Origin of the sequence: Mycobacterium sp. SMC-8 (assembly GCF_025263565.1) — a bacterium.
Classification (GTDB): Bacteria; Actinomycetota; Actinomycetes; order Mycobacteriales; family Mycobacteriaceae; genus Mycobacterium.
In genome coordinates this window covers 453414-913098 of record NZ_CP079865.1, presented here as the reverse complement: position 1 = coordinate 913098, position 459685 = coordinate 453414, and the positions used below count along the sequence as shown (strand labels likewise).

Genomic DNA, 459685 nt, shown 5'->3' with positions numbered 1-459685 from the left:
CTCGCTTCTTGTCGGCACGCAGCCACCTGTTCATCGGCTGGTCCAGTGTGCTGCGGAGGTCGTCGACGGCGTCCGCCAACTCCCACAGTCCACCCAAGCTGGCTACACGGGGCCGGCTGGCGGGGGGCTTTGCCGCCCACGAGTGGAACGTGCGCTTGTTGATGCCGGTGGCCTTGAACATCTCCTTCTGCGTTAGGCCCAGTTCGGCTCGGATTCGTTCGAAGGCATCAAGAACATCGACCGTCTCGTCGACCTGTTGCTCGTCGGACAGCACCGTATCGATGAATGTATACGGCATCGTCAACCACAGCGCCGAGCCCGGAAGGTTCATCTGCCCGTCGAGACTCTTGAAAACTTCGACGCGAACCTGATCCCATCCGCACGGGTCGAGGGCTCCAGAGAAATGCGCGACGACATCCCGCAACCCCGGCGATGAACTCATCTCCACGAACGTGCTGGACCAGAGTCCGTCCTCGCAAGGGGCCGGGTACAGGCCCTTTTGTGCTCGGGCCCAGGAAGGTGACCGGAGCACGCGGGAGCCGGTCGGCTGCTGCTCCATGATCGTCATTTCGCGCTCCCTTCTCGAAGCTCTTTCAGGTAGGTATCGGTAACCGACGCCTGAAAAAGTGACAACGAAGTGCGGTTCAGCCGCTCCGCTGAGATGACGACCTCTCGCACGTCGAACGTGAATGAGGAGTGGCGGAACACGTCCGTATCGAGTAGATACTGCACGCACTTGCCCGAATCATCGCGAACTGGTCCATGCCGCAGCAACGCGCCGTGATGATCATCAAGCCGGATCTCCACCTGCTGTTGAGCACCTCGAACACTGCCGCCGAACACTGGGTTAAGCACAGGGCCCAGAAGGGTGTCGTCGATCCGGCCACGCCAAGCCTCTGCAGAGTTGAACCCACTGTCATGGAAGCGGTCGACGTACCGCAGACCGATGCGGTGCACCAACGATGGCTTGACTAACCGTCCGAGAGATTCGACCAGAACGGTTAGCGGAGCCTTCATGCTGGTACGCCACCGCTCGTAGCGGTTGACCTGCATGATCAGGATGTCGGGCATGAGCGTGACGTGTGCTCCGTCCGCGGAAGCAATTTGCCACCCACTGGACTCCGCTGCCACCTGGGAAACGCCGTTGGCCCCGAAGTCGATCCTCATCTGCTGTTGGACGGTGGGTTGAATGCTCGGGAAGTCCACCCCCGTGTTCTCCACAAGGTCGTCCCGGAAAGCAGCGGCGACCTCCGGTGTGATCTCGTCGGTACGGGCGGTATACCGGATCTCGATCACTGCGACTTCGAGGGGAGCGTTTCCGAGCAGGGTCGGATCGGCCGAGGGCAGCCCCCCCAATGGAACGTCCTCAGCTGGGCGAAGTGTGTGTGGATCGATGGTCATACTGTCCTGTCCATAGAGATGCACCTTAGATGCACCTACCGACAAGTGTAGGCGCTATCGTCAGAGATGAGGAGCAGGAGAGGCAGCGGCCCCCGGTCCGGAAATAGCGAACGCGGCTTCAAGGGATCTATGCGCCGCTCGATCGCATCTCGTCTGTCGACACGGGAGTGCGAAAGGCCATTTCGAAGCGGATGGTGCCGCCGCAAAACGGAACCTACCTAAGGACGGCTTAGGCGCAGTGTGCTGCTCTGCCGCCGTTGGGCCGGCCCGCACGCCGTCAGAGAGCCATTTGCCCTTCCAACACCGTGGGCTGTCAACGCGGCGATCTCGGCAGGTAGGTCAGCCACGAAGCGGAGCTCCAGTTCGTCGATTGCGTCTCGTCGCGCCGCTTCGAGAAGCAGGGTCGCATCGTCACGATGGGGGAGAACTCCGTGATCGCGCGCATAGCGATCTGTGACGGTATCGATGAGATCGTCCAACGAGGTGGTGAGAAGAAGCGCATCGTCGCCGGCGTGGCGCTCTGCGAACTCCTCGCGGCGTTCGCTGGACCATGTTGCTGGATAAGAAAGATCTGACAGATACAGCTGCTTGATGGCCGCCTCCAACTGGCCTGACCACCCGTAGTCAGGCCAGTCGTGGATGACCGCCTGGACGATCGCGTCGAATTGCGTGCTCACGAAGACCACTCCTCCCGTTGAGGGACCTGGTCCAGATTCTGCCCGATGGTGCCGACGCCGCTAGCCCGACAAGCGCGGTCACGACGCCTCGACGTCTAGATCGTCGGCTGAATGACCCTTCGGGACAGTCTGGCGGTGCGCGGGCAGCTCTTGAACAGAGGACGACTGCTCCCGCGGAGCCGAAATGCGCGAGGGACGCGAGGATTGCGAGTGTTGTTTGGCCGACACATCTTTGTAGGGCGGGTAGACGGTCCACAACAGGACATTCCGATGATTTCGAGCGCCATCGTCTTCGATCGCCCAACCCAGACTCCGTAGCGCGGGTGCGTGCCGTCGTAGGACGGCCGTGACATCCCGCCCGTTCCGGGGCCACTCCTTCGGCCTGCGCCAGGTGTCGCCGGTTGGCGTGACTGTCGCCAGCAGGTCGCCTCCGGACTTTGCGACGAGCGGTTCCCGGATGTGCAGCCGTAGCTGTTCGATGAACGGGTCGGCGGACAGGCTGTCTTCGGAGAGTTGATTGGCGCGTGACAGGTAACGCCGGAAGCCATGGGTCGACAGAATCTCGTCAACGGCCGCCAGCGTGCGACTGAAGTCCGCCATCCGTGGCGACACGTCGACCGAAATGGTTTCCAGCCGTTGATGGACGACGGCGGCCAGATCGAGAAGCCCGCCCAAAATCCCTGGTAGAGCCGTGCGCCACTGTTGTCGCATCGTGGCTTCCGGTTGTCGCATGTGGCGATCAATGCGTCGCAGGTCGACAGTCGCCAGTCGCTCCGCGAGGTCGGGCCGCACTGCTCCGACGTCGATGCCGTTGATGATGACGCACCGCCGAAATTTGATGACTGCGAGATCGGAGTCTGTGTACAACGCCCGTTTGACGTTGCCGTCGCCGGTGGCGGCGCGGCACAGAGAATCCGACAACCACGGCGAGATAGTCGACAGGTTGTCCAAGGCAACGACCCACGAACCGGAGGCTGCAGTGACCCACGAGTCGGCGTCACGCGGTGCCTGCCGCAGGGGGACCGGTGACGGGTCGATGAGATCGACCAGCATGCGCGTGGTTGTGCTCTTGGCGCTGCCCTGCTCGGCGAACAGCGCCAAGATCGGGTGGGGGACGTCCGTCTGGACAAGAGCGGCAACGAGGGCAGCAAGGAGGACCGGTCGGTCTTCAAAGTCGACGTTGACGAAATCCCAGAGCTTCTCGACATTCCCGCCCTGAGCCGGCAGCGGCATCGCCCCGGTCAACTTGGTACGCAGAAAGCGCACAGGTGCCCGTTCGGTGAGCGTCCACCGGCCCTGTCGGATACGAATCGTCTGGACATCGGGCCGTCCGGTGTCGATGTAAATGGTGCCGTCATCGTCAGCGACGCGGAGGTTGAGGCGTTCGGGCGGCTTCGTGGCAGCCAAACCTTCGAGGATCAGGGTGGCGTCAGTCAGCGCCTGGCCGCCGGCGACCGCGCCGGTTTCGGCGAAGTACCGTGCGGCGAGGTCGGCGCGTAGACCGGCCTTGCCGGCGCGGAGCAGCATCACCAAGTGCGGGCGGTCGCGGTCAGCGCCGAACGGCTCGCCCTCTTCTGAGAGCCCGAGCAGGTAGCGTTCCTGTGCCATGCTGACCAAGCGTGCGGCTACCGACTTCTTGTCCGTCTCGGTGTTGTCGCTCATAGGATTTCCTGCATACGGTGCTTATGCAGGCTGCGTTGACGAGCTATTCTCATGTGGAACTTCCGTGTCGGATGATCAGGTGGTTCGAACAAAGACCTCGGCTAGGCCCCGGGGTCTTTTTCGTGGGTGCGGTTCACGCGGCGTCTCCGCCTCCGCGCCGGGTTGCGCTTTCTTGCTCCGAGATCCATCGCAGCACTTCGTCGCGCCGGTAGACGACTCGGCGGCCCAAGGTGAAACTGGCCGGTCCGATGTCGCAGTGGCGCCAGTAGCGGAGAGTTCCAACGGGAATGCCGATGATGTCTGAAACCTGTTTGGCACTCAGTAGATCCATGTAGCTGCTCCTCAATAGTGGGTTCTGTCAACGAATCCAACGGTGGTGGTGGCGCCCTGCATTTGTCCACCAGTACCCTCAACTTCGCCTATAAATTGGCTCCAGTCGAACGATTTCGTCGGCTGTCGGTGGTCGGTGGGAATCTGGCACCCAACGGAGGTGGCTCACATGCAGCGACGAAACCGCCGCGCCGGCGTCGAGGACAGGTGGCGTCGATCGGACGGGACCCCTGCCGCGCGCAATGGCAAAGGGCGCCGATGGTTGGCCCGGTATGTCGATGATCAAGGCGGTGAGAACACCCGTTCGTTCGACCGCAAGGTGGACGCTCAGGCCTTTCTCAACGAGATCACAGCCGCGCAGACGATAGGAACCTATGTCGCGCCAAAAGCCGGGCGCATTACCGTCCGTGAATTGCACGCCAAGTGGCTTGGTACCCAGGGCCATTTGAAGGAGACGACGGTTGCGACACGCGCGTTCGCATGGTCGGGCTACGTCGAAGGCCGGTGGGCCGCGGTCGCAGTAGCCGACGTGCAATCGTCGGATATCAGGGCGTGGGTGCAGCAATTGGCGGCGGGTGGAGCCAAACCGGCCACCATCGAGAATGCGCTTAGCGTCCTGAGACAGATTCTGGAGATGGCCGTCGACGATCGACGGATCCCCCGCAATCCGTGTATGGGAGTGAAGTCGCCGCGACGACAGCACCGAGCACGGGGCTACCTGACGCACCGGCAGGTGGAACTTCTGGCCCGCGAGGTCGGCGAGTACGCCATCGTTGTTCGATTTCTGGCCTACACCGGGTTGCGCTGGGGCGAGATGGCAGCGCTGCGGGTGGAGTCATTCGACATGCTGCGTCGCAGGGTGAATATCCGTGAGGCGGTCGCCGAGGTGAAGGGACGTGTGGTGTGGTCGTCGCCGAAATCCCACGAACGTCGCTCGGTGCCGTTCCCGGCGTTCCTGGCCGAGCCGCTGGCCGTGCTCATGATGGGTAAGCGGCGTGAGGACTTGGTGTTCACATCGCCAGGAGGAGCACTGCTGCGAGTGTCGACGTGGCGGCCGCGGGTCTTCAACGTGGCCGTCCAACGTCTCCAGGCAGCAGACCCGGCGTACCCCACCGTGACACCGCACGACCTTCGCCACACGGCGGCGTCGCTGTCGATCAGCGCGGGGGCCAACGTCAAGGCCGTCCAGACGATGCTCGGGCACGCGTCCGCAGTCCTGACCCTGGACACCTATGCAGACTTGTTCCCGGACGACCTGGAGCAGGTTTCGGTTGCACTAGATGCGGCGCGGATGCGGTCTTTGGAATCCACTGCGGACCAGCTGCGGACTGGGAAGTAAGAAGGCCCCGACCAGAATTCCCGGTCAGGGCCTCTACCTGCGAACACACCAGTCGGGGTGGCGGGATTCGAACCCACGACCTCTTCGTCCCGAACGAAGCACGCTACCAAGCTGCGCCACACCCCGAGTGAAGCCACGACAGCGTATCGCACCGGGCGCCGAAGACGCCAAACGCCCATCCGTGACGCGACACACCCCGGGGAAGGAACGGAGCTGTCGGTGGCGTTATGCACACTGACAGACACAGACCGACGAAACGAGGCGAGCCATGACCGGGTTGGGCGCATCGATCTACCTGGGCTTCTTCTTGCTGGCCGCGCTGTGGCTGTTCCTGACTTCCGACGGCCCGCTAACGCGGCGCGCCGACGATCAGGGCCAGCGCCCGGACCGCTCGAACTCGGCCAGCACCCCGGACGATTCGGCCGGGTCGATGCCGTGGCTGGTCAGCCACTCGTCGCAGAAGTAGGTGTCGGAGTAGCGGTCGCCGCTGTCGGCGAGCAACGTCACCACCGACCCGCTGCAGCCCTCGGCCACCATTTCGGCGAGCAGGCAGAACGCCCCCCAGATGTTGGTCCCCGTGGAGGGGCCCACCCGCCGCCCGAGCACCCGGCCCACGTGGTGCGCCGCCGCCACGGACGCGCAGTCGGGCACCGAGATCATCCGGTCCACCACTCCCGGCACGAACGACGGCTCGACCCGCGGACGCCCGATCCCCTCGATGCGTGACGACGCGCCGGTGACCACATCCTCCCCACTCATGTACGACGGGTAGAACGCGGAGTTCTCCGGGTCCACCACGCACAGCCGGGTGGGGTGACGCCGGTAGCGGATGTAGCGCCCGATGGTGGCGCTGGTGCCGCCGGTGCCGGCGCCGACGACGATCCAGTCGGGCACCGGGTGGTTCTCCTGGCCCATCTGCGAGAAGATCGACTCGGCGATGTTGTTGTTGCCCCGCCAGTCCGTCGCGCGCTCGGCGTTGGTGAACTGGTCGAGATAATGCCCGCCGGTCTCGTCGGCCAGCCGGTGCGCCTCCTCGTACACCTGCGCCGCCTCCTCGACGAAATGGCAACGCCCGCCCTGGGATTCGATCAGCGCGATCTTCGAGGCACTCGTCGAGGCCGTCATCACCGCGATGAACGGCAACCCCAGCATCGCCGCGAAGTACGCCTCCGACACCGCCGTGGAGCCTGACGACGCCTCGATGACCGTCGTATCCTCACCGATCCAGCCGTTGCACAGCGCGTACAGGAACAGCGACCGCGCCAGCCGGTGCTTGAGGCTTCCGGTGATGTGGGTGGTCTCGTCCTTCAGATACAGCGAGACGCCCGCCGACCAACTCGACGGCAACGGGTAGCGCAGCAGGTGCGTGTCAGCGCTGCGGTGCGTGTCGGCCTCGATCAGCCGGACCGCGTTGTCCACCCATGCCCGCGATTGCCGCTGACACGGGCCCGGCGGGCTCACCGCGCCGATACGGAGGGGCTCGACTGTCCGGCCTTCGATCCCGCGTCGGAACCCCCGGTCGGAGCCGCCACCAGCGTCAGCAATGTCGCCTCGGGGCGGCAGCAGAACCGCAGCGGCGCGAACGGCGAGGTGCCGATGCCGGCCGACACGTGCAGCTGGGTGCGGGCGCCCCAGCGCGACGGGCCCTTGGCCCGCGACCGGTCGAGGTCGCAGTTGGTGACGATCGCACCGTAGAACGGCAGGCACAGCTGACCGCCGTGGGTGTGGCCGGCCATCACCAGTTGGTAGCCGTCGGCGGCGAAGCGGTCCAGCACCCGCGGCTCGGGGGAGTGCGTCAACCCCAGCGTCAGGTTCGCCGACGGGCTGGCCGGCCCGGCGATGGTGTCGTAGCGGTCCCGGGTCAGGTGCGGGTCGTCCACGCCGGCCGCGGCGACGTGCAGGCCGGCCACCTCGAACTCGCGCCGGGTATGGGTCATGTCCAGCCAGCCGCGCTCGGTGAACGCCGCCCGCAGGTCCTGCCAGGGCAGCGGCTCACCGTGGATCCGGTGGGTGGGCTTGGTCAGATAGTTGGCGGGGTTCTTCAGCTTCGGCGCGAAATAGTCGTTGCTGCCGAACACGAAAACACCGGGTACCGACAGCAGGTCGCCGAGGCCCTGCACCACGGCCGGCACCGCTTTCGGGTGCGCCAGGTTGTCGCCGGTGTTCACGACGAGATCGGGTTCCCAGCCCGCGAGCTCGCGCAGCCACGCCTGCTTGCGCCGCTGAGTGGGCCGCATGTGGATGTCGCTGATATGCAGCACCTTCAGCGGGGACGACCCGGGGGTCAGCACCGGCATCGTCGCCTCGCGGACCACGAAGGCGTTGCGCTCGATCAGCGACGCGTACCCGATGCCGGCGACGAGCGTGCCGACCGACGCGGCGGCGGTGGTCTTCAGGATCGATCCCGGTGAAGCGACGTGCATTCGCCCAGCCTATCGCTACTCCCCGTGCGTCACAGGTTCCCGGGGGTCAGCCCGGCGGCGGTGGCGGCGGCGGGCCGAGGACCGGCACCGTGATCGGCGGCAAGCCCGGAATCTGGATCACCTGCTGGCCGACCGGCGGTGGCGGCCCGCCCGGCGGCGGCGCACCGGCCGGCGGCGGTGGCGGAGCGGGGGCGATGCCGTTCGAGATCTGGATGGTGATGATCGATCCCGGAACCGTCTGCCCGGTCGGGGACGTGCCCACCACGGTGCCGTACGACGACGAACTGTTGACCGGCGAGGGCTGATCGGCGACCTGGAATCCGGCCTCGCGCAGACGTTGCCGCGCGGCGTCCTGGGTCAGACCCGCCACGCTGGGCACCTTCGAACCCGGCGCCCCGTCCACGTAGCGCGGATCCGTGGGCGGGAGCGTGACGTCACCGAACGCGGTGGCGATGGGTGTCATCGCGGTGAACCAGGTGCGGGCCGGCTCATTGCCGCCGAACAGGTTGCCGGAGCCGCACTGCCGCAACGGGAACGAGCACAGCTCGGTGGGCGCCGTCGAGTCGTCGTAGATGTAGCTGGCCGCGGCGTACTGGTTGGTGAAGCCCAGGAACGCCGACGAACGGTTGGCCTCGGTGGTGCCCGTCTTGCCGGACATCGGCAGGGTCCAGCCCGCCGAGCCCGCCGCACCGGCGGCGGTTCCCGCACCGGTGTCGTCCTTGCTCATCGCGACGGCCAGTGTGTTGGCCAGCCCCTCCGGGACGACCTGCTCACACGTCTCGGTCGTCACCGACACCGGCTCGCCGTAGCGGTCGTACACCTCGGCGATCGGGTTGGGCGGGCACCACGTGCCGCCGGAGGCCAGCGTCGCGGCCACGTTGGACAGCTCGAGTGCGTTGACCTCGATCGGGCCGAGGGTGAACGAACCGATGTTCTGCCGCTTCACGAAGTCGGCGAGGCTCTCGTTGCTTTCCGGGTCGTAGTCGCGCGCGGTGCCCGGCAGCGCGTAGGAGCGCAGGCCCAGCCGCACCGCCATGTCCACGGTGCGCTGCACCCCGACCTGGGCGATCAGCTTCGCGAACGCCGTGTTGGGGGAGGTGGCCAGTGCATCGGTGACGCTCATCTGGCCGCGGTAGTTGCCGGCGTTCTGTACGCACCAGGTCGCGGGCGGGCAGCCCCGCGCACCGCCGCTGCCCAACCCCTTGGCCTCGAAGCGGCTGGGCGCATCGAGCTGGGCGTTGATGCCCATGCCCATCTCCATCGCCGCGGCCGTGGTGAAGACCTTGAACACCGACCCGGCGCCATTGCCCACCAGCGAGAACGGCTGCGGCTGCATCGTCTCCCCGGCGTCCAGATTCAGGCCGTAGGTACGGTTACTGGCCATCGCCAGCACCGGGTGCGACTCCTTACCTGGCCGGATCACGCTCATCACACTCGCGACGCCGGGTAGATCCGGGCTGGCGTACTGGGTGATCGCGTTCTTGACGGTGGCCTGCACGTCCGGATCCAGCGTCGTCTTGATCATGTAGCCACCCTTGGCCACCTGATCCTTGCTGATCCCGGCGCGGGCCAGGTACTCCAGCACGTAGTCGCAGAAGAACGCGCGGTCGCCTGCGGCGATGCAGCCGCGCGGCAGTTCCTTCGGCTGGGGCAGTATCCCGAGGGGCTCCTCCCGGGCCGCGCGCAGCTCGTCGGCGTACTCGGGCAGGTTGTCGATCATGGTGTCGAGCACCACGTTGCGGCGCGCCAGCGCACCGTCGGGGTTGGTGTACGGATTGAGCGTGCTCGTGGACTGCACCATGCCGGCCAGCAGTGCGGCCTGCTGCCAATTCAGCTCCGAGGCGTTGACACCGAAATAGGTCTGCGCGGCGTCCTGCACGCCGAACGCGTTGTTGCCGAACGACACCAGGTTCAGGTAGCGGGTCAGGATCTCCGGCTTGGTGAGCGTCTCGTTCAGCGTCAACGCCATGCGGATCTCGCGCAGCTTGCGGGCCGGGGTGGTCTCGATCGCGGCCCGCTTCTCGGCGTCGGTCTGCGCGATCACCAACAGCTGGTAGTTCTTCACATACTGCTGTTCGATCGTCGAACCACCGCGGGTGTCGAGGTTGCCCGACAGGTAACCCGACAGGCCCGTGAGCGTGCCCTGCCAATCGACACCGTTGTGGTCGGCAAACCTTTTGTCTTCGATAGAAACGATCGCCAGCTTCATCGTGTTGGCGATCTGATCGCTGGGCACCTCGAAGCGCCGCTGGTTATACAGCCACGCGATGATGTTGCCCTTGGAGTCCGTCATGGTCGACACCTGAGGGACCTCGCCCTCGACCAACTGCGCCGAGCCGTTGGCCACGACGTCGGATGCGCGGTTGGACACCAGCCCGAAACCGCCGACGATCGGGAACATCAATCCGGCGGCCACCACACTGGCGAGCAACACACACCAGGCGAGCTTGATGACCGTCACCGCGCGCGGCGGACGGCCCGAGGGGTGCTCCGGCATGCGTACAGACTAGCGACGAATTCCGGGCCCCCGGTCACGAGCAGCCCGGATACGGTCGTGACAGGCCATGTCAAACGCCATTCGGACGCGGTTATGTGCGGACGAGCCCGCTGAGGTCCAGCACGATACCCGGATGACGGCACGGTCGTCCCAAAAAAGTGGTCACGGATGTATTGCGCAAACTGTCCCTGACCACCTAAGTTGAGCTGACAGTGCGATGCAGGTCACACCTGGTACCCGCAGTGTGGCGTAGATCGCATCAGCAATCGACGCGTGGGTTAATCATCGTCTGCGTTGTCGGGGCGCGGCCAGAACGATAAGGGGATCGCCGGTGTCAACAATCAAGCCTGCGGCTCGTAAGACCTCCGTGGACCCATCCGGCCAGTCCATTCCGCACAGCGCAGAGGCCGAGGCCCGCATTGCCTGGGTCTCACAAGCCCGGTGTCGCCAGACGGATCCGGATGAACTGTTCGTCCGCGGCGCTGCCCAGCGCAAAGCCGCGGTGATCTGCCGGCATTGCCCCGTCATCGCCGAGTGCGGCGCTGACGCGCTGGACAATCGAGTGGAGTTCGGCGTCTGGGGAGGCATGACCGAGCGTCAGCGCCGCGCCCTGCTCAAGCAGCATCCCGAGGTCGTCTCCTGGGCCGACTTCTTTGCCGCTCAGCGCAAACACCGTACTGCTGGCTAACACCTCGCACAGCTGAGCCGCGATTGCCTGATTCGCGGGTCGGCCCAGCCGATCGGACACGCGGAAGCCGCGCCCTCCGGGGCGCGGCTACTGCATTGGGGCGAAATTCGCGGTCTACGCCGCGGCTGGCCCGCCGGTGATCTGATCGGCGATCGCTCGCAGCGCCTCGAGGTCGGATACGTCGAACGGCAGTGACGGCACACCCACGAGCGCCACGTGCGGGTTCGCGCCGGTGAAACGCGACAGCAGCCTCACCTCCCGCTTGGCCGTCGAGGCCCGGTCGGCATGAATACGCAACGCCGCCACCGCCACCGAGTCCGGGTCGGTCTCGGCCAGATCGTCGGCGGCCTCGGCCGCTTTCTCGGCGTGCAGTTGACACAACGTCGGATGGGTCCGGTTGAGGATCAGCCCGGCCAGCGGCATGTGCTCGGAGGAGAGCCTGTCGACGAAGAACGACGCCTCCCGTAGCGCGTCGGGCTCGGCGGCCGACACCACCACGAACTGTGTGCCCCGCCGTTTGAGCAGATCGTAGGTACGGTCGGCCTTCTCCCGGAATCCGCCGAACGTCGCGTCCAGGGACTGCACGAAAGAGGCTGCGTCCGATAGCATTTGGGAACCGAGAATCGTCGACATGCCCTTCATCGCCAGGCCGACCGCGCCGGTGACCAACCGGCCGATGCCGCGGCCCGGTGCCAGTAGCATCCGCCACAACCTGCTGTCCATGAAGCTGCCCAGGCGTTTGGGGGCGTCGAGGAAGTCCAGCGCATTGCGCGAAGGCGGGGTGTCGACGACGATCAGATCCCACTTGTCTTCTGCCAGAAGCTGTCCCAACTTCTCCATGGCCATGTACTCCTGTGTGCCGGCAAGCGAGGTGGCCACAGTTTGGTAGAACTGGTTGTCCAGGATCGCGTCCGCCGTGCCGGGTCCGGAGTACTGAATCACCATCTCGTCGAACGTGCGACGCATGTCGAGCATCATCGCGTGCAGTTCGCCGGGCACCTCCGGCGCGAGCGGCACCCGCTGCGGGGTGTTGCCCAGATCCCGGATCCCGAGCGCCTGGGCGAGCCGCTTGGCCGGGTCGATGGTCAGCACGACCACGGTGCGGCCGTATTCGGCGGCCCGTAGAGCCATCGCGGCCGCGGTGGTGGTCTTGCCGACGCCGCCCGCCCCGCAGCAGACCACGACCCGGTTGGAGGTGTCGCGCAGAATCGACGCCATGTCGAGGGCCGGTGGGGTGTGGCTCATCGTGTCTCTCCCGCTCACCGCACGCCCTGGTGGGCGAGCTCTTCGGCTAGTTCGTAGAGGCTGCCGAGGTCGACCCCATCGGGCAGCGAGGGCAGGTCCAGCCGGGCCACATCGAGTTCGGCGAGCTGCTCGGCACTCTCGTTGCGCGCCGCGATGCGGGTGGCGTGCTGGATGGTTTCGGTGAGCAGGCCGGCGAAATCGTCGTCGGAGAGCGTGATGCCCGCGTTCGCCAGACCGGCCCGCACCGCATCGGCGTCGATGACGCCCTCGGCGGCCTTGGCCAGGTCGTCGGGAGCGAGGTAGGCGGGGATGTTGCGGTTGACGATGACGCTGCCGATGGGCAGACCCATCTCCCGCAGCTCCTCGATCGCCTCCAGCGTCTCCTGGATCGGCAGCGCTTCAAGCAGCGTGACGAGGTGGATCGCCGTCAGATCCGAGTGCAGCAGCTTGACCACACCTTCGGCCTGCGAATGCACGGGCCCGCCCTTGGCCAGGTCCGACACGGCCTTGGTGACGTCGAGGAAGCGTGCGATACGTCCGGTGGGCGGCGAGTCGACGACGACCGCGTCGTACACGGCGCCCTTGCCCCGCGGCTGATCCTTCTCGTTACGCGTGACGATCTCTTTGATCTTGCCGGTCAACAACACGTCCCGCAGGCCAGGAGCGATCGTCGTCGCGAACTCGACGGCGCCGATCCGGCGCATCGCCCGTCCGGCCAGGCCGAGGTTGTAGAACATGTCCAGGTATTCGAGGAACGCCGCCTCGGTGTCGATGGCCAGCGCGTTGACCTGGCCCCCGCCTTCGGCGGTCGCGATCTTGACCTCTTCATAGGGCAGTGGCGGGACGTCGAAGAGCTGCGCGATCCCTTGGCGCCCTTCGACTTCGACGAGGAGCACCTTGCGGCCACCCGCGGCCAGCGCCAGCGCCAGCGCCGCGGCGATGGTCGACTTGCCCGTGCCGCCTTTGCCGGAGACGAAGTGCAGCCGCGCCTTGGTCAGGCGCGAAGGCCAGCCGGGCTGCTTGGTGCGGGACGATCCGGAAGAACCGGAAGACCCGGAAGGGGTGGTAGCCACCCAAGCATGCTAGCCAAGGCCTGTCCGATCCCGGATAAGCTCAGCCGCATGAGCGAACAGAAGAGGTGGGCGGCGTGAGCGAAGCGACCAAATGGGAGTACGCGACCGTCCCGCTGTTGACGCACGCCACCAAACAGATCCTCGACCAGTGGGGTGAAGACGGCTGGGAACTGGTCTCGGTGCTGCCCGGACCCACCGGCGAGCAGCACGTGGCCTACCTCAAGCGACCCAAGTGAGCGCCTGGTCGGCCCGACTGGACGAGCTGGGCATCGCGCTGCCCGAGGTGGTCGCGCCGCTGGCGGCCTACGTCCCGGCGGTGCGCACCGGCAACCTCGTCTACACCGCCGGACAGCTGCCGATCGCCGGCGGTGAGCTGACCGTGACCGGCAAGGTGGGCGCCGAGGTGTCGGCCGAGGATGCGCACGCGCTGGCCCGCCGGTGCGCGCTCAACGCGCTGGCCGCCGTCGACGCGCTGGTCGGCATCGACGCTGTGGTCAAGGTGGTCAAGGTCGTGGGCTTCGTCGCCTCCGCGCCCGGCTTCGGCGGGCAGCCCGGTGTCATCAACGGGGCCTCCGAGTTGTTCGGCGAGATATTCGGCGAGGCCGGCGCCCATGCCCGCTCCGCGGTCGGGGTGTCCGAGCTGCCGCGAAACGCGCCGGTGGAAGTGGAAGTGATCGTGGAGGTCGCGTGAGCGACGATCGGGCTGAGGTCGCGTAGGTGGAGCACCCCGCGTACAACGTGCTGCGACCGGTGACCGACACCGCGTCGGTGCTGCTGTGCGAGAACCCAGGGCTGATGACGCTCGACGGGACCAACACCTGGGTGCTGCGCGGACCGGGCTGCGAAGAGATGGTCGTAATCGATCCCGGCCCCGACGACAAGGACGAGCACATCGAGCGGCTTGCCGCGCTCGGCCCGATTCCGCTGGTGCTGATCAGTCACCGCCACGGCGACCACACCGGCGGCATCGACCGACTGGTCGACCTGACCGGTGCGGTGGTGCGGTCGGTGGGCAGCGGTTTCCAGCGCGGTCTCGGCGGCTCGCTGACCGACGGTGAGGTGATCGACGCGGCCGGTCTCAAGATCACCGTGATGGCGACCCCCGGCCACACCGCCGATTCCGTGTCCTTCCTCGTCGATGACGATTTGGTGCTGACCGCGGACACGATCCTGGGGCGGGGCACCACCGTCATCGACGACGAGGACGGCGACCTCGGGGACTACCTGGAGTCGCTGCGCCGGCTGCGCGGTCTCGGGCACCGTAGGGTGCTGCCCGGGCACGGACCCGAACTCGACGACATGGTCGCCGTCAGCCAGATGTATCTGACGCATCGCGAAGAGCGACTCGACCAGGTCCGGGCCGCGCTACGCGCATTGGGGGAGGACGCCACGGCCCGGCAAATCGTCGAGCACGTGTACACCGATGTCGATGAGAAGCTGTGGGACGCCGCCGAATGGTCGGTGCAAGCGCAGCTGAACTTCCTGCGGAAGTAACCGCGGAAAGGGTCTACCTCGCTCGGCGGGCCAGCCGCTCCGAGTCGCTGATCAGCACACTCTTGCCCTCCAGGCGGATCCAGCCGCGGTGGGCGAAGTCGGCGAGCGCCTTGTTGACGGTCTCGCGGGACGCGCCGACCAGCTGGGCGATCTCCTCCTGGGTCAGATCGTGCGTGACGCGCAGCGCGCCGCCCTCCTGCGTGCCGAAGCGCTGCGCAAGCTGCAGCAGCTGCTTGGCGACGCGGCCGGGGACGTCGGTGAAGATCAGGTCGGCGAGGTTGTTGTTGGTGCGGCGAAGACGGCGGGCCAGCACGCGCAGCAGCTGCTCGGCGATCTCGGGCCGGTCGGCGATCCACGCCCTCAGCGCTTCACGGTCCATCGACACCGCGCGCACCTCGGTGATGGTGGTGGCGCTCGAGGTCCGCGGACCCGGGTCGAAGATCGACAGCTCACCGAACATGTCCGACGGGCCCATGATCGTCAGCAGGTTCTCGCGACCGTCCGGGGAACGGCGACCGATCTTCACCTTCCCGGAGATGATGATGTACAGGCGGTCGCCGGGCTCACCCTCGGCGAACACCGTGTGTCCGCGCGGGAAGTCGACGGGCTGCAACTGCTTGGTCAGCGCGGAAACGGCGCTCGGTTCTACACCCTGGAAGATTCCGGCCCTGGCCAGGATCTCGTCCACGTTGCCCCTTTGTGCGTTCGATGTTTGTGCGTTCGATGATCAAAAAATGCGCGAGCCGACCTCGAAAGTCGTGACGTCAGTCTAGAGGCAAGCCCTGTGTGACCTGCCCACGCTACACACGATCGGCATGTCGGGTCTGCCGAAACTCAGTATTCGCGAGCGTAGCGAAGTACCCGCCGGCGGTCAGTCCCGGCGCCGACACAGGTTCGAGAAACCCGTCCGTCGGAGTGTCCCGCTGCTCGACGCGCCGGGGCGGTGTGCGCGGCGCCCTGTCGGCGTTCGCCGATGCCGGAGTCTCGGCGCGGTCGGTGTCGGCCCGGCGCAGGAACTCGTCGACGTCGGCCGGGGAGAACGCGTCGCGACGCAGGCCGGCCTCGACGCGCTCCAGACCGAAGGTCGCCAACATCAGCAACCCAGGGATCAGCGCGACGAGCAACCACGACACAACGCAGAAGTAAACACGGTGAAGGTCTCGGCGGGATCACGAAAAGTCCACGTTAAGGACCTATCCACCACCGGGTGTGTCGGTCGTCGTCAGTACCCTGGCCTGGTGACCGTGAAACCGGCCGGCAGGGCCCCGCGCGCCGCGAAATGGGACAAAGAGACCCGGCTCGGCCTGGTCCGCCGCGCCCGCCGGATGAACCGCGCTCTGGCAGAAGCGTTTCCGCACGTGTACTGCGAATTGGACTTCACCAATCCGCTGGAGCTCACCGTCGCAACCATTCTGTCCGCGCAGAGCACCGACAAGCGCGTCAACCTCACCACCCCGGCTCTGTTCAAGAAGTACCGGACTGCCGTGGACTACGCGACCGCCGACCGTACCGAGCTCGAGGAGCTGATCCGGCCCACCGGGTTCTACCGCAACAAGGCCAACTCGCTGATCGGGCTGGGCCAGGCGTTGGTGGAACGCTTCGATGGGAAGGTTCCGGCCACCCTCGACGAACTGGTCACGCTGCCCGGCGTCGGCCGCAAGACCGCCAACGTCATCCTGGGCAACGCGTTCGACGTCCCGGGAATCACCGTCGACACCCACTTCGGGCGGTTGGTCCGTCGGTGGCGCTGGACCGCCGAGGAGGACCCCGTCAAGGTCGAGCACGCCGTCGGCGAGCTCATCGAGCGCCGCGAGTGGACACTGCTCAGCCACCGGGTGATCTTCCACGGCCGGCGCGTGTGCCACGCCCGTAAGCCCGCCTGCGGGGTGTGCGTGCTCGCCAACGACTGCCCGTCTTACGGGACCGGCCCCACCGACCCGCTCATCGCCGCGCCGCTGGTCAAGGGGCCCGAGACCGAGCACCTGCTGGCGCTGGCGGGGCTGTAGGCGCAGGTCTTGTCCGTCAGTGCGTCGACCCGGTGGAGCATCGTGGCGCTGGTCATCCTGATCGCCCTCGGTGTCGCGCTGTGGACCGAACTAGGTGCCGGCGACTCCGAACCGGGCGCGCGACGCGACGTGCCGTCTGCGCGGGACCGGCGCGACGCCGACACCCCGGAGGCGCTGACCGGTCCGCGTGCCCGCGCCGATCTGGCGCCGTGCCCGTCGCCGGGTCCCGGTCCCGGCCCGGAGGCGCTGCGCGGCATCGTGCTCGAGTGCGCCGGGGACGGATCGCGTGTCGACGTCGCGAAAGCACTGGCCGGCAAGGCCGTCGTGCTCAACCTGTGGGCGTACTGGTGCGGACCCTGCGCCGACGAGCTGCCCGCGATGGCCGAGTATCAGCGCCGCGCCGGCCCGGCGGTCACCGTGCTGACGGTGCACCAGGACGAGAACGAGAGCGCGGCGTTGCTGCGGCTGGCTGAGTTGGGGGTGCACCTGCCGACCGTGCAGGACGGGCGCAGGACCATCGCCGCAGCGCTGCAGGTGCCCAACGTGATGCCGGCCACGGTGGTGCTACGCCCGGACGGTAGCGTTGCCGAGATCCTGCCCCGGTCATTTGCGACCGTTGACGAGATCGCCGCCGCGGTCGATCCGAAGATTGGAGTCGCGTGAGCTGGGACAGCAGACACGACGAGCTGATCCCGTCCGCCGCTCCGCCCTGGCTGGTCCCGCTCGTCGAAGACCCCGGCGCGGTCAAGAACGCCTACCGCCGCAGGGTTGCGCCCGAGGTGCTGGCCGGGCTCGCTGCGGCCAACACCACGGCCGCGGTGACCGGCACCCGCCGGGACGCCGCGGTGCTGGTGCTGTTCTCCGGCCCCCGGGACGGGGCGCCGGGTGTCCTGCCCGACGACGCCGACCTGCTGGTGACCGTGCGGGCCTCCACCCTGCGCCATCACGCCGGCCAGGCTGCCTTCCCCGGCGGGGCCGCCGACCCACAGGACCGCAGCCCGGTGCACACCGCGCTGCGTGAGGCCACCGAAGAGACCGGCATCGACACCGGCCGACTGCAGCCGCTGGCCGTGCTGGACAAGATGTTCATCCCGCCGTCGGGCTTCCATGTCGTGCCGGTGCTGGCGTACTCACCGGATCCGGGACCGGTCGCGGTGGTCGACGCGGCCGAGACGGCCGTCGTGGCCCGGGTCCCGGTGCGCGCCTTCGTCAATCCCCAGAATCGGATCTCGGTGTACCGCAAGCAGAACACCCGCCGCACGGCCGGCCCGGCATTCCTGCTCAACGAGATGATGGTGTGGGGGTTCACCGGGCAGGTGATCGCTGCTCTGCTGGAGGTGGCGGGCTGGGCGGTGCCGTGGGAAAGCGACAACGTGTACGAACTCGACGACGCAATGGCGTTGCTGGACGCCCAGGGCAGTTACGGTGATGCGCAACGATGAACTCGTCTCAGTGGCTTGATATCAGCATCCTGGCGTTAGCCCTGATCGCCGCCATCTCCGGCTGGCGATCGGGCGCGCCGGGCTCCTTGCTGGCTCTTGTCGGGGTGGCGCTGGGCGCGGCGGCGGGAATCCTGCTGGCCCCCTACGTCGTCGACCACATCAGCGGCCCGCGCACCAAGCTCTTCGTCACCCTGTTCCTGATTCTGGCGCTGGTCGTGATAGGCGAGATCGCGGGGGTGGTGCTCGGCAGAGCCGTACGCGGGGCGATCCGCAGTCCCGGGCTGCGGGTGGTCGACTCGGTCGTCGGGGTCGCGTTGCAGCTGGTGCTGGTGCTGACGGCGGCCTGGCTGCTGGGCACCGCGCTGGTGTCCTCGCCGCAACCCAATCTGGTCGCCGCGGTGCAGGGTTCCAAGGTCATCGCCGAGGTCGACTCCGTCGCTCCCAGCTGGCTGCGATCGGTACCCAACCGGCTTTCGGCGCTGTGGGAGACCGCCGGACTGCACGACGTGCTCAAACCGTTCGGACCGACACCGGTCGCCGAGATCGACCCGCCGGACCCGTCGCTGGCCACCTCGCCGGTGGTCAACACGACCCGGTCGAGCGTGGTGAAGGTGCGCGGAGTCGCGCAGAGCTGCCAGAAAGTGCTGGAGGGCACCGGTTTCGTCATCGCCCCCAACCGGGTGATGTCCAACGCGCACGTGGTGGCCGGGTCGAACAGTGTCACCGTCGAGGTGGACGGACAGACCTACGACGCGGGGGTGGTCTCCTACGACCCCAACGCCGACATCTCGATCCTCGACGTGCCCAACCTGCCGTCCGCCCCGCTGCAGTTCGTCGACGCGGAGGCGCAGCCGGGCACCGACGGCATCGTGATGGGCTATCCCGGCGGCGGCGACTTCACCGCGACCCCGGCGCGGGTGCGCGAGGTCATCGAGCTCAACGGGCCGGACATCTACCGGTCCACCACCGTCACCCGCGAGGTCTACACCATCAGAGGCACTGTGCGCCAGGGCAACTCCGGCGGGCCGATGATCAACCGGCAGGGCAAGGTGCTCGGTGTGGTGTTCGGCGCGGCCGTCGACGACGTCGACACCGGATTCGTGCTCACCGCCGACGAGGTGGCCCGGCAGATGGCCAAGGTCGGCAACGTCGAACGCGTCCCGACCGGCACCTGCATCAACGCGGGCTGACCCGTCAGCCGTACACCTGGCCCAGGAAGCCGCGCAGCTGTTCGTTGACCGCTTCCGGTGCTTCCTCATGGCTGTAGTGACCGGCGCCGTCGATCGAGACGTACCGGCCGTGCGGGGCGTAGCGCTGGGTGCGCTGCACCGGATCGGCCAGCACATACGGGTCGGCGTCCCCACGCAGATGCAGCACCGGCACCCCCAGCGGCCGCTTCATCGAACCCATGAAGCGGCGCCCCTCACCGCGCAGCTGGCTGCGCACCGCCCAGCGCTGGTACTCCAGGGCGCAGTGGGCCGCCGACGGGATCTGGATGGCGCGCCGAAGATGGCCGACGGTCTCCGCGAAATCCTCGCTGGCGTGCCATTTGGCCGTGGACCGGCTGCGCACCAGCCGCTCGATCTCGGCGCCGTCGTGGCGGGTCAGCGCGCGCTCGGGCCACATCGGCACCTGATAGCGCAACATCCACGGCAGCAGGGCCCGACCCTGATCGCGCCGGGTCAGGGTCGAGGTGCGCAGTGCGGCCGGGTGCGGGGAGCTGACCACCGCGATTGCCCGCACGGCTCGCGGATGCAGCACCGAGGTGGCCCAGCAGACCAGGCCGCCGTCTGCGTGGCCGACCAGGGTGGCGCTGTTGTGGCCCAGTGCCCGGACCAAGCCCGCGGTGTCCCCGGCCAGCGTCCACCCGTCGTATCCGCGCGGCGGCTTGTCGCTGCCGCCGTAGCCGCGCAGGTCCACGGCCACGACGCGGGCACCGGTCAGACCGGTGAGCTGATGGCGCCACGACCACCAGAATGACCCGAATCCGTGCAGCAGGATGACCAGCGGGCGGTCCGTCAACGGGCGTGACCGGTCGTCGAGCTCGGCTGGGCGCTGCGCTTCCACCACGTGGAAACGAATCCCGTTGGCGTGCACGTCCAGATGCCGCCACGGCCCGCCGATGCGCACCACCGACGGATCGGGTGGGTTCATTACCAGCCTGAGGGGTCTTTTTGCGTCGACGGATCGCCGTTGGTGGTCGCTACGGTTCTCTTGTCCGGGCCGGGGGTGAACGCCTCCGGGATCTCCTTGACCGTCTCGATGGTCTTCTGGGGACCCCGAATACGGCGCACCTTCAGGTAACCGAACAGCGCGAGCAGCCCGGTGAGAACGACCATGATGCCGAAGACGATCAGATAGGCCGCCCATTTCCACAGCCAGTTGTCGAGCAGCTCGGCCAGGAAAAAGAAGAAGAAGAAGGTCGAATAGAACAGCACGACCAGCGCGGCGATGAAGAAGACGCTGCCGGTGAGCCCTTTCTTGACGTCCCGGGTGATCTCGGCCTTGGCCAGCTCGACCTCGGCCCGCACCAGCGTCGACACCTGCGCGGTCGCGTCCTTGACCAGATCCCCGATCGACGGGTCGGGTTTCGGTGCGTGAGGGTCCACCAGCGGTATCGACGTCACGGTGTTCGGCACGCCGTTTCTGCGATCGCTCACGCGGGGCTTCCTTCCGGCCACTCTTCTCGGTCGCGTTCATGTTGCCACGTGGCGTCCCACTAAACGATTCCGCCCGAGGATAGACTGCGCGAGTTCCTTGCTGGGCGGGTCGGGCACCTCGATAGGGGATTGACATTTGAACACGAGCGGGCGCTTTCTGCCGGTCCGCGCGGCGCTCCTGGCTCTGGTCGCCCTGCTGACCCTCGCCACCGTTCCCGCCCACGCCGCACCGCCGGTGGCCCTCGGTGGCGGCTCCGGGCTCGTCGTCGACGGCGAGACGCTGTGCACGCTGACCGCCATCGGCACCGACAGCCAGGGCAGCCTGATCGGGTTCACCTCGGCGCACTGCGGCGGCCCGGGCGCCGTCGTCGCCGCGGAGGCCGATCAGGACGCGGGCCCCGTCGGGACGATGGTCGCGGGCAACGACATCCTCGACTACGCCGTCATCAAGTTCGACCCGGCCAAGGTCACACCCGTCAACACGGTCAACGGCTTCCGCATCGACGGCCTGGCGCCAGATCCCCGCTTCGGCGACGTGGCCTGCAAACTCGGTCGCACCACCGGATATTCGTGCGGAGTCACCTGGGGCCCCGGAGAACAGCCGGGGACCATCGTCAACCAGGTGTGCGGGCAGCCGGGTGACTCCGGCGCACCCGTCACCGTCAACAACCGGCTCGTCGGCATGATCCACGGCGCGTTCTCCGAGGACCTGCCGACGTGCGTGATCAAATTCATCCCGCTGCACACCCCGGCGGTGACCATGTCGTTCAACACGCAGCTGGCCGACATCACCGCCAAGGGCCGGCCCGGCAGCGGTTTCGTACCCGTCGGGGCGGGCTAGCTTTCCCGCGGCCTACTTGCTCGCCCGGATCGCCTCGAACACGCTCGGATCCACCAGCGTCGAGGTGTCGCCGAGCTCGCGGCCCTCGGCGACGTCACGCAGCAGCCGCCGCATGATCTTGCCGCTGCGGGTCTTGGGCAGCTCCGGCACGACGTGGATCTCGCGCGGTTTCGCTATCGGGGAGATCTCCCGGGCCACCTCGGCGCGCAGCTCGTCGATCATGTCCTCCTGCCCGCCGTGCGCGCTGGACTTGAGGATGACGAACGCGCAGATGGCCTGACCGGTGTGCTCGTCGGTGGCGCCGACGACCGCCGCCTCGGCCACGCCCGAGTGCCCGACGAGCGCGGATTCCACCTCGGCGGTGGAGATCCGGTGCCCGGAGATGTTCATGACGTCGTCGATGCGGCCCAGCACCCAGATCTCGCCGTCGCTGCCGTACCGGGCGCCGTCGCCGGCGAAGTACCAGCCCTGCTCGGCGAAGCGGGACCAGTAGGTCTCCTTGAACCGCTCCTCATCACCCCAGATGCCGCGCAGCATCGCCGGCCACGGCTTGTCGAGCACCAGGTAGCCGGTGACGTGCTCGCCGAAGTCAGCGGACGGCTCGAGCTCGTTGCCGTCATCGTCGACGATCTTGGCCGAGATGCCGGGCAGCGCGCGCATCGCCGATCCCGGCTTGCACGCCGTCACGCCGGGCAGCGGCGAGATCATGATCGCGCCGGTCTCGGTCTGCCACCAGGTGTCCACGACCGGGGTCTTGTCCCCGCCGAACGCCATCCGGTACCAGCGCCACGCCTCCGGGTTGATCGGCTCGCCGACCGACCCGAGCAGACGCAGACTCGACAGGTCGTGCTCGGCGGGCAGCTGACGGCCCCACTTCATGAACGTGCGGACCAGCGTCGGAGCGGTGTAATAGATGGTGACGCCGTACTTTTCGATGACCTGGTAGTGGCGATGCTCATCGGGCGAGGCCGGGGTGCCCTCGTAGACCACCTGAGTGGCGCCGTTGGCCAGCGGGCCGTACACGATGTAGGTGTGCCCGGTGACCCAGCCGATGTCGGCGGTGCACCAGTACACGTCGCTCTCGGGTTTGAGATCGAACACGTTGAAGTGCGTGTAGGCGGCCTGGGTGAGGTAGCCCCCCGAGGTGTGCATGATGCCCTTGGGCTTGCCGGTGGTGCCCGAGGTGTACAGCAGGAACAGCGGTTGCTCGGAGTCGAAAGCCTCAGGCGTGTGCTCGGTCGACGCCTTCGGGACGACCTTGTCCCACCACAGGTCGCGGCCCTCGGTCCACGGGGTGTCGATGCCGGTGCGGCGGACCACCACGACGTGCTCGACCGGGCTGCCGTCACCGAGCCCGTCGATGGCCTCGTCGACACCCTCCTTCAGCGAGACCGCCTTCCCGCGGCGATATTGTCCGTCGGTCGTGATGACCAGCTTGGCCTGCGCATCATCGATGCGGGCCTTCAGCGCGCTGGCGGAGAAGCCCGCGAACACGACGCTGTGCATCGCACCCAGACGCGCGCACGCCAGCATGGCGATGATCGCCTCAGGCACCATCGGCATGTAGATGGCGACGCGGTCGCCGGCCCGCAGGCCGAGTTCGGCGAACGCGTTCGCGGCCTGGCACACCTCGTCCTTGAGCTGTGCGTAGGTGATGTCGCGGGCGTCGCCGACCGGCTCGCCCTCCCAGTGGATCGCGACGCGGTCGCCGTTGCCGGCCTCGACGTGGCGGTCGACGCAGTTGTAGGCGACGTTGAGCTTGCCGCCGACGAACCACTTCGCGAACGGCGCGTCCGACCAGTCCAGCACTTCGGTGAACGGGGTCTCCCAACTCAGCCGGTCGGCCTGCTTCGCCCAGAACGCCAAGCGGTCGGCCTCGGCCTCCTCGTAGAGTGCCTCGGTGGCGTTGGCGTTCGCGGCGAACTCAGGAGCCGGGGGGTAGGACGCAACCGCGTCCACATGCGTCTCGGTCATGTGTGTGAGGGTAGTCACCCAACGTTGCAAAGAGGTTGGCAACTCACTTCTACGGCTGTGGGCGGCGCTTTCGCCGCGACGAACGTCACGGCGCGCGCGGTCACTGGTCGACTACCGTGTCCACGCGTGACCCCTGGTGCCCTTCGATGAGCCCGACCGCCGGCGATCCGTTGGCGCCGCTGACGACGTTACCCGGGGTCGCGCAGGCCGGCGACGAGGCCCGGGAAGCGCTGGGCAGGGCTCACCGGCACCGTACGAACCTGCGCGGCTGGCCCAAGAACGCCGCCGAGGCGTCCCTGCGGGCCGCGCGCGCGTCGTCCGTGCTCGACGGCGGGCCACTGCAGTTCGCGCCGGACGGAGACCGCGACCCGGTGCTCGCCGGAGCGCTGCGGGTCGCCGAGGCGCTCGAAGGCGGGGAAGGGGCACTGGTCGGAGTGTGGCGGCGCGCCCCGCTGCAGGCCATCGCCAGACTGCACGCGTTGGCCGCGGCCGACCTGGTCGGCGACGACGCGCTGGGCCGGCCGCGGGAAGGGGTGGGGCGCCGGCTGGAGCTGCTCGCCGACCTCGCCACCGGCGGAACACGGGTGCCTGCGACCGTGCTGGCCGCGGTCGCGCACGGGGAACTGCTGACGCTGGAACCGTTCGGCACCGCCGACGGTGTGGTCGCGAGGGCGGTCTCGCGGCTCATCACGATCGCCACCGGTCTGGACCCGCACGGGCTCGGGGTGCCCGAGGTGCACTGGATGCGGCGATCCGGTGACTACCGCGCTGCGGCACGGGGATTCGCCTCCGGAACGCCGGACGGTCTGGCGGCATGGCTGGTGTTAAGCAGCGAGGCGCTGCACGCGGGCGCGCGCGAAGCGCTCTCGATTGCGCAGGCCGCGACGTCCTGACCCGGCGTCCGCGCCCTCCAGCAACACGAAGCGGGCGGTGCTCCGATCGGTCTTGCGACCGAGTCGGCTCACCGCCCGCTAGCACGGGTCACCGGTTACCAAGCGTGCAATATCGGGTTGCGTGGGTGGCCTCGGCGTAATTGCGCTCCGCTACGGCTGCAGCCCAACCCAAAGGGCTGCAATGGCCGTCAGATCTTCGCAATCACGCAGGCCCGCAACGCCTTCACCTCTCCCGCGGTGCGTGCGCCGCGTGGGTTCCGGGACCCGTGCTAGGAGCCGAGATCGGGAGATCGAGCCTTCTCTTCCGGCTCGGCCTTGGCCTCACCCGGCTGCCTTGCGTTCCTTTGTACTCCGTGACCACGGTCACATCAAGTGCCAATCAGGGTGCGAACCCGGATCGTTACTCTCCCGGTCCAGCAACCGGTGTGTCGGTGCAGGTGGCTTGCCTCAGAACGCGAATCGGCGCAACAGCGAGTACGTCAGGGCGCCCGCAGCCAGTGCGCTCACCCCTACCGCGGCGGTGGTCGCGACGGCCGCCCCGGACGGCGCGGGGATCCGGTCGCGCAGCGACATCGGTTTGGAGAACGTGCGCGCCGGCCACCCACGGGCGGCCGCTTCTTTGCGCAGCGCCCGGTCGGGGTTCACCACGGTCGGATGCCCGACCAGTTCGAGCATCGGCAGATCGGTGATCGAATCCGAGTAGGCGTAGCAATGCTCGAGCGCGTAACCCTCTCGGTCGGCGAGGGCGCGGATGGCCTCGACCTTGCCCTCGCCGTAGCAGTAGAAGGCGATGTCGCCGGTGTACTTGCCCTCGTCGACCACCATCCGCGTGGCCATCGCGTGGGTGGCGCCCAGCGCACGGGCGATGGGTGCCACGATCTCCTCGCCGGACGCGGAAACCACCACCACGTCGCGGCCGCACAGCTTGTGGTCGGCAATCAGCTCGGCGGCCTCAGCGAACACCAACGGGGTGACGATCTCGTGCAGGGTCTCGCCGACGATGGCTTTCACCTGCTCGACATCCCACCCCGCGCACATGTTGGTGATGTAGGAGCGCATCCGGTCCATCTGGTCGTGGTCGGCCCCTGACATAAGGAATAGGAATTGCGCATACGACGACTTCAGCACGGTGCGCCGATTGATTAGCCCTTGGCTGAAGAACGGTTTGCTGAAAGCCAAAGTGCTCGATTTCGCAATGACGGTTTTGTCGAGATCGAAGAAGGCCGCTGTGCGAACGGGAGTCTCCGACGGAGCCGCCGCTGTCGGTGCCTGGCTACCCTCGGTCGCCGGCTCGGGTGACGTCACATGGTCAGCATAGGCGTGGGCTGTGTGACAGATTGCGGCAGATCGTACAAATTGGCAGATCACGACACCTGTCTGCGACTGCATCTTTCCTGGTCTCTGCCCGGGTTGTTGCCATTTCGATACTTGCGCCGGCCCTGTCCGGCGTGTGTATAGTTGTCATTACTCGGCTTATGCCGGGTGTGCATCAGCCCGACCCCCCGGGGCTGATACACGACGACCTCCGCCTCCTCCCCCCCTGGCGGGGGTCGTCCCTTTTGTGGGGGCTATTGGCAAAGTCGTGGCGGCTTTCGCAAAGCGGATAGAAAATGTCCCGAAAACGACGTTGCGGAATGCTGTTTTCGCTGCGCACGGACGTGCTGTCCGCCGGTTATTCACAGTCTCGCGTCGATCCACAGATCGTAGCCAGGACCCTCCAGGGCCCTGGCCTGCGGTGCGGAACCGGTCGAGGCTGGGGTCATGTCCGCCTCCGACGCCATCCTGGTTCTGGTCGACGACCCGCTGCTGGGCACCGACGTCGACCGGATCGTCGCCGCCGCAGGCATGCAGGTCGTGCGCGCGGCGGATCCGTCCAGTCATCGGGTGTGGTCCGGGGCGGCGGCGGTGCTGCTCGACGCCGCGGCCGCCCGCCGGTGTGCCGCGCGTAATCTGCCCCGACGTCCCAGAGTGCTTCTGATCAGCGGCGCAGCAGCGCCCGAGCGCAGCGACTGGGAGGCTGCGGTGGCTGTCGGTGTGCAACGCGTTGTGACGTTGCCCGCAGATGATCGCGCGCTGATGGCCGTGCTGGCCGACGCCGCCGACGCCGCACGGCACACCGGCGCGCGAGGACCGGTGGTGGCCGTGCTGGCCGGCCGCGGTGGGGGAGGCGCGTCGGTATTCGCGACCGCGCTGGCGAAGATCGGCGCGAAATCCCTTTTGATCGACGGGGATCCGTGGGGCGGTGGGCTCGATCTGGTCCTGGGCAGTGAGACCGAACCCGGTTTGCGGTGGCCCGATCTTTCGCCGGCAGGTGGGCGGATCGCCTTCTCCGCCCTCCGCGATGCGCTCCCGTCGCGGCACGGCGTGAGCATCCTCTCTGCCAGTCGGGTGTTGTCTGGTGGCGCTGTCAGCAACGACATCGATGCCGCGCCGCTGGAAGCCGTGGTCGAGGCCGGCAGCCGCGCCGGTCTGACCGTCGTCTGCGACGTGGCGCGGCGGCCCGGCCCGGCGAGCGACACGGCCGTGTCGGCGGCGGATCTGGTGGTGTTGGTCACGCCCGCCGATGTCCGTTCGTGCGCCGCGGCCGCTGTGACCGCGACGTGGGCGACGGCCATCAACCCCAATGCCGGCGTCGTCGTGCGCGGGCCGTCCCCGGGCGGCCTGCGCCCGCTGGATGTCGCGCGCATCGTCGGTCTGCCCGTGCTCGCGGCGATGCGACCGCAGCCCGGTGTCGAAAGTTCGCTCGAGCGTGGCGGGTTGCGTGTGCGGACCCGCTCACCACTGGCCCGCGCGGCCCGCGAGGTGTTAGCCGTACTCGGCCAGAATCCGCAACTCGGGCCGGCCGTCGAGGCCGCCGCATGAGCGCCCCGCTGATCGACCGGGTGCGGGAGCGGCTGGCCGCGCAGTCGTCCCCGCTTCGGCCCAGCGTGGTCGCCGCCGCGATCCGCGCCGAGTCCGGCGGTGTCCTCGGCGACGCCGAAGTGCTGACCAACCTTCGCCAACTTCAGACCGAACTGCTCGGCGCGGGCATCCTCGATCCGCTGCTGTCGGCACCCGGCGTCACGGATGTGCTCGTGACCGCACCCGACGCGGTGTGGGTCGACGATGGCACCGGCTTACGACGGACCGATCTGCGGTTCGCCGACGACGCGGCGGTGCGCCGGCTCGCGCAGCGGCTGGCGCTGGCGGCCGGCCGCCGACTCGACGAAGCCCGACCGTGGGTGGACGGGAATCTGAGCGGACTGGGCGCCGCACAGCCGGGGGCCGCGCTCAACGTCCGGCTGCACGCGGTCTTGCCGCCGGTCGCCGCCGGCGGCACCTGCCTGTCACTGCGCGTGCTGCGGCCGGCCAATCAGAACCTCGACGCGCTGGCCGCCGCGGGCGCGGTCGGCCCAGAGGCGGCCGAGCTGCTGCGCGGCGTGATCGGCGCGCGGCTGGCGTTCGTGATCTCCGGCGGTACGGGTGCCGGCAAGACCACCTTGCTCGCGGCGCTGCTCGCCGCGGTACCGGGCCGGGAGCGCATCGTCTGCGTCGAGGACGCCGCCGAGCTCGCGCCCGCGCACCCCCATCTGGTCAAACTGGTGGCGCGGTGCGCGAACGTCGAGGGCGCCGGTGAGGTCACCGTGCGTGACCTCGTCCGGCAGGCGTTGCGGATGCGACCCGACCGCATCGTCGTCGGCGAGGTACGTGGAGCCGAAGTGGTGGACCTGCTGACGGCCCTGAACACCGGCCATGACGGCGGCGCCGGGACCGTACACGCGAACAATCCCGCCGAGGTGCCGGCCCGGTTCGAGGCTCTGGCGGCCCTCGGCGGTCTGGACCGCGCCGCGCTGCACAGCCAGCTCGCCGCGGCTATCTTATCTGTAACGGGAATCGCTGTGTGTAAGACAGTGACCGCCCTTGGTTTGAGGGTGCGGAATCAACGAGGAACACAGTGTTATCTGTAACGGTGCAACCGGCGTGGGGGCGCTGTGGCGGGCCGCTGTGCGAGTGGATGGTGTGGCTCGATCAGCTGTTGTTGGCGTTGCCAGTGCCGCGTAGGCGGTGGATCTCGCCGTGGGCGGCCGCGAGCTGCTGGTTGAGTTCTTTGATTTCGGCTTTGAGAGCGGCGATGTCGTTGTCGTATTGGCGCTTCTGGGTCCTCAGTTGTTGACGCAGAGCTGCATCCACCGAGGATCCGCGGGTGGGCGCCTCGGATTCGCTGGCGGCGATCTTTGGTCGTGGTGTGGCGGAGGCGGCGCGGATTTGGTCGTAGAGGTCACGGTGGTTGTAGATCGTTTTGCGGGCGACCCCTGCGTGGCGGGCGACTGCATTGGGGTTGATGTCCATTCCGGCGACCTGCATTTCGCGCAGCGCCTTCTTGATCTTTCGTCGGGCGTCGTTGCGGCTTTTGGCGCTGGCTTTCCTGAGGCCGGCGGTGGAGCGGGCAGCAGTCATTGATCCGGGGTGCGGGGTCGCTGAGCTTTATCGAGGGCGGACTGGTGGGCGCCGCGGGTCTGGATTTGCAGCAGCGGCAGCCGTTTTCCTATCCCTGTGCCGGCGCCGGATACCGCCTCTTGGTCTGCGGTGGCCGACAGGCGTTCGATGATCGCTTCGAGCGAGCGCAGCTCGCGGCGGCGTTCGATCACCCAGATGTTGTCCTCGCCGAGTTCGCGTCCACTTCGTCGGCGATACTGGTCGCGGCGGGCGGCCAGCAGCGCTTCGGTGGCGGCGTGTTGCTGGCGTAGCTCATCGAGGTGGGTGGCGTCGGTGGCGAAGTGACCGCAGCCCAGACAGGCATTGCCCTTGTCGCACTGTTTGAGCGGCGGCAGCAGGCAGACCCCGTTGGGCAGGATCCGGTCGGTGCGGGCGCCGAGCTGCGTCATCTCATAAATGTCGCTGGGGCTGATGGAGATATCGGTGCCGTGGGCCCCGATTTTCTTGTGTTTGAGGAACTCTGACTCGGCGGTGGCCGCCAGGGTGGCCGCGTAGCGGGCGGTCATCTCGGGGCTCTTGTGTCCGAGGTAGCGCTGCACGACGTGGAACGGAACGCCATCGTTGAGCAGTTCGGTGGCCCGGGTGTGGCGCAACCGGTGGGTTTGGGTGAAGCGCAGTGGTCGGCCGGCGCTGTCGGTGAGATCGTGGCAGTCGTCGAGCTTGGCCAGCGATGTGCGGTAGGTGTTGTAGGAGCGGGGTTGCTGGCCGCGGTGCTGATTCTTCACGCCGAGGAACAGGTATCGGGGCGCCAGGTCGGGGTATGTCGCCTTCAGCCAGCTCTGCTGCTCGGTGATGATGTCAACGATGGCCTGCTCGACGAGGATGGTGGGAATGACGTCGTCGACTTTGGTCTGCTGGTAGCGCAGCCGGGCCACGAACGTGTCGGGATCGGCGTCGGTGGGGCGTTCCTGGCCCGGGATGGCCTGCAGCGGATCATGGTCGAGCATCAAGATCTCCGAGGCTCGGCGTCCGGTCAGGGCCTGCAGCAGCCAGATCCGGGCGGCCTGGGGGTCACCGAGGCCGGCGGCGACGGTGATCGTGCCGTCGGCTTTGGTCAGCACCACCTTGTGCCCGGCGGGGGCGGCCAGGACGTCGAGGTAGGTGAGCATGCGCTGTAGGTCTGCGGTGGCATACCAGGTGAGTTCGCGTTCGCGGCGGCGCTGTTTGGGCGCGTGTAGCGGTGACCACAGCACGGTGTGGGTCAGCGTGATGTCGCGCCAGCGCGGGTTGGCCGTCGCGGTCGCCGCGTCGGCGGCGTTGTCGTGCATGAACGTGTAGAACGCCTGGGTTTGGGCTTGCAGGGTGGCCACGGTGTCGGCGGTAAGGCGGTCGGACTGGGTGGCTGCGGCCGGGGAGCGCAGATACTCGAGATAGTCGAGGAACACGGTGCGCAGCTGGTCGGGATCGGTGCTGATCAGCGGATCACTGTGGTGGCCGTAGTCGTGGGCGAACCGGCCCAGCTGCGAGCCCAGGTTGCGGGCCCGGTCGGCGGCCGAGGACCAGACCAGCAGGTCGTAGGTCAACGCGCTGCGCAGCCAGAACCGCAGCCCTTCGCGCAGCCAGGCCGGTTCGATATCGCGCAGCCGCACGGCGGTGTCGTGGCGGGGTTCGTGGTCGCGGCGTGGGATCCGAGGGTCGGTGCGCAGATCCCAGATGTCGTGTTCCCACCACGGGGTGTCGGTGCAGCGCACCGATACCCACAGGTGCAGGTGTTCGATGAGGTGGCGGATGTTGCGCCGCGATCCCGCCGAGGGGAGTCGCATGTTGCGGCGCTGAAAGGTCAGGACCGCTTGGCGGAGCACGGCATTGGGGTCCAGGTCGGCGATGCTGGCGGGGGTCTTTCCGGTGCGGGTGCGGTGTTCGGCGATCGCGGCCGGCAGGGTGCGGGTCAGCCAGGCCAGCAGGGATGGTTCGATCTTGCGTAGCTGCTGGTCCCAGCAGGTCCAGACCCACCAGGCGATCTCGTCGCCGAATCGGGCGGGGGCGTCGGGGGTGAAATCGTGTGTGGCTCCGGCGCGGTGTGCTTGCAGGTAGAACTGGTTGCGCAGAAACACCTGATCACACGGGGCGCTGTAGATCGCATAGATCGGCCGGCGCCACGCTTCAGGGACTTGGGCCCACTGGGTCGCCCATGATCCCGCAGCGGGTGCGGGGGCCAGGGTGGGTGCGGGCGGGTCAGTCGGTGTGGTCATGGTGCAGCCCTTTCCAGCCAGCGACGTAGCTGCGCCATTGCGCCAGGGTGCGCATCTCGGCGTCCTCGGTGACCCATCCGTAGGTCGAGAGCGTGGTCTGGATATCGGCGTGGCCCAGGCGGCGCATGACCACGTGCGGCGGGGTTCCGGAGAGCAGCAGTGCGGTGGCGTGGGTGTGGCGCAGCCAGTGCGGTGACCACCGATCGGGCAGCACCCCGCCGGCGCGGTTAGTCACCGAATCGATTTTGGCGTAGACCGTTTCGGCACGCATGGCCCGGAAACGCTGCCCGTGGGTGAGATTGACGAACACGAAGTGAGTGTCCAGGTCGGGCACGTCCAGATCGGCGCCCTGGTCGACCAGATGCCACACGTAGGCCGAATACAGCGCCTCCAGATCATCACCGATGTAGATGCGTCGGGCCAGTAGCGTCTTGCCGCGGGCCCCGCGCGGATGGTCTTGTCGGGAGGCCACGTCGATGAACGGTGTCCCGCCGGCGCCGATATGAAAATCGTGGTGGCGCAGCGACAACGCTTCACCCAGTCGCATCCCGGTCTCGGCGAGCACCGCGAACAACAGCCGGTCCCGCAGCCCTGAGGGCGGCCCCGACCAGTCCTGTCCGGCCTGGGTGGCGCAGCCGTCGAGAATCGCGGCCACTTGGGCGGGTAGTAGCACCGGAGTGGCGGACTTGTTGCCGCTGCGCACCGTGTAGATGGGCCGGTCCTTGGAGCGTCGTGCGCCTACTCCGGCCAGCATCGGGATATATCGTGACCGCGATCGCTTGCCGCGGCTGGTGAACAGCCGCTGATACGGGCCGGCCAGCCCATGGGCGTCCGCGTGGTAGCGGTAGAACGCCAGCACCGCCGCGGCCCGCAGCTGGGTGCTCGCCGGGCCCAGCCAAACCTCTGGTGCGCCGATCCGGGCGGTGCCCGGCAGGTCCCCGGTGCGCAGGTAGGCCAGAAACTGCCCGAACAGGCTCGTACTGATGTCCTGCCAGTCGGTGCCGGTGTGTTCTAGCACCGTCCACCACGCCGCCAGGCCGGCCGCATACGCCTTCACCGTGTTCGGTGAGGCCCCGTCATCGCGCAGGAACTGCAGGTATTGCTCGGCTGCCTCGATCGGCAGGTGATCGGGGCCCAGCACGGTGTAGGTGTCGGGGGCGCCGGTCAGCGCGATCCGTTGTGTCCGTGCCATCCCCGATCCGCCCCCGCAATTCCCTGTTAGGCCTGCCGGCGGGGCCGGCGCAGCGCCACCACCGTGTCCCCGCGGTCCAGGATCGCCTCCTCGTCGAGCACCGTCGAGACGGTGTCCGGGGCCGCGGCAACTTTCGCGGGGGCGCCGCGCTGGCCGGCGAGGATGTCGGCCAACAAGTCTGTGGGGTAGATCAGGTCGTGGGCGGCCAAGGCCTCCACGCTGACCGAGCCGTAGCATTCCTCCATCCACCGGCGCAGCAGCCGGGGCCGCTCCGGTGTGCGGGCATTCCAGCCCGGTTCGGTCTTGCCCCAGGTGTGCCCGGTCTCGGAGTTGATCCGCGTGTAGAGCTGGCGCTGCAACGTATCGGCGCGGACCTCATCGATCAGCTTCGACTCGCGAAGGTGAATGATCAACGCCCCCAACGAAATCCGCCACTTCACCTTCGCGTCGACCAGATCGCTGAGCGTGGGAACCGGCGGCACCTCTTTGGCGAGCACTTCGGTCGGGGCCAACAACTCCGAGGCGAACCGGGAGGCTTCGCGCTCCTGGTCATCGCTGACATCGCCATAGCGGTGCAACAACAAGTGCCCGATCTCGTGGGCGACTGTCCAGCGGGTGCGCTCCCAAGAATCCAACGCCCGCAACAACACCAACGGACGTTCTCGATACTCCCCGGTCCGCGCCGAGCACCCCAGATGCTTCTCGGTCAACAACCCGGCCGGCCCGTCCTCATCGGTGTCCCAGTCCACCACTCCGGTGGAACGTGAGTGCTTCATCCGCATCACCACCGGCACCCCGGCAGCTTCCAGCTCGTAGGTCAGCGACTTGATCGGCACCCCGGGCGCCACCCCCAGCCAGCGCCGGGCCTGGGCGGCCGCGGTCACCACATCGGTGCCCGCCGGCAACGGCTCCAGCAGCACCGGGGGCAGCTTGGCCACCGCATTGAGCTGCCCGAGCAGATCACCGACGACGTTGGCGAACACCGCCAGGTACTCCTTCTCGGTGACCGTGGTGGACTTGGGCGCCCGGAACAACAGATCCCGCGCCGTCACCCGCGATGCCGGTGCGGTCGTGAAAAATGCTGGCGGGAAACGCAACAACGCTGTCAGCCGATCGAAATCGGTGGACTCCAGTACCGCGGTCTCGGACTGCTCCAACCGCGTCTGGCGCGGAGAGCGCCACCCCAGATGCTCCATCACCGCGGTGCCTGACAGTCGTCGCAACACCCGGGCCTGGCGGACCCGTGTGCCGAACACCTCTACCGACGCCATCACCGACCACCTCGTCCCCACACGCGCCCGGCCGGTACCAGCTCATCGTCTACGCCTCGGCGTCCCCGGTCTCGGAAGCATTCCTGGGCAAGAACTGCTCGAAGTCCTCGCGCACGTCCTCGTCGTCCTCGGCCACGATCTGCCGCTCGGCAACGGTCTTCGGCCGAATCGCCAGCGGCAACGGCTCGAACCCCAAAATCCGCTCCTCGCTGGTATCCAGATCGGCGACCACCGCCAAGATGCCACCACCCACCGACAACCGGCCCGGGGTCTCCCACCAGTACACAACCAGCTCGTAATCGTCGCCGATCCCCGCCGGCCCGAACACCCGCTGATCCTCGGGCTCGCCGGCGTCGAGCGCCATCTGCTTGCCCGGCTTGGACTTCGGCATCGACTGCGGGGGTAGCGCACCGATATCGGCGGCCCGCTGCGGGCTGATGTGACGCACCCGCGCCCACGCCATCCCCGCATCCCCGATACGCACCGACGAACTCGGGCCCGTCGACATCCGCAACGTCGACCCCGGCCCGCACGAGGCGCCCTCTGGCGCCGCTGGCGGGGTCGGGGCCTTCGCGCTCTGCGCGTCGATGCCGTTCATCGCCAGCACATGACTGCGCACGTCCTGACACAACGTCCCGCCCTGAATCTGCATCGGGTCGGGAAACACGCCGAACCACCGCGCCAGCGACGCGTCGAATGCCACACCGATCTCGCCGAGCAGCCTCGCCAACGCGAGACGATGCAAGGCCACCAGCTGTCTCGCCAGCTCCACCGGAACCACCATGGCGGAAATACTGCACGGTTTTTCCTACACCCTTTCGGAGGCGCGCCGCGTGTCGGGTCAGCAATTCTGCGTTGCTTAGCATCCTGCAAGTATACATGTATAAATGGTTGTGAGCTGCACAAATCATGCGTGTCGCGCTGCTTTCTGGCCATGAAGAGCGTTGCGCGCATGCCGCTCCGCGTCCCGGCGGCTCGAATGGCCGCAGTCGGCCTGTGTGGGTCGAACGGTGTGTTCCTTCACTGTGGCCACAGTGAAGATAGTGACGCATGAGGTCTCGTCGCCCGGGGAGCTGGTGCACGTGTGTCGCGTTGGATGGCACGGCAGATGCGATCACCCGTGCGCCGAGGCCGACCTGCCACGTTCTCGATCCCGCTGGCGGCCCAGTGAATGGTACGGAAAGTGAATGGCAGGCAAACAGATCGGCGTTGCCGGATGTGGTGTGCCTGGTCGGCGCGGTAGCCGGGTCGAACACTGCGCGGCAGGCCTGCCCACCCGCTACCGTAGGCACCGGACAAGACCAGACCATCGGAAAAGGGGGGCCGGGTGTCCACGTCGCGCAAACCGCCGGTGCGTAAGGCGCCCGATGATGCCGCCCTGGCCTGGGAGCTGGCCGCCACCGCGCGCCCGTATCTCAGCAGAATCGACGCCGACCGCATCTACATCACCCTGGGCATCGGCGAGACGTTCGCCGCGATCGAGGCCCTGATCACCGCCATCGCATGTAACGACATTCCTCTCGACGACGAACTGATGGCCGCCACCGCCAGCTGGCTGGACTGCTACCACGGACAGAGCGCCGAACCACGCCTGCGACACCTTCTCACCAAGGTCATCGCGTCTGCGTCGCCACAAAACACGCCCGCCGCCCGCGAGCGAACCGGTCCTGGGCCGCACGCAGCGCCAGACCGGTACCGCCGATCCGGTTAGTCGTTAGCCTTCGTTAACCGCGCATCACCGCAAAGTCCTGGACGCCGGGACTAGCCTCGGAAACGGGATATGCCATCTGGCCGGTGTCGCGCCGGGCGACCCCCCTCGCGCGGCGCGACGCCACCCAACATGAGCATGACGATTATTCGACCGGAGTCCTAAACCCCAGGGGACATCGCCTGGCTCACCGGTGTTGATGACGTCGGTCTGGCGCGACCTGTGAGCTTTCACATCAAGGCGCTACCGCCGTGTCTCGGGGAACCGTTCGTAGATGCGGTTGATGTGCCCGTGGGCTTCGGCGAGTTCACGGCGTAGTAGTTGCTCTTGCGGTCCTGCGGGCGACCCCAAGCGGCGTTGCCGCTCGAACTTCTCGATCGCCCTCGTCGTATGAGTGATGTTCTCGTGCAACGCTGACAACAGTCGGAAGGCCTGCGCCAGGTCGGACTCGTCGTTGCTCATCTAACAGATCTTCACACTTCCCGAACCTCACGGGTTCGATAGCCACGATGTGAGGTGAACGGACGTCAATTCCTCGGTTGACGGCACCTGGCCGCCCAGGCATGCTATCGACATGCCGGAGGTCGATGAGCACGTCATGGTTGAAGAAGTCGAGCGTCGGCTCGCCGACAGCTACGCAGACATTCCAGCCGAGCGCATCAACTCCATCGTCCAGAGCGCCTACGCCCAGTTTGAACACAGCCGGATCCGGGACTTCGTTCCGCTGTTCGTCGAGCGCCGAGCCCGCGCCGAACTCGCCCGGAGCTGATCGGCGAATCGGACACTTGACAGCCACGGGCGTCATTGTGGCTGTCGCAGGTTGTTGCTGATCTGAAATAGATTTCGCCGCGTGCCGCGCGGTGCCAGTCGGCGGGCTTCCGGGCACGCGCGATGGCGAAGTACGGCCGCAGTCATAGCGCCACAGAGTAGCGGCGCCCAAGGCGTCGAGTCCTCGGCAGTGACAAAGCCACCCCAGCGTAGGGTCTAGCACTTCTGGTTCTCCGCGACAGCAATCGCCAACCCGCGTCCTACACATGTGCAGGACAATCCGGCGCCCGATTAGACCAGGTACACATGTAACACTCGTCCTGAACAGTCGGATAGCTCAGCTAGGCCCCCTTTGTTACAGATAACGAGGACGGGTGGTGCTGCACGTGGCGCGTGATCGCACCGGGCGCCGGCGCCTGGCCGAGGTGGGGGTGCTGCGGCGCCGAGACGACGGGATCGTCGAGGTCCTCACCGGCTGGCACGCCGACACGGGTTTCGGTCCGGCCGCCGACACGCTGCATGACCTCGTGCAGGGGGGGAGCAGGACATGACCGTCGCCGCGCTGACCCTGGCCGCGGCGGTGCTGTTGGTGCCGGTCCGCTCGCGCCGGCGCGCTGTGCTGTTCCCGGCGCCGCAGACCCGCCGGCTGCGTATCCCGGCGCCGGTATGCGCGTTGGGGGTGTGCGTCGCCGTGGCGGTGTCGTCGACGCCCGCCGCCGCGGTGTCCCTCGGCCTGCTGGCCGCGACACTGCTGGCGCGCAACCGGGCCGTCGCACGGCGGCGGGATCGCGCGGCGGAAGCGGCGGCGCTGCAGGCCGCCCTCGACGTGCTCCTCGGCGAGCTGCGGGTCGGTGCCCACCCGGTCGCGGCGGTGCGCGCCGCGGCGCAGGAGTCCACCGGCCGGACGGCGACGTCGCTCGGCGCGGTCGCGGCCCGAGCCCTGCTCGGGGCGGACGTCGCCGAAGGTCTGCGCGCCGAGGGCCGCCGGTCCCTGCTGCCGGGGTACTGGGAACGGCTCGGGGTGTGTTGGCGTCTTGCGCAGGCGCAGGGATTGGCGGTGGCCAGCCTGATTCAGGCCGCGCAATGCGATGTCGTCGAGCGTGAGCGCTTCCGCGGCCGTGTCGAAGCCGGTCTGGCCGGTGCGCGCGCCACCGCGGCGATCCTGGCCGGGCTGCCGGTGCTCGGCGTGTTGCTCGGGCATGCGGTCGGCGCAGATCCGTTGAGCTTCCTGTTGTCCGGCGCGGGCGGATGGCTGCTGGTGATCGGGACGACGTTCGTCTGCGCCGGACTGCTGTGGTCCGACCGCATCATGGCCGGCGTCATGACATGACCTGGGCCGCACTGTTTCTGGCGCTCGCTGTACTGACGCTGCCCGCCGCCTCGGAGGCCAGGGTCCGCCGGGGCCGGCAACCGGCGCGGCCCGTGCGCGGACGGCCGGGGCCCGATGACGTCCTCGCCGTCGCAGCCACGCTGGACGTGCTTGCGGCGTGCCTGCGTTCCGGCATGGCGGTGTCGGCCGCGGCGTCCGCGGTGGCCGAGTCCGCACCGCGGGGATTGGCTGCGCTGTTGCGGCGGGCGGCCGATCTGACGGCGCTGGGCGCCGACCCTGCGCACGCGTGGTCGAGTCCCGACGCGGCCCCCGGCCACGCCCTGAATGCGGTGCTGCGGATGGCCCGCCGCTCCGCCACGTCGGGCGCGGCGCTGGCCCGCGGCGTCGAGGATCTGGCCGTCCAGCTCCGGGCCGAAGCCGCGGACGCAGCCGGTGCGAAGGCCGAACGCGCCTCGGTGCTGATGGCGGGGCCGCTCGGGCTGTGTTATCTGCCGGCGTTCCTGTGCCTGGGCATCGTGCCGGTCGTCGCCGGCTTGGCCGGAGACGTCCTGCAGTCGGGAGTGCTGTGAACACCAGAGAAAAAGGGGAAAAGCATGTGGAAAGACCGTATCCGCGACATTCGCACCAGGATGCTCGTGCTGGCTGTCGCCGACGACAGCATGTCCACCGTCGAGTACGCCATCGGCACCATCGCCGCGGCGGCGTTCGGCGCGATCCTGTACACCGTGGTCACCGGGGATTCGATCGTGTCCGCGCTGACCAACATCATCAGCCGGGCGCTGAACACCAACATCTGAGCGGTGAATCCGGAATCGCCACCGCCGAAGCCGCTTTCGCGATCGCCGCGCTGGTGGCCGTGCTCGTCGTCTGCGTCGCGGGGCTCACCGCGGTGTCGCTACAGGTGCGCTGCATCGATGCCGCCCGTGAGGCGGCCCGGCTGGCGGCGCGCGGGGATCACGCGTCGGCCACCCGCGCGGCGCGGCAGATCGCGCCGCCCGAGGCGGTCGTCGCGGTGCGCCGCGACGGTGATTTCGTCGTCGCCCGGGTCACCGCGGGATCGGCGGTACTGCCCGGCATCGTCATCGCGGCCGAAGGGATGTCGGTGGCCGAGCCCGGCCAGCGATGAGGACGGCGCCGCCACCGTCACCGCGGCGCTGATGGTGCTGGTCCTGCTGACCCTCACCTGGGGCGGGCTGGCGATCGGGTCGGCGGTGACGGCCCGCCATCGAGCGCAAGCCGCCGCCGACCTTGCCGCGCTCAGCGCCGCATCTCGGACCGCGGCGGGGCAGGCCGCGGCATGCGGGGTCGCCGAGCACGTGGCCCGGTCCTTGGGCGCGACGCTGACCGGCTGCGCGTTCGACGACCTTGACGTCGTGGTTCGTACCGGCGTCCCGGTGCGCACCGGCGGATTCGTCCTGGGTCCGGCGTCGGCGATGGCCCGTGCCGGTCCCGTCGCCGGCTGATCGGGGAGCTGACGCGGTGGGTTTACCTCCCCGCGGGTACGGATACGCTGCCGGCATGACTGGCAGCGAGACGCTTGCCGGCCGTTATGAATTACGGGGCCTGCTCGGGTGCGGCGGCATGGCCGAGGTTCGCGACGGCTGGGACACGCGGCTGAACCGTCCGGTGGCGGTCAAACTGCTGCTGCCGAACCTCAACGCCGACCCGGGAGCCCGGCTCAGATTTCAGGACGAGGCCCGCTCCGCGGCGGCGCTGTCGCATCCCAACATCGTGGCGGTCCACGACTTCGGCGAGCACGACGGTCGTCCGTTCATCGTGATGGAACGGCTGCCGGGCCGCACACTGGCCGATCTCATCGCCGAGGTCCCGCTGCCGGCAGCGCAGGTGCGGGCCATGCTCGACGACGTGCTCGCCGCGCTCGACGCCGCGCACACCGGCGGGGTGCTGCACCGCGACATCAAGCCGGGCAACATCCTGCTGTCGGCCACCGGCGACCGCATGCAGGTCGCCGACTTCGGCATCGCCAAGAGCGGCGGAACCGCGCACACCATGACCGGGCAGATCATCGGCACGCTGTGCTACATGAGTCCTGAACGCGTCGCCGGCGCGCCGGCTTCGGTCGCCGACGACCTCTACGCGGTCGGCGTCATGGGCTACGAGGCGGTACTGGGCCGCCGCGCCTTCCCGCACGACAATCCCGTGGCGCTGGCCCGGGCGATCATGGACGCGCCGCCACCGCCGCTGGCCGGGCTGCGCACCGGCGCCGATCCGGTCCTCGCCGCGGTCATCGACCGCGCGATGAGCCGTGACCCCCGGTTGCGTTTCGGAAGCGCCGCCCAGATGCGCGCCGCACTCGCCGGTGATGCCGCGGCGATGAGCGCCGGCGCGGCACCGATCGGGGTGCCGCCACGTCCGGCGACCAAGGTGCTCGCCGAACCGTTGCCGCCGTCGGCTTACCACCGGGCCGCGCCGCCGCAACGGCCTGCGTCCCTGAGACGCAGATACGCTCTGATCGCCGCGGCTGCGGCGGCCTTCCTGGTCGCGGCGCTCGCCGTGGCGATGAACCCGTTCTCGTCGTCGACGCCGGTCCAACCCGTCAGCACCAGTACGCCGGCTCCGCCCCCGACACAGCCCCCGTCCCCGCCGCCCGCGCCCACGGCCTCACTGGTGACGCAGCAGCCGCCGCCGCCCGCGCCCGACGTCAAGGGCCCAGACAAGAAAGGCAACAACGGCCACGGGAAGGGAAACGGAAAAGGTAACGGCGCCAACAAGGGTCGCGACGACTGACGCCGACCGGCCGCTCGACTACATGCGGCCGGCTTTGTCCTTGCGCGAGAGCGCCTTGGTTCGGCGTCCGGTGCTCTCGACCGCACCCTCAAGTCCCGCGGCGGCGAGTTCGGCCGCCGTCGGCAGCCGCAGTGACGCCAAGCCGGCATAGGCGTTCTTGCCCAGCTTGACCCGGTTCACCGTGACGTGCACCGGCGTCCAGCCCCCGTCGGGGCCCACCATGCGCAGCACGCCGCTGGCGACGCCGGTCGCGAAGTCGGCGGCCATCGCGACCATCGTGGTAGCCCGGTCGTGCGGATGGACGGTCGCCTCACTGGACATGTGCGCGCGCCAGTTGAGGAACGGGACCGGATCGTCGAGCCACTTCAGCAAGGTCCAGTGCCGCGGATCCACCAGCGCCCTGTACACGCCGGGCTGTCGCATCCCGTCGACGATGCGCTGGGCCAACAGGTCGTGTTGGATGCTCGGGCCTTCGCGTACGCTGCGCCAATTCATGGCGCGGCAGATCAACCGCTCTCTGCCGTCGTCGGCCACCTCAGGAAGTGAGCGGGCCACGAACCCGACCGTGATGGGCTGACCCCGGTAGTCGGTGACCTCCCAGGTGTTGCACAACGTCACCCCCGGCTCAGGTCTGATCACCATGGTGAGCACCTCGGCCTCGTTCGGATTGAGGTCGCGGCGGGGCAGGTCGTCGGCGAAGGCACGACCGTGTGTGGCCTGTTTGTTCGGATCCCAGCCGCCCACCTCGAGCGACTCGCGGGTGTCGGTGGCGGTCCCACTGGTGAGATCCCACAGCAGCGGCCCCACCAGTGGACGTTCCGGTGGGGTGTCGTCGGGTGCGCCGGCCCACACCTGAACACCGTGGATCCGGCCGTCGGACATCTGGACCACCTCGGTGCGGATGACCCGGTCGTTCTTGGGGGTGATGCTGCTCAGGCCCGCCCCCGCGCGGACTGTCTCACCGATGGCGGTCTGGATGGCCATCAGGTACGGGTTGCGGCGCAGGTAGTTGCCGATCGGGACGAGGTCCTTGGTGTACGCGCCATGCGCGACGACGGCGGGCTCGGTGCCGAGTGTTTCCACGAGCAGCCAGTCGTGGGTCATGCCGGTGATCCTACCGAGGCCGCAGGCGCCCGACGGCGGGGAAGGTTCGCGGCGCGGGGATCTCCGAGCCAGTTGGTGTCAGGTTCAGTCCAGCCGTGCCGTGAGCAGTCGCACGACCAGTCGCAGAACCCGCACGGCGCCGTCCTTGTCCAGAGGATCGTTTCCGTTGCCGCACTTGGGGGACTGCACGCACGACGGGCATCCCGACGGGCACTCGCACGCCTCGATCGCCGACGCGGTGGCCTCCCACCAGCGGTCCATCGTGGCGAACCCGCGTGCAGCGAACCCGGCCCCGCCGGGGTGGCCGTCGTAGACGAAGATCGACGGCAGCCCGTCGACGGGGCCGATCGCGGTCGAGACCCCGCCGATGTCGCCGCGGTCGCAACTGGCCACCAGCGGCAGCAGGCCGATCGCCGCGTGTTCGGCCGCGTGCAGCGCACCAGGTGTCCGCAGCGGGTCGATCCCGTTGTCCTGCAGCGCCTCCGGTGTGATGGTGCACATCACCGCCATCGTCTCCAGGCTGCGGGTGGGCATGTCGAGTTCGACGAAGTCGATCACTTCACCGTTCATCCGCCGCCGCAGATACCCCGTGACGGTGTTGCTCACCGACACCGGCACCAGACCCACTGTGACCGGCCCGAAGTCGGTGCGCTCACCGGGACCGGTAACGCTGATGTCGGTCAGCTCCCGGGCGAAGGTGGTGTAGCCGGGATCCTCGGCGTGCACGAACGCGACGCCGTCCTCGAAATCCAGAGAATCGACGACGTAACTCTCGCCCTGGTGCAGATACACCGCACCCGGGTGCACCGAGGACGACGCCTGGCCTGCGCCCGTGCTGCCCAGCATCCTGCCGGTGTCCGCCTCCAGGATCGCGATCTGTCCGCCCGTGGCGCCCCGGATATCCACCGCGGGGTGGGGGTCCAGGCCCGGCGCGGGGAAGTAGCCGCTGGGGCGGCGGCGCAGCAGGCCGTCGTCGACCAGGGATTCGGCCACCGCCTCGGCGCCCCACATCCGGACCTCGGTCTCGGTGAGCGGTAATTCAGTTGCTGCGCAGAGCAACTGCGGACCCAGCACGTAAGGGTTGCCGGGGTCGATGACCACCCGCTCGATCGGTTTGTCCAGCAGGGCCGCCGGATGGTGCACCAGGTAGGTGTCGAGCGGGTCGTCGCGGGCGATCAGCACGATCAGCGCGCCCTGCCCGCGACGGCCCGCGCGGCCGGCCTGCTGCCAGAACGACGCCACCGTCCCCGGAAAACCGGCCAGCACAACGGCATCGAGCCCGGCGATGTCCACGCCGAGCTCCAACGCGTTCGTCGTCGCCACGCCGCGCAGTTCGCCCTCGGTCAGCGCGCGCTCCAGCGCGCGGCGGTCCTCCGCCAGATAGCCGGCGCGGTAGGACGCCACCAGCGGCGCCAGCTCAGGTGCGGTGTCGGCCAATCGGTCCCGTGCGCCGAGCGCGGTGAGTTCGGCGCCGCGCCGGGAACGCACGAAAGTCAGCGTCCGGGCACCCTCGACGATCAGGTCGGCCATCACCCGGGCCGCCTCGGCGCCCGCCGAACGACGCACCGGGGCACCGTTCTCGCCGAGCAGATCGGTCATCAGCGCCGGCTCCCAGAGTGCGACGGTGCGGGCCCCCTGCGGCGACCCGTCCTCGGTCACCTCGACCACGGTCTGGCCGATCAGCTCCGACGCCGTCGCGGCGGGCTGGGCGGTGGTGGCGCTGGCGAAGATGACCGTGGGCCCGGCGAATTCGGAGCCGGCGGCCGAGTACCGCGCGCACAGCCGCAGCAGGCGGCGCAGCACCATCGCCACGTTGGACCCGAAAATGCCGCGGTAGTAATGGCATTCATCGACGACCACGTACTGCAGATGGCGCAGGAACACCGCCCAGCGGGCGTGGTTGCGCAGCAGCGACAGGTGGATCATGTCCGGGTTGGAGAAGATCCACCGGGACCGCTCGCGGGCGAAGCGGCGTACCTCGGAGGGGCTGTCGCCGTCGTACGGGCTCGGCGCGACGTCGGCCAGGCCGGGCACCGCGGCGGTGAGCGCGGTGGCCGCACGCAGTTGATCGTGGCCGAGTGCCTTGGTCGGGGACAGATAGAGCGCCCGCGCCCGCGGATTCTGCTTCAGCGCCGTCAATATGGGCAGTTGGTAGGCCAGTGACTTGCCCGAGGCCGTGCCGGTGCTCAGCACGACGTGCCGGCCGTCGCGGGCCAGCTCGGCGGCCGCCAGCTGGTGGGACCACAACGCCTCGACACCGCGATCACGGAACGCCCCCACCAGATCTGGGTCCGCCCATGCGGGCCACGCCTGCCGCCGGGCCCGTCTGGGCGCCAGATCCGCGACATGACGCAGCGGATGCTCGTCGGCGGCGGTTCCGTCGATGGCGCACGCGAGCAGTTCGCGGCCGAAATCCGGCCCCGGATCTGTCACGGCGGTCCCTCCAGGTGTTGTCCTACGTGAATTGTTCACTACGTGATGGCCGCGAGAACTGTCGCAGCTGGCCTGAACATGATTGACTTACGACGGTCGCAGCTTCTGTGTTCGTGTATCAGCACTCGCAGGAACGACGTTGCGATCGCGGTTCCTGCGAGGGTTGTAGGTCGGGTCGAGTTCCGAGCACTCCACAAAGGTATGGCGGTCGGAACGGGCCCGGCCTGCCGAAAGACGGCGGGCCGCACCCGGTGAATACAGAGAAGGAAAGTACGAAAGATGCCACAGGGAACTGTGAAGTGGTTCAACGCGGAGAAGGGCTTCGGCTTCATCGCCCCCGAGGACGGCTCCGCTGACGTTTTTGTCCACTACACGGAAATTCAGGGTTCCGGCTTCCGCACCCTGGAGGAGAACCAGAAGGTCGAGTTCGAGGTCGGCCAGAGCCCCAAGGGGCCCCAGGCCACCGGCGTTCGCGCCATCTGAGCGGGCCCCCAAGACCTCAAGACGCCCCCGCGCCGTCCTGCCGGACGACACGGGGGCGTTCTTCTCTTCACGCACGCCCGGGATGGCCGGGTAACGGGGCTGTGGGGCCCGGCTGCCCTAGTGTCTGTTCTGTGAGCCAGCTGTCCTTCTTCTCGGCCGAGTCGGTGCCCCCGGCGATCGCCGACCTGACGGGGATCCTGGCCGCGCCCGGACAGGCGGTGCTCGTCGGCGGCGCCACCGGAGCGGCCGCACGGCTGTCCGTGGTGGTGGACGCGTTGTGGCGGGCCGAGGGACTGGCCGAGATGATCGCCGAGGCCGGCCTGGACCCGGAGATCGCCCGGACCGACGAGAACACCCCGCTGGTGCGCACCGCGGTCGACGCCAGACTGGTCGTAATCGCCGCCGAGTGGACCAGGGGAGCGGTCAAGACGGTCCCCCCGCAGTGGCTGCCCGGGCCTCGGCAGCTGCGGGCCTGGACATTGGCCGCCGGGCGCCCCGAGGACGACCGCTACCTGCTCGGGCTGGACCCGCACGCGCCCGACACGCATCCGGCGCTCGCGTCGGCGATGATGAGGGTCGGGATCGCACCGACTCTGATCGGCACCCGGGGGGCTCATCCTGCGTTGCGGATCAGTGGACGACGACGGCTATCGCGCCTGGTAGAGAACGTGGGGGAACCGCCGGAGCAGGATGGGGCGTTGTCGCAGTGGCCGAGGCTGTAACCGGCCGGAACAGCTCTGACGGGGCGGGGACGGTTTGCGTAGGCAGGCGCGGGGTGCCAAATTGTCACTTGCCGGGGCGGGACGCATGAGTAAGTGCATTTCGCGGGCAGCTGAAGAATTGGAGCTGGACAAAGGTGGCTGACGAGGACCGCGGCAGCGGACGTGTGCGGCGACTCGTGATCGTCGAGTCGCCGACCAAGGCGCGCAAGATTGCCGGTTATCTCGGCTCGAACTACATCGTCGAGTCCTCGCGCGGGCACATCCGTGACCTGCCGCGCAACGCAGCCGACGTCCCGGCCAAGTACAAATCCGAGCCTTGGGCGCGCCTGGGCGTCGATGTGGAGCACAATTTCGAGCCGCTCTACATCATCAGTCCGGACAAAAAGAGCACGGTCGCAGACCTCAAGGACAAGCTCAAGAACGTCGACGAGCTCTATCTGGCCACCGACGGTGACCGCGAGGGCGAAGCCATCGCCTGGCACCTGCTGGAGACGCTCAAACCGCGCATCCCGGTCAAGCGGATGGTGTTCCACGAGATCACCGAGCCCGCGATCCGGGCGGCCGCCGAGGATCCCCGCGACCTGGACAACGACCTGGTCGACGCGCAGGAGACCCGTCGCATCCTCGACCGTCTCTACGGCTACGAGGTCAGCCCCGTGCTGTGGAAGAAGGTCGCGCCGAAACTGTCGGCCGGCCGGGTGCAGTCCGTGGCGACCCGCATCATCGTGCAGCGCGAGCGGGAGCGGATGGCCTTCCGCTCCGCCGACTACTGGGACGTCACCGCCGAGCTGGACGCCAGCGTCTCCGACGCTTCGGCCAGCCCGCCGACCTTCACCGCCAAGCTCAACACCGTCGACGGTCGTCGGGTGGCCACCGGCCGTGACTTCGACTCCCTCGGCGCGGTCAAGAAGCCCGACGAGGTGCTCGTCCTGGACGAGGCCGGCGCCAACGCGCTGGCCACCGGCCTGCGCGGCGCGCAGCTGGCCGTCACGTCGGTCGAGCAGAAGCCCTACACCCGCAAGCCGTACGCGCCGTTCATGACCTCGACACTGCAGCAGGAGGCGGGCCGCAAGCTGCGGTTCTCGTCGGAGCGCACGATGAGCATCGCTCAGCGGCTCTACGAGAACGGCTACATCACGTATATGCGTACCGACTCGACCACGTTGTCGGCCAGCGCTGTGGAAGCCGCACGCAATCAGGCTCGCCAGCTCTACGGCGAGGAGTACGTGCATCCGACGCCTCGGCAGTACACCCGCAAGGTGAAGAACGCGCAGGAGGCGCATGAGGCGATCCGCCCCGCCGGCGACGTGTTCCAGACCCCCGGTCAGCTGCACAGCCAGCTCGACACGGACGAGTTCCGCCTCTACGAGCTGATCTGGCAGCGCACCGTCGCCAGCCAGATGGCCGACGCGCGCGGCACCACGCTGAGCCTGCGGATCGGCGGGAATGCCCGTTCCGGCGAGCAGGTCGTGTTCAACGCCAGCGGCCGCACCATCACGTTCCCGGGCTTCCTGAAGGCTTACGTCGAGAGCCTCGACGAGCAGGCCGGTGGGGAGGCCGACGACGCCGAGAGCAGGCTGCCGAACCTGACCCAGGGGCAGCGCGTCGACGCCAAGGATCTGACCGCCGACGGGCACAGCACCTCGCCGCCGGCGCGCTACACCGAGGCGTCGCTGATCAAGGCGCTCGAAGACCTCGGGATCGGCAGGCCGTCGACCTACAGCTCGATCATCAAGACCATCCAGGACCGCGGCTACGTGCACAAGAAGGGCAGCGCGCTGGTCCCGTCGTGGGTGGCGTTCGCGGTCATCGGTCTGCTCGAGCAGCATTTCGCGCGCCTGGTCGATTACGACTTCACCGCCGCGATGGAAGACGAACTCGACGAGATCGCTGCCGGTAACGAGCGACGCACCAACTGGCTCAACAACTTCTACTTCGGCGGCGAACACGGCGTCGACGGATCGATCGCCAGGGAGGGCGGGCTCAAGAAGCTTGTCGGCGGCAACCTGGAAGAGATCGACGCGCGAGAAGTCAACTCCATCAAACTCTTCGACGACGCCGAAGGCCGCGCGGTCAACGTCCGGGTGGGCCGCAACGGCGCCTACCTGGAGCGCATGATCGTCGGTGAGGACGGCGAGCCGACCCCACAGCGGGCCAACCTCAAAGACGAGCTGACGCCGGACGAGCTGACCCTGGAGCTGGCCGAAAAGCTGTTCGCCACCCCGCAAGAGGGTCGATCGCTGGGTGTCGACCCGGAGACCGGGCACGAGATCGTCGCCAAGGACGGCCGCTACGGACCGTACGTGACCGAGGTGCTGCCCGAACCCGGACCTGGAGACGACGGCGACGCCGGTGCGACGGCCAAGAAGGGCAAGAAGCCGACCGGGCCGAAGCCGCGCACCGGGTCACTGCTCCGGAGCATGGATCTGGAGACGGTGACGCTGCAGGACGCGCTCAAGCTGCTGTCGCTGCCGCGGGTGGTCGGTGTCGATCCGGCCAGCGGCGAGGAGATCACCGCGCAGAACGGCCGCTACGGCCCGTATCTGAAGAAGGGCACCGACTCCCGATCGCTGGCCACCGAAGACCAGATCTTCTCGATCACCCTCGACGAGGCGCTGAAGATCTACGCCGAGCCCAAACGGCGCGGCCGCCAGGGCGCGGCCACACCGCCGCTGCGCGAGCTGGGTGTCGACCCGGTATCGGAGAAACCGATGGTGATCAAGGACGGCCGTTTCGGGCCGTACGTCACCGACGGCGAGACCAACGCGAGCCTGCGCAAGGGCGACGACGTCATGTCGATCACCGATGAGCGGGCCTCCGAGCTGCTGGCGGACCGCCGCGCCCGGGGCCCGGTGAAGAAGAAGGCCACCAAGAAGGCCCCGGCGAAGAAGGCGGCCAAGAAGACCCCGGCGAAGAAGGCCGCGGCGAAGAAGGCCGCGGCGAAGAAGGCCTGAGCCTCTGTCGGCGGGTTACTGCGAGACGTCGCTGGCGACTTCCTGGCCGACGTCGTGCGGCGAGATCAGGTTGAGCGGGCGGGCGAGCTGGGTCGGGGCGGTACGACCGCGCAACTCGACGATCTCGCCGACATCCCAGCACAGCGCCTCGGCGTCGAGCGCGTCGGCGACGGCGATCGACGATGCCAGCACGTGCCCGGGTTCGAGTTTGGCCAGCTCGGTGAGCCGGGCGGCCTCGTTGACGGGGTCGCCGATCACGGTGTACTCGAACCGCGCCTGCGCGCCGATGTGGCCGGCGATCGCCCGGCCCGCGGACACCCCGATACCGAACTCGGTCTCACCGAGCACCCGGATCAGTTCGTCGTGCAGCTCGCGGGAGGCCGCCAGCGCCGCCCCGGAGGCGTCGGGATGTTCGATCGGCGCGCCGAAGATGGCCAGTGCCGCGTCGCCCTGGAACTTGTTGACGAAGCCGCCGTGCCGGTTGACCGTGTCGACGACGACGCGGAAGAAGTCGTTGAGCAGGTTCACCACCTCGGCGGCGGGCCGGGTCGCGGCCAAGTGGGTTGATCCCACCAGGTCGACGAACAGCACCGCGACGTCGCGTTCCTGACCGCCGAGCTCGGTGCCCCGCTCCAGGGCCCGGCGGGCGACGTCCTCACCGACGTAGCGGCCGAACAGGTCGCGCAGGCGTTGCCGTTCGGCCAGGTCGCGCACCATGTCGTTGAAGCCGGCCTGCAGCAGGCCCAGCTCGCTGGCGTCGTAGATCTGCATGTGGGCGTTGTAGTTGCCGCGCTGCACCTCGCCGAGAGCCCAGCGGAGCTGGCGCAGCGGGTCGGCGATCGACATCGCGACCAGCACGGTGCTGGACAGCCCGATGACCAGCGCCACGATCGCCAGCAGCAGGATCGTGGTGCTCAGCCGGTCGGCGGGAGCGGTGAGCACGTCGAACTTGCTTGCGACCAGCGCCAGCAGGATGGCCAGGACCGGAACGCCGGTGGACAGCACCCACGTCAGGACCTGGCGCAGGATGACGCCCGGGGCGCGGAAGTTCTCCGGCACGCCGCCGCGCAGCGCGGCCACCGCGACCGGCCGCAGCACCCGCTCGGATTGCAGGTATCCGATGATCGCGGTGGCCGTGGCGCCCAGGCCCGTCGCGACCGCCACCACCGGCGCGGACTTGCTGGCGACCGGCCAGCTGGCCACGATGAAGACCACCGAGCCGAGCAGCCAGTTCGTCGCGCTGATCACCGACCGGTAGAACGGCATCTTCAGCGCCCGCATGCGGGCGACCTCGGTTTCGGCGGGGTCGCGGTCGCCGAGCAGCATGTCGCGGCGCTGCCAGCGCATCACCGGAATCAGCATGCGCAGGGTCAGGTACGAGGCCACGGTGAACGAGATGAACAGGTAGCCGAGGAAGATCGCCAGGTTGTAGGCGGGCAGGTCCTGCAGCTGGATGCGGTCCTCCGGCGGGAGCCCGAACCGCAGGAAGCCCAGGACCAGCAGAGCGCCGATGATGTCGGCCTGCAGCATGCCCAGCGTGAACACCGGCCACGGTGTACGCGCGACCCAGCGGACGAATGCACTGATTCGTCCCACTTCGATCGGTTCGGCGGCCACCCGAATACCGTATCGGGCTCTCCTGACGCGGAAGGGGCGTCTGGGACGGACGTGTCGGTTCGCAGCATTACTGTTATCGCGATGGCCGGGGTTTTCTCGCGACTGGTGGGTCAGGACGCTGTGGAGCAGGAGTTGATCGCGGCTGCTCGCGCGGCACGCGGTGATTCCGCTCACATCGCCGGTAACGATGTGAGCGCCGCGCTCGGGACGATGACGCACGCGTGGTTGATCACAGGTCCGCCTGGGTCCGGCCGGTCGGTCGCGGCGCTGTGCTTCGCCGCCGCGCTGCAGTGCACCTCCGACGGCACCCCCGGATGCGGCGAGTGCCGGGCGTGTTCGACCACGATGGCCGGCACCCACGCCGACGTGCGCCGCATCATCCCGGAGGGCCTGTCCATCGGCGTGGACGCGATGCGCACGATCGTGCAGATCGCTTCGCGCCGTCCCGGGACGGGCCGCTGGCAGATCGTGGTGATCGAAGACGCCGACCGCTTGACCGAGGGCGCGGCCAACGCGCTGCTGAAGGTGGTCGAGGAGCCCCCGCCGTCGACGGTGTTCCTGTTGTGCGCGCCGTCGGTGGATCCCGAGGACATCGCGATCACGCTGCGGTCGCGCTGCCGCCACGTCGCGCTGGTCACCCCGCCCGTGGAGGCCATCGCCAAGGTGCTGATGGAGGCCGACGGACTCCCGGAGCGCGACGCGGTGTGGGCCGCGTCGGTCAGTGGCGGTCACGTCGGCCGGGCGCGCCGGCTGGCCACCGACGACCAGGCCCGGGATCGACGCAAACGCGCACTCGGGCTGGCGCGGGACGCGGCGACGCCGTCGCGGGCGTACGCGGCGGCCGAGGAGTTGGTGGCCACCGCCGAAGCCGAGGCGAAGGCGCTGACCGAGGGTCGCAACGAGGCCGAGGCCGAGGAGCTGCGCACCGCGCTGGGTGCGGGCGGAACCGGCAAGGGCACCGCCGGCACCATGCGCGGCGCCGCCGGCGCACTCAAAGACTTGGAGAAACGCCAGAAGTCCCGGCAGACGCGGGCGTCGCGCGACGCGCTGGACCGCGCACTGATCGACCTCGCGACGTACTTCCGGGACGCCCTGCTGGTGGCTTCCGGTGCCACCGACGTGGCCCCCAACCACCCGGACATGGCCGACAAGGTGGCCGCGATGGCCGCGCACGCCTCGCCGGACAAGCTGCTGCGCTGCATCGAGGCCGTGCTCGAATGCCGCGAGGCGCTCGCGGTCAACGTCAAGCCGAAGTTCGCGGTCGACGCGATGGTCGGCACCGTCGGGCAGGCGCTGCGCAGCTGAGTTGGGTCGCCGGGAGGCCCTGCCGTAGACTCATCCCGCCCGACAGCGCCGCCTTAGCTCAGTCGGTAGAGCGATTCACTCGTAATGAATAGGTCGGGGGTTCGATTCCCCCAGGCGGCTCCATGTTCCACCCGCACCGCGTCGATGCGCCCGGTCCGGGGTCAGACCGGCGCGACGAACCCGACCGGGCCCGAGGCCACACACACCGACAGGGCCGCGGTGTTGGCGCTGACGGTGATCGCGTCGCCGGCGCCGGGCACCCGCACGTAGACCCGGTTGAGTCCCGGCCGTACCGGGACCCTGACGTCCTCCCCCTCCGACAGTGACACCGTGATCGAGCCGTCGCTGTTGCCCAGGTAATTCAGTTCGACCGTCCAGTCGGCGGGCAGCAGCGGTCCGTCCAGCGGCATACGGACCGGGAAATCGGGCTGCACCAGATATCCGCACTGCGGGTCGGGTCCCTGACGGATGCTGCGGACCCACGTCACCAGCGCGTCGACGAGATTCCCGTGGACATCGAGCATGCGCAGATCGGTGGTGGCCGAGGCGAACTCGGGACGGTCGGGCAGCAGCGCGAACATGTGCGAGACCAGGTTCTCCGGCCAGGCCACCCGCTGCAGCACCAGCGGGTCCACCTCCTGATCGAGCATCGGCGCGTCCGATGACGCCCGCGCCTGCGCCAACCCGGCCCGCGCGTTCTGCAGATACGGCTGCGCGGGGTTGTCACGCCAGCTGGTCAGAAAGGTCGATGTCGAGTACAGGCTGCTGGCCACGAAAACCGTTGCCGCACAAACTGTTATGACGGTTCGACGGGTGGAGTGGTCGAGCCCGCGCGGGCTCTCCCGGTTGGGCGCGCACAGCCCGACGGCGGCCAGCAGCGCCAGCACCACGACCAGATCGGGCAGGTACCGCAACGTCTGGGCCAACTCCAGCGCGGTGAACCGCGACGAGCGCATCAGATAGATCGGAACCTGACAGACCACCGCGTAGCCCGGCGCGGCCAACCACACCGGGCCGAGGCGCCGCTTGCGTGACAGCGACACCGCGACCACCGCGCCGAGGGCCAGCCAGCCGAGCACCATCACCGTCACCGGCGGCGTCGCCCACGGCGACGCCGGAGCCCACCGCTGCCAGTCCCACGGCCCGCCGACCAGACCGGGCACGATGCCGTGGGTGAAGGAGCGGGACAACAGATCCCACGTCATCGCGAGGTCGAAGCTCCACCGCTGCTGGTCGACAACCAGCAGATAGACCCCGATCCAGGCCACGGTCAGCGCGGCCGTCGCGGTCCACAGCGCCAGGCCGCGGCGCCACACCTCGCGGACCGTGGCCGTGGCCGTCACATATCCGTACAGCGCCACGACCACGAACGCGACGAACGGGATGATCGCCGACTTCTCGAAGAACAGCAGCGCACCCAGGAACACGATCGCGCCGGACCACGCGTGGCGCCGGTCTCCGGTGCGCACCAACAGGATCGCCTCGGCGCACACCCACGACATCCCGGCCAGCATCGGCAGCGAGTTCAGCCCCGCGGCCCACCACGCAAATCCGGGTACCGCCAGCGGGGTGAACAACGCGAACGTCAACGGCACCAACAACACCGGGCGCCAGCCCAGGATCACATACAGCGCGCGCAGCAGTGCCAGCGAGGCCAGCAACGCGAGGACGACCAGGCTCACTGCCGGCCAGATCCAGTTCAGCGGCGACAGGCGGGTGATCACCCCGGCGACCAGGAACGCCCCCGGCATCACGTGCCCGTCGTGGTCGTCGAAGAGGTAGCCCGGCGACCACAGCGGCTGGGTGCCCGCCCGCCCCACCAGAATGAGGTCGTCCCAGTAGAAGTAGCCGCCGAACGCCAGCACCGCCCGGATCACCAACTGCAGCGCGATCAGCGCCACCGCGGTGCGGGCGACCCAATTGTGCGCGGCTGTCAGGAGACCGCCCCGGCAGTGGGATACGCCGGCCCGGCTGCCCGGCGTGCTGACCACGCCGACGCCACCATGTCGGTCAGCGAATGCCGCATCCGCCAGTCCAGATCGCGCGCGGCCAGCTCGCCGACCGCGACGATGCGGGCCGGGTCACCGGGCCGGCGCGGCGCGACCTCAGGCTCGAAGTCGACGCCGGTCACCGCGCGCATCGTGGTCATGATCTCCCGCACCGAGGTCCCCGACCCGCTGCCGAGGTTGTAGACCGGCTCGACGGATTGCCCGTCGTCGAGGCGGCGGGCGGCCGCGACATGGGCGGCGGCGATGTCGCAGACGTGGACGTAGTCGCGCACGCAGGTGCCGTCCGGGGTGGGGTAGTCGTCGCCGTTGATCCGCGGGGTCTGGCCGCTCAACAGCATGTCGAACACCTTCGGGAACAGGTTGAACGGGCTGACATCGAATACGTCGTCAGAACCGGACCCGACGACGTTGAAGTAGCGCAGGCTGGTGTGGCGCAATGCGGTGGCGATGCCGATGTCGCGCAGCAGCCACTCGCCGATCAGCTTGCTCTCCCCGTAGGGCGACTCCGGCCGGGTGGCGGTGGTCTCGTCGACGACCTCGGTGTCCGGGGTCCCGTAGGTCGCCGCGCTCGAGGAGAACACCACCTTCTCGATTCCGGCGGCCGTGGCCGCGTCCAGCAGCGTGACCATCGCGGACACATTCTGCTGATAGGTGTGCAGCGGCCGGTGCACCGACTCGCCGGCGTACTTGTAGCCGGCGATGTGAATGATTCCGCTCACGCCGTACTCGGCCAGCGTCGCCCGCACCGCAGCCGCGTCGAGCAGGTTCGCCTGCACGAACGGCACCCCGTCCGGGACGAACTGTGCGAGGCCGGTGGACAGGTCGTCGATCACGACGACGCCCAGCCCGGCGCCGCGCAGTGCCCGCACCACATGTGCGCCGATGTATCCGGCGCCGCCGGTCACCAACCAGGTCACGGTGTCTCCTTCGTCGTCGCTCGCGGGGAATCGAGTGGTCGGTATGCCACCGTAACGAGTGCGCCCAGATGCACGGCGATGCCCAGCAGCGGACCGCACAACAGCGCCACCACCGTGCGCACCTCCAGATCGAGCGGGAGCAGCAGCAACAGCGCCGACGCCACCGTCGCGATCACCCACCCGGCGGCATAGGCGCGGTGCAGCGCCGCTGCCACAGTGGCCGCTCCCGTCAGCGTCAACAACGCGATCGCGACCGCCGCCGCGGTCAACCAGGCCAGCAGGCTGCCGTCGGCGTGGTACCGGGGCCCGAACGCCTCGCGCAGCAGCCACGGCCCGAACGCGCCAGCCAGCACGACGCCGACGGCCCCCAGCGTGGCGACCGCCGCTGACGGGGCGACGAGCGCCCTGAGCCGGTGGGCGCGCTGGTCGACGAAGTGGGCGATCAGATTGCCCTGCATCGCGGTCAGCGGGACCAGCAGCGGCCCCCGCGTCAGGGTCACCGCCAGGATCACCACTCCGCCGGCGGCGCCGAGGTCGCCGGAGGTGGCCTTGAGCAGTACCGGAAAACCCATCACCAGCACCGCGCTGGCGCCGGCCGCGGCGATCGAGTGTCCGGCGCCGCGCAGGAAGGTGACCGTCCCTCCGGGTGTCAGCAGCCGGGCCGCCGCCCGGGCGCCCGGGGACACCGGCAGCATCAGCAGCCAGGCGAACGCCCCCGCGACCGTCGCCCACAGATAACCGCCAAGGCCCCAGCCCAGCGCGAAGGTCGCCGCGGCGACCACCACCCGCAGCACCGCGTCGGCGACCATCAGCGCGCCGTACTCCGACCAGCGGTTCATCCCGGCCAGCGCGCCCAGCAGCGTGGTGTGCAGGCAGAAGCCGGCCAGGCCCGCAGTGAGCAGCAGCACGCTCAGTGTGCGCGCGTCGGCGAACACGTGACCGGACCACACCGGCGCCGTCACCGCGATCACCGCGGCGGCCCCGAGCCCGACGCCCGCGGCGACCCGCATCGGGTGGGTGCGCTTGCCGTCCGGGGCCGCCGACGGTGACCGCACCTCGCGGGTGGTCTCCTGCAGCAGCCCGAACGCGGCGCCGCTCACGAGCCCGAACGCGCCCCAGAACACCCCGAACACCGAGAACCCGGCGGGTTCGAGGTCTCGGGCCGCCAGATACAACACCGCGTAGCCGCACAGCGCCGACAGCGCCGTCGCGACCCCCACCCGGACCACGCTGCCCCGGGTGACCGCGCCGGAAGGTCCAGCCGTCGCGTCGGTCACGTCCCGGCGTCCAGCGCAGGGACCTCCGGTGTGTACAGCCACGCCGTCCACAGCGGGCGCAGCGAATCGTCGGTGTACTGGGCGGCCAGGCCTACGAAGTCGTCGGTGACGACGCTGGCGTGCCGGTACCGATTCGCCCAATCCTTCAGCAGCGCAAAGAAAGCCGTGTCGCCGAGGCGGCGGCGTAACGCGTGCAGGGTCAGCGCGCCGCGCTTGTAGACGCGGTCGTCGAACATGTCGCGCGGGCCGGGGTCGGCCAGCACCAGGTTCTGCGGAGAGTTCTTGAGCCGATCGTGGTAGTGGCGGGCCCACTGATCGGCCGTGCGGTCACCGCTGTGCTCGGACCACAGCCATTCGGCGTAGCAGGCGAAGCCTTCGTGCAACCAGATGTGGCGCCAGCGTTGCACGGTGACCGAGTTGCCGAACCACTGGTGCGCCAGCTCGTGGGCGATCAACCGCTCGGATCTGCGGTTGCCGTCGCAGTGGTTGGCGCCGAAGATCGAAATGCCCTGTGCCTCAAGGGGTATCTCGAGGTCGTCATCGGTGACCACCACGGTGTAGCCGGTGGCCAGGGGGTATGGCCCGAACAGCTTGGTGAACAGCTTCATCATCTGCGGCTGGCGGCCGAAGTCGTGGTCGAACTCCTCGCGCAGCCGGTCGGGCAGCACCGCGAACATCTCCACGCCGTTCTTGGCCATGCGGTGCCGCCCGTACATGCCGACCTGCAACGTAATCAGGTATGTCGAGGTCGGCTCGGCCTGTTCATAGACCCAGGTGGTCATTCCCGCACGGGCCCGACGGTCCAGCAGCTTGCCGTTGGCCAGCGCGAAATAGGGGCTCTCGGTGGCGATTTGGACGCGGAAGCTGGCCTTGGCGCTGGGATGGTCGTCGCACGGGAACCACGAGGACGCACCGTTGGGCTGGCCGGCGACCAGCACCCCTTCGGTGAGCTCCTCGAAACCGACCTCGCCCCACAGGGATCGGATGGGCCGCGGGGTACCGCCGTAACGCACTCCGACGGTCAACGCCGCCCCCGCGGGCAGACGGTCGCTGAGGCTGATGTGCAGCTTGCCGTGCGAGGCCCGGAACTGGGCCGGCCGTTTGCCGTTCACGGTGACCTTCGCGACCGACAGCGCGTCGGACAGGTCCAGGGTGAACGTCTTGAGCTCGGCCAGCGTGACCGCGGTGATGGTGGCCGTGCCCGAGAGCCGGTTGATCGCCACCTTGTACTCCAGCTCGAGCTCGTAGCGCGACACCCGGTAGCCGAAGTTGCCCGAGCCGGGCAGGTACGGGTCGATGACCGGCGCGGTGCCCTTCTTGGCGGCCCTCTTGCGCGCCGTCACGCGGCCGTAGACTTCTTGGACTTGGATTCCGAAGTCTCCGAACGCTTCTTGCGTGACGGCAGCCACGGTGCGATCGGATTGCCCTGCCACCGGGTCGACGGGGGCACCTCGTCGCCGCGCATCACCAGCGACGCGGGCCCGACGGTGGCGCCTGCCCCGATGCGCGCCGCCGGCAACGCGACGCAGTGCGGCCCGAGCGTCGCACCCCGATCCAGCGCCACGGTGTCCATCCGCATGATCCTGTCGTGGAACAGATGGGTCTGCACCACGCAGCCGCGGTTGACGGTGGCGCCGTCGGCCAGCGTCACCAGATCGGCCTCGGGCAGCCAGTACGTCTCACACCACACGCCACGTCCGATCTTCGCGCCCAGGGCCCGCAACCACAGGTTCATCACCGGCGTACCCGATGCCGCGCGCGCGAACCACGGTGCCGCCACCGTCTCGACGAAGGTGTCCGAGACCTCGTTGCGCCACACGAACGGCGACCACAGCGGGTGCTCGATCGCGCCGATCCGGCCCACCACAAGCCATTTCGCGAGTACGGCGACAGCTCCGGCGACCGCGCCGGCGCCCAGCAGGACCGGTGCGGTGGCCAACGCCGCCCACACCCATCCGAACGTCACCACCAGATACTGCAGCACGAGCAGCACCGCGATCCCGATCGCGAAGGTCACCACCAGCGGCACGAATCGGAACGTCTCCACGACGGCGCGCAGCACCTTCAGCCGCGCCGACGGATGGAACGTGCGCAGCGCGTCGGCCGCGGTCGGCTTGCGGCGCAACCGCACCGGCGGGCTGCCCAGCCACGACGAACCGGCCTTGGCCTTGTGCGGGGTGGCCGACAGCACGGCCACCAGACCGTCGTCGGGCACGCGGCGCCCGGGCTGGGTGATCCCCGAGTTGCCCAGGAACGCCCTTTTGCCGACGGTGGCGGGGGCGACGTGGATCCAGCCGCCGCCGAGTTCGTAGGACCCGACCATGGTGTCATCGGCCAGGAACGCGCCGTCCTCGACCACGGTGAACTTCGGGATCACCAGCGCCGTCGAGATCTCGGTGCCCTTGCCGACCTTCGCGCCGAGCAGTCGAAGCCACCACGGGGTCAGCAGACTGGCGTAGATCGGGAACAGGTAGTTGCGCGCGCCGTCCATCAGACGTTCGATCGCCCACAGCTGCCAGCCCGGGCGGCTGCGCACCGGGTGGTAGCCGTCGTCGAGCCCGACCGACAGCATCCGCACCCCCAGCACGGTGAGTACCGCGTACACCAGCAGCGCCGCCGCGGTGGCCGGCACCAGCCACAGCAGTGCCGGCCCGATCGCCGCCGTCACCGTCGCGGTGCCGCGCACACCCCAGCCGATCACGGCCAGCCCGGCGGCCAGCGCCGCCAGCGGCAACGCAGCCAGCAGCACCGACGTCACGCCGTACACGGCCACCCACAGCGGCGCCCTGTGCGGGCGGTGATCCGGCCACGGATGCCTGGCCTTGCCCGATTTCACCGCCGGCGAGCCCTTCCAGTACTGGCCGTTCTTCACCTTGCCGACCACGGCCGAACCGGGTGCGACGTCGGCGTTCTTGCCGACCACGGCCCCGGGCAGCAGCGTGGTCCGCGCCCCGACGGTCGCGTCGTTGCCGACGGTGATCGGGCCGACGTGGAACTGGTCGCCGTCGATCCAGTGACCGGCCAGGTCCACCTCGGGCTCGATGGAACAGCGGTGTCCGAGGGTCAGCATGCCCGTCACCGGCGGCGCCGAGTGCAGGTCGACGCCGTTGCCGACGCTGTTGCCCAGCGCCCGGGCGTAGTAGACCAGCCACGGCGCCCCGGCCATGTTCTCCGCGCCGCTGGCCTCGGCCAGTCGTTCGGCCAGCCACACCCGCAGATGGGTGGGCCCGCCGCGGCGGTAGGTGCCGGGTTGCAGGTTGCCGATCAGCACCCGCGCGCCGAACACCGCGATGCTCATCCGGCCCGGCGGGGTCACGAACAGCAGGAAGCCGGCCAGGATCCACCACCAGCTGACCGGACGCACCCAGTCGGCGAGGTGCAGCGCCGCCGCGGCGTTGTTGGCGACGGCCAGCCACACCATCCACTGCATGCCGGTCAGCAGCGCCAGCGGCACGGTCAGCGCCACCTGCGCGGCCTGCGTCAGCCGAGGCACCGGCGCGACCTCGCGAGTGGTGACCACCGGGGGCGGCTCCAACTCGTCGAGGTAACCGGCCAGCGACCCCAGCCGCGGATGGTCGTAGACGTCGGCGACGGTGACCTGCGGATAGTGTTGTCGCAGCGCGGCGACCAGCTGGGCAGCCGACAGCGAACCGCCGCCGAGGGCGTAGAAATCCGCCTCGGGCCCGTCGACGGGCGCCGCGAGCACCTCCCGCCACACCCCGGCCAGCCAGCCGAGCGTGCCGCCGCCCAAGTCGGTACCCTGCTCGGCATCCGCGTCGCCGACGGGCCAGGGCAGCGCGTCGCGGTCGACCTTGCCGGACGTGCGGGTGGGCAGTTCGTCGACCACCACCAGACGCGGAACCAGCGCCGCGGGCAGGGACTCCGCCAGCCGGGCCCGGGCGGTGGCGACGTCGAACTCGCCGTCCAGATCCGGGGCGACCGCGATGTAGCCGACCAGCAGCGGTGTCCCGGACGCGGTGCGCCGCACCGCCGCGGCGCCGCCGGTGACCTCGGGCAGGTGCACCAGCGCGGTGTCCACTTCGCCGAGCTCGATGCGGCGGCCGCCGACCTTGACCTGGTCGTCGGCGCGGCCGACGAAATACAGACCGTCCGGTTCCAGCCGCACCAGGTCCCCGCTGCGGTACGCGCGACTCCAATGCCCGTGTCCGGCCAGAGTGGGCATGGGCGCGTATTTCTCGGAGTCCTTGTCCTGGTCGAGATAGCGGGCCAGGCCGACACCGCCGATGACGAGCTCGCCGACCTCGCCGAGGCCGACCGGCCGGCCGTCCTTGTCGACCACGGCCAGGTCCCAGCCGGGAAGCGGCAGCCCGATGCTGACCTGCCCGCCGGAACCGTCCAGACGTGCCGCACACGCTACGACGGTCGCCTCGGTCGGCCCGTAGGTGTTCCACACCTCGCGGCCGGCCGAGTCGGGGCCGGCGGCGAGCCGCTCGGCGAGTTCGGGCGGACAGGCCTCGCCCCCGAAGATCAGCAGCCGCACCGACTCCAGTGCCTCGGCCGGCCACAGCGCCGCCAGCGTCGGCACCGTCGACACGACGGTGATGTCCCGGGACACCAGCCACGGTCCGAGGTCCATCCCGCTGCGCACCAGCGACCGGGGCGCGGGCACCAGACAGGCCCCGTGCCGCCATGCCAGCCACATCTCCTCGCACGACGCGTCGAACGCCACCGACAGGCCCGCCAGCACCCGGTCGCCCGGGCCGAGCGGATTGTCCTTGAGGAACATCTGCGCCTCGGCGTCGACGAATGCCGCCGCGCTGCGGTGGGTGACGGCCACCCCCTTGGGCGTGCCGGTCGAACCCGACGTGAAGATGATCCATGCGTCGTCGCGGGTCAGTGGCGCCGTCGCGCGCCAGCCGCGCGACGAGCCGGGCCCGCGCACCAGGCCGCGTTCGGTGATCACCGCGACCACCTGGGCCTCGGTGAAGACCAGGTCGGCGCGCTCCTGCGGATCGTCGGCGTCGACGGGCACGTACGCCGCGCCGGTGGCCAGGGTCGCCAGGATCGCGACGTAGAGCGCGTAACTGCCGGACGGCATCCGGATCCCGATGCGGTCGCCGCGGCCGATCCCGCGGGCCCCCAGCCAGGCCACGCTGTCCTCGACGTCGGCGACGAGCTCGGCGTAGGTGAGCTGCACGGTCCCGTCATCGAGCGCCGGCGCGTCGGGGTACCGGCGCGCGGTGTCGTAGAGGATGTCGATGAGCGTGCGGGGCGGGGGAGCGAACTCCGACAGCAGGTATTGAGTGGGGATCTCAGGAGTTCGATCCGCGGCCGTCACGGGTACAAACTACTCAGCGTTCGGAGTCGCCTCACGCCCCTGGGCCGCTCATTTCGCGTGTCGGGCGACCGACTGGCACAATGAGCCGCTTGGAGGGGAGTATTCCTTCGCCACGGTGTCGTCATCACGTCGTCCCACCTGGGATGACCGGTGCCGTGGGCCTACCGCCGCAGGCGGTGGTGGAAGAGACCTCCGGCGTTTGACGACGACCGGAGGTTTGATGAACGTAAGTGGTCTCGAGTGGGGCATCACGCTCACCGTGACAATCGCGATCCTGCTGTTCGACGTGATCGTGATCGGGCGTCGCCCCCACGAGCCGCCTCGGCGTGAGACGGCCACGGCCCTGACGTTTTATGTCGGCCTGGCGATCGCGTTCGGGCTGTGGACCTGGTTCTTCCACGGCAGCCAGTACGGTGTGGAGTTCTTCGCGGGCTGGCTCACCGAATACAGCCTGTCGGTGGACAACCTGTTCATCTTTCTGATCATCATGGCCAGCTTCAACGTGCCGAAGATCTACCAGCAGCAGGCGCTGCTCGTCGGCATCATCCTGGCGCTGATCTTCCGCGGCATCTTCATCGCGCTCGGCGCGGTGGCCATCAACCAGTTCTCGTGGGTGTTCTACATCTTCGGCGCGTTCCTGCTCTACACCGCGATCAAGCTGGTCAAGGACACCGACCACGACGACGACGCCGACAACGCGGTGGTGCGCTTCGCGCAGAAGCGGATGAAGTTCACCGACCAGTGGGACGGCCTGCGGTTGTGGGTGAAAGAGAACGGCCAGCGGCTGATGACGCCGATGTTCCTGGTCATCGTCGCGTTGGGTACCACCGACCTGCTGTTCGCGCTCGATTCCATCCCGGCGATCTACGGTCTGACCCGCGAGCCGTACCTGGTGTTCACCGCCAATGTGTTCGCCCTGATGGGGCTGCGGCAGCTGTACTTCCTGCTCGGCGACATGCTCAAGCGGCTGGTGTACCTTTCGCAGGGGCTGGCGTTCATCCTGGGCTTCATCGGGATCAAGCTGCTGTTGCACGCGCTGCACGAGAACGAGTTGCCGTTCATCAACGGCGGCGAGCACGTGCCGGTGCCGGAGATCCCGACACTGCTGTCCCTCGGCGTGATCGTGGTCACGCTGCTGATCACGACTGCGGCCAGCCTGTACAAGACCCGCGTGCACGACGTACGCAAGAACGGCAGCTCAAACGGGGTCTCCGAGGAGAAGGCCGTGCCGGATCCGCATCACGACCCGAGCCGCTGAGCGTGCGATTGTTGCACTCTCGCTGATCACAACGCTGGGTCGCGCCCGGCAGCGCTGGATAGCGTGGCCGGGTGCGGCTATTCGTGGCAGATGACGGTGGCGTGAGCGAGCTGACCGACGGCGACCAGCAGATCGTCCGGGTGGCGGCCAAGGACCTGCAGCACGCCCGGCGGGTGCGGGCCCGGATCCGCGCCGGCGCCGACGACGTCGCGGTGATCCTGGACGTCACCGTCGCCGTCGCAGGCGATTTCCGGTCGGCGCAGCAGGTGCTGGGTCCGGCCGATTCCGGGACGGTGCACTACGCCGGCACCGTGGACGGTCTGGCAGGACTGATCGCCGACATCGCGTCGGCGGAGGTGGCCGACGGCGTGACTCTGATTCCGGCCACTCCCCGTCAGGATCTCGGCACGGTGGGCCGCGACGTGCTCGGCCGCCTCGCCGCGCGCGATCAGCCGCGCGCGTCCTGAAGCGCGGCGTCGATCAGCGCCGCGTAGCGCACCGTGCGGGCGGTGCCGGTGGTGCCCTCGCCCATCTTGTTCATCACGTAGGCGAACGTCGCCCGCCGGTCGAGGTCCATCACCACCAGGGAACCGCCCCAGCCGCCCCACCAGCAGACGGTGCCGGCCGGGACAGCCCGCACGCGCTCGGGCGTGGGCAGGCCGAATCCGATGCCGAAGCGCAGCGGCACGAACAGCACCTGATCCATGCCGTGGGACTGTTCGGTGAAGATCAGCTCGATGGTGCTCGGGCCGAGCAGCCGGACCCCGTGCGCACTGCCGCCCAGCGAGACCGGAGTCAACGCACGGACCAGCCCGCGGGCGTTGCCGTGGCCGTTGGCGCCGCCGATGTCGGCCCGTCGCCACGCGTCGGTCTCGGCGTGGGCCACGCCGTACGCGCCGGGCGGGAACGCCGCGAACGTCCTGACCGCCGGGTGGTCGGGCGGCAGCTTGCCCACGCCGCGGTCGCGCGGTGGGGGGCGACCAACTCGGCGATACGGGACGCGTCCTCGGGCCGCGCCCCGATCTGCACGTCGGCCGACAGCGGCGCCGCGATCTGCTCGGCGACGAAATCCTTCAGTGTCGTGCCGGTGATACGGCGCACCAGCTCGCCGATCAGGTGGCCGTAGTTCATGGCGTGGTAGCCCGACGCGGTCCCCGGCGGCCACCACGGCGCCTGCGCGGCCAGGTGCGCCGTCGCCGTGGCCCAGTCGTAGATGTCCTCCACCCCAAACGGTGTCTGCCACCCCGACACCCCGGACGTGTGGGACAGCAGGTGGCGCACCTCGATGCTGGCCTTGCCGTTGGCGGCGAACTCCGGCCAGTAGCGGGCGACGGGGGAGAAAGGGTCGAGTTCGCCGCGGTCGACGAGCATCAGCGCCGCCAGCGCGGTCAGCGTCTTGGTGCAGGACCAGAAGTTGACGATCGTATCTTGTTGCCAGTCAACGGTTTTCGCCCGGTCGGCGTGGCCGGCCCACATGTCGGCGACCAGTTCGCCGTCGACGTCGACGGCGATCGACGCCCCGAGCTCCTCCCCGGCGGCGACCTCGTCGGCCAACGCCTCGGCCAGCGCGTCGAAGCGGGGATTCCAGCGGCCGGACACCTCACCCATGGCAGAGACATTAGGCGCACCCGCCGGGCCTGGGGCGAGCTCACCAGTTGTCGTAACCGCCCTCAGGGCCCAGCATGCGCTCGAGCCGGGTCCGGTTGATCCGCGCCAGCTCGTTGCGGACCACCTTGCGTTCGGTCTCGTAGTCGTTGTGTAGCCGGTCCCGCATGGTCTCAAGAACCACGTCGGCGCCGTAGCCGTTGATGAACATCACGAAGCCGAACCCGAAATGATTGAGGTACTTCTTCGACGCGGTCGCGAGTTCGGCCATCACCTCGGGACGTTCGTCGGTGATCGCACACTGCTCGGCTTGGGACTTCTCGCTGCCCGGCCGTCTGCCCACGTCCGGGTAGGCCTGCAGGATCGAGTCGATCGACTCCTCGCTCAGCCCGAACAGCAGGGTGTCGGCGAAGCGGAACAACCGGTCGTGGGTGTCGAACGGCCGGGCGCGGGCCAGGTCGGCGGCCAGCGGCACGCTGTAACAGCATTCGAAGACCGCGTGGACGGCGCGGCGCATCGGAAGGGCGTTGAAAGCGTCCAGCCCGATCCCCTGATGCAGCAACACACCGCAATGATCGGCCGGTCAAGCGGCGCAGGCGTTACACCGTGTTACAGCCACGCAAATTCGCGCAGGGGCGCCGCCACACCTGCGCGAGCAGACACAAAATCGCACGAAATCGGGTCCGATGGTGCGAGTTTGTGTCTGCTCGCGAGGGGGAGGTCAGTGCCCTTCGGCCTTGAAGCGCTCGATCGAGCGCTGTACCTCGGCCTCGGCCTCCTCGCGGCCCACCCAGTCGGCGGCCTTGACGAACTTGCCCGGCTCCAGGTCCTTGTAGTGCACGAAGAAGTGCTTGATCGCGTCGAGCTCGAAGTCCGACACGTCGCCGATGTCCTGGATGTGGTCCCAGCGGGGATCGGCGAGCACGCACAGCACCTTGTCGTCGCCGCCCTTCTCGTCTTCCATCCGGAACATGCCGACGGGACGGGCCTCGACGATGCACCCCGGGAACACCGGCTCGGGCAGCAACACCAGCGCGTCCAACGGATCGCCGTCCTCGCCGAGGGTGTCCTCGATGTAGCCGTAGTCCGTCGGATAGCCGAACGAGGTGAACAGGTAGCGGTCCAGCTTCACCTTGCCGCTGTCGTGGTCCACCTCGTACTTGTTGCGGGAACCCTTCTGGATCTCGATGAGGACATCGAACTGCACGCCGTGACTCCTACTGTGCTGGGGCGGGGGCGTCGGCTGACGACGCGGGTTAACCCTAAACGAGGGATACGCTGCTCTACAGGGGTGGCTCGGCCAGACGATCGAGATCAGGAGAAACATGCGGCCCACGCGGTGGCGGCGATCCACGTATGTGGTCGTCGGGGCGGTGGTTCTGCTGCTCGTCGTCGTGGTCGTCGCTGCCGCCGCGTTGGTGGCCACCCGGCAGGGGGCCGACCAGGTCGCCGTCGAGCCGGCGCCCGCCCCGGCGACCGCGGCACCGGCCGTCGAACCGGTCTCGGATTCCGCCGACAAACCCACGCCTGAGGGCCTGACCCGCGCGCTGCGCGAGGTGCTGGCCAATCCCGATCTGGGCAGGTTCACCGGACGCATCACCGACGCGCTGACCGGTGAGCAGCTGTGGGCGCAGGGCGCCGGGGTGCCGATGCAGCCCGCGTCGACGAACAAGCTGCTGACCGCGGCCGCAGCGCTGCTGACCCTGGACCGCGACGTCAGGTTGACCACGCGCGTGCTCTCCACGACGCCGGGCGTGGTGGTGCTCGTCGGCGGCGGCGACCAGACCCTGTCGGCCGCGCCCCGCAACGTCGACACCTGGTATCGCGACGCGGCGCGGATCGTCGATTTGGCCGACCAGGTGCGCCGCAGCGGCGTCGACGTCACGACCGTCCAGGTCGACGTCAGCGCCTACACCGGACCGACGATGGCACCCGGCTGGGACCCGCTGGACATCGACGGCGGCGACATCGCGCCGATCGAGTCGATCATGCTCGACGGTGGCCGGACACAGCCGGTGAGTGTCGAATCGCGGCGGTCCAGGACACCGGCGCTGGACGCGGGCCGGGCGCTGGCCGTGGCGCTGCGGCTCGATCCGGCCAAGGTCACGGTGACGACCTCGGCGTCCCGCGGCACCGAGATCGCATCGGTGCAGTCGCCGCCTCTGATGCAACGGCTGCGCGACATGATGAACTTCTCCGACAACGTGATGGCCGAATCGATCGGCCGCGAGGTCGCCGCCGCGACTGGTGAGCCGCAGAGCTTCGCCGGCGCGTCTCGCGCAGTGCTGGGCGCCCTGGAAGACGCCGGTATCGACACCGCCGGCGCGCGGCTGCTGGACTCCAGCGGTCTGTCGGTCGACGACCGGCTGACCGCCGAGACGCTCGACGAAGTGGTGCAGGCCGCGGCGGGTGACGACGAGCCCGCGCTGCGCCCGCTCGTGGACCTGCTGCCCATCGCCGGAGGCAGCGGCACCCTGTCCAACCGGTACCTCGACAGCGAGGACGGCCGCGCCGCAGCGGGATACCTGCGGGCCAAGACGGGCTCGCTGACCGGCACCAACTCACTGGCCGGGATCGTGACCGGAGAGAGCGGGCGGGTGCTGACCTTCGTGCTGCTGTCCAACGACGCCGGCCCGACGGGGCGCACCGCACTCGACGCGTTCGCCGCGACGCTGCGGACCTGCGGATGCCGCTCATGAGCGCGGCGTCGAAGTCCGGGCTCACCGTCGGTCGCGCGGTGGACTGGAACCTGGCCGCCTCCCTCGGCGGCAAATTGGCCCGTCCTGAGCCGCCGGCCACCGAGTACACCCGCAGGCAGGTCGTCGACCAGCTCGCCGAGGCGGCCCGCGCCTCCGAGCTGCCGGTGCGGGAGACGACCGGCCTGATCGAGGGCGGCGAGATCCCCGAGGCGCGGGTGGTCAACCGTCCCGAGTGGATCCGCGCTGCGGCGCAATCGATGCGGGTGATGACAGGCGGGCAGGGCGACGACGTCAGACCCCACGTGCTGACCGGCCGCATCGCCGGCGCGCAGACCGGGGCGGTGCTGGCCTTCGTGTCATCGGGGATCCTCGGCCAGTACGACCCGTTTGCGGCCGGCGGCGGCGAACTGTTGCTGGTGTACCCGAACGTGATCGCCGTCGAGCGTCAACTTCGGGTGCTGCCCAAGGACTTCCGGATGTGGGTGTGTCTGCACGAGGTCACCCACCGGGTGCAATTCCGGGCCAATCCGTGGCTGGCCGACCACATGTCGAAGGCGCTGGCGGTGCTGACCGAGGACGCCGGCGACGACCTGCCCCAGATGGCGGGCCGGCTCGCCGAGTACGTGCGTGACCGCCGCACCAAAGCCGATGAGCAGGAACCGAATTCGGGTGGGATTCTCGGTCTTCTGCGGGCCGTGCAATCCGAGCCGCAGCGGCAGGCGCTGGACCGTCTGCTGGTGCTGGGCACCCTGCTCGAAGGGCACGCCGAACACGTGATGGACGCCGTCGGCCCTGCCGTGGTGCCGTCGGTGGCCTCGATCCGGCACCGGTTCGATCAGCGCAGGCAACGCAAACAGCCACCGCTGCAACGACTGCTGCGCGCACTGCTGGGTGTCGACGCGAAACTGAGTCAGTACACCAGGGGCAAGGCGTTCGTCGACCACGTGGTGGGCAGGGTCGGTATGGCCCGCTTCAACGCGGTCTGGACCGACGCCGAAAGCCTGCCGCTGCCCACCGAGATCGACGAACCGCAGCGATGGATCGACAGGGTGCTGTAGCCGCGCTGCGCACCGCGCTGACCGGTTTCCTCGGTGACCATCCCGACGTGTCCGGGCCGTGGTGCGTCGCCTTGTCCGGCGGCCCCGATTCGCTGGCTCTGACGGCGGTCGCGGCGGCTGTGCGGCCGACCACGGCGTTGATCGTCGATCACCGGCTGCAGCCGGATTCCGACCGCGTCGCCACGACAGCGCACGATCAGGCGCTGAGCCTGGGATGTGTTGGGGCACAGGTACTCCCGGTCGACGTCGACACGCACGGCGGTCCGGAGGGGGCGGCCCGCGCCGCCCGGTACGCCGCGCTCGACACCGCTCGGCACGGCGCGCCGGTACTGCTCGCGCACACGCTCGACGACCAGGCCGAGACTGTGCTGCTCGGTCTGGGCCGGGGCTCGGGCGCCCGCTCCCTGGCAGGGATGCGCCCCTACGACCCGCCGTGGTGCCGGCCGCTGCTGGGGATCCGGCGCGAGGTCACCCACCGGGCGTGCGACGAGCTCGGCCTGCCCGCGTGGCAGGACCCGCACAACAGCGACCCCCGCTACACCCGGGTGCGGCTGCGCGCCGAGGTGCTTCCGCTGCTGGAGGACGTGCTCGGCGGCGGCGTGGCCGAAGCGCTGGCCCGCACGGCCACCGCCCTGCGTGAGGACACCGATGCCCTCGACAACCTCGCCGCGCAGACCTTCGTCGCCGCGGGCGGCGCCGGCCTGCCCGTCGCCGCGCTGACGCCGCTGCCCGCTGCGGTGCGGCGCAGGGTGATCCGGCGCTGGCTGCTCGCAGGGGGCGCGTGCGAGCTCACCGACAAGCAGATCCGCGCCGTCGACGCGCTGGTCACCGACTGGCGCGGGCAGGGCGGCGTGGCGGTGCCCGGCGGAGTTCCCCGCGAACGGTTGTTCGCCGGCCGCCGCCGCGACGTGCTGACCCTGTACCGCGAACCGGTCGCCGAGCGGCACCGCTAGGCTGTGGGCGTGCCTGCGCATGCTGCGGACTTGTATCCCGGGGACATCAAATCGGTGTTGCTGTCGGAAGAACAGATCAAAGCCAAGACCGCCGAGATGGCCGCGCAGATCGCCGTCGACTATGAGGTGTCGGGATCCGGCCAGGACCTGCTGCTGATCACCGTGCTCAAGGGCGCGGTCATGTTCGTCACCGATCTCGCTCGGGCGATTCCGGTGCCCACGCAACTGGAGTTCATGGCCGTCAGCTCGTACGGCTCGTCGACGTCGTCGTCGGGTGTGGTCCGCATCCTCAAGGACCTCGACCGCGACATCAACGACCGCGACGTGCTGATCGTCGAGGACATCGTCGACTCCGGGCTCACGCTGTCTTGGCTGCTGCGCAACCTCGCGACGCGGCGGCCGCGGTCGCTGCGGGTGTGCACGTTGCTGCGCAAACCCGACGCGGTGCGTGCCGACGTCGACATCCAGTACATCGGGTTCGACATCCCGAACGAGTTCGTCGTCGGGTACGGCCTCGACTACGCCGAGCGCTACCGCGACCTGCCCTACATCGGCACGCTCGATCCGAAGGTCTACGAGAACTCCTGAGCGCAGAATGCAGGCATGGCCGAGACCGCGTTACGCATCTGCCCGCTCTGTGAAGCGACCTGCGGTCTGACGCTGACCATCGACGACGGACGGGTCGTCGGTGCACGCGGCGACCGGGACGACGTGTTCTCCGCCGGCTTCATCTGTCCCAAGGGCGCGAGCTTCGGTGGGCTCGACAACGACCCGGACCGGTTGAGTGCCCCTCTTGTCCGCCGGGGCGGCGTGCTGACCGAGGCGACGTGGGACGAGGCGTTCGCCGCCGTGGCCGAGGGCCTCGGCGCAGCGGTGCGCGACCACGGCGGGGCATCGGTCGGGGTGTATCTGGGCAACCCGAACGCCCACACCGTCGCCGGTGCGCTGTATCCGCCGCTGATCATCCGCGCGCTCGGCACCAGGCAGGTCTATTCGGCGAGCACGCTGGACCAGATGCCCAAGCATGTGTCGCTCGGGCTGATGTTCGGCAGCCCGGTCGCGTTCACCGTCCCCGACCTGGACCGCACCGACTACCTGGTGGTGATCGGCGCCAACCCGCTGGTGTCCAACGGAAGCCTCGCCACCGCGGCAGATTTCCCGGGCAAGCTGCGCGCACTACGCAGACGCGGTGGACGGCTCGTCGTGATCGACCCGGCCCGCACCCGTACCGCCGAACTGGCCGACCGGCATCTCGCGCCGCGGCCGGGCACCGATGCTGCGCTGCTGCTGGCCGTGGTCCACGTGCTGTTCGCCGAGCATCTGGTGGATCTCGGCGCAGTCTCCGAGTACATCGCAGGCGTCGACGAAATACGCACTCTCGCAGCAGATTTCGATCCGGAGGAGGTGGCCGGGTACTGCGGCGTGGCCGCCGAGGACATCCGGATCCTGGCCCGCGAGCTGGCGGCGGCGCCGACGGCGGCGGTGTACGGACGGATCGGCACCTCGACCGTCGAGTTCGGGACGCTGGGCAGCTGGCTCGTCGACGTCGTCAAATGTGCTGACCGGCAACCTGGACCGGCCGGGAGGCGTGATGTTCCCGCTGTCCCCGGTGGCGCCCGCGCCGCGCGGCCACCGGCCGGGCCGGGGCTGGCGCACCGGCCGCTGGCACAGTCGGGTGTCCGGTCACCCGGAGGTGCTCTCCGAACTGCCGGCCGCGGCCCTGGCCGAGGAGATCGAGACCCCCGGCGACGGGCAGATCCGCGCGATGATCACCATCGCCGGGAACCCGGTGCTGTCGGCGCCGAACGGCGACCGGCTCGACCGGGCGCTGGCCGGGGTGGACTTCATCCTCTGTGTCGACCCGTACCTGAACGAGACCACCCGGCACGCCGACGTGATCCTGCCGCCCCCGCCGCCGTCACGTAGCCCGCACTTCGATTTCGCGCTGAACAACCTGGCTGTCCGCAACAACGCCCGGTACTCCCCGCCGGCGCTGCCGCTCGACGGCAGGCCCGACGAGGCCGAGATCCTGTCGCGGATCGCGCTGGTGCTCTACGGCGCCGGTCCCGGCGCCGACCCGGATCTGGTCGACCAGCAGGTGATCGCGGCGACCCTGGCCAAGGAGAGTGCCGACGCCGGATCCCCGGTGGCCGGGCGAGCCGTCGAGGAGCTGACCGCGATGCTGGCCGACGGCCCGGGTTATGAACGCCGCCTGGACATGATGCTGCGGCTCGGCGCCTACGGCGACGCGTTCGGTGCCCGGCCCGACGGCCTCACCCTGGAGAAACTCAAGGACGCCCCGCACGGCATCGACCTGGGGCCGCTGCAGCCGCGGCTGCCGGAGGTGCTGCGCACCCCGTCCGGCAGGGTCGAGCTCGCGCCGCCGCAGCTGATCGCCGACGCCGCGCGGCTGCGCGCCGCGCTGGGCCGGCGCGGCGACGGGTTTGTGCTGATCGGCCGCAGGCACCTGCGCTCCAACAACAGCTGGATGCACAATCTGCCGGCGCTGGCCGGGGGCAGCAACCGCTGCACGCTGAGGATGCACCCCGACGACGCCGCCGAGCTCGGCGTGACCGACACGGCCGTCGTGAAGGGGCCCGGCGGTGAGCTGGTGGTGCCGGTCGAGATCACCGACGGGATCCGGCGCGGGGTGCTGTCCCTGCCGCACGGCTGGGGTCACGACCGTGACGGCACCGGCCAGCGGCTGGCCGCCGAGGCGCCCGGAGTCAACGCCAACCAGCTCAACGACGGATCGGCGCTGGACCCGCTGTCGGGTACCGCCGTGCTCAACGGCATCCCGGTGGTGGTCGGGCCCGGTCAGGGCTGAGGTCGGTTAGGTGAGCTCCCAGATCACCGTCACCGAGAACCCGACCGTCTGCTGACCGGGCTCCAGCGGCACGGCGGCCTCCATCGCGCGTGGCGCCTGCATCGGGATCGGCGGGGCGGGCGCCGTGGACTCGGAGATCGAGATGACCTTGCCGAGGTTGAGCCCCGACAGCTGCGCGTACTGGCCGGCCCGGTCCTTGGCGTCCTCGAACGCGCGGGCCCTGGCGTCGCGCACCAGCTGCGAATCGTCCTCGATGGAGTAGCTGATTGAGTTGATCCGGGTGGCATTGCCGCCGGTGTCGACGATGAGGCCGATCGCTTCCGAGGCCAGGTTCAGGTCACGGATCGTCAGGTTGATCGAGTTGGTGGCCCGGTAGGTCGAGATCGAGGTGTTGTCGTTGCCGTACTGCGGCTGCAGGTCCGCCGCCGTGGTGGCGATGTCCCCGCGCTCGATGCCCAGGCTGGTCAGCGCGTCGATCACGGTCTGCTGCAGGTCGTTGGTCTGGCTCATCGCCGAGGTCGCGTCGGGGCCGAGGGTCTCCATCGATGCGTTCACCGTCAAGGTGTCGGGGGTGCCCTGCACCTCGCCGGAGCCGACCACGGTGACCTGGCGGCTGTCGGCCCCCGGCTCCAACGACGTCGAACTCTGCGCGTCGCATGCGGTCAGCCCGGCGGCCGCCAACCCTGTCGCGGCGACCGTGACCAGCATGTTCCTGACTCTGTTCGCGCGCGCGGTAAGCATGGGTCGCACCCTAGCGCGTAGGTCACGCCGTCAGAGGTAACCACGCGGTCCGGCGATCCCGGACCGGCCGGATCAGCTTCCGACGGCGTCGTCCGTGGTGCGCGGAGCCTTCGCTTCCGCCGCTGCCGGACCCTCCGGCGTGTCCTGGGCCGGCGTCTCCCCGGCGGTGACGTCGGGGTCGTCGGCCTGCACCTCTGGGTCCTCCGGCGGTGGTTCGGCATCAGCCGAGTCCTCCTCGAGGGCGGAGGTCTGCTCACCGATCGGCGCGGAGTGTTCGCCGAGAACGTCGGGATCGTCGGCCGCAGCGCCGGCCTCACGGTCCGCCCGCGCCTGCGTGTCGGCCACGCCGGCCTCGGCAGCGGGCTCGGCGAACGAGGAGTCGGCCGCATCGGCTGCTTCCGTCTTTGCCAGATACGGGCGGTCATACGCCTGCTCCACGAGCTCTTTGAGCGGTTCGTTCAGCGCATCGGCCAGCCGGCCCAGCCCGATCAGCCGCAGCGGCGTGAGCAGCGGAAGGTTCTGGGTCGGCACGAACACATACGTGATGTTGCCCTCGGTCCACACCGTGTTCCGCGGATCGTCGATGTCCACGCCGGTGTAGTCGAGGTGCACCGACGACAGGATTCCGGCGCCGATGTTGAGCATCGCGAACAGGTTGAACGGGTTGTCGGGGAAGTCGGCCACCGGATCGTACTGGCGGACGACGTCGACGACGCGGTACCGGGTGTGTGGCAGCGCCGGCTTCGTGCCGCCGTGGGCGCGCATCGGATTCCCGATCAACACGAACGACAGCCGGTCGGCCGGGGGAGCCCAGGATTGGTCGGCGTACTCGGCCAGCCATCGACCGGCCACCACCGCGCCGTGGCTGTAGCCGAAGACGACCGTGCCGGTGTCGCTCGCGAGGCGGCCGGCGTCTGTAGGGGAGGAAAGGCGTGTGTTGAGCAGGCTGACGCCGGCTGCGGTCGAAAACGGCAGATACGGCACGGCGTCGCAGCCGCCGGACTGGCACAGCGACCCCTGCAGCGCAAACTCCAGCGGCCACACCGGCCACAGCGGGGTGAGCGTCAGCACCGTGGGGACCGGCGACTCAGCGGCTGCCACAGGTTCGGTGACGGCCGCCGCTGCGGCCGGCGAGGGTGTCATCGGCATGCCCGTCGGAGCCGCCACCGTCGTCACCGCCGCCAGCGCAGCCAACGGCGCGACCGCGTACCTGAGACCGGACCGACCGCGGGATGCCGCGTCGCCGGCCGCCTCACGGTGGTCGTCGCCGACGGACGCGACGAGGTCGGCGAGCACCGCGTCGATCAGCTCGTCCCGGTCGGTGAAGTGCCGGTACAGCACGTCGACTCCGCAGCCGGCATGGCGAGCGATGTCCTCCATGCCGGCGCCGGGACCGATGTCGCCCAGGGCGGCACGCGCCGCGGCGATCAGCGCGGTGGGCGACTCGGCCTGGTCACCGGCGGTCCGCTTGAGTCGTTTCATGTGGCGCCTCCGCGGTGTGACCGGATATTGACGCGCGCGGATTACCCGGAAGTGATCCGGCTCACACGTGTCGGCGGGGTTGCTGGCCGAGACCGGCGAGAAATTCCAGCAACACGCGCGACACGTCGTCGGGACGCTCCTCGGGCAGCCAGTGGCCGGCGCCGTCGATCATCACCTCGCGGTAGTCGCCGGCGACCAGGTCCCGGGCGCGGTGGCGTGGTGTGTAGGCCAGCGTCGGGTCCTCGGTACCGCCGACGAACAGTGCCGGAACGTCGATCGTCGTCGCCGCCGGATCGGCGGTCAGTTCCCAGTTCCGATCGAAGCACCGGTACCAGTTCAGCGGCGCGGTGAATCCGCCGCGGGTGAACTCGTCGACGTAGACGTCGAAGTCCGGGTGGCTGATCCAGTCGGGTATCCGCCCGGGGTCTGGGATGCGGTCGAGGAATCCCTGGCCCCCGGTTTCGGCCGTGCCCGTGGCCGACATGGTGAACAGCTTGCGGAACGTCGCGGCGGGATCTCGGGCCAGCTCGGCGTCGGCGGGGCCGGGCTCCTGGAAGTACAGGATGTAGAAGAAGCGATCGCCGAAGATCCGCCGGAACGCCTGGGTGGTCGGCACCTTCGGCCGGGGCACCGGCGGCAGACTGAGCCCGGCGACCGCCGAGAAGCGCTCCGGCCGCAGTAACGGCGCGCCCCACGCCACGACGGCGCCGAAGTCGTGGCCGACGAGTGCCGCCCGTTGGGCACCGACATCGTCGAGCAGTCCCACGACATCGGCGGTGAGCTCGGCGACGGTGTAGGCCGCCACGGCCGATGGCCGATCCGAGCCACCGTAACCACGCTGGTCAGGGGCCAGCACGTGATATCCGGCGTCGGCCAGCGCGCGCACCTGGTGGCGCCAGGTGAACGCCAGCTCGGGGAAGCCGTGTAAGAGCACGACCACCGGCGCGCCGGGGTCCCCGGCCTCAGTCACCCTCAGCGTCACACCGTTGGTCCGCACCTGCCGCGTCCGCATGGCCCCACTTTCGCCCAGATCGTTGCCGGCCTGATCGTCGCTTGCGTGAACGTCGGGAACTGCCGAACGTTGGTCTAGCGGTAGCCTTGACTATTCCAGCTGCACGTATTGGAAGGATTGGCCGGCGAACCGAACGACGGCCGTACACATAATTGATGAACCGGACACCCGAGATGGACCGCAACCCCGGCATGGACCGACTTCCCTCATGAACCGAAAAAATGTGATCCGCACACTCACGGTGATCGCCGTGGTGCTGCTGCTGGGTTGGTCGTTCTTCTATTTCAGCGACGACACCCGCGGGTACAAGCCCGTCGACACGTCCATCGCGATAGCGCAGATCAACGGCGACAACGTCGACAGCGCTCAGATCGACGACCGCGAACAGCAGCTCAGGCTGGAGCTGAAGAACGGTAACGGCGACACCGAGGACAGCACGCAGATCATCACCAAGTACCCGACCGGGTACGGCGCGACGCTGTTCGAGGCGCTGCAGGACAAGAACGTCAAGACCAACACCGTGGTCAACCAGAGCAGCATCCTCGGCACGCTGCTGATCTACATGCTGCCGTTGCTGCTGCTCGTCGGCCTCTTCGTGATGTTCTCCCGGATGCAGACCGGCGGCCGGATGGGCTTCGGTTTCGGAAAGTCACGGGCCAAGCAGCTGTCCAAGGACATGCCCAAGACCACGTTCGCCGACGTCGCAGGCGTCGACGAGGCGGTCGAGGAGCTCTACGAGATCAAGGACTTCCTGCAGAACCCCAGCCGCTACCAGGCCCTCGGCGCGAAGATCCCGCGCGGCGTGCTGCTCTACGGCCCGCCCGGCACCGGCAAGACGCTGCTCGCACGCGCCGTTGCCGGCGAGGCCGGCGTCCCGTTCTTCACGATCTCCGGCTCGGACTTCGTCGAGATGTTCGTCGGCGTCGGCGCATCCCGCGTGCGCGACCTGTTCGAGCAGGCCAAGCAGAACAGCCCGTGCATCATCTTCGTCGACGAGATCGACGCGGTGGGCCGCCAGCGCGGGGCAGGCCTCGGGGGTGGCCACGACGAACGCGAGCAGACCCTCAACCAGTTGCTCGTCGAGATGGACGGCTTCGGCGACCGGCAGGGCGTCATCCTGATCGCCGCCACCAACCGGCCCGACATCCTCGACCCCGCGCTGCTGCGTCCGGGCCGTTTCGACCGCCAGATCCCGGTGTCCAGCCCCGACCTGGCCGGCCGGCGCGCGGTGCTCAAGGTGCACTCGGCGGGCAAGCCGATCGCCGACGATGCCGACCTCGACGGCTTGGCCAAGCGCACCGTCGGAATGTCCGGCGCCGACCTGGCCAACGTCATCAACGAGGCGGCGCTGCTCACCGCCCGTGAGAACGGCACCATCATCACCGCCCCCGCGCTCGAGGAGGCCGTCGACCGGGTGGTCGGCGGGCCGCGCCGCAAGGGCCGCATCATCAGCGAGCAGGAGAAGAAGATCACCGCCTACCACGAGGGTGGGCACACCCTCGCCGCGTGGGCGATGCCCGACATCGAGCCCATCTACAAGGTCACCATCCTGGCGCGCGGGCGCACCGGCGGCCACGCCGTCGCGGTGCCCGAGGACGACAAGGGGTTGATGACGCGCTCGGAGATGATCGCGCGCCTGGTGTTCGCGATGGGCGGCCGCGCCGCCGAGGAACTGGTCTTCCGCGAGCCGACCACGGGCGCGGTCTCCGACATCGAGCAGGCCACCAAGATCGCGCGTGCGATGGTCACCGAGTACGGCATGAGTTCCAAGCTCGGCGCGGTCCGCTACGGCACCGAGCACGGCGACCCGTTCCTGGGCCGCACGATGGGCACCCAGGCCGACTACAGCCACGAGGTCGCCCAGATCATCGACGACGAGGTCCGCAAGCTCATCGAAGCCGCCCACACCGAGGCGTGGGAGATCCTCACCGAGTACCGCGACGTGCTCGACACTCTTGCCGGCGAACTGCTGGAAAAGGAGACGCTGCACCGCGTCGAGCTGGAGGCGATCTTCGGCGACGTGAAGAAGCGCCCACGCCTGACGATGTTCGACGACTTCGGCGGTCGCGTGCCGTCGGACAAGCCGCCGATCAAGACGCCGGGCGAGCTCGCCATCGAACGCGGCGAACCGTGGCCCAAGCCGGTCCCCGAGCCCGCGTTCAAGGCCGCGATCGCGCAGGCGTCCAAGGCTGCCGCCGAGCGCGTGCACAATAACGGAGGCAATGGAGCTCAGGCTTCCCATGCCGCCAACGGGGCGCCCGGCGGTCCTACCCAGCCCGATTACGGCGCTCCGGCCGGCTGGCACGCCCCCGGCTGGCCGCCCCGGCCCGGCGCGCCCGGGCAGCAGCAGCCGCAGGGCTACTGGTACCCGCCCCCGGCGCAGCCGGGGTGGCAGGGCGGACCGCCGCCCGCTCCGACGTATCCGGGGTATCCCCCGTATCAGCCGTACCCGCAGCCCGGGCAGCATTCTCCGCATGGCGGTGCACCCGCACCGACTCCGAAGGAGGATCCCGGCCACGACAGCGGCGGGGAGAACGGGCGGAGCGCTCCGCCTTCGAACGGCTGACACGGAACGGAGATCTCGATGACGCGGTCGTCCAACAATTCGGCGACGATCACCACCCCCGGTTTCGATCAGGCGCGCGCCGAGGCAGCTGTGCGCGAACTGCTCATCGCGATCGGGGAGGACCCGGACCGGGAAGGGCTGCGGGACACCCCGGCCCGGGTGGCCCGGGCATACCAGGAGATCTTCGCGGGCTTGTACGTCGACCCCGATGAGGTCCTCAAGACCATGTTCGACGAGCAGCACGACGAGCTCGTGCTGGTCAAAGACATCCCCATGTACTCGACGTGCGAGCACCATCTGGTGTCGTTCCACGGGGTGGCCCATGTCGGGTACATCCCCGGTGAGGACGGCCGCGTCACCGGCCTGTCGAAGCTGGCCCGCGTTGTGGACCTGTACGCCAAGCGGCCGCAGGTGCAGGAACGCCTTACCGTGCAGATCGCCGACGCGCTGATGCGCCGGCTGGACCCGCGCGGTGTGATCGTCGTGGTGGAGGCAGAGCACCTGTGCATGGCGATGCGCGGCATCCGCAAACCCGGCGCGGTCACCACGACGTCGGCGGTGCGCGGACAGTTCAAGACCGACAAGGCCTCTCGCGCCGAAGCCCTGGAACTGATCTTGCGGAGGTGAGTCCTGCCAGCGATCCGCCCGCCGCACCGCCGGCCGTGCAGGTGATGGGCGTCGTCAACGTCACCGACGACTCGTTCTCCGATGGCGGTCAGTTCCTGGACCGGGAGCGGGCGGTGGCTCACGGGCTGGAACTGGCGCGCCTGGGCGCGGCGATCGTCGATGTCGGCGGTGAGTCGACGCGGCCGGGCGCCACACGCATAGACCAGAAGGTCGAATCTGCGCGGGTGCTTCCCGTGGTCAGAGAGCTTGCCCGGCAAGGCATCACGGTCAGCATCGATACCATGCACGCTGCGGTGGCACGGGCCGCGCTCGAGAACGGCGCGCAGATCGTCAATGACGTGTCCGGCGGTCAGGCCGATCCCGACATGGTCCGGGTTGTCGCCGACGCCGGAGCGCCGTGGGTGTTGATGCATTGGCGTTCCGTGGACAGTGACCGGCCGCACGAGGTGCCGCCGTACCGGGACGTGGTCGTCGAGGTCAGGGACGAGCTGATGGCAGGCGTCGACGCCGCGGTGGCCGCCGGGGTGGACCCGGCGAAGCTGATCATCGACCCGGGTCTGGGTTTCGCCAAGACCGCACAACACAATTGGGCGCTGCTGCGTGCGTTGCCGGAATTCGTCACCACCGGTATCCCGGTGCTGGTCGGTGCCTCACGCAAACGGTTCCTGGGCAGTCTGCTCGCCGGCGCCGACGGAGAACTGCGCCCGCCCGCCGGACGCGAGACCGCCACCGCGGTGATCTCGGCGCTGGCCGCCTGGCATCACGTGTGGGGTGTGCGGGTGCACGATGTCCGCGCGTCGGTCGATGCGCTGGCGGTGGTCAGAGCGTGGCAGGCAGGTGGCGATGGGTGATACCGGGCTGAACCCGACGACTGATCGGATCGAGCTGCGCGGCTTGCGGGTCCGCGGTAACCACGGCGTTTTCGAGCACGAACGCCGCGACGGGCAGGACTTCGTCGTGGACATCACGGTGTGGGTCGACCTGGCAGCGGCGGCCGCCAGTGACGACCTCGCCGAAACCCTCGATTACGGCGTGCTGGCCCAGCGGGCCGCCGACATCGTCGCCGGACCGGCCCGGCAGCTGATCGAGACCGTGGCTGGGGAGATCGCCGAGGACGTCGTGCGTGACGCCCGGGTGTATGCCGTGGAGGTGGTGGTGCACAAACCGTCGGCCCCGATTCCATTGCAGTTCAACGATGTCGCCGTGGTCGTACGACGCTTCCGGCGCGGTGGGCGGGGCGCCGCCCCGTGACCACGCGCATCGTGCTGTCCATCGGGTCCAACGTCGGGGACCGGTTGGCGCATCTGCAGTCGGTGCTCGACGGGCTCGGCGCCGCCGCCACAGCGGTATCCCCGGTCTACGAGACCGCGGCGTGGGGTGGGGTCGAGCAGGGGCCGTTCCTCAATGCCGTTGTGCTGGCCGAGGATCAGGACCTCGATGCGCACGGCTGGCTTCGGCGCGCCCAGGAGCTGGAGAACGCCGCCGGCCGGATGCGCGAGCAGCACTGGGGACCTCGGACGCTCGACGTCGACCTGGTGCAGTGTCACGGACCGGACGGGGAGGTGACGCTGCGCGACCACGACCTGACCCTGCCGCATCCGTACGCGCATGTGCGCGCTTTCGTCCTGGCGCCGTGGCTTGAGGTGCAACCCGAGGCGACCCTGACCGTGGCGGGCCGCACCGACCCGATCGCGGTGCACCTGGCGGCGGTCGACGCCGCCGAGCGCACCGGTGTGCGCAGGACAGAACTCACGCTGCGGATCGGGGAGGGGAGCTGATGGGGCCGACCCGCAAACGCGACCTGGTGATCGCCGCGGCCGCGGCCGCGATCGCGGGTTACGTACTGGTGCACCTGATCTACCGCTGGTTTCCGCCGATCGACGTGTGGGCCGGGGCGTCTCTGCTCGGTGTCGCGGCGGCGGTCGCCGGCTGGGGGTTCTAAGTGCGGGCCCGGATCAGGGACGGTGAGATCGGGGTCGGGCAGGGCCGTCTGCACCCGCTGGCGGTGGCCCGGTCGGTGGTGATCGCGAAGGCCTCGGCGTGGATGGGCAGCGTCGTCTTCGGCTGGTGGCTGGCGGTGGTGGTTTACCTGCTGCCGCGCAGAGGCAGCATGCGGGTCGCCGCCGAGGACACCCCCGGCGCGGTGGTGGCCGGACTGTGCGCGCTGGCCCTGGTCGTCGCGGCGATGTGGTTGCAGCATTGCTGCAAGTCGCCCGAGGACCAGTCGCAGGACGTCGATGCGGCGCCGGGCTGACCTGTTCGCGTACCCGGGCCGAATCGCCGCAGAGGTCGACACGCGAAATGACCTGTGACGGTACAGTCGCCCCATGACCGATCCGACCCGGGGCGCCCGTCTGCGGCGCAGCGGCCGCAGGCCGGGTTGGTTCCTGATGACGGTGTTGCTGGTGCTGGCGATCGGTGCCAGTTCAGCGCTGGTTTTCACCAACCGGGTCGAATTGCTAAAGCTCGCCGTCATTCTCGCGTTGTGGGCGGCCGTGGTCGCCGCATTCGTCTCGGTCATCTACCGCAGGCAGAGCGACGCCGACCAGGCCAAGGTGCGCGACCTCAAGCTGGTGTACGACCTGCAACTGGACCGCGAGATCTCGGCGCGCCGCGAATACGAGTTGGCCGTCGAATCTCAGCTGCGCCGTGAGCTGGCCTCGGAACTGCAGGCGCAGTCGGCCGACGAGGTGGCGGCACTGCGGGCCGAGTTGGCCGCGCTGCGGGCCAATCTGGAATACCTGTTCGACGCCGACCTGTCCCATCGCCCGGCCCTGGAGACCGAACGCACCGCGGGGCGCGTCAGCAGCAGCCGGATCGACACCGAGGACGAATTCGCGGTCGCCCCGGACCCGTACGCCCCCGAGACCGACGAGAGCCCGATCATCGATGTGCCCGTCGAGCCGCACCCGCCCGAGAGTGAGTGGGCGCAGCCCGGCGAACCCGGTGGCGCGCACCGCCGCTCGGCCGAGCAGACCGGCGGTCGCCGGCACCGCGGGGAGCAGGCCGTAGCACAGCAGCCGCCGTGGGCTCCGCCGCCACCCCCGCCGCCGCCACCCCCGCCGCCACCGCCACCGCCGGTGCCGCCGAGCGCCCCGTCACCGCAGTTCCCGTGGCTGCCTGCGCCCCCGCCGCCGCAGGCGGCCCCGGCCGGTGCCCAGTGGCAGCCCGCACCTGCCGAGGGGCGGTGGGTTCCGGCGGGCCAGCCCGGAAGCAACTGGGAACCCTCAGCCGACGGGGACGCGCACGACGAGTACGTCGGTAGGCGCCGGGCTCCCGAGCCGGAGGTCGAAACGGAAGAGCCGCCGCGCGGTAAGCACTCCGCGTCCGGTGAGGAGCAGGAGGAGCCTCCCGCTCCGGCAGAGGAGCAGGTCGAGGAGGACGCCGACGGTGGCGCCCACACCGGCGGGCAGTCGGTGGCCGAGCTCTTGGCCCGGCTGCAGGCGACGCCGTCGGGTGGTGGGCGGCGAAGGCGCCGGGAGGATTGAGTAGGCTCGTGGCGACCGTCCGGTACCCGCGCCGCGGGACCGGAACGAAGCCATGAGAATCTGCGAGGTCGACTGCGATGGTGCAGCCCCCCGCCGGCGGTGACATCCCGCACGACGGACTCCGCCCTGCCCGGCTCACGATCGGGATCATCTCCGCCGGCCGGGTCGGCACCGCACTCGGCGTCGCACTGGAACGCGCCGAACACGTCGTCGTCGGCTGCAGCGCAGTATCGGCGGCCTCCCGCGCCCGCGCGCAGCGCTGGTTGCCGGACACTGCCGTGCTGGCCGTCGACGACGTCGCCGCGCGCGCCGAACTGTTGCTGCTGGCCGTGCCCGACGCCGAGCTGCGCGCGCTGGTGAACGGCCTGGCCGCCACCGGTGCGGTGCGCCCGAACACCATCGTCGCGCACACCTCGGGCGCCAACGGCATCGGAATTCTGGCCCCGCTGGCCGAGCAGGGCTGCATCACGCTGGCGATCCATCCGGCGATGACGTTCGCCGGAACCGACGAGGACGTCGACCGGCTCCGCGGCACCTGCTTCGGGGTGACCGCCGGCGACGAGATCGGCTACGCCATCGCACAGTCGCTGGTGCTGGAGATCGGCGGCGAACCGTTCCGGGTCCGCGAGGACGCCAGGACGCTGTATCACGCGGCGCTGGCACACGCCGGCAACCACGTCGTCACCGTGCTGCTCGACGCGGTCGACGCGCTGCGCTCGGCACTGTGGGGCCAGGAGCTGCTCGGCCAGGAGCCCGTCGACGACACCCCGGGCGGGCTGCCCGAACGGATCATCGGCCCGTTGGCGCGGGCGGCGCTGGACAACGCGCTGCAGCGCGGGCAGGCCGCGCTGACGGGTCCGGTCGCGCGCGGGGACGCGGCGGCGGTCGCCGGCCACCTGCAGGCGTTCGGCGAGGTGAACCCCGATCTGGCGCAGGCGTATCGGACGAACTCGTGGCGCACGGCCCAGCGTGCGCACGCCCCGAAGGAAGTCTTCGACGTGCTGGCGGAAGCAGGACAGTCATGATCAGGCGGGATGCCCCGAAATTCACCGGCGGACAGCTGAATGTGTACCGCGGGCCGAAGGACGTCGCCGGTGTGACGAGGGCGCTGCGGGCCACCGGGCGGCGGATCGTGCTGGTGCCGACGATGGGTGCGCTGCACGACGGTCACCTGGCGCTGGTCCGCGCCGCCAAGCGGGTACCCGGTGCGGCGGTCGTGGTGTCGATCTTCGTCAACCCACTGCAGTTCGCCGCGAACGAGGACCTGGGCGCCTATCCGCGCACCCTCGACGACGATCTGGACGCGCTGCGCGCCGAGGGCGTCGACATCGCGTTCACCCCGACCGCCGAGGACATGTACCCGAACGGCATGCGCACCACGGTGCACCCCGGGCCCCTCGGCGCTGAGCTCGAAGGTGCCTCGCGCCCAACGCATTTCGCCGGAGTTCTGACGGTGGTGCTGAAGCTGTTCAACACCGTGCGCCCGGACCGGGCCTACTTCGGCGAGAAGGACTTCCAGCAGCTCGCGCTGATCAAGCAGATGGTGACCGACCTCGATATCGACATCGAGATCCAGGGCGTGCCGATCGTGCGGGAAGCCGACGGTCTGGCGATGTCGTCGCGCAACCGCTACCTCGACGAGGTCCAGCGCGAGCAGGCCGGGGCGCTGTCCGCGGCGCTGCTGGCCGGGATGTACGCCGCGTCCACCGGGGTGGGCGCGGCACTGGACGCCGCCCGGGCGGTGCTCGACGAGGTGCCTGCGCTGGAACTGGACTATCTGGAGGTCCGCGATCCGATGCTGGGGCCGGCCCCCGCCGAGGGCGCGGCACGCATGCTGATCGCCGCCCGCCTGGGCCGCACCCGGCTGTTGGACAACATCGCCGTGGACATCGGGGCGAGCGCGGGTCTCGACGGCCATCCGCGCACCGCCGGCGAGAACCACGAACTTCCCTGGAGGAACTGATGTTACGGACGATGCTCAAGTCCAAGATCCACCGCGCCACCGTCACCCAGGCGAACCTGCACTACGTCGGCTCGGTGACGGTCGACGCCGACCTGATGGAAGCCGCCGACCTGCTCGAAGGCGAGCAGGTCACGATCGTCGACATCGAGAACGGCGCACGGCTGGTCACCTATGTCATCACCGGCGAGCGTGGGAGCGGCGTGATCGGAATCAACGGCGCCGCAGCGCATCTGGTGCATCCCGGCGATCTGGTGATCCTGATCGCGTACGCGACGATGGACGACGCCGAGGCCAGGTCCTACCGGCCTCGGGTGGTTTTCGTCGACGCGCAGAACCGGCCGGTCGACCTCGGCGCGGACCCGGCCTTCGTCCCGCCGGGCGCCACCGAGCTGGTGTCGCCGAGGTGATGTCGTGCTGCTAGCCATCGACGTCCGCAACACCCACACGGTGGTCGGGCTGATCGCGGGGTCCGGGGACCATGCGAAGGTCGCGCAGCACTGGCGGATCCGCACCGAACCCGAGGTGACGGCCGACGAACTCGCGTTGACGATCGACGGCCTGATCGGTGACGACGCCGAAGTGCTCACCGGCGCGGTCGGATTGTCGACCGTGCCCTCGGTGCTGCACGAGGTGCGGGTGATGCTCGACCAGTACTGGCCGGCGGTCCCACACGTGCTGATCGAGCCGGGCGTGCGCACCGGTATCCCGCTGCTGGTCGACAACCCCAAAGAGGTCGGGGCCGACCGGATCGTGAATTGCCTTGCCGCGTACCAGAAATTCGGCACCGCGGCGATCGTCGTCGACTTCGGCTCGTCGATCTGCGTCGATGTGGTCTCGGCCAAGGGGGAGTTCCTCGGCGGCGCGATCGCCCCCGGCGTGCAGGTGTCTTCGGACGCGGCGGCCGCCCGGTCGGCGGCGTTGCGGCGTGTCGAGCTCACCAGGCCGCGCTCGGTGGTCGGCAAGAACACCGTCGAGTGCATGCAGGCGGGCGCGGTGTTCGGTTTCGCCGGGCTGGTGGACGGCCTGGTGAACCGGGTGCGAGAGGACGTCGACGGTTTCGCCGGCGACGACGTCAACGTGATCGCGACCGGCCACTCCGCGCCGCTGATGCTGGCCGACCTGCACACCGTGGCGCACTACGACCCGCACCTCACGCTCGACGGACTGCGGCTGGTTTACGAACGCAACCGGGACAACCAGCGGGGGAAGGTCAAGCGCTAGAAGAACGTCCGGATCAGATCGACGACGCGGTCCTGCGCGTCGAGCACCGGAAGCAGCCGCCATTTGTCGAAGACGGTGCACGGATGCGAGATTCCGAACCGCAGCCAACGGCCGACCTCGGCGTCCTCGCCGGCGCCGAGCCGCAGGTAGGCGTGCTGGTCGTTGAGCTTGGTCACCGTCGCGGCCGGAAGCTCCAGCGCGACGGGCAGGCCTTGGTCGAAGGACACGTCGCGCCGGCCCATGGTCAGAATCGCCAGGTCGGGTTCCGGCCGGGACACCACCTGGGCGTACACCTCCAACGCCGGTCGCAGGCCGGTGGCCCCGTCCCGGGTCAGCGGTGAGGTGCGCGCGTAGAGCCCGTGGTCGTGCGTCACGTAACAGCCGCTGCGCAGTACGGTGCGCGCCCGCAGACCCGACGGCCAGCCGGTCAGCGCGTCGGCGACGGCGTCGAAGTATGTGCTGCCCCCGGCGGTGACGAGCACGTCGTCGGTCTCGAACAGCGGGGCAAGCGCAATGGCGGCCGTACGCAGGTCCTGCAGGTGGGCTGCGGCGGCGGCCACCGCGTCGTCGGTCAGCGCCTGTGCCACCGCAGCCTCGTACCCGGCGACCCCGACCAGGCGCAGCCGCGGGGACGCGGCCGCGGCGCGGGCGACCTCGGCGGCGATCGCCGGGGCCCGGCACCCGGTCCGGCCGCCGGGCATGCCGATGTCGACGCACACGTCGACCGGCCGCCCGGTGCCGGTGAGGGCGCGCGTCATCAGCTCCACCCCGCGCACCGAGTCCACCCAGCACACGAAGCCCAGCCCGGGATCGCGGTCCAGCTCTGCGGCCACCCAGCGCAGCCCGGCCTCGTCCACCAGCTCGTTGGCCAGCAGCAGATTCGTCACGCCGAACGCGCGGTAGACCGCGGCCTGGCCGACGGTGGCGACGGTGATTCCGTACGCGCCCGCAGCCAGCTGACGGGCGGCCAGCTGTGGCGACATGTGCGTCTTGCCGTGCGGGGCGAGCTGAACCCCCCGGTCGCGGCACCAGCCGGCCATCGCGTCGATGTTGTGCTGCAACGCCTCGGCGCGAAGCACACAGACGGGACCGCTGAGGCCCGAGTCGAACAGTCCCGGGCGCTGCGCGACGATCTGTGCGGGCGTGCGTCCCCACCACTGCGGCGGGACGCCCTTGAAGCTCCAGTCCAGCGGCTGGTCGAGCAGGGGGCGTACGCCCGCGGCGTAGCCGGCCTCGTCGATCGGCGCGTTGGCGGGCACGGTCATCTGTTCATTTAAGCTGGCTCGTCGTGACGTCCCCCGATTCTGTTGACGACATCCCCGAGCAGTTCCGCATCCGGCAGGGCAAGCGTGAACGGCTGCTGAGCGAGGGGCGCGACCCGTACCCGGTCAAGGTCGACCGCACCCACACCCTTGCCGATCTGCGTGCGGCGTATCCGGACCTCGCCGCCGACACCAAGACCGGTGAGAAGGTCGGCGTCGCCGGCCGCGTCATCTTCGCCCGCAACTCGGGCAAGCTCTGCTTCGCCACCCTGCAGGAGGGGGAGGGCACCCAGCTGCAGGCGATGATCAGCCTCGACCAGGTCGGTCAGGAATCGCTGGACGCGTGGAAGGCCGACGTCGACCTCGGTGACATCGTGTTCGTTCACGGCGAAGTGATCAGCTCGCGGCGGGGCGAACTGTCTGTGCTCGCCGACTCTTGGCAAATCGCCTCCAAGGCGCTGCGGCCGCTCCCGGTCGCGCACAAGGAGATGAGCGAAGAGTCCCGGGTGCGGCAGCGCTACGTCGACCTGATCGTGCGGCCGGAGGCGCGCGAGATCGCCCGGCAGCGGGTGGCGGTGGTGCGGGCCGTGCGGTCGGCGCTCGAGCGGCGCGGGTTCCTGGAAGTGGAGACCCCCATGCTGCAGACACTGGCCGGCGGCGCTGCCGCCCGTCCTTTTGTGACGCACTCCAATGCGCTCGATGCCGACCTTTACCTACGCATCGCTCCGGAACTGTTTCTGAAGCGCTGTGTGGTGGGTGGATTCGACCGGGTCTTCGAGCTGAATCGAAACTTCAGAAACGAAGGCGCGGATTCCACACATTCGCCGGAATTCGCGATGTTGGAGACATATCAGGCGTACGGGACCTACGACGATTCCGCGATCGTCACGCGTGAACTTATTCAGGAGGTCGCCGACGAAGCGATCGGCACTCGACAGGTGCCATTGGCCGACGGGTCTGTCTACGACCTCGACGGTGAATGGGACACCATTGAAATGTATCCGTCATTGTCCGAAGCGCTGGGTGAAGAGATCACCCCGCAGACCAGTGTGCAGCATCTGTGGCGGATCGCGGACCGTTTGGGCGTGGAGATTGCCCGTGACCGCGGTTATGGGCACGGGAAATTGGTCGAGGAACTGTGGGAATTCACCGTGGGCGACAAGTTGTGGGCGCCGACGTTCGTACGGGACTTCCCGGTCGAGACCACGCCGCTGACGCGCCCGCACCGCAGTGTCGACGGCGTGACGGAGAAATGGGATCTTTATGTTCGTCACTTCGAGTTGGCGACCGGCTACTCGGAGTTGATCGATCCCGTGATTCAGCGCGAACGTTTTGAAGCCCAGGCGCGCGCGGCCGCCGCCGGAGATGACGAGGCAATGGCGCTCGATGAGGATTTCCTGGCCGCCCTTGAGTACGGTATGCCGCCCACCACGGGCACCGGAATGGGCATCGATCGCTTGTTGATGGCGCTGACAGGACTGTCGATTAGGGAGACGGTTTTGTTCCCGATTGTTCGCCGACACGGCAACTGAACTGCCGCGAATCTCACGTTGTTGAATGGCCCGCCCCTTTATGGCAGATTGGTGTCCGAGATGGGGCCATATCCGCCCATCTGAGACGTGAGAAGGGCAGTGGGGTAATGGCTAAGAAAGTCACCGTCACGTTGGTCGACGATTTCGACGGTGAGGGTGCCGCTGACGAGACGGTGGAATTCGGTCTCGACGGTGTCAGTTATGAGATCGATCTCTCTGCCAAGAACGCCGCAAAGCTCCGTAATGAGCTGAAGCAATGGGTCGACGCGGGCCGTCGGGTCGGCGGCCGGCGCCGCGGACGCGCGGTGGGCACCGGACGCGGTCGTGCTGCCATCGATCGGGAACAGAGCGCGGCCATCCGTGAGTGGGCGCGCCGCAACGGGCACAACGTCTCGACCCGCGGCCGGATCCCGGCCGACGTCATCGACGCGTTCCACGCAGCAACGTAACGGCGGATTGCCGGTTCGACAGGAGCCGGTATCGCGTTCGCTGGTGGCGAACCGCCGGCGGCGCGGATCCGGAAACGAATTGCGGCTACCTCGCGTTGGTTCTAACAGCACCGGGTAGTTGCCTTCCGCGGTTCATGTGTCAATCCCTTCGGGGACCGGCAGGCGGGGCACCCGGAGCCGCCGACCATTAGAGTGGACGGCGTAGGTGCAAAGCACTGGAGCGACACCGCCGTCAGGGCGCATCAGTGCAGACCACCTCATATATGCGATGGAGAGCAGGTAACCACGGATGTTCGAAAGATTCACCGACCGTGCGCGTCGGGTTGTCGTCCTGGCTCAAGAAGAGGCCCGGATGCTCAACCACAACTACATCGGCACCGAGCACATCCTGCTGGGCCTCATTCACGAAGGTGAAGGCGTAGCCGCCAAGTCGCTCGAGTCGCTGGGCATCTCCCTGGAGGGCGTGCGCAGCCAGGTCGAAGAGATCATCGGCCAGGGTCAGCAGGCGCCGTCCGGGCACATCCCTTTCACCCCCCGAGCCAAGAAGGTGCTGGAGCTCAGCCTTCGTGAGGCGTTGCAGCTCGGCCACAACTACATCGGCACCGAGCACATCCTGCTCGGTCTCATCCGCGAGGGTGAGGGCGTCGCCGCGCAGGTGCTCGTCAAGCTCGGAGCCGAGCTGACCCGGGTGCGCCAGCAGGTCATCCAGCTGCTGAGCGGCTACCAGGGCAAGGAGACCGCCGAGGCGGGCACCGGAGGCCGGGGCGGCGAGGCGGGCAACCCGTCCACCTCGCTCGTGCTCGACCAGTTCGGCCGCAACCTGACCGCCGCCGCGATGGAGGGCAAGCTCGATCCGGTCATCGGCCGTGAGAAGGAAATCGAGCGGGTCATGCAGGTGCTGAGCCGCCGCACCAAGAACAACCCGGTGCTGATCGGCGAGCCCGGTGTCGGCAAGACCGCCGTCGTGGAGGGCCTGGCCCAGGCGATCGTGCACGGCGACGTGCCCGAGACGCTGAAGGACAAGCAGCTCTACACGCTGGACCTCGGGTCGCTGGTCGCGGGCAGCCGCTACCGGGGTGATTTCGAGGAACGCCTGAAGAAGGTGCTCAAGGAGATCAACACCCGCGGCGACATCATCCTGTTCATCGACGAGCTGCACACGCTCGTCGGCGCGGGTGCCGCCGAGGGCGCGATCGACGCCGCGTCCATCCTCAAGCCGAAGCTGGCCCGCGGTGAGCTGCAGACCATCGGTGCGACCACCCTCGACGAGTACCGCAAGTACATCGAGAAGGACGCCGCGCTGGAGCGCCGCTTCCAGCCCGTCCAGGTCGGCGAGCCGACGGTCGAGCACACGATCGAGATCCTCAAGGGTCTGCGCGACCGCTACGAGGCGCACCACCGGGTGTCCATCACCGACGGTGCGATCGCCGCCGCGGCCACGCTGGCCGACCGCTACATCAACGACCGGTTCCTGCCGGACAAGGCGATCGACCTCATCGACGAGGCCGGCGCCCGGATGCGCATCCGCCGGATGACCGCGCCGCCGGACCTTCGCGAGTTCGACGAGAAGATCGCCGACGCGCGCCGGGAGAAGGAGTCCGCGATCGACGCGCAGGACTTCGAGAAGGCCGCGAGCCTGCGCGACAAGGAGAAGCAGCTGGTCGCGCAGCGCGCTGAGCGTGAGAAGCAGTGGCGCTCAGGTGATCTCGATGTCGTGGCCGAGGTCGACGACGAGCAGATCGCCGAGGTGCTGGGCAACTGGACCGGAATCCCGGTCTTCAAGCTGACCGAGGAGGAGACCACCCGTCTGCTCCGCATGGAAGACGAGCTGCACAAGCGGATCATCGGCCAGGAGGACGCCGTCAAGGCCGTCTCGAAGGCGATCCGCCGTACCCGTGCGGGTCTGAAGGATCCGAAGCGCCCGTCCGGTTCGTTCATCTTCGCCGGCCCGTCCGGTGTCGGTAAGACCGAGCTGTCCAAGGCGCTGGCCAACTTCCTGTTCGGCGACGACGACGCGCTCATCCAGATCGACATGGGCGAGTTCCACGACCGCTTCACCGCGTCGCGGCTGTTCGGTGCCCCTCCGGGGTACGTCGGCTACGAAGAGGGCGGCCAGCTCACCGAGAAGGTGCGCCGCAAGCCGTTCTCGGTCGTGCTGTTCGACGAGATCGAGAAGGCACACCAGGAGATCTACAACAGCCTCCTGCAGGTGCTCGAGGACGGCCGCCTGACCGACGGTCAGGGCCGCACGGTCGACTTCAAGAACACGGTGCTGATCTTCACCTCGAACCTCGGCACCAGCGACATCAGCAAGGCGGTCGGTCTGGGCTTCACCAAGGGTGGCGGCGAGAACAACTACGAGCGGATGAAGCAGAAGGTTCACGACGAACTGAAGAAGCACTTCCGTCCGGAGTTCCTCAACCGTATCGACGACATCATCGTGTTCCACCAGCTGACGCAGGACGAGATCATCAAGATGGTCGACCTGATGATCGGCCGGGTGTCCAAGCAGCTGAAGGCCAAGGACATGGAGATGGTGCTGACCGACAAGGCCAAGGCGCTGCTGGCCAAGCGCGGTTTCGATCCGGTGCTGGGCGCCCGCCCGCTGCGACGGACCATCCAGCGCGAGATCGAGGACGCCCTGTCGGAGAAGATCCTCTTCGAGGAGGTCGGACCCGGTCAGCTCGTCACCGTCGACGTCGAGAACTGGGACGGCGAGGGTCAGGGCGAGGACGCGGTGTTCACGTTCTCCGGCGCCCGCAAGCCGGCCGCCGGTGCGGAACCGGAGCTCTCCGGCGCCGGAGCCGGTGGCGGGGCAGCCGCAGCCGAGTAACAGCGACAACCCAGACGGGGCGGTCACCTTTCCCAATTCTCGAACCGGGGGAGGGTGGCCGCCCCGTCTGGCTTACGATGCTCGAGTAATCGACGGGCACCGGAACCTGGTGGAATTCCAGAACGGTCGCGCCACTGTGACAGTCAGACCCGGATCCGTCGCACATCTGGCAGGGACGCGAAATCCCGGAAAGGAACCACCATGACGTCACCCGAGCTGAGCAGGACCTCCGCAGGCGCCATCGACTTCTCAGGAACCAGGGCCGCGGTGTGGCTCTCGCTGACCGCGTTCTTCGCGCTCGTCGTCCTGTACTTCGTCGGCATGGATCAGGGGGCGACGTCGGTCTTCGGCAGCAACACCTACATCCACGAGTTCGTGCACGACGCCCGCCATCTCCTCGGCTTCCCCTGCCACTAGAGGCTCGGGAGGCATAACCGAACATGGAGAAGCAGATCATCGGGCGCGGCCTCCTGGCCGGCGCCATCGCAGGCATGCTCGCGTTCCTGTTCGCCAGGATCTTCGTCGAGCCGCAGATCGAACGCGCCATCGGATACGAAGAGGGTGTGGGCGCCGCGCATGAGGCGCTCGAGCACGGCGGTCACGGCCACAGCCACGGCGACGGCGGCGGATTCACGCGCGGTGTCCAGATGAACATCGGCATGGGGCTGGGTGTGCTGTTGTTCAGCCTGGCCATCGGCGCGTTGTTCGCCGTCGCGTTCGCGGTGGCCTACGGCCGGGTCGGCGACATCTCGGCGCGATTGCTGTCGCTGTACGTCGCGGGCGGAATGCTGTTGAGCCTCTACGTGGTTCCGTCGCTGAAATATCCGGCGAGCCCGCCGGCACTGAGCCTGGACGAGACGATCCGGCAGCGCACGCTGCTCTACCTGGCCGTCGTCGTGCTGTCGGCCGCTCTGCTGGTCGGCGCGGTGTACCTCGGTAGGCGGTGGGCGGTCAGGCTCGGCGCCTGGAACGCGACGGTCGCCGCCGGGGCTGCGTACCTGGTCGCCATCGCCGTCGTGATGCTGGTGCTGCCGTCGATCGAGGAAACCCCAGGGCCGTTGATCGATGATGCGGGCGTCATTGTGTACGAGGGATTCCCGGCCGATGTGCTCTACGAGTTCCGCCTGTACTCGCTGGGCACCCAGGTGGTCATCTACGCGACGATCGGTCTGGTGTTCGCCGCGATGATCTCGCGAGTGCTCGGGGAGCGTAAGCAGCCCGTCTCGGGGTGACTCGCGGTGAGTGAAGTCGTCCGGCTGACGCTCGTGTCGCACGCGATGACCGACGCGATGTCGGCCGGACGGTTTCCCCGCGACGAGCCGGTGAACCGGCTCGGACGAGACCAGATCGCCCGCGTCGGCCGAATCGACCTTGCCGGGGCGGGGCGGGTGTTCTGCGGTCCCGAGGCGCGGGCCCGGCAGACGGCCGAGCTGCTGGGCCTGGCCCCGGCCGTCGAGCCGTTGCTGGCCGACCTGGACTGCGGCCGGTGGCAGGGGGATGCGCTCAGCGCCGTGGCCCCCGATCAGATGGCGGTCTGGCTCACCGATGCGGCGAGTGCCCCGCACGGCGGCGAATCGGTGGCCGACCTGATCGCCCGGACGGGCCGCTGGCTGGCCGCGGTGACGTCCGAGCCCGGCCGCGTCGTGGCCGTCACCCATCCGGCGGTGGTCCGGGCCGCGATCCTGGCCGCGCTCGACGCACCGGCGAAGTCGTTCTGGCGCGTCGACGTCGCGCCGGTCAGCTGCACGGCCATGCATTTCCGCGGGCACGCGTGGACCCTGCGGACGATGTGAGGCCCGCTGCTCAGTTCGGGATCAGCTCGAAGGTCTGCCGGGCGATCGACATCAGCCACGCCGCAGCTGTCTGGCTGCGGAACTCCGGCCAGTTCGACTGCAGGCTGACCACCCACGGCTGACCGGACGCGTCGACGGCGTACCAGCTGAACGTCAGGTCGCCGGGCAGATTGCCCGCCTTGGCACCGATGTAGGGCCACTCCCGGCGGTCCAGATCGATGCCGGGGACCGCCGACAGGATGTCCTTCACCGGGGCCGCCTCACCCACCGCGCCTTTCTGCAGCGCGGCGTGCAGCCGGCAGATGTCGGCGGCGCTGCCGTACCATTCGGCGCCGATGTCCGACGCGGGCTCGTGAGTGCGCTTCGGGTCCGGTTCGTAGGGGCGGGAATTCGTCTGCTGCAGCAGCTGCGCGCGGCCCTCACGCGAGGCCTGCTTCCACTGCTCGCGCAGATCCGGGGTGCCCCAGCCGACCGAGAAGAGCTCGTGCATCGTCGGGAACGGCGTCATGCTCGCCGGATCGTGATGTCCGGCCGCGACCAGCGCCCGCTCGATGGCTCCGGGTCCGAGCCGTTCGATCAGCAGGTCGGTGGCCATGTTGTCGCTGGCCGAGATCATCTGCTGGGCGGCCTCGCGTACCGAGACCGTGGCGCCGGGGTCAAGGTCGTCGAACGCCGACGAACCGACGGCCTTGGCGTCCTCGGTGATCGTCAGGGTGTCCGTCCACTCCAGGGTGTCCGCCTTGACCGCGTCGGCGACGGCGAGCAGCACGTAGAGCTTGAAGATCGACGCCAGTGGCAGGGACATGTCGGTGTTGGAACCCGCCACTTTGACGCACCGCCCGTCGTCGACCTTGGCCACCTGGTAGGAGTAACGCGCTCCCGCCCCGGTCAGCAGTTCGTCGATGTCGGACCACTCCTCGACGACCGGAGGCACCAATTCGACGTTGAACCGGTCCACCATGCCGGCGTCATCGGTGCGCAGCTCGATCGTCTGGGCGACGCCATAGGACGTGAGCACGTCGAGCTTCGCGTGCCCGGCCCCGACGTCGACGTCGGTCACGGTGAACGGCCTGTCCCACCACATCCGGTCGAGAGTGACGCCGACGTGCTCGACGGCCTGCGGGGCGGCCAGCGTGCGGACGCCGACCTCGCCGATCGGCCAGTCGCTGTTGAGCATGTCCATGGTCTGCTTGGCCCGCAGACCCTGGGGCGTGTTGATCTGGATGGGCGCGCCGTACGCGGCGTCGGCCGGAGCCGGGTGCGTGGCTGCACACCCGCAGGCCAGGGAGGCGACACTGACCAGGGCGACCACCAGCGTGGCCGCTCTGCGTCGGGTCCGGCCTGCCTGCGCCCTGTTAGTCAGTCCCCGCAACGTCGAGCACGACCTCGAACTCCAGCAGTGAGGCACCCTTGGCCACAGGGTTGGCGCGCTCACCGGCGTGCGCCTCGATGGCCGGGCCGGTGGCCCAGGCCTGGAACGCCTCGTCGGACTCCCACTGGGTGACGACGAAGTAGCGGTCCTCGCCCTTGACCGGGCGCAGCAGCTGGAAGCCCAGGAAGCCGGGCTGGTTGTCGACGGCGTGGGCGCGGTGGGCGAACCGCTTCTCCAGCTCTGGGCCGGCGCCCGCCGGGACCTCGATTGCGTTGATCTTCACCACAGGGGTCTTGGTGGACATGGCGTTCAGGCTACCGCGCCCCGTCGGCATGATGGATTGATGGATCTGCTCACCTTCCACGGTGGTCGCGGGCGTCCACTGGTCCTGGTGCACGGCCTGATGGGCCGGGGCAGCACCTGGCCGAGGCAGCTGCCGTGGCTGACGCAGCTGGGCCGGGTGTACACCTACGATGCGCCATGGCACCGGGGCCGGGATGTCGCCGATCCGCATCCGATCTGCACCGAACGGTTCGTGGCCGATCTCGGCGACGCGGTCACGCAACTCGACGAGCCCGCTGTCATGGTGGGGCATTCGATGGGAGCGCTGCACTCGTGGTGTCTGGCGGCCGAGCGTCCGGATCTGGTCGCGGCGCTGGTCGTGGAGGACATGGCGCCGGACTTCCGGGGCCGGACGACGGGCCCGTGGGAACCGTGGGTGCACGCCCTGCCGGTCGAGTTCGGCTCGGCAGATCAGGTGTACGCCGAGTTCGGGCCGGTGGCCGGGCAGTACTTCCTGGAGGCGTTCGACCGGACGGCCACGGGCTGGCGGTTGCACGGCCACCCCGCCAAGTGGATCGAGATCGCCGCGGAGTGGGGGAGACGGGACTATTGGGACCAGTGGCGGGCAGTCGCGGTGCCGGCCCTGCTGATGGAGGCGGAGGCGTCGGTGGCCCCGCCGGGGCAGATGTGCGCGATGGCCGAGATGTCGCCGGCGGCCCGGTATCTGCATGTGCCCGGCGCCGGGCACCTCATCCACGACGACGCCGCGCGGAAATATCGGGACGCCGTGACGGAGTTTCTAACGACGTTCGCCTGACGCGCTCGGGACAGGCCAACTCGGGTGCTCCTCGAACCTGGTGCGGATCGCGTCGAGGTCGTGCTGTTCCCGGTCGCGGTCGCGGTCGGGGAACAACAGCCCGGCCATCGGTGCTGCCCAGCGGAACTGGTCGAGGTGCACACGGAGGGTGCCGGAGCGGTGGGCGGCCCAACCCAGGACCGCTGCCAGCGCGAACGGAGAAAACAGGATCAGATAGGGCAATGCGATACTCATGGCAGCAATAGTGCGTTCAGGCAATATCCGGCCAACAGTGGCAGAAGTGACATCTGTCGATAAGATACTGCCATGACGTTGAAAAGTGTGTCGGCGCTGGTGCTCGACAACCTCGCGGTGTTCGAGTTCGGGGTCATCTGCGAGGTCTTCGGCATCGACCGCTCCGGCGACGGGGTGCCGAACTTCGACTTCAAGGTGTGCGGTCCGGAGCCGGGTAAGCCGCTGCGGACCTCGGTGGGGGCCTCGCTCACCCCTGACCACGGCCTCGACGACCTGCTCGGGGCTGATCTGGTGGCGATACCGGCCATCGGCGGCGCCGATTACCTGCCTGAGGCGCTCGACGCGGTGCGGCGCGCGGCCGACGCGGGGTCGATCATCCTCACCGTGTGCTCGGGGGCATTCGTCGCCGGCGCCGCAGGTCTGCTCGACGGGCGTCCGTGCACCACGCACTGGATGCACGCCGACGAGCTCGCGCAGCTGTATCCGACTGCCCGGGTCGACCGCAACGTGCTGTTCGTCGACGACGGCAACCTCATCACCAGCGCGGGCACCGCCGCCGGCATCGACGCGTGCCTGCACCTGGTGCGCCGCGAGCTCGGCAGCGAGGTCACCAACACCATCGCCCGCCGCATGGTGGTGCCACCCCAGCGCGACGGCGGGCAACGGCAGTACATCGAGCAGCCGATCCCGGTGAAGTGTTCCGAGCGGTTCGCCCCCCACTTGGACTGGATCCTGGCCAACCTGGACAAGCCGCACACCGTCACCACGCTCGCGCGGCGGGCCCACATGTCGGGGCGCACGTTCGCGCGCCGCTTCGTCGAGGAGACCGGCCGCACCCCGATGCAATGGGTGACCGACCAGCGGGTGCTCTACGCACGCCGCCTGCTCGAAGAGACCACTCTGGACGTCGACAGCATCGCCGAACGGTCCGGCTTCGGCACCTCGACGCTGTTACGTCACCACTTCCGCCGCATCATCGGGGTGACGCCGTCGGACTACCGCCGGCAGTTCAACTCCGCGGAATCCGAAGCGAAGGTGGCCGTGCTGGCGTAGCGGCCATCCTCAACAACTGCCCTCGCCGCACAGCGCGAAGCGGCCGTCCGCGGTCTGCTCCACCAGCCCGTCGACCAGCAGCGAGTCCAGGGCCCGATCGCGCTGCGCGGTGTCGGTCGTCCACGCGAGGTCGAGCTGCTCACGTGACACCGGAGAAACGCTGGCGCGCAACACATCCAGGAGGCGGCCACGCACCTGCCGGTCGGTGCCGGCATACTTCTGCACCCGCTTGGCCGGGCCGCTGCCCGCAGGGAAACCGCGCGAGCGCCACGCACACCGTGGCAGCGGGCACACCCCGCACCGGGGGGCCCTGGCCGTGCACACCGTCGCGCCGAACTCCATGAGCGCCACCGAGAATCGGGCCGCCCTGTCGTGACCGGGCAGCAGTGCCTCGACGTCGGCGAGGTCGCGCGTCGACGGGGAGCCGGCGTCGGCGAGGCCGTGCACGGTGCGGGCCACCACACGGCGAACGTTGGTGTCCACGACCGGAACTCGCTGCCCGTAGGCGAAACAGGCCACAGCTCGCGCGGTATAGGTCCCGATGCCCGGCAGCGACAGCAGCGTGTCGACATCGGCGGGCACCACGTCGCCGTGTTCGGCGGCGATCACCGTGGCGCATTCGTGGAGCCGCTTGGCCCGCCGCGGATAGCCGAGCTTGCCCCACGCGCGCAGCACCTCGGCGGCGCCCGCGGCGGCGGTCGCCGAGGGTGTCGGCCAGCGCTCGATCCAGGCCACCCAGATCGGCTGCACCCGCGCCACCGGGGTCTGCTGCAGCATGAACTCGCTGACCAGGATCTGCCACGCCGAGACGCCCGGCCTGCGCCACGGCAGGTCCCGCTGGGCATCCTCATACCAGTTGATCAGGTCCTCGGGATCGATCATCGCGACCGGCTCAGGCAGAATGACGGCCATGCCGAACACGAGCCCGTTGACCGCCTGGAAAGCACTCAAAGAGGGTAACGAGCGTTTCGTTGCCGGGCGTCCCGAGCACCCGAGTCAGAGCATCGAGCACCGAGCCAAGCTGGCGGCCGCGCAGAAGCCGACCGCGGTGGTGTTCGGCTGTGCGGACAGCCGGGTCGCCGCCGAGATCATCTTCGACCAGGGCCTCGGCGACATGTTCGTCGTCCGCACGGCCGGCCACGTGATCGACGGCGCAGTGCTGGGCTCCATCGAGTACGCCGTCACCGTGCTCAGCGTTCCGCTGATCGTGGTGCTCGGCCACGACAGCTGCGGCGCGGTCGGAGCGACACTGTCGGCGCTCGACGAAGGAGTCGTGCCGTCCGGGTACGTCCGCGACGTCGTGGAGCGGGTGACGCCGTCGATCCTGTTGGGCCGCCGCGACGGGTTGACTCGGGTCGACGAGTTCGAGGCCCGCCACGTCACCGAGACCGGCAGGCAGCTGCTGAGCCGCTCCACCGCGATCTCCGAGGCGGTGCGGGACGGGAAACTGGCGATCGTGGGGCTGACCTATCACCTGGCCGACGGTCAGGTGGTCTTGCGTGACCATATCGGGGACATCGGCGAAGCCTGAGGCGCGACACGCCGGGGCACGTCGGACAAGGCGGCGTGACCTGGCCTTACCGTGATGATGTGCTGGATCTAGAACCACATGGGCCGCTGCCCAGGCAGATTTACTGGCGCCGCAGGGCGCTCGCGGCCGGCATCGCCGTGCTGGTCATCGCGATCGTCGCCGCTGTGGTCGCGGTCGTCGTGATGAACAGCACCAGCAGTGAGCAGCCGACGGCCAACGAGTCGGAGGCGCCCAGCGCCGAGGCAGCCCCGCCACCGCCGCTGCCGGGTGAGGATCCCAACGTCAAGACGCCGATCCAGCCGCCGGCGCAGCAGGCCCCGCCGCCGACCCCAACCCCGACGGCCGCGGTGGTACCGCCGCCCATCCTGAAAGAGGGCGACGACTGCCCGGATTCCACGCTCGCCGTCAAGGGCATCACCAACCAGCCGCAGTACATCGTGGGCGATCAGCCGAAATTCACGATGGTGGTCACCAACATCGGTCTGGTCGCCTGCCAGCGTGATGTCGGGGCGGCCGTGCTCGCGGCCTACGTGTATTCGCTGAACAACGAGCGGCTGTGGTCGAACCTCGACTGCGCGCCGTCCAACGAGACGCTGATCAAGACCTTCCAGCCGGGCGAGCAGGTCACCACCGAGGTCACCTGGACCGGCATGGGTTCGGCGCCGAATTGCCCGCTGCCGCGGCAACCCATCGGCCCCGGCACCTACAACCTCGTCGTGCAGCTGGGCAATCTGCGGTCGGCGACGGTGCCGTTCATCCTGGCCCAGCCCGCGGCCGCGCCGGGCAACCTTCCCCCCCAGGGCCCCGGGCAGCCGCCCGGACCCATCGGCTGAGCCAGGCGGCCGGTCGGCTCAGGCGAGCCGGTCGGCGATCGTGGACTCGGCCAGCTGAGACAGGCCCTCTCTGATGTGGCGGGCCCACATCGAGCCGATGCCTTCGACCGACTGCAGGTCGCTGGCGCTGGCCGCGAGTAGCCCCTGCAGCGAGCCGAAATTGCGGACGAGCAGGTCGACATGCGCGAACTGCAGCCGCGGGATACCCGCCATCGCCCGGTAGCCGCGTGAGCTCATCGCCGAGTCCTGCGCTTCGGCCGTCGACGGGTAGCCGAAAACCCGCGCGAGTGTGGTGAAGTCCAGCAGCTCGTTGTCCGACAGCGCGTCGAGCTCCTCCAGCGTCGCGGTCACCTGCGCCGACGTGGGCGGGTCGGGGTTGGCGTGGTAGTCGCGAACGATCAGCTCGCGCTCGGTGTCGTTGTCGCCGACCAGTTCGTCGAGCTGCAGCTTGAGCTGACGCCCGTCGGTGCCGAGCTCGACCACGTCGGAGTCGATCTCCAGGCTGATCCGGCGCACCATCTCCAATCGCTGCACGACGGTCATCACGTCCCGCAGCGTCACGAAGTCCTCGATCTCGGCCATCGACAGCTGCCGGCTGACCTCGTCGAGACGCGTCTTGTAGCGCTCGAGCGTGTCGATGGTCTGGTTCGCGCGCGACAGGATGGTCGCCGACTCGGGCACCACGTGGCGCTCGCCGGCGACGTAGACGGTCACGATGCTCATCGAGTGACTCACCGAGATCACCGGGTAGCCGGTCTGGATCGCGGTGCGCTCGGCGGACCGGTGCCTGGTTCCGGACTCTTCGGTGGGGATGGACGGATCGGGTACCAGCTGGACGTTGGCCCGCAGGATGCGGCTGCCGTCGCTGGACAGCACCACCGCCCCGTCCATCTTCGACAGCTCCCGCAGCCGCGTCGGCGCGTACCGCACATCCAGGGAGAAGCCACCGTCGCAGATGGCCTCCACGCTGTCGTCGTAGCCGATCACTATCAGCGCGCCGGTGCGACCGCGCAGGATGCGTTCCAGGCCGTCGCGCAGTGGCGTCCCGGGGGCCAGCCGCGCGATCGTTTCACGCAGCGTCGGGCGTACCAGTGGCACGACCGTGCGCGCAGCCCGGGCTGTCGTCGACTTCACGGCCACATCGTCTCCACGGTCTGCGCTGGACTGTCAGTTCGCGCCATTCTGGCTGATGCGCCGCAGCACCTGCAATGCCGAGGTGATGTTGTCCGCCGACAGCACCTGCAGCCCGGGCGGCGCCGACGCCACCCCGGCCGGGACGACCGCGCAGGTGAACCCGAGCCTGGCCGCCTCGGCCAGCCTGCGGTCCATGCCCGTCACCCGGCGCAGATCCCCGGCCAGGCCGACCTCGCCGATCGCAATCGCGGTGGTGGGCAGCGCGAGATCGGTGTAGGCCGACGCGATCGCCAGGGCCACGGCCAGGTCCGAGGAGGAGTCGGTCAGTCGCATGCCGCCGACGGTGGACAGGTAGATGTCGTTGGTGCCGACCGGCAGCCGCGCCCGCTTCTCCAGCACCGCGGTGATCATCGCCGCGCGGGACGAGTCGATGCCACTGACGGCCCGCCGGGGGCTGCCGCTGGCCGGCGCGCCGATGAGGGCCTGCACCTCTCCGATCATGGGCCGCTTGCCGTCGAGCGTGACCGTGACCGCGGTGCCCGACACCGGCTTGGGCCGCTGGTCGAGGAACAACCCGGATGGATCGGATACGCATTCGATTCCGTTGTCGTGCAACAGGAAACACCCGACCTCGTCGGCGGCGCCGAAACGGTTCTTGATGCCGCGGACCATGCGCAGCGCGGACGCGCGGTCGCCCTCGAAGTGCAGGACGACGTCGACGAGGTGCTCCAGGGACCGCGGCCCGGCGATCGCGCCGTCCTTGGTGACGTGTCCGACGAGCAGCATCGCGACACCGGTCGTCTTGGCCGTCATGGTCAGTGCGGTGGTGACGGCGCGGACCTGGGTGACTCCGCCGGTCACCCCGTCGGCCTCGGTGGTCGACATGGTCTGCACGGAGTCGACGACGACCAAGCTGGGTGCCACGACGTCGATGTGGCCGAGCGCAGTCTGCAGGTCGGACTCGGCGGCGAGGTAGACCTCGTCGTGGGTGCAGCCGGTGCGCTCGGCGCGCAGTCTGATCTGCCCGGCCGACTCCTCGCCCGACAGGTACAGCGCACGCCGGCCGGTCGAGGCCCAGCGGTGGGCCACCTCCAGCAGCAGGGTCGACTTGCCGACCCCGGGATCTCCGGCGAGCAGGGTCACCGAGCCGGGGACCACGCCGCCGCCGAGCACCCGGTCGAGTTCGCTGATGCCGGTGTGGAAATGCCGGGTGGTGCCCGGGTCGATCGAGCTGATCGGTACCGCAGGGGAGGCCGGCGCGACCGGACGCCTGGCGGCAGAACCGCCGACCGCGCTCAGCGCCACCTCGTTGACGGTGCCCCAGGTGCCGCATTCGGAGCATCGACCCACCCATTTAGGGGTGACGTGATGGCACTCCGAGCAACGGTATTGCGAACGTACTTTCGATTTTGTCGGGGCCACGCGCTGACCGTAGCCGTCGGCACCGACAGAACGCCGGTGGCGCTCGCAACCGTGTCGCGCCGGACGGCGGTCTAGTGTCCGCCACCCCCGCCGTGGGTGGCTCCACCGCCGCCTCCGGCGTCCCGGCGCGGGGTCTCACCGGCCGAGATCGGCACCGGCACGGTCGTCTCGCCGGCGTTCTGGAAGGTGAAGGTGAAGTCGTAGGTGAGGCCGTTGGTGATCGGCTTGTTCAACTCCACGGTGGCCTCGGCCGCGTCGGCCGGTTCCACGCTTTCCAGCGCCGAGATCTGGCCATCGGGTGCGCCGACCAGGAGTGAACCGTTCACCGGCACGGCGCCGTCGCCGGTCAGGATGACCTCGCCGATGTCGGAGGTGATCTTGACCAGCTTGTCGGGGACGTCGGCCGAGGCGTTCGCCGCGACGAACAGCAACTCGACCTCGGTGCCGGGCTGTACGTAGTCGGTGGTCTGAGGGGCGCGGAGGTGGACGTTGCGCAGCGCAATGCTGCCGACGTTGCCACTCGTGCCGTTGACCGCGGGCTCCTGCGTCGCGGTCTGGGAGACCTGCCCGGCGCCGCAGCCGCTGAGCACGACCGACGCGGCCACACCGCAAGTCGCCAGCGCGGCGACGACAGAAGAGCGCCGTTTGAAGGGGTTCACTGGGGGCCTCCTGCTTAGCCGGCGGTGACATTTCCCGCCGGGCACCGTGGTTCGACTATGCAGAGTAGTAGGTGATGAATTGCCGCGGTAGCGGAGGTCGGGGCCGCTCCCGTCACGCCCGCGATCGGGGCGTGGCGATGCACGGATTCGCTGTGGTGTCAACCCCTGGCGCAGACCATCGGTGCCCCTGACCTGCATCGTTGATCCGCACCGGATAACGGCCCGTGTTAAGATCGAGGGGTGAAAGGGGCTCGAAACTGATGATTTTCAAGGTCGGAGACACCGTCGTCTATCCACACCACGGTGCTGCGTTGATCGAGGCGATCGAAACCCGGACCATCAAAGGCGAGCAGAAGGAGTATCTCGTCCTGAAGGTCGCCCAGGGTGATCTCACCGTTCGAGTGCCCGCAGACAACGCCGAATACGTGGGCGTGCGCGATGTTGTCGGGCAGGAGGGCCTGGACAAGGTCTTCCAGGTGTTGCGGGCACCGCATACCGAGGAGCCGACCAACTGGTCGCGGCGGTACAAGGCCAATCTGGAGAAGCTGGCTTCCGGTGACGTGAACAAGGTCGCCGAGGTCGTTCGCGACCTGTGGCGTCGCGATCAGGAGCGCGGCCTTTCTGCGGGTGAGAAGCGCATGTTGGCCAAGGCTCGCCAGATCCTGGTGGGTGAACTCGCGCTTGCCGAGAACACCGATGACGCCAAGGCCGCGACGATTCTGGACGAAGTCCTCGCCGCAGCGTCCTAGTCGCACCTGTTGATGCGGCTGTGATACCGCCGAGCATCCGCGTCGGGCTCGGCACTGACGTACATCCCATCGAATCCGGTCGTCCGTGCTGGCTGCTGGGTCTGCTGTTCGATGACGCAGACGGTTGCGCCGGCCACTCGGACGGTGACGTGGCCGCCCATGCTCTCTGCGACGCGCTGCTGTCCGCAGCGGGCATGGGCGACATCGGCGAAGTGTTCGGCACCGACCGGCCACAATGGCGGGGAGTCAGCGGTGCCGACATGCTTCGGCACGTGCATTCTCTGTTGGCCGCCGCAGGCCTGCGCGTCGGCAACGCCGCCGTGCAGGTGATCGGGAACCGGCCCAAGATCGGCCCGCGCCGCGCCGAGTCTCAGAAGCTACTCTCCGAACTGCTCGGTGCGCCGGTGTCGGTGTCGGCGACCACCACCGACGGCCTGGGTCTGACCGGCCGGGGCGAGGGTCTGGCTGCGATAGCGACGGCCCTGGTGGTGACCGACGAGCGCTTGCGCGAGGAGTCGGCGAGCACCGACGAGCGCTTGCGCGAGGAGTCGGCCCGCCGCGATGCGGGTTCAGCCTGAACCTGCCGGTAAGCTGGCCGGTCGTGACCGAAAGCCCCGCAGCTGTCATGCGGCTCTATGACACGTTGTCTGGCGGTGTGCGCGACTTTGCGCCACTGCGGCCCGGCCACGTCTCCATCTACCTGTGCGGCGCGACGGTGCAGGGCCTGCCCCACATCGGCCACGTGCGCAGCGGTGTCGCGTTCGACGTGCTGCGACGCTGGCTCACCGCCAAAGGCTTCGACGTCGCGTTTATCCGCAACGTCACCGACATCGACGACAAAATCCTTACCAAGGCCGCCGACGCGGGCCGCCCGTGGTGGGAGTGGGCCGCCACCTACGAACGCGCGTTCAGCGCGGCCTACGACGCGCTCGGGGTGCTCCCGCCGTCTGCCGAACCGCGCGCAACCGGGCACATCACCCAGATGGTCGAGTTGATCGGGCGGCTGATCGAGCGCGGCCACGCCTACACCGGTGACGGCGACGTGTACTTCGACGTGTCCACGCTGCCCGATTACGGCAAGCTGTCCGGCCACAGGATCGACGATGTCCACCAGGGCGAGGGCGTCGCGACGGGCAAGCGCGACCAGCGTGACTTCACGCTGTGGAAGGGCGCCAAACCCGGTGAGCCGTCGTGGCCGACGCCGTGGGGCCGCGGCCGTCCCGGCTGGCACACCGAATGCGTCGCGATGTGCGAGTCCTACCTCGGGTCGGAGTTCGACATTCACGCCGGCGGTATGGATCTGGTGTTCCCGCACCATGAGAACGAGATCGCGCAGGCCGAGGCTGCCGGCGACGCTTTCGCCCGGTTCTGGCTGCACAACGGCTGGGTCACCATGGGCGGCGAGAAGATGAGTAAGTCGCTGGGCAACGTGCTTGCGATTCCCGCTGTCCTGCAACGGGTTCGGGCGGCCGAGCTGCGCTACTACCTGGGCAGCGCCCACTACCGGTCCATGCTGGAGTTCTCCGAGACCGCCCTGCAGGACGCGGCCAGGGCCTACACCGGCATCGAGGACTTTCTGCACCGGGTGCGCACCCGCGTCGGCGCCGTCGTTCCCGGACAGTGGACGCCGAAGTTCGGTGCCGCGCTCGATGACGATTTGGCGGTGCCCGCCGCGCTGGCCGAGGTGCACGCCGCGCGGGCGGAAGGCAACCGGGCGCTCGACGCCGGGGACCACGACGCGGCACTCGACCACGCCATGTCGATCCGGGCGATGATGGGCATTCTCGGCGCCGACCCACTCGACGAGCGCTGGGAGTCCCGCGACGAGACCTCGGCGGCGCTGGCCGCGGTCGACGTGCTGGTCCAGGCGGAGGTGCGCCGCCGTGAGGAGGCCCGCGCCCGGCGCGACTGGGCCGAGGCCGATGCCATCCGCGACCGCCTCAAGGAGGCGGGTATCGAGGTGACCGACACCGCCGACGGTCCCCAGTGGTCACTACTGGACGGAACGGATAAGTAATGGCGGGCAATTCACAGCGTCGCGGTGCGGTGCGCAAGGCCGGAACCAAGAAGGGGCCGACCGTCGGGTCCGGCGGTCAGCGCAGGCGCGGGCTGGAGGGCAAGGGCGCAACCCCACCGGCGCATCAGCGACCCCATCACCCGGCCGGCAAGCGGGCCGCGAAGGCGGCACGGCAGGCTCAGGGCCGGCACAAGAAGACCGACGACACCGAGATCGTGCTTGGGCGCAACCCGGTCCTCGAGTGCCTGCGCGCCGGGGTGCCCGCCACGGCGTTGTACGTGGCGCTGGGCGCCGACTCCGACGAGCGGCTCACCGAGGCCGTGCACATCGCCGCGGACAAGGGCATCTCGATCCTGGAGGTGCCGCGACACGACCTGGACCGGATCGCGTCCAACGGCATGCACCAGGGTCTGGCGCTGCAGGTGCCCCCATACAACTACGCCCATCCCGACGATCTGCTCGCCGAGGCCAAGGCCGATGCGGCGCCGCCGCTGATGGTCGCTCTGGACAACATCTCCGATCCGCGCAACCTCGGCGCGATCGTTCGGTCGGTCGCCGCGTTCGGCGGCCACGGTGTGCTCATCCCGCAACGCCGCTCTGCGTCGGTCACCGCGGTGGCGTGGCGCACCAGCGCGGGCGCGGCGGCGCGCCTGCCCGTCGCGCGGGCCACCAACCTGAACCGCACACTGAAGCAGTGGGCCGACGCGGGCCTGCAGGTCGTCGGCCTCGACGCCGACGGCGACACCACGATCGACCAGCTCGACGCCGACGGTCCGATCGTGGTGGTGGTCGGTTCCGAGGGCAAGGGACTTTCCCGGCTGGTCCGGGAGAACTGTGACGCGATCGTGTCCATCCCGATGGCCGGGCCTACCGAATCGCTCAACGCGTCGGTCGCAGCGGGCGTGGTGCTCGCCGAGATCGCCAGGCAGCGCCGCGGCTGAGCCGATGGGCCTAAAGCCCGAACAGCTGGATCCACACCCACAGCCCCAGCACCGCGGCGAGCAGGGTCAGCGGTGCGGTGCACACGCCGACGCGGCTGAACTCGGCGAAGCCGGCCTTCATGTCGCGCCGGACCACGTTGCGCCACAACAGGTTCGCCAATGAGCCGACGTAGGTGAGGTTGGGTCCGATGTTGACCCCGATCAGCACCGCGAGCACGGCGGCCGGACCGGCCGCGGTCACCAACGGCAGCAGCACCAGGACCGCCGGCAGATTGTTGACGACGTTGGACAGCACAGCGGCCACCGCCGCGATCCCGAGCAGCGCCGCGAACCCCTGACCGTCCGGGAGCAGCCGGTGCATCGCCGGCTCCAGACCGCTGCGCATCACCGCGGCGACCACAACACCCAGGCACAGCACGAATGCCAGGAACGGCACGTCGGCGGCGGCGGCGATCCTTGGGACTGTGGTGCGGTGTTCGACCAGCGCCCGCACACCGAGCACCGCCGCGCCCGCCAGTGCCGCCCACGCCGGTGAGAGTCCCAGCAGCGAGGTGACGGCAAAACCGAGCAGCGTCAGTCCGACCACCACCAGCGCGAACAGCGGCATCTCGACGGGAGCGGTGGGCGGCTGCCGCCGCGGCCGCACCGCCAGGTCTTTGGCGAAAATCCAACGCAGCAGCGCGAATTCGACGAGAATTGCGGCCATCCAGGGCAGCGACATGGCCGCCGCGAAATGCAGGAACGACAATCCGGCCGCGCTGAAGGCCAGCAGATTGGTCAGGTTCGACACCGGCAGCAGCAGTGACGCGGTGTTGGCCAGATGCGCGGTGGCATAGACGTGGGGTCGGGCCGGCACCGCGAGCGTGCGTGCGGTGGCCAGCACGACGGGCGTCAGCAATACCACCGTGGCGTCCAGGCTCAGGACCGCGGTCACCCCGGCGGCGATCGCGAAAACAGAGGCCAGCAGCCGGTTCTGGCCGCCTGTGGTGGCACGGGCCATCAGCTGCCCGGCCGCGTGGAACAATCCCACGTCATCACACAACCGGGCCAGCACCAGCACCGCGGCCAGGAAGCCGACCACCGGTGTCAGCCGGGCGACCTCGGTGATCGCGTCGTCTGGGGAGATGGCGCCGGCGGCGATCACCACACCGGCTGCGGGGACCGCCACCACGGCCTCAGGCCAGCGGTGCGGCCGGAGCAGCGCGAAGCCGAGCACCGCGGCCAGCGCCGCGACGGAGACGGTCAGTTCCACGGAGCGGCCGGCCGCCACAGCGTGGGCAGGTGCAGTCCGACGCCGTCCTCGGCGGCCAGCCGGGACAGCACGCGCATCGACGCATCGAGGTCGTCGGCAGCGAACGGCAACGCGCGCAACGGTTTGTGCAGTGGGCGGAAGAAGTCGTCCCAGTGAATCAGCACCACCTGGCGTGCCCCGACGGTCCGTACCGTCTGCGCCCAGTACTCGACCAGATAGCTTTCCGGTTGCAGACCCAGCTGCCCGACACCGAGATACACCACGTCGGCGCGACGGCCGGCAAGCGCGCCCGGCAGGAATCCCGCGCTGCCGACGACCAGCAGTCCGAGACCGCTGGGGCGATGGTGCACGACGGCTGACCACGCTTCGCCGCACCGGTAGGCCGACGCGCGGGCCGGCGGCTTCACCGGTGCGGTGATGCTGCCGGGGAACCGGTCCGGCGGGCAGTGGTTGCCCTGGATGAGGGTGAGCTCAAAGTTGCCCGCGGTGACGGTCTCACCGGGGGTGACGACCTCGACCCGGTCCAGTCCGTGCCCGCGGCCGAGGTGCGCCGCCGATGTCCCGCCGATCAACCGGGCACCGGTCAGTTCGGCGACGAGTGCGGAATCCATCGCATGGTCGTAGTGGGTGTGCACCGGGGTGACAGCCTCCAGGCGACGCACGCCGAGCCGTGACAGCGCGTCGTCGATGCGGCGGCGCGACGGGCGCAGCGGCCGGGTGGCGACGGTGAGCAGTCCCGGCCGGGAGAAGAAGCCGTCGGTCAGCACCGCCGACCGGCCGTCGTCGATGAGCAGGGTGGTCACCCCAGCCCACGTCACGGTCACCGAGGCCGACGGTGCCGCTGCCGGCAGATCGAAATACGCGGAGTAGGCCTGCAGGTCAGGCCGCCCGGCCTTCAGGCGCATGACGCCACCCTAAGCGGTGCGGGCCGCCCTGATGCTGCGCAGCCCGGCGATCGCGGCACCCAGGCAGGCCGCGGCCACTGTGCCTGCGAACCACGGGAACACCGCGGCCAGATCCCAGCGTGTGGCGGCCCAGCCCGCGATCAGGGTGGGCACCGCCATCGCGGTATAGGCCAGCAGATAGAACGCCGACATCGTCTCGCCACGCCGGTCAGCGGGGACGACGTCCGACAGGTGCCGCAACGAGCCGCCGAAGCCGAGTCCGAAGGTCGCGCCGAGCAGCGCCGCCGCGACGAACACCAGCTGCCACTGATGGGTCAGCAGCACCGGGATCGTGAGCAGCAGCGCAGCGGCCATGCCGGTGTCACCGGTGATCGCGGCGTACCTGGCCGGGATGCGGGTGGCGGCCAACTGCGCCAGTGCGGCGGCGAAGGCCGTGGTGCCGACGACGGCGCCGCCGAACACCAGGTTGTCGATGTGGGTCTGGCGCGCGGCAAGCGACGGGTACAGCGACAGCAGCACCCCGAGCACCGACCAGGAAGCCATCGCGCCGAGTGCGGAGAACCAGAAGTCGCCCCGGATCTGCTGCGGTACCGCGGGTTTGGCGATCCGGATGGGGCCGCGGGTGCGGGTGGTGTGGGTCTCGCGCAGGGCCAGCAGGCCGACGCCGACGGCCAGGCAGATCACCGCGACCACCGCGTACGGCGTTCTCAGTGGATGAGGGGCGTATTGCGCGAGCAGCGCGGACCCGAGGATCGCCACGGTCATGCCGATGTTGAAGCTGACGCCGCTGAGCTGCCCGGCGCGCACACCGTGGTCGGGCCGCAGGTCCAGCAGCGCCGCAGCGCCGGCGACGACGATGGAACCCACCGCCGCGCCGTGGATGGTGCGGGCCAGCAGCAGCATCCCCATGCTGTCGGCGACCAGGAACACCCCGAGCCCCACCATCAGCGCGAGCAGCGCGGCGACGAGTACCGGTTTGCGGCCCACCACGTCGGAGATCCGACCCGAGACCAGTACCGCCGCCAGCGCGGCGACGGCGTACACCGCGAACACGACCGTGGTGGCCAGCGGCGAGAGGTGCCAGTGGGTCTCGTAAATGCCGTACAGCGGCGCCGGCAGCCCGGACACCCCGAGCGCCACCCCGCTGAGCACGAGCAGCAGCGGGTAGGCCCACCGCTGTGGGGGAGTCGCCGGAGGGTCGAACGCGACGATCCTCATCACCTCCGACGGCTGATTGACGTGTGCCGAACCCGACGAGGTTACGTCGGAGTCCGCCAGACACAAACCCGGCGGGGTGGGGGATATTCCCGGGGCCCTCAGGTGAACGGGGCCAGTGTCACACCGTCGCCTGTCAGCCGTTCACGCACCGCCGTGGCGATGCGCACCGCGCCGGGCGAGTCGCCGTGGACGCACACCGACTCGACGGTGATCGGGATCGTCGAACCGTCGACCGCGGTCACCCGTCCGGCGGTGACCATGGAGATCACCCGGTCGGCGATCTCGTCGAGGTCGTGCAGCACCGCATTGCGCTCGCGGCGCGAGACCAGCTGTCCGTCGGGCCGGTAGGCCCGGTCGGCGAACGCCTCGGGCACGGTGCGCAGCCCGAGTTCGTCGGCGGCGGTGAAGAACACCGAGCCGGCCAGGCCGAGCACCGGCAGCGCCGGGTCGACGGCATGCACGGCTTGCGCGACGGCCTGTGCCTGCGCGCGGTGGGTGACGATCGAGTTGTACAGCGCCCCGTGCGGTTTGACGTAGGACACGGTGGAGCCGGCGGCGGCGGCCAGCGCCGACAGCGCCCCGATCTGGTACATCACGTCGGCGACCAGGTCCTCGGTACTGACGTCGATGAAGCGCCTGCCGAAACCGGCCAGGTCGCGGTAGCTGACCTGGGCGCCGATCCTCACCCCACGGGCCGCGGCGGCGCGGCACACCTTGAGCAGCGTGGCGGGGTCGCCGGCATGGAATCCGCACGCCACGTTGGCCGATGTGACGATCTCGAGCATCGCGTCGTCGTCACCGAGGGTCCAGACCCCGAAGCCCTCACCGAGGTCGGCGTTGAGGTCAACGGAGACCGGTGCCATGACGTCGAGCCTAGTGTCCGCGTGACGGTCGCCACGACGATGTGCACTCGTTATTGAAAACGGTTATCGTTGCGATGTGTTTGGTACGTCCCGGAATATGCGTGCGCTCGCCGCGTCCCTCGTCGCCTGTCTTCCCTTCGCCCTGTCCGCGTGCGGCGGTGGGGACACGTCGTCGCCTGAGGCGCAGGGCCCGGAGTGCCCGACCGAACCGGTGAACGTCGTCGTCAGCGTCGACCAATGGGGCGACATCGTCTCCCAGCTCGGCGGCGCGTGCGCTTCGGTGACCACGGTGCTGGCCGGCTCGTCGGTCGACCCGCACGACTACGAACCGGCCCCGTCGGATGCGGTCGCGTTCGAGGGCGCGCAACTGGTGGTCGTCAACGGCGGCCACTACGACGAGTGGGCGACCAAACTCGCCGCGACCTCGGCCGCCGATGCGCCGGTCGTCAATGCGGTCGAGCTCAGTGGCGGGCACGGTGAGGAGGCGGGCCACGACCACGGGCACGATCACGATCACGAGGGCAACCCGCACGTCTGGTACAACCCCGACGCGGTGACCGAGGTCGCCGACGCAGTGACCGCCGAGCTGACGACGCTGTCGTCGGCGGCGACGGACTACTTCGCCGAGCGCCGGGCCGAATTCGATGCGTCGATGACTCCGTACCGCGACGCGATCGCCGCAATCAGGGCCGGCGCCGCCGGAAAGACCTACGTGACCACCGAGAGCGTGTTCGACGACATGGCGACCGCGCTGGGGCTGGTCGACCGAACCCCGCGCGGCTACCGGGCCGCAGCCGCCAACGAGAGCGAGCCGTCGCCGGCTGATCTCGACGCATTCCTGCAGTTGCTCGCCGACCGGGGCGCCGACGTGCTGATCTACAACGTCCAGACCGAGGGATCGGTACCCGAACAGATCCGCTCTGCGGCCGAGGGCGCCGGGATCGCCGTGGTCGAGGTCACCGAAACACTTCCCGACGACGCCGATTCGTTTCAGGATTGGCAGGTGGCGCAACTGAATTCTCTGGCCGGGGCGCTCGGTGTCGGAACCTGAGCCGGCCGCCGTCCCGGCGCTGACCTTCGACGACGTCAGCGTCGAACGGGGTGGGCGCACGGTGTGGAGCGAGTCGACGTTCCGCGTCGATGCGGGCCGGTTCGTGGCCGTCATCGGGCCCAACGGGTCGGGCAAGACCACGCTGCTGCAGGTGATCCTCGGTTTGCTCGCCCCCTCATCGGGCGAAGTCCGGGTGTACGGCCGTCGCCCGGGTGCGGTCAACGACGAGATCGGTTACGTCCCACAGAATTACGATGCCAATGCCAACGAGGCGATCCGTGCCCGCGATGCGGTGCTGCTCGGCCTTACCGGCCGGCGGTGGGGTTTCGGGCGCACCGGCGCCGCCGATCGCGCGCGCGTCGACGAGGCGCTGGGCTGGGTCGACGGCCTCGAGATCGCCGATCGCCGCCTCTCGGACCTGTCCGGTGGGCAGCGGCAGCGGATCGCGCTGGCCGGTGCATTGGTGGCCCGGCCGCGGATGCTGATCCTCGATGAGCCGCTGGCCTCCCTCGACCTGCGCAACCAGCACGAGATCGTCGCGGTGCTGGGCCGGCTCAAGCGCGAGCTCGGCGTGACCGTCTTGGTGGTGGCACACGACCTCAACCCGCTGCTGACGGTCCTCGACAGCGCGATCTACCTGCTCGACGGGCACGCCCACCACGCGCCGCTGGACCGCGTCGTCGATTCCGCACTGCTCACCCACATGTACGGGACCAGCATCCAGGTCGCCCACACCCTGCAGGGTGAGCTCTACATGCGGAGCGGGCAGTGACCCACACCGTCGTAGCGCTGGGGTATCAGGACAACTGGCTGCACATCCTGGGTTCGTCCTTCATGCGCAACGCGTGGCTGGGCGGCACCATCGTCGCTCTCGCGGCCGGCTTGATGGGGTACTTCATCGTGGTGCGTCACATCGCGTTCGCCGCGCACGCACTGGCCCACATCGGTCTGCCGGGCGCCACGGGTGCCGTGCTCATCGGCCTGCCCGCTGCGGTGGGGCTGGGGGTGTTCTGCGTCGGCGGTGCGCTGGTGATCGGCGCGCTGGGGAAACGAGCCGCCGAACGGGAGGTCGCCACCGGCACCGTGCTGGCGTTCGCCACCGGTCTGGGGTTGTTCTTCAACTCGCTGGCCACCCGCAATTCCTCCACGCTGACCAACGTGCTGTTCGGCAACCTGCTGGCGATCAGCACCGAACAGCTGCTGTCATTCCTCACGCTCCTGGTGCTGACCGCCCTGGGTATCTCGTTCATCTTCCGGCCGCTGCTGTTCAGCTCGGTCAACGGCAAAGTCGCTGAAGCCAAGGGCATTCCGGTGCGCGCCTTGTCTATCGCGTTCATGGTGCTGCTCGGACTGACGGTGACGATGGCAGTGCAGGCGGTGGGCACGCTGCTGCTGTTCGCGTTGGTGGTGACCCCGGCCGCGACGGCGCTGATGCTCACGGCGCGCCCGGTCGCCGCGATGGCGGCGTCGGCGGTGATCGGCCTGGTCTCGGTGTGGGTCGGCCTGACGTTCTCGGCGATGTTCAACCTGCCGCCCAGCTTCGTGATCGTGTCGATCGCGTGCGCGGTGTGGCTGGCGGTGTGGGCCGGTTGCCGGGCGCCGCGACCGAGTCGTAGGTCGGCGACGGGCGCCATCCACTAACGTCGGGGAGCATGACCAGGAGTCCGACGCCCCGACGGCGCGCGACCCTGGCCTCGCTGGCCGCCGAACTCAAGGTGTCGCGCACCACCGTCTCCAATGCGTACAACAGACCCGACCAGCTCTCGGCCGAGTTGCGCGAGCGTGTGCTTTCCACCGCCAAACGGCTGGGCTATCCGGGACCCGACCCGGTGGCACGCTCGCTGCGCACCCGCAAGGCAGGCGCGGTGGGTCTGGTGATCACCGAACCGCTCAACTATTCCTTCAGCGACCCCGCCGCGCTCGACTTCGTCGCCGGGCTGGCTGAGTCGTGCGAGGCGGTGGGCCAGGGCCTGCTGCTGGTCGCGGTGGGCCCCAACCGCAGTGTGGCCGAGGGCTCGGCCGCGGTGCTTGCCGCCGGCGTGGACGGGTTCGCGGTGTACTCCGCATCCGACGACGACCCGTATCTGCCCGCGGTGCTCGAGCGCCATCTACCGGTCGTGGTGGTCGACCAGCCGCGGGACGTGCCCGGGGCCTCGCACGTGGGCATCGACGACCGTGCCGCGATGCGGCGGCTCGCCGAACACGTCATCGAGCTCGGGCACCGCGAGATCGGCTTGCTGACCATGCGGCTCGGTCGCGACTGGCCCCGGGGCGGACCCGGCCCGGTGCTGGCCGACCCGGAACGACTGCGCAGCCCGCACTTCCACGTTCAGGGTGAGCGCATCCGCGGATTATGTGACGCGATGTCGGCGGCGGGCCTGGATCCGGAATCGTTGACCGTCGTGGAGAGTTACGAGCACCTGCCCACCTCCGGTGGATCGGCTGCGGACGTCGCGCTCGCCGCCAACCCGCGGATCACCGCGCTGATGTGCACCGCCGACGTGCTGGCGTTGTCCGCGATGGACCATCTGCGCGCGCGGGGCGTCTATGTGCCGGGGCAGATGACGGTGACGGGGTTCGACGGCGTGCCCGAGGCGCGACGCCGGGGCCTGACCACCGTGCTGCAGCCGAGCATCGAAAAAGGAAGGCGGGCAGGCGAACTGCTGCACGAGCCGCCGCGGTCGGGATTGCCGGTCATCGAGGTGCTCGAAACGCAGGTCGTGCGCGGGCGCACGTCGGGGCCGCCCGCCTGATCACCCCCGCTCAGGTGAGGCGCGGGTGTGACCGCCGCTGGTTCACGAGGTGCTGCAGCACGAGGGTGACGTCATCGGGGGAGTCCACCCGGTAGCGGGCGGCGGTGTCACCCGGGCCCACCTTGACACCGACGTCGGCATCCCGCAGCCGGGTGAACGCCTTCTCGTCGGTCACGTCGTCACCGAGGAACACCACGGCCGTCGCGTCGTGTTCGGCGCGCAGGATGTCGATCGCCTCTCCCTTGTCGGTCGAGATGACGGCGAACTCGAGCACCGCCTTGCCCGTGGTCACGTGCGCGTTCCACTGCGGCGCTGACTCCCATGCTTGCGCCAGGGCGGCGTCGGCGTCGGCGGGGGCCGCGTTGCGGACGTGCAGAGCGACACTGGCCGGTTTGGTCTCGACGTGCACACCTGTTCTGCCCGAGGCGATCTCACGCAGTCTGTCGGTGATGGCGTTCAGGAGCTCGCGGTCAATGTCGTGGGCGAAGCCGGAGGCGAACTGCGCGCCGTGGCTGCCCACCAGATGCACCGACGCGGGCATCGACGACAACGCGCGCAGCGTGTCGAGGTCCCGTCCCGAGATCAACGCCGTTGCCGTCGAGGGCAATTCGGACAGTGCGACGAGGGCCTCGGCGGCCGGCGGCAGCGGCCGCGCGTCGGCCGGGTTGTTCACGATCGGCGCGAGCGTGCCGTCGAAATCCGAGGTGACCAGGAGACGCGGGGTGTCCGCCACAGAGGAGAGTGCGCGAACAAGCTCGGGCGGGAGGTCCACCCCTCAGATCTTAGGCTGCTCACCGTCGCCGATGAGTAACCGCACAGCCAGGTCCAACCGCTTGGCGACGTCGGTGGCCGACGCGCGCCGGGTCAGCCAGGCCAGCAGATTGGACAGCCACACGTCGGATATCACCCGGGCGATGTGGTACTGGTCCTCGGTGGGCTCACCGTCGCTCATCGCCCGGGCGAACATCGAGTCCATCAGCTTGCCGACGTGGTCGACCTCGCCGGCAGCGGACGCGTCGGCGAACACGAATGCGCGCGTCATGGCCTCGGTCAGCAGCGGGTTGCGCTGCATGGCGCGGTTGAGCTTGCCGACCATGATGTTGAGCCGCTGATAGGCGGAGGCTCCGGTGGGAAACGCCGACCGGTCGGTCTTGGCATCGATGCGCTCGAACTCGCGGCCCAGCGCCGATACCAGCAGATGCACCTTCGACGGGAAGTAGCGGTACAACGTGCCCACCGCGACGTCGGCGCGTTCGGCTACCGCGCGCATCTGGACGGCTTCGTAGCCGCCCTTCGACGCGATCGCCAGGGTGGCGTCCAGGATGCGCTTACGCCGTTCACGCTGCGCTTCGGAGCCGAGTTCGGATTCGGCGAGCACCGCGACGTTCGTCACCTGGCGGGGTCGGGACTCAGAGCCTGCGCCCGACGTGACGCGCGCAGACGTCTGCGCTTTGTCAGCTGTGAACTCCGACGTCCCCGACATGCGGCGAATGGCTCCTTCGTGATGCGTCCCCGGTGAGAACGATACGCATCCCGGTCCCGTTTCTCTTCTCCGTGCCACAGGCGCGCGCGTGGGCCCTGCAGCGAAGGCGGTCGACTTGACGGTCGAACGCTGTCACTATTAGAACACGTTCTAGTGAGAAGCATCGTCTTCTCGCCCAATCGCTAGGAGACACGGTGTCGGCTTCAACGTCCGCTCCCACCACCGACGACCAGTCCGCCGCACGGGAACTGGTCCGGACCTGGGCCGCAGCGTCACGCGCCATCGAGGCCGCGCGTGATGTAGAGCAGGGCAACAGCGACGCGTGGCGTTCACCATACGGCGGTCTGGCCGAACTAGGGATCTTCGGCGTCGCACTCCCCGAGGAACACGGCGGGGCCGACGGCACGGTGTCGGATCTGGCCGCGATGCTCGACGAGGCGGCCGCGGCGCTGGTGCCGGGACCGGTGGTCACCACCGCGCTGGCCACGTTGGTGCTCTCGGGTTCGCACGCCGGCCTGCTGGAGGCGCTGGCCGGCGGTGAGCGCACGGCGGGCCTCACGCTGACCGCCGACCTGGACTTCGCCGACGGCCTGGTGTCGGGCACCGCGCCGTATGTGCTCGGCGCGGAGCCGGCGGGAGTGCTGCTGCTACCCGCCGGTGACACCTGGCTGCTGGTCGACGGCACCTCCGAGGGGGTGACGGTCGAATCGCTTGACGCCACCGACTTCTCCCGTCCGCTGGCCCGCGTCGTCCTCGACGGTGCGGCGGCCGAGACACTGGAAGTGCCCGCGCAGCGGGTCGTCGACCTGGTCGCGACGCTGCTGGCCGCCGAGGCGGCCGGTCTGGCTCGTTGGCTGCTGAACACCGCCACCGAATACGCGAAGGTGCGGGAGCAGTTCGGCAAGCCGATCGGGAGTTTCCAGGCGATCAAGCACATGTGCGCCGAGATGCTGTTGCGGTCCGAGCAGGTCTCCGTCGCCGCCGCCGACGCCGCCCGCGCGGCCGGCGAACCGGACGCCGATCAGCTGTCAATCGCTGCGGCGCTGGCGGCGTCGGTCGCGATCGACGCCGCCAAGGCCAACGCCAAGGACTGCATCCAGGTGCTCGGCGGCATCGGCATCACCTGGGAACACGATGCGCATTTGTACCTGCGGCGGGCCTACGGCATCGCACAGTTCCTGGGCGGACGGTCGCGCTGGCTGCGGCGGGTGGCGGCCCTGACGCAGCAGGGTGTGCGCAGGGAACTGCACATCGACTTGGAGTCGGTCGCAGATCTGCGTCCCGAAATCGCCTCCGCGGTGGCCGAAATCGCCGCCGCGCCGGAGAACGAGCGTCAGGTCGCGTTCGCCGAGACCGGGCTGCTGGCGCCGCACTGGCCGCGTCCCCACGGCCGCGCCGCCGGACCCGCCGAGCAGTTGCTGATCGACCAGGAGTTGGCCGCGGCAGGGGTGACGCGTCCCGATCTGGTGATCGGCTGGTGGGCGGTGCCGACCATCTTGGAGCACGGCAGCCCGGAACAGGTCGAACAGTTCGTTCCGCCGACCCTGCGCGGCGAGCTGGCCTGGTGCCAGCTGTTCAGCGAGCCCGGCGCCGGTTCGGACCTGGCGGCACTGCGCACCAAAGCCGTTCGCGCCGAAGGAGGTTGGAAGCTCACCGGGCAGAAGGTGTGGACCTCGGCGGCGCAGAAGGCGCATTGGGGTGTGTGCCTGGCAAGGACGGACGCCGACGCACCGAAGCACAAGGGCATCACGTACTTCCTCGTCGACATGAAGAGCCCGGGCATCGTGATCCGCCCGCTGCGCGAGATCACCGGCGACGAGCTGTTCAACGAGGTGTTCTTCGACGACGTGTTCGTTCCCGACGAGATGGTGGTCGGTCAAGTCAACGACGGATGGCGGCTGGCCCGCACGACGCTGGCCAACGAGCGCGTCGCGATGGCGCAGGGCACCGCCCTGGGCAACCCGATGGAGGAACTGCTGCGCGTGGTGGCCGAGCTCGAAGTCGATGGGGCGCAACAGGACCAGCTCGGTCAGCTGATCGTCACTGCGCAGGTCGGCTCGCTGCTGGACCAGCGGATCGCTCAGCTCGCGGTCGAGGGTCAGGACCCGGGCGCACAGGCCAGCGCGCGCAAGCTCATCGGCGTGCGGTACCGCCAGACGCTGGCCGAGTTCCGGATGGATCTGTCTGAGGGCGCCGGCGCGGTGGTCAACCCGCAGGTGCACGACTTCCTCAACACCCGCTGCCTGACGATCGCCGGCGGCACTGAGCAGATCCTGCTGACCATGGCGGGAGAGAGGCTGCTCGGCCTGCCCCGCTGACCCGTGTTACTCGAACGTCGTCTGCGCGCATGCGCTGGGCGTCGTGAGGTTCACCCCGCCGTAGACCACCTGGATCTGCGAGCACACGATGAACTGCGAGCCCTTGGCCGGCTGCCCGGTGGTCCACTCGGTCGGCACCGAGTCACCGTCGGTGGTGAAGCGCTCGATCGGCCCGCCGCCGAAGTAGGTCACCGACACCTCGACATCGCGCAGCGATTTCAGCATGCGTGACAGTACGTTCTCGTGGTTGGCCCCCTTGAGTTCACGCGGGGTGCCCGCCGGCGCGCTGTACCAGGCTTCCTGCCAGACGTTCTGCGAGTCGCTGCGCAGTGTGATGGTCTGACGCGCCCAGGTGTCACCGGGGAAACCGGTCGGCCCGTTGGGGGTGAGCAGATTCGCCGTGGTCCGGTAGAAGCACCTGTTCTGCGCCGCTTCGCAGTTCGCGGTGACGTGCATTTCGATCTGTGTGGCCGGGTCGACGTGAATCGAGGACATCGAGGTGTTGGACGCGGCCGTCGCCGTCGGAGGGTGGGCGAAAGCCAACGCCGCCAGCGCGACCGCACTTGCCGCTGCGAGCCGGTTCATCGTGATGAAGGTAATCCCCCTGCTACTCGTCATAGGTGACTTCGACCGAATCCGAGCGCGGATGCGCCTGGCAGGCCAGGATCAGGCCCTCGTCGAGGTCCTGCTGTTCCAGGACGTCATTGACCTCCATCTCGGTGTCGCCGGACTTCTTCACCACCGCGCAGGCGCCGCAGTGCCCTTCGCGGCAGGAGAACGGCGCGTCGAGGCCCTTGTCCAGCAGCACGTCGAGCAGTTTTGCCCGGCGCGGCCAGGACACCTCGTGGGTTTGTCCGTCCAGCGTCACGACCGCCGTCGCGGGCCCCTCGTCGCTGTCGTCGGGTTCGAGTTTCACCGCCGCGAACGGGTCGGATTCCAGCGACTTGAACACCTCGATGTGGATGCGCTCGGCGGGCAGGCCCGCCGTCGTCAGGGCCTCCTCGGCGGCGGCCATGAATGGACCGGGGCCGCAGATGAACGCCTCGCGGGAGGTGTAGGGGGCGAACAGCTCAGCCAGGGCGGACACGCTCGGAAGACCCTGGACCGACTCCAGCCAGTGGATCGCGGTCAGCCGGTCCGGGTACTTGCCCGCCAGATCACGCAGTGCCTCGGCGAAGATCACGGACTGCTCGTCGCGATTGGCATAGACCAGCGTGACCTTGCCGCTGCCCTCGGACAGGGCCGATTTCAGGATCGCCAGCATCGGGGTGATGCCGCTACCGGCCGCGAGGAGCAGAAAGTCGGTGTCCAAATTCTTCGGCACGAAAGTGCCCGACGGGGCCAGCACGTGGATCTTCATTCCGGCATGGGCGTTGTCGCACAACCAGTTCGACGCGTACCCGTTGGCGGTGCGTTTGACCGTGACGGTCAACGGGTCGCCGGTGAACGGTGAGCTGCACAGCGAGTAGCAGCGGGCCACCGACCCGGTGCGGTCACTGGGCACCCGCAGGGTGAGGAACTGCCCCGGCGAATACCGGAGTTTCTCCGGCGCAACGGGAGCGTCGGCGGGGGATTTGAACACCAGCGAGCGCGCGTCCGGCGTCTCGTCGATGACGTCGGCGATCTCCAGCTCGAGCACATGCGCGCCCAGCGGTTCGTCGGCGGCTACGTCCGTCACAAGATGAGCCCTCTCTTCGCGCCGCGATCGGTCATAACTAGAACAGGTTACAGAAATGCATGTGCGCAGGTCCAGCCGCTGCAGGACACCGCTACTCGACACAAATCGTAACGTGTTCTAATCTCTTGTAGGTTACTTCGCACGCCTCGGGAGGCACACCAGTGACGTCCATTGAACAGCGCGACGCGCAGTCGGTTCTCGCCGGTATCGACGACCTGCTGCCGCGGATCGCCAAGCGTTCCCAAGCCGCTGAAGAGTTGCGCCGACTGCCCGACGAGACCGTGACCGAGCTCGATGAGGTCGGTTTTTTCAAGCTGCTCCAGCCCGAGCAGTGGGGCGGCCTGCAGTGTGATCCCACGATCTTCTACGAGGCCGTCCGACGTATCGCGAGCGCGTGCGGATCCACCGGCTGGGTGTCGTCGATCATCGGGGTGCACAACTGGCATCTGGCGTTGTTCGACCAGCAGGCCCAGGAAGACGTGTGGGGAAGTGATCCGACGGTGCGTGTGTCGTCGTCGTACGCGCCGATGGGTGCGGGCACCGTCGTCGACGGCGGCTACCTGGTCAGCGGGGCCTGGCAGTGGTCATCGGGTTGTGACCATGCCACCTGGGCATTCCTCGGCGGACCGGTGATCAAGGACGGCAAGCCGGTCGACTTCGGCAGCTTCCTGATCCCGCGCACCGACTACCGCATCGACGACGTCTGGAACGTTGTCGGCCTGAAGGCCACCGGTAGCAACACCGTGGTGGTCAAGGACGTCTTCGTCCCGCGCCACCGGTTCCTGTCGTACAAGGCGATGAACGACGGCACCGCGGGCGGCTACCGGACGAACACGGCGCCGGTGTACAAGATGCCTTGGGGCACAATGCATCCCACGACTATCAGCGCCCCGATCATGGGAATGGCCTACGGCGCCTACGAAGCCCACGTCGAGCACCAGGGCAAGCGTGTCCGCGCGGCGTTCGCCGGGGAGAAGTCCAAGGACGACCCGTTCGCGAAGATCCGCATCGCCGAGGCCGCCAGCGACATCGACGCCGGCTGGCGTCAGCTGATCGGCAACGTCCGCGACGAGTATCGGCTACTCCAGGCCGGCGAGGAGATCCCGTTCTCGTTACGTGCGGCGGCCCGGCGCGACCAGGTCCGTGCCACCGCACGTGCGATCGCGTCGATCGACCTGCTGTTCGAGGCCTCCGGTGCCACCGCGCTGCAGCTCGATCAGCCCGTGCAGCGGTTCTGGCGTGACGCCCACGCCGGCCGGGTGCACGCGGCCAACGAGCCCGAGCGCGCGTACCTGATCTTCGGCAACGACGCGTTCGGCCTGCCGCCGCAGGACACGATGGTGTGATGACGTCATTCGCCGCGGAAGCTGCTCAGCAGCAGGAGATCACGTTCGAGTCGACCTCGCGCTACGCACAGGTCCGTGAGGACATGCGCCTGCATTACCACGAGGCCGGCGCCGTGCACCGCGAGACGGCAGGCACGGTCGTGCTGTTGCACGGCGGGGGTCCGGGTGCGTCGAGCTGGTCGAACTTCTCGAAGAACATCCCGGTGCTCGCCCAGCACTTTCACGTGCTGGCCGTCGACCAGCCCGGCTACGGGCACTCCGACAAGCACACCGAGCACGAGCAGTACAACCGTTACAGCGCGACCGCGCTGCTGAACCTGTTCGACCATCTCGGTATCGAACGCGCTGCGCTGGTGGGTAATTCGCTCGGCGGTGGCACCGCTGTGCGGTTCGCGCTGGACAACCCCAAGCGGGCCGGCCGGCTGGTGCTGATGGGTCCCGGGGGCCTGAGTGTCAACCTGTTCGCGCCGGACCCGACCGAAGGCGTGAAGCTGCTCGGCAAGTTCGCCGCCGAACCGACGCGGGAGAACATCGAGAAGTTCCTGCGCATCATGGTCTGGGACCAGAGCCTGATCACCCCCGAACTGGTCGAGGAGCGGTTCCGGATCGCGAGCACGCCGGAATCGCTGGCCGCGACCAAGGCGATGGGAAAGTCGTTCGCCGGGGCTGATTTCGAGTTGGGCATGATGTGGCGCGACGTGTACAAGCTGCGTCAACGGGTGCTGCTGATCTGGGGTCGCGAGGACCGGGTCAACCCGCTCGATGGCGCTCTGGTGGCGCTCAAGCAGATTCCGCGGGTGCAACTGCACGTGTTCGGCCAGTGCGGCCACTGGGCGCAACTGGAGAAGTTCGACGAGTTCAACAAGCTGACCATCGACTTTCTCAACGGCGGAGCCAAGGAGGCAAAGTCATGAGCATCCGTTCCCTGGGCTACCTGCGCATTGAGTCCACCGATGTCGCTGCTTGGCGCGAGTACGGCCTCAAGGTGCTCGGCATGGTGGAGGGTTCCGGGAGCACCGAGGGTGCCCTGTACCTGCGCATGGACGAGTTTCCGGCGCGTCTGGTGATCGTGCCCGGTGAGCACGACCGGCTGCTGGTCTCCGGCTGGGAAACGGCGAACGCCGCGCAGCTGCAGGACATCCGGAAGAGGCTGGAGATCGAGGGCACTCCGTACAAGGAGGCCACGGCCGCCGAGCTGGCCGAGCGGCGAGTCGACGAGATGATCACCTTCGACGACCCGTCGGGCAACACCCTGGAGGTGTTCCACGGGGTCGCGCTGGAGCACCGTCGGGTGGTCAGCCCGTACGGCCACAACTTCGTCACCGAAGAGCAGGGACTCGGCCATGTCGTGCTGACCACCCGGGACGACGCCGAGACGCTGCGCTTCTACCGCGACGTGTTGGGCTTCTACTTGCGCGACTCGATGAAACTCCCGCCGCAACTGGTGGGCCGGCCCGCAGACGGAGCGCCTGCGTGGCTGCGCTTCCTCGGGGTGAATCCACGTCACCACAGCCTGGCGTTCATGCCGGGTGAAACGCCCAGTGGCATCGTGCATCTGATGGTCGAGGTGGAGAACTCCGACGACGTCGGCCTGTGCCTGGACCGCGCCCTGCGGCGCAAGGTGAAGATGTCGGCCACCCTGGGGCGTCACGTCAACGACAAGATGCTGTCCTTCTACATGAAGACCCCCGGCGGGTTCGACATCGAATTCGGTTGTGAAGGGCTCGAAGTCGACGACAGCAACTGGGTCGCTCGGGAGAGCACCGCCGTCTCGCTGTGGGGCCACGACTTCAGCGTGGGTTTCAAGGACTAGTGTCGAGCGCTGACGCGGGAGATCAAGCACCGGTGTCCGAGCCTGCGATCGACCCCCGCACCTTCCGTAATGTGCTCGGCCAGTTCTGCACGGGTATCACGGTGATCACGACGGTGCACGAGGACCAGCCCGTTGGTTTCGCCTGCCAGTCGTTCGCGGCGCTGTCGCTGGATCCGCCGCTGGTGCTGTTCTGCCCGACGAAACTCTCGCGTTCGTGGGCGGCGATCGAGGCCAGCGGCCGGTTCTGCGTCAACGTCCTGCACGAGGACCAGCAGCACGTGTCGGCCCGTTTCGGGTCCCGGGAGCCGGACAAGTTCGCCGGCATGGACTGGACGCCGTCCGAGCTCGGCTCGCCGGTCATCACCGGCAATCTTGCCCACATCGACTGCACAGTGCACTCGGTGCACGACGGCGGTGACCATTTCGTGGTGTTCGGCGCCGTGCACTCACTGTCGGACATCCCGACCAAGAAGCCGCGGCCGCTGCTCTTCTACCAGGGGCAGTACACCGGTATCGAGCCCGAGAAGAACACCCCGGCCGACTGGCGCAACGACCTTGAAGCGTTCCTGACCGCCACCACCGACGACACCTGGCTCTAGGCCGACCGCTGCGCCGCGCGGATGAATCACACGCATGTGATTCATCCACACTGGGGATAACACCTGTGGATAACTCCCCGGTCGACGTCAGCCCCGGCCGAGCAGCACATCGTGCTGCTCACGCACCCGGTCCCGGATCGCGTCGACGACCGCGGCGACTTCGGGACGACGCAGTGTCTCGGCCCTGGTGACCAGCCAATAGGCGAGCCTGATCGACACGTGGTCGGGCAGCACGCGCACCAGGTCGGGGTGCCGGTCGGCCATGAAGCACGGCAGTAGACCCAGACCGGCTGACGCCCGGGTGGCCTCGACGTGCACGAACACGTTGGTCGACGTGACCGACTCCCTCATGGTCGACGGGGCGAAGCTCGTCGCGAGGTCCAGGTCGTCGACCTGCAGCATCGAATCGATGAAATAGATGAGTGGGAAGTGCTGCAGGTGGTCCACGTCGGTCGGCCCGCCGTGCTCGGTCAGGTAGTCGCGAGAGCCGTACAGGCCCAGGCAGTAGTCGCCGAGCCGCAGTGCCTCGGCTCGGTGGACCTTGGGCTCGCCGACCACCACCTCGATGTCCATTCCCGACCGTTGCTGGGTCGCGCGGCGGGTGGTGGCCACGATCTCGACGGCGACTTTCGGGTGGCTGCGCTGCACCGTGGCGGCGGCCGGCGCCGCGATGTAGGCAGAGAACCCGTCGGTGGCCGAGATCCGCACCACCCCTTCCAGTGCCCGCCGTCCGGTCGCGTCTGTGGCCAGCGACCGCACCGCGTTCTCGACGGCCTCAGCCGCAGCGAGTGCTTCCCGGCCCAGGTCGGTGAGCTCCCAGCCGCCGCCGACCCGCGCCAGCACCCGCCCGCCCATGGCACGCTCCAGAGCGGCGATCCGGCGGCTGATCGTGGTGTGGTTGAGTCCGAGTTCGTCGGCCGCCGTCGTGTACCGGCCGGTCCGGCCGACCGCCAGCAGGACCAGCAGGTCGTCGGCACTGGGGCGACGGGCGGGCGACGGCATCTCTGCATTTTCGCAGATGCGTGGTGCGGTTTTGGCCATTGCTGGGCGGGGTAGCTGCATGAATACTCACTGTCGTCTGTGGTGGCCATCACAAGGGAGGGGTGTGCGATGAGCACGCAACAAAACGGGACGCCGGACCAGACGGGTTCGATCACGACGGGGCTCAAACGGGTGGTCGTCGCCTCCATGGCCGGCACGGTCGTCGAGTGGTACGAGTTCTTCCTGTACGCCACCGCGGCGACCCTGGTGTTCAACAAGGTGTTCTTCGCCGAGGGCACGAGCGAGGCGGCCGGGCTCATCGCCGCGCTGTTGACCTACGCCGTCGGATTCGTCGCGCGACCGCTGGGCGGCATCGTGTTCGGGCACTTCGGCGACAAGTACGGCCGCAAGAAGCTGTTGCAGTTCGCGATCCTGCTCGTCGGTGCCGTGACTTTCCTGATGGGCTGTCTGCCCACCTACGCTCAGATCGGGGTGTGGGCGCCGATCCTGCTGGTTGCTCTGCGATTTCTGCAGGGCTTCGCGGTCGGCGGAGAATGGGGTGGAGCGGTCCTGCTCGTCGCCGAACACAGCCCGAACAAGGAACGCGCGTTCTGGTCCAGTTGGCCGCAGGCGGCCGTGCCGGTCGGCAACATGCTGGCGACCGTCGTGTTGCTGGTGCTGACCGGGGTGCTGTCCGAGGAGGCGTTCCTGTCCTGGGGCTGGCGTGTGGCGTTCTGGCTGTCGGCGGTGGTGGTGCTGATCGGGTACTACATCCGGACCAAGGTCACCGACGCGCCCATCTTCGTCGCCGCGCAGGAAGAGGTCGAGCGGGTCAAGTCCGTGTCCTACGGCGTGGTCGAGGTGCTCAAGCGTTACCCCCGCGGCGTTTTCACCGCGATGGGACTGCGCTTTGCGGAGAACATCATGTACTACCTCGTGGTGACGTTCTCCATCGTCTACCTGAAGACCCACGTGGGCACTGACACCAGCGACATCCTCTGGTACCTGCTGGCGGCGCACGCGGTGCACTTCATCGTGGTTCCTCAGGTGGGTCGACTGGCCGACCGGTACGGGCGGCGGCCGGTGTACATCGTTGGCGCGACTCTGGCGGCCACGTGGGGCTTTTTCGCGTTCCCGATGATGAACACCGGCGACTATCTGATGATCATGGGAGCGGTCATCCTCGGCCTGATCATCCACGCCCTGATGTACGCTCCCCAGCCGGCGATCATGGCCGAGATGTTCCCGACCAGGATGCGGTATTCGGGTGTGTCCCTTGGTTATCAGGTGACATCCATCGTCGCCGGTTCGCTGGCACCGGCGATCGCCACCTGGCTGCTCGACAGGTTCGGCACCTGGGTGCCCATCGCCATCTACCTGGCCGGCGCCGCGGTGATCACGCTCGTCGCGGCGTGGTTCACCCGGGAGACCAATGGCATCGATCTGCACTCGCTCGACGAAGCCGACCGCGAACAGCTGGCCAAGGCGGGGCTGGTATGAGTGAGCGCAGTGGCCGCACCGCGCTGGTCACCGGCGGCGCGGGCGGCATCGGCGCCGCATGCGCGCGGGCGCTGGCCGATCAGGGCGTCACGGTCACCGTGGCCGACATCGACGACGCCGGCGCCAAGGCCGTCGCAGAGGAGATCGGCGGAACCGCCTGGGCGCTAGACCTTCTCGACGTCGACGCGCTGGCGAACCTGGCGTTGGACGTCGACATCCTGGTCAACAACGCCGGCATACAGAACATCAATCCGATCACCGAGTTCCCTCCCGACAAATTTCGCGCGATGTTGACGTTGATGGTCGAGGCGCCGTTCCTCTTGATCCGGGCCGCGCTTCCGCACATGTACCGCAACGAGTTCGGGCGTGTCATCAACATCTCGTCGATCCACGGGCTGCGTGCATCGCCGTTCAAGGTCGCCTACGTGACCGCCAAGCACGCGCTGGAAGGTCTGTCGAAGGTGACGGCGCTGGAGGGCGGTCCGCACGGCGTCACGAGCAACTGCATCAACCCCGGCTATGTGCGCACCCCACTGGTGACCAAGCAGATCGCCGACCAGGCCAGGACCCACAACATCGGTGAAGAACAGGTGGTATCTGACATCCTGCTCAAGGAGAGCGCAGTGAAGCGTCTCGTCGAGCCGGAGGAGGTTGGTGCGTTGGTCGCATGGCTGGCATCGCCCGTGGCGGGCATGGTAACCGGAGCGTCGTACACGATGGACGGCGGATGGAGCGCGCGGTGACGGTGACGACCGATGCGGCGCAGTGGGAACCCACCGACGAGGACATCGCCCGGGCGCAGGTCACGGCGTTCACGCGATTCGTCGAGCAGCGCACCGGACGGACCTTCGCCGACTACCACGCGCTGTGGCAGTGGTCGGTCGACGACATCGAGGCATTCTGGGGTGCGCTGTGGGACTACTTCGACCTCGGTGAGCACCACGGTGTGCTCGAAGGCTCGGAGATGCCCGGCGCCAGATGGTTTCCGGGCACCTCGCTGAATTACGTCGACCAGGTCGTGCGCAACGCGCGTACCGATCGGCCGGCAATCATCCACGTCAGTGAGGACGGGCCCGACCGCGAGGTGTCGTGGGCCGAACTGCTGGGACGCACCACGGCATTCGCCGAGCGATTGCGGGCCGTCGGGGTCGGGGCCGGGGACCGTGTGGTGGGCTACCTGCCCAATATCCCCGAGGCGGTGATCGCGTTCCTCGCGACGGCCAGCGTCGGCGCGGTGTGGAGTGCTTGCGGTCAGGACTACTCCGCCAAGGCCGCGTTGGACCGGCTGGGCCAGCTGGAGCCGAAGGTGCTGGTCGCGGCAGACGGCTACGTGTTCGGCGGGAAGTACCGCGACAAGCGCGACGACGTGCAGGCCGTGGCCGCCGGTCTCCCGACATTGGAGGCGACGTTCTCCGCCGCAGATCTCGCCGAACGCAGCGACGGTGCGCTCGACCCGGTCGCTGTGCCGTTCGAGCATCCGCTGTGGATCCTGTTCTCCTCCGGCACCACCGGTCTGCCGAAGGGCATCATGCACGGCCACGGCGGGGTGGTGCTCGAACATCTCAAAGCCGTGGCGCTGCAGTCGGACATCGGGCGCGACGACACCTTCTTCTGGTACACGAGCCCGAGCTGGATGATGTGGAACTTCCAGGTCGCGGGGCTGCTGGTGGGTGCGACCATCGTCTGTTACGAGGGCAGTCCGAACGTGCCGCAACCAGATTCATTGTGGGACATCGCCGCCCGAGTTCGAGCCACCGTGCTCGGCACCAGCCCCGGTTACGTTCTCGGCTGCATCAAGGCCGATGTCCAACCAGGTCGCACGCACGATCTTTCGGCACTGCGATGCGTGGGGATCACCGGTTCCTCGCTTCCGCCGTCGTCGTCGCTGTGGCTGCGCGATCACGTGGGCGCGCAGGTCGCCTCGATCAGTGGCGGCACCGACGTGGTGTCGGCGTTCATCGGCGGCGTCCGCACCGTGCCGGTGTGGCCGGGCGAGCTGTCGGCCCCGTATCTCGGTGTCGCGCTTGACGCATGGGACGAATCGGGACACCCGGTGCGAGGTGAGGTCGGAGAGCTCGTCGTGACCAAGCCGATGCCGTCGATGCCGGTCGCGTTCTGGAACGACCCCGACGGAAGCCGCTACCGCGCAGCCTATTTCGACACCTTCCCGGGCGTGTGGCGGCACGGTGACTGGATCACCCTCACCGAGCACGGCAGCGTGATCGTGCACGGCCGTTCCGATTCCACCCTCAACCGCAATGGCATCCGGATGGGCAGCGCCGACATCTACCAGGCCGTCGAGAGCCTTCCTGAGGTGGCCGAAGCACTGGTGATCGGTGCCGAGCAAGCCGACGGCGGGTACTGGATGCCGCTGTTCGTCGTGCTCGCCGAGGGCGTCGAACTCACGGACTCCCTGCGTGAACGCATCAACGGCATCATTCGCACCGAGGTGTCGCCGCGTCACGTTCCCGACGAGATCATCGTCGCGCCGGCGATTCCGCACACTCGCACCGGAAAGAAGCTCGAGGTCCCGATCAAGAAGCTGTTCCAGGGCGGGGACCCGGCGAAGGTCGTCGAGCGCAGCGCGGTCGATGACCCCGCGTTGCTCGACTGGTATGTCAGGCGGCGTCGAAGGTGATGAGGTCGATGGTGAGTTTGCCTTCGAGGAGGCTGAGGCGGCGGCGGACCGGTGGGCCGGGTAGTTGGGGTGCGCTGGTGCGGTAGATCGCTGCGGTGGGGGTGGTGAATTCGGCGGTGTGCTCACCGTCGGTGTCGGTGGTGTTGACCTGCCAGCCGGGGGCTTCTTTGGCGTAATTGCAGGCCTCGCACATCCCGAGCCCGTTGCGCGCGCTGGTCGGCCCGCCGGCCCGATCGGGTATGGCGTGGTCGTGGTGGCGGATCACGGCGTTGCAGTACGGGGTGCGGCAGGTGCGGTCGCGGCGCTCGAGCAGCTGCGCCAACCCTTTCGGGAAGATCCGGGCCCTGGATTCCATCGCCACCAACTGCCCACTGTCGGGATGGCGGTAGAGCCGGCGCAGGGTGGCTTTGGGTTGGGCATCAGCAACCGCATCGGCGGTCAGGGCCCGGCAGAACCCGGCCGGGACCGGGCCGTACCCGTCCAGCCAGCCCAGCTCGTCGTCATCACCGGCCAGGGTGGTATCGGCCATCACCAGATTCAGTGCGATCGGCACCGGCCCGGCAGCGGGATGCCCGGTGACGCGTTCATAGATCGTCTCGGCCATCACCTGCCCGCGCGGGCGCCCGTCCCCGCTGGTGTCGGCGGCCCGCCGGCAGGCCGCATACAGCCCGACCCCCTGGGCCAGCGGCAGCCGCACCGTGACATAGACCATGGTGTGGGGGGCCGGCCGGCACGACACCGCACAATCGGCGGCGGCTTTGTCTGAACGTGCCACCACCGCGGCGGCGTCCAGGCGGGCGGTGATCTTCTTGGCCTCGGCCTCCACGCGGCGGTTGCCCCACCCCGTCAACCGCGACGGATCGGCACACAGTTCTTCATCGAGTTGGCGGCGATGCTGCACCGACAGGCAGGCGGATTCCCGCACGATCAGGGTGGCCCGCCATTCCGAGAGCGCCCCGCACGCCAGCGCGGCCAACGTGTAGGGCATCTCCTCGACCAGGGCCTGGGCGAACCCGAGATGGCGGCCCCCGCACACCGGGGCATCACGGCGGGCCAACGCGATCTCAGAGGCCAACCCTTTCCCGCGCCGCTCGGCGCGGATCCCGGCGGCGTCCTCGGCGGCGCGGCGTTTGGCCGCCCACAACGCGGTCGCGCGGGCCTGGGCGGCGGCGGCGGCCGACTTCAGCGCCTCACACCGCTCGACCACCGCCCGCAACTCGGCCTGCGACGCCCCCTCATCAACATCGAAATCGACATCGAACACACTTTCGAACATAAACCCGACGCTACCCCGCGCCTCTGACAACCCCGCCCCACCAACCGAAATCCGCTGATCTATCGCAAGGTCAGCGGCGCTGCCATCTCATATTGATCGCGAACGTGTGGTGTTGGGTCGGCCTCGTATCGCGCGCGGCCTGCGCTCGACCACGGCGGTGGTGCGTCCTGCCTGGAGAGCACCCAGGCCGCCTGCCGCGCCGCACCGAGCGCCACATACTCGGCAGGCGCCGGTACATCCACCGCCGCACCCAGCACTGCCGGTGCGATCTGCCGGACCGCCTCTGATCGGGCCGCGCCTCCCACGAGGATGATGCGCTGCGCATCGACTCCCTGTTCACGGATCTTGTCCATGCAGAAGGCAATCGAGCAGAGCAATCCTTCGACGGCGGCACGGGCGATGTTGGCGGAGCTGAAGTTACGCGTCGTGACGCCGTGGAGGGCGCCGGTGGCGTCAGGCAGATTAGGGGAGCGTTCGCCCTCGAAGTAGGGCACCAGAACCAAGCCTTCGGCGCCGGCAGGCGCCGACAGTGCGAGCCGGTCGAACTCGTCGAACTCCACCCGCAGCATGTTCGCGACCGCGGCCAGTACCGGCGCGCCGTTGAGGGTGCACACCAACGGCAGCTGGCGTCCGGTCGCGTCGGCGAAGCCGGCGACTATCCCCTCGGGATCCCGCGCACCGACGGAACCCACCGCGCTCACCACGCCCGATGTCCCGAGGGACACCACACAGTCGCCCGTAGACGCCCCCAAACCCAGTGCGGCAGCGGCGTTGTCGCCTGCTCCCGGTCCCAGGGTGAAGCCCCGCGGCGACGTGCCCGCCGGTGCGGAAGGTCCCAACACCTGGGGCACCATCGGCCGCCGTCCCCGCAGCGCAAGCTCGAGCAGGTCGTGGTGATATGTGTCGGTCCGAGCCGAGAAGTACCCTGTCCCGCTGGCATCGCTGCGGTCGGTGTGCAGGTCGGCGATCTCCGATGAGCCGCGCAGCCGCCACGTCAGCCAGTCATGGGGTAGGCACACCGCCGCGGTGGCCTCGGCATGGCGCGGTTCGTGATCGGCCAGCCACCGCAGCTTGGCCGCGGTGATGGCAGCCACCGGAACGACGCCGACCCGCTCGGCCCATGCCGCGGCACGACCCAGCTCGTCGATGAGTTGCGCCGCAGCGCCCGCGGATCGGGTGTCATTCCACAGCAACGCGTCTCGGACCACCCGGCCGGCGTCGTCCAGGCAGATCATGCCGTGCTGCTGTGCCCCCACAGAGACTGCGTCCACGTCGTCGAGTCCGCCCGCAGCGGTGATCGCGTCTTGCAGTGCGCCCCACCACAACTCGGGATCGACCTCGGTGCCGCCGGGGTGCGGCGTCGTCGCCCAGCGCACCGGCCGGCCTGTGGCGGCGTCGCAGACGACCACCTTGCACGATTGCGTCGATGAGTCGACTCCGGCGACGAGCGTCATGTCAGCACCGTCCCGGGTCGGCGAGTGCAGGGGCGAAAGCCAGCCCGGCCACCCTGATGACCAAGGTGTCCGCACCCAGCGTGGCGGGGACGACGCGCACCAGATCCCGCGGCGCCGCCATGGAACGGCGCGGGTCCGTCGAGATCGGCGAACAGTCCTGCCAGCCGCCTCTGGACCACCTAGGTCTCCAGGCATCCCACGCTGCCGCAGTGACATTGCCTGCTGCCGTCGACTCCAAGCCGTCACGGATGCGGCCGATCGCCTGGTCGGCGGTTCGCACGGTTTCCGAAGGGCTCGGCACCTGGGCGTTCGGTATCCGCACCGCCTCACGGACGACGCCGCCCATGGACACCACACCCATCGTGATGGCGTCCACTTCGCGGGCCACTGACAGCGCAAGTAGTGAATCAGTCGGCCGCACAACAGGACTGGGGCGACCGACCTGAGACGGCGGCGGTGCCGGCGACTCTTCGACCAGATCGCGAGCGATCAGCTCTTCGACGAGGTCCTTGGTGATGGAGCGCGACAGTCGGGTGTGACGGGTCAATTCGGCTCGGCTGACGCAGCGCCGACGATCCACCAGCGTGAGCACCCTGGACAGGTTGCGGCGGCGGACGTCGTCGGTGTTGGTGCCCGCCGTCGCGGTCCGCGGGCTTCGCTCGTCTCTGACCCCGCGATACCCCTTCGTATCAAGCCTTGGCACTGGCGCAGACCACCTCTTATGTTCGCACGGGAAACAAAAACCAGCTCCTGTTGTTGGGAGCCTCCCGATGACTGTATTGCAGTCCAGCGTCCCGCGTTCGAAGCGCCGCCCCCAGCGTGCGGAAAAGATCTCCTTCGGGACTTGGCAAGCGCATCGGCGCCCGCAGCCGCGCCGAAGTGGGTGCCCGACCCGACCCGCACGACGATCAGGTGACCCCCCACCGCTTATCTTCCGCACGTCCTCTACCACGACCGGTGCTGTCGAAACCGGCGTCGTCGCCGTCCTCGCCTCGGCCGCCGCCTGTGGGGTCCTCGAAGGGTAATCGGCGATCGACGGTTCCAACGACTGGTGGCCACTGACGCCCGTCCAGTGCGACGACGACGACACCCTCATCTAGGGCCCCGCCCGCTGTGTCGATGCCGACGCTGCTCGATCCCGCGTCGACGAGGAGATCCCCCAGCTGCGCCGCCACCTTGAATGACGTCAGGCTTGCTGTGTCAGGGTCTGTGTGAGCCTTCGGCCGGGCGCCTCGATCTTGATTCGTGCCAAGCGTGTAGCGCTCTGGTAGACACGGACGCCATGCGGACACCTGGGATGTGGAATCAGATTCCGTCGGTGCTCGTAGCGCCGACCACATCGTGCAGGACACCGCAGAGAGTGTCCGCCCAGGCTCGATCATCTTGCTGCATGTTATGGCTGAAGGCCGCGCTGCGTCACGCGCTGCCGTGCCGGACATCATTGACCGGTTGCAGTCCGACGGCTACCGATTTATCACCGTCAGTGAACTGCTCGCGCTTAAGCCGCCGGGCCAGATGTACTCCTCGGTGTAGACCGGGCCGGGTCGCCGCCATCATCATCAGCGGGCGGGCCGGTACACCTTCGACCGGATGCTGCCGGACCGCCCCCGTGCGATCCTCGCGGTCGGGTCTGGGCGGCGCGCTGGTCGTGGCAGCGCGGAAACACCTGATGGACAGCGATTTCCATGTAGCGACGCTGTTGGGCATGGAACGCATCGAAGGTGCCAGGTTCTATGAATCCGACGGGCGGCACTCGACGGCGCGGCACGCGTCGAGGTCATCGGCGATACATCCGTCAGAGAGGTTCGGTACGGCCGCGAGCTCGACTGACTCCGCGGGTCGCCACCCCCGATACCGCCACGACCGCCGCCAGCCCGATGAAGCCCCACGGCACCCCGGCCGCCGCGGCGATGGCCGCCACCATGAGAGGGCCCGCCGCGTCGCCGCATTCACGGCCGACCTCGGCGGCCCCCATGGTCTGGCCCAGCCGCTCCTGCGGTGTCGACCGCGCCAGCATGGTGAACGCCAGCGGAGTGATCAGCCCGCACCCGGCGCCGATGACCACCGCGGCGCACAGAAGGCCCGCCATACCGGGGATCAATGCGGTCGCCAAACCCACCGCGGTGACCGCAATCCCGGTGGTGATGCCCCCGGTGACGGTGATGCGCCCGGCGTCCAGAGCCCGTCCGGCGGCGGGCTGCACCATCGCGGTGGTAAGGGCCAGCACCGAGACGACAGCCCCGGTGACGACCGGTGACAGCCCGGCCGCAGTGCCCAACACCGGCAGGAACCCGACCCCGACCGATAACGCCGCAGTGGCGGCTGCCAGCGCGAGTGTCGGTGTCACGAACGATGATTCGGAGAAGCGGCGCACCGTGTCGAGTAGGGTCTGCCGGGGCCGCGGCAGCGGCGTCACCACCGGCACCGCGACGGCGGCCCACACCGCGACGCCAGCCGCCAATACGGCCATCACGGCGAACAACGAGCGCATACCGCCCAGCGCGACGATGACACCGCCGAGCAGCGGCCCCAGGGTGTAGCCGACGGATTTGTACGAGCCGTAGGTGCCGAACGCGCCGCCGTGTCCGCCGGGCGGGGCGAGCATCGCCACGAGCGCCGACGCGGCGGGGGAGAACGCCGCCGCGCCGATACCCTGGCCGAACCGTCCCGCCCACAGCCATGCGGTGTCGTCGGCCACCGCGTAGGCCGCCGAGGCCGTCGCGAACATCACCAGACCGGCGATCAGCACCTTGCGCGCCCCGATCCGATCGGCCAGCGAGCCGAACACCGGTTTGAGCACCACTTCGGCACCGTCGTAGATCGCCAGGAGCGCACCGAGCGTCAGCAGCGAAGCCGCTGTACCCGTCGTGGTGGTGCCGAGGGTGCCCGCGACGGCGTGCGCGCCGAACGCGGTCGTGAAACCGGCGGCCAGCAGCGGCGCCCGCGCAGTTGCGGGCCTCAGGCCAGCCATGCCCCGATGCGGCGCAGCGCCTCGTCGAGGTCCGAGGACGGACCGGCGAACGACAGTCGCACGAAGGCTCCGCCGCGCACGGTGTCGAAGTCGACTCCCGGCGCGATCGCAACCCCGGTGTCGTCCAACAACTTCGAACAGAACGACAACGAGTCGGTGGTCAGATCAGACACGTCGGCGTACACGTAGAAAGCGCCGTCGGCAGGGGCCAGCCGGTCGATGCCGATCTTGGGTAGACCGTCCAGCAACAGCGCGCGGTTGGCGGCGTAGCCGTGCAGCAGCGATTCGGCTTCGACGACGGCTTCGGGAGTGAACGCCGACACGGCGGCGATCTGCGGCAGTGCGGGTGGGCAGATGGTGAAGTTGCCGGTCAGGCGGTCCACCGCACGTTTGAGCTCGTCCGGTACGAGCAGCCAACCGAGGCGCCACCCCGTCATCGCGAAGTACTTCGAGAAACTGTTCACCACAACGGATTCCCGGGAGGTCTGCCATGCGCAGCTGGTCTGCGCCGCACCCGGATAGACCAGCCCGTGGTACACCTCATCGCTGATCAGGCGCACCCCCGAAGACTCGCACCACGACGCGATCGCCGCGAGTTCCTCGGGCGCGATCACCGTGCCGGTCGGGTTGGCCGGGCTGGCCACGATGACGCCGGCCACCGGAGGAGCGAGGTCCTGCAGCATCTGCAGCGTCGGCTGGAACCGCGTCTCGGGCCCACAGGGCAGCTCGACGACCTCGCAGCCCAGCGCCGACAGGATGTTGCGGTAACACGGGTAGCCGGGGCTGGCGATGGCAACCCGGTCCCCTGCGTCGAAGCAGGCCAGAAACGCCAGCAGGAACCCGCCCGACGACCCGGTCGTCACCACGACGTCGCCGGGATCGACCGCGAGTCCGTGCCGCGTCGAGTACGAATCGGCGATGGCGGCGCGCAGCTCAGGAATGCCCAGCGCGACGGTGTAGCCGAGATCGTTGCGGTGCAACGCCGCGACGGCCGCGTCGCGGACCGCCGACGGAGCCCCGGCGCTGGGCTGGCCGGCCGACAGATTCACCAGGTCACCATGGGTGCGCTGGCGTTCGGCTGCGGCCAGCCACACGTCCATCACATAGAAGGGCGGGATACCCGATCGCAGCGAAGGAGTCACCTCGCCAGGCTAGAACACCTCGGCTTCGAGCCGGTGGAGCTGCTCCCTCGGCGGTCCCAGCAGCGCGGCACTGCCGTGCGCGCGTTTGAAATACAGCTGGATGTCGCTCTCCCAGGTGATCGCGATGCCGCCGTGCATCTGGACGGCCTCGGCCGCGACCTTGCAGAACGCCTCGCTCGCCGCCAGCCGCGCCAACGTAGCCGCGGCCGGGGTCGGCTCGGACACCGCTTCGTCGACCACGGCCTTGGCCGACTGCACGGCCACGAAGAGGTCGGCCATCCGATGCTTGAGCGCCTGGAAACTGCCGATCGGCCTGCCGAACTGCACGCGGTCCTTGGTGTACTGCACGGTGAGCTCAAGACAGCGGGTCGCGGCGCCGACCTGTTCGGCGGCCAGCAGGATGGCCGCCGTGTCGGCCAGCCCGGGATCGGCACCCAGCGGTGCCGTGTCGCCGGCCTCGACGGAGGCCAGCGGCCGCGTGATGTCCATGGCCACCGCGGGCGTGGCGGTGAACGACGTCCAACGGGTCAGCGTCTGGCCGTCGGCTGCGATCACGACATCGGCGACGTTACCGTTGATCACATACCCGGGGTCGAAGACGACCGTCCCGATCGCCGACCCCTCGGCAAGCCCCTCCAGGAGATCGGCGTCCGGCTCGTCGACCGAGAGCAGCGCCAGTTCCGCGAGCGTGGTGCCGAGCAGCGGCGTCGGCACCAGACCCTTCCCCAGCTCTTCGAGAACTGCTGCGGCATCGCCCAATTCGCCTCCGGCGCCGCCGAGCTCCTCGGGAACCACCAGCGCGGCGGCTCCAACCTGTTCGCAGAGCATCCTCCACAGCGACTCGTCGTAGCCCCGCTCGGACGCGGCGGCGTTGCGGACCGCCTCCGGCGAGGCATGCTTGCCGACGAGCGCGGCGACGGTGTCGCGCAGCAGGTCACGTTCTTCGCTCATTTGGTCAGTGCCTCCAAGACTCGCTGCCGGTGCCATGTCGGGTCGCCCCACGCCGGACGCAGTGCCTGAACCCGCAGCAGCAGCAGCGACAGATCGTGCTCCTGGGTGAAACCGATTGCCCCGTGGGTCTGCAACGACGACCGCGCCGACAGCAGGGCGGCGTCCGCGGCCGCCACCTTGGCAGCGCTCACGTCGCGCGCGGTGTCTGCCGATCCGTCGGCGAGTGACAGTGCCGCGCCGTACACCAGCGGCCGGGCCAGCTCGACGGCGATCAGTACGTCGGCCAGCTTGTGCTTGATGGCCTGATAGGTGCCGATCACCGTGCCGAACTGGCTGCGTTGCTTGGCGTACGCCACCGACGCGTCCAGCATCGCCTGTGCCGCCCCCACCAACAGAGCCGAGGTCGCGAGCGCGCCGAGCTCGAATGCGCGGGACACGTCGGCGGCTTTCGCCTCACCGGACGCGCTGACATCGAACAGCTTCCGGCTCGGGTCCACCGACGCGTGTTCGGCGCCCACCGACGCGTCGCTGACCGAGCCGTCCTCGGCCAGCAGAACGAGCCCCGCGCTGTCGGCGTTCACGGCCCGGGGGACCAGAGGCGGCGCGGCGACGGTGGCGATCAGCTCGCCGGCGGCCAACGCGGAGCTGCGCTCGGCCCAGTCCTCGTGGCCGGCGAGGAGCGCCGGAGCCACCGCGATCGACTCGGCGACTGGTCCCGGCACGTTCCACCGGCCGAGACGCTCCAGTGCCACCACGAGGTCCACCGGATGGGCATCGATGCCGTCGAATCTCTCGGGCACCATCAGCGCGGTCACACCCAGCTCGCCGAGTTGGGTCCATACCTTGCGACCGGGTGTGGTATCGCCGTCACCCCAGGCCCGCACCGCGGCGGGCACATCGGCAGCGCCCAGCGCGGCGTCGATGCTCGCGGCGAAATCGCGCTGCTGTTCGTCGATCTCAAAATTCACGTTCGTCTACTTTCGGGGCAGGCCCAGGAGCCGCTCGGCGATGATGTTGCGCTGGATCTCGTTGGTGCCGGCGTAGATCGGTCCGCCGAGGGCGAAGAGCAGACCCTCGGTCACCGAATCCACGAGCTCACCGTCCGCCCCGCGCAGGTCCAGCGCGGTCTGGTGCAGCGTGACGTCGAGCTCGGACCAGAACACCTTGGTGATCGACGACTCTGCGCCCAGCTCACCGCCGTTACTGACCCGGGTGACGGTGCCGAAAGTGTGCAGGCGGTAGGCCTGCGCCTTGATCCACGCATCGGCCACCCGATCGGTGAACGCCGGGTCGGGGTTGTCTTTCCACTGTGCGACAAGGCGTTCCGCAGGGGCCAGGAAGCGGGCCGGACTGCGCAGCGACATGCCGCGCTCGTTGCTGGACGTGCTCATCGCGGCACGCCAGCCGTCGTGCACCCCGCCGATCACATCCCGGTCGGGAACGAAGACCTCGTCGAGGAAAATCTCTCCGAACCCGGTGTCGCCGCCCAGCTGTGCGATCGGGCGGACCGTGACGCCGTCGGCCTTCAGGTCGAACATGAAATAGGTCAAACCCTTGTGACGCTGGGCCTGCGGGTCGGAACGGAACAGGCCGAAGGCCCGCTCACCGAACACTGCGCGTGAACTCCAGATCTTCTGCCCGTTGAGCAGCCAGCCGCCGTCGGTCCTGGTCGCTGTCGAACGCAGCGAGGCCAGGTCGCTGCCGGATTCCGGCTCCGACCACGCCTGCGCCCAGATCTCCTCGCCGCTGGCCATTTTCGGCAGGATGCGGTCCAGCTGTTCCTCGGTGCCGTGTGCGAACAGTGTGGGCGCCAACATCGAGGTGCCGTTGGCGCTGGCCCTGCCCGGCGCACCGGCGCGGAAGTACTCCTCCTCGTAGACGATCCACTGCAGCAGCGATGCATCCCGTCCGCCGTACTTGGCCGGCCAGGTGATCACCGACAGGCCGGCGTCGAAAAGCGCCTTGTCCCAGCGGCGGTGCTGCTCGAACCCCTGGGCGGTGTCGTACGACTTGGTCGGGAACGCATCCCGGTTCGCGGCCAGGAACTCGCGCACCTCGGCCTGGAATTCGGACGTGGCGTCGTCGAAGGTCAGGTCCAACTCAGGCCCTCTCACTGTGTTCGCGCAGCAGTGGCTTGACCACCTTGCCGCCCGGGTTGCGTGGAAGCGCGTCGAGGAATTCGACGCTTCGCGGGGTCTTGAAGTTCGCGAGATGCTCCCGCGTGTAGGCGATGACGGTCTTCTCATCCAGGGTGACGCCGGGCCTGAGGACCACGAACGCCTTTCCGACCTCGCCGAGGCGCTCGTCGGGTACCCCGATCACCGCAGCCTCGGCGACCCCGTCCAGGCGCGCGAGCACCTGCTCGATCTCGGCGGGGTAGACGTTGAAGCCGCCGCAGATGTACATGTCCTTGAGCCGGTCGGTGATCTTCAGGTTGCCTGCGTCGTCGAGCTCTCCGACGTCGCCGGTGTGCAGCCACCCCTCGGCGTCGATCGCCACCGCGGTCGCTTCCGGGTCGTCGAGGTAACCCAGCATCACGTTGGGTCCGCGCAGCAAGACCTCGCCCTGATTCCCGATGCGCAGTTCGAAATCCGCGATCGGGCGCCCCGAGGTCGTCGCGACGGTCACCGCGTCGTCGTCGGCGCGGCACATCGTCCCGAAACCCGCCGCCTCGGTCAGCCCGTACGCGGTGAGCACAATGTCGATGTCGAGTTCGTTCTGCATCCGCTCGATCAACACGACGGGGATGGTCGCGGCCCCCGTCACCGCGAATCTCAGTGAGCTGAGGTCGTATTCGGCACGCTTCGGGTGGTCAAGCAGCGTCTGGTAGATCGTCGGCGGACCGGGCAGCACGGTGATGCCGTGCTGCTCCACGGCACGCATCGTGTTCTCGGGGTCGAATGTCAGCTCCGGGAACAGGGTGGCGCCGGTCTGGAGGCAGGCCAGGATGCCGGCCTTGTAACCGAAGTTGTGGAAGAACGGGTTGATGCACAGGTAGCGGTCGGAGCTGGACACCTCACCGCACGCCGCCCACGCCGCCGACGCGTCGAGCGACTGCCGGTGTGCGCAGCGCACACCCTTGCTGCGGCCGGTGGTGCCCGAGGTGAACAGGATGTCGGAGACGTCGTCGTCGGCGACCGCCGCGACGCGCTCGTCGACCGCATCCATGTCGGTCCCCCGACCCATGAACTCATGCCAGGACCCGTCGTCCTTCTCGATCGGGATCCGCACCACGTGGCGCAGCGCGGGCACCGCGTCACGGTCTACCGAACCGGCCTTGTCCGCGCCGAGGAACTCCCCGGAGGCGAACAGCAACGGCGCACCGGTGCGCGACAGGATGTCTTCGGCCTCTGTGGCGGTGTAGCGGGTGTTGAGCGGGACCAGGACGCCGCCGGCGTGGTGAATGGCCAGGCACGCGACCACCCAGTGCCAGGTGTTCGGCGACCAGATCGCCACCCGGTCGCCCGGTTTGATGCCCAGATCGATCATCGCCGCGGCGGCCCGGCGGACCTCGGCGCGCAGTTCGGAGAATGTCAGCGTCCTGGCCTGAGGGCCGCCCGCCACCACCGCGTCGTGGTCGGGAAGCTCGCGCGCGATCCGATCGAGAGCCGCGGGAGTGGTCCGCCGCCGGTCCCTTTCCCGGTCGCTGCGCTCCTGCCCACCGGCGGTCGTCATCGATGCTCCTCTAGGGATCGGCTACCCAAGCAAGTGCTTGGTAGGCTACCCTACAGGGGTGATAGAGGTCCAGGAGTTCAGGGCTGAGGTCCGCGACTGGCTCGCCGAGAATCTGGTCGGTGACTACGCCGCGCTGAAGGGTCTGGGCGGCCCCGGCCGCGAGCACGAGGCCTTCAAGGAGCGGCTGGCGTGGAACCGTCATCTGGCCGCCGCGGGGCTGACCTGTCTGGGGTGGCCTGAAGAGCACGGCGGCCGTGGTCTGTCGGTGGCGCACCGCGTCGCGTTCTACGAGGAGTACGCCAAGGCCAACGCCCCCGACAAGGTCAACCACCTCGGCGAGGAGTTGCTCGGCCCGACACTGATCGCGTACGGCACCCCCGAACAACAGAAGCGATTCCTGCCGAAGATTCTCGACGTCACCGAACTGTGGTCGCAGGGTTACTCCGAGCCGGGCGCCGGCAGCGACCTGGCCAACGTGTCCACCACCGCGGCACTCGACGGCGATCAGTGGGTCATCAATGGACAGAAGGTCTGGACGTCGCTCGCGCACTGGGCTCAGTGGTGCTTCGTGGTGGCCCGCACCGAGAAGGGCTCCAAGCGGCACGCCGGCCTGTCCTATCTGCTGGTTCCGCTGGACCAGCCCGGCGTCGAGATCCGCCCGATCATCCAGCTCACCGGCGACTCCGAGTTCAACGAGGTGTTCTTCGACGACGCCCGCACCGACGCCGACCTCGTGGTGGGGGAGCCCGGCGACGGGTGGAGGGTGGCCATGGGGACACTGACGTTCGAGCGCGGTGTGTCCACACTCGGTCAGCAGATCCGTTATGCGCGTGAGCATTCCAACCTCGTCGAGTTGGCCAAGCGCACCGGCGCGGCTGACGACCCACTGATCCGGGAGCGGCTGACCCGGTCGTGGGCGGGTCTGAAGGCGATGCGCTCGTACGCGCTGGCGACCATGGATGTCGAAGGGGCGGCATCGGCCGCCGGAAAAGACTCAGTGTCGAAACTGTTGTGGGCGAACTGGCATCGCGAGCTCGGCGAGATCGCGATGGACGTCCAGGGGGTGGCCGGGCTGACGCTGCCCGACGGCGAGTTCAGCGAATGGCAGCGGCTGTACCTGTTCTCCCGCTCGGACACCATCTACGGCGGATCCAACGAGATTCAGCGCAACATCATCGCCGAGCGGGTGCTCGGACTGCCCAGGGAACCCAAAGGTGCCTGACGAGCGCTTGCGCGAGGAGGAGAAAACTGTGACCGATCTTTCTGTCGCGCCCCCCGAGATCGAGGGCCACGGCCTGCTCAAGGGCAAGGTCGTGTTGGTGACCGCCGCGGCAGGCACCGGCATCGGGTCGACGACGGCTCGGCGCGCACTGCTCGAAGGCGCCGACGTGGTCGTGTCCGACTATCACGAACGCCGGCTGGGGCAGACGCGTGACGAACTCGCCGCGCTCGGGCTGGGCAAGGTCGACTCGGTGGTCTGCGACGTCACCTCCACCGAAGCCGTCGACGCGCTGATCAGCTCCACGGTGGAAAAGGCCGGCCGGCTCGACGTTCTGGTCAACAACGCCGGTCTGGGTGGCCAGACCCCGGTCATCGACATGACCGACGATGAATGGGACCGTGTGCTCAACGTGACGCTGACGTCGGTGATGCGTGCGACGCGCGCCGCGTTGCGCTACTTCCGCGACGCACCGCACGGCGGCGTGATCGTCAACAATGCCAGCGTGCTGGGTTGGCGCGCACAGCATTCCCAGTCCCACTACGCCGCGGCAAAGGCCGGTGTGATGGCCCTGACTCGTTGCAGTGCAATCGAGGCCGTCGACTACGGGGTGCGCATCAACGCGGTGTCGCCCAGCATCGCCCGGCACAAGTTCCTGGAGAAGACCAGCAGTTCCGAGCTGCTGGACCGGCTCGCCGAGGGTGAGGCGTTCGGCCGCGCCGCCGAGCCGTGGGAGGTCGCGGCCACCATCGCGTTCCTGGCGAGTGACTACTCCAGTTACCTGACCGGCGAGGTGATCTCGGTGTCGAGCCAGCGCGCATGAGCGGTGAACAGGCCCCGCAGGCCAATACCCGTCGCGACGAGCTGCTCGCGCTCGCCGCGACGATGTTCGCCGAGCGCGGCCTGCGCGCCACCACCGTGCGTGACATTGCCGACTCGGCCGGGATCCTGTCGGGCAGCCTCTACCACCACTTCTCGTCCAAGGAGGAGATGGTCGACGAGGTGCTGCGCGGCTTCCTGGACTGGCTGTTCGCGCGCTATCAGCAGATCATCGAAACCGAGTCCAACCCCCTGGAGCGTCTCAAGGGCTTGTTCATGGCGTCGTTCGAGGCCATCGCGACCCGGCATGCCGAGGTGGTGATCTATCAAGACGAGGCGAAACGGTTGTCCTCACACGAGCGGTTCAGCTATGTCGAGGAACGCAACAAAGAGCAGCGCAAAATGTGGGTCGACGTGCTCACCCAGGGTATCGCCGAGGGTTATTTCCGGCCTGACGTCGACGTCGACCTGGTGTACCGGTTCATCCGCGATACCACCTGGGTGTCGGTCCGCTGGTACCAGCCCGGCGGACCGTTGACCGCGCAAGAGGTGGGCCAGCAGTACCTTTCGATCGTTCTCGGCGGGATAACCGCCGGGCCAACAAGCAAGGAGAGCAGCAATGGCTGAGGCGTATGTCATCGACGCTGTACGCACCGCGATCGGCAAGCGCAACGGGTCGCTGGCCGGCATGCATCCGGTCGATCTCGGTGCGGCGGGATGGCGCGGCCTGTTCGCGCGCAACGACGTCGACCCGGCCGCCGTTGACGACGTCGTCGCCGGCTGCGTCGACGCAATCGGCCCGCAGGCCGGCAACATCGCGCGGCTGTCCTGGCTCGCCGCCGGCTACCCGGAAGAAGTGCCCGGTGTGACCGTCGACCGCCAATGTGGTTCCAGCCAGCAGGCGATCTCGTTCGGTGCACAGGCGATCCTGTCGGGCACCGCTGATCTGATCGTCGCCGGCGGAATGCAGAACATGAGCCAGATCCCGATCAGCTCCGCGATGATCGTCGGCGAGCAGTTCGGATTCACTTCTCCGACAAACGAATCCAAGAGCTGGCTGCACCGTTACGGGGACCAGGAGATCTCGCAGTTCCGCGGCGCCGAGATGATCGCCGAGAAGTGGGACATCTCCCGTGAGGACATGGAGCAGTTCGCACTGACCAGCCACCAGCGCGCGCAGGCCGCGATCCGGGCGGGCCACTTCGAGAACGAGATCATCCCGGTCGACGTGGACGGCGGCAGCTTCGCGATCGACGAGGGCCCGCGTGACACCTCGCTGGAGAAGATGGCGGGCCTGAAGACCCTCGTCGACGGGGGACGGCTGACCGCGGCGATGGCGAGCCAGATCTCCGACGGCGCCAGCGCCGTACTGCTCGCCTCTGAGAAGGCGGTCAAGGAGCACGGCCTCAAACCTCGCGCGCGCATCCACCACATCAGCGCCCGCGGCGCCGATCCCGTGTTCATGCTCACCGGCCCTATCCCGGCCACCCGCTACGCGCTCGACAAGACCGGGCTGTCGATCGACGACATCGACACCGTCGAGATCAACGAGGCGTTCGCGCCGGTCGTACAGGCCTGGCTTAAGGAGACCAAGGCCGACCCGGATAAGGTCAACCCGAACGGTGGCGCGATCGCCCTCGGCCATCCGCTCGGCGCCACGGGCGCAAAGCTTTTCGCCACGATGCTGAACACGCTGGAGCGCACCGGCGGGCGCTACGGCCTGCAGACGATGTGTGAGGGCGGCGGCACCGCGAACGTCACGATCATCGAACGACTCTGAAGATCAGGTAACCGTGGCGCCACGCCGGTAAAGGCGTGCTCGTTCGTCTCGCGCTGTCTTGTGAGATGGATCACCGCGCCGGAGCCAAGGTAACGATTTGATCACAGCTGAGAAGGCGCTGTGAGCTGCTGATGGGCGGAAACGCCGCCGTCAGCGCGCCGCAGCGGGAATGGGATTCCGTATCTGGGCGGCCATCGGAGGCTTGCGCGTCAAACCTTTGCCGGAATACGGTCGGAGCACCGATGACGTAACTGATGACGCACGAAAACTCTGTTCGGTGGTGATCTCAAAAGTGAACATACCTGTGCCGCCTGGCGCAGACCTTGCGCCGCGCACGTGGACAACCGCTGCGAAAAGCGCTGTGGTACGCAGCAATTCATGGGCCCGCTTTCTTCGGCGACCGTCTGATCGGGACGCGATCGCGATGCACGGTCTTGTTGCCGACACCGGCGTGCTCGATGTGAACTCGACGTACACCTATCTGCTGATGGCCACGGACTTTGCCGACACCACGATAGTGGCGGACCGGGACGGCGATCTCTGCGGTTTGATCACCGCCTACTTCCCCCCAGCCCGGCCCGACGTCCTATTCGTCTGGCAGGTCGCCGTCGCCGCTTCCGCGCGCGGTACCGGACTGGCCGGCGTCATGCTGGACACCTTGGTCGACAGGGTGCGGCGTGACCGCCACGGTCATCCGGTCACCGTCGAGGCCACCGTGTCACCGGACAACGCGGCCTCGCGGGCCTTCTTCGGCGCATTCGCCAGGCGGCACGGCGTCCGTATCGTCGAACAACCCCACTTCACCTCTGCTCAACTCGATTCCGGCGGAAACCACGAGGACGAGCCACTTCTGCGAATCGGTCCGCTCGCGACACCCCTGGTCGACTGACCACCACCGAAAGGACACATGTCAACTCCAGCCACCATCGTCCGTCCCGAAGAACCCGATCTCCCAGCGGTGTACAGCTCCGTCGAATCGGAGGTTCGCAGCTACTGCCGCGGCTGGCCGGCCACCATGGCTACCGCCCAGGGATCGTGGGTGACCGACACCTCTGGTTGCCGCTATCTTGATTTCTTCGCCGGCGCAGGGGCTTTGAACTACGGACACAACAATCCGATCCTCAAGGAGCCGCTGCTCGATTACCTGTCCAGCGACATGATCGTGCACTCGCTGGACATGGCGACCGAAGCCAAGACCCGCTTCCTCGAGACGTTCGAGCGGCTGATCCTGCGGCCGCGCGGACTCGACTACAAAGTGCAGTTCCCGGGACCGACCGGGGCGAACACGGTCGAGGCAGCGCTCAAACTCGCCCGCAAGGTGACCGGCCGCGAGTCGATCATCAGTTTCACCAACGCATTTCACGGAATGACGCTCGGGGCTTTGTCGGTCACCGGCAACTCGATGAAGCGCGCCGGTGCCGGAATCCCACTGGTCCATGCGACGCCGATGCCGTACGACAACTACTTCGGCGGGGTCACGGAGGATTTCCATTGGTTCGAGCGTGTGCTCGACGACTCCGGCAGCGGCCTGAATCGACCGGCTGCCGTCATCGTCGAAACCGTGCAGGGCGAAGGCGGTCTCAACGTGGCGCGGGTGGAGTGGCTGCGCGGGCTGGCCGAGTTGTGTCAGCGTCGTGAGATCCTGCTCATCGTCGACGATGTCCAGATGGGGTGCGGGCGGACAGGTCCGTTCTTCAGCTTCGAAGAGGCCGGTATCGTCCCCGATATCGTCACGCTGTCGAAGTCGATCAGCGGTTATGGACTGCCGATGGCGCTGACCCTGTTCCGCCGCGAACTCGACGTATGGGCTCCCGGTGAGCACAACGGGACCTTCCGGGGCCACAACCCGGCTTTCGTCACCGCCGCCAAAGCGCTCGAAACCTATTGGGAGACCGAAACATTCGTCGAGGACACACTGGCCAAAGGTCAGCGGGTTCGAGAGCGGCTCGACGGTATCGCCGCGAGCCACCCGGGCATCAGTGCCCGTGGGCGCGGGTTGGCCCAGGGGCTGAAGTTCGAGGATGCGGCGCTGGCGGGTGCGGCGTGCGCCGCCGCGTTCGAGCGGGGCCTGCTGATGGAGACCAGCGGTCCGTCCGACGAGGTGATCAAGCTACTACCCCCGCTGACGACATCCGAAGAGGAGCTGGACACAGGCATCGACATCCTCGCCGAGTCGATCGCGGTGACTGTCGCCTGAACGACCGCCGAACCATCTACAGAAAGGAGCGTGCAGACCGTTGATCGTCCGCACCACTGACGAGATTACCGGGACGAATCGCGATGTGGCAGCCAAGCATTGGCGGTCCAAGCGGATCATCCTGGCCGACGACGGCGTCGGGTTCTCTTTTCACGAGACCACCATCGACGCGAACTCGGTGAGCGAGTTCCACTATCAGCACCATGTGGAGGCCGTCTGGGTCGTGGAGGGCACAGGCACGCTCACCGATCATGAGACCGGCGAGGTGTATCCCTTGCGGCCCGGCACCATGTATCTGCTCAACGGTCATGAGCGGCACCGGGTCACCTGTGAGACCACGATGCGCATGCTATGTGTGTTCAACCCGCCCGTCACCGGCCAGGAGGTCCACGACGAGAACGGCGCCTACCCCCCGGCGGTGCGGGCGAGTTGAGTTCCGAGCATCCCTCGCAGAGCGCAGACCGGTACCCCACCCGGCTCGATGAGCAGATCGACCCGATCACGCGCGCGGAGCCGACGGTCTGGGGTACATCGGCCCACGGCCCGCTCGCCGAATCTGATCTGCAGTCCATGGCGCGCAACGGCTATCTGGTGCGGTCCGACACCGTGGAGGCGGCCTGGCTGCCGGCGTTGACCGCAGAACTCGACCGCGTTGCGGCGACATCGGACGGGCAGGACCCACGGATCATCCGCGAGCCCGGTGGCAGCGTCCGGTCGGTGTTCCAGCCGCACCTGTTCAGCGATCTGATCGGCGAGGTCGTCACCCTCGACACCGTGCTTCCCGTCGCCCGTCAGCTTCTGGGTAGCGACGTTTATCTGCATCAGGCGCGCATCAACATGATGCCCGGCTTCACCGGCACCGGCTTCTACTGGCACTCCGATTTCGAGACCTGGCACGCCGAGGACGGCATGCCCGAGATGCGTGCGGTCTCATGCTCGATCGCGCTGACGCAGAACTTTCCATACAACGGCTCGTTGATGGTGATGCCCGGGTCGCACCGGGTGTTCTACCCCTGCGTCGGTGCCACACCCCGCGACAATCACGCGTCGTCATTGGTCAAGCAGGAGATCGGCGTACCGAGCCGCGCCACCTTGACCGCAGCCGCCGATCGGCACGGCATCGAGCAGGTCACCGGGCCCGCGGGAACCGCGCTGTGGTTCGACTGCAACATCATGCACGGATCGGGTTCGAACATCACGCCGTACCCAAGGTCGAACATCTTTCTGGTGTTCAACTCTGTGCAGAACCGGCTGGTGGCGCCGTACCGGGCCGAAACCCCGCGTCCGGAGTATCTGGCGGCTCGCACGAGCCACCCATTCAGCACCCCTGCCCTCGCCGGCTGACGCCGAAATCGCATTCCACGCGCCGTTTTTCGCGAAATCCGCACGTGGAATGCGATTTCGGCGGGCTCAGTGGTCGTGCAGGATCACGCCGCGGATGTTGCGTCCGGAGCGCATGTCCTCGTAGCCCTCGTTGACCTCGGCCAGCTTGTACTCGTGGGTGACGGTCTCGTCCAGCAGCAACTTGCCCTCGCGGTACAGCGACAGCAGCCGCGGGATGTCGGCGCGCGGGTTGGCCTCGCCGTAGAGGCTGCCGAGCAGCCGCTTCTGGAACAGCGTGAACATCATCATGCCCAGCGTCGGCTGATTATCGGCCATCGTCGACAGCGCCGTCATCACCACGGCCCCGCCCTTGCGGATGATGTTGGCAGCCTCCTCGAGCATCGAGCCCTCCAGCAGACCGACGGTCAGGATCGCCGAGTCGGCCATCACCCCGCGGGTGAGCTCGGCGACCAACGCGGTCGCCTCTTCCATCGAGGTCACGAAGTGTGTGGCACCGAACCGGAATGCCAAGTCCCGCTTCGATTCCACCGGTTCGACGACGACGATCTTCTCGGCGCCGGCCAGCCGGGCGCCCTGGATCGCGCCGCTGCCGATGCCGCCCAACCCGATGACGACGACGGTGTCGCCGGGGGAGACGTCGGCGGTGTTGACCGCCGAACCCCAGCCGGTGGTGACGCCGCAGCCGAGCAGGCACGCCCGCGACAGCGGCAGGTCGTCGTCGATCTTGACGATGGACGCCTCCGGCACGGTCCCGTACTGGGAGAACGTGCCGACGAGCGCCATCACGCCGACGTCCTGTCCGCGGATGTGGCGGCGGTAGGTGCCGTCGAGCTGAGTGCCGGCCATGATCATCGCGCCGAGGTCGCATAGGTTCTGATGGCCGGTCGAGCAGAACCGGCACCGCCCACAGGCGGGCAGGAACGACGCCACGACGTGGTCGCCCGGCGCGAGACCGACGACGCCCGGACCGACCTCGCGGACGATACCCGCACCCTCGTGGCCGCCGATCAGGGGCAGCGGGGCGGGCAGATCGCCGGTGCGGATGTGTTCGTCGGAATGGCACAGACCGGTGGCCTCCCAGGACACCAGCACCTCACCGTCACCCGGCGGATCGAGGTCGATTTCCTCCACCGTCCAGTCTCCGCCGTACTCCCACAGAATCGCCGCGTTGGTCTTCATGCGGCCGAGTCTAGGAAGCTCGCATCGAGCGCACGGCGGAATCGCTGGACGCGTGTCAAATGTGTGATCACCACCGGCCCCGGACGCGGTCGCGGTAGTTCCGCCCGCCCGGGTCGTAGAACATCCGGTAGGCCGGTCCCGCCCACAGCCGGGTCAACCGGCTCAGCCGCTCGGGCCGGTGCGGACGCAGTCGGCCCGCCGGGCGCGGACCCTGCCGCCCGGCCCTGTGCCAGTCTTCGAGTGCCTCAGCCGAGGCGATGATCTCCGCGACAGCGGTGTGTGGTTCGGCCAGCCCGCCGTCCTGGCTACCGTCCTCGGCACGGTCGAGGTGCTCACGCAGCAACCGCAGCCGCAGATCCCGCGCGAACACGCCGTCGTCGTCCAGCACCGCGCACGACAGCTCGCTGTCATGGGTCCAGGACCGTCGGTTGAAGTTGTCGCTGCCGACGCTGGCCCACACGTCGTCCACCACGCATACCTTCGCATGTACGTAGACAGGTGTACTCCAATGGTTTTCGAGGTCGAACACATGCACACGCTCAGGGCTGACCCGGCTGCAGGCCTCGATCGCCTCGCGACGGCCGATCAGGTTGGGCGGCAGCGCCAGCCTGCCGTCGACATCGGGATGACGCGGGACCACGGCCACCAGATGCAGGTCAGGATTGTCGGCGAGGGCACCGGCGAACAACTGAGCCACCCGCTTCGACCACAGATACTGGTCCTCCAGATAGATCAGCCGGCGGGCGCGGCGTACCGCCTTGCTATATCCCCTGGCGATGCTCCGCTCGCCGTCAGGGGCGAAATCGTACTCGAAATGCGCGTCGGGATAGGTGCGCAGCACCTGTACCGTGTGCCGCCCGCAGGGCGGTGGGTCGGGCGGTTGTTCGGGTAGTTCACCGGGTTCGAGGTCGGCGCCGCGCAGCTTGTCGCGGATCCAGGCGACCGGCGACAGCATGTCCAGCTGGGCGGGGTCGGTCCAGCGCTCTCGGAACGCGGTATCCAGCGCGCCGACCACCGGGCCCTGCAGCCGCAGCTGCACGTCATGCCACGGCGGGTGGTCACCGTAGCTTTTCGCCATCCGGACCGCTTGAGGGTCCCCGCGATGAGATGCGTCGTCGCGCCGGGAATGGCACAGGTCGATTCCTCCGGCGAAGGCGACGTCACGGTCGGGGGCGTCCGGATGGCGCAGCACGACGAGCTTCTGGTGGTGGGAACCGCCGAAGCGGACCCGCTGGTCGAGCAGCACCTCTCCGCCGGCCTTCTCGATCGCCTCGCCCAGGTGCTGGTTCTCTTCCTCGCTGTAGGCGAATCTGTCGAGATGCGAACGCCACACGAGACCTTTGACCACGACGCCGCGCTCGGCGGCGTGGCAGAAGAGCTGGGCGACTGTCGGTCCGTCGTCACGCATCTTCTGGCCGGGGTCACCGCGCCAGTCGGTGAAGAACAGGTGGTCACCGGCGCGTAACGCCTCCACTTCGGTGACCAGCTGGTCGAAGTAGGTCGCGCCGTGGATCAGCGGCTCCGCGCGGCTGCCCGCACACCAGGCGGGCAGCCGGGAGTGAGGGTTGCCGCGCTCCTCTTCGGTGAGGAACCACTCCGCGAGATCCGACATGCGTTCTCAATACCCGAAGCATGCCCGGTGAAGACCTACCCGGTGATCATGCCCGTGGCAGAGCGAAGATGCTCGATGGCATCGGCGACGATCGCGGGCACCAGCTCCGCGCACGACGGCAGATCCTCGATGATCCCGGCCACCTGACCCGAGGCCAGCACACCGGCCTCGGTGTTGCCCTCGACCAGACCCGCCTTGAGCAGCATCGGGGTATTGGCGGCCATCACCACCTGCGACCAGGTCAGGTCCTTACCGTGCCGCATGGCCAGCCCGTCGGTGATCATCGACTTCCAGGTCATGCCGGACATCTTCTTGAACTTCTGAGCGTTGAGCACCGCCGCCGAGAGGCCCCGGACCGGCGAACCGCTTTCCAGCTTCTCGACCAGCCCGGTGCGCAGCACGCGGTGCGGCATACCGTCGACCTTGGTCGACACCACGGTGCCGTCCAGCGCGGCGTTCAGATAGCGCTGTTTGACCGCATCGGGCACCGTCGAGTCCGACGTCAGCAGGAACCGGGTGCCCATCGCGACCCCCGCGGCGCCGTAGGACAGCGCGGCGGCAAGACCCCTTCCGTCGAAGAAGCCGCCCGCGGCGATCACCGGCATCCCGGTGCCGGCGACGGCGTCGAGCACGGACGGCAGCAGCAGCGTGGTCGCGATCGGGCCGGTGTGCCCACCGCCCTCGCCGCCCTGCACGATCACCGCGTCGGCGCCCCAGCCGGCGACCTTCTTGGCGTGTTTGGCCAGGCCGACCGACGGAATGACCACCACTTGAGCGTCTTTCAGTTTCGCGATCAGTTCCGGCTTCGGCGCGAGAGCGAATGACGCGACCTTGACGCCTTCGCGGATCAGCAGGTCGACGCGCTGGTTCGCATCACCGGCGTCGGCGCGGATGTTGATCCCGAACGGCTTGTCGGTGGCAGCCTTGACCTTGGCCACCGCGGTGGTGAGCTCCTCGAGCGTCATGGTCGCCGAGGCCAGAATTCCCAGACCGCCGGCATTCGAGGTCGCCGAGACCAGCCGCGCGCCGGCCACCCATCCCATCCCGGTCTGCACCACCGGATGCTCGATGCCGACCAGTTCGGTCAGCGGCGTGCTGAGCCGACTCATACCTTGACTTCCCTGTCCCGCAGCGATTTCGGGTCGATCACCTCACGCAGCAGCTTCTGCTCCTCGGCTGACGGAAGCCGGGTGCTCTCGGCCTCGCCGAGGCCGTGCACCTCGAATGAGGTGTTCTCCGCGACCTGGTCCGGTTCGACACCGGGGTGCAGCGACACGGCGCGCATCTGGTGGTCCGGGCCGTTGAAGTCGAACACGCCGAGGTTGGTGACCACCCGGTAGACGTTGACGAACCGGTAGGCCGGATTGTCGGGATCGACTTTGTCCCAACCGATGCCGGACACGATGTCGACTTCAGTGCCGAACACGCGCTTGGAATGGTTGCCCACCCAGTAGCTTGTGGCGTGGTTGATCGTGTTCCCGGGTGCGCCCCGCACGCCGAACATCTGGCGGGTCGGATGCTGCAGCGGACCGAACGCGGACAGGTTCTGATTGCCGTAGCGGTCGATCTGGTTGGCGCCCATCACGACATGCCGGCGGCCCCACGCCAGCGTCTCGAAGACGCGGCCGAACGGCATCCAGCCCTCGATCGCCGCGGCGGCGCCGATGGCCGGGGTGTCGGCGATCAGGCGGGCCTCCCCGTCGGTCAGCACGATGTCGGGGGAGAACGTCAACCGGGCCAGCCGGGCGCCGATCGACACGATGGTGGTCATCGGGCTGACCATGATCTCGCCTGCGTCGCGGAACAATTCGGCGCACGCGACGGCACAGATCTCGGCGCGGGTGGTGGACATCACTTCGACGCCTCCAATGCTTCTTTGAACCTGCGCACCGCGGCCTGGTAGTCGGCCTCGCTGCCCGACAGGTAGGTCTTGACGAACTCGGCCCATGCCTCGTCGGAGCCGGCCGCCTCGGCGTAGTGGCGCTGGAACTTCTCGTCGCGCCGGTAGTCGGGCTCGGCCGTGGTGAAGTGGGCGCCGTTGGGCGCCTCCACCACCGTGTCGACCATCATCCGGTTGACCAGCAGCGCTTGCGGCGGAACAGATTTCACCAGTTCCTCGGTGGATACCACCTTGTCCACCGACAGCAGCCGTTGCTGTGCCGACATCAGGAACAGGTCGTCGAAGTACGGGTCGATGCCGGTATAGGCGGCATTGCCCCGCTCGTCGCCGAGATTGAGGTGCACCAGCGCCACGTCCAGGTTAAGCGCCGGCATCGCGATGAGCTCTTCGTGGCCGGAGCCCGTCGGGTAGGGCGATCGCACGGTCTTGAGTTCATCGCCCCAGAACGCGCGGACGTCGCTGCCGAGACCGGCCCGGATCGGCAGGAACGGCAGTCGCTGTGCGGCTGCCTGCAGGCCGCAGCGCAGCATGCCCTCGTCCATCTCGCGGGCCTCGATCGAGCCCGAGGTGCGCGCCCTGGCGAACCACGGATCGTAGAACGGCGGTGAGTCCAGCGACACGAAGCCGTAGTAGACCCGCTTGACCTTGCCGGCCGAGCACAGCAGCCCGAGGTCCGGGCCGCCGTAGGTCACCACGGTCAGGTCGGTGACATCGGTGCGCAGCAACGCGCGGACCAAGGCCATCGGCTTGCGCCGCGACCCCCACCCGCCGATGCCGATGGTCATCCCGCTCTCGATCGAGGACACCGCCTCGTCCAGAGTTTTTCTCTTGTCTGTCACTGTTTCCCCTTGTCCGTGCCCGCGAAGGCGTCGCGGTGCTCGTCGGACACGCCGGCGAGGTTGAGTTCGAACGTGAAGCCCTGTTCCATCCGGTATCTCGCGTTGACGGGCTGGACGTCGATGAAGTTCAGCGCCTCCTTGGCCGCGCGGATCACCCGGGTGTCTTTCGATGCGATGTCGCGCGCGACGCGCAGCGCGGCCTCGTCGAGTTCGGCCCGCGGCACCACCTCGTGCACCGACCCGAAGTGGTGCAGCGTGTCAGCGGTGACGGTGGCGGCCGTGAAGAACAGTCGCCGCATCAGGTGCTGGGGCACCAGTCGCGAGAGGTGGGTGGCCGCGCCGAGTGCGCCGCGCTCGACCTCGGGCAACCCGAACTTCGCGTCGTCGGAGGCGACGATGACGTCGGAGTTGCCGACCAGGCCGATGCCCCCGCCGACGCAGAAGCCGTTCACCGCTGCGACGACGGGCACCGCGCACTCGTAGACCGACCGAAATGCTTCGTAGCAACCGCGATTGGCATCGATCAGCGCGGTGAACCCTTCGGTGTTCTGCATCTCCTTGATGTCGACGCCGGCGTTGAAGCCGCGTCCTTCGGCCCGCAGGATCACCACATGGGTGCTCTGGTCGCGCCCGGCGGCGGTGACGGCGTCGGCCAGCTCGAACCAGCCGCGCGACGGAATCGCGTTGACGGGTGGGTAGTCGACCGTGACGGACACGATGCCCGGCTCCACGGTCTTTGTGGTGATCGGCATGCAAACTCCTGGGTCGCTACCTAAGCAAGCACTTGCTTGGTACGCTAGCACAGTGACTGACGCCGTCGACAGTGCCCGCAGCGGCATCGCGCTGGGCCTGGCCGGACGCATCGTGCTCGTCACCGGTGGGGTGCGCGGCGTGGGTGCCGGCATCAGCAAGGTCTTCGCCGACCAGGGCGCCACCGTGGTGACGTGCGCGCGCCGCCCGGTCGAGGGATCCCCGTATGAATTCCGGCCGTGCGACATCCGCGAGGATGAGTCGGTCAAGGATCTGGTCGACGGGATCGTGGCCGACCACGGCCGGCTCGACGTGGTGGTGAACAACGCCGGCGGGTCTCCCTACGTGCTGGCCGCGGAGGCGTCGGCCAAGTTCAGCGCCAAGATCTTGCAACTGAATCTTCTTGGCGCACTGTCAGTCTCGACTCACGCCAACGCGGTGATGCAGCGCCAGCCTGCCGGCGGCTCGATCGTCAACATTTCCAGCGTCAGCGGGCATCGGCCCACTCCCGGCACCGCGGCGTACGGCGCCGCGAAGGCCGGCATCGACAACCTCACCGCGACGCTGGCCGTGGAATGGGCGCCGAAGGTCAGGGTGAACTCTGTCGTGGTCGGCATGGTGGAGACCGAGCAGTCGGAGCTCTTCTACGGAGACGCCGAGTCGATCGCGGCGATATCGAAGAACGTGCCGCTGGGGCGGCTGGCCAAACCCGAGGACATCGGTTGGGCCACAGCGTTTCTGGCCTCCGAAGCGGCGTCCTACATCAGCGGTGCGTCGCTGGAGGTGCACGGTGGCGGGGAACCGCCGCACTACCTGTCGACCACCACTGCCGACATCAAGTAAGGAGAGAAACGAACAATGGGACTGCTCGACGGCCGCGTGGTGATCGTGACGGGTGCTGGTGGCGGAATCGGTAGGGCGCACGCGCTGGCGTTCGCCGCCGAGGGGGCGCGCGTCGTGGTCAATGACATCGGCGTCGGACTCGACGGGTCGCCGGCAGGTGGCGGCAGTGCCGCCCAGGAAGTCGTCGACGAGATCGTCGCCGCCGGTGGGGAAGCGGTCACCAGTGGCGCCAACGTGGCTGACTGGGCGCAGGCCGAGGGCCTGATCCAGACGGCGGTCGAGCGCTTCGGCGGTCTCGATGTGCTGGTGAACAACGCCGGCATCGTGCGCGACCGGATGTTCGCCAACACCAGCGAGGAAGAGTTCGACGCCGTCACCGCGGTGCACCTGAAGGGGCACTTCGCGACGATGAAGCACGCCGCCGCATACTGGCGGGCCAAGTCCAAGGCCGGAGAGACCGTGGACGCGCGCATCATCAACACCAGTTCCGGTGCGGGACTTCAGGGCAGCGTCGGTCAGGCCAACTACAGCGCGGCCAAGGCCGGTATCGCGGCGCTGACGCTGGTCGCCGCCGCCGAGATGGGCCGCTACGGCGTGAGCGTGAACGCGATCGCCCCGTCGGCGCGCACCCGGATGACCGAGACCGTGTTCGCCGACATGATGGCCACCCAGGACAAGGACTTCGATTCGATGGCGCCGGAGAACATCTCGCCGCTGGTGGTGTGGCTGGGCAGTGTCGAGTCACGCGATGTCACCGGCAGGGTGTTCGAGGTCGAGGGCGGCAAGATCCGCGTCGCCGAAGGCTGGGCGCACGGCCCCGAGATCGACAAGGGCGCCCGATGGGATCCTGCCGAGCTGGGGCCCGTGGTTTCCGACCTACTGGCCAAGGCGCGCACACCGGTGCCGGTCTACGGCGCCTGAGGGATCAGGCGGCCTCGGCGCCCACAGGATCCGCGGCGCCGCTGTCGATGTCATCGGTGTCGGGCGCAGGGGACTCGGACTCGGCCACGTCAGCCTCGCGGGCGCCGGACTCCTCCGCATCCACATCCACAGACGCCACCGTCGCGGTGTCGTTTCTTCGGCGCATCCGCGTGGGTGACGGTGTCCTCGGTAGCGGTGTTCTTGGTGGGGCGACTGCGGCGACGAATCTCACCGGTGCCAGTACGACCTCGACGACAGCCTGTACGAAGGAGTCGGAGATCACCGCCAGATCGCCGGTCGCGAACGCCTTCCTGATGTTGTGGACGGCAGTCTGCGGGGCGGTGATCAGTTCGCGTACGTTGAGGAAGGTCTTGGTCAGAAACGACGGTTCGGGATCGACGGTGATGCCGTGTTGGTCAGCGGATGACTCAGCAGCAGACCGCCCGACAGGACTATTCGGGGTCGCAGATCAGGATCGGGATCTTACGGTCGGTATAGGACCGGTAGTTCGCGAAGTCCGGGTACATCGCGTCGAGCTTCGGCCAGTACTCGTCGCGCTCGGCGTCAGTCGCCTCACGGGCAATCAGTTTGAGCTTCTCGTTCTTGATCTGGAACGTCACCTGCGGATTCGCCTTGACGTTCAGATACCACATGGGATTCGTCGCCCGGCCGCCCTGCGAGGCGACCAGCACGACGCGATCACCCTCGCGCAGGAACAGCAACGGGCTTTCGCGCGGTTCGCCGGACTTGCGGCCGATCGTCGTCAGGATGCCGACCGGGGGAGGCGCGCTGAACCGGTTGGATCCGCCGCGCCACTTGTAGCCGATCCGGCCACCGGTGGCCTTGTACGCCCACGTGTTGAACTTCGACATCCACTTGATGCCGGTGCCGACCGCCTTCGAGTTGAGGTTCTCGACCTGCTTCGGGCTCAGGGGTTTGGGCGCGTCGACCATGACGGGATCCTATCGGGTCAGGAACGGGCGGATCGAGGCGTTGATGTGGTGGATCTGCGCCCGCCCGGACGGGTCGTCGGCCGGGATCAGAAACGTCTCGTCGACGCGGGCGCCAACGCGGCGTCCCGCCAGGGTGGGTTTCGTCGACAGTTCGAAACGGGCCCGAACGGTGTCACCGTCCACAGTGAACTCCGGTGTCGTCACGGCTCGGATCACCCGGTACTGCAGACCCCGATTGAGACTGCGGCGCAGGTGCTTTCCGGAGAAGCCGGTCTTGAGGCCGACCTCGACACGGGTGCAGTCCGGTGCGAACGGCACGTCGTGCGCCCGGTGGCTGGCAAGCGCGTTGATGTAGGCCTGCGCGGCGGCGATGCGGTCCGCGTCGGTGATCACCGGATGGGACCTAGATCCGCTCGATGATGGTGCCGGTGGACAGAGCGCCGCCGGCGCACATGGTGATCAGTGCGGTTCCCTTGCCGGTGCGCTCCAGCTCGTGCAGCGCGGTGGTGATCAGCCGGGCACCGGTGGAGCCCACCGGGTGTCCGAGCGCGATCGCGCCGCCGTTGACGTTCACCTTGTCCATGTCGGCTCCGTGCACCTGCGCCCAGGACAGCACCACCGACGCGAACGCCTCGTTGATCTCGACCAGGTCGATGTCACCGAGCTTCATCCCCGCCTTCTCCAGCACCTTGGCGGTTGACTGGACCGGACCGTCCAGGTGGTAGTAGGTCTCGGCGCCGACATTGGCCTGCGCGACAATCCGCGCACGCGGCTTCAGGCCATGCGCTTTGGCCACATCACTGTCCATCCACAGCACCGCGGCGGCGCCGTCGGAGATCTGCGAGGACGTACCCGCGGTGTGCACGCCGCCGTCGATCACGGGCTTGAGGGAGGACAGCGCCTCGGCGGTGGTGTCGCGCAGACCCTGGTCGCGGGTCACCGGGGCCCACTCGGCGGTCGGCTGCTTGTTCTCGTCCAGCACCGGCGCGGAGATGGGGGAGACCTCGCGGTCGAATCGGCCTTCGGCCCAGGCCTGCTTGGCCTTGGCCTGCGATGCCAGCCCCAGTGCGTCCACGTCGTCGCGGGTGATGCCGCGCCGCTTGGCGATTCGCTCGGCGGCCTCGAACTGGTTGGGCATGTCGATATCCCACGACGACGCGCGGATGATGCTTCGGTCCGGGCCGGCGTTGGCGCCCAGCCCGACGCGGCTCATCGCCTCGATGCCGCACGCGATACCGATGTCGATGGCGCCGCCGGCGATCAGGCCGGCGACGAGGTGGTTGGCCTGCTGGGCGCTGCCGCACTGGCAGTCGATGGTGGTGGCCCCGACGTGCTCGGGCAGTCCGGCGGTCAGCCAGCCGACGCGGGTGATGTTGTTGGACTGCTCGCCGTACTGGGTGACGCAGCCGCCGATGATCTGCTCCACGTCGCCGGCGTCGATGCCGGCCTTCTCGACGAGTGCCTTCTGAACCGCGCCGAGCAACTCGGTGGCGTGCAGGCCGGACAACCATCCGTTGCGCTTGCCGATGGGGCTGCGGGTGGCTTCAACGATGACAGGGTTACCCATTGCGTCAGGCTAGAACACGTTTCATTAGTCTGACAAGCAGCGATGCCGTCGTGCCTTTCATCTGCGGTGGAGGCATGTTTTACTGGCACTAGAACACGTTGCAATTGAGGAGTGCTCCCCTATGCCCGGCCCGAACTCATGTCCGATCAGCCCCGATTTCGACTTCCTCGACGCGACCCTGAACCTTGAGCGGTTGCCGGTTGAGGAACTCGCCGAACTGCGCAAGTCCGAGCCTATCCACTGGGTCGACGTGCCCGGCGGAACGGGTGGATTCGGTGACAAGGGCTACTGGCTCGTCACCAAGCACGCCGACGTCAAGGAGGTGTCCAAGCGCAACGACATCTTCGGCAGCTCCCCAGACGGGGCGATCCCGGTCTGGCCGAAGGACATGACCCGTGACGCGATCGACCTGCAGAAGGCCGTCTTGCTGAACATGGACGCCCCGCAGCACACTCGGCTCCGCAAGATCATCTCGCGTGGGTTCACCCCGCGCGCCGTCGGACGGCTCGAAGAAGAACTGCGCCAGCGCGCGCAGAAGATCGCCGAGACCGCGGCGGCCGAGGGTACCGGCGACTTCGTCGAGCAGGTGTCCTGTGAGCTGCCGCTGCAGGCCATCGCCGAACTGCTCGGCGTCCCGCAGGACGATCGCGACAAGCTCTTCCGCTGGTCCAACGAGATGACCGCCGGCGAGGATCCGGAGTACGCCGACGTCGATCCGGCGATGTCCTCGTTCGAGCTGATCACCTATGCGATGAAGATGGCGGAGGAGCGGGCCACCAACCCGACCGAAGACATCGTCACCAAGCTGATCGAGGCCGACATCGACGGTGAGAAGCTCTCCGACGACGAGTTCGGCTTCTTTGTGGTGATGCTCGCCGTGGCCGGCAACGAGACCACCCGCAACTCGATCACCCACGGCATGATCGCGTTCTCGCAGAACCCCGAGCAGTGGGAGCTGTACAAGAAGGAACGCCCCGAGACCGCCGCCGACGAGATCGTCCGCTGGGCCACCCCGGTGTCGGCCTTCCAGCGCACTGCCCTGCAAGACACCGAGCTCGGTGGCGTGCAGATCAAGAAGGGCGAGCGCGTCGTGATGTCGTACCGCTCGGCCAATTTCGACGACGAGGTCTTCGAGGACCCCGACAAGTTCGACATCCTGCGTAACCCCAATCCGCACGTCGGATTCGGTGGGACGGGTGCGCACTACTGCATCGGCGCGAACCTGGCCAAGATGACCATCAACCTCATCTTCAACGCCGTCGCCGACCACATGCCCGATCTGAAGCCCATCGGTGAGCCCGAGCGGCTGAAGTCCGGCTGGCTCAATGGAATCAAGCACTGGCAGGTGGATTACACCGGCGCCGGCGAGCCGGCAACCGGGCAGAAGTGCCCCGTGCAGCACTGACGCGTCGACAGGTTCATTAGGGCTCAAGGAGGAGTCGGTGGATTTCAGTCCGGACGAGGGGCAGCAGGCTGTCGCCGATGTGGTGACGTCGGTGCTCGAGCGTGACAACACCTGGGAGGCTTTGGTTTCCGGCGGAGTGACGGCGCTGGGCGTGCCGGAGCGACTCGGCGGTGACGGTGTGGGTCTCGCAGAGATCGCAACCGCGCTGACCGAGATCGGCCGGCACGGCACGGTCAGCCCGGCGCTCGTCACACTCGGGGCGACCGCGGTGCTGCTCGACCTGGCCTCGCAAGCCCAGCAGGACCGCTACCTGGCCGGAGTGGGCAAGGGCTCGGTGGTGACGCTGGCGCTCAACGAGCCCGGCGCACAGCTGCCGGACCGGCCCGCCGTCACACTCGCCGCGGGAAAGCTCAACGGCACCAAGGTTGCGGTTGGCTATGCCGCACAGGCGGATTGGGTGGTGGTGACCACCGACGGCGGCGTCGTGGTGGTTCCCGCGGATGCCGGCGGTCTGACAGCGACCAGGACACCGACCTCGAACGGCTCGGACGAGTACGTGCTGACGTTCACCGACGTCGCCGTCGCCGACGACGACGTGCTCGACCGGGCGACCGCCCACCGGGTCAACCAGCTGGCGCTGGCGGCAGTCGGCGCGTTCGCCGCCGGCCTGGTCGCCGGTGCGCTGCGACTGACCGCCGACTACGTCGCCACCCGCGAACAATTCGGCAGGCCGCTGTCGACGTTCCAGACCGTCGCCGCCCAGCTCTCGGAGGTCTACATCGCCTCGCGGACCATCTCTCTGCTGTCCACCTCGGTGATGTGGCGACTGAGCGAAGGTCTCGACGTCGAGGAGGACCTGGCGGTTCTGGGGTTCTGGCTGACCTCCGAGGCTCCGCCGGCGATGCGGCTCTGTCATCACCTGCACGGCGGTATGGGGATGGACATCACCTACCCGATGGACCGCTATTACTCGTCGATCAAAGACCTGACCCGGCTGCTGGGCGGTCCGTCACACCGTCTGGATCTGGTGGGAGCCGGCCTGGGCGACGGAAGCGACAGGACACAATAGATGTACATCGAACTGACGCCGGAACAGCGCAAGCTGCAAGCCGAACTGCGGGAATACTTTTCGACGCTCATCACCCCCGATGAGGCGGCCGCGATGGAGTCCGACCGGCACAACGAGGCCTACCGCGCGGTGATCAAGCGGATGGGCTCGGACGGCAAGCTCGGGGTCGGCTGGCCCAAGGAGTACGGCGGCCTCGGTTTCGGCCCGGTCGAGCAGCAGATCTTCGTCAACGAGGCCAACCGTGCCGATGTGCCGCTACCGATGGTGACACTGCAGACCGTGGGCCCCACGTTGCAGGTGCACGGCACCGAGGAACAGAAGAAGAAATTCCTTCCTGGAATCCTTTCCGGCGACATCCATTTCGCGATCGGCTACTCCGAGCCCGAGGCCGGCACCGACCTTGCATCGCTGCGGACGTCGGCGGTGCGGCACGGAGACGAGTGGATCGTCAACGGGCAGAAGATGTGGACCACCGGTGCCCACGACGCCGACTACATCTGGCTGGCGTGCCGCACCGACCCGGAAGCCGCCAAGCACAAGGGCATCTCGATCCTGATCGTCGACACCAAGGACCCGGGCTACTCGTGGACGCCCATCATCCTGTCCGACGGGGCACACCACACCAACGCGTCGTACTACAACGACGTGCGGGTGCCCGCCGACATGCTCGTCGGTGAGGAGAACGGCGGGTGGAAGCTGATCACCACCCAGCTCAACCACGAGCGGGTGGGGCTCGGCCCCGCCGGGCGGATCGCCGGGATCTACGACCAGGTGCACGCATGGGCGGCCAAACCCGGCTCGGACGGCACGACCCCGCTCGATCACGGCGACGTCAAGCGACTCCTCGGCCAGATCAAGGCGATCTGGCGAGTCAACGAGTTGCTCAACTGGCAGGTCGCAGCATCGGGGGAGACCATCGCGGTCGCGGATGCGGCCGCCACCAAGGTCTTCTCGACCGAACGCATCCAGGAGGTCGGCCGGCTGGCCGAAGAGATCGTCGGCACGTACGGCAATCCCGCGGATCCGGAGACCTCCCGGCTGCTGGACTGGCTGGACAAGATGACCAAGCGCAACCTGGTCATCACATTTGGCGGCGGTGTCAACGAGGTGATGCGCGAGATGATCGCCGCGTCGGGTCTGAGAGTGCCGAGGGTTCCGCGGTGAGTGACCTGCAGGCCGGTATCGAGGAGATCAAGGCGGCCGGTAAGAGCGAACCGCGCAACGGTCGAGATCCTGTGAACCAGCCGATGATTCATCACTGGGTGGATGCCATCGGTGACAAGAACCCGATCTACGTCGACGAGGAAGCCGCGAGGGCAGCAGGGCATCCCGGTATCGTGGCGCCGCCGGCGATGATCCAGGTGTGGACGATGGGCGGGCTCGGTCAGGGCCGCTCCGACGACGATCCGTTGTCGAAGATGATGCAGCTCTTCGACGATGCCGGCTTCGTCGGCGTGGTCGCGACGAATTGCGAGCAGACCTATCACCGGTACGTGCAGCCGGGCGAGGAACTGACCATCCACGCCGACATCACCGATGTGGTGGGCCCCAAGCAGACTGCCCTTGGCGAGGGCTACTTCATCAACCAGCTCATCACCTGGACGGTCGCCGGCGGCGAGCCCGTCGCCGAGATGAACTGGCGCATCATGAAATTCCGGCCTCGCGCCGGGGACAACCCGGCGGTGCCGGACGACCTGGACCCGGACAAACTGATGCGGCCCGCCTCGTCGAAGGACACTCAGTTCTTCTGGGACGGCGTCAACGCCCATGAGCTGCGCATCCAACGCCGCCCTGATGGCACGCTACAGCACCCTCCGGTTCCGGCGGTGTGGAAGGACTACAAGGAACCGACCGAGGAGTCCGATTACGTGGTGGCCGCCGGGACCGGCACCGTGTTCAGCTACGTGGTGCACCACGCACCCCAGGTGCCTGGCCGCAGGCTGCCGTTCGTGATAGCCCTGGTCGAACTCGACGAAGGCGTGCGCATGCTCGGCGAGCTGCGCGACATCGACCCCAGCGAAGTGCAGATCGGAATGCCCGTGCGCGCAACGTTCATCGACTTCCCTGACAGTGACATCAGCCCCGCCTGGACGCTGTACGCGTGGGAGCCGGCCCGATGACCTCACCTGCCCTAGAGGTCGGCGCCACGCTGCCCGAGCTGAAGATCCATGGTGACCCGACGTTCATCGTCTCCACGGCGATCGCCACCCGCGACTACCAGGACGTGCACCACGACCGGGACAAGGCGCAGGCCAAGGGATCCAAGGACATCTTCGTCAATATCCTGACCGACACCGGTCTGGTGCAGCGTTATCTGACCGACTGGGCCGGACCGTCCGCGCGGATCAAGTCGATCGGGCTGCGCCTCGGTGTGCCGTGGTACGCCTACGACACCATCACCTTCACCGGCGAGGTCACCGCCGTAGAGGACGGTGTCGCTACCGTGAAGGTGGTGGGTGCCAACAGCCTCGGCAATCACGTCATCGCCACGGCCACACTATCTATGGGGGCAGAATCATGACCGGCCTCTCCGGCAAGGCTGCGATCGCCGGTATCGGGGCGACCGATTTCTCCAAGAACTCGGGACGCAGCGAGCTACGTCTGGCCGCCGAGGCTGTGCTGGACGCGCTCGACGACGCCGGCTTGTCACCCGCCGACGTCGACGGTCTGGTGACTTTCACGATGGACTCGAACCTGGAGACCGCGGTCGCCCGTTCCACCGGGATCGGCGAGCTGACGTTCTTCAGTCAGATCGGGTACGGCGGTGGCGCCGCCGCAGCCACCGTGCAACAGGCGGCGCTGGCGGTCGCCACCGGCGTCGCCGAGGTGGTGGTCGCCTATCGGGCCTTCAACGAGCGCTCCGAGCACCGGTTCGGTCAGGTGATGACCGGCCTGACTGTCAACGCCGATTCGCGTGGTGTCGAGTACAGCTGGTCGTATCCGCACGGCCTCAGCACACCCGCAGCCTCGGTCGCCATGATCGCCCGGCGGTATATGCACGAATATGGCGCCACCAGTGCCGATTTCGGCGCCGTATCCGTCGCCGACCGCAAGCATGCGGCCAACAACCCGCAGGCGCACTTCTACGGCAAGCCCATCACCATCGAGGACCACCAGAACTCCCGGTGGATCGCTGAGCCGTTGCGGCTTCTGGACTGCTGCCAGGAGACCGACGGCGGTGTCGCCATCGTGGTGACCACCCCGGAGCGGGCCAAGGATCTCAAGCACCGGCCCGCGGTCATCGAGGCGGCCGCCCAGGCCGCGGGCGCCGATCAGTTCACCATGTATTCGTACTACCGCGAGGAGCTGGGGCTGCCAGAAATGGGCTTGGTCGGTCGCCAGCTGTGGGAGCAGAGTGGGTTGTCCCCCGAGGACATCCAGACGGCGATCCTCTACGACCACTTCACGCCGTACACCCTGATCCAGCTCGAGGAGCTGGGTTTTTGCGCCAAGGGTGAGGCCAAGGACTTCATCGCCGGCGGGGCCATCGAGATCGGCGGTCGGCTGCCGATCAACACCCACGGCGGGCAGCTCGGCGAGGCGTACATCCACGGCATGAACGGCATCGCCGAAGGTGTGCGCCAGCTGCGCGGGACGTCGGTGAACCAGGTGCCCGGGGTCGAACACGTATTGGTCACCGCCGGAACCGGGGTGCCCACCTCTGGGCTCATCCTCGGCTGACACCCACAGCAGCAGCTAACTCTTTCCTACCGTTGCATCGGACCTCGGCTCAACCCCGGGTGGTGGGCACGGCCACCGGTTGCCTCGTTCATTGCCGGTCAAACCCGTGCGTAGGACCACGTTGCGCGATCACCTAACAAAGCGGTGGACATAGCGCCACCTCGGACAACTTGATTGATTTGCCTGAGGATCGGCCGGTTGGCTCTTTGACTTCGTGACTACTACACAGGTTCGGCCGAATTTACGCTTGACGGAGATTTCAGCAAACACCCATAATTGTCCATGCCGTCAGCGCAGCGCCGAAGGATTTCCCCGAGGCGGGGTTGTTACGCGGGGTGGGGTCTTACAGGGGCAATGGTGGGGGGATGACATGTCCCGGTACGGCGGCACGTCGACAGCGGAGCGGGGGCATCCGATGGCTTATCTGGGGAACACGATCGATTGCATCGCCAAGCCGCAGGAAACGGACATCGGCGTCGGTGACCGCGGTCGGTCCGGGTGTGCCGCGATCCGGATTCTGATCATCGACGACTGCACTCTCCAGCGGGAGAATCTCGCGTCCGTGCTGCGCGAGGACGGCGCGAGCCCGACCATGGCATGGGATGCGCCCTCCCTGCGCGTGGCGACAGCCGACTCGGCCCCGCAGATCGTCCTGTTGAGTATGACGACGCGCGACAGCCTTGCGATGCTGGCCGCAATACGGCAGGCGGCGCCGTCGATCAAGGTGATCGCCGCCTGCGTCGCGGATGACGACGAGTCCGAGATCATCGCATGCGCCGAGGCCGGGGTCGCCGGATATCACCTTCGGTCACAGTCCCTCGGCGAACTGCTCACCGTGGTCGGCGATGTCGCGGCGGGGGAGTCGTCGTGCTCGCCGAGCATCACCGCCGTGCTGATGCGACGTCTGGCAGCCATCGCCTCCGAACGATCCGGTCCAGCGGAACCGGATCTGACCACCCGCGAGATGGAGATTCTGCGGATGCTCGACATGGGGCTCACCAACCGAGATATCGCGGATGAGCTGTATATCACTCTGCACACCGTCAAGAACCATGTTCACAGCGTGTTGAACAAGCTCGGTGTCCGGTCCCGCGGCGAGGCGGCGGCCCACTTTCGGACACGACCGCGACCGTCCTGCGTCAGCGGGAACTAGGCAAGGTCCAGAGCCGAAAATCGCTCCATCGGTCCATGTACGTTGCGCCACAGCCCGGTTGATAGTTGGTAGAGCAGGGCGGAGCACACGGGCCACCGCGATACCGTGCCCAAGCTGACGGCAGCTCCTCCCGGCTCGACAGACCAGGAGGGGCGGCATGTCAGACAGAGACGAGGGATCGCTCGACAGCGGCCGGAGATCGACCCGCTCGCTGATCGCGGCGCTTGTCGCGGGTGGACTGGCATTCAGTGCCTCGCTGTATCCCGCTCCCGACGAGGTACCCATCTTCGGCATGCTCGAGCTTCCCGCCCTCGACCGAGCATTCGGCCTTCCGGTCCGCGTCGAATCCATATCCGTCAAGCACGCCGCCGAGCTCAGACAAACCGGCCTGGCCGACCTGCTGCAGGTAGCGCAGATCCTTGCGCAGATGCCCGTTACCGTGCCTGCGAACACGTTCGCGACGCTGGTGGAAACCTACGGGTTGCAGGACGTGCTAGAAGCTGTCGGGATCCAGGCGGATCCCACGGACGTGCTGGACCTTCGGGTCGCCATGTTCGGCGGATTCAGCGGTGGAGGCGGAGGGGGTGGAAACGGAATCGCGCTTTCGCCCAGGATGCTGGCGGAGTGGCTGCTCTATCTGAACGCCTTGCTGCACCGGTTGCCGGTCCAGGTGCTCGACGAACTGTCTCCGGTGTTGGGCCGGATGATGCCGAAGTTCGTCGATCTCGGGGTTTTTCACCGGCTCACTGTGTCACTCGAAGCCGTGGCCGCGATGACGCCGCCCGTGTCAGGGCCGGTCCCGACACCCGCTCGGTCGGTTGCCCCGGTGGCCTCCGACTTGCCGGGGCCGGCCACCCACACGGCGATGGCACCACCGCCTCCTCCACCACCTCCACCGCCTCCTCCACCCCCGCCGCCGCCACCTGCGCCTGCACCGGAGCCCGTTGAGACATACACGCCCCCAACGTATTCAGCGCCTCCGACGCCTACGGAAGCGCCTCCGAGCTACGTGCCGGATCCGGTGCCGACCTCGGCTCCGCCCTCGGGCGGGGGCGATCCGGGCGGGCCGTTCGACGGCCCGGAACCGGGCGCCGGTTCCGACCCGGACGGGGACTCCGACGAGGTCGACGACGGAGATTCGTCCGGCCAAGAGGAAAATTCGGCCGGCGGTTCATCGTCTGGAAACGAGGGCTCGACGTCCGGCGGGCTGACAAACGGTGACGGCGAGGGCTCCACCACTGGTGGTGGAGACGGTACGTCTACCGGCGGTGGTGACGGATCGCCCACCGGTGGTGGTGACTCCCATTCATCCGGAGGAGACGACGGTCCATCCGGCAATACGACGAGCGATTGAGGCATGGTGTCCTCCGAGCGTGGCAGACATGACAGGTCAATCGACCAACGGTGACCGACGGCACGCTGCCCCCGGTAACGTCCTCATCATCGATGACTGCGCGCTCTACCGGGACGCGCTGGCGTCGGCGCTGGAGGCAAACGGGGTGCGTCCGGTCCGCACGGCTTGGGACTTGCCTTCTCTCATCGGGAGTCTCGGAGCGGTTTCGCCACTGGTGATCCTGCTCAATCTCGCCACGATCGGTGTGCAGACGTTCCTCCGGGCCGCCACCAGCCTGAGCCCGAGGGCGCCCGTGATCGCGGTCGGCGCGTCGGGCGACGATGAAGATGTGCTTGTCGCGTGCGCAGAGGCCGGAGTGGCGGCCTACCACATGCGAGCGGATTCGCTGGCAGACCTCCTGATCCTGATCAACGCAGTCACGCGGGGCGAGATCGTCTGCCCCGCCGAGGTCTCGGCAATACTTCTCCGGCGCGCGTCCTCAGTTGCGGGTCGACCGCGCCGGATCGTCAGAAATCCGGGTCTTACGTCGCGGGAGATCCAGATCCTTCGCCTGCTCAGGCTGGGCCGCTCGAACCAGGACATCGCCGACCACCTGTCGATCGCGGTCCATACCGTCAAAAGTCATGTTCACAGCCTGCTGACCAAGCTCGGGGTCAGTTCTCGCGCGGAAGCGGCGGCCCTGTCCCAGGATCTGGATCGAGAACCATACGATGGTCCTGGATCCGGGCCTAGTCAAAATTGGTTCTGATGGCCCATATACGGCAGGGGTAGCCTGCGCCGATAGTTGTGGCGTGAACCATGAGTCGGATATCAAGCGGGTTCCCGACAAGTCCGTTAGCCAAACCCACTGTCACCGTGACTGTCTCGGTGCGCATCGGCTTCCAGGGTGGCACCGGATCGGGAGCCGACCGCTGACCGAGTCGCGAGAGCTTCGACCGCCGGAGCGGCGACATGGATGATTTCCGTTGCCTTGCCGTGAATTCGACCACTTCGCGGCTGCTCGACCTCGACGCGGGTGTCGCGGTCGGGGGAATCTTTCCGAGTGACCATCAGCGCGCCACCGCCAGGTACGACACCAGAGTGCTGGTCGTCGACGACTGCACGCTCTACCGTGAGTGCCTGGTCGGCGTCTTGAGCGGACGACACAGTGGCGTCACAACCGAGGTGGCCTGGGATCTGGCGTCGCTCCTCACAGAACTCGACGCGACGCCTCCCCAGGTGATCCTGTTGAACATGGCGACTCACGACAGCTCCACGTTGCTGCGGCAGATATTGAAAATCGAACCCGGGGCGCGAGTGGTCGTCATAGGGGTATCCGAGGACGATGAGTCCGTGATCGTCGAATGCGCGGAAGCAGGCGCGGTCGGATACCACCTGCGCAATGAATCGCTCGACGATCTTCTCATGCTGATCCGCAGGGTTGCTGCCGGGGAATCATCCTGTCCAGCCAGCGTTTCCGGAATTTTGCTCCGGCGGCTTTCGGCCCTGGCCGCACAGCGCCGCCCACCGTCGAAGGAGGTCGTCTTGACGGCCCGCGAGATCGAGATCCTCCGCATGCTCGAGGCCGGGATGGCGAACCGTGAAATCGCGGAGAGTCTCTGCATCGCCGTGCACACGGTGAAGAACCACGTACACAGTGTGCTGAACAAGCTGGGTGTCACCTCGCGCGAGCAAGCGGCAGCGATCGCGCGCAACGTGTGCACCGTGCAGGGTCTACGACCGAACTAGTCCCCGGTTCAGCCCGGGGCACAGGCGGGAAATCGCTCCCATGGCCCATTTACCAAAGATGTTGCGGGCCAGATAGTTGAAATGTGTTTGCGGGGGATGTTCAACACCTTGTGTCGTCGGTATCAGGTTTTCAGGACGGTCTGTCCGCGAAACGAATGCCGGGATTTCGGGATCCCCCACCAATCGACCGTTCCGAAGGAGTTCGGTGATGTGCGGAATCATTGCGTGCCGGACGCACCGGCCGGCGGTCGAGTACCTGCGGGTGGGCCTGCGGCGGCTCGAGTACCGCGGATACGACTCGGTGGGCGTGGCACTGCAGACCACCGACGGTGAGGTCGTCCGCCTGCGGACGACCGGCCGGATGGACGATCTCGACGGACTGCTCGGAAAGTGGAACGGGCCCCAGTTCAACGGAGCGGGGATCGGGCACACGCGGTGGGCGACACACGGCTCGGTCACACCGGGCAACGCACACCCTCACGCCGACTGCACAGGGCAGATCAGCGTCGTGCACAACGGCATCATCGAGAATGCCGACCAACTCCGCGCCGAACTCACAGGTGCCGGCCATATCTTCGCTACCACGGTGGACAGCGAAGTGCTGTGCCACCTCATCGAGGACGAGAGGTTCGCCGAAGAAGATCTCGTGCAGGCCGTACAGAAAGCGCTCGCCAGGGCCGAGGGATCCTGGGCGCTTGCCGTTCTGGAAGAGGGCACCGGGCGTATCGCCGTCGCGGCCAACGGATCTCCGCTACTGGTGGCCCACACTGATCACGGGGACTTCGCTGCAAGCGACATCGCGGCAGTCGCCGACTGGGCCGACGAGTTCCGGGTCCTCGATGAGGGTGACATCGTCGAACTGGACACCGACCGGTGGTGCCGCTCCGGAGTGTTCATATCGCCACCCGCCGCCAACCGGTGCCTGTGGCGCAGCAGCGATGTGGAGTTGCACGACTACGCCGATTACATGGCCAAGGAAATCGACGAACAACCGGGAGCGGCGGCACTCCTGATCGAGGGCCTGGCACCGGACATCGCGACCGGGGCGCTCTGGGACCGAATGGGCCTTCCGCCGTTCGGACGGCTGCGTGTCGTCGGATGCGGCACTTCCCTCAACGCCGGCAACGTGATCGGCAATCTCGTACGTTCGGTCGGCGCTCTGCCGGTGGCCGCCACCATCGCCAGCGAGGCCGCGGCGGACGTCGCCGACGCCGACCAGCTGACCATGGCCATCAGCCAGTCCGGGGAGACCGCCGACGTGCTGCGCGCGATGGAGTCCCGCGCGCTGCGCGACTCACGCATCCTCGCGCTCACCAATAGCACCCACTCCACGCTGTCGCGGCTGGCGGATGCGGTCGTCGACTGTTCGGCGGGTCCGGAAATCGGGGTGGCCGCCACCAAGACCTTCGTGTGCCAGGTCATCTCGGGGGCGGCCGTGATGATCTCGGCGATGGTGGCCATGGACCGGCTGCCGGCCGGGACGGCTGCCAGGATCGTCGACGATCTTCGGCGCGTGCCGGACCAGCTCGCTGCCGCCGCTGCCGGTGCTCGTCGCCTGATACCGCCGATCGTGGAAGACCTCGTGTCAGCCCCCGGGTTCATCTTCATTGCTCGGGGGTCGGGTGTGCCGTACGCCGCCGAGGGTGCGTTGAAGCTGAAGGAGCTCACCTACCGGTGGGCCGAGCACTGCCCGGCCGGCGAGCTCAAGCACGGTCCGCTGGCTCTGGTCGGACCCGGCACCCCCGTCGTCGTCGTGGACAACGGTGACGCGAAACTGGCCTGCAACATCGCCGAGGTGGCGGCCCGTGGCGGCCGCGTCATCACGATCGGCGGCGCCGGCAGCTCGGTGCCGGTCCTCGGCGAGCTCGGTGCACCCTGGGGTCCGATCGCGGCGACCATACCGCTGCAGGTGCTGGCCCGGACCCTCGCGGTGGCGTTGGGACGAGACGTCGACAAACCGCGGAACCTGGCCAAGTCGGTGACAGTCGAATGAGGCGCCACGGCACACCCCTGGCCGGCGTCGCCGGCGCGCGTGAGTCCGAGCCGGCCGACGTGGTCGCCGACTTCACCGCCACGGCCCGTCGCTGGCCGGACCGGGCTGCCGTCGTCCACAACGGCGTCACCACCGACTACCGCGACTTCGCCAAGGCGGTGCGGATCACCGCATCCCGTTGTGACGTCGGGCATCTGGGAGACGCCAAGAGCCCGTCAGGGTTGATTGGCGTACTTGTCTCGCACCATCCGTCCGCAGCCCAGCACCTGCTCGGGATCCTGCAGGCCGACGCGACCTACTGCCCGGTCGATGCCGCGTCCCCGGCAGGCCGCCGGAAGATCATCGCCACCGTACTGGGAGTGGATCGGCTGGTCGCCGCCGAGCAGAGCCCGTATGACGGGCCGCAGGTCGAACTGCTACCGGTGCCGCGGTGGCGTGGCACCGATGCCGCATACGTGCTGTGCACCTCCGGCTCCACCGGCACGCCCAAGCCGGTGGCCGTGTCTCGCAAGGCGCTGACGGTCACGGTGCGTGCGCTGAAAAATCTGTTCGCTCTCACGCCGGACGACCGTGTTCTCCAGTTCTCGTCCCTCGGATGGGACACCTGCCTCGAAGAGATGCTGCCCGCGCTGACCGCCGGGGCCGCAGTCGTCTTCGACGACCGCGCGCACACGGGATCGTTTCCGACGTTCTTGCGCATGCTCGCCGAGCAGGAGATCACCGTGCTCGACCTGCCCACGGCGTTCTGGCACGAGCTCGTGCTCTTTCTCAACGACGGGAATGCGGGATTGCCGGACTGTGTGCGGCTGGTGGTCATCGGTGGTGAGCGGGTCGATCCGACTCGGCTACGGCAATGGCGTGATCTCGACACCGGGCACATCGGGCTACTGAACACCTACGGGTGCACCGAGACCACGATGATCACCCATGCGGTGCAGCTGAGCGGTCGCGGCGCCGAACCGCGCCTCGCCGCAGGGGACGCCGAGGCGCCTATCGGCCGACCGCTACCCCATGTGCGGGACCACGTCACCGATGACGGTGAGCTGCTGATCTCAGGACCCGGCCTGGCGACCGGATACCTCGGGGCAGCGGACCTGACGGCCGACGCGTTCCGCGTCGCCGATCACGGTGACGGACCGCAGCGATGGTTCCACACCGGCGATGTCGTCGTCCGCGGGGAGAACGGCCTGCTCTACTCGCGAGGCCGCGCCGATCAGCAGGTCAAGGTGCGCGGCGTGCGCGTGCACCCCGCTGAGGTGGAGATGCAACTGACCTCTCACCCGGCGGTCAGCCGAGCGGTGGTGGTCGGGGAACGGTTACTGGGCGGAACGGCGCTGACGGCTTACGTGGTGGCCACGCGCGAGGTTACCGGCGGAGATCTCAAGCGATACCTCGGTGAGCGCCTGCCGTCACAGTTCGTGCCGAGCCGGGTCCGGTTCGTGGAAGAGCTGGTGTACACGGCCAGCGGAAAGGTCGACCGCGCTGCGACGCAGCGTGCCGTAGTGGACAGCAACAACAAAGGAGCACGCCGATGAGCGCCGAACACATCGCCGGAATCTTCCGTCGGGTCTTGAACATCCCCGAGGTGGACGAACACTCGGACTTCTTCGAGCTCGGCGGCGATTCTCTGTTGGCGACCAGGGTGCTCAGTGCGATCGCGCGGGACTTCGGGATCGAGTTGACCTACGACGACATGGTCGACTATCCCACGCCGGAGGGGCTTTTCGATCTCACCGCGGCCGTGACGTCGTGAGTGCCGGAGGTATGCGCGTCGTCGTCATCGGCGCCGGGCTGGCCGGACTCACCGCCGCAGTCGAGTTGGCAGCCGACGGGGCGGAGGTCCTCGTGCTGGAAGCGCGCGACCGCGTGGGCGGCCGGATGCACGGGGTGTCGGTCGCAGACGGCGCCGTCGGCGACGGAGGTGCCGCCTACCTCGGGGTCCGGCACACCGAACTGCTCAGACTGATCGACCGGCACGGCCTGAAGCTCGCGTCCACGGCGATGGCGGGGGAGAGCACCTTCCTGATCGGTGACCAACGCTCCACCTCGCCGGGGCGGGTGCCCCCGCTGAACGCGATCGCGCTGGGTGATCTCTTCGACCGGCTCGAGGATCTCGTCGAGCGGGTACACCCCGATGCGCCCTGGCTGACACCCGGTGCGCAACAGCTGGACCGGATCTCAGCAGCGCGCTGGCTGGCCGATGAGGACATACGTGCGGACGCGCACACGTTCTTCCCGTTGTTCCTCGGGGAGATGATGGCCGCCGACCCGGCGGCGATCTCGGCGCTGCACATGGCCTTTTACCTCCGATCCGGCGGCGGTATCAGGTATCTCAACGCGTTCGAGGGTGGCGCCCAGCAGTGGCGGATCGACGGCGGCTCACATCTGCTGTGTGAGGCACTCGCAGCGCAGCTCGGCGACCGGGTGCACCTGCAGCAGCCGGTGCACGCGATCGAACAGGACGACGACGGTGTGCTGGTGCGCTGCGTGTCGGACTCCGACGGTGCGCGCTCGACCCATCGGGCCGACCGGGTGGTCGTGGCCCTCCCGCCGCTGCTCGCGCAGCGGATCGACTTCCGGCCGGGTCTGCCGGCGCCACGGGCGTCGGAGGTCACCGGTCGCGGTTGTGCGATCAAGGTGCAACTGGGGTTTCCCGCGCCGGTGTGGCGGGACCGCGGACTGTCCGGCTGGTCGGTGAGCACCGGCGGGCCGCTGCTGTCCACCGTCGACGATTCGCCACCGGACGAATCAGCAGGAGTTCTCACGGGTTTCGTCACCGGTGAGGCGGCAACGGCGTTCTCGCGACTGTCGTCTTCGGACAAGTTGACCGCGGCGCTGGCCCATACCCGCAGGCTTTTCCCTGACCTGCCGGCGCCCGCGGGGTGCACCGTCACCGACTGGCTGGCCGAGAAGTACAGCAGGGGCTGTTACGCGGCGCTCTTCGGCCCGGGCGACTGGCTGCGGCTGGGGCCGACGCTGACCCACCCCCACGGCCGTATCCACTGGGCGGGCACGGAGACCAGCCTGGAGTTCTTCGGGTTGATGGAAGGCGCGATCAGGTCGGGGCAACGTGTTGCGGCCGAGTTGACGGACATCGCCACTGCGGCGACCGATTCAAGAAAGGCTCTGGTGCGATGACCACACTCGTCGAACCCGAGGACAGCGGATTCACCGCGGTGGCGGAGCAACCGTATTCCTATGTGCGACGGCTGTTGGCCGAGCCGGACTGGCGTCGCTACCCGGGCTGGTCCACCGTCACCGACACCGAGTGGCAGGACCCGCAGTGGCAACGCGCACACTCGATCAAGAACATCGGACAACTGCGGGCGGTTCTCGGCAACCTGCTCGACGAACGGTTCTACGCCGACCTCGCGGCCGACCAGCAGCAGCGGTCGACGATGTCGATGCTGTTGCCTCCGCAGATGCTCAACACCATGACCCCCGAATGCGATCCGGCCGGCCGGGGATTCACCGAGGCGTTCTACGGCGATCCGATCCGGCGGTACATGCTTCCGGTCCTGAGCGACCGGCACTCGGAATGGTGCTCGCATCCGTACGCCGAGCGGGATTCCCTGCACGAGAGCGACATGTGGGTCGTCGAGGGTTTGACACATCGTTATCCCACCAAGGTGCTGGCCGAGCTGCTGTCGACCTGCCCGCAGTACTGCGGGCACTGCACGCGGATGGACCTGATCGGGAACTCCACAGCGACGGTCACCAAGACTCGGCTCACGCTGCAACCGGCTGACCGGCAAGATCGCATGCTGGACTACCTTCGATCCACCCCGACGGTGCGTGATGTGGTGGTGTCGGGCGGCGACGTCGGCAACGTGCCCTGGCCTCGCCTGGAATCTTTTGTGATGCAGCTACTTCAGATTGACACGATCCGCGACATCCGGCTGGCGACCAAGGCGCTGGCCGCGCTGCCACAACACTGGATGCAGCTCAAGGTGGTCGACGGAGTCCATCGCGTGGCACGCCTTGCCGCAGCCCGCGGGGTCAACCTGGCGATGCACACACACATCAACCACGTGCAGTCGGTGACTCCGCTCGTCGCGGCCGCCACCCGCGGACTGCTCGACGCGGGGCTGCGCGACGTCCGCAACCAGGGAGTGTTGATGCGCGGCGTCAACGCCACCACCTCGGACCTGCTGGATCTGTGTTTCGCGCTGCAGGGGGAGGCGAACATACTGCCCTATTACTTCTACATGTGCGACATGATCCCGAACGCCGAACACTGGCGGACCTCGCTCGCGCAGGCCCAGCGATTGCAGCTGGCGATCATGGGGTACCTACCTGGCTTCGCGACACCACGGGTGGTCTGCGACGTGCCCTACGTCGGGAAGCGGTGGGTGCACCAAGTGGTCCGGTACGACCGGAACCTCGGGATCTCCTACTGGAGCAAGAATTATCGCACTGGACTGGAGGCCAGCGACCCGGACGCACTCAGCCGGGTGTACCCGTACTTCGATCCGATCGACACTCTACCGGCGCTCGGGCAGGCGTGGTGGCGTAAGAACGGGGAACACCCCTGGGAAGCAGCGCTACTCGCGAAAGGCGAGCAGGACGACCCGATTCCGGACGGCCCGGTACACCTCGCGCCGGTGGCCACATCCGGAGACAGTTAGGGCAGGGCAGGCGGGACCGGAATGGGTACTGCGGACAGCAGAGTGCATCGCCGCGGGCGCAACCGCCGTGACATGACGCCCGTCGCGATCACCGATGAGGACCTGCCCGAGGTGGCGGACTTCCTGAGGGACAATCACGATGGCAACATTCGGTGGATGCAGGCGTGCGCGAGTGCGCAGTGGCAGGTGGACCGGCCCAATCACGGCTTCATGCTCAAGGACGGGCAGCGTGTCGTCGGTGCGGTGTTGGCGCTCTACTCCGAGCGGGTCCGGGAGGGCCGTGTCGAGAGGTTCTGCAATATCGGCACCTGGTGTGTGCTGGCCGAATACCGTTCCGCGAGCATGTCCCTGGTCAACGCGATCCTGGCACAGGACAGCTACCACTTCACCGTGCTGACGCCCAACCGCGGCTCGCAGGAGATCCTGGCATGGATGAAGTTCTCCTTCCTGGACACCGCCGCCGCACTGATCCCTAACGTGCCGTGGCCGAGCGTGCCGCGGCGAACCAGAGTGATTACCGACCACCGCGATATCGAGAACACGCTTGTCGGTGCCGAGCTGCAGCTCTACCGCGACCATGCGCGAGCGCTCGCAGCACGACACGTGGTGCTGGTGCACGGCGACGAAACCGGTTACGTGATGTACCGGGAGTTCCGCCACGGGTCCGGCCTGGGTTACGCGATGATTCTGTACGTCAGTGATACCGCACTGTTTCATCGCGCGCTGGTGCCGCTGACCCGTCATCTGCTGATGCGTCGCGGACTGGTCGCGACGTTGATCGAGCGGCGCGTCATCGGCGGCGAGCCGGGGCTGCCGTTGATGTCGTTCCGACTTCGGGACAGACCCAAGATGTACCGCGGTGCCGGCCTGGAGCCGCACCAGATCGACTACCTCTACAGCGAGCTCGCGTGCGTGCCCTGGTGACAGGGCGTGAGTCAAGGTGACGGAAGGGCAAACAGTGATGACGCAGGCATTGGCGATCGCAATGGTATTCGTCGTCTCCGCGGCCGCGGGCATCCTGCTCGCCCTGCTGGCCGTCAACGTGGCGCTTCTGCTCCGACTTCGCTCGCGGATACCCCAAGACCCCCCGGTGGATCCTGCATCGGGGTAACCAAGGCGCCCCGTGTTGCTCCGACGAACACGGTGTATTTGCCGGCCGATGCGCTGAAGTCGGACCTGGAGCTGCCGGTCCGGTATGAGCCGACGCCCGGATGTAGTTCTGAGGCTCTGCCGCCAGGGTTCTCGCAGTGCTGCCAAGCGCGACTGGTGACAGTCGGCCGTGCCGCTCTCTGCCGCGGGAAAAGTTGTCGGACAACAGTTCAGGAGATCCGGTCGGCCCAGGAACTAGTTCGCGGATCCACTCGAAAGATCGATCCGACGGTCCATGTACTGCGGACGGGTGCGAACCGATAGTTGAAGGGTGCTTGAAGAGTTAGCTGTCGTGAGCGGCGCTGAATGGCTGCGTATGTCGGTCGACAACGGTCACCGCGACCGTCCGCAGATCGGAGCTGAGAGGGACACGCGGCCATGCGCACTGTAGTCACCGGCGCTGCGGGGTTCGTCGGCTCCACCCTGGTTGATCACCTTGTGTCCCAGGGGCATCAGGTCGTGGGCATTGACAATCTCAGGACAGGCAGTGTGGCCAACCTCGAGAACGCCATCCGTTGCGGCGAGGGTAACGACGGCCGCTTCAAGCTCATCAAACTCGACGTCCAGGCGCCGGAATTGATCGGTATCGTCGCCGGTGTCAACCCGGAAGTGATCTTCCACCTCGCTGCTCAGAGCGATCCGCAGGCCGCCGTCGGGGACCCGCAGTTCGACGCACGAAGCAATATTCTGGGCACGATCAACCTGTGTGAAGCGGTGCGGCGGACAGACGTTCGCAGAATCGTGTACGCAGGCACGTCGGACGCACACGGCGATCTCGGCTCGCCGCACACTGTGGCCAAGCTGGCTGGTGAGATGTACCTCCGCGCCTATGCGGCTAGGTATGGCATCAGTTCGATATGCCTTGCGTTCGGAGACATTTACGGGCCCAGGCAGAACTCCCATAGCCCGGTGCACGTCATCGGCACCCTGGGCGGTACGGCAATGACGTGGCCCCCGGTCAGTGCGCGAGACGATGGCCGGCAGGTCCGCGAGCTCATCTACGTCGACGACGCCGTACACGCGCTGATTCATGCCGGCTGCGCGACAGACATCGCCCCAGGGACATACGGCGTCGGCACCGTTGAGAAAACGATGTCCCTTCCGGGATGGACGCCGCGGGTCGATCTAGCTGAGGGAATCGCGCGGACGCTCGAATCGCTGCACAGCCCGTCAGACGAGATGGCGGGTTGAGATGGCACACCCAGAGGTCGTCAGTCGTGGCCGGACCCGCCGCGCGCTCGCGTCGGCGCTGCGCACTCGAGAATCACTGGTGCGCGAGCCTGTGGCGCGGATGGTCGAATCTGGTCAGCCAACCGCGCTCGACGGCCTGCCCGGTGCGGTGGTCGAGCGCCTTCGCTGGCAACGACAATATGCGGCGCGGCTGACAGTCAGCGACAGCATCGTCGTCATCGCAGCCGTGGTGCTCGCACAGTACGTACGGTTCGGCACCACACTGACCTCGCCGGCGTACGAAACCCTCTATGTGACAGTGTCATCAGTGCTCATCGCTTTGCTGTGGTTGACGGCGCTGGCTGTGTTCCATACGAGGTCCGCGACCATCATCGGTGCTGGGATCGAAGAATACCGGCGTGTGGCCGCGGCGTCGTTCACCACGTTCGGTGCGCTCGCGATCGCCGAACTACTAGTCAAATTAGAGATCTCGCGTGGATATCTCGCCGTCGCTCTACCCGCCGGGACGATCGGCCTGCTACTGAGCAGATGGCTCAGCCGCAGACACGTGGCCGCCCGGCGCGCCGAGGGCAGATATCAGACCGCGGTACTGGCGATCGGAGACCACTCTGCCGCGGCGCATCTGGCGGCCGAACTGACGACCGACCCGACGGACGGGTATCACGTCGTGGGCGTGTGCATCCCGGGTCTGGGTGCGCCCCAGGGCGAACACCTCACGGTGGCCGGCCGGCAGGTGCCGATCGTGGGTGGGGAGAACCATGCGCTGCAGGCGATCCGCACCTACGGTGCGGACACCGTCGCGCTCGCCGGTACCGGGCACCTCGGGGTGCACAGGTTGCGCAGACTCATCTGGGATCTCGAACCGATGGGCGTCGACCTGATGGTCTCCCCGGGTGTGGTCGATGTGGCGTTGTCGCGGCTGGTGATGCGTCCGATCTCGGGGCTGCCGCTGGTGCAGGTCGAGAAGCCGCAGTATCGCGGCGCGAAGCGATTCCAGAAGCGTGCCTTCGATTTCTGTTTCGCGTTGGTCGCCCTGACAGTGACGTCGCCCATCCTGATCCTCGCGGCGATCATCATCAAGATCACCAGTAAGGGCACTATCTTCTACTGCTCGGAGCGGATCGGCATCGACGGCAGACCGTTCTCGATGCTCAAGCTCCGCACGATGATCCAGGACGCCGACCAGCAGTTCGAGAGCCTGATGGCCAAGAACGAGAGTGACGGACTGCTGTTCAAGATCCGGGATGATCCACGTATCACTCCGGTGGGCCGACTGTTACGGCGTTTCAGCATCGACGAGTTACCCCAGTTCTTCAACGTGCTGCGGCAGGAGATGAGCGTTGTCGGGCCCCGTCCCCCCCTGCGCCGGGAAGTCGAGGCCTACGACGGCGACGTGCTGCGCCGGCTTCTGGTCAAGCCTGGGATTACCGGACTGTGGCAGGTCAACGGTCGCTCGGACCTCTCGTGGGACAAGTCGGTCCGGCTCGATCTGTCTTACGTCGACAACTGGTCGATGGTCGGCGATGTCGTGATCATCGCCAAAACGGTGCGTGCGGTCCTGATGAGAAAAGGCGCCTACTGAGGGGACACAGTGCCTGTTGCACTGCTAGGGCGAAAGCCAAAGGTATTGAGGGATATAGGGATCGGGAAATGATAAGAACGATAGTCACCGGCGCTGCCGGCTTCATAGGATCGACGCTGGTCGACCGGCTACTGGTCGAGGGTCACCAGGTGGTCGGCATCGACAATCTCAGTACTGGCGTGGTCACCAATTTGGAGCACGCGAGCCGCCGCTACGGACCCAGCGGTCGTTTCGTCTTCACCAGAGTCGATGTGCGCGCGTCCGCGCTCAACGACATCGTCGCCGCGGCGCACCCCGACGTGGTCTTTCACCTCGCCGCGCAGGTTGACCTGCGGGCCTCAGTCGCTGATCCTCAGCACGACGCGAGCTGCAACGTGCTCGGAACCATCAACGTCTTGGAAGCCTGCCGGCTCGCCGGTGTGGGACGCATCGTCTACGCGGCATCGGGTGGCTCCCGGTACGGTGCACCGGTCAAGCTCCCGGTACCCGAGACCACGCCGCCGCATCCGTTGTCGCCCTATGCCGCAGCCAAGTACGCCGGTGAGGTGTACCTGAATGCGTACGCGGGCATGTACGGCATACTGCCGATCAGTCTCGGCCTCGCCAACGTCTACGGACCGCGCCAGAACCCGCACGGGGAAGCTGGGGTGATCGCGATCTTCAGCAGCAGGTTGCTGAGGGGATATCCGGTGACGGTCTACGGGGATGGGTCCGCCAGCCGGGATTACGTCTACGTTGACGACGTCGTGGACGCGTTCGTGCGCGCCGGCCGTTCCCACACGGCGGCGCCCGGGATCTACAACATCGGTACCGGCCGACAGACCAGCACCAACGACGTGCACCGGTTGGTCGCCGAGGCAGTCGGTGGGACGCCACCGCCATGCTACGAACCCGCACGCACGGGAGAGGTGCAGGCGATCGCGCTGGACGTGACCAAGGCGCGGAGTCATCTCGGGTGGGCGCCGGCCGTCGACGTCGAACACGGGATCAAGAACACGATCCATTGGTTGCGCGGGGTGCTGGATCCCGAGCCGGTCGTCCTGGCTGACGCCTGATGAACTCCCAGATGGCGCGACACTTCGAACAGATCCGGCGGCGGTGGTGGGTAGTACTGCTGGTGGCCGCGTTCACTGTGCTCGCGACCGCGGTTCACTCGTCGGACACCGACGCCACCTACATGGGCAAGTCCCTCCTCGTGCAATCCTCGCCGGAGAGAACACCTGAGCAGGACGCCACCATGGCGGTGGGGTACGCGACGTTGTTCAACGAGCCCGTCACCATTGGCCGGTTGCGACAGCGCACGCAGGTTCCGGACAGTGTGTCCTTCGAAGCAAGGACCGTAGCGGCCAGCCCGATCCTGACGATCGAGGCAACCGCCGAGGATCCCGAGGTCGCGCAGACTGCGGCACAACAGATGGCAGTTGCGTTCCGCGACGACATCAACTCGGTTCGAAACGCCAGATTCGCCAGGGACATCAAGGATGTGGAGCGCCAAGTCCAGGCCCTCAAAGCACAGCGCGAGCCGGACGGCAGCATGAACCCGCTTGTGCCGGTCCTCCAGGAACGACTGGACGACATGCGTGCCGATGCCACCGATCAGCTCCGAGACCTGCAGCTACGAGCCGGCGTCACGAAGATGGAACCCAAGTTTGCGTTGCAGGTAGCCACCGGCGCGCTGGGCGGACTGTTCCTCGGAGCCGTGGCCGCACTCGGCCTGGCAGCCCTGTCGCCGCGCCTGATGAATGCGCGCGACCTCGCGCACAAGACCGGTGTCGATCCGTTGATCGAGGTGCCGCGCGCCGGGTCCATAAGAGGAAATCGGTTGCGGGAAGACCGGTTACGGATGCTGGCGAACTTCATCAGCCTTCAGGGTCTTCCGGCGTCAGCGGTCATCGCGATGACGGATTGCCGCGGAGCACATGGAGCAAAGGATCTCGCGGAGGATCTCGCTCGGCTTTCTGCTCAGCAGGGGCGACGAACGGTACTGGTGTACGCAAACAACGACACTTCTCTGCCCGCAACCCATCCCGGCTTCAACGATGTGCTGGCCGATTGCAGTCTGGTCGACAGCGCGTTGACGGATTCCGCAGTGGAGTCCTTGAAGATCCTGCCGGCGGGCCCGATGGTGGCCGACCGGTACCCGCTGATGAGTCGCGAACGTATCGACGCGGTCCTGGACGAATTGCGGATGGGGGCAGACACGATCGTGGTTGTGGCACCGCCGATCACAGACTCCATCGAGTCTCACCCGCTCTTCGCCGCTGCGGATCTCACCATACTGGTGGTCGGCAAGCGGACCACGCGGTCGGGTGACGTGACCGCAGCCGCCGAGGCGCTGGCCAGGGACCACGCAATTCTGCTGGGTGCTGTACTGGTGGACGGCCGGAGACGGAGAAACGCCGACTCACAGTTGGCGCTGTCGCAAGGGGCCGGTGAGGTCGCAGACCGTTCGTCACTGCTGGATCAGCAGCGATGAGCAGTCTGCACGAGGCACCGCCGACAGCGGCCGCATCCCACCGGCCCCCAGAGCGGCTGCTCGCCGTGGGCCTGATGACGGGCTGCGCAGCCGCTGTCTGCGCGGCAGTGGTGGTGATGCCATCCGACCCGGGCTTGACGCTGATCATCGTGACAGCGGCCGCCGGCCTCGGAGGATACGCGCTGAGGAGCCCCACGTTCGCGGTGACATTGATGACCGTCACGTTGTTCCTGAGGACGCCGCTGGCCTCGTTGGGCGACCTTCCGGTCGAACTGTGGTTGGTGGTGTTCGCGCTGCTGGCGTTGGCCACTGCATTGTGGCTGGAGCGCACCGCCGATCGGGTCCGCGGTCTCGGACCGGTCGAGTGTGTGATGGGCCTGTTCCTGCTGTGGAACGTCTACTCGATGGTATCCCCGCACAAGTATCCGGCGACCGACACCATGAACGGCGGCCCGCTGCCGGTCGCTCGGTTCATCGTGGTCGCCACGATGATCCCGTTCGCGCTGTATGTGGTGGGCCGCTTCACTTTTGACCGTCCTGCTGCTGTTCGCGGGTTGCTCTGGACAATTCTGACACTGGCGACCTACTCGGCCGCAGTGAGCATCATGCCCTTTACCGGGCTGGGTGGCTGGGTCTGGCCGCGTTACATAGTGACCGATCCGGCGTGGGAGGGCCGGGCGGTCGGAATCTTCAACCAGCCGGTTGTCAACGGGATGGTGCTGACGCTGGGTTTCGCGATCGCGATGTTCTTCCTCAGTCGGCGAGGAGATCCCGGTTGGCAGAGATGGGCGAGCGCACTCATTGCCGCGTTGTGCGGTGTCGGGATCTATCTGACCTACACCCGCGCTGTCTGGCTCAGCGCACTGCTCGTGCTGTTCGTCGGGGCATTCTTGGCGAAGGGATTCCGCAGCGGATTCATCGTTGTCCTCGGTGTGGTGGCGACCGCGGCGTTGATGAACTGGTCGACATTCACCAGCAGCGACCGTGAGGCGGGAGGCGTGGCCTCGCAGAGCGAGATCCAATCACGGCTCAACGATATCGAGACCGCGTTGTGGGCCAGAAGCCAGAAACCCCTGGTGGGCTGGGGGATCGGCCGGTTTCCGGAGGTCAACACCCACCACCACCAACAATGGTCGCAGGACGTGCCCTGGGTCGGGGGCTACGGCGAGGTAGCCCACTCGAACGAGATGGGATTGCTCGCCGAGCTCGGCGGGATCGGCCTCGCGCTCTGGCTGTCTGTGCTGACGCTCATCGCTTTCCGGCTCCGCAATGCCTATCGCAGGCTTTCGGACCGCGACCTGTGTGGGCGACCGCTTGCCGTAATCGCGATCATGGCGATGGTCATCCTGATCTGTACCGGACTGACTGTCGACCTTCGCTACTTCGACTTCCCCACAGCCACAACCTTCCTTGTCCTCGGCATCGCCGTCGGCTGGTCCGAACGGACCACGAACGCAACCATCGGCACACCCGGTAGCGCTGAGCGGGAGCTGCGGCATCATGGCTGAGCAGAAGGCACTGTGGGTGTCCACCAGCACGCAGACGCGAGGCGGTATCGCTTCCTACGTCCGGGCCATGCAGCGCACCCGCCTGTGGGACGACTGGAACATCAGGCACATCACCACCCACCGCGACGGAACCGTGACGGTGAAGATCGCGATATTCGTGCTCGGGATGCTGAAGTTCGTCGTCGAACTGATCCGGTTCCGCCCCAGCGTCATCCACTTGCACGCCAGCTCCAGAGGCAGTTTCGCCCGTAAGGCGCTTCTGTTCTGGATCAATCGGATCACCGGAACTCCGGTCGTTTTCCACATGCATGGTTCAGGGTTCCCGCAGGACTACGACAACTCGCCGCCGTTGATCCAGATGCTGACCCGCGCGACCATATCCCGGGCGAGCGCTTTCGTCGCCCTCGGGCAGATGTGGGCCGACCGGATGCGGCTGATCGTCCCGGATGCCCGGATAGTAGCGATTCCCAACGGTGTTGAACTCTCCCCGGCTGTGGATCAGCCCTCAGGCGGACCGGTTGCCGTGCTCTTTCTGGGCCGGATCGGCGACCACAAAGGCGCCTTCACCCTGCTGGAGGCGTGGGCGAAACTGGTGTGCGAGCCCGGATTCGTCACCGCAAGCGGGACTACGGCCACCCTGACGCTGGCCGGGGACGGCGAAGTCGCCAGAGCCCGGCAGTGTGTCAGGCAATTGTGCCTGGAGGAAACGGTCACCGTACACGGCTGGCTTTCCGAGGATCAGGTGGGCGATCTGCTGGACCACGCACAAGTACTGGTGCTGCCCTCGCGCAACGAAGGACAGCCGATGGCCGTCCTCGAGGCGATGGCCCGCGGCCTGTGTGTCGTGGCAGGTGACGTCGGCGGCCTACCGGAGATGATCGGCGGCGGTGCCGGAATCCTGATCCCGCCCGATGACGCGGAGGCCCTTGCAGAAGCCCTGCGGCAGGTCGTCGGGGACCATGACGTCCGCGCCAACTATGGAGCAGCCGCACACGTGAGGATCCGCGACCAGTTCGACACCGAAACGATCGCGCGTCGACTCGACGCTTTGTACCGGGAGGTGTGCGGATGACCGGGCAACCGATCAGAGCTACCTTCATCATCCCGCTGATGAAGGCCGGCGGCGCCGAGCGGCATCTGACCACGCTGCTGCCGAGGATGGATCCGGTGCGGTTCAGGCCGTCGGTCGTCTGCATCGGCGGAGAGGGGGACATGTTCGGCGACCTGTGTGCTGCCGGCATCCCGGCTACTGCGCTGGACCTCGCCAAATGGCAGATCTGGCAGGCGATCCGGGAACTGGTGGCCATCTTCCGGCAAGAGCAGACCGACGTCGTCGTGATGTCCGGCTATAACGCCGAGACGCTCGGCCGTATCGCGGCGCGGGTCGCAGGCGTCGGGCACACCATCGTGTGGGTGCACAACGCGACTGAGATCACACCTCGTGGCGTGGTCCACCGGCTGGTCGATCACGGGCTCAGTCACTGGACCAGTGCGTATTTCGGGGTCGCCAACGTCCAACGCCGGTTCCTGGTGGACGAGCGTGGATACGCCGCCGACAAGATCCGGATCATCCACAACGGTGTGGACCCGACGCTGTTCGAGGCCAGCACCGACCGCAGAGCGCTCGCCGAGTTCGGGATCGGGCACAGCGCTCCGGTGGTGGGAATCCTCGGGTCACTCCGGCCCGAGAAGGACCACGCCACATTCCTGCAGGCCGCCCGACTGGTGATCGACAAGGTGCCCGATGCCGAGTTCCTGCTCGTCGGCGAGGGCCAATGCCGTGCTGATCTGGAGATGCTCTGCGAGACCCTGGGGATCACCGCCCACGTGCACTTCGCGGGCGCGAGGTCCGACATCGACCGCTTCCTCCGTTCGGTTGACGTCTTCACGTTGACGTCCACCACCGAGTGCCTGCCGATGGCGCTCCTCGAGGCGATGGCCTGCGCTCGCCCCGCGGTGTGCACCGCGGTCGGTGGCGTCACCGAAGTGGTAGAGGACGGAACCACCGGGTTTCTCGTACCGCCGAAAGATCCTGCGCGACTTGCAGACCGGCTCGTCGCGTTGCTCACCAACCCACTCGACGCGCGTCGGATGGGTCGCGCCGGCCGCCGGCGTGTCGAGGCCGAGTTCCGACTCGACCGCAGCGTGGACGCAGCCCAGAGCGCGATCGAGGAACTCGTCACCTCCCAGTACGCCCTAGTGGACGGAGCCAACGCATGAAGCGACACATCCTGATTCTGGTTGAGAACCTCTCTGTACCGTTCGACCGTCGTGTGTGGCAGGAGGCGCAGGCGCTGACCCGCGCGGGCTTCCGGGTCACCGTGATCTGCCCGACCGGGGCCGGCCAGGACACCGAGCGGGAAGTGGTGATAGAGGACGTCCGGATCCTGCGTTATCCGTTACGACCTGCCACGGGCGGGCCGAAAGGCTATCTGCGTGAGTACACGTTCGCGCTCTGGCACACCCTGCGCCTGGCGGTGAAGGTCCGTCGCGAGGGGAGGGTCGACGTAGTGCACGCGTGTAATCCTCCGGACCTGCTGTTCCTGGTGGCACTGATGTTGCGGCCTGGCGGAACGCGGTTCGTTTTCGACCACCACGACCTGGTGCCCGAGCTGTTCCTGTCCAGGTTCGCAGGCGGAGGACAGCTTCTCTACCGGTTGACGCGAGCCGTCGAGCGGATGACGTTCGCCGCAGCTGATGCAGTGATCTCGACCAACGAGAGTTACCGCAGGGTCGCGATAGAGCGCGGCGGCATGTCTCCCGACCGCGTAACCGTCGTCCGGAGCGCACCCGATCTCGGTCGCTTCATGCCGCAGCAGCCGGACGGCGATCTGAGGCGTGGCAAGGGCTTTCTGCTTGCGTATCTCGGCGTGATGGGGCCGCAGGACGGAGTCGACTACGCATTACGCGCGGTGCGGCTGCTGCGTGACGAAGTCGGACGCGACGACTTCCACTGCATCTTCATGGGAGCCGGCGACGTGTTGCCCGACATGGTCGCGCTCGGTGAAGAGCTCGGCATCTCTGACATCGTGGAGTTTCCAGGGCGGGTTCCCGACGAGTTCGTCCAACGCTGCCTGTCGACCGCCGATGTGTGTCTGTCGCCGGACCCGTCGAATCCCCTCAACGACGTATCGACGATGAACAAGGTCGTCGAGTACATGGCGATGGGCCGGCCGATCGTGTCCTTCGACCTCACTGAGGCGCGGGTGTCCGCCGGTGAAGCTGCGATATATGTTCCGGGCAACGACGAACTCGCATTCGCGCGGGCCATCGACGCTCTGTTGCAGGATCCACAGCGGCGCCGTGGCATGGGTGAGCTCGGGCGCCGGCGTGTCGAACAGGAACTCTCGTGGGAAGTGTCCAGCCGCAACCTCATCCGGTTCTACCGCGAGTTGCTCGGTGTGGATCGGCAGAAGCCCGATGCTCTGGTGACCGGCGGTGAGGTCGCGTGAGCCACACCGGCAACCTGCTCGACGTGCTGTCGCACGACAAGCTGGTCCAGGTCCGCCCGGCCGACCAGGCCCTCGGGCGTGTTCCGGGCCTGGCTGCTCAGGCTGCCGTCTTCTGCGGACCGCTTCTGGTCTATGGGCTACTGCCGACCCAGAATCACAACTACGCCGACGACTCCCTGGCCTGGGCATACCAATTGACCCAGTCGGGCGGTCTCATCAACAGCCATCACCTGTACCTGAACCCGATGAGGTGGCTCTATCACCTGCTCGCCGGCGCGGGGCTGACCGTGAATCCGGTGTCGATGCTTGCGCTTTACTCGGCGGCGTGGGGCGCTGTCGGCCTGGCGATCCTGTACCGGCTGATGGTACGCGCCGGACTGGGCAGGACCGCATTGTGGGGAACACTCCTGTGCGCCGTCAGCGCGGGCTACTGGTCCTATTCGATCGCGGGTGACGTCTACGTTCCGGCCGCCGCGCTGATGACGATCGGTGTCTACTGCGTCTATTCCGGGCTCACTACTCTGACCACACGCAGCGCACGGTGGTATGCCGCCGGGGCGGTCCTGGCCTTCGCCGCCATGCTGGCCCACCATCAGGCCCACGTCGTGTTCGTACTCGGGATGGTTCCGGCCGTGCTGCTGATGCGCATCTCCACCGCGAAGCGACGGGCGATGATCGGCGTCGGGGTACCGACGGCTGTGTGCGTCCTGGCGCTAACGATGTACGCCGTTGCTTACCAGTCGGTCCCGCAGGAGGAACGGCACGGTTTCGTCCAGTTCGGCGTCGGCTACGTCGAGTCCTTCGAACCTCGCGAGGACCAGAAGCAGCTGGGGGCCGGCACCCTGGTGAACATCGCCGCCGGCGAGACCCGAGCCCTGGTGTCGACGAACGTGATGTTTCGCAGTCCAGAAGTGGCACAGGCGGTCCAGGACCGGTATCCACAACGAGCCACATACCCGCTGGCCTATCTCGTCCGCGACGTCCCGGCCCCGGTCGCGGTCCTGGCCGCGGTCGCGGCGGTCTTGGGAGTGCTGCTTGTCGTAATGCTGTCGGTGCGCGGCCTGTGGTTCGGGCTGAAGGAGAGGAGCCTGGTCCTTCTCATCGCGGTCGCGATGGTCCCGCAGGTGCTGTTCTTCACCTGGTGGGAGGGCGTCTCCGATGAGTTCTCGGTGTGGACACTGCCGCTGCTGGCCATCCTCTCCGCCTGGGGCGCCGCCGGGACCAAGCACCCACTGCAGTGGCTGAAGGCCGCGGTGGTGTGCGTTCTCCTCAGCACATTGGTGGGATCGGTGCTGCTCTACTGGAATCCGCGCAACGACATCGATCTCGTCACCGACGGGTACGTGAACGCGCTGGGCCCCGGCGATCTGGTCGTCGGCTTCGACGACATCCAGTCCGATTTCAGGACGATGCTCGACGCCGACCGCCAGGGGTTCGAGTATCTCAATTTCTTCAATGTGCGCGGACCGCACGACACGGCAAGGTTCGAGGCCGCCCTGGACTCCGCCGCCGCCGCGGGCTTGCGCATCCACGTCTCGCCACGGCTCACCCATCCGCCGAAGAGCGCGCTGGTTTTCAAGGAGTCTGTGGATCCGGACTTCGACTCCCAGCGCGCCCTCATCTTGGACAAGCTGGAGGCCATGCCCTCCGTCGAATGGGTCGAGCCGTCGGCGTTCTCGGAACGGTATTTCGAAGGATCCGGCGGTGTCTAGCCTGGTCTGGTACGCCGGCCGCGCGGCAAGAATGTCCCCCCGCGAGGCGGTGTGGCGTACCCGCCGCCTGATCGACGCGCTCACGGGCCGCGACGGTCTGCGCGAGCACCCCGACGCAAAGATGCTCTCCGGTACGCCGGTCGACTGGGACGACCTGCGGGAGCAGTTCCGGCGCAGCGCGTCCCGGCCCGTGCTGCTCGACCGGGAGCGCGCCCGGCGCATGGCACAGACACACCCCGACGCCATGCAACGACTGCTCGCCGAAGCCGGCCGCCTGTTGGCAGGAGAGCGCACCTATCTCGGTTACGACACCGTGAACGTGGGGACGGCCGTCGACTGGAACTTCGACCCGAACAGCGGCTACCGCTGGCCCACCGCCCCCGGCCATCGGATTGACCACCGGGTGGCACCCAGCGACGCGAAATGGATCTGGGAACTCAACCGGCTCCAGCATCTACCCATTCTGTCGCAGGCCTGGCTGCTTACCGGTGTTCCGAACTTCGCCGAGACCGCCCTGGACCACCTGGATTCGTGGCTGGATCAGAACCCGGTCGGTACCGGGATCGCTTGGCGTGGTGCGTTCGAGTCAGGTATCAGGGCGACGTCGGTGGGGATCGCCCTGCAGGGACTGCGACACTCGCCGGCGATGACCACGCGGCGGTACCGGCGCGCGGTCCGAATGCTCGACGTCAGTGCCCGGTACTGCTGGCATGCCCGGTCCCGTTTCAGCTCGGCCAACAACCACCTCATCGGCGAGATGTCCGGCCTGGCTGCCATCCATCTGTTGTTTCCCGAATTAAGCTTTCCTGCAGCTCTTTTCAGGTCTGCGCTGGACACGATGGCAGCCGAAGCCGAACGGCTGATCCTGGCCGACGGGGCCGGTGCGGAGCAGTCGGTCACGTACCAGATCTTCACCGCCGAGATGCTGGCCACGGTGGTGGTGCTGCTGCGATTGGGCGGTCACGACGTGCCCGCGGCCCTGCCCGCGGCGCTCAGCCGTGGTGCGAACTACCTTGTATCGTTGGTCGGTTCGGAGGACCCCGACCCGCGGTACGGGGATGACGACGACAGTTTCGCACTCCGGCTGGGCGCCGAGCCCAAGCGCACCGTGCGGCAGCACCTGGGAATCGTGGCGGCGACCACCGGTGACCAGCTTATAGCGAGGCATGGTGAGAACACCGTGACCGCTGCGTGTTTCGCTGATGCGCTCGGCACCGACATCAGCGGGACCGGTGCGAGGGTCGGCGTGGCCGGGGCGCTGCCGAGCAGCTACGCTGCCGACGGAGGGATGGTGGTGCTGCGAAGCGCGAGGCGCCGCCTGACGGTCGACGTCGGTCCGCTCGGCTATCTGTCCACCGCGGCACACGGGCACGCCGATGCGCTCTCGGTGACGCTGAGTGTCGAGGGCCGAGAGCTGATCGTCGACCCGGGGACCGGTAGCTTCTACGGGGACCCCGTGGTGCGGTCGGTCCACCGGGGCACCCGTGTTCACCCGACTGTGTGTGTGGACGGCATCGACCAGTCACAGCAAGGTGGACCTTTCTTCTGGCGCAGTCATGCCCAGACCACCGTGCACGCAGTGGATCTCGCGCGCGGCATTGTCGATGCCGAGCACAACGGCTACCTCCGGATCGCCGACCCGGTGCGGCACCGGCGGTGGATCATCGCGCCGCCAGGCGAGCTGACGGTGGCCGTGGTGGATCTCCTCGACGGCCGCTCCGAGCATGACATCGCGGTGGCCTGGCCGCTGCATCCCGATTGCGAGGTGGCACCCACGACGTGTGGGCACCTCGTCACCAGAGAGGGGGCAGCTGTCTTGAGCCTCCACTACGCAGCGACTGTGACACTCGACTGCGAACAGATTCGGGCAGACAGCTCGTCCCGACTCGGGTGGTGGTCGGGTCGGCTTGAGAACAGGACACCGGCATGGCTGGTCGGCATCCGGTGTCGAGCCGCCGCTCCTGTGGCAGTGGTGTCACTGCTACGAACCGGCGATTGCGAGGACCCCCTGGTTCCCAGCATCGTCCGGAATGGTTCGGCGCTGACCGTCCGCTGGTTCGACCAGTGTTCGGAACGGGTCCTGACGATAGGCACCAGCCGAGCCGGGGCCGTGCACGGGCTGCCTTCGTCATCTTCTTCTTCGGTTCTGGGATTGGTGGGAAAATCATGAGTGGTCGGATGTTGACTTCGGTGAGTGTGTTCGGGCTCGGTTACGTCGGTTGCGTCAGCGCGGTGTGCCTGGCTGCGCAGGGGCATCGGGTGATCGGTGTCGACGTGAACCAGGACAAGGTGGACGCCCTGGCCCGCGGTAATTCACCGGTGGTGGAGGAACGACTGGGTGACCTTGCCGCCGAGGCGGTCGCCACGGGAAACCTGACCGTCACCACCGATACGGCAACCGCCGTCCTGCACACCGACCTGTCACTGGTGTGCGTCGGTACCCCGTCTGCCCATGGTGGCGGACTGTCCACCGAATACCTCGAACAGGTCACCGACGCGATCGGCGCGGCCCTGGCCAAGAAGGACCGTTGGCATGTGGTGGTCTATCGCAGCACCATGATTCCGGGAACTTGCGAGAAGCTTCTCATCCCCCGACTGGAGTCGGTCTCCGGTAAACGGGCTGGAGTGGACTTTGGCGTGTGCGTCAACCCGGAGTTCCTCCGAGAGGGGACCAGCGTGCGGGACTTCTTCAACCCGCCGAAGACCGTTGTCGGCGAGACTGATTGTCGGAGTGGGAAGACCGTGCTAGCACTCTACGACGGCCTTCCGGGCCGGCAGTTCCAAGTGCCGATCAAGGTCGCCGAGATGACCAAATACGTCGACAACAGCTTCCATGCGCTCAAGGTCGGCTTCGCCAACGAGATCGGCGCGATCTGCTCGGCGCTGACCCTGGACTCCCACGACGTCATGGAGATCTTCCTCGCGGACACGAAGCTGAACATCAGCACGGCCTACCTGCGGCCAGGCTTCGCGTTCGGCGGGTCATGCCTGCCCAAAGATGTCCGTGCGCTCACCCACACCGCGCGCCGAAACGATCTCGACGTTCCCCTGCTGGCGAACCTGTTGGCGTCCAACGAGAGCCACATGCGCCGAGCCGTGGACCTTGTTCTGGCCACCGGGTTGCATCGGGTCGGAATCTTCGGACTTTCGTTCAAGCAGGGCACCGACGATCTGCGCGACAGCCCCATGCTGGAACTCGCCGAACGGCTGATCGGCAAGGGGTTCGACGTCAAGATCTACGACCCGACCGTCGTGCTGTCGCGCCTGACCGGTGCCAACAAGACCTTTATCAGTCAGCAGCTTCCCCACATCGGCGACCTGCTGACCGACGACGCCGATGCTGTGTTCGAGCACGGTGAACTGCTGGTCGTCGGATCGCGCGACCCCAAGGTCGTCGATGTCATCGACCGCGCAGGATCCGATCGGTTCATCGTGGATCTGGTGCGATTGCCCGGTGCTGAACTCCTGCGCAGAACACCGCACTATCAGGGAATCGGGTGGTGAGCATGGGTCTGAAAGTCCTGATGATGGGACCGTATCCCCTCGAGCCCGGAAAGGTCAGCGGTGGAATCGAGTCGGCGACAAGCACACTGGTGCCCGCGCTGGCTGCCCGCGATGACGTCGAAAGTGTCACCGTGCTGCGCTTCCACGAGGGTGATGCGTCAACCGGCTACCGGCGCGAGGGTCCGAAGGTGGAAGTGCATTACCTACGTGGTCAACGCCGATGGCGGACCGTTACAGGATGCTTCCTGGACCGGCGGAAGGCCCGCAAGCTGGCGGCCCAGGTAAACCCAGACGTGGTACACGGACAGGAGATCGGGTTGTACGGCGCCATCGCGCAGCACTGCAGCCGCGACGCGGTGATCACCGTCCACGGGGTCACACTGCCCGGCCACAGTACCGATACCACGGACAACGCCGGTCTGAGAGGCACGCTGCGGGACAGCATGATCCGCAGCCTGGAGCGGCGGGTGCTGCGTCGCGGCAAAGTCGTCATATCGCTCTCGCAGTGGGACACCGAGGTTTTGGATGTGCCGATCAGGGGCGCTCGGGTGAGTATCCCGAATGCGACCGGCCCAGAGTTCTTCGCGCTGGCACCGGCGCCGCCGACGCCTCCGCGACTGCTGTTCGCCGGTGTGTTCACTCCGAACAAGAACCCGCTCGGCGTGGTGAATGCGTTCGCACAGGTGCGGATGTCACTGGCCGAGGCAACGCTGGCACTCGTCGGCCCACACCCCGACCAGCGCTACTCCGAGCGGGTGCTGGACCGAATCAGAGCTCTCGGCCTCGACGACGGCGTGGATGTCGTCGGCCCGGTCGGCAACGAAGAGCTTCGTCGGGAGCTCACCCGAGCCCGCGCTGTCGTGCTGTTCTCGCACCAGGAGAACGCGCCGACGATCGTCGCTCAGGCGATGGCCGCAGGAAAACCCGTCATCGCAAGCCGCGTCGGCGGCATACCGGAGATGGTTGAGGACGGTGAGACCGGTTTCCTCGTGGACTCCGGTGATGAGGCGATGCTTGCTGATCGGATGCTCAAAGTAGCTGTGGACGAACGACTGTCACGGACGCTCGGGCGCCGTGCGCACCAGCTCGCGCTGCACCGGTACTCGGCCGAGACGGTGGCCGCGAAGACCATTGAGGCATATCAGATGGCTGTGATCCAGGAGAAACGATGAAGGCTATGCTGAAGGAACTGGCTGCTCGGTCGCTGTGCGCACTCGGAGTTCCGATCCTGGCACGATGGCGGCGTTCCCACCGTCTGGCGATCCTGATGTTCCACGGTGTTGAGAGCGAGCCGTTGTCTCCACCGTGCGACTGGGTCATCGACACCGCCACACTTCGGCGCGACCTCGACTACGTGCGCAGACACTTCAACGTCCTCCCACTCGAGGAGGCGCTAGGCCGGCTCAGGGACGGAACACTGCCCGGCCGTGCCGCTGCGGTCACCTTCGATGACGGCACCCGAAACCTCCTGACCAATGCCGCACCGGTGCTGCGGGAGCTCGCCGTGCCTGCGGCGGTGTTTCTCGCGACGGGGCCGATGGGCACGAGCGAGCTGTTGTGGCCGGACCGACTGTGGAGTGCCTTCGCGCAGACGAACCGGACCGAGATCGACCTCTCGCACCTAGGTCTCGGGAAATGCCCCCTGTCTACCGAGGCCGAACGGACCACGGTAAGGGACTCGGTCACACAGCTGTTCAAACAGCTTCCCGAGGCCGAGCGGATCACAGGAGTCGATTCCGTCGTCGGTGCGTTGGGCGCACAGTCGGCCGCACACGGCGGACCCTTCCAGCTGCTGTCCTGGGATGAGGCGGCCGCGCTCGCGGCCGACGGGCTGGTCACGCTCTACCCGCATACCGTCACCCATCCGATCCTGGCCCGCTGCGACGACGACAAGGTCGGGCACGAGATCACAGAATCGTGCCGCGCGGTGGAGAACCACACCGGCCGGGCCCCGGCCGTATTCGCCTACCCGAACGGATGCGAGCAGGATTACGACGATCGCGCCAAAGAAGTGCTGCGAAACAACGGGATACGGTGGGCGCTCACCACGACCAACGGTTTCGTCGATGCCCGCAGCGATCCGCTCGAGCTGCCCCGGATGGGATTTTCGACGGACCAGTCTTTCGCGGTGTTCAAGTTGAAAGTCTCCGGCTTCTCATTGCGTCCTGGGCGCAAACGCAAGGCCCCGGCGCTGAATTCGGATGTCGGGGAAGCGGCCAGCGATGTCACTGTCTGAGGCGGCTAACCGGCTGATACCCGCCCCAGCCGACGAGCTCGAGGTCCATCTGCAGCCGATCACGGCGGCGGACCTGCCCGCGGTGGCACAGTTTCTCCATGACGAGCTCGACCCTGCGGTGCCCGTCGAACGGTGGGCATCCGACGTCGTCCCGAGCTGGGAGGTGGAGCAACCCAACTACGGTTTCATGCTGCGCTGCGACGGCAGGGTGGTGGGCGCCCACCTCGCGATCTACTCCGAACGGAGGATCGACGGTGTCAGGCACCGCTTCTGCAATCTCACGACGTGGTGCGTGGCGGAACGGTACCGGTCACATGCGCTGAGCCTGCTGCGGGCTCTGCTGCGGCAGAAGTCCTATCATTTCACTGATCTGTCCCCGTCGTCGGACGTGCAAGTCCTCAACGCTCGCCTCGGCTTCGTGTACCTCGACACGACGACGTGTGCCGTTGCGAATCTGCCCTGGCCCATCCGCCGACGAGGCATCCGGATCTACTCGCGCCGCAAGACGATCGCGAGCGTCCTCAACGGTGAGGACCTGGCGCGTTACCGCGACCACGCCCGCGCCGCGGCGGCGCGACATGTCGCGATCGTGATGGGCGGTCAGACCTGCCACGTGGTCTTCCGGCGTGTTCGGCGCAAGAACATCCGGTCATTCGCGTCACTGGTGTACGTGAGCGACACCGATCTGTTCCGGGCCGCGGCGCCCCACTTCTTCCGGCACCTGCTCTTGCGTCACGGTATCGCAGCCACACTCATCGAGGCACACGTGGTCGCCGGCGACTTCCCGCGATCAGTACGGGTGTCGCCCAGGGCCAAGATGTTCCGCAGCGACATGTTGCGCCCCGACCAGATCGACTTCCTGTACAGCGAGCTCACCTGCATGCGCTGGTGACACGGCGTTCCAGGCAAGCGCCGCGTCACCACCGGAAAGGACCGGCACCCGACATGAGAAGCAACGTGCACCATCTGATCGAGCAACGCGCCCGCTCGGATCCCGGCGGCCCGGCGCTGACGTACCTCGCCGAGACCGTCAGCTATGGACAGTTGTGGGCGCGCGTCCAGGGTGCTGCGGCAGGCATGGCTGCTCTGGGTCTGCAGCGGGAGCAACGCGTCGCCATCTATCTCGAGAAACGGATGGAGACGGTCGCCGCTGTGTTCGGGACCTCGGCCGCCGGTGGGGTGTTCGTACCGGTGAACCCGGCGCTGAGGATGGCGCAGGTGCGTCACATCATCGACGACTGCGATGTGACCGTTCTGGTGACCTCGCCGGAACGGTGGGCGATGCTTCGTCACGAACTGGACCACTGCCTCTCGCTCGAACATGTCGTGCTGGTCGGGACTGGCGGCCTTCCCGATGACGCCGGCCGGCACACTCTGCACTCGTGGGCTGAATTCTGTGCTCTCACCGGGTCGGAGACCGGACCCGAGTGTGCGATCGATCTGGACATCGCCGCGGTCCTCTACACCTCGGGGAGCACGGGCCGCCCGAAAGGGGTTGTGCTGAGCCACCGCAACTTGATTGCCGGTGCCGAGAGCGTCGCTCACTACCTGCAGAACAGCGCGGACGATGTTGTGCTTGCCGCTCTTCCGTTGAGTTTTGACGCCGGATTCAGCCAACTCACCACCGCGTTTAGCGTCGGTGCGCACGCGGTGCTGACCAATTACCTCAGGCCGTCCGAAGTTCCGCGCCTGTGCGCGCGGCACCGGGTTACAGCGCTGACCTGTGTACCTCCGCTCTGGATCCAGATTGCCGAGCAGATCTGGCCGCCCGAGGCGAGAGTGGCGCTGCGCTACTTCGCCAACACCGGCGGCAGGCTACCCAAGCCGACCTTGGACAAACTGCGCTCACTGTTCCCGCAGGCGAAGCCGTTCCTGATGTACGGCCTGACCGAGGCCTTCCGGTCCACCTATCTCGACCCAACCGAAGTGGACCGGAGGCCGGATTCGATCGGCAAGGCGATTCCGGACGCCGAGATCCTGGTGCTCAGACCCGACGGTTCGCGTTGCGACCCGGGCGAGGAGGGCGAACTGGTGCACCGTGGACCGCTGGTCGCCCTCGGCTACTGGAACGACCCGCTGCGGTCTGCCGAGCGGTTCAAACCGGTCGCCCGGCCAGGGGCGGGCTGGCGCGCAGAGGAATTGGCAGTCTGGTCGGGCGACACCGTGGTCGCCGACGAGGAGGGATTCCTGTACTTCGTCGGCCGCGGTGACGACATGATCAAGACGTCCGGCTACCGCGTCAGTCCTACCGAGATCGAAGAAGTCGCGTACGCGACGCAGAGGGTCCGGGCTGCGGTAGCACTCGGTGTCGACGATGAGAATCTCGGCCAGCGGGTGATTCTCATCGTCACCCCCGTCGACCCCGCGGATTTCGACGCCGCCGCGCTCGTCGCCGACCTCAAGCAGCGACTGCCGCGGTACATGCTGCCGTCGTCGGTCGTGGCGTGGGAGGACATCCCACGCTCGCCCAACGGCAAGTTCGACCGCGCCGCAATCCGGGACGATCTGCGGCTGTGAACACGACCATCGCCGCACCCGGCAGAGCAGACGGCCACGCGGCACCGGGTAGAAGTACAGCTGAAGTTATACGAAACCATCAGGGAGGGAACCGCAATGGGAAGCGACAAGGCCACAGTCGACGCGGTCATCGACATCATCGTCACCACACTGGGCATCGAGAACCGTGCTGATTCGCTCGACGCAACCACCCCGCTGTTCAACAGCATGCCCGAATTGCATTCGATGGCGGTGGTCGCCTTGGCCGTCGCGCTGGAGCGGGAGTTCGATCTGGAGATCGACGACGAAGACCTCACCGCCGAGGTGTTCGAGACGGTCGGCACACTGGCCGAGTTCGTCGAGGCGGTCCGCGACACGGGTCGGCTGACCTGGCCGGAAGTGGGGTAGGGGTTCATGCCCACTCTGGCGCTGACCTCGACACGGGTCGACACACCGACGAATGGAACGGATCTGCGCACCAAACCGCTGTGTCAGTTGATTCCGGACGAGCTTCACCTGTTGGTGACCCCGCTGTATCCGCTGCCTTCCCGCCGCGTCGGAGCCGCTGACGTCTCCACCGTGTTCAGCAGTGTGACCGAGTGCCCACCTATCTTGGATGGGCGGCGATCGCTGCGACGGCATGTGCGCCTCAGCGACGACCACTACTTGAGTAGGACTCGCCCCCGCGAATTCGCAGCGGCACGAGAGGTGTTGGCCGACGTGGTGGCCGAACGGGGTATCAACCGGATTGTCGTGTTCGGTGCGGATCTCGCCGAACTGGTGGCGGATTATCGCGATGGTCCCAAGGTGCTCGATCTCTGCGACAGTATGACGCTGAGGATGAGCAGGGCGTTTAGGCATGCGGGAGGATTGCGCACCGGAAACTGGGTCGACGCGGTTGAGCTGTACCGTGCCCGCAGGACTGAGGCGCGGCTGCCCTCCGCGTTCGACGATGTTGTCACCGTCAGTGAGGTCGACACCGCTGAGATCGTTCGGCTCAGTGGTGTCAGCGCGAATGTGCACACCGTTCCCAACGGCGTCGACGAGGCTTTCCTCGCACCTATGCCGCCACCTGCGCACCGGCGCGGCGTCGTGTTCTGGGGCAATCTGGATTTCGAGCCCAATATGGCTGCGCTCGAACACTTCTTCATCGACGTCTGGCCGATGCTCCGGCGCTCCGGGGTCGAAGTGAAGGTGGTGGGCGGCAACGCCCCGCAGTGGTTGGTTCGGCTGGCCCACGGGGAACCCCTGGTCCATCTTGCAGGCTTCGTGCCGGATCTTCGTGCCGTCGTCTCTCGATATCCGGTGATGATCAATCCGATGCTGACGGGAAGCGGAATCAAGAACAAGGTGCTGGAAGCGTTCGGGATGGGCATCGTCGTGGTCTCGACGGCACGCGGGGTCGAGGCGATGCCGGACGTGGTGGACGGTGAGCACCTGGTGATCGCCGACGGCGGCGCGTTCGGCGAGGCGGTGCTCGACCTGCTCGACGGTCCGGCGCGGCGAATGCGACTACGGGCGAACGCGAACGCGTTATTGCATGCACGCTACCGATGGAGCGTCGCGGCGGCACCGTGGCGGGCCTTGTTCGATCGCCACCCCAAAGGCGACCGGAACGCCCCTCGCCGCCCCGGCACCGTGATGTTGGAAGCCTCACCATGAGCGCCCCGCATGACTAGCCAGTCCGGTCCGGACGTAGTAGACACCGAAGCGGGACCGCCGGGTCCGCTGTCGGGCACGTTGCGGCGCGGCGCAGCCATCGCGTCGGGCATGCTGGTCTTCACCCAACTGGTGTCATTGGCCCAGACGCTGGTGCTGGCCCGGCTGCTTTCCCCAGCCGAGGTCGGCTATTTCGCCGCCGGCACCGTGCTGTCCGGATTTCTGGTCACCATCGCCGAAGGGGGGATGGCGAACGCGCTGGTGCAACGTCAGGACCGGCTCGATGACGCCACCGCAACGGTCTTCTGGTCGACACTGCTCGCCGGTGTCGGATGGGCGGTGCTCGCCCTGGCGAGCGCCCCGCTGATGGCGCGGATCTTCGGCAGCGACATCGTGGGGCTAATCGCGGCGGTGTCGTCCGGAACGATTGTCTTACATGCGTTGACCTACGTGCCCGACGCGCTGATGCAGCGGCGCTTCGATTTCCGGGAACGCTACGTCGTACAGCCGGTCACCGTGGTGACCTTCGCCGTTACCTCGGTAATTCTGTGCGCCAACGGTTTCGGTGTGTGGGGTCTGGTCATCGGCTCGTACTGTTCAGTCGTGGCATGGCTAATCGCGAGCTGGACCCTCGCAGGGTGGCGACCGGGTATGCGCGGGCGACCGTCGATTGCGCTATGGCGTGAACTGGCAGGATTCTCTCTGCCACTGGTGGTTTGGAATGTGATCAACCAAGCCCGCACCCTTGTCGAAACCGCTGTCGTCGGTGCGGCGTTGAATGCCGCCGCGCTGGGCTACTACCGATACGGTCGCCGACTCGGGTCGTTGCCGGAAATCGCGGTGATCGATGTCGGGTCCTACGTGCTGTTCCCGGCGTTCTCCCGGCTGGCCGGTGACGTCGAGCGATTTCGATCCGCGTTCCTGCGCGCCCTGCAGGTGCTCTGGTGCCTTATCATCCCGGTCGCCTTCTTTATCGTCGCTGCCGGTGAGCCGTTGGTCACGGTGCTGCTCGGCGAGACGTGGCGCGGAGCCGGTGTGATGCTGGTCGCGTTGGCCGGGGTCGGACCGGGAGTGGCGTTGATGGCGGTCGGCATGGAGTCGATCAAGGGGATCGGCCGAACTCGCCGCTTGCACTGGGTGACAATCGTCAGCTCCGTGCTGGGTATCGGTCTGTTGTTCGCGCTGCTTCCGCTGGGACTGACGGGGGTCGGGCTCGCTCTGTCGGCGTCGTCGTTGACCGCCGGCATGCTCAGCCTGCTTCTCGCGCGGCCTCTTGCCGCGGTGTCCTTCGGCGAGCTCGCACACCGCCTGATGCCGCCGATCCTGATCGCGGTGATTCCCGCCACGGCGGTCAAGGTGTTGGAGCTGACGCTGATTCATTCGGATCACCGCGGTCTCGTGCTGGGCTCGGCGGTGCTGGTCGCGGAGGCAGTGGGCTATCTCGCGCTCTACGGGATCGGTCTTGCATTGTTCGCGCCGGCCGCATGGCGTGAGTTGTCGTCGACGGTGCATCAATTCCGGCACCGTGGTGAGGATTCCGAGTGAATAACCAGTGAATGACCAGGGCCGCATATTCGGCCATCGAAAGAGCTGCGAAGGAGTCGCCATGTCTTATCTGCGGAACACGCTTACGCTGATGGCCGTCATCGCCGTCGCCATGGCCGCCGGCTGCGTCAGCGGGATCGCTCTGCCCCACGGGAAAGCGCAGCCGATGTTCGTCGGCGACTACTCGACGGGCGATTTCAGTCAGTGGCCGAGTGTGCAGAACCGGGATTACAACGGCCCGGGCGCCAGATATGTGCCGTCCTATCCGGCCACGGTCGTGAACGATCCGGTGAAGGGCAAAGCCGCTCGTTTCGAGGTCCGATCTGGTGACTGGTCCGGCTTCGCTGCTGGTGAACGCTCCGATGTAGGTTCCAGCGCAAGCGATACCGGCGGCCGGGAAGGGCAGGTGCGCTGGTATGCGTTCTCCACCATGTTCGATCCGAGTTTCCCGAAGAATCACGCTGACCTGGGGTGGGGTGTCACCAATGGGTGGCACCCGAACTCCAGCAGAGGCAGTGCCGGATTCGAATGGAGCGTCGGAACCCGGAACGGCTACTGGTCATTGGATGTCGAAGAGCAGAGCCGGCCCGGCGTCTACCAAGGCAGCCACACCGTCTTCGAGACGCCGTTGAATGTGGGAACCTGGCACGACGTGAAGATGCAGGTGAACTGGTCCACTGATCCATCCCGAGGCTGGATCAGGTTGTGGCTCAACGGTGCTCGTCAAACGTTCTTCGACGGGTCCGACACGTATTTTCTCAGCACACTCGTCCCCGGCACAACCACCTGCTACTACAAGGAGGGCTATTACCGGGAGGGAGCGCAGCCCACCGGCATCGTGTATCACACAGGGTTTCGTGCTGCCGGTGAGGAAGGTGCGCTCTGACCGTACAACGTGATTCAGCACTGTAGGGCAAGGCTCGCCGGGTCGTTCCCGTCGAGGAAGATCCTTGCCCACACCTCTAGCGTCAGGACGCTCCACAACTCCTTGCCGAAATCATATCGGCCGGACCTGTGAAGCGCGAGCGCACGGCGTACACGTTCCGGATCCACCAGCGGGTAGGGCCGTGCCTGCGTGCCTGCTGTCAACCGTTCCAGTGCGGCGCCCAGGCCGCCCCGAAACCAGGGGCCTACCGGAACTGCAAAGCCGATCTTCTTGCGTGACAACACTTCTGCAGGAAGTCGGCGCCGGGCCACCTCGCGCATCACTATTTTCGTATGGCGCGGGGAGGCCTTGAGGTGCGCCGGCAGCCGGGCTGCGAACTCGGCCAGTTCGTGGTCAAGCAGTGGCATCCGTCCTTCGATGGATGCTGCCATCGTCATCTTGTCGCCACGTACCAAAAGATTGTCCACGAGATAGCTTTCGACATCCAGCGCGAGCATCCGATCAAGGGGGTCCAGGCCGGTGTCAATGCCGGACAGCAGCGATTCCAGTGGCCGCAGGGCGTCAGGCGACAGTCCGGCGAGCCGGTCGGCGCCGAACCACGCCGGCCAGCGTTCGCCTGGTGCGGCGGTGGCCAGGGCGGTGACGGCCATGCGCGCCCGCCGAGGTAGCCGGTGCCAGTCGGCCAGCTTGTGTATCACGCGTTCTCCCAGGACGGCTCGGGCGGGACGGCCGGCACGGTCCAGAAGCCCGTCCACCCGGTACTTCGGGTAGCCGCCGAACAACTCGTCGCCTCCTTCCCCCGAGAGCACCACCGTTACGCGCGTGTGCGCCATCTGGGACAGTGCGAGCAGCGGGATCTCTGAGGGCTCGGCCAACGGCTCGTCACGATGCCAGACGGCGGTGGGCATCAGTTCGAGGAACTCGGAAGGGCCCAAACGGGTCTCGTGGTGGTGGGTGCCGAAAGCTTGCGCGGTCGAGCGGGCAGCCGCCAGCTCGTCACTGGCCCACCCCTCGTCGAAGCCGATGGAAAAGGTGCGCACCGGCTCGTCCGACAGCTCCGCCATGAACGACAGCACGACGCTCGAGTCCAGGCCTCCCGACAGAAAACACCCCAGTGGCACATCGCTGACGAGGCGCCTGCTCACCGCGGCCCGAATGAGGTTTTCGGCGGCGTCCGCGGCCTCTGTCAGCGTGGTCTGGTGCTTTCCGTCGAAGCGCAGACGCCACCACCGGTCGATCGCAACACCGTCGGCGTCGAGAACCATCTTGTGACCTGGCGGGAGTTGACGGATCGCTCGGAAGAGAGTTCGCGGGCTGGGGACGTAACGCAACGCCAGATAGTCCTGGAGCGCGGCGTCGTCGACATCGGCGGACACCCCCGCAGCGAGAAGCGCTTTGATCTCGGATCCGAACAGAACCTCGGTGCCGTTGCGGGAGTAGTACAGCGGCTTCTTGCCGAATCGATCGCGAGCGACGAGCAGGCGGCGGCGGTTCTGGTCCCAGAGCGCCATCGCGAACATGCCGGCGAGGTGGTGGAGCACCTCGTCACCCCATTGTTCGTAACCGTGGACGAGAACCTCGGTGTCACAACGAGTGGTGAACCGGTGGCCGTATCGTTCGAGTTCGGCGCGCAGTTCGCGGAAGTTGTAGATCTCACCGTTGAAGACGACGGCCACCGAACCGTCCTCGTTGAAGATCGGCTGATCACCCCCCGCGAGGTCGATGATCGCCAAGCGGCGCATTCCGAGGGCGAGCCCCGGTCGTTCGAGTCGGCCCGCACCGTCGGGGCCGCGGTGGACTATGGACTCCAGCATGCGATCGAGTCGACCGGAACCCGGTGCCTGACCGTGTTGAGTCCAGATACCGCAGATGCCACACATCAGCGTCCCCCCGTGCCGTGTCCCCCCAGACGTCACTCGTAACGGTCACCGATTCTGTCAAGCTTTGCCAAACCACGCCGTGTATTCACGGTTTGCTTTTCGCGCAGCAACGGCGGTGACACGACCAGAACGTCCTCCGTTGTGGTCGTCGCAGTTGAACTACCCTAGGCCAGATGAGTCCCCACGAGCCGGAATCCGATGACGAGGACACCGGGCCGCTGCATGTCGATAGTTTGCGCAACCGGCCGGCGGAAGTGAGGGACGGCCACCATGGTTCGCCAGTAGCGGTGAATCCCCGTCCGGTGCAGCGCGATCGCCGCCCGGTGGTCCTGGTCGCCGGCGCCGCAGTGGCTGTCGTCGGTCTCGGTTTGCTCGCATGGACGTTCTGGCCGTCCTCCGGCGCCGGGGACAGTGCCGGCGAGACGACGACCACCACCCAGGCCGAGACCCAGGAGCGGGCGGAGGCGCGACTGCGGGAGATGCTCCCGGTCGGGTATGCCCCGGACGCGTGCGAGTCGGTGGTGCCCGCCAAAGGTGCGCTCGCGCAGCTCAGCTGCACCAAGAACGACGATACGGGCGGGCCGCTGTCCGCGCTCTACACGCTGGCTCGGGACGACGAGGCGGTCAAGGATCTGTTCGACGGTGTGGTCAGCACCTCGGCAGTGGTCAACTGTCCCGGCAACATCCAGTCGCCGGGACCCTGGCGGCGCAACGCCACGCCCGACCGGACCGCCGGCACCCTGGTGTGCGGGTTCCAGCAGAGCAAGCCGACCGTGGCGTGGACCACCGACGCCGATTTGATGGTCAGCGAGGTGCAGTCCGGGCCGCAGGGACCGAACATGGTCCAGCTCTACACCTGGTGGACGTCGCACTCGTGAGATGAACCGTGCCGCCTGCGATCGCAGGCGGCACGGCATCGTGAACTCGCCGGAGGTCAGGCCGGCGGTGCCGGGACCACGGTCGTCGCGGGTGCACCCGGGACGGTCGCGGGCTGTGCGCCCTCGGGCAGCGGCGTGCCGGAACTGCCATGCGGCGTCGGCGCGACCGCAGCCGGCACCGCGGCCGGTTCGGGCTCTGCCGGGACCGAGCCGGCCGGCAGCGGGGTGCCCGAGCTGCCTTCAGGGAGCGGCGTGCCGGAGCTGCCTTCAGGCAGGGGGGTGCCGGAGCTTCCCGCGGGCGCGACCGCGGGCGCGGGCTCTGCCGGGGTTGCGGTGTCCGCGGCCGGCTCAGCGGCAGGCGACGGCGTCGCGGTCTCGGCAGAGCCGGTCGACGACGGCGACGTTCCGCTGCCGTAGGACGACGCGCCAGCCGAGCCCGTGGCCGGCGCGGGCGGCGCCTCCAGCCACAGCACGACGTTCGGACCGCCGTCGCTGTAGAACACGCTGTCCGGCTCCGCGCCGGTGACGTCGAAGTACTTAGCACCGTGGGTGATGGGCGTTCGCAACGTTCGCGGTAAGCCTGCCGCCGGGTGTGGCGAACGGACGATGTCGATAGCGTTCGTGAGGTTGGCAGGGCTCCCCTGCATGACTGCATTGCGTTCGGCCGCTCCTGCGCGTGACGTCATTATGGCCGCAGGATGTCTGCTGGTGGCACGGCCTGAACGAAGGTACGCGCTGCGGCCGCAAGTTGAGGGTCCGCGGTGGCCAGTGCGTCGGCCTGCAACTGGGTCAGTGCGATGTATTCGGCCTGGTAGGTATCGGGCCAGTTCAGCTTGGCCGCTATCCGCCATGCATGGTCCTGCAGAGATCGGTCGCCGAGGAGCCGGATACGTAGCCGCCGGATGTCGTCGAGAACCTTTCGACCGGTCCGTTCGTCGATCTCCCCATGGCGGACAGACCCATAGACGAGGGCGAGCACCTGCGAGCGCAGCAGCGTGGGAGCCGCCAGGCTGTGCTCGGACGGTATGGCCGCGCCGCTGGTGGCGAGGTCGATTGCCACCGGTGCGTCAATGACGAAGATTGTCATGACAGCACCCTCGCATAGACCGCAGTTGGCTGCGGCGGGATTGGATCCTGCGTCCGCTGTTGTTCGCCGGAGGAAGGCAGCTGTTGTTGTCGGAATTAACGCGTCAGCTTATGCGGCTGTCGTTTGCGAACAGCTCAGTGACGTTGCGCTCGCGTTCTAGTTTGATGTTGGCCCTCGCTGCGTCCAGAGATCTTCGCAGGGTCTCGATTTCGTTGTGGGCGCGGTGGAGATTGTGGGTGTGGGTGTTTACCAGGTCTCGTAGCCGGGCGTTCTCTTCGGCGAGGTGATTTCCATTGGGGTCGAACAGTTGTCCGGTCAGGTCAGTGATCCGGGCTTCTCGCTGTTTGACTTCTGTGCGTAGGGATTTGGCAAGGGCCTCGGCGTCAAGCGCGCGTTCTCGCCACGAAGCAGTCGCCTGTTCGATTCTTCGATCGGCGCGTTCGATCGCTGTTTTCTGAGATGCGTTGCGAGCTGTTAAAACGGCCTCGGTCAGGTGTTGGCGCCGCTTGTCATAGATGAATGTCTTGCCCACTCCGGCGAGGGCGCAGACGTTCTCGACGGTGAAAGGGGCGCCGGTCTTGATGAGTTTGGTGAGTGCTGTGTGCACCCGCTGTTCACAATCGGCACTTGTGGTGGCTCGGCGTTCGATCATTTCGACGGGGCGGCGTCTTCTGGTCTCCATCTCATTCTCCCTAGACTTGCGGTGGCAGAGCGGTCATGTCGCCGTTGGCGGGTTGGATCAGGTGGGATATCGGGATTCCGGTCGAGAACAGCGGGTCGAAGTAGTCATGCACGGGTGCGCGCAGGTCGAGTTTCTCGGCTTCCTCTAGTAGGCCGAGTTCGTTGAGTGCTTCACGTAGTCCTGTGAGTACGGGTTCCCATGGATGCCAGCGGCTCAGGATGTAATCACGTGTCTCGTCGGTGGGCGCGCGTTCGGCGAAGTGGTAGTCGCGGTCGCGTTTGCGCTCCCAATAGGCCAGATCCGCACCGGTGAGTACGAAGTGCTCGCACGGTCCGTCGGGGCCGTCGGTGCAGTTCTTCTGCCACGGACATTGCGTGCCGCCTACGACCGGGCCGTACCGGCACAGACCATGTTCAACCGGCACGATGGTCAAGTCGATGCGGGCAGCTGCGGCGGCAGAGTCATCGGTGTTGATCTCGTTGGGGCGCAGCAAGATGGTACCGGGTTTATCCATGCCGGGCCCTGCAGTCCACACCTGCTGTAGGTGCCGCTTTACGGTCGTGTCGTTGTACCGTGCGTAGTGTGCCAGAGATTCTTCGGAGAAGTGCCCGAGCACTTGGCGCACCAACGCCGGCGGCGCGCCATTGTCTAATAGGGACATCGCTAGAGTTGATCTAGTCTGATGCGTCGTAATCCATTTCAGACCAAGACTTTCGAACCATTGAGTCCACGGATTGCGGAATCCTGTTTGTGACACCTCAAAGGCCAAGTCGGGATTCGATATTGCCGAGGGAAACAGCGGCTTGTCGCGGTCCCACGACGCTTCAAACTGTGCGCGTCCGCGTCCGTCAAGCGCGGCGAGTTCCGCAGAGTGGCGCGCACGCAGCTTTGCCCGGGTGAGTTCCTGGCGGCGCAACAGCCGTTCGTAGACAGGTAGGTAGCACGGCATGCCCCAGTCCACAACGTTGACCTTGCTGATGTCCCGCCAGATATAGGGTTGGGCGCGGCCAACGAGCCCGACACAGCCCAGCCGAAGTTTCAGTGTCTCGCTGATCCGCCCGCCCTGAAACGCCTGGGTCAACCAAATGTCGGCGATCCCAACATCGTTGCTGTCAAGGGCTTCAAGAGCGGCGATGCTCTCAGCGCTGATCAGCAATTGAAAGTCGTCCTGGCTCAGCGGTCGTGGTCGCGGCCGATTGACGGGCTGCGGGTATCTCGGCAGGCCAAGTATGAAGGAGTCCAATCCCGGCGGTGTTCGGTGCTTTTCGTGGCTGCGTCGCAGGACGGTGCGCATGCTGACCGTGTAGGTGTGGCGGGTCAGATCAGTAAGTGTGCTCGTTCCTCTGCCCTTGTGCTTTATCAGCCGAGGAATGGGGATTTGGTCTCGGAACCAGAGATCCCAGGTGTCTTTGACCGCTTTGGCATCGGCCCTGCCCAGCCGGGTCGGGTCATCGCCATGGTCGTTGCGGTTCTGCCACAGGATTTGCGAGAGCAAGGCGATTCCGGCGATGCGGTTGCGAACCGTTCCGACGTTGGGACGTTTCCCGGTGGGTTTGAGCGCCTCGTCACGCAGGAACTCCCACAGCGCGTCCCGCAGCCAGTCTTGTGAGACTTCGGTCAGGTCCCAGACTTTACGACGATTCTCCCCGGTGGTTGTTCCCGCAAACGGCGAACTGCCGACGAGGATCGGGTCGAACCATCCTGCAGCCTTGGCGATGTCCTCGGTAACGATGAGGCTGCGTGCCGCGGCCGGGAGGTCCAGCCAGATCCGCCGTCCCCGCTTACCGACGTACTTCTCTGCGAGATCGTCGATCCGGGAGTCACACAGCGACGTCACTCCACTCGCAGCGAGGGTGTCGATGACCTTCTGCAGCTCGGCGGGCCGCCACACGGTGCGTCGAGCGTTGCTAGCGTGCCGGTGAAGGGCATACCGGATCTCGTTCTGCAAGCCGTAGGGCAGTGCCGCCAGTGAGAGCAGCCCGCGACTGCTGGGGGCAGACACGGATTCTCGAACCGCAGCAGAGCCAACGAACACATGCCAACCGCGCGGGCCCGGCGTTTTGCCGTCTGCGGTCAGCCAGTCGTCCCACTGCTGAATGTGACCGTCACACACTCTGTGGTCCTGGTCGTCCACATGTACGTGGCGCACACTGTCGTGGACACAGCACGGTACCGAGCACGGCTCGTAGGGTGGCATCGGGCGTTGAAGTTCTCGCCACCTGGCTTCGCTGACCCACTCGTCACGAGCTCTTTTCTGAGGTCCGTTCCTCTGCCGCGCCTTTCTCAGAAGGCTCCCGTGATGTGTGCAGTAGCCGGTCTTCCATGCTTCGCGATTGCTGCCACAGATCATGCAATCGGGCCGGCGCGACAATGCCCATCCCGTCGTGTGTGGTGACACCGGATCCGCATTGCGTACAAACTCAGCAAGGTCTACCGAGCCCTGGACGCGTCGGTACTCTTGTGCGTGCGAAATGCAGATGAGGCGGGTCTCTGTTGGTGACAAGCGGCCGCCACAGCCCTGGACGCGGCATGCCCACCCGTACGTCTCATGGTGCGTGGGAAACTCGATCGGTTCGGTCAGCAACCACGATGGGAAGCGTTGACTAACAACGTCATAGCGTTGCTCGACAGTCAGCCCGAGATAGTCGCTTGTAGTGGACGGAGCTAGCGCTTCCACCGCGCTCATCGCGGAGCCTGTGATGTCGGTTGCGGCGCCAAGTATGGTTCGCTCACAGGCCGGGCTGTTGCGTCCCAGGCCTGCTGGAGATACTTCATGGCGTGGCGGTTAGCCGACTTGCCGTACAAGTCAGTCACCATCTGGGGGCTTGCCCAGCCGAACTCCTGGGCGACCAGTTCGGCGTTGAAATCCGATTCGGCGTACAACGCCGCCGCAGCCTTGTGCCGGAACCCGTGAGGGGTCACCCTCACTAGCAGCCCGGCCCGCCGGCACGCCCTGGCCAGCATCTTGCGGACACCGGCCGTGGTGAGCGCCGCACCTGGAGTTCGGCCCGCGAGGTGTACGAGGATCTGTTCGTGATCGACCAGGTGTGAGAGCGGATGGAACTCGTCCAACAGATAGGCGTGAAAGGTGCTGATCATGTCCGGGCTGACAGCCCGGATCACGCCGTCCACGACTGAGCCGTCCCTGCCGACGACCGTCGGGGCGTAGGCTTTCGCGCGGGCTCCGTTGGGGTTGTCGTCGCGCCCGATGACGTGAATGTGCGGATCAGCGCGTTGACCACACTCATGGTTACGGCGAAGGTGCAGGTCACTGAACCGAAGCCCGCACAAGCCACCCACCCTTATGCCCCCGTCATGCAGCCACGTCAGGATCATCACATCGCGGGCCGAGGTCAACACGCCCGGTTCGAACAGCGCTTGCACCGTCTCGTCTGGCAGGAACCGGGGTCGCCGTGTGGTCACCTTCGGCGCGAGCGGATTGCCCGGGCCCATTCGCCCTGTTTTTGTCTGTCGCGCAACGGTGTTGGAGCGCAACGCCTCCCCCAACTCTGGCCCCACCTCTCCTGAGGCTGCCAGCGCGAGATAGAACGCCTTTACGACGGAGGCGACGTTGCCGGCGGCTGAGGGTCCGAGGGGCTTCTGCGTCGGTTTACGCCATGCCGCCCCGTAGACACCGGCGACCTGACCGGTCACCCCGTTCATGTAGCGCTGCAAATCATCGAACGTGATGACCTCGGGTGTCTTGCCGTGGGCGAGCAGCCAGTTCAAATGATCGACCAGGCTGTAAGCGTAGGTCTGTTGTGTCGATGACCCGTACCGCGTCAACACCTTCAGACTCGGAGTGTGAACTTCCAAGTCGGGAGTGAAGATCCAATAAGACAGGCTTCCGTCCTGATGCCGCACTTTGCGAACGGAGAATCGATCACGCTCCAACGCCCGCAACACCTTTCGCTGAGAGCCGCACGTCATACAGATACCACCTCGGCGGCCTACGGTCTCGGAGGCTCGCCGCGAACGTCACGAACGCGAACGCTCATGCCGCTAAGACACCTATCGTTTGTGAACGTGAAATCGCTCGACGCCTGGATACTGTTGGCCAAGCGATTCGGCGACAAACCCGTCGGCAATGTAGAAACCCACTGCCTCGGAATCGGTTTCGGCGACCAGGCGCGCACGACTGGGGATGGCCTCCCGTACCGCTCGAAGCATGCAGCGTCCGATGCCGGTTCGGCGAGAGTCCTCGCTGGTAGCTATGTGCAGGATCACGACCTCGGTGGTCTGCACCTTGTAGCCCACCACGCCAACCAGATCGTCTCCAATCGATGCGCACAGCAAGACCAGTCTCGGGTCTTGGCGGTACTGCTCAACAATGCGGTCAGTGCGGTCCTGGCCGCCGCCAACGGCCACAGCAGCAGCTCGGACACACCCTCGTCACCGACATCGGCAGGCGACACCTGCACAGGCCGGATTGTCATCGCTACAGCTTGCCCTGACATCACGTCCTTTTGCAGGTGGATGAATAGAGCGGCCCGGTCACGGTTGAATGCTGGTTATGGCGCGGAGTAGGGCGATCTTGGTGACCGGGATGTCTGGCGTAGGCAAGTCAACGGTGCTGGCCGACCTTGCCCGGCGCGGCTACTTGACTGTCGATACCGACGACGGTGAATGGATCGAGGTCGTCGAGGGTGAGCCGTTATGGCGGGAGGCGTTGATCGAGGAGTTGTTGGATCGACCTCGTGAGACTCCACTGATCGTGCAGGGCACAGTGGCCAACCAAGGACGTTTCTACGAGCGCTTCGACGCGATCATCTTGCTCAGCGCCCCGACCCACGTCGTACTGCAGCGCATCCAAGGCCGCACCAACAACCCCTTCGGCAAATCCGCCGAAGAGCGTGCACAGATCCTGGCCGACATCGCCCACGTGGAACCAGTGCTGCGCCAAGCCGCCACCCACGAAGTACGCACCGACCGCCCGCTATCGGAGGTCGTCGATACCGTGACCAGCATCGTCGGCGGAAGGCAATGAGAACTCCTCCTTGCTGATTCCGACGGTCGTCAGCTGGCCGCGATAACGTCACCAGAGTGTCTGAACCGCAATCGTTCCCCGAGCCGCAGGTGTACGACCACGGGTTACTCGATGTGGGTCACGACAACCGCATCTACTGGGAGGCCAGGGGCAACCCCGATGGCCGGCCCGCACTCGTCGTTCACGGCGGCCCGGGATCAGGACGACCACGCGGCGCCCACAAGGGGTTTCACCCCGACCATTTTCAGGTCGTGGTATTCGACCAGCGCGGATGCGGCGACAGCCAGCCCAGTGCAGCCGACCCGACAACCGACATGGCACACAACACCACCGAACACCTATTGGCCGACATGGAGGCACTGCGCCAGCACCTCGGTATCGAGCATTGGCTGCTCTACGGCGGGTCGTGGGCATCCACCCTCATCCTCGCCTACGCCGAACGCCACCCCGAACGGGTGATCGGCATCGTCTTGGTCGGGGTCACCATGACGCGGCCCCAAGAAATCAACTGGCTCTATCACGGACTACGCCTGCTGCTCCCGATCGAATGGGACCGCTTCCGCGCGGGCGTGCCCCACCACGACCGCGACAGCAACCTCGTCGAGGCCTATCGGCAGCTGATGGAGAACCCTGATCCTGCGATACGCGAGCAGGCTGCCCGCGATTGGTGCACGTGGGAGGACGCCGTCATCGCACACGAACACCTCGGCAACCCGGGCCAATACAGTGCCAAACTTGACGCGGCGAAGCTGGCGTTCGTGCGGATATGCACCCACTACTTCGCCCACGGCGCTTGGCTGGAAGACGGGCAGCTGCTGCGAGACGCTCACCGCCTCAAGGGAATTCCCGGCGTACTGATCCATGGCCGCCTTGATCTGTCCGGCCCGTTGCGCACCGCATGGGAACTCGCGCAAGCCTGGCCTGAGGCTGATCTGACAATCATTGATGACTCCGGTCACACCGGAAGCCCAGCTATGGCTGCCGCGGTACTCGACGCTATCGCGAGGTTCGAACCACCGGTGTCTCATTCCTAAGTGATCGAAAGGGCTCGCGAACCTTTCGCACGGGGGCTTTTCCGGTGAGCGGCGCGGTGAAAACAAGGTGTGCTCGGAACAAGGCGTCAGCCACAATCGGGCGATGACATCTCAGTACACCCTGCGTCGCGCGGCCGGGCCTGCCGATGCTTCCTTCATCGTCGAGATGGCACGTCACGCCTGCGTCATCGAAGATTGGCCCCTTCCTGACCCCGATGACGACGAGGTGTTGGAGATGCTTCCGCCTGATGGAGTGCTGCCGATCATCGCCGAGGATCACAGCGGCACGCCCGTCGGTGCGGTGTGGACCTATCACGGCAGTCCGCCATTGCGCTGTGATGCGGCGGGTGTGCCTATGCCCGAGCTGTGCATCGCTGTGGCACCAGAGCGCCGTGGTGTCGGCATCGGCGGCATGCTCCTGGACCGGCTGTTCGCCGACCTGGCGAAGAGTCACGACACCATGTGTACCAACGTCCACGTACGCAACCCTGCCAAGCGCCTCTACGAGCGCAAGGGGTTTCGCGTCGTCGGACAAGGCAATGGACCACTAGGCCTCGCGTTGGTCAAAGACCTTCGATGACTTGACATATCCGGCTCTGGCCGAGTGTGCAGCGATCATCCTGCGTCCGGCTTATGAGCGGCTAACTTTGCGAGTGGCCCTCGCACCCAGGTATCGACTTGGTGTTGACCGGCGAGGCGGACGACCAAGGGACCGCCGACTCCGTGGGCTACGTCGAGGGCTTCGCATCGACGTTTGCGGTGGGTCCGCCACGACCAGCGGATGATGTGCTCACGGTCGGTGAATATGGTCCGTAGCGGCGGCTCATGATTGCCATTCCACAGTTCTATGCGACGGATGCGCCGGCGTAGTGTGCGCCGCACGACCCGGTGGGTGACTGTCCATCGGCTGTGATCGAGCCAGACGAGAACATCGGCGCGGTCGAGCAGCATGGCCCGCACCTGCGAGTACTGCCATTCGACGACCCAGCTGGGCCCTGAGGTGAAGTCGTCGACGTCAGCGGCGAAGGTCTGCCGAGGTGTCCAATGGGGTCCGTGGTGAAGCGAGTCGATCTCCACAGTCGGCAGGTGCAGGGTGGTGCTGATCGTCTCCCGCAAGGTGCTCTTGCCCGCACCCGAGGACCCGGTGACGAGGATGCGTCGAGTCGTGGACGGAAGCGGGTCCAGCGGGCCAAGTAGCGTAAGCATCGACTTGTCAGACCGGCTGGGCCGCGCCTGCGGGGGCGGCGAGCAGCGCGTGCCGGTGCATGTCGTGCCAGCCATCGGCGTGCAGCGCCGCGCCCTTGCAGATGCCCTCGGCGTAGAAGCCGGCCTTCACGGCGACCCGACACGACGCGCCGTTGAGGACCGAATGATCCAACCCGATTCGATGGAACCCGGCTTCTTTGAATGCCCACTGACACAATGCAATCACGGCTTGTGAACAGAGCCCGTGTCCACGCCAGGCGGGCACCATCCAGTAGGCCACACCCGCCGAGCCGTCGTGGAGGTCGACGCTCTTGAGTGACACGCGGCCCATCAACGAACCGGTGCTGCGATCCACCAATGCCCAATTCAACTGCGTCTCTTTACCCCAACCAGCCCTCCAGCTGGTGATCCACTGCCGCGCCTCGTCCACCGAGTCAGCGCGCCGCACATGCCAGCGTTGGATTTCTGGATCTGTGAAGGCCTCCACCACAGCACCGGCGTCTGACGGCTGCCACGGCCGCAGCAACGCGACGGTCCCCACGGGCACCGACGGATGAGATTTGCGACGCAGCGATCCAGTGGCCATCGCCTGCGGAATCAAACTCGGCACACCAGCATCATCGCCCAGACCGCCATTGAGTTCACCACCAAACGATACTGAGACAGGTTGCCTTTCTCGTTCAACCGAAGCCAGTGTTCGAATCCACTGATGAGACTTGAAACCTCTGCTCGCAGGCCGTAGCGTCAGCACACAGGGTTCGATGTGACCCGCCGCCCGCGCCGAGACATCGGTCAGGTGAACACATCGCGATCGGTCACCATCGCACTTATCTACGAGCAACGGTGCCTTCAACAGCTCAGCAACGCGGGCACTGAATTGCACACCGGCACCGGAAACGTAGGTGAAGTGATGGATCTGACCCTTGACGACGCTAAGCGGGCCGCCCGCGTACTGCGCGACCAACTACCTGACACCGCTCTCACGCATTCCAAAGCGCTGGAGATCGTGGCCCAACAACTCGGTTTCCGGGACTGGAACACGGCGGCGTCGCGGCTTGCGTACCGGCGAGGCATGAGCGCACCGGTGCCCGTGCTCCGTAGCCTCGACGAGGCCCGCGCCCGCGAGTTCTACATCGACTATCTGCACTTCAGCGTCGAGTGGGAACACCGTTTCGATTATGCTCAGTCGATCCTCTACATGCGTTTGCGTCGCGATCAGTTCGTCCTCGACCTCTCCGAGCACCACGGCGACGGCACCCCCGGTTCGACCCTATGGGTACCCGTCGGCGACGTCACCGCACTGCACAAGGAACTTCATGCCACCGGCTACGGGCGGATGAGCCCTGGAATCGAAGTCGACTCACCAGGGGGCCCAACGATGGAAGTCATCGACCCGTTCTCCAACACGATCCGCTTCTGCCAGAGCACACCGTAGAGCCGCAGTCAGCCCCCAAATGCGTGAGCAATTCAGCTCACCCCGAGTCCACAAACACTCCGATGTTTGTGATCAAACGACTCCCGAATCCGGTCAAAATCATACCGGCAGTCGGTGCGTCGAGACGAGCCGGTAAGACGTCAGCAAGCGTCAAATGATGCTGTTCAGGAAGCCAATCGACGCCTCCACTCGAGTGCGGAGCGCTGACAGCTGCGGGATGCTGAAGCGCCCGGCAACACCGTGCGTCCCCTTGTTGAACATGGTGAAGAGCGATACCGAGTTGTCGATGTCGGCCTCGACAAATTCATCCGCCGAATCTTCGACGATTCCCTTGCGGGACAGCAGGTATCGGATCTTCGCTCTGCGCGTCGGCGTCCCCCGGGGGGTGACCTCACATTCCCGATGCGCCTGTAGTACCACGGAATCCGGCGCAGCGATGTCTAGGATTGAAGTGAGTACTTCGCGTGCACTAGTGCAGAAATGACGTGCAGCATCCGGATTCGCTGGGTTCAGCGCAAACAGGGCACCAGTCCACCGGCTGACGAGATCTTGTGAGAACCGTCCAAGTTCGGCGGTCATACTCGGACCGCTGAGATCTTCGACGTTATCCGCCTCGTCTTTGTGGACGTCGCCGTCGAGTGCGTTCGCTAGATACGCACTGTTAGCCGCCTCCTCGCTGGCACGGTCGAGGAACTCGCGTTCAACGTCATTCAGGGCGCGATCCTGGAAACTATGCTCCAGCGTCTCATACGCAGTTGCCAGATGCTGGACCGAAGAGCGATAGGTTACTCGCACCGTGGCTGGACGCGATTGAAGGCGCTTCAGTTCTTGAATCAACCGCCGGCGCTGATTTTCGACCTTCTGGTTATGCGATTTGGCCTTGGCGTTGTATTGGCGCACTTCCCGGTTGTATTCGCGGATAGCCCTGTTCCGTTGGTCGACCGCCCGCTTGAGGCTCTCCTGCTGCTTCTTCGCAGCCTGCTGTGCTTTTCGAACAGCCTGGGTATGTGCTTGACGTTGCCGCTCAGCGGCACGTTGCGCGTCTCTCGCCGCTCGCTGCATCGCGGCACGAGCTTGCGCAGGCGTCATTCGTCTCGCCATAAAATCGATACTGCCCGACCCACTGACAAAACTTGACATTTCTATCGGTGTGTCGCGGACGCGTTCGTGACTTCTTCACCTGGGCGAATACGGCAGGTTTACGTTCAGGGGTCGCTAAGGAAGTAGATCTTGCCGGTGGTCTTGTCGCCCTGGGCCAGGGTCGACGGGTTGACCCCCTGTTCAGTGGGCACACCGAACAGGACACGGTAGGTGTCGCCGTTTTCGGCGCGGGCGTTGAAGTTCGACACGATCGGGGTGGCCGAGCCCGAGATCGCCTCGTCGGTCGCCGTGGCCTCCCACAGGGTTCCGACCGGCTGGTACGGAATGACGTCCGAGCTGGGCTTCAGGTCGGTGACCGTCCAGTGCTGGACAATGCTCCCGTTGACCAGTTCGCCGGGCTGGCCGAGATACTTGGCCTCGTTCTCGGCGTCGGCCGATGCGACCGCAGCGCCGGCGACAGCTGCGGTGGCGGCAGCGGCGGCGGCGACGGCGGCCAGAGCGGGCTTGAATTTCACGCGATTCCTCCTGTGTTCGTTGATCGAGCAGCGAGGTGGTTCCCCGTGGGCAAAGTAGCAGGTCATGACATTGTGCAGACGCATGCCACCGGGATCGGCGCAGGTCGGGACGTCAGTCGGAGCCTGCTCCAGAGGAGATTACGACGGACCTGAACGGCTCCGCCGCCTTTGCCGGCTCCAGCTCCGCGAAATCGTGGAGGGTGGCTGATCCTGGACAGCACGACTATCGGAGCACGGCTGGTGAACACCGTGAGGTTTGCGGCACCGACGTGACGGCGGGGCGAGGATCCGGACCCGCGGGCAGTTTCTCGCAGCATGATCCCGAAGCGCCGGACGGCTCGTGACGGGACGCCGTATGCGACCTCTGAAGCGGAACTTGGAGCGGAACTCGGCAGGGGGCGGCGCCGGCGCACAGCACTGGGCAGACCGGCTGCAGTTTTCTCCACTGGTCTTGGTACTTGAGCTTGGCAATAGCTGGCCGGAGCATTTTTCAACAGGTCAGCAAACCGCCTGTTGCGGGTTGCGAGCGTGCCGGACTGGGCGGCCTCTGGATGTGTAGCCGAATAAATAGCCGAAGTGTCGATTCGCGGTTGTAAGTGCAAGGATATGGCACCGCCGGGTGTCGCTCGGCGTTTGCGCAGATCACCTACGCCATCCGCGCGGCCGGGCTCGGCACGTTAGTTCAGATCTGCGTCGCCGACCTGCGTGTGGTCCCGACGCGCATGCGCCGGCGCCGGATCGTGACAGTGGACGGGAAGCGTCGTGCGGGCGAACCCTGCGGTCTGCTACAGCAAAACTCAGATTTACCCGGCTTGCTCTGGTAAGACTGTCTAGTCGTTGCCAAAGCGGGGCTTGGTGGCGGGATTCGACGTAACTAGACAGGGGGTTAACCCATGGCAAGGCATGCCAAGAAAAGCAACCGCTCGCTGGCGATCCGTACCTATCTCACCGCCGGCCTGACGGCCGGGGTCACCGGCGCAGCGCTGGCCGGGGTCGGCACACTGCTGCTGGCGGACAGCGAGGCCGCGGTTCCCGCCCCGATCGAGGTGCAGCTCGTCGCCGACGAGGAAGAGATCTACTGGCTCTCCCTCAACGGCGGCAGCGACCGTCGCGAGAGCGCACCGTCGGATGCGGCGCTGCTCAGCGCGAACCCGGCCTTGCGCCCGATGATCGGTGACGGCGGGTGGCTGATCGGCAACGGCCTGAACGCGGCCGACGACTGCCAGGGCGATGCCTGCAACGGCGGAAACGGCGGCATCCTGTGGGGCAACGGCGGCAACGGCGCCCACGGCGGCACGGGTGGCAACGGCGGCTTCTGGTTCGGTAACGGCGGCAACGGCGGCGACGGCGATGCCGTTCTCGATGCGAACGGCAACATCGTGCGCGCCGCAACGGCCGGCGGTGCCGGCGGCAAGGGCGGCTGGGTCCGTGGCAACGGCGGCAACGGCGGCAAGGGCGGCGACGCGGTCTACGCCGGCAACGAGAAGAAGAACGGCGCGTTGGCCGGCGGCAAGGGCGGTGACAGCGGCTACCTGCTCGGCAATGGGGGCAACGGCGGTAGCGGCGGGTCGGACTCCAACAACCTGAACATCCCGAATGACTCGTCGACCCCCAACGTCGACGAGTCGGCCAAGAACAACGCCGCAGGCGGCGCAGGGGGGGCCGGCGGTGCCGCGGGTGTGCTCAACGGACACGGCGGTCACGGCGGCGACGGCGGTGCGGCCAGTTCGGAGAACGGCAACGCCACCGGTGGCAGCGGCGGGCGCGGAGGCGTGGCCCACTCGAATGCGGGCGGCACCGGAGGCGACGGCGGCAACGGAGGCGACGCCGAAGCCGATGCGTCGGGCAAGACCGCCCGTGGCGGTAACGGTGGTTCCGGAGGCACGAGCGGCACCGGCGAGGGTGGCAATGGCGGCAACGGCGGCAATGCCACCGGCGACGCCGCGAACGCCGTGGGCGGCAACGGCGGCTCGGGCGGCGGTGTCCGGCTGGGCACCGGCGGCGACGGCGGCGACGGTGGCACCGCCGTCAGTGAGGGCGGCAACGCGACCGGCGGCCGGGGCGGCGACGGTGGTTCGGTCGACCTGACGGGCAGCGGCGGCGGTACCGGCGGCGACGGTGGCGACGCCGACGGCGATGAGAAGGCCACCGGCGGGAACGGCGGCGCGGGCGGCGGCGGCGGCTTTGGTGGCGATGGCGGTGACGGCGGTGACGGCGGGGACGCCGTGTCCGACGACGACGGCGGCGCAACAGGCGGCACCGGCGGCGAAGGCGCCTTCGGCGGCGACGACGGCGCCAACGGTTCGGCGACTGACGGCGACGACTGACCCGTCCCACACGAGACCTGCGGGCGTCGACTCTTCGGAGTCGACGCCCGCAGCCGTTTCCGGGCATCGCCGCGGTGACTGTGCAGATGCCATGCTGGTTTCAGGCGCGACATCGCGGTTCTGGCCTTCATGCCGACGGGCCAGAGGCGCAGGGTGACCGATGTCCGGTCCGTGTCAGAGTCACTATTTGAATAGTGCAGCAAATTCTGCGTGGTAGCCGTCACCGATCACCGTCATGAGGTTGAAGGCCCGGTCGGTGACGACCAGGACGGTTCGGTATTCCTGGGAAGCCGGAACGCTCTGTGGCGGCTCGCCAGTTTCTTTCCGTCGTCAAACGTATTGTCCGCTAAGTATTTTGCGAAGGAAACCACTACCAAAGTCGCCTCGCTAAGCCGAGGAGCGAATATCGGCAATGCGCTCCAGGTGAGCTCTGCGAGCAGATTATGTTGGATTCAAATGGGTAATTTCGTACCGAAGAACTGGATCCGATTACCTATTGACGCTGCTTTCAGCAAAGTCGTACAGTCCGGTTGCGCCTTGCCGTTCGGGGGTTGATGTGCGCCGCTCATCGGGGGACGCATGAGGTGGATCAATATCGCAAAACACTCACAGGGGGACTTATGGCCAATCACGCAATGAAGCGTGCGCACGCTCTGCCGGTCACATCATTCATCACGGCGGGAATCGCCGGGGCGGCCCTCGCGGGCGTCGGCGCACTGATGGTGACCAGCGAGCAAGCACCGACGCCAAGCGCCATAAACGTGCAGTTGGTGTCAAACGAGGAACTCCTGCTCGATGACGGTCTGTTCCTGTCGCTCAACGGAGGCAGCGACCGTAAGAAGGACGAGCTTCAGGTGCTTGGGCAGGTGAGTGCCAATCCGGTGTGGCGGCCGATGTTCGGCTATGGCGGATGGTTGATCGGCAACGGCGTCAACGCGGTCGAAGGCTGCGAAGGGGCCGCGTGCAACGGAGGTAACGGCGGTCTGCTCTGGGGCAACGGCGGCAATGGTCTGCACAGTGGCAAGGGCGGTAATGCCGGATTCTGGGGCGGCAACGGCGGCCGCGGCGGTGACGGCTTGGAGGTCATCGATGAGGAGACCCAGGAGGTCCTGTACGCAGCCAGCGCTGGCGGGGCAGGCGGCCGCGGCGGTTTCCTTTTCGGCGACGGCGGCGCCGGCGGCAACGCCGGTGATGCCATATATGCGGCGGACGGCACCCTCGTTTCAGGTCCGTTCAACGGCGGCAACGGCGGTCGCGGTGGCCTGCTGTTCGGCAACGGTGGCAACGGCGGCAACGGCGGTGGCACGTTCAACAACAACGACCTGGACGACCCGACGCCGGAGGACGGAGTCAACGAACTGACCAGCGCCACCGGCGGGTCTGGAGGGGCGGGTGGCGCCGGTGGCTCCTGGAGTGGCAGCGGCGGGACCGGAGGCTACGGCGGATGGGCCTATTCCGAGTTCGGCACGGGGACCGGCGGTGCCGGTGGTGCCGGCGGCGTGGGAGACCAAGCCGGTGCCGGCGGCGAGGGTGGTGACGCCACGGGTGGTGCGGCAAGCTCGTCCGCAGTCGGCGGTGCCGGTGGTGCCGGCGGATTCTCCAGCGGCGGGGTCGCAGGTACCGGCGGCCAAGGCGGCGCGGCGTTCAATACGGACGGCTCGGCCACCGGCGGTGCCGGCGGTGTTGGTGGCAACACCTCGACCGGGGACGCCGGCGACGGTGGTGCCGGCGGTGACGCCACCTCAGACAACGGCACAGCGACGGGTGGAGGAGGCGGCGACGGCGGCCGTGGCACCTTCACCGGCGACGGTGGTGACGGCGGCGACGGTGGCGACGCGACCGGTGACGAGGAGGCCATCGGCGGTAACGGCGGCAACGGTGGTGCCCGTGGAGTGCTCGGCGGTAGCGGGGGCGACGGCGGCGACGGCGGCGACGCCACAGCCTCCGACGGTGGCACCGCCACTGGTGGCACCGGCGGGTCAGGGACCTCGGGGGGAAGCGACGGGGCCAACGGAAGCCCCGATCCAGGAGGCGATGCCGGCGCCGCCGACGCCTGATCCAGCTTGATGGCACGCTCTGCCGCCGGCGGATCAGGCGAGGAAAGCGACGCCGAAGGTCCGTTGAAAGTCATTGCCGAAGGGTGGCTTTGGTGCCGGGCTATGATCGCCCGATGCCCGAGTTCGGAAACCCGTCCAGCCGCACCAATCAGCTCGTCATCGCCGCCCTGGTGATCGCCGTCGCGGCGCTGGCCGTCGCAGTATGGACGCTGGTGAGTTCCCCGTCGAGCGAGACGTCCTCGGCCCCCGCCGACCAGCCCACCGATCCCAAGGCGCGGGTGTGTGCCGCGTTCGACCTGGTGCGTAACGCGGTGTCGCTGCAGACCAACGCCAATCTCGGCGACGACCCCGTCGCTGTGCAGGCAGTCGCGGCCAACGCGCGGCTGGCCACGCTGGGCGGCGGGCAGTTCCTGCTGTCCCGGCTCGACGGTGACGTGCCGTCCGATCTCGCCGGCGAGGTGCGCACCTTCGCCACCAACCTGGAGTACATCGGGATGAGCCAGCTCGCGGGCGCGCCGGGTAATGATCCCACGCAGACCACGCGGATGAACGATGCACAGGCAGCGTCCACGAGGATCACCGAGCTCTGCGAGTAGACGGCACCGAGCTCTGCGAGTAAACGGCACCGAGCTCTGCCGGTCAGGCCGGGACGAACTCGACGCCGGCCAGCGCCACCGCGTTGTCGCGCTCGGGTGCGGTGACCACGGCGGTGTAGGCGCCCCGCGTGTCTCCGGAGTCCTTCCAGACGCTCACCCGCAGCGTCTCGCCGGGAAACACCACGCCCGCCATCCGGGCGCCGTAGGACTTCAGCCCTGAGACGTCGCCGCCCAACAGGTTGTCGACGAGCGCCTTGCAGGTCATGCCGTAGGTGCACAGCCCATGCAGGATCGGACGCGGAAAGCCCGCTGCCGCAGCGAAGTCCGGATCGGAGTGCAGCGGGTTGCGGTCGCCGCACATGCGGTACAGCAGCGCCTGCTGCGGTGATGTCGGGACGGTGAGCTCGAGATCGGGGGCGCGGTCCGGAGCATTGGTCGAGGTGGACGGTCCGCGGTCACCGCCGAAACCGCCCTCACCGCGGGCGAAGATGGACCGTTTCTGGGTCCACAGCAGCGTCCCGTCGGGATCCTTGACCGTGGTCTCCGACCAGATGACGGCGGCCTTGCCCTTGTCCCAGATCTCGGTGAAGCGGGTGACCGCGATACCCGTGCCCGACGCCGGGATGGGTCCTGGCACCGTGACGGCCTCGCTGGCGTGCAACACCTTGCTCAGCTCGATGTCGATGCCGGGGAACTTCACCGCGGGCGGCTCGGTCATGTGGAAGCTCTGCGCGACGTTGCCGAACGTCGGGAGCACCTGCGGGGTGTGGTCGACGAGGTAGCGCAGCTCCGCCTTGTCCATCGGATCCGTGCCGGCGCCGAGACCGAGGTGGTAGAGCTGGATATCGCTACTGGTCCACGAGAATTCGACCGGATCCAGTTCGGCGCCGATGGCCTCGTCGAGATTGATGGGCACGCCTTGTGTCCTTCCTTTACTTCGATGCGGCCGGGGCTGCCCCGGCGATGTCCAGCGCCGCCAGGTAACCGAACGTCATCGCCGGTCCGATGGTGCCGCCGGGGCCGGGGTAGGTGTGTCCCATCACCGGGGCGCTGACATTGCCCGCAGCATAGAGCCCTTCGATGACCGTCCCGTCGTCGCGCAGCGCGCGGCCCCGGGTGTCGGTGACGATGCCGCCCTTGGTGCCGAGGTCCCCCGGCACCATCTTCGCCGCATAGAACGGACCCTGGTTGATCTCACCGAGGTTCGGGTTGGGCTTGTTGGTCGGGTCGCCGTAATAGCGGTCGTAGGCGCTCTCACCGCGCTTGAAGTCCTCGTCCACCCCGGAGCGGGCGAACCCGTTGAAGCGCTCGACGGTGGCCTTGAACGCGTCGACCGGCAGACCCGTCTTGGCGGCCAGTTCGTCGAGGGTGTCGGCCTTGACGATGACGCCGGACTCCAGCCACTTCTTCGGAATGCGTTGTCCCGGTTGCAGTCCGGCGAAGATGTAGCGGTCGCGGTAGCGCTGGTCGAACACCAGCCAGGCCGGGATGTTCTCGCCCGGTCCGGGGCCCTGACCGTACTGGCCGCCGTACATGTGGTGGCACGCCTCGACATACGGCATCGACTCGTTCATGAAGCGTTTGCCTGCCATGTTCACGATGATCGAGCCGGGGGAGTTGCGCTCCGACAGCGCGAACCACGGCGAATCCACCAGCGGCACCGTCGGCCCCCACCAGGCGTCCTCCATCACGTCGAGCGCCGCACCCAGCTTCTCGGCGGCGACGATCCCATCGCCGGTGTTGGCCTTGGCCCCGACAGTCCACTCCGTGGTGATCGGTGCGCGCTGGTACTTCACCCGCATCTGCTCGTTGTGCTCGAATCCGCCGCTGCCCAGGATCACTCCTCGGCGCGCGCGGATCAGTTGCGGCTCAGCGCTTTCCGCAGCGGTGGTGTCGCGTACGTAGATCCCCTGAACCGCGCCGTCCTGGACGTAGAGGTCGGTCATCGCGGTGTTGAGCCGCACCGGAACCCCGGCGTCACGCAAGCCGATGCGCAGCGGGGCGATCAGCGCGCGGCCCATGCCCACCAGGTTCTTGCCCGTGGTGTTCGCCCATACCGACCGGATGCCGACCTTGAGGCTGCGCAACACGCCGCGGGGATGCCGCTTGAGTTGGTTGAGCCGGACGTAGTCCTGCTGCATCACCACCATGTTCATCGGCACCTTGCCGTACGGCGGTTCGAGCCCGGGCAGGTCCTCACCGAGTTTCTTGGCGTCGAACGGCTTCGGTTCCACCGAGCGGCCCGTGGCCTTGCCGCCGGGCGTCTCCGGGTAGTAGTCGGAGTAGTTGGGGACCCAGCACAGCTTCAGCGGAGAGTGCTTGAGCACGAACGACAGCATCTCGGGACCGCGCTCAAGATAAGTGTCGATCTTCTCGGCCGGCACTACGTCACCGATGATCGAGTGCAGGTATTCGGAGGCAGCGGCTGGGCTGTCTTTGACCCCTGCGCTTCTGAGGACCTCGTTGTTCGGGATCCACACCCCACCACCTGACCGCGCAGTGGAACCACCGTAGTGCGGGGCCTTCTCAACGACTATCGTCGAGAGGCCCTGATGGGCCGCGGTGAGGGCGGCGACCATGCCGGCCGCTCCGCTGCCGACCACGACGACGTCATACTCCTGCTCCGTCATGTAGAACACGTTATAGAATTGCCCGGCCGACTAACAACTGTGCCGGTCGACGAAACGAAGGGACTTCACGTAAATGTTGTCCGACGAGGTGCGCGCGAAGCTCGCCGCCGACCTGGCCGAGGCCGAGCGCAGCCGCGTACCGATGGCCCCGCTGACCGACGGTCACCCCGACATCGACGTGGTGGACGCCTACAAGATCCAGCTGATCAACATCCGCCAGCGGGTGGCCGAGGGGGCCCGGGTGATCGGGCACAAAGTGGGCCTGTCGTCGGAGGCCATGCAGAAAATGATGAACGTCGACGAGCCCGACTACGGGCACCTGCTCGACGAGATGCAGGTCTTAGAAGATGTTCCAGTCCGCTCCGGTCGATATCTGTATCCGCGGGTCGAGGTCGAGGTCGGGTTCATCCTGTCCGACGACCTTCCCGGCGCCGGCTGCACCGAGGACGACGTGCTGGCCGCGACGGCGGCGTTCGCGCCCGCCATCGAGCTGATCGACACCCGGATCACCAACTGGCAGATCAAGCTGTGCGACACCATCGCCGACAACGCGAGTTCGGCCGGCTGGGTGCTGGGCGAGGCCAGGGTGTCGCCGAAGGACGTGGACATAAGGGGCATCACGGCGACTTTGACCAACAACGGGGAGGTGGTGGCCGAGGGGCGCAGTGATGCGGTGTTGGGGAATCCGGTCACCGCGGTGGCCTGGCTGGCCCGCAAGGTGGAGAGTTTCGGCGTCCGGCTCAAGGCCGGCGACATCGTGCTTCCGGGTTCGTGCACCCGTGCGATAGATGCACCTCCGGGCAGCCATTTCGTCGCCGACTTCAGCGGGTTAGGTTCAGTACGACTGGATTTCGAATAGGAGCCATCAATGGCTGACAAATTGTCCGTGGGGATCGTCGGATCGGGAAACATCAGTACCGATCTGCTGTACAAGTTGTTGCGCTCGGAATGGCTTGAGCCGCGCTGGATGATCGGTATCGATCCGGAGAGTGAGGGCCTGGCACGGGCGCGCAAGCTCGGGTTGCAGACCTCGCACGAAGGAGTGGACTGGCTGCTGGCGCAGTCGGAGAAGCCCGACATGGTGTTCGAGGCGACGAGCGCCTACGTACACCGCGACGCGGCCCCGCGCTACGCCGAGGCCGGCATCCGGGCGATCGACCTGACGCCTGCCGCGGTGGGCCCGGGGGTGATCCCGCCCGCGAATCTGCGTGAGCACCTCGACGCGCCGAACGTGAACATGGTGACCTGCGGCGGCCAGGCGACGATCCCGATCGTGTACGCGGTGTCCCGCGTAGTGGGAGTGCCGTACGCCGAGATCGTCGCGTCGGTGTCGTCGGCGTCGGCCGGTCCGGGCACCCGCGCGAACATCGACGAGTTCACCAAGACCACCAGCGCCGGGGTGCAGAACATCGGCGGCGCGCAGCGCGGTAAAGCGATCATCATCCTGAACCCGGCCGAACCGCCGATGATCATGCGCGACACCATCTTCTGCGCGATCCCCGAGGATGCGGACCATGCCGCGATCACCCAGTCGATCAAGGATGTCGTCGCCGAGGTGCAGACCTATGTGCCGGGCTACCGGCTGCTCAACGAGCCGCAGTTCGACGAGCCGTCGGTGGTCAACGGCGGCAACCACGTCGTGACCACGTTCATCGAAGTGGAGGGTGCGGGAGACTACCTGCCGCCTTACGCTGGAAACCTGGACATCATGACCGCGGCAGCGACGAAAGTCGGCGAAGAAATCGCGAAGGAATCGCTGGCGGTGCAGGCAGGAGGCCAGGCATGAGTGTCACCGAGGAGATCTACTTCAACCCCATGTGGGACGTCCGGATGACGGACACGTCGCTGCGCGACGGTTCGCATCACAAGCGCCATCAGTTCACCAAAGACGAGGTGCAGGCCATCGTCGCCGCGCTGGATGCGGCCGGGGTTCCGGTCATCGAGGTGACCCACGGTGACGGCCTCGGCGGGTCGAGCTTCAACTACGGGTTCTCCAAGACCCCGGAGCAGGAGCTGATCAAGCTGGCCGCCGAGACGGCCACCGAATCCAAGATCGCCTTCCTGATGCTGCCCGGCGTGGGCACCAAGGAGGACATCAAGGAGGCCCAGAACAACGGCGGCTCGATCTGCCGCATCGCCACCCACTGCACCGAAGCCGATGTGTCGATCCAGCACTTCGGTCTGGCGCGTGAGCTCGGGCTGGAGACCGTGGGCTTCCTGATGATGAGCCACACGATCCCACCGGAGAAGCTGGCCAAACAGGCCCGCATCATGGCCGACGCCGGCTGCCAGTGCGTCTACGTGGTTGATTCGGCCGGCGCGCTGGTACTGGAGGGTGTGCGGGACCGGGTCGCCGCGCTGGTCGCCGAACTGGGTGACGACGCGCAGGTCGGTTTTCACGGCCACGAAAACCTCGGGCTCGGGGTCGCCAACAGCATCGAGGCGGTGCGTGCCGGCGCCAAGCAGATCGACGGATCGTGCCGACGGTTCGGCGCCGGAGCCGGCAACGCGCCCGTCGAGGCGCTCATCGGGGTGTTCGACAAGATCGGCGTCAAGACCGGCATCGATTTCTTCGACATCGCCGACGCCGCCGAAGAGGTGGTGGCGCCAGCGATGCCGGCGGAGTGCCTGCTCGACCGCAACGCGCTGATCATGGGTTACTCCGGGGTGTATTCCAGCTTCCTCAAGCATGCGATCCGCCAGTCTGAACGCTACGGCGTGCCGGCTCACAAGCTGCTGCACCGTGCGGGGCAGCGCAAGCTGATCGGCGGCCAGGAGGACCAGTTGATCGACATCGCGCTGGAGATCAAACGTGAGATGGAGTCCAGCGCCACCTGACCGGGAGGCCGACCGCGGGTTTTGGCTGTCGGACGACCGGCTAGGCACAGGGGAGCGGTCAACCGATCGCCACGCGCAGCCGGCTCCGGCCCGCTGATTGCTCCCAACCCTGGGCCGACGAGGCAGCATCCACCAGCCGGTGAGCACGCTAAGGACGGAGTGCGGCATCGAGCTGACCCCGACGCCGGTGGCGCAGGCGGTGTGGAGCAGCACCGGCACCGAGGCTGACACGCCGCAGCTCATCGAGCCGTCGGACGCCCAGGGCAGCTGACCCGGTCACCTCACCTCGTCGTACCCACCCGGCAGGATGGGGTGATGGCGACGCGAACCGAGGCCCAGGCGCTACTCGAACAACTAGCCGGCCCTGACGCCAGGCTGCGCGACGATCAGTGGACGGCCATCGAGGCGCTGGTGGTGCACCGCCGTCGCGCGCTGGTGGTGCAACGCACCGGATGGGGCAAGTCCGCCGTGTATTTCATCGCCGCCAAGCTGTTGCGGGCCGAGGGACGGGGACCGACGGTGATCGTGTCACCGTTGCTCGCGCTGATGCGCAACCAGGTCGACGCGGCCGGTAGGGCAGGTGTGCGCGCGGCGACCATCAACTCCAGCAATGTCACCGAGTGGGACACCGTGCACCAGCGGGTGTCGGCCGGTGAGCTCGACGTTCTGCTCGTGAGTCCGGAACGCTTGAACAACCCCGACTTCCGCGACGCGGTGCTGCCCGCGCTGGCGGCCGATGCGGGGTTGGTGGTGGTCGACGAAGCGCACTGCGTATCGGACTGGGGTCATGACTTCCGGCCCGACTACCGGCGGATCCGGACCCTGATCTCCGAACTGGGCGCCGGCGTCCCGGTGTTGGCCACCACGGCCACCGCGAACGACCGGGTCGTCGCCGATGTCGCCACCCAATTGGGAGTCGGCGGCTCAGGTGTCGGGGACGACACGCTGGTGCTGCGCGGAGGGCTGGACCGTGAGTCGCTGCGATTGTCGGTGGTGCAGGCCGGCGGTCCCGCCCAGCGCGCGGCATGGCTTGCCGCCCACATGGATTCGTTACCGGGATCGGGCATCGTGTACACGCTGACGGTTGCCCAGGCCCACGACGTCGCGGCCCTGCTGCGCGAACAGGGCCATACGGTGGCCGCCTACACCGGCGCCACCGAAGCGGCCGAACGTGAACAGCTGGAAGCCGATCTGCTGGCCAACCGGGTCAAAGCGTTGATCGCCACGTCGGCACTGGGCATGGGCTTCGACAAACCGGACCTCGGTTTCGTCGTGCACCTCGGCGCGCCATCCTCGCCGATCGCCTACTACCAGCAGGTGGGTCGCGCCGGGCGGTCGACGGACAGCGCGGAGGTGATCCTGCTGCCCGGGCGTGAAGACGCCGATGTGTGGCGGTACTTCGCCTCGGTTGCGTTTCCTTCAGAAGCCATGGTGCGCAAGGTGATCGATGTGCTGGAACCTGACCGTGCCCAGTCCACGGCGGCGCTGGAGCCGCTGGTGGATCTGAACCGGTCCCGGCTGGAGATGGTGCTCAAAGTGCTCGACGTCGACGGGGCGGTCCGGCGGGTCAAGGGCGGCTGGATCGGCACCGGGCAGCCCTGGGTCTATGACGAAGCCCGCTACCGCCGGCTCGACGAGGCGCGCAGACGCGAGCAGCAGGCCATGCTCGACTACCAGACCACGCGCGGGTGCCGGATGGCGTTCCTGCGCAGCCAGCTCGACGATCCGGAACTGGGACCGCAGCCCTGCGGTCGATGCGACAACTGCGCCGGTCCGCGGTATCGCGCCGACGTCGGGGCGGCGGAGGCCGAAGCGACCCGGGAACGTCTGATGCGGCCTGGGGTGGAGATCGCCCCGCGCAAACAGTGGCCGACAGGGCTTGGGAAACTGGGCATCGAGTTGTCGGGCCGGATTTCCGACGGTGCGTCACCTGGCCGGGTGATCGGCCGGCTCACCGACCTCGGCTGGGGGGCGCGGCTGCGAAAGTTGTTGGCCGAACCCGATGGCGAGGCCGCCGAGGATGTGGTGGGTGCGGCCATCGGGGTGCTGAAGGCGTGGGACTGGCAGCAGCGCCCCACCGCGGTGCTCGCGCTCGACTCGGCGACTCACCCGCGACTGATCTCTTCGCTCGCGGCGCGCCTGGCCGAGGTTGGCCGGTTGAAAAACCTTGGCCTCCTGCAGTACTCGCCGCTGCACCGGCCGGTGGCGGCAGCCAACTCGGCATACCGGGTCGCAGCACTTCACGGCGCGTGGGCCGACCCTCCGCAGGTGGACGGGGACACGGTGCTGCTGGTCGACGATCTGACCGATACCGGCTGGACCATGACCATGGCCGCTCGTACGGTGCGCAGCGCCGGCGCCGCGGACGTGCTGCCGTTCGCGCTGGCCGCCGTCAGCTGAGCGCGGCCGACCCGTCTTGGCCGCTCGGCCCGTCGCCGCCCAGCTGTGCGGTGACAGCATCGGCGGCTGCCACCACGGCACGCGCGCGCTCTGTGATCTCGTTGTCGGTCAACGGTTTTCCGACGTGCAGCGAGACGACCATCACCTGTCGCCGGTAATGGTCGTACACCGGGGCGGAGATCACGCTGATTTCGTGCCGTCCTCGACCGGAGCTCTCGGCACGCAGGTACACCCGCTCGCCGATGTCGGAGACAAGCTCGCCGAGTAGGGCCCGCAGCTCGTCGGGCAACTCGGTCGGCATGCCGGCCATCAGCGAATACAGACGTCGTCCGCCCGGGGTCTGCCGCTCCACGAGATAGCCGTCGGCGCGGCACGCGGCGACCACCCGCCTGAGCCGCTCGGTATCGGTTCGCAGCGGAATCGTGGGTGGCCTGCTGAGCCAGTCACGCTCGGCTTCGTCATCCCACAGCACGAACATCAGGCCGACCGGGGGCGCGAACGGGTAACTCTGCCCGACCTCGACGCCGGGGCGGTGGCCCGCGGGGGCGATGAGTTCCAGCAGCGTGATCCGGTCGTCCACAATCGCCGAGAGCGCCGCCGTCGCACCGAACTGCGAGGACAGTACGCGCAACTGCTCCCTGACGGCGGGGCTCACGCGCATCGACTCCTGGGCCCGGTGTCCCAGGGTGATCAGCGACGGGCCCAGCCGGTAGGTCTTGTCGGCAGGGTCGCGGACCAGATAACCGGCTTCGGTCAGGGAGGTCACGATGCCCAGGCACGTCGGCTTGGTCAAACCGACCCGGCGGGCGAGCTCGGACACCCCGAACCGCTCCCGGGGACGGCCGGCGAGGAAGTCGAGGATGCGCACCACCCGGTCGGTGGGGGGCGACGCGCGTCCCGGAACGGCTGGCGGCATGCACGTAACGGTACTTTGTGGTTCATATTTGGAACAGTCCGGTCGATATATTGACTCAAGGTAGAACAGGTTCTAGTTTCGGGGTTGTGTTCACGCAGCCACTGGCCGATGCCATCGCCGAAGCCGAGAAGCTCGTCGCCGACGCCCCGTTCATCGAATCCGAGGCCGACCTGTTGGAGGGTCTGCAATACCTGGCGGGGTGCGTCGCCGCATGCACGCATGTCGCCTTCGACTACGACCGAGACCATCCGTTCCTGCACAGCGGGACCGGGCCGTTCACCAAGATGGGCCTGGACAACCCCGACACGCTGTACTTCGGCACGCGCGTGCAACCGGGCCACGAGTACGTCGTCACCGGCCGCCGCGGCACCACCACCGACGTCAGCTTCCAGCTGCTCGGCGGTGAGTACACCGACGAAGTCGTGCCCGACAGCGAGACGGCCTTCGATGACCGCAAGCTCGACATCGCCGCCGACGGCACCTTCGAGTGGCGGTTCACTCCAGAGGTGCCGTCGCAGCTGGTGATCCGCGAGGTCTACAACGACTGGTCCGCGCAGCGTGGCACCTTCGCGATCGCCCGGACCGACACCGCGGGTACCGCGCCGCCGCCGCTGACTCGTGAGCTCATCGAGAAGCGCTATGCGGTCGCCGGCAAGCAGCTGGTGCAGCGTGTCAAGACATGGCTGCAGTTCCCGCAGTGGTTCTACAACGACACCCCGCCGAATTCGATGGTGGCGCCGAGGCTCACACCCGGCGGCCTTGCCACGCAGTACTCGTCGGCGGGGCAGTTCGACCTCGCCCCCGATCAGGCACTGGTCCTCACGATCCCGGTCCCGGACGCGCCGTACCTCGGTTTCCAGCTCGGCAGCCTGTGGTACATCTCGCTGGATTACATCAATCACCAGACGTCACTGAACGGCACTCAGGCGCAGGCGGATCCGGACGGCAAGATCCGCATCGTGGTCTGCGAGCAGAACCCCGGCGTCACCAACTGGGTGGAGACCCTCGGTCATCGCAAGGGTTTCCTGCAGTTCCGCTGGCAGCGGGTGTCCCGTGAGCTGACCCCCGCCGACGGGCCGACCGTCGAGCTGGTCGAGGTCGACGGCGTCGCCGCGGCGTTGCCGTACTACGAATCGAACAAGATCTCAGAGAAGGACTGGCGGGCGCGGATCGCGCTGCGCCAGAGGCAGATCGGCGAGAGAATGGTGGGTTGAGATGGCCTTCGGGCTTCTGAAAGGCAAGGTTGTCGTCATCAGCGGCGTCGGACCCGCGCTGGGGACCACGCTGGCCCGGCGGTGCGCCGAGGAAGGCGCCGACCTGGTGCTGGCCGCACGCACCGTGGAACGGCTCGACGACGTCGCCGCGCAGATCACCGGTCTGGGCCGGCGGGCGCTGTCGGTGGGTACCGACATCACCGACGAGGCGCAGGTCGCCCATCTGGTCGACGAGTCACTCAAGGCGTACGGCAAGGTCGACGTGCTGATCAACAACGCATTCCGGGTGCCGTCGATGAAGCCGTTCGCCAACACCACCTTCGAACACATGCGTGATGCGATCGAGCTGACGGTGTTCGGCGCGCTGCGCATGGTGCAGGCGTTCACCCCGGCGCTGGCTGAGGCGAACGGCGCCGTGGTCAACGTCAACTCGATGGTGGTGCGGCACTCGCAGGCCAAGTACGGCGCCTACAAGATGGCCAAGTCGGCGCTGCTCGCGATGTCGCAGACGCTGGCCACCGAGCTTGGGGAGCAGGGGATCCGGGTCAACTCGGTGCTGCCCGGCTACATCTGGGGCGGGACACTGGAGTCCTACTTCGCGCACCAGGCCGGCAAATACGGCACCACCGTCGAGGAGATCTACAAGGCCACCGCGGCCGCGTCGGACCTCAAGCGGTTGCCCACCGAGGACGAGGTGGCCTCGGCGATCCTGTTCATGGCCAGCGACCTGTCGAGCGGGATCACCGGGCAGGCGCTGGACGTCAACTGCGGGGAGTTCAAGGCGTGACGAGCGCGAGCACTCCGAGAACAGATGTCGGCACCGTCGAGGACCTGCACGCCTCGGCCGTGAAGGCCTGCGGCCTCGACGATTTCGGTTCGGACGACGACAACTACCGTGAGGCGCTGGGTGTGCTGCTGGAGTCCTATCAGCGGGATGCCGATCTCACCGAGCTCGGCAGCAAGATGCAGCGGTTCTTCCTGCGCAATGCCCTGGTCGCTCGGCTGGTCTCGGAGGCGGCGTTCAAACAGTATCCGGAGCACGCCGACGTCGCCATCGAGCGGCCGATCTTCGTCACCGGGCTGCCGCGTACCGGCACGACGGCCGTGCACCGGCTTCTGGCCGCCGATCCGCGCCACCAGGGTCTGGAACTGTGGCTGGCAGAGTTCCCCCAACCGCGTCCGCCCCGCGAGACGTGGTCGCAGAACCCGGTTTTCCAGCAACTAGACGCGCAGTTCACCAAAGCGCACGAGGAGAACCCGGACTACACCGGCCTGCACTTCATGACCGCCGACGAAGTCGAGGAGTGCTGGCAGCTGCTGCGGCAGTCGCTGCACTCGGTGTCCTATGAAACCCTGGCCCACGTGCCGACCTATTCGCAGTGGCTGGCGCGGCAGGACTGGACCAAGCCCTATCAACGGCACCGGCGCAATCTGCAATTGATCGGGCTCAACGACCGCGACAAGCGCTGGGTGCTCAAGAACCCCAGCCATCTGTTTGCCCTCGACGCGCTGTTCGCCACCTACCCCGACGCACTGGTGGTGCAGTGTCACCGGCCGGCTGAAACCATCATGGCGTCGATGTGCTCGCTGGCCCAGCACACCACCGAGGGCTGGTCGAACACCTTCGTCGGCGACGTCATCGGTGCGGACTCGATGGAGACCTGGTCGCGGGGATTGGCGCTGTTCAACGCCGAACGCGCCAAGCATGATCCGGCACAGTTCTACGATTTGGACTACTTCGCGTTGATCAAAGATCCGATCGGTGTGGTCGAGGACATCTACCGCAGCTTCGGCATCGAATTCACCGACGAGGCGCGCCAGGCGATGGTCAAGACCGATGAGAAGAGCAAACAGGGCCCGCGGGCGCCGAAACACACCTACGCGCTGGCCGACTACGGCCTGACCGCCGAGCAGGTCAAGGAGCGGTTCGAGAACCTCTAACCGTCACCGGGTGACGGCGCGCTGGAGTACTCCTCCAAGCAGCCTTCAGCGACCGCGTGTCTGATGCTGTCGGCCAGCCGGGGGCACGACGGTGAGCGCGCGGGATCGCCGCCGGCTTGCCGAATCTCGGCGAAATGCGCGCAACGTCGCGTGGCGTCGCCTGTCCACTGCACCGAAGTGTGTGCGGGACCGAGCTTCTTGACCTTCACCGCCACATGACAGAACCGGCAGTCCACCGACACCAGGCCCGAGTTCAGATATCGTTCGCGGTCGGCCTGGCTGCTGGCCCGCACGGCCGCGGCGCGATCCGGATCCGACGCGAAATCCGGTGCCTTGCTCCAGGATCCGGGCCGGTTCTCGCGCTCGCCCGGAGTGTGGCCGTGTTCGTGCTCCTCGTCGTCGTGCCCGTGCAGCAGCAGCATCGACCTGGCGAGGCGGTCCACATCCGGTTGGTCGTTCATGCGCGATCCGCTCCGCTCGCTGGCCTCACGTCGTCTGCTTCTCGGTTTCCCTGGCCTTCAGGTTCTCCTGGACCTCGACGTTCCACTTCTGCACAGCAGCCGTGGTGTCGACCTCCATCTCGAACCGGTCGGTCATCTCCGGCGTGACGTCGGCGACGTCGACGTAGAACTGCTGGTACCAACGGCGCATCTGGTACACCGCGCCGTCCTCTTCGACCAGCAGCGGATTGTCGATGCGGGTCTTGTGCTTCCAGATCTCGACGTCCTGGAGAAATCCCTTGCTGACCCCGTCGGTGAACGCCTCGGCCAGCTTCTCGGTGGTCTTGTCGTCCAGGCCCTTCGGCTTCTCGACGATGACGCCCCACTGCAGCAGGAACGAATCCTGGGTGACCGGGTAGTGGCAGTTGATCAGGATGGACTCGGCCTTGAAGTCACCATAGGTGTTGTGTAGCCAGTTGATCATGAACGACGGCCCGAAGTAGCTGGCCTCCGAGTCGAGGGAGGCGTCGCCGTAGGCGGTGCCCATGTCGTTGACGTCGGGGCGGCCGACGTTGTGCAGGTACTGGCTGGCGATATGGCCCTCGAAGACGTTCTTGAAGTACGTCGGCAATCCGAAGTGGATGTAGAAGAAGTGCGCCATGTCGGTGACGTTGTCGATGATCTCGCGGCAGTTGGAGCCCTCGATCAGCATCGAGTTCCACTTCCAGTCGGTCCACTCGCCGCTGGACCACTGTGGGATCTCCGGGATGCGCACCTCGGGTTGCGGCGGGTTGCCCTCATGGTCGTGCCACACGAACAGCAGGCCGCCGCGAACGTCGGTGTGCCACGAGCGGGTGCGGGCCAGTCGGGGGGTGCGTTTGGCGTAGGGGACGAGCTTGCATTTGCCATCGCCGCCCCAGCGCCAGTCGTGGAACGGGCAGGCGACCTCGTCGCCTTTGATGGTGCCCTGGGCGAGGTTGCCGCCCATGTGCCGGCAGTAGCCGTCGAGGACTTTGAGCTCGCCCTGCGAATCCGCGAAGACCACCAGCATCGTTCCGAAGATCTCAATCCCGTGCGGCTTGCCGTCGGTGAAGTTTTTCACCGGGCCCAAGCAGTGCCAGCCGCGCGCATACCGATCGGGCAGCGTGCCGGTGTCGATCTCGCGAATCCCTGCGGTTCCCGCAGCTGAATCGGTAGTCACCTCGGGGCCTCCCAAATCTCGGCGTCTAACTAGAACACGTTACAGTTTTGGCCTCAGATTGCGCAATCGAAGGCCCCTCACCTGCGAAAGAATGTTGCCGACACCACCCAAAGGTGCCGGATACCCACTTGTGGGCCATCTATATAGTGGACAAAGTGTCCAGTATTTCCTCGATCGCGCCGGTCCCGTCAGCGGTAGCACCGCGAACGCGGCCGAAGCGCCGGTGGCTTGTGGTCGCCGCGGCCACGTTCGCGATCGCATGGGGCGGCAACGAGTTCACCCCGCTGCTGGTCATGTACCGGGCCGGTGACGGCTTCTCGGCGCTGACCGTCGACCTTCTGCTGTTCGCCTACGTGCTGGGCATCGTTCCCGCGCTGTTGATCGGTGGCCCGCTGTCCGACTGCTTCGGCCGCCGCCCGTTGATGCTGCCCGCGCCGGTGCTCGCGGCCGTGGGATCGTCGATCCTTGCGCTCGGCGCGCACTCGGCCCCTCTGCTCGGTGTCGGGCGGGTGTTCAGCGGGCTGGCGCTCGGGCTGGCGATGGCTGTCGGTGGCAGCTGGATCAAGGAGCTGTCCAGCCCGCCCTGGGAGGACGGCGACGCCGGGGCCCGCCGCGCGGCCATGAGCCTGACCGCGGGCTTCGCGCTCGGTGCCGTGACCGCGGGCGTTCTGGCCGAGTGGGGTCCGGCGCCCACCATGCTTCCCTATGTGATCAACGTGGTGATGGCCCTGACCGCGGCTGCCATGCTCAGCACGGCGCCTGAGACGCTGGCCCGACGCGATTCCGGTCGTCGATGGTGGACCGACCTCGCCGTCCCGGCGGTGGCGCACCGGCGGTTCCTGTTCGTGGTCGCACCGCTGGCCCCCTGGGTCTTCGGTGCCGCTGCATCGGCTTACGCGGTGTTGCCTGCGCTGATGGCGGACAGAGTCGCGGCCGCGCCCATCGCTTTCTCCGCGCTGATGTGTCTGGTCACGCTCGGCGTGGCGTTCGGGGTGCAGAACCTGGCACGGCGCCTCGATGCCGCGAGCGCCGCCGGTGTGCTGATCGCATTGACCTTGACCGCGCTGGGGATGGGATTGGCGGCCTGGGCCGCGACCGTGCTGACGGTGTGGTCGGCGTTGTCTGCCGCGGCCATGCTCGGAGCCGGCTACGGCATGGGTCTGCTGGCCGGACTGCAGCAGGTTCAGCGAATGGCCCGGCCGGACGACCTGGCGGGCCTGACGGCGGTGTTCTACGGGCTGACTTACCTGGGCTTCGGGGTGCCGGCGGCGCTGGTGTTCGCGGTGCGGACCTTCAGCTATCCAGCGATGTTCGGCTTCGGCGCGCTCGCGGCCGCACTCACTCTGGCTGTGGCGGCGTTGGGATTCAGGTGGACGCGCGCAATAGGGTGAGCCAGTGGTGGACAGCCGGCCTGTGAACCGCCGCGGTCGCCCACGCAGCGAAGCCGTTCGCGCCGCGGTTCTGGCCGCCGCCGCCCAACTCGCTTTCGAAGGCGGCGCCGCGGCGGCGACGATGGACGCGATCGCCAGACGCGCCGAGGTCAGCCGCACCACGATATACAGGTGGTGGCCGTCGGCCGCGGCGATCGTGCTGGAGGGTCTGCTCGATCAGGTGCGCGGATCCATCACCCGTCCTGCGGGCAGCACGCCGGTTCAGGCGGTCATCCATCACGTCGGCGCGCTGAACGCGCTGCTGGCCGACCCGGCGGTAGGACCGCTGCTGCGCAACGTGATCGCCGCGTCACCTTCGGACTCGGCGATCGAGCGGGCGCTGCTGGATCAGTGGATCACGCCGCGCCGGGCCGCGGTGACGACGACGCTGCGCGAGGCCGTGGACCGCGGCGAGCTCGCAGCCGACATCGATGTCGAGGTGGCCGTGGACGCATTGGTGTCCCCGCCGTATTACCGGCTCGTACTCGGTATGCCCCCGCTGGATGACGAGGCTGTCACCCATTTGGTGCAGACGGTCTGGCGAGGTTGCCTGGCCTAGCCGCCCAGCGGCACCGGCCCTAGTCGCCGAAATCGCATTCCACGCGGTCAGAACGCGGAACCTAGCGCGTGGAATGCGATTTCGGCGGAAGAGGGTCAGGCGGGTTTGTCGGGTTTGTCGCTGCCGACCACCCACATCGAGTAGTACTGCGCGCCACCGCCGTACGCGTGCCCGAGCGCCTTGCGGGCGCCCTCGACCTGGTGCGCGCCGGCCTTGCCCATCACCTGGATCGCCGACTCGGCGAAACGGATCATGCCCGAGGCGCCGATCGGGTTGGACGACAGCACGCCACCCGACGGGTTGAACGGGATCCGTCCGCCGATCGCGGTCTCGCCGGCCTCGGTGAGTTTCCAGCCCTCGCCCTCCGGCGCGAACCCGAGGCTTTCCAGCCACATCGGCTCGTACCAGGAGAACGGCACGTACACCTCGGCGACGTCGATCTCGTCGACGGGGCTGGTGATCCCGGCCGCCTTCCACAGCGCAGCCGCCGCGTCCCGGCTGGCCTGCGGGTTGACCTGGTCCCGCCCGGCGTACGCCAGCGGCTCGGTGCGCAGCGCGGTCGCATGGATCCACGCCACCGGGTGGCCCTCGGCCACCCGGGCGTCCGAGCTGGCCTCGTCGCCGATCACCATCGCCGCGGCGCCGTCGGAGGACGGGCACGTCTCGTCGTAGCGGATCGGATCCCACAACATCGGCGAGGACATCACTTTTTCCAGCGTGATGTCGGGCTGATGCAGATGCGCCAACGGGTTCTTGACCGCATTGAGCCGATCCTTGACCGCCACCATCGCGCCGATGTGCGTCGGTGCACCGGACCGGCGAATGTAGGCGCGCACGTGCGGCGCGAAGTAGCCGCCCGCACCCGCGCCCACCGGCTTGGTGAACGGAACCGGAATGCTCAACGCCCACATGGCGTTCGACTCCGACTGCTTCTCCCATGCCATCGTCAGCACCCGCCGGTACTTACCGGACTGCACCAGGCTGGCCGCCACGACCGCGGTCGACCCGCCCACCGAGCCCGCGGTGTGGACCCGGATCAGCGGCTTGCCGGTGGCGCCGGTGGCGTCGGCCATGAACAACTCGGGCATCATGACGCCCTCGAAGAAGTCCGGGGCCTTGCCGACGACGACGGCGTCGATGTCGGCCAGCGTCACCCCGGCGTCGTCGAGAGCGCGGTCGATCGCCTCGCGGACCAGGCCGTTCATCGAGACGTCGGTGCGCTTGGCGACGTACTTCGTCTGGCCGGTGCCCAGGACGGCGGCGAGTTTCTTACTCATCGTTACTTACCCTCCAAGACCGCGACCAGGTTCTGTTGCAGCGCAGGCCCGCTCGTGGCGTGGGCCAGCACCCGCGAGGCATTGCCGTCGAAGATGTGCCGTGCCGCGAAACCGATGCGCTCCAGGCCCGCCGAGAACATCGGGTTGGCCGCCAGCGCCCCGCCGGAGGGGTTGATCTTCGTGCTGTCAGGCAGGCCGATGGCCTCGGTGAGGATGAGCTGCTGGTGGCTGAACGGCGCGTACAGTTCGGCGATCTCGATCGAGGAGGTGTCCCCGCCGGTGGCCGCCTGCGCGGACGTTGCCGTCGACGGCGACGTCGTCAGGTCGCGCGCCCCCAGCACCGGTGTCTCGATGCGGTGCTCGATCCCTGTGATCCAGGCCGGCCGCTCACGCAGCTCGCGGGCGCGGTCCCCGGCGGCGAGCACGATTGCCGACGCGCCGTCGGTGATCGGCGCGATGTCGTGGCGGCGCAACGGATCTGCGAAGTACGGGCGCTCCAGTAGCTCCTCGATGCTGTCGGCCGGCTCCAGCGCGTCCACCCGCGGTGCCGCGGCCTGCGCCTCGAGCGCGACCTGGGCCATCTGCTCAGCGGTCCACTTGCCGGAATCCAGCCCGAACCGAGCCTGCAGGCCGGCCATGCTCACCGAATCCGGCCACAGCGGCGCCACGGTGTAGGGGTCGGTCTGCAGTGCCAGAACCCTGCGCAGGGTGCCGGCCGAGGACTTGCCGAACCCGTAGACCAGTGCGGTCTCCACCTCGCCGGTGAGGATCTTGATGTAGGCCTCGTAGAGCGCCCACGCGGCGTCCATCTCGACGTGCGACTCGTTGATCGGCGGCACCGCACCTATCGAGTCGATTGCCGAGATGAACGAAAATGCCCGGCCGGCAAGGTAATCGGAGGACCCCGAGCACCAGAAACCGATGTCGGCCTTGGTGATGCCGAGATCGGCGTAGATCGATTCGAAGCACGGCATCAGCATCTCGACGCCGTTGGTGGTGCCGTCGGTGCGGCGCACGTGCGGTGCGTGGGCGAATCCGACCACAGCTACTTCAGTCATGTCCGTCCTCAGAGGTGATGCTTGTAGGTGTCGTAGTCGGCGTCGGGTTCGCCTGTCGGCTTGAAGTACTCGATGTTGTCGATGCCCAGGCCCCACTGGTCCTTGGGCTTCCATACCGCCTGTACGCGCATGCCCATCCGCACCTTGTCGGCCTCGATGTCCGAGACCAGGTGCAGCACCGGGATGTCGGCGCCGTCGAGCAGCACGTACGCCGCCACGTAGGGCGGTTTGATGCGCTGCCCGGCGAACGGGATGTTGATGATCGCGAACGTGGTGACGGTGCCTTTGTCGGGCAACTCGACGAACTCGTCCAGAGGTTGTCCGGTGGCTGGATTGGCTTCGCGCGGAGGGAAATACACCTTTCCATCGGCGCCGGTGCGGGCGCCGAGCAGCTTGCCCTGTTCGAGGGCGCGCAGGAACGCGCTCTCGGGCTGCGACGCGGTGTGCTGAATCTCGATCCAGCTCGGCGCCACTTGCATGGTGATCGGGTCGAGACCCTCCGGGGGAGGCGGCACGTCCTCCGGCTGGTCCCCGAGCGCGAAGTACGCGATGTCGGTGATCGCGCCGACGGGCTCGTCGACCCAGTGCGCGTGCACCCGCGCCCCGGTGCTGATCGCGTCGGGACCGTCGGCGGCCACGGCGTGCAGCATCGGGGTGTCGGCCCCGTCGAGAGTGATCAGTGCCCACGCGAACGGGCGGTCCAACGGCTGGCCCTCGAGTGGCTCCGGCTGCCACGTCCACGAAATGACCGTGCCGACGCTGGCCACCGGTACGATCTCGGTCAATTGCTCCCAGGTGACGGGGTCGTACTCGGCGGGCGGGACGAGCACCTTGCCGTCCGAACCGCGAACTCCGACGATGCGCCGCTCGCGGAGCGCGGTGAAGAACTGACCGAGGAGCGGTCCTACTGAACGGGTGTAGTCGAATGCGAGCTTCAGCGGCGCGGAAAGCGGCGGCTCATGCGGATCGATCTGCACCGGGCTGCTTTGGCTGGTGGTCACGGCATCGAGTAGAACAGGTTCTAGGAATGGTTTCAAGGAGCGGGCCGGGCGGCCCGGAAGGACGGGTGCCGTGAAGTTGGGACTTCAGTTGGGTTATTGGGGGGCGCAGCCGCCGACCAACCATGCCGAGCTTGTCGCCACGGCCGAGGAGGTCGGCTTCGACACGGTGTTCACCGCGGAGGCGTGGGGTTCGGACGCCTACACCCCCTTGGCGTGGTGGGGGCGTGAGACCAGCCGGATGCGTCTGGGCACGTCGGTGATCCAGCTGTCGGCGCGGACCCCGACCGCGTGCGCGATGGCGGCGCTGACGCTCGACCATCTGTCCGGGGGCCGGCACATCCTCGGGCTCGGCGTGTCCGGCCCGCAGGTCGTCGAGGGCTGGTACGGCCAGAAATTCCCCAAGCCGCTGGCCCGCACCCGCGAGTACATCGACATCCTGCGTCAGGTGTGGGCCCGCGAGGCCCCGGTGCGCAGCGACGGGCCGCACTACCCGCTGCCGCTGACCGGCGAGGGCACCACCGGCCTCGGCAAGAACCTCAAGCCGATCACCCATCCGCTGCGGGCAGACATCCCGGTGATGCTCGGCGCCGAAGGCCCCAAGAACGTCGCGCTGGCCGCCGAGATCTGTGACGGCTGGCTGCCGATCTTCTACTCGCCGCGCATCGCCGGCATGTACAACGAATGGCTCGACGAAGGATTCGCCCGCCCGGGTGCGCGCCGCACCCGGGAGACCTTCGAGATCTGCGCCACCGCCCAGGTTGTCGTCACCGATGACCGTGCCGAGATCATGGAGCTGATGAAGCCGCACCTGGCGCTCTACATGGGCGGCATGGGCGCCGAGGACACCAACTTCCACGCCGACGTGTATCGCCGGATGGGGTACGCCGAGGTCGTCGACGACGTCACCCGGCTTTTCCGCAGCGATCGCAAAGACGAGGCGGCCAAGATCATCCCCGACGAGCTGGTGGACGACTCCGCGATCGTCGGAAACCTCGACTACGTCAAGGATCAGATCAAGGCCTGGGAGGCGTCCGGGGTCACGATGATGGTGGTCGGCGCGCGCTCGCCTGAGCAGATCCGCGATCTGGCGGCTCTCGTCTGACCGCTGCGACTAGACACTTCCTTGCCGAGTGTCTAGCGCGCGTTCTACATTGTGCGGTGTGACACAACACACCATCGCCGGAACCATCCTGACGATGCCCGTGCGGGTGCGCACCGCGCATCAGCACACCGCGATGTTCGTCGTCGACGCCGACGCCGCACAGCGCATGATCGACTACAGCGGTCTTCAGGTGTGCCGCTTCGGCCGGGGCAACCGCCGGGCGATGGTGGTGCTGATGCTGATGCGTTACGAGGACACCGACCTCGGGCAGTACTACGAGTACGGCACCAACGTGATGGTGAATCCGCCCGGATCGCGCGCCACCGGCGTGAAGGCTCTGCAGTCGGCGGGCGCGTTCGTCCATCACCTTCCCGTCGACCAGTCCTTCACCCTCGAGGCCGGGCGCACCATCTGGGGCTATCCAAAGATGCTGGCCGACTTCACCATCCGCAACGGACGCCGCTTCGGCTTCGACGTCAGCATCGACGGTCTGCATGCGGTGAGCATGGACTTCGCGCCCGGCCTCCCGGTGCCGGCGAGGTGGGCGTCCAGACCGCAGGTCCATTCGACGTACTCGCATCTTGACGGCGTGACCCGCGAGACCGAGGGCCGGATGGTGTTGTCGGGGGTGCGCTACCGGCCCGGAGGCGTGTCACTGCGACTTGGTGAACATCCCTATGCCGCAGAGCTTTCCGCTCTAGGCTTGCCCAAACGTGCACTGGTGACGAGCTCGGCCGCCAACGTCGACATGACGTTCGCCGACTCCCGAACAGTAGGAGAGGCATGACATCCACGCTCCCGGCCCTCGACGTCGACCTGGCCGACGGCAACTTCTACGCCGACGGTCGCGCCGCCCGCGAGGCGTACAAGTGGATGCGGGCCAACCAGCCGGTGTTCCGGGACCGCAACGGGCTGGCCGCGGCCACCACCTACCAGGCCGTGCTCGACGCCGAGCGCAACCCGGAGCTGTTCTCCAGCACCGGAGGCATCCGGCCGGACCAGCCCGGCATGCCGTACATGATCGACATGGACGATCCGGCACACCTGTTGCGGCGCAAGCTGGTCAACTCGGGCTTCACCCGCAAGCGGGTGATGGACAAGGTGCCCTCGATCGAGCGGCTGTGCGACACCCTCATCGACGCGGTCTGCGAGCGCGGCGAGTGCGACTTCGTCCGTGACATCGCCGCCCCGCTGCCGATGGCGGTCATCGGGGACATGCTCGGGGTGCTGCCTGAAGAGCGCGACATGCTGCTCAAGTGGTCCGACGACCTGGTCTGTGGTCTGTCGTCGACGGTGGACGAGACCGTGATCCAGAAGTTGATGGACACCTTCGCCGCCTACACCGCGTTCACCATGGAGGTGATCGCCGACCGCCGTGCCAAGCCACGCGACGACCTGTTCTCAATCCTGGTCAACGCCGAGGTCGAGGGTTCGCGGATGTCTGACGACGAGATCGTCTTCGAGACCCTGCTGATCCTCATCGGCGGTGACGAGACCACCCGGCACACCCTGTCCGGTGGCACCGAACAGCTTCTGCGACACCAGGATCAGTGGCGCCAGGCGGTAGCAGATCCGGATCTGCTGCCCGGCGCGATCGAGGAGATGCTGCGCTGGACGTCCCCGGTGAAGAACATGTGCCGAACTTTGGCCGCCGACACCGAGTTTCACGGCACCTCGCTCGAGTCGGGGGAGAAGATCATGCTGATGTTCGAGTCGGCGAACTTCGACGAGACGGTCTTCGAGAACCCCGAAGAGTTCGACATCCATCGAAGCCCCAACAGCCATGTGGCGTTCGGCTTCGGCACCCATTTCTGCCTGGGCAACCAGCTGGCACGGCTGGAGCTGCGGCTGATGCTGACCAAGGTGCTGGCGCGCATGCCCGATCTCCGGTTGGCCGACGAGGACATGCTGCCGCTGCGGCCGGCCAACTTCGTCAGCGGCCTGGAATCCATGCCGGTGGTGTTCACTCCCTCGGCAAAGGTGCTCGGTTAGCGCGTTGAGCTTGCGCGCACCCGCAGCGTGCTGGGCACCAGTACCGGTCCCCGGGGCTCGCGGTCGTCGATGCGATCGATGAGAAGCGACACCGCCGCCTCGGCCTGCAGGTCGGGGTGCAGATCGAGTGCGGTCACCGCTGGCTGGCTCTCTCGGGCCTCCCGCCCGTCGATGCCGCCGACCACCAGGATGTCCTGCGGAATGCGTAACCCTCTGTCGCGGCAGGCCGCAACCACGCCGCTGGTGTAGCCCTCGGCGGGCGCGTAGATCGCATCGGGGGGCTCGGGGCCGTCGAGCAATTGACAGGCGGCCTGGTAGGCGGCGCGATGGTCGAATTGCACCGGCACCCGGACTCTCATGTCGGGGAAGTCGGTTTCTGTGCACCACGTCGCGTACGCGTCATCGATGTCGATCGACCACGCGCGGGTCCACGCCGTGGTGAGCAGGGCGATGCGGTGTGCCCCTTGTGCCCGCAGGTGCTCGAGCACCAGTCGTGTGTTCGCCGCGTTGTCGCCCGACACGTAGTGGACGCGGTCGGGTCTGCCGGCGTCGCGTTCGATCGACACGACCGGAATCCCGATGCTCTCGAGCAGGTCGATCTGGGGATCGGAGGCGATCGGGTCACACAGGAGCACCCCGTCGGGATTGATCGACTCCCAGTCTGCGGCGGTGGTGAGCTCTGGCGGAAGGACCAACGCCCGGTGGTGTTCGAAGGCCGCCGACGCCGCGGTGGCCGCGATGGCCATGTAGTAATCGAGCGCCACGATCTGGCGCGCTACCTCCCGGCCGTGCTCGCGCGGCAGAATCAGGACGAGTGAGCCGTTTCGGCCACGCCGCAGGGCCCGAGCTGTCGGGCTGGGGCGGTAGCCGAGCCGGTGCGCGGCGGCTCGCACTCGTTCGACTGTCGCGGGGCTGACCTCGCCCTTGCCGTTCAGCGCGTGGGAGACCGTCGTGGCCGAGACGCCGACGGCATCGGCCACGTCGCGGATGGTCACTCGGGCACGGGCCACGCGCTCACTTTACTCTGCAGAGCCTGCCGAACGGCCTTTCTGTACTGCCCCAAATCGATTAGGGGCTTGACCCAAATCGATTTGGGTCTACGATTTGTCGCCATGGAACATGTGCTGTCGACCACATCGGGCTCGGGAGTGATAGTGAACGCCGACATCCGCACCCTGGACGCCGCCCGGCCAAGGGCCGAGGCAGTCAGTTGGGCCGACGGCAGGATCACCGCGGTCGGCACCAGCGCCGAGGTGCTGGCCGTCGCCCCCGCCGGAGCCGATGCCATCGATCTGCGCGGTGCAACCTTGACCCCCGGCCTGATCGACTCCCACCTCCACCCCGCCTGGGGCGCCGAGCTGTCCCGGGGGGCCGATCTAGCCGGGCACACCACGCTCGAACAGCTTTGTGCCGCGCTGACCGTCGAAGCCGCGCGCACGCCTGCAGACCAGTGGGTCCGCGGCTGGAACCTCGACTACGCCGCCTTCATGCACACCGGAATCCACGCCCGGCTGCTCGACGAGGCGGTCGGCGGCCGCCCGTTCATCGGCGTCTTCTACGACCTGCACACCGCTGTGGTGTCGACCGAGGCGATCCGTCAGAGCAACCTGACCGGCCGGGAGACCTTCCCCGACGCCGCGACTGTGGTCGTCGATGACGAGGGTCACCCGACCGGTGAACTGAAGGAACCCTCGGCGTACCAACCCCTGACGACGGCGCAGGCAGAGAAGGACCCGTCGGCCGTCTTGGATCGATTGGCCGGGGTCCTGCGCAGGCTCAACCGTTGTGGCGTGACCGGCGGCGTGGTGATGGACGCCAGTGTCGCCGACCTCGACATGTACGCCGCGCTCGACGATGCAGGTCGGCTCTCTGTGCGGCTGGTCACCGCGCTGTGGCATCATCCCGACCGCGACGACGCGGGAGTCGCAGAGTTCATCAGGCATGCCGCGCGCAGTGGCCGGCGCTGGCGCTCCGGGCTGATCAAGATCTTCAGCGACGGAGTGATCGACACCGGCACCGCATGGCTGCGCGAACCCGACACCTGCGGATGTGGATCTCATCCGTTCTGGCCGGATCCCGAACGCCTTCGTGACGTGATCGCCCAATACACCGCTGCAGGAGTGCAACTCGCGATCCACGCCGTCGGTGACCAAGCCGTCTCGTTCGTGCTGGACTGCTATCAGGACGCCGGTAGCACTGCCACTGCGCCGCACCGACTCGAGCATTTGGAACTGCTCGGCGACGACGAGGTGCGGCGGCTGGCTGCCCAGCGTGTCACCGCGTCGATGCAGCCTCTTCACATGCAGTGGCGGCACGCCGACCACAGCGACTCCTTCGCCCGGCGGCTCGGTCGCCGCCGGGCCGCTCAGGCGTTCCGGGTCGCCGACGTCATCGCCGCCGGGGGTCCGGTGTGCCTCGGGTCGGACTGGCCTGTCGCCGACTGCGATCCGCGGTACGGGATGGCATGGGCCCGATTGCGTCGCCGTCCCGGCGACCGCGACGGCCACGTGTTCGAGCCTGATCAACGGCTCTCGGGCGAGCAGGCGCTGCTGGGCTACACCGCATGGGCCGCCGACGCGCTCGGCGAGACCGACCGCGGCCGAATCCGGTTGGGCGCCAGGGCCGACTTGACGGCCTTCGCTGACGATCCGGTGCGGGTCTGCGCCGACGACCTGATCGACCTACCGATTCCGCTCACCGTCGTCGACGGCGAGATCGTTCACCGAGAGGACCTCTGATGACCGACAGCTTCAGCCCACCGGGTCCGCGAACCACGCGCTCGGCACCCCGCCGGTCTATCGGAGCGCTGGGCCTGGTGTTCTTCGTCGTCGCGGCTGCCGCACCCCTGGCGGTGATGTCCGGTGTCGCGCCACTGGCCGTCATGTTCGGCGGTGTCGGCGCTCCCGGCGGCTATCTGTTGGGCGGAATCGTGATGGCGGTCTTCGCCGTTGGGTTCACCGCGATGAGCCGCCACGTCGACAACCCCGGCGCGTTCTATGCGTACATCTCGCGTGGTCTCGGCCGCACCGTCGGACTCGGGGCGGCGTTCGTCGCGGTGCTGTCGTATGTCCTCATCGCCGTCAGCTTCGTGCCTGCGATCGGTGTGTTCGCCCACGACACCGTCCTGTCGCTGACGGGTGTGGACATCGCCTGGCAGATCTGGGCGGGGATCGGCTGGCTCGCCGTGGGCGTCCTCGGCTATCTGAACATCACCCTCAGTGCCAAAGTGCTCGGTGTCCTGTTGGGCCTGGAGGTTCTGGTGCTGGTTGTGTTCGCGGTGCCGATCATCGTTCAAGGCGGTGCCGAGGGCCTGAGCTTCGGCAGTTTCAACCCGGCCAACGTCTTCGGTGCCGGTGTCGGCGCATTGTTCGTGCTGGCCTTCGGGGCGTTCCTCGGATTCGAGTCGACGGCCATCTACAGCGAAGAGGCCAAGGATCCCAAACGCACGGTGCCGCAAGCGACTTACATTGCCGTCGGGTTCCTCGCCCTGTTCTACACCATCGTGCTGTGGGCGGCGATCATGGCTTACGGCCCGGAGCGGGCCGTCATGGTGGCGACTGAGGATCCGACTGGCATGTTCTTCACCGCCACCGAACAGTGGGTGGGCGCCCACGTCGCCAACGCCATGCACGTGCTGATCGTGACCAGCGCGCTGGCCGCGGCGCTGGCCTTCCACAACGCCAGCGCCCGCTACTTGTCGGCCCTCGCTCAGGAGCACGCGCTGCCGTCCGCGCTCGGCCGCCGCTCGGCGTCCGGCTCACCCGGCGTGGCAAGTCTGACGGTCTCCGCGGTTGCGGCCGTCATCGTCGTCGCCTTCGCCCTCGCCGGCGCCGATCCCTACACGCACACATTCATCTGGCTGAATGCGATCGGCATCCCGGGCATCATCGGCCTGCAGGCACTGTGCTCGGCTGCCGTGGTGGCATTCTTCCGGCGGGATCCCCACGACCACAGTGTCTTCACTCGTCTCATCGCCCCTGCAGTCGCCACCGTAGCGCTGACCGGCACGCTGATTCTCATCGTCGTCAACTACGACCTGCTGACCGGGGCGGGGGCCGCCACCAACGCGGCACTGATCCTGGTGCTGCCGGTGACCTTCGTCCTCGGCGTGATTGTCGCCCGCGTCCTTCGGGCTCGACGGCCCGGGATCTATCAGCACCTCGCCACGGTGCGCCCAGATGAGCCGACGAGCGTGGGGTGATGAACGCGCTCGTCACCGCGGGCGTGCTGGAGTTGACCGCCGGCGTGCTGACCGGCTGGCTGATGGTGGCCGCCGGCTCCGAGCACTGGCGAAATCGGTTGCGGATGACCGACACCCGGCGCATCCGGCAAGGTCACCTGGACCTTCTCATCATGGGTGCCATCATGGTGGCGCTCGGTGCTGCCGACCTGCACCTGCCGACCGTAGCGACGGCCGCCATCATCGTCGGCTCCTGGATCGCGCCGCTGTTGTTCTTCCCGCTGGCCTGGAAGCCGTCGCTCACTGACTGCCGGGCGATGAACTGGCTCGACCGCGCCGGGTTCGTCATGCTGACGGGAGGTTACCTGATCGCTGCCGTGACGGTGCTGTCCTGACCGCGCACTCGCCAGGCGATGACGCCCGTCGGGAACTTCTTACTTCATCGTGAAGTTGGGGGCGCGCTTCTCCTTGAAGGCCCGCGGGCCCTCCTTGGCGTCCTCGCTCAGGAACACCGGGATGCCGTTGGCGGTGTCGGGCTTGAACGCCTCTTCTTCGTGCATGCCCTCGGTCTCGCGGATGGTCTTCAGGATCGCCTGCACTGCCAGCGGCCCGTTGTTGTTGATCACCTCGGCGATCTCCAGCGCCTTCTCCAGCGCGGTCCCATCCGGGACGACATGGCCGATCAGGCCGTATTGCAGAGCCTCGGCGGCGGTGATGTGGCGCCCGGTCAGCAGCAGATCGCACGCGATGGTGTACGGGATCTGGCGCGGCAGCCGCACCGCGGAGCCACCCATCGGGTAGAGGCTCCACTTCGCCTCGGAGATACCGAACTTCGCGCTCTCCCCGGCGACGCGGATGTCGGTGCCCTGCAGGATCTCAGTCCCGCCGGCGATGGCCGGGCCCTCCACGGCGGCGATCAGCGGCTTGGTCAGCCGGCGGCCCTTGAGCAGACCCTCGATCTTCGACGGGTCGTAGCTGCCATCGGCGAACGAGTCACCCGGCGGCTTTTTCGACGCGGCCTTGAGGTCCATGCCCGCGCAGAAGTAGCCGCCGGCCCCGGTCAGGATGCACGTCCGGATCTCCGGATCGGAGTCCACGCGGTTCCACGCGTCGACCATGATCGAGAGCATCTCAGCAGACAGCGCGTTGCGCGCCTGCGGCCGGTTCAACGTCACGATCAACGTGTGTCCGCGCTGCTCAACCAGGGCGTCGGGACCTTCTTGGGACTCGCTCACGGGCGTCCGCCTTTCCTCGTCGAAGACAGCGACTTGTCTGGAAATGTAACACGTTCTAGTTTAGAGCCGTGGCTCTGAACATCGCCGACCTCGCCGAGCACGCCATCGACGCCGTGCCTGACCGCGTCGCCCTGATCTCCGGCGACGACCAGCTGACGTACGCCGAGTTGGAGGACAAGGCCAACCGGTTCGCGCACTATCTGCTCGATCAGGGCATCAAAAAGGACGACAAGGTCGGCCTGTACTGCCGCAACCGGATCGAGATCGTGATCGCGATGCTCGGCATCATCAAGGCCGGAGCCATCCTGGTCAACGTCAACTTCCGCTACGTCGAGGGCGAGCTGAAGTACCTGTTCGACAACTCGGACATGGTCGCGCTGGTGCACGAGCGCCGCTACGCCGACCGGGTGGCCAACGTGCTGCCCGAGACCCCGAACGTCAAGACCGTGCTCGTGGTCGAGGACGGCTCCGATGACGATTATCAGCGCTACGGCGGCGTCGAGTTCGACGCCGCGCTTGCCCAGGGTTCGCCCGAGCGCGACTTCGGGCCCCGCAGCGAGGACGACATCTATCTGCTCTACACCGGCGGCACCACCGGTTTCCCGAAGGGTGTGATGTGGCGCCACGAGGACATCTACCGAGTTCTGTTCGGCGGCACCGACTTCGCGACCGGTGAGCCGATCGCCGATGAGTACGGCCTGGCCAAGCAGGCGGTGGAGAACCCGCCGATGGTGCGTTACCCGATCCCGCCGATGATCCACGGCGCCACGCAGTCGGCCACCTGGATGGCGCTGTTCTCCGGACACACGACAGTGCTGGTGCCGGAGTTCGATCCCGACGAGGTCTGGCGCACCATCGCGAAGCACAAGGTGAACCTGCTGTTCTTCACCGGTGACGCGATGGGCCGGCCGCTGCTGGACTCACTGCTCGCCCACCAGGAAGAGGGCAACACCTACGACCTGTCTTCGCTGTTCCTGCTCGCCAGCACCGCTGCGCTGTTCTCCACCAGCATCAAGGAGAAGTTCCTCGAGCTGCTGCCCAACCGGATCATCACCGACTCCATCGGTTCGTCGGAGACCGGGTTCGGCGGTACCAGCATCGTGGCCAAGGGAGAGTCGCACACCGGCGGCCCGCGCGTCACGATCGACAAGAACACCAAAGTGCTCGACGAGGACGGCAACGAGATCGAGCCCGGGTCGGGCAAGCGCGGCATCATCGCCAAGTGTGGGCACATCCCGGTCGGCTACTTCAAGGACGAGAAGAAGACGGCCGAGACGTTCAGGACGTACAACGGTGTGCGGTACGCGATCCCGGGCGACTACGCCGAGGTGGAGGCCGACGGCACCGTGACGATGCTGGGCCGCGGCTCGGTGTCGATCAACTCCGGTGGCGAGAAGATCTACCCCGAAGAGGTCGAGGCCGCGCTGAAGGGACATCCCGACGTGTTCGACGCGCTGGTCGTCGGCGTTCCCGATCCCCGGTTCGGGCAGCACGTCGCGGCGGTCATCCAGCCCCGCGAGGGCGCCCGCCCGACGCTGGCCGAACTCGATGCATTCGTGCGCAAGGAGATCGCGGGCTACAAGGTTCCCCGGAGCCTGTGGTTCGTCGACGAGGTGAAGCGCTCGCCTGCGGGCAAGCCGGATTACCGCTGGGCCAAGGACACCACCGAGGAGCGCCCGGCCGACGAAGTGCACGCCAACCACGTGGGAGCGAAATAGCATGCGAACCGAACTCTGCGATCGCTTCGGCATCGAGTATCCGATCTTCGTCTTCACCCCGTCGGAGAAGGTCGCCGCCGCGGTCAGCAAGGCCGGTGGTCTGGGTGTGCTCGGCTGCGTGAGATTCAACGACGCCGACGACCTGGAGAACGTCCTGCAGTGGATGGACGCCAACACCGACGGCAAGCCCTACGGTGTGGACGTCGTGATGCCGGCCAAGATCCCGACCGAGGGCACCTCGGTGGACATCAACAAGCTGATCCCGGCCGAGCATCGCGAATTCGTCGACAAGACGCTCTCCGACCTCGGCGTGCCGCCTCTGCCTCAGGACGAGGAGCGCTCCGAAGGCGTTCTGGGATGGCTGCATTCGGTGGCGCGCAGCCACGTCGAGGTCGCGCTCAAACACCCGATCAAGCTGATCGCCAACGCGCTCGGTTCGCCGCCCAAGGACGTGATCGACCAGGCGCACGCGGCCGGAGTGCCCGTCGCCGCACTCGCCGGTTCGCCGAAACACGCGCTGCGCCACGTCGAGAACGGTGTCGACATCGTCGTCGCCCAGGGCCACGAGGCCGGTGGCCACACCGGTGAGATCGGCTCGATGGTGCTGTGGCCGGAGATCGTCGACGCGTTGGACGGCAGAGCTCCGGTGCTGGCCGCCGGCGGTATCGGCACCGGCCGGCAGGTCGCTGCCGCGCTCGCCCTCGGTGCGCAGGGTGTGTGGATGGGCTCGGCGTTCCTGACCTCGGCGGAGTACGACCTCGGCGAGCGGCTGGAGTCCGGGCGGTCGGTGATCCAGGAGGCCATGCTCAAGGCCACCTCCGCAGACACCGTGCGCAGACGCATCTACACCGGCAAACCGGCGCGGCTGCTCAAGAGCCGCTGGACCGACGCGTGGGACGCCGACGGCGCACCCGAGCCGTTGCCGATGCCGTTGCAGAACATCCTGGTCAGCGAAGCCCACCAGCGGATGAGCGAGTCGACCGATCCCACCACCGTCGCGATGCCCGTCGGTCAGATCGTCGGCCGCATGAACGAGATCCGCCCGGTCGCCGACATCATCGCCGAGCTGGTGATCGGTTTCGAGGAAGCCAGCAGACGGCTGGACGGTATCCGCGAGGCCTGAGGCCGCTACTGCGGGGTGATGGTGGTCTGGTCGTCGATGGCCAAGGTCGCCGGGCCGATGATGTCGATCTGGTTCTCCAGCCCGTCGGCGTTTAGCTGAAGGACGTACCAGGAACCGTCCCGGCCGGGGATCACGACCGTCTTCTGGGCGGCCAGCTTGGTGACACCGTTCTGCACCCAGGTGCCGCCGAGTTGGAACGCGGGGAACTCACCGAGCGTGGTGAGCTTGCCTTCGCTCATCGGCGTCCAGCCCGGCAGGTTGCTGGCTTCACCGGCGGACGCTTGCAGGAGCGCTTGCGGGTCGACGTCACCGACCAGCTTCGACAACAGCGCGACGATGCTCGGGGTGTATTCGGCTGCCCCCGGACCGGTGTAGACGATCGCCGCATACGACCACTCGGGGGTGTCGTCGCCTGCGTCCTCCCAGCCGTCCGGAATCGGTAGGTCGATGATCGGCGCACCGGGGTCGCCGCGGCCGACGGGGGATTCCTCGATCCCGTTCTGAGCGAGGTAATCGGAGATGGTCATCGCCGGGCCACCGGGCGCCTGCTGCCGCGGGGCGATTCGTGAGGTCGAGGGTGCGGCGACGCGCGCCGACGTGGTGGCATCGGTGGATCCGGGTGCCGCGGCGGTGCCGGTGCCGTCGGTCGACGTGGTGCAACTCGTCGCGACCACCGCCAGCGCCGCGGCGATCGCGGTGAAACGGGTGACGGCCGCAATGTTCATGGCGGACGTCAGCCCTGCCTGGCCGCCATGTTGTGCTCGACCTCCTGCTGCCAGAGGTCGTACGCGTGGCTGGTGTCGACCTCCTGTTCGTAGCGGTCGGTCATGTCGGCGGTGACATCGGCTGCGTCGACGTAGAACTGCTGGTACCACCGGCGATGCTGATAGACCGGGCCGTCCTCCTCGGTCAGCAGGGGGTTCTCCACCGGTGACTTGTTCTTCCAGATCTCCACGTCTTCGAGAAATCCCTCGCCGAACGACCGGCTCATGGCCGCGGCCAGCTTGGCGGCATTCTCGGCAGGCAGCGCCGGCATCTGCTGGACAGCCACGCCCCACTGCAACATGAACGAGTTGTGCGTCACGGGGTAGTGGCAGTTGATCAGGGCCACCTCCACGGTGAAATCGGGGGCGAGATCGTTGTGCAGCTAGTTGATCATGTAGGCGGGTCCGAAGTACGTCGCCTCCGAGCGCAGATACGTTCCTTCCCAGAGCTTTTCCGGATTGGCGACGAAGTCCGGGCGAGGCTTTGACTCCATGAACTGGCTGGCGGTGTGTCCGTCGATGACGTTCTTGAAGTAGGTCGGGTACGCGTGGTGGATATAGAAGAAGTGCGCCATGTCCACGTTGTTGTCGACGATCTCGCGGCAGTGGGCACCGTCGATGAGCACCGAACTCCACTGCCACGGCGACCAGCGACCCTCGTCATACCCTTCGATCGTCGGCGGGATCAGCTCGGTCGGCGCGGCCGACCGCTCCGGGTCGTGCCACACCAGCAGCTGACCATTCACCTCGGTGGTCGGCCAGGAGCGGGTGCGAGCCATGCGCGGCGTGCGTTTGGCATAAGGGACCAGTGTGCACCTGCCGTCGCCGCCCCAGCGCCAGTCGTGGAACGGGCAGGCGACCTCGTCGCCTTTGACGGTGCCCTGGGCGAGGTTGCCGCCCATGTGCCGGCAGTAGCCATCAAGAACCCTGAGTGCACCTTGGCTGTCGGCGAAGACCACCAGGAGCGTGCCGAACGCGTCGATGCCGTGCGGTTTCCCGTCCCGGAACGTCTCGGCCAGCCCGAGGCAGTGCCAGCCCCGCGCGAACCGGGTCATCGCCGCACCGGTGTCGATCTCGCGGATGGCATCACTCATGGTTTCCTCCTGCCATGTCGAGCACAGCGAGGTGGCTGAAGACCATGCTGGTGCCGATCGGGTTACCGCCGCCCGGATAGGTGGTGCCGCTGGGCGCGGCCATCGTGTTGCCCGCCGCGTACAGCCCGGGAATCACATTGTCCGCCCGATCGAGCACTCGCGCGGCGGTATCGGTGCGCAACCCGCCTTTGGTGCCCAGATCCGAAACCCCGAATGCGGCCGCGTGGAACGGACCCTTCTCGATGGGATACAGCGGCGCCGCGCCGCCCGAGAACGCCCGGTCGTAGGGTTCGTCGCCGCGGCCGAAATCCCTGTCGCGTCCCTCGCGGACGAACCCGTTGAACCTCTCGACCGTTTCCACCAGGTTGCTTGGCGGAACCCCGATTGCCGCCGCCAACTCCTCGAGGGTGTCGGCGGTGCGCCACAATCCGGCCGCGACGTACTTGTCCGGTTCGACCATCGAGACGTTGGTCGCCTTCACCGGCGGCACCACCCCGTCGCCGTCGTCGTAGATCATCCAGAACGGCAGGGTGACCGTGCCGTCGGCGACGGCCGTCAGCACAGCCCGCCCGAGCCGGTCGTAGGCCGCCGATTCGTTGACGAAGCGCCTGCCCTCATCGTCGACGAAGATCCCGCCGGTGAACCACAACGCGAACGCCGACGTGCCGTCGGGATGGGTCAGGCCGGGGGACCACCACGCCTGATCCATCAGGTCGGTGCCGGCGCCGGCGGCGATGCCGGCCAGATGCGCCAGGCCCAGATTGCCCCACGGTCCCATGGTGTCCCGCGAGGTTCCCGGCACCCCGTAGCGGGCACGCAGGTCGTCATTGCGTTCGAAACCGCCCGCGGCCAACAGGACTCCCCGCCGGGCCCGGATGGCTCTGCGCTCTCCATCCGATTCGACGATTGCCCCGACAACCCTGCCGCCGTCGACCACAAGTTCGGTCAGCGCGGTGTTCAACCGGGTCGCCGTATGCGGGAAGCGGGCCGTGGCCGCGAGGAGTCGGGCGATCAGCGCACGACCCCCGACGAAGTAGTCGTCGGGCTGGGCACGCCCGAGCCGGTCGGCGTCCAGCGGTCCGCGAACGAGCTCACGCAACTGTGGGGCGGCGGCCACCTTCAACGGCTTGGCCGCGATGTGGCGCATCCCGTCGGCGCGGGCCTTCGGGGCGCTGCCGAAGTAGTCCGGCCATGGCAGCAGCGAAAACTTCAGCAGCTCATCGCTTTCCAGGTACTCGATCAGCGGTGCGCCGCTGCGGACATAGGTCTCCTGCAGCGCGCGCGGTGTGCGGTCACCGACCACCGCGGTGTAATACTCCACAGCGTCGTCGAGGGTGTCGTCGGCACCCGCCCGCACCAACACGGGGTTGCACGGAAACCACATCCCGCCCCCGCCGGAATACGCCGTGGTGCCGCCGAACTTGTCGGTGGCTTCCACCAGGAGCACGTCCAGGCCTTCCCTGGCGGCGGTATAGGCGCCGGTCGCCCCGCCCGCACCGGACCCGGCCACCAGGACGTCGGTGGTCTCATCCCACCGGGTTGAATCATGCTCGCGCGAGCGCTCATCGGATTCAGGCATGGTGTTCCCTTCCATACGCGGCGAATTTGGCGTCGAGGGCGACGCGATCCTTGGCGCTCATCAGCCGGAAGCGCGGATGTCCCCGGCCCGCCCATCGGTACACCGACTCGTCGGTGTGCCAGCGCTGCGCCTGCAGCTCACGTTTGAGCACCTTGTTGGATCCGGTGACGGGGAGCTTCGCTGACACCCGCAGCAGCCGGGGAAAACCCTTGGCGCCCAAATCATCCCGGTCGGCAAGGAACGACGCGAACGCATTGACGTCGAAGGTGTCCGGGTCGGGCACCTCAACGGCGGCCATCACCTGGTCGCCCGACCGTGGATCGGGGACGCCGTAGACCGCCGCGGCCAACACCCCCGGGTGACATCGCAGCACCCGTTCGACGGTCAAGGTGGAGATGTTCTCGCCGTCGACGCGCAGCCAGTCACCGCGCCGGCCGGCGAAATACAGGTAGCCATGGCTGTCGACGTAGCCGAGGTCGCCGGACCAGTACCAGCCGTTGCGAGTTCGTTCGGCATCGGCGGCATCGTTGTTGTAATAACCCTCGAAATCACTGGCGCCCCGCCGGTCGACGATCTCGCCGATGGCCTTGTCGGCGTTGAGCGCCCGGCCCTGGGGATCGAGCTCCGCCGGGGGACACGGTGTCATCGTGACGGGGTCGACGACGACGACGTCGCCGTGCGCGGGCCGGCCGAGCGCCGACGGCGGTGCCGACGGATCCGGTTGGGCCACCGCGCCGCCCTCGCTGGAGCCGTACCCCTCGAACAGTCGCGCACCGAACCGGCGCCGGAATTCTCTCTGGTCCTCGGGGGAGGCCTCGGTGCCGAACCCGCGTTCCAGCGGGTTGTCGGCGTCATCCGGGGACTCCGGGGTGGACAGCAGGTAGGCCAGCGCCTTTCCGACGTAGGTGAAGAACGTCGCCCCGAAATACCGGACGTCGGAGAGGAATCCGGACGCCGAGAACGTCGGGGTGAGGCATATCGTCGCACCGTTGGCCAGCGCGGGCGCCCACAGCGCCATGATCGCGTTGCCGTGGAACAGCGGCATGCAGCAGTAGTCGACGTCGTCGCGGTGATGCCCGAATTTGTCGGTCGCGGCATACGCGATGCGGGCCAGGCGGCCCTGGCTGCACTTGACGGCCTTCGAGTTGCCGGTCGTACCCGATGTGAACAACAACAGCAGCAAGGATGCTTCGTCGGCGCCGGGCGCCGGCACGGGTTCGACCCGCTGGGCCCGCAGCAGGTCGGCGTACCCGGGGTCGTCGACCACCAGCACGCGGTCGTCCGCCACGCCGTGGTCGAGGCCGGCCAGTCGGCGCGCACCGGCGGTGTCGGTGATGATCAGCCCGCAGTCGGCGTGCCGGATGTCGGCGGCCAGCCCGTCCGATCCGCGAGTCGGGTTCAGGCCGACGACGGTGGCTCCGGCCAGTGCGGCACCGCCGAGCCAAAACACGAAATCGGGCACGTTCTCCAGCAGCACCCCGATGTGCACGGCGTCACCGTCGCTGCCGCGCCATGTGTTCGCCAGGCAGGCCCTGGCCGCCGATTCTCGGACCACCTCGTCCCACGTCCAGTCCCGTTCGCGGGTGCGCAGCCCGGGCCGCCGGTCGCCGATCCGGTCGCACAGCATGGTGGCGATGTCGTCCCGGCGCGCGGTCATGGCCGCACGATCTCGTAGACGGGGTCCGCGCAGTCGACGCCCTCGGCGGAGAGTTGACGTTTGAGGACCTTGAACGTCTCGGTGCGGGGAAGAGCGTGGGCGGTGCGTACGTATCGCGGCCACTGCTTGGGGCCCAGATCGCGCTGCTCGGCCAGGAATCGGGTGAAGGCGGCGGGATCGAACGGGACCTCCTCCGGCAGCACGAGGGCGGCCATCACCTGATCACCGACCGCCGGATCGGGGATCGGGTACACCGCTACCTCGGTCACTGAAGGGAACCGCATCAGGATCCGTTCGATCGGGGCGGTGCCCAGGTTCTCACCGTCGACGCGCATCCAGTCGCCGAGGCGGCCCGCGAAGTACGCGAACCCGTGCTCATCCCGATACGCCAGGTCACCGCTGTGGTAAACGCCGCCGCGCATGCGCTCGGCTTCGGCATCGGGATCCTTGTAGTACCCCCGGAACTGGCCGGGCCCGTCGGTGTTGACCAGTTCCCCGACCTCGCCGGGCCCGCATTCGGCGCCCGTGCCGACGTCGATGATCGTCACGCCTGCGGTCAGCGGTCCCAGCGCGCCTTCGGGGGTGTCCGGGGTCCGGGCGATCGACACCCCGCCCTCGCTGGAACCGAAGCCGTCCACCACCCTCACCCCGAACCGCTCGGCGAACCGGTTCAGGTCCCGGGGCGCACCCTCGTTGCCGTACGCGATCCGCAGCGTGTTGTCGGAGTCGTCCGGACGTTCGGGGGTGGCCAGGACATAGGACAGCGGCTTGCCGACGTAGTTGGCGTACGTCGCGCCGAACCTGCGCACATCGGGGAAGAACTGCGACGCAGAGAACTTGCGGCGCAGGGCGATCGACGCCCCGGCGGCCACCGCCGGCGCCCATCCGGCCATGATCGCGTTCGAATGGAACAGCGGCATCGACAGGTAACAGGTGTCGCCGGGCCCGAGTCCGAACCGCTGCGCGAGCATGTTTCCCGGAAAAGCGATCTTCTCGTGGGTGCACCGCACCGCCTTCGGATCACCACTGGTGCCCGAGGTGAAGATCAGCATGAACAGGTCGTCGGGGTCGGGGTCGGGGAAGTCGGCGGCTGCGCCGCGGTGGGCGTCTAACTCGGCTTCGAACGCCGGTGATTCGACGGCGACGGCCGAGATGCCGTCCTGTGCGCCGTTGCGATCGGCGAGCACCAGCTGACAGTCGGCGTGGTCGACGTCGCGCTGCAGCGCCGCACCCCGGCGGGTGGGGTTCAACCCGACCGGCACGATGCCCGCCAGCGCCGCCGCGACCAGGACGGTGCCGAAAAACGGCGTGTTCCCGAGCAGCACCCCGACGTGAGGCGGGCGGTCCGGATCGAGCCTGCCGCGCAGCACCGACGCGAGTGCCGCACCGTCACGAATGTGGTTGCGCCAGCTGGTGAACGACACCGATCCGCTCTGCGGGTCGACCCAGTGCACCCCTCGGTCGTCGACCTCGGCGAGTTTGGCCAGCAGGGACGAGACGGTTGCCACCGGCGGGCGGCTCAGGCCGGGGTGTCGGCCAGCTCGCGGCCGATGCGCAGCAACTGCCCGGTAGCCCCGCCGACAGCGAACTCGGTCTGCTTGGCGGCCAGGAAATAGCGGTGCACCGGATGATCGACGTCGATACCGACGCCTCCGTGGACGTGCACCGCGGTGTGGGCGACCCGGTGGCCGGCTTCGGCGGCCCAGAACGCCGCGCTGGCCACGTCGATGTCGGCAGGCAGGTCCTCGGAGAGTCGCCAGGCCGCCTGGGTCAACGTCAGGCGGAGACCCTTGATGTCGATGTAGCCGTCGGCCAGGCGGGACGAGACCGCCTGGAAGCTGCCGATCGGGCGGTCGAACTGCTCACGCTCGCGCGCATAGGACGCCGTCATCTCCAGCGCCCGCTCGAGCACTCCGAGTTGATAGGCGCTGCGGGCCAGCGCATGCCGGGTGATGAGCCAGTCGAGTACCTCGGGCCCGCCGACACGCCGGTCGTTCCCGACCCCGACGCCCTGTAACTGCAGCGCGGCGACACTCCCGTGACCGGTGGTGTCCAGCGCGGTGACCGTCACGCCGTCATCGGTGGAGGACACCAGGAAAACAGCGGTGCCGGAATCGGTTTCGGCCGGTACCAGGAAGGCGTCGGCGTTCACCCCGAAAGCCACCTGGGTCCGGGTTCCGGTCAGGCTGACACCATCGGCCGAAGCCTGTGCGCGCACCGGTCCCTCGCCCATCTCGCCGTCGAGTGCGACCGTGAGCACCTTCTCGCCGCTGATGGCCGGTGCTGCCCACTCCTGCTGCAGTGGCTCGGATCCGAATCGTGCCAGCGCGCCCGCGGCCAGCACCACCGACTCCAGGTACGGGACCGCGGCCAGCTGGCGGCCCAGCGCCACCAGCACGGCGACCTCCTCCAGCACTCCGAAACCGCCGCCGCCCAACGCCTCCGGCGCCGTGGTGGACAGGATGTCGGCGTCGATCAGCTTGCCCCACAGCTCGCGGTCGAATCGGCCTCCCGCGTCCGGGGTGAGTGCGTCGAGCACACGCTGATGATCCGGGGTGACCACGGACTCGGTGATCGTGCGCACCAGGCCGCCGAGGTCGTCACTGGCTTCGGTTGTCTTGAAATCCATCTCGGGTCCTATCGGTTCACTCGGGGCAGGCCGAGCGCGACCATGCCGATGATGTCGCGCTGGATCTCGTTGGTGCCGCCGCCGAAGGTCAGAATCAGGCAGGAGCGATGCATCCGCTCGATCCGGCCGCGCAGCAGTGCGCCCGGCGAGTTCGTGCGCAGGGTGGCGGCGGTGCCGAGCACCTCCATCAGCAGACGGTAGGCCTCGGTCGCGAGCTCCGTGCCGTACACCTTGGCCGCCGATGCGTCGGCCGGGGACGGTGCGGAGTCCTCGGCGGAGGCCAGCTCCCAGTTGATCAACTTGAGCACCTCGGCCTTGGCATGCACCCGGGCAAGGTTGAGCTGCACCCACTCCGAATCGATGAGCCGCTTGCCGTGCACGTCTTTGGTGTTCTGCGCCCACTCGCGGACCCCGTTGAGCGCCACGAAGATCGGCTGTGCCGAGACGAGTGCGACCCGCTCGTGGTTGAGCTGATTGGTGACCAGCTTCCAGCCGGCGTTCTCTTCCCCGACGAGGTTGGACGCCGGCACCCGCACGTCCTGGTAGTAGGTGGCGCTGGTGTCCACCCCCGACATCGTGTGCACCGGGGTCCAGGAGAAGCCCTCCGCGGTGGTGGGCACGATCAGCATCGAGATGCCGCGGTGCTTCTTGGCGTCCGGGTTGGTGCGTGCGGCCAGCCACACGTAGTCGGCGTACGCGATCAGGCTGGTCCACATCTTCTGGCCGTTGATCACGTAGTCGTCGCCGTCGCGTACCGCGGTGGTGCGCAGTGAGGCCAGGTCGGTGCCCGCGCCCGGTTCCGAGTAGCCGATCGAGAAGTGCAGATCCCCCGCGGCGATCTTGGGCAGGAAGAACTTCTTCTGCTCCTCGGTGCCGAACGCCATGATCGTCGGCGCGACGCTGTTGATGGTCAGGAAGGGCACCGGCACGTTGGCGATGGCGGCCTCGTCGTTGAAGATCAGCCCGTCCATCGGCGGGCGGGCCTGGCCGCCGAACTCCTTCGGCCAGGACAGCGTCAGCCAGCCGTCCTTGCCCATCTGCGCGACGGTCTCGCGGTAGACGTTGCCACGTCCCATCTCGCCGTCGTCGGACGCCAGCGCCTCGGCGCGTTCGGGTGTCATGAGCTTGGTGAAGTACGTCCGCAGTTCGCGACGTAGCTCCTCCTGTTCGGGGGTGTAGCCGATTCGCATCGCGTCGTCCTCACTTGTCTGCGAGCCTTGGTTCGAAAGTGCCATCCCGGACGCCAAGGCGTACCTCGGGTGTTCCCCGGTTGTAACACGTTCTAGTGTTGGGGTCCAGGGTGGTGTCACACTGTGTGCCCGGCAGATCGGACCAACAGCCCGGACCGACAGGAGGATCTGATGCGAGTGGAAGTGGATCGTGACCGTTGCGAAGGCAACGCGGTCTGTGTAGGAATTGCCCCCGACCTGTTCGAGCTCGACGACGACGACTACGCCGTCGTCAAGTCCGACCCGGTCCCCCCGGAGGAGGAGGCGGTGGCCGAGCAGTCCATCGCCGAGTGCCCCCGTGCAGCCCTGATCCGCCGCGACTAGAGGTATTCATACTTTGACTGAATCTTGCGCCCTTCAGACGACCGGAATCGATCTGTCCGGCCGCGTCGCCGTCGTCACCGGGGCCGCCGCCGGCCTCGGTCGTGCCGAGGCCATCGGGCTCGCCAGGGCCGGCGCCACCGTGGTGGTCAACGACATCGCCCCGGCGCTGGACAAGTCCGACGTCCTCGACGAGATCGCCGCGGTGGGTTCCAAGGGGGTCGCCGTCCCCGGCGACATCAGCGAACGCTCGACGGCCGACGAGCTGGTGGAGACCGCCGACGGCCTCGGGGGGCTCGGAATCGTCGTCAACAACGCCGGCATCACCCGGGACCGCATCCTGTTCAACATGACCGACGAGGAGTGGGATGCGGTCATCGCGGTGCATCTGCGCGGCCACTTCCTGCTGACCCGGAACGCGGCGACGTACTGGCGCTCGAAGGCCAAGGCCGGCGGCGACGACGGGGCCGGCACGGTGTACGGCCGGATCATCAACACCTCGTCGGAGGCGGGCCTGTCCGGCCCGGTCGGTCAGCCCAATTACGGTGCCGCCAAGGCCGGTATCACGGCGTTGACGCTGTCGGCGGCCCGGGCGCTGGGCCGCTTCGGCGTGCGGGCCAACGCGATCGCGCCGAGGGCGCGCACCGCCATGACGGCGGGAGTGTTCGGCGACGCACCCGATCTGCCGGAGGGCGGGGTCGACCCGCTCTCACCCGAGCATGTGGTGAACCTGGTGCGTTTCCTGGCTTCCCCGGCATCAGAAGGGGTCAACGGGCAGCTCTTCATCGTCTATGGTCCGACGGTGACCCTCATCGCGGCTCCCACAGCAGAGCGGCAGTTCAGCGCCGAGGGTGACACGTGGGACCCCGAGGCCTTATCGGGCGCCCTGAAGGATTACTTTGCTGATCGGGATCCGGAGCGGAGTTTCTCGGCAGTGATGGGACTTGGCGACCCGCACTGACAGTCTCGATTGTCAGTGCTCCGCGTCGATTAGAACACGTTCTAGAATGATGTGGGTCACACCGGCCTTGAGCTGCGCCAATATGACAATTCTGACGGGATTTGCCGTTCTTTGACACTGCGAACACGTTCTAGTTAGTATGATCCGGCCTACTAAGAGCAGTGCTTAACCAAGGGGTGGGAACACGACGTCGGCTCCCGGCTTACCGATATTCGCCACGGCACGCCGCCCGCCGTTCCTCCCGAACCCCGCGTCCCGAGAACGGAGCCCAGGTTGATCGAACAGCTTGCGGCGCCTGCGCGGGCCGTGGGCGGGTTCGTCGAGATGTCCTTGGAGACGTTCGTCAAGACCTTCCGCCGGCCGTTCCAGTTCCGGGAGTTCCTCGAACAGACCTGGATGATCGCGCGGGTCTCGCTGGTGCCGACGCTGCTGGTCGCCATCCCGTTCACCGTGCTCGTCGCGTTCACCCTGAACATCCTGCTCCGAGAGATCGGCGCCGCCGACCTGTCCGGGGCGGGCACCGCGTTCGGCACCATCACCCAGCTCGGCCCCGTCGTCACGGTGCTCGTGGTGGCCGGGGCCGGCGCCACGGCGATCTGCGCCGACCTCGGCGCGCGCACCATCCGCGAGGAGATCGACGCAATGCGGGTGCTGGGCATCGACCCGATCCAGCGCCTCGTCGTACCGCGCGTGCTGGCCTCAACCTTCGTCGCGCTGCTACTCAACGGTCTGGTCTGTCTGATCGGCCTGTCCGGTGGTTACGTATTCTCGGTATTTTTGCAGGGCGTCAACCCGGGGGCGTTCATCAACGGGCTGACGGTTCTGACCGGCCTGGGCGAGCTGGTGCTCGCCGAGATCAAGGCGCTGCTGTTCGGGGTCGTCGCCGGGCTGGTCGGCTGTTACCGCGGCCTGACGGTCCAGGGTGGCCCGAAGGGTGTCGGCAACGCCGTCAACGAGACGGTGGTCTACGCGTTCATCTGTCTGTTCGTGATCAACGTGATCATGACCGCGATCGGGGTCCGGGTGCTATGAGCTACGACGCCACCATCCGGTTCCGCCGGCTTCTGCGCGTCTTCCCCCGCGCCGTGGACACCGTGGGTGAGCAGGCGCTGTTCTACGGCGAGACGTTCCGTTACGTCCCCAATGCGATCACCCGGTACCGCAAGGAGACGGTCCGCCTCATTGCCGAGATGTCCATGGGCACCGGCGCGCTGGTGATGATCGGAGGCACCGTCGGCGTCGCGGCGTTCATGACGCTGGCCTCCGGCGGCGTGATCGCCGTCCAGGGCTACTCGTCGCTGGGCAACATCGGCATCGAGGCGCTGACCGGCTTCCTGTCGGCGTTCCTCAACGTCCGCATCGTGGCTCCGGTGATCGCCGGTATCGCGCTCGCGGCCACGATCGGGGCAGGAGCCACGGCACAGCTGGGCGCCATGCGCGTGGCCGAGGAGATCGACGCCGTCGAATCGATGGCGGTCCACGCGGTTTCGTACCTGGTGTCCACCCGTTTGATCGCCGGGCTGATCGCGATCGTGCCCCTCTACGCGCTGTCGGTGCTCGCGGCCTTCTTTGCCGCGAGGTTCACCACCGTCTACATCAACGGCCAGTCCGCCGGTCTGTACGACCATTACTTCAACACGTTCCTGGTTCCCAGCGACCTGCTCTGGTCGTTCCTCCAGGCGATCGTGATGGCGGTCGCGGTGATGCTGGTGCACACCTACTACGGCTACAACGCCTCCGGTGGTCCGGTCGGGGTGGGCATCGCCGTGGGCCAGGCGGTGCGCACATCCCTGATCGTCGTCGTGACGATCGTCCTGTTGATCTCACTCGCCGTCTACGGCGCGTCCGGCAACTTCAACCTCTCCGGGTAAGGCGGGAACACGATGGCCGACGGTGACGCCAAGCGCAGCCAGGTGAGGATCGCTGCGGCGATCCTCGCTGTGCTGGTGCTGATCGCCGTCGTGTTCACCTACCTGTCCTACACGGCGGCGTTCACCCCGACCGACAGGGTCACGGTGCTGTCGCCGCGGGCCGGTCTGGGGATGGACGTGGACGCGAAGGTCAAGTACCGCGGCATCCAGGTCGGCAAGGTGGAGTCGATCGAGTACGCCGGCGACGCAGCGAAACTCACCCTGGCCATCAACCGCGGCGACATGCGCTACATCCCGGCCGATGCTCCGGTACGCATCGCCGGTACCACGATCTTCGGCGCCAAGGCGGTCGAGTTCCTTCCTCCGGAAGACCCGGACGGCCAGTCGCTGAGAGCCGGTGCCGAGGTCAAGGCTGACAGTGTGCAGCTCGAGGTGAACACGCTGTTCCAGACGCTGACCGACCTGTTGGACAAGATCGACCCGATCAACCTCAACGCCGCGCTGTCGGCTCTCGGCGAGGGCCTGCGCGGCAACGGCGACGACCTCGGCGCACTGTTGTCGGGCCTGAACTCCTACCTGGGCCAGCTGAACCCGAAGCTGCCTGTGCTGCAAGAGGATCTGCGTCGCACCGCTGTGGTCACCGACATCTACGGCGACGCCGGCCCGGACCTGGTGCGGGTGCTGGAGAACGCGCCCGCGATCAGCCAGACCATCGTCGACGAGCAGGACAACCTCAACGCCGCACTGCTGGCCGCCACCGGGCTGGCCAACAACGGCACCGCCACCTTCGAGCCGGCGGCCGACGACTACATCGCCGCGATACAGCGGCTGCGCGCACCGCTGAAGGTCGCCGCGGAGTACTCTCCGGTGTTCGGCTGCACCCTCAAAGGCACCGCCAACGCGGTCGACCGCTTCGCCCCAATCATCGGCGGGATCCGTCCCGGCCTGTTCGTGTCGTCGAACTTCCTGCCGGGCTCGCCCGCCTATACCTATCCCGAGAGCCTGCCGATCGTGAACGCGTCCGGCGGCCCGAACTGCCGTGGCCTGCCGGAGGTTCCGAGCAAGCAGTTCGGCGGGTCGTGGTACCACACGCCCTTCCTGGTCACCGACAACGCATATGTTCCCTACCAGCCGAACACCGAGTTGCAGTTCGACGCGCCCTCGACGCTGCAGTTCCTGTTCAACGGCGCCTACGCGGAAAGGGACGACTTCTAGTGAGGCGTGACAGAACCCTCATCAGCGTCAGCGTCTTCACCGTCGCGATGCTGCTGGTCGCCGCGATACTCGTGGTGGTCTTCGGCGAGTTCCGATTCGCCTCCGAGGACAAGTACCACGCGACCTTCGACGACGCGTCTCGGCTCACGGCCGGGCAGGATGTGCGCATCGCCGGTGTCCCGGTCGGTACCGTCGAAGACGTCACGCTCAATCCCGACAACACCGTCGACGTCGCGTTCAGCGTCAACGATCGCTACCAGCTCTACACCTCGACCAAGGCCGTGGTGCGCTACGAGAACCTGGTCGGCGATCGCTACCTCGAGATCACCTCGGGCCCCGGGGATCTCGTCAAGCTGCCCAAGGGCGGCACCATTGTCAACACTCAACCCGCGCTGGATCTGGACGCGCTGCTGGGTGGGCTCAAGCCGGTGCTCAAGGGTCTTGACGGTGCCAAGGTCAACGAGATCAGCAGCGCGGTCATCGAACTGCTCCAGGGTGAGGGTGGGGCCCTGTCGGCGATGCTGGCGAACACCAGCGCGTTCACCCAGACGCTGGCCGCCCGCGATCAGCTCATCGGCGATGTGATCACCAACCTGAACACGGTGCTGGGCACCGTGGACGAGAAGGGTGAACAGTTCAACGCCAGTGTCGACCAGCTGCAGAAGCTGATCACCGGGCTGGCCGAGGGCCGTGATCCGATCGCCGGAGCCATCGGCCCGCTGGCGTCGGCCGAAAATGAACTGACCGACATGCTGGAGCAGTCCCGCAGGCCGGTGCAGGGCGTGATCGAGAACGTCCGGCCGTTCGCACAGCGCTTCGACGAGCGCAAGGCGGACGTGAACAAGGTCATCGAGCCGCTGGCGGAGAACTATCTGAGGCTCAACGCGCTCGGCGCTTACGGCTCGTTCTTCAACATCTTCTACTGCTCGACGCGGGGGAAGATCAACGGCCCGGCGGGCAGCGACATCCTGATCCCGTTCGGCGGTCCGCCGGATCCGAGTAAGGGGAGGTGTGCCGAAGTTGAGTAGTCCGGAGGGTTCGAACCCCTTGCGCACCGGGATCTTCGGCATCGTCCTGGTGGCGTGCCTGGTGCTGGTGTCGTTCGGGTACTCGAGCCTGCCGTTCTTCCCGCAGGGCAAGCCGTATGAGGCGTACTTCGCCGACGCCGGCGGCATCACGCCGGGCAACGACGTGAACGTCTCGGGCCTCGCGGTCGGCAAGGTGACCGCGGTCGAATTGGCCGGTGACGCCGCCAAGATCACCTTCACCGTCGACCGGGCCGTGAAGGTGGGCGACCAGTCGCTGGTCGCAATCAAGACCGATACCGTGCTCGGTGAGAAGTCGCTGGCCATCACGCCCAAGGGCGGGGGCGAGTCCACGGTGATCCCGTTGGGGCGCACCACGACTCCGTACACCCTCAACACCGCGCTGCAGGATCTCGGGCAGAACATCTCGGCGCTCGACAAGCCGAAGTTCGAGATGGCGCTGCAGACGTTGACCGATTCTCTGCGCGAGGCCACCCCTCAACTGCGCAGCGCGCTCGACGGAGTCGCGAACCTGTCCCGCAGCCTGAACGCCCGCGACGAGGCGCTCGATCAGCTTCTCGCCCACGCTAAGAACGTGTCGGACACATTGGCGCAACGCTCCGGTCAGGTCAATCAGCTGATCACCGATGGCAACCTGTTGTTCGCCGCGCTCGACGAGCGGCGCCAGGCGTTGAGCAACCTGATCGCGGGCATCGACGATGTCTCGGAACAGCTCTCCGGGTTCGTCGCCGACAACCGGCGCGAGTTCAAGCCGGCGCTGGAGAAGCTGAACCTGGTGCTGGACAATCTACTTGAGCGCCGCGAGCACATCAGCGAGGCACTCAGGCGGCTTCCGCCCTACGCCACCGCGCTCGGCGAGGTGGTCGGCTCTGGGCCCGGTTTCCAGATCAACCTGTACGGTCTGCCGCCCGCCCCGATCGCCGAGGTGCTCCTCGACACCTACTTCCAACCGGGCAAGCTGCCCGACAGCCTGTCCGACATGCTCCGCGGCTACATCTCGGAGCGGATGATCATCAGGCCGAAGTCGCCATGACGCAAGGGAACTCAGTGCGGCGGAGCCGCTGGATACGAACCGTCCTGGTGTGCGTGCTGGTCCTCACGCTCATTGTCGGCGCCTACCTGGTGTGGCCCAGCCGTGCCGGGCAGAAGATCACGGCGTACTTCACGTCGGCGGTCGGCCTGTACCCCGGTGACGACGTCCGGGTGGTCGGTGTGCCGGTCGGCAAGATCGACTCGATCGAGCCGCGTGCCGGCGACGTGAAGATCACCATGACCGTCGACGGCGACGTCAAGATCCCCGCCGACGCCAAGGCCCTGGTCATCGCGCCGAACCTGGTGTCTGCCAGATTCATTCAGCTGGCACCCGCCTACACGGGCGGGGCCGAACTGGGCGACGGCGCCGAGATCGGTCTGGACCGCACCGCCGTGCCCGTGGAGTGGGACGAGGTCAAGGAGCAGCTGACCCAGCTGAGCGCTCAGCTGGGCCCGCAACAGGGTTCGTTGCAGGGCCCGCTCACCTCTTTCGTCAACCAGGCCGCCGACACCTTCGACGGCAACGGGGACACGTTCCGCCGTGCGCTGCGTGAGCTGTCCCAGACCGCGGGGCGGTTGGGCGATTCCCGCACCGATCTGTTCGGCACGATCCGAAACCTGCAGATCTTGGTCGATGCGCTGTCGAACAGCAACGAACAGATCGTGCAGTTCACCAACCACGTCGCGTCGGTGTCGCAGGTGCTGGCCGATGCCACCACGGATCTCGACGTCACGTTGGGCACCCTCAACCAGGCGCTCAGCGACGTGCGCGGCTTCCTCGGGGAGAGCAACGAGGCGCTGATCGGTCAGGTCAACCGGCTGACCGACTTCACCAACATCCTCACCGAGCACAGCGACGACATCGAACAGATCCTGCATGTCACACCGAACGGCCTGAGCAACTTCTACAACATCTACAACCCGGCGCAGGGCACCGTCGGCGGTCTGCTGACGCTGCCGAACTTCGGCAACCCGGTGCAATTCATCTGCGGCGGCACGTTCGACGCGGCCGCCACCCCGGACAACTACAAGCGGGCCGAGATCTGCCGCCAGCGGATGGGCCCGGTGTTCAAGCGCATCACGATGAACTACCCGCCGCTGTTGTTCCACCCGATCAACAGCATCACCGCCTACAAGGGGCAGATCATCTACGACACCCCTCAGACCGAGGCCAAGGCCGAGACCCCGGTGCCGTACCTGCAGTGGCAGAACGCCCCCGGCGTCACGCCGCCGCAGGTCGCCCCGGACGCCGACCTGAGCTCGCTGCTGGTCCCGGCCGAGGGCCCGGAGTCGTCGACCTCGCACGCCGGTGGACCCGAGACCGGACCGTCGACCGCCGGACCTGCCGCACCCGCGGAGGCGGGCCGATGATCCGTCGCGCATTGGGTCTCTCGTCGGTCACGCTGCTGTTGGCCGGCTGCCAATTCGGTGGCCTGAACTCGCTGAACATGCCCGGCACCGCCGGTCACGGCGAGGGCTCGTACACGATCACCGTGGAATTGCCCGATGTTTCGACGCTGCCGCAGAACTCGCCGGTGATGGTCGACGACGTGACCGTCGGCAGCGTGTCGGGGGTGGACGCCGTGCAGCGCCCCGACGGCACGTTCTACGCGAAGGTCCAGTTGTCCCTAGACGGCAACGTCAGGCTGCCGGCCAACGCCACCGCGAAGGTCGCGCAGACCTCGCTGCTCGGTTCGCAGCACATCGAGCTGGCGGCGCCGGCGGACGGCACCGGCATCCTGGCCGACGGCGGCGAGATACCGATGGACCGCACCGGTAACTATCCGACCACCGAGGAGGTGCTGTCGTCGCTCGGCGTGGTCGTGAACAAGGGCAATCTCGGTGCGCTGCAGGACATCACCGATGAGGCCTACACCGCCGTCGCGGACCGGTCCGGCACATTCGCGGGTCTGCTGCCCAGGCTTGCGGAACTGACCGCGTCGTTGGATCGACAGACCGGTGACATCATCGCTGCGGCCGAGGGCCTGGACCGGTTCGCCGCAATCCTGGCTCGCAGCAAGGACGGTCTGGGCCGCACGCTGGACACGCTGCCCGAGGCGCTGGCGGTGCTCAATGACAACCGCGCACAGATCGTCGAGGCGTTCACCGCGCTGCGCAGCTTCGCCACCGTGGCCTCCCGGGTGCTTCAGGAGACCAAGGACGATTTCGCCGCGGACTTCAAGGACCTGTTCCCGGTCATCAAGTCGCTCAACGACAACGTCGACTACCTGATCAAGGACCTTGAGTTCCTGCCGACGTTCCCGTTCCACTACAAGTACCTGCGCAACGCGGTGCGCGGTGACTACCTGAACGTGTACGTCACGTTCGACCTGACCCTGCGCCGCGTCGGTGAATCGGTCTTCACCACCTCGTTGGGTCTGGACCCGAACATGAAGCGGATGAGCGAGGTCGTCAACCCGCCCGACTTCCTCACCGGTGCGATGGCCAACCTGTCCGGCCAGGCAGCTGATCCGTTCAAGATCCCCCCTGGCACGGCCACGCAACACGAGGGGGCGCCGTAATGCTGGATCGCCTGACCCGTCTCCAACTGACGATCTTCGCGATCGTCACCGTGCTCAGCGTCGGTGCGGTGGCGCTGTTCTATCTGCACGTGCCCGCGGCCGTCGGAATCGGCGCCTACAACGTCACCGCCAACTTCGTCGCCGGCGGCGGGATCTACGAGAACGCCAACGTGACCTACCGCGGCGTCACCGTCGGCCACGTCAAGTCGGTCGGCCTGTCCGACCGCGGTGTCGTCGCACACATGCAGTTGAACAGTGGCACACCGGTTCCGGAGAACGTGACGGCGACCGTCAAAAGCGTCTCGGCGATCGGCGAGCAGTACATCGACCTGGTGCCGCCCGAGCACGCGTCCGAGGCGACGCTGCGTGAAGGCTCGGACATCGGCATGGACCGCACCGCGATCGGGCAGGACATCGCCGGGCTGCTGTCGGAGGCCGACGCACTCGTGCGCAGCGTCAGCAACAGTCGCCTGCAGGACCTGCTGCGGGAGGCGTTCAAGGCGTTCAACGGTTCCGGCCCCGAACTGGCCCGGTTGATCCAATCGTCCCGCCTGCTGGTCGACGAGGCCAATGCGAACTTCCCGCAGACCGCGCAGTTGATCGACCAGGCCGGACCGTTCCTGGACGCGCAGATCCGCGGCGGCGACGACATCAGGTCGCTGGCGGAGTCGCTGGGCCGGTTGACCACCGAGGTGGCGGGCGCCGACCCGCAGCTGCGCACCACGTTGCAGACCGTGCCCGGCACCGCCGCCGTCGCGAACGAGACGTTCGACGGCATCCGGCCGTCGTTCCCGATGCTCGCCGCCAACCTGGCCAACTTCGGCCGGATCGGGGTGATCTACAACAAGTCGCTCGAGCATGCGCTGGTGGTGTTCCCGGCACTGCTCGCCGCGCTGAACACCGTCGCCGGCGGCGTGCCCGCCGACGAGGGCGGCAAGCTGGACTTCAAGATCCATCTCCAGGATCCGCCGCCGTGCGCCACTGGGTTCATCCCGGCCACGCAGATCAGGTCCCCGGCCGACACCACGCTGCGCGACCTTCCCACCGATCTGTACTGCAAGGTGCCGCAGAACGATCCGAGCGTGGTGCGCGGTGCACGTAACTACCCGTGCCAGGAGTTCCCCGGCAAGCGCGCGCCCACCGTGCAACTCTGCCGCGACCCGCGCGGGTACGTGCCGATCGGCAACAACCCGTGGCGCGGACCGCCGGTCCCGGTCGGCACGCCGATCCAGGACGGCCGTAACATTCTGCCGCCCAACAAGTTCCCGATGATCCCGCCGCAGGTCGATCCCGATCCGGGTCCACCTGCGGTGCAGCTGCCCCCGGGGGTGGCGCCCGGTCCCGGACCGGCGCCGCACGCGCCGTTCCCCCTACCGGTCCCGCCGAACGAGCAGGGCCCCCAGCCGGCCCCGTGGCCGTACTTCGCCCCGCCGGACCAGGTGGTGCCGCCGTACGGGCGCCCGCCGCTGGCGCCGCCCGCGCCGGCACCGGCCCCCGCCGCGCCCGCACCGGCCCCCGCCGCGCCCAGCGCGCCACTGCCCGCCGAGGCCCCCCTGGCGAGTGGGACCTCGACGGCGACCTACGATCGGAACGGCAAGTTCGTCGACCCGGCAGGTGGCGTCGGCGTGTACGCGCCCGGTTCGGACAAGCTGGCGCCGGCAGAGAACTGGGTCGATCTGATGTTGGCGCCGAAGCAGGTGTAGGTAGTGCAAGAGTCTGTTCCCACCCCGCAGCGGGTGCGCCGCCGGGCGTCGCGCGCCGCGGGTCCCGCCAAGGCCGAGGCCACGCCCTCGCCCGCCGGGCTGAGCGTCGAAGTGTCCGCGCCGGTGCGCTCCGCGCGGCCCGTCGGCCCTCCACCGCGGCGGCGGCCACACCGGCAGATGGTGGCGATCCTGTCGATCGCGATCACGGCGGTCGCGGTGGGCGCACTGGTCGCCGCGGTCGTGATGATGGTCGGCCAGCAGAGCGCCATCGAGGCCAAGCAAGACCGTGAGCGCCGGTTCGTCGACACCGCGGCGCAGTCGGTAGTCAACATGTTCAGCTACACCCAGAACACGATCGACGAGAGCGTGGACCGGTTCGTCGACGGAACCAGCGGCCCGTTGCGCGCGATGATGACGCAGGAGGGCAACGTCGAGAACCTCAAGTTGCTGTTCCGCGACACCAACGCCAGTTCCGAGGCGGTGGTCAACGGTGCGGCGCTCGAGGAGATCGACGAGATCGCCCAGAACGCGAAAGTGATGGTGTCGGTGCGCGTTACGGTGACCGATCTGGACGGGAACAACGCACCGTCCGAGCCGTACCGGATGCGCGTCATCGTCCATGAGGACGACAACGGGCACATGACGGCCTACGACCTCAAATACCCCGACGGGGGCAACTGATGCGAGACTGGCCCGCCAGGCTTCTCGGGGCGCTCGCGGTGCTTCTGGCCACCGGTTTCGTCGCGCTGTCCGCTGTCGGCGGCTGGCTGTACTGGAATCGGGTGGAGCTCAACGGCGAAGAGCAGGCTCGTGCCGAGTTGCCCTCGCTGGCGCAAGAGCAGATTCCGCTGGTGTTCGGCTTCGACTACCAGACCGTGGAGCGCAGTTTCGCCGAGGTGTATCCGATGCTGACCCCGGAATATCGCCAGGAGTTCCAGGACCGCGTCACCAACGAGATCATCCCGCAGGCACGCGACCGTGAGCTCGTCAGCCAGGCCCACACGGTCGGAGCGGGAATCCTTGACGCAGCGCGCACCTCGGCATCGGTGATGGTCTACATGAACCGCACGGTGACCGACAAAGGCAAGGAGTCCGTCTACGACGGCAGCCGTCTGCGGGTCGACTACAAGAAGGTCGACGGCAAGTGGCTGATCGCCTACATCACCCCGATCTGAACCGCCCCTACGTTCAGGCCGGCGCCGACACCTGACCACCGGTCTCGACCCTGGCCGCCCCTGATCACCGTTTCGATGCCATTGGTATCGTAATGTCATGGCGGGCGACGAGGAGATCTCCATGCAGATCGCGGTCACCGGGGGCATCGGCTGTCTCGGCGCGCACACCGTTCGGGCGCTCCTGCAGGCGCGGCACCGGGTCCGACTCCTGGTCCTCCCGCAGGAACAGGACGCTGCGGTGCTCCGTAGCCTCCGGGATCTGGGCGAGGTCTCCGTCGTCGTCGGCGACATCCGCGACGAGTCCACCGTTACCGCGCTGTTGACCGGTGCCGACGCGGTGGTCCACGCCGCCGGTGTGGTCGGGACCGACGAACGTCGCGCACAGCTGATGTGGGACATCAACGCCTACGCGACCGAACGGGTCCTGACCCGGGCCGTCGACCTCGGGTTGGATCCCGTCGTGTCGGTGAGCAGTTACAGTGCACTGTTCCCACCGCCTGACGGCGTCATCTCGGCTGACTCGCCGACTTCCGATGGGCGCAGCACCTACGCCAAGACCAAAGGTTATGCCGACCGGGTGGCGCGCCGCCTGCAGGAGGCGGGCGCACCGGTCGTGGTGACCTACCCGTCCAGCGTGGTCGGCGCCGCGTTCCACACCGCCGCGGGAGTCACCGAGCGCGGATGGGCGCCCATCGTGCGGTCCCGGGTGGCGCCGAGGGTGCGCGCGGGCATGCAGATGATCGACGTCCGGGACGTGGCCGATGTGCACACCGCGCTGATGCGGCCCGGCCGCGGCCCGCGCCGCTACGTCTGCGGCGGTGTGATGCTGACTTTCGACGAGATGATCGACGCACTGGAGGCCGGGTTGGGGCGGCCGGTCCGCCGAGTTCCCTTGCCGCCCGGGGTGCTGCTGGCGCTCGGCCGGCTCTCCGACGCCGTCGGTCGCTACGTCCCGCTGGGTGACGGCCTGAGCTACGAGGCCGCATTGCTTCTCACCTCGGCCACACCGACCGACGACCGCGCCACCACCGACGATCTCGGCCTGCGCTGGCGCTCGCCCAGGCAGGCCATCATCGAATCCTTCTCCGCCTCAGCGGTTGCCGACAGCATCGCTCAGCAGTTGGGCGATCCTGCGCCGTAGCGCGTCGGAGTCGTCGTCGGTGGCGACCGTGGTCAGCAAGAGCGCCGAACCGGCCGCCATCACCAGCGCCGCGCGGGCATCAAGCTCGGCGCGTCGGCGCTGGGCGGGGGTGCGTGTCGGGACGTGCTCGGTGTACAGCGCCACCGCCGGACCGCTGAAGCTCTTCCACAGCCTGTCGCGCAGTTCGTCGTTTTCGGCCAGCGCCAGCAGCAGGCCCGGCACCGCGGCACGCACGTCGCTGCGGGCGAACAACTCGTGGCTGCCGCGCACCACCCACTGGATCCACCCGTCCAGGTCCGTCCCGGAAAACGGTGACATGTCCGGGGTTTCGCCGAGAACGGCCTGCAGCACGAGCTCGGCCTTCGAGTTCCACCGGCGGTTCAGGCTCGACCGGCCGACTCCGGCGCGCGCCGCGACCAGGCGCACGCTCAGTTCGTCCCAGCCGACCTCCGCCAGCAGCTCGCGGGTGGCCGCAAACACCCGGTCGTCGATCGACGAGTCGCGGGGGCGCCCGGTGGGCCTGCCGTCACTCACGCCGGTCGGCTTCGACCGCGGTACCGCCGCAGGTACCGTACGACCCGGCGCAACGGATACGGACGCGGCCAGTCATCGCCACGGAAAAGTGCATCAGTGCCCCCGTCAACGAAAACCACGCTGCCACAGGAGAAATCGGCGGCATCGGAGAGCATGAAACACATCCAGCGGGCCAGCAGTCCGGGCTCGCCGTAGCCGCCCACGGGCACCGGGAAGCGTTCGACGAGCTTGCCCTGACGCTTGTCGGCGAGCTGCTCCTGTAGCAGCGGGGTCAGGACCGCGCCGGGGGCGAGGACGTTGAGCCGGATGCCGGCGCCGGCCCACTCGGGCAGCACGGCGGTACGCCGGGCCCAGCGGGTGACCGCGATCTTGGAGGCCGCGTAGACCATGGCGGGCCGGCCGGGACCGTAGAGTCGGGTGGACCGTACGGCGCCGTCGACGTCTCCGGCCAGCAGTGCGCGCACCGCGCGTCCGGGTACCCCCGGCGTAGTGGTGGTCGAATTGCTGCCCACGACAACGACCTTCGCGTGCTGCGCGACGGCAAGTGCGGGGCGCCAGCGTTGCAGGAGATCGACGACGCCGAGGTGGTTCACCGTGGCGATCAGCCGGAGACGGTCTGCGCCCTTGCCAGGGCCCAGGCCAGCCGCCATCAGGGCTCCGTCGAGGCGACCGGCGCACGCGGTCAGCACCTGCTCTGCGGCGTGGGCCCGGCCATCGACGCTCGACAGGTCGGCCACAACGTCGGCGTCCTTGATGTCGACGGTGATCACGGTGTGGCCGTCGGCCCGGAGCTGGGCCACCGCGGCGGCGCCCATTCCCGATGCCGAACCGGTGACTGCGTAGGTCGCCATCGATGTGCCTTTCGCCGCGCGGCGGAATCCGATTCCACTGGTATCGGAATGCTAGCGGAGCTCGACGTCACTCCTGGCCGGACGGTTCCTTGGATGCGAGGGCGTCGAGGAACGCCCGGGCCCAGCGGTCGACGTCGTGGGCGAGGACCTGCCGGCGTAGCGCCCGCATTCGGCGCCTGCCCTCCTCGGGGGCCTGGTTCAGCGCCGCCTCGATGGCGTCCTTGACCCCTTCGAGGTGGTGCGGGTTGGTCAGGTAGGCCTGACGCAGTTCGGCTGCGGCGCCGGTGAATTCGCTGAGCACCAGCGCACCGCCGAGGTCGCTGCGGCAGGCGACGTACTCCTTGGCCACCAGGTTCATCCCGTCGCGCAGTGGCGTGACCAGCATGACGTCGGCGGCGACGAAGAACGCGACGAGGTCCTCGCGGGGGATCGGGCGGTGCAGGTAGTGCAGGACGGGGTGGCCGACCTCGCCGAACTCCCCGTTGACATGGCCGACCTGGCGTTCGATCTCCTCGCGCATCGCGATGTAGCTCTCCACGCGCTCCCGGCTCGGCGTGGCGAGCTGCACCAGCACGGTGTCCTCGGGGTTGATGCGGCCTTCTTCGAGCAATTCGGAGAACGCCCTCAGCCGCACGTCGATGCCCTTGGTGTAATCCAGCCGGTCCACCCCGAGCAGGATCTTGCGCGGGTTGCCCAATTCGGCGCGGATCTCGCGGGCGCGCTGCCGGATGGTCCGGCTTCTGGCCTGCTGGTCGAGGTCGGCGGAGTCGATCGAGATGGGGAACGCGCCGACCTTGACCGTGCGGAACCCGAAATGCACCTCGCCGAACCGCGAACGCACGCCGACGGTGGCGCGGGAGGTGGTCGCGCCGACCAGCCGACGGGCCAGGATCAGGAAGTTCTGTGCGCCGCCCGGAAGGTGGAAGCCCACCAGGTCGGCACCCAGCAAGCCCTCGGTGATCTCGGTGCGCCACGGCATCTGCAGGAACAGCTCCACCGGCGGGAACGGGATATGCAGGAAGAAGCCGATGGTCAGATCCGGGCGCAGCATCCGCAGCATCTTGGGGACCAGCTGCAGCTGGTAGTCCTGCACCCAGACCGTGGCGTTCGGTGCCGCGGCGCGCGCCGCGGCCTCGGCGAACCGCCGGTTGACCTCGACATAGCGGTCCCACCACTGCCGGTGGTAGATCGGCTTGACGATGACGTCGTGGTAGAGCGGCCACAGCGTGGCGTTGGAGAAACCCTCGTAGTATTCGGCGACGTCCTCGGCGCTGAGCCGGACCGGGACCAGCGTCATCCCGTCCTGCTCGATCGGCTCGGTGGACGCGTCGGGGTCATCAGCGTCCTCGGGGACACCCGGCCAGCCGATCCAGGCTCCGTGCCTGCGCCGCAGCAGTGGTTCCAGTGCGGTTACCAGCCCCCCGGGGCTGCGCTTCCACTCGACGGTGCCGTCGGGTTTCCGCACCATGTCGATCGGCAGCCGATTGGCCACCACGACGAAGTCGGCACCTCCGGAGCGGGCCTCGGCACCGCTCTCGGACGTCATTAGGCGTCGAGCTTCGCCGGTCCGATACCCAGCATCGACAGGAAGACGCGGCACTCGTCGGCGTCGGTGGCGTAGGCGGCCACGACGCGACGCGCCTGGCGCTCGGTGCTGTCAGCGATAGGCTCGACGTCGCCGATCTCGGCGGGATCAGATTTCGCAGGCATGGATCAACTCTAGCCAACTACCGGGACTGTTCCGGGGTGCTGTACTCGGACGTGACACTTCCGCCGTAATGTGTATCGCGTGGCGAACCCTGAGCAGGTGACATACGAGACCCTCGACGAGGGTCGCATCGCGCGGATCTGGCTGAACCGCCCCGAGGCGCAGAACGCACAGTCCCGCACGCTGCTGGTGCAACTGGACGAGGCGTTCGGGCGGGCCGAGGCCGACGACAACGTCCGGGTGGTCATCCTGGCCGCGCGGGGCAAGAACTTCTCGGCCGGGCACGACCTGGGCTCGGAGGAGGCGCTGGCCGAGCGGGCCCCCGGCCCGGACCAGCACCCGACGTTCACCTGCAACGGCGCCACCCGCGACGCCGTGATCGAGCGGACGTACCTGCAGGAGTGGCACTACTTCTTCAACAACACCAGCCGCTGGCGCGACCTGCGCAAGATCACCATCGCGCAGGTGCAGGGAAACGCGATTTCGGCGGCGCTGATGCTGATCTGGGCGTGCGATTTGATCGTCGCGTCCGACGACGCCAAGTTCAGCGACGTGGTCGCCGTGCGGATGGGGATGCCGGGCGTGGAGTACTACGCCCACCCGTGGGAGTTCGGCCCGCGCAAAGCCAAGGAGCTGCTGCTCACCGGCGATGCGATCGACGCCGACGAGGCACACCGGCTCGGCATGGTGTCGAAGGTGTTCCCGCGCGCCGAGCTCGAGGACAAGACGCTGGAGTTCGCGCGGCGGATCGCCGAGCGGCCTACGATGGCCGCGCTGTTGGTCAAGGATTCGGTCAATGCGGCCAGCGACGCGATGGGCTTCGCCGAGGCGCTGCGGCACGCGTTCCACATCCACGAACTCGGGCACGCGCACTGGGCGGCTCACAACGAGAACCGGTTCCCGGTCGGCCTGCCGCCGGATGTGCCGGACTGGCGCACCCTGGGTGCGCCAAAGCTGTCCCGCCGCGACGAGCCGTGACGTATAACTGGAACCTGTTCTAGTTAGCCTGACTACCCGTCGGAGGGACTTCCCATGTTGCTGTCGCTGTCAGAACGCACGTACCTGATCACGGGCGGTGGCAGCGGGATCGGCAAGGGCGTGGCAGCCGCCGTGGTCGCCTCTGGGGGCAACGTGATGCTGGCCGGGCGGAACGCCGACAAGCTCGCGGCCGCCGCCGAGGAACTCAGGGCGACCGCCGGCGACGGCGCGGGTGAGGTGAACTACCAGCCGGCCGACGTGACCGACGAGGACGACGCGGAGCGGCTGGTGGAGGCGGCGACCGCGTGGCGCGGCCGGCTCGACGGTGTCGTGCACAGCGCAGGCGGTTCGGAGACCATCGGACCGCTCACCCAGATCGACTCCGCCGCGTGGCGGAACACCGTCGACCTGAACGTCAACGGCACCATGTACGTGCTCAAGCACAGCGCCCGGGAGATGGTGCGCGGCGGTGGGGGAGCGTTCATCGGTATCTCGTCGATCGCCTCGAGCAACACCCACCGCTGGTTCGGCGCCTACGGGCCGAGCAAGGCCGCGCTCGACCATCTGATGATGGTGGCCGCCGACGAACTCGGCCCGTCCTCGGTCCGGGTCAACGGCATCCGCCCGGGGCTGACGCGCACCGACATGGTCGCCCCGATCATGGAGTCGCCGGCCATCAGCGAGGACTACCGGGCCTGCACGCCGCTGCCCCGCGTCGGCGAGGTCGAGGACATCGCCAACCTGGCGGTGTTCCTGCTCAGCGACGCGGCCAGCTTCATCACCGGGCAGGTCATCAATGTCGACGGCGGGCACGGCTTGCGCCGGGGCCCCGACCTGTCCAGCATGCTCGAGCCGATCTTCGGCGCCGACGGGCTGCGCGGGGTCGTCTCCAGCTAGCGCCGAAATCGCATTCCACGCGCGCTGCGGGCGCCCGCGGCCGCGTGGAATGCGATTTCGGCGAGGTCAGGCACCGGGTTTTCTGCCGCCGGCCTCCCAGGCGGCCAGCGCGCCCAACGCGGACCAGTCGAGGTCGCGGCCGCCGCCGGCGAGCAGCGTCAGGAACCGGTCGCGGATCAGGCTGGCGACCGGCAGCGGCACCTGAAGTTCTTCGCCGGCGGCCAGCACCAGACGGATGTCCTTGAGACCGAGATGCGCGGCGAATCCGGCGGGCTCGAACTCCTCGCGCGCCAGCAGCCCGCCGTAGGTCTGGTAGGCAGGCGCGGTGAACAGCGTTGATGTCAGCAGCTCGAGGTACTGCTGCTTGTCGACGCCGGCCTTGTCCACCAACGCCATCGCCTCACCGAGCGATTCGATGACCGAGGCGATCAGAAAGTTGCCCGACAGCTTCACCAGGTTGGCGACCTTCGGGTCGTCGGACACGACGAACGAGCGCTGGCCGATCGCGTCGAACACCGGCTGCAGAGACTGCACGGCATCCGCCGAACCCGCGGCCACGACGAACAGCTTGGCCGCGGCGGCGGCCTCCGGCCTGCCGAATACCGGTGCCGACACGAACACCTGCCCGGCGTCGGCGTGCGCGGCGGTCAGCCGGTCGGCCAGGGCGACGCTGATGGTGCTGGAGGACACGTGGACCGCGCCGGCGGGAAGCGACGCGAGAATGCCGCCGTCGCCGAACGCGACTGTTTCGAGGGCGGTGTCGTCGGCCAGCATCGAGATCACGACCTCGGCGTCGCATGCGGCCGCGACCGTCGGCACCGGCGTGGCGCCACGCTCGGCGAGAGCGGCGGCCTTCTCGGGCGAGCGGTTGTAGGCGAGGACCTCGTGCCCCGCCGCCAACAGATTGGCGGCCATGGCTGAGCCCATGTTGCCCAGCCCGACGAACCCGATCCTCATGCCCAACCCCTTCGCCGAACGTGCATTCCACGCGCCAGTTTCGCGTATTGACGCGCGCTACGTGCGATCTCGGTGGGCTGGGTCGCCGGGAAACGCCGTGCTCCGGTGCGGCCGCGGAGGCGAGGCAGGGCGTCAGCTGGTGGTTTCGGCCGCGCGCTTGACCGCGTTGACGATGCCCTGATAGCCCGTGCACCGGCAGAAGTTGCCGGACAGGCCCTCACGGATCTCCTCGTCGGTGGGGCTGGGGTTGTCCCTCAGCAGCGCGGTAATGCTGGTGACGAATCCCGGGGTGCAGAAGCCGCATTGCAGTCCGTGGCACTCGCGCATCGCGGCCTGCACCGGCGAGAGTTCACCGTCCTTGCCGGCGATGCCCTCGACCGTGGTGACCTCCTGGCCGTCGACCTGCACCGCGAAGATCAGACACGACCGGACCGCCTGGCCGTCGAGCAGCACGGTGCACGCGCCGCAGGCACCGTGTTCGCAGCCCAGGTGCGTGCCCGTCAGCCCGCAGTTCTCCCGCAGGTAGTCGGCCAATGTCAGACGTGGCTCGACGGTCCCTGCGTAGCGGCGGCCGTTGACCGACACCTCGACGGGATGTTCATGCATTGAGGGCCTCCGTCGTTTCAAGAGCGGCAGTGGTTGCCTGTGACCATGCCCGCGCGGCCATCGTGGCGCCGACCTTGGTGCGGTACGCCGCGGTGCCCTGCAGGTCGGACGGAACATCGTCGAGCGCGGAGACGGCCAGCCGGCCGAACTCCTCGGCGGCGATGTCGCTGACGGGTCGTCCGACGACGGCCTGTTCGGCCGGGGTGCCGCGCTCGGGGGTGGACCCGAGCCCCAGCAGCCCGATCCCGCAGCGGGACACCGTGCCGTGATCGTCGAGCTCGACGGCCACCGTCGCGCCGGCGATCGCGAAATCGCCGTGACGCCGGGCGAATTCCTGAACGGCGAAGCCGCATCGTCGCGACCACACCGGGAAGGTCACCGCGGTCAAGATCTCGTCGGAGGCCAGCGCGGTCTCCCACAGGCCGGTGAAGAACTCGGCCGCCGGGATCGGTCGCGTCCCGCTCGCGGAGGTGGCCTCGATCTCGGCGTCCAGTGCCAGTGCGACCGCCGCGTACTCGGCCGCCGGGTCGGCGTGGGCGATGGCGCCGCCCAACGTGCCGCGGGTGCGGATCTGGAAGTGCCCGATGTGCGGGGTGGACAGGGTCAGCAGCGGAACCGATTCCGCCACTTCGTCATCTATACCGACCAGGGCGTGCGGGGTGCCGGCTCCGATCCGGACCGTGTCGCCGCGCAACTCGATGTCGCGCAGATCATCGATCCGGGAGATGTCGATCAGGTTCTCGAAGTGCGTCAGCCTCATCGCCAGCATCGGCACCAGGCTCTGTCCACCGGCGAGGATCTTCGCGTCGTCGCCGAATTCACCGAGCAGCGACACCGCGTCCGCGACCGTGTCGGGGCGGTGGTAGGCGAAGGGAGCAGCCTTCATGAGGACAGCAACCGGGCCAACAGGGCCTGTAGATCGTCGGCGAGCACGGCCGCGGCAGGTGCGGAGCGCTTGCGCCGCCCGAGCAGGAAGCCGAGCGCGCCCGCGGCCGCGGCCGCGGCGATCACCGGGGCGAACCGCTTGGCCATCGGCACCGCGACGACCTTCAGCAGGTCGACGGAATCACCGGCCGGCTGGGCCGCCGCCGCCTCGGAGGTCGGCGCCGTCGTTGCGGTGGCCGGGGAATCGCCGAGCAGTTCGGCTTCCAGACTGCGGGCGAACTGCGCGATCAGGTTGCCGGACACGTCGGCCAGTACCCCTCGGCCGAACTGCGCGGCCTTGCCGGAGATCGCCAAGTCGGTGGTGATGCCGACATAGGTCGACTCGCCCTCGTCCTTGAGCTGTGCGGTGACGGTGGCCGCCGCGGTCCCGCTGCCGCGGGTCTCCTTGCCCTCTGCGCGCAGCACGATCCGCCGTGCCGAAGCGTCCTTCTCCTGATAGGACGCGATGCCCTTGTAGGACACGGTGATCGGACCCACCTTGACCTTCACGGCGCCGTGGAAGGTGTCACCGTCGACGGACAGCAGTGTGGCGCCGGGAAGGCAGGGGGCGACGCGCTCGACGTCGGTGAAGACGTCCCAGACCTCGGTGGGCGGGACCGCCACCCGGAATTCGTTGTTCAGTTCCACCGTCAGTGGTCCTTTCCTGCTAGTCCTGCGCGCTCGATGAGCTCGACGATCGTGGCCGGTGTTGCGGGTAACTGGGTCAGGGTGACACCGAGCGGGGCCAGCGCGTCGTTGATCGCGTTGATGACCGCCGGCGGTGAGCCGATCGCCCCGCCCTCACCGGCACCCTTGTATCCGCCCACTCCGGGTCCGGGGATCTCGACGTGGCCGAATTCGATCGGCGGCACCTCGGTAGCCGTGGGTAGCAGGTAGTCGACGAATGTCGACGCGATCGGATTGCCGGCTTCGTCGTAGGCGAGCTTCTCCAGCAGCGCCCCGCCGATGCCCTGCACAGTGCCGCCGGCGACCTGGCCTTCGACCACGTTCGGGTTGATCATCGGGCCGACGTCCTCGCTGACGATGTAGCGGGTCAGTGTGACCTGACCGGTCTCGATGTCCACCTCGCAGGTGCACACGTGAGTCGCGTTGGCCCAGTGGATCATCGCCTGTGAGTTGAACCGTGCGGTGGCCTCCAGGGTCGGCGGGACACCGCCGAGCTGGGCGGGGTCGTAATAGGAGCGGTAGGCGATGTCGGCGAAGCTGACGCCCTTGTCGGGGTCGTTGCGCACGGTGGCCTTCGAGTTCGCGAGCACGACCTCGGACTCCTCGACTCCGAGCATCTGCGCGGCGATCGCGAGGATCTGCCCGCGCAGGATGGAGCCGGCCTCGTTGACCGCGCCCGCGGTCATCGGCCCGCTGCGGCTGCCCTGGGTGCCCGCTCCATAGGGTGTCACCGCGGTGTCACCCTGGATCGTGGCGACATCTTCGATGTTGGCGCCCAACGCATCCGCGGTCAGCTGCACCACAGTGGTCTCGATACTGTTACCTGCGGACCCGCCGTTGACGTAGACGTTGATCTTGCCGGTGGACTCCATCCGCACCGTGGCGCCCTCGGTCGCGAGGTTTCCGGTCGCCGCGCCGGTCGGCTCTATGTAGGCGGAGAACCCGAGCCCGATGTAGCGCCCCTCGGCCAGCGCCTCGGCCTGCTCCTTGCGAAAGCCCTCGTGGTCGAGGATCTTGACGGCCTGCTCGAATGTGTCTGCGGGCGCGCAGTTGTCGTAGGGCATGCCGTTGGGATTGAAGAACGGCATCTCGTCGCCGCGCAGGATGTTGATCCGGCGCAACTCGACCGGATCCATTCCCATCCTGCGAGCCGCGCAGTCGAGAAGTATTTCCCGCGTGAGGGTTTCGTATTGCCAGGGGCCGCGGTAGGCGTGCAGTCCGGGCGTGTTGGAGAACACGGTCTTGTAGTTGAAGCTGGCTTTGGGCACCCGGTACGGGCCGGGGAAGAACATGCCGATCGCGGCGGTGGTCAGCACCGGATACGGCGTGGGGTAGGACCCGACGTCCTGAATGAAGTCGATGTCGGCGGCCAGGATCTTGCCGTCGTCGTCGAACGCCATCCGCACCGTGCCGTCGACGTGGCGGGACTGCCCGGCCGACATCAGGTTCTCGCGGCGGTCCTCGATCCACTTCAGCACTACGCCCGATTGCGCGTTCGACGTCGCGGCAGCCACTTTCCGTGCCGCGAGCAGGATGCACATGTCCTCGCGCATCGGGACGACCTTCTGCCCGAACGCACCGCCGGTGTCGCGCATGATGACCCGCACCCCCTGGGCCGGGATGCCCAGCAGCCGCGCGGCGAATGCGCGCAGCTCGTGCGGTGTCTGCGTCGACGCCCACACGGTGAGTTCGTCGGTCGCCGCGGTCCACTCCACGACCATGCCGCGGGTCTCCATCGGCACGGGTACGTACATCTGCTGGTAGATGTGCTCGGAGACGACATGGGGCGCCGAAGCGAACAATTCCTCATCCGGCGGCATGCCGCCCATCCCGCCGGCGACGTTGTCGGGATATGCCTCGTGCACCACCGGTACCCCGGCCTCGGCGCCGCCGACGGCGGTCCGGAAATCGGCCACCGCGGGCAGCGGTTCGTAGTCGACCTCGACGAGGTCGACGGCGTCCTCGGCGAGGTAGCGACTGTCGGCGACCACGAGTGCGACCGGGTCGCCGACGAACTTCGCCTCGCCCTCGGCCAACGGCGGCCGCGGGGTGTCCGGCACATCCTTGCCGGCGACCGCGTGCCAGGCCTCTTTGACGTCCGGGTTGAGATCGGCCGCGGTGAACACGGCGTGCACGCCGGGCAGGGCGAGCGCTGCGGACGCATCGATGCCCCGGATGGTCGCGCGCGCGAACGGGCTGCGCACGAAGCACGCGTGCAGCATGCCCGGGCGGTTGATGTCGTCGACGAAACGGCCGTGACCGGTGAGAAGGCGGCTGTCCTCGACGCGAGGGATGCGCTGTCCGGCGTAGCGCGGGGCGACGGCGTCGGCAGCGTTGACGGCGGTGTCGGTCACAAGGGATCACACTCCTCGGGCTGTGAAGAGTGACGTTATCGCACCCGAGAGCGACATTTCCACCACTACTGTCTCACCGCCCGCGGTGGTCGTTGTCTCACCGCATCGCGGGGTTGCGTCAGGTCTGGTGGTGGATTCGTCCCCGGGTCTCGGTCAGGGGTCGGCCCTCCCCGCCCCACCTCCTCGCGATGATCTCTGCGGCGATCGACACCGCGGTCTCCTCCGGGGTCCGGGCGCCCAGGTCGAGGCCGATCGGGCTGGCCAGCCGGGCCAGTTCCGTGTCGGTCAGGCCCGCCTCACGCAGCCTCCCCATCCGGTCGTCGTGGGTGCGACGCGATCCCATCACGCCGATGTAGCCGACCTCGGGCAGGCGCAGGGCCACCTGCAGGACGGGCACGTCGAACTTCGGGTCGTGCGTCAGCACGCAGATCGCGGTGCGGGAATCGATCTCGCCGCCTTCGGCCTGGGCGCGCAGGTAACGGTCCGGCCAGTCCACCACCACCTCTTCGGCAGCGGGGAACCGTGCCGTAGTGGCGAACACCGGCCTGGCGTCGCACACGGTCACCCGGTAGCCCAGGAAGGCCGCCTGCGTCGCAAGCGCGGACGCGAAGTCGATGGCGCCGAACACCAGCATCCTCGGACGGGGGGCGTGGCTGGAGACGAACACCTCCATGCCCGACTCCTGACGCTCACCGTCCGCGCCGTAGGTCAGCGTCGCCGAGCGGCCCGCCAGCAGCAGCCCCCGCGCGTCGTCGGCCACCGCGTCGTCCGTGCGCGCGGAGCCGAGCGTTCCGTGCCGTGCATCGGGTCCCACGACCATCCGCAATCCGACGCGCAGCGGATCGGGGTGTGTGATCACGGTGGCCACCGCCACGGCGCGGTGCGCGGCGATGTCGTCGGCCACCTGCTGCAGTTGCGGAAACGTCTGGCGCGACACCGGTTCGGTGAAGATGTCGATGATGCCGCCACAGGTCAGGCCGACGGAGAACGCGTCGTCGTCGCTGATGCCGTACCTCTGAAGCTGCGGTGTCCCGCTGGCGACGACCTCGTTGGCGGTGTCGTACACGGCGGCTTCTACGCAACCCCCGGACACCGATCCGGCCACCGATCCGTCGGGGGAGACGACCATTGCCGCGCCGGGCGGACGGGGCGCCGACCGGATGGTGCGCACCACCGTGGCCAGACCGGCCGTCCCGCCGGACCGCCAGATCGTCAGCAACTCGTCGAGGACGTCGCGCACGAGCGAAGTGTATGCCTACCCTTGCGGGATGAGCGTTGTCGCACTGCGCTGCTTGATCATTGGCGCCCTCGCCGCGGTGGCCGCGGTCGGACCGTCTGCTACCGGTGCGGCGTCGCCGGTGCCGCCGGTGTCGGACTCCGCCGGTGCGGCCGGCCTCGTCGACGTGCGCAGTGTCGTCCCCGATGCGGTGATCGACCTGCGGTACGCGACCACGGACAACTTCGTCGGTATCCAGCTGTATCCGGTCGGCGCCCGCTGTATGGTGCATGAATCGCTGGCGCCCGGCCTTGCGGTCGCGGCGGATCTGCTGCGTGCGGGCGGGGAGCGGCTCGTTTTCTGGGACTGCTACCGGCCGCACGCCGTACAGGTCCGGATGTTCGAGGCCGTGCCGGATCCGTCATGGGTGGCGCGGCCCGGTCCGTTCGCGCGCAGCCACGTCGCGGGCCGTTCGGTGGATGTGACGCTGGCCGGTGCCGACGGGCTGGTGGACATGGGCACGGGGTTCGACGACTTTTCGCCGCGCAGTTTGGCCTACGCGGCCGACGGCGTGAGCGCGGCCGCGCAGGCCAACCGGGCCCGGTTGCGTGACGCGATGGTGGCCGGCGGATTCACCGTCTACGCCGGGGAGTGGTGGCATTTCGACGGGCCGGGGGCGGCCGTTGAACGGCCGATCCTCGATGTCCCGCTGGTCTGACCGCGCCCAGGATTCCGCCGAAATCGCATTCCACGCGGCCCTTTTCGTGTGTAGGCCGCGTGGAATGCGATTTCGGCGGGGGAGTGGCAGTTCAGAGCTTGGTCAGGTCCGTCTTCATCAGCATGACGTTGTACTCCGACCACAGCGACAGGTTCCAGTACAGGTCTGATCCGGTGCCCAGGGTCGACGGCGACCACGGATGCAACATCGGCGCGTAGATGCCACCGCTCTGCTGACCCATCAACACCGTCGCGTCCGACCAGGTGCCCTCGGGGGTGTCCGAGGTTCGCATGACGATGTTGTTGAACTGATCACCGTAGAGCACGACGTACTTCTGCAGATACTCGTTGTACTGCACCGACATTTCGCTGACGGTGTAACCGGGCTTGGTCGACCCGCAGGCGCCGCCGGTTTTGCCGATCACCGCCGATGCGGAGGACGGGCTGCCCTTGACCCACTTGGCCGCCGAGCCGCCGAACCAGCCGGTGGATGCGGCCTTGTAGTACTCGTACTTCGACACGTTGAGGATGTCGTCGGGGGCGACGCGGGCGACATACGCCGCGCCCTGCCGGCCGTTGGGGGTGCCGTAGACGTACACGTAGCCGTCGTCGCCCTTGACGAACGCCGACTGCTGGAAGTTGCGGTTACCGCTCAAAAACGAGTTATAGCGCACACTTTCAGGCGCGACCTTGAAATTCTCGCCGTTGTCGGTCGAGTACGCGATCGCCGAGTAGTTGGTGGTCCAGCGGCCGGCCTGGCCCCACTTCGACACCGACATGAAGCTGACGTACTGGATGGTGCCGAACGGCGTGTCCTTGGTGACCTCTGTGGGCAGTGAGACACCGGCGGTCGGGATCAGCGTCACCGAATTCGGCAGCCACGAAGGCCGATCGATGATCGGCCGGGCCTCTGTCGGACCGGACAGCGGAGCGCCGCCGAACATGTTGCCGTTCTTCCATTCGCCGTCCGGAATGGTCAAGCCGTCGGACAGGTCGGTGTCGGAACTGCGGAACAGCGTGTTGTAGATCCACCGACCGGTCATGCCCTGTGCGCCGAAGGTGTCTCCGACCGCGATCAGGATCTGATGTTCGTTGATGTCGGGTGTGGACGGATCGTCGACCATGCCGTTGTCCCACATGACGCCGACGTCGGTGCCGTGGACGGCGAACCGCTTCAACGTGTTGGCCAGCGTCGGGTCGCCGAGATAGACGTTCTTGCCGGTGACCCAGCTGATGAACCGTGTCGACGGGCTCACCTGAGGGTTCAGCCACGGTGAGTAGGACGGGATCAGCGCTGCGGTGCTCACGTCGTCGGTCAGGGCCAGACTGGTCGGCGTCACCACGGTGGTGCGCGGGGCGTTGCTGGTGCTGCGTGCGGCGAACAGGTTGTCGAGTTCGCGCCGCGCGAAGGCCAGCAGCGCCCACAGGAACGGTGGCTGCGGGGCGTCGCCGGGCTTGGCATCGGCCTTCTGGCGGGCCCAGTCGAGCATGCTGGTGACGACGTTGACCACCGCGGTGATCAGGTTGGGTTTCTTCGCCATCGCGGCCTGGTCCTGCTCGGTGGTCAGCAGCGCGGCCACCGTCGGGGAGAGCGGCCTCGGGCTGGCTTCGGCCAGCTTGGTCGCCGATGCGAACACAGCGACCTTCGTGCTCTGCTGCGGCGGCACCGCGGGGTCATCGACCGCGTCGGCGACGTTCGCCGTCGTCTTCTCGACGTTCTTGTCGGCCTCGGACTCGGTCCCGGCTTCGGGCCCTGTATTGCCATCGGTGTTGTCGCCGGCACCGGTGCTGGGCGTCGTCTCGTCGTCGGCGGTTCCGGATCCGGCCGCAGGCTCGTCCACCGGTTCAGCCTCGTCCACCGGGGCGGCGTCCTCGTCCGGCTCCGCGACGTCGACCGGGCCGGCGTCCTCGTCCGGCTCTGGCTCCGGCTCGGCGTTCTCGTCAGTGTCACTGTCCGGATCGTCCTCGGGCTGGGCCTCGAGCTCGTCCTCCGGCCCGGGTTGACCGTCCGCCTCGGTCTCACGGGTATCCGAGGCCGACCCGGCGGCGCCGGGCGAGTCCTTCTGACCGGTATCGGAGGTTGCTGCACTCGTCGAACTCGACGGGGCTGAATTGGTATCGTCGGCCCAGGCCACACCCTGACCTGCAAAGACTGTCGATCCGACGCCCAACGCGACGGCGAGGCCGCCCACCCGACCGACGTACGCTGCGGAACCCATGAAACCCCTTTGACAAAGCCGTGACCGTCCCCCGGTGTGGCGACCATTGAATCGCACCACCAACAGACCAGCGAGCAAAAGGTTATATCGTCACAAATATCGTTTCGTGACCGTGACCACGCGGTTTTCCGCGCGATGCGCCGCGGCGGCGGTGAACGGCAAACTCAGCGCCGTTGTTCAGTCGAGGTTCTCCAGCGCCTTTCTGTAAAGGCTGACCGCTTCGGCAATGCCGTCGCCGAGCCAGGCGTCGGCGACGCCGACCTGGTCGGCGACCAGCTGCACCCGGGTGAGCCACAGCTCGAAATCATGATCGCGACGGAGGTCGTCGATCTGGGCCTTGGTTCCCCGGATCAGGATGAACCCGCCCAGCTCGATGCTTTGCGGTTTGAGGACGACCCGGTCGAAGCCCTCGATCCGATCCCGGTCCCGGAGTCCTGACAGATAGCCCTCGGTCTCGACGAGCAAATCCAGTGCCTGGTGTTCTCGTCCGCGGGTCGGGACACCCCATGCGACCCACAGTCCTGCTTCGGCCATGCCCGAACGCTACTGCAGCGATGCTCGCTCCACGCGCACCCCACCCGCCGCGTGGAAGCGGTCAGCCGCCGTCGCGGGCGTTGTCCTTGACGGGTGCCTCGACCAGCAGGGACAAGCCCTGGTGCGCGGCCAGCTCGACCCCGAAGCTGTGCAGATCGTCGACGGTGGCCAATGACTTGCCCGAGAACATGTCCGACACCTCACTGCCGGGCGGCAGCTTCAGCGAACGCACCGTTCCGGCCACGTGTTCGTTGGCGAAGTTCAGCACCGTCAGTTGGTACCGGCCGACGTCATCGAGCTGATGCACCAGCACCAACATCCCGCGGTGGGACACCTCGGGGATGTCGATCTGGCGGCTGGTGGCGATTCCGTAGTGCGACCGCACCTTCAGGATGGCCTGCAGCTGGCGCAAGAAGCTGGTGTCATCAGCGAGCTGCTCCGGGATGGACCCGTAAAGGCTACGGCCCCTGGGCATTCCGGCCGGCGACTGGGTCGCGGTCGGGTTGACGCCCATCAGGTCGTGGGCGGCGCGGTGGATCCACCGGGTGTCCCCGCCGCGCAACAGTTCGGAGATCTGCGCCGGTGGCAGCGTGAGCATGCCGCAGACGTCCCAGCCCGACAGCGCGAACACTCCCGGCTGCAGCGCGTTGAACATCGCCAGCAGCAGGTGGGCCCGGCGGATCCGGTCGATCTGCTCGTCGTCGACGACGTCGTCCAGCGACGTGATGCCCAGGGTCGCGGTGATGACCGTCGCGGTGGTGCAGGCGATGCCGTTGGTGGTGAACACCAGGTTGTACGGCGCGTTCTCACCCGACAACTTGTCGCGCAAGTCTGTGCGGACGGTTTCACCGAGCTCCTCGCCGGTGATCTCCTCGCCCTTGTAGGTGTACACGTCGTCGCGGTGACCGGTCGACCAGTGCACCAGCTCGTAGGTGAGCTCGTCGTGGTTCTGCAACGCGTGCACCAGAGATGCGGGATCGACGCCGAGCTCAAGGGTGGTGCGTAACGTCAGGCGCAGGAACTCGGTGTCGGCGGTGGCCAACGCGTGGTGCGCCGCGGGACGGGTGATGAAGTCGTAGGACAGGTCGGCACCGGCCTCACCGATCTCGCGGATGTCGTCGATGGTGAGGTTGAGCTCCTGGAAGGTGAAGCCGCCGACCTTGCGCACCATGCTGGCGATCAGGTGGTTGGCCGCCTCCGAGAGCGGATGGCCCTCCGACCACGCGGCGCTGTCCTCGGCCGCTGTCTTCTCGGCACCGAGAAAACCGTTGGCGTCCAAGCGGAGTCCGCCCGTTCCCAGATCGGCCAGCGAGTGCAGCGCGTCGCCGATGACCAGCCGCATGCCCGCGAACGACGGATCCAGCCAGTTGATCGACGGCTGACCGTCCTTGAAGTAGTGCAGGTACACCCAGCGGCGTTCGACGCCGTCGATACCGACGACGGGGCGGGTGACACTCCAGTTGGTCTCCTTGATGCCCTCGGCGTAGAAGATCACCCGCTGCAGCCGGCCGATGATGTAGCCGGCTTTGGCCAGCCACTCCTCGGTGGCGGGATCGATGTTGACCGAGTCGGCGCCGGGCGGCACCTCCGGCAGGTGCTCCCAGTCGCGCGGGTCGACCTCGACCATGTGATAGATGCCGGGGTAGTCCGCATACTTCATCTCCGCGAGCCGGAAGTCAGCGCCCTTGCCGGTATGGCCCGGCACGATGTCATCGATGATGGTGCCGCCGTACCAATTGGCAGTGCCGCACATTTGGCGGAATTCGTCCTCGGTGCCGAACGCGGGATCGATCTCGGTGCTGATGCGGTCGAAGTGGCCGTCCACGCTGGGCGTCAATTCCCAGCCCGAGATGCCGCCGGCCCGCTTGACCGGCCCGGTGTGCACGGCCTCGATCCCGATCTCCGCGAAGGCCTTCCACATGTCGGCGTCGGCCATCGCCTTGAGAAACGACTCGTTGGACCGGGTGATCAGCGACAGCGGGTAGGCGGTGAACCACACCGAGGCGGTCTCGACGGCGCCGCGAGGGCTCGGGGTGGCGTACGGGTTCTGCCACATCGAGCCCTGGCCGGAGAACTGCTGGCTGATCTGGTTGGCGTCGGCCAGCATCGACTGGCTGATCAGCCAGGACACATAGGCGGGATTGTCGCCCGTCGGTGAGCCGTCGCGTGCCAGCGAGCGCCGCGTGAACGGCTGGCGGACCCGCGGCCGGAACCGCAGCGACCGAGGCCGGGCGGGGTGCAGGTGTTCGTCGAACGTCAGCTCGGGCGTCTCATGAGAATCACTGCCCTGGTCTTCGGGTTCCGATTCCACGGCTTGGGACAAGGTTCCGCCTTCGCAAGGGTTGGGTTCGTTAGCGACCGCTATCGAGTATTGCCGTGTCGGGGCAAGGTTGAAACTGGGGCGGAGGTATTGGCAGAGCCCCCTGTCAGGATTGAACTGACGACCTACGCTTTACAAGAGCGTTGCTCTACCACTGAGCTAAGGAGGCGTGCCCTCCGGGAGGGCATCTCAGATCTTATCGGCTCCGTTCCAGCCTTCGACAAGCCGTCAGTTCGGCGCTTATGTGCCCGTCGGTCGGTGGGGCAGCGGATCGCCGGTGCCTCACGGTCTGGAGTTGCCCCGAGACCTTCGCCTAGAGCAGTGGCTTCTAAGGTTGTCGGTATCGCGACTTAACTTCAACACGTGCCAGTGATCTGTGTGGGATGCGGAGCGACGATTCAGGGTCGCCGGCGGCGGGTGTATTGCACCAACGCATGCCAGCAGGCACATCGCCGGCGGCTGCTCCTGGAGGCTTGGCTAGCGAGCGGTGTGTGTGGCCGCACGTCTTACCAGGGCCACTACGTCCGTGATTACCTCTACGAGCAGCAGAGCGGGTGCTGTGCGATCTGCGGCAACAGTGACAGTTGGAACGGCCGGAGTTTGGGGTTGATCGTCGACCACATCGACGGCGACCCAAGCAATGACCGCCGCGAGAATCTCCGGCTCATCTGCCCGAATTGCGACAGTCAGCTACCGACGTATAAGGCGAGGAATCGCGGCAGCGGTCGCTATTACCGGCGCCGGCGGTACGCAGACGGTCTGTCCTACTAAAGGAACGGCTTAAGCCTCGATCCACCGATGTATCGGCTGGTCGCAGGGTGTCGGAATGAGGAAAGTGCCCTTTGAACTGGGAAGATTGGTGTTCTCTACGCACTAATCAGTCCAGGTCAGAAAGGCACTTCCGGTGAAAGTGTCCCATAGTTTCGCTGTGTCGTCGGCGGTCTTCGATGATGACCATCTCGTGTCCTGCGCTGGATTGGTCCCGGTGATGACCCTGGCGGCCCAGACTGCCTTGCCGCAGCTATTACGTGACAAGGTGGTCATTGCCGAGCCGAGGATCAAGTCCGGGGCGGCCAACCCGGCACCGAAGCTGAGCACAGTCATCGCGGGCATGTGTGCCGGTGCGGACTGCATTGACGATCTCGACCTGGTGCGGGCAGGTGGGATGAAGACACTGTTCGGCGGCGTGTATGCACCCTCGACCATCGGAACTTTGTTGCGCGAGTTTACTTTCGGACACGCCCGCCAGCTCGAATCGGTTTTGCGCGAGCACCTGGCCGGACTCTGCGCGCGGGTCGATCTGTTGCCTGGCGCCGGCGAGCGCGCGTTCCTCGACATCGACTCACTGCTGCGTCCGGTCTATGGCCACGCCAAACAAGGTGCTTCCTACGGACACACCAAAATCGCGGGCAAGCAGATCCTGCGCAAGGGCCTGTCGCCGTTGGTCACCACGATCAGCACCGCCACGAGTGCGCCGGTGATCACCGGCGCCCGGTTGCGAGCCGGGAAGGCCAACTCCGGCAAGGGTGCGGCCCGGATGATCGCCCAAGCCGTCGCCACCGCCCGCACCGCCGGGGTCACCGGCCAGATTGTGGTGCGCGGCGATTCGGCCTACGGCAACAGCACCGTGGCCACAGCCTGCCGCCGCGCCGGTGCCCAGTTCTCGTTGGTGCTGACCAAGACCCGCGCCGTCGCTGCAGCCATCGAGTCCATCGACGAGAGCGCCTGGATTGCAGTGGAATACCCCGGAGCGGTCCGTGATCCCGACACGGGAGCCTGGATCTCCGATGCAGAAGTCGCCGAGACCACCTACACCGCCTTCACCTCCACCGACAACCCGATGACCGCCCGGTTGATCGTGCGTCGGGTCAAAGATGCCCGCTTTCCTGATGCGCTGTTTCCGGTGTGGCGGTATCACCCGTTCTTCACCGACACCGACGAACCCACCGTTGCGGCCGACATCACCCACCGCCGCCACGCGATCATCGAAACCGTGTTCGCCGACCTGATCGATGGACCCCTGGCTCACATGCCTTCGGGACGTTTCGGAGCGAACTCGGCGTGGATCCTGTGCGCCGCGATTGCCCACAACCTGCTGCGCGCCGCCGGCGTCCTGGCCGGTGGAGCCCACGCAGTCGCCCGGGGCGCCACACTGCGCCGCAAGCTCATCACCGTCCCCGCACGCCTGGTCCGACCGCAACGCCGACCCCTTCTGCACCTACCGAGCCACTGGCCCTGGGCTGACCACTGGCTTACGCTGTGGCGCAACATCATCGGCTACGATCCACCTCTACTGGCCACAGCCTGACCACCTGGCCGAATAGGCCCCTACCGGAGCGCACAGGGAAAAGCTGGGCAGACCAGCGGTTACGTCACGCTCACAAGCCCACCAAACGACAACCAGCCATGGCAGACACATCAATCACTCAAGTCCACGGATCGAGGTTAAGGCACGTCCCGTACGAACCTCACTCTTCGGCTTCGATAATCCGCTGCGACGTCACCGGCCGCGATGTCGGGCGGGGACGCATGCGCCGCCCGGGCAGCGGGATGCGGTCGGCGATGTTACTCAGGGGGTTGACCACCTGGCTGAGCACAATGACGGCCTCGCGCAGCGCCTCGATCGTCGGCTCGAGTGCCTCCAGCCCGGGGGCGAGCCGGTTGAGGGTGTCGGCGACGGCGGCCAGCTGCTCCAGCGGGCCGTTGCGCGCGGTGAGCGTGTCGACCACTCCGCCCTCGGCGAACAGCCTGTCGGCGACGCCGTCCTCGGCCAGCAGCCGGTCGATGAGGCCATCCTCGGCCAGCAGCTGGTCCACCAGCCCACCCGGTTCGAGGGTGTGCATCAGCCCGCCCTCCTCCTGAGTCAGCCGGTCGAGCGCGCCGCCCGGCGCGGTGAGCCGGTCCACCACCCCACCGGGACGCAACAGCCGGTCGATCGGGCCGTCAGGGGCGAGCGCGCGGCCGAGCGGCTGGTCCTCGTCCATCAACCGGGCCAGCCGGTTGGCGCGCTCGACGGCGTCTTGCACGCCGAGCATGGACGCGAATGACGTCGGCTCCCGCCGGACCCCGTCCTTGGACTCGCCGAGCGTGCGGTTGGCGATGTCCAACGCGCCGCTGGCCATGCCCAGGCCGGCTTCAGCGACGGCCAGCCCTGCGCGCACCGGTGTAAACGCGAGATCCGTCAGGGATTTGCCGAGGTTCATCCGCCCAGTCTATGGACCGCGCAAGCACAAACTCACAGGAAGTGCACAGCCAGCGGGCAGTACATTTCAAGCGAATCGGTGGACAGTTGAGGGCTATGGCCATGCCGGTACCGGAGAACGTCCCAGAGGCTCGCGTTCTGGTGGTCGACGACGAAGCGAACATCGTCGAACTGCTCTCGGTGAGTCTGAAATTCCAAGGGTTCGAGGTGCACACCGCGTCCAACGGCCCCGCAGCCCTGGACAAAGCGCGGGAAGTGCATCCGGACGCGATCATCCTCGACGTGATGATGCCGGGGATGGACGGTTTCGGTCTGCTGCGACGGCTGCGCGCCGACGGCATCGACGCCCCGGCGCTGTTCCTGACGGCGCGCGACTCGCTTCAGGACAAGATCGCAGGTCTGACCCTGGGCGGCGACGACTACGTGACCAAACCGTTCAGCCTCGAAGAGGTGGTGGCCCGGCTGCGGGTGATCCTGCGCCGGTCCGGCCGCGGCCACGACGAGCCCCGCACGTCCCGGCTCACGTTCGCCGACATCGAACTCGACGAGGACACCCACGAGGTATGGAAGGCCGGCGAACCGGTGTCGCTGTCGCCGACCGAGTTCACCTTGCTGCGCTACTTCATCATCAACGCCGGCACGGTGTTGTCGAAGCCCAAGATTCTCGACCACGTGTGGCGCTATGACTTCGGCGGCGACGTCAACGTCGTGGAGTCCTATGTGTCCTATCTGCGTCGCAAGATCGACACCGGCGACAAGCGCCTGCTGCACACGCTCAGGGGTGTGGGCTATGTCCTCCGGGAACCGCGATGAGCGCTTGCGCGAAGAGCCGTGGGTTGAGATGAGCGCTTGCGGGAAGAGCCGTGGGTTGAGATGAGCGCTTGCGGGAAGAGCCGTGGGTTGAGATGAGCGCTTGCGCGAAGAGCCGTGGATGGCGTTAGGCGCTCGACCCTGAACAATGGTGGTGTGCCGGGTCGGTTCAGGAGAGGCATTCCGCTTCGTGTAGGCCTTGTCGCCGCCACACTGCTGCTGGTGGCGTGCGGTCTGCTGGCCTCAGGGATCGCGGTGACCACGATCATGCAGCACAGCTTGATGAACCGCGTCGACGACACCCTGCTCGACGCGTCCCGCGGGTGGGCGCAGGTGCCGCGTAGGCTTCCCACCGTCACCGTCGAGGATCCCAACCCGGCACGGCCGCCGTCGGACTTCTTCGTCCGCGGCATCGATCCCGACGGACACATCTGGATGGCCGTCAATGACCGCGATCACGAACCGGCGCTGCCCGCCGACAACGATGTGGGACCGGTGCCGGTCACCGTAGGCTCCGTCGACCACTCCGATGTGCAATGGCGCGCGATGACGGTGCGTGGTCTGCGCGGCGAGCTCACCACGGTGGCCATCGACCTGTCCGACGTGAAGTCCACCATGCGGTCGCTGGTCTACACCCAGCTCGGCATCGGAACAGCGGTGCTGCTGGTGCTCGGCATCGCCGGCTACGCCGTCGTACACCGCAGCCTGCGCCCGCTGTCCGAAGTGGAGAAGACCGCTGCGGCGATCGCCTCCGGCCAGCTGGATCGCCGTGTCCCCGAACGCGATCCGCGCACCGAGGTGGGCCGATTGTCGTCGGCGCTCAACGGGATGCTCGCTCAAATCCAGCGCGCGATGGCGTCCTCGGAATCCTCTGCCGAGCAGGCGCGTAGCTCCGAGGAGCGGATGCGGCGTTTCATCACCGACGCCAGCCATGAACTGCGCACCCCGCTGACGACCATCCGTGGCTTCGCCGAGCTGTACCGGCAGGGCGCCGCTCGCGACGTCGAGATGCTGATGAGCCGCATCGAGAGCGAGTCACGCCGCATGGGCCTGCTCGTGGAGGACCTGCTGCTGCTGGCGCGCCTCGACGCGCAGCGCCCGCTCGACCAGCATCGGGTCGACCTGCTGGCGTTGGCCACCGACGCGGTGCACGACGCGCAGTCGATCGCACCGAGGCGCAGCATCCGGATGGAGGTGTTCGACGGCCCCGGCACGCCCGAGGTGCTCGGCGACGAGCCGCGGCTCCGTCAGGTGCTGTCCAACCTGGTTGCCAACGCGCTGCAGCACACCCCTGAGTCGGCGGCGGTCACGGTGCGGGTGGGAACCGAGGGCGACGTCGCCGTCCTGGAGGTCTGCGACGAGGGTCCCGGTATGCGCCCGGAGGACGCTCAGCGCGTTTTCGAACGCTTCTACCGCGCCGACTCGTCACGGACGCGTGCCAGCGGCGGCACCGGTCTGGGGCTGTCGATCGTCGACTCGCTGGTCTATGCGCACGGCGGCCGGGTCAGCGTGACCACCGCCCCGGGCCAGGGCTCGCGGTTCCGGGTGACGTTGCCGCGGTTCGCTGACGCCGGCCCTGACGCCGAGTCGGCGGTGCCGGCCAGTTCAGCGCAGGTCGGCTAGCGCGGCCTTGATCTTGGCCTGAGCCTCGTCCAGCGACTCCGGCGACGGGTTCTGATCGACGTTGGCGAAGCCGAAGTCCGACAGGTTGCGGGCCGGGAATACGTGCACGTGCAGGTGCGGCACCTCCAGTCCCGCGATGATGACCCCCGAGCGTTCCGTGTCGAACGCCTTGCAGACCGCCTTGCCGATCAGCTGCGACACCTCCATCACGCGGGCGAACTTCGCCGGCTCGACATCCTGCCAGTTGTCGATCTCCTCGCGTGGCACCACCAGCGTGTGGCCCTGCGTCATCGGCTGGATCGTCAGGAACGCCACGATGTCGTCGTCCTCGTAGACGAATCGTCCGGGCAGTTCGCGGTTGATGATCTTGGTGAAGACGGTCGCCATGCGTCGAGCATTCCAGTCGGCGGATTCGGCACGCAACAGTGCCGGAAGAAGCGCCCCTGCGCACCCGATCCGCTCTAGCCTGGCCAGATGTTCGGATTGATGCAGGACCGGCCTTTGATGATCTCCTCGCTGATCGAGCACGCGGCGGCATTTCACGGTGACACCGAGGTGGTGTCGCGGCTACCGGAGGGGCCGGTGCGGCGCACCACGTGGCGTGGCGTCAACGAGCGCTCGAAACAGGTCGCCAACGCGCTCGGCGAGCTCGGCATCGAAGCGGGTGACCGCGTGGCGACGCTGGCGTGGAACAGTGACCGTCACCTCGCGCTGTATTTCGGTGTCTCGGGATCCGGTGCGGTGATGCATACCGTCAACCCGCGGCTGTTCGCCGAGCAGATCGTCTACATCGTCAACCACGCCGAGGACCGGGTGTTGTTCTTCGACATCACGTTCGCGCCGCTGGTCGACAAGTTGGCCGCCGAGCTGACCACTGTCCAGACATACGTGGTGATGACCGACCGCGACCACATGCCCGAGCTTGCGCATATCCCCGCCGGGCGGGTGCTCTGCTGGGACGAGCTGGTCGGCAAGCAGTCCACCCACTACGACTGGCCGGAGTTCGACGAACGCACCGCCTCGTCGCTGTGCTACACCTCCGGCACCACCGGAAACCCGAAAGGTGTTCTGTACTCCCATCGTTCGACGGTGCTGCACGCGATGCTGTCGTTGTCGCGCGACACCTTCGACATCAACAGCGGGACCACCTTGTTGCTCGTCGTCCCGATGTTCCACGCCAACGCGTGGGGCACCCCGTACTCGGCGGCGATGGTCGGCGCCAAGCTGGTGTTGCCCGGGCCGCACCTGGACGGCGAGAGCGTGTACCGACTGATGCGCGACGAAGCAGTCACCATCATGCAGGGCGTGCCGACGGTGTGGCTGATGTTCTTCTCCTACCTCGACGAGCATCCCGAGATCGACCCGCGCGAACTGAAACTCGAGTGGGCCGGGATCGGCGGATCGGCGCTGTCGCAGTCGATGCTGGAACGCATCGAGGACGACCTCGGGGCCGAAGGCGGTCAGGGGTGGGGGATGACCGAAACCAGTCCGATCTGCGTGGTCGGCCGGCTGCTGCCCAAGCACGCCGCGCTGAGCGCCCAGGAGCAGCACAAGGTCAAGCTCAAGCAGGGCCGGGGTGTGTTCGGGGTGGAACTCAAGATCGTCGACGAGTCGGGTAATCGCCTGCCCTGGGACGGAAAGGCTTTCGGTGAAGTGTTCGTCCGCGGCCCGTGGATCGCCAGCGGCTACTTCAAGGGTGAGGGCGGTGAGAAGCTCGACGCCGAGGGGTTCTTCCCGACCGGTGACGTCGCGACGATCGACCCCGACGGTTATCTGCAACTGGTGGACCGCACCAAGGACGTCATCAAATCCGGCGGCGAGTGGGTCAGCTCGATCGACCTGGAGAACGCCGCGATGGGCCATCCCGCGATCGCCGAGGCGGCCGTCATCGGTGTGCCGCACCCCAAGTGGCAGGAGCGGCCGCTACTCATCGCGGTACTGCGCAAGGGCCACAACGCCACTCGTGATGACGTTCTGAAGTTTCTGTCCGGTGAGGTCGCGAAGTGGTGGCTGCCCGACGACGTGGTGTTCGTCGACGAGCTGCCGCACACTGCGACCGGCAAGGTGCTCAAGGTCAAACTGCGTGAGCAATACCGCGATCGTCAGCGGTCACAGCCCGAATGAGTACCCGCCGTTGACGCAGATGGTCTGACCGGTGATCCACGACCCGTGGTCGCTCGCCAGCAGCAGCGCCAACTCGGTGACGTCCTCCGGAACGCCCGGACGTCGGATGGCGTAGTTGCGCAGAATCTCCTTGGCCTGAGGCGAATCAGGCTCGGCCTGCAGCGGTTCGGTCATCGGGGTCCGCATCGTCCCGAGCGAGATGTTGTTGGCGGTGATGTTGAACCGACCGTTCTCCAGCGCCAGCGACCGGGTGAGCCCGGCGGCCCCGGCCTTCGCGGCGCCGTAGACGGCGCCACCGGGGTCGCCGGTGCGCCCGGCGTCGGAGACGACCGTGAGGATCCGGCCCCACGTGTTCGCGATCATCGACGGCAGGACCGCCCGGGCACAGTGCAGGACGCCGTAGAGGTTGACGCGCAGAAAGGACTCCCAGTCGGCCGGCTGTGTCTCGGCGAACCTGGCCCGGCCGCCGAACCCTTCGGCGCCGGCGTTGCCCGCGTTGTTGATCAGCACGTCCACCGGTCCGGCCTCGGCAATCGCGGCGGTCACCGACGCGTAGTCGCAGACGTCGAACGGGACCGGCGTACCAGAGCCGCCCGCGGCGCGGAGCTCACCGGCCACCTGTTCGCTGCGCTCCCGTTGGAGGTCGTTGACGAGCACCTCGGCCCCGGCGCGGCCGAATGCGAGGGCAAGACCGCGTCCGATGCCTTGGCCCGCGCCGGTGATGAGCACCCGTCGAGATGTCATCGGGCAGCGGTGAATTCGATCTGCAGCTCGGTCAGCCCCCTCAGCAGGAAGGTGGGATCGTAGGCGAAGTGATGCGCCCCGGCGGGCCCGTGGGCCGATTCGTCGAGGTGGATCTCACTGGTGCGGTCCAGCCACCGGCGGACGGTGATCTGTCCCTCGACCCGGGCCAGCGGGGCGCCCGCGCAGGTGTGGATGCCACGACCGAACGCGATGTGCTCGCGAACGTTCTTGCGGTCCGGGCGGAACTTGTGCGGATCCTCGAATTTGCGCGGGTCGCGGTTCGCCGCGCCGAGGCACAGCATGACGATCGTGCCCGCCTTCAAATGCACGCCGCCGAGCGTGGTGGTCTTGCGGACCAGCCGGAAGTCGACCTTGGTCGGAGAGTGCATCCGCAGCGACTCTTCGATGAACGTCGGTATGCGGTCCGGGTGCCGGCGCAGAGTTTGTTGGTACTCCGGCTGTTCGGCCAGTGTCTTGACGGCTGCGCTGAGCAGTTTGGTCACGGTCTCCTGCCCCGCGGCGAACAGGAACGTGGCCGGCTTGACGACCTCGATGAGCTCCGGTATCGAACCGTCCGGGTACACCGCCGTCGCCATGCCCGACAACACGTCCCCGCGTGGCTCGCGGCGACGCTCGGCGAGGTACCCCGCGAACTTGTCGTCAAGATACTGCAGCGGATCCGATCCCACCGGCTCCCCGTCCAGGGCGCCCACCCTTGCCCCGTCCGGCTGCTCGGCACCCAGCGCGGCCAGGAACTCCGGCCGGTCCTCCTCCGGGACACCGAGCAGGTCGATGATCGCCGACGTGGCAAAGGGTTTGGCGTACTCGGACAGGAACTCACAGCGTCCCTGGGCGGAATCCGGGTCCATCACGCGGTCGATCTGGCTGTCGACCAGACGCCACATGTAGTCCTCGTTCTCCTTGAGGCGCCGCGGCGTGAGCAACTTGTTGAGCAACGATCGGGCCCGCTCGTGGGCGGGCGGGTCCATCACCACCATGTGCTCGTGGATCGGGAACAGGTGGCGGTGTGCCTCGATCTGCTCGGTGATGTCGTCACCCTCGGGGGTGAACGGCAGCGGCGGGAACGGTCCGCCGATCGCGTTGACCGCGGAGAACGAGCCGTGGTCCTTGAACGCTGCCAGCACTTCCTGGTAACCGGTGACGGCGACGACGCCGTAGTGCGGTTCGCGGTAGACCGGATTCTGCTCGCGCAGATGATCCCAGTAGGCATAGGGGTCCTGGCTGAGCGCGTAGTCGGAGAAGAAGTCCGCCGATGCGAGGTCGGTCATTTGGGCAGCCGTCCTTTCGCTTGCCTGATCGATCGATCAGACTGCTAGAATGCGCCATGCTTACCACGGTGCTCGACACACGGTCAAGCGGCGCGTGTGCGAGAGCCCGCTGATGCCGGCTGCAGCCAAGGCCCGCGGCGGGGACGTCAGCGCACGGGCGCGCTTGATCGAGGCGACGGCAAAGATCATGCGCGACGAGGGATATGCCGCAGCGACCTCGCGCCGGGTGGCCGCCGAGGCCGGCGTCAAACAGGCGCTGGTCTACTACTACTTCCCGACCATGGACGACCTGTATGTCGAGGTACTGCGAGCGGGCGCGGAGAGCTCGCTGGAACACATGCGCGCCGCCTTGGCCAACAATGATCCGCTGCGCGCACTGTGGCTGATCAACAGCGACGCCAGCAGGACCGCGCTGAACACCGAGTTCATGGCGCTGGCCAACCACCGCAAGGCGATTCGGGTCGAATTGCGTGCCTACGCCGAGCGGGTGCGTGACATCGAGACTGCCGCCGTCACGGTCGCGCTGCGCGCCAACGGTGTTGACCTGCAGCAACATCCACCGGTGGTGGTCTCGATGCTGATCGCCCAGATCGCCCGGAGCCTGTGTAACGAGAGTGCGGTCGGGGTCACGCTCGGCCACGACGAGATGCGCGCCTACGTCGACCGCCAGCTCAAGTCACTGGCCCCCGCGCCGGGTGGTTGACAGGTCCCGCGATCGGTGTCACGCTCCTGATCGATCGACAAACATCGACTATCGGGCTGGAATTGAGGTGGCACATGGGTGGTCGGGTGGAGGGCAAGGTCGCGTTCATCACGGGCGCGGCGCGCGGTCAGGGCCGTAGTCATGCGGTGCGGCTGGCCGAAGAGGGCGCCGACATCATCGCGATCGACGTCTGTGCAGCGATCAGCAGCAACACCGAGATCCCGCCGGCGACACCCGATGACCTGGCCCAGACCGTCGATCTGGTCAAGGGGACCGGTCGCCGGGTCGTCTCCGCCGAGGTGGACGTGCGTGACTACGCCGCGGTGAAGGCGGCGGTGGACTCCGGGGTGGAGCAGCTGGGCCGGCTCGACATCGTGGTGGCCAACGCGGGCATCGGCAACGGTGGGCAGACGCTGGACCACACCAGCGAAGATGACTGGAACGACATGATCGACGTCAATCTGTCGGGCGTCTGGAAGTCGGTGAAGGCCGCTGTGCCGCATCTTCTTTCTGGCGGCCGCGGCGGATCGATCATCCTCACCAGCTCGGTTGGCGGCCTCAAGCCGTACGCGCACACAGGTCACTACATCGCCGCCAAGCACGGCGTGATCGGGTTGATGCGCACCTTCGCCGTCGAGCTGGGCCAGCACTCGATCCGGGTCAACGCCGTCTGCCCGACCAATGTGAACACCCCGCTGTTCATGAACGAGGGCACGATGAAGCTCTTCCGGCCGGACCTGGAGAATCCGGGGCCCGACGATATGGCGGTCGCCGCCCAGTTCATGCACGTCCTGCCGGTTGGTTGGGTCGAGCCGGTGGACATCAGCAATGCCGTGTTGTTCCTGGCCTCTGACGAGGCGCGGTACATCACGGGCCTCCCGGTCACCGTGGACGCCGGCAGCATGCTCAAGTAGTCGGGCGTGCAACTCGGTCGGTGAACGAGGAGATCAGACCGCAGGTGCCGTGATCAGTTGACCCGGGCTGCGATCTCCTCGACCGTCCACGGTGGCTCGTTCTCGTGGCCGCGGTAGGCCACGATCGCGGGGGGCTGCCGATCGAAGCGGCCGACGAATCCGCCTGCGGCCACGAAGATCTGTCCGGTGATGTCCTTGGCGAGGTCGCTGACCAGGTAGCAGTAGGTCGGTGCGGCATACTCCGGCGGCGCGGCGTCGAGGGCGCCCTGGTAGCTGACATCATCGAGCAGGCCGCGGCGGTTGAGTTCGGCGATATGCGCTTGGTAGTCCGACCCGGTGGACAGCCGGGTCTTTGCGCCCGGACACACGACGTTGGCGCGCACCCCGTACTCCTTCAGTTCGGCCGCGATCGACAGCGTCAGGCTGTTGACCGCCCCCTTGCCTGCGGGGTATCCGGTGCCGCCGTAGTCGCCCAAGAACGCGAACGAACTCGTGTTCACGATCGCGCCGGAGCCCTGCTGCACCATCCGCGGGGCGGCCGCGCGGCAGGTCTGGAAGACGGTGCCCAGATGGGCATCCACCAGGCTCTGGAACTGCTCGGTGGTCACGTTGAGGATCGACGAGCCGGCGGGTTCGGCGGTGCCGGCGCAGTTGACCAGGATGTCGATCGACCCGAACTCGCGGACGCAGGTGCCGATCAGCGCGTCGGCGACCGCCGGATCGGCGGGTGAGCCCGGGTGGGCGACCGCACCCGGAACACGTTCGGCCGCTTCGTGCGCTGCGACGTCGTCGCGGCCGTTGACCACCACCCCGGCGTCGAGAGCGGCCAATAGTTCGGCGACGGCCAGGCCGATCCCGCGTGTGCCGCCGACCACGACGGCTCCGCGGCCGGACAACAGTCCGCTAATCCGCGCTTTCCTTCTGCGAGAAGCTCATCGCGTCCATGTTCCAGTAACCGCGCAGGTTGGTGATGAGGCCGGCGTCGTCGACGCGGTAGGTGAACACACCGCGTACGGTGGCCACGAACCCGTTCGGGAAGGTCGTCTCCAACACGAGGATGTAGGCGATCTCGGTCGGACTGCTGGACGGGAACGTCTCCTCACAGGTGACGCGCAGCTGGTTCGGGCCGATGTTGGCGTCGTAGAACGCGGCAACGGCGTCCTTGCCGCGCACCCCGGTGCCGTCGGGGTTGGTGACAGCCTCCCCGATGGGGTCCTCGATGACGATGTCGTCGGACATCAGGGCCAGCCAGCCTTCGCGGTCGCCGGATTGCACGCAGCGCCACGAGTTCCGCGACGCTGCGACCACCGGTGTCAGTTCGGCCGTCTCTGTCATGTGACTCCTTCAGCAAGACCCTCGCGGGAGCTCTGGGGTTACCGGTCGGCGTCGGTGTAGCGGATGACGCCGCGGATGTTGCGGCCCTCGAGCATGTCCTTGTAGCCGTCGTTGATCTGCTCGAGCTTGTACTGCCGGGTGACCATGTCGTCGAGGTTGAGCCGGCCCGCCTTGTACATCGACAGCAGCTGGGGGATGTCGTGGTGCGGGTTGCCGCCACCGAAGATGGTGCCCTGCAGGTTCTTCTGCAGCAGCGTCAGCATCGACAGGTTCAGCGTCACATCGGAGCTGGCCATGTTGGCCACCGCGGTGACCACGCAGGTGCCGCCCTTGGACGTGATGTTGAGGTAGTTGTCGATTTCTTCGCCGTGGAGCTCACCGGTGGTGATGATGGTCTTGGCCGCCATCCGGCCCGCGGTGATCTCGGCGACGCCCATCATCGCGCTGGCGATGTCGGGGTAGGCGTGGGTGGCGCCGAACTTGAGCGCCTGGTCGCGCTTCCACTCCACCGGGTCGATCGCAAAGATGTTGCGCGCGCCGGCGTTCAGCGCGCCCTGCAGTGCGCCCATGCCGACGCCGCCGATGCCGGCGATGACGACGTCGTCGCCGGGCCGGACGTTGGCGCTGCGGACCGCGGAGCCGTAGCCGGTGGTGACGCCGCAGCCGACGAGGCAGGCGACCTCGAACGGGATGGACGGGTCGATCTTCACGACCGAGCTCTTGTGCACGACCATGTACGGGCTGAAGGTGCCCAGCAGGGTCATCGGGATGACCGGCGTGCCGTCCTTGGCTGCGTGGATGCGGTGGGTGTTGTCGGAGACCGCAGTGCCCTGGAGCAGCATCGCTCCGAGGTCGCAGAGGTTGCGCAGACCCGACTGACACGACGGGCACGCGCCACACGACGGGATGAAGGACAGCACGACGTGGTCACCGGGCTCGAGGCCTTCGACGCCGGGGCCCACCTCGGTCACGATGCCGGCGCCCTCGTGGCCGCCCAGCACCGGGAAACCTGCCATCGGGATGTCGCCGGTGACCAGGTGATGGTCGGAATGGCACATGCCCGAGGCTTCCATCTGGATCTTCACCTCGTCCTTGACGGGGTCGCCGATCTCGATCTCCTCGATCGACCACGGCTGGTTGAATTCCCAGATCAGAGCGCCTTTGGTCTTCATTTCTCCTGCTTTCGACTAGAGCCCCTAGTTCCAGACTAGAGGCTCTAGTTAGCCACATCACAGGCCCCCCAAGCAACTGCTTGGTGGTGTCCTCACCAGATGGGAGCCGGGGCCTCGCCGATCGGGTAGTAACCCGGCAGTTTCTCGCCGGCCAGCGAGCGCTCGATGCGCTTCTGCATGGTCGGGGTGAGGTCCCCGGACTCGATCAGCTTCAGGAACGCCTTCTGCACGTGGCCGAAGTCGAAGAAGTCACGTTGCCATTCGATCAGCAGTTGGTCGTTGAGACGGAACCAGCTGCCGCCGATGCCGTAGATCTCATCGCGGGTGCCGTCGCTCTTGTTGGCGATCTGCTTCCAGAAGCCGACGATCTCGTTCTGCTTCTCGTCGATGAGGACCTTCTGGTACTCGTAGACCCAGTTCTCCAGGCCCTCCATCTCCAGGCCCAGCGCGACGTCGCGGATTTCGTCCCTGTTCACGCACATGACGTCTTCCTTGGGCCCGATGTTCCAGCCGTAGGTGGCGTCGTCGGTGTAGAAGTCCGCCAACGGCTTCCAGTCACCGGCCGCCTCGGCCTCCTGATTGGCCTTGAGCCAGCGCTCTACCCAGTCCTCAAGTTGCTCCCGTGACGCCACATTCACTCCTTCTCTGTGATGGAAAGTGCCCTGGTGGGACACATGTCGACAGCAAGTTCGACGGCCTCGCGAAGTTCGTCGGGGGGCTCATGGTCGAGGATCTCGACCACGCCGCGCTTGGGCACCCTGAACACATCGGGTGCCTCCAGCTCGCACATGGCGTGGCCCTGGCACAGGTCCTCGTCGAGTTCCACTCGGTAGCAACCCATCTCGACAGACTCCGTCAGTTCTTGGCTCGCTTGCGGTATTTGACCTTCGCCGGTCGCGCCAATTGCACGACCATCTTCGAGTGGTCGTTCTGATAGCTCTCGGGCGGCTGCGACATCTCGAACTCGTACTCGCGCAACAGCACCGAGAAGATCGCCTTGATCTGCATCTGCGCGAACGCCGCACCGACGCAGCGGTGCTTGCCTGCGCCGAACGGAATCCAGGTCCAGCGGTTGATGAGGTCCTCTTGTCGCGGCTTGTCGTAGCGGTCGGGGTCGAAGGCGTCGGGGTCGGGGAAATCCTCGGGGATCCGGTTGGAGATGGCGGGGGAGGCCGCCACCATCTGGCCCTTGTGGATCGGATATCCGGCGACCTCGAACTCGTCCTGGGCCACCCTCATCAGGATGATCAGCGGCGGGTGCAGCCGCAGCGTCTCCTTCAACGCGTTGTCCAGATTCGGGATCTGGCGCAGCGCATGGAAGCTCACCTCCTGCCCGTCGGCATAGAGATCGTCGAGTTCCTGCTGGACTTTGGCGTAGAACTCCGGATTCCGGAGCAGCTCGATCAGCGTCCACGACGACGTGCCCGAGCTGGTGTGGTGACCGGCGAACATCAGCGAGATGAACATGCCGGTGACCTCGTTGGCCGAGAAGCGCGGGTTGCCGTCCTCATCCTTGATCGAGACCAGCACGTCGAGCAGGTCGCGATCGCTCTTGTCCTTGGGCGGGGTGGCGATTCGGCCGTGCATGACCTCCTGCACCAGTTCGACCAGACTGGCCCGCGCCTCGTCGCGGATGCGGAAGCTCTCGATCGGCAGATACGGGTCGACGTAGCAGAGCGGGTCGGTGCCGCGCTCGAGGAGGTGGTAGTAGTTGGCGAACCGTGAGTCCAGCTGATCGCGGAACTTCAGCCCGATCAGACACGCCGTCGAGGTGTAGATCGTCAGCTCGGAGAAGAAGTCCAGCAGCTCGATCTCGCCTTCGTCGCCCCAGTCGGCGATCATCTTGCGGACCTCCGCCTCGATCGTCGCGGCATGGCCTTTCATCTGCTCGCCGCGCAACGCGGTGTTGTGCAGCATCTCGGCCCGGCGCTCCGGGTCGGCGTCGAACACCACGCCTTCGCCGAAGATCGGCGTCATGAACGGGTAGGCCTCGGCCTGGTTGAGTTCGCTGTCGCTGGACCGGAAAAAGAACTCGTTGGCTTCGGCACCCGAGAGCAGCACCACCTGTTTGCCGGCCAGCTGGAACCAGCCGACGTCCCCGCACTCCTCTCGAATGCGCTTCATCAAACCGATCGGGTCGGTGCGGAACTCTTCGAGGTGGCCGTGCTCCTCTTCCCCGCCGGAGACCCGCTGTACCTCTGTAAGAGCCGTCATGATTTCAAATCCCTCCCTCGGGTCGCTTCGCTCCTGCTCCCAGGAAGCGACTCCTCATCGACTTTCAGTTGCTGACGGTCCTTGACCGATGCGAGCGGAGCTTCGGGCTGCAGCTCCATGCTCGCGATGAAGCCGCCGCGCGGGGTCTCGGCGACGAACGTGATGGCGCGGGCCAGATCGGCGGCGCGCAGGAAGTAGTCGTGGCGGGCCTGCCCCCACTTGGCCCAGTCCTCCAGGGCCGGCCCGATCAGTTCTGCCGGCAGACTCCAGCCCATGGAGGTCTTGGTCGGGCCGGGGTGCACGATCGACGCGCGGACGCCGGTGCCCTCGAGTTCCATCTGGTAGTTGGTGACCATCGCGACCAGCCCCGCCTTGGCGGCGCCGTAGGCGCCCATGTGCGGCCGTTGCCGCAGCGCCACATCGGATCCGACGAAGATCAGGTCGCCGCGCCGGCGTTCGAGCATGCCGGGGAGTACTGCGGTGGCAACCCGGTTCGCGCCGATCAGGTGGATCTGGATCTGTGACTCGAACTGTTCGGTGCTGATCGAATCGAGCTTGCCGAAGTAGGTGTCACCGGCGCCCGCGACCAGGATCTCGATCTCCCCGAGCTCGGAGACGGTCTGTTCGACACACGCCTTCACCGAATCGGGATCGGTGACATCCAGATGTACGGCGACCGCCTCACCGCCGTCGGCGCGGATCTTGTCGACCGTCTCCTGGCATTTCTCGACACGGCGTGCCCCGAGCGCCACCGGAAATCCCCGCGAGGCAAGCTCGATCGCGGTGGCTTCCCCGATTCCGGACGAAGCGCCGGCGACCAGCGCTGGACGCCGGTCGGGCAGAGGATCAAAACGAGGCATCAGCGAATCTCCACATGAATCGGAAGGTGAGCGAACCCGCGGACATTGCTGGAGTGGACTCGGACGGCGTTGGCCTCGTCGACTTCATACCCGCGGATTCGCTTGAACAACTCGGCCAGTGCCACCCGTGCCTCCATGCGCGCCAGATGCGCGCCGAGGCAGAAGTGTGCGCCACTGCCGAAACTCATGAGCTTGGAGCCGATCTCACGCCCGATGAGGTAGTCATCGGGGTTCTCGAACACCCGCTCGTCGCGGTGCGCCGAACCGGGCAGGAGCAACAGCACGTCGCCGTCGGGGATCCTGGTGTCGTAGAGCGTCAGCTCACCCGACACGGTGCGGGCCAGGATCTGGCTCGACGTGTCATAGCGCAGCGTCTCCTCGACCCACAGCGGCACCCGCTCCAAGTCGTCGTAGACCGGTGCCAGCTGGTCGGGATTCCGATGTCCCCAAAAAGCGGCATTGGCAAGTAGTTTCGTGGTGGTCTCGTTGCCGGCGATCACCATCAGGAACATGAAGCCGATGATCTCGTCGTCGGTGAGCCGGTCCCCGTCGATCTCGGCCTCCAGCAGAGCCGACGTCAGATCGTCGGTAAGCTTCTTGCGGCGCTCGGCCACCATCTCCTGGTAGTACACGATCAGGTTCAGCGACGCCTCGATGGCCGAGTCGGGCACATCGGTGACGCCCTCCTCACGGTGCATCACCGCATCCGCCCACGCCCGCACCTGGACGCGGTCGGCTTCGGGTACTCCCATCAATTCGGAGATCACATCCATCGGGAGCTTGCCGGCGAATTCATCCACGTAATCTACGGTGACACCGGTTCTCGCGATCTCCAGCATGCTGTCCAGATGCGCTACCGCGATCTCGGTGACGCGCGGTTCGAGTTCGCGGATGCGCCGCGGGGTGAAGCCCTTCGAGACCAGCGTGCGTAGCCGCAGGTGGTCGGGATCATCCATGGCCAGGAAGGACATGGTCTTCGACGCATGCGGCCCGCGCGACGCCGGATCCAGTGAGACGCCGAACTTGTTGGACAGCGTGGTGCTGTTGCGGAAACCCTTCAGCACGTCCGCGTGGCGGGACAGTGCCCAGAACCCGAGTTCCTCGTTGCGGTACAACGGGGCTTCGTCGCGCAGCCGCCTGTAGTACGGGTAGGGGTCCTCATGGAAGTCGTAGTCGTACGGGTCGAGCCGTACCTCGCTGACTGTCAACGGTCCTCTCCGACTATGAGGCCGACCACGTAGCTCAGCCGGTCGGCGATCTGGTGATAGGTGAAGGCGCCGCTGCCGGCGTTGACGAGGGCGCCGAAGAACGTCATCTCCAACGCGGCCAGCGTGCGATGGTCCGGATCCGGGCCGACCGCGGCGCGGATTCGGCGGTGGATCTCGGCGCCGATACGCTCGCGGACCGCACGGACGGCGGCGTCGTTGCCAGAGAGCAGCGCTGTGGTGCAGGCCGCCGCCACCTCGGGTTCGTCGGCGACCATGAGGGCCATGGTGCGCAGCGTCTTCTCGACGCGCGTGACGGTGCTGTCGTTGACGTCGGTGAAGTAGTCGACCTGGCGGATGAGATCGAGGTAGATCTCGGCGATCAGATGATTCTTCGACGAGAAGTACGTATAGGCGGTGGCCGGCGCCACCTTGGCCCGAGCCGCCACCGCGCGCACCGTCAGGTCGGCATAAGAGGACTCGCGCAGCATCTCCAGACCGGCGGCCAGCACCTTACGGAAGGTCTCTTCCTGTCGACGGTTGCGTGGCGGATGCGTCGAGCCATCTGTGAGCGCGGCAACAGCATCACTGGACACCTGTCCAAGCTATCCGACCGCACATGCATGAGGCAAGCGGCGAACAAAAATGCCAGCGCATACCGCCTCTGCTGGAAGTGCCGGCCGCCGATCCTTGCTTGAGGTCGATGCCTGAGGCTATGGTTCGAAAGAACTATTTCGGACAGTTGTCCAGCAATCAGACACAGGAGGTCGGATGCCAGTCCTGGCCGATCGCGAAAGCCGGCTGCTCATCGACGGAAAGCTCGTCGCCGGAAGCGCGGGCACGTTCCCCACCGTCAATCCCGCCACCGAGGAGACACTCGGTGCGGCCGCCGACGCGAACGCCGAGGACATGAGTGCGGCGATCGGCGCTGCCCGCCGCAGCTTCGACGAGACGGGCTGGGCGACCGACACCGAGCTGCGCGTGCGCTGTATCCGGCAGTTACAGCGGGCGATGCGCGACCATGTCGAGGAACTGCGGGAGTTGACGATGGCGGAGGTCGGAGCGCCGCGGATGCTCACCGCGGCCGCCCAACTCGAAGGCCCTGTCGAGGACCTGACGTTCTGCGCCGACACAGCCGAGTCCTACCGGTGGTCCACCGACTTCGGTACCGCGTCGCCGATGGGCATCAAGACTCAGCGCACGATCGCACGCGAAGCCATCGGCGTGGTCGGCGCGATCACCCCGTGGAACTTCCCGCACCAGATCAATCTGGCCAAGATCGGCCCGGCGCTCGCCGCCGGAAACACGTTGGTGCTCAAGCCTGCTCCTGACACACCCTGGGCGGCGGCGGTGCTCGGCGAGCTGATCACCGAGCACACCGACTTCCCGGCCGGGGTGGTCAACATCGTCACCTCCAGTGACCACGGTGTGGGTGCGCTGCTGTCGAAAGACCCACGGGTGGACATGGTCTCGTTCACCGGGTCGACGAACACCGGGCGGGCAGTGATGGCCGACGGGTCGGCCACCCTGAAGAAGGTGTTTCTCGAGCTCGGCGGCAAGTCGGCGTTCCTGGTACTCGACGACGCCGATCTTGCCGGTGCCTGTTCGATGGCGGCGTTCACCGCGTCGATGCATGCCGGGCAGGGGTGCGCTATCACCACCCGCCTGGTCGTTCCCCGCGCCCGGTACGACGAAGCCGTTGACGCCGCTGCGGCCACCATGGGTGGCCTCAATCCCGGGGATCCGACCAACCCGGGCACGGTGTGCGGACCTGTGATCTCGGCGCGACAGCGCGATCGGATCCAGGGCTACCTCGACTCCGCCATCGCCGAGGGCGGCCGGTTCGCCTGCGGCGGTGGGCGTCCCGCCGACCGCGACACCGGCTTCTTCATCGAGCCCACCGTGATCGCGGGCCTCGACAACAACGCCAAGGTCTCTCGCGAGGAGATCTTCGGTCCGGTGCTGACCGTCATCGCCCACGACGGCGACGACGACGCTGTGCGCATCGCCAACGACTCGCCGTACGGCTTGTCGGGCACGGTGTTCTCACCGGATCTCGACCGCGCCAACGCCGTGGCCGCCCGTCTTCGGGTGGGGACGGTCAACATCAACGGTGGTGTCTGGTACTCCGCCGACATGCCTTTCGGGGGCTACAAGCAATCCGGCATCGGCCGGGAGATGGGGCTCGCCGGTTTCGAGGAATACCTCGAGATCAAGGCGATCGCCACTGCCGTCTGACATGCCGGGCCGGTCAACCAAGGAGACGTCAATGGGACTTTACGGAGATCAGTTCAAGGAGAAGGTGGCCATCGTCACCGGCGCCGGGGGCGGCATCGGTCAGGCCTACGCCGAGGCACTGGCCCGTGAGGGCGCGGCGGTCGTCGTCGCCGACATCAACACCGAAGGCGCGCAGAAGGTCGCCGACGGTATCAAGGGCGAGGGCGGCAACGCGCTGGCCGTCCGGGTCGATGTGTCCGACCCGGCCTCGGCCAAAGAGATGGCGGCGCAGACACTCTCGGAGTTCGGCGGCATCGACTACCTGGTGAACAACGCCGCGATCTTCGGCGGGATGAAGCTCGACTTCCTGATCACCGTCGACTGGGACTACTACAAGAAGTTCATGAGCGTGAACCTCGACGGTGCGCTGGTGTGCACCCGGGCGGTCTATCGCAAGATGGCCAAGCGCGGCGGCGGCGCCATCGTCAATCAGTCGTCGACCGCAGCCTGGCTGTACTCGAACTTCTACGGGTTGGCCAAGGTCGGGATCAACGGGCTGACCCAGCAGCTGGCCACCGAGCTCGGCGGGCAGAACATCCGCGTCAACGCGATCGCGCCGGGGCCGATCAACACCGAGGCGAACCGGACCACCACGCCGCAGGAGATGGTCGCCGACATCGTCAAGGGAATCCCGTTGTCGCGCATGGGCGAACCCGAGGACCTGGTCGGCATGCTGTTGTTCCTGCTGTCCGACCAGGCCAAGTGGATCACCGGGCAGATCTTCAACGTCGACGGCGGACAGATCATCCGGTGATGAGCGCCTGCGCGAAGAACAGAGGACATGGATGAGCGCCTGCGCGAAGAACAGAGGACACGGATGAGCGCTTGCGCGAAGAACAGAGGGTTTTGATGAGTGCTGACGACCTCAAGCTGGGTTATATCGGTCTGGGAAACCAGGGCGCTCCCATGGCCAAGCGGCTGGCGAACTGGCCCGGCGGGCTGATCGTGTTCGATGTCCGGATTGAGGCGATGACCCCGCTGGCCGAGCTGGGCGCCACGCTGGCCGACAGCGTCGCCGATGTCGCGGCCGCCGACGTGATCAGCGTCACGGTGCTCAACGACGAGCAAGTGCGTGATGTCGTCGGTGAGCTCGCCGCGTACGCCAAGCCGGGCACCGTCATCGCGATCCATTCCACCATCGAGCCCGAAACCGCGCCTGAGTTGGCTGGACAGTTGCGGCCCAAGGGGATCAGCATCGTCGATGCGCCGGTCAGCGGCGGCGCCGGCGCCGCCGACAAGGGCGAGCTTGCGGTGATGGTCGGTGCAGACGACGAGGCCTACGAGAAAGTCAAGCCGGTGTTCAAACGGTGGGCGTCGCTGGTGGTCCGCGCGGGGGAGCCGGGTGCCGGCACGCGGATGAAGGTGGCGCGCAACATGCTGACGTTCATCGGATTCGCCGCGGTGTGCGAGGCGCAGAAGCTCGCCGAGGCGGCGGGCATCGACCTGCAGAAGCTGGGCCGGGTGGTACGCCACAGTGATGCGCAGAGCGGCGGACCGGGGGCGATCATGTTCCGCGACGACACCAAACCTCTTGCCTCCGAACACTTCTTGCACGACATGTTCGTCCACACCCGCGGGCTCGCGGAAAAGGATCTGAAGCTGGCGCTGAGCCTCGGGGAAGCCACCGGGGTGGAACTGCCGCTGGCCGAAATAGCCTTGCGCGACCTGGCCGCCGGCCTCGGTGTCCCCCACACCTCGCCAAGCATTAAGGAGTAGCCGACATGGATGACGTGCGCCGTAAGGGCCTCGAGAAGATGAACGAGGTGTACGGGTGGGAGATGCCCGACATTCAGGGCGACCCGTACTTCGACCTGACCGTCGAGCATCTGTTCGGGACCATCTGGACCCGGCCCGGCCTGTCGATGCGGGACAAGCGGATGCTGACGCTGACCGCCGTGACTGCAGTGGGGAGTTCGGACCTGGCGGAGATCCAGGTCAACGCAGCGCTGGCCAACGGCGAACTCACGGTCGAGGAACTCAAGGAGATGGCGGTGTTCCTCACCCACTATCTGGGTTTCCCGTTGGGCTCCAAGCTGGACGGGGCGGTGTCGAAGGTGGCGAAGCAGCGTAAGAAGGCAGCCGAACGCGGCCAGGGTGAGGACCGGAAAGCGAACGTGAACGCGGCCCTGCAGATGCACTCGGGTGGCACGCTCGATGATGAGTAGGTACGCCGCGCTGACGCGCGAGGAACTGGCCACGCTGGTGCCCGAACTGCTGCTCATCGGTCAGCTGATCGACCGTTCCGGGATGGCCTGGTGTATCAGTAATTTCGGCCGAGAGGAGATGCTGCAGATCGCGATCGAGGAGTGGGCCGGCTCCAGCCCGGTCTACACCAAGCGGATGCAGAAGGCCCTCAGGTACGAAGGCGACGACATCATCACGATCTTCAAGGGCCTGCAACTGGATATCGGTGCGCCGCCGCAGTTCATGGATTTCCGCTACACCGTCCACGACCGGTGGCATGGCGAGTTCCACCTGGATCACTGTGGCGCGCTGCTCGATGTCGAGCCGATGGGCGAGGACTACGTCCGCGGAATGTGCCACGACATCGAGGACCCGACGTTCGACGCCACCGCTCTGGCCACCAACCGCAGGTGCCAGGTCCGTCCGATCCACCGTCCGCCGCGGACTCCGGCAGACCGCCACCCGCACTGCGCGTGGACGGTGATCATCGATGAGTCGTACCCCGAGGTGGACTTCATCCCGCAACTCGACATCGTCGCAGCCAGCCACGCCTACAACACCGAGCTGGAGCCGATCGATCGCGACGACGAAGGTATGGCGGACTATTCGGGCCCGCTGGTGTCGGACGTCGACTTCGGCGCGTTCTCGCACTCGGCGCTGGTCCGTATCGCCGACGAGGTGTGTCTGCAGATGCATCTGCTGGTGCTGTCGTTCAACCTCGCCATCGAGGCCCGCGCCAAGGACGACGCGGCGCTGGCGCGGAGCATCCGCACCAAACAGCTGATCGGCATCGCCGGTGTGGCTGCGGAGCGGATCCATCGGGCGCTCAACCTGTCCACGGACGCCAGGGGGGCGCTGCGGGTGCTCGAGCTGCACCCGCTGCTCAATCCCGCCGCGTACGTCAGGGCCGACGTCGATCCCGGGTTCGTGCACGTGCGTTCGTCACCGGCGCACGAGGACGGGTCGTGGATCTCGCTGGTTTCGCCCGTGGCGGATCTGCCACTGCAGGCGATCGTGGCTGCGGTGGACCCGCATCTGCGGGCCGAGGTCTCCGGTACCGAGAACGACTGGACCGTCCGCGTCATCGAGACCGACACCGCGGCCAAGGAGCTGCCCGAGGTCGAGGTGTGCAAGTTCAGCCGGGGTGCGTCCTGGCAGTTCGAGGACCGGAAGTCGCTGCCGCTCACAGTCGTCTGACCCCAGGGCCGTGCCGCGCGTTCCCGGGCGTCAGCGGGGCAGTACCGCGTTGCCGACCCACCGACGCAGGTAGGCCCGCAGCTCGTCACGGCTGCGCGGGGGCCGGCCGGGGTCGATCACGAAGGACTGGATGATGCGCAGCAGGTGCTCGGAGAGCTGATCGAGACCCGGGTCGTCGAAACCCGCGGCCGCCCAGTCCACGTCGAGACGGCCCACCATGTCGCGCGCGAACCGCAGCGCGATGTCGGAGGTAACCGACTGCACATGACTGGAGCCGCCGGGCACCATGATCAGCCCGATGTACTTCTCGCGGGGCAACCACTCCAGCGCGGTCGCCACTGCCTCGGCGACCGCCTCGGCCGGATCGGTGATACCGGTCAGGTGAGCGGCCAGCCGCTGGAGGAACCCATCGACGGCGTGCACCGCGGCCGCCACCAGCAGGGCCTCGGTGCTGGAGAAGTACCGGTACACCGTCTGACGCGTGACGCCGACGGTGCGGGCCACGTCGGAGATGCTGAAGTCGGCGCCGCGTTCCTCGATGACCTTGCCCGCGGCCGCGAGGATGCGTGCAACGGCCTCCTCGTCCGAGGCAGGCTTGGCTCCTGACCAACCGTGGGTGCGCACCCACGAACTGTAGGCCACCCGTGATCGGGCTACCGGTAGGCGACCTGCAGGTCCTTGACCCCGTTGATCCAGCCGGATCGCAGCCGCTGCGGCTCGGCCACCTTCGAGATGTCGGGAATCTGGTCGGCGATCTCGTTGAACATCAACTTGATCTCCATGCGGGCCAGGTTCGCGCCGATGCAGAAGTGTGCGCCGTTGCCTCCGAAGGCCAAGTGGGGGTTGGGGTTCCGACGAATATCGAAGGTGAACGGGTCGTCGAACACCGCCTCGTCGAAATTCGCCGAGCTGTAGAACAGTCCGGCCCGCTGCCCCTTGGCAATCGTGACACCGCCCACCTCGACATCCTCGAGTGCCGTGCGCTGGAAGCAGTGCACCGGGGTGGCCCAGCGGATGATCTCGTCGATGGCGGTGTCGGGGCGTTCCCGCTTGAACAGCTCCCATTGGTCGGGGTTGTCGAAGAAGGCGTTCATTCCGTGCGTCATCGCGTTGCGGGTCGTCTCGTTACCGGCCACCGCGAGCAGGATCACGAAGAACGCGAATTCGACCTCGCCCATCGATTCGCCGTCCAGGTCAGCCTGGACCAGTCGGGTCACGATGTCGTCGGCAGGGCACCGGCGGCGGTCCTCGGCCATCGTGTAGGCGTAGCCCATCAACTCGGCGTTGGCCATCGTGGGATCTGAGTCGAAGTCCGGGTCGTCGGTGTTCATGATCGCGTTGGACCAATCGAACAGCCTCTCCCGGTCCTCTTCGGGGACGCCGATGAGGTCGGCGATGGCCTGCAGCGGCAGCATCATCGCGACGTCGTCCACGAAATTGCCGCTGTCCTTCGCGGCGGCGCCGCGGACGATCTCGCGGGCGGCGTCGGCGAGCTTGGCTTCCATTCCTGCGATCGCCCTGGGCGTGAACAGGCGCGACACGATCTTGCGCAGTCGGGTGTGCTCGGGGGCATCGTGGTTGATCAGCAGCGCCTTGGTCAGGTCAAGCTGTTCGGCGGTCACCCCGTCGGGAAGGCGCATCACCGCTCCCTTGGCGTTGGTGGACCACTGCGCGCTGTTGCGCGAGATCGCCTTGATGTCCTCATGTCGCGAGATCACCCAGTAGCCGCCGTCGTCGAAGATCGACTCCGCCTGTTCGTTCCACCACACCGGGGCGGTCTTGCGTAACTCCGCGAACTCGGTCGCCGGGATGCCCTTGCGCAGCACATCAGGGTCGGTGAAGTCGTAACCGGGGGGCAGGAACGGGCAGCTCTGGGTCGCGGTCAAGGGGAATCTCCTCATGGTGTGACGTGCAGCACTCAACCTCGACCATACACTGCGGCGCTAAGATGTATGGCCGACGATGTAGAGAGTCCGGCGCTCGGTGCCACTAGGGTGTCCATCTGTGCACGTCCTGGTGGTTGGATCCGGAGCCCGTGAACACGCGCTGCTGCTCGCACTGCGCCGAGACCCGGAGGTCGACGCGCTGTCGGTGACGCCGGGCAACCCGGGCACCGCGGCGGTGGCCGATCAATACGACGTCGACGTCACGTCGGGAGAGGCGGTCACCGCGCTGGCCCGTCGTATCGGGGCCGACCTGGTGGTCATCGGGCCCGAGGTGCCGCTGGTGCTCGGTGTCGCCGACGCGGTCCGCGCGGCCGGGATCGCCTGCTTCGGTCCGACGAAGGATGCCGCCCGCATCGAAGGGTCGAAGGCGTTCGCCAAAGACGTGATGTCGGCTGCGGGCGTGCGCACCGCGGGCAGTGAGATCGTCGACAACCCCGGCCACCTCGATGAGGCGCTGGACCGGTTCGGTCCTCCCGCCGGGCAGGCAGCCTGGGTGGTCAAGGACGACGGGTTGGCCGCCGGTAAGGGTGTGGTCGTCACGCCGGACCGCGACACCGCTCGCGCGCATGCGGCCGGGTTACTCGACGCGGGACACCCGGTGCTGCTGGAATCGTTCCTCGACGGACCCGAGGTGTCTCTGTTCTGCGTCGTGGACGGCGAGACGGTGGTGCCGCTGCTGCCCGCCCAGGACTTCAAACGGGTCGGCGACAACGACACCGGACCCAACACCGGCGGGATGGGCGCCTACACGCCGCTGCCGTGGCTGCCGGCCGAGATCACTCGTCAGATCGTCGACGAAATCGTCAAACCCGTTGCCGCCGAACTGGTCAGGCGGTCAAGCGCGTTCTCGGGTCTGTTGTATGCCGGGCTGGCGATCACGTCGGCCGGGCCGGCGGTCGTGGAATTCAACTGCCGCTTCGGTGACCCGGAGACCCAGGCCGTGCTCGCACTGCTGGAGTCGCCGCTGGGTCAACTGCTGCGCGCCGCGGCCACCGGTGAGTTGGCCGGCCACCCGGCGCTGCAATGGCTGGACGGTTCGGCGGTCACCGTCGTGCTGGCCGCGGAGAACTATCCGGGACGACCGCGGGTCGGTGACGTGATCCACGGCGCGGACCAGGACGGGGTGCTGCACGCGGGCACCGCCCGGCGCGAGGACGGGAGCCTGGTGTCCTCGGGTGGCCGGGTGCTGTCGGTGGTCGGGACGGGGCCGGATCTGAACGCTGCCCGTGAAGCCGCCTACGCGACGATCGGTGCGATCCGGTTGCCGGGCAGCCACTTCCGGCATGACATCGGACAGGCGGCGGCCGAGGGCCGGATCTCGCTCTAGACCAGTAGCGGTGCCGCCCAGCTCAACTCGGCGGTCAGCTGCGAGGACCAGAACCCCGCGTCGTGGCCACCGGGGGAGAAGCCGCCCGCCGGGGGCGTCGGTAGCTGGGCGACGAACTGCCGGGTGGCGGCGTAGAAGGGATCGTCGAACCCGCAGTCGATGCGCAGCGGTATCTCGTTGAGGGCGGGCAGACCCCACACGGTGTTCGCCTCGTAGTCGGCGGCGCCGTCGAACGCGCCCGGCGCTGCGGCGCCGGGCGAGGTCCACAGCGCGGGACTGACCGCACAGATCGCGGCGGTGCGGGCGGGGCCCAGACGCGAGCCCAGCAGCATCGCTCCGTAGCCGCCCATCGACCACCCCAGGAACGCGACCCGCGAGATGTCCAGTCCCTGTTCGGCGAGCAGCGGCAGGAATTCGTCGAGCACCATCGCCCCGGAGTCGTCACCGGAGGCGCGCCGGTGCCAGTACCCGTTGCCGCCGTCGACGGCGGCGATCGCGAACGGCGGCAGGCCGGCCCGGACCGCATCGGCCAGGAACTGTTCGGCCCCCATCGACATCACGGTGTGCGCCGAGGAGTCCTTGCCGTGCAACAGGATCACCGGGCGCAACGGTGCGGTCTGATCCGGCGGGCGCGCGACGGCCCAGTTGGTGACCGCGCCGCCGCGGGCCGCCGAGATGAAGGAGCCGGTCACGTAGGTGGCCGCGGGCGCTGCCGAGGCCACCGCGTCGCCCAGCATCGACGCCCCGGCGGCGACCAAACCCGCGCGCAGTCCGAACGCCAGCATCTCCCGGCGGTTGAGGGTCGGCATGCGCGACATCATGCCATCGACGGCGCCGGGCCACGCCGTGCCCAACGCGGGGCGGGAAAGCCTGGTGATTCGCCGAAAAACCGATGCCGGAACCCCGTGGCTGGCAGGATTCTCTGGGTGACGGCAGCGGTCACTCCCAAGGGAGAACGGCGGCGGTATGCGCTGGTCAGCGCTGCCGCGGACCTTCTCTGCGAAGGTGGCTTCGATGCGGTGCGCCACCGTGCCGTGGCGCGCCGCGCCGGGCTGCCGCTGGCGTCGACGACCTACTATTTTTCTTCGCTGGATGACCTCATCGCCAAGGCGGTCGAGCATGTCGGCAGCCGGGAGAGTGAACAGCTGCGGCGCCGCGTGCAGACGTTGTCACGACGCCGTCGCGGCGCCGAATCCACCGCCGACATCCTGGTAGACCTTCTCGTCGGCGAGAATCCCGAACGCGTCACCGAGCAGATGATCTCCCGCTACGAGCGCTATATCGCCTGTGCCCGTCAGCCAAGTCTGCGCGACATCCAGCGGCGCATCCTCAAGCAGCGCAGCGAAGCCGTCGTCGAAGTCGTCGAACGGTCGGGACGGTCGGTGCGCGCCGAACTGGTCACCGCGCTGGTGTGCGCGGTCGACGGTGCGGTGGTCGCGGCGCTGGTCAGCGAGGGTGAGGGGCCGCGCGCCACCGCCAGAGCCACCCTGATCGACGTCATCGATGTGTTGGCCCCGTTCAACTAGCGTTTGCTTCTCGTCGCCGGTGGTTACTTGGGATTGGGCATGGTCGCGGGAGCGGCACGGAATCGGGTCGGATCCTGCGGTGATGCTGCGGTCCCGGCCCGACTGGCCGATGATGAGGGTTTCGACGGATTTCAGGAAGGCGTGATGTCGGAAGCGGTGGCCGGGCCGAACACGCGTGCCAAACAGCCTGAGCTCAAACGCGTCATGGGCCCCGGTCTGCTTTTGCTGTTCATCGTCGGCGACATCCTGGGCACCGGTGTCTACGCCCTTGTCGGCGATGTCGCCGGTGAAGTCGGTGGGGCGGCGTGGCTTCCGTTCCTGGTCGCCTTCGGCGTGGCCACCGTCACGGCGTTCAGCTACCTCGAGCTGGTGACGAAGTACCCTCAGGCCGCCGGCGCTGCGCTGTACGCGCACAAGGCTTTCGGGATCCACTTCATCACCTTCCTGGTCGCGTTCGTCGTGATGTGTTCCGGGATCACCTCGGCGTCAACGGCTTCGAGGGCGTTCTCGGCGAACTTCTTCGAAGGCGTGGGAATGGACGCGCCCAAGGTCGGTGTCGCGGTGCTGGCGCTTCTGTCATGGCCGCGCTGACCGCGATCAACTACCGGGGCGTCGGGGAGAGCGTCAAGCTCAACGTGGTGCTGACCATCGTCGAGATCACCGGCCTGGTGGTGGTGATCCTCGTCGGGCTGTGGGCCTTCACCGGTGGCGGCGACGTCGACTTCTCCCGGATCACCGCGTTCGAGACCTCCGAGGACAAGACCACTTTCATGGCGATCTCGGCGGCGACCTCGCTGGCGTTCTTCGCGATGGTCGGGTTCGAGGACTCGGTGAACATGGCCGAGGAGACCAAGAATCCGGTCAAGACGTTCCCGAAGATCCTGCTGTCCGGTCTGTCGATCGCCGGCGTTGTCTACGTTCTGATCTCGATCGTCGCGGTGGCGCTCGTGCCGGTCGGCAAGCTCGAAGCGAGCGACACCCCGCTCGTGGAGGTCGTCAAGGCCGGCGCTCCCGGGCTGCCGATCAACGCGATCCTGCCGTTCATCACGATGTTCGCGGTGTCGAACACCGCGCTGATCAACATGCTGATGGCCAGCCGGCTGATCTACGGCATGGCGCGCCAGCACGTGCTGCCGCCGGTGCTCGGCACCGTGCACCCGACGCGTCAGTCACCGTGGGTGGCCATCGTGTTCACCACGCTGATCGCGTTCGGTTTGATCCTCTACGTGTCGGCGTTCGCCAGCAGCAACGCGATCGCGGTGCTCGGCCGGCGTCGTGCTGTTCTTCATCACCCAGCAGATCAACAAGCAACTCGGCATCCGGGACGGCCACATCACCGACCCGACCCACCTCGGTTCAGGCCCGAGCTAACCGAGCCTTTCGGTGAGTCGCTGTAAGCGGTTGTCCAGCAACGTGGTTCGGTGAGCATTGCCGTCCAGCTCCAGGTAGCGACGGCCGAATCGGGCCAGCAGCGCATCGTCGAGCCGGCGCACCGCGCCGGCCGGGTAGCGGTAGTCCATCGCGGCATTCACCGCGCCGGTGTCCACTCCGTGGAGCTGGGCGTCCAGCGCCTCGATGGACTCGATCCCCAGATCGAGAAGCAACCCGGCGATCCATGCGTAGTGGTCGGTGCGCGACCAACCGGCGTCGGGGAACCGGTTCCCGAGATAGGTCGCCAACACCGCCGTCGGGATCCTCGGGTCGTCGGTGATCTCGGTGACCTCGGGGGTGGCGGTGCGCAGCCGTTCCCGCACGGCGGAGAATTCGCGGTCGGCCAGCTCCAGCAAGCCGGCAGCCAGGGTGAAGCGGCGGTCCAGATCGGGCCCGTGCGCGGCGGGAATCGAGCCCTTGTACCGGATTTCATGTTCGAACTCCGCCCACGCGTGCTGGAGCACGGTGCGCACCTGGATCGACGCGGGCTGCTGCACTCCTTCCACGCCGACGAGCAGATGTCGGCTGGCGTAGCCCCACCGGCCCTCGCGGGCGGTCTCCTGCCCCATGTCGCGGTCGTCGAGCAGTCGCATTTCCTCCGAGAGGAGCTCGGCCACCGAGGCGACGTCCTCACGCAGATAGGTGATGACCCGCAACCCGATCAAGTCGGTGATCTCGACCAGTGGCTCGGTGAAGGCGGGCCGGCCACCCGCGGTGCGTCGGTCGGCCTTCGCGGCGAACGACTCCACGGTCTTGGTGCGCGCCGTGACCGACAGGTAGTTGATGCCGGCCTCGTCGAGCAGGCCGGTGACCAGACCGAGGTAATGCTCGGTCGCGGCGACCAGTGCGGGACGCCGGGACTCGTATTCGGCGACGGCTGGCGACACCGCGACCGACTGCCTCGGCCGTTGTGCCCGAGCCGATTTCGGGCGCCGGTCCGGCGGCAGTGACGGGGTGACGATGTAGCCGGAGCCTGCGTCGCCGTAGATCGTGACATCCTGCGGGCGGTGATACCAGTAGAGCCCGACGTAGGCACACAGCACCGCGTCCACCGGGTCCTCGTCGCGGTCGAGGTGGCTCGGTTTGACCGCGGCCTCGATCCGTTTGCGCAGTTCGACCCAGGCGACGCTGCGGTTGACGCGCAGCCGCGGGGAGGCGTCGTCGAGACCCTCGATCAGCGTCATCAGCCGCAGCAGTTCGCGCTGCCTGTCCTCGAACGGGCCACGCTTGTACTTCAGCGTCTTCTCCAGTTCGAACAGCACGATGGTCGCCGGATGCGGATACACCTCGATCGCGCGCCGTGGCGAACCAGAGGACGGATCCATGTCGAGTCCCAGGCGTTCGGCGATCCGGGCGGCCCGCGGTTCTTTGAACTCGGGCCGGTCGGTGAACGCGGGGCGGGCACCCGCCTCGAAGCGCTGGAAGTCGCGGTTGTAGGCAGTCTCGGCGGGCCGGTGACCGGTCGCGTTCTTGACGATCAGCGGCGCGTCGATCGCGACCAGGCATTCGCCGTCGGTGAAGGGCGCGAGGGCCGCGACGATGCTGTCGTCGTCCTGGGCCGCCCCCACATGCAGGAGCCGACCGCCGGCGTCGACCACGGCGACACCGGTCTGGTTCTTCTCACCCCAGGCGAGGTCGAGCCCAACGAAGTGCATGGGGCTACTGTGCCTCATTCTGTGCCGGTGCAGCGGCCGATAGGCTGTGTGTTCGTGAGTGTCCCCAACGTCCTGGCCAACCGGTATGCCAGCGAGGAGATGGTGGCGATCTGGTCGCCGGAAGCCAAGATCGTCGCCGAGCGGCGGTTGTGGCTGGCGGTGCTCAAAGCCCAGGCCGAGCTCGGTGTGAACGTGCCCGACGGTGTGGTCGCCGACTACGAGCGGGTGCTGGAGAACGTGGATCTGGCCTCGATCGCCGCGCGGGAGCGGGTGCTGCGCCACGACGTGAAGGCGCGGATCGAGGAGTTCAACGCCCTGGCCGGCCACGAGCACGTGCACAAGGGCATGACCAGCCGCGACCTCACCGAGAACGTCGAACAGCTGCAGATCCGCCGCTCGCTGGAACTGGTGCGTGACCACTCCATCGCGGTGCTGGCCAGGCTGGCCGAACGCGCCGCGCTTTACCGCGACCTGGTGATGGCTGGGCGCAGTCACAACGTCGCCGCGCAGGCCACGACACTGGGCAAGCGGTTCGCGTCGGCCGCCGAGGAGCTGCTGGTCGCTCTGAACCGGGTGATCGAGCTGATCGACCGGTACCCGCTGCGCGGCATCAAGGGGCCCATGGGGACCGCGCAGGACATGCTCGACCTGTTCGACGGGGACACCGAACGGCTCGCCGACCTGGAGCGACGGGTCGCCCAGTTCCTCGGCTTCTCCCAGATGTTGACCAGCGTGGGTCAGGTCTACCCGCGCTCGCTCGACCACGACGTGGTGTCCGCGCTGGTCCAGCTCGGGGCCGGCCCGTCGTCGATGGCGCACACCATCCGGCTGATGGCCGGGCACGAACTGGTCACCGAGGGCTTCGCACCCGGCCAGGTCGGATCGTCGGCGATGCCGCACAAGATGAACACCCGTTCGTGTGAGCGCGTCAACGGACTTCAGGTGGTGCTGCGGGGATACGGTTCGATGGCCGCCGAGCTGGCCGGCGCGCAGTGGAACGAGGGCGACGTGTTCTGCTCAGTGGTGCGCCGCGTCGCGCTGCCGGACGCGTTCTTCGCCCTCGACGGCCAGACCGAGACGTTCCTGACCGTCCTCGACGAGTTCGGCGCCTACCCGGCGGTCATCCAGCGTGAACTTGACCGCTACCTGCCGTTCCTGGCCACCACCCGGATCCTGATCGCCGCGGTGCGCGCCGGCGTCGGACGCGAGACGGCCCACGAGGTCATCAAGGAACACGCTGTCGCCGTGGCGCTGGCGATGCGTGAGAAAGGCGCCGAGCCCGACCTGCTGGACCGGCTGGCCGCCGACCCGCGACTGCCGCTGGATCGGGCCGCGCTCGACGCCGCGCTGGCCGACAAGCAGGTCTTCACCGGTGCGGCCGGCGACCAGGTCGACCGGGTGGTCGCGGCCGTCGACGACCTGATCGGGCGGTATCCCGAGGCGGCCAAATACACCTCGGGCGCCATTCTGTGACGGTCCCGGGAGCCCTGGCGGGAGTCGACCTCACCGATCTCGACAACTTCGCGGCCGGGTTCCCGCACGGGCTGTTCGCGGTGCACCGCCAACACGCCCCCGTCTACTGGCATGAGCCGACGGAGAACACCCCCGACGGAGAGGGCTTCTGGTCGGTGGCGACCCACGCGCAAACCCTTGCGGTCTTTCGCGACCCGGACACCTACTCGTCGGTGACCGGAGGGGAGCGCCCGTTCGGCGGAACGCTGTTGCAGGACCTGCCGATCGCCGGTCAACTGTTGAACATGATGGACGATCCCCGCCACGCCGCGGTGCGCCGGCTGGTCAGTTCGGGTCTGACCCCCCGGATGATCCGCCGGGTCGAGGACGACCTCCGCGCCCGGGCCCGGCGCCTGCTCGACGATGTCGAACCCGACACCCCCGTCGACTTCCTCACCGACATCGCCGCCGAGGTGCCGATGCAGATGATCTGCATCCTTCTCGGTGTGCCTGAGTCCGAACGGCATTGGCTGTTCGAGGCGATCGAACCCAGCTTCGACTTCGGCGGCGCGCGCAAGGCGTCGATCACCCGGCTCTCCGTAGAGGAGGCCGGGTCACGCATGTTCACGTACGGTCAGGAACTCATCGCGGCCAAGCGCGCCGAACCCGCCGACGACATGCTCTCGGTGGTGGTGAACTCCGGCGACCCGCAGCTGACCGACCTGGAGAGCTACCTGTTCTTCAATCTGCTGTTCAGCGCCGGCGCCGAGACCACCCGCAACGCCATCGCCGGCGGCCTGCTGGCACTCGTGGAGAACCCGGCCGCCTACCGCGAGTTGCGTGCCGACCCCGGCCTGCTGCCCACGGCCATCGAGGAGATGGTGCGGTGGACCTCGCCGTCACCGTCGAAGCGGCGCACGGTGACCCGCCGCGCCACCCTGGGCGGGCACACCGTCGAGCCCGGACAGAAGGTGCTGGTCTGGGAGGGTTCGGCGAACCGGGACGCGGCCGCCTTCGCCGCGCCGGACCACTTCCAGATCACCCGGAAACCTAACCCGCACTTGGGTTTCGGTCAGGGTGTGCACTACTGCCTGGGAGCCAACCTGGCGCGGCTGGAGCTGCGGGTCATCTTCGAGGAGATCCTGCGGCGCTTCGACGCCGTGACCCTCGCGCGTCCGGTCGAGTGGACACGCAGCAACCGGCACACCGGCATCCGGCACCTGGTGGTCGAGTTCAGCGCTTCACCCTAAGCTCGAACCACATGGACCCTCGACAACCGGACATCAGGGCTTCGGATGCCGATCGAGCAGCAGTGACACAGATTCTCGAGCACGCCGTGGGGCAGGGCATGCTGACCCTCGACGAGTACACCCAGCGGGTGGACGTCGTGCTGGCGGCCCGGACCCGCCGCGAACTCGACACCGTGATCGCCGATCTGCCCCACGTCCGCCGTCAGCCGGCGCCCGCCCCGCCGGAGGTGCTGCGGAGCTGGATGTCGGGCATCTCACGCAAGGGTCCGTGGACCGCACCCGCGCGCCTGCAGCTGGTCACCCGGATGTGTTCGACCACTTTGGATTTCACGTCGGCAGTGCTGCAGAGCCCGGTCGTGCACATCGACATCGACGACTACTTCAGCTCCACCGAGCTGATCCTGCCCGACGGCGCCACCGCCGACCTGAACCGGGTCGCCAACGTCGCGTCGTCCACGTCGGTGAAGGTGACGACCAGCCCGCCGTCGGGCCGCTTGCACGTCGTCGTCGCCGGCCGGGTGCGGTTCGGGTCGCTGACCGCGCGACACCCGTTCGGAACCTCGCTCAAACGCCTGCTGAGGTAAACCGCCGAAATCGCATTCCACGTCGCGGATCGGCGGCGCGGACCGCGTGGAATGCGATTTCGGCGGTTACTCGGCGCGCTTCAGATTGGCCGCGCGGATACCGGAGGCGCGCAGTTCGAGTGCGGCCAGCCCGCGGATCGCGACCCGGTCCTGCTCACGCCATGCGCCCACCGGGTCGGTGCTGATCGCGGCGAGCTTGGGCAGCGGGCGGTTGGCCAGCGCCCGCAACGCCAGCAGCTGCTCCCCGGCCCAGGTGGACGACAGCGTGACGGCGGTCCATTTGCGGCGGAAGAAACGCAGCCGCAGAAACAACCACGGCATCATCAACGCCAGGATCGGCGGCGCGGCGACCGCGAACGCCAGCAGCCACGCCAGCCAGCCGGCCGTCACTCCCAGCGACTGCCCCGCACCGGCGATCTCGCGCGCGGCGTCCCCGGCGCCTCGCAACGGCCCGGCCAGCGCGCCGCCGATCAGCGGCACGTCGTCGGCGCTGTTGCCGGCATTGTCCAAATTGCCGGCCACGCCGTTGGCGCCGCTCTCCACCTGATAGCCGAACTCGGCGAGTGTCGACACCGCCGAATGGACCGCGGCGCCCACCCAAACCCAGATCGCGGTCCAGGCGAGGACGACGACGTCGCTGACCAGTTGCCACAACAATCGGCCGGGGGTCGTGGCGTAGGGGATCCACCGAGAGCTCATGTGCTCGATCACAGCACACACAGAGCGGCTCCGGCGGCCCGATAGGCTGGGCCGATGCGTCCCGCTCTGTCCGACTACCAACACCTGGCCAGCGGCAAGGTCCGTGAGCTGTACCGCATCGACGACGGGCACCTGCTGTTCGTCGCGACCGACCGGATCTCGGCCTACGACCACATCCTCACCTCCGAGATCCCGGACAAGGGGCGCGTGCTGACCGCGATGAGCGTGTTCTTCTTCGACTACCTCAGCCGCACGGCCGAGGTGCCCAACCATCTGGCCGGTCCGCCCGACGACGAACGCATCCCCGGAGAGGTGCTGGGCCGGGCGCTGGTGGTCGAGCAACTGGAGATGCTGCCGGTGGAAGCCGTGGCCCGCGGCTACCTGACGGGGTCCGGACTGATCGACTACCAGCAGACCGGCACCGTCTGCGGTATCGCGCTGCCGTCGGGGCTGGTGGAGGCCAGCAGGTTCGACGAACCGCTGTTCACGCCGGCCACGAAGGCCGAACTCGGCGAGCATGACGTGAACATCAGCTTCGACGACGTCGTCGAGCTGGTCGGCGCCGAGCGTGCCGAGCAACTGCGTGAACGCACGCTGCGGACCTACAGCCAGGGCGCCGCGCATGCGTTGACCAAGGGCATCATCGTCGCCGACACCAAGTTCGAGTTCGGCGTGGACGCCCAGGGTGAGCTCAAGCTCGCCGACGAGGTGTTCACACCGGACTCGTCACGCTACTGGCGCGCCGACGGCTACACCGAGGGACAGGTGCAGGACAGCTTCGACAAGCAGTTCGTCCGTAACTGGCTGACAGGTCCCGAATCCGGGTGGGACCGGCACGGTGAGCAGGCCCCGCCGCCGCTGCCGCCCGACATCGTCGACGCCACCCGAGCGCGCTATATCGAGGCCTACGAGCGCATCTCGGGCCTCCGTTTCGACCGATGGATGGGGGCTGCCGCGTGAAGCTCGAACCCACGGTCGGCCCGCCCATCGCCAAGCGGGTCTACACCCGCCGCGAACACCACGGCGACGTGTTCCTCGACCCGTACGAATGGCTGCGCGACAAGTCCAATCAGGATGTGATCGACTACCTGGAAGCCGAGAACGCCTACACCGAGCATGTCACCGAGGATCTGGCGCCGCTGCGGCAGACGATCTTCGACGAGATCAAAGCCCGAACGAAAGAGACCGATCTGTCGGTGCCGACGCGTCGCGGCGACTGGTGGTACTACGGCCGCAGCTTCCAGGGCAAGCAGTACGGGGTGCAATGCCGTTGTCCCGTCACCGACCCCGACGACTGGACGCCTCCGGTGTTCGACGAGAACACCGAGATCCCCGGCGAACAGGTGCTGCTCGACGAGAACGTCGAGGCCGAGGGTCACGATTTCTTCTCGCTGGGCGCCGTGACCGTCAGCGTGGACGGAAACATCCTGGCGTACTCGGTCGACGTCAAGGGCGACGAGCGATACACGCTGCGGTTCAAGGACTTACGCACCGGGCAGCGCTATGACGACGAGATCGCCGGTGTCGGGGCCGGCGCCACCTGGGCAGCCGACAACAACACCGTCTACTACGTGACCGTCGACGACGCGTGGCGGCCGGACACCGTGTGGCGGCACCGGCTGGGTGCCGGGCAGTCCGATGAACGCGTCTACCACGAACCGGACGAACGGTTCTGGGTCGCGGTGGGGCGCACGCGCAGCGACAAGTATGTGATCATCGCCGCAGGAAGCGCGATCACCTCGGAGCTGCGTTACGCCGACGCCGCCGACCCGCAGGCCGAGTTCACCGTCGTGTGGCCGCGCCGGGAATCCGTCGAGTACTCCCTCGACCACGCCGTCATCGGCGGTGAGGACCGCTTCCTGATCCTGCACAACGACGGCGCCGAGAATTTCACCCTCGTCGAGGCGCCCGTGGCCGACCCTACCGACGTCCGCACGTTGATCGGGCACCGCCGTGACGTCCGGTTGGACGCGGTCGACGCGTTCGCCGGCCACCTCGTGGTCAGCTATCGCAAGGACGCGCTGCCCCGGATCGAGCTGTGGCCCCTCACCGACACCGGATACGGTGAGGCGCAAGACATCAGGTTCGACTCCGAACTGATGTCGGTGGGGCTGTCGGCCAACCCGAACTGGAGCGCGCCCAAACTGCGGATCGGCGCGACCTCCTTCGTGACCCCCGTGCGGATCTACGACCTCGACCTGGGCACCGGCGAACGCACGCTGCTGCGTGAGCAGCCTGTGCTGGGCGACTATCGCCCAGAGGACTACGTCGAGCGCCGCGACTGGGCGGTGGCGCACGACGGTGCGCGAGTGCCGATCTCGATCATCCACCGGGCCGGCCTGAGATACCCGGCGCCGGTGCTGCTGTACGGATACGGCGCCTACGAGTCCTGCGAGGATCCGCGGTTCTCGATCGCGCGGCTGTCGCTGCTCGACCGCGGCATGATCTTCGCGGTCGCCCATGTCCGCGGCGGCGGCGAGTTGGGGCGGCCGTGGTACGAGCACGGGAAGCTGCTGGAAAAGTGCAACACCTTCACCGACTTCATCACGGTGGCAAGCCATCTCGTCGGCACCGACGTCACCAGGCCGGAGAACCTGGTGGCCTACGGAGGCAGCGCGGGCGGTCTGCTGATGGGCGCGGTTGCCAACATGGCGCCGGAGATGTTCGCCGGAATCCTGGCCGCGGTCCCGTTCGTGGACCCGCTGACCACCATCCTGGACCCGTCGCTGCCGTTGACGGTGACGGAATGGGACGAGTGGGGCAATCCGCTGGAGGACCCCGAGGTGTATCACTACATGAAGTCCTACTCGCCGTACGAGAACGTCGAGTCCAGGAATTACCCCGCGATACTGGCGATGACGTCACTCAACGACACCCGGGTTTACTACGTGGAGCCGGCGAAATGGGTTGCCGCGCTGCGTCATGCGCAGACCGACCCGGCCCGCGACGCGCCCCGGGTGTTACTCAAGACCGAGATGAACGCCGGGCACGGCGGCATCAGCGGACGCTACGAGCGGTGGAAGGAGACCGCGTTCCAGTATGCGTGGATGCTGGACGTCGCCGGCGAGAGATGACCCGGGGCTCCTACCACCACGGCGACCTGAAGGCCGTCATCCTCGCCCAAGCCGCCGTCCTCGTCGCCGAACGCGGTGCCGACGGCGTGTCGCTGCGCGAATTGGCCCGCACCGCAGGGGTTTCCCATGCCGCGCCGGCGCATCACTTCACCGACCGGCGCGGCCTGTTCACTGCGCTCGCCGCGCAGGGCTGGCGGATGCTGGCGGCCGCACTGGCCGGTGCACGACCTGAATTCCTGGACGCCGCACTGGCCTACGTGCGTTTCGCCGTGGAGAACCCGGGTCACTTCGCCGTGATGTTCGACCGCTCGCTGATCGACCCGGACAACACGGAGCTGATCGCGGCCCAGGCCGCCGCCGGCGCCGAATTGGCGTCGGGGGTAGGAACGCTCGACGACCCGCGCGCCACCGAGGATCCGCAGGCCGCGGCGCTCGCGGCGTGGTCGCTGGTGCACGGTTTCGCGATGCTGTGGCTCAATCGGGCCATCGACACCGACGCCGACCCGGTCGCCACGGCCGAGCGCGTGGCGCGGATGCTGTTCACCCCGAACCGGCCCTCACAGACCGCCGACGAGTAGCGTCGGCGCCATGACTGACGCTGCGATCACCGACATCCCGCTCACCACACTGGACGGCCGGTCCACCACTCTCGGCGAATTGGCCGTCGGCGCCGCGCTGGTGGTCAACGTCGCCTCCAAATGTGGACTGACGCCGCAATACACCGCGCTCGAACAGCTCGCGAAGGACTACGCAGACCGTGGACTGACCGTGATCGGTGTTCCGTGTAACCAGTTCATGGGTCAGGAACCGGGCACCGCCGAGGAGATCCAGACGTTCTGCTCCTCCACCTACGGTGTGACGTTTCCGCTGCTGGAGAAGACAGAGGTCAACGGATCCGGACGGCATCCGCTGTATGCGATGCTGACCCAGGCCGCCGACGACGCCGGTGAGGCCGGAGACGTGCAGTGGAACTTCGAGAAGTTCCTGCTCGCGCCCGGCGGCGCAGTGGTCAGACGCTTCCGCCCGCGCACCGCGCCCGACGCTCCCGAGGTGATCTCGGCGATCGAGGATGTCTTGCCCCGATAGCCGAGACGACACCTGCCTGCGCAGTGTCGTCCACCTGCGAGACACCTGACATTGCGACACTGCCCGTGTGGCAGGACAACTGATCGTGTCGATCTCGGGGATCAGCGAACGCACGCTGGGCGACGTCGCAGAGTTCCGCGATTCGCTCGCAGACCGCGGTGTACCGGTGTCGTTCCTCGTCGCGCCGCGCCTCAAAGGCGGTTACCGACTCGACCGCGACGCCACCACCGTGGACTGGCTCATCGACCGGCGTGCGCACGGTGACGCCGTCGTGCTGCACGGCTTCGACGAGGCCGCCACCAAGCAGCGCCGAGGCGAGTTCGCGACGTCGCCGGCCCACGAGGCGAACCTGCGGTTGATGGCCGCCGACCGCATCATGGAACATCTGGATCTCCGGACCAGGCTGTTCGCCGCGCCCGGCTGGAATGTCTCCCAGGGTGCGTTGACTGCGCTGCCCCGCAACGGGTTTCGTCTGCTGGCCGGACTGGCGGGTATCACCGACCTGGTGGGCGGAGGCACCGCGCGGGCCCGGGTGCTCGGCATCGGAGAAGGGTTCCTCGCCGAGCCGTGGTGGTGCCGCACCCTGGTGCTGGCCGCCGAGCGTACGGCCCGCCGGGACGGGATCGTGCGACTGGCGGTGGCGGCCCGGCACCTGCGTCGGCCAGGCCCGAAGCAGGCGATGCTCGACGCCGTCGATCTGGCGATGATGCACTCGTGTGTGCCCGTGGTTTACCGGTGGGGACTCCAACCTGCGCTGACCGACGCCGCTTGACCCGCTTTTCTGGCTAGATTGGCGTCCATGGCTGACGCTGCTGATGTCATCGTGGTGGGCGCCGGGCTGGCCGGTTTGGTCGCGGCCTGCGAACTGGTCGAGCGCGGGCGGAGCGTGCTGATCGTCGATCAGGAGAATGCGGCCAACATCGGCGGCCAGGCGTATTGGTCCTTTGGTGGGCTGTTCTTCGTCGACAGCCCCGAGCAGCGGCGGATGGGGATCCGGGACAGCCACGAGCTCGCCCTGCAGGACTGGCTCGGCTCGGCCGGGTTCGACCGGCCCGAAGACCACTGGCCCCGGCAATGGGCCCACGCCTACGTCGACTTCGCCGCCGGTGAGAAACGCAGCTGGCTGCGTGACCGCGGCCTGCAGACCTTCGCACTGGTCGGTTGGGCCGAGCGCGGCGGTTACGGCGCCAACGGTCACGGCAACTCGGTCCCGCGGTTCCACATCACCTGGGGCACCGGACCCGCGCTCGTCGACATCTTCGCGCGCCGCCTGGTCGGCGCCCCCGGGCTGCGGTTCGCCCACCGGCACCGGGTGGACGAGTTGATCGTCGAATCCGGAGCGGTGGTGGGGGTGCGCGGAGCCGTGCTGGAGCCCTCGTCGGCGGTGCGCGGCGCAGAATCCTCGCGAAACGTGGTCGGTGACTTCGAATTCCGGGCCCACGCGGTGATCGTGGCCAGTGGCGGGATCGGCGGCAACCACGAACTGGTTCGCAAGTACTGGCCCAAGCGGATGGGGCGGGTGCCCGAGCAGCTGCTCAGCGGGGTGCCCGCGCACGTCGACGGGCGCATGCTGGAGATCTCGGCGACCGCCGGCGCCAGCGTCATCAACAGCGACCGGATGTGGCACTACACGGAAGGCATCACCAACTACGACCCGATCTGGCCGCGGCACGGCATCCGGATACTGCCAGGGCCGTCGTCGCTGTGGCTCGATGCCAATGGCAAACGGCTTCCGGTGCCGCTCTATCCGGGATTCGACACACTGGGCACGCTGGAGTACATCGCGCAGACCGGTCAGGACTACACGTGGTTCGTGTTGAACTCCCGCATCATCGCCAAGGAGTTCGGCTTATCGGGCCAGGAGCAGAATCCCGATCTGACCAACCGCAGTATCCGCGAGGTGCTCGAACGCGGGCGCAAGGGCCCCGCACCGGTGCATGCGTTCGTCGACAAGGGCGTCGACTTCGTCACCGCGACCTCGTTACGGGAACTGGTGACCAGGATGAACGCGGTTTCCGACGTCATACCGCTGGACTTCGACGTGGTCGAGGCCGAGGTCACCGCCCGCGATCGGGAGGTGAGCAACCGGTTCACCAAGGACGGACAGATCACCGCGATCCGCGCCGCCCGCGCCTACCTGCCCGACCGGATCAGTCGGGTCGTGGCTCCGCACCGGCTGACCGACCCGAAGGCGGGCCCGATGATCGCGGTCAAGCTGCACATCCTGACGCGAAAGTCGTTGGGCGGGTTGCACACCGACTTGGAAGCGCGCGCGTTGCGAGGTGACGGCTCGGTGCTGCCCGGACTGTATGCCGCGGGGGAGGCAGCCGGGTTCGGCGGTGGTGGCGTGCACGGCTACCGCTCGCTGGAGGGCACCTTCCTCGGCGGGTGCGTGTTCTCCGGTCGTGCCGCGGGCCGCCACGCCGCGCTGTCGGTCGGATAGGCTCGCGCCTCCCGTTCGCGAGCAGACGGAAAGTCGCGCGACACGCCCGCGAATCGTGCGAGTTTGTGTCTGCTCGCAGTACTAGAAGTCTGTGGCGTTCTCCTGATCGAGCACCTGGAAGTCGGTGTCGGTCATCTCGGAGAGCCGGCCGTAGAAGATCGGGCGGCCGATGGGGTCGATGATCGCCTGGTGGATCGGCACGGCGCGGGCCGGTGCGACCGCGCGCAGATAGTCGACGGCCTCGGAGATCTTCAGCCACGGGGCCGCCGCCGGGGTCGCCAGCACATCCACCGGCTCACCGGGGACGAACAGCGCGTCTCCGGGATGCATCAACTTCGCGGGATGGTCACCGTCACCGACGAGATACGAGATGTTGTCGATGACCGGGATTTCCGGGTGGATCACCGCGTGTCGGCCGCCGGCGCCACGCACCGTCAGATGACCGATCGACAGCTCGTCGCCGGCGTTGACCGCCTGCCAGGACCCGCCGAGCTGGGCGGCCGTCTGCGGGTCGGCGTACAGCGCGGCCTGCGGGTTGGCCTCGATCAGCGCGGGCAACCGTTCGGTGTCGGCGTGGTCAGGGTGCTGGTGGGTGATCAGGATCGCGTCGAGTCCGGTGATGCCCTCGAAGCCGTGCGAGAAGTTCCCCGGATCGAAGAGCACCGTGGTTTGTTCGCCCGAGTCGGTCTCGAAGCTGGCGAGAAGGCATGAATGGCCGAAGTGTGTGAGCTGCATCCCTATATTGTGGCGCTCAGGGGCAGGTTGGGGTGGTGGTGTACGCACGCGTGGTATTGGCACTGGCGGTCGCGGTGTCCGGAATGGTCCTGACACCGGGACAGGGACGGGCGGTGCCGGGGGTGTGCCCGCCGATCTGCGATGCGATCCCCGATGCGGCGTGGATCGAGTCGAGCTCGGTGCCGCTGTACCCGATGTACCGCTGGCCTGGGCTGGCAGGTCTAGCGGTGACGGTGGCTGCCCCTCGGTTCGAGTTCGAGTCGTGGTGTGCCAGCCCGGTGCGTGAGTCCGATCCCCGCGACTACGCCGTGGCCGCGCGGGCCCGTGTGACCAACCCAGCGGGGCAGTGGAACTTGCACGCGCAGGTGTTGCACTGGCGCGGCGACGTCGTCACCGGTGGCCGGACGGCCCTGCAGACACTGGAGTGGGCCCGCATGGCGTTGGCGTCGTGCCACCTGACCGCACCCCAGGTGTCACCATCGCTGACCACCAGCGACGCCATGGACTTGGTCGGCGTGATCAGCGACGTCGGCCGTCGCGTGATGCACACCTATTTCCTCGTCGACCCGGCCAACAGCTCCCTGGTCGAGCTGACGCTGTGGACGACGCTGCCCACCGCGGTCGAGTGGCGAGGCGTGGCATCGGACACGCAGGTGCTCGACGCGATGGCGGTTCCACTCTGCGCCGCCTACGTGGGCTCGTGCCGGTGAAGCGGGGCCGGTGTCGCCGCAGGTAGAGTGTCGCCGTGGCAAAAGTGGTGGTGAACGTCATGCCGAAGACCGAGATCCTGGATCCGCAGGGCCAGGCAATCGTCGGCGCGCTGGGCCGGCTCGGGTTCGACGGGATCTCAGATGTGCGGCAGGGCAAGCGATTCGAGCTGGAGGTCGATGGCGAGATCGATGACGCCAAGCTGGCTGAGATCGCCGAATCGCTGCTCGCCAACACCGTGATCGAAGACTGGACCGTGAGCCGGGAAGACCAGGCATGACCGCCAAAGTGGGGGTCATCACATTCCCCGGCACGCTCGATGACATCGACGCCGCCAGGGCGGTCCGGCTGGCGGGTGGCGAGCCGGTCAGCCTGTGGCACGCCGACGCCGACCTCAAGGGCGTCGACGCTGTCGTCGTCCCCGGCGGCTTCTCCTACGGCGACTATCTGCGAGCCGGCGCCATCGCCAAGTTCGCGCCGGTCATGGGTGAGGTCATCGCGGCCGCCGGTCGTGGCATGCCCGTGCTCGGGATCTGTAACGGCTTCCAGGTGCTGTGCGAAGCCGGTCTGTTGCCGGGAGCGCTGACCCGCAACGCCGGACTGCACTTCATCTGCCGTGACACCTGGCTGGAGGTGGCGTCCAACACCACCGCGTGGACCAGCCGCTATGAACTGGGCGCCGACCTTCTCGTGCCGCTGAAGTCCGGTGAGGGACGCTACGTCGCCGGTGAGAACGTGCTCGACGAACTGGAGGGCGAGGGCCGGGTGGTGTTCCGCTACCGCGAGAACCTCAACGGCTCGATGCGCGGGATCGCCGGCATCAGCTCGGCCAACGGACGCGTCGTCGGCCTGATGCCGCATCCCGAGCACGCCACCGAGGCGTTGACCGGCCCGTCCGACGACGGTCTGGGGATTTTCTACTCGGCACTGGACGCAGTTTTGGTGTCCTGACCCCTTGCCATGGGAGACGCAGTGCGTTGACTCACCCGCGCGAGCGTGCGTGAAATAGCCTGAATTACAGGCGTTTCGCCCGCAGACACGCACGGTCGCGAGAGGAGGGAGGGAGGGGGGACAGGGTTAGCCGGCGCTCAGCGCGACCGAGGCCTCGGCGGTGTAGCACAGGAACGTGAAGGTTTCCTGCAGGTACAGCTGTACCGTTTCGGCATCATGCGACAGGTAGCCGATGCACACGTCGGTGCCCAGCTGCAGATCGAAATCGCCGCCGCGAGTGGACAACACGATCGCGCCGTCGATGGCGGGAGCCCAGATGATGTCGCCGTCGACGAGCCGGTTCAGATGCTCACGCACCGGATATCCGTGCGCGGTCGTCTCGCTCACCTTGGTATAGACGTCGGCCGACAGCAGCACGCTGTACGGTCCATCCACGCCGGCCAACCGCAGTTCCGACAGTGCCTGGCTGATGACATCGGGAATGTCGCGCGGGTCGTCCGGCAGCACCAGATTCGGGCACGAACTCGACCTGCGGATGCCGTTGATGTGCGCAGCCTCGTAACCCTCGAAGATCGCCCGGTCCTCGGCGAACGCCAGCTTTTTGGCGGCCTCCTTGACCGGATCCCAGTCGGAGTCCTGTGAGCCCCGCTCGACGTCGTCGATGTCGATCCGCCTGATGGTGAACGGGACTCGGAGCCGTACCAGCGGTCGGGCGTCGCGCAGGTGGGCGATCACACCGTCGCCCGGCGGTGCGACGTCGAGCAGGTGGCCGGTGCTCACCGCGGCTGTCACCGGTCCGCCCGGCTCACTGACGTCGACCACGCGACGGCCCGCGATGTTCCGCTTGAAGGTGCGCGTGGCCTCCTCCTCGATCTGCGCCCACGCCGCGTCGGTGATCGGAGCCAGGTCCCGGTAGAGGTTGTTCATTGCGTTTGTCCTTTCAGGCTGCCGATCGCGAGTGATCCCGCGTAGCCGGCCGGCGGCACACTGGAGGGCTGCGCGGAGTCCGTAGCCGAATCAGGGAGTGGCGGAGCGTTGTTGAGGAAATCGGTGATCGGCGTGAAGAACATCGAGCCCGTGACGGCCCGCGAGAAATCCAGCACCCGGTCGGTGTTGCCCGGCGGGTCGCCGAGAAACATGTTGCGCAGCATCCGTTCGGTGACCGCGGCGGTGCGCGAGTAACCGATGAAGTACGTGCCGAACTCGCCGGTTCCGACCTCTCCGAACGGCATGTTGTGCCGCACGATCTTGAGTTCGTTGCCTTCTTCGTCCTCGATCACATTCAGCGCCACATGGGAATTGGCCGGTTTGACCGCGTCATCGAGTTCGATGTCGTCGAGTTTGGTTCGGCCGATCACCCGCTCCTGCTCCTCGGTCGGCAGCGCGTTCCACGCGTCCATCAGGTGCAGGTACTTCTGCACGTGGACGTAGCAGCCGCCCGCGAAGTCAGGGTCCTCGTCTCCGATCTGGGTGGCGCTGTCGGCCAGCGGTCCGTCGGGGTTCTCGGTGCCGTCGACGAACCCGAGCAGGTCCCGGTTGTCGAAGAAGCGGAACCCGTGGGTCTCGTCGACGACGGAGATCGCACCCATCGCCGGGACCAGTTTGGTCGCCAGCTCGAAGCAGACGTCCATCGTCTCGGCGCGGATGTGGAACAGCAGATCGCCCGGTGTGGACGGGGCGCGGTGCACGCCGCCGTCGAGCGCGATGAACGGATGCAGCTCGGCAGGCCGGGGGCCACTGAACAACCGGTCCCAGGCGTCCGATCCGATCGACGTCACCACCGACAGCCGCTTGGCCGGGTCGCGGAATCCGATCGCGCGCACCAGCCCGGCGATGTCGCCCAGCGCGTCGTGCACCGCCTCCTCGCCGCCCTCGTCGATGGTGGCCACCAGAAAGATCGCCGCCGGCGTCAGCGGCGCCAGCACCGGCTGCGGCAGGGGAGGGGGCACGGTTCCACCCTAAATCAAGATCGGCTGGCGTGGTCGACGAAGATGGAAAGATGCCAGCCAGTCCCCAGGGTCTCTGTGAGTTCATCGACGCGGCACCGTCGCCGTTCCATGCCTGCCGCACGGCTGCGGACCGGTTGCTCGCTGCCGGCTTCACCGAGCTCGCAGAAAGCGACCCGTGGCCCGGCGCCGGTGACCACTTCACGGTGCGCGCCGGATCACTGATCGCGTGGCGGTCTCCCGAAGACGACACCGCCCTGCCGTTTCGAATCGTCGGCGCCCACACCGACAGCCCCAACCTGCGGGTCAAACAGCACCCCGATCGGTACGTCTCGGGCTGGCAGGTGGTCGCGCTGCAGCCCTACGGCGGCGCCTGGCTGAACTCCTGGCTCGACCGCGACCTCGGCATCAGCGGGCGGTTGTCGGTCCGCGACGGCAACGCGGTCCGGCACACCCTGGTCCGGATCGATGAGCCCATTCTTCGGGTGCCGCAGCTGGCCATCCACCTGTCCGAGGACCGTAAGGGCGTCGAGCTCAATCCGCAGCGGCACGTCAACGCCGTATGGGGGACGGGAACCGGTGCGCGATCGTTCCTCGACTACGTCGCCGACCACACAGGCGTCGCCGGTGACGACGTGCTGGGCTTCGACCTGATGACCCACGACCTCACCCCGTCCCGGCTGACCGGGGCCGCGGCCGACCTCGTCAGCGCGCCGCGCCTGGACAACCAAGCCACCTGCTACGCCGGGCTGGAGGCGTTCCTGGGAGCCGGCCGCGACGCCGGCGTCGTGCCCGTGCTGGTGCTCTTCGACCACGAGGAGGTCGGTTCACAGTCCGACCACGGCGCCCAGTCGGAGCTGCTGCTGACCGTGCTGGAGCGCATCACACTGGCCGCAGGTGGGGGCCGCGAGGAGTTCCTGCGGCGGTTGCCCACCTCGATGGTGGCGTCGGGTGACATGGCCCACGCCACCCACCCCAACTACCCGGACCGCCACGAGCCCGGGCACCTGATCGAGGTGAACGCGGGCCCGGTGCTGAAGGTGCAGCCCAACCTGCGTTACGCCACCGATGGCCGGACCGCCGCGGCCTTCGCGCTGGCCTGCGCGCAGGCCGGGGTGAACCTGCAGCGATACGAACACCGCGCCGACCTGCCCTGTGGATCCACCATCGGGCCGATGACCGCGGCCAACACCGGGATCCCGACCGTCGACGTCGGCGCGGCGCAGCTGGCGATGCATTCGGCGCGCGAGGTGATGGGCGCTGATGATGTCGCCGACTATTCCGCGGCACTTCAGGCGTTTCTGTCACCGGGCTGAACTACCGTCGAGCCATGCCACTGAAAACTGAGATGGTGACGTTCGACTGCACGGATCCCGACACCCTCGCCGACTGGTGGTCCAGGGCCGCCGGAGGCAAGGTGAACGCCGTCGCTCCAGGCGAATTCGTGATGGTGGTCCGTGACGGTGAGGCCAACCTGGGCTTTCAGCGGGTGCCGGACCCGACGCCGGGCAAGAACAAGGTGCACCTGGATTTTCACGCCCAGGACCGTGAAGCCGAGGTGGCCCGGCTCGTCGCACTCGGCGCCACCGAGACCGGGCGGAACAACTTCGGACCTGATTTCGAGTGGGTGGTGTTGGCCGACCCGGAGGGCAACGCGTTCTGTGTGGCCTGAGTCGCATGACGGTGCTGGCTAGACTGGCGCGGTGACGTCTGGGTTGACCCAAGTGGTAGATACCGTCGAGCGGGCCGCCGCCACTCCCGACCAGCCCCAGCCCTTCCGGGAACTCGGGCTCAAGGACGACGAGTACGAGCGGATCCGTCAGATTCTCGGTCGCCGTCCCACCGATGCCGAGCTGGCGATGTACTCGGTGATGTGGAGCGAGCACTGCTCGTACAAGTCCTCCAAGGTGCACCTGCGCTACTTCGGGGAGACCACCACGGAGAAGATGCGCGAGACCATGCTGGCCGGCATCGGAGAGAATGCCGGCGTCGTCGACATCGGTGACGGCTGGGCGGCCACCTTCAAGGTGGAGTCGCACAACCACCCGTCCTACATCGAGCCGTATCAGGGCGCGGCGACCGGCGTCGGCGGCATCGTGCGCGACATCATGGCGATGGGCGCCCGCCCGGTCGCGGTCATGGACCAGCTGCGCTTCGGCGCGGCTGACGCTCCCGACACCCGTCGCGTCCTGGACGGCGTGGTGCGTGGTGTCGGCGGCTACGGAAACTCGCTGGGGCTGCCGAACATCGGCGGCGAGACGATCTTCGACGCCAGCTACGCCGGCAACCCACTGGTCAACGCGCTGTGCGTCGGCGTGCTCCGCAAGGAGGACCTCAAACTGGCGTTCGCGTCCGGCGCCGGCAACAAGATCATCCTCTTCGGCGCCCGCACCGGCCTCGACGGCATCGGCGGCGTGTCGGTGCTGGCGTCGGAGACCTTCGGGGGCGACGAGTCGGGCAGTGCCGGCAGGAAGAAGCTGCCGAGTGTGCAGGTCGGTGATCCGTTCACCGAGAAGGTGCTCATCGAGTGCTGCCTGGAGCTCTACGCCGACGACCTGGTGGTCGGCATCCAGGACCTCGGCGGTGCCGGATTGTCCTGCGCCACTTCCGAACTCGCGTCCGCAGGCGATGGCGGCATGAAGGTCGAGCTGGACCGGGTGCCGCTGCGCGCGGCGAACATGACCCCGGCGGAGATCCTGTCCAGCGAGTCGCAGGAGCGCATGTGCGCGGTGGTCACGCCCGAGAACGTCGACGCGTTCATGGCGGTGTGCCGCAAGTGGGACGTGCTCGCCACCGTGATCGGTGAGGTCACCGACAGCGGACGGCTGGAGATCACCTGGCACGGCCAGACCGTCGTCGACGTGCCCCCGCGCACCGTCGCCCACGAGGGCCCGGTCTATGAGCGCCCGGTGCAGCGGCCCGAGAGCCAGGACGCGCTCGTCGCCGACACCTCGGCGTCGCTGAAACGGCCGGTGACCGGAGACGAACTGCGGGACACGCTGCTGCAGCTGGTGGGAAGCCCGCACCTGTGCAGTCGCGCGTTCATCACCGAGCAGTACGACCGCTACGTGCGCGGCAACACCGTGCTCGCCGAACACGCCGACGGCGGCGTGCTGCGCGTCGACGAACAGACCGGCCGGGGCATCGCGATCTCCACCGACGCGTCCGGTCGCTACACCGCGCTCGACCCCTACGCCGGCGCGCAGCTCGCACTCGCCGAGGCCTACCGCAACGTCGCAGTCACCGGCGCCACCCCGGTCGCGGTGACCAACTGCTTGAACTTCGGTTCCCCCGAAGATCCCGGCGTGATGTGGCAGTTCTCCCAGGCTGTCCGTGGACTCGCCGACGGCGCTGCCGTCCTTGGTATTCCGGTGACCGGCGGCAACGTCAGCTTCTACAACCAGACCGGCAGCACCGCGATCCTGCCCACCCCGGTCGTCGGTGTGCTCGGTGTCATCGACGACGTCAAGCGCCGCATCCCCACCGGGTTCGGCAACGAACCGGGGGAGACGCTGATCCTGCTCGGCGACACCCACGACGAATTCGACGGATCGATCTGGGCCGAGGTGACCGCGGGCCACCTGGGCGGGGTGCCGCCGAAGGTGGATCTGGACCGTGAACGTCTGCTCGCCGAGGTGCTCACCGCGGGCTCGCGCGACGGTCTGATCTCCGCGGCGCACGACCTGTCCGAAGGCGGCTTGATCCAAGCTGTGGTCGAAGCGGCGCTGGCCGGCGAAACCGGTTGCCGCATCGTGCTTCCCGAAGGCTGGCTAGAAGGTACGGCGCCGTTCGTCTTCTTGTTCTCCGAATCGGCGGGCCGGGCGCTGGTCGCCGTGCCCCGCACCGAGGAGAGCCGGTTCACGGCCATGTGCGAGGCCCGCGGGCTGCCCGCCACCCGCGTCGGCGTGGTCGATCAGGGTCCCGAGGGCAGCGAACCGGCCGTCGAGGTGCAGGGCCAGTTCACGGTGACGCTCGGCGAGTTGCGGCGCACGTCGGAGGGCGTGCTGCCCGGGCTGTTCGGGTGACGGGCCCAGATTTCGGGTGACGGACGCAGATACCGAGAAACACCCCGCGTATCTGTGGGCGTGGCGAGTGCTACGCCTGGACTTCACCGGCGTCGCGTTCGGAGCATTGTTCTTCTGCCTGTCGCTGACGCCGTCGTTGTTGCCCCGGGACTGGTTGTTCCAGGGGCTGATCGGTGGCCTGAACGCCGCGATCGGCTACGGCATCGGCGTGTTCGTCGCGAAGATGATCCGACGCTTCGTGCTGGCCAACCGTCCGTGGTGGCCGCCGCCGCGCCGGGTGTCCTCGACGCTGAAGATCCTGACCGTCGCCGTTTCCTTCGGTGCCTGCGTGCTGATGGTCATCCCCGCGGCGGCGTGGCAACGCCAGGTGTCGGCGCTGATGGGACTTGAAGGGCCGGCGACGTCGAGCTATCTGCGCACCCTTCTGCTGGCCGCGGTGATCGGCGGTGTCTGTGTGGCGGTGGCCCGGGTGCTGCTCGACCTCATCAAGTCCATGGCCCGGTATCTCATCCGGCGCTGGCGACTGTCCGACGAGATCGCGTTGTTCATCGGCACCGCGGTCGTGGTGGTGTTGGTGATCACCCTCGTCAACGGCGTGCTGCTGCGCGGGTTCCTGGCCGGCGCCAACCGGATCTTCCAGCCGCAGAACTCCACCACCGCCGACGGGGTGACTCAGCCGGAACGCCCCGAAAGATCCGGTAGCCCCGGATCTTTCGCCGCATGGGACACCCTTGGTTATCAAGGCCGCAGTTTCGTCGGCGGCGGAGCGGACGCCGACGAGTTGTCCCGCATCAACGGCAGGCCGGCGCGGGAACCGGTGCGGGTCTACGTCGGTCTGCAGACCGCCGACACCGATGAAGCGCGGATGGCCGTGCTGCTGAGCGAACTCGAACGCACGGGAGCGTTCGACCGTGAGGTACTCGTCCTCGCGCCGACTACCGGGACGGGCTGGATCAATCCGATCGCGGCGGAGTCGCTGGAGATGATGTACAACGGCAACACCGCGATCGTCGGATCCCAGTATTCCTATCTGCCCAGCTGGATCGCTTTCGTCGGCGATCAGCAGAAGTCGATGCACGCGGGACGGCTGATGATCGACGCCGTCCAGCAGCGTTGGGCCGAACTGCCCCCCGACCGGCGCCCCCGGCTGCTGCTCTACGGCGAGAGCCTGGGCTCGATGGCAGGGCAGGGCGCGTTCGGCTGGCTGCCCGACATCTCGCGGATGGGATTCTCGTCGGTGCTGTGGGTCGGTCCGCCCAACGCCAGCCCGCTGTGGCGTGGCATCACCGTCCGTCGCGACCCCGGCACACCCGAAGTGGAGCCGCGGTACGACAACGGGCGCACGGTGCGGTTCTCACAGGGCAACGATGCCGCGCGGATCGCCGCCGATGCGGCGCCGCCGTGGGAGGGCACCCGCGTGCTGTTCCTGCAACACTCGTCCGACCCCGTCGTCTGGTGGTCGGACGAGTTGCTGTTCACCCGCCCGGACTGGCTCTCGGAACCGCCGGGCCGGGACCGCACCGCCTCCATGCGGTGGTATCCGATCATCACGTTCTGGCAGGTGGCCGCCGACATGACCAATGCCGCCTCGGCGCCGGCCGGTCACGGACACAACTATGGGGACTACATCCTCGACGGCTGGGCGGCCGTCGCGCCGCCGCCCGGCTGGACCTCGGCGGACACCGACCGGATCCGGCCCGCGCTGAAGGAGTCCGAGTCCGAGACCGGGGACGCCTAGCCTCGATCTTTCACGTGGCGGGTAGTTGAGGTCTTTTCGTGGCGTGAGTGGGCGGTTCTGACGTGGGCGGCCTGGGGTTCCGGCGTTGCGTCTCGCCGGTGCTCCTGGGTCCTTTGCTCGTCGGAATGGTTTCTGTGTTTTAGGTGGGTTGCAGTGCGGTCCAGCCGAATTCGATGAGGTCGCTCCACGGCCAGCCTCTTGGCAGCCGTAGGTAGCGGCGACGCCCTGAGGTGATGATGCGTCCGGCGACGGCAAGCAGGCGCAGGCGTAGTCGTTTGGGTTCCCAGCCTCTGGCCGGGTGGCCGGTGAAGGCCAGGACTTGGGTCCAGACCAGCAGGTCAGCGGCCAGCAGGGTGATCTCCAGCCAGATCTGATTCTGGGCGAACCCGTGAAACGGCAGGTTGGTCAGTCCGGTGTCTTTGAGGTTGCGGATGCGGTCTTCCGCGCGGGCGCGTTGACGGTGCCGGACTTCGAGATCGCAGATCGACCAACCGCGGGTGTTGGTCGCAAAGCACGTGATCCGCCACCCGTTGTCATCGGTCAGGCGCAACTGCGCGCCGGGATGGGGACGTTCTCGGCGGGCGATGACCCGCATCCCTGCCGGCCAGCCTTTCAGCGTGTCGGGCAGGTAGCGGGTCAACTCAGCGACCTGGGCGCCCTCGCGTGGTGTGCCGTCGCCGTCGAGGGCAGCCCGCCACGCCCGCCGCGGGACCCGGCGCAGCGCTTCGACGATCGGGGGCATGCCGTAGAACCCGACTGAGTACTGCAGTCCCAGGTCGGTGATGTGGTGCAGGAAGTCCTTGACCCCGCCACCGGTGTCGGTGCGCACCAGCACCCGGGCCCGTTCGGGTTCGGGCAGTTGGGCCAACGCGGCATCCAGGACACTGATGTGGTCAGCAGCGCTGTTGGAGCCGGCTGAGCCGGGTCGCAGCAACCCGACCAGGGCTTCACCGGATCCGTGGCTGCCGTGGTCGACGAAGGCGAGCATGGGATGAAACCCGTATCCGTACTTGAAGGTTGGGGTGGCGCCCTGTTTGTCGCTGTGGGCGGTCACCAGGGTGGCGTCCAGATCGACGATGACCTGGCTGCCTGAGGTACCGGCCAGCGGTTGCTGGCGCCGCCATATGTGCGCGCGGGCTGCTGCCCGGGCCGCGCGGATCGCCGCAACGGCGGCATCGACGTCGCCGGCCAGCGTGGCGATCAGACGTGACACGGTGGCATCGGAGGCCACCGCCCCGAACAGCTCGGGCTGAGCACGCACCACCGCGATATCGGCGGCACAGTCACCGCCGAGTGCCACCGCGATCGCGACATCGGTGAGCACCTTGGCCGGGTCGTGCAGGGTTCGTGGTGCCCGCCACCGCTTCAAGACCTCTGACATGGCCTTTTCCAGTCCCGAGACGTGCAGCGTCCGAGCCAACAGCAGCCCGCCGGCCGACGAGACCAACGACTCGCGACCTGAATCCACCAGCAGAGAACGAACCGCGCTACGCTTCACCTACGGAGTGCCTTCCCGCTTTGTGAACATGGACCCTAGACAAGTCACATTTTCTCAAACAGGACAGGCACTTCCGTGCATTACAGGTCGTGTCAACAGCCTATTTCACGAAACGTCGAGGCTAGTGCGGAGCGGTGTGCGTGCCGCGGCGTCCGCCGGGGTCCTGCTCGTCTGGAGCGCGGTAGCGCCGCGGATCCCCCCGCGCTGGAATCCCTTGCCCCAGGCGGCCTTCGGGGTAGCCGTCGCCATGCTGGGCAAGGCCCCACTGGGGTTGCGGCCGCCCGCACTGCGGGAGGGCTTACGGTGGGGGAGTGCGGCCGCGGTGCCGGTGGCGCTGACGGTCGCGGCGTCGACGGTGTCGCCCGCGGTGCGGGCGGGCATGGCCGGTCGGGAACTGCCCGCGCCGGCCGCGCCCTGGCTGCTGATGCGCATCCCGTTCGGCACGGTGTGGTCCGAGGAGGTCGCGTTCCGGGGCAGCGTTGGGCGCGGCCGCTGAGCAGGCCTACGGCAGGGTCGGCGGAAAGGTGTTCGCCGCCGTGGTTTTCGGACTGTCCCATATCCCCGACGCCCGTGCCGCGAAGGAGCCGCTGCTCGGCACGGTGCTGGTCACCGGCGCCGCCGGATGGGTCTTCTCGTGGCTCTACGCGAAGTCCGGCAGTGTGGTCGCCCCGATGTTGGCGCACCTGGCCGTCAACGAAGCCGGGGCTGTCGCGGCGCTCGCCGTCCAACGGCGATCCACACGGAGCTGACCATGAGGCTGAACGCAGGCGGCCGTCCGCGGGCGGCACGGCTTTGAGACGCTTGGGTATGGCCGCCCGACGCAGCGTCGATCCCGAGGCGACCCGCGCCGCGGTGGCCGCGGTCCATGGATGGCTGCGCGACGAGAACTCGCCCGCCCCGGACCGCGCCCAGCTCGCCGACGCGGTGCGCACTACCGCGCGGACACTGGCCGCTGTCGCACCCGGATCAGCCGTCGAAGTCCGGGTTCCGCCGTTCGTCGCCGTGCAGTGCATCGCAGGTCCGACACACACTCGTGGCAATCCGCCCAACGTCGTCGAGACCGATGCACGGACGTGGCTGCTGCTCGCGACCGGCTTACTGTCGGTGGAGGATGCCGCCGCGGCGGGCTCGCTGCAGATGTCCGGAGCGCGCGCCGCCGAGATCGCCGCGGCGCTGCCGTTGGTGACGATTGCCGGCTGATGGAATGCCCGAACCGCGAATCCCCGTTGTTCCCTGTACACATCGTCGCCGGATTCCGCGATTTGCCTGCGCGCCCCGTAGACTGGCCGACGTCACCCCCAGCCCCCAGGGAGCAGCCTGATTGTGACCGCCGAGACGCTTGAAAACGAGCCGAAGGAAGAGTGCGGAGTATTCGGGGTCTGGGGCCCCGGCGAGGAAGTGGCAAAGCTCACTTACTACGGCCTGTATGCGCTGCAGCATAGAGGCCAGGAGGCCGCGGGTATCGCGGTCGCCGACGGCTCGCAGGTGCTGGTGTTCAAGGACCTCGGGCTGGTCAGCCAGGTCTTCGACGAGCAAACGCTCGCAGCGATGCAAGGTCATGTCGCGATCGGCCACTGCCGCTACTCCACCACCGGCTCCACCACATGGGAGAACGCCCAGCCGGTGTTCCGTAACACCGCGGCGGGCACCGGGGTCGCGCTCGGGCATAACGGCAACCTGGTCAACACCGCCGAACTGGCGGCCCGGGCCCGCGACGAAGGGCTGATGAGCAACCGCGGCGCCGCCACCGCCACCACCGATTCCGACATCCTGGGCGCGCTGCTCGCCCACGGCGCGGCGGACTCCTCGCTCGAACAGGCCGCGCTGGAACTTCTGCCGACCGTTCGCGGGGCGTTCTGCCTGACCTTCATGGACGAGAACACCCTCTATGCCGCGCGCGACCCGTACGGTGTGCGGCCCTTGTCTCTCGGCCGGCTCGACCGCGGCTGGGTCGTGGCCTCCGAGACGGCAGCCCTCGACATCGTCGGCGCGTCGTTCGTCCGTGACATCGAACCCGGCGAACTGCTCGCGATCGACGCCGACGGGGTGCGCTCCAGTCGGTTCGCCCCGCCCTCCCCGAAAGGGTGTGTGTTCGAGTACGTCTACCTCGCCCGTCCCGACAGCACGATCGGCGGCCGCTCGGTGCACGCCACCCGCGTCGACATCGGCCGTCGGTTGGCCCGGGAGAAGCCGGTCGACGCCGACCTGGTGATCGGCGTCCCTGAATCGGGCACCCCGGCCGCGGTCGGGTACGCCCAGGAATCCGGAATCCCGTTCGGCCAGGGCCTGATGAAGAACGCTTACGTGGGCCGCACCTTCATCCAGCCTTCGCAGACCATCCGGCAGCTCGGCATCCGGCTCAAGCTCAACCCGCTCAAAGAAGTGATTCGCGGCAAGCGGCTGATCGTCGTCGACGACTCGATAGTGCGCGGCAATACCCAGCGCGCGCTGATCCGGATGCTGCGTGAGGCCGGAGCGCTCGAGGTGCACGTCCGGATCGCGTCACCGCCGGTGAAATGGCCGTGCTTCTACGGCATCGACTTCGCCACCCCCGCAGAGCTGATCGCCAACGCCTCCAACGCCGAAGCCGACGAAGACGAGATGCTCGAAGCGGTGCGTCACGCGATCGGGGCCGACTCGCTGGCCTACATCTCCCAGCAGGGCATGATCGCCGCCACCGAGCAGCCCGCGTCACGGCTGTGTTCGGCGTGCTTCGACGGCAACTACCCGATCGAGCTGCCCGGCGAGACCGCGCTCGGTAAGAACGTCATCGAGCACATGCTCGCCACCGCCGCGCGTAACGGAATCCCGCTGCAGTCGGCCGACAACGACAACGCCTCGGCGCTTCGGCGTCCTTGACGCCTCCGGCGTCGTGGCGTCCTTGACGCCTCCGGCGTCGTGGCGTCCCTGACGCCTCCGGCGTCGTGGCGTCCCTGACGCCTCCGGCTTCGTGGCGTCCCTGACCGTTACTGCCCCGCCGCGGGACTGAACCTCAACAGGTGCCGCCTGCCGCCCTTGGCGGCGGTGCCGTCCTGTTCCAGTGCGGTCCCGACCGCGTCGCGGTATCCGGTCAGCCCTCCCGGCGGCGGCGGGATCACCGAATCGATGTCGTGGTCGTGCATCACCGCGTCGCACTCCAACGATTCGACCAGCGGCCGTGCCAGGCCCGACGGAATGGGAGTCACCAGCCCCACCCAGCGGCTGGCCAGGGTCGGCGTCAGCCATGGCAGCACCACGAACCGTCGGGGGTGCAGGCCTGCGATATCGGCATACACCTGCATGGCGTCGCCGTACTCGAGCACATCCGGCCCGCCGATGTCCCACGTGCGTGACTTCGGTACCGCCGCGGTCGCGGCTTCCACCAGGTAGTACAGGGCGTCGTCGATCGAGATGGGCTGGATCTTGTTGTGCACCCACTTCGGCGTCGTCATCACCGGCAGCCGGTCGGTGAGATGGCGGATCATCTCAAACGATGCCGAGCCCGACCCGATCACGATGCCTGCCTGCAGCACCACGGTCTCGACGCCAGAGTCGATCAGGATGTCACCGACCTCGGTGCGAGACGCCAGATGTCGCGACAGGTCGACGCCCTCGGGGTGCAGCCCGCTCAGGTACACCACCCGCCGGACCCCGGCCTTCTTCGCCGCGTCCACGACGTTACGAGCCGACTGGGCCTCCTCGGCAACGAAGTCCTTGGACGTTCCCATCGAGTGCACCAGGTAGTAGACGACGTCGGTGTCCTCGAACGCCTCGGCCAGTGAGCCCGGGTCGGTCAGATCCCCGCGTACCACCTCGGCACGGTCGCGCCACTCGGCGCGATCCAGCTTCCCGGGCGTGCGCGCCATGGCGCGCACGGTGTGGCCGCGGTCGAGGAGCCGCGGGATCAGAAGGCCACCGATGTAACCGGTCGCCCCCGTGACGAGGCAGCGGACATGCTCAGCAGGCATGGCGCCGGGATGACCGCTTCCGGTCCGCGGCAAACCCAAGATCACACTTTCCGGGCACCACGGAGCCCCTCCAACCGAGACTGGCAGCGATTTGCCGGGTCCACGCGGGTAGCCTTGCATCCGATGACCGAGCGCGCCGAACAACACGGCATTTCCTATGCGTCGGCAGGTGTGGACATCGAAGCCGGTGACCGCGCCGTCGAACTCTTCAAGCCTCTCGCCAAGAAGGCCACCAGGCCCGAGGTGCGAGGTGGCCTGGGCGGCTTCGCCGGAATGTTCGCCCTACGCGGCGGCTACCGTGAGCCGGTGCTGGCCTCGTCGACCGACGGAGTCGGCACCAAACTGGCCGTCGCCCAGGCGATGGACAAGCACGACACGGTGGGCATCGACCTCGTCGCGATGGTGGTCGACGATCTCGTCGTGTGCGGTGCGGAGCCACTGTTTCTGCAGGACTACATCGCCGTCGGGCGGACGGTGCCCGAGCGGGTCGCCGAGCTGGTGTCCGGCATCGCTGACGGCTGTGTGCTCGCCGGATGTGCGCTGCTCGGCGGCGAGACCGCAGAGCACCCCGGGCTGATGGCCCCCGATCACTACGACATCTCCGCGACCGGCATCGGCGTCGTCGAGGCCGACGACGTCCTCGGGCCCGACCGGGTCAGGCCGGGCGACGTGGTCATCGCGATGGCCTCCACAGGTCTGCACTCCAACGGCTACTCGCTGGCCCGGCACGTGCTCCTGGAGATCGATCACATGAACCTCGCCGGCCACGTCGAGGAGTTCGGCCGCACGCTCGGCGAGGAACTGCTCGAACCCACCCGGATCTACGCCAAGGACTGCCTCGCGCTCGCCGCCGAGACCCAGGTGCGGACGTTCTGCCACGTCACCGGCGGCGGACTGGCCGGCAACCTCGAGCGTGTCATCCCGCACGGGTTGATGGCCGAACTCGACCGGGGTACGTGGACGCCGGCACCGGTGTTCGGGATGATCGCCCAGCGCGGCCGCATCGAGCGGGCCGAAATGGAGAAAACCTTCAACATGGGCGTCGGGATGGTGGCTGTCGTCGCGCCGGAGGACACCGATCGCGCGCTGGCCGTCCTGACTGCTCGTCACCTGGACTGCTGGACCCTCGGAACCATCAAGAAGGGCGGCAAGGAGGGGCCGCGAGCTACGCTCGTGGGCCAGCACCCCAGGTTCTGACGCTCCCCGAACAGGGGACCGGCGGACTCAGCGTCGCCAGTCGTCCTCGTCGGCCCAGCCGTCATCGGACAGCGTGTCGCTGCCGTTGAGGCGGTCGTTGTCGGGAGCGTTCGACAGCTCGCGCTGAAGCCGCTCGAAATCGGTTTGGGGTGAGCTGTATTTCAGTTCACGTGCAACCTTGGTCTGCTTTGCCTTTGCCCGGCCGCGGCCCATGGGGGAACCCCCTCGCGCAATAACGGAGCGGCCCAATTACTAGGCGGCTCCGATCTGAGTGTGTCTATTGTCCTGCGGTCAGCTTACCGTGCTTCACGCCGTGGCGCTGGCAGGCCCTGAGTGAGCGCCGTCATTCGCGCGTGTCAGGCCTTGACGGCTCCTCGCGTCCGCTTCACCTTGATGGCTCCTCGCGTCCGCCGGCGCGCAACCGTTCCACCGCCAGCCGACCCGCACCCACCGCGTCACCGGACGGCACGGAGTCCGGGTCGATGGTCGCCGCGACCTGGACGTCCCCTCCGGTGGTCAGCGGGGTGTCGGCCGGCAGGCCGCGTTTGAGCAGGGCCAGCGCGATCACACCCTCGTCGACGTGGTCGACCACGGTGCCCAGGCGGCCCACGGCGCGGCCGCCGGCCAGCAGCGGGTCTCCCGTGGAAGGCCGGTCGACGGAGCCGTCGAGATGGAGCACGACGAGCATCCGGGGCGGTTTGCCCAGGTTGTGAACCCGGGCCACGGTCTCCTGGCCCCGGTAACAGCCCTTGTCGAGGTGCACGGCACCGACGCCGGGACCCCCGATCCAGCCCACTTCATGCGGGATCGTGCGCTCATCTGTGTCGACGCCGAGACGCGGACGTCGGGCGGCCACCCGATGAGCCTCGTAGGCCCACACACCGGCTGGACGGATCCCGGCGGCGACCAGCTTGTCGCGCCACGCGGGCAGCTCGCTACGCGGCACCACGACGTCGACCTCGACCGTCGCACTCGGCAGTCGCCGGACGAAGCCGCCGCCCGGGAACTCGACCGCGGTGGCCTCGGCGGGCAGTTCCGTCAGCCCGAGCACCGCCAGCACGGCGGGATCGGTGAGAGCGGGGCCGATCAGCGACAACACCCCGAGATCAGCCGGCTCGACGACCACGTCGGCCCAGAAGATCATCTTGTGCAGGAAGACGCGCAACGGTTCGCCGCGCCACGGTTCGGTGTCGATCACGGTGCGCCCGGCGAGCTGAGTCTGCACCCAGTGATCTTCCACACGCCCCTGCCCGTCGAGGCTCAGGTTCTCGGTCACCGCGCCGTCGGGCAGTTCACCGACGTGCTGGCTGGAGATGGTGTGCAGCCAAGACTTCCGTTCGGACCCGGTGAGCGTCATCACCGCGCGATGCGACCGGTCGATCACGATGGCGCCGTCAGCGGCGGCGCGCTGTTCGCCGAGCGGGTCGCCGTAGTGCCAGACGGCGCCGGCGTCGGGTCCTGTGTCGGGAGCGGGAACGGCGGACATGACCCAACTGTACGAGTCACCGGTAGCGGAGCGCGGCTACGCTGATGCCCCATGGCTGACCATCCGGGCGTCGTCGTCACCCTCGACGGGCAGCTGCACGATGCGCAGGCTCCGCTGCTGCACGCCGACGACCTCGCCGCGGTGCGCGGCGACGGCATCTTCGAGACGTTGCTGGTGCGCGAGGGCGGCCCGTGCCTGCTCGACGCCCACCTGAACCGGCTGGCGCACTCCGCGCGACTGCTCGACTTGCCCGAACCCGACGCCGCGCAATGGCGGACCGCGGTGGGCATCGCCGTGGAGACCTGGCTCGCAGGGACCGCCGAGGAGGGAGTGCTGCGGCTGGTGTACAGCCGGGGCCGCGAACACGGATCCGTCCCCACGGCCTACGCCACGATCGGCCCGGTGCCGGCGCGGGTCGCCAAGGTGCGTCGTGACGGCGTGGCGGCGATGACACTGCAACGCAGCCTGCCGGCCGAGGGCATCGACGAGATGCCGTGGCTGCTGGCCGGCGCCAAGACACTGTCCTATGCGGTGAACATGGCGGCGCTGCGGCACGCTGAGCGGCACGGGGCCGGTGACGTGATCTTCGTCAGCACCGACGGGCACGTCTTGGAGGGGCCACGTTCGACTGTCGTCATCGCGACGACGTCACCGGACGGCAAAACCTGCCTGCTCACCCCGCCCCCGTGGTATCCGATCCTGCGCGGCACCACCCAGCAGGCGCTGTTCGACGTCGCCCGCAACAAGGGCTACGACTGCGATTACCAGGCCCTTCGCCCCGCTGATCTTGTTGCCGCCCAAGGAGTCTGGCTGGTCTCCAGCATCACGCTGGCGGCACGGGTGCACACCCTCGACGGTGAGTTCCTGCCCGCGGCTCCGCTCGCCGACCAGATATCGGCGTTGGTCGACGCCGCCATACTCAGCGATCGCTGAGCGCTAAATCGGTTGTCGCCCACGCCAACCCCGAGTACGGTCGCCTGTACACAGGGAAGGAGGTGGTCCGACAAATTGAGTGACATATGGACATGTGAGGTGGCTGCGAGCTAGCAGCGCCGGGAAGCGCTTCACGCACCTGTGCGCGCTGGCGAATTCCCCGCAGTCACCCGGCCCCCGAGCCCCTAGGTCTTGTCCGACCCAGGAACAACGGCTCGGGGGCCGCTCCATGTCGGTACCTGCAGAAAATTCAAGATCTGCAATGATTCGGCTATGTTCCGGGCCCCCTTCGTCGGCCGCAGGACGGTGGCTCTGACGCTCGTCGCGCTGACCGTCCCGGCATGTGCGCCTCCGGTCGCCGTCACCGCACCGACTCTGGACGCGCGCAAATGCACCAAGGATGCGCTGTCCACCCTGTATCCGGGGATCCTCACCTTCGGCGCCGACCAGCCCGTCTACCCGCCTTGGTACATGGGCGACGACCCGGCCAACGGGGAGGGCTTCGAAGCCGCCCTCGCCTACGCGATCGCCGGGAAACTCCACTACACCCCCGACGACGTGCGCTGGGTGCGGGTCCCGTTCAACGCCGCCTTGGCGCCGGGCGCCAAGGCGTTCGACGTGAACCTCTCCCAGTTCTCCATCACCGAGCAGCGCCGGGCCGCGGTGGATTTCTCGACGCCGTATTTCAACGTCACCCAGGCGGTCGTGACGGTGCGCAGTTCCCCGGCCGCGGGCGTTACCACCCTCGACGGCCTCCGTCCGCTGCGGCTCGGCGCCGAGGTCGGCAGCACCGGCCACACCGCCGCGACCGAGTTGGGCCACCCCGTCGCGGTGCAGGCCTACCGCACCACCGCCGCGGCCAAGATGGCACTGGTGGAAGGGGAGATCGACGCGTTAGTCGTCGATCTACCAACGGGATTCGCGTTGGCATACGAACTCCCGGGCGGTGTTCTCGTCGGTCAACTGCACAACCCGGGCAACGACATCGAGCAATTCGGGGTCGTCCTTGCGCATGGCAGTCCGCTGACGCGGTGCGTGTCATGGGCCGTCGATGAACTCCGCGAAGACGGCACACTCGACCGGCTGGATCATCGGTGGCTGGCCGGGGCAGGTCGTGCGCCCGTATTGAACTAGCCGGCGGGACCGGGTGCTAGTTGCGAGCACTCCGCCAACGCCACCTCCCAGGTGGCTCGGTCGATCCCGGGGGGCGGTTCGGACGTCGGCCCTGGAGGGGCCGGCACCCCGTGCTGGCTCAGGCAGTACGCGAACGAACCATGACCCACGCTCGGCACCGCGGAGCTCGGCGTCGACGGCGCAGGAGAATCCGCAGGCGCCGCGCACGCGGCCAGCACCGCACCCGCGGCCGTGATCACCGTAACGGCCATGACGCGTCGCACTAGCCGATAAACCTCGACAGCCGCGCGGACAGATGGGGAACCAGGCCGCCGTCGGCGTCGACGCGCTCCTCCACGTACGCCAGGTCGCCGCCCTCGATGATCCCGTAGAGGCGCTTGGCGCCGCCCACGAGCATGCCGGACTTGCTGCGTGCCAGGGCGTCGGTGACCAGCTCCCAGGACGACTGATTCAGCGGACGGCCGTAGAACAACTCGATGTAGCCGGCCGAGTGCGCCAGCAGCAGCTCGATGGCCTGCGACTCCTCGGGATCGGCGGGATCGGTGACGAAGCGCCAGAACCCGGTCTCACGCAGACCTGGCCGCTCGTACTCACCGTCCTGGGTCAATCGCCACGAGCGGGCTTCCCAGTTGAGGTAGTCGCCGCCGTCGTGAGAGACCACGATCTGCTGGCCGAAGCGGTAGTCGCCGTGCGCACCACGACCTTCCCCCTCACCGCGCCACACCCCGACCAACGGCAGCAGGGCCAGCAGGGAATCGTCGAGGTCGGCACCCTCCCGGAGGTTGGCAGTGTCAGCGGGCAACGGAAGATCACCGAACGCCGGGATGTTGCGGGCGGCGGTCACCCTGGCCCGTTCGGCGGCAGCGGCGACAGCCTCGTCGCCGGAAGTCATTTCGTCGTCCGCCCGGTCGGTGTCACGACTCGTCGGTGACGAGGCGGTACACCGCGTACAGCGCGAACCACGTAATCACCACAACGGCCGCGACGAGAAGGAGTTCGAAGAAGAGCACCACGCCGCAAAGTTTAACCGCCGGGAGAAATCATCTCTCGCCGGCCGGTGCGGATCGGAGGGTCAGCTGACCTTCCACTCGTATTCAGGGCAGAACGCACCGGTAGCGGCGCCGATGAAGTAGCCGGCTTGGTAGTCGGACCAGTCGGTGACACTGGTCAGATCGGCGACTTCCTGCTCGAAGGATGCGCCGTTGTCCCAGTCCTGGCAGACCGCGTAACCGGTCTCGATCACCTGCTGGGTCTTGTCCGAAGGCCAGGTGATACCGCCGTTGCCGATCACCGTGAGGAAGTCGCCCTCCGGATCGGCGAAGGCCGCAGGAGCACCGATCAGAGCAACTGCGGCGAGCGCCGCCGAGGCGGCACAGGCAATCGTGATCTTCATTGTCGGTCCTAGGAGGTAGCCGCGGCGAGCCGCGAGGTGGACCCGCGCCCGTCGGCGCGAGGGATGACCATATTTTCACCGACAACAGCAAATCTTGCAGCGTTTTCACAGCGGCGATCCGCACGATGCCGGCCCACCGGGCGGCGAAGCGCGACCACCCCGGTCGGGCACCGCAGGGCGCCCCACCGGGGTTGTCTGCCTGACTCCGTGAGGCGTGGCCGGATTGCCTGACTCCGTCAGGCGTGGCCGGATTGCCTGACTCCGTCAGGCGTGGCCGGATTGCCTGACTCCGTCAGGCGTGGCCGGATTGCCTGACTCCGTCAGGCGACCTTGACGTCGACCTCGTGGATTCCCGCGCCGGACGGCGCGATGCTGGCATCGCCGTTGCCCGCGGGCGACAGCGCGCGCAGGGTCCAGGTACCCGGGGCGGCGAAGAACCGGAAATCACCGGTGGCCGACGCGACGACCTCGGCGGTGAACTCGTCCGAGCTGTCCAGCAGGCGCACGAAGGCGCCACCGACAGCCTGGCCCGAACCGTCGACGACCCGGCCGGTGATGACCGTTTCCTTCTCCAGATCGACGCCGGCCGGCAACGTCAGTCCTTGCTTAGGCGCAGAGCACATATCAACTTCCCAACTCGATCGGGGCACCCACCAGGGAGCCGTATTCCGTCCAACTACCGTCGTAGTTCTTGACGTTCTTGTGTCCCAGCAGCTCCTGCAGCACGAACCAGGTGTGCGACGAGCGCTCACCGATGCGGCAGTAGGCGATGGTCTCCTTCTCGCCGTCCAGACCGGCCTCGGCGTACAGCTTGGCCAGTTCTTCGTCGGACTTGAAGGTGCCGTCCTCATTGGCGGCCTTACTCCACGGCACGTTGATGGCCGTCGGAATGTGGCCGGCCCGCTGGCTCTGCTCCTGCGGCAGGTGTGCCGGGGCCAGGATCTTGCCGGAGAACTCGTCAGGGGAACGCACGTCGACCAGGTTCTTGGACCCGATCGCGGCGATCACCTCGTCGCGGAACGCGCGGATGCTGTTGTCGGGGTCCTTGGCGGTGTAGCTGGTCTGCGGACGCTCGACGGTGTCCTTCGACAGCGGCCGGGCGTCGAGCTCCCACTTCTTGCGTCCGCCGTCGAGCAGCTTGACGTCCTGGTGCCCGTACAGCTTGAAGTACCAGTACGCATACGCGGCAAACCAGTTGTTGTTGCCGCCGTAGAGGATCACGGTGTCGTCGTTGGCGATGCCGCGTTCGGAGAGAAGCTTGGAGAACTGCGCGGTGTCGACGAAGTCGCGCTTGACCGGATCCTGCAGATCGGTCTTCCAGTCGAGCCGGACGGCACCCGGGATGTGGCCGGTGTCGTAGGCGCTGGTGTCCTCGTCGACCTCGACGAACACGGTCTTCGGCGCGTCGAGATTGCTCTCGGCCCAGTCGACTGAGACCAAGACATCGGAGCGTGCCATGTGGTGGATCCTTTCGATTGCTATCGGGTGGGGGTCAAGCGTGTGAAGAGCGGATAGAGCTGGCAGCCGAGACAGATCCCGAAGGCTGCGTTGAGAAGTGCCGCCACAAGCGCAAAGCCCGTGGCCACCAGGCCAACCGGTGTGAGACCGACGGCGAAACCTACGGTGCCCACAACCGCGAAGACGAACCCGACCCCTTGCGCGAACTTCACCGGTGCGACCGGCTCACGCTCCGTGGTCGGCGACAGACGTGGAGCGATCAGCGCAGCGAAGACCCGGCCGTAGGGGTGCCGGCGCGGGCCCAGGGTGGCGCCGACCCCGAAGACGACGGCTTGCACACCGAGGATCAGGGCTGCCGCGAGCAGACTCTGGGTCGACGCGAGGAGCGCCGCGACGAGGACCGCCGTGGTGACCCAGGCGGCGAATCGCGGCCCCCGGACGTCCACGACGTCCCGCACGGCGACGGGCGCGGACGCGCCTGCGTGTGTGACATTCGACATAGATGTGCTCCTGTTGTCTGGTGTGGCTGGGTGCGGCGGGCCCGATCAGGCCGGTCGCAGAGTGCGGCGCGGAAAAAGTAGGCGCGGCGACTCAGCAGCTGCAACAACAACAGCAACAACCCGCGATGCGGCACAGATCGACTGCGCGGCGCTTGGTGAGCGAAAGCTCGAGGCGGGCGGACACGGCTGACAGCTTACCCAACAAGGGGGTGATCAGGCCAACAGCGGTTCAAGCGCCGACCGCAGGTCAGCGGCCGTCGGTACGCCGGAGGTGCGATACCGCTGCCGACCCTCCGCGTCGAAGATGAACGTCGTGGGCAGCGACATCACCGAAAGCTTGCGCCCCGCCTCTGGATTCGCGTCCAGATCGATCTCCACGTGCGTGACCTGAGGCAGGTCCGCGCACACCTGGTCGACCACACGCCGCACCCCCGCGCACGGACCGCACCACACCGCGCTGAAATGCAGGACGGTCGGACCGGTCCGTGACAGGCCCAGGTCCTCGATGTCGCTCTCCTGGAGAGCGGGCCACTCCGCGGCGCCCTTGATCAATCCGGACCGCAGAGTCAACAGCCTGCCGATCACGAAGGCCAGCCCGAATGCGGCGATCAGCACCGCGATGACGGCGATCCACGACGAACTCATGACAGCCGGAACTGGTCGAGGTTCACGGTGATTCCCTCGGTGATGCCCTCGATGATGATGTCGGAGCCGCGCGCGCCCTGCGTCGTGGGTGCCACTCCGAACGGCAACTTTTGGCCGGGCAGTGAGGTGGAGAACGCGGCAAGCACCGCGGGAAGCTGTTCGTCGGGAACAGCCTGATCGGCGGTGCCGGGTTCGGTGAGCACGCCGGTCGCGGTTACCACCAACGTCGTGGAGTCCGCTCCGGCGACCGTCAGATCGACCGCGATGCTGACCCGCTCGTCGAAACCCGCCTTGCTGGGGGTTCCGGTGAACACCACCCCGCGGTTGCTCGAAATTCCCGACTCCGTGGTACCGCCGGTGGAGTCCTCGGTCTCCCTGGTGGGCGCCTCGATCAGCAGGTCCGGTATCCCCATATAGCGGCCCATATGGGTGGAGTCGATGATGATCCGGCTCTCGAGTTTCCCGACGGTGAGTGCGGCGCCGGGCTGCACCAGCCACGAGTCGTCGAGACCGACGGAGTGCATGGTTGCCTCCAGCGAGGCCTTGCCGACCACGCCGTGATCAACGCCACTCGCCTTGATCTCCACCTCCTCGTAGTGCCGGCGCTGCGCCTGCGGAATGAACGGGAAACCCAGGATCGCCACCGACGGGTCCCAATTCAGGTCGGCGGAGGCGCGGACGCTTCTGGCCAGGCGATATTCGGCGTAGATCGCGGCTCCGAAGTCGGCGCCGACCACCCCGACCAGAACGGTGACGAGGGTCGCGAGGACACCTGTGAGGAGTTTGCGCACCCCGACATTGTTGCCGACGCCGTCGCGAAGCGAGGTTCAGCGCGGCTTACGGGCAGGTAGCACGCTATCGTTAGGTGTCTATCGGCCGGGTAACGGCCGTGTGTCATGCATGAATCTGGAAAGTCACCACGCGACATCGTTGTCCGGGAGAAAAAAACTCCACAGCAGCTGGAGGGGTCAGTTGGATCTTTTGCTACTGACGGTCGACCCGCACCCGGAATTGGTTCTGCCCTCGTTGTCCCTGCTGGCCCATAATGTGCGGACCGCGCCCACTGAGGTGTCGTCCCTGCTCGAGGCCGGGACCGCGGACGTGGCGATTGTCGACGCGCGCACAGATCTGGCCGCCGCGCGCGGTTTGTGCCGCCTCCTGGGCACCACGGGAACATCGGTGCCGGTGGTGGCGGTGGTCAACGAAGGCGGGCTGGTCGCCGTCAACGTGGAATGGGGCCTCGACGAGATCCTGCTGCCCAGCACCGGGCCCGCGGAGATCGACGCTCGGCTGCGGCTTCTGGTGGGTCGCCGCGGCGGCATGGCCAGCCAGGAGAACGTCGGCAAGATCAGCCTCGGGGAGCTCGTCATCGACGAAGGCACCTACACCGCGCGGCTGCGCGGGCGTCCACTCGATCTGACCTACAAAGAGTTCGAACTACTCAAGTACCTCGCTCAGCACGCCGGCCGCGTCTTCACCCGCGCGCAACTGCTGCAGGAGGTGTGGGGTTACGACTTCTTCGGTGGCACCCGCACCGTGGACGTCCACGTGCGACGCCTACGCGCGAAACTCGGCCCCGAATACGAGTCGCTCATCGGCACGGTGCGCAACGTGGGCTACAAGGCGGTCCGTCCGGCCCGTGGCCGCCCGGCGGCCGCCGGCGCGGACCTCGCCGAGGAGCTCGATGACGAGGATGCCTACGACGACGTCGGCTCGTTGGATCCGGACGGGGTACCGGAGGCGCTCGGCGACGCGCTGCGCAGTCAGTGACATCGCCGGTTTCGGTCGGCTGGCAGGACGAGATGTCCGGTGCCGATCAGCAAAATGTCCGTGACCTGATCTCCGAGGCGACCGTCCTCGACGGCGTGGCACCCGTCGGTGACCAGGTGCTGCGTGAACTCGGCCAGCAGCGCACCCGCCACCTGGTGGCCACCGAGGACGGCCGGATGCGCGGCTACCTCAACCTCGCACCTGCCGACGGCGACGCCCCACCGATGGCAGAGCTCGCGGTCGCGCCCGAGGCGCGTCGCCGGGGAGTCGGATCGGAGCTGATCCGCACCGCCCTGGCCGCCGGCGGACCCGAGACCCGCATCTGGGCCCACGGCAACCTCGCCCCGGCACGGGCCACCGCTGCGGCGCTGAAACTGGTGCCGGTCCGAGAGCTTCTCCAGATGCGTCGCTCTCTGCGCGACCTTCCGCCGACGCCTGCCGCCGACGGTGTGCGTTTCGCCACCTACGGTGGCCCGCGCGACGACGCCGAGGTGCTGCGCGTGAACAACTCGGCGTTCTCCTGGCACCCGGAGCAGGGGGGCTGGACCGAGGCGGACATCGCCGAACGCCGCAACGAGCCGTGGTTCGACCCGACCGGTTTTTTCCTGGCGTTCGACGAGGCCGACGGCCGGTTGCTCGGATTCCATTGGACCAAAACGCATTCCGAGACTCTGGGCGAGGTTTATGTGGTCGGGGTGGCCTCCGACGCGCAGGGACGGGGGCTCGGCGGCGCGCTGACACTGATCGGACTCCACCACCTCGCCGAGCGTCTCCTGTCCGACGGTGGGCAGGCCGACGTCATGCTCTACGTCGAAGCGGACAACACCGCCGCGGTGAAGACCTATCGTCGGCTCGGTTTCGACGTGGCCAACTCGGATGTGGCCTACGCCAACGCCGCGCATGGCGACCTGTGAAGTCGCTGAACCTGTTCACTTCTCGTTAACCCGCCATCCCTGATCCGTCCACCCCGGGCGCATACGTTGCCGATGAGTTTGCAGCCGTCTGGGCAAGTGATCGGGTCAGTGGAAAGAAAGTGGGATCAGTGAAGCTCAACATCATCGGCAAGTCGTTCGGTACGACCGTCTCGTTCGCAGCGATTGCCGCGATGGCCCTCGCCGGGTGCGGCAGCGACAACAATGCCGGCACCTCGGGCACCACCGGCGACACCGGAACAGCAGCTGCCGGATCCGCCGAGTGTGGTGGGAAGAACTCGCTCACCGCCGAGGGCTCGACCGCCCAGCAGAACGCCATCGCGGTCTTCAACCAGGCCTGGGGTCAGGTTTGCTCGGGCAAGAATCTGTCCTACAACCCGACGGGTTCCGGCGCGGGTCGGGAGCAGTTCGTCGCGGGCAACGTGGACTTCGGTGGAACTGATTCGCCGATCAAGGACGAGCAGGCACAGCAGGCTGCCCAGCGGTGTGGCGGTAACGAGGTGTGGAACCTGCCGCTGGTTTTCGGTCCGGTCGCGATGGCCTACAACATCGAAGGTGTCGATGGCCTGGTGCTGAACGCCGACGTGCTGGCACGCATCTTCCAGGGTCAGATCACCAACTGGAACGACCCGGCGATCGCCGCCCTCAACGAGGGTAAGACTCTGCCCGACCAGGCGGTCACGCCGATCTACCGCTCGGACTCCTCGGGCACCACCGACAACTTCCAGAAGTACCTTGCCGCTGCGGCACCCCAGACGTGGACCAAGGGTGACGGCAGTGAGTTCCAGGGCGGCGCCGGTGAAGGCGCGCAGAAGTCCGCCGGCGTGGCGCAGGCGGTGCAGGCCACTCCGGGCGGCATCGGCTACGTCGAGAAGGGTTTCGCCGATCAGGCCGGGATTCCCTACGCCCAAATCGACAACGGCAGCGGTCCGGTGGAGCTGACCAACGAAACAGCCGGCAAGGCCATCGACGCCGCAACGTTCGCCGGCGAGGGTAACAACCTGGTGCTCGATCTCCAGTCGCTCTACGGCACCACAGAGCCTGGCGCCTACCCGCTGGTGCTGGCCACCTACAACATCGTCTGCTCTCAGGGCTACGACGCCGAGACTGCAGCCGCGGTGCGCTCGTTCATGACCGTCGCAGCGAACCAGGGTCAGCAGGGCCTGCCGGAAGCCGGTTACGTGCCGCTTCCGGATCGCTTCAAGGAGCGGTTGTTGACCGCGGTCGAAGCCATCGGCCCGGCTGACTAGGTTTCATTAGCGCAACCGCCACGCAGCGGCGAGGATGGGTTTGACCGAATGACCGACAAGCTCGATGGAACCGCATTGACAACGCCTAACCCATTGGACGCAGGGTCGGGAGAGGCCTTGGCCACTCCTTTCCCTGAGCCCACGCCGATCTCGACCGACCCATCGCGGCATGCCAAAGAGCGGCTGGGGGACCGCATCTTCCGTGGGCTGTCCGAGGGCTCGGGTGCTCTCATCGTGGCGATCATCGCCGCGATCGGCATCTTCCTGCTGTGGCGGGCCATCCCGGCGCTCGCCCGTAACGAGGAGAATTTCTTCCTCTACGGCGGCACCTGGAACACCTCCGACACATCGGCGATGAGCTTTGGCATCCTCGACCTGCTGCAGGTGACGGTGTTCGTGTCGGTGTTCGCGCTGGTACTGGCGATGCCCATCGCACTGGGAATCGCCATCTATCTGACGCAGTACGCGCCACGGCGAGTGGTGGGGCCACTGGCCTACATGGTGGATCTGCTCGCCGCGGTGCCGTCGATCATCTACGGCGTGTGGGGCCTGTACGTGCTCGCTCCTGTGCTTCGGCCGTTCGCGTTGTGGCTCAACGAGAATCTCAGTTGGCTCTTCCTGTTCGCCACGGGTAGCGCATCGGTGGCCGGCGGCGGCACGATCTTCACAGCCGGCATCGTGCTGGCAGTGATGATCCTGCCGATCATCACCGCGGTGACCCGCGAGGTGTTCGTCCAGACCCCTCGCGGCCAGATCGAAGCTGCGCTGGCTCTGGGCGCGACCCGGTGGGAGGTGGTGCGCACCACCGTGCTGCCGTTCGGGATGTCCGGGTACATCAGCGGCGCGATGCTCGGTCTGGGCCGCGCCTTGGGCGAGACCATCGCATTGCTGATCATCCTGCGCGGTACCCAGGCGGCGTTCAGCTGGTCGCTATTCGACGGCGGCTATACGTTCGCCAGCCTGATCGCCTCGGCTGCTTCAGAATTCAACGACCAGTACAAGGCGGGCGCCTACATCGCCGCGGGCCTGGTGCTGTTCATCCTGACGTTCGTGGTGAACTCGCTGGCCCGTGCCGCAGTTGCCGGAAAGGACCGGTCCGCCTCATGACATCGGCCGCGCTGGATCAGCCTGTCAAGCCGACGACGTTCCAAGGTGTCGGCACGCGTCGCAAGTTCACCAACAATCTCGCCACCGTGTTGGTCACCGCATCGGTGGTGATTGCGATCGTGCCGTTGGTGTGGGTCCTCTACACCGTGCTCGCCAAGGGCATCGGCGTTGTCACCTCCAGTACATGGTGGTTCAACTCGCAGTCGGGGATGACCGCTTTTGCCGCCGGCGGCGGCGCCTATCACGCCATCGTCGGTACCCTGCTGCAGGGCTTGGTGTGTGCGATCATCTCGATCCCCGTCGGCGTGTTCGTTGGCATCTATCTGGTCGAGTACGGCGGCGGTACCCGGCTGGGCAAGGTCACCACCTTCATGGTGGACATCCTCACCGGTGTCCCGTCGATCGTGGCCGCCCTGTTCATCTATGCGCTGTGGGTGGCCACGATGGGCTTCGAGCGGTCGGGCTTCGCGGTGTCACTTGCCTTGGTCCTGCTGATGATTCCGGTGATCGTGCGATCCACCGAGGAGATGCTGCGAATCGTCCCGATGGATCTGCGAGAGGCAAGCTACGCCCTTGGTGTTCCCAAGTGGAAGACCATCTCTGCCATCGTGATTCCGACCGCACTGTCCGGCATCGTCACCGGCGTCCTACTCGCCCTGGCACGCGTTATGGGAGAGACCGCGCCGCTGCTCATCCTGGTGGGATACTCGCAGGCGATCAATTTCGACATGTTCGGCGGGTTCCAGGGCTCGCTTCCGGGCATGATGTACGACCAAACGTCGGCGGGCGCCGGAGCGAATCCGATACCGACCGATCGTTTGTGGGGCGCCGCCCTGACCCTTGTCGTGCTGATTGCCGTACTCAATGTCGGTGCCCGATTCATCGCAAAGTTCTTCGCCCCTAAAAAGGTCTGAGCAGGTTTAGGAGACTGATCCACATGGCCAAACGTTTGGATCTCAAGGACGTCAACATCTATTACGGCGCGTTCCACGCGGTGGCAGGAGTCTCGCTGTCTGTCGAGCCGCGCAGCGTGACCGCGTTCATCGGCCCGTCCGGCTGCGGCAAGTCGACCGTGCTGCGCACGCTCAACCGCATGCACGAGGTTATCCCTGGTGCTCGCGTCGAGGGTTCGGTGCTGCTCGACGGTGACGACATCTACGGCGCCGGTGTCGATCCGGTCGGTGTCCGCAAGACCATCGGCATGGTGTTCCAGCGGCCGAACCCCTTTCCCACCATGTCGATTCGCGACAACGTGGTGGCCGGGCTGAAGCTGCAGGGGGTCCGAAACAAGAAGACTCTCGACGAGGTGGCGGAGCGGTCCCTCAAAGGTGCCAACCTGTGGACGGAGGTCAAGGACCGGCTCGACAAGCCCGGCGGCGGGCTGTCCGGCGGGCAGCAGCAGCGGCTGTGCATCGCCCGCGCGATCGCGGTGCAGCCCGACGTGCTGTTGATGGACGAGCCGTGTTCGGCACTCGATCCGATCTCGACGCTGGCGATCGAGGATCTGATCTCGGAGTTGAAGCAGGACTTCACCATCGTGATCGTCACGCACAACATGCAGCAGGCCGCGCGGGTCAGTGACCAGACCGCGTTCTTCAATCTCGAAGCCACCGGCAAGCCGGGCAGGCTGATCGAGATCGACGACACCGGGAAGATCTTCTCCAACCCCGCCCAGAAGGCCACCGAGGACTACATCTCCGGGCGGTTCGGCTGACCGTTTCGCCGCGCGCACGAAGAAATCGCCCCAGTCCCTTTCGGGTGGGGCGATTTCTCTGTCTTGGTGCGCAGGCGGTGGCCCGCGGGCCGTCAGCGGGGAGTGGAGATCTCCGCTTCTTCGGGCGTGTGACCGGTGACCTGGAAGATCACCCGACGGGCCACCTCGACGGCGTGGTCGGCGAACCGTTCGTAGAACCGGCCCAGCAGGGTCACGTCCACCGCAGCGGCCACACCGTGCTTCCACTCGCGGTCCATCAGGACCGTGAACAGGTGCCGGTGCAGGTCATCCATCGCGTCGTCCTCTTCGCGGATCCGGGCCGCCTTCTCCGGATCCCGGGTGCGCAGCACCTCCTGGGCGCTGTGGCCCAGCTCGACGGCAACGCGGCCCATCTCGGCGAAGTATCCGTTGACCTCTTCGGGCAGCGCGTGCTGGGGGTGTCGACGGCGGGCGATCTTTGCGACATGCAACGCCAGCGCCCCCATCCGGTCGACGTCGGCCACGATCTGGATGGAGCTGACGATGGCCCGCAGATCGCCGGCAACGGGGGCCTGCAGCGCGAGGATTACGAAGGCTTCTTCTTCGGCGCGGGCGCTGAGCGCGGCGATCTGGTCGTGGTCGGTGATCACCTGTTCGGCCAGGGCGAGATCAGCCTGCAGGAGCGCCTGGGTGGCGCGCTCCATCGCGTCGCCGGCAAGCCCACACATGTCGCCGAGCCTGCTGGACAGGGCTTCCAACTGCTCGTGGTACGCGGTACGCATGTGTCAACCCTACCGGGGTCGTTTGTCTGTCGTCACGAGCCGACGGTGAACGAAAGGTGAATGCCACCTGCCTAAACCAGGGTCGGCTACTCGCAGCTGGTGTCCGCGGCGTTGGTGACGGTCAGATCCTCGGGCAGCGCGGTGGCCGGCGATTTCGTCCCGCGGATCAGCCGAACCTGCACCGCGGATCCGCTGGGCGACGGGGCAGTGACCGCATCGAAGTCGGTGCCCAGCACCACCTGGACCGTATCGCCCATACCGGTGACCCGTTCCACGGTGGCGTTGCCGAACGCCGACGCGACGGTGGCCGCCGCCTCCTCGTTGCCGGGGGAGAAGAACACCGTGGTGCGGGCCAAGGGTCCCGGATAGTCGTCAGGGGTCGTCACGTTGAAGCCGTAGGCCTGCAGCGCGCCGGCCGTGTCGGCGCCGAGACCGGCGGAACTCGTGGAGTTGGACACCTGCACGGTGACACTCTGCGGTTCGGTGGCAATGGTATCGACGACTTCGCCACCGTCGGGCTGACCCGGCTGCGTCGCGGAGTTCGCGAGGGTGTCGGGAGCGTCGGCCACCGGGGTGTTGTCGGCGTTGCGCTCCTCAGGCAGCGGGTCGTCGTTGATGATCGCGTCGAACAGCGCCCGCATGTCGTCGGTGCGGGGGATCTCGTTGCCCCATTCGTCGGCGTAGCCGACCGTCGGCACCGTCACGAACGTGATCCGGCCGGCCGTCACGCCCTGCACCGACTGGCCGAGGTCCACCAGATCCTTGGTGTCGAGGTTGTCGACGTAGCTGTCACCGATGAACATGTTGACCACGTTGTTCAGCTTCGACAACGAGAAGAACGTCTCCTTGGAGATGAGCGAACGCAGCAGCGACGACAGGAACAGCTGCTGCCGTTTGATGCGGCCGTAGTCGCCGTTGGTCTCAGTGGTCACCTGGCGGGCGCGCACATAGTTCAGCGCGGTGTGGCCGTCGACGGTCTGACGTCCGGCGTTGGCCAGCACGGTGCCCAGTTCGTAGTCCTCGATCGGCGTGGTGCTGCACACCTCGACACCGCCGAGCGCGTCGACCATCTTGGAGAACCCGGCGAAGTCGACTGCCATGAAGCGGTTCACGTGCAGGCCGGACAGCTTCTGAATCACCTTGACCAGACACCTCGGGCCACCGACGGCGAAGGCCGAGTTCAGCTTGTACTCGGTGTAGACCTCCTCCATGCCGTACATCGGGGACTCTTCGTCCGTGATCGGCCCGTACTCACGCGTCTCCGGATTCCACGGTTCGCACTTCATCGGTTCGATCTCGAGGTCACGCGGGAACGACACGGCCACAACGCGTTTCCGGTTCGCCGGGATGTTCACCAGCATCACCGTGTCGGAGCGGGCACCGGCCGCATCCTCGGTAGTGCCCGCGCCCATGTCGCTGTTCTCGCCGATGCGGCTGTCGGTGCCGACGATGAGGAAGTTCTCGTCACCGAACTGGGCGTTGGGATCGACGATGTCGCGGGAATCCGGATCCAGCGCCGAAACCCTGTTGAGCAGATTGTTCTTGGCCGACTGCCACTGCCACGCGCCGCCGGTCAACACCAGCGCGAGCACCGCGACCAGCGCGGCGGCGACCCGGCCGGCAACGGTCAGCCGGTGCGACGGCCGCAGCCGCGGCTTCGCCGGCACGTGCGCCGGGGCCCGCGCAGTGGTCAGGTTGGGAAGGTCGGCGCGGGTCAGGTCCACGGCCGGCAGGATCGCGGTGTCCAGCTCGTCGGTGTCAGGGTAGGGCTCGGGCTCGGCGTCGTGCGCCGGTCGGGCTCGGCGGCGCCTGGGCGGGGGAGCGGTCGCGCCGTCCCCGTGGAGTTTGGCGATCAGGTCTGCGACGGTGATCGGGGCGGACGTGTCGTCGGACGGCCCGGGTTCGGCGGCGGCGCCGTCGGCGGCCGGCGGGGTGTCGATCGCGCGCTCCCACGGCGCGGCGCCTGGCTTCGGCTGCCGGGATCGGGTAAGCCAGTCACCATCGGACCGTTCGCCCGTTCCGTCGGCGCCAGAACGGGGGCGGCCGTGAGTGGCAGCGGCATCCTCGGTGTCGCCGTCGCTCATGGTCCTACCGGCCTTCCAGCGTTCACAGCGTCGTAGGGACCGTGCGCGTCGTTGCGCATCGGCCCGCAGACTGCCGAGTGCCTGTTCACTGTCTAGAGCACCACGCCCGGCTCCGCCACTGGAGACAGGCAGTTTGATCACTCATCGTACTGAGACATCCTGAGAGACATCCAGCCGAACCCGGGTGTCAGAACTGTTTCAGAAGTGTCTCGGTCCGTCGATCAGCCGCCCGAATGCATCACATCGGCACCTGCGGGCACCGTGCAGTCGTCCGGGTCGTTGAGCCAACCCTCGGGCAGGGTGACCGACGCGGCGGACCCCTGACGGCCCCGTGGCCCGTTGGCCGCCGGCGGGAACGGGACATCCGGATCGAGCTGATCGAGCAGCTCGTCCAGCTCGGAAATCGTCTTCACAAGGGCAAGCGACCTGCGAAGGTCGGCTCCGGCGGGGAAACCGTGCAGGTACCACGCGACGTGCTTGCGGATGTCCCGCATTCCCTTGTCCTCCCCGAAATGAGCTGCGAGCAGCTCGCCGTGCCGACGGATGATCTGCGCGACCTCGCCGAGGGTGGGCGGGGTCGCTGGTGCCGCGCCGGTGAACGTGGCGGACAGCTCGGCGAACAACCACGGCCGACCCAGGCAGCCGCGGCCGATCACCACCCCGTCGCAGCCTGTCGCGTCCATCATCGCCAGCGCGTCACGAGCGTCGAAGATATCACCGTTTCCCAGCACCGGAATCGTCGTGACGTGCGCCTTCAGTGCCGCGATCTGCTGCCAGTCGGCGCTGCCCGAATACCGTTGAGCCGCGGTGCGCGCATGTAGGGCGACGGCTGCCGCACCCTCTTCAGCCGCGATCCGGCCGGCGTCGAGGTGCGTGTGATGGTCCTCGTCGATCCCGATTCGGAACTTCACGGTGACGGGAATGTCGGTGCCCTCCGTGGCTCGGACAGCGGCGGCCACGATCTGGCCGAACAGCCGGCGCTTGTACGGGAGTGCGGCGCCGCCGCCCCGTCGGGTCACCTTCGGCACCGGGCAGCCGAAATTCATGTCGATGTGGTCGGCGAGATTCTCCTCGACGATCATCTTGGCCGCGGCGTAGGTGTTGGCCGGATCGACGGTGTACAGCTGCAGCGAGCGCGGCGACTCCTCCGGGGCGAAGGTCGTCATGTGCATGGTCACCGGGTGACGTTCCACCAGGGCGCGCGCAGTGACCATCTCGCAGACGTACAACCCGCTCACGGTGCCGGCGCGGGCGAGCTCCAGTTCCCGGCACAACGTGCGGAACGCGACGTTGGTCACCCCCGCCATCGGTGCGAGGACGACGGGGCTGCGAAGGTCGAACGGCCCGATCCGCACCCCGGGGGCAGGAGCGAAGCGACTGGGGGAAATGTCCGGGGACCGGGCCGATCGGGGGGCGTCCGTTACGAGGCTGATGATCCCACCAGCTGATCTTTGGCCGCCTTCTTCTTGGCCATCTGGGCCAGCCGCTCTTCGCGGCGCTGCTTGGCGACCTCGAACTTGTCGACCGCGTCCTGTAGCTCCTCGACAAGCAGACCGAGGTCGTCGCGCATCCGTGCGCTCTCGCCGTTGAAGTCCTCGCGCTCGAAGATGCGCCACTTCTTCAGCACCGGCATCACGATGTCGTCGAGGTGAATTCGCGGGTCGTACACACCGCCCGAGGCGATGGTCACCGCACGGCGGCGGAAGTCGGGGATGGTGTACCCGGGCATCTTGAAGTTGCGTAGCACCTTGTGCAACGACTTCATCGCCTGATCGGGTGCGATCTCGAAGCCCGCTTCGGACACGTCGCGGTAGAAGATCATGTGCAGGTTCTCGTCGGCTGAGACCCGCTGCAGCAGCTGGTCGGCGATCGGGTCGTTGCACGCCTTGCCGGTGTTGCGGTGCGACACGCGGGTGGCCAGTTCCTGGAACGTCACGTAGATGACGGAGTCGAACAGGCTCTCGGCGAACAGGTCTGCCTCCACCTGCTGGTTCTGGCCCGGGCTGAAGCCGCGGGTCATCTGCTCCAGGCGCAGCATCTCCAGTTCCACGGGGTCGACGTTGCGGGTGACGACGAGGTAGTCACGCAGCGCGATGCCGTGCCGGTTCTCTTCCGCGGTCCACCGGTTCACCCAGAAGCCCCACGGGCCGTCCATGGTGAAGTTCATCGCGATCTCGCGGTGATAGGCGGGCAGGTTGTCCTCGGTCAGGAGGTTGACCAGCATTGCGACACGAGCGACCTCGGAGAGCTTCGACTGCTCGGGATCCCAGTCCTGGCCGCCGAGGGCGTAATAGTTCTTGCCGTCGGACCACGGGATGAAGTCGTGCGGGTTCCAGTCCTTCTTCATCCGCATGTGGCGGTTGACCAGGGGCTCCACGACGGGCTCGAGTTCGGTCAACAGTTGCAGGTCGGTCAGGTCTTTCGACACGACACCTCCCAGTTATCTGTACCTGATGGTTGCACTCAATATATCTGTGTAAGTCAGTGACATTCAAGCCGCCGCGCCGCCGCTCACATCCAGGTAGAGGCCACTTTTAGGTCACGGCCCTGCTGAGCAGTAGCTCAGCACAGTGGTCGATGAACTGCTCGCGGGTTACCTCCAGTCGACCGTCCAGGTAGGCCGTGAACAATGCAGTGAGTGCCCCGATCAGCCCCGTGGCAACCATCGCCTGGGTGGTGGGGTCGCTGATCTGGGTGAGGTTGCGCTGCAACAATTCGATGAAATTGGGCATCCACCGCGCCCCCGAGCGCGCGAGGACGGGTTCCGCTTCGGGGGCGAGCAGGAGTACCCGGCCGCGTGCGGGATCGTCGATCATCAGTGCCACGAACCGCTCGACGGCATCGCGCATACCCTCGGCCTTCATCAGCGCCGACATGGCCGCGGTGCACACGTCGTCGTACACCGCTGCGACGTACTCGTCCCGGTCGGTGAAGCTCTCGTAGAAGTAGCGCTCGGTCAGGCCGGCCGCCTTGCACACCGCGCGCACGGTCAGGTGCGGTCCGGCGGGGCTGCCGAGGAGCCCGATGCCGGCGGCGACCAGTTCGTCGCGTCGGAGCGCCTGGCGATCCTGCAGCGGAACGCCCGACCACCTACCGCGTCGTTGACCCGACGCCACAGCCCTCCTAAGCTTTGCTACTGACAACGCATGTAGTCAGAATGTCGTTCGGCACCACTCCGGCAGGAAGAGCACCAGTGACTCAAGATACGTCTGCGGCAGGCCCCGTCACCAGCGGATCCGCGGCGGAGCCCGAGGTCGCAGCGCCCGGCTGTCCGGTCGGCGGCGAACCGGTGCCGCACGCCGACGTCGTGGCGGCGGGCTGCCCTGTCGCCGGTGGCTATGACGACGTGCCGGCGCCGCTGGGTCCCGACTCGCTGACGTGGAGGTACTTCGGGCAGTGGACTGGACTGTTCCAGGGCACCTGGGCCGGGTCGATGCAGAACATGCATCCCCAGCTCGGTGCGGCGGTCAAGGAACACTCGATCTTCTTCATGGAACGCATCCCACGGCTGCTGCGGTCGATCTATCCGATCGGCGGCGTGGTGTTCGACGGCGACCGTGCGCCCCGGACCGGAGCCCAGGTCCGCGACTACCACATCGGGATCAAGGGCGTCGACGATCAGGGGCGCCGCTACAGCGCGCTGAATCCGGAAGTCTTCTACTGGGCGCACGCGACGTTCTTCAAGTCCACCCTGCTGGCCGCCGAGAAGTTCGGCGGCGGGATCAGCGAGGCCGACAAGCGCCAACTGTTCGACGAGCACATCACCTGGTACCGGATGTACGGGATGAGCATGCGAGTGGTGCCCAAGACCTGGGAGGAGTTCGAAGAGTACTGGGACCACATGTGCACCGACGTGCTGGAGAACAACTGGGCCGCGCGCGAGGTCATGGATCTGTCCACGATGCCCAAACACCCGTCGCTGGAATGGGTTCCGGATCCGTTGTGGAAGTTGAATCTGGCGGTCTTGCAACGCTTCCTGACCTTCATGACCGTCGCGCTGTACGACCCGCCGGTGCGCGAGCTGATGGGCTACACCTGGTCGCCGCGCCAAGAGTTCCTGCACAGGCGGTTCTGCGATGTGGTGACCATCGCGACCAAGGTGCTGCCCAAGCGGTGGCTGATGCATCCGCGTAAGCGTTCGGCGTGGGACCGGGCCACCGGCCGGCTCCCAGCCGATTCTCCGCTGGTGGAGACCCCGGCACGCAACTTGCCGCCGCTCGAGTACCGGGACGACCCACACTTCTACTGCCCGAAGGTCTGACCGGCGTTTCGCGAGAGCGCCACCACGGTAGCCCTGAGCCCGCCGGCGCTACCGTGGTGGCGCTCTCGCGAACGGCCACGCCATGTCGCCTCGGCGGTGCCACGGTGCCTGCGTGTCAGGTTTGCGCTCGCCGAAGAAGGGCTAGCTTTGAAGGCATGCAGGCGCCGGAACTCATAGGCGGTCGCTACGAATTACGAGGCGTGCTGGGTCGCGGCGGGATGGCCGAGGTCCGGGACGCCTGGGACAAGCGGCTCGGACGCCCGGTCGCGGTCAAATTGCTCCATCCGGCGGTCAGCACTCAGCCTGACACCCGGCAGCGGTTCGCCACCGAGGCCTGCGCCGCGGCCGCGCTGAACCATCCGCACGTGGTGGCCGTGCACGACACCGGAGTCCACGACGGCAGGCATTACATCGTGCTGGAACGGCTTCCGGGTCAGAGCCTGGCCGATGTCGTGGCCCGACACGGGCCACTGCCCGCCGAACATGTGCGCGCGATCATGCGCGACGTGCTCTCGGCGCTGAGCGCGGCGCACACCCGCGGAGTACTGCACCGCGACATCAAACCGGCCAACATCCTGTTCACCCAGCAGGGCGGTGTGAAGATCGCCGACTTCGGGGTGGCCAAGAGCGCGCACACCCCGCAGACACTGACCAACCGGGTCTTCGGGACGATGGCCTACCTCCCGGCCGATCGCATCGCCGGCCGGCCTGCGACACCCAGCGACGACCTCTATGGACTCGGTTTGGTCGCGTACGAGGCGTTGACAGGCCGACGTGCCTACCCGCAGGACAACCTGGCGGCGTTGGCCGAGGCGATCGCCGTCGGTCGCCTGACCCCGTTGAGCGCGTTGCGTCCTGACGTGGACCCGGCATTGGCGACGACCATCGAGCGGGCGATCGCCCGCGATCCGCGATGGCGGTTCTCCACCGCTGAGCAGATGTTGACCAGCATGGACCCCCCGTACGAGCCACCGCAACGCGCCGGCGGAGTGCTCGCCGCGGTGGCGTTGACCGTCGTTCTTGTTCTCGCGGCGCTGCTCGTCGTGGTGTGAGCCGAAAATAGCTGGCTGACCAGCGCATATACGACCGCTAACCGGCTGATCCCGGTCATGTAACAATCCGCGAGTCGAGTTCAGATTTCATGATCGATGCTGTACATTGCGGCAATTTTCGTTATGTTGCAGGGCGTGGGTCGGCACTCCATCGCCAAGAAGCGGCGCAACCCCTCGGTGTACGTGGTGTCCGCGCTCGCCCCGGCAGCGGTTTTCTTCGCGGTCAAGGGCGACACCGGACCGGTCCCTCTTCCCGCCGAGGAACAGCGGGTGGCGTCCCCGGCGCCCGCCGCCGTCACCGAGCAGTCTCCACCGTGCTGCCTGGAGGTCGTTGCCGCGCCCGCGACCGGACAGGCACCCGAACGGCTGATCGACAGGGGAGCCGCCCCTGACCCCGAGCAGGCATCGTTGGTGTCCGCATCGCGCTGGCGGGTGGTCAGTCGCACCCTGCCCGCCGGGGTGGCGCCCGAGCGCGGGCTGCAAGTGCGCACCATCCTGACCGCCCGCAGCATCAGCGCGGTCTTCCCGGAGATCAACAACATCGGCGGTGTCCGCCAGGACGCGCTGCGCTGGCATCCCAACGGTCTGGCGCTGGACGTGATGATCCCGAACCCGATGTCCGAGGCCGGCATCGCGCTGGGCAACCAGATTGTCGCCTACGTCCTGGAGAACGCGGAGCGCTTCGGCATCCAGGACGCGATCTGGCGGGGCGTGTATTACACGCCGGGCGGCGCGCGGGCCGGCGGGTACGGCCACTACGACCACGTGCACGTGACCACCACCGGCGGGGGTTACCCCGACGGTGACGAGGTCTACCTTCGCTGACGCCGCCGTCGGATCCGCCAGCGCGAAGACTTGATTCCTGCTTTGTGCCCCCACCAGGGCTCGAACCTGGGACCTGCGGATTAAAAGTCCGTAGCTCTACCAACTGAGCTATAGGGGCGTGAGTGTGTAACCCCGGAAAGAATACTGCACGCTGCTCATTTGAGGATTCGGGTGTCCGTACCCTAAGCTATCGAAGCTCCCAACGAACGAGTGTTGTGAGTACCCCGGAGAGATTCGGCTGGCCCCCTTCGTCTAGCGGCCTAGGACGCCGCCCTTTCAAGGCGGTAGCGCGGGTTCGAATCCCGTAGGGGGTACGCGCAGCGACCACGTGAGTGGGAGTCGCACAGAGTAAGGCCCTGTGGCGCAGTTGGTTAGCGCGCCGCCCTGTCACGGCGGAGGTCGCGGGTTCGAGTCCCGTCAGGGTCGCCATCACGGCGAGGCACTCACAACAGAGTGGCTGGTGCCGTCCGGCCAGGTAGCTCAGTTGGTACGAGCGTCCGCCTGAAAAGCGGAAGGTCGCCGGTTCGATCCCGGCCCTGGCCACCATAACCCGGCTTGGCTTCGGGCCTTCCGTCCATGGATGATGTTCCCGATGATCCGCCTCTCCGTTCTGGCCGCCGCAGCGGCGATGCTGATGTCGTTGTTCGCGCCGCTCGCCGCGGCCCAACCGGACAGCACTCTGGTCGATCTCGTCGATGCGGCCACCCGTCGTCTTCAGGTTGCCGAACCGGTGGCGGCCAATAAGTTCCACACCGGCGGGCTGATCGAGGATCCCGTCCGCGAACAGCAGGTGCTCGAGGCGATGTCGGCGGAAGCGGCGGCACTGCAACTGGATCCGGCGTACGTGTCGGCTGCCTTCCGCGACCAGATCGACGCCACCGTGGCGATCGAGTACACCAGGCTGGCGCAATGGAAGTTCGACCGGGCCGCGGCTCCCGTCGATGCTCCGGATCTTGCCTCGTCGCGCGGGATCATCGATGCGCTGAACCGCGAGATGGTGACGCTGATGGCCGACGAGTGGGGCAAGCTGCACGGGCCGGCCTGCCGGGCCGAACTCGACCAGGCCAAAACGGTGGTCGCCACACAGCGCGGGCTCGATCCGCTCTACCGGCAGGCGTTGGATCACGCGACGCGCAGCTACTGCCGCTGACATGACCGACTTTCGGCAGCGGCTGCTCGACGCCCTGGAGGCCTCGATCGCCGAGGACGGCTATGCCAGGACGACGGTGGCCGACATCGTGCGGCGGGCCAAGACCTCGCGGCGCACCTTCTACGAGCATTTCGACAGCAGAGAGGCGTGTTTCGTCGCCCTGCTGTCGGACGCCAACGCCGAGCAGATCAGGCAGATCTCCGAGGCCGTCGACCCCAGCGCACCCTGGCAGAAGCAGGTCCGGCAGGCGATCGAAGCGTGGATCTCGTCGGGTGAAGCGCGCTCGGCGCTGATGCTGAGCTGGATCCGCGACGTGCCTTCCCTCGGCGCCGCCGCCCGGGGCCTGCAGCGGGACGCGATGGAACACTTCATCGACATGGTCGGGGCGCTCGGCGCCACCGACGAGTTCCGGGCCGCCGGCGTCGGCCCGGTGTCGCGCCGCCGCATCATCATGCTGCTCGGAGGACTGCGCGAGCTCACGGCCATCACCGTCGAAGAGGGCGGAAGCATGGGTGACGTCACCGACGAGGCGGTCGACGCGTCGATCGCACTGCTGAGCCCGCCCGGCCACTGAGGTGTCCGCCCTCTTGGCGTCCCGCTCAGACCAGCGCGGTGGCCTTGGCCTCCTCGAAGAGCGTGGTGTCATGCGAGCACAACATCATCAGGTCGGGGTGCCCCGCGCGATACAGCTCGGCGAGCCGGTCATGGTTCTGCCTGACCTTCTCACGGTCGGCCGCGACGAGCTTCTCCAACAGTGCGGTCAACCTCGGCATCGGCAGCGCATCGGCGATGGTGCCGGGGTGATAGAAGGAATCGCCGCCGTGCAGAACCCAGCGGTGTCCGGCGTCGACGGCGACACACGCGTGCCCCTCCGTGTGGCCCGGCAGCGAGACGAGCACGAAACCCGGCCCGATCTCGGTGAGTTCTTTGGCGGCCGCGAAACCGCGCCATGCCTCACCGTCGACATGGTGTTCGACGATGTGGGGTCCGTGCGCCCACTGCGGAGGCCGGAAGCGGATCCGGTTCTGGATCGAACGCGACCGCATCGCGGCGAAGGCCTCCTCGGAGGTGACATGCACCTGGGCGTCGGGAAAATCGGCCAAACCGCCGATGTGGTCGGCGTCGAAGTGGGTCACCACGATGTGACGGACATCGGAGCGGTGGAAGCCGAGCTTCTCGATCTGACGGATCGCGGTCTCGTCGGGATCGAATCGGGGTCGGATCAGGTGGCGCCTGATGCGCCCGAAACGGCCCGGGTCGGCACAGTCGCGGGTGCCGAACCCCGTATCCACCAGCACCAGTCCCGCGTCGGACTCGACCAGCAGCACATGACACACCATCATGCCGACGCCCGGCGGATGAAGTGTCCCGCAATTGAGGTGATGAACTTTCACATGTACCCCCGAGTAACAAGTCAAAGGTACGTGCGCAGCACCGTCAAGCGATGTGGCCGCTGCGGTACCTTACGCACATGGTCCGGCCTGCTCAAACGGCGCGCAGCGAACGCACTCGGGAGGCGCTGCGGCAAGCGGCGGTGGTGCGCTTCCTGGCGCAGGGCGTCGAGGACACCTCGGCCGAGCAAATCGCCGCCGACGCCGGGGTGTCCCTGCGAACCTTCTACCGGCACTTCGCCTCCAAGCACGACCTGCTGTTCGCCGACTACGACGCGGGCCTGCACTGGTTCCGGGCGGCGCTCGCCGCCCGCTCGCCCGAGGAATCGATCTTCGAATCGGTGCAATCGGCAATCATGGCGTCGCCCTATGACGACTGGGCGGTCACCAAGATCGCGGCGATGCGTGCGCAGGAACTCGACGCCGGACGCATCGTCCGGCATATCCGGCAGGTCGAGGCGGACTTCGCCGAAGCCGTGGAGGAGCACATGATCTCGACCTGCGCCGCGCGTGCCGGCAGCGATGAGCGGATGCGCATCACCGTCACCGCACGGTGCATCGCCGCGGCGGTCTTCGGCGCCATGGAGGTGTGGATGCTGGGGGAGGACCGCTCGCTCCCCGAATTGGACCGTCGTTGCCGGCACGCGCTTGAGTTGCTGCGCTCCGGTATCGGAGACCGGGTCTGATCAGCGCCGAAATTGCATTCCACGCGGCGCATCGTCGCGTTCATGCGCATGGAGTGCGATTTCGGCGGCCGACATGTTTTGTCAATATTGACAAAACATTGACGGCGTGACAGCCTCAGCCGATGGCGGACTTCGACGCGATCGTCGTCGGTGCCGGACATAACGGGCTGACCGCGGCGGCGCTGCTGCAGCGCGCGGGTCTGCGCACGCTGTGTGTGGAGGCCAAGCTCTATGCGGGCGGCATGGCCTCGACCGTCGAACTCTTCGACGGCTTCCGGTTCGAGATCGCAGGCTCTGTGCAAGTTCCGACCTCGGCGGTGGTGAGCGAGGCGCTCGGACTGGGTGACCTGCCTACCGTCGACCTCGACGTGATGTCGGTGCAGTTGCGCGGCGTCGGCGACGATCCGTTCGTCTACTACACCGATCCGGTGAAACTACTGACCCACCTCAACGACGTGCACGGCGCCGAGGCGGTCAACGGCATGGCCGGGCTGATGGCGTGGTGCCAGGCGCCCACCCGGGCGCTGGGGCGGTTCGACGCGGCGCGGCCGCCCAGATCACTCGATGAGATGTTCGCCTGCGCCACCAGCGAATTCGAGCGGCAGGCGATCAGCGACATGTTGTTCGGATCGGTCACCGAGGTGCTCGACCGGCACCTGCCTGACCGCGAGAAGCACGGTGCGCTGCGGGGAATGCTGGCCTTCCTCGCTGTGAACACCACCTACCGCGGACCCGCCACGCCGGGGAGCGCGGCCGCACTGGCCTTCGGGCTGGCCGTCCCCGACGAGAGCGCCACACTGATCAAGAAGTTCCGCGGCGGCATGGGTGCGGTCACGGACCATCTTCAGCAGATGTTCGCCGCGGCGGGCGGTGAACTCCGGCTGCGCACCAAGGTCGCCGAAATCACCGCCGACGCAGGCGCGGTCACCGGTGTCAGGCTGACGGACGGGTCGACCGTGACCGCTCCGGCGGTGGTGTCGGCCCTCGCTCCGGACGTCACGGTCAACACGCTGGTCACGCCGACAGCGGTTCCCTCGCAGCTGCGGGACCGCTTCTCGCATATCGACCACCGCGGCAGCTATCTGCAGATGCACTTCGCGCTCGATGCGGCGCCCACGTTCGCTGAGCCCTACACAATGCTGAACGAACCCGGATATCAGTCCGCCATCGGTATTTTCGTGACACCGGAGGAACTGCACAAGCAGTGGGAGGGTGCCCGCGCGGGAGAGGTGCCCGCCGATCCGGCCATCGCCTTGCAGATACCGTCTGCCAACGACCCGAGCCTGGCCCCGCCGGGCAAGTACGCCGTGTCGGCGTTCTCACTGTGGTTTCCGCTGACCGAGGAACGCGCGAGCTACGGACAGATGAAAACTGAGATGGGGAAGCGGGTGATCGACAAGATCACCAGGCTGGCACCGGATTTCGAGAGTCTGATCCTGCGCCACACCACGTTCACCCCCAGGCACATGGGCACGATGTTCAATGCTCCCGGCGGTGACTACTGCCACGGGCTGATCCACCCCGAGCAGATGGGGCCTAACCGTCCGGGCCCGAAAGGCTATGTCGACCAGCCTGTTCCGGTTGAGGGACTGTACCTGGCCAGTGCCGGATGCCACGGCGGTCCCGGAATCACGTTCATTCCAGGCTACAACGCCGCCCAGCAGGTGATCGCCGACTTGCACTGATCCGGTCCGACGTGATGTCAGGTCGCGGGACCACTCTCGGTGGCGCCACCCTCGTCGGCCCAGTCCACGCGATCCTCGTCGCCCTTCGAAGGATCGCTGATCACATCGTCGTCGGCCTGCTCGGAACCGGCTTCGGTCTGGGCAGTGTTCGGCTTGTCTTTCGTCACGGCGCTGGGTTACCCCTAAGGATGGAGGTTCATTCAGCGTCGGCGATTCTGCAACTGTGCCAACCAGTCCGCAGGCACCCGACCGCGTGGCCCCGGCGCGGTCTCGTCGACCGGTCTGCTCCGGGGCGGGGCGAGCTCGGGGCCGTCGTAGTACTGATCGGTGTCGTAGTTCCAGAACCAGTCTTCGCCCGGTTCGAACGACCGGATGACCGGATGTCCGGTGGCGCGCCAGTGCGCCGACGCGTGCCGCTGCGGGGAGTCGTCGCAACAGCCGATGTGGCCGCACGCGGCGCACCTCCGCAGATGCACCCACCAACCGCCATGCGCGTCGCACTCGACGCAGCCCGTGCCGCTCGGGGGAACGGAAGGATCGACTGCGCCGTCGCGAACGTCGCTCACGAGCGAAAGCGTACGCCCAGTCCGGTGGTCCCGATACGAATCGTGACGGCGGTGGTCTATGGTCGCGCCATGGCAACCAAGGATTCCCGCGAGGTCGTGATCGAAGCATCCCCCGAGCAGATCCTCGACGTCATCGCCGACGTCGAGGCGACCCCGAGTTGGTCGCCGCAGTACCAGAAGGCCGAAGTGCTGGAGCGTTACGACAACGGCAGGCCCAAGCGGGTCAGGATGACGGTGAAAGCCGCCGGGCTGACCGATGAGCAGGTGATCGAATACACCTGGGGCGACAACGAAGTGACCTGGACGCTGGTCTCGGCCACCCAGCTCAAGGCACAGGACGCCGGCTACCGCCTCACCCCCGACGGCGACAAGACCAAGGTCAGGTTCGACATATCGATCGACCTTTCGGTCCCGTTGCCGGGCTTCATCGTCAAGCGCACGATGAAGGGCGGCGTCGAGACTGCTACCGACGGGTTGCGCAAGCAGGTGCTCAAGGTCATCAAGGCGTGAACGCGCCGGCCAGGCAGATGGGCGAGGTTAGCTGCCGATTCCTATGCGCGAGGCCGATCGCCTAGCTAGGATTTGCCGGTATGGCGGTGCGTGCTTCCAGTGAAGTCGTGATCGAGGCCCCGCCAGAGGCGATTCTGGATGCCCTGGCAGACGTCGAGGCGGTGGCCGCGTGGTCGTCCCTGCACAAAGACACCGAAGTGGTCGACCGCCATCCCGACGGCCGGCCGCACCATGTCAGGACGACCGTCAGCGTGATGGGGCTGACTGACAGAGAGCTCCTGGAGTACCACTGGGGTGACACCTGGGTGGTGTGGGATGCCGAACGGACGTCGCGGCAGCGCTGCCAGCATGGTGAGTACAACCTGACGCCGGTCGGTGAGGATCGCACCCGTGTCAGGTTTGATCTGATCCTCGATCTGGCCGCACCGTATCCGAGGTTCCTTGTCAAACGGGCGAAGAAGATGGTGCTCGACGTGGCGCTGGAGAACCTTCGACGCCGCGTGCTCGCCGCGCAGTAGGCCTACGCCGCGCGGGCATTGCCGACAGGCCGTCCGCCGGGGTGGCGAGCTAGTTGCGCCGCCGAAGGGCGCGGAGCCGCCGGATCGCTTCGTCGAGGGTCTCATCGCGCTTGCAGAAAGCGAAGCGCACCAAGTGTTTCCACGCGTCGGCATGCGCGGCACCGGGATCGCAGAACGCCGACATCGGGATCGCTGCGACACCCACCTTCTCCGGCAGATCCGCGCAGAACGCTGTGCTGTCGGGGTAGCCCAGTGGGCGGGGATCCGCGCACAGAAAGTAGGTGCCTTGACTGTCGTGGACTTCGAAACCGATGTCGCTCAGCGCCGAGCCGAGGCGGTCACGGCGGTCCTGGAACGTCGCGCACAGTGCGTCGACCCACGCGTCTTCGGTGTCGAGTGCGTGCGCGACGGCCGGCTGGAACGGGGCGCCGCCCACATAACTCAGGTACTGCTTGGCCGCCCGCACGCCGGCGATGAGATCCCTTGGCCCGCAGGCCCACCCGATCTTCCATCCGGTGGCGTTGAACATCTTTCCCGCGCTGGAGATGGTGATGGTGCGGTCCGCCATGCCCGGATAATTGGCCAACGGCCGATGCTCCCGACCGTCGAAGACCAGGTGCTCATAGACCTCGTCGGTGATCACCAGCAGATCGGCCGTCACCGCGAGCTCTGCCAACGCCCGCAGCTCGTCGTCGCTGGCCACCGCACCGGTCGGGTTGTGCGGCGAATTGACGATCAACGCTCGGGTCCTCGGCGTCACGGCGGCCCGCAGTCCGTCGATGTCGATGGCGAAGCCCAGACCGTCCCGGCGCATCGGGACGGCGCGGCGGTGGCATCCGGCCATCGCGATGACAGGGGAGTAGGAGTCGTAGAAGGGTTCGATGAGCAGAACCTCCGAGCCCGGTTCGACGAGACCGAGGACCGCCGACGCGATGGCCTCGGTGGCGCCGACGGTGACAAGCACCTCGGTGTCGGGGTCGTACTCGGTGCCGTAGCGGCGTGTCCGCTGATCGGCGATCGCCTGCCGCAGCGACGCGGCGCCGAGGCCGGGCGGATATTGGTTGACGCCCGCCGCGATGGCATTCTGGGCCACCTTGAGCATCGAGTCAGGTCCGTCCTCGTCTGGAAAGCCCTGGCCGAGGTTCACCGCGCCGACCCGGGCGGCCAGCGCCGACATCTCGGCGAAGATCGTCACCGCGTAGGGCTGCAGTCGTCGTACCGTCACGCCTCCGAAGCGTAACCGGCCCCGCGTCGGCGCAGATCGGCCCACTAAGTGGTGAACAGCCGGGTGGTTCTGGTTTCATGGCGCATTCCGCCGATCTCCAGCGCCGGCGCGACGCTGTACACGTCGTCGATGTCTCGATCGCAGGCCGCGCGTGCCAGCTCGACGAGGCGCGGCGCGGCGGCTGTCTGGAACCGCTGGGCCAGCAATGCCCCGAGCCGTCCCATTCGCACCGCGGCGCTGAGCATGGACGCCAGCATCGACCGCATCGATCCGAGCACCGCGAGCCGCTGCGGGACGCCGAGCTGCGCCTGCAACGCGCCGTCGACGACGGCGCCGTGACCGGCAGTGGCTCCGTCGGTGACTGCGGTGAGGTACGGGCAGCGCTCGGCGAGCCCGGCACGCCGCGCGGCGGCGGCCAGTTGCGTCCCCGCCGACTCCGACGCTGTCCGGGCGTTGTCGAACAGCTTGTATGTGCCTGCCAGGTCATCGAGTTCGCAGAGCCGCGGAAGATGTGCCGCGGCGCGCCAGGCCGCCGCGGTCAGCGTGCCGTCCAATGGGGCGTAGCCGTCGGCCAGGTAGGCGAGTACGACAGCACCGACCTCCGGGGCGCCGACGTCGGGCCGGTCGGCCAACCACTGCTCCAGACCCTGGCTGTGCACCATCCGGCCGGACGGAAAAGCGCTGTCGTGCAATTGCAGCCACATCGCCAACGCGACATCGGGATCAGTGGTGATGGCCGGCATGCGAGTCCGCGGAGGTTCGTGACCAACCGTCGCGCGCCAACGGCACGGCCGTGACCGCACCGGCCACCCCGAGCCCGGCGAGCATCTCCCGGGCGGCCTGCGCGCTGGTGAACAACGGCGCGGCGACGCCGTCCTCGTCGACGTCGATCGGCGCGTGCTGGTTGCCGAGCAGATATCCCAGCATCAGCATTCTTCTTGCCCCGGCGGCGGCGCAGTTGTCCGCGAACCGTACGGCGATAGCGTCCTCGGCGGGCCGGCGGACCACGACGACGGCGGCGCCGTCATCGGCGATCACGGCTCCGGAGCGCAGGAAGACGCCGCGCGGCAGGTCGATATGGACGGTCAGCCCGGAATCGGCGGTGACCACCTGCCGATGCTTGGCCGCGTCGCCCCAGCCGATGTCGACGTAATGACGTCTGCGTCCGCTGAACCTGCCGTCGGCGATGTCACCGAGTATGTCTACCGCCTTCATCGTTGCCCTGACTCCGGAAACAGCGTGCGCCGCACGGCGTGGAACAGTTGCTGCCGGATGCGGTGGAGTTCCGGTGCGTGGTGCACGGCCACGCGCGCGAACACTCCCGCGTCACGGGGCAACCGGCCTGCGCCGCCCGCCGTGCCGTCGAGGACCGACCGGACGTTGTCGAGCAGGGCGCCGCCGTCGTGGCCGGGGGTGACGGCAAGGAATGTTCCCAGGTAGTCGGTGTCGACCAGCGGTCCCGGGTCACCTTCGACGGGCCGGATCACCTGACGGTCTCTCGCCACGGCGCATCCGTCGACACGGACCACGAATGCGCTGTCATAGCAGGTGAAACCGAATCGCTCCCCGTGGGCGATACGCCCGGACGCGACGGCCTCCCAGCCGAGATAGACGCCGCCGGCGGTGACCGCGAGGTCCAGCTGTTGCCGAAAGTGTGAATCACGGTGTGGGATGACGGTTCCGGGACAGTACTCGAGCACCGCGCCGCAGTCGACGGTGAAGTCGAGCAGGTGGCGGGCCCCGGCGCCGGCTCCGGCAAAAACCTGGGTGGCGGCCTGCGTGGTCAGGTGAAGGTCGCTTCTGGGTCGGCAGCGCACGACGGTGTGCAACTCGTCGTCGGAGAACGCGCCGCCGCTGGGACTCTGTACGCACAGGGTCGCCGCGCCCGGCCGGCGGGGGTCACAGTGCAGCGCGGTGGTGACGCGCTGGGGGTACCGCTGGCGCAGCGTGCTGGTGCGGGTGCGGCCCGTCGCGTCGGCGACGACCTCCACGTCGAGTTCACCCGGACGGATGACCGGGGCGGTCACGGGCGGCTCGCGGTGAGCATCGCGCCCTCGCGTAGGCGGTTGACGACCTCGGTCACCCCGTGGCCGGATCGTAGGTCGGTGAACACTGTCGGTTTGGCGGGCCGGGCCAGTGCGCAGTCGCGGCGCATCATGTCGAGGTCGGCGCCGACCAGCGGCGCCAGGTCGATCTTGTTGACCACCAACAGATCTGCCTGCAGCAGGCCGATGCCCTTCTTGCGCGGGATGTCGTCTCCGGCGGAGGTGTCGATCACGAAGATCCAGTGGTCCACCAGATCCGAGGTGAAGGTGGCCGCGAGGTTGTCGCCGCCGGACTCGATGAGGATGAGGTCGAGGTCGGGGAACATCCGGTTCAATCGGTCGGCGGCGGCCAGGTTGGCCGACGGGTCCTCGCGGATCGCGGTGTGCGGGCAGGCCCCGGTCTCCACCGCAAGGACGCGGTTCGGGTCGATCACCCCGCTGCGCCGCACGCGCTGGGCGTCCTCGTCGGTCACCAGGTCGTTGGTGATCACGGCGACGCTGAAGCCGGCGTCGGACAACCTCGGTACCAGTGACTCGACGAGACGCGTCTTGCCCGAGCCGACCGGGCCTCCGATGCCGATGCGGATTGCACCCTCGGTCATGCTGTGCTCCTTGCTATTTCAGGGTGTAACGGCGGCCCAGCGGCACCCGGCTCATCGGGGTGCTCACGCACGGCTCTCCGTCGACGGTGACGCGGTAGGTGTCGGGCTCAATGGTGATGTCAGGCAGGTAGTCGTTGTGCAGCAGGTCGGCCTTGGTCAGTGCCCGCGCTCCACGGCACGCGACCAGTCGGGTGTCCAGACCGAGTCGCTCATCGAGGGCGGCGTCGACGGCAGCGGCGGCGACGAAATTCACCGACACGTCGGCGGGGGTGCGGCCGAATGCTGCCCACTGCGGGCGGTAGCGCAGTGGCTCGCACGTCATCAGCGACGCGTTGGCCTCGCCCATCACCGACCACGCGGGAAAGCCGCCTTTGAACACCACCTCGGGCCTGATACCGAAGAACTTCGGTGCCCACAACACGATGTCGGCCAGCTTGCCCGTCTCCAAGGAGCCGACCTCGTGGTCGATGCCGAACAGCCTGGCTGGATTGATCGTCAGCTTCGCGATGTAACGCAGGATGCGGGCATTGTCGGCGCCGGTCCCCTCGTCGCCGGGCAGTGGCCCGCGAGTGGCCCGCATGTGCGACGCGAGTTGCCAGGTCCGCGCGATCGTCTCCCCGATGCGGCCCATGCCCTGCGAGTCCGATCCCATCGCCGAGATGGCGCCCAGGTCGTGCAGCACGTCCTCGGCCGCAATGGTCTCGCGCCGGATCCGGGACTCGGCGAACGCGACGTCCTCGGGGATGCGCGGGTTGAGGTGGTGGCAGACCATCACCATGTCGAGGTGCTCGTCGAAGGTGTTCAGCGCGAACGGGTTCGTCGGATTCGTCGACGACGGAAGGCAGTACGGTTCTCCGACGACGCGCATGATGTCGGGAGCGTGGCCGCCGCCGGCGCCCTCGGCGTGGTAGGTGTGAATGGGTCGGCCGCCGATCGCGGCCATCGTGTCCTCGAAGAATCCGGACTCGTTGAGCGTGTCGGTGTGGATCTGGACCTGCAGGTCGAGTTGGTCGCCGGCGTCCAGCGACGCCCGGATGGCCGCGGGCGTCGCGCCCCAGTCCTCGTGGATCTTGTAGCCGATCGCCCCGGCCAGACCCTGCTCGATCAGCGGGGCGGTGCTCGACGCGCTGCCGTTGCCGATGAACCCGAAGTTCATCGGGAAACCTTCTGCGGCACGCAGCATCCGGGCCAGGTTGTTCGGCCCTGATGAGGTGATGCCGACGGTGACGGGACCCAGACCGCCGCCGATCATCGTCGTGATCCCGCTCGAGATCGCCTCGTCGACCAATCCGGCGCTGTCGAAGTGCACGTGCACGTCGATGGCGCCCGCTGTGGCGATCATGCCCTCGCCGGACCGGATGTCGGTTCCGGCCCCGATGATCAGCTCGGGGTCGACACCGTCCATCGTCCTTGGATTCCCCGATTTCCCGATGCCGGCGATCCGGCCGTCGCGGATCCCGATGTCGGCCTTGCGGATTCCCAGCACCGCGTCAATGATCAGCACGTTGGTGATGACGAAATCCAGCGCGCCTGCGCAGTTGGACTCTTGGCCGTTGGTGATGTCCCCATGTACTCCCATGCCCTCACGCATGGTCTTGCCGCCGCCGAACACCGATTCGTCGCCGTATACGCAGGCGTCGTGTTCCACCCTGGCCAGCAGTTCGGTGTCGGCCAGCCGGACCCGGTCCCCGGTGGTCGGGCCGTACAGTTCGGCGTAATGCCTGCGGGTGATCCGGTGTGCCATGTCAGGAACCCTGCCGAGAATCGAGGAAACCGTTGTCGCGCAGCCTGTTCAGCAGCACGGGGTCGAGCGTTCCGCTGGTGTCGGTGTTGGTGACGTCGTTCTGGCCGATCACTGTGCGCTCGCCGCCGTAGCTGGTCAGCGAAACCTCCTGCCTCTCACCGGGTTCGAACCGGACTGCGGTGCCCGACGGAATGTCGAGTCGCATGCCGAACGCGGCCGCCCGATCGAAGCGCAGCGCGCGGTTGACTTCGAAGAAGTGGAAATGCGAGCCGACCTGGACGGGACGGTCCCCGGTGTTCTCGACGGTCACGGTGGCCCCTGTGCGTCCTGCGTTGAGCTCCAGTTCTCCGTCGCACGGCAGGACCTCGCCAGGGATCACGTCGGGCCCGGCAGCCGGGTTGGTGCCCGGACCGATCGCGTCGTGCACGGTCACCAGCTTCTGGCCGTCGTCGAAGAACGCCTCGACCTGTATCGATCCCAGTAGGGAGGTCACGCCGGGCATGACGTCGTCGTCGGTGAGCACGGTGGCGCCGTGAGCGGCGGCCTCGGCCACCGACGCACCCGCGCGGGCGGCTTCGACCACCTCGTCGGCGATCAGGGCCCGCGCCTCGGCGTAGCTGAGGGTCAGGCCCGCAGCGCGGTGCTTGCGGGCCAGCTCCGCAGCGAGGAACAGCAGCAACCGGTCTTCGTCTTTGGGGGTCAGATGCATGTCAGCCCGTGATCCCCGCGGCCCACGGGTAGTCGCGCAAGTACGGATCGGGTTCGATCGGTGCGGGTGACTCCCACACCTGGTAGATCAGGCCGTCCTCGGCGACGCGGCCGATCCGCGCGGTCTTGGTCACGTGGTGGTTCTCGCCGTCGACAGTCATCGACCCCTCGGGCGCGGTGATCGTGACGCCATCGGCCGCGTTCTGGATCTCGGGCACGGCGAACGAATCCGCCTTCTCCACCGTGGCTTTCCACAGCATCACGGCGGCGTACGCCGATTCCATCGGATCAGAGGTCACCCGGTCGGCGCCGAAGCGTTTCTTGAAGTTCTCGACGAATGTGGTGTTCTGCGGCGAGTCCAGCGTCTGGTAGTAGTTCCACGACGAGAGCTGGCCGACCAGGGTGGGCGCGCCGATGCTGCGTACCTCCTCCTCGCCGACGCACATCGACATCACGGGCATGGCCTCGGCGGTCAGACCGGAGTTGCGGTACTCACGGAAGAAGGCGACCAACGAATCACCCACCACGACGTTGAACACCGCGTCCGCGTCGGCGGTGCGGATCTTGTTGACGATCGTGGAGAAGTCGGTGCTGCCCAGCGGCGTGTAGTCCTCACCCTTGATCTCGATGCCGTTGGCCTGCGCGTAGGCCTTCACGATCGCGTTGGAGGTGCGCGGGAAGACGTAGTCGCTGCCCACCAGGTACAGCGACTTCACCCCCTGCTCTTTGAGGTAGTCCAGTGATGGGATGATCTGCTGGTTGGTGGTCGCCCCGGTGTAGAAGATGTTCGGCGAGCTTTCCAGCCCTTCGTACTGCTGACCGTAATACAACAGCGCGTTGGCGTCCTCGAAGACCGGCAGCATGGCCTTGCGGCTGGCAGATGTGTAGCCACCGAAAACGACTGCCACACAATCGGACTGCACAAGCTTCTGAGCTTTCTCGGCGAACACGGTCGGTTCCGACGCGCCGTCTTCGCCGATGAGCTGCAGTTGCTTACCCAATACGCCGCCGGAGGCGTTCACCTCTTCGACGGCCATGACGATCGCGTCGCGGATCACCGACTCGCTGACCGCCAGACCGCCGGACAGCGAGTTGACGGCGCCCACCTTCACCGTGTCGCCGGAGGTGTCGACACAGCTCGCCTGTGCTGCGACGGCGCTGTCGTCGCCTGCCCGGCTACCACACCCGGCGGCCAACAGCGCCGTCACTGCGAGCACGGCGACTGACCCGCGGCGTAGCCCGCTCGTCGAACGTTTCGATGACCTGAACATCTTCATGCCCTTTGCTTCGTGCTGTCGGTTCGGGCACTGCGCTGTGCCAAGTGTCGGTTTCCGCCAGCGTAGAAACGGTGCATGCCCGGTGCCTATGGGAGGAATCTCCCAATTCGCCGAACGGTTTTCGCGACCGCCTCGGCTTGGAAACCTCGCGGAAACATCGGCTGCTGATGATGACCGCACATATCGGGGTCAGACGAAGGAAGCGTGCGATGTCCGGCATCTACGGTGACGTGCTGAGCAGTGGCGCCAGTCTGGAGACCCGTGCCCACGGCCTGCTCGAGACGCTGTCGGCGCGCGCGCAATCCTCGGCTTCGGCGATCTGTCTGTGGGATCCGATCCAGCGCAAGCACGTCGGCGTGGCCAACCATGATTATCCCGACACGGTGATGGAGCACTTCAACAGCTGGTTCGTCGAGAACGATCCGCTGTTCGATGCCATGCGGGTGCACGGACTCGGCTCCCTGCGTTGGCGGGACTTCCCCGAGTACCGCAGTGGATACTCGGTCAACAACGTCTTCCGGCCGGCCGGATTCGACGAGGGCCTGTCGGCGCGGCTGATCACCAGCGACGGAACCTACGTCGGCACCATTCACGTCAACTGTGACGACGCGCGGTTTCCCCGTGACCAGGACGTGGTCGAGATCAACACCCTGCGCCGACAGATGGCCGAGCAACTGGACTTCTCGCTGAGGCCCCGGATGGTCGCCGAGCTGATCGCCCCCGAGGCCCAGGCCTGGGCCGTCGACGACTTCGGGCGAGCGCACCTGTTGCGGTGTGGCGACCTGTTCGAGCAGGCGCTGGACCCGGCTCTGATCGGTGATCTCGCTGCGGCGTTTTTGAAGTCGGCGGTCGGGGTCAGGCCCGATGTGCTGCGCCACCACGACGGGGTGTCCTGGTTGCACGTGCGGCGGATCGCCACGGCCGCACGGTATCGGGGCGACAGCCTCGGCGCGGTGCTGCTGGTGACTCGCAGCCCGCTACCGATGAGTGTCACGCCGCGGGAACTCGACGCGCTCACGCTGGCGGTGTGCGGGTTGACCAACGGTCAGATCGCCGCACAACTGTTCATCAGCGCACGTACGGCCGGCCATCATTTGGAAAGCGCTTCGGCCAAGCTCGGTGCGGCCAACCGCGCGGCGTGTGCCTCCCGGGCCGTCTCGCTGGGGCTTCTGTCAGCCGACGTGTTGCTGAATGTGTGTGGCCGGGAATCGATTGCCGTCTGAGCAGGTGATGTCGTCGCGGTGTGACGCTTCACGGATTTCGTCAGGGCAGGATCGGCGCCGGGTGCGGCAGTGGGTGGGCGCCCTGCGGGCGTAACCCGTCGAAGATGATGGCGAGGTAGCGCTGCCACAATAAAGGCGCTGGGGCGGAGAGGTTTTCGACCACATGAATCGGCGCGCACATCATGAGGAAGACATCTGCTTCGGTGATGTCGGACCGGATGGCTCCCGCGTCGCGGGCCCGGTCGACGAGAGCGCCGAGGCGGGCGTGCAAGTGATCTCGGACTTCGGTCACCCGGGGATCCTTCCCGCTCTCCGATTGGAGGAACGTCAGATCGTGCCGTTGCCGCTGATCGGCCGCCACGGTCAGGAACTCCAGCAGAGCCGCGCCCGGATCCTCGGCGTGGGCCAGCTCATCCGCGGCCTCGGCGAGCGTCGCGATGTGCCGGCACACAATGGCCGCGATCAAGTCCTCTTTCGTGGGGAAGTGCCGAAATACCGTGCCTTTGGCGACGCCCGCGCGGCGGGCGATATCGGCCACCGAGGCGGAGGCGCCGCGTTCGGCGAATTCTGCTTCCGCAGCGCTCAACAGCGACTCGCGGTTGCGCGCCGCATCCGCTCGAAGATTCACTGCCCGAGAATATCAAGTTGACCAATCGGTCACCTTGTGGTTGTCTCCATTGAACATGACCAATCGGTCACCTTAACGGTCGGTAGTGAAAACACCTGGAGCACAGATGAAGATGGACGGCACCACGGCACTTGTCACCGGAGCCAACCGAGGAATCGGCCGCGCCTTTGCGATCGAGCTGATCCGGCGTGGCGCCAAGGTCTACGCGGGCGCGCGGCGTCCCGAGCTCGTCGACATCCCTGACGTGGAAGTGCTTCGGCTCGACATCACCGACCAATCATCGGTCGACGCGGCTGCTGGGTCCGCCGCGGACGTGGACCTCCTGATCAACAACGCCGCAGACACCGCCGGCGGAAAGCTGGTCACCGGCGATTTGACTGCCATCCGGTCGACCATGGATTCGAACTACTATGGCACTCTTGCAATGATCCGGGCCTTCGCGCCCATCCTGGCGCGCAACGGCGGCGGCGCGATCCTCAATGTGTTGTCGGCGGCGGCATGGATGACGGTCGAGGGCAATACCGCTTATGCCGCAGCCAAATCCGCGCAATGGGGCTTGACGAACGGCGTGCGTGTCGAACTTGCCGGGCAGGGAACCCATGTCGCCGCATTGGTGCCCGGACTGGTTGGAACCCAGACGCTGTTCGACTTCGCGAGCCGCAACGGAATCGAACTCCCAGAAGGTGTGGTGATCGATCCTGCCGATCTGGTGCGGCTGGCGCTCGATGGTCTGGAAGCCGGTGACCTCGAGATCATGGACCCGTTGTCGGCTGATGCGAAAGCCGCACTGGCCGGGCCGCCGCGCCCCCTCGCACTGGGGTGAGCGAGCGGTTCCGCAGGCGGATGCCGGACCGGGCGCCCGTCTGGACCCCGACCGGGGCACCGTGCCGAGGCTGCCGAAGATGCCCGCCGAAATCCGCGTCACGGCGGTGATCGAGAGCTGATATGCCCCACGGTGTTCGCGCTCCGATGCCGACAGGAGAGGATTTGGCGGGGAATAACCGCTCGCGGGTCACGCTTGAGTGGTGCATGACGTTCACACTCTCTGGTGACTCTGCCCTGCTCAAGCCGATTCAGGTCGGAGCCACTGCCGCGGCGAACCGAATCTTCATGGCGCCGCTGACGAGATCGCGCGCCGACGCCGACGGCACGCCGTCGTCGCTGGCTGCGGAGTACTACTCGCAGCGTGCCGAAGCCGGTCTGATCATCAGCGAGGCCACCGCGGTCTGTGAGCAGGCCAACGGCGCCTACGTGAACACTCCCGGGTTGTACACCGACAGGCAGCAGGACGCCTGGGCTGAGATCGCGTCGGCGGTACACCGCGCCGGGGGCAAGATGTTCGTCCAGCTGTGGCACGTCGGCCGCATGGCGCATCCCGAGATCAGCGGATTCGAGAACGTGGGTCCGTCGGCGATCGCTGCGGAGCTGCTGGCGCACACTCCCTCTGGGAAGAAGTCGTTGCCCGTGCCCCGCGCGCTCACGACCGGCGAGATCGCGGAAATCATCGGACAGTTCCGTGCCGCCGCGCGCCGTGCCGTCGAAGCCGGCATGGACGGTGTCGAAATTCACTCGGCCAATGGGTATCTGCTTCACGAGTTCCTGTCCGACGTTGTCAACCAGCGCACCGATGCCTACGGCGGATCGCCGCAGAACAGGGCCCGGTTCACCGCCGAGGTCGTCGAAGCGGTCGCCGCCGAGATCGGACCGGATCGCGTCGGTTTGCGCATCTCGCCCGGAAACACCGCCGGGGACATGACCGAGGTCGACCAGATCAGCGCTTACGAATTGCTTCTGTGCCGCATTGCGTCGCTGAACATCGCCTACCTGCATGTGGTGAGTGAACCCTCGACGCCCACATTCGCCGCGATCCGCACCCAGTGGGAGGGGACGTTGGTGCTCAACACCCCCCGCGCCGTCGACACCGATTTCGAGCTGCTGGCCAATCTGGCCGACTGGGGAGTGATCGGAGCCGCCGCGGTGGGCAGAGAGTTCCTGGCCACCCCTGATCTGATCGAGCGCCTGAAGCTCGGCGCCGAGCCGAACGTGCCGGATGTGGCGACGTTCTACGCCCCCGGGCCCGTCGGATACATCGACTATCCGACGCTTGACGAATGGGTGACGCCCCGGTCGGCGTAGGTGTGAACCGGTCGACCGGCGGGAAACACCCGAGGCATGGCTACCTATCGTGTTCTGAACCCCAAGGGCGAAGTCGTCGACACCAAGGACATCGAAAGCGCCGATCATGCGCACGCCTGGTTCGTCGACCAGAAAGCCGACAACTCCGAGTTGGGATGGCGGATGGAAGTCGAGCACGACGGCGAGTGGTCGTTCTTCGACGACACCGAAGGCTCGCCCGACTAACCGTTCCTCCGCGAGCAGACACAAACTCGCACGATCCACGCCCGAATCGTGCGAGTTTGTGTCTGCTCGCGGAAGAGATCCGTCCAGAGTGCCCAACCAAGCGGTTGGGCGAGGCTGCTAGCATCGCGCACAGAGGAGCAGCCTCCCCGCGGGTGTAGATCCGCGAAACCCCTGAAGAGGACCTGGAGAACGCATGTCCGAAGAAGCCTTCATCTACGAGGCCATCCGCACCCCGCGCGGCAAGCAGCGCGGCGGCGCCCTGAACGAGATCAAGCCCGTCAACCTGGTCGTCGGCCTGATCGACGAGATCCGCACCCGCTTCCCTGACCTGGACGAGACGCTGATCAGCGACCTGATCCTCGGCGTCGTCTCGCCGGTCGGTGACCAGGGTGGCGACATCGCCCGCACCGCGGGACTGGTCGCGAACCTGCCGGAGACCACCGGCGGTGTGCAGCTCAATCGGTTCTGCGCGTCCGGCCTGGAGGCCGTCAACATGGCCGCGCAGAAGGTGCGCTCGGGCTGGGACGACCTGGTGCTCGCCGGCGGTGTCGAGTCCATGAGCCGTGTCCCGATGGGCTCTGACGGCGGCGCCTGGGCAGCCGACCCGGAGACCAACTACCGCATCGGCTTCGTCCCGCAGGGCATCGGCGCCGACCTGATCGCGACCATCGAGGGCTTCTCCCGTGAGGACGTCGACACCTATGCGGCACGCTCGCAGGAGCGCGCCGCTGCCGCGTGGTCGGGTGGCTACTTCGCCAAGTCCGTCGTCCCGGTCAAAGACCAGAACGGTCTCGTCGTGCTCGACCATGACGAGCACATCCGTCCCGGCACCACCGTCGAGAGCCTGAGCAAGCTCAAGTCCGCGTTCGAAGGCGTAGGCGCGATGGGCGGGTTCGACGACGTGGCGCTGCAGAAGTACCACTTCGTCGAGAAGATCAACCACGTCCACACCGGCGGTAACAGCTCGGGCATCGTCGACGGCGCCGCGCTGGTGCTCATCGGTTCCGAGGCTGCGGGCACGTCGCAGGGCCTGACCCCGCGGGCGCGCATCGTGGCCACCGCAACCAGCGGCGCCGACCCGGTCATCATGCTGACGGGCCCGACCCCGGCGACCAGGAAGGTGCTCGACCGAGCAGGCCTGACGGTCGATGACATCGACCTGTTCGAGCTCAACGAGGCCTTCGCCTCGGTGGTGCTGAAGTTCCAGAAGGACCTCAACATTCCGGACGAGAAGCTCAACGTCAACGGTGGCGCGATCGCGATGGGCCACCCGCTGGGCGCCACCGGCGCCATGATCACCGGAACCATGGTCGACGAGCTGGAGCGCCGGGGCGCCCGGCGCGCGCTGATCACGCTGTGCGTCGGCGGCGGCATGGGTGTCGCGACCATCATCGAGCGAGTCTGAGCACGGGTCTGAAGGGACTAAAAGGACATGGCAGAGAACACCATTCAGTGGGACAAGGATGCCGACGGCATCGTCACCCTGACGCTGGACGACCCGACGGGCTCGGCCAACGTCATGAACGAGCACTACAAGGAGTCCATGCATAACGCCGTGGAACGCCTTGTGGCCGAGAAGGATTCGATCACCGGCGTGGTGATCGCCAGCGCGAAGAAGACGTTCTTCGCCGGCGGTGACCTCAAGGGCATGATGAACGTCGGCCCGGACAACGCGGCCGAGTCGTTCGCCGAGGTCGAGTTCATCAAAGCCGACCTGCGCAAGTTGGAGACCCTGGGCAAGCCCGTCGTCGCGGCCATCAACGGCGCAGCGCTCGGCGGCGGCCTGGAGATCGCGCTGGCGTGTCACCACCGCATCGCCGCCGACGTCAAGGGCGTGGTGATCGGCCTGCCCGAGGTGACGCTGGGTCTGCTGCCCGGTGGAGGCGGCGTGGCACGTACCGTGCGCATGTTCGGCATCCAGAAGGCCTTCATGGAGGTCCTCTCGCAGGGCACCCGGTTCAAGCCGGGCAAGGCCAAGGAGGTCGGCCTGGTCGACGAATTGGTCGGCAGCGTCGACGAGTTGATCCCCGCCGCGAAGGCGTGGATCAAGGCGAATCCTGACGCGCACACCCAGCCGTGGGACCAGAAGGGCTACAAGATGCCCGGCGGCACCCCGTCGAGCCCCGGACTGGCCTCCATCCTGCCGTCCTTCCCGGCGCTGCTGCGCAAGCAGCTCAAGGGTGCGCCGATGCCGGCTCCGCGGGCCATCCTGGACGCGGCCGTCGAGGGTGCGCAGGTCGACTTCGACACCGCCACCCGCATCGAGAGCCGCTACTTCGTCGGCCTGGTCACCGGCCAGACTGCCAAGAACATGATCCAGGCGTTCTTCCTGGATCTACAGGCCATCAACGGCGGCGCCTCGCGGCCGGACGGTATCGAGCCGGTCAAGATCAACAAGATCGGTGTGCTGGGCGCGGGCATGATGGGCGCGGGTATCGCCTATGTGTCGGCCAAGGCCGGTTATGACGTGGTGCTCAAGGACGTCACGATCGAAGCAGCCGAAAAGGGCAAGGCCTACTCGGAGAAGATCGAGGCCAAGGCGCTCGAGCGCGGTCGCACCTCCAAGGAGAAGTCCGACGCGCTGCTGGCCCGGATCACCCCGACCGCCGATGCCGCCGATCTCAAGGGTGTCGACTTCGTGATCGAGGCTGTCTTCGAGAACCAGGACCTCAAGCACAAGGTGTTCCAGGAGATCGAGGACATCGTCGAGCCGAACGCGCTGCTGGGCTCCAACACCTCCACACTGCCGATCACCGGTCTGGCGACCGGTGTGAAGCGCCAGGAGGACTTCATCGGCATCCACTTCTTCTCCCCGGTCGACAAGATGCCGCTGGTGGAGATCATCAAGGGTGAGAAGACCTCCGACGAGGCGCTGGCCCGGGTATTCGACTACACGCTGGCGATCGGGAAGACCCCGATCGTGGTCAACGACAGCCGTGGCTTCTTCACCTCGCGCGTCATCGGCACCTTCGTCAACGAGGCGCTGGCGATGCTGGGCGAGGGTGTGCCCGCGGCCAGCATCGAGCAGGCCGGTTCGCAGGCCGGCTACCCGGCGGCGCCGCTGCAGCTCTCCGACGAGCTGAACCTCGAACTGATGCAGAAGATCGCTACCGAGACCCGCAAGGCCACCGAAGCTGCCGGCGGCACCCACGAGCCGCATCCGGCCGAGGCCGTCGTGAACAAGATGATCGAGATCGGTCGTCCCTCGCGGCTCAAGGGCGCAGGCTTCTACGAGTACGTCGACGGCAAGCGCGTCGGTCTGTGGTCGGGACTCGCCGAGACCTTCGGCTCCGGCAAGGCCGATATTCCGTTGCAGGACATGATCGATCGCATGCTGTTCGCCGAGGCTCTGGAGACCCAGAAATGCCTTGACGAGGGCGTGCTCACCTCGACCGCCGATGCGAACATCGGCTCCATCATGGGGATCGGCTTCCCGCCGTACACCGGTGGCAGCGCGCAATTCATCGTCGGCTACCAGGGTGAGCTCGGTGTGGGTAAAGAGGCGTTCGTCGCCCGTGCCAAGCAGTTGGCCGAGCGTTACGGCGAGCGGTTCAACCCGCCGGCGTCGCTTACGTCGTAATCGCTGACGCGAAGCCCCTGCGACCCCAAGGCCCGGTCGCGGGGGCTTCTGCGTGTCAGCGTCATCGGTTGGTCTGCCGGGTTATCGAGTACCGCGCCGGCTTCGGGTTGCTCGGACTGCAGAGGATCGTGCCGGTTCGACGCCGTGTGCGAGGCCGTTGGCGGAATGTACACCGGCGAGGAAGGGCAACACCGTCCGGAACGCCGGGATGTTCGCAAACTTGAGCCGGATCCTGCGCACTCGGGACAACCGTCGGAAATACATGTCAGCCATGTTGGTCCAGTCGGGGGCACGCAGACAGTGGCCCTAGTGCCGATATTCATTAAGATAGTGCCATGCACACCGTGGCGATTCTCGCCTATGACGGGATGTCCGGATTCGAGTCGGGCATGGCAGCGGAGATCTTTGGCATGACCGAGCTGTCGGAGCGCTTCTCGGCCGGCTTGGTCAGGCCGTGGTACTCGGTGAAACTGTGCTCAGAGCCCAAGGAGATCCGGCTTCTCGGTGGAGCAGTCATTCGCACGTCGTACGGCCTCGATGACCTGGCCGCGGCGGACACCATCGTGATCCCCAGTGTCCGAGACGTGAGCGAGCCGATTTCGCAACCGCTCATTGAAGCCATCAGGACGGCCGACGCGCGCGACGCGCGACTGGTGTCGATCTGCTCCGGCGCTTTCGCCCTGGCCGCGGCCGGGGCGCTCGACGGACGCCGTGCCACCACGCACTGGATCTACACGGATCTGCTGGGGCAGCGCTATCCCGGTATCGATATCGACCCCACTCCGTTGTACGTCGACAACGGGCGGGTCCTCACAAGCGCAGGATGCGCGGCGGGCCTGGATCTGTGTCTGCACATCGTGCGGTCCGACCACGGCGGTCGGGTGGCCAACGATGTGGCGCGCCGACTGGTGATCGCACCGCACCGGGCGGGTGGGCAGGCGCAGTACATCGAGACCCCGGTTCCGGAGCCTGCGGACGACGGTCGAATCGCGGCCGGAATAGCCTGGGCTCTGGCCAATCTCGACAGGCCCATCACTCTCGACGAGATGGCGGAGCGTTCGGCGATGTCGCGGCGGAGCTATCTTCGCCAGTTCGCCAAGGCGACCGGGACCACCCCGATCAGGTGGTTGATCACCCAGCGTGTCCAAGCCAGCCTCGCGCTGCTCGAAGCGAGCTCGCTGTCCGTCGAGCAGATCGCGGCTCGGGTCGGGTTCGAGTCGCCCGCGACCTTCCGGCATCACTTCGTCCGGCAGATGCGCACCACGCCGAGCGACTACCGCTGCGCTTTCACCGGACCAACTGTCAGGGACTCGGGGCCGACCACACACCGCAAATACTGACGCGATCGTCATGGCGGTCGGGTTCATTCGCCGCATGACGCCGTGGCCGCGGTCGGTGAGACCGCCGGCCGCCCGTTCGAATGGCAGATTCGGCTCCCCGTGAGGGGGTCGTGCCACGCGGACTCCGCTAAGCCGTTTACCATTCGTTGCCAGCGCTGCGTGATCGCGGCGAATCTGCAGAGGTGAGGGTCGGACGGTGCAGGTTACGGGCAGTAAGCCGACTACTAACCTCTTCCGTCTTCTCATTCAGGCTTTGCCAGATGTGACATCTCACGTGCACTTTACGTCAGGAATAGCGTGCATTCCGGTGCCCTAATTATTGTGCGCGCAAAAAAAATCGCGATTACGCAACCGCGGTCACAGCCGATGACTTAGGCTCGCGCTGCTGGATGCGGATCTAGCAGAAGGTGCGCATTCAGCAAACTACAGCGTAAAAAAATACGGCGTAGTACGGCGGTGCGTGACGAGGGGCGACGTCACGTCGCCGAAGCATGGTCGATCGCAGCTCAAGCGTCCTGAGGTGCTGATCGACTCGACGGGACTGACGCCGTGGCAAACGGAGGATAGTCATGTCTTCGACCCGCGCCCGGCACCGCGTCCCGCGTACAGACCGCACCTCCCCAGGGCCCGAGTTCTGGGCCGCTCGGGACCTCGTCGACAGCTCCGGCGGCCAAGCCCGGCACGCGCGAGCCGATGCGTCGGGGTTCGCACTCCCGATCGGACGAGTCGGAGCGCTCGCCGTCTCACTCGGGATCGGGCTGGCTGTCGCCAACTCGGCGGGCGTCGCGTATGCGGACAGCGATTCGGATACTCCGGTTGCCTCGGGTTCGAACGATGCCGAGTCAACGTCGACAGAACCGCGAGCAGACACGAGCACTGGTGACGAATCTGAATCTGAATCCGACTCCGACACGGGGGAAGTCGAGGCCGATCCCGACGATGAGGCGGAGGACGGTGATGAGGGCGCGTCAGGTGACACGGACCCAGACGTGCCGCCGTCCGACGAGGATGATCCGGTAGAGGCCGACCTCGGCGCAGACGATGGATCTGAGCAGCCCCCGCTGAGCGAGACACCCACTGAAGAATCCTCCCCGCCGGCGGATCCCGACGACGCGCCGGTCGGCTGGTCACCTGCCGGGGATTCCGGCGAGGCACCGCCCGTCGAAGAGTCCGTAGCCGAGCAAGACGAGTCGTCCCTCGGTCCCGTCGACGAGGCAATGCCGGTGTCCGACAGCCTGATCGCCTCCGACGAAGCGACCACTGGCGCGCCGACGTCGCAGGCAAGCGTGACGCCCGACGCGTCGGAACCACCAGCCGAGGAGGCAGCGGAATCGGTCGACGTGTTCACCGCGCTGATCACCGGAATCGCCTCACCGTTGGTCGATCCCGCCACGCCCGCTCGGGCTCCCTGGTTCGATGCGTTGTTGGCCTGGGTCCGGCGCCAGATCAGCCACACGTTCTTCAACGAGTCTCCGGAGTGGGGACCAGTCACAAGCCAACAGGCCGTGACGGGGCAGGTCATCATCGATCTGGCTGCTCGCGATCCCAACGGTGATCCGTTGACCTACACCATCATTGCGCCCGAACACGGAACGGTGTTCAGGGATCCGCTCACCGGCAAGTTCGTGTACACCCCCAACAGCGTGGTGACCGGCAGTCCGCTGGTGGACAGCTTCAAGGTCGTCATCAGCGACTCATCCGAACATCTCAGGGGGCTCGCTGGCGTCGTCCAGGGAGTCCTGCATTTCCTGGCCCGCGCGATCGGCATCGCCGAACGCGACGACGTGACGTTGTTGATTCCCGTCGTAGCCAATCCGATCGTCGAGGCACCGCCGGTGGTTGTCGTGTCCCCGGCAGCCGGCGGCACCACAGGTACTGCGATCACGGTGAGCCCGATCGTGGTGATCACCGACCTGGACTCCGAGAAGCTTGCGTCGGCAACGGTGAAGATCAACGACCCTGCGAGCGGTGATGTGCTGGGTTGGGGCACGCTTCCGACCGGAGTCACGGCAACGACCGGAAACGGTTCGGTGACCTTCACCGGCGCCGCGTCGGTCGCGGCGTACCAGCAGCTCCTGCAATCGGTGACGCTGACCTCGACCGCGATCGGCGTCAAGACGATCTCCTTCTCGGTGATCGATGACCAGGGCAATGTCAATGCGGTACCGGCGGGCACCGTCGTGACGGTGCTCGGGTTGCCCGTGGAGATGCCACCCCTCGTGGTTGTCTCTCCGGTGGCCGCCGGCACCGTGGGTTCACCGGTCACGCTCAGCCCGATCGTGGTGATCACCGACCTCGATTCGGACGAGCTGGACTCGGCCACCGTCACTGTCAACAACCCTGGTGCCGGAGATGTTCTGGGGTACGGAGCGATGCCGGAGGGAGTGCACGCCGTTTACAGCGACGGAGTGTTGACCTTCACCGGTCGTGCCTCGATCGACGACTACCGCCAGCTGCTGGCGTCGGTGACGTTGACGTCCTCGGGTGCCGGGCTGAAGTCGGTGAGCTTTGCGGTTGTCGACTCCGAGGGCAACGCGAGTGTGGTCCCAGCCGCTACTGCTGTCACAGTGGTGGGGTTGCCGGTACAGACACCACCCCTGGTGGTCGTCTCGCCGGTGGCGGGCGGTATCACCGGGTCGCCGATCACGGTGAGTCCGATTGTCGTTGTCACCGACCTGGACTCTGACGAGTTGGATGCGGCCACGGTTGTGCTCACGGATCCGGTCGCCGGCGATGTGCTGGGGTACGGGTCGTTGCCGACCGGTGTCGAGGCGAGTTACGCCGACGGGGTGTTGACGTTCACGGGGCGTGCCTCGGTTGACGATTACCGTCAGTTGCTGGCGTCGGTGACCCTGACATCCACAGGCGCGGGACTGAAGGCGGTGAGCTTTGCGGTCACCGACGCCGACGGCAACACCAGCGCGGTGCCGGCGGGCACGGTGGTGACCGTGTTGGGCATTCCGGGTATCTCGATAACTCCGGTTTTAGTAGTGTCGCCCGTGGCGGCAGGGTCTGTCGGATCACCGATCACGGTGAGCCCGATCGTGGTGATCACCGATCTGGACTCCGATGAGTTGGACTCTGCCACTGTAGTTCTGGGAAATCCGGTGGAAGGAGACACCCTCGGCTACGGCGAACTTCCGGACGGTGTGGAAGCAAGCTACGCCGACGGCGTCTTGACATTCACCGGGACTGCGTCGGTAGCGGTGTATCAGCAGCTTCTGCAGTCGGTCACGCTCACCTCGAGCACACCCGGCCTGAAGGCAGTGAGCTTCGGTGTGGTCGATGGGTCGGGCAATGGCAGCGCCGTGGCGGCTGCCACCGTGGTTACCGTCTTGGGCGCGCCCGGCGTGTCGATCGCCCCGGTGATCGTGACCACTCCCGTGGCTGCCGGCAGCACGGGATCTGCCGTCGTGGTGAGTCCGATCGTGGTGATCACCGATCTGGACTCGGACCAATTGAGTTCGGCCACAGTCACAGTGAAGGATCCATCGCCCGACGATGTGTTGGGCTGGGGGCGGTGAGCCCGATCGTGGTGATCACCGACCTGGACTCTGAGGAGATCGGCTCGGCGACAGTCACGATCAACGATCCAGCCGCCCCCCATACACTGACGCTCTCGGGTGTGGCCACGATTGAGCAGTACGAGGCGGCGATCAAGGCCGTTACCTTCACTGCCACTGAGGGTGGGTTGTCGCGTTCGATCACGGTGTCGGTGACCGATGACACCGACAAAGAGAGCCTGGTTCCCGGTGCTGCGGTGGTGACGGTGATCGGGTTGCCGCCGGCCATCACGGTGGGTGGTTTGCCGATCTTCCGGTTGGGTGGTTCCCCGGTGAAGGTCGTGTCCTCGGTGAGCATCCTGGACGGTGATTCGCAGAATCTCTCGAAGGCCACGTTGACCATTGGTGGTCTGTCGTATCGCTCCGGGGATGTGCTGAGCTTCAGCGGTATTGAGGGCAACCCGATCACCGCCTCGTGGGACGAGACCACCAGAACACTGACGCTCTCGGGTGTGGCGACGATTGAGCAGTACGAGGCGGCGATCAAGGCCGTTACCTTCACTGCGACCGAGGGTGGACTGTCTCGGACGGTGTCGGTGTCGGTGACTGATGACACCGATAAGGAGAGCTTGGTCCCGGGTGCTGCGGTGGTGACGGTGATCGGGTTGCCGCCGGCCATCACGGTGGGTGGTTTGCCGATCTTCCGGTTGGGTGGTGCCCCGGTGAAGGTCGTGTCGTCGGTGAGCATCCTCGACGGTGATTCGCAGAACCTGTCCAAGGCGACGTTGACCATTGGTGGTCTGTCGTATCGCTCCGGGGATGTGCTGAGCTTCAGTGGTATTGAGGGCAATCCGATCACCGCCTCCTGGGACGAGACCACCAGAACACTGACGCTCTCGGGTGTGGCGTCGATTGAGCAGTACGAGGCGGCGATCAAGGCCGTTACCTTCACTGCGACCGAGGGTGGACTGTCTCGGACGGTGTCGGTGTCGGTGACTGATGACACGGACAAGGAGAGTTTGGTTCCGGGTGCTGCGGTGGTGACGGTGATCGGGTTGCCGCCGGCCATCACGGTGGGTGGGTTGCCGATTTTCCGGTTGGGTGGTGCCCCGGTGAAGGTCGTGTCGTCGGTGAGCATCCTGGACGGTGATTCGCAGAACCTGTCCAAGGCGACGCTGACCATTGGCGGGTTGGGTTACAAGTCCGGGGATGTGCTGAATTTCAGCGGTATTGAGGGCAATCCGATTGTCGGGTCGTGGGATGCGGCGATGCGCACGTTGACGCTCTCGGGTGTGGCGTCGATTGAGCAGTATGAGGCGGCGATCAAGGCCGTCACGTTCACTGCGACTGAGGGTGGTGTGTCGCGTTCGATCACGGTGTCGGTGGTCGATGACACCGATAAGGAGAGTTTGGTTCCCGGTGCTGCGGTGGTAGCCGTCATCGGGTTGCCACCTTTGGTCACCACACTGGGCACACCGATCTTCAAGCTGGGTGGTTCCCCGGTGAAGGTCATGTCCTCGGTGAGCATTCTCGATGGGGACTCGGACAGTCTGTCCAAGGCCACCTTGACTGTTGGTTTGGGTTACAAATCGGGTGATGTGCTGAGTTTCAGCGGTATTGACGGGAATCCGATTGTCGGGTCGTGGGATGCGGCGATGCGCACGTTGACGCTCTCGGGTGTGGCGTCGATCGAGCAGTACGAGGCGGCGATCAAGGCCGTTACCTTCACTGCGACCGAGGGTGGACTGTCTCGAACCGTCACGGTGTCGGTGACCGATGACACGGACAAAGAGAGCCTGGTTCCCGGTGCTGCGGTGGTGACGGTGATCGGGTTGCCGCCGGCCATCACGGTGGGTGGGTTGCCGATCTTCCGGCTGGGCGGTGCCCCGGTGAAGGTCGTCTCCTCGGTCAGCATCGTGGACGGGGATTCGGAGAACCTGTCCAAGGCCACGCTGACTGTTGGATTGGGTTACAAGTCCGGGGATGTGCTGAGTTTCTCCGGTGTTGACGGGAATCCGATTGTCGGGTCGTGGGATGCGGCCACGCGCACGTTGACACTCTCGGGTGTGGCGACGATTGAGCAGTACGAGGCGGCGATCAAGGCCGTTACCTTCACTGCCACTGAGGGTGGGTTGTCGCGTTCGATCACGGTGTCGGTGGTCGATGACACCGACAAGGAGAGCTTGGTCCCGGGTGCTGCGGTGGTGACGGTGATCGGGTTGCCGCCGGCGGTGACGGTGGGTGGGTTGCCGATTTTCCGGTTGGGTGGTTCCCCCGTCAAGGTCGTGTCGTCGGTGAGCATTCTCGATGGGGATTCGGAGAACCTGTCGAAGGCGACGCTGACCATTGGTGGTCTGTCGTATCGCTCCGGGGATGTGCTGAGCTTCAGCGGTATTGAGGGAAATCCGATCACCGCCTCGTGGGATGCGGCAACGAGGACTCTCACCTTGTCCGGTGTGGCGTCGATTGAGCAGTACGAGGCGGCGATCAAGGCCGTCACTTTTAGTGCAACTGAGGGTGGACTGTCTCGGACGGTGTCGGTGTCGGTGGTCGATGACACCGATAAGGAGAGTTTGGTTCCGGGTGCTGCGGTGGTGACGGTGATCGGTCTGCCGCCGGTGGTGACGGTGGGTGGTTTGCCGATCTTCCGGTTGGGTGGTGCCCCGGTGAAGGTCGTGTCGTCGGTGAGCATCCTCGATGGCGATTCGGAGAACCTGTCGAAGGCGACGCTGACGGTTGGTTTGGGTTACAAGTCCGGGGATGTGCTGAGCTTCAGTGGTATTGACGGCAATCCGATCACCGCGAGCTGGGATGCGGCCACCCGCACGTTGACGCTCTCGGGTGTTGCCACGATTGAGCAGTATGAGGCGGCGATCAAGGCCGTGACGTTCGCCGCGACTGAGGGTGGACTGTCTCGAACCGTCACGGTGTCGGTGACCGATGACACCGATAAGGAGAGTTTGGTTCCCGGTGCTGCGGTGGTGACGGTGATCGGGTTGCCGCCGGCCATCACCGTGGGTGGGTTGCCGATCTTCCGGTTGGGTGGCGCCCCGGTGAAGGTCGTGTCCTCGGTGAGCATCCTGGACGGTGATTCGGAGAATCTCTCAAAGGCGACGCTGACTGTTGGTTTGGGTTACAAGTCCGGGGATGTGCTGAATTTCAGCGGTGTTGAGGGAAATCCGATCACCGCCTCCTGGGACGAGACCACCAGAACACTCACCTTGTCCGGTGTGGCCACGATCGAGCAGTACGAAGCTGCGATCAAGGCCGTCACGTTCACCGCGACCGAGGGTGGACTGTCGCGTTCGATCACGGTGTCGGTGGTCGATGACACCGACAAGGAGAGCCTGGTTCCCGGTGCTGCGATGGTGACCGTGATCGGATTGCCACCTTTGGTCACCACACTGGGCACACCGATCTTCAAGCTGGGTGGCGCCCCGGTGAAGGTCGTCTCCGCGGTCAGCATTACCGACGGGGACTCGGACAGTTTGTCCAAGGCGACGCTGACCATCGGCGGGTTGGGTTACAAGTCCGGTGATGTGCTGAGCTTCAGCGGTATTGAGGGCAATCCGATCACCGCCTCCTGGGACGAGACCACCAGAACACTGACGCTCTCGGGTGTGGCCACGATCGAGCAGTACGAGGCCGCGATCAAGGCCGTGACGTTCGCCGCGACTGAGGGTGGGTTGTCGCGTTCGATCACGGTGTCGGTGACCGATGACACTGACAAGGAGAGTCTGGTTCCGGGAACGGCCACAGTGGCGGTGATCGGTCTACCTCCGACCGTGACGACATTGGGCGCCTCCATATTCCGGCTGGGTGGTGCGCCGGTGAAGGTGGTATCTGTGGTCGACATCGGTGATCTCGACTCGGACAACCTGTCGAGCGCCACGATCGTTATCACCTCCGCCTACCGAAGCGGCGATGTCCTCAATTTCGTCGCCCCCAACGGTAGCGCGATCGTTGGTACCTGGGACGTGGGGACTCGCACACTCACGCTATCCGGGGTGGCGAGCAAGGCCCAGTACGAGGACGCGATCAAAGCTGTCACGTTCTCCACGACCGAGGGCGGGATCGCCCGTGGGATCTCCATCCACGTCACCGACGACGTGCAGGTGCGCAGTGTGGTTCCGGGTTCGGCCACAGTGACGGTGATCGGATTACCGCCGACCGTGACAGCGTTCGGCACACCGTTCTTCCGGTTGGGCGGGTCGCCGGTGAAGGTGGTGTCCACAGTGGACATCAGTGATCTCGACTCGGACAACCTCTCCGGCGCCACGATCCTCATAGCGTCCGCCTACCAGGCTGGCGATGTCCTCAATTACGCTGCCCCAAGCGGTAGTTTGATCATCGGCACCTGGGATGCCGGAACCCGGACGTTGACGCTGTCCGGGGTGGCAAGCAAGGCCCAGTACGAGGAAGCCATCAAGGCCGTCACATTCACGACGAATCAGGGCGGCCTGTCACGAGGCATCCAGATCCACGTCATCGACGAAACCAGCGTCAAGTCCTTGGTGCCGGCATCTGCAGTGGTCAATGTGGTGGGATTGCCTCCGTCGGTGACGACCATCGGAGCCCCGACGTACACCATCGGTACAGCGCCGGTGAAATTGTTGTCGTCTGTCAGCATCGCCGATGCGGATTCCGACTACATGTCGAAGGCAGAGGTCAAGATCGTCTCGCTGGGTCAGTCCGGTGACCGTCTGGATTACGTTGTGGCCGCCGGAAACCCGATCACGGCAACATGGAACGCTGCCAGTCGGACACTCACGCTGTCAGGAGTCGCGACCAAGGCCCAGTATGAGCAGGCCTTGGAGGCCGTCACGTTCTCCGCGACGGGGGGAGCGGGACTGGTCCGCGGTATCTCGGTGACGGTCACGGACGACACCGACGTCGACAGTGTGCTACCCGGTGGCGCGACAGCCAACGTTCGGTACTCGCTACCGCCGTCGGTGGTGACGGTCGGTTCGCCGACGCACACCATCGGAACAGAACCGGTCAAGTTGCTGTCGTCGGTCACAATCACCGATGCCGATTCGGAGGTGTTCTCCTCGGCACGCGTGACTATCGAAACCCTTGCACAGAGCGGAGATACGCTCGGCTATCTCCGGCCGGCCGGAAGTCCTATCACCGCGTCGTGGGACGGCTCCAGCAAGACTCTGACGTTGACCGGGCCGGGGACCAAGGCTCAATACGAAGAAGCGCTCCGATCGGTCACTTTCTCCGGCACAGGCGGTGTCCTGTTGGTCAGAGGCATCTCTGTATCAGTGACGGACGACACAGGGGTGAGTAGTTCTGGCGTGCTCAACGGCATTGCGACTGCATCAGTTCGGGAGAACTCCGCCCCGGGACTGTGGATAACCGGTGGTAGGTCCTACGACCGCAACGACCCGCCGATGAACCCAGTCGTAACGCTCGACATCAGCGATGACCTCGGCATCCTGACGGGGGCCACCCTGAAGGTCACTGCGTTTGTCCAGCCGAATGACACCCTCGGTTACGTGCAGCCCGCCGGCAATCCGGTGACCGCGTTCTGGGATTCAGGTTCCAAGACCCTGACCTTGTCAGGGACTGCAACGGTGGAGCAGTACGAGCAGGCGCTGTGGGCAGTGACGTTCTGGGCGAATCAGGGCGGGTGGACCACCCGCACCATCGCTGTCACTGTGACGGACAACGGAGGCAAGAGTGCGTCGGGGGCAATGACGGTTTCGGTGTGGTGACCGTCGCCAGCTCGAGGCACGTGGCGAGGGCGATCAGGTCATCGGCGGCCTTGATGGCGTAGCCGAATCCCTGTTCGGCAATCAACCGCTGACAGCGTGTGTTCGACTTGTCGCGCGAAACCTCGATAGAAGACCGCGGGGATGCTGTGGGTCGGTGCGTCGCGTGTTTTGCTGCTGGCAATCGTCCGGCGCCGTTACCGCCGTGTCTGTCCCGGCAAGGTGCAGACCGGGAGGCAAGGCTGAGTCCGCTCGATGCGCCAAGAGCGTTCGACCGCCTGAGAGCAACTCTGTTCGCCAACTTCCGTTGGGTCGGGATTTCCGATTCCTGAGCGTCGAGCGGAAGTAGATGCTGCCATTCAGCAAACGGCTTAACCGCGGCTGCCCGGGGCCTGGCCAATGCGGGTTGCCTCCGAACGTGCAGGTCACGAATGCATTCCTGGCGCAGACTGCCATAATCGCTTCAGCGATGGCTCGAAGTATCGCTAGCAAACACACAGCTAATATTGATCGCGCGGCTTATTGACTATGCAAACAGTCGGCGCCTGCTGGGCTAAAAAGTGCCATAAGCAGTGTTGCAGGCCACATTTCTTGGTGCTAGCGTCAGGTCCGTCACGGGGTGAATAAGCGGTCGATTTCGTTAACAGCTAATTCATTGGTCTTCACTGAAATCGCAGGCCAATGCGCAGGGGGGCGGGTATGGCGGGGCATATTTCAAGTAACGGGCATAGCGGGGCGGCGCCTGTCGCGCACTCGGCCAATCGCAGCGTTCACGTCCAGGACGTTGCCCACATCGGGAACGCACACAAGCGCGAGAGGGTGCCGGAGTCGGCTACGTCCCTAACTGTCAGCCTTGTCATTCCAGTCAAGAATGAGGCGCGAAACATCGCCTGGGTCCTGGATCAGATCGACGACGACATCGACGAAGTAATTCTCGTCGACGGGAACTCCACAGACGCCACCCTGGTCACTGCGCGACGCTGCCGCCCGGACATCAAAGTGGTGTCTCAGGAGGGCGTCGGCAAGGGCGATGCGCTGAGGGCCGGCTTCCTGGCTGCCGCGGGCGACGTCATCGTGATGATGGATGCGGACGGCAGCATGACGCCCGACGAGATAACCCACTATCTGCATTTCCTGGCCAACGGCTACGACTTCGTCAAGGGTTCTCGATTCATCTCCGGGGGTGGATCTTTGGACATCACCAGCTTCCGGCGGATGGGCAACCGCTTCCTTCTCGGCGTCTTCAACTCGCTTTATCGCACTGACCTGACGGACTTGTGCTACGGCTTCTGCGGCTTCCACCGGCGCTACCTGGATGTGCTGGCTCTGTCTGCGACCGGCTTCGAGATCGAGGCCGAGATGGTGGTCCGCGCGATGCAGGCCGGCCTGCGCGTTGCTGAGGTGCCGAGCCTTGAGCTTCCGCGTCGTGCCGGCAAGTCAAACCTTCATTCGGTACGGGATGGCATCAGAGTGCTGCGGACGGTACTGCGAGAGCACCGGTCCGGGCTGAGCGGTCGAGTCGTGCAATCAGTCCGCAGGCAGGTCAGCTCCGGCAAGCGCGTCGGGATAACTGCGTGATTGACGGGCGCGCTTGGGGGAGCGGGCCCGTCACCTCAGGAGCTCGACCGGGGGGTGGATCAATGCCTAGTGGACCTACTTGTCCAACGCTGAGCGCTGGGTCTTTCCTGCAGAGCCGGGCGAGCGTCGAGCAGAAGAAACGTATAGGCCGACGTCCAGGCCGACAAGGAGCGGGGGCATGACGAAGTCCGCGTTGCGGGTTGGGATTCTCGTCCCACGTTTCGCGCCTTTCCGGGGAGGCATCGAAACCTACGTGGCTTCTGCGGCCGCCGCGCTGGCAGCAGAAGGTGCAGAGGTCACCGTCGTCACCCAGGCGCCGCGTAGCGCCGCCCTGCCGAGACGGGAGTTGCTCGACGGATACGCCATCGAGCGTCACCCGCTTCCGCTCGGAGACGTTTTCGATGTATCTGCGCCTGCGGCGGCGCGCGCCGCAGCCATACCGGGGCGCTTCGACGTCGTCTGGTTGCACAGTTACCACACTCCGCTGGCATGGCTGGGCGCTGAGCGAACCACGGCGCCAGTGGTTCTCACTCCGCACTACCACGGTGTCGGACACACCCGTGTACGTCATGTGCTCCACTACGCCTACCGGCCTGCCGGTCGTCGGCTCATGGCGGCGAGTCGGCGCGTAGTCGTCGACACGCAAGCTGAAGCGAGACTGGTTCTTCGAGACTTCGCCGGCCGGGTATCGGCGGACAAACTCGTGATCATCCCGCCGGCCGTCGCGAAACCCAGACTCGGCCTGCCGCTACCGTGCGCAGATCGACGCGTCGTGTTGACCGTCGCCCGGCAGGAAACGTACAAGCGCACCGACCTTCTGATTCGTGCGATCGCGCAGCTGCGTGACCACGGCGAGCCCGCGCATCTAGTGGTGGTCGGAGACGGTGCCGCCCTCGGCTCGCTGCGAGCCCTCGCCGCTGCGCTCAACGCAGACCGGGCAGTGACTTTCACCGGATTCGTGGACGAAAAGACACTCGGGGATTGGTGGGCGTCGGCATCCCTGTACGCCACAGCAAGTCAACAGGAGGCGTACGGGATCGGACTCGCCGAAGCACTGCTCTCAGGGCTGCCGGTGGTGGCAAGCGACATTCCTGCCCATCGAGAGGTCGCCGAGCGTGCGGGAGAGCGCGCTGCCGTCCGTCTGTGTGCGCACACCGACTCTGATTCCGAGGCGGCCTCGCGCTATGCCGAGGCGATCGTTCGAATGTTGTCGACCCCCGGTTCGCGCACGCAGCGCGCCTCCGAGTGTGCGTTGCCGCAATGCGCCGAGGTGGCACAGCAGTTACTCGAGACACTTGCGGAAGTCAGCCAGATTGCGAGTCGGGTGTGACGACAACGCTGGACACGGTCCCAGAGTCTGAACCGGCCCGGCCGTCGGCCCCTACATGCCGCACGGATCGGGCAGGATCGAACGCACATCGACTCCGTATCGCTCTGGCTGTGGTGATGCCGGCCGTCGGCGGAGCCTTGATCGTTTTCTCCCACCACCATGCCGCGGGTTTGGAGCAGCCCGACAACCTGATGTTCGCCCTGTACTGGGCCGGCTTCCTGGGCGGCATGATGCCGCTCGTCTGGCTGGCCTGCGCACGCCGCACCGCCGGCGCGATCCGGGCCCTCGCCCTGATCGGCATGGGCTTGTACAGCATGGTGCCGAGGGTGCTGCACTTCGCGCAGCCCGTGGGCTCCGACGAGTACATCCACTTGCGGCAGGCCATGGAGACCTACATCAACGGCGATGTCGGCCACACCGTCAAACTGTTGCCGATCACCAAGGAGTTCTTCGGTCTTCATCAGGTTGCCAGCGCCTTCGCCCATCTTGGCGAAGTCCCCCTCTGGTTCGCCGCAATGGCCGTGGTGGTCCTGGCGCACATCCTGTCCCTGCTAGGGATCTACCAGCTCGTCCGGATGGTGAATGTCCCTGCCAACGGGGCGGCGGTCGGCGCGGTCGTCTATTCGCTGAACCCTTCCTGGATGTACTTCAACGTCGCCTTTTCGTACGAGAGCCTGGCCTCACCGCTGATCGTGTGGTGTCTGGCGGCGACCGTCGCCGCCGGCCGCGGCACGCAACGACCGGCCATCAGGGCGATCGCGGGCGCGGTGCTGGTCGTGGCCGTGGTGCCGATGATGCACCATCTCAGCACGATCATGCTCCTGCTGATTTTGATGGTGCTCATCGGCACCAGGCTCGTGCCCTGGTTTCCCCGAGTGGCGGCCGGCACCCTCGAGGCCCGGCGGGAGCGGATCTGGCCGCTGGTGCTGATCTGGTGCTGTCTGATGGCGTCGATTGCGTATTGGTGGACCGGCAAATACGAATGGCTGATCAACTACCTCGGGCCTGCGCTGAGCGAGGGTTACGCACAGCTGCAACGGATCCTCGAAGGTGTCAGTAAGTCCACCAGCGGTCAGCGGTCGCTGTTCGCCAACGCCCAAAACCCGATGTACGAGATCATCAGTGGTTACCTGTTCCCCGTCGTGACGTTGGGGTTGTTCCTGTGGGCTCTCGCGGTTCTATGGCGCAACCGGCGCCGGATCGGCTCCACGCCATGGGCATTCGCGGTGGTCGGGGCGATGTTCTTCGGGAGCATGCCGATGTTGCTGACTGCGGGAGGCGCCGAGGGCGCACATCGATCATGGGGGTTCAGCTTCATCGGGATCGCGGTCGTGTGCGGCTTCGCGTGGTCTTTCGGGCCGCGGACCCCTGGCGTGCTGGCCGCCAGATGGTCGCGGGCGGCACTCACATTGGCCCAGCCCCGTTTCCGGGTCAGCGCTGCGGTCGCCGTCTACATAGTCCTGGTTTTCGGGGGCGCTGCGCTGGGTGTCAATGTGTCACACCGGTTCCCGGGCAGCGCGAACGTCGGCGATGACGCCCGAGCGGCGTCCAACGAGGGCCGAGCAGTAGCTGATTGGTTCGCGACACACGTGCCGGCCGACACCCCGGTAATGGCTGACAGGTACGTCTCAACCCTGGTCGGTTCGATCGGGAGAATGTCTGCTTTGCGACCCAGCAAGACGTTTCCCATCTGGGAGATGTACATGAGTCCGGGCCCGGTACGTCCCGAGGTGCTCAAGCAGATATGGGATTCCAAGATCGGATTCTTCGTGGTCGACTCCAGGATGGCGACCACCATCCCGAAGAGCGGTACTTGGTTTGTGAAGGATGAGCCGGGACGCGGCGCCAACACGGTGGTGCCGCAAGCGGCTCTCGACCGATTCAACTGCCTGCCATGGCTCAAGGGTGTGTTCGCAGCCGGGACGCTGACGGTGTACGGGGTCGACCGCGGTGCCCTCAGTCGCACAAAAGCCGTCAGCTGCGAGGTGCCGGCGACATGAGCGTCACCTATCGGACGGACGACGAGGCGGCGGGTCCGTCCGTGCAACACTCACGGGACGAGGAACTGGACCAACCGGCCGCGCAGAGCCGCCTCCTGCGGCGCGCGCGACACCGCCGGCAGCTTGCGGATTCACAGCGCCGCCTGACGCCGAGGTCGAGGGACAGATTACGACTCCTCGCGTGGTCGCTCTTCGGCATCGGCTGTCTGCTGACAGCGCAATGGATCCAACCGGAACACGGTTCACTGTTCGCGCCGCCTTCATTGTTCGCACCACCCGCCGATGTCGTCGGTTGGGCATCGCTGCTGTGCGGTGTCACCGGACTGTGGCTGGTTCCCGGGGTGTGGTTGTCGGCGCTCGTCGCACGCACCGGGGCTGGTCAGCCGGCGTGGCTGGGTACTCGCATCGCGACGACGCTGATCTGGTACGCGGTGCTCGGACCTGTCATCCACCGTTCCGGAGAGGGAGCCAAGGTCACCACGGGCGGCCTGCTCATCGCGACCGTCGCAGCGACCACCGCCGTACTGATCGGTGTGGCGCTCGGCCTGTCGCGGTGGCCCTCCCGGCGGTGGATTCGCGTTCTCATACCGGCCATCGTCGGGACCGTGGGCGCGCACGCCGCGATCTGGGTGTGGATGCGGGTCTGGACATCTGACATGAACTACGAGCACATCCGGCGGCTGGACTGGCTGATCGTGCTCTGCGGCGCACTGCTCGTGACCCTCGGGACGCTGAGCAAGCCCAAGCTGCCCGCGGTCACGACGAAGCGTCAGCTCGTCCAGATCGTGGCGGCAATCGCCGTAGTGGCTGCGTCCTTCGGCACGATCCAGCTCACGAGCGCAATCTGGTCCCCGGCGCAGCGGATGCCGTCGGTGATCAGCGCGGAGCAGATTACGGCGCCGGCCGGCGCGGACTTGGCATTCGCACTGAACGCGATCGGCCCGGAGGGGGGCCGTCTCTTCGAGCGTGCCGACTTCACCGTCGCCGACGCGACCGGGCGCCCGGTGCCCGCTTCCAGCCGGATCGAAGCTTCGGAGACCTCGGCGACCCAAGCGACGCTGAACGTCGTGTTGGACCCCCATGCCCGTCCGATGCTGTGCACCTCGGGCCAGGCCGCCAAACTGACCGTGCGTGACCAGGTGTCGGGCATGCAGGTGCAAGCGATGTTCCCGGACGGTTGGTGCGCCCGATGAGTGCCGAGCGCACGCCGAAGTCCCGTGGTCTGGTGGGAAATAGCTTCGCCCTCCTCGCCCTCACCAATGTCACGTCGGTCCTCGGCTTCGTCTATTGGACGCTGTGCGCACGCCACGTCTCTCCCGGCGCCATCGGCATCGCAAACACGGTGATCTCGGGGATCACGCTGGTCGCGATCGTCTGTGTTGCCGGTTTCCTGCCGTTCCTCACGCGACTGCTGCCCGGTGCCAGTTCGGATGACCGCAGCGGCCTGTGCAGCACAGCGCTCGTCGTCACCGCCATCGCTTCGGGAACGGTCGGCGCAGTCGGAGCGTTTCTCCTGCCTACCCGGGTGCACACCACAGTCGGCACCGGATGGCTCGTAGCGTTGCTGGTCACCGGTTCTGTGGCCACGGCGATGCAGATGGTGATCAATGCGTCATTGCTGGGTGTACGCCGGGCCGAATTCTCGCTGTACGCCAGTAGCGCAGGAGCCGTGCTACGGCTGGGCACCATCGCGTCGATGGTGACGCTCGGGGCACTGGCGGCAACCATCGACAGCGGCGCGACGCACACCATGCTCGTCATCTACGTGGCATCTCTGGTGGTCTCCGACACCATCGCCTTCGTACTGCTGCGCCGTGCCAACCCGGATTTCCGGTTCCGGCCTCGCATGGAGTGGTTGACACGCATCAGCCGGACAGTCGGCTGGGACCACGTCGCCGTGCTCGCGGTCCGGTCACCGGCGTTCATCATGCCGATCCTGGCCGCCGCGATATTTCCCGCCAGGCAACTCGGCTATTACGCCGTAACTGTGATGATCGCGAGCGTTTTCCTCGCTGTCTCTGCCGCCGTGTCCAATGCCCTGCTGGCCGACTGCGCCGGCGATCCCGGACGGCTCCAGGCGCAGGCACGACGCGCGATGCTCCTGATCGGACTGCTTCTTGTCGTGCCCGTAGCCGGTACCTGCGTATTCGCCAAGCAGGTGCTCGGCTTCTTCGGCAGCGAATACACCAGCTGCAGCACGCTGCTCATCGTGCTGCTGATGGCGACCTTCCCGGACGCGATGATCAACATCTCGATGTCGATCTTCCGAGTTCAGGGACGACTGCGCATCATCACCCTCTTGACCGTGACCCAGGCGATCATGATGGTGGGCGGGGCGTGGTTCCTGATGCTGCATACGGGCGTCATCGGCGCCGCCCTGGCCGCGGTGGTCGCGCAGACGATCACCGCGGCGGTATTCGCCGCGGTGGGCACACGCCGATTCCTCTTCGAGGCGCCGCCGGTCGCACCTCTGACGACGCCGGTCCCGACGCCCGATCCTCTCATCGCCGGGCGACAGGGGTTGCCATGACAAGTGGCCGGCTTCACGGGTTGCGCATCCTGCACGCGACCGACAGTTTCCTCCCCAACGTCGGGGGCCTGGAGCTGTCGATCCACGCACTGGCCCGCGAGCAGGTGCGGCACGGCCGTTCGGTAGCGGTGGTGGCGGCCGAGCACCCGGATGCGCCGGCCCGCGAAGACATGGACGGAGTGGAAGTGCACCGGCTGCCGATGGCGATGGCCCATCTTCCCGGCGCCTACGAGTCGACGACTCATCGGTTCTTCCCACCGGTTCCGGACCCCACGTTCGCGCATGCTTTCGCCCGCCTGGTTCGGCAGTTCCGCCCGGACGTCATCAACGTCCGTGGCTGGATTCTCTACAGCGTGCTCGGCACCGCCAGCCGCATGGGCATCCCGGTGGTAGCGAGCGCACACGATCACAGTCAGGTCTGCGCCACCAAGGTGATGCTGTATCGCGGCAAGAGCGTGTGTTCGGAACCGGGCCTGGTCAAGTGCATCGGTTGTGCCCATTCGCAATACGGCCTCAAGGGAATTCCGTTGGCCGCAGGCCTGCATCAATTGGGATCGCGACGGCACCGCGACGTCGCGCAGTGGACAGCCACGTCCTCTGCACTCGCAGCACGCGGTTCAGCGCCGCGCCCCGCGGACAGTGGGCCGATGACGGTGATCCCCACCTTCATCGACGATCAACTGATCGCGCTCGCCAACGACGAGCGGACCGAACAGCGACCCGGTTTCGTCCCGGCCGACGGGCCGTACATCTTCTGCGCGGGCGCGCTCGGTGTCCACAAGGGCGTAGACGTCCTGCTCGATGCCCACAAACGCCTTCATGCCGATGGTTTCGACATTCCGCTGGTTCTCGCGGGCCTGCCCCGCAACGATTTCCCGATCGAGGACCGGCCCGGGGTGATCGTCGCGACCAACGTCGCGATGCCGGATGTGATCGCCGCGTGGCGACACGCCGTCGTCGGCGTCGTACCGAGCGTGGTTCCCGAGGGATTCGGGCGCGTCGCTGTGGAGTGTCTGGCCGCGGGTACCCCGTGCGTGGTCTCGGCCCTGGGCGGGCTGCTCGACATCGTCACAGACGAGGTCGAGGGGCTGCACGTGCCGCCGGGAGACGCGGAAGCGCTGGCCGGCGCCGTACGGCGCATCCTCGAGGACGAACCATTGCGGTTGCGGCTGGGGGCGGCCGGACCGGCCAAAGCCGCTCGCTTCACGCTGTCCCAGGTGATGCCCCAGCTCGACGAGGTGTATCTGCGAGCCCTGGACGCCAACGCAGCCGTCACCAACCGCGAACCAACGCCATTGTTCACCAGTGGATTTCGACCGAGTCGGCCCTACGATAGAGAAGAGATCTGAGCATGACCGCGTCCATCGCCGGAGGCACCTCCACATCCCGCGGGCTGAACTCCTTTCCGCTGGTGTGGATGTATCACTCAGTCGCACCGTACGACGAAGATCCATACCAGGTGACCATGACTCCGCAACGGTTCGAGAGACAGATGCGCTGGCTCCGCCGAAGGGGGCTGCGGGGCGTCTCGATGCGCGAACTCCTCGAGGCCAGGGCGGAGGGCCGGGCACGCGGGCTCGTCGGCTTGACATTCGACGATGGCTATCAGGACTTCATCCCCAATGCGCTGCCGGTGCTGCAGCGATGCGGTTACACCGCAACGCTTTTCATTCTCGCCGGACGGCTCGGCGGGCAGAACGAGTGGAGCCGGCCCGGGCCGAACAAGGCGCTGTTGACCGCCGACGAGGTGAAACAGATCGCGGAGGCCGGCATGGAGATCGGATCGCACGGCCTCAAGCACATCTCGTTGGTGAAGACGGACGACGAGATGCTGAGATCGGAGGTTGTCCAAAGCCGAGAGATCCTGCAGGAGTTGCTCTCTGGCGATGTACCGGGGTTCTGCTATCCGTATGGCTACCTGGATGCGCGCGTCGTCGAGGCGGCGCGCGCCGCAGGCTACGACTACGCCTGCGCGGTGCAGGCCGGCACCGAGATCAGTCGCCACGCGATCCCCCGGACGTCCGTGCTCGCGAAGGACACGTCGTGGCGACTCGAGGCCAAGGGGGCCGTCTCACTGCTCACGGTCGGTAACCGTCATGGCGTCCGGCGGTACCGAGGAGGTCGCTCGTGAAAGTCGCGGTTGTCGGCCAAGGCTACGTAGGCCTACCGCTGTCGGTCCGAGCGGCGCAGGTCGGCCATCATGTGGTCGCATACGACATCGACGAGAACCGGATGAAGCGGCTGCTGGTCGGGGCTTCCTACATCGAAGACATCTCCGACGAGGAATTGGACGCGATCTTGGCGGCCGGCACATTCCACCCGTCGTCGGACGCCAGCGCGTGCGAGGGCTTCGACGTCGCAATCATCGCTGTTCCGACACCGCTGCGCGAGGGTGTGCCTGACTTGCGCTACATCGAGGAGTCCGCGCAGACACTCGCCCGCTATCTGCGGCCCGGTGCGACCGTCATCGTGGAGTCCACGACGTATCCCGGGACCACCCAGGAGCTGGTCGCCCCGATTCTCGAGGACGGCTCCGGTCTGATCGCGGGCAGCGACTTCCACCTCGGGTTCAGCCCCGAGCGCATCGACCCGGGCAATGCCACCTGGACGCTGGTCAACACACCGAAAATCGTCTCGGGGGTCGACGAGGCCTCGCTGGCATCCATCCAGGGGTTCTACGACACGATCGTGGACACCACCGTCCCGGTCGCCTCACCACGCGAGGCCGAACTGGCCAAGTTGCTGGAAAACACCTTCCGGCACGTCAACATTGCGCTCGTCAACGAGATCGCGATATTCGCGCATGAGCTCGGCATCGACGTCTGGGAAGCGATCGACGCTGCCGCGACGAAGCCGTTCGGGTTCATGCGCTTCACACCAGGCCCAGGCGTCGGCGGCCACTGCCTGCCGATCGACCCCTCGTATCTGTCCTGGTGCGTGGAACGCACCCTCGGTCACAATTTCCGGTTCGTCGAGTTGGCCAATGACATCAATGAACACATGCCCGACCACGTGGTGCGCCGCGTCACGATGGCGCTGAACGACCAGCAGCGTTCGGTGAACGGGTCGCGGATCCTGCTACTGGGTCTGTCCTACAAGAAGAACACCGGCGACGCGCGCGAGTCTCCGTCGGTGCGGGTGGCACAACTGCTCGCCGGGATGGGCGCCGAGGTTCGCGGCGCCGACCCCTACGTGGTGGAGACCACCTCTGTCGACGGGCTGCTGATGCGCGTCGAAGTCACCAAGGACGAACTCGCCGCGGCCGACGCCGTCGTGCTGCTGACCGACCACGACGCGTTCGACTACGACGCGGTCGTCGAGCACTCGAAACTCGTCCTTGACTGCCGCCATCGAATCGGAGGCCCGCGTGTCGAACACCTCTGAATGCCGGCGACCAGCACAGCGGGCCAAGGCGGTGGCGATTTGCCTGGCGGTCATCGCAGTGCTGGCCATGTCGCTCGGCTGCAAGTCTTCGGTTGCCGAAGTGCCCGCCGGACAACAGCGAGGGTTCGCGTTGCCGACCTGGGAGGTGACCGGCTACGACGGACCGGGAGTCGAACAGTCCCTGAGGGAGATTCGTGCGCTGGGCGCAAACTGGGTTCAGTTCACGCCAACCTGGTATCAGGCGACGCCCAGCTCCAGCGACATCTACCGAACGGACAGGACGGTCAGCGACTCCGGGCAGGAGCGGGCGATCACGCTGGCTCACCAACTGGGGCTGAAAGTGCTGCTCAAACCTCACCTCAATCTGACACCGCAGGGCAGCAACAAGATTGCCGCGCAGGACCGTCCGGCGTGGTTCGCCTCGTACACCGCTTTCATCACCCACTACGCGACCATGGCGCAGCGCCTCGGGGTCGAGCAGTTCGCCATCGCCACCGAGCTGGCCATGATGACCGACGACCGACCGGGATGGCTGGGAGTGATCCAGGCAGTGCGGGAACGGTACGGCGGCCAACTGACCTACGCGTCGAGCACCGACTGGGAGCGGGTCCCGTTCTGGGACGCCCTCGATCTGATCGGCCTGGACGTCTACGCGCCCCTGAGCGCGACGCCCACAACGGATGTACAGGCGCTACAGCAGGCCGTCGAGTCCTTCACCCCCCGTATCGCGGCGCTGTCGGCCAAATACAACCGCAGGATCCTGTTCACCGAGGCTGGTTACACCAGCCAGCAGGGGACCGCGACGGACCCCTCCAGCTGGCGCATCAGCAAGATACCGGCGCAGGCGGAACAGGCGGCGGCGTATCAAGCGCTGCTCGCGGCCGCCAGCGGCCAGCCGTTCTGGGCCGGGGTCTTCTGGTGGGTGTGGGCGACGCCGCCGCACACCGAAGCCGAACCGCTGGACTTCTCCCCGCGCGGAAAGGAAGCAGAAGGGGTCATACGCCGGTGGTGGGCAACATGAGGACGAAATCCCGCCCGGTGGACCACAATTCTCGCCGCGGAGTGGCTGATTACGTCCCATACAGATCGTGAAATGTTCAACTGATCACCACAGCGGGCCTTGAGCCCTATCGTCGAAATAGGAACTAGATCCGGGGGGACGACTACAGATTGTGACGACCATCGATTCACATTCATCGGCAGTCCGGCGTTCATCATCGAGTCGACGGCGGCTCGGGCGCGTCAACTCGCTGCTCGCAGGTGTCGCCGTCGCCTTCACGGTCTCTTCGTCGCCAGTCTCACCGCCACCACCTGCTTCGAGGCGCTGGGCGGGAGTGCCTCGGTACGCAGTGAGGTAGGAGCACCCACGGTGTCCAATTCTGTCGTGTCAAATGTTCCTGACCTCGAGGTCAAGCCGATCACCGATGCCGACGTCCGGACGGTTGCCGAGTTCTTGCACACCGAGTTCTTGAACCTCGGCGTCGCGAGAACCAGACCCGTCACCGATTGGCTGCGTGCGATGAATCCGCCATGGGCCGTCGAGCAGCCCAACCACGGCTACCTGCTGCGCGAAAGCGGGCGAGTCGTCGGAGTGCATCTCGCGCTGTACTCGGAACGTGTCATCGACGACCACGTGCGACGTATTTGCAACCTCGGTGTGTGGTGTGTTGCTGAACCGCACCGCGCGTCCGGAATGCGCCTGCTCCGATCGTTGCTCCGCCAAAAGGGTTACAACTTCACCGATCTCACCCCGAACCCGAACGTGGTGGCATTGAACTCTCGCCTGGGATTCGTTGCGCTCGACACCACCACGGTGTTGGTGCCCAACCTGCCCTGGCCATTGTGGTCGCGACGGGTCCGGGTCATCGACGCCAAGGACGAGATCGATGTCCTGCTCTCGGGACAGGACAAGCGGATCTATCACGACCACAGGGCGACAGCTGCGCATCACGTCGTGCTCACCGATGGCGATCAAAGCTGCTATGTCGTGTACCGGCGTGAGCGGTACAAGCATCGCTCGGTGCTTGCCATGGTCCTCTATGTGGGCAACGCCGAGATGTTCGGACGCTGGGCACCGCATTTCCACCGATACCTGTTGTTGAGGCAAAGGATTCTGGCAACGCTGTTGGAGGTCAGGATCGTGGGGCAGTGCCCGGCGCGAGCGATCTCGGTAGCCGGGCGGCCGAGAATGTATCTCGGCGACGATCTGGAACCGGGCCAGATCGACTATCTCTACAGCGAATTGACGTGTCTGGAATGACTCGATCAGATGGGTTCGCCCGCGACACTCGGCTGCGAGGTACCGCACGTCCTCTCGATGCGGGGGACCCGCGCGTTTCACGTAGGCGGCCGCCATGCGCCTGAGGATCACCTGTGCACCCAGCCTCCCGCCGTTGGCGTGGTGTGTGAGGCTCGGTCGCGGCGATGTCGAACTTCTGTGCGGCACCAGCGTCGAGGTCCGTGACGACGGTTTCTTCGAAGGAGCGTGGGCAGGCGACGCGCACTCGTTCGAATTCGCCGATGCCGTCGACGTGTTCGGGTCGGGCGGCCGGATCGCCGGAGATGATCTGATCGTCGTGCCCCCGAGTCACACCCTGGAGCGGATCCAGTACATCAGCCGCGGCGACGAAATCCTGATCTCGAACTCGCTGGTGTTCCTCCTGACGGCCGCCCGCGCAGAACTCGATCCGCGCCATGCCCGCTACGCGACCGACTTCGCCGCGATCATCCACGACGGCATCCGCGCGTTCGACACTGTCATCCCCGTCCGCTTCAGCGGGGATTCGGGGCTGCCCAGCGGCGAAGCGCACCTCGTGTACGTGCACAACGTGCGCTTCCATCACGACGGCCGGATCACCTTTCTGGACAAGTCCGCGGGGCAGCCGTACCAGACGTACGACGAGTACGTGGCGCTGATCACCGACGTCCTGCAGCGGACGGTCCGCAACGCCGCGGCGCCGTGGCGTTCAGTGACGTATTCACCGCTGGCGTCCGTATCCTCCGGCTACGACTCCCCGGCAGTGGCAACCCTGGCCCGCCGCGCCGGCTGCAAGAAGGCCTTCACCTTCACCCATGCCCGCACCCGGGGCGGCCATCCGGAGGACGACTCCGGGAAACCGGTCGCGGCGGTTCTGGGCTACGAACTCGAGGAGTTCGACCGGGAGGCGTATCGCGAGGCCGGTGACTTCCCCGAGGCGGAGTTCCTCGCGACCGGTATGAGTGGTGAGGACTTGAACATGGCCGGGTTGGCGACCGACATCGGTCGGACGGTGTTCTTCAGTGGCCACTATGGTGGCCGCGTCTGGGACCTGCATACCTACCCCGACGAATTGCTGCGCCGAGGGGACATGAGCGGCGCATCGATGAACGAGTTCCGGCTCCGCACGGATTTCGTCCACGTGCCCGCACCGTTCATCGGCGCACGCCGACACCCGAAGCTCCTCGAGATCGCCCAGAGCGATGTGATGCGGGCATGGTCGACCGGAACCGCCTACGACCGCCCCGTTCCCCGTCGGATCGCCGAGGATGCGGGTGTGCCCCGGGCCGCCTTCGGTCACAAGAAGCGAGCGACCACCGCCCTGCTGCACGTACCGGGGGACTCCGCGTGGACCGAGCGTACGCGGGACGCCATTCGCGAATACGCACGGGCGCAACACCTTCCACTACGCACCCGGCTGACCTACCTACTCGACGCGGCAGCCGAGTCGTCGCGTTCCTTCGCCTACCGCGTGGCGCGCAGGCTGAATCTGCTGCGACTCACGCCGGCCCTGGCCGTCAGACCACTGGATATCCACAGCCACACGCGTCTCGGACCCCTACCGACACTCTGGGCGATCCAGTGCATCAATCCGCGCTACGGTGCCGCGGTCGAGTCATGGCGGGAGACGCTGTCGTCCCCTACCGCCACCGCGAGGTGAGCTGTGCTGACGAATCTTCATCATCTGGTCGAGGGCCGTGCGTCATCCTGTCCCGATGCGCCGGCCGTGACATTCAAGACGGCGACGCTCACCTACGGCGAGTTGTGGTCGCAGATCCGGGACGTGGCAGCCGGCTTCGCCGAGATCGGTGTCGAACGAGGGCAGCGCGTGGCGGTCTACCTCGACAAGAGGATCGAGACGGTCACGGCCATCTTCGGCGCGTCCGCGGCGGGGGGCGTGTTCGTGCCGATCAACCCGTTGCTGCGGCCCGCGCAGGTCGGCCACATCCTGCGGGACTGCGACGTCCGTGTCCTCATCACCACTGCCGATCGGTTCGCCCTGTTGGTCGACGAGCTCGCAGCGTGTCCGGCTCTCGAGGATGTCGTGCTGGTGGCTGCGCGGACCGAAGAACCTGAAACCGGCGCGCGCCTCCAATCGCGAAGCTGGGAACGGTTGCTCGCCGCACCTCGCGCACCATCCGGCCCGGCCGCCCCCACCGACCTCGACATCGCGGCCATCCTCTACACCTCCGGTAGCACAGGCCGTCCCAAAGGCGTGGTCCTCAGCCACCGCAACCTGATCGCCGGCGCGGAAAGTGTGTCGACCTACCTGGAGAACTCGGCGGACGACGTCCTGCTGGCCGCGTTGCCGCTGAGTTTCGATGCCGGCTTCAGCCAGCTGACAACGGCCTTCGCGGTGGGTGCCCACGTGATCCTGACGAACTACCTGCTGCCCGGCGATGTGCCCAAGCTGTGCGCGCGGCACCAGGTGACCGGCTTGACATGCGTACCACCGCTATGGATCCAGATCGCCGAGCAGAACTGGCCGGACGACGCCAGAACCTCGTTGCGGTATTTCGCGAACACCGGGGGGCGGATGCCCAAACCCGTCCTCGACCGGTTGCGGGAGGTGTTCCCGACCGCCAGGCCGTACCTCATGTACGGCCTCACCGAGGCCTTCCGGTCGACCTACCTCGATCCCGACCAGATCGACCATCGGCCCGGTTCCATCGGCAAGGCCATTCCGGGTGCCGAGATCCTCGTGGTCCGACCCGACGGATCGACGTGCGACCCGGGCGAAGAGGGTGAACTCGTCCATCGTGGACCACATGTGGCGCTGGGCTACTGGAACGACCCAGCCCGCACCGCGGAACGTTTCCGGCCGGTACCTGGACGCGACGAGCCCTGGCGCACACCGGAACTCGCGGTCTTCTCAGGTGACACGGTGGTCACCGACGCTGAGGGGTTCCTGTATTTCGTCGGCCGCCGCGACGACATGATCAAGACCTCCGGCTACCGGGTCAGCCCGACCGAGATTGAAGAAGCCGCCTACGCCACCGGCCTGGTCCGCGATGCGGTCGCCCTCGGCGTCGAGGACGCCGCGCTGGGAGAACGGGTGCTGCTGGTGGTGGCGCCGACCGCCGAGGACTTCGCCGCCGATGCACTCCTTGACGCGATGAGATCCGAGCTGCCGCTCTATATGGTGCCGGGCTCCGTCGTGGTTCGGTCGGAGATCCCCCGCTCGCCCAACGGCAAATTCGACCGGTCGGCGCTGCGCGAGGAGTTGACCACATGAACCTGCGCCCGACGATCGCGGCCTTCGGCACCGTCGACGGCCAACTCGCGGTCGGTGGCATGCCGCTTGACCGCCTCACCGCCCGCGTCGGATCGACGCCGTACTTCGCCTACGACCGCCGCCTGTTGAGTGAGCGCATCGCCGCTCTGCGCGCGACACTTCCCTCGGCGATGCATCTGAGCTATGCGGTGAAGGCGAACCCGATGCCCGCAGTCGTGCAACACCTCGCCGGCCTGGTCGACGCGCTGGATGTCGCGTCGACACTGGAGATGCAGACCGCCCTGGACACGCCGCTGTCTGCGGACCGCATCAGCTTCGCCGGACCGGGCAAGACCGCAGCCGAAATCACCCAGGCGGTCGCGGCGGGCGTGACCATCGAGATGGAATCAACCACCGAAGCGCGACGTGTCATCGAGGCCGGCGAAACGGTGGGGGTGCGCCCGCGAGTCGCGATCCGGGTGAATCCCGACTTCCAGGTGAAGGGTTCGGGAATGCGCATGGGTGGGGGCCCTCAGCAGTTCGGTGTCGACGCCGAACAGGTGCCCGAGTTGCTCGACCTGGTCGATACCGCCGATCTCGAGTTTCTCGGCTTCCACGTGTTCGCCGGTTCGCAAAACCTGAACGCCGAGATCCTTTGTGAGGCACAGCAGAAGACGGTGGAGCTCATCCTCGGGCTGGCCGACAAGTCGCCCACCCCAGTCCGGTACGTCAACCTGGGTGGCGGCTTCGGCATCCCTTACTTCGACAAGGACTCCCCCCTCGACCTGGGCGCGATCGGGACGAACCTGACCAATCTGGTCCAGGACCGTATCGGGCCGCAACTGCCGGATGCGAAGGTGGTGATCGAGCTCGGCCGCTACATCGTGGGGGAGTCCGGCATCTACGTCACCCGGGTCGTCGATCGCAAGGTGTCCCGTGGCCGCACCTATCTCGTCGTCGACGGCGGTATGCACCACCAACTGGCTGCATCCGGGAACTTCGGCCAGGTGATCCGCCGCAACTATCCCATCGCTGTGGGCAATCGCCTCACCGAAAGCCCGGACTCGGAGGTGACGGTGGTCGGATGCCTGTGCACCCCGCTGGACCTGTTGGGCGACAATGTCCAGCTCCCGAACGCCGACATCGGCGATTCGATCGTGCTTTTCCAGGCAGGAGCCTACGGTCTGACCGCAAGCCCGACCGCATTTCTGGGCCATCCAGCTCCCGTCGAGATACTTGTATAGCAGGATGAAATGAGAGATTTCCTAGCCAACAGAGGGTTCCCGATGGAGGACCTCGAGAGGCATCCTGTCTACAAGTTCGCGGGAAAGATCTACCACGACCAGATCCTCGGGACCATGATCAGGATCAAGTACCGGACGAAGAATCTCCGGAAGAGATTCGAGCAGGACCATCGGCCCACCACCATTTTGTTCCATCCGGACAAGCCTGATTACTCCCAGATCCTGTACAAGATCTCTCATTCGCTGGGTCTGACGATGACGTCGAGGACTGCCACGCGTCCAGATGTGGTGGTGTCCTTCGAGGATGTGACCAAACGACGCCACAATCCACTGCTCGCAGAGTTGTCCAACCACCACTTCGTGGTGAATCAGCACTGCAACGACATCAGCAAGACCAAGGTGGAGCAGGTCTTTCGGGAAGTTTTCGGCTACGGCACATTCGTCGACCCTCGCACGTACCAGGGTTTATGCGTCATGAAGTCCGACGACAACGCGATGCACGACGGAACACTCATCGAATGTCCCACGGCCACAACACGAACAGATGTTGTCTACCAGCGAGTGATCAACAACACGAGCAGAGATCAGGTCGTCGATATCAGAGTTCCGATTGTGGGCGGCTCGATACCGCTCGTCTACTGGAAGTTCCGCGATGCCAGAACCCGGTTCAGCAATCGCAACGATCGCGTGAAGTTGGGATCCCCCGAGTCCGCCTTCTCAGACCGTGAATTGGTGCTGATCCAGCTTTTCGCGAAGAATCTGGGCCTGGATTTCGGTGAGCTCGATATCCTCAGGGACGTCGATGACGGCCAGATCTACATCGTCGATGTGAACAACACTCCGTGCGGCCCGCCCAACCATCTCGGCAAGGCCGAGAGCAAGCAGGCGGTGAAACTTCTGAGCGCCAGTTTCAATGACGAATTCGTCCGCAGGGCACCGACCCGAGATGTCTGATGGCATAACCCCGCGACCGGGCGCCGCCAGGTTTCGCACAACCCGTTGGAGGAGGAAACAGTTCGATGAACTACAGCACGGAGACTCTGGAACGCGTGAAGGTGGTGCTCGTGAAAACCCTGGCGATCCAGGATCGCGCCGGCACCCTCGACGCGTGCACCGAATTGTTCGGCAGCATGCCTGAACTCGATTCGATGGCGGTTGTCGCCCTGTCGGTCAATCTTGAGAGAGAATTCGACTTCCAGATCGACGACGAGGACTTCACGGGGGACGTCTTCGAGACGATCGGCACTCTCGCCGAATTCGTCGAGCAGAGCACGAACTAACTGCCGACCGCGTTCTCCGGGACGTGCGACGGGCCAGGTTTCGGTGCGTCGTGGTGGGGAAAGCGGCCTTGGAACTCGAAACAGGTCAGCTCGCTGTAGAGATAGTCGATCTGCGCCGGCTCAAGGTCATCGGACAAAAACATCTTCGCCGGACCCGCCACCAAGACCGATCTCGGCAGCCGGTGCCCCACCACCCTGATCTCGCCCAACGTAGCGGGTATTCCGCGCCGCAGCAGCAGGTAACGGTAGAAGCGCGGCGCACAGTCCCGAAAGACGTCGGGATCGCCGACGTGCAGGATCGATGCGAACGTGGGTCGTCGCTTGATCCGGCCGTAGTCCAGCCGGAACATCACGTAACAACTCCGCTCACCCTTGGTGAGCACCACATGGTGAGCAGCGGCAGCCTGGGCGTGGTCGCGGTATATCGTCCGGTCTTGGCCGTGGAGCAAGTCCTCGATTCCTTTCGGGGTATCGACGACTCGCACCCTCCTCGACCACGCCGGCCACGGAATGTTGGGGGCCAGCGATTGCGTCGTGTCGAGTTGAGCGAACCCTAGGCGGGCGTTCAGCGCCACGATCTTGCGGTTCGGCGTCAGGTCGGTGAAGGTGTATCCCTTCTGGCGGAGCAACGTCCGCAGCAATCGCAAACCTGCTGCGCGGTGTTCTTCTGCGACGCACCAGGTCCCGAGGTTGCAGATCCGGTGGTGTCGGCCATCGATCGTTCGTTCGGAATACAACGCCAGATGCGCGCCGACGAGGCGCCCATTATCGCGCAGGAGGTAACCGTAGTTGGGTTGGACGAAATCCCACGTAATGGTCATCGCCCGACGCCAGTCGGCCGCTGACACTTCCGGCCCGATCCCGCTGTGCAGGAATTCAGCCACCTCGGGGATGTCAGCTTCGGTGATCGGCTCGACCTGTACTGGGCGGACCTCTGACATGTCGATACGGTACCGCAGCCCGGGTGAACAGCAACCAATGCCGAGTGCGTCCCCGGCGACGAGATTTCGCGTCGAAAGCGTTCGGGATGAGCCATTTTCCTATCGGCCGCCGATTCACCGCCTGAACTTTGCTGAGACGGAAACACCACGTGATGAGCCGTGATAGCGTCTCGCAACGTGGGGGCGTGGGTGCCGTCAGGGCCCACAGTCGTGGAGGGGGAGAACCGTGCGGCATGATCCGATTCCTGCAATTTGGGCGAACTTCGGTTGTCGGCCCGGCGTTGTTCAAGAGCGTCCCAGACACGGTGGCCCAACCGCATGAAGCGACTCCGGGAAAAGACCGCGATACTCATTGAGCTTCTGCGCACCCCGCGGGGACGCGCATGGCTCCGGCGGGCGCTGCGCAAGCGGTTTTGGTCAGATACGGTGTCGATTGGAATTGGCGACGACCTGAGCGTCCGTTTTCCTGCGCCGCCGGCGAAGATTCCGCTGGTCGTGCGAAAGCTCCAACCCGACGATGACCTCTCCTTGGTCGCCGACGTTCCGGGCCTCACCCCAGAGGTGGCCCGACATCGTGCAGACCAGCGTTGGCTGTTGAACTCCGACCTGCCTGCGCCCTGGGTCGCCATCGATCCCGAGGGAGCAGTGTGCTTTATCGCGTATCTGTTCACGGCGGAGGACAACCCCCGTATGCAGGCGCTTTGGGGCCCACTGGCTCCGGTGCTCAAGCCGGGTGAGGGGTTGGTCGAGGGCATCTTCACATCGGAGCGTCATCGTGGGATGGGAGTGTTCATGGATGCCGGTACCAAGATCATGGACGAAGCCCGCAAGCTCGGTCTGAAAACCGCGATCGGCGTCGCGGGCGAGAAGAACCTCGGGACGTTCAAAGTGGCCGAAAGCGCCGGATGGACGCGACAGTTCAAACGCGTCGAGCGATGGCGCCTATTTCGCCAAAGCGTCAGCTTCGAACCCTTGGAGGGGGTTCCGGCGTGATCGGTTTATTTGCCCTTTCAATCACCGCGAATCACCGATTCATGATCGGCGTCAACATGTTTCGGTAAATGTGCCATTTATGGCCGAGTGAATCTGCGGCGGTGTTAGGGTCTGCGCGATGTCTGAAAAAGGGCGCTCAATTGTTCTCGGCAGGATCGCTGCCTGGGCATACGCGACGTTCGATCGGCTCCAAGCCCTGTTCGAACGTCTGCTGTTACGCGCGCCGTCCGGCCGTACCGAATTCTTTGATCCCTCGGATTTTCCGTGGATCGCTCAGGTCGAGGCACGGGCCGACGAGATTCAGGCCGAACTCGACGGCTTGCTCGCCCAGGTCGATAAGCTCCCCAACTTTCAGGACATCCAAGAGGAACAGCGCCAACTCACCCAGGACGACCGCTGGAAGGTATTCGCCTTCTATGCCTACGGCGGCCGTGCAGACGGCAACTGCAAAAGATGTCCGCGTACAGCCGAGATCGTGGAATCCATTCCCGGCATGACCACAGCGCTGTTCTCGGTCCTGCTCCCACACAAGCACATCCCACCGCACACGGGGCCGTGGAAGGGGGTGTTGCGCTACCACCTCGCTCTCCGCACTCCGGCCGACGAGACACAAGCCCGTATCCGCGTCGGCAGCAGTACCCAGCACTGGCGCAAGGGTCGAAGCATGGTCTTCGACGACACATTCGAGCACGAAGTCTGGAACGACAGCGAGGAGATACGTGTCGTCCTCTTCGTCGACTTCGTCCGGGAACTGCCTTGGTACCTAGCGATACCGAACCGCGCCTTCATCGGCGCCATTCGCAGGTCGCCGTATATCAGGCGGGCATTGGCCAACTCCGAAGCTTGGCAGGAGACGCTTGGCGCACAGATCACGGCCGACACCGGGAGGCACCCGACCGGCGACTCTGATACGCACGCTCGCTAGCACCCGGTTGCCCGCGCGTCACCCTCGAGCTACTGCCCTACTCCACCTGAACGCTCAACTGGACAGTTCGACGGCGCAGGGACCCCGTCGAATCGGGCGGCCACCCACCTCGCCACGATTGAGGCGGATCTCCACAAGACGTTGGCGTGATCGGCGCTTGGAATCTGTCGGTACTCGATGTGTCCGCCGAGTGAGCAGCTGTCGGCAACCGCTGTGCGCACCCACTGCGCGAAGACCAGGGAATCCACGGCGCCGGAGACGACGAGCATCGGCCGGTCCAACGGGCGTTGGGGTAGCGCGATTTTGCGCATCGCATCCCGCAGCTCAGCGACGTCGCGGGGAGAGTCCGGCGTGGTCTCGTTCGTCCCGCTCAGCTGATCGACGACGGTTTTCCAGGGGATCGGCGCCGGGTATCTCCTTGGGGCTGCGTGTGCCTCGCCTCGTTGCGCACAATGGCTCAGGCGTTTCCGCTGGGCCTCAGTTGAACCATGCAGGAAGGCCCTCTCGTCGAGATCTGGGTTGTATCGACCCAGGCCGACGATGAACAGCGGGAACAGCGCCAGCTGTTCTTCCGTGAGTGAACCCGACCAGATGAGGTCCGCCGTGGCCGTCACATTTGCCGCCGGTGCGAGCGCGACGCTCCCCACCAGTTCGAGACCACCGCCGTAGTACGGATTCAACTCGTTGGCGGCCCACACCGCTTGTCCACCCTGTGAATAACCGATCGCCGCCCAACGTGTGGACACAGTCGGCGAGAGCTCGCGCAAGGCTCGGACGGCGTCGATGGTGTTGAACGCCGCAGTCCGTTGCTCGAGATATTGATGTGAGCCAGTCTGGCCGAGTCCTTCGTAGTCACTGAGTGCGACGGCGTATTTGCGGTCCAGCAGAGATTCAACGATCGGCGAGTATCCCTGTAGATCCGGCTGGTAGGAGGGACCGCAGTCGGTGCCGATACCGGTCGTACCGTGTGCAAACGAAACGACCGGCCAGCCACCAACCGGCGGAGTTCCGCGGGGGAGGAAGAACGCCCCGGAAACCTCGCGTTCCCCGCCGTCGAGGCCGGACACCGACCTGTAGACAGCACGCCACGAGCCGCCAAGTACCGAATCCGGGTCGGCAAGCGGCGGGTCGTAGGACTCCTTGTGGACGATTTGGCCACGGCTCTGCCAGACATCTGCGGGGACATCAGGCAACGGCACCACGATCGGGGCAGCGATGGGCGCGGACGGCAGCAGCGGGTCAGCGGTGGTCAAACCGAACATCGAAAGAAAGACCAGGAGTGGAAAGACCAGACGCCAACTGGATCTGGCGAATTCTGCCAGCGCCGCCCGTAGCGCGGTACTTCTGCTGCTTCGGCGATGACGCATCTATTCGCTACCGCGGAGTGCGCCGTCGGCGCTGCGATGGTCAACCGTACGAGTAGCTATCGCAGTCAGCCCTTTCCCGTTGTGCCCAGACAGAGCGCGGGCTGGTGACGAAACTCCGAGCTCCATCTGCAGCCTAGCGAAGGGTGATCGGCAACGTGACCGACCTGGTGATTCGGTTTCGCAGCGCGGATTTCGGCACGCTACCGCACTCGAGGCGAGTTGGCCTGCCGGCTCTCCACCGGGTTTGCGCGGTCGGCGGGTGGCAAAGCGATCTCACGACGACTACACAGGGGCGACCGCAAGTCGGACGGCATTGGCAGCATGCGCTGCGGAATCACAGCCCTGAAGCGCGCAGCGAGATATCCAACGGCTGCGGCGGCCAAACCACAGAGCGCCGCCAGTCCTTTGATCCGGTTCGAAGCGTCGCCACACAGCCGACGCAGGGCGGAACAAGCTGCGCGGCGGACGAAGTCCCGCTCCGCGTCGAGCGTGGACCGGTGGCCGATGTTGCTTTCGAGTGCTGCCTTGCCTTGGCCTTCGGAAAAGCACCGCTTGAGAAAGAACCTGAATGTGCTCCGCGAGGCCGGCACCTCGTGATTGATGACCGCGGTCGGCACATACACCCAGTGCCCCTCACAGGCGGCGGCCATTCGAACGCACAGATCGGTGTCTTCTGGTTCACACACCGATCCGACTTTGCCGAAATCGGTTCGGAATCCTCCGACCGCCAGAAACGCTGCCGTTCTGACGGCCATGTTTCCCGACCACACGTTGCGGACTCGTGAGGTGACGGTCGGCTGACCGCGGTAGGACCCGCCAACGGTCCACGCGAAGTCTTCGGGAAGCCATCGCGGCTCGCCACGTGCCCACACCGGGACATATTTTCCGCCGCAACCGACCGTGGTGTCCTCAGCGAAAGGCCGTATCAGTTCCGACAGCCAGTCCGGCTCTGCAAACTCGTCGTCGTCAAGAAAGGCGACCAGGGGTGTGGTGGCCACTCGGACCCCGGCATTACGTGTTGCCGAGGCGCCTCTGGAGTCTCGGTTGAGGACGGCGAGCACTCGAGGGAATTCGTCACGAACGATGCTGAAGAGCTTTTCATTGTTATCGACCGCAACGACCACCCGCACCGACGGAAGTGTTTGCGTTTGCACGGATTTGACGGCCGCCCGAATATTCGCCAGCCGGTCCACGGTGTGGCATGGGATGACAACAGTGATCGCATCGTCGGACATGTGGTACTCCTCCCCCCGGATAGTTGTACCAAGGCACGACGTCGGTAGCAGCCGCAACGGCTAGATGCGAGAGAACCTTCGGCCGGGATATGGCTCGTCGAGGTCCACCGTCCTCGGAGGTTCTCGTGGCCGAACGCAATGCTCATCCGACGTGTGACGGTCGAAGTATTTGATAGCGCAACAAAATTGGTCTGGGGATGCGCTCCAGATGCGGCGACCGTTTCCTCATGGTTGGCGTGCAAAGTCATTGGGATCGTCGACCAGGCCGGCAGATTGCCTCGACGGTCGACAACACCGTCCGAGACACTGCGGGCGGGTGGGGTGGCCAATGGGCGGTGAGCACCCGATCGCAGCAGAAGCGATCGCGCCGAACCGCTAGTGTCCTGAGTCATTAATTGCGATCTAGTTGTTAGACTGGGTTGTGCCGACACCTCATGCCGCGAAGATTGTCTTGACCACTGACGAGCGGGCCGAGTTGGAGGGGTGGGCGCGGCGACGATCCAGTGCCGCGGGTCTGGCGATGCGGGCTCGAATTGTGTTGGCAGCCGCCGACGGTGGCTCCAACACCGAACTCGCCGATCGGCTGGAACTGTCGATCGGCACGGTGCGGCGATGGCGCAACCGGTTCGTCGAATTACGTCTAGACGGGTTGGTTGACGAGCCTCGCCCGGGTCGTCCGCGGGTCGTCGGCGACGACCAGATCGAAGCGTTGATCACCAAGACGCTGGAGACCACCCCGCCGGATGCCACTCATTGGTCGACCCGCTCGATGGCCGCTCATTTGGGGTTGAGTCAGTCGATGGTGTCGCGGGTCTGGCGAGCGTTCGGACTGGCTCCCCACAAGCAGGACTCATGGAAGCTATCGAAGGATCCGCTGTTCGTGGCCAAAGTCCGCGATGTCGTCGGCCTGTACCTGGACCCGCCGGAGCGGGCGCTGGTGCTCTGCGTGGATGAGAAGACGCAGATCCAGGCCCTTAATCGCACCCAGCCCGTGTTTCCGATGCTGCCCGGAACCCCGGCGCGAGCCAGCCACGACTACGTCCGCCACGGCACCTCCAGCTTGTACGCCGCCCTCGACCTGACCACCGGCAAGGTCATCGGCGCGCTGCACTCCCGGCACCGGGCCACCGAGTTCCTGGCCTTCCTCAAGAAGATCGATGCCGAAGTTCCCGACGATCTCGATGTGCATCTGGTCCTCGACAATGCCTCCACACACAAGACGCCTGCGGTGAAGCGTTGGCTGGCAAGCCATCCCAGATTCGTCCTGCACTTCACCCCGACCAGCTCCTCGTGGCTCAATCTCGTCGAGCGCTGGTTTGCCGAGCTGACCACCAAGAAACTGCGCCGCTCCACTCACACCTCGGTGCGGCAACTCAACGCCGATATCCGTGCCTGGATCGACACCTGGAACGACAACCCCAAGCCTTACGTCTGGACTAAGCCTCGATCCACCGATGAATCGCCTGTTCGGAGGGTGTTGATGTAAGGAAAGTGCCCTTTGAGCTGGGATGATTGGAGTTACCACACTTCGATCAGCCCACGTTCAGAAAGGCACTTCCGGTGCAAGTGTCCCATAGGTTCGCCGTGTCGTCGGCGGTCTTCGATGATGCACATCTCGTGTCGTGCGCCGGGCTGGTGCCGGTGATGACCCTGGCCGACCAGACCGGTCTGTCGCAGCTATTGGCCGACAAGATCCGGTTCACCTGTGAGCGGATCCGTTCGGGTGCGGCCCATCCGTCACCGAAGCTGACCACGCTGATCGCCGGGATGTGCGCCGGCGCGGACAGCATTGATGACCTAGACGTTGTGCGCTCGGGTGGGATGAAGACCCTCTTCGGTGGTGTGTACGCCCCGTCGACGATCGGAACCTTATTGCGGGAGTTCACCTTCGGGCATGCCCGCCAGCTCGAATCTGTCCTGCGCGAACACCTGGCCGCGCTGTGCGGGCGTGTCGATCTGTTGCCCGGCGCCGACGGACGGGCGTTCATCGACATCGACTCACTACTACGCCCGGTCTACGGGCACGCCAAGCAGGGCGCCAGCTACGGACACACCAAGATCGCCGGCAGGCAGATCCTGCGCAAAGGCCTCTCACCGTTGATCACCACGATCAGCACCGACCACGGTGCGCCGGTGATCGCCGGGGCGAGGTTGCGGGCGGGCAAGGCCAACTCCGGCAAGGGCGCAGCCCGCATGATCGCTCAAGCGGCCGCTACCGCCCGTGCTGCCGGGGTCACCGGGCAGATCCTGGTGCGTGGCGATTCGGCCTACGGCAATAGCACCGTGGTCACCGCCTGCCACCGAGCAGGTGTCCGGTTCTCGCTGGTGCTGACCAAGACCGCCGCAGTTGCCGCCGCCATTGACGCAATTCCCGAGACCGCGTGGACCCCGGTGAACTATCCCGGTGCTGTGCGTGACCCCGACACCGGCGCCTGGATCTCCGATGCCGAAGTCGCCGAAACCACCTACACAGCCTTCGGTTCCACCAAGACTCCGGTGACCGCCCGGTTGGTCGTGCGCCGGGTCAAAGACGCGCGGTTCCTCGATGCGCTGTTTCCGGTGTGGCGGTACCACCCGTTCTTCACCAATTCCGACGAACCCGTCGACGCCGCTGACATCACTCATCGCCGCCACGCCATCATCGAAACCGTGTTCGCCGACCTCATCGACGGACCTTTGGCGCACATGCCCTCGGGGCGGTTCGGCGCGAACTCGGCCTGGATCCTGTGCGCCGCGATCGCCCACAACCTGCTGCGCGCCGTCGGCGTCCTGGCCGGAGGTGCCCACGCGGTCGCCCGCGGGGCGACACTGCGCCGCAAGATAATCACTATCCCGGCCCGCCTGGCCCGTCCGCAACGCCAACCTATCCTGCACCTACCAGCGCACTGGCCCTGGACAGAGCACTGGCTCACGTTGTGGCGCAACACCATCGGCTACAGCCCACCAGAAATCGCCACCACCTGACCATATGCCGAAAGGCCCGACCGGAGCGCACAGGAACAGCTGGACAGACCAGCAGATACCCCCTGCCCGCGACCAGGACCAGCCCTCAACAGCCCAGCGAGGCACACCTACCCCAATTCATCAGTGGATCGAGGCTAAGACCGCCGACCAGATCCTGGCAAGCATCGCCAACTACTGCAACCGAATTAATGACTCAGGACACTAGATCAGCGTGCCGTTCTGGCTGCCGAGAACCACGTCCGTGCCATTGCCGGTCACGGTGTTGCCGGTCAGGAGATAGCCCGTCACGCCGCCGTTGGTCCAGATGCCGTACTTGCGATTGTCCGTGACCTTGTTGTCTTCGAGCACCGCCCGAAGGACATCGTGGAGAACGATGCCGCTGCCGTTGCCGTAAACGGTGTTTCGGCGGAGGTACAGATCTTGGAGAGGGGCGAGATCGGCCTTGATGCCCGCATCCAGATTGTTGTAGAAGATGTTGTCTTCGATCCAGGTGTTGTTGCTGTTGTTGACGATCCGCAGACCGCAGGTGCAGTTGTAGACGATGTTGTGGTGAATCCAGTTGTTGGGTCCGGAATTGTCGTGCTTGGTTTCGGTGCCGATGACCCCGCTGTATTCGCCGATCTCGATACCCGCCCCATTCGGGCTGACCGAGGTGCCGTTGCGGACACAATCCGAAACGGTGTTGTAGCGGATCTCGTTGCTGTACTCGTCCTCACCGTGCAGATCGATAGCGCCGGACACGGCCCCGGTGATGGTGTTGTCCTCGATGAGGTTGTGGTGCGCACTCTCTTGGATGAGGATCCCATGGCGGATGACCGGCCCGATGGTGTTGTTCCTGACCCAGTTGTTGTGGGATCCGGCTTGGTCGATGATGATCCCGTATCCGGACCCGCCGCCGTCGAGAGCCGAGGCGTTTCGAATCACGTTGCCGTCGACGAGCACGTTGTCGGCGTTTTGCAGCTGGATGCCGAAGCGCCGGTGCTTCTCGATGAACAGGTCTTTGACGGCGATCCGCGATACCTGGCCGCGACTTTCTGAGCCGAGTCTGACACCGGCGTTGTAGATCTTGCCCGAGGCCTGCCTGATGGTGAAGCTGGAAATCGTCAGGTTGGTGGTCCCGCCCGGAGCGTAAATCACCGCATGCGGGTTGGAGAACATGTACGTCATCGTCGAGAAGGCGCTCGCCAGCACCGTCGCGTCGCGCGACTGACCGATCAGCGACACCCCCGACTTCAAGGTGATGATCGACTTGACGTGGTAGACGCCGTCGGGGATGTAGACGACATCACCGGCCTGCGCGGCGTTGATCGCCTTCTGGATCGCGGCGGCATCGTTGTCCGAGGACCTCCCCGAGGTCGCACCGTAATCGCGGACGTTCAGGGTCTTTCCGGACGGTTGGTCCGCGTGCTGGAACGGATCCTTCAAGCCGGCGTCGTAACCCCCCGGGCTCTGGGTGGGCTGATCCTGCGTCGCTCCTCCCGTCGCGCCACCGGGGGTGCTGTCGGGAATGTCCGGGGCGATCTTCGCGATGGACACCGTGACCGTCCGCACGATGGTGCCTGCCAGAGTGCCGGCCGTCGCCCCGCTCAAAGCCCGGACCATCTTGTTCCACATGCCGTCGAACCCGTGCGTGTGCTCGTCGGCATTGGTCTCCCGCACCACGACGGTGAACGTGTCGGTCCCGCCGCTCGCGGCCAACTCCGCTGACGGCGTGTAGGTGTAGTTGCCGTCGGTGTCGACCTGCACACTGCCGCGTTTCGGACCCGAGGACAGCGTCACCTCCAGCGGATCCCCGTCCGGATCCTTCGCCCCGACGGTTCCCGTCACCACGCCCTGGCTGGATTGGCCCGGCTTCTGCACCGGCTTGGCCGTCGGCATCTTGTTGAAGTACGTGCGCTGGAAATTCAGGAACAGGGCACTGAGAAGCTCTGACAGCGTCTTCGGCGCCGCCGGTGTCTCCACCGCGGTGGCGGTTGCGGTCGCCACGCGCGCAACGGTTCTCGATGCCTGAGGCGCCGTCGCGGTGTCGACGGCCGCCGGGATCACCAGTGCCGCCGCCGTTGTCGACACGGAAGTGTCAGCGGGGTCGCTCGTCGACCGGTCGACCTCCGTTGCGACGTCCTCGCGCACAGGTATCGACTCTTCGCGCTCAGCCGAATCCGCGACCGCATCCTTCTCGTCGACGATCGGAGTCTCCGGCCGAGGGGCCTCCCGATCCTTGTTGTCTGCCGCATCCTCGGTGCTGACCGGCGAGGGTCCAGCAACCGGATCGGATGCGTCCTCGTCGCCCTCGGTGCCCGTGCTGTCGCCCGAGTCTTCGACGGTCTCGCTTGAGTCCTTGCTGTCCGCCCCGTCTTCGGTGTCGTCGCCTGACGGATCGTCCCTCGAAATGTCGTCGCCGGCCTGGTCTTCGGTGGCGACGTCGGTCGGCTCCCCGTCTGTGTCGGTGGCGGTGTCTTTGCTGGTCGACTCGCCGGCGCTGCCGTCCGATGACGACGACGCGGTATTCGCCGACGCACTGCTGGCGGGTCCAGCTGAACCGGCGGCGTCCTCGGCGTAGGCGATCCCGGTTCCGGAGATCGCTGCAGCAATGCCGACGCTCACCGCTCCGGCGGCCAGCCATGCGTAAGGTTCGACCCGGCGGTGCTGGCGGCGAGTTGACCGCTTCCGCCGCTGCACATCCTGCGTCGGGGGTGCGTCCCCTGTGCTGTTCTTATCGCGAACCACGCGGTCCATGGGTGACCCCCGATGTCGAAGCTGGCCTGGCTGCCGCGCCAGGCATCAACATGTTGAGCCATCTGGGTCACTTTATGCAGCAATTTCGAACTCGCTGCCCATCTTTGCATTTCTGGCAACTCAAAAACCGATTGCCAAAATTTGGCATATGCGTGCAGTGCAGACGTGATCGAACCGTGGTCGCCGTCCCGCGGCCGGCAAGGCTTAGGCTATTGGACGACACCTATCTGCGGTTAGTGGCAACCCCGAGCCGCGAGGCGGTGCGTGTGGGCGTTGACCGGCGAAGGGCTCACTCTACGCTCATAGATATGCCGAATATATGTACAGCAAATTTATCTCGGGCGTCATCCGTACTTGTGAGGCATATCTCAGCAAGGCCGATCAATGGTGCAGGCAACGCGGTCGAGGCGCGTTTGAGCGCCATTTGTTAGTCGAGTACCTGTTGGCGTTCGAGTGTCAGATGGCGGGGCCGAGCAGGTCGTCGGCATCCTTGATGACGTAGCCGTAGCCCTGTTCGGCAAGGAACCGCTGTCGGTGCGCGGCGTACTCGGCGTCCAGGCTGTCGCGCGAGACCACCGAATAGAAGACCGCACCGCCACCGTCGGCCTTGGGGCGCAGCAACCGTCCGAGTCGCTGAGCTTCTTCCTGGCGTGATCCGAACGTTCCTGAAACTTGCACGGCCACACTGGCTTCGGGCAGGTCGATGGAGAAGTTTGCCACTTTGGACACGACCAGCGTCCGGATCTCACCACGGCGGAAGCCGTCGAAGAGGGCTTCGCGCTCGGCGTTCTTGGTCGACCCCTGGATCACCGGCGCGTTCAGTTCGGCGCCCAGCTCGTCGAGCTGGTCGAGGTACGCGCCGATCACCAGGGTCGGCTCGTCCGGATGCCGTTCCAGGATCGACTTCACCACAGCGATCTTGGTGTGCGCGGTGGCGCACAACTTGTACCGCTCGTCCGGTTCGGCTGTCGCGTAGAGCATGCGTTCGTTGTCCGTCATCGTGACGCGGACCTCGATGCACTCGGCCGGCGCGATCCAACCCTGCGCCTCGATGTCCTTCCACGGCGCGTCGTAACGCTTGGGGCCGATCAACGAGAAGACGTCACCCTCGCGCCCGTCCTCGCGGATCAGGGTGGCCGTGAGGCCGAGGCGTCTGCGGGACTGCAGATCGGCGGTCATCCGGAACACCGGTGCGGGGAGCAGGTGCACCTCGTCGTAGACGATCAGGCCCCAGTCGCGGCTGTCGAACAGTTCCAGGTGCTTGTACTCGCCCTTGGTTCTGCGCGTGATCACCTGATACGTCGCGATGGTGACGGGACGGATCTCCTTGCGTTCCCCGGAGTACTCGCCGATCTCGTCCTCGGTCAGGGACGTCCGCGCGACCAGCTCGCGCTTCCACTGCCGGCCGGCCACGGTGTTGGTGACCAGGATCAGCGTGGTGGCGCCGGCCTTGGCCATGGCGGCCGCACCGACCAGGGTCTTCCCGGCCCCGCACGGCAGCACGACGACACCGGATCCGCCATCCCAGAACGAGTCGGCGGCCATCTGCTGGTAGTCGCGCAGCTGCCAACCGTCCTGCTGCAGATCGATCGGGTGGGCCTCGCCATCGACGTAACCGGCGAGGTCCTCGGCCGGCCAGCCGATCTTCAGCAGCATCTGCTTGACCCGGCCCCGCTCGCTGTTGTGCACGATCACGGTGTCGTCGTCGAGCCGGGCGCCGAGCATGGGTGCGATCTTCTTGTTCCGCAGCACCTCTTCGAGGACGGCGCGGTCGAAGCTCACCAGCGTCAGGCCGTGCGCCGGATGTTTGACGAGCTGCAGGCGGCCGTAGCGGCCCATGGTGTCGACGATGTCGACCAGCAGCGGTTGCGGCACGGCGTAGCGCGAGTACGTCACCAGGGCATCGACGACCTGCTCGGCGTCGTGCCCGGCAGCTCGTGCGTTCCACAGCGCCAGCGGGGTGATGCGGTAGGTGTGGATGTGTTCGGGGGCGCGCTCGAGCTCTGCGAACGGCGCGATCGCGGCGCGCGCCGCGCCGGCCTGCTCATGGTCGACCTCGAGCAGCACCGTCTTGTCGGACTGCACGATCAGCGGGCCGTCGGTCACGCGGCACCTCGGTGATAAGTCATCCCACCTATTATCCGGACTCGGCGGACACGACCGATGTCACCCGGTGGATCGCGAACTCGCGGACCCGCCCCGACGCGGGGTCGTAAGCGGTCAGTTGCCCGCCGCGGACATTGATCGGGGCCACTACCCGCTGGGTCGCCACACCCGCCGGATCGACGTAGCCGATGACCACCGACTGCTGATGGTGGGCCGCGTGCTGCAGTTCCGAGATGGCCGCGGCCGGATCCAATCGCAGGCCCGACGGCGGCGCCGACGCGACCTTGCGCAGCACCGCGACGATCGCGGCCAGCGTCTGATCGGTGGGCGCCGCGTTGTGCCGATATCCGCGGCGCCGCCCGGGCGACGGGACGCGGGCGCCGCGGCTGCGCAGATCCACGACCGTGCCGGTCGTGTCCTCGGCGGCCGGTGCGAACCCGGCGCTGCGCAGCGCGTGGAGCACCTCGCTGATCGGCGCCTGGGACACCGCCACGGTGGGCGCCAGCACGCGCAGCTCGACCGACTCGGTGGCCGGTGCCGCCACCGCCTGGGCCAGCAGCGCGGCGTCCTCGCAGCGAACGAACGCCGACGCCATCCCGACCCGCAGTTGCCCGTGGCGTCTCGCCACGTCGTCGATCAGATATGTCAGCGCTTGCGGCACTGGTGTTTTCGAATGCCGGTTGAACAGCGCGTGCAGCTCGCCGGCGGTGTTGCCGGTGTCGAGCGCGCGCCGCACCGAAGCCTCGTCGATGCGGTAGACCATGGCCGCGCCGGCCGACTCGACGGTGGCGACCGCGGCCAGCTGCTCGGCCAGCGCACGTTCCAGCGGGCCGGGAACCACCACCGTAAGGTCGGCCTGCAGCAGGAAATGGTCGATCGGCGCCGGAAGGACTTTCTCCATCGCGGCGATGACCGCGTGCTCATCGTCGCCGGCGAGCAGGCGCCGGATCGGGGAAGCAACCGCGCCGCGGCCCACCGCCCCGACAGCATGGGCCTCGGTCAGCATGTCGGCGACAGGGCCGGGTTGCAGCCGTACCGCCCACCGCGGCCGCTTCCAGACCATCGCCTGCGAGGCGGTGCCCGCATCCACGCCTGAGCCCGGCGGCAGCTCGGCGAGGATATCGAGCATCAGCCGGCGGTCCAGCGGCGCCGCCGTCGAGAACAGCGAATCCGACAGCGCCGCATACGGTTTGTTGTCGGGCCCGCGGGTACCCACGAGGCTGGGGCGGCCAGGAAGCTCAAGCCAGGCCGACACCACGAGATGCCATTTCGCGGCGGTGGGAGATTCGACGAATCGATCGAATGCCACGGTCGGTGCCCAGTGCGATCCCGCGCCGTCGTCGGGTTCGGGTTCCGGCATCCCCGGTGCGACCAGCCCGGCGGCCGCACTGACCTCAAGGATCAGGCCCAGCCGGCGTTCGTCGATCCCGGTGTTCTTGGTCAACCGCTTGACCTCGCGCACCCCGAGTCCACCGCTGCGCAGCTCGGGAACCGGTGCGGCGCTGAGTGATTCGAGGACCACTTCGATCTCACGCAGGAAGTCGATCGCCGCGCCCGCGGCGACGGCGTCCACGTCGGCGGCTGTCGTCGTCGTCACGGTCGGATCGGGAGCGGACAGACTCACCGGGCCCGGCTGCTCACCACGGAGCACCTGCCCGACCAGGCGGGGGAGGATGACGGTGTCGTCGTCGAGGCGGCGCAGCAGCCCCGCGGTCAACAGCCGCTGAACCGGGCGCTGCGCCGGCGTTCCCGGCATCGCGTCGCGGGTCCGGCCGATCGGCGAGCCCTCCAGCAGCTTGTCGAGCAGATCGCGTGCGGCGTCGTCCATCGATTCGAGCGCAGCGGTGACCTCGGAGCCGGTCTGCGTCGCGCTCTCCTGGGTGACCTGCCCGGGGTACCACGGCAGACTCGACGCCGCCTCGGCGACGACCCGCAGCGCACCCTCGCCCTGCAGGTCACCCCAGACCAGGGCGCGCGCGGCCAGGTCATCGACCGCGGCGCGCAGATCAGCGGCGGCCACGCGCTCGCCGAGGACCTCGGCCAGGTCTGAGAACGTCGCAGCGGTGGTTTCGGCGTGCACGCTAAGCAGCGCGTCGAGCACCGCCAGGTGCAGAAAGTCCAGATCGTCGGTGGCGACTTTCACCGACTGACGTGCGGCGGCGCGCGCCGCCAGCGCGGCGACGGTGCCCGGCGGAGGCTGGGTCAGATCCGGCCGCAGACGCAGCAGCTGGATCAGCCGCTCGTCGTCCAATTCCGCCAACCAGGTGCCCAGCGGCACACCTGGACTCTTCACGCTCATTGCTGACCAGCGTAAAGGAGCCTCCCGACCTCGCCAGCCGCCGAGTCGTTTGCCACAATGTCAGCGTGGCTGATGACAAGAAGAACCGATACGTCGACCCGGGTTGGCCCACGACGGACCCCGATGACCACGCGGTCAGCGAGCTTGCCACCGACCGCACCGGTGCACTGTCACCGTTCGGCGACGTGACGTTCCCGCTGCCCGCCGACGAACTGCCCTTCATCCAGGCCGTCACCGTCATCAACAAGTAGCGGTGCGCTCCGGGTGAGTGAAGGCCTCTCGCATCTCGACGAGACCGGCGCGGCTCACATGGTCGACGTCACGGCCAAGGACGCCACCAAGCGTGTGGCCGTGGCTGCCGGCACCGTGCACACCCGGCCGGACGTGGTTGACATGATCACCTCCAACGGCCTGCCCAAAGGCGACGCGCTGGCGACGGCCCGTGTCGCGGGGATCATGGCGGCGAAGAGAACCAGCGATCTGGTGCCGCTCTGCCACCCGTTGGCGATCACCGGCGTGGACATCGATTTCACCGTCGGCGGTGACGACGATCCCGGTGCGGTCGCGATCACCGCGACTGTGCGCACGACGGACCGCACCGGGGTGGAGATGGAAGCGCTCACCGCGGTCACCGTCGCCGCGCTGACCGTCTACGACATGATCAAAGCCGTCGATCGTGCCGCCTCCATCGACGATGTCCGTGTGGTGCGCAAAGAAGGCGGCAAGACGGGGACCTGGGTCAGATGACGCGGTCGGGCCTGGTGGTCATCGCGTCGACCCGGGCATCCGGCGGTGTGTACGAAGACCGGTGCGGTCCGGTCCTCGTGGGCTGGCTCAACGGCCGGGGGATAAACACCCCGCCTGCGACCGTCGTCGCCGACGGCGCACCCGTGGACGCCGCGCTGCGCAGTGGGCTCCGAGAGCAACCGGATGTGATCCTGACCTCCGGCGGAACCGGTATCTCGCCGACCGACGCCACCCCGCAGATCACCTCGGCGCTGCTGGACTACGAGATCCCGGGCCTGGCCGATGCGATCAGACGATCAGGACTTCCGAAAGTTCCGACATCGGTGCTGTCGCGCGGCGTCTGCGGTGTCGCGGGCCGCACGCTCATCGTGAACCTGCCCGGCTCACTCGGCGGCGTCAAAGACGGTCTCTCCGTTCTCGCCGAGGTTCTCGACCACGCCCTCGACCAACTCCAAGGCAAGGATCATTCCCGATGACCACCGTGCTGCGGGCCGCGCTGACGGAACAGTCCATCGATACGACAGAGCACGAGCGGCTGGTGGTGCATGAGGCGGCGGGCGCTGTGGTCACCTTCGCCGGCGTGGTGCGTGACCACGACGGCGGTCGGACGGTGACCCGGTTGGAGTACTCGTCGCATCCGTCCGCCGAGCAGACACTGGCCGACGTGGCCGCCGAGATCGCCGCCGCGAGCCACGGAGTCCGTGCCATCGCTGTCAGCCACCGGGTGGGCACCCTGCAGATCGGGGATGCCGCGCTCGTCGCCGCGGTGGCCGCAGACCACCGCGGCGCGGCCTTCGAGACATGCGCACGCCTGGTCGACCGGGTCAAAGAACGGCTACCGGTGTGGAAGCACCAGTTCTTCGCCGACGGCACGGACGAATGGGTGAATTCCGCCTAGCCTCAGGCGGGCGGCACCACCGGAGCAGGCGCGGGCGCGCCCGGGGCGGGCGCGGGAGCCGGAGCAGGCGCGGGAGACGGGGCAGGCGCCGGACCCGCCAGCGGTGCGACCGGAGCATTCGGTGCCATGCCACCGGGGTCCGGCGTGGTCAGCGGTCGCTGGGTCAGGGCCAGCAGCGCGTCCGCGCCCGAGATCTCCTGGGTCTGGATCGCGTGCCAAATCTCCTTGAGATACGTGACGTTCGGGCTCTGCGCAGGTCCCTGCGGTGCCATCGCGGTGCCTGGCGGGAGGTTCTCGGGGCTGGCCAGGTGCGGAACCTCGGTGGGAACGGCAAGCTCGCCGCTGATCGCCTGGTTGGCGAGGTCGTAGGCCGGCGCCGGCACATTTACGGCACCGAGCGGAGCCAGCGGGTCGGGGGCCGGTGCGGCGACGGCGACCGGTGCGGGGACAGGCACCGGCACCGGCGCCGGCGGCAGGGCCGGGTCGGCGGGAGCCGGCTGCAGCGGCGCATCGACACCGAGGGACCACAACTGCGGCTGCTCGGCGGGCACCGGAGCGGCGTCCCAGTTGGCCGCGGCGATGATTGCGCTCGGCGGCGCGTCGACCGGTGCCGGCGGCACAGGTGCGTCAATGGGAGCGACGTTCACCACGTCGACGGCCGGGGCGGGGGCCGGAGGCAGGACCTCCGGAGCCGGCGGCAGCGGGGCGGGAGCCGCGAGCGCGTCCGCCGGAGGCGCCGGTGCGGGTTCGGGTGCGGGCGGCATCGGCGCGGGAGCCGAGAGCGGATCGATCGGCGCTGGTGCGGGTGGCAGCACCTCGGGGGCGGGCGGCAACGGCGCCGGGGCGGCCAGCGCGTCGAACGGAGCCGGGGCAGGCGGCGCAGGCGGGGCGAACGGGTCGAGGGGCGGCGGGGGAGGCGGCAGCATCCCGTCGAGGCCGACCGGTGCGACCGGGGCCGGTGGTTCATCGACGACGTTGCGTGGCGTTGCGGCGGAGAGCGGCCCGCCGCACGTCGGCCATGCACCCTTGCCCTGCGAAGCCAGGACACGCTCGGCGACGGCGATCTGCTCTTCCTTGGTGGCCAAGTGCGCGGCCGGGGCGAACTCGCCGCCGCCGTGACCGGACCAGGTGCTCGGCGCGAACTGCAGACCACCCTGGTAGCCGTTGCCGGTGTTGATGGCCCAGTTGCCGCCCGACTCGCAGCGGGCGACCTGGTCCCACTCACCGTCCGTCGCCGCTCCGGCCTGGCCGGCCAGCGCGATGCCGCCACCTCCGATGACTGCTCCGGTGAATGCGATCTTCGCGACGTTTACAGCAGATGAAGCGGGCTTGCGGTGCCGTCCACTCATAAGTGCGTGTGGTCCTCTCTGAAGCGCCCGCGAGGTCAGCTGTCGGGTTCGGGCTGGAGAGGTTGCCCGGCCGGCGTCGTCGAAACGGCGACGGCTTCACCCCAAGGAACCGAACGGTTCCTGGTCCTTCTATGTCGGTGGACCGGTGGGTCCCCCGCCTCCATCCAAGTTGTATCTCGTTGTCCCCGCGCACCAACGGATGGAGCTCGGCGCAATTGGTGTGCGGCAGGCCGGTCAGATGTGGGGGGCGATCGGCCTGGTTCAAGACGGTAACGGCTCGTCTGGGCCGCGTCACCTTTTGCTCACCGCCGTGTGTCCGCCGACGGCAAATACTAAAAAAACTCTAAAAGACCAGGAACGACCGTTATTCCTGCAGGTGCCATACCGCGCAACCGTGCCGTAGCCATCCCGTGACCATTCCGTGATGTGACGCAAATCACGGATTAGATTTATGTGCGCGTGAAGTCAGCCGCCGGCGAACGGGGGGAGAACATCGACGGTCTGCCCGTGGCGGAGTTCAGAATCCATGTCGCGCACCGCAACTCCGTCGAGCAGATAGGAACACCGCGCCAGGACCCGGGCCAGGCCGGCGTCCCTGGCCTTCAGAAGGTCCACGAGGTGTGCCACCGTGCCGGCGGGGCCGACGTGCAGCAGCTCCGATTCCGTGCCTGCCGCCGCGCGGGCTGCGGCGAAGTAGCGGACGGTGACCCGTGCCTCGGCGTCAACAGTCATCGCTCATCCGCCGATCGCGCTCATCGGACGGTCGGGTTGCACGAAGCCGGGGTCATTGATGCCGTGACCGGCGGCTTTCGTCCACATGGCCGCCCGCCACGCACTCTCCAGCGCGGCGTCGTCCGCGCCGGAACGCAGCAGTACCCGCAGGTCGGTTTCCTCACGTGCGAACAGGCAATTGCGGACCTGCCCGTCGGCGGTGAGCCGGGTGCGGTCACAGGTCGAGCAGAACGCGCGGGACACCGACGCGATGATGCCGATGTGACCTGCCACGCCGGCGCCGTCGCGCACCTGCCAGAGCTGAGCCGGCGCCGACCCCCGTGGTCGTGGATCGGGTGTCAGCGTGAAGTGAGCGCTCAGCGCGCCGAGGATGTCGTCGGCGGTGAGCACACGGTCGCGTGCCCACGAGTGCCCGGCGTCGAGAGGCATCTGCTCGATCACGCGCAGCTGGTAGCCGTTGTCGACGCAGAACCGCGCCAGCGACACCACGTCATCCAGGCCGGTCACCGGGTCGAGGACGGCGTTGACCTTTACCGGACGCAGGCCGGCGTCCTTGGCCGCACGTAGACCGGCCACCACATCCGAGAACCGGTCGCGTCGCGTGATCGCGGCGAACCGGGCCGGGTCGACGGTGTCGAGGGAGACATTGATGCGGTCGAGTCCGGCGGCCTTCAAAGCTTCGGCACGTCTGGCCAACCCGATGCCGTTGGTCGTCAACGTGATCTCGGGGCGTGGCCGCAACGCGGCGGTCGCTGCGACGATGTCCTCCAGGAACGGCACCACCAGGGGTTCGCCGCCGGTGAACCGGACGCTGGTGATGCCGAGCCGCGTGACGGCGATGCCCAATAGCCGGATCAACTCGTCCGGGTGAAGCTTCGCGTCGGCCGGGAGCCAGTCGAGCCCCGCGGCCGGCATGCAGTAGGTGCAGCGCAGGTTGCACAGATCGGTCAGCGACACCCGCAGGTCGGTCGCGATCCGGCCGAAGGTGTCGATCAACGGGCCCTCGGCGGGGGCCGGAGACGATGGCCGGTGCACCGACGGCACGCCGAGTGCGACAACGGTCACGGCACCGCTCCGACGATCCGACCGTGCGCCTGGTCGACGGGCACGATCTCCTTGCCCAGGGGCATCAACGACACCGGGATCAGCTTCAGGTTGGCCAGGGCGAGCGGGATGCCGACGATCGTGATGGCCATCGCGATCGCGGTGGTGATGTGGCCGATGGCCAGCCACACACCGGCGACGATGACCCAGATGACATTGCCGATCAGTGCGCCGGGGCGCGGGCCCGGCTTTTCGACGATGGTGCGGCCGAACGGCCACAGCGCATAGGCCGCGATACGCAGCGAGGCGAACCCGAACGGGATCGTGACGATCAGGACGAAGCAGATGAGCGCGGCGAGGAGGTAGCCGAGTGCCAGCCACAGGCCGCCGAAAATCAGCCAGATGACATTCAGGATTAATCGCATAGCAGTCGATTCGTCTTCCTTCTGCGGTGACTCGCAGCCTACCGACATAAGGGGATGCTGGCTGTGCTGCGGTCCGAGTAGGATCTCCCGGGACGCGTCCCGACGCAGGCGGGACGCTTACTTTATGTACCCCTACAGGTACAGACATCTATCGGCTCAGACAGACAGCAGGTGAGACCAGTGCCGACCGGCCGGGTGAAGTGGTACGACGCGGAGAAGGGCTTCGGGTTCCTCTCGCAGGAGGACGGCGAGGACGTGTACGTGCGGTCCTCGGCGCTGCCCGCCGGTGTCGAAGGCCTCAAGGCCGGTCAGCGGGTCGAGTTCGGCATCGCGGCGGGGCGCCGCGGGCCGCAGGCGCTCAGCCTCAAGCTCATCGACCCGCCGCCGAGTCTGACCCGCACACGCCGCGAAGCCGCGGCTGCCGAGCACAAGCACACACCCGACGAGCTGCACGGCATGGTCGAGGACATGATCACGCTGCTGGAGAGCGCCGTGCAGCCGGAACTGCGCAAGGGTCGCTACCCGGATCGTAAGGTCGCCCGCAGGGTCTCTGAGGTGGTCAAGGCGGTCGCCCGCGAGTTGGACGCGTAAGGCGCGCGCCGGACCCTGCACGCGGCCGCCGACCTTCGGGCCACGCTCTGCGGGAATGCCGTTTCGGCGGTCGGGGATTGGCGCATTGGGTATGACTGAGCCATGAGTTATGTCGCCGACCCGTCGAGTTCCGGCGGAGAGTTCAGCCGGGACACCGAGTACATCTCGACGCGGATCACCGCCGACGGTCGGGACGGATACCCGGTCGAACCGGGCCGGTACCGGCTGATCGTGGCCAGGGCATGCCCGTGGGCGAACCGCACCATTATCGTGCGTCGGCTCCTCGGACTGGAGGACGCTCTTTCCATCGGCTTCTGCGGACCCACCCATGACGAACGCAGCTGGACCTTCGACCTCGATCCCGACGGTGTGGATCCGGTGCTGGGAATCCACTATCTGCGCGATGCCTACAACAAGCGCATTCCGGACTACCCGAAGGGCGTCACAGTGCCCGCGATCGTGGAGGTCGCGACCGGGCAGGTGGTCACCAACGACTTCCCGCAGATCACGCTGGACTTCTCAACGGAGTGGACCGCCCACCACCGCGAAGGAGCCCCGGAGCTCTACCCCGAACCCCTGCGCGACGAGATCGACGAGGTTGCCCAGCGCATCTACACCGAGGTGAACAACGGTGTGTACCGGTGTGGGTTCGCAGGATCCCAGCGCGCCTACGAGAAGGCTTATGACCGGCTGTTCACCGCGCTGGACTGGTTGTCCGACCGCCTGGCCGAACGGCGGTATCTGGTCGGGGACACCATCACCGAAGCCGACGTTCGCCTGTTCACCACGCTGGCGAGATTCGACCCGGTGTATCACGGCCATTTCAAGACCAACCGCAGCAAGCTGTCGGAGATGCCGGTGCTGTGGGCCTACGCGCGGGACCTGTTCCAGACCCCGGGATTCGGCGACACCACCGACTTCGTGCAGATCAAGCAGCACTACTACATCGTGCATTCGGACATCAACCCCACCGGTGTCGTGCCGAAGGGGCCGGATCTGTCGAACTGGTTGACCCCGCATGGTCGAGAAGCCCTGGGAGGCAGACCGTTCGGCGACGGAACCCCGCCCGGACCGACCCGTGAGGGTGAGCGTGTGCCGGAGGCGCACTCGGCCGGCTGACGCGAATCGGTGCGGCTAGCCCTGCTGCCACACCGTGCGCACCGACCACTCGGCGTGCGGCACCGGGAATTCGTTGCCGTCCTGGTCGCGGACCAGGGTCGGCAGCTGCACCGCGAATCCGGTGAGTCGGCCGCGCTGCGCGTCCACGGTCGGGATCGTCACCGCCAGTCGGCTGCCGGGGCGGAACTCCTCGACGAGATCCGCGTCCTCATAGGCGCGGATCAGCACCCATGGCGCCTGGCTGATGTCGGCCGGAATGGACAACTGCACGGGGTCGCGGCCGATGACCCGCAGCTCACCTTGATCGGCGGGGACGACGCAGTCGGTCGGGTTGAGCACCTCGCAGAAGCGGTACGGGCCCACCCGGGCCAGCTGTCCGTGCGAGTACGCCGAGATCTCGGGGAGTTCCGGTGCGTGGTCGCGCGCCCGCTGCCAGACGAAAACGCCGGTACCGATCGACGAGAGCAGGGCCACCGCTGCGAGAACAGCGACAACACGTTTCACTCCTGGGTCACCACCGCATCCGTCCGTACGCCTTCCTGTTCTGCCAGCACCGGCCGGTTGCCGCCGAAGCCCGGTACCAGTGACTCGCCACGATAGCTCAGCACGGTTTGGGCCAGTCCGAGGATCAGGATCGCGGTGATGGTGGTGAAGCCCGCATACAGGTCGGTGTAGATCAGCACGCCGGTCGCGCCACCCGCGACCCAGGCCAGCTGCAGCAGGGACTCCGACCGTCCGAACGCCGACGCGCGTGACTCCTCGGGCAGGTCGTCCTGCAGGGAAGCATCCAGTGACGCCTTGGCGATGGCGCTGCAACCGGAGGTGATCAAGGTCGCGACCGCCGCGACCAAAAGATTCCCGGTCAGCGCGGTCACCAGGGCCGCCGCGGTGACCGCCACTGCGCACCGCACGACCAGCCGCGCGGGATGGCCGACTTTGAGCCGAGCCGCGGTGAAATTGCCCGCGAAGTTCCCGACGGCCGCCGCGGCGCCGATCATCCCCAGGATCCGCAGCTGCTCCCAGCCGCCGGCGTCGTGGGCCTTCGCGACGAACGCCGGGTAGAGGAACAGGAAGCCGACCATCACCTTGATCGTGCAGTTGCCCCACAACGACGTGATGATGTTGCGGCCAAGCGGTTGGCGGGCCCGGGTGACGCCGCCCCCGTGCGGCGGGCGGCGGAGCGGGTCGGTGTGGTCGGTCTGGCCGTGATAGCTCAAGGTCGCCGGGACCTCACCCTCGGTGACCTCGACCCATTTCGGGATCCGCATGGACAGGACCGCACCGCCGATGGTCACCGCGACCACGATGTAGAGCGCGCCGGGCATCTGGAACAGCTGGAATCCCCATTCGGCGGCCGCTGCGATGCCGCCGCCGACCAGGGTGCCGCCCAGCAGACCGAACGTCGTCAAGCGCGAGTTCACCCGGACCAGGTCGATCGATGGTGGCAGCACTCGTGGCGTCACCGCGCTGCGCAACACCGAGAAGGACTTGGAAAGCACCATCATCCCGAGCGCACACGGATAGAGGACCCACGACGGGAAGCTGCCGGTCGCACTGTCGAAGTTGGCGATGAGCACCACGGCGAGCACAGTGCGCAGGGCGAACGACGCAGCCAACGCGACCCGGCGGCCGTGTTGCAGGCGATCCAGAGCGGGCCCGATCAGCGGAGCGATCACGGCGAACGGAGCGATCGTTATGAGCAGGTACAGCGCGACGCGGCTCTTGCTCTCACCGGAGGCCGCCGCGAAGAACAGGGTGTTGGCCAGCGCCACGGCCATGGCGGCGTCGACCGCGAAGTTCGCGACCACCGGCCAAGTAAGTGCCGTCAGCCCCGACTTGTCGGCGCCGTCGGCGGTCGCGGCCCGGTGCACCAGGCCGTACATTTTGGAGCCCATCTCGCGGCTGCGCTGCGCAGCCACCCGGGTGACCGTGACCTTTTCTCCGTTACGTCCGGGGGGCGGGTCGTCATAGCGGTCGTGATGGCGGGCGCTCTCGTCGAGTGGGGGCAGCCAGCGGTTCCCGCCCTGATTCGGCGAATAGGGCCGCCCCCGTGCGGCGCCGCGGTGACCTGGACGCATGGTCGGTTCGCTCGGGTAGTTGGCCATCCCCGGGTGTTCGCCCGCAGGCGGACGCGGCGGGTAGTAGCGTCCACCCTGCTGACCGTCAGGGTCCCGGTGGTCACGCCGCGGTCCGGTCACGCCGTCGATTCTCCCCTATGGGGACGACAGGGGCCGCGCAGCCGACCGGTGTGGCTGGCCTTCGCCCGGCTCAGGCAGTATTGGAGGCGATGGACAGCATGACCGAACCCGACCCGCAGGCCGCCGTACCGGGTGCCGAGGTCGACCCGCCGGCGGTCGAGAGCCCCGGGCCCGAGCTTGAAGCGGTGCTGCTCGGCGCTGTGGAGGCGGCGCGTGCAGCGATCGTGGAATACAGCGGCGAGGACACCGTGGGTGAATACCTCGGCGCGGGTTTCGAGGACCCGAGTTCGGCCACCCATCGCTTCCTCGCGGAGATGCCGGGGTATCGCGGCTGGCAGTGGGCCGTCGTTGTCGCCGCGTGTCCCGGCGCCGAGCGCGCCACGATCAGTGAGGTCGTCCTCGTGCCCGGCCCGACCGCACTGCTCGCGCCCAAATGGGTGCCGTGGGACGAACGGATCCGGCCGGGTGACCTCGGGCCGGGTGACCTGCTGGCTCCGCCTGCCGATGATCCCCGACTCGTTCCGGGTTACACGGCCACCGGCGATCCGCAGATCGACGAGGTCGCGGTCGAGGTGGGTCTCGGACGTCGCCAGGTGTTGAGTCTGTGGGGCCGCAACGACGCCGCCCAGCGCTGGCACGACGGCGACTACGGGCCGGGCACGCCGATGGCCCGGGGCACCCGGCGCGTGTGCCGGGACTGCGCCTTCTACGTACCGCTCGGCGGTTCTCTCGGCGGGCTGTTCGGCGTGTGCGCTAACGAGTACGCCGCCGACGGGCACGTGGTCGACGCCGAGTACGGGTGTGGTGCGCACTCGGATACGCCGGCTCCCGGCGGCAATGGGTCGCCGCTGTTCGATCCGTACGACGACGGGGTCCTCGATCTCGTCGAGCGCAGCGAGTAGTCGGCCCGGAGCGCAGCGAGTAGTCGGCCCGGTCAGCGCTCCGCGGCGGTCTTGATGCGCGTCAGCGATGCGTTCATGCCTTCGATGAGTTCCTGCTCGAAGTTCGGGACGCCGCCCATGAACTTGCCGACCAGAAAATTCGACACCGCCGTCGTGCCGTTCTCGGCGTGCCGGGTCTCGACCAGCCGGGTGCCGGCTTCCGTCGGCTCCAGTTCATAGCTCCATACGGTGTGGTTCTCGTTGACCCGGAACGCCAGCTTCTTTTCGGGGATGAACTCGGTGATCCGGCAGGTGGTGGGCCAGAACAGGAGTCCGCGCCTGTTGAAATTCACGGTGCGGGCACCCTGGCGCAGCTGGCCGACCGGCTTCATCAGGCGGCACTGCGGGCTCCACTGCGGCATCTTGCTCAGATCCGAGACGAGCGCCCAGACCTTGGACACCGGCGCGTTGATGTCGACCTCGGCCTGCAAAACCGGCGCTGCCATCGAATTCCTCCTACGTCAAACCGCGTTGAGCGCCGCGGTGTCCGCGGCGCACCGCGTGACGTTGCCACAGAAATATCGTCGTGCCAAGCACTCCGACGCCGAGGCCGGCGACGGTGACCGGACGCCACTCGTGCAGAGCGCCGACCGTGAACGCCAGCACGGCGGCGATCAGCCATCCGCACGCGATCACCACGATGACGGGCCACGGCGTCAGCAGGCCCCCGGGCAGCGGCGGGGGTTGCGGTTCGGAATCGGTGTCCATCGCGTCCAACTTAACGACCACCGCGGGGCGCTGGGTAGTCTCAGCGCTGTGCTCGTCACTGCCTGCCTCGAAACAGCGTGATCGCCAACGGCGTTGAAGTCATCGACGTCAGCGATCCGTCCGACCCGCGACTCGACGACTTCCGTGATCTCAACAGTGTCGACCGCAGACCCGACCTTCCCAGCGGCAAGGGGTTGGTCATCGCCGAGGGTGTGCTGGTGGTACAGCGGATGCTCGCGTCGCGGTTCGTCCCTCGCGCGCTGCTGGGCACCGATCGGCGGTTGGCCGAACTGGGGGCGGACCTCGACGGCATCGGGGCGCCGTTCTACCGGGCGTCGGCGGAGGTGATGGCCGAGGCGGTCGGCTTCCATTTGAACCGCGGGGTGCTGGCGTCGGCCTCCCGGGCCCCCGATCTGACGGTGCCCGAGGTGCTCGCGGGGGCGCGGACCGTCGCCGTGCTCGAAGGTGTCAACGACCACGAGAACCTGGGCTCGGTCTTCCGGAACGCCGCGGGACTGAGTGTGGACGCGGTGGTGTTCGGCAGCGGCTGCGCCGACCCGCTATACCGGCGGGCGGTTCGGGTGTCGATGGGGCATGCCCTGCTGGTGCCGTTCGCCAAGGCCGGCCACTGGCCCGGTGATCTGGAGTTGTTGCGGCAGAGCGGTTTTCGGTTGCTCGCGATGACGCCGGACCCTGAGGTGCAGACCCTCGCCGAGGCGATGTCCGGTCTGGCGGAGCAGCGGGTGGCCATCCTGGTGGGCGCCGAAGGGCCCGGCCTGAAGGAACACACGATGCGGGCCAGCGATGTGCGCGTGCGTATTCCGATGTCGCGCGGTACGGATTCGCTGAACGTCGCAACTGCTGCCGCGCTGGCGTTCTATGAGCGGGATAGGCTCGCCCGGTGAGCGACGAGACGCCGTGGGGGACGGGCCTGACGGTCGCGGTGTTCGTCGCGGCGGTGGTGGCCGCCGCCGTCATCGTGCTCAGCATCGGGCTGATGCGGGTGCACGTGCTGCTCGCTGCGGGACTGAATCTCGTTGCGGTGGGCGGTCTGGCGCCCACGGTCTGGGGTTGGCGCCGTGTGCCGGTGTGGCGCTGGTTCGTGCTCGGGACGGGCGCCGGTGTCGCCGCGGCCTGGATCGCGTTGCTGGCGATCGCCGCCTCGGGTGGGTGAAAAACGTTGCGCGCGTAGAAGCTAGCGCTGGCCGCCGCTGGAACGGACACCGAGCAGGACGTCCTCCCACGCCGGCACGGCGGGCCTGCTCTTGCGGGAGCGGGGGGCCTTGGCCGCCGGTGCGGGCTCAGGCGTCTCGGCGACCTCGGGCGCGGGTTCGGGTTCGGGTGACTCGACCGGGGCAGGTGCCTGGACCTCGTCGGGTTCGCCCAGGGCTAGCTGTGCCACCGCCGCCAGCGGACGCAGTGGGCGCGCGAAATTCGGATCGATCAACTCGGACGCGGCGTCGTCGAACGCGGTGACGGTGCCGCCGTGCGCGCCGGGCGCGTAGCGGAAGTGGGCCACGTTGTCCGACATACCGGCCTTCCAGGCCAACTGCACGGTCCACCGGCCGTCCTCGTTGCGCCAGGCGTCCCAGTCCGCGCCGTCGGGATCCAGTCCGCGGGCAATGAGCGCCGAGGTGACCGTTTCGAGCAGGGTCAGCACCGACGGGCCGTCGGCCAGCACCGGATGCGCAGCGGTGGCCAGTTCGGCCGCGCGGGCGCGCTCCAGCAGCACCGGGTGGGCGAACCGTTCGACGCGGGCGATGTCGACTCCGGCGGCCGCGGCGACCTGTTCGACCGATGCTCCGGCCCTGATCTTCGACTGGATCTCGCGCGGACGCAGCAACGTGGGAACCTCGACATCGATGGTGGTCTGGGCCGATCCGGCGCGGTCACCGCGCACGGCGGCCTTGAGCCGTTCGTCGGAGCGGAGGACGAACTTCTCGTCGGAGTCGCTGGTCTCGCAGATGATGCGTCTGCCGTCGACATCCAGTCCGACGACCTTGAGCTCTCTCATTGCGACCTCCTCCGGGCTTGCGCGAGCCCGATACAGAAGGTGACCCTACTGCGTGATCAATCCGTAACCGGGATGACACGCGGCACGGGGCTACAACCGCTGCACCACCCAGTCGACGCATGCGGTCAGGGCGCTGACGTCGTCGGGCTCGACCGCGGGGAACATCCCGACGCGAAGCTGGTTGCGGCCCAGCTTGCGGTACGGCTCGGTGTCGACGATGCCGTTGGCTCGCAGGATTTTGGCGACGGCGGCGGCGTCCACGTCGTCGGAGAAGTCGACCGTCCCCACCACTTGCGACCGCAGGGTCGGGTCGGTGACGAACGGTGTCGCAAACGAGGCGGCCTCGGCCCACGAGTACAGCCGCGACGATGACTCGGCGGTGCGCTTGGTCGCCCAGTCCAGGCCGCCGTTGCCCAGCAGCCAGTCGATCTGCTCGGCGAGCAGGATCAGCGTGGCGATCGCCGGGGTGTTGTAGGTCTGGTTCTTGAGGCTGTTCTCGATGGCGATCGGCAGAGACAGGAACTCCGGCACCCAGCGACCCGAACCCGCGATGGCCTCCACCCGGGCCAGCGCTGCCGGAGACAGGATCGCCAGCCACAGGCCGCCGTCACCGGCGAAGTTCTTCTGGGGTGCGAAGTAGTAGGCGTCGGCCTGGGTGATGTCGACCGGCAGGCCGCCCGCCGCGGAGGTCGCATCGATCGCCACGAGCGCGTCGCCCGATCCCTCCGGGCGCCCCACCGGGACCGCCACTCCGGTCGAGGTCTCATTGTGTGCCCACGCGATCAGGTCGACCGACGGGTCCGACTGTGGCGCGGGCGCGCTGCCCGCGTCGGCCTTGACGACGACCGGGTCGCCGACGAACGGGTTTTTGGCCACGGCGGAGGCGAACTTGGAGCTGAACTCGCCGTAGGTCAGGTGGAGCGAGCGCTTGTCGATCAACCCGAACGCGGCGGCGTCCCAGAATGCCGTCGACCCGCCGTTGCCGAGGATCACTTCGTACCCGTCGGGCAGGAAGAACAGCTGGCGCAGTCCGTCGCGGACGCGACCGACGAGGTTCTTCACCGGCGCCTGCCGGTGCGAGGTGCCGAACAGGTGGCCGGCCGTGGCGAGGGCCTGCAGCTGTTCCGGCCGGACCTTTGACGGCCCGCAGCCGAATCGCCCGTCGGCGGGCTTGAGATCGGAGGGGATGGTCAGGGAGGGCGAGCTGTCGGCCATGGCGCCAAGCCTAGAACCGGAGCTCAAGCCGGAGAAATTCGGGCACCCGCGGTCTTCGCGCGTCCGCCCGAGGGCCTCTTCGATGTGATGGGGGCCACATGTGATGGGGATAACCAGGTTGACGCACATCCCGGAGAAGACCCTGGTTAATTCATGGGACCGCGGGTACTGTCACTGGACAACGAGCACGAGAATGTAAACCTCACGGGAGGCGGCAATGGCTGTCAAGGAAGCTCGGACGCGCATCATCCGGCGCTGGCGCAAAAACATGGAAATCGGGGACAGCCCGGAAGACAGGGCCTACGTCGAGATGCTGACCACGCTGTCTGAAGGCTCGGTGCGGCGCAATTTCAACCCGTACACCGACATCGACTGGGACTCGCCCGAGTTCGCGGTGACGCCCAACGATGAGCGCTGGATCCTGCCCGGCACCGACCCGTTCGGCAAGCATGAGTGGTACCGGTCCCAGCCGAAGGACAAGCAGATCGCGATCGGCATGTGGCGCCAGGCCAACGTCGCCAAGGTCGGTCTGCATTTCGAGTCGATCCTGATCCGCGGCCTGATGAACTACGCCTTCTGGGTGCCCAACGGGTCGCCGGAGTACCGGTACTGCCTCCACGAGTCGGTCGAGGAGTGCAACCACACGATGATGTTCCAGGAGATGGTCAACCGCATCGGTGCCGACGTCCCCGGCATGCCCCGGCTGCTGAAGTGGCTCTCCCAGTTCATCCCGCTGGCCGCCGGCCCGCTGCCCATCCCGTTCTTCTTCGGCGTGCTCGCCGGCGAGGAGCCGATCGACCACACCCAGAAGAACATCCTGCGCGAGGGCAAGGCGCTGCACCCGATCATGGAGCGCGTCATGGCGATCCACGTCGCCGAGGAGGCCCGCCACATCTCGTTCGCCCATGAATACCTGCGGAAGCGGGTGCCGCACCTGAACCGCCGGCAGAAGTTCCTGCTGTCGCTCAACGTGCCGATCATCATGCGGGTGCTGTGCCAGGCGATCATCGTGCCGCCCAAGTCCTTCTGGCAGGAGTTCGACATCCCGCGTTCGGTGAAGAAGGAGATCTTCTTCGGCACCCCCGTGGCGCGGCAGTTCCTGCGCGACATGTTCGGCGATGTCCGGATGCTGTGCCACGAGACCGGTTTGATGAATCCGTTCGCCAAGCTGATGTGGCGAATCTGCAAGATCGACGGACCGCCGAGCCGGTACCGCAGCGAGCCCGCGCGTCAGCACGTCGTGAGCGCCGCCTAGGGCCCGGAAGTCCCACGTCATGCCTCATGTGATCACCCAGTCGTGCTGCAGCGACGGGTCCTGCGTCTACGCCTGCCCGGTCAACTGCATCCACCCGACCCCGGACGAGCCCGGCTTCGCGACCGCCGAGATGCTCTACATCGACCCGGTGGCCTGTGTGGATTGCGGGGCCTGCGTGTCGGCCTGCCCGGTCGGCGCCATCGCCCCGGACACCCGGCTCCAACCCGAGCAGCTTCCCTTCGTCGAACTCAACGCCGCGTTCTATCCGAAGCGCGACGGCAAGCTGCCTCCGACGTCGAAGCTGGCGCCGGTACAGGAAGCTCCGGTCGTGCGTCCGAGAGCCGGGGGGCCGCTCACGGTCGCGGTGGTCGGGTCGGGCCCGGCGGCGATGTACGCGGCCGACGAGTTGCTCACCCAGACGGGGGTGCGGGTCAACGTCTTTGAGAAGTTGCCGACGCCGTACGGTCTGGTCCGTGCCGGTGTCGCACCGGATCACCAGAGCACCAAGCGGGTGACGAACCTCTTCGACAAGATCGCTGCGCGTGCGGGTTTCACGTTCTACCTCAATGTCGAGGTGGGCTCGGACATCACCCACCACGAACTGCTCGCCCATCATCACGCCGTGCTCTACGCGGTGGGCGCCCCCGACGACAAGCGCCTGCAGGTCGACGGCATGGACCTCGCCGGCACCGCAACGGCCACCGAGGTGGTTGCGTGGTACAACGGCCACCCCGAATTCGCGGGTCTGCCGGTCGATCTGAGCGGTGAGCGTGTCGTGGTCATCGGCAACGGCAACGTCGCCCTGGACGTGGCCCGCATCCTGACCACCGACCCGGATGTGTTGGCGCGCACCGACATCGCCGAGCATGCGCTGGACGCGCTGCGGGACTCCCGCGTCCAGGAGGTGGTGATCGCCGCCCGGCGGGGGCCGGCGGCCTCGGCGTTCACGCTGCCGGAGTTGATCGGGCTGACCTCGACGTGTGAGGTGGTGCTCGACCCGGCCGACCATGAGCTGGTGCTCGCGGCGCTGGCCGAGACCACCGATCCGCTGACCCGCAACAAACTCGAAGTCCTGTCCAAGCTCGGCGACGCGACGGCTCCGGTCACCCGGCCGCGCATCCGCCTGGCCTACCAGCTGACCCCGCGTCGGGTGCGGGGCGAGCAGCGCGCGGCAGGCGTCGAGTTCGTCGTGACCGGCACCGACGAGACCCGCGACATCGAGGCGGGTCTGGTGCTCACGTCCATCGGCTACCGCGGCAGACCGATTCGCGGGTTGCCGTTCGACGACGCAACCGCCGCGGTGCCCAACGCGGGCGGCCGGGTGATCGACCCCGAGACGGGCGCACCGGTACGCGGCAGCTACGTGGCCGGCTGGATCAAGCGCGGACCGACGGGTTTCATCGGCACCAACAAGTCCTGTGCCGCCGAAACCGTGCGCAATCTGGTCGCCGACTACAACGACGGTCTGCTCACCGACCCCGTCGAGAAACCCTCAGCGCTGCGGCGTTTCGTCCGCGGCAGGCAGCCGGCTGTCATCGACGCCGACGGGTGGCACGCCATCGATCAGGCCGAGATCGGGCGTGGGGCCGGGCTGCGTCCGCGTGACAAGTTCACCTCCGTCGCAGAGATGGTGGGTGTCGCCGCGAATGCGTCGGCCCCGCCGGTGCATCAGCGGTTGCTGGCCGGCCTGCGCCGCTGACCGCGCGCACGCCACGGAGTTTGGCCAAACCGCCCCCGGGGTCGCCCGCCGGAGGTATGCAAAGGCATGGGTTCTGCGCAGTTCGTGGGTCGTGTCGGAGGCCTGGCCGTGGCGTTGGGAGTCGGGGCCGCGGTGTTCACCGGATCCGGTGTCGCGTGGGCGAATGAGGATGCCCCGCCGGGAACCACCTCGGAGTCCGATCCGCCGGCGGCAGCGCCGGGCCCGGACACTGAGCCCGGTGCCTCCGGGGACACCGAGGTTGGTGTCGACGGCGATCCGGGCGTGGAGTCCGACGAGGAAGACCTCGGCAGCCCAGAGCCCGGCGAGGAGTCCGGGCAGGATCTAGGCGAGGAGTCCGGCAACGGCCTCGGCGGGGAGGACCCAGGGGAAGACCACTTCGACGGCGGGGATGTCAAGGGCGAAGACGACCCGGTCGACACCGACACGGACACACCGGCCGTCGACGTGGACAAGCGCGGGTACGACGAGCCCGTCGTGGGAATCGAAGAAGACGTTGATGCGGGTCCCGCCGCCACGTTCGACGGCGCTGTGACCTCCGCAGCGGAATTGCCGGAGTCGCCCGGCAACGACGAGGTGGCGCCCGTGGCGGACACCTTCGCCGCCACGGCGTTGACGACGTTCGCGCCGCCGAAGGTGCCGTCTTGGCGGCCGTGGCCGACCGCGTTCGATCTGCGCAGCGTCGTCACCTACGTCGTTGACCTGACCATCAGCTTCGTAGACGCGCTGTTGCGGCCGTTCGCCGCCGGTCCGCCCAGGCCCCCCGCCGACCCGTCCGGCTGGGCTCTGCTGGCCTGGGTGCGACGCGAGTTCTTCAACGGCACACCCGCGCCGGTGGACAATCCGCTTCCGCACACCCAGAGTCTCATCGACGGTGAGGTTCGCATCACCGGCAACATAAGCATCGAGGATCCCGACGGTGACGCCCTGACCTACACGGTGATCGGACGCCCGCACAACGGCGGGACGGTCACCGTCGACGCCGACGGGAACTTCGTGTACCGGCCGATGAACGCGATGGCCGCGGTCGGCGGTACGGACACCTTCACCGTCGCCGTCAGCGACGAGCACGACGGCCTGCACGTGCACGGGCTGTTCGGCTGGCTGCAGTTCGTCCCGGTCCTGGGCAACCTCCTCAATCCCGGCGGTGGGCACGGCCGCACTGTCACCGTCACCGTCTCCGTCTCACCGGTCGAGGGCATCGACCTATCGCTGCCCGACGACTTCCGATGGGGCGTCGCCCATTCCGGGTTTCAGGCCGAAGGCGGACCCGGTGCTCCGGTCGACACCCGCTCGGACTGGTACCGCTGGGTGCACGATCCGTTCAACCGGCTGCTCGGGCTGGTCAAGGGGGTGCCGGAGAACGGGCCGGGCGCCTACGTCTCCTACGCCGATGACGCTGCGCTGGCCCGTGACGAACTCGGCGTGAACACCTTCCGGATGAGCATCGAATGGAGCCGCATCTTCCCGAGTTCGACTGCAGCGGTGAATATCTCCGACGAAGGGGGAGCACTGAGCCCGGCCGACCTCGAGGCGCTCGACGCGCTGGCCGACCAGGACGAGGTGGCCCACTACCGGGCGGTGTTCGCGACGCTGAGGCAGTACGGCCTCGATCCGTTCGTCACCGTCAACCACTTCACGCTGCCGGTCTGGGTGCACGATCCGATCGTCGCGCGACCGCTGATCCAGCTCGGGCTACCGGCGCCGGCGGCGGGCTGGTTGTCCCCGAACACCGCGGAGGAATTCGAGAAGTACGCCGCCTACGTCGCATGGAAATACGGCGACCAGGTCGACAACTGGGCCACCCTCAACGAACCGTTCCCGCCGGTGCTCACCGAGTTCCTGGCGATCCCGTGGGTGGTGCCCAACTGGCCGCCCGGGGTGATCCGACCGGATCTGGCCTCGACGTTCCTGGTGAACCAGGCAATCGGACACGTCGCCGCCTACGACGCGATCCACGCCTGGGACACGACCGCGGCCACCGCGGGAGGGCCGGCGGCGTTCGTCGGCTTCACCCACAACATGATCCCGGCGCGGCCGGCCAATCCGGTCAACCCGCTGGACGTCCAGGCCGCCGAGGCGTGGAACCACTTCTACAACAAGTGGTTCCCGAACGCTGTTATCGAGGGCTGGGTCGACGCGAACTTCGACGGTGTCAAGACCTCCGACGAGATCCACCCCGACATGGCCGGCAAGGTCGACTTCCTGGGTGTGCAGTACTACGGGTCGCAACCGATGGCGGGGTTCGGCGTCGCACCGCTGCCGGGTTTCCCGTTCCTGCGCGGCTTCCCGATCCGCTGCTCGGCACAGGAAGCCACCTGCAGTGACTTCAATCAGCCGACCGACCCCGGTGGTTTCCGAGAGGTGCTCGAGCTCGCGGCGTCCTACGGAAAACCGCTGTGGGTCACCGAGAACGGGATCGCCGACGATGAGGACACCAAGCGGCCCTCCTACATCGTCAACCACGTCGCGGTCGTACAGGATCTGGTGGCCCACGGCACCGACATCCGGGGCTACACCTACTGGTCGTTCGTCGACAACCTGGAATGGGCCGAGGGCTACGAGCTGCAGTTCGGACTGTACGGATCGGACCCGGACACCCCTGAGCTGGAACGGATCCCCAAGCCGGCGAGTATCGCTGCGCTGCGCGGCATCACCACCGGCAACGGGCTGCCGATCGCGTTGCTGCAGAGCTACATCCCGGGCTGACCGCCGTCGGCCATCTGCGCCAGCACCTCGTTCATGTCGACCTCGCGGACCGTCTCGGCCAGTGACCACTGGTGGCCGAACGGGTCGCGCAGCACTCCGTAGCGGTCGCCCCAGAACTGGTCCTCGAGCGGACTGACGACGGTGGCGCCGGCATCGAGTGCCCGCTGGAACCGCCCGTCGACATCAGGGCCGTGCAAGTGGATGGTCACCGACGATCCGCCCAGTGCGGTCGGCGTGCTCGCCTTGCCGTCGTTGAATTCGGGGAAGTCGTCGTTGAGGAAGACCATGGCTCCGTTGATCCGCATGGCGGCGTGGATGAGCTTCCCGCCCGGACCGGGCATTCGGACCATCTCCTCGGCGCCGAAGGCGTTGGCGTAGAAGTCGAGCGCAGCCGCGGCGTCGTCGACGACGAGGTGGGGGACCAGCATGGGTTGGTTGGCTTCGTCTGTCACGGCCATGGTTACTCCTCACGGTGAGTGGACTGCCGGTGCAGACTCCCAGTCGATCAAAAACTCATCGCGGTGACCAGATCACACGACGGAAAAGCCGTCCGGCAGTGCGGCGCGTCCTGTCAGCGCGAGCAGCATCACCGGTCCCTGACCCAGCGCCGCACCGACTCGGCCGGCCAGCGCCGCGGCCTCCGACAGCACCTCGGCGGGTGGTTCGCCGTCGATCCCGACCGCGCGGGCGATGTCGAGGCCATGCACCGCGATCTCGAAGGTCCGGGTGGGCAGATAGCTGCTCAACCGGATGCCCAGGCCGCCGATCACCTCGATCAGCGGGTCGTCGACGGCAGCCACGTCGGCCAGCGCCCGGGACGCCAACGTCTCGACCGCGGCGGCGGGATCGGCGCCGAGATCACGACCCGCCTGCCGGCCGCGTTCGACGACGGCCGCGGCGCCCATGCCCGCGGCATAGGAGTGCATCTTGACGTAGTAGTCCGCCGCGTCGGCGACATCCTCGCGGTGCGCCGGCACCTTCAGATACGTGCTGACCGTGATCAGCGACCGTGACGTGTGGCCGATCAGGTCGCGCACGTTCCACTCGCCCAGACCGGGGTCGTTCCAGCGGTCGTCAGGGATCCGCCTCACCAGGGCCGCGAAATAGTCTGCGGCCGAGGCGAACACTTCACGGGCGGTGGATGTCATCTCCGAGTCAGCAGGTCCCAGCCCTCGACCGATTCCGGGCTGCGCGGTTCGGGGCCGACGTACACCGCCGACGGCCGGACCAGCTTGCCGAGGCGCTTCTGCTCGAGGATGTGGGCGCACCAGCCGGCGGTGCGGCCGCAGGTGAACATCGCGGGCATCATCTTCGGCGGCACCTGCGCGAAGTCCAGGATCACCGCGGCCCAGAACTCCACATTGGTCTCGATCGGGCGGTCCGGCCTGCGCTCCCGCAACTCGGCCAGCGCGGCCTGCTCCAGCGCCGCGGCCACCTCGTAGCGCGGCGCCTGCAGCCGCTGTGCGGTGGCGCGCAGCACCCGGGCACGGGGGTCCTCGGCCCGGTACACCCGGTGTCCGAAGCCCATCAGCTTCTCGTTGCGGTCCAGGATCCCCTTGACCACCGCGCGGGCGTCGCCGGTGCGCTCGGCCTCTTCGATCATCGGGATCACCCGTGCGGGCGCGCCGCCGTGCAGCGGCCCACTCATCGCCCCGATGGCACCTGAGAGCGCCGCGGCCACGTCGGCGCCCGTGGACGCGATGACCCGGGCGGTGAACGTCGAGGCGTTCATCCCGTGCTCGGCGGCGCTGACCCAGTAGGCGTCGATCGCCTCGATGTGCCTCGGGTCGGGTTCACCCTGCCAACGGGTCATGAAACGTGCTGTGACAGTGTCACATTCATCCACGGTGCGCTGCGGTACCGCGGGCTGATAGATGCCGCGAGCGGACTGCGCGACGTAGGAGAGTGCCATCACCGAGGCGCGGGCGAGCTGATCGCGTGCGGTCTCGTCGTCGATGTCCAGGATCGGCGGGTAGCCCCAGATCGGAGCCAGCATGGCCAGTCCGGCCTGCACGTCGACGCGGACGTCGCCGCTGTGGATCGGCAGCGGGAACGGTTCGGCTGGTGGCAGACCGCGGCCGAACCTGCCGTCGACCAGCAGCCCCCAGACGTCGCCGAAGGTGACCCGGTGGGCTACCAGATCCTCGATGTCGACGCCCCGGTAGCGGAGCGCCCCGCCGTCCTTGTCCGGTTCGGCGATCTCGGTTTCGAACGCCACCACGCCCGCCAGCCCGGGGGCGAAATCCTTCGGCACCGCTGTCATG

At 67.3% G+C, this 459685-nt stretch carries 425 protein-coding genes, 7 tRNA genes, 8 pseudogenes and 1 riboswitch (1 of these 441 running past the window's edge); of the genes and pseudogenes, 255 read left to right on the top strand and 185 right to left on the bottom strand.

Features of this window, described 5'->3' with window-relative positions; genetic code table 11:
* The 5 genes from KXD97_RS04530 to KXD97_RS04510 all read right to left on the bottom strand — a co-directional run.
* On the bottom strand, window positions 1-442 hold the 5' portion of the coding sequence (locus KXD97_RS04530; RefSeq protein ID WP_133052440.1) for a hypothetical protein. 185 nt of this gene lie to the left of the window's left edge; 442 of the gene's 627 nt are visible here — the first part of the coding sequence; it begins with the start codon at window positions 440-442; its stop codon lies off the left edge, out of view.
* A 122-nt stretch (window positions 443-564) separates the two neighbouring features.
* Window positions 565-1401: a TIGR04255 family protein gene (locus tag KXD97_RS04525; protein WP_070953156.1), complete on the bottom strand. Its 837-nt coding sequence runs from the start codon at window positions 1399-1401 to the stop codon at window positions 565-567.
* Window positions 1402-1619: 218 nt separating this feature from the next.
* Entirely contained in the window at window positions 1620-2078 is a 459-nt protein-coding gene (locus KXD97_RS04520) for a transposase (RefSeq protein ID WP_131822210.1), read from the bottom strand.
* A gap of 78 nt (window positions 2079-2156) precedes the next feature.
* The gene (locus KXD97_RS04515; RefSeq protein WP_067992223.1) at window positions 2157-3740 is read right to left on the bottom strand and encodes an ATP-binding protein; all 1584 of its coding nucleotides are present in this window, start codon (window positions 3738-3740) and stop codon (window positions 2157-2159) included.
* Between the two features lie 133 nt (window positions 3741-3873).
* Entirely contained in the window at window positions 3874-4071 is a 198-nt protein-coding gene (locus KXD97_RS04510; protein WP_062657835.1) for an AlpA family transcriptional regulator, read from the bottom strand.
* Window positions 4072-4239: 168 nt separating this feature from the next.
* Between KXD97_RS04510 and KXD97_RS04505 the strand changes: the two genes are divergently transcribed.
* On the top strand, window positions 4240-5409 hold the full coding sequence (locus KXD97_RS04505) for a site-specific integrase (protein ID WP_067992226.1): 1170 nt from the start codon (window positions 4240-4242) through the stop codon (window positions 5407-5409).
* A gap of 52 nt (window positions 5410-5461) precedes the next feature.
* On the opposite strand, the gene KXD97_RS04500 is transcribed toward KXD97_RS04505, so the two are convergent.
* The 4 genes from KXD97_RS04500 to ponA2 all read right to left on the bottom strand — a co-directional run bounded on the left by KXD97_RS04500 (window position 5462) and on the right by ponA2 (window position 10329).
* Window positions 5462-5535: transfer RNA gene (locus tag KXD97_RS04500), tRNA-Pro, on the bottom strand.
* 243 nt (window positions 5536-5778) lie between these two features.
* Entirely contained in the window at window positions 5779-6870 is a 1092-nt protein-coding gene (locus KXD97_RS04495) for a PLP-dependent cysteine synthase family protein (RefSeq protein WP_260755644.1), read from the bottom strand.
* A complete protein-coding gene (locus KXD97_RS04490) occupies window positions 6867-7832 on the bottom strand; it encodes a metallophosphoesterase (RefSeq protein ID WP_260755643.1) in 966 nt (321 codons plus the stop codon). The genes KXD97_RS04495 and KXD97_RS04490 overlap by 4 nt, the downstream gene beginning before the upstream one ends.
* Before the next feature lie 46 nt (window positions 7833-7878).
* Complete coding sequence (ponA2, locus tag KXD97_RS04485; RefSeq protein ID WP_260755642.1) at window positions 7879-10329, bottom strand: transglycosylase/D,D-transpeptidase PonA2; 2451 nt, start codon at window positions 10327-10329, stop codon at window positions 7879-7881.
* 331 nt (window positions 10330-10660) lie between these two features.
* Here ponA2 and KXD97_RS04480 point away from each other — a divergent pair, with 331 nt between their 5' ends.
* Window positions 10661-11017 carry a WhiB family transcriptional regulator gene (locus tag KXD97_RS04480; RefSeq protein ID WP_396884657.1) on the top strand — a complete coding sequence of 119 codons (357 nt, stop codon included), beginning with the start codon at window positions 10661-10663 and terminating at the stop codon, window positions 11015-11017.
* 114 nt (window positions 11018-11131) lie between these two features.
* Here the strand turns inward: KXD97_RS04480 and KXD97_RS04475 are convergent, their stop codons facing one another.
* Window positions 11132-12262, bottom strand: a complete 1131-nt coding sequence (locus KXD97_RS04475) for an ArsA family ATPase (RefSeq protein ID WP_260755641.1) — start codon at window positions 12260-12262, stop codon at window positions 11132-11134.
* Window positions 12263-12276: 14 nt separating this feature from the next.
* Window positions 12277-13335, bottom strand: a complete 1059-nt coding sequence (locus KXD97_RS04470) for an ArsA family ATPase (RefSeq protein WP_260755640.1) — start codon at window positions 13333-13335, stop codon at window positions 12277-12279.
* Window positions 13336-13409: 74 nt separating this feature from the next.
* Here KXD97_RS04470 and KXD97_RS04465 point away from each other — a divergent pair, with 74 nt between their 5' ends.
* The 3 genes from KXD97_RS04465 to KXD97_RS04455 are packed head-to-tail and all read left to right on the top strand — an operon-like array spanning window position 13410 to window position 14829.
* Window positions 13410-13571 (top strand): DUF4177 domain-containing protein, encoded by a 162-nt coding sequence (locus tag KXD97_RS04465; protein ID WP_157897640.1) that lies wholly within the window; start codon window positions 13410-13412, stop codon window positions 13569-13571.
* A complete protein-coding gene (locus KXD97_RS04460) occupies window positions 13568-14026 on the top strand; it encodes a RidA family protein (protein ID WP_260755639.1) in 459 nt (152 codons plus the stop codon). Before KXD97_RS04465 ends, KXD97_RS04460 begins: the two co-directional genes overlap by 4 nt.
* A 26-nt stretch (window positions 14027-14052) precedes the next feature.
* A complete protein-coding gene (locus tag KXD97_RS04455) occupies window positions 14053-14829 on the top strand; it encodes an MBL fold metallo-hydrolase (protein ID WP_260755638.1) in 777 nt (258 codons plus the stop codon).
* A 13-nt stretch (window positions 14830-14842) separates the two neighbouring features.
* Here the strand turns inward: KXD97_RS04455 and crp are convergent, their stop codons facing one another.
* Window positions 14843-15517, bottom strand: coding sequence for a cAMP-activated global transcriptional regulator CRP (gene crp / locus KXD97_RS04450; protein ID WP_003931718.1), 675 nt, complete (start codon window positions 15515-15517; stop codon window positions 14843-14845).
* A gap of 112 nt (window positions 15518-15629) precedes the next feature.
* Window positions 15630-15962: a hypothetical protein gene (locus KXD97_RS04445; protein WP_260755636.1), complete on the bottom strand. Its 333-nt coding sequence runs from the start codon at window positions 15960-15962 to the stop codon at window positions 15630-15632.
* A gap of 192 nt (window positions 15963-16154) precedes the next feature.
* Here KXD97_RS04445 and nth point away from each other — a divergent pair, with 192 nt between their 5' ends.
* From nth to marP, 4 genes are read left to right on the top strand one after another with little or no spacing between them, the layout of a single operon-like run.
* On the top strand, window positions 16155-16835 hold the full coding sequence (gene nth, locus KXD97_RS04440; RefSeq protein WP_260757836.1) for an endonuclease III: 681 nt from the start codon (window positions 16155-16157) through the stop codon (window positions 16833-16835).
* Between the two features lie 9 nt (window positions 16836-16844).
* Complete coding sequence (locus KXD97_RS04435; RefSeq protein WP_260755635.1) at window positions 16845-17498, top strand: TlpA disulfide reductase family protein; 654 nt, start codon at window positions 16845-16847, stop codon at window positions 17496-17498.
* The gene (locus KXD97_RS04430; RefSeq protein WP_260755634.1) at window positions 17495-18277 is read left to right on the top strand and encodes a CoA pyrophosphatase; all 783 of its coding nucleotides are present in this window, start codon (window positions 17495-17497) and stop codon (window positions 18275-18277) included. Before KXD97_RS04435 ends, KXD97_RS04430 begins: the two co-directional genes overlap by 4 nt.
* Window positions 18274-19467: an acid resistance serine protease MarP gene (marP, locus tag KXD97_RS04425; RefSeq protein ID WP_260755633.1), complete on the top strand. Its 1194-nt coding sequence runs from the start codon at window positions 18274-18276 to the stop codon at window positions 19465-19467. The genes KXD97_RS04430 and marP overlap by 4 nt, the downstream gene beginning before the upstream one ends.
* Window positions 19468-19471: 4 nt before the next feature.
* Here marP and KXD97_RS04420 read toward each other — a convergent pair whose 3' ends face one another.
* Together KXD97_RS04420 and KXD97_RS04415 are read right to left on the bottom strand one after the other, a co-directional pair.
* Window positions 19472-20431, bottom strand: coding sequence for an alpha/beta fold hydrolase (locus tag KXD97_RS04420; protein WP_260755632.1), 960 nt, complete (start codon window positions 20429-20431; stop codon window positions 19472-19474).
* Complete coding sequence (locus tag KXD97_RS04415) at window positions 20431-20937, bottom strand: phage holin family protein (RefSeq protein WP_260755631.1); 507 nt, start codon at window positions 20935-20937, stop codon at window positions 20431-20433. Before KXD97_RS04415 ends, KXD97_RS04420 begins: the two co-directional genes overlap by 1 nt.
* 136 nt (window positions 20938-21073) lie before the next feature.
* Between KXD97_RS04415 and KXD97_RS04410 the strand changes: the two genes are divergently transcribed.
* On the top strand, window positions 21074-21778 hold the full coding sequence (locus KXD97_RS04410) for a S1 family peptidase (protein ID WP_260755630.1): 705 nt from the start codon (window positions 21074-21076) through the stop codon (window positions 21776-21778).
* Window positions 21779-21790: 12 nt separating this feature from the next.
* Here KXD97_RS04410 and acs read toward each other — a convergent pair whose 3' ends face one another.
* Entirely contained in the window at window positions 21791-23752 is a 1962-nt protein-coding gene (gene acs / locus KXD97_RS04405) for an acetate--CoA ligase (protein ID WP_260755629.1), read from the bottom strand.
* A 146-nt stretch (window positions 23753-23898) separates the two neighbouring features.
* Here acs and KXD97_RS04400 point away from each other — a divergent pair, with 146 nt between their 5' ends.
* A complete protein-coding gene (locus KXD97_RS04400) occupies window positions 23899-24645 on the top strand; it encodes an oxidoreductase (protein WP_260755628.1) in 747 nt (248 codons plus the stop codon).
* Between the two features lie 447 nt (window positions 24646-25092).
* On the opposite strand, the gene KXD97_RS04395 is transcribed toward KXD97_RS04400, so the two are convergent.
* Window positions 25093-25950, bottom strand: coding sequence for an HAD-IB family hydrolase (locus KXD97_RS04395; protein WP_396884656.1), 858 nt, complete (start codon window positions 25948-25950; stop codon window positions 25093-25095).
* A 456-nt stretch (window positions 25951-26406) separates the two neighbouring features.
* Here KXD97_RS04395 and ssd point away from each other — a divergent pair, with 456 nt between their 5' ends.
* Both ssd and KXD97_RS04385 read left to right on the top strand, forming a co-directional pair.
* Complete coding sequence (gene ssd / locus KXD97_RS04390) at window positions 26407-27507, top strand: septum site-determining protein Ssd (RefSeq protein WP_313901347.1); 1101 nt, start codon at window positions 26407-26409, stop codon at window positions 27505-27507.
* On the top strand, window positions 27504-28592 hold the full coding sequence (locus KXD97_RS04385) for a TadA family conjugal transfer-associated ATPase (protein WP_260755627.1): 1089 nt from the start codon (window positions 27504-27506) through the stop codon (window positions 28590-28592). The genes ssd and KXD97_RS04385 overlap by 4 nt, the downstream gene beginning before the upstream one ends.
* A gap of 61 nt (window positions 28593-28653) precedes the next feature.
* On the opposite strand, the gene KXD97_RS04380 is transcribed toward KXD97_RS04385, so the two are convergent.
* Genes KXD97_RS04380 through KXD97_RS04360 form a run of 5 tightly spaced genes read right to left on the bottom strand, consistent with a single transcriptional unit; the run spans window position 28654 to window position 34560 of the window.
* On the bottom strand, window positions 28654-29082 hold the full coding sequence (locus KXD97_RS04380) for a hypothetical protein (RefSeq protein ID WP_016343893.1): 429 nt from the start codon (window positions 29080-29082) through the stop codon (window positions 28654-28656).
* Window positions 29079-31313 carry a tyrosine-type recombinase/integrase gene (locus tag KXD97_RS04375; protein WP_062656019.1) on the bottom strand — a complete coding sequence of 745 codons (2235 nt, stop codon included), beginning with the start codon at window positions 31311-31313 and terminating at the stop codon, window positions 29079-29081. The genes KXD97_RS04380 and KXD97_RS04375 overlap by 4 nt, the downstream gene beginning before the upstream one ends.
* Complete coding sequence (locus KXD97_RS04370; RefSeq protein ID WP_061265649.1) at window positions 31297-32505, bottom strand: tyrosine-type recombinase/integrase; 1209 nt, start codon at window positions 32503-32505, stop codon at window positions 31297-31299. The genes KXD97_RS04375 and KXD97_RS04370 overlap by 17 nt, the downstream gene beginning before the upstream one ends.
* Before the next feature lie 26 nt (window positions 32506-32531).
* On the bottom strand, window positions 32532-33776 hold the full coding sequence (locus KXD97_RS04365) for an ImmA/IrrE family metallo-endopeptidase (protein WP_062656018.1): 1245 nt from the start codon (window positions 33774-33776) through the stop codon (window positions 32532-32534).
* Window positions 33777-33825: 49 nt separating this feature from the next.
* Window positions 33826-34560: a hypothetical protein gene (locus KXD97_RS04360; protein WP_016343889.1), complete on the bottom strand. Its 735-nt coding sequence runs from the start codon at window positions 34558-34560 to the stop codon at window positions 33826-33828.
* Between the two features lie 543 nt (window positions 34561-35103).
* On the opposite strand from KXD97_RS04360, the gene KXD97_RS04355 reads away from it, so the two are divergent.
* The gene (locus KXD97_RS04355; RefSeq protein WP_016343885.1) at window positions 35104-35487 is read left to right on the top strand and encodes a hypothetical protein; all 384 of its coding nucleotides are present in this window, start codon (window positions 35104-35106) and stop codon (window positions 35485-35487) included.
* 240 nt (window positions 35488-35727) lie between these two features.
* On the opposite strand, the gene KXD97_RS04350 is transcribed toward KXD97_RS04355, so the two are convergent.
* Window positions 35728-35946, bottom strand: coding sequence for a hypothetical protein (locus KXD97_RS04350; RefSeq protein ID WP_024452057.1), 219 nt, complete (start codon window positions 35944-35946; stop codon window positions 35728-35730).
* Window positions 35947-36058: 112 nt separating this feature from the next.
* On the opposite strand from KXD97_RS04350, the gene KXD97_RS04345 reads away from it, so the two are divergent.
* The 8 genes from KXD97_RS04345 to KXD97_RS04310 all read left to right on the top strand — a co-directional run bounded on the left by KXD97_RS04345 (window position 36059) and on the right by KXD97_RS04310 (window position 40330).
* Complete coding sequence (locus KXD97_RS04345; protein WP_016343884.1) at window positions 36059-36253, top strand: three-helix bundle dimerization domain-containing protein; 195 nt, start codon at window positions 36059-36061, stop codon at window positions 36251-36253.
* Window positions 36254-36638: 385 nt separating this feature from the next.
* Window positions 36639-36803: a conjugal transfer protein TrbB gene (locus tag KXD97_RS04340; RefSeq protein ID WP_260755625.1), complete on the top strand. Its 165-nt coding sequence runs from the start codon at window positions 36639-36641 to the stop codon at window positions 36801-36803.
* Entirely contained in the window at window positions 36800-37582 is a 783-nt protein-coding gene (locus KXD97_RS04335; protein ID WP_260755624.1) for a type II secretion system F family protein, read from the top strand. The genes KXD97_RS04340 and KXD97_RS04335 overlap by 4 nt, the downstream gene beginning before the upstream one ends.
* The gene (locus KXD97_RS04330) at window positions 37579-38151 is read left to right on the top strand and encodes a type II secretion system F family protein (protein ID WP_260755623.1); all 573 of its coding nucleotides are present in this window, start codon (window positions 37579-37581) and stop codon (window positions 38149-38151) included. The genes KXD97_RS04335 and KXD97_RS04330 overlap by 4 nt, the downstream gene beginning before the upstream one ends.
* A gap of 24 nt (window positions 38152-38175) precedes the next feature.
* Window positions 38176-38379 carry a DUF4244 domain-containing protein gene (locus KXD97_RS04325; RefSeq protein WP_260755622.1) on the top strand — a complete coding sequence of 68 codons (204 nt, stop codon included), beginning with the start codon at window positions 38176-38178 and terminating at the stop codon, window positions 38377-38379.
* Window positions 38380-38393: 14 nt separating this feature from the next.
* Complete coding sequence (locus KXD97_RS04320; RefSeq protein ID WP_313901381.1) at window positions 38394-38708, top strand: TadE family type IV pilus minor pilin; 315 nt, start codon at window positions 38394-38396, stop codon at window positions 38706-38708.
* The gene (locus KXD97_RS04315; RefSeq protein ID WP_396884655.1) at window positions 38608-39045 is read left to right on the top strand and encodes an Rv3654c family TadE-like protein; all 438 of its coding nucleotides are present in this window, start codon (window positions 38608-38610) and stop codon (window positions 39043-39045) included. Before KXD97_RS04320 ends, KXD97_RS04315 begins: the two co-directional genes overlap by 101 nt.
* A gap of 55 nt (window positions 39046-39100) precedes the next feature.
* Window positions 39101-40330 (top strand): serine/threonine-protein kinase, encoded by a 1230-nt coding sequence (locus tag KXD97_RS04310; RefSeq protein WP_260755620.1) that lies wholly within the window; start codon window positions 39101-39103, stop codon window positions 40328-40330.
* Window positions 40331-40348: 18 nt separating this feature from the next.
* Here the strand turns inward: KXD97_RS04310 and KXD97_RS04305 are convergent, their stop codons facing one another.
* Window positions 40349-41434 (bottom strand): PAS domain-containing protein, encoded by a 1086-nt coding sequence (locus KXD97_RS04305; protein WP_260755619.1) that lies wholly within the window; start codon window positions 41432-41434, stop codon window positions 40349-40351.
* 84 nt (window positions 41435-41518) lie between these two features.
* Complete coding sequence (locus KXD97_RS04300) at window positions 41519-43867, bottom strand: DEAD/DEAH box helicase (RefSeq protein ID WP_260755618.1); 2349 nt, start codon at window positions 43865-43867, stop codon at window positions 41519-41521.
* A gap of 279 nt (window positions 43868-44146) precedes the next feature.
* On the opposite strand from KXD97_RS04300, the gene KXD97_RS04295 reads away from it, so the two are divergent.
* The 3 genes from KXD97_RS04295 (at window position 44147) to topA (ending at window position 48026) form a co-directional block, all read left to right on the top strand.
* Window positions 44147-44350, top strand: a complete 204-nt coding sequence (locus KXD97_RS04295) for a cold-shock protein (RefSeq protein ID WP_003882601.1) — start codon at window positions 44147-44149, stop codon at window positions 44348-44350.
* A 131-nt stretch (window positions 44351-44481) separates the two neighbouring features.
* On the top strand, window positions 44482-45072 hold the full coding sequence (locus tag KXD97_RS04290; protein ID WP_260755617.1) for a hypothetical protein: 591 nt from the start codon (window positions 44482-44484) through the stop codon (window positions 45070-45072).
* Between the two features lie 134 nt (window positions 45073-45206).
* Window positions 45207-48026, top strand: a complete 2820-nt coding sequence (topA, locus tag KXD97_RS04285; protein ID WP_260755616.1) for a type I DNA topoisomerase — start codon at window positions 45207-45209, stop codon at window positions 48024-48026.
* Between the two features lie 15 nt (window positions 48027-48041).
* Here the strand turns inward: topA and KXD97_RS04280 are convergent, their stop codons facing one another.
* On the bottom strand, window positions 48042-49643 hold the full coding sequence (locus KXD97_RS04280; RefSeq protein ID WP_260755615.1) for an adenylate/guanylate cyclase domain-containing protein: 1602 nt from the start codon (window positions 49641-49643) through the stop codon (window positions 48042-48044).
* Between the two features lie 81 nt (window positions 49644-49724).
* Between KXD97_RS04280 and KXD97_RS04275 the strand changes: the two genes are divergently transcribed.
* Window positions 49725-50948: a DNA polymerase III subunit delta' gene (locus KXD97_RS04275; protein ID WP_260755614.1), complete on the top strand. Its 1224-nt coding sequence runs from the start codon at window positions 49725-49727 to the stop codon at window positions 50946-50948.
* Between the two features lie 47 nt (window positions 50949-50995).
* Window positions 50996-51071 (top strand) — tRNA-Thr (locus KXD97_RS04270).
* Between the two features lie 38 nt (window positions 51072-51109).
* On the opposite strand, the gene KXD97_RS04265 is transcribed toward KXD97_RS04270, so the two are convergent.
* From KXD97_RS04265 to KXD97_RS04245, 5 genes are read right to left on the bottom strand one after another with little or no spacing between them, the layout of a single operon-like run.
* Window positions 51110-52885: a hypothetical protein gene (locus tag KXD97_RS04265; protein ID WP_260757833.1), complete on the bottom strand. Its 1776-nt coding sequence runs from the start codon at window positions 52883-52885 to the stop codon at window positions 51110-51112.
* Window positions 52882-53874 carry a UDP-glucose 4-epimerase GalE gene (gene galE, locus KXD97_RS04260; RefSeq protein WP_260755613.1) on the bottom strand — a complete coding sequence of 331 codons (993 nt, stop codon included), beginning with the start codon at window positions 53872-53874 and terminating at the stop codon, window positions 52882-52884. The genes KXD97_RS04265 and galE overlap by 4 nt, the downstream gene beginning before the upstream one ends.
* A complete protein-coding gene (locus KXD97_RS04255) occupies window positions 53871-55151 on the bottom strand; it encodes a hypothetical protein (protein WP_260755612.1) in 1281 nt (426 codons plus the stop codon). The genes galE and KXD97_RS04255 overlap by 4 nt, the downstream gene beginning before the upstream one ends.
* Complete coding sequence (locus tag KXD97_RS04250) at window positions 55148-56494, bottom strand: M1 family metallopeptidase (protein ID WP_260755611.1); 1347 nt, start codon at window positions 56492-56494, stop codon at window positions 55148-55150. The genes KXD97_RS04255 and KXD97_RS04250 overlap by 4 nt, the downstream gene beginning before the upstream one ends.
* Window positions 56491-60450, bottom strand: coding sequence for a Pls/PosA family non-ribosomal peptide synthetase (locus tag KXD97_RS04245; RefSeq protein ID WP_260755610.1), 3960 nt, complete (start codon window positions 60448-60450; stop codon window positions 56491-56493). Before KXD97_RS04245 ends, KXD97_RS04250 begins: the two co-directional genes overlap by 4 nt.
* 220 nt (window positions 60451-60670) lie before the next feature.
* Between KXD97_RS04245 and KXD97_RS04240 the strand changes: the two genes are divergently transcribed.
* Window positions 60671-61708 (top strand): TerC family protein, encoded by a 1038-nt coding sequence (locus KXD97_RS04240; protein ID WP_260755609.1) that lies wholly within the window; start codon window positions 60671-60673, stop codon window positions 61706-61708.
* A 71-nt stretch (window positions 61709-61779) separates the two neighbouring features.
* On the top strand, window positions 61780-62175 hold the full coding sequence (locus tag KXD97_RS04235; protein WP_260755608.1) for a hypothetical protein: 396 nt from the start codon (window positions 61780-61782) through the stop codon (window positions 62173-62175).
* Here KXD97_RS04235 and KXD97_RS04230 read toward each other — a convergent pair.
* From KXD97_RS04230 to KXD97_RS04220, 3 genes and pseudogenes are all read right to left on the bottom strand, one after another.
* A pseudogene (locus KXD97_RS04230) lies at window positions 62157-63316 on the bottom strand (serine hydrolase domain-containing protein). The gene KXD97_RS04235 and the pseudogene KXD97_RS04230 sit on opposite strands and share 19 nt — an antisense overlap.
* A gap of 40 nt (window positions 63317-63356) precedes the next feature.
* Window positions 63357-63878, bottom strand: a complete 522-nt coding sequence (locus KXD97_RS04225; protein WP_260755607.1) for a 2-oxo-4-hydroxy-4-carboxy-5-ureidoimidazoline decarboxylase — start codon at window positions 63876-63878, stop codon at window positions 63357-63359.
* A gap of 156 nt (window positions 63879-64034) precedes the next feature.
* A complete protein-coding gene (locus KXD97_RS04220; RefSeq protein ID WP_260755606.1) occupies window positions 64035-64520 on the bottom strand; it encodes an inorganic diphosphatase in 486 nt (161 codons plus the stop codon).
* Between the two features lie 118 nt (window positions 64521-64638).
* Between KXD97_RS04220 and dacB the strand changes: the two genes are divergently transcribed.
* From dacB to KXD97_RS04195, 5 genes and pseudogenes are all read left to right on the top strand, one after another.
* On the top strand, window positions 64639-66012 hold the full coding sequence (gene dacB / locus KXD97_RS04215) for a D-alanyl-D-alanine carboxypeptidase/D-alanyl-D-alanine-endopeptidase (RefSeq protein WP_260755605.1): 1374 nt from the start codon (window positions 64639-64641) through the stop codon (window positions 66010-66012).
* Window positions 66009-67070 carry a zinc-dependent metalloprotease gene (locus KXD97_RS04210; RefSeq protein ID WP_260755604.1) on the top strand — a complete coding sequence of 354 codons (1062 nt, stop codon included), beginning with the start codon at window positions 66009-66011 and terminating at the stop codon, window positions 67068-67070. The genes dacB and KXD97_RS04210 overlap by 4 nt, the downstream gene beginning before the upstream one ends.
* The gene (gene tilS, locus KXD97_RS04205; protein WP_260755603.1) at window positions 67049-68023 is read left to right on the top strand and encodes a tRNA lysidine(34) synthetase TilS; all 975 of its coding nucleotides are present in this window, start codon (window positions 67049-67051) and stop codon (window positions 68021-68023) included. Before KXD97_RS04210 ends, tilS begins: the two co-directional genes overlap by 22 nt.
* A gap of 3 nt (window positions 68024-68026) precedes the next feature.
* A complete protein-coding gene (gene hpt, locus KXD97_RS04200; RefSeq protein ID WP_260755602.1) occupies window positions 68027-68611 on the top strand; it encodes a hypoxanthine phosphoribosyltransferase in 585 nt (194 codons plus the stop codon).
* A 15-nt stretch (window positions 68612-68626) separates the two neighbouring features.
* Window positions 68627-70850, top strand: a pseudogene (locus KXD97_RS04195) (molybdopterin-dependent oxidoreductase).
* A 6-nt stretch (window positions 70851-70856) separates the two neighbouring features.
* Here the strand turns inward: KXD97_RS04195 and KXD97_RS04190 are convergent.
* The 3 genes from KXD97_RS04190 to KXD97_RS04180 all read right to left on the bottom strand — a co-directional run bounded on the left by KXD97_RS04190 (window position 70857) and on the right by KXD97_RS04180 (window position 74085).
* Window positions 70857-71558 (bottom strand): SIMPL domain-containing protein, encoded by a 702-nt coding sequence (locus KXD97_RS04190; protein WP_260755601.1) that lies wholly within the window; start codon window positions 71556-71558, stop codon window positions 70857-70859.
* 105 nt (window positions 71559-71663) lie between these two features.
* Entirely contained in the window at window positions 71664-73073 is a 1410-nt protein-coding gene (locus KXD97_RS04185; RefSeq protein WP_260755600.1) for a PE-PPE domain-containing protein, read from the bottom strand.
* A 61-nt stretch (window positions 73074-73134) separates the two neighbouring features.
* Window positions 73135-74085 carry an alpha/beta fold hydrolase gene (locus KXD97_RS04180; RefSeq protein ID WP_260755599.1) on the bottom strand — a complete coding sequence of 317 codons (951 nt, stop codon included), beginning with the start codon at window positions 74083-74085 and terminating at the stop codon, window positions 73135-73137.
* A gap of 208 nt (window positions 74086-74293) precedes the next feature.
* Between KXD97_RS04180 and ftsH the strand changes: the two genes are divergently transcribed.
* The 11 genes and pseudogenes from ftsH (at window position 74294) to KXD97_RS04125 (ending at window position 83950) form a co-directional block, all read left to right on the top strand.
* Window positions 74294-76651 (top strand): ATP-dependent zinc metalloprotease FtsH, encoded by a 2358-nt coding sequence (ftsH, locus tag KXD97_RS04175; protein WP_260755598.1) that lies wholly within the window; start codon window positions 74294-74296, stop codon window positions 76649-76651.
* 18 nt (window positions 76652-76669) lie between these two features.
* A complete protein-coding gene (folE, locus tag KXD97_RS04170; protein ID WP_260755597.1) occupies window positions 76670-77278 on the top strand; it encodes a GTP cyclohydrolase I FolE in 609 nt (202 codons plus the stop codon).
* Between the two features lie 44 nt (window positions 77279-77322).
* Entirely contained in the window at window positions 77323-78129 is an 807-nt protein-coding gene (gene folP, locus KXD97_RS04165) for a dihydropteroate synthase (RefSeq protein ID WP_260757832.1), read from the top strand.
* Window positions 78122-78529: a dihydroneopterin aldolase gene (gene folB / locus KXD97_RS04160; protein WP_260755596.1), complete on the top strand. Its 408-nt coding sequence runs from the start codon at window positions 78122-78124 to the stop codon at window positions 78527-78529. The genes folP and folB overlap by 8 nt, the downstream gene beginning before the upstream one ends.
* Window positions 78526-79056, top strand: a complete 531-nt coding sequence (folK, locus tag KXD97_RS04155) for a 2-amino-4-hydroxy-6-hydroxymethyldihydropteridine diphosphokinase (RefSeq protein WP_260755595.1) — start codon at window positions 78526-78528, stop codon at window positions 79054-79056. Before folB ends, folK begins: the two co-directional genes overlap by 4 nt.
* A pseudogene (locus KXD97_RS04150) lies at window positions 79056-79532 on the top strand (DUF3180 domain-containing protein). The gene folK and the pseudogene KXD97_RS04150 overlap by 1 nt, the downstream one beginning before the upstream one ends.
* A 73-nt stretch (window positions 79533-79605) precedes the next feature.
* Window positions 79606-80766, top strand: a complete 1161-nt coding sequence (locus KXD97_RS04145; protein WP_260755594.1) for a DUF6779 domain-containing protein — start codon at window positions 79606-79608, stop codon at window positions 80764-80766.
* Between the two features lie 77 nt (window positions 80767-80843).
* Window positions 80844-81791, top strand: coding sequence for a Rossmann-like and DUF2520 domain-containing protein (locus KXD97_RS04140; protein ID WP_260755593.1), 948 nt, complete (start codon window positions 80844-80846; stop codon window positions 81789-81791).
* Window positions 81788-82729, top strand: coding sequence for a pantoate--beta-alanine ligase (gene panC, locus KXD97_RS04135; RefSeq protein WP_260755592.1), 942 nt, complete (start codon window positions 81788-81790; stop codon window positions 82727-82729). The genes KXD97_RS04140 and panC overlap by 4 nt, the downstream gene beginning before the upstream one ends.
* Window positions 82729-83136: an aspartate 1-decarboxylase gene (gene panD, locus KXD97_RS04130; RefSeq protein ID WP_260755591.1), complete on the top strand. Its 408-nt coding sequence runs from the start codon at window positions 82729-82731 to the stop codon at window positions 83134-83136. The genes panC and panD overlap by 1 nt, the downstream gene beginning before the upstream one ends.
* A gap of 4 nt (window positions 83137-83140) precedes the next feature.
* Complete coding sequence (locus KXD97_RS04125) at window positions 83141-83950, top strand: type III pantothenate kinase (protein ID WP_260755590.1); 810 nt, start codon at window positions 83141-83143, stop codon at window positions 83948-83950.
* Here the strand turns inward: KXD97_RS04125 and KXD97_RS04120 are convergent.
* Window positions 83947-85215: an alanine racemase gene (locus KXD97_RS04120; protein ID WP_260755589.1), complete on the bottom strand. Its 1269-nt coding sequence runs from the start codon at window positions 85213-85215 to the stop codon at window positions 83947-83949. The two genes, KXD97_RS04125 and KXD97_RS04120, sit on opposite strands and share 4 nt — an antisense overlap.
* 23 nt (window positions 85216-85238) lie before the next feature.
* On the opposite strand from KXD97_RS04120, the gene lysS reads away from it, so the two are divergent.
* The 6 genes from lysS (at window position 85239) to KXD97_RS04090 (ending at window position 91819) form a co-directional block, all read left to right on the top strand.
* Complete coding sequence (lysS, locus tag KXD97_RS04115) at window positions 85239-86744, top strand: lysine--tRNA ligase (protein WP_260755588.1); 1506 nt, start codon at window positions 85239-85241, stop codon at window positions 86742-86744.
* 107 nt (window positions 86745-86851) lie between these two features.
* Window positions 86852-87193, top strand: coding sequence for a histone-like nucleoid-structuring protein Lsr2 (lsr2, locus tag KXD97_RS04110; RefSeq protein ID WP_260755587.1), 342 nt, complete (start codon window positions 86852-86854; stop codon window positions 87191-87193).
* Window positions 87194-87482: 289 nt separating this feature from the next.
* Entirely contained in the window at window positions 87483-90026 is a 2544-nt protein-coding gene (clpC1, locus tag KXD97_RS04105; RefSeq protein ID WP_260755586.1) for an ATP-dependent protease ATP-binding subunit ClpC, read from the top strand.
* Window positions 90027-90227: 201 nt separating this feature from the next.
* Window positions 90228-90443, top strand: a complete 216-nt coding sequence (locus KXD97_RS04100; protein WP_260755585.1) for a CbtB-domain containing protein — start codon at window positions 90228-90230, stop codon at window positions 90441-90443.
* 23 nt (window positions 90444-90466) lie between these two features.
* The gene (locus KXD97_RS04095; RefSeq protein WP_260755584.1) at window positions 90467-91258 is read left to right on the top strand and encodes a CbtA family protein; all 792 of its coding nucleotides are present in this window, start codon (window positions 90467-90469) and stop codon (window positions 91256-91258) included.
* 6 nt (window positions 91259-91264) lie between these two features.
* Window positions 91265-91819 (top strand): histidine phosphatase family protein, encoded by a 555-nt coding sequence (locus tag KXD97_RS04090; protein WP_260755583.1) that lies wholly within the window; start codon window positions 91265-91267, stop codon window positions 91817-91819.
* A gap of 10 nt (window positions 91820-91829) precedes the next feature.
* On the opposite strand, the gene KXD97_RS04085 is transcribed toward KXD97_RS04090, so the two are convergent.
* Together KXD97_RS04085 and mhuD are read right to left on the bottom strand one after the other, a co-directional pair.
* Complete coding sequence (locus tag KXD97_RS04085; RefSeq protein ID WP_260755582.1) at window positions 91830-93191, bottom strand: serine hydrolase; 1362 nt, start codon at window positions 93189-93191, stop codon at window positions 91830-91832.
* The gene (gene mhuD, locus KXD97_RS04080; RefSeq protein ID WP_260755581.1) at window positions 93175-93495 is read right to left on the bottom strand and encodes a mycobilin-forming heme oxygenase MhuD; all 321 of its coding nucleotides are present in this window, start codon (window positions 93493-93495) and stop codon (window positions 93175-93177) included. The genes KXD97_RS04085 and mhuD overlap by 17 nt, the downstream gene beginning before the upstream one ends.
* A 39-nt stretch (window positions 93496-93534) precedes the next feature.
* Here mhuD and KXD97_RS04075 point away from each other — a divergent pair, with 39 nt between their 5' ends.
* On the top strand, window positions 93535-94290 hold the full coding sequence (locus KXD97_RS04075) for an alpha/beta fold hydrolase (RefSeq protein WP_260755580.1): 756 nt from the start codon (window positions 93535-93537) through the stop codon (window positions 94288-94290).
* On the opposite strand, the gene KXD97_RS04070 is transcribed toward KXD97_RS04075, so the two are convergent.
* On the bottom strand, window positions 94273-94524 hold the full coding sequence (locus KXD97_RS04070; protein ID WP_260755579.1) for a hypothetical protein: 252 nt from the start codon (window positions 94522-94524) through the stop codon (window positions 94273-94275). The genes KXD97_RS04075 and KXD97_RS04070 overlap by 18 nt on opposite strands.
* Window positions 94525-94596: 72 nt before the next feature.
* Between KXD97_RS04070 and KXD97_RS04065 the strand changes: the two genes are divergently transcribed.
* Window positions 94597-95577 (top strand): GlxA family transcriptional regulator, encoded by a 981-nt coding sequence (locus KXD97_RS04065; RefSeq protein WP_260755578.1) that lies wholly within the window; start codon window positions 94597-94599, stop codon window positions 95575-95577.
* 9 nt (window positions 95578-95586) lie between these two features.
* On the opposite strand, the gene KXD97_RS04060 is transcribed toward KXD97_RS04065, so the two are convergent.
* Window positions 95587-96489, bottom strand: coding sequence for an A/G-specific adenine glycosylase (locus tag KXD97_RS04060; protein WP_313901346.1), 903 nt, complete (start codon window positions 96487-96489; stop codon window positions 95587-95589).
* Between KXD97_RS04060 and KXD97_RS04055 the strand changes: the two genes are divergently transcribed.
* Window positions 96488-97108 (top strand): carbonic anhydrase, encoded by a 621-nt coding sequence (locus KXD97_RS04055; protein ID WP_260755577.1) that lies wholly within the window; start codon window positions 96488-96490, stop codon window positions 97106-97108. The two genes, KXD97_RS04060 and KXD97_RS04055, sit on opposite strands and share 2 nt — an antisense overlap.
* Before the next feature lie 59 nt (window positions 97109-97167).
* Window positions 97168-97941, top strand: coding sequence for a hypothetical protein (locus tag KXD97_RS04050; RefSeq protein ID WP_260755576.1), 774 nt, complete (start codon window positions 97168-97170; stop codon window positions 97939-97941).
* 18 nt (window positions 97942-97959) lie between these two features.
* Here the strand turns inward: KXD97_RS04050 and disA are convergent, their stop codons facing one another.
* The 3 genes from disA to KXD97_RS04035 all read right to left on the bottom strand — a co-directional run bounded on the left by disA (window position 97960) and on the right by KXD97_RS04035 (window position 101156).
* Entirely contained in the window at window positions 97960-99039 is a 1080-nt protein-coding gene (disA, locus tag KXD97_RS04045) for a DNA integrity scanning diadenylate cyclase DisA (RefSeq protein ID WP_396885337.1), read from the bottom strand.
* A gap of 69 nt (window positions 99040-99108) precedes the next feature.
* On the bottom strand, window positions 99109-100497 hold the full coding sequence (radA, locus tag KXD97_RS04040) for a DNA repair protein RadA (RefSeq protein ID WP_260755573.1): 1389 nt from the start codon (window positions 100495-100497) through the stop codon (window positions 99109-99111).
* A gap of 71 nt (window positions 100498-100568) precedes the next feature.
* The gene (locus tag KXD97_RS04035) at window positions 100569-101156 is read right to left on the bottom strand and encodes a hypothetical protein (RefSeq protein WP_260755572.1); all 588 of its coding nucleotides are present in this window, start codon (window positions 101154-101156) and stop codon (window positions 100569-100571) included.
* Between the two features lie 260 nt (window positions 101157-101416).
* Here KXD97_RS04035 and carD point away from each other — a divergent pair, with 260 nt between their 5' ends.
* Genes carD through rlmB form a run of 4 tightly spaced genes read left to right on the top strand, consistent with a single transcriptional unit; the run spans window position 101417 to window position 104863 of the window.
* Complete coding sequence (gene carD, locus KXD97_RS04030; protein ID WP_067954270.1) at window positions 101417-101905, top strand: RNA polymerase-binding transcription factor CarD; 489 nt, start codon at window positions 101417-101419, stop codon at window positions 101903-101905.
* A gap of 23 nt (window positions 101906-101928) precedes the next feature.
* Window positions 101929-102483, top strand: a complete 555-nt coding sequence (gene ispF, locus KXD97_RS04025) for a 2-C-methyl-D-erythritol 2,4-cyclodiphosphate synthase (RefSeq protein WP_260757830.1) — start codon at window positions 101929-101931, stop codon at window positions 102481-102483.
* Window positions 102484-102530: 47 nt separating this feature from the next.
* Complete coding sequence (cysS, locus tag KXD97_RS04020; RefSeq protein ID WP_260757829.1) at window positions 102531-103922, top strand: cysteine--tRNA ligase; 1392 nt, start codon at window positions 102531-102533, stop codon at window positions 103920-103922.
* Complete coding sequence (gene rlmB / locus KXD97_RS04015; RefSeq protein ID WP_260755571.1) at window positions 103922-104863, top strand: 23S rRNA (guanosine(2251)-2'-O)-methyltransferase RlmB; 942 nt, start codon at window positions 103922-103924, stop codon at window positions 104861-104863. Before cysS ends, rlmB begins: the two co-directional genes overlap by 1 nt.
* Window positions 104864-104873: 10 nt before the next feature.
* On the opposite strand, the gene KXD97_RS04010 is transcribed toward rlmB, so the two are convergent.
* From KXD97_RS04010 to KXD97_RS03995, 4 genes are all read right to left on the bottom strand, one after another.
* On the bottom strand, window positions 104874-106115 hold the full coding sequence (locus tag KXD97_RS04010) for an SLC13 family permease (protein WP_260755570.1): 1242 nt from the start codon (window positions 106113-106115) through the stop codon (window positions 104874-104876).
* Complete coding sequence (locus KXD97_RS04005) at window positions 106106-107020, bottom strand: MBL fold metallo-hydrolase (protein WP_260755569.1); 915 nt, start codon at window positions 107018-107020, stop codon at window positions 106106-106108. Before KXD97_RS04005 ends, KXD97_RS04010 begins: the two co-directional genes overlap by 10 nt.
* Before the next feature lie 9 nt (window positions 107021-107029).
* Complete coding sequence (locus KXD97_RS04000; RefSeq protein WP_260755568.1) at window positions 107030-108238, bottom strand: MFS transporter; 1209 nt, start codon at window positions 108236-108238, stop codon at window positions 107030-107032.
* A gap of 98 nt (window positions 108239-108336) precedes the next feature.
* Window positions 108337-109101 carry a LamB/YcsF family protein gene (locus KXD97_RS03995; protein ID WP_260755567.1) on the bottom strand — a complete coding sequence of 255 codons (765 nt, stop codon included), beginning with the start codon at window positions 109099-109101 and terminating at the stop codon, window positions 108337-108339.
* A gap of 97 nt (window positions 109102-109198) precedes the next feature.
* On the opposite strand from KXD97_RS03995, the gene KXD97_RS03990 reads away from it, so the two are divergent.
* The 4 genes from KXD97_RS03990 to KXD97_RS03975 are packed head-to-tail and all read left to right on the top strand — an operon-like array spanning window position 109199 to window position 112905.
* Window positions 109199-110152, top strand: a complete 954-nt coding sequence (locus KXD97_RS03990; protein WP_260755566.1) for a metal ABC transporter solute-binding protein, Zn/Mn family — start codon at window positions 109199-109201, stop codon at window positions 110150-110152.
* The gene (locus tag KXD97_RS03985; RefSeq protein ID WP_260755565.1) at window positions 110139-110924 is read left to right on the top strand and encodes a metal ABC transporter ATP-binding protein; all 786 of its coding nucleotides are present in this window, start codon (window positions 110139-110141) and stop codon (window positions 110922-110924) included. Before KXD97_RS03990 ends, KXD97_RS03985 begins: the two co-directional genes overlap by 14 nt.
* Complete coding sequence (locus KXD97_RS03980; RefSeq protein WP_260755564.1) at window positions 110921-111793, top strand: metal ABC transporter permease; 873 nt, start codon at window positions 110921-110923, stop codon at window positions 111791-111793. The genes KXD97_RS03985 and KXD97_RS03980 overlap by 4 nt, the downstream gene beginning before the upstream one ends.
* Before the next feature lie 11 nt (window positions 111794-111804).
* A complete protein-coding gene (locus tag KXD97_RS03975; protein WP_260755563.1) occupies window positions 111805-112905 on the top strand; it encodes a LacI family DNA-binding transcriptional regulator in 1101 nt (366 codons plus the stop codon).
* Window positions 112906-112915: 10 nt separating this feature from the next.
* On the opposite strand, the gene otsB is transcribed toward KXD97_RS03975, so the two are convergent.
* Window positions 112916-113677 (bottom strand): trehalose-phosphatase, encoded by a 762-nt coding sequence (otsB, locus tag KXD97_RS03970; RefSeq protein ID WP_260755562.1) that lies wholly within the window; start codon window positions 113675-113677, stop codon window positions 112916-112918.
* A 3-nt stretch (window positions 113678-113680) separates the two neighbouring features.
* Window positions 113681-114388 carry a cholesterol catabolism transcriptional regulator KstR gene (gene kstR / locus KXD97_RS03965; protein WP_260755561.1) on the bottom strand — a complete coding sequence of 236 codons (708 nt, stop codon included), beginning with the start codon at window positions 114386-114388 and terminating at the stop codon, window positions 113681-113683.
* 194 nt (window positions 114389-114582) lie between these two features.
* Here kstR and KXD97_RS03960 point away from each other — a divergent pair, with 194 nt between their 5' ends.
* Window positions 114583-116706 (top strand): acyl-CoA dehydrogenase, encoded by a 2124-nt coding sequence (locus KXD97_RS03960; protein WP_260755560.1) that lies wholly within the window; start codon window positions 114583-114585, stop codon window positions 116704-116706.
* 6 nt (window positions 116707-116712) lie between these two features.
* Here the strand turns inward: KXD97_RS03960 and KXD97_RS03955 are convergent, their stop codons facing one another.
* A complete protein-coding gene (locus KXD97_RS03955; RefSeq protein ID WP_260755559.1) occupies window positions 116713-117291 on the bottom strand; it encodes a hypothetical protein in 579 nt (192 codons plus the stop codon).
* 22 nt (window positions 117292-117313) lie between these two features.
* Entirely contained in the window at window positions 117314-118384 is a 1071-nt protein-coding gene (locus KXD97_RS03950) for a ferredoxin--NADP reductase (RefSeq protein ID WP_260755558.1), read from the bottom strand.
* Between the two features lie 161 nt (window positions 118385-118545).
* Between KXD97_RS03950 and hsaA the strand changes: the two genes are divergently transcribed.
* The 4 genes from hsaA to hsaB are packed head-to-tail and all read left to right on the top strand — an operon-like array spanning window position 118546 to window position 122142.
* On the top strand, window positions 118546-119730 hold the full coding sequence (gene hsaA / locus KXD97_RS03945; protein WP_260755557.1) for a 3-hydroxy-9,10-secoandrosta-1,3,5(10)-triene-9,17-dione monooxygenase oxygenase subunit: 1185 nt from the start codon (window positions 118546-118548) through the stop codon (window positions 119728-119730).
* A complete protein-coding gene (hsaD, locus tag KXD97_RS03940; protein WP_260755556.1) occupies window positions 119730-120644 on the top strand; it encodes a 4,5:9,10-diseco-3-hydroxy-5,9,17-trioxoandrosta-1(10),2-diene-4-oate hydrolase in 915 nt (304 codons plus the stop codon). Before hsaA ends, hsaD begins: the two co-directional genes overlap by 1 nt.
* The gene (gene hsaC / locus KXD97_RS03935; protein ID WP_260755555.1) at window positions 120641-121543 is read left to right on the top strand and encodes an iron-dependent extradiol dioxygenase HsaC; all 903 of its coding nucleotides are present in this window, start codon (window positions 120641-120643) and stop codon (window positions 121541-121543) included. The genes hsaD and hsaC overlap by 4 nt, the downstream gene beginning before the upstream one ends.
* A 32-nt stretch (window positions 121544-121575) precedes the next feature.
* Entirely contained in the window at window positions 121576-122142 is a 567-nt protein-coding gene (gene hsaB / locus KXD97_RS03930) for a 3-hydroxy-9,10-secoandrosta-1,3,5(10)-triene-9,17-dione monooxygenase reductase subunit (protein ID WP_260755554.1), read from the top strand.
* Window positions 122143-122229: 87 nt separating this feature from the next.
* Here hsaB and KXD97_RS03925 read toward each other — a convergent pair whose 3' ends face one another.
* Window positions 122230-123183, bottom strand: a complete 954-nt coding sequence (locus KXD97_RS03925; RefSeq protein ID WP_260757828.1) for a LysR family transcriptional regulator — start codon at window positions 123181-123183, stop codon at window positions 122230-122232.
* 69 nt (window positions 123184-123252) lie between these two features.
* Between KXD97_RS03925 and KXD97_RS03920 the strand changes: the two genes are divergently transcribed.
* Genes KXD97_RS03920 through KXD97_RS03910 form a run of 3 tightly spaced genes read left to right on the top strand, consistent with a single transcriptional unit; the run spans window position 123253 to window position 127261 of the window.
* Window positions 123253-124623: an MFS transporter gene (locus tag KXD97_RS03920; protein ID WP_313901345.1), complete on the top strand. Its 1371-nt coding sequence runs from the start codon at window positions 123253-123255 to the stop codon at window positions 124621-124623.
* On the top strand, window positions 124620-125366 hold the full coding sequence (locus tag KXD97_RS03915; RefSeq protein ID WP_260755553.1) for a 3-hydroxybutyrate dehydrogenase: 747 nt from the start codon (window positions 124620-124622) through the stop codon (window positions 125364-125366). The genes KXD97_RS03920 and KXD97_RS03915 overlap by 4 nt, the downstream gene beginning before the upstream one ends.
* Window positions 125351-127261, top strand: coding sequence for an acetoacetate--CoA ligase (locus KXD97_RS03910; protein WP_260755552.1), 1911 nt, complete (start codon window positions 125351-125353; stop codon window positions 127259-127261). The genes KXD97_RS03915 and KXD97_RS03910 overlap by 16 nt, the downstream gene beginning before the upstream one ends.
* On the opposite strand, the gene KXD97_RS03905 is transcribed toward KXD97_RS03910, so the two are convergent.
* From KXD97_RS03905 to KXD97_RS03895, 3 genes are read right to left on the bottom strand one after another with little or no spacing between them, the layout of a single operon-like run.
* On the bottom strand, window positions 127242-128537 hold the full coding sequence (locus KXD97_RS03905; protein ID WP_260755551.1) for an HNH endonuclease signature motif containing protein: 1296 nt from the start codon (window positions 128535-128537) through the stop codon (window positions 127242-127244). The genes KXD97_RS03910 and KXD97_RS03905 overlap by 20 nt on opposite strands.
* 59 nt (window positions 128538-128596) lie before the next feature.
* Window positions 128597-129991, bottom strand: coding sequence for a xylulokinase (locus KXD97_RS03900; RefSeq protein WP_260755550.1), 1395 nt, complete (start codon window positions 129989-129991; stop codon window positions 128597-128599).
* A gap of 1 nt (window position 129992) precedes the next feature.
* Window positions 129993-130694 (bottom strand): hypothetical protein, encoded by a 702-nt coding sequence (locus tag KXD97_RS03895; protein ID WP_260755549.1) that lies wholly within the window; start codon window positions 130692-130694, stop codon window positions 129993-129995.
* 596 nt (window positions 130695-131290) lie between these two features.
* Between KXD97_RS03895 and KXD97_RS03890 the strand changes: the two genes are divergently transcribed.
* Window positions 131291-131524: a hypothetical protein gene (locus tag KXD97_RS03890; protein ID WP_260755548.1), complete on the top strand. Its 234-nt coding sequence runs from the start codon at window positions 131291-131293 to the stop codon at window positions 131522-131524.
* A gap of 262 nt (window positions 131525-131786) precedes the next feature.
* On the opposite strand, the gene KXD97_RS03885 is transcribed toward KXD97_RS03890, so the two are convergent.
* From KXD97_RS03885 to fadD3, 6 genes are read right to left on the bottom strand one after another with little or no spacing between them, the layout of a single operon-like run.
* A complete protein-coding gene (locus KXD97_RS03885; protein ID WP_260755547.1) occupies window positions 131787-132962 on the bottom strand; it encodes an MFS transporter in 1176 nt (391 codons plus the stop codon).
* Window positions 132950-134062 carry a pyridoxal phosphate-dependent aminotransferase gene (locus KXD97_RS03880; protein ID WP_260757826.1) on the bottom strand — a complete coding sequence of 371 codons (1113 nt, stop codon included), beginning with the start codon at window positions 134060-134062 and terminating at the stop codon, window positions 132950-132952. The genes KXD97_RS03885 and KXD97_RS03880 overlap by 13 nt, the downstream gene beginning before the upstream one ends.
* 51 nt (window positions 134063-134113) lie before the next feature.
* On the bottom strand, window positions 134114-135055 hold the full coding sequence (locus KXD97_RS03875; RefSeq protein ID WP_260755546.1) for an acyl-CoA dehydrogenase family protein: 942 nt from the start codon (window positions 135053-135055) through the stop codon (window positions 134114-134116).
* Window positions 135052-136023, bottom strand: a complete 972-nt coding sequence (locus tag KXD97_RS03870; protein ID WP_260755545.1) for an acyl-CoA dehydrogenase family protein — start codon at window positions 136021-136023, stop codon at window positions 135052-135054. The genes KXD97_RS03875 and KXD97_RS03870 overlap by 4 nt, the downstream gene beginning before the upstream one ends.
* 6 nt (window positions 136024-136029) lie before the next feature.
* A complete protein-coding gene (locus tag KXD97_RS03865) occupies window positions 136030-137154 on the bottom strand; it encodes an acyl-CoA dehydrogenase family protein (protein ID WP_260755544.1) in 1125 nt (374 codons plus the stop codon).
* 1 nt (window position 137155) lies between these two features.
* Complete coding sequence (fadD3, locus tag KXD97_RS03860; protein WP_260755543.1) at window positions 137156-138730, bottom strand: 3-((3aS,4S,7aS)-7a-methyl-1,5-dioxo-octahydro-1H-inden-4-yl)propanoate--CoA ligase FadD3; 1575 nt, start codon at window positions 138728-138730, stop codon at window positions 137156-137158.
* Window positions 138731-138788: 58 nt separating this feature from the next.
* Here fadD3 and ipdE1 point away from each other — a divergent pair, with 58 nt between their 5' ends.
* The 8 genes from ipdE1 (at window position 138789) to thpD (ending at window position 146089) form a co-directional block, all read left to right on the top strand.
* The gene (ipdE1, locus tag KXD97_RS03855; protein WP_260755542.1) at window positions 138789-139952 is read left to right on the top strand and encodes an acyl-CoA dehydrogenase IpdE1; all 1164 of its coding nucleotides are present in this window, start codon (window positions 138789-138791) and stop codon (window positions 139950-139952) included.
* A 28-nt stretch (window positions 139953-139980) separates the two neighbouring features.
* The gene (gene ipdF / locus KXD97_RS03850; RefSeq protein WP_260755541.1) at window positions 139981-140772 is read left to right on the top strand and encodes a (5R,7aS)-5-hydroxy-7a-methyl-1-oxo-2,3,5,6,7,7a-hexahydro-1H-indene-carboxyl-CoA reductase; all 792 of its coding nucleotides are present in this window, start codon (window positions 139981-139983) and stop codon (window positions 140770-140772) included.
* Window positions 140769-141395: a TetR family transcriptional regulator KstR2 gene (kstR2, locus tag KXD97_RS03845; RefSeq protein ID WP_260755540.1), complete on the top strand. Its 627-nt coding sequence runs from the start codon at window positions 140769-140771 to the stop codon at window positions 141393-141395. Before ipdF ends, kstR2 begins: the two co-directional genes overlap by 4 nt.
* Entirely contained in the window at window positions 141388-142548 is a 1161-nt protein-coding gene (gene fadA6, locus KXD97_RS03840) for a steroid 3-ketoacyl-CoA thiolase FadA6 (protein ID WP_260755539.1), read from the top strand. Before kstR2 ends, fadA6 begins: the two co-directional genes overlap by 8 nt.
* A gap of 424 nt (window positions 142549-142972) precedes the next feature.
* Window positions 142973-143437, top strand: coding sequence for a diaminobutyrate acetyltransferase (ectA, locus tag KXD97_RS03835; RefSeq protein ID WP_260755538.1), 465 nt, complete (start codon window positions 142973-142975; stop codon window positions 143435-143437).
* 18 nt (window positions 143438-143455) lie between these two features.
* Entirely contained in the window at window positions 143456-144745 is a 1290-nt protein-coding gene (gene ectB / locus KXD97_RS03830; protein WP_260755537.1) for a diaminobutyrate--2-oxoglutarate transaminase, read from the top strand.
* A 40-nt stretch (window positions 144746-144785) separates the two neighbouring features.
* Window positions 144786-145178 carry an ectoine synthase gene (locus tag KXD97_RS03825; RefSeq protein ID WP_260755536.1) on the top strand — a complete coding sequence of 131 codons (393 nt, stop codon included), beginning with the start codon at window positions 144786-144788 and terminating at the stop codon, window positions 145176-145178.
* The gene (gene thpD, locus KXD97_RS03820; RefSeq protein ID WP_260755535.1) at window positions 145175-146089 is read left to right on the top strand and encodes an ectoine hydroxylase; all 915 of its coding nucleotides are present in this window, start codon (window positions 145175-145177) and stop codon (window positions 146087-146089) included. The genes KXD97_RS03825 and thpD overlap by 4 nt, the downstream gene beginning before the upstream one ends.
* Window positions 146090-146155: 66 nt before the next feature.
* Here the strand turns inward: thpD and KXD97_RS03815 are convergent, their stop codons facing one another.
* From KXD97_RS03815 to echA20, 6 genes are all read right to left on the bottom strand, one after another.
* On the bottom strand, window positions 146156-147268 hold the full coding sequence (locus tag KXD97_RS03815) for an NDMA-dependent alcohol dehydrogenase (protein ID WP_260755534.1): 1113 nt from the start codon (window positions 147266-147268) through the stop codon (window positions 146156-146158).
* Between the two features lie 67 nt (window positions 147269-147335).
* Window positions 147336-148880: a phospholipase D-like domain-containing protein gene (locus KXD97_RS03810; RefSeq protein WP_260755533.1), complete on the bottom strand. Its 1545-nt coding sequence runs from the start codon at window positions 148878-148880 to the stop codon at window positions 147336-147338.
* A 35-nt stretch (window positions 148881-148915) separates the two neighbouring features.
* Entirely contained in the window at window positions 148916-149989 is a 1074-nt protein-coding gene (gene ipdC, locus KXD97_RS03805) for a (3aS,4S,5R,7aS)-5-hydroxy-7a-methyl-1-oxo-octahydro-1H-indene-4-carboxyl-CoA dehydrogenase (protein WP_260755532.1), read from the bottom strand.
* Complete coding sequence (gene ipdB, locus KXD97_RS03800; RefSeq protein ID WP_260755531.1) at window positions 149986-150732, bottom strand: cholesterol ring-cleaving hydrolase subunit IpdB; 747 nt, start codon at window positions 150730-150732, stop codon at window positions 149986-149988. Before ipdB ends, ipdC begins: the two co-directional genes overlap by 4 nt.
* Entirely contained in the window at window positions 150732-151619 is an 888-nt protein-coding gene (gene ipdA / locus KXD97_RS03795) for a cholesterol ring-cleaving hydrolase subunit IpdA (RefSeq protein WP_260755530.1), read from the bottom strand. Before ipdA ends, ipdB begins: the two co-directional genes overlap by 1 nt.
* Window positions 151616-152371 carry a (7aS)-7a-methyl-1,5-dioxo-2,3,5,6,7,7a-hexahydro-1H-indene-carboxyl-CoA hydrolase gene (echA20, locus tag KXD97_RS03790; protein WP_260755529.1) on the bottom strand — a complete coding sequence of 252 codons (756 nt, stop codon included), beginning with the start codon at window positions 152369-152371 and terminating at the stop codon, window positions 151616-151618. The genes ipdA and echA20 overlap by 4 nt, the downstream gene beginning before the upstream one ends.
* 52 nt (window positions 152372-152423) lie before the next feature.
* Here echA20 and KXD97_RS03785 point away from each other — a divergent pair, with 52 nt between their 5' ends.
* Together KXD97_RS03785 and KXD97_RS03780 are read left to right on the top strand one after the other, a co-directional pair.
* A complete protein-coding gene (locus KXD97_RS03785) occupies window positions 152424-153212 on the top strand; it encodes an SDR family oxidoreductase (protein ID WP_260755528.1) in 789 nt (262 codons plus the stop codon).
* 15 nt (window positions 153213-153227) lie between these two features.
* Window positions 153228-154133, top strand: coding sequence for an SDR family oxidoreductase (locus tag KXD97_RS03780; RefSeq protein WP_260755527.1), 906 nt, complete (start codon window positions 153228-153230; stop codon window positions 154131-154133).
* A 4-nt stretch (window positions 154134-154137) separates the two neighbouring features.
* Here KXD97_RS03780 and KXD97_RS03775 read toward each other — a convergent pair whose 3' ends face one another.
* The 4 genes from KXD97_RS03775 to KXD97_RS03760 all read right to left on the bottom strand — a co-directional run bounded on the left by KXD97_RS03775 (window position 154138) and on the right by KXD97_RS03760 (window position 156653).
* On the bottom strand, window positions 154138-154263 hold the full coding sequence (locus tag KXD97_RS03775; RefSeq protein WP_260755526.1) for a hypothetical protein: 126 nt from the start codon (window positions 154261-154263) through the stop codon (window positions 154138-154140).
* Window positions 154264-154585: 322 nt separating this feature from the next.
* Window positions 154586-155086 (bottom strand): nitroreductase family deazaflavin-dependent oxidoreductase, encoded by a 501-nt coding sequence (locus KXD97_RS03770; protein WP_313901344.1) that lies wholly within the window; start codon window positions 155084-155086, stop codon window positions 154586-154588.
* Between the two features lie 9 nt (window positions 155087-155095).
* On the bottom strand, window positions 155096-155479 hold the full coding sequence (locus KXD97_RS03765; protein ID WP_260755525.1) for a hypothetical protein: 384 nt from the start codon (window positions 155477-155479) through the stop codon (window positions 155096-155098).
* Between the two features lie 10 nt (window positions 155480-155489).
* Complete coding sequence (locus KXD97_RS03760; RefSeq protein ID WP_260755524.1) at window positions 155490-156653, bottom strand: steroid 3-ketoacyl-CoA thiolase; 1164 nt, start codon at window positions 156651-156653, stop codon at window positions 155490-155492.
* 121 nt (window positions 156654-156774) lie between these two features.
* On the opposite strand from KXD97_RS03760, the gene KXD97_RS03755 reads away from it, so the two are divergent.
* The 36 genes from KXD97_RS03755 (at window position 156775) to KXD97_RS03580 (ending at window position 199060) form a co-directional block, all read left to right on the top strand.
* Window positions 156775-158058, top strand: coding sequence for a cytochrome P450 (locus KXD97_RS03755; protein ID WP_260755523.1), 1284 nt, complete (start codon window positions 156775-156777; stop codon window positions 158056-158058).
* Window positions 158059-158095: 37 nt separating this feature from the next.
* The gene (locus KXD97_RS03750) at window positions 158096-159127 is read left to right on the top strand and encodes an acyl-CoA dehydrogenase family protein (RefSeq protein WP_260755522.1); all 1032 of its coding nucleotides are present in this window, start codon (window positions 158096-158098) and stop codon (window positions 159125-159127) included.
* Window positions 159128-160291, top strand: coding sequence for an acyl-CoA dehydrogenase FadE29 (gene fadE29, locus KXD97_RS03745; protein ID WP_260755521.1), 1164 nt, complete (start codon window positions 159128-159130; stop codon window positions 160289-160291). It begins immediately after the preceding gene.
* Window positions 160288-161247, top strand: a complete 960-nt coding sequence (locus KXD97_RS03740) for a bifunctional MaoC family dehydratase N-terminal/OB-fold nucleic acid binding domain-containing protein (protein ID WP_260755520.1) — start codon at window positions 160288-160290, stop codon at window positions 161245-161247. The genes fadE29 and KXD97_RS03740 overlap by 4 nt, the downstream gene beginning before the upstream one ends.
* Window positions 161244-161648 carry a MaoC family dehydratase gene (locus KXD97_RS03735; protein ID WP_260755519.1) on the top strand — a complete coding sequence of 135 codons (405 nt, stop codon included), beginning with the start codon at window positions 161244-161246 and terminating at the stop codon, window positions 161646-161648. Before KXD97_RS03740 ends, KXD97_RS03735 begins: the two co-directional genes overlap by 4 nt.
* Window positions 161645-162808, top strand: a complete 1164-nt coding sequence (locus KXD97_RS03730; RefSeq protein ID WP_260755518.1) for a lipid-transfer protein — start codon at window positions 161645-161647, stop codon at window positions 162806-162808. The genes KXD97_RS03735 and KXD97_RS03730 overlap by 4 nt, the downstream gene beginning before the upstream one ends.
* A gap of 370 nt (window positions 162809-163178) precedes the next feature.
* Entirely contained in the window at window positions 163179-163961 is a 783-nt protein-coding gene (locus KXD97_RS03725; protein WP_260755517.1) for a response regulator transcription factor, read from the top strand.
* Between the two features lie 157 nt (window positions 163962-164118).
* Window positions 164119-165315 (top strand): hypothetical protein, encoded by a 1197-nt coding sequence (locus tag KXD97_RS33065; protein WP_313901343.1) that lies wholly within the window; start codon window positions 164119-164121, stop codon window positions 165313-165315.
* Window positions 165316-165529: 214 nt separating this feature from the next.
* Complete coding sequence (locus KXD97_RS03715; protein ID WP_260755516.1) at window positions 165530-166063, top strand: response regulator transcription factor; 534 nt, start codon at window positions 165530-165532, stop codon at window positions 166061-166063.
* Between the two features lie 203 nt (window positions 166064-166266).
* Window positions 166267-167043 carry a response regulator transcription factor gene (locus tag KXD97_RS03710; RefSeq protein WP_260755515.1) on the top strand — a complete coding sequence of 259 codons (777 nt, stop codon included), beginning with the start codon at window positions 166267-166269 and terminating at the stop codon, window positions 167041-167043.
* Window positions 167044-167251: 208 nt separating this feature from the next.
* Complete coding sequence (glmS, locus tag KXD97_RS03705) at window positions 167252-169036, top strand: glutamine--fructose-6-phosphate transaminase (isomerizing) (RefSeq protein WP_260755514.1); 1785 nt, start codon at window positions 167252-167254, stop codon at window positions 169034-169036.
* Window positions 169033-170571 carry an AMP-binding protein gene (locus KXD97_RS03700; RefSeq protein WP_260755513.1) on the top strand — a complete coding sequence of 513 codons (1539 nt, stop codon included), beginning with the start codon at window positions 169033-169035 and terminating at the stop codon, window positions 170569-170571. The genes glmS and KXD97_RS03700 overlap by 4 nt, the downstream gene beginning before the upstream one ends.
* Entirely contained in the window at window positions 170568-170789 is a 222-nt protein-coding gene (locus KXD97_RS03695) for an acyl carrier protein (protein ID WP_260755512.1), read from the top strand. Before KXD97_RS03700 ends, KXD97_RS03695 begins: the two co-directional genes overlap by 4 nt.
* A complete protein-coding gene (locus KXD97_RS03690; RefSeq protein ID WP_260755511.1) occupies window positions 170786-172174 on the top strand; it encodes an FAD-dependent oxidoreductase in 1389 nt (462 codons plus the stop codon). Before KXD97_RS03695 ends, KXD97_RS03690 begins: the two co-directional genes overlap by 4 nt.
* The gene (locus KXD97_RS03685) at window positions 172171-173664 is read left to right on the top strand and encodes a KamA family radical SAM protein (RefSeq protein WP_260755510.1); all 1494 of its coding nucleotides are present in this window, start codon (window positions 172171-172173) and stop codon (window positions 173662-173664) included. The genes KXD97_RS03690 and KXD97_RS03685 overlap by 4 nt, the downstream gene beginning before the upstream one ends.
* A 72-nt stretch (window positions 173665-173736) precedes the next feature.
* On the top strand, window positions 173737-174588 hold the full coding sequence (locus KXD97_RS03680) for a hypothetical protein (protein WP_260755509.1): 852 nt from the start codon (window positions 173737-173739) through the stop codon (window positions 174586-174588).
* Window positions 174589-174625: 37 nt separating this feature from the next.
* Window positions 174626-174775, top strand: a complete 150-nt coding sequence (locus KXD97_RS03675; RefSeq protein WP_260755508.1) for a hypothetical protein — start codon at window positions 174626-174628, stop codon at window positions 174773-174775.
* Window positions 174776-175191: 416 nt separating this feature from the next.
* Entirely contained in the window at window positions 175192-176004 is an 813-nt protein-coding gene (locus tag KXD97_RS03670; protein ID WP_260755507.1) for an NAD-dependent epimerase/dehydratase family protein, read from the top strand.
* Between the two features lie 100 nt (window positions 176005-176104).
* Complete coding sequence (locus KXD97_RS03665) at window positions 176105-177586, top strand: sugar transferase (protein WP_396885333.1); 1482 nt, start codon at window positions 176105-176107, stop codon at window positions 177584-177586.
* A 71-nt stretch (window positions 177587-177657) separates the two neighbouring features.
* On the top strand, window positions 177658-178641 hold the full coding sequence (locus KXD97_RS03660; protein WP_260757824.1) for an NAD-dependent epimerase/dehydratase family protein: 984 nt from the start codon (window positions 177658-177660) through the stop codon (window positions 178639-178641).
* Window positions 178641-180062 carry a hypothetical protein gene (locus KXD97_RS03655; RefSeq protein WP_260755505.1) on the top strand — a complete coding sequence of 474 codons (1422 nt, stop codon included), beginning with the start codon at window positions 178641-178643 and terminating at the stop codon, window positions 180060-180062. The genes KXD97_RS03660 and KXD97_RS03655 overlap by 1 nt, the downstream gene beginning before the upstream one ends.
* Window positions 180059-181570 (top strand): O-antigen ligase, encoded by a 1512-nt coding sequence (locus KXD97_RS03650; RefSeq protein WP_260755504.1) that lies wholly within the window; start codon window positions 180059-180061, stop codon window positions 181568-181570. The genes KXD97_RS03655 and KXD97_RS03650 overlap by 4 nt, the downstream gene beginning before the upstream one ends.
* Window positions 181563-182642, top strand: a complete 1080-nt coding sequence (locus KXD97_RS03645) for a glycosyltransferase family 4 protein (protein ID WP_260755503.1) — start codon at window positions 181563-181565, stop codon at window positions 182640-182642. Before KXD97_RS03650 ends, KXD97_RS03645 begins: the two co-directional genes overlap by 8 nt.
* Window positions 182639-183790 (top strand): glycosyltransferase, encoded by a 1152-nt coding sequence (locus tag KXD97_RS03640; protein WP_260755502.1) that lies wholly within the window; start codon window positions 182639-182641, stop codon window positions 183788-183790. Before KXD97_RS03645 ends, KXD97_RS03640 begins: the two co-directional genes overlap by 4 nt.
* Window positions 183787-185022 carry a glycosyltransferase family 4 protein gene (locus KXD97_RS03635; RefSeq protein ID WP_260755501.1) on the top strand — a complete coding sequence of 412 codons (1236 nt, stop codon included), beginning with the start codon at window positions 183787-183789 and terminating at the stop codon, window positions 185020-185022. The genes KXD97_RS03640 and KXD97_RS03635 overlap by 4 nt, the downstream gene beginning before the upstream one ends.
* Window positions 185019-186734 (top strand): hypothetical protein, encoded by a 1716-nt coding sequence (locus KXD97_RS03630; RefSeq protein WP_260755500.1) that lies wholly within the window; start codon window positions 185019-185021, stop codon window positions 186732-186734. The genes KXD97_RS03635 and KXD97_RS03630 overlap by 4 nt, the downstream gene beginning before the upstream one ends.
* A complete protein-coding gene (locus KXD97_RS03625) occupies window positions 186727-188904 on the top strand; it encodes an alginate lyase family protein (protein ID WP_260755499.1) in 2178 nt (725 codons plus the stop codon). The genes KXD97_RS03630 and KXD97_RS03625 overlap by 8 nt, the downstream gene beginning before the upstream one ends.
* Window positions 188905-188924: 20 nt before the next feature.
* Window positions 188925-190238 (top strand): nucleotide sugar dehydrogenase, encoded by a 1314-nt coding sequence (locus KXD97_RS03620; RefSeq protein ID WP_260755498.1) that lies wholly within the window; start codon window positions 188925-188927, stop codon window positions 190236-190238.
* Window positions 190239-190240: 2 nt separating this feature from the next.
* Window positions 190241-191410, top strand: a complete 1170-nt coding sequence (locus KXD97_RS03615) for a glycosyltransferase family 4 protein (RefSeq protein ID WP_260755497.1) — start codon at window positions 190241-190243, stop codon at window positions 191408-191410.
* Window positions 191407-192474 carry a polysaccharide deacetylase family protein gene (locus tag KXD97_RS03610; protein WP_260755496.1) on the top strand — a complete coding sequence of 356 codons (1068 nt, stop codon included), beginning with the start codon at window positions 191407-191409 and terminating at the stop codon, window positions 192472-192474. The genes KXD97_RS03615 and KXD97_RS03610 overlap by 4 nt, the downstream gene beginning before the upstream one ends.
* A complete protein-coding gene (locus tag KXD97_RS03605; protein WP_260755495.1) occupies window positions 192461-193366 on the top strand; it encodes a hypothetical protein in 906 nt (301 codons plus the stop codon). The genes KXD97_RS03610 and KXD97_RS03605 overlap by 14 nt, the downstream gene beginning before the upstream one ends.
* A 53-nt stretch (window positions 193367-193419) precedes the next feature.
* Complete coding sequence (locus KXD97_RS03600; protein ID WP_260755494.1) at window positions 193420-194991, top strand: acyl-CoA ligase (AMP-forming), exosortase A system-associated; 1572 nt, start codon at window positions 193420-193422, stop codon at window positions 194989-194991.
* Window positions 194992-195087: 96 nt separating this feature from the next.
* Window positions 195088-195378 carry an acyl carrier protein gene (locus KXD97_RS03595; protein ID WP_260755493.1) on the top strand — a complete coding sequence of 97 codons (291 nt, stop codon included), beginning with the start codon at window positions 195088-195090 and terminating at the stop codon, window positions 195376-195378.
* Between the two features lie 312 nt (window positions 195379-195690).
* Complete coding sequence (locus KXD97_RS03590) at window positions 195691-196632, top strand: glycosyltransferase family 4 protein (RefSeq protein ID WP_260757823.1); 942 nt, start codon at window positions 195691-195693, stop codon at window positions 196630-196632.
* 9 nt (window positions 196633-196641) lie between these two features.
* A complete protein-coding gene (locus KXD97_RS03585) occupies window positions 196642-198174 on the top strand; it encodes an oligosaccharide flippase family protein (protein ID WP_260755492.1) in 1533 nt (510 codons plus the stop codon).
* Between the two features lie 91 nt (window positions 198175-198265).
* Window positions 198266-199060: a polysaccharide lyase gene (locus tag KXD97_RS03580; protein ID WP_260755491.1), complete on the top strand. Its 795-nt coding sequence runs from the start codon at window positions 198266-198268 to the stop codon at window positions 199058-199060.
* A 14-nt stretch (window positions 199061-199074) separates the two neighbouring features.
* Here the strand turns inward: KXD97_RS03580 and asnB are convergent, their stop codons facing one another.
* The gene (gene asnB / locus KXD97_RS03575) at window positions 199075-200940 is read right to left on the bottom strand and encodes an asparagine synthase (glutamine-hydrolyzing) (protein ID WP_260755490.1); all 1866 of its coding nucleotides are present in this window, start codon (window positions 200938-200940) and stop codon (window positions 199075-199077) included.
* A 173-nt stretch (window positions 200941-201113) separates the two neighbouring features.
* Here asnB and KXD97_RS03570 point away from each other — a divergent pair, with 173 nt between their 5' ends.
* The gene (locus KXD97_RS03570; protein ID WP_260755489.1) at window positions 201114-201818 is read left to right on the top strand and encodes a hypothetical protein; all 705 of its coding nucleotides are present in this window, start codon (window positions 201114-201116) and stop codon (window positions 201816-201818) included.
* A gap of 56 nt (window positions 201819-201874) precedes the next feature.
* On the opposite strand, the gene KXD97_RS03565 is transcribed toward KXD97_RS03570, so the two are convergent.
* From KXD97_RS03565 to KXD97_RS03540, 6 genes are all read right to left on the bottom strand, one after another.
* A complete protein-coding gene (locus KXD97_RS03565; RefSeq protein WP_260755488.1) occupies window positions 201875-202384 on the bottom strand; it encodes an MPT63 family protein in 510 nt (169 codons plus the stop codon).
* A 119-nt stretch (window positions 202385-202503) separates the two neighbouring features.
* Complete coding sequence (locus KXD97_RS03560; protein WP_029367935.1) at window positions 202504-202905, bottom strand: type II toxin-antitoxin system VapC family toxin; 402 nt, start codon at window positions 202903-202905, stop codon at window positions 202504-202506.
* 103 nt (window positions 202906-203008) lie between these two features.
* Complete coding sequence (locus KXD97_RS03555) at window positions 203009-203587, bottom strand: hypothetical protein (protein ID WP_029367933.1); 579 nt, start codon at window positions 203585-203587, stop codon at window positions 203009-203011.
* A 10-nt stretch (window positions 203588-203597) separates the two neighbouring features.
* Window positions 203598-205721 carry a site-specific integrase gene (locus tag KXD97_RS03550; RefSeq protein ID WP_260755487.1) on the bottom strand — a complete coding sequence of 708 codons (2124 nt, stop codon included), beginning with the start codon at window positions 205719-205721 and terminating at the stop codon, window positions 203598-203600.
* 548 nt (window positions 205722-206269) lie between these two features.
* Window positions 206270-207403, bottom strand: coding sequence for a tyrosine-type recombinase/integrase (locus KXD97_RS03545; protein ID WP_234788626.1), 1134 nt, complete (start codon window positions 207401-207403; stop codon window positions 206270-206272).
* A gap of 195 nt (window positions 207404-207598) precedes the next feature.
* Window positions 207599-207955 carry a GNAT family N-acetyltransferase gene (locus tag KXD97_RS03540; RefSeq protein WP_029367929.1) on the bottom strand — a complete coding sequence of 119 codons (357 nt, stop codon included), beginning with the start codon at window positions 207953-207955 and terminating at the stop codon, window positions 207599-207601.
* A 169-nt stretch (window positions 207956-208124) separates the two neighbouring features.
* On the opposite strand from KXD97_RS03540, the gene KXD97_RS03535 reads away from it, so the two are divergent.
* The 3 genes from KXD97_RS03535 (at window position 208125) to KXD97_RS03525 (ending at window position 210188) form a co-directional block, all read left to right on the top strand.
* The gene (locus tag KXD97_RS03535) at window positions 208125-208574 is read left to right on the top strand and encodes an AAA family ATPase (protein ID WP_268788535.1); all 450 of its coding nucleotides are present in this window, start codon (window positions 208125-208127) and stop codon (window positions 208572-208574) included.
* Between the two features lie 56 nt (window positions 208575-208630).
* Window positions 208631-209608 (top strand): prolyl aminopeptidase, encoded by a 978-nt coding sequence (gene pip, locus KXD97_RS03530; protein ID WP_029367925.1) that lies wholly within the window; start codon window positions 208631-208633, stop codon window positions 209606-209608.
* Window positions 209609-209711: 103 nt separating this feature from the next.
* Window positions 209712-210188, top strand: a complete 477-nt coding sequence (locus tag KXD97_RS03525) for a GNAT family N-acetyltransferase (RefSeq protein ID WP_029367924.1) — start codon at window positions 209712-209714, stop codon at window positions 210186-210188.
* Between the two features lie 35 nt (window positions 210189-210223).
* Here the strand turns inward: KXD97_RS03525 and KXD97_RS03520 are convergent, their stop codons facing one another.
* Together KXD97_RS03520 and KXD97_RS03515 are read right to left on the bottom strand one after the other, a co-directional pair.
* Window positions 210224-210814, bottom strand: a complete 591-nt coding sequence (locus KXD97_RS03520) for a hypothetical protein (protein WP_064279675.1) — start codon at window positions 210812-210814, stop codon at window positions 210224-210226.
* 7 nt (window positions 210815-210821) lie between these two features.
* Window positions 210822-211697: a GNAT family N-acetyltransferase gene (locus KXD97_RS03515; protein ID WP_260755486.1), complete on the bottom strand. Its 876-nt coding sequence runs from the start codon at window positions 211695-211697 to the stop codon at window positions 210822-210824.
* A 27-nt stretch (window positions 211698-211724) separates the two neighbouring features.
* Between KXD97_RS03515 and KXD97_RS03510 the strand changes: the two genes are divergently transcribed.
* Window positions 211725-212249 carry a glyoxalase superfamily protein gene (locus tag KXD97_RS03510; RefSeq protein WP_029367921.1) on the top strand — a complete coding sequence of 175 codons (525 nt, stop codon included), beginning with the start codon at window positions 211725-211727 and terminating at the stop codon, window positions 212247-212249.
* Window positions 212250-212399: 150 nt separating this feature from the next.
* On the opposite strand, the gene KXD97_RS03505 is transcribed toward KXD97_RS03510, so the two are convergent.
* Both KXD97_RS03505 and KXD97_RS03500 read right to left on the bottom strand, forming a co-directional pair.
* On the bottom strand, window positions 212400-213350 hold the full coding sequence (locus KXD97_RS03505) for a hypothetical protein (protein ID WP_036423059.1): 951 nt from the start codon (window positions 213348-213350) through the stop codon (window positions 212400-212402).
* 119 nt (window positions 213351-213469) lie between these two features.
* Window positions 213470-213865, bottom strand: a pseudogene (locus KXD97_RS03500) (MPT63 family protein); the annotation flags it as partial.
* Between the two features lie 893 nt (window positions 213866-214758).
* Here KXD97_RS03500 and KXD97_RS33060 point away from each other — a divergent pair.
* From KXD97_RS33060 to KXD97_RS03485, 3 genes are all read left to right on the top strand, one after another.
* Window positions 214759-216192 (top strand): hypothetical protein, encoded by a 1434-nt coding sequence (locus KXD97_RS33060; RefSeq protein ID WP_313901342.1) that lies wholly within the window; start codon window positions 214759-214761, stop codon window positions 216190-216192.
* A 635-nt stretch (window positions 216193-216827) separates the two neighbouring features.
* Window positions 216828-218249 (top strand): hypothetical protein, encoded by a 1422-nt coding sequence (locus KXD97_RS33055; protein ID WP_313901341.1) that lies wholly within the window; start codon window positions 216828-216830, stop codon window positions 218247-218249.
* Between the two features lie 113 nt (window positions 218250-218362).
* The gene (locus KXD97_RS03485; RefSeq protein WP_260755484.1) at window positions 218363-218845 is read left to right on the top strand and encodes a hypothetical protein; all 483 of its coding nucleotides are present in this window, start codon (window positions 218363-218365) and stop codon (window positions 218843-218845) included.
* Window positions 218846-218888: 43 nt separating this feature from the next.
* Here the strand turns inward: KXD97_RS03485 and KXD97_RS03480 are convergent, their stop codons facing one another.
* Together KXD97_RS03480 and kstD are read right to left on the bottom strand one after the other, a co-directional pair.
* Complete coding sequence (locus tag KXD97_RS03480; protein WP_260755483.1) at window positions 218889-219761, bottom strand: MaoC family dehydratase; 873 nt, start codon at window positions 219759-219761, stop codon at window positions 218889-218891.
* Window positions 219762-219777: 16 nt separating this feature from the next.
* On the bottom strand, window positions 219778-221475 hold the full coding sequence (gene kstD, locus KXD97_RS03475; protein WP_260755482.1) for a 3-oxosteroid 1-dehydrogenase: 1698 nt from the start codon (window positions 221473-221475) through the stop codon (window positions 219778-219780).
* Window positions 221476-221548: 73 nt separating this feature from the next.
* On the opposite strand from kstD, the gene KXD97_RS03470 reads away from it, so the two are divergent.
* The 5 genes from KXD97_RS03470 to KXD97_RS03450 all read left to right on the top strand — a co-directional run bounded on the left by KXD97_RS03470 (window position 221549) and on the right by KXD97_RS03450 (window position 226713).
* A complete protein-coding gene (locus KXD97_RS03470) occupies window positions 221549-222334 on the top strand; it encodes a 2-keto-4-pentenoate hydratase (RefSeq protein ID WP_260755481.1) in 786 nt (261 codons plus the stop codon).
* 9 nt (window positions 222335-222343) lie between these two features.
* Entirely contained in the window at window positions 222344-223261 is a 918-nt protein-coding gene (locus KXD97_RS03465; protein ID WP_260755480.1) for an acetaldehyde dehydrogenase (acetylating), read from the top strand.
* Window positions 223258-224313, top strand: coding sequence for a 4-hydroxy-2-oxovalerate aldolase (gene dmpG / locus KXD97_RS03460; RefSeq protein WP_260755479.1), 1056 nt, complete (start codon window positions 223258-223260; stop codon window positions 224311-224313). The genes KXD97_RS03465 and dmpG overlap by 4 nt, the downstream gene beginning before the upstream one ends.
* Before the next feature lie 139 nt (window positions 224314-224452).
* On the top strand, window positions 224453-224584 hold the full coding sequence (locus KXD97_RS03455) for a hypothetical protein (protein ID WP_260755478.1): 132 nt from the start codon (window positions 224453-224455) through the stop codon (window positions 224582-224584).
* Between the two features lie 44 nt (window positions 224585-224628).
* A complete protein-coding gene (locus KXD97_RS03450; protein WP_260755477.1) occupies window positions 224629-226713 on the top strand; it encodes a RecQ family ATP-dependent DNA helicase in 2085 nt (694 codons plus the stop codon).
* Here KXD97_RS03450 and KXD97_RS03445 read toward each other — a convergent pair.
* Window positions 226706-227629 (bottom strand): IclR family transcriptional regulator, encoded by a 924-nt coding sequence (locus KXD97_RS03445; RefSeq protein WP_260755476.1) that lies wholly within the window; start codon window positions 227627-227629, stop codon window positions 226706-226708. The two genes, KXD97_RS03450 and KXD97_RS03445, sit on opposite strands and share 8 nt — an antisense overlap.
* Before the next feature lie 86 nt (window positions 227630-227715).
* Between KXD97_RS03445 and KXD97_RS03440 the strand changes: the two genes are divergently transcribed.
* From KXD97_RS03440 to KXD97_RS03430, 3 genes are read left to right on the top strand one after another with little or no spacing between them, the layout of a single operon-like run.
* A complete protein-coding gene (locus tag KXD97_RS03440; RefSeq protein ID WP_260755474.1) occupies window positions 227716-228843 on the top strand; it encodes a hypothetical protein in 1128 nt (375 codons plus the stop codon).
* Window position 228844: 1 nt separating this feature from the next.
* On the top strand, window positions 228845-229630 hold the full coding sequence (locus tag KXD97_RS03435) for an SDR family oxidoreductase (protein WP_260755473.1): 786 nt from the start codon (window positions 228845-228847) through the stop codon (window positions 229628-229630).
* Window positions 229627-230784 carry a sulfotransferase gene (locus KXD97_RS03430; protein ID WP_260755472.1) on the top strand — a complete coding sequence of 386 codons (1158 nt, stop codon included), beginning with the start codon at window positions 229627-229629 and terminating at the stop codon, window positions 230782-230784. Before KXD97_RS03435 ends, KXD97_RS03430 begins: the two co-directional genes overlap by 4 nt.
* Here the strand turns inward: KXD97_RS03430 and KXD97_RS03425 are convergent.
* Both KXD97_RS03425 and KXD97_RS03420 read right to left on the bottom strand, forming a co-directional pair.
* On the bottom strand, window positions 230781-231245 hold the full coding sequence (locus KXD97_RS03425) for a hypothetical protein (RefSeq protein ID WP_260755471.1): 465 nt from the start codon (window positions 231243-231245) through the stop codon (window positions 230781-230783). The two genes, KXD97_RS03430 and KXD97_RS03425, sit on opposite strands and share 4 nt — an antisense overlap.
* 25 nt (window positions 231246-231270) lie before the next feature.
* Window positions 231271-232425: a 3-ketosteroid-9-alpha-hydroxylase subunit A gene (locus KXD97_RS03420; RefSeq protein ID WP_260755470.1), complete on the bottom strand. Its 1155-nt coding sequence runs from the start codon at window positions 232423-232425 to the stop codon at window positions 231271-231273.
* A gap of 164 nt (window positions 232426-232589) precedes the next feature.
* Between KXD97_RS03420 and KXD97_RS03415 the strand changes: the two genes are divergently transcribed.
* Both KXD97_RS03415 and KXD97_RS03410 read left to right on the top strand, forming a co-directional pair.
* Window positions 232590-233816: an MFS transporter gene (locus KXD97_RS03415; RefSeq protein ID WP_260757822.1), complete on the top strand. Its 1227-nt coding sequence runs from the start codon at window positions 232590-232592 to the stop codon at window positions 233814-233816.
* 4 nt (window positions 233817-233820) lie between these two features.
* Window positions 233821-234414: a TetR-like C-terminal domain-containing protein gene (locus tag KXD97_RS03410; protein ID WP_260755469.1), complete on the top strand. Its 594-nt coding sequence runs from the start codon at window positions 233821-233823 to the stop codon at window positions 234412-234414.
* 95 nt (window positions 234415-234509) lie between these two features.
* Here the strand turns inward: KXD97_RS03410 and KXD97_RS03405 are convergent, their stop codons facing one another.
* Genes KXD97_RS03405 through KXD97_RS03395 form a run of 3 tightly spaced genes read right to left on the bottom strand, consistent with a single transcriptional unit; the run spans window position 234510 to window position 237750 of the window.
* Window positions 234510-235691, bottom strand: coding sequence for a thiolase domain-containing protein (locus tag KXD97_RS03405; protein ID WP_260755468.1), 1182 nt, complete (start codon window positions 235689-235691; stop codon window positions 234510-234512).
* A 2-nt stretch (window positions 235692-235693) separates the two neighbouring features.
* Window positions 235694-236749, bottom strand: coding sequence for a thiolase domain-containing protein (locus KXD97_RS03400; protein ID WP_260755467.1), 1056 nt, complete (start codon window positions 236747-236749; stop codon window positions 235694-235696).
* Between the two features lie 8 nt (window positions 236750-236757).
* Complete coding sequence (locus KXD97_RS03395) at window positions 236758-237750, bottom strand: Zn-ribbon domain-containing OB-fold protein (RefSeq protein ID WP_260755466.1); 993 nt, start codon at window positions 237748-237750, stop codon at window positions 236758-236760.
* 70 nt (window positions 237751-237820) lie between these two features.
* Between KXD97_RS03395 and KXD97_RS03390 the strand changes: the two genes are divergently transcribed.
* Genes KXD97_RS03390 through KXD97_RS03380 form a run of 3 tightly spaced genes read left to right on the top strand, consistent with a single transcriptional unit; the run spans window position 237821 to window position 240844 of the window.
* A complete protein-coding gene (locus tag KXD97_RS03390) occupies window positions 237821-238852 on the top strand; it encodes an LLM class F420-dependent oxidoreductase (RefSeq protein WP_260755465.1) in 1032 nt (343 codons plus the stop codon).
* Window positions 238853-238910: 58 nt separating this feature from the next.
* Complete coding sequence (locus KXD97_RS03385; RefSeq protein ID WP_260755464.1) at window positions 238911-239639, top strand: acetoacetate decarboxylase family protein; 729 nt, start codon at window positions 238911-238913, stop codon at window positions 239637-239639.
* Complete coding sequence (locus tag KXD97_RS03380; RefSeq protein ID WP_260755463.1) at window positions 239636-240844, top strand: cytochrome P450; 1209 nt, start codon at window positions 239636-239638, stop codon at window positions 240842-240844. The genes KXD97_RS03385 and KXD97_RS03380 overlap by 4 nt, the downstream gene beginning before the upstream one ends.
* On the opposite strand, the gene KXD97_RS03375 is transcribed toward KXD97_RS03380, so the two are convergent.
* Window positions 240841-241854 (bottom strand): LacI family DNA-binding transcriptional regulator, encoded by a 1014-nt coding sequence (locus tag KXD97_RS03375; RefSeq protein ID WP_260755462.1) that lies wholly within the window; start codon window positions 241852-241854, stop codon window positions 240841-240843. The genes KXD97_RS03380 and KXD97_RS03375 overlap by 4 nt on opposite strands.
* Before the next feature lie 102 nt (window positions 241855-241956).
* Here KXD97_RS03375 and KXD97_RS03370 point away from each other — a divergent pair, with 102 nt between their 5' ends.
* Genes KXD97_RS03370 through KXD97_RS03360 form a run of 3 tightly spaced genes read left to right on the top strand, consistent with a single transcriptional unit; the run spans window position 241957 to window position 245419 of the window.
* The gene (locus tag KXD97_RS03370; RefSeq protein ID WP_313901340.1) at window positions 241957-243582 is read left to right on the top strand and encodes an amidohydrolase; all 1626 of its coding nucleotides are present in this window, start codon (window positions 241957-241959) and stop codon (window positions 243580-243582) included.
* Window positions 243582-245045: an APC family permease gene (locus KXD97_RS03365; RefSeq protein ID WP_260755461.1), complete on the top strand. Its 1464-nt coding sequence runs from the start codon at window positions 243582-243584 to the stop codon at window positions 245043-245045. The genes KXD97_RS03370 and KXD97_RS03365 overlap by 1 nt, the downstream gene beginning before the upstream one ends.
* Window positions 245045-245419 (top strand): hypothetical protein, encoded by a 375-nt coding sequence (locus tag KXD97_RS03360; protein WP_260755460.1) that lies wholly within the window; start codon window positions 245045-245047, stop codon window positions 245417-245419. The genes KXD97_RS03365 and KXD97_RS03360 overlap by 1 nt, the downstream gene beginning before the upstream one ends.
* Before the next feature lie 39 nt (window positions 245420-245458).
* Here the strand turns inward: KXD97_RS03360 and KXD97_RS03355 are convergent, their stop codons facing one another.
* Window positions 245459-246259 carry a crotonase/enoyl-CoA hydratase family protein gene (locus KXD97_RS03355; RefSeq protein WP_260755459.1) on the bottom strand — a complete coding sequence of 267 codons (801 nt, stop codon included), beginning with the start codon at window positions 246257-246259 and terminating at the stop codon, window positions 245459-245461.
* A 68-nt stretch (window positions 246260-246327) separates the two neighbouring features.
* On the opposite strand from KXD97_RS03355, the gene KXD97_RS03350 reads away from it, so the two are divergent.
* A complete protein-coding gene (locus KXD97_RS03350; protein ID WP_260755458.1) occupies window positions 246328-247977 on the top strand; it encodes an acyl-CoA synthetase in 1650 nt (549 codons plus the stop codon).
* A gap of 1 nt (window position 247978) precedes the next feature.
* Window positions 247979-249100, top strand: coding sequence for a nitronate monooxygenase family protein (locus KXD97_RS03345; RefSeq protein ID WP_260755457.1), 1122 nt, complete (start codon window positions 247979-247981; stop codon window positions 249098-249100).
* A gap of 5 nt (window positions 249101-249105) precedes the next feature.
* Here the strand turns inward: KXD97_RS03345 and KXD97_RS03340 are convergent, their stop codons facing one another.
* From KXD97_RS03340 to KXD97_RS03310, 7 genes and pseudogenes are all read right to left on the bottom strand, one after another.
* Entirely contained in the window at window positions 249106-249825 is a 720-nt protein-coding gene (locus tag KXD97_RS03340; RefSeq protein ID WP_260755456.1) for an LpqN/LpqT family lipoprotein, read from the bottom strand.
* A gap of 8 nt (window positions 249826-249833) precedes the next feature.
* Window positions 249834-250958, bottom strand: a pseudogene (locus KXD97_RS03335) (Rieske 2Fe-2S domain-containing protein).
* Entirely contained in the window at window positions 250951-252537 is a 1587-nt protein-coding gene (locus KXD97_RS03330; protein ID WP_260755455.1) for an FAD-binding protein, read from the bottom strand. The pseudogene KXD97_RS03335 and the gene KXD97_RS03330 overlap by 8 nt, the downstream one beginning before the upstream one ends.
* Window positions 252530-254194 (bottom strand): AMP-binding protein, encoded by a 1665-nt coding sequence (locus KXD97_RS03325; protein ID WP_260755454.1) that lies wholly within the window; start codon window positions 254192-254194, stop codon window positions 252530-252532. Before KXD97_RS03325 ends, KXD97_RS03330 begins: the two co-directional genes overlap by 8 nt.
* Window positions 254191-255702, bottom strand: a complete 1512-nt coding sequence (fadD17, locus tag KXD97_RS03320; protein ID WP_260755453.1) for a long-chain-fatty-acid--CoA ligase FadD17 — start codon at window positions 255700-255702, stop codon at window positions 254191-254193. The genes KXD97_RS03325 and fadD17 overlap by 4 nt, the downstream gene beginning before the upstream one ends.
* A gap of 11 nt (window positions 255703-255713) precedes the next feature.
* Complete coding sequence (locus KXD97_RS03315; RefSeq protein ID WP_260755452.1) at window positions 255714-256823, bottom strand: acyl-CoA dehydrogenase family protein; 1110 nt, start codon at window positions 256821-256823, stop codon at window positions 255714-255716.
* An 8-nt stretch (window positions 256824-256831) separates the two neighbouring features.
* Window positions 256832-258013 carry an acyl-CoA dehydrogenase family protein gene (locus KXD97_RS03310; RefSeq protein WP_260755451.1) on the bottom strand — a complete coding sequence of 394 codons (1182 nt, stop codon included), beginning with the start codon at window positions 258011-258013 and terminating at the stop codon, window positions 256832-256834.
* A gap of 171 nt (window positions 258014-258184) precedes the next feature.
* Between KXD97_RS03310 and KXD97_RS03305 the strand changes: the two genes are divergently transcribed.
* From KXD97_RS03305 to KXD97_RS03245, 13 genes are all read left to right on the top strand, one after another.
* On the top strand, window positions 258185-258376 hold the full coding sequence (locus tag KXD97_RS03305; protein ID WP_260755450.1) for a ferredoxin: 192 nt from the start codon (window positions 258185-258187) through the stop codon (window positions 258374-258376).
* Between the two features lie 13 nt (window positions 258377-258389).
* The gene (locus tag KXD97_RS03300; protein WP_260755449.1) at window positions 258390-259334 is read left to right on the top strand and encodes a 3-oxoacyl-ACP reductase; all 945 of its coding nucleotides are present in this window, start codon (window positions 258390-258392) and stop codon (window positions 259332-259334) included.
* 273 nt (window positions 259335-259607) lie between these two features.
* The gene (locus KXD97_RS03295; RefSeq protein WP_260755448.1) at window positions 259608-260366 is read left to right on the top strand and encodes an ABC transporter permease; all 759 of its coding nucleotides are present in this window, start codon (window positions 259608-259610) and stop codon (window positions 260364-260366) included.
* Window positions 260363-261205 (top strand): ABC transporter permease, encoded by an 843-nt coding sequence (locus tag KXD97_RS03290; protein WP_260755447.1) that lies wholly within the window; start codon window positions 260363-260365, stop codon window positions 261203-261205. The genes KXD97_RS03295 and KXD97_RS03290 overlap by 4 nt, the downstream gene beginning before the upstream one ends.
* Before the next feature lie 12 nt (window positions 261206-261217).
* The gene (locus tag KXD97_RS03285; RefSeq protein WP_260755446.1) at window positions 261218-262420 is read left to right on the top strand and encodes an MCE family protein; all 1203 of its coding nucleotides are present in this window, start codon (window positions 261218-261220) and stop codon (window positions 262418-262420) included.
* Window positions 262420-263448: an MCE family protein gene (locus tag KXD97_RS03280; protein ID WP_260755445.1), complete on the top strand. Its 1029-nt coding sequence runs from the start codon at window positions 262420-262422 to the stop codon at window positions 263446-263448. The genes KXD97_RS03285 and KXD97_RS03280 overlap by 1 nt, the downstream gene beginning before the upstream one ends.
* The gene (locus KXD97_RS03275; RefSeq protein WP_260755444.1) at window positions 263441-264499 is read left to right on the top strand and encodes a virulence factor Mce family protein; all 1059 of its coding nucleotides are present in this window, start codon (window positions 263441-263443) and stop codon (window positions 264497-264499) included. The genes KXD97_RS03280 and KXD97_RS03275 overlap by 8 nt, the downstream gene beginning before the upstream one ends.
* Window positions 264496-265869, top strand: coding sequence for an MCE family protein (locus KXD97_RS03270; protein WP_260755443.1), 1374 nt, complete (start codon window positions 264496-264498; stop codon window positions 265867-265869). The genes KXD97_RS03275 and KXD97_RS03270 overlap by 4 nt, the downstream gene beginning before the upstream one ends.
* Window positions 265866-267020, top strand: a complete 1155-nt coding sequence (locus KXD97_RS03265) for an MCE family protein (RefSeq protein WP_260755442.1) — start codon at window positions 265866-265868, stop codon at window positions 267018-267020. Before KXD97_RS03270 ends, KXD97_RS03265 begins: the two co-directional genes overlap by 4 nt.
* Window positions 267020-268723 carry an MCE family protein gene (locus KXD97_RS03260; RefSeq protein ID WP_260755441.1) on the top strand — a complete coding sequence of 568 codons (1704 nt, stop codon included), beginning with the start codon at window positions 267020-267022 and terminating at the stop codon, window positions 268721-268723. Before KXD97_RS03265 ends, KXD97_RS03260 begins: the two co-directional genes overlap by 1 nt.
* A 3-nt stretch (window positions 268724-268726) precedes the next feature.
* The gene (locus KXD97_RS03255) at window positions 268727-269404 is read left to right on the top strand and encodes a mammalian cell entry protein (RefSeq protein ID WP_260755440.1); all 678 of its coding nucleotides are present in this window, start codon (window positions 268727-268729) and stop codon (window positions 269402-269404) included.
* Window positions 269404-269898 (top strand): nuclear transport factor 2 family protein, encoded by a 495-nt coding sequence (locus tag KXD97_RS03250; RefSeq protein WP_260755439.1) that lies wholly within the window; start codon window positions 269404-269406, stop codon window positions 269896-269898. Before KXD97_RS03255 ends, KXD97_RS03250 begins: the two co-directional genes overlap by 1 nt.
* Window positions 269899-270019: 121 nt before the next feature.
* Complete coding sequence (locus KXD97_RS03245) at window positions 270020-271039, top strand: NAD-dependent epimerase/dehydratase family protein (protein WP_260757820.1); 1020 nt, start codon at window positions 270020-270022, stop codon at window positions 271037-271039.
* Here KXD97_RS03245 and KXD97_RS03240 read toward each other — a convergent pair.
* The 4 genes from KXD97_RS03240 to KXD97_RS03225 form a co-directional block, all read right to left on the bottom strand.
* Entirely contained in the window at window positions 270989-271573 is a 585-nt protein-coding gene (locus KXD97_RS03240) for a TetR/AcrR family transcriptional regulator (RefSeq protein ID WP_260755438.1), read from the bottom strand. The two genes, KXD97_RS03245 and KXD97_RS03240, sit on opposite strands and share 51 nt — an antisense overlap.
* A complete protein-coding gene (locus KXD97_RS03235; RefSeq protein WP_260755437.1) occupies window positions 271570-272424 on the bottom strand; it encodes an SDR family oxidoreductase in 855 nt (284 codons plus the stop codon). The genes KXD97_RS03240 and KXD97_RS03235 overlap by 4 nt, the downstream gene beginning before the upstream one ends.
* A gap of 67 nt (window positions 272425-272491) precedes the next feature.
* Complete coding sequence (locus tag KXD97_RS03230; protein ID WP_260755436.1) at window positions 272492-273970, bottom strand: trehalose-6-phosphate synthase; 1479 nt, start codon at window positions 273968-273970, stop codon at window positions 272492-272494.
* A complete protein-coding gene (locus KXD97_RS03225) occupies window positions 273970-274134 on the bottom strand; it encodes a hypothetical protein (protein ID WP_014817721.1) in 165 nt (54 codons plus the stop codon). The genes KXD97_RS03230 and KXD97_RS03225 overlap by 1 nt, the downstream gene beginning before the upstream one ends.
* Window positions 274135-274204: 70 nt before the next feature.
* On the opposite strand from KXD97_RS03225, the gene KXD97_RS03220 reads away from it, so the two are divergent.
* Window positions 274205-275110 (top strand): enoyl-CoA hydratase, encoded by a 906-nt coding sequence (locus tag KXD97_RS03220; RefSeq protein ID WP_260755435.1) that lies wholly within the window; start codon window positions 274205-274207, stop codon window positions 275108-275110.
* 54 nt (window positions 275111-275164) lie between these two features.
* Window positions 275165-276007 carry an SDR family oxidoreductase gene (locus KXD97_RS03215; protein WP_260755434.1) on the top strand — a complete coding sequence of 281 codons (843 nt, stop codon included), beginning with the start codon at window positions 275165-275167 and terminating at the stop codon, window positions 276005-276007.
* Window positions 276008-276073: 66 nt separating this feature from the next.
* On the opposite strand, the gene KXD97_RS03210 is transcribed toward KXD97_RS03215, so the two are convergent.
* The 6 genes from KXD97_RS03210 to KXD97_RS03185 form a co-directional block, all read right to left on the bottom strand.
* Window positions 276074-276964, bottom strand: coding sequence for an NAD(P)-dependent oxidoreductase (locus tag KXD97_RS03210; RefSeq protein ID WP_260755433.1), 891 nt, complete (start codon window positions 276962-276964; stop codon window positions 276074-276076).
* 132 nt (window positions 276965-277096) lie between these two features.
* A complete protein-coding gene (locus tag KXD97_RS03205) occupies window positions 277097-277570 on the bottom strand; it encodes a (2Fe-2S)-binding protein (RefSeq protein ID WP_260755432.1) in 474 nt (157 codons plus the stop codon).
* Window positions 277563-278456 carry a xanthine dehydrogenase family protein subunit M gene (locus KXD97_RS03200; protein WP_260755431.1) on the bottom strand — a complete coding sequence of 298 codons (894 nt, stop codon included), beginning with the start codon at window positions 278454-278456 and terminating at the stop codon, window positions 277563-277565. The genes KXD97_RS03205 and KXD97_RS03200 overlap by 8 nt, the downstream gene beginning before the upstream one ends.
* The gene (locus tag KXD97_RS03195) at window positions 278453-279142 is read right to left on the bottom strand and encodes an SRPBCC family protein (RefSeq protein WP_260755430.1); all 690 of its coding nucleotides are present in this window, start codon (window positions 279140-279142) and stop codon (window positions 278453-278455) included. Before KXD97_RS03195 ends, KXD97_RS03200 begins: the two co-directional genes overlap by 4 nt.
* 2 nt (window positions 279143-279144) lie before the next feature.
* A complete protein-coding gene (locus tag KXD97_RS03190; RefSeq protein WP_260755429.1) occupies window positions 279145-281535 on the bottom strand; it encodes a xanthine dehydrogenase family protein molybdopterin-binding subunit in 2391 nt (796 codons plus the stop codon).
* A 118-nt stretch (window positions 281536-281653) separates the two neighbouring features.
* The gene (locus tag KXD97_RS03185) at window positions 281654-282775 is read right to left on the bottom strand and encodes an XdhC family protein (protein WP_260755428.1); all 1122 of its coding nucleotides are present in this window, start codon (window positions 282773-282775) and stop codon (window positions 281654-281656) included.
* A 28-nt stretch (window positions 282776-282803) separates the two neighbouring features.
* Between KXD97_RS03185 and KXD97_RS03180 the strand changes: the two genes are divergently transcribed.
* Window positions 282804-283469: a M15 family metallopeptidase gene (locus KXD97_RS03180; protein WP_260755427.1), complete on the top strand. Its 666-nt coding sequence runs from the start codon at window positions 282804-282806 to the stop codon at window positions 283467-283469.
* A 91-nt stretch (window positions 283470-283560) separates the two neighbouring features.
* Here KXD97_RS03180 and KXD97_RS03175 read toward each other — a convergent pair whose 3' ends face one another.
* The 4 genes from KXD97_RS03175 to KXD97_RS03160 form a co-directional block, all read right to left on the bottom strand.
* On the bottom strand, window positions 283561-285687 hold the full coding sequence (locus tag KXD97_RS03175; protein WP_260755426.1) for a DUF4185 domain-containing protein: 2127 nt from the start codon (window positions 285685-285687) through the stop codon (window positions 283561-283563).
* A gap of 177 nt (window positions 285688-285864) precedes the next feature.
* Complete coding sequence (locus tag KXD97_RS03170; RefSeq protein ID WP_260755425.1) at window positions 285865-286221, bottom strand: hypothetical protein; 357 nt, start codon at window positions 286219-286221, stop codon at window positions 285865-285867.
* Window positions 286222-286282: 61 nt separating this feature from the next.
* Entirely contained in the window at window positions 286283-288544 is a 2262-nt protein-coding gene (gene treS, locus KXD97_RS03165; protein ID WP_260755424.1) for a maltose alpha-D-glucosyltransferase, read from the bottom strand.
* A gap of 94 nt (window positions 288545-288638) precedes the next feature.
* A tRNA-Thr gene (locus tag KXD97_RS03160) sits at window positions 288639-288710 on the bottom strand.
* Window positions 288711-288910: 200 nt separating this feature from the next.
* On the opposite strand from KXD97_RS03160, the gene KXD97_RS03155 reads away from it, so the two are divergent.
* Both KXD97_RS03155 and KXD97_RS03150 read left to right on the top strand, forming a co-directional pair.
* Window positions 288911-289312 carry an HNH endonuclease gene (locus tag KXD97_RS03155; RefSeq protein ID WP_396885332.1) on the top strand — a complete coding sequence of 134 codons (402 nt, stop codon included), beginning with the start codon at window positions 288911-288913 and terminating at the stop codon, window positions 289310-289312.
* Between the two features lie 133 nt (window positions 289313-289445).
* On the top strand, window positions 289446-290849 hold the full coding sequence (locus tag KXD97_RS03150; RefSeq protein ID WP_260754786.1) for an IS1380 family transposase: 1404 nt from the start codon (window positions 289446-289448) through the stop codon (window positions 290847-290849).
* Window positions 290850-291009: 160 nt separating this feature from the next.
* Here the strand turns inward: KXD97_RS03150 and KXD97_RS03145 are convergent, their stop codons facing one another.
* Window positions 291010-291744, bottom strand: coding sequence for a hypothetical protein (locus tag KXD97_RS03145; protein WP_260755422.1), 735 nt, complete (start codon window positions 291742-291744; stop codon window positions 291010-291012).
* A gap of 95 nt (window positions 291745-291839) precedes the next feature.
* Between KXD97_RS03145 and KXD97_RS03140 the strand changes: the two genes are divergently transcribed.
* Window positions 291840-292556 carry a response regulator transcription factor gene (locus KXD97_RS03140; RefSeq protein WP_260755421.1) on the top strand — a complete coding sequence of 239 codons (717 nt, stop codon included), beginning with the start codon at window positions 291840-291842 and terminating at the stop codon, window positions 292554-292556.
* A 153-nt stretch (window positions 292557-292709) separates the two neighbouring features.
* Window positions 292710-294176, top strand: a complete 1467-nt coding sequence (locus KXD97_RS03135; protein ID WP_260755420.1) for a cell wall metabolism sensor histidine kinase WalK — start codon at window positions 292710-292712, stop codon at window positions 294174-294176.
* On the opposite strand, the gene KXD97_RS03130 is transcribed toward KXD97_RS03135, so the two are convergent.
* Complete coding sequence (locus KXD97_RS03130) at window positions 294159-294563, bottom strand: HIT family protein (protein WP_260755419.1); 405 nt, start codon at window positions 294561-294563, stop codon at window positions 294159-294161. The two genes, KXD97_RS03135 and KXD97_RS03130, sit on opposite strands and share 18 nt — an antisense overlap.
* A gap of 87 nt (window positions 294564-294650) precedes the next feature.
* Here KXD97_RS03130 and KXD97_RS03125 point away from each other — a divergent pair, with 87 nt between their 5' ends.
* Window positions 294651-296300: a long-chain-fatty-acid--CoA ligase gene (locus KXD97_RS03125; protein ID WP_260755418.1), complete on the top strand. Its 1650-nt coding sequence runs from the start codon at window positions 294651-294653 to the stop codon at window positions 296298-296300.
* Here KXD97_RS03125 and KXD97_RS03120 read toward each other — a convergent pair.
* Together KXD97_RS03120 and KXD97_RS03115 are read right to left on the bottom strand one after the other, a co-directional pair.
* The gene (locus tag KXD97_RS03120) at window positions 296286-297044 is read right to left on the bottom strand and encodes an SDR family NAD(P)-dependent oxidoreductase (protein WP_260755417.1); all 759 of its coding nucleotides are present in this window, start codon (window positions 297042-297044) and stop codon (window positions 296286-296288) included. The two genes, KXD97_RS03125 and KXD97_RS03120, sit on opposite strands and share 15 nt — an antisense overlap.
* Window positions 297041-298333 (bottom strand): cytochrome P450, encoded by a 1293-nt coding sequence (locus tag KXD97_RS03115; RefSeq protein WP_260755416.1) that lies wholly within the window; start codon window positions 298331-298333, stop codon window positions 297041-297043. Before KXD97_RS03115 ends, KXD97_RS03120 begins: the two co-directional genes overlap by 4 nt.
* Window positions 298334-298445: 112 nt before the next feature.
* On the opposite strand from KXD97_RS03115, the gene KXD97_RS03110 reads away from it, so the two are divergent.
* Window positions 298446-299036: a TetR/AcrR family transcriptional regulator gene (locus KXD97_RS03110; RefSeq protein WP_260755415.1), complete on the top strand. Its 591-nt coding sequence runs from the start codon at window positions 298446-298448 to the stop codon at window positions 299034-299036.
* A 74-nt stretch (window positions 299037-299110) separates the two neighbouring features.
* A complete protein-coding gene (locus KXD97_RS03105; protein ID WP_260755414.1) occupies window positions 299111-299950 on the top strand; it encodes a mycofactocin-coupled SDR family oxidoreductase in 840 nt (279 codons plus the stop codon).
* A gap of 53 nt (window positions 299951-300003) precedes the next feature.
* On the opposite strand, the gene KXD97_RS03100 is transcribed toward KXD97_RS03105, so the two are convergent.
* The 9 genes from KXD97_RS03100 to KXD97_RS03060 form a co-directional block, all read right to left on the bottom strand.
* Window positions 300004-300825, bottom strand: a complete 822-nt coding sequence (locus KXD97_RS03100) for an SDR family NAD(P)-dependent oxidoreductase (RefSeq protein ID WP_260755413.1) — start codon at window positions 300823-300825, stop codon at window positions 300004-300006.
* Between the two features lie 28 nt (window positions 300826-300853).
* Complete coding sequence (locus tag KXD97_RS03095) at window positions 300854-301285, bottom strand: nuclear transport factor 2 family protein (RefSeq protein ID WP_260755412.1); 432 nt, start codon at window positions 301283-301285, stop codon at window positions 300854-300856.
* A 38-nt stretch (window positions 301286-301323) separates the two neighbouring features.
* Window positions 301324-302457, bottom strand: a complete 1134-nt coding sequence (locus tag KXD97_RS03090; protein ID WP_260755411.1) for an NDMA-dependent alcohol dehydrogenase — start codon at window positions 302455-302457, stop codon at window positions 301324-301326.
* 92 nt (window positions 302458-302549) lie between these two features.
* The gene (locus KXD97_RS03085; protein ID WP_260755410.1) at window positions 302550-303089 is read right to left on the bottom strand and encodes a nuclear transport factor 2 family protein; all 540 of its coding nucleotides are present in this window, start codon (window positions 303087-303089) and stop codon (window positions 302550-302552) included.
* A gap of 2 nt (window positions 303090-303091) precedes the next feature.
* Window positions 303092-303298 (bottom strand): ferredoxin, encoded by a 207-nt coding sequence (locus KXD97_RS03080; protein WP_260755409.1) that lies wholly within the window; start codon window positions 303296-303298, stop codon window positions 303092-303094.
* Window positions 303299-303312: 14 nt separating this feature from the next.
* Entirely contained in the window at window positions 303313-304671 is a 1359-nt protein-coding gene (locus KXD97_RS03075) for a cytochrome P450 (protein WP_260755408.1), read from the bottom strand.
* Window positions 304668-305531 carry an SDR family oxidoreductase gene (locus KXD97_RS03070; protein WP_260755407.1) on the bottom strand — a complete coding sequence of 288 codons (864 nt, stop codon included), beginning with the start codon at window positions 305529-305531 and terminating at the stop codon, window positions 304668-304670. The genes KXD97_RS03075 and KXD97_RS03070 overlap by 4 nt, the downstream gene beginning before the upstream one ends.
* A complete protein-coding gene (locus KXD97_RS03065; RefSeq protein WP_260755406.1) occupies window positions 305531-306739 on the bottom strand; it encodes a cytochrome P450 in 1209 nt (402 codons plus the stop codon). The genes KXD97_RS03070 and KXD97_RS03065 overlap by 1 nt, the downstream gene beginning before the upstream one ends.
* Complete coding sequence (locus tag KXD97_RS03060; protein WP_260755405.1) at window positions 306736-307332, bottom strand: TetR/AcrR family transcriptional regulator; 597 nt, start codon at window positions 307330-307332, stop codon at window positions 306736-306738. The genes KXD97_RS03065 and KXD97_RS03060 overlap by 4 nt, the downstream gene beginning before the upstream one ends.
* 175 nt (window positions 307333-307507) lie before the next feature.
* Between KXD97_RS03060 and KXD97_RS03055 the strand changes: the two genes are divergently transcribed.
* The 5 genes from KXD97_RS03055 (at window position 307508) to KXD97_RS03035 (ending at window position 312394) form a co-directional block, all read left to right on the top strand.
* Window positions 307508-308974, top strand: coding sequence for an aldehyde dehydrogenase (locus KXD97_RS03055; RefSeq protein WP_260755404.1), 1467 nt, complete (start codon window positions 307508-307510; stop codon window positions 308972-308974).
* A 31-nt stretch (window positions 308975-309005) separates the two neighbouring features.
* Window positions 309006-309767: an SDR family oxidoreductase gene (locus KXD97_RS03050; RefSeq protein ID WP_260755403.1), complete on the top strand. Its 762-nt coding sequence runs from the start codon at window positions 309006-309008 to the stop codon at window positions 309765-309767.
* Between the two features lie 95 nt (window positions 309768-309862).
* Window positions 309863-310729: an NAD(P)-dependent oxidoreductase gene (locus KXD97_RS03045; RefSeq protein WP_260755402.1), complete on the top strand. Its 867-nt coding sequence runs from the start codon at window positions 309863-309865 to the stop codon at window positions 310727-310729.
* Window positions 310730-310734: 5 nt separating this feature from the next.
* Window positions 310735-311178: a carboxymuconolactone decarboxylase family protein gene (locus tag KXD97_RS03040; protein WP_260755401.1), complete on the top strand. Its 444-nt coding sequence runs from the start codon at window positions 310735-310737 to the stop codon at window positions 311176-311178.
* Window positions 311168-312394 (top strand): hypothetical protein, encoded by a 1227-nt coding sequence (locus KXD97_RS03035; RefSeq protein ID WP_260757819.1) that lies wholly within the window; start codon window positions 311168-311170, stop codon window positions 312392-312394. Before KXD97_RS03040 ends, KXD97_RS03035 begins: the two co-directional genes overlap by 11 nt.
* 30 nt (window positions 312395-312424) lie before the next feature.
* Here KXD97_RS03035 and KXD97_RS03030 read toward each other — a convergent pair whose 3' ends face one another.
* Together KXD97_RS03030 and KXD97_RS03025 are read right to left on the bottom strand one after the other, a co-directional pair.
* Window positions 312425-313018, bottom strand: coding sequence for a TetR/AcrR family transcriptional regulator (locus KXD97_RS03030; RefSeq protein WP_260755400.1), 594 nt, complete (start codon window positions 313016-313018; stop codon window positions 312425-312427).
* Between the two features lie 29 nt (window positions 313019-313047).
* Window positions 313048-314295, bottom strand: coding sequence for a cytochrome P450 (locus tag KXD97_RS03025; protein ID WP_260755399.1), 1248 nt, complete (start codon window positions 314293-314295; stop codon window positions 313048-313050).
* Window positions 314296-314398: 103 nt separating this feature from the next.
* Here KXD97_RS03025 and purD point away from each other — a divergent pair, with 103 nt between their 5' ends.
* Window positions 314399-315667 (top strand): phosphoribosylamine--glycine ligase, encoded by a 1269-nt coding sequence (gene purD, locus KXD97_RS03020; protein WP_260755398.1) that lies wholly within the window; start codon window positions 314399-314401, stop codon window positions 315665-315667.
* On the opposite strand, the gene KXD97_RS03015 is transcribed toward purD, so the two are convergent.
* Window positions 315664-316488 carry an alpha/beta hydrolase family protein gene (locus KXD97_RS03015; RefSeq protein ID WP_260755397.1) on the bottom strand — a complete coding sequence of 275 codons (825 nt, stop codon included), beginning with the start codon at window positions 316486-316488 and terminating at the stop codon, window positions 315664-315666. The two genes, purD and KXD97_RS03015, sit on opposite strands and share 4 nt — an antisense overlap.
* A gap of 96 nt (window positions 316489-316584) precedes the next feature.
* On the opposite strand from KXD97_RS03015, the gene KXD97_RS03010 reads away from it, so the two are divergent.
* Both KXD97_RS03010 and KXD97_RS03005 read left to right on the top strand, forming a co-directional pair.
* A complete protein-coding gene (locus KXD97_RS03010; protein ID WP_260757818.1) occupies window positions 316585-317193 on the top strand; it encodes a TetR/AcrR family transcriptional regulator in 609 nt (202 codons plus the stop codon).
* Between the two features lie 144 nt (window positions 317194-317337).
* A pseudogene (locus KXD97_RS03005) lies at window positions 317338-318479 on the top strand (APC family permease); the annotation flags it as partial.
* Window positions 318480-318560: 81 nt separating this feature from the next.
* Here KXD97_RS03005 and relZ read toward each other — a convergent pair.
* Window positions 318561-320279: a bifunctional ribonuclease/(p)ppGpp synthase gene (gene relZ, locus KXD97_RS03000; protein WP_260755396.1), complete on the bottom strand. Its 1719-nt coding sequence runs from the start codon at window positions 320277-320279 to the stop codon at window positions 318561-318563.
* A 54-nt stretch (window positions 320280-320333) separates the two neighbouring features.
* On the opposite strand from relZ, the gene purB reads away from it, so the two are divergent.
* Genes purB through KXD97_RS02985 form a run of 3 tightly spaced genes read left to right on the top strand, consistent with a single transcriptional unit; the run spans window position 320334 to window position 323565 of the window.
* On the top strand, window positions 320334-321752 hold the full coding sequence (gene purB, locus KXD97_RS02995; protein WP_260755395.1) for an adenylosuccinate lyase: 1419 nt from the start codon (window positions 320334-320336) through the stop codon (window positions 321750-321752).
* Window positions 321749-322981, top strand: a complete 1233-nt coding sequence (locus tag KXD97_RS02990) for a cytochrome P450 (protein ID WP_260755394.1) — start codon at window positions 321749-321751, stop codon at window positions 322979-322981. Before purB ends, KXD97_RS02990 begins: the two co-directional genes overlap by 4 nt.
* An 11-nt stretch (window positions 322982-322992) precedes the next feature.
* Complete coding sequence (locus KXD97_RS02985) at window positions 322993-323565, top strand: DUF1707 domain-containing protein (RefSeq protein ID WP_260755393.1); 573 nt, start codon at window positions 322993-322995, stop codon at window positions 323563-323565.
* Window positions 323566-323631: 66 nt separating this feature from the next.
* Here KXD97_RS02985 and KXD97_RS02980 read toward each other — a convergent pair whose 3' ends face one another.
* Window positions 323632-324264 (bottom strand): hypothetical protein, encoded by a 633-nt coding sequence (locus KXD97_RS02980; RefSeq protein WP_260755392.1) that lies wholly within the window; start codon window positions 324262-324264, stop codon window positions 323632-323634.
* A 54-nt stretch (window positions 324265-324318) separates the two neighbouring features.
* Between KXD97_RS02980 and KXD97_RS02975 the strand changes: the two genes are divergently transcribed.
* The 6 genes from KXD97_RS02975 (at window position 324319) to KXD97_RS02950 (ending at window position 330867) form a co-directional block, all read left to right on the top strand.
* Entirely contained in the window at window positions 324319-325224 is a 906-nt protein-coding gene (locus tag KXD97_RS02975; RefSeq protein ID WP_260755391.1) for a phosphoribosylaminoimidazolesuccinocarboxamide synthase, read from the top strand.
* Window positions 325221-327338 (top strand): S9 family peptidase, encoded by a 2118-nt coding sequence (locus tag KXD97_RS02970; protein ID WP_260755390.1) that lies wholly within the window; start codon window positions 325221-325223, stop codon window positions 327336-327338. The genes KXD97_RS02975 and KXD97_RS02970 overlap by 4 nt, the downstream gene beginning before the upstream one ends.
* Window positions 327335-327916: a TetR/AcrR family transcriptional regulator gene (locus tag KXD97_RS02965; protein WP_260755389.1), complete on the top strand. Its 582-nt coding sequence runs from the start codon at window positions 327335-327337 to the stop codon at window positions 327914-327916. Before KXD97_RS02970 ends, KXD97_RS02965 begins: the two co-directional genes overlap by 4 nt.
* 10 nt (window positions 327917-327926) lie before the next feature.
* A complete protein-coding gene (locus KXD97_RS02960) occupies window positions 327927-328424 on the top strand; it encodes a glutathione peroxidase (RefSeq protein ID WP_260755388.1) in 498 nt (165 codons plus the stop codon).
* A gap of 67 nt (window positions 328425-328491) precedes the next feature.
* Window positions 328492-329196, top strand: coding sequence for a DUF2334 domain-containing protein (locus KXD97_RS02955; protein ID WP_260755387.1), 705 nt, complete (start codon window positions 328492-328494; stop codon window positions 329194-329196).
* Window positions 329197-329223: 27 nt separating this feature from the next.
* Window positions 329224-330867 (top strand): FAD-binding dehydrogenase, encoded by a 1644-nt coding sequence (locus KXD97_RS02950; RefSeq protein ID WP_260755386.1) that lies wholly within the window; start codon window positions 329224-329226, stop codon window positions 330865-330867.
* 81 nt (window positions 330868-330948) lie between these two features.
* On the opposite strand, the gene KXD97_RS02945 is transcribed toward KXD97_RS02950, so the two are convergent.
* The gene (locus tag KXD97_RS02945; RefSeq protein ID WP_260755385.1) at window positions 330949-331602 is read right to left on the bottom strand and encodes an MBL fold metallo-hydrolase; all 654 of its coding nucleotides are present in this window, start codon (window positions 331600-331602) and stop codon (window positions 330949-330951) included.
* A gap of 38 nt (window positions 331603-331640) precedes the next feature.
* Between KXD97_RS02945 and KXD97_RS02940 the strand changes: the two genes are divergently transcribed.
* Genes KXD97_RS02940 through purQ form a run of 3 tightly spaced genes read left to right on the top strand, consistent with a single transcriptional unit; the run spans window position 331641 to window position 333261 of the window.
* Entirely contained in the window at window positions 331641-332312 is a 672-nt protein-coding gene (locus KXD97_RS02940; protein WP_396885331.1) for an ATPase, read from the top strand.
* A gap of 35 nt (window positions 332313-332347) precedes the next feature.
* Window positions 332348-332590 carry a phosphoribosylformylglycinamidine synthase subunit PurS gene (gene purS, locus KXD97_RS02935; protein ID WP_260755383.1) on the top strand — a complete coding sequence of 81 codons (243 nt, stop codon included), beginning with the start codon at window positions 332348-332350 and terminating at the stop codon, window positions 332588-332590.
* Entirely contained in the window at window positions 332587-333261 is a 675-nt protein-coding gene (gene purQ, locus KXD97_RS02930) for a phosphoribosylformylglycinamidine synthase subunit PurQ (RefSeq protein ID WP_260755382.1), read from the top strand. Before purS ends, purQ begins: the two co-directional genes overlap by 4 nt.
* A 126-nt stretch (window positions 333262-333387) precedes the next feature.
* Here the strand turns inward: purQ and KXD97_RS02925 are convergent, their stop codons facing one another.
* Both KXD97_RS02925 and KXD97_RS02920 read right to left on the bottom strand, forming a co-directional pair.
* Window positions 333388-334188, bottom strand: a complete 801-nt coding sequence (locus KXD97_RS02925; RefSeq protein WP_260755381.1) for a family 1 encapsulin nanocompartment shell protein — start codon at window positions 334186-334188, stop codon at window positions 333388-333390.
* Window positions 334185-335210 carry a Dyp-type peroxidase gene (locus KXD97_RS02920; RefSeq protein ID WP_260755380.1) on the bottom strand — a complete coding sequence of 342 codons (1026 nt, stop codon included), beginning with the start codon at window positions 335208-335210 and terminating at the stop codon, window positions 334185-334187. Before KXD97_RS02920 ends, KXD97_RS02925 begins: the two co-directional genes overlap by 4 nt.
* A 50-nt stretch (window positions 335211-335260) precedes the next feature.
* Here KXD97_RS02920 and KXD97_RS02915 point away from each other — a divergent pair, with 50 nt between their 5' ends.
* The 4 genes from KXD97_RS02915 to KXD97_RS02900 are packed head-to-tail and all read left to right on the top strand — an operon-like array spanning window position 335261 to window position 340970.
* Window positions 335261-336523 carry a M18 family aminopeptidase gene (locus tag KXD97_RS02915; protein ID WP_260755379.1) on the top strand — a complete coding sequence of 421 codons (1263 nt, stop codon included), beginning with the start codon at window positions 335261-335263 and terminating at the stop codon, window positions 336521-336523.
* A 14-nt stretch (window positions 336524-336537) separates the two neighbouring features.
* Entirely contained in the window at window positions 336538-336879 is a 342-nt protein-coding gene (locus KXD97_RS02910; protein ID WP_260755378.1) for a VOC family protein, read from the top strand.
* 52 nt (window positions 336880-336931) lie between these two features.
* Window positions 336932-339232 carry a phosphoribosylformylglycinamidine synthase subunit PurL gene (gene purL, locus KXD97_RS02905; RefSeq protein ID WP_260757817.1) on the top strand — a complete coding sequence of 767 codons (2301 nt, stop codon included), beginning with the start codon at window positions 336932-336934 and terminating at the stop codon, window positions 339230-339232.
* Between the two features lie 16 nt (window positions 339233-339248).
* A complete protein-coding gene (locus KXD97_RS02900; protein ID WP_260755377.1) occupies window positions 339249-340970 on the top strand; it encodes an alpha/beta hydrolase in 1722 nt (573 codons plus the stop codon).
* A gap of 139 nt (window positions 340971-341109) precedes the next feature.
* Here the strand turns inward: KXD97_RS02900 and KXD97_RS02895 are convergent, their stop codons facing one another.
* Window positions 341110-342468, bottom strand: coding sequence for an IS1380 family transposase (locus KXD97_RS02895; protein WP_313901315.1), 1359 nt, complete (start codon window positions 342466-342468; stop codon window positions 341110-341112).
* A gap of 124 nt (window positions 342469-342592) precedes the next feature.
* Between KXD97_RS02895 and KXD97_RS02890 the strand changes: the two are divergent.
* From KXD97_RS02890 to purF, 3 genes and pseudogenes are all read left to right on the top strand, one after another.
* A pseudogene (locus KXD97_RS02890) lies at window positions 342593-343217 on the top strand (CPBP family intramembrane glutamic endopeptidase).
* Window positions 343218-343275: 58 nt separating this feature from the next.
* Window positions 343276-343668 carry a sterol carrier family protein gene (locus KXD97_RS02885; protein WP_260755376.1) on the top strand — a complete coding sequence of 131 codons (393 nt, stop codon included), beginning with the start codon at window positions 343276-343278 and terminating at the stop codon, window positions 343666-343668.
* A gap of 123 nt (window positions 343669-343791) precedes the next feature.
* Complete coding sequence (gene purF, locus KXD97_RS02880; RefSeq protein WP_260755375.1) at window positions 343792-345327, top strand: amidophosphoribosyltransferase; 1536 nt, start codon at window positions 343792-343794, stop codon at window positions 345325-345327.
* 107 nt (window positions 345328-345434) lie between these two features.
* Here purF and KXD97_RS02875 read toward each other — a convergent pair whose 3' ends face one another.
* On the bottom strand, window positions 345435-346415 hold the full coding sequence (locus tag KXD97_RS02875) for an NAD(P)H-binding protein (RefSeq protein WP_260755374.1): 981 nt from the start codon (window positions 346413-346415) through the stop codon (window positions 345435-345437).
* 123 nt (window positions 346416-346538) lie between these two features.
* Here KXD97_RS02875 and purM point away from each other — a divergent pair, with 123 nt between their 5' ends.
* A complete protein-coding gene (purM, locus tag KXD97_RS02870) occupies window positions 346539-347612 on the top strand; it encodes a phosphoribosylformylglycinamidine cyclo-ligase (protein ID WP_260755373.1) in 1074 nt (357 codons plus the stop codon).
* Window positions 347613-347639: 27 nt separating this feature from the next.
* Here the strand turns inward: purM and KXD97_RS02865 are convergent, their stop codons facing one another.
* Together KXD97_RS02865 and KXD97_RS02860 are read right to left on the bottom strand one after the other, a co-directional pair.
* Complete coding sequence (locus tag KXD97_RS02865; protein WP_260755372.1) at window positions 347640-347825, bottom strand: DUF3073 domain-containing protein; 186 nt, start codon at window positions 347823-347825, stop codon at window positions 347640-347642.
* 172 nt (window positions 347826-347997) lie between these two features.
* The gene (locus tag KXD97_RS02860; RefSeq protein ID WP_260755371.1) at window positions 347998-349098 is read right to left on the bottom strand and encodes a folate-binding protein YgfZ; all 1101 of its coding nucleotides are present in this window, start codon (window positions 349096-349098) and stop codon (window positions 347998-348000) included.
* A gap of 51 nt (window positions 349099-349149) precedes the next feature.
* Here KXD97_RS02860 and KXD97_RS02855 point away from each other — a divergent pair, with 51 nt between their 5' ends.
* Window positions 349150-350031: an aminodeoxychorismate lyase gene (locus tag KXD97_RS02855; protein ID WP_260755370.1), complete on the top strand. Its 882-nt coding sequence runs from the start codon at window positions 349150-349152 to the stop codon at window positions 350029-350031.
* 273 nt (window positions 350032-350304) lie between these two features.
* Window positions 350305-351165 carry an ABC transporter substrate-binding protein gene (locus tag KXD97_RS02850; RefSeq protein WP_260755369.1) on the top strand — a complete coding sequence of 287 codons (861 nt, stop codon included), beginning with the start codon at window positions 350305-350307 and terminating at the stop codon, window positions 351163-351165.
* Window positions 351166-351427: 262 nt separating this feature from the next.
* On the opposite strand, the gene KXD97_RS02840 is transcribed toward KXD97_RS02850, so the two are convergent.
* From KXD97_RS02840 to lmeA, 8 genes are all read right to left on the bottom strand, one after another.
* Window positions 351428-352057 (bottom strand): FABP family protein, encoded by a 630-nt coding sequence (locus tag KXD97_RS02840; protein WP_260755367.1) that lies wholly within the window; start codon window positions 352055-352057, stop codon window positions 351428-351430.
* 180 nt (window positions 352058-352237) lie between these two features.
* Window positions 352238-352558: a DUF732 domain-containing protein gene (locus KXD97_RS02835; RefSeq protein WP_260755366.1), complete on the bottom strand. Its 321-nt coding sequence runs from the start codon at window positions 352556-352558 to the stop codon at window positions 352238-352240.
* A gap of 320 nt (window positions 352559-352878) precedes the next feature.
* Window positions 352879-353181 carry a DUF1416 domain-containing protein gene (locus KXD97_RS02830; RefSeq protein WP_260755365.1) on the bottom strand — a complete coding sequence of 101 codons (303 nt, stop codon included), beginning with the start codon at window positions 353179-353181 and terminating at the stop codon, window positions 352879-352881.
* Window position 353182: 1 nt separating this feature from the next.
* Entirely contained in the window at window positions 353183-354016 is an 834-nt protein-coding gene (locus KXD97_RS02825) for a sulfurtransferase (protein WP_260755364.1), read from the bottom strand.
* A gap of 20 nt (window positions 354017-354036) precedes the next feature.
* A complete protein-coding gene (locus KXD97_RS02820) occupies window positions 354037-354516 on the bottom strand; it encodes a DUF4395 domain-containing protein (protein ID WP_260755363.1) in 480 nt (159 codons plus the stop codon).
* A 91-nt stretch (window positions 354517-354607) separates the two neighbouring features.
* Window positions 354608-354700 carry an Ms5788A family Cys-rich leader peptide gene (locus KXD97_RS33260; protein ID WP_396884651.1) on the bottom strand — a complete coding sequence of 31 codons (93 nt, stop codon included), beginning with the start codon at window positions 354698-354700 and terminating at the stop codon, window positions 354608-354610.
* Between the two features lie 29 nt (window positions 354701-354729).
* A complete protein-coding gene (locus KXD97_RS02815; RefSeq protein WP_260755362.1) occupies window positions 354730-355161 on the bottom strand; it encodes a thioredoxin family protein in 432 nt (143 codons plus the stop codon).
* Window positions 355158-355952, bottom strand: a complete 795-nt coding sequence (gene lmeA, locus KXD97_RS02810; protein ID WP_260755361.1) for a mannan chain length control protein LmeA — start codon at window positions 355950-355952, stop codon at window positions 355158-355160. The genes KXD97_RS02815 and lmeA overlap by 4 nt, the downstream gene beginning before the upstream one ends.
* Before the next feature lie 181 nt (window positions 355953-356133).
* Between lmeA and KXD97_RS02805 the strand changes: the two genes are divergently transcribed.
* The 6 genes from KXD97_RS02805 to pstB all read left to right on the top strand — a co-directional run bounded on the left by KXD97_RS02805 (window position 356134) and on the right by pstB (window position 361934).
* Window positions 356134-356931: a response regulator transcription factor gene (locus tag KXD97_RS02805; RefSeq protein ID WP_260755360.1), complete on the top strand. Its 798-nt coding sequence runs from the start codon at window positions 356134-356136 to the stop codon at window positions 356929-356931.
* 32 nt (window positions 356932-356963) lie between these two features.
* A complete protein-coding gene (gene mshD / locus KXD97_RS02800; RefSeq protein ID WP_260757815.1) occupies window positions 356964-357845 on the top strand; it encodes a mycothiol synthase in 882 nt (293 codons plus the stop codon).
* Window positions 357846-357973: 128 nt separating this feature from the next.
* Complete coding sequence (gene pstS, locus KXD97_RS02795) at window positions 357974-359113, top strand: phosphate ABC transporter substrate-binding protein PstS (RefSeq protein WP_260755359.1); 1140 nt, start codon at window positions 357974-357976, stop codon at window positions 359111-359113.
* Window positions 359114-359161: 48 nt separating this feature from the next.
* Window positions 359162-360220: a phosphate ABC transporter permease subunit PstC gene (gene pstC / locus KXD97_RS02790; protein WP_260755358.1), complete on the top strand. Its 1059-nt coding sequence runs from the start codon at window positions 359162-359164 to the stop codon at window positions 360218-360220.
* Entirely contained in the window at window positions 360217-361134 is a 918-nt protein-coding gene (gene pstA / locus KXD97_RS02785; RefSeq protein WP_260755357.1) for a phosphate ABC transporter permease PstA, read from the top strand. The genes pstC and pstA overlap by 4 nt, the downstream gene beginning before the upstream one ends.
* A 23-nt stretch (window positions 361135-361157) precedes the next feature.
* Window positions 361158-361934 carry a phosphate ABC transporter ATP-binding protein PstB gene (pstB, locus tag KXD97_RS02780; RefSeq protein WP_260755356.1) on the top strand — a complete coding sequence of 259 codons (777 nt, stop codon included), beginning with the start codon at window positions 361158-361160 and terminating at the stop codon, window positions 361932-361934.
* 92 nt (window positions 361935-362026) lie between these two features.
* On the opposite strand, the gene phoU is transcribed toward pstB, so the two are convergent.
* The 5 genes from phoU to KXD97_RS02755 all read right to left on the bottom strand — a co-directional run bounded on the left by phoU (window position 362027) and on the right by KXD97_RS02755 (window position 367895).
* Complete coding sequence (phoU, locus tag KXD97_RS02775) at window positions 362027-362695, bottom strand: phosphate signaling complex protein PhoU (RefSeq protein ID WP_260755355.1); 669 nt, start codon at window positions 362693-362695, stop codon at window positions 362027-362029.
* 86 nt (window positions 362696-362781) lie between these two features.
* Entirely contained in the window at window positions 362782-364779 is a 1998-nt protein-coding gene (locus KXD97_RS02770; RefSeq protein WP_260755354.1) for an LCP family protein, read from the bottom strand.
* Window positions 364780-365000: 221 nt separating this feature from the next.
* Window positions 365001-366167 carry a tRNA dihydrouridine synthase DusB gene (gene dusB / locus KXD97_RS02765; protein ID WP_396885328.1) on the bottom strand — a complete coding sequence of 389 codons (1167 nt, stop codon included), beginning with the start codon at window positions 366165-366167 and terminating at the stop codon, window positions 365001-365003.
* 32 nt (window positions 366168-366199) lie between these two features.
* Window positions 366200-367207: an acyl-ACP desaturase gene (locus KXD97_RS02760; RefSeq protein WP_260755352.1), complete on the bottom strand. Its 1008-nt coding sequence runs from the start codon at window positions 367205-367207 to the stop codon at window positions 366200-366202.
* Window positions 367208-367313: 106 nt separating this feature from the next.
* Window positions 367314-367895, bottom strand: a complete 582-nt coding sequence (locus KXD97_RS02755; protein ID WP_260755351.1) for a TetR/AcrR family transcriptional regulator — start codon at window positions 367893-367895, stop codon at window positions 367314-367316.
* Between the two features lie 77 nt (window positions 367896-367972).
* Here KXD97_RS02755 and KXD97_RS02750 point away from each other — a divergent pair, with 77 nt between their 5' ends.
* From KXD97_RS02750 to KXD97_RS02740, 3 genes are all read left to right on the top strand, one after another.
* A complete protein-coding gene (locus KXD97_RS02750; RefSeq protein WP_260755350.1) occupies window positions 367973-369040 on the top strand; it encodes an oxygenase MpaB family protein in 1068 nt (355 codons plus the stop codon).
* A 155-nt stretch (window positions 369041-369195) separates the two neighbouring features.
* The gene (locus tag KXD97_RS02745; RefSeq protein WP_260755349.1) at window positions 369196-370092 is read left to right on the top strand and encodes a serine/threonine-protein kinase; all 897 of its coding nucleotides are present in this window, start codon (window positions 369196-369198) and stop codon (window positions 370090-370092) included.
* Between the two features lie 123 nt (window positions 370093-370215).
* A complete protein-coding gene (locus tag KXD97_RS02740) occupies window positions 370216-370917 on the top strand; it encodes a hypothetical protein (protein ID WP_396884650.1) in 702 nt (233 codons plus the stop codon).
* A 45-nt stretch (window positions 370918-370962) separates the two neighbouring features.
* On the opposite strand, the gene KXD97_RS02735 is transcribed toward KXD97_RS02740, so the two are convergent.
* Window positions 370963-371035 (bottom strand) — tRNA-Lys (locus tag KXD97_RS02735).
* Between the two features lie 123 nt (window positions 371036-371158).
* On the opposite strand from KXD97_RS02735, the gene KXD97_RS02730 reads away from it, so the two are divergent.
* The 5 genes from KXD97_RS02730 to KXD97_RS02710 all read left to right on the top strand — a co-directional run bounded on the left by KXD97_RS02730 (window position 371159) and on the right by KXD97_RS02710 (window position 372641).
* Window positions 371159-371231: transfer RNA gene (locus KXD97_RS02730), tRNA-Glu, on the top strand.
* Between the two features lie 38 nt (window positions 371232-371269).
* Window positions 371270-371346: transfer RNA gene (locus KXD97_RS02725), tRNA-Asp, on the top strand.
* Window positions 371347-371386: 40 nt separating this feature from the next.
* A tRNA-Phe gene (locus KXD97_RS02720) sits at window positions 371387-371463 on the top strand.
* 46 nt (window positions 371464-371509) lie between these two features.
* The gene (locus tag KXD97_RS02715; protein ID WP_260755347.1) at window positions 371510-372067 is read left to right on the top strand and encodes a chorismate mutase; all 558 of its coding nucleotides are present in this window, start codon (window positions 371510-371512) and stop codon (window positions 372065-372067) included.
* A 1-nt stretch (window position 372068) separates the two neighbouring features.
* Complete coding sequence (locus KXD97_RS02710) at window positions 372069-372641, top strand: TetR/AcrR family transcriptional regulator (RefSeq protein ID WP_260755346.1); 573 nt, start codon at window positions 372069-372071, stop codon at window positions 372639-372641.
* 25 nt (window positions 372642-372666) lie between these two features.
* Here KXD97_RS02710 and KXD97_RS02705 read toward each other — a convergent pair whose 3' ends face one another.
* Entirely contained in the window at window positions 372667-373461 is a 795-nt protein-coding gene (locus tag KXD97_RS02705) for an MBL fold metallo-hydrolase (protein WP_260755345.1), read from the bottom strand.
* A 77-nt stretch (window positions 373462-373538) separates the two neighbouring features.
* Here KXD97_RS02705 and KXD97_RS02700 point away from each other — a divergent pair, with 77 nt between their 5' ends.
* The gene (locus tag KXD97_RS02700) at window positions 373539-374144 is read left to right on the top strand and encodes a TetR/AcrR family transcriptional regulator (protein WP_260755344.1); all 606 of its coding nucleotides are present in this window, start codon (window positions 373539-373541) and stop codon (window positions 374142-374144) included.
* A gap of 122 nt (window positions 374145-374266) precedes the next feature.
* Window positions 374267-375829 (top strand): NAD(P)/FAD-dependent oxidoreductase, encoded by a 1563-nt coding sequence (locus tag KXD97_RS02695; RefSeq protein ID WP_260755343.1) that lies wholly within the window; start codon window positions 374267-374269, stop codon window positions 375827-375829.
* Between the two features lie 17 nt (window positions 375830-375846).
* Here the strand turns inward: KXD97_RS02695 and KXD97_RS02690 are convergent, their stop codons facing one another.
* Entirely contained in the window at window positions 375847-375996 is a 150-nt protein-coding gene (locus KXD97_RS02690; protein WP_260755342.1) for a hypothetical protein, read from the bottom strand.
* Window positions 375997-376029: 33 nt separating this feature from the next.
* The gene (locus KXD97_RS02685; RefSeq protein WP_260755341.1) at window positions 376030-376395 is read right to left on the bottom strand and encodes a UBP-type zinc finger domain-containing protein; all 366 of its coding nucleotides are present in this window, start codon (window positions 376393-376395) and stop codon (window positions 376030-376032) included.
* 69 nt (window positions 376396-376464) lie between these two features.
* Here KXD97_RS02685 and KXD97_RS02680 point away from each other — a divergent pair, with 69 nt between their 5' ends.
* Together KXD97_RS02680 and KXD97_RS02675 are read left to right on the top strand one after the other, a co-directional pair.
* Window positions 376465-376905, top strand: a complete 441-nt coding sequence (locus tag KXD97_RS02680; RefSeq protein WP_260755340.1) for an SRPBCC family protein — start codon at window positions 376465-376467, stop codon at window positions 376903-376905.
* A gap of 80 nt (window positions 376906-376985) precedes the next feature.
* On the top strand, window positions 376986-377423 hold the full coding sequence (locus KXD97_RS02675) for an SRPBCC family protein (protein WP_260755339.1): 438 nt from the start codon (window positions 376986-376988) through the stop codon (window positions 377421-377423).
* A 49-nt stretch (window positions 377424-377472) separates the two neighbouring features.
* Here the strand turns inward: KXD97_RS02675 and KXD97_RS02670 are convergent, their stop codons facing one another.
* Genes KXD97_RS02670 through urtA form a run of 8 tightly spaced genes read right to left on the bottom strand, consistent with a single transcriptional unit; the run spans window position 377473 to window position 385018 of the window.
* The gene (locus KXD97_RS02670) at window positions 377473-378648 is read right to left on the bottom strand and encodes a pyridoxal phosphate-dependent aminotransferase (RefSeq protein WP_260755338.1); all 1176 of its coding nucleotides are present in this window, start codon (window positions 378646-378648) and stop codon (window positions 377473-377475) included.
* A 44-nt stretch (window positions 378649-378692) separates the two neighbouring features.
* Window positions 378693-379391, bottom strand: coding sequence for an urease accessory protein UreF (locus KXD97_RS02665; protein WP_260755337.1), 699 nt, complete (start codon window positions 379389-379391; stop codon window positions 378693-378695).
* Window positions 379372-379863, bottom strand: a complete 492-nt coding sequence (locus KXD97_RS02660) for an urease accessory protein UreE (RefSeq protein WP_260755336.1) — start codon at window positions 379861-379863, stop codon at window positions 379372-379374. Before KXD97_RS02660 ends, KXD97_RS02665 begins: the two co-directional genes overlap by 20 nt.
* A complete protein-coding gene (locus KXD97_RS02655) occupies window positions 379860-380675 on the bottom strand; it encodes an urease accessory protein UreD (protein WP_260755335.1) in 816 nt (271 codons plus the stop codon). Before KXD97_RS02655 ends, KXD97_RS02660 begins: the two co-directional genes overlap by 4 nt.
* A complete protein-coding gene (gene ureG, locus KXD97_RS02650; RefSeq protein WP_260755334.1) occupies window positions 380672-381295 on the bottom strand; it encodes an urease accessory protein UreG in 624 nt (207 codons plus the stop codon). Before ureG ends, KXD97_RS02655 begins: the two co-directional genes overlap by 4 nt.
* 13 nt (window positions 381296-381308) lie before the next feature.
* Window positions 381309-383039: an urease subunit alpha gene (ureC, locus tag KXD97_RS02645; protein WP_260755333.1), complete on the bottom strand. Its 1731-nt coding sequence runs from the start codon at window positions 383037-383039 to the stop codon at window positions 381309-381311.
* A gap of 1 nt (window position 383040) precedes the next feature.
* Window positions 383041-383748, bottom strand: coding sequence for an urease subunit beta (locus tag KXD97_RS02640; protein ID WP_260755332.1), 708 nt, complete (start codon window positions 383746-383748; stop codon window positions 383041-383043).
* A 1-nt stretch (window position 383749) separates the two neighbouring features.
* Window positions 383750-385018 (bottom strand): urea ABC transporter substrate-binding protein, encoded by a 1269-nt coding sequence (urtA, locus tag KXD97_RS02635; RefSeq protein WP_260757814.1) that lies wholly within the window; start codon window positions 385016-385018, stop codon window positions 383750-383752.
* Between the two features lie 215 nt (window positions 385019-385233).
* Here urtA and KXD97_RS02630 point away from each other — a divergent pair, with 215 nt between their 5' ends.
* Complete coding sequence (locus tag KXD97_RS02630; protein WP_260755331.1) at window positions 385234-386247, top strand: helix-turn-helix transcriptional regulator; 1014 nt, start codon at window positions 385234-385236, stop codon at window positions 386245-386247.
* Window positions 386248-386287: 40 nt separating this feature from the next.
* Here KXD97_RS02630 and KXD97_RS02625 read toward each other — a convergent pair whose 3' ends face one another.
* Complete coding sequence (locus tag KXD97_RS02625; RefSeq protein ID WP_260755330.1) at window positions 386288-386875, bottom strand: TetR/AcrR family transcriptional regulator; 588 nt, start codon at window positions 386873-386875, stop codon at window positions 386288-386290.
* Window positions 386876-386981: 106 nt separating this feature from the next.
* Here KXD97_RS02625 and KXD97_RS02620 point away from each other — a divergent pair, with 106 nt between their 5' ends.
* From KXD97_RS02620 to KXD97_RS02510, 23 genes are all read left to right on the top strand, one after another.
* Window positions 386982-387698 (top strand): SDR family NAD(P)-dependent oxidoreductase, encoded by a 717-nt coding sequence (locus KXD97_RS02620; protein ID WP_260755329.1) that lies wholly within the window; start codon window positions 386982-386984, stop codon window positions 387696-387698.
* A gap of 206 nt (window positions 387699-387904) precedes the next feature.
* Entirely contained in the window at window positions 387905-389011 is a 1107-nt protein-coding gene (locus tag KXD97_RS02615; RefSeq protein ID WP_260755328.1) for an alkene reductase, read from the top strand.
* 36 nt (window positions 389012-389047) lie between these two features.
* On the top strand, window positions 389048-389236 hold the full coding sequence (locus KXD97_RS02610) for a hypothetical protein (protein ID WP_260755327.1): 189 nt from the start codon (window positions 389048-389050) through the stop codon (window positions 389234-389236).
* 193 nt (window positions 389237-389429) lie between these two features.
* Window positions 389430-390641: an acetyl-CoA C-acetyltransferase gene (locus KXD97_RS02605; protein WP_260755326.1), complete on the top strand. Its 1212-nt coding sequence runs from the start codon at window positions 389430-389432 to the stop codon at window positions 390639-390641.
* Between the two features lie 27 nt (window positions 390642-390668).
* Window positions 390669-392816, top strand: a complete 2148-nt coding sequence (locus KXD97_RS02600; protein ID WP_260755325.1) for a 3-hydroxyacyl-CoA dehydrogenase NAD-binding domain-containing protein — start codon at window positions 390669-390671, stop codon at window positions 392814-392816.
* A gap of 335 nt (window positions 392817-393151) precedes the next feature.
* On the top strand, window positions 393152-394156 hold the full coding sequence (locus KXD97_RS02595) for a helix-turn-helix domain-containing protein (RefSeq protein WP_260755324.1): 1005 nt from the start codon (window positions 393152-393154) through the stop codon (window positions 394154-394156).
* A 569-nt stretch (window positions 394157-394725) separates the two neighbouring features.
* Window positions 394726-397680 (top strand): hypothetical protein, encoded by a 2955-nt coding sequence (locus tag KXD97_RS02590; RefSeq protein ID WP_260755323.1) that lies wholly within the window; start codon window positions 394726-394728, stop codon window positions 397678-397680.
* Window positions 397677-403379, top strand: coding sequence for a hypothetical protein (locus KXD97_RS02585; protein WP_260755322.1), 5703 nt, complete (start codon window positions 397677-397679; stop codon window positions 403377-403379). Before KXD97_RS02590 ends, KXD97_RS02585 begins: the two co-directional genes overlap by 4 nt.
* Before the next feature lie 696 nt (window positions 403380-404075).
* Complete coding sequence (locus KXD97_RS02580; RefSeq protein WP_260755321.1) at window positions 404076-404954, top strand: glycosyltransferase family 2 protein; 879 nt, start codon at window positions 404076-404078, stop codon at window positions 404952-404954.
* Window positions 404955-405132: 178 nt separating this feature from the next.
* Entirely contained in the window at window positions 405133-406284 is a 1152-nt protein-coding gene (locus KXD97_RS02575; RefSeq protein ID WP_260755320.1) for a glycosyltransferase family 4 protein, read from the top strand.
* A 110-nt stretch (window positions 406285-406394) separates the two neighbouring features.
* Complete coding sequence (locus KXD97_RS02570; protein ID WP_260755318.1) at window positions 406395-408284, top strand: hypothetical protein; 1890 nt, start codon at window positions 406395-406397, stop codon at window positions 408282-408284.
* Complete coding sequence (locus KXD97_RS02565; protein ID WP_260755317.1) at window positions 408281-409477, top strand: hypothetical protein; 1197 nt, start codon at window positions 408281-408283, stop codon at window positions 409475-409477. Before KXD97_RS02570 ends, KXD97_RS02565 begins: the two co-directional genes overlap by 4 nt.
* Window positions 409474-410814, top strand: a complete 1341-nt coding sequence (locus KXD97_RS02560) for a hypothetical protein (protein WP_260755316.1) — start codon at window positions 409474-409476, stop codon at window positions 410812-410814. Before KXD97_RS02565 ends, KXD97_RS02560 begins: the two co-directional genes overlap by 4 nt.
* A complete protein-coding gene (locus KXD97_RS02555) occupies window positions 410811-412163 on the top strand; it encodes a glycosyltransferase family 4 protein (RefSeq protein ID WP_260755315.1) in 1353 nt (450 codons plus the stop codon). Before KXD97_RS02560 ends, KXD97_RS02555 begins: the two co-directional genes overlap by 4 nt.
* Window positions 412164-412345: 182 nt before the next feature.
* A complete protein-coding gene (locus tag KXD97_RS02550) occupies window positions 412346-412945 on the top strand; it encodes a polysaccharide deacetylase family protein (protein ID WP_260755314.1) in 600 nt (199 codons plus the stop codon).
* Window positions 412942-414198 carry a nucleotide sugar dehydrogenase gene (locus KXD97_RS02545; RefSeq protein WP_260755313.1) on the top strand — a complete coding sequence of 419 codons (1257 nt, stop codon included), beginning with the start codon at window positions 412942-412944 and terminating at the stop codon, window positions 414196-414198. Before KXD97_RS02550 ends, KXD97_RS02545 begins: the two co-directional genes overlap by 4 nt.
* Window positions 414182-415219 carry a glycoside hydrolase family 113 gene (locus tag KXD97_RS02540; RefSeq protein ID WP_260755312.1) on the top strand — a complete coding sequence of 346 codons (1038 nt, stop codon included), beginning with the start codon at window positions 414182-414184 and terminating at the stop codon, window positions 415217-415219. Before KXD97_RS02545 ends, KXD97_RS02540 begins: the two co-directional genes overlap by 17 nt.
* A 363-nt stretch (window positions 415220-415582) precedes the next feature.
* Window positions 415583-416458 (top strand): hypothetical protein, encoded by an 876-nt coding sequence (locus KXD97_RS02535; RefSeq protein WP_260755311.1) that lies wholly within the window; start codon window positions 415583-415585, stop codon window positions 416456-416458.
* A 145-nt stretch (window positions 416459-416603) separates the two neighbouring features.
* Window positions 416604-418115, top strand: coding sequence for a hypothetical protein (locus KXD97_RS02530; RefSeq protein ID WP_260755310.1), 1512 nt, complete (start codon window positions 416604-416606; stop codon window positions 418113-418115).
* Between the two features lie 3 nt (window positions 418116-418118).
* Window positions 418119-419690 carry an acyl-CoA ligase (AMP-forming), exosortase A system-associated gene (locus KXD97_RS02525; protein ID WP_396884648.1) on the top strand — a complete coding sequence of 524 codons (1572 nt, stop codon included), beginning with the start codon at window positions 418119-418121 and terminating at the stop codon, window positions 419688-419690.
* The gene (locus KXD97_RS02520; RefSeq protein ID WP_260755308.1) at window positions 419687-420913 is read left to right on the top strand and encodes a pyridoxal-dependent decarboxylase, exosortase A system-associated; all 1227 of its coding nucleotides are present in this window, start codon (window positions 419687-419689) and stop codon (window positions 420911-420913) included. The genes KXD97_RS02525 and KXD97_RS02520 overlap by 4 nt, the downstream gene beginning before the upstream one ends.
* Window positions 420914-420955: 42 nt before the next feature.
* On the top strand, window positions 420956-421867 hold the full coding sequence (locus KXD97_RS02515; protein ID WP_260755307.1) for a hypothetical protein: 912 nt from the start codon (window positions 420956-420958) through the stop codon (window positions 421865-421867).
* A gap of 65 nt (window positions 421868-421932) precedes the next feature.
* Complete coding sequence (locus tag KXD97_RS02510; RefSeq protein WP_260755306.1) at window positions 421933-422193, top strand: acyl carrier protein; 261 nt, start codon at window positions 421933-421935, stop codon at window positions 422191-422193.
* On the opposite strand, the gene KXD97_RS02505 is transcribed toward KXD97_RS02510, so the two are convergent.
* Window positions 422190-423134: a hypothetical protein gene (locus KXD97_RS02505; RefSeq protein WP_260755305.1), complete on the bottom strand. Its 945-nt coding sequence runs from the start codon at window positions 423132-423134 to the stop codon at window positions 422190-422192. The two genes, KXD97_RS02510 and KXD97_RS02505, sit on opposite strands and share 4 nt — an antisense overlap.
* A 318-nt stretch (window positions 423135-423452) precedes the next feature.
* Between KXD97_RS02505 and KXD97_RS02500 the strand changes: the two genes are divergently transcribed.
* Window positions 423453-424127, top strand: a complete 675-nt coding sequence (locus KXD97_RS02500) for a hypothetical protein (RefSeq protein ID WP_260755304.1) — start codon at window positions 423453-423455, stop codon at window positions 424125-424127.
* A gap of 118 nt (window positions 424128-424245) precedes the next feature.
* Window positions 424246-425052, top strand: coding sequence for an aspartyl/asparaginyl beta-hydroxylase domain-containing protein (locus tag KXD97_RS02495; RefSeq protein ID WP_260755303.1), 807 nt, complete (start codon window positions 424246-424248; stop codon window positions 425050-425052).
* 29 nt (window positions 425053-425081) lie between these two features.
* Here KXD97_RS02495 and KXD97_RS02490 read toward each other — a convergent pair whose 3' ends face one another.
* Together KXD97_RS02490 and KXD97_RS02485 are read right to left on the bottom strand one after the other, a co-directional pair.
* Window positions 425082-426305 carry a lipase family protein gene (locus KXD97_RS02490; protein WP_260755302.1) on the bottom strand — a complete coding sequence of 408 codons (1224 nt, stop codon included), beginning with the start codon at window positions 426303-426305 and terminating at the stop codon, window positions 425082-425084.
* Window positions 426306-426619: 314 nt separating this feature from the next.
* Entirely contained in the window at window positions 426620-427654 is a 1035-nt protein-coding gene (locus tag KXD97_RS02485; RefSeq protein WP_260755301.1) for a glycosyltransferase family 2 protein, read from the bottom strand.
* A 421-nt stretch (window positions 427655-428075) separates the two neighbouring features.
* Between KXD97_RS02485 and KXD97_RS02480 the strand changes: the two genes are divergently transcribed.
* Both KXD97_RS02480 and KXD97_RS02475 read left to right on the top strand, forming a co-directional pair.
* Entirely contained in the window at window positions 428076-429140 is a 1065-nt protein-coding gene (locus KXD97_RS02480) for an IS630 family transposase (protein ID WP_260755300.1), read from the top strand.
* A gap of 74 nt (window positions 429141-429214) precedes the next feature.
* Window positions 429215-430618 carry an IS1380 family transposase gene (locus KXD97_RS02475; RefSeq protein WP_260752814.1) on the top strand — a complete coding sequence of 468 codons (1404 nt, stop codon included), beginning with the start codon at window positions 429215-429217 and terminating at the stop codon, window positions 430616-430618.
* A gap of 201 nt (window positions 430619-430819) precedes the next feature.
* Here KXD97_RS02475 and KXD97_RS02470 read toward each other — a convergent pair whose 3' ends face one another.
* The 3 genes from KXD97_RS02470 to KXD97_RS02460 form a co-directional block, all read right to left on the bottom strand.
* On the bottom strand, window positions 430820-433222 hold the full coding sequence (locus tag KXD97_RS02470; protein ID WP_260755299.1) for a right-handed parallel beta-helix repeat-containing protein: 2403 nt from the start codon (window positions 433220-433222) through the stop codon (window positions 430820-430822).
* Between the two features lie 588 nt (window positions 433223-433810).
* On the bottom strand, window positions 433811-435460 hold the full coding sequence (locus tag KXD97_RS02465; RefSeq protein WP_260755298.1) for a DNA repair helicase XPB: 1650 nt from the start codon (window positions 435458-435460) through the stop codon (window positions 433811-433813).
* A gap of 31 nt (window positions 435461-435491) precedes the next feature.
* A complete protein-coding gene (locus tag KXD97_RS02460; RefSeq protein ID WP_260755297.1) occupies window positions 435492-437759 on the bottom strand; it encodes a helicase-associated domain-containing protein in 2268 nt (755 codons plus the stop codon).
* 65 nt (window positions 437760-437824) lie between these two features.
* Here KXD97_RS02460 and KXD97_RS02455 point away from each other — a divergent pair, with 65 nt between their 5' ends.
* Genes KXD97_RS02455 through KXD97_RS02440 form a run of 4 tightly spaced genes read left to right on the top strand, consistent with a single transcriptional unit; the run spans window position 437825 to window position 439404 of the window.
* Window positions 437825-438010, top strand: a complete 186-nt coding sequence (locus KXD97_RS02455) for a hypothetical protein (RefSeq protein WP_260755296.1) — start codon at window positions 437825-437827, stop codon at window positions 438008-438010.
* A gap of 58 nt (window positions 438011-438068) precedes the next feature.
* A complete protein-coding gene (moaC, locus tag KXD97_RS02450; protein ID WP_260757813.1) occupies window positions 438069-438506 on the top strand; it encodes a cyclic pyranopterin monophosphate synthase MoaC in 438 nt (145 codons plus the stop codon).
* Window positions 438503-438982 (top strand): molybdenum cofactor biosynthesis protein B, encoded by a 480-nt coding sequence (locus tag KXD97_RS02445; RefSeq protein ID WP_260755295.1) that lies wholly within the window; start codon window positions 438503-438505, stop codon window positions 438980-438982. Before moaC ends, KXD97_RS02445 begins: the two co-directional genes overlap by 4 nt.
* On the top strand, window positions 438979-439404 hold the full coding sequence (locus KXD97_RS02440; protein ID WP_260755294.1) for a molybdenum cofactor biosynthesis protein MoaE: 426 nt from the start codon (window positions 438979-438981) through the stop codon (window positions 439402-439404). The genes KXD97_RS02445 and KXD97_RS02440 overlap by 4 nt, the downstream gene beginning before the upstream one ends.
* A gap of 2 nt (window positions 439405-439406) precedes the next feature.
* Here KXD97_RS02440 and KXD97_RS02435 read toward each other — a convergent pair whose 3' ends face one another.
* The 4 genes from KXD97_RS02435 to KXD97_RS02420 form a co-directional block, all read right to left on the bottom strand.
* Window positions 439407-440753 carry a transglycosylase family protein gene (locus tag KXD97_RS02435; RefSeq protein ID WP_260755293.1) on the bottom strand — a complete coding sequence of 449 codons (1347 nt, stop codon included), beginning with the start codon at window positions 440751-440753 and terminating at the stop codon, window positions 439407-439409.
* 9 nt (window positions 440754-440762) lie between these two features.
* Window positions 440763-440975, bottom strand: a riboswitch (cyclic di-AMP (ydaO/yuaA leader).
* Window positions 440976-441218: 243 nt separating this feature from the next.
* The gene (locus KXD97_RS02430) at window positions 441219-441485 is read right to left on the bottom strand and encodes a MoaD/ThiS family protein (RefSeq protein ID WP_260755291.1); all 267 of its coding nucleotides are present in this window, start codon (window positions 441483-441485) and stop codon (window positions 441219-441221) included.
* A gap of 3 nt (window positions 441486-441488) precedes the next feature.
* The gene (moaA, locus tag KXD97_RS02425; RefSeq protein WP_260755290.1) at window positions 441489-442550 is read right to left on the bottom strand and encodes a GTP 3',8-cyclase MoaA; all 1062 of its coding nucleotides are present in this window, start codon (window positions 442548-442550) and stop codon (window positions 441489-441491) included.
* Window positions 442547-442954 carry a YccF domain-containing protein gene (locus tag KXD97_RS02420; RefSeq protein WP_260755289.1) on the bottom strand — a complete coding sequence of 136 codons (408 nt, stop codon included), beginning with the start codon at window positions 442952-442954 and terminating at the stop codon, window positions 442547-442549. The genes moaA and KXD97_RS02420 overlap by 4 nt, the downstream gene beginning before the upstream one ends.
* A 180-nt stretch (window positions 442955-443134) precedes the next feature.
* On the opposite strand from KXD97_RS02420, the gene KXD97_RS02415 reads away from it, so the two are divergent.
* The gene (locus tag KXD97_RS02415) at window positions 443135-443545 is read left to right on the top strand and encodes a cold-shock protein (protein WP_260755288.1); all 411 of its coding nucleotides are present in this window, start codon (window positions 443135-443137) and stop codon (window positions 443543-443545) included.
* A gap of 102 nt (window positions 443546-443647) precedes the next feature.
* Complete coding sequence (locus KXD97_RS02410; protein ID WP_260755287.1) at window positions 443648-444664, top strand: glutathione S-transferase family protein; 1017 nt, start codon at window positions 443648-443650, stop codon at window positions 444662-444664.
* Between the two features lie 15 nt (window positions 444665-444679).
* Here the strand turns inward: KXD97_RS02410 and KXD97_RS02405 are convergent, their stop codons facing one another.
* Complete coding sequence (locus KXD97_RS02405; protein WP_260755286.1) at window positions 444680-445168, bottom strand: DUF2771 domain-containing protein; 489 nt, start codon at window positions 445166-445168, stop codon at window positions 444680-444682.
* Window positions 445165-446862, bottom strand: coding sequence for an MFS transporter (locus KXD97_RS02400; RefSeq protein WP_396884647.1), 1698 nt, complete (start codon window positions 446860-446862; stop codon window positions 445165-445167). Before KXD97_RS02400 ends, KXD97_RS02405 begins: the two co-directional genes overlap by 4 nt.
* Window positions 446863-446960: 98 nt before the next feature.
* Here KXD97_RS02400 and KXD97_RS02395 point away from each other — a divergent pair, with 98 nt between their 5' ends.
* Window positions 446961-447764 (top strand): DUF3027 domain-containing protein, encoded by an 804-nt coding sequence (locus KXD97_RS02395; protein WP_260755285.1) that lies wholly within the window; start codon window positions 446961-446963, stop codon window positions 447762-447764.
* A gap of 32 nt (window positions 447765-447796) precedes the next feature.
* Here the strand turns inward: KXD97_RS02395 and KXD97_RS02390 are convergent, their stop codons facing one another.
* Both KXD97_RS02390 and KXD97_RS02385 read right to left on the bottom strand, forming a co-directional pair.
* Window positions 447797-448249 carry an SRPBCC family protein gene (locus tag KXD97_RS02390; RefSeq protein ID WP_260755284.1) on the bottom strand — a complete coding sequence of 151 codons (453 nt, stop codon included), beginning with the start codon at window positions 448247-448249 and terminating at the stop codon, window positions 447797-447799.
* Between the two features lie 10 nt (window positions 448250-448259).
* Window positions 448260-448511 (bottom strand): DUF2530 domain-containing protein, encoded by a 252-nt coding sequence (locus tag KXD97_RS02385; protein ID WP_260755283.1) that lies wholly within the window; start codon window positions 448509-448511, stop codon window positions 448260-448262.
* Window positions 448512-448573: 62 nt separating this feature from the next.
* Here KXD97_RS02385 and KXD97_RS02380 point away from each other — a divergent pair, with 62 nt between their 5' ends.
* The gene (locus KXD97_RS02380; protein ID WP_396885577.1) at window positions 448574-449416 is read left to right on the top strand and encodes an RNA methyltransferase; all 843 of its coding nucleotides are present in this window, start codon (window positions 448574-448576) and stop codon (window positions 449414-449416) included.
* Window positions 449413-449685 (top strand): DUF2537 domain-containing protein, encoded by a 273-nt coding sequence (locus KXD97_RS02375; RefSeq protein ID WP_260755281.1) that lies wholly within the window; start codon window positions 449413-449415, stop codon window positions 449683-449685. The genes KXD97_RS02380 and KXD97_RS02375 overlap by 4 nt, the downstream gene beginning before the upstream one ends.
* 21 nt (window positions 449686-449706) lie before the next feature.
* Here the strand turns inward: KXD97_RS02375 and sepH are convergent, their stop codons facing one another.
* Window positions 449707-450525, bottom strand: a complete 819-nt coding sequence (gene sepH, locus KXD97_RS02370; protein WP_260755280.1) for a septation protein SepH — start codon at window positions 450523-450525, stop codon at window positions 449707-449709.
* Between the two features lie 90 nt (window positions 450526-450615).
* Window positions 450616-451740, bottom strand: coding sequence for a phosphoserine transaminase (serC, locus tag KXD97_RS02365; RefSeq protein WP_260755279.1), 1125 nt, complete (start codon window positions 451738-451740; stop codon window positions 450616-450618).
* Window positions 451741-451957: 217 nt separating this feature from the next.
* On the opposite strand from serC, the gene KXD97_RS02360 reads away from it, so the two are divergent.
* The 3 genes and pseudogenes from KXD97_RS02360 to KXD97_RS02350 all read left to right on the top strand — a co-directional run bounded on the left by KXD97_RS02360 (window position 451958) and on the right by KXD97_RS02350 (window position 457421).
* Entirely contained in the window at window positions 451958-452995 is a 1038-nt protein-coding gene (locus KXD97_RS02360; RefSeq protein ID WP_260755278.1) for a diiron oxygenase, read from the top strand.
* Window positions 452996-453014: 19 nt separating this feature from the next.
* Window positions 453015-453809, top strand: a pseudogene (locus KXD97_RS33255) (4Fe-4S binding protein); the annotation flags it as partial.
* Window positions 453810-454760: 951 nt separating this feature from the next.
* Window positions 454761-457421 (top strand): family 1 glycosylhydrolase, encoded by a 2661-nt coding sequence (locus tag KXD97_RS02350; RefSeq protein WP_260755276.1) that lies wholly within the window; start codon window positions 454761-454763, stop codon window positions 457419-457421.
* Here the strand turns inward: KXD97_RS02350 and KXD97_RS02345 are convergent.
* The 3 genes from KXD97_RS02345 to KXD97_RS02335 all read right to left on the bottom strand — a co-directional run bounded on the left by KXD97_RS02345 (window position 457406) and on the right by KXD97_RS02335 (window position 459684).
* A complete protein-coding gene (locus tag KXD97_RS02345) occupies window positions 457406-457879 on the bottom strand; it encodes a VOC family protein (protein ID WP_260755275.1) in 474 nt (157 codons plus the stop codon). The two genes, KXD97_RS02350 and KXD97_RS02345, sit on opposite strands and share 16 nt — an antisense overlap.
* Window positions 457880-457951: 72 nt before the next feature.
* Window positions 457952-458569: a maleylpyruvate isomerase family mycothiol-dependent enzyme gene (locus KXD97_RS02340; RefSeq protein WP_260755274.1), complete on the bottom strand. Its 618-nt coding sequence runs from the start codon at window positions 458567-458569 to the stop codon at window positions 457952-457954.
* Window positions 458566-459684, bottom strand: coding sequence for a citrate synthase 2 (locus KXD97_RS02335; RefSeq protein WP_260755273.1), 1119 nt, complete (start codon window positions 459682-459684; stop codon window positions 458566-458568). The genes KXD97_RS02340 and KXD97_RS02335 overlap by 4 nt, the downstream gene beginning before the upstream one ends.
* Window position 459685 lies beyond the last annotated feature (1 nt).

Excerpts from the sequence above, each read along its gene's own strand:
- KXD97_RS04525 (WP_070953156.1), bottom strand. The coding sequence starts at position 1,401 with ATGACCATCGATCCACACACACTTCGCCCAGCTGAGGACGTTCCATTG.
- KXD97_RS04515 (WP_067992223.1), bottom strand. The coding sequence starts at position 3,740 with ATGAGCGACAACACCGAGACGGACAAGAAGTCGGTAGCCGCACGCTTG.
- KXD97_RS04510 (WP_062657835.1), bottom strand. The coding sequence starts at position 4,071 with ATGGATCTACTGAGTGCCAAACAGGTTTCAGACATCATCGGCATTCCC.
- KXD97_RS04505 (WP_067992226.1), top strand. The coding sequence starts at position 4,240 with ATGCAGCGACGAAACCGCCGCGCCGGCGTCGAGGACAGGTGGCGTCGA.
- KXD97_RS04490 (WP_260755643.1), bottom strand. The coding sequence starts at position 7,832 with ATGCACGTCGCTTCACCGGGATCGATCCTGAAGACCACCGCCGCCGCG.
- ponA2 (WP_260755642.1), bottom strand. The coding sequence starts at position 10,329 with ATGCCGGAGCACCCCTCGGGCCGTCCGCCGCGCGCGGTGACGGTCATC.
- KXD97_RS04475 (WP_260755641.1), bottom strand. The coding sequence starts at position 12,262 with ATGAGCCACACCCCACCGGCCCTCGACATGGCGTCGATTCTGCGCGAC.
- nth (WP_260757836.1), top strand. The coding sequence starts at position 16,155 with ATGAACCGCGCTCTGGCAGAAGCGTTTCCGCACGTGTACTGCGAATTG.
- marP (WP_260755633.1), top strand. The coding sequence starts at position 18,274 with ATGAACTCGTCTCAGTGGCTTGATATCAGCATCCTGGCGTTAGCCCTG.
- KXD97_RS04420 (WP_260755632.1), bottom strand. The coding sequence starts at position 20,431 with ATGAACCCACCCGATCCGTCGGTGGTGCGCATCGGCGGGCCGTGGCGG.
- acs (WP_260755629.1), bottom strand. The coding sequence starts at position 23,752 with ATGACCGAGACGCATGTGGACGCGGTTGCGTCCTACCCCCCGGCTCCT.
- KXD97_RS04400 (WP_260755628.1), top strand. The coding sequence starts at position 23,899 with ATGAGCCCGACCGCCGGCGATCCGTTGGCGCCGCTGACGACGTTACCC.
- ssd (WP_313901347.1), top strand. The coding sequence starts at position 26,407 with ATGTCCGCCTCCGACGCCATCCTGGTTCTGGTCGACGACCCGCTGCTG.
- KXD97_RS04385 (WP_260755627.1), top strand. The coding sequence starts at position 27,504 with ATGAGCGCCCCGCTGATCGACCGGGTGCGGGAGCGGCTGGCCGCGCAG.
- KXD97_RS04380 (WP_016343893.1), bottom strand. The coding sequence starts at position 29,082 with ATGACTGCTGCCCGCTCCACCGCCGGCCTCAGGAAAGCCAGCGCCAAA.
- KXD97_RS04375 (WP_062656019.1), bottom strand. The coding sequence starts at position 31,313 with ATGACCACACCGACTGACCCGCCCGCACCCACCCTGGCCCCCGCACCC.
- KXD97_RS04370 (WP_061265649.1), bottom strand. The coding sequence starts at position 32,505 with ATGGCACGGACACAACGGATCGCGCTGACCGGCGCCCCCGACACCTAC.
- KXD97_RS04365 (WP_062656018.1), bottom strand. The coding sequence starts at position 33,776 with ATGGCGTCGGTAGAGGTGTTCGGCACACGGGTCCGCCAGGCCCGGGTG.
- KXD97_RS04360 (WP_016343889.1), bottom strand. The coding sequence starts at position 34,560 with ATGGTGGTTCCGGTGGAGCTGGCGAGACAGCTGGTGGCCTTGCATCGT.
- KXD97_RS04350 (WP_024452057.1), bottom strand. The coding sequence starts at position 35,946 with ATGAGCAACGACGAGTCCGACCTGGCGCAGGCCTTCCGACTGTTGTCA.
- KXD97_RS04345 (WP_016343884.1), top strand. The coding sequence starts at position 36,059 with ATGCCGGAGGTCGATGAGCACGTCATGGTTGAAGAAGTCGAGCGTCGG.
- KXD97_RS04335 (WP_260755624.1), top strand. The coding sequence starts at position 36,800 with ATGACCGTCGCCGCGCTGACCCTGGCCGCGGCGGTGCTGTTGGTGCCG.
- KXD97_RS04330 (WP_260755623.1), top strand. The coding sequence starts at position 37,579 with ATGACCTGGGCCGCACTGTTTCTGGCGCTCGCTGTACTGACGCTGCCC.
- KXD97_RS04325 (WP_260755622.1), top strand. The coding sequence starts at position 38,176 with ATGTGGAAAGACCGTATCCGCGACATTCGCACCAGGATGCTCGTGCTG.
- KXD97_RS04310 (WP_260755620.1), top strand. The coding sequence starts at position 39,101 with ATGACTGGCAGCGAGACGCTTGCCGGCCGTTATGAATTACGGGGCCTG.
- KXD97_RS04305 (WP_260755619.1), bottom strand. The coding sequence starts at position 41,434 with ATGACCCACGACTGGCTGCTCGTGGAAACACTCGGCACCGAGCCCGCC.
- KXD97_RS04295 (WP_003882601.1), top strand. The coding sequence starts at position 44,147 with ATGCCACAGGGAACTGTGAAGTGGTTCAACGCGGAGAAGGGCTTCGGC.
- KXD97_RS04275 (WP_260755614.1), top strand. The coding sequence starts at position 49,725 with ATGGCCGGGGTTTTCTCGCGACTGGTGGGTCAGGACGCTGTGGAGCAG.
- KXD97_RS04240 (WP_260755609.1), top strand. The coding sequence starts at position 60,671 with ATGAACGTAAGTGGTCTCGAGTGGGGCATCACGCTCACCGTGACAATC.
- dacB (WP_260755605.1), top strand. The coding sequence starts at position 64,639 with ATGCGGCCCACGCGGTGGCGGCGATCCACGTATGTGGTCGTCGGGGCG.
- KXD97_RS04210 (WP_260755604.1), top strand. The coding sequence starts at position 66,009 with ATGAGCGCGGCGTCGAAGTCCGGGCTCACCGTCGGTCGCGCGGTGGAC.
- tilS (WP_260755603.1), top strand. The coding sequence starts at position 67,049 with ATGGATCGACAGGGTGCTGTAGCCGCGCTGCGCACCGCGCTGACCGGT.
- KXD97_RS04190 (WP_260755601.1), bottom strand. The coding sequence starts at position 71,558 with ATGCTGGTCACGGTCGCCGCGACAGGGTTGGCGGCCGCCGGGCTGACC.
- KXD97_RS04185 (WP_260755600.1), bottom strand. The coding sequence starts at position 73,073 with ATGAAACGACTCAAGCGGACCGCCGGTGACCAGGCCGAGTCGCCCACC.
- KXD97_RS04180 (WP_260755599.1), bottom strand. The coding sequence starts at position 74,085 with ATGCGGACGCGGCAGGTGCGGACCAACGGTGTGACGCTGAGGGTGACT.
- ftsH (WP_260755598.1), top strand. The coding sequence starts at position 74,294 with ATGAACCGAAAAAATGTGATCCGCACACTCACGGTGATCGCCGTGGTG.
- folE (WP_260755597.1), top strand. The coding sequence starts at position 76,670 with ATGACGCGGTCGTCCAACAATTCGGCGACGATCACCACCCCCGGTTTC.
- folP (WP_260757832.1), top strand. The coding sequence starts at position 77,323 with ATGGGCGTCGTCAACGTCACCGACGACTCGTTCTCCGATGGCGGTCAG.
- folB (WP_260755596.1), top strand. The coding sequence starts at position 78,122 with ATGGGTGATACCGGGCTGAACCCGACGACTGATCGGATCGAGCTGCGC.
- KXD97_RS04145 (WP_260755594.1), top strand. The coding sequence starts at position 79,606 with ATGACCGATCCGACCCGGGGCGCCCGTCTGCGGCGCAGCGGCCGCAGG.
- KXD97_RS04140 (WP_260755593.1), top strand. The coding sequence starts at position 80,844 with ATGGTGCAGCCCCCCGCCGGCGGTGACATCCCGCACGACGGACTCCGC.
- panC (WP_260755592.1), top strand. The coding sequence starts at position 81,788 with ATGATCAGGCGGGATGCCCCGAAATTCACCGGCGGACAGCTGAATGTG.
- panD (WP_260755591.1), top strand. The coding sequence starts at position 82,729 with ATGTTACGGACGATGCTCAAGTCCAAGATCCACCGCGCCACCGTCACC.
- KXD97_RS04120 (WP_260755589.1), bottom strand. The coding sequence starts at position 85,215 with ATGACCGTGCCCGCCAACGCGCCGATCGACGAGGCCGGCTACGCCGCG.
- lsr2 (WP_260755587.1), top strand. The coding sequence starts at position 86,852 with ATGGCTAAGAAAGTCACCGTCACGTTGGTCGACGATTTCGACGGTGAG.
- clpC1 (WP_260755586.1), top strand. The coding sequence starts at position 87,483 with ATGTTCGAAAGATTCACCGACCGTGCGCGTCGGGTTGTCGTCCTGGCT.
- KXD97_RS04100 (WP_260755585.1), top strand. The coding sequence starts at position 90,228 with ATGACGTCACCCGAGCTGAGCAGGACCTCCGCAGGCGCCATCGACTTC.
- KXD97_RS04095 (WP_260755584.1), top strand. The coding sequence starts at position 90,467 with ATGGAGAAGCAGATCATCGGGCGCGGCCTCCTGGCCGGCGCCATCGCA.
- mhuD (WP_260755581.1), bottom strand. The coding sequence starts at position 93,495 with ATGTCCACCAAGACCCCTGTGGTGAAGATCAACGCAATCGAGGTCCCG.
- KXD97_RS04075 (WP_260755580.1), top strand. The coding sequence starts at position 93,535 with ATGGATCTGCTCACCTTCCACGGTGGTCGCGGGCGTCCACTGGTCCTG.
- KXD97_RS04070 (WP_260755579.1), bottom strand. The coding sequence starts at position 94,524 with ATGAGTATCGCATTGCCCTATCTGATCCTGTTTTCTCCGTTCGCGCTG.
- KXD97_RS04065 (WP_260755578.1), top strand. The coding sequence starts at position 94,597 with ATGACGTTGAAAAGTGTGTCGGCGCTGGTGCTCGACAACCTCGCGGTG.
- KXD97_RS04055 (WP_260755577.1), top strand. The coding sequence starts at position 96,488 with ATGCCGAACACGAGCCCGTTGACCGCCTGGAAAGCACTCAAAGAGGGT.
- KXD97_RS04060 (WP_313901346.1), bottom strand. The coding sequence starts at position 96,489 with ATGGCCGTCATTCTGCCTGAGCCGGTCGCGATGATCGATCCCGAGGAC.
- carD (WP_067954270.1), top strand. The coding sequence starts at position 101,417 with ATGATTTTCAAGGTCGGAGACACCGTCGTCTATCCACACCACGGTGCT.
- cysS (WP_260757829.1), top strand. The coding sequence starts at position 102,531 with ATGCGGCTCTATGACACGTTGTCTGGCGGTGTGCGCGACTTTGCGCCA.
- rlmB (WP_260755571.1), top strand. The coding sequence starts at position 103,922 with ATGGCGGGCAATTCACAGCGTCGCGGTGCGGTGCGCAAGGCCGGAACC.
- KXD97_RS04005 (WP_260755569.1), bottom strand. The coding sequence starts at position 107,020 with ATGCGCCTGAAGGCCGGGCGGCCTGACCTGCAGGCCTACTCCGCGTAT.
- KXD97_RS04000 (WP_260755568.1), bottom strand. The coding sequence starts at position 108,238 with ATGAGGATCGTCGCGTTCGACCCTCCGGCGACTCCCCCACAGCGGTGG.
- KXD97_RS03995 (WP_260755567.1), bottom strand. The coding sequence starts at position 109,101 with ATGGCACCGGTCTCCGTTGACCTCAACGCCGACCTCGGTGAGGGCTTC.
- KXD97_RS03990 (WP_260755566.1), top strand. The coding sequence starts at position 109,199 with ATGCGTGCGCTCGCCGCGTCCCTCGTCGCCTGTCTTCCCTTCGCCCTG.
- KXD97_RS03975 (WP_260755563.1), top strand. The coding sequence starts at position 111,805 with ATGACCAGGAGTCCGACGCCCCGACGGCGCGCGACCCTGGCCTCGCTG.
- kstR (WP_260755561.1), bottom strand. The coding sequence starts at position 114,388 with ATGTCGGGGACGTCGGAGTTCACAGCTGACAAAGCGCAGACGTCTGCG.
- KXD97_RS03955 (WP_260755559.1), bottom strand. The coding sequence starts at position 117,291 with ATGAACCGGCTCGCAGCGGCAAGTGCGGTCGCGCTGGCGGCGTTGGCT.
- hsaD (WP_260755556.1), top strand. The coding sequence starts at position 119,730 with ATGACGTCATTCGCCGCGGAAGCTGCTCAGCAGCAGGAGATCACGTTC.
- hsaC (WP_260755555.1), top strand. The coding sequence starts at position 120,641 with ATGAGCATCCGTTCCCTGGGCTACCTGCGCATTGAGTCCACCGATGTC.
- KXD97_RS03925 (WP_260757828.1), bottom strand. The coding sequence starts at position 123,183 with ATGGCCAAAACCGCACCACGCATCTGCGAAAATGCAGAGATGCCGTCG.
- KXD97_RS03920 (WP_313901345.1), top strand. The coding sequence starts at position 123,253 with ATGAGCACGCAACAAAACGGGACGCCGGACCAGACGGGTTCGATCACG.
- KXD97_RS03915 (WP_260755553.1), top strand. The coding sequence starts at position 124,620 with ATGAGTGAGCGCAGTGGCCGCACCGCGCTGGTCACCGGCGGCGCGGGC.
- KXD97_RS03910 (WP_260755552.1), top strand. The coding sequence starts at position 125,351 with ATGGAGCGCGCGGTGACGGTGACGACCGATGCGGCGCAGTGGGAACCC.
- KXD97_RS03905 (WP_260755551.1), bottom strand. The coding sequence starts at position 128,537 with ATGTTCGAAAGTGTGTTCGATGTCGATTTCGATGTTGATGAGGGGGCG.
- KXD97_RS03900 (WP_260755550.1), bottom strand. The coding sequence starts at position 129,991 with ATGACGCTCGTCGCCGGAGTCGACTCATCGACGCAATCGTGCAAGGTG.
- KXD97_RS03885 (WP_260755547.1), bottom strand. The coding sequence starts at position 132,962 with ATGGCTGGCCTGAGGCCCGCAACTGCGCGGGCGCCGCTGCTGGCCGCC.
- KXD97_RS03880 (WP_260757826.1), bottom strand. The coding sequence starts at position 134,062 with ATGGACGTGTGGCTGGCCGCAGCCGAACGCCAGCGCACCCATGGTGAC.
- KXD97_RS03875 (WP_260755546.1), bottom strand. The coding sequence starts at position 135,055 with ATGAGCGAAGAACGTGACCTGCTGCGCGACACCGTCGCCGCGCTCGTC.
- fadD3 (WP_260755543.1), bottom strand. The coding sequence starts at position 138,730 with ATGACGACCGCCGGTGGGCAGGAGCGCAGCGACCGGGAAAGGGACCGG.
- kstR2 (WP_260755540.1), top strand. The coding sequence starts at position 140,769 with ATGAGCGGTGAACAGGCCCCGCAGGCCAATACCCGTCGCGACGAGCTG.
- fadA6 (WP_260755539.1), top strand. The coding sequence starts at position 141,388 with ATGGCTGAGGCGTATGTCATCGACGCTGTACGCACCGCGATCGGCAAG.
- ectA (WP_260755538.1), top strand. The coding sequence starts at position 142,973 with ATGCACGGTCTTGTTGCCGACACCGGCGTGCTCGATGTGAACTCGACG.
- ectB (WP_260755537.1), top strand. The coding sequence starts at position 143,456 with ATGTCAACTCCAGCCACCATCGTCCGTCCCGAAGAACCCGATCTCCCA.
- KXD97_RS03815 (WP_260755534.1), bottom strand. The coding sequence starts at position 147,268 with ATGAAGACCAACGCGGCGATTCTGTGGGAGTACGGCGGAGACTGGACG.
- KXD97_RS03810 (WP_260755533.1), bottom strand. The coding sequence starts at position 148,880 with ATGTCGGATCTCGCGGAGTGGTTCCTCACCGAAGAGGAGCGCGGCAAC.
- ipdC (WP_260755532.1), bottom strand. The coding sequence starts at position 149,989 with ATGAGTCGGCTCAGCACGCCGCTGACCGAACTGGTCGGCATCGAGCAT.
- ipdB (WP_260755531.1), bottom strand. The coding sequence starts at position 150,732 with ATGTCCACCACCCGCGCCGAGATCTGTGCCGTCGCGTGCGCCGAATTG.
- echA20 (WP_260755529.1), bottom strand. The coding sequence starts at position 152,371 with ATGCCGATCACCACAAAGACCGTGGAGCCGGGCATCGTGTCCGTCACG.
- KXD97_RS03780 (WP_260755527.1), top strand. The coding sequence starts at position 153,228 with ATGGGACTGCTCGACGGCCGCGTGGTGATCGTGACGGGTGCTGGTGGC.
- KXD97_RS03770 (WP_313901344.1), bottom strand. The coding sequence starts at position 155,086 with ATGGTCGACGCGCCCAAACCCCTGAGCCCGAAGCAGGTCGAGAACCTC.
- KXD97_RS03760 (WP_260755524.1), bottom strand. The coding sequence starts at position 156,653 with ATGGGTAACCCTGTCATCGTTGAAGCCACCCGCAGCCCCATCGGCAAG.
- KXD97_RS03755 (WP_260755523.1), top strand. The coding sequence starts at position 156,775 with ATGCCCGGCCCGAACTCATGTCCGATCAGCCCCGATTTCGACTTCCTC.
- fadE29 (WP_260755521.1), top strand. The coding sequence starts at position 159,128 with ATGTACATCGAACTGACGCCGGAACAGCGCAAGCTGCAAGCCGAACTG.
- KXD97_RS03735 (WP_260755519.1), top strand. The coding sequence starts at position 161,244 with ATGACCTCACCTGCCCTAGAGGTCGGCGCCACGCTGCCCGAGCTGAAG.
- KXD97_RS03730 (WP_260755518.1), top strand. The coding sequence starts at position 161,645 with ATGACCGGCCTCTCCGGCAAGGCTGCGATCGCCGGTATCGGGGCGACC.
- KXD97_RS03725 (WP_260755517.1), top strand. The coding sequence starts at position 163,179 with ATGTCCCGGTACGGCGGCACGTCGACAGCGGAGCGGGGGCATCCGATG.
- KXD97_RS33065 (WP_313901343.1), top strand. The coding sequence starts at position 164,119 with ATGTCAGACAGAGACGAGGGATCGCTCGACAGCGGCCGGAGATCGACC.
- KXD97_RS03710 (WP_260755515.1), top strand. The coding sequence starts at position 166,267 with ATGGATGATTTCCGTTGCCTTGCCGTGAATTCGACCACTTCGCGGCTG.
- glmS (WP_260755514.1), top strand. The coding sequence starts at position 167,252 with ATGTGCGGAATCATTGCGTGCCGGACGCACCGGCCGGCGGTCGAGTAC.
- KXD97_RS03700 (WP_260755513.1), top strand. The coding sequence starts at position 169,033 with ATGAGGCGCCACGGCACACCCCTGGCCGGCGTCGCCGGCGCGCGTGAG.
- KXD97_RS03695 (WP_260755512.1), top strand. The coding sequence starts at position 170,568 with ATGAGCGCCGAACACATCGCCGGAATCTTCCGTCGGGTCTTGAACATC.
- KXD97_RS03685 (WP_260755510.1), top strand. The coding sequence starts at position 172,171 with ATGACCACACTCGTCGAACCCGAGGACAGCGGATTCACCGCGGTGGCG.
- KXD97_RS03680 (WP_260755509.1), top strand. The coding sequence starts at position 173,737 with ATGACGCCCGTCGCGATCACCGATGAGGACCTGCCCGAGGTGGCGGAC.
- KXD97_RS03675 (WP_260755508.1), top strand. The coding sequence starts at position 174,626 with ATGACGCAGGCATTGGCGATCGCAATGGTATTCGTCGTCTCCGCGGCC.
- KXD97_RS03670 (WP_260755507.1), top strand. The coding sequence starts at position 175,192 with ATGCGCACTGTAGTCACCGGCGCTGCGGGGTTCGTCGGCTCCACCCTG.
- KXD97_RS03665 (WP_396885333.1), top strand. The coding sequence starts at position 176,105 with ATGGTCGAATCTGGTCAGCCAACCGCGCTCGACGGCCTGCCCGGTGCG.
- KXD97_RS03655 (WP_260755505.1), top strand. The coding sequence starts at position 178,641 with ATGAACTCCCAGATGGCGCGACACTTCGAACAGATCCGGCGGCGGTGG.
- KXD97_RS03650 (WP_260755504.1), top strand. The coding sequence starts at position 180,059 with ATGAGCAGTCTGCACGAGGCACCGCCGACAGCGGCCGCATCCCACCGG.
- KXD97_RS03645 (WP_260755503.1), top strand. The coding sequence starts at position 181,563 with ATGGCTGAGCAGAAGGCACTGTGGGTGTCCACCAGCACGCAGACGCGA.
- KXD97_RS03640 (WP_260755502.1), top strand. The coding sequence starts at position 182,639 with ATGACCGGGCAACCGATCAGAGCTACCTTCATCATCCCGCTGATGAAG.
- KXD97_RS03635 (WP_260755501.1), top strand. The coding sequence starts at position 183,787 with ATGAAGCGACACATCCTGATTCTGGTTGAGAACCTCTCTGTACCGTTC.
- KXD97_RS03615 (WP_260755497.1), top strand. The coding sequence starts at position 190,241 with ATGGGTCTGAAAGTCCTGATGATGGGACCGTATCCCCTCGAGCCCGGA.
- KXD97_RS03610 (WP_260755496.1), top strand. The coding sequence starts at position 191,407 with ATGAAGGCTATGCTGAAGGAACTGGCTGCTCGGTCGCTGTGCGCACTC.
- KXD97_RS03605 (WP_260755495.1), top strand. The coding sequence starts at position 192,461 with ATGTCACTGTCTGAGGCGGCTAACCGGCTGATACCCGCCCCAGCCGAC.
- KXD97_RS03600 (WP_260755494.1), top strand. The coding sequence starts at position 193,420 with ATGAGAAGCAACGTGCACCATCTGATCGAGCAACGCGCCCGCTCGGAT.
- KXD97_RS03595 (WP_260755493.1), top strand. The coding sequence starts at position 195,088 with ATGGGAAGCGACAAGGCCACAGTCGACGCGGTCATCGACATCATCGTC.
- KXD97_RS03585 (WP_260755492.1), top strand. The coding sequence starts at position 196,642 with ATGACTAGCCAGTCCGGTCCGGACGTAGTAGACACCGAAGCGGGACCG.
- KXD97_RS03580 (WP_260755491.1), top strand. The coding sequence starts at position 198,266 with ATGGCCGTCATCGCCGTCGCCATGGCCGCCGGCTGCGTCAGCGGGATC.
- asnB (WP_260755490.1), bottom strand. The coding sequence starts at position 200,940 with ATGTGTGGCATCTGCGGTATCTGGACTCAACACGGTCAGGCACCGGGT.
- KXD97_RS03570 (WP_260755489.1), top strand. The coding sequence starts at position 201,114 with ATGAGTCCCCACGAGCCGGAATCCGATGACGAGGACACCGGGCCGCTG.
- KXD97_RS03560 (WP_029367935.1), bottom strand. The coding sequence starts at position 202,905 with ATGACAATCTTCGTCATTGACGCACCGGTGGCAATCGACCTCGCCACC.
- KXD97_RS03555 (WP_029367933.1), bottom strand. The coding sequence starts at position 203,587 with ATGGAGACCAGAAGACGCCGCCCCGTCGAAATGATCGAACGCCGAGCC.
- KXD97_RS03525 (WP_029367924.1), top strand. The coding sequence starts at position 209,712 with ATGACATCTCAGTACACCCTGCGTCGCGCGGCCGGGCCTGCCGATGCT.
- KXD97_RS03520 (WP_064279675.1), bottom strand. The coding sequence starts at position 210,814 with ATGCTTACGCTACTTGGCCCGCTGGACCCGCTTCCGTCCACGACTCGA.
- KXD97_RS03510 (WP_029367921.1), top strand. The coding sequence starts at position 211,725 with ATGGATCTGACCCTTGACGACGCTAAGCGGGCCGCCCGCGTACTGCGC.
- KXD97_RS03505 (WP_036423059.1), bottom strand. The coding sequence starts at position 213,350 with ATGGCGAGACGAATGACGCCTGCGCAAGCTCGTGCCGCGATGCAGCGA.
- KXD97_RS33060 (WP_313901342.1), top strand. The coding sequence starts at position 214,759 with ATGGCAAGGCATGCCAAGAAAAGCAACCGCTCGCTGGCGATCCGTACC.
- KXD97_RS33055 (WP_313901341.1), top strand. The coding sequence starts at position 216,828 with ATGAAGCGTGCGCACGCTCTGCCGGTCACATCATTCATCACGGCGGGA.
- KXD97_RS03485 (WP_260755484.1), top strand. The coding sequence starts at position 218,363 with ATGCCCGAGTTCGGAAACCCGTCCAGCCGCACCAATCAGCTCGTCATC.
- kstD (WP_260755482.1), bottom strand. The coding sequence starts at position 221,475 with ATGACGGAGCAGGAGTATGACGTCGTCGTGGTCGGCAGCGGAGCGGCC.
- KXD97_RS03470 (WP_260755481.1), top strand. The coding sequence starts at position 221,549 with ATGTTGTCCGACGAGGTGCGCGCGAAGCTCGCCGCCGACCTGGCCGAG.
- KXD97_RS03465 (WP_260755480.1), top strand. The coding sequence starts at position 222,344 with ATGGCTGACAAATTGTCCGTGGGGATCGTCGGATCGGGAAACATCAGT.
- dmpG (WP_260755479.1), top strand. The coding sequence starts at position 223,258 with ATGAGTGTCACCGAGGAGATCTACTTCAACCCCATGTGGGACGTCCGG.
- KXD97_RS03450 (WP_260755477.1), top strand. The coding sequence starts at position 224,629 with ATGGCGACGCGAACCGAGGCCCAGGCGCTACTCGAACAACTAGCCGGC.
- KXD97_RS03445 (WP_260755476.1), bottom strand. The coding sequence starts at position 227,629 with ATGCCGCCAGCCGTTCCGGGACGCGCGTCGCCCCCCACCGACCGGGTG.
- KXD97_RS03435 (WP_260755473.1), top strand. The coding sequence starts at position 228,845 with ATGGCCTTCGGGCTTCTGAAAGGCAAGGTTGTCGTCATCAGCGGCGTC.
- KXD97_RS03425 (WP_260755471.1), bottom strand. The coding sequence starts at position 231,245 with ATGAACGACCAACCGGATGTGGACCGCCTCGCCAGGTCGATGCTGCTG.
- KXD97_RS03405 (WP_260755468.1), bottom strand. The coding sequence starts at position 235,691 with ATGAGTAAGAAACTCGCCGCCGTCCTGGGCACCGGCCAGACGAAGTAC.
- KXD97_RS03400 (WP_260755467.1), bottom strand. The coding sequence starts at position 236,749 with ATGACTGAAGTAGCTGTGGTCGGATTCGCCCACGCACCGCACGTGCGC.
- KXD97_RS03380 (WP_260755463.1), top strand. The coding sequence starts at position 239,636 with ATGACATCCACGCTCCCGGCCCTCGACGTCGACCTGGCCGACGGCAAC.
- KXD97_RS03370 (WP_313901340.1), top strand. The coding sequence starts at position 241,957 with ATGGAACATGTGCTGTCGACCACATCGGGCTCGGGAGTGATAGTGAAC.
- KXD97_RS03365 (WP_260755461.1), top strand. The coding sequence starts at position 243,582 with ATGACCGACAGCTTCAGCCCACCGGGTCCGCGAACCACGCGCTCGGCA.
- KXD97_RS03360 (WP_260755460.1), top strand. The coding sequence starts at position 245,045 with ATGAACGCGCTCGTCACCGCGGGCGTGCTGGAGTTGACCGCCGGCGTG.
- KXD97_RS03345 (WP_260755457.1), top strand. The coding sequence starts at position 247,979 with ATGCGAACCGAACTCTGCGATCGCTTCGGCATCGAGTATCCGATCTTC.
- KXD97_RS03340 (WP_260755456.1), bottom strand. The coding sequence starts at position 249,825 with ATGAACATTGCGGCCGTCACCCGTTTCACCGCGATCGCCGCGGCGCTG.
- KXD97_RS03330 (WP_260755455.1), bottom strand. The coding sequence starts at position 252,537 with ATGCCTGAATCCGATGAGCGCTCGCGCGAGCATGATTCAACCCGGTGG.
- KXD97_RS03325 (WP_260755454.1), bottom strand. The coding sequence starts at position 254,194 with ATGACCGCGCGCCGGGACGACATCGCCACCATGCTGTGCGACCGGATC.
- KXD97_RS03315 (WP_260755452.1), bottom strand. The coding sequence starts at position 256,823 with ATGGATTTCAAGACAACCGAAGCCAGTGACGACCTCGGCGGCCTGGTG.
- KXD97_RS03310 (WP_260755451.1), bottom strand. The coding sequence starts at position 258,013 with ATGCGAATCGGCTACACCCCCGAACAGGAGGAGCTACGTCGCGAACTG.
- KXD97_RS03305 (WP_260755450.1), top strand. The coding sequence starts at position 258,185 with ATGCGAGTGGAAGTGGATCGTGACCGTTGCGAAGGCAACGCGGTCTGT.
- KXD97_RS03290 (WP_260755447.1), top strand. The coding sequence starts at position 260,363 with ATGAGCTACGACGCCACCATCCGGTTCCGCCGGCTTCTGCGCGTCTTC.
- KXD97_RS03285 (WP_260755446.1), top strand. The coding sequence starts at position 261,218 with ATGGCCGACGGTGACGCCAAGCGCAGCCAGGTGAGGATCGCTGCGGCG.
- KXD97_RS03270 (WP_260755443.1), top strand. The coding sequence starts at position 264,496 with ATGACGCAAGGGAACTCAGTGCGGCGGAGCCGCTGGATACGAACCGTC.
- KXD97_RS03265 (WP_260755442.1), top strand. The coding sequence starts at position 265,866 with ATGATCCGTCGCGCATTGGGTCTCTCGTCGGTCACGCTGCTGTTGGCC.
- KXD97_RS03260 (WP_260755441.1), top strand. The coding sequence starts at position 267,020 with ATGCTGGATCGCCTGACCCGTCTCCAACTGACGATCTTCGCGATCGTC.
- KXD97_RS03250 (WP_260755439.1), top strand. The coding sequence starts at position 269,404 with ATGCGAGACTGGCCCGCCAGGCTTCTCGGGGCGCTCGCGGTGCTTCTG.
- KXD97_RS03245 (WP_260757820.1), top strand. The coding sequence starts at position 270,020 with ATGCAGATCGCGGTCACCGGGGGCATCGGCTGTCTCGGCGCGCACACC.
- KXD97_RS03235 (WP_260755437.1), bottom strand. The coding sequence starts at position 272,424 with ATGGCGACCTACGCAGTCACCGGTTCGGCATCGGGAATGGGCGCCGCC.
- KXD97_RS03230 (WP_260755436.1), bottom strand. The coding sequence starts at position 273,970 with ATGACGTCCGAGAGCGGTGCCGAGGCCCGCTCCGGAGGTGCCGACTTC.
- KXD97_RS03225 (WP_014817721.1), bottom strand. The coding sequence starts at position 274,134 with ATGCCTGCGAAATCTGATCCCGCCGAGATCGGCGACGTCGAGCCTATC.
- KXD97_RS03215 (WP_260755434.1), top strand. The coding sequence starts at position 275,165 with ATGTTGCTGTCGCTGTCAGAACGCACGTACCTGATCACGGGCGGTGGC.
- KXD97_RS03210 (WP_260755433.1), bottom strand. The coding sequence starts at position 276,964 with ATGAGGATCGGGTTCGTCGGGCTGGGCAACATGGGCTCAGCCATGGCC.
- KXD97_RS03205 (WP_260755432.1), bottom strand. The coding sequence starts at position 277,570 with ATGCATGAACATCCCGTCGAGGTGTCGGTCAACGGCCGCCGCTACGCA.
- KXD97_RS03200 (WP_260755431.1), bottom strand. The coding sequence starts at position 278,456 with ATGAAGGCTGCTCCCTTCGCCTACCACCGCCCCGACACGGTCGCGGAC.
- KXD97_RS03180 (WP_260755427.1), top strand. The coding sequence starts at position 282,804 with ATGAGCGTTGTCGCACTGCGCTGCTTGATCATTGGCGCCCTCGCCGCG.
- KXD97_RS03175 (WP_260755426.1), bottom strand. The coding sequence starts at position 285,687 with ATGGGTTCCGCAGCGTACGTCGGTCGGGTGGGCGGCCTCGCCGTCGCG.
- KXD97_RS03170 (WP_260755425.1), bottom strand. The coding sequence starts at position 286,221 with ATGGCCGAAGCAGGACTGTGGGTCGCATGGGGTGTCCCGACCCGCGGA.
- KXD97_RS03145 (WP_260755422.1), bottom strand. The coding sequence starts at position 291,744 with ATGAACCTCGGCAAATCCCTGACGGATCTCGCGTTTACACCGGTGCGC.
- KXD97_RS03140 (WP_260755421.1), top strand. The coding sequence starts at position 291,840 with ATGGCCATGCCGGTACCGGAGAACGTCCCAGAGGCTCGCGTTCTGGTG.
- KXD97_RS03130 (WP_260755419.1), bottom strand. The coding sequence starts at position 294,563 with ATGGCGACCGTCTTCACCAAGATCATCAACCGCGAACTGCCCGGACGA.
- KXD97_RS03125 (WP_260755418.1), top strand. The coding sequence starts at position 294,651 with ATGTTCGGATTGATGCAGGACCGGCCTTTGATGATCTCCTCGCTGATC.
- KXD97_RS03120 (WP_260755417.1), bottom strand. The coding sequence starts at position 297,044 with ATGACATCTCGACGGGTGCTCATCACCGGCGCGGGCCAAGGCATCGGA.
- KXD97_RS03115 (WP_260755416.1), bottom strand. The coding sequence starts at position 298,333 with ATGACCGACCTCGCATCGGCGGACTTCTTCTCCGACTACGCGCTCAGC.
- KXD97_RS03110 (WP_260755415.1), top strand. The coding sequence starts at position 298,446 with ATGCCGGCTGCAGCCAAGGCCCGCGGCGGGGACGTCAGCGCACGGGCG.
- KXD97_RS03105 (WP_260755414.1), top strand. The coding sequence starts at position 299,111 with ATGGGTGGTCGGGTGGAGGGCAAGGTCGCGTTCATCACGGGCGCGGCG.
- KXD97_RS03095 (WP_260755412.1), bottom strand. The coding sequence starts at position 301,285 with ATGACAGAGACGGCCGAACTGACACCGGTGGTCGCAGCGTCGCGGAAC.
- KXD97_RS03090 (WP_260755411.1), bottom strand. The coding sequence starts at position 302,457 with ATGAAGACCAAAGGCGCTCTGATCTGGGAATTCAACCAGCCGTGGTCG.
- KXD97_RS03080 (WP_260755409.1), bottom strand. The coding sequence starts at position 303,298 with ATGGGTTGCTACCGAGTGGAACTCGACGAGGACCTGTGCCAGGGCCAC.
- KXD97_RS03075 (WP_260755408.1), bottom strand. The coding sequence starts at position 304,671 with ATGACGGCTCTTACAGAGGTACAGCGGGTCTCCGGCGGGGAAGAGGAG.
- KXD97_RS03070 (WP_260755407.1), bottom strand. The coding sequence starts at position 305,531 with ATGCCTCGTTTTGATCCTCTGCCCGACCGGCGTCCAGCGCTGGTCGCC.
- KXD97_RS03055 (WP_260755404.1), top strand. The coding sequence starts at position 307,508 with ATGCCAGTCCTGGCCGATCGCGAAAGCCGGCTGCTCATCGACGGAAAG.
- KXD97_RS03050 (WP_260755403.1), top strand. The coding sequence starts at position 309,006 with ATGGGACTTTACGGAGATCAGTTCAAGGAGAAGGTGGCCATCGTCACC.
- KXD97_RS03045 (WP_260755402.1), top strand. The coding sequence starts at position 309,863 with ATGAGTGCTGACGACCTCAAGCTGGGTTATATCGGTCTGGGAAACCAG.
- KXD97_RS03040 (WP_260755401.1), top strand. The coding sequence starts at position 310,735 with ATGGATGACGTGCGCCGTAAGGGCCTCGAGAAGATGAACGAGGTGTAC.
- KXD97_RS03035 (WP_260757819.1), top strand. The coding sequence starts at position 311,168 with ATGATGAGTAGGTACGCCGCGCTGACGCGCGAGGAACTGGCCACGCTG.
- KXD97_RS03025 (WP_260755399.1), bottom strand. The coding sequence starts at position 314,295 with ATGAGGAGATTCCCCTTGACCGCGACCCAGAGCTGCCCGTTCCTGCCC.
- KXD97_RS03015 (WP_260755397.1), bottom strand. The coding sequence starts at position 316,488 with ATGATGTCGCGCATGCCGACCCTCAACCGCCGGGAGATGCTGGCGTTC.
- relZ (WP_260755396.1), bottom strand. The coding sequence starts at position 320,279 with ATGCACTTCGTTGGGCTCGACCTCGCCTGGGGTGAGAAGAACCAGACC.
- KXD97_RS02985 (WP_260755393.1), top strand. The coding sequence starts at position 322,993 with ATGGACCCTCGACAACCGGACATCAGGGCTTCGGATGCCGATCGAGCA.
- KXD97_RS02980 (WP_260755392.1), bottom strand. The coding sequence starts at position 324,264 with ATGAGCTCTCGGTGGATCCCCTACGCCACGACCCCCGGCCGATTGTTG.
- KXD97_RS02975 (WP_260755391.1), top strand. The coding sequence starts at position 324,319 with ATGCGTCCCGCTCTGTCCGACTACCAACACCTGGCCAGCGGCAAGGTC.
- KXD97_RS02965 (WP_260755389.1), top strand. The coding sequence starts at position 327,335 with ATGACCCGGGGCTCCTACCACCACGGCGACCTGAAGGCCGTCATCCTC.
- KXD97_RS02960 (WP_260755388.1), top strand. The coding sequence starts at position 327,927 with ATGACTGACGCTGCGATCACCGACATCCCGCTCACCACACTGGACGGC.
- KXD97_RS02950 (WP_260755386.1), top strand. The coding sequence starts at position 329,224 with ATGGCTGACGCTGCTGATGTCATCGTGGTGGGCGCCGGGCTGGCCGGT.
- KXD97_RS02945 (WP_260755385.1), bottom strand. The coding sequence starts at position 331,602 with ATGCAGCTCACACACTTCGGCCATTCATGCCTTCTCGCCAGCTTCGAG.
- purQ (WP_260755382.1), top strand. The coding sequence starts at position 332,587 with ATGACCGCCAAAGTGGGGGTCATCACATTCCCCGGCACGCTCGATGAC.
- KXD97_RS02925 (WP_260755381.1), bottom strand. The coding sequence starts at position 334,188 with ATGAACAACCTCTACCGGGACCTGGCTCCGATCACCGACGCGGCGTGG.
- KXD97_RS02915 (WP_260755379.1), top strand. The coding sequence starts at position 335,261 with ATGCCAGCCAGTCCCCAGGGTCTCTGTGAGTTCATCGACGCGGCACCG.
- KXD97_RS02910 (WP_260755378.1), top strand. The coding sequence starts at position 336,538 with ATGCCACTGAAAACTGAGATGGTGACGTTCGACTGCACGGATCCCGAC.
- KXD97_RS02885 (WP_260755376.1), top strand. The coding sequence starts at position 343,276 with ATGGCCGCCCGACGCAGCGTCGATCCCGAGGCGACCCGCGCCGCGGTG.
- KXD97_RS02875 (WP_260755374.1), bottom strand. The coding sequence starts at position 346,415 with ATGCCTGCTGAGCATGTCCGCTGCCTCGTCACGGGGGCGACCGGTTAC.
- purM (WP_260755373.1), top strand. The coding sequence starts at position 346,539 with ATGACCGAGCGCGCCGAACAACACGGCATTTCCTATGCGTCGGCAGGT.
- KXD97_RS02865 (WP_260755372.1), bottom strand. The coding sequence starts at position 347,825 with ATGGGCCGCGGCCGGGCAAAGGCAAAGCAGACCAAGGTTGCACGTGAA.
- KXD97_RS02860 (WP_260755371.1), bottom strand. The coding sequence starts at position 349,098 with ATGTCCGCCGTTCCCGCTCCCGACACAGGACCCGACGCCGGCGCCGTC.
- KXD97_RS02855 (WP_260755370.1), top strand. The coding sequence starts at position 349,150 with ATGGCTGACCATCCGGGCGTCGTCGTCACCCTCGACGGGCAGCTGCAC.
- KXD97_RS02850 (WP_260755369.1), top strand. The coding sequence starts at position 350,305 with ATGTTCCGGGCCCCCTTCGTCGGCCGCAGGACGGTGGCTCTGACGCTC.
- KXD97_RS02840 (WP_260755367.1), bottom strand. The coding sequence starts at position 352,057 with ATGACTTCCGGCGACGAGGCTGTCGCCGCTGCCGCCGAACGGGCCAGG.
- KXD97_RS02835 (WP_260755366.1), bottom strand. The coding sequence starts at position 352,558 with ATGAAGATCACGATTGCCTGTGCCGCCTCGGCGGCGCTCGCCGCAGTT.
- KXD97_RS02830 (WP_260755365.1), bottom strand. The coding sequence starts at position 353,181 with ATGTGCTCTGCGCCTAAGCAAGGACTGACGTTGCCGGCCGGCGTCGAT.
- KXD97_RS02825 (WP_260755364.1), bottom strand. The coding sequence starts at position 354,016 with ATGGCACGCTCCGATGTCTTGGTCTCAGTCGACTGGGCCGAGAGCAAT.
- KXD97_RS02820 (WP_260755363.1), bottom strand. The coding sequence starts at position 354,516 with ATGTCGAATGTCACACACGCAGGCGCGTCCGCGCCCGTCGCCGTGCGG.
- KXD97_RS02815 (WP_260755362.1), bottom strand. The coding sequence starts at position 355,161 with ATGAGTTCGTCGTGGATCGCCGTCATCGCGGTGCTGATCGCCGCATTC.
- mshD (WP_260757815.1), top strand. The coding sequence starts at position 356,964 with ATGTCCGGTGCCGATCAGCAAAATGTCCGTGACCTGATCTCCGAGGCG.
- pstC (WP_260755358.1), top strand. The coding sequence starts at position 359,162 with ATGACCGACAAGCTCGATGGAACCGCATTGACAACGCCTAACCCATTG.
- pstA (WP_260755357.1), top strand. The coding sequence starts at position 360,217 with ATGACATCGGCCGCGCTGGATCAGCCTGTCAAGCCGACGACGTTCCAA.
- pstB (WP_260755356.1), top strand. The coding sequence starts at position 361,158 with ATGGCCAAACGTTTGGATCTCAAGGACGTCAACATCTATTACGGCGCG.
- phoU (WP_260755355.1), bottom strand. The coding sequence starts at position 362,695 with ATGCGTACCGCGTACCACGAGCAGTTGGAAGCCCTGTCCAGCAGGCTC.
- KXD97_RS02770 (WP_260755354.1), bottom strand. The coding sequence starts at position 364,779 with ATGAGCGACGGCGACACCGAGGATGCCGCTGCCACTCACGGCCGCCCC.
- KXD97_RS02745 (WP_260755349.1), top strand. The coding sequence starts at position 369,196 with ATGCAGGCGCCGGAACTCATAGGCGGTCGCTACGAATTACGAGGCGTG.
- KXD97_RS02740 (WP_396884650.1), top strand. The coding sequence starts at position 370,216 with ATGTTGCAGGGCGTGGGTCGGCACTCCATCGCCAAGAAGCGGCGCAAC.
- KXD97_RS02715 (WP_260755347.1), top strand. The coding sequence starts at position 371,510 with ATGATCCGCCTCTCCGTTCTGGCCGCCGCAGCGGCGATGCTGATGTCG.
- KXD97_RS02710 (WP_260755346.1), top strand. The coding sequence starts at position 372,069 with ATGACCGACTTTCGGCAGCGGCTGCTCGACGCCCTGGAGGCCTCGATC.
- KXD97_RS02700 (WP_260755344.1), top strand. The coding sequence starts at position 373,539 with ATGGTCCGGCCTGCTCAAACGGCGCGCAGCGAACGCACTCGGGAGGCG.
- KXD97_RS02695 (WP_260755343.1), top strand. The coding sequence starts at position 374,267 with ATGGCGGACTTCGACGCGATCGTCGTCGGTGCCGGACATAACGGGCTG.
- KXD97_RS02680 (WP_260755340.1), top strand. The coding sequence starts at position 376,465 with ATGGCAACCAAGGATTCCCGCGAGGTCGTGATCGAAGCATCCCCCGAG.
- KXD97_RS02675 (WP_260755339.1), top strand. The coding sequence starts at position 376,986 with ATGGCGGTGCGTGCTTCCAGTGAAGTCGTGATCGAGGCCCCGCCAGAG.
- KXD97_RS02665 (WP_260755337.1), bottom strand. The coding sequence starts at position 379,391 with ATGCCGGCCATCACCACTGATCCCGATGTCGCGTTGGCGATGTGGCTG.
- KXD97_RS02660 (WP_260755336.1), bottom strand. The coding sequence starts at position 379,863 with ATGAAGGCGGTAGACATACTCGGTGACATCGCCGACGGCAGGTTCAGC.
- ureG (WP_260755334.1), bottom strand. The coding sequence starts at position 381,295 with ATGACCGAGGGTGCAATCCGCATCGGCATCGGAGGCCCGGTCGGCTCG.
- ureC (WP_260755333.1), bottom strand. The coding sequence starts at position 383,039 with ATGGCACACCGGATCACCCGCAGGCATTACGCCGAACTGTACGGCCCG.
- KXD97_RS02640 (WP_260755332.1), bottom strand. The coding sequence starts at position 383,748 with ATGCATCTGACCCCCAAAGACGAAGACCGGTTGCTGCTGTTCCTCGCT.
- urtA (WP_260757814.1), bottom strand. The coding sequence starts at position 385,018 with ATGTTCAGGTCATCGAAACGTTCGACGAGCGGGCTACGCCGCGGGTCA.
- KXD97_RS02630 (WP_260755331.1), top strand. The coding sequence starts at position 385,234 with ATGTCCGGCATCTACGGTGACGTGCTGAGCAGTGGCGCCAGTCTGGAG.
- KXD97_RS02620 (WP_260755329.1), top strand. The coding sequence starts at position 386,982 with ATGAAGATGGACGGCACCACGGCACTTGTCACCGGAGCCAACCGAGGA.
- KXD97_RS02615 (WP_260755328.1), top strand. The coding sequence starts at position 387,905 with ATGACGTTCACACTCTCTGGTGACTCTGCCCTGCTCAAGCCGATTCAG.
- KXD97_RS02610 (WP_260755327.1), top strand. The coding sequence starts at position 389,048 with ATGGCTACCTATCGTGTTCTGAACCCCAAGGGCGAAGTCGTCGACACC.
- KXD97_RS02605 (WP_260755326.1), top strand. The coding sequence starts at position 389,430 with ATGTCCGAAGAAGCCTTCATCTACGAGGCCATCCGCACCCCGCGCGGC.
- KXD97_RS02600 (WP_260755325.1), top strand. The coding sequence starts at position 390,669 with ATGGCAGAGAACACCATTCAGTGGGACAAGGATGCCGACGGCATCGTC.
- KXD97_RS02595 (WP_260755324.1), top strand. The coding sequence starts at position 393,152 with ATGCACACCGTGGCGATTCTCGCCTATGACGGGATGTCCGGATTCGAG.
- KXD97_RS02590 (WP_260755323.1), top strand. The coding sequence starts at position 394,726 with ATGTCTTCGACCCGCGCCCGGCACCGCGTCCCGCGTACAGACCGCACC.
- KXD97_RS02580 (WP_260755321.1), top strand. The coding sequence starts at position 404,076 with ATGGCGGGGCATATTTCAAGTAACGGGCATAGCGGGGCGGCGCCTGTC.
- KXD97_RS02575 (WP_260755320.1), top strand. The coding sequence starts at position 405,133 with ATGACGAAGTCCGCGTTGCGGGTTGGGATTCTCGTCCCACGTTTCGCG.
- KXD97_RS02565 (WP_260755317.1), top strand. The coding sequence starts at position 408,281 with ATGAGCGTCACCTATCGGACGGACGACGAGGCGGCGGGTCCGTCCGTG.
- KXD97_RS02560 (WP_260755316.1), top strand. The coding sequence starts at position 409,474 with ATGAGTGCCGAGCGCACGCCGAAGTCCCGTGGTCTGGTGGGAAATAGC.
- KXD97_RS02555 (WP_260755315.1), top strand. The coding sequence starts at position 410,811 with ATGACAAGTGGCCGGCTTCACGGGTTGCGCATCCTGCACGCGACCGAC.
- KXD97_RS02550 (WP_260755314.1), top strand. The coding sequence starts at position 412,346 with ATGCGCGAACTCCTCGAGGCCAGGGCGGAGGGCCGGGCACGCGGGCTC.
- KXD97_RS02520 (WP_260755308.1), top strand. The coding sequence starts at position 419,687 with ATGAACCTGCGCCCGACGATCGCGGCCTTCGGCACCGTCGACGGCCAA.
- KXD97_RS02515 (WP_260755307.1), top strand. The coding sequence starts at position 420,956 with ATGGAGGACCTCGAGAGGCATCCTGTCTACAAGTTCGCGGGAAAGATC.
- KXD97_RS02510 (WP_260755306.1), top strand. The coding sequence starts at position 421,933 with ATGAACTACAGCACGGAGACTCTGGAACGCGTGAAGGTGGTGCTCGTG.
- KXD97_RS02505 (WP_260755305.1), bottom strand. The coding sequence starts at position 423,134 with ATGTCAGAGGTCCGCCCAGTACAGGTCGAGCCGATCACCGAAGCTGAC.
- KXD97_RS02500 (WP_260755304.1), top strand. The coding sequence starts at position 423,453 with ATGAAGCGACTCCGGGAAAAGACCGCGATACTCATTGAGCTTCTGCGC.
- KXD97_RS02495 (WP_260755303.1), top strand. The coding sequence starts at position 424,246 with ATGTCTGAAAAAGGGCGCTCAATTGTTCTCGGCAGGATCGCTGCCTGG.
- KXD97_RS02485 (WP_260755301.1), bottom strand. The coding sequence starts at position 427,654 with ATGTCCGACGATGCGATCACTGTTGTCATCCCATGCCACACCGTGGAC.
- KXD97_RS02460 (WP_260755297.1), bottom strand. The coding sequence starts at position 437,759 with ATGAGCGTGAAGAGTCCAGGTGTGCCGCTGGGCACCTGGTTGGCGGAA.
- moaC (WP_260757813.1), top strand. The coding sequence starts at position 438,069 with ATGGTCGACGTCACGGCCAAGGACGCCACCAAGCGTGTGGCCGTGGCT.
- KXD97_RS02445 (WP_260755295.1), top strand. The coding sequence starts at position 438,503 with ATGACGCGGTCGGGCCTGGTGGTCATCGCGTCGACCCGGGCATCCGGC.
- KXD97_RS02440 (WP_260755294.1), top strand. The coding sequence starts at position 438,979 with ATGACCACCGTGCTGCGGGCCGCGCTGACGGAACAGTCCATCGATACG.
- KXD97_RS02435 (WP_260755293.1), bottom strand. The coding sequence starts at position 440,753 with ATGAGTGGACGGCACCGCAAGCCCGCTTCATCTGCTGTAAACGTCGCG.
- KXD97_RS02430 (WP_260755291.1), bottom strand. The coding sequence starts at position 441,485 with ATGACTGTTGACGCCGAGGCACGGGTCACCGTCCGCTACTTCGCCGCA.
- KXD97_RS02420 (WP_260755289.1), bottom strand. The coding sequence starts at position 442,954 with ATGCGATTAATCCTGAATGTCATCTGGCTGATTTTCGGCGGCCTGTGG.
- KXD97_RS02410 (WP_260755287.1), top strand. The coding sequence starts at position 443,648 with ATGAGTTATGTCGCCGACCCGTCGAGTTCCGGCGGAGAGTTCAGCCGG.
- KXD97_RS02395 (WP_260755285.1), top strand. The coding sequence starts at position 446,961 with ATGACCGAACCCGACCCGCAGGCCGCCGTACCGGGTGCCGAGGTCGAC.
- KXD97_RS02390 (WP_260755284.1), bottom strand. The coding sequence starts at position 448,249 with ATGGCAGCGCCGGTTTTGCAGGCCGAGGTCGACATCAACGCGCCGGTG.
- KXD97_RS02385 (WP_260755283.1), bottom strand. The coding sequence starts at position 448,511 with ATGGACACCGATTCCGAACCGCAACCCCCGCCGCTGCCCGGGGGCCTG.
- sepH (WP_260755280.1), bottom strand. The coding sequence starts at position 450,525 with ATGAGAGAGCTCAAGGTCGTCGGACTGGATGTCGACGGCAGACGCATC.
- serC (WP_260755279.1), bottom strand. The coding sequence starts at position 451,740 with ATGGCCGACAGCTCGCCCTCCCTGACCATCCCCTCCGATCTCAAGCCC.
- KXD97_RS02360 (WP_260755278.1), top strand. The coding sequence starts at position 451,958 with ATGGCTGTCAAGGAAGCTCGGACGCGCATCATCCGGCGCTGGCGCAAA.
- KXD97_RS02350 (WP_260755276.1), top strand. The coding sequence starts at position 454,761 with ATGGGTTCTGCGCAGTTCGTGGGTCGTGTCGGAGGCCTGGCCGTGGCG.
- KXD97_RS02345 (WP_260755275.1), bottom strand. The coding sequence starts at position 457,879 with ATGGCCGTGACAGACGAAGCCAACCAACCCATGCTGGTCCCCCACCTC.
- KXD97_RS02340 (WP_260755274.1), bottom strand. The coding sequence starts at position 458,569 with ATGACATCCACCGCCCGTGAAGTGTTCGCCTCGGCCGCAGACTATTTC.
- KXD97_RS02335 (WP_260755273.1), bottom strand. The coding sequence starts at position 459,684 with ATGACAGCGGTGCCGAAGGATTTCGCCCCCGGGCTGGCGGGCGTGGTG.